The sequence below is a fragment of the Yersinia sp. Marseille-Q5920 genome (genome assembly GCF_946902935.1).
Lineage (GTDB): Bacteria > Pseudomonadota > Gammaproteobacteria > Enterobacterales > Enterobacteriaceae > Yersinia > Yersinia rochesterensis.
The window spans coordinates 57,672-519,044 of sequence record NZ_CAMPQA010000002.1 but is presented as its reverse complement, the minus strand read 5'-3'; the positions used below and the strand labels follow the sequence as shown (position 1 = coordinate 519,044).

Here is a 461,373-nt window from a genome sequence, read left to right as displayed (position 1 = left end):
AAGAAGGGCGCAGGAAATTTCGCGCAGATAAAATTGGGTTGGTTTTCCAGCAATTCCACCTTATTCCTTATCTGACTGCGCTGGAGAACATTATGTTGGCGCAGCATTATCACAGTGTGGTGGATGAAACTGCTGCTCGACAAGTATTGGAACAGGTAGGGATGACGCCACGTATGGGCCATTTACCTAGCCAGCTTTCTGGCGGTGAGCAGCAGCGGGTATGTATCGCGCGCGCACTGGTCAATCAGCCGCCCATTATTTTTGCTGATGAACCTACCGGTAACCTTGATGAGGAGAATGAACAGCGGGTATTAGATTTGCTCAATCATATTCATCAACAAGGCAGAACCATTGTTATGGTCACTCACAATCCGGATTTAGGGTGTGTTGCTGATCGGATCATCCGGCTCCAGCACGGTAAGTATCTTAAGGAGGAGAGTCGGCATCATGTGGCGTAATCAAATCAAAACAGTGAGTTTATGCGCTTTACTGTTGCTGCTGAGTGCTTGTAAGCAAGAAGAAGTGGCTGTGGGAGAGGCGGCACCTCCATTGGCCGCTTATGACCTGCAAGGTAAACCCGTGGCACTCGAACAATGGAAAGGCAAACAGGTTTACCTCAACTTTTGGTCAGCAAGCTGTGGTGGCTGTCTGGCTGAAATGACCACTTTGGATAAACTGAGCCAACAATATCAACAGGATATCGTGGTGGTGGCGATTAATACTGATTCCGAACAGGTAGATATTGGCTCGGTATTGGCGCAGCGTAATATCAGTTATCCCGTTATTCGCGATCAACTGGGTATCACCCAGGAGCGCTATCAGGTCATTGGCACGCCAACCTCTTTTATGATTGACCGCAACGGCAAAGTCACTGAGTTACATCAGGGCGCACGTAACGAAAAAGATCTGGCCACATTGTTCCAACATTGGGCAACGGGAACAAGATGAAAATCTTACTGCTGGCTGCATGCATCCTGGTGTTTAGCGCCACCTCTCAGGCCGCGACTGACGGTGAACATATCTATAAACAAACCTGTTCAAGTTGTCATGGGCGTTTGGCGGATCGAAAAGGGCTGGATAAAGCGCCGCCATTAATATCGCTATCCCGTGATGAAATCGTCGATGGCCTGACTGCACGACGTGACGGCAAAATTGTCGGCAGGGGCAATAAGGCCAAAGCACATCTGACTGACGTTGATATACAAAAATTGGCAGACCATATAGAGAGCTTAAAAGGGGCTAAATCTAAAATTCCGTGATGTGAAATACTCACTATTTTAATGATTTCATTGATTAAATAAACTAAATCCCTACTGTATTCTTATCTGTTTGGACGACTTCATTTAATAGAATTTATGCTGTACTATATGTTGCATATAAAATGCATCTTTAAATTATCTGAGGAATAACAGCATGGAAAATACATCAGCCTTGCTTTGCTATAAAGAATTACCGGTCTGGGACAGTGCTGGCGTACCCGCGATGTTTCGTGAAAAACACAATACTAAAGCCGGGACGTGGGCCAAGCTGACTCTCCTGAGTGGAGAGATGGACTTTTTAATCCTTGATGAAGCGGGTAACACCCTGGAAAGGCACTCATTTTCTTGTGAACATCAACCCCCGTTTATTGAGCCACAAGTCTGGCACCGTATTGCCGCCTGTTCAGATGATCTGCAATGCCAACTCAGTTTTTATTGCACGCCGGAAGATTTTTATCATAAGAAATACAATTTAACCCCGACACATTCCGAAGTGATTGAGGCGGTAAAAACAGTCAAACCTGGTAAAGCACTTGATTTAGGCTGTGGCTCCGGACGCAATTCATTGTATCTGAATTTATTAGGTTTTGATGTGGCCGCTGTGGATAAAAATGGTGAAAGTATCAGCCGGTTACAACAAATCATTGAGCAGGAAGAACGACAAAATATAGCGGCCAGCACTTATAATATCAATGAAGCCAGTCTGGATAATCGCTACGATTTTATTCTCTCGACAGTGGTATTGATGTTCCTACAACCAGAGAGAATCCCGCATATTATCAATAATATGCAAGAGTGTACCTTACCCGGTGGTTACAACCTGATTATCTCGGCCATGTCGACTGATGACTTCCCTTGTACTGTGCCTTTCTCTTTCACCTTAAAGTCGGGTGAGTTAAGTCATTACTATAAAGATTGGGACATCATTAAATACAACGAAGATGTCGGACAGCTACATAAGACCGATGAGCAAGGTAACCGGATAAAATTGCGCTTTGCGACCATGTTGGCGCGAAAAAACTAATTACGCGGTACGGAATTTATGCAGTACGAAATAGTAACTGCCTCGTGATATTTAGCGGGGCGGTAACTTGGGTTCATCGCGTAAACGACCGACGATATAATCAATAAATACGCGAAGTTTGGGGGGTAAATAGCGCGTTGGTGGGTAAAGTAACCATAAGCCGCCGCTATATGAGCTGATAAAACGCCACTCGGGTAATACCTGCACTACCAGCCCCTGTTGTAGGGCGGTTCTGGCCGTAAAATAGGGCAAACTGCCAATACCAAGATGCTGCAATACTGCATCCAGTCTGACGCCAGTGTGGTTCGCCGCATAACGGCCTTTGGCTGCGACTGTGACAGTTTTAGTCCCTTGGCGGAATTTCCAGCGCGCATCCCCCGGTGTTTCACCCAGATAAATACAACTATGTTTAGCTAAATCATGGGGATGCAGTGGCACTCCGTGAGCGGCAAGATATTCAGGTGTTGCACACAGTAAATGTTCAATGTCCATTAATTGCCGCCCGATCATTCCTGATGGTGGCTGGTCGGTGATTCGAATTGCCAAATCCACATTTTCATCAATCAAATCGACATAGCGGTCATCTAATATTAGCTGCACATCTATTTTGCTGTAGTGACGCAAAAATTCGGGCATATGGGGGTGAACCACAAAACGGCCTACTGCTTTTGGCACACTGATGCGGATAAGCCCTTCCGGCTCCTGATTGTATTGACCACTGACCTCCATTACCGAGTTGGCGGCGCTGAGCATTGCGTTGCAGCGTTTAAAAACCTCCTCGCCACTTTCACTCAAGCGCAATTTACGGGTGGTTCGTTGCAATAAACGGGTTGCCAGCGCTTTCTCGAGCCGGCTGACACTGCGGCTAATTGCCGAAGGTGAAACCCCTAATTGGCGGGCGACAGCTGAAAAACTGCCGGTTTCGACCACTTTAACAAAAATGGCCATTTCACTTAGCAATGCTAGCGGAAAATTTGTGCTCACAGCGCAACAGTCCTTTGAGTATGTGACGGATTATCACGCCAGACTGACATCAATATAATAATAATGGAAATGATAAAAGGATAATGATGATGACAACCTGTCTATTTTTTGAAAGCGATACACTGACTATGGATGTTGATGTACTGAGCTGCACATCTGATGGCGAGGAGTTTGCCGTGATATTGCCGGCCACGATTTTCCACCCGCAAGGCGGTGGGCAACCTTCAGATACAGGTTATATTGGCGATAATAATGTATTGCGGGTTGTTCTACAGCAGGGGCAATTAATTCATTACCTGGCGCAGCCCATTGCTCCGGGAACCTATCGCGCTGTTGTGGACAGTGAACGCCGTCTGTTAAATACTCGCCTGCATTCAGCAGGGCATCTGATTGGCAATATTGGTGAAAGTTATGGTTGGCTTCCGGTGAAAGCGCACCACTGGCCAGGGGAAAGCAAAGTGTCATTTAAACGGTCACAAAACCCACAACTGATTGATATTGATGCTATTCAGGCGACTTTGGAGCAATTTATCCAGCAAGATTTACCGCGACATATTTCTGTACAGGGTGATTTCCGCGAAGTTAGTTTTGGTGAACTGCCGGCTTATGCTTGTGGCGGTACTCACGTGAGTTCTTCGGGCGCGTTGGGTAAGGTCACTGTGCAGTCAATTTCGGAGAAGAAAGGCATTCTGTCGGTGAGTTATCGGATTGATTGATCACTAATTATCAATGACAAAATCCATTTCTGTTATGACCAAAATGGAGTGGTATTTTAGCATTTAATGCTGTTGAGAATTATTAATTAACTTTATTGATAATCATTATCACTGAATGTAATAATATCATCTCTATGAGTCCCGTGGAGTATGGATTGTGTCGAATACAGCTGAGGTAATTTATCCTTCAACAACGGCGATTTCTGATGAAATTGCCAGTTTGTTTGCCCGTACGTTCGTGCACTTCTCCGAATCTTTTTATGTCAATGCAATTGAAATACCTGAAGAAAGTGTGTTATTGGAACAGTGGGCGGCAGAAAATAACTTACCCATATTGATGCAAAACTATGAAAAGTATTACTACGACGGTACCGAGCTTAATCCGCATCATAAAGCGCTGCACTCATTATGGGGGCAATGGTATTTCGGTCTGGTGATCCCACCGATGATCTTGATGTTACTGGCATTACCCAGAGTAATAGATATCCGCCCTGAAAGAGTTCGGGTTAAATTTCATACCACAGGGCGGCCCGAAATTATCTACTATCAGCATGGTTGGTTAGATGGCCGTAGTTGGCTAGATAACCATAATAGGCTAGATAAATCACCGTCATCTTTACTGGAGCGGCTCTATTTATTACTCGATCATCATATTATTCCTGTTATGGCGAAAATAGAGCGCCAGCCAAAAGCTAATATCCGGCTGATATGGAATAACGTAGGTTATTTGATGTTTTGGTATCTACGCGAATTTGCGAATAAGCTGGGGCCTATTGAGGGCTATGACACTATTATTGAAAACTTTTTTCTCACTTCAAGCTTACCGGATGGACGAGACAATCCCCTCTATCGCACTGTTATTCCAAGAAATGGTGATATGGAACGCCGCACTTGTTGCCAACGGAATAAACTGCCGGGTGTCGGCAGTTGTCATGATTGCCCGTTAGAATCTCGCTCATAACCGGTATATGATTCAGCTTACAGATAAAGTAAGCCTTGAAGGACATTCCGGTGAATAAAGAAAAAATTGCCCATTTAGATGCGGTCAGCCGTAAAGCCCGTGTAGTCATGGAGCGCGAAGGGCTTGACGCTCTGGTGGTCACCGTCTGTGATAATTTCTATTACCTGACTGGTTTCGCCAGTTTCTTTATGTATACCTTCCGGCACACGGGTGCAGCTGTCGCCATTATGTTTCGTGATGAAAGCATTCCGTCTCATATCATCATGAATGAGTTTGAAGCCGCCAGCACCCACTTTGATATGCCCAACATGGTGCTGAAAACCTTCCCGGTATGGGTTGATGTTGATGACCCGCGGAACCCACTTAATCATCAGAGAAAGCGCGAACGACCTATTGGCCCACCAGTAGAAGCTGTTTTTGGTTTAGTGAAAGAGGCCCTTGCGAGTGCTGGCGTGCTGGATAAAACCATTGCAATTGAATTACAGGCTATGTCTAACGGCGGTAAAAATGTGTTAGATAAAGTCGCTCCGGGGCTAAAGTGGGTTGATTCAACGCCGCTGTTCAATGAAATCCGAATGGTTAAAAGCCCGTGGGAGATTAAATACCTGCGTAAAAGTGCTGAAATTACTGAGTTCGGTATCGCCAGTGCCGCTAAACATATCCGTGTGGGTTGTACGGCAGCAGAATTGACCGCTGCATTTAAAGCTGCTGTCATGACCTTCCCCGAGACCAATTTCTCTCGCTTTAATCTTATTTCTGTCGGCGTTAATTTCTCACCTAAAATGTTTGCTGATGAGACCCCAGCAAAGCTCGGGGATTTAATTAAGTTTGATTGCGGGGTAGATGTGGCGGGTTATGGTGCGGATCTTGCCAGAACATTTGTGCTGGGGGAGCCGGATGAGCTTACGCAGCAGATATACAACACAATAAGAGCCGGGCACGAACATATGCTATCAATGGTGGCACCGGGCGTTAAGTTAAAAGATGTATTTGACACCACCATGGCTGTTATTAAAACCTCCGGTTTGCCCCATTATAACCGCGGTCATCTTGGCCATGGCGATGGTGTATTTTTGGGGCTGGAAGAAGCGCCTTTTGTCAGCCCATTGGCAACGGAAACATTTCTCCCTGGGATGGTGCTAAGTCTCGAAACACCTTATTACGGCATCGGTATTGGCTCGATTATGCTGGAAGATATGATCCTCATTACCAATAACGGTTTTGAATTTTTAAGCAAATCAAATCGCGATTTGTGTCGTTGTAATTAATTTTTGCACCGCGCCTCATTTTATCTGAATTAAACTCATTTTTAAAACAGACCCTTTTATCTTTTAACTGGGTCTATTCTCAATTCTGATTACAGCATGGTTTAAAATATATAAAAAAGAAAATTATCATACGAAATATAGAGTTAAAGTTTATTTTTATTTAATCTCCCGATGATAGAGGCTGTTAATTTCATTAGGGAATAACGCTATTCTATTTATTATTATAACATAGGTTATAATTTCTCTTGCTTATGACTTTATCACTCTATGGGTATGAAAATATAATTAATTTTGTATAAAATCAATAAGATAAATACAAATTCTCGCCAAAAAGGGTCTGGAGATCGCTTTTTGTCATCTTTTTTGCAGAACACTATGTCGCAGGATTCCCTTAGTAAAAATATTTAGTCTTTAAATTTTGCCTTTTTACAGGATATTTATCTAAGAATAATCCTAAATCAATCAGAATTAACGCCCGCACTACATTTTCGCCTCTATTAATCGCTGGAATAACAATGTTCTATAATAATTCGACAATAGTATTTCCTTTCAACTATCCTATGTAACATGTTGTAATACATTCTAAGGACTTCATTTCATCATAATTCCATAATGAAAAATGGATGTTCATGAAGTAGCTTTTCTTGAAAATCAAACAAGTTGCTGGCTTAAGGGTTATATAATGTATAACGCATTTACGACACTGCTGCGCCCGTTGCACCGGCACAGAATGACTTTATTAGCGCTATTAATTTCCGGTCTTTCTGTTAATCCCGTATTGGCAGATACACAGTATGATTCATTAATCATCAAAGCCAGAGCTGGGGATACCGCACCGGTCCTTGATTATTTACAGAAAGAATCTAAAGCAGGGCCACTTAATAGTGGTCAAGTTGACGACTGGCTGCAAATTGCGGGATGGGCTGGGCGTGACCAGGAAGTCATTGATGTTTACGAAAGATATTATTCTTCAATAAATCTCTCCTCACGTGGCCTGGCTTCTGCGGCGCGTGCTTATCGTAATGAAAAACGTTGGGATCAAGCTTTGGCACTGTGGCAAAGCAGCTTAAAGAAAGACCCCACTAACCCCGACCTTATCACTGGCATGATCATGACACAGGCGGATTCTGGTCGTGGTGGCGCGGCTTTACAACAGGCAAAAGAGTTAGCTGACCGCAACCCCTCGGCGCAAAACTATATGACTCTGGCTTATCTGAACCGAGCCACCGATCGCAATTATGACGCATTACAGGCCTCCAGTGAGGCGGTGCGATTAGCGCCAGAATCTGAGGAAGTATTAAAAAGTCACCTCGAGATTTTGCAAAGAAACCGTATTGCCGACCCAGCATTACAGCTTGCTAAAGAGAACCCAAAACTGGTTACGGCCGAGCAGTATCGACAGCTTGAAAGAGATGCGGCGGCTGAACAAGTTCGTATGGCCGTGCTACCGACCCGCAGTGAAACAGAACGTTTTTATATCGCGGATCAGGCTTTGGCAGATTATCAGGATTTATTAGCCCGTTGGAGCAAAGAGCCTGAGGCGCAGGACGATTATCAGCGGGCGCGAATTGATAGGCTCGGTGCATTATTGGTTCGCCACCATACCGAAGAACTGATTAAAGAATATGAAAGCATGGAAGCTGAGGGCTACAAAATGCCTGATTATGCCCGCCGTTGGGCAGCTTCTGCTTATATTGATCGCCGGATGCCGGAAAAAGCTGCACCAATTCTCACCAGTTTGTATTACGCCGACGGTAAAACATTCCGCAACAGTGATGACCTGCTGGATGCTGATGATCTCTATTACGCTTTGAATGAAAGTGAGCAGTTGGATAAGGCTCATCAATTTGCCAAGAACTACAGCGAACAAACTCCTTATCAGGTGGGGGTGTATGGTCTGCCGGGCAAAGAACCCAATGATGATTGGATGGAAGGTCAGACCTTGCTGGTTCAATCGCTGGTGGCCCTTAATGACCTGCCGGCAGCCCAGAAAAAACTGGAGACCCTCTCCAGCACGGCTCCTGCTAACCAAAATTTACGCATTGCTTTAGCCAGCGTTTATCTGGCCAGAGATTTGCCGCGTAAATCGGAACAAGAGTTGAAGGCAGTCGAGTCGCTAGCACCACGCAGCCTGATTCTGGAACGGGCGCAAGCTGAAACGGCGATGGATCTGCAAGAGTGGCATCAGATGGAATTATTGACTGACGATGTGATTGCGCGCTCTCCGGAAGATGTGCCGTCGCAAGAATTAGACCGCCAACGCAAAGTTCATAATATGTATGAACTGCGGGTGACCGGTAACCGCGTCATCTCCTCTGGAAGCCCCATCACGGGTGACAAAGATTACGGCCTTGAGGCGATTTTATATAGCCCACCTATTGCCGAAAACTGGCGCGTGTTTGGCGGCGGGAGCTTTGATAATGCTCAATTTGAAGAAGGTAAGGGTATCAATCGTGCGACCCGATTAGGGGGCGAGTGGACTTCCCGTGACCACTGGGCTGAAGCTGAAGTGAATAATCAGAATTATGGTTTTGGCAATAAAACCGGATTCCGTTTATCAACCTGGTATGAGTTTAATGACCATTGGCGGGTGGGTGGTCAGCTCGAAAGATTGGCGAAAGATACGCCGCTGCGGGCGATGAAAAACAATATCACCGCCAACAGTGCCTCTGCATTTGTGTTGTGGAAAAACGATGAACGCCGTGATGTTGAATTTAATATCACCCCGTCTGATTTCTCTGACGGTAACAATCGGTGGGAATACGAATTGAATGGGCGTCAGCGTATCTGGAGCGGCCCTTACCTGACGGCCGATTTCAATTTAGGGTTGGCAGCTAGCACCAATACCAAAGAAGACGTGATTTATTACAATCCAAAACGTGATTTCACTTATGTACCCGCGGTGACCTTAAATCACATTATGTACCGCCATTATAAAACTATCTGGAGCCAGCAAGTGCAACTGGGTGTCGGTGGCTACTGGGAGAAAAACTACGGCAATGGCCTGGTTACCACGGCAAGTTATGGCCAGCGTGTGCAATGGAATGATGTTGTCGATACCGGATTGGCCCTAACCTACGATAAGCGCCCTTATGATGGGGTCCGTGAGCATGACCTCTCACTCGCTTTCGATTTGAATTACCGTTTCTAAGGGAAATCGCTATGGCGAAGATACAATTTTTTATTCGGATATTGGTTGTTGGATTAGTGACGTTGCTGGCGTCGGTCTGTTATGCAGAAAAACCCGTATTTGTCCCACCGGCCGAGCGCGCATTACCGCTGAGTGAAAGACCGTGGCAGAAGAATACGTTTGTGGTCATTGCTTACCATGATGTTGAAGATGATTCGGCAGATCAGCGCTATTTATCGGTAAGAAGCAGTGCACTAAGTGAACAACTCGCTTGGCTAAAAGACAATCGCTACCACGTCGTCTCTGTTGACCAAATTCTGGCGGCCAGGAATGGGGGAACCCCGTTACCAAACAAAGCCGTATTACTGACTTTTGATGATGGTTATAGCAGTTTTTACAATCGGGTTTACCCGCTATTAGAGGCGAATAAATTGCCTGCGATATTGGCCCCTGTGGGGACATGGATTGATACCCCGGCCAATAAAAAGGTAGATTTTGGTGGTTTAAGCACGGATAGGGACCGTTTCCTGACCTGGAAGCAGATCAGTGAAATGGCCAAGTCCAATCTGATTGAAATCGGTGCGCATACCTATGCCTCGCATTATGGCGTGATAGCGAACCCGCAAGGGAATACCGAGCCTGCTGCCGCTAACCTGATATATGACCCGAAGACGAAAAAGTATGAAACTGAAGCTGCATTTAAGCAGCGGATGGAAAAAGACATTTCATTGATAACTGAGCGAATTATTAAAGCAACCGGCAAACAGCCACGGGTTTGGGTCTGGCCGTACGGCGCACCAAACGGCACTGTTTTGAATATCTTGCGCCAGCACGGTTACCAAATGGCGATGACTCTGGAACCGGGTATTGGCAACGTCAATGACTTGATGAATATCCCACGTATTTTGATCAGTAATAATCCGTCATTGAAAGATTTTGCTCAGTTAGTCACCTCGGTTCAGGAAAAGGACATCATGCGGGTAGCGCATGTTGATTTGGATTATCTCTATGATCCTGACCCAGTACAGGAAAGAGAAAACCTTGATAAATTAGTCCAGAGGATCTCTGATTTACGTGTGACCACGGTATTTTTACAAGCATTTTCCGACCCGAAAGGGGATGGCAATATTCGGCAGGTCTACTTCCCTAACCGCTGGATACCGATGCGTCAGGACTTGTTTAACCGCGTAGCATGGCAGTTAGCTTCACGTCCGGATGTTGATGTCTATGCCTGGATGCCCGTACTGGCCTTTGATATGGACCCATCTTTACCGCGGATTAAACGTATTGATCCAAAAACCGGTAAAACCAGCATCGATCCTGACCAATATCGCCGCTTATCTCCATTCAATCCAGAAGTCCGGCAGCGCATTATCGATATTTATCGCGATTTAGCCTACAGCGCACCTATCGACGGCATTCTTTATCACGACGATGCAGTCATGTCTGATTTTGAAGATGCGTCGCCGGATGCGATCACTGCCTACCAAAAAGCGGGCTTCCCCGGCTCGATTGCTGAGATACGCAAGGACCCAGAAATGATGGCGCGCTGGACTCGTTATAAAAGTCGATATTTGGTTGATTTTACCAATGAGTTGACCCGTCAGGTACGTGATATTCGCGGCCCGCAAGTCAAATCAGCCCGCAATATATTCGCGATGCCGATTTTAGAACCGGAAAGCGAAGCATGGTTTGCACAGAATCTTGATGATTTCCTGGCGAACTATGATTGGGTTGCCCCGATGGCCATGCCGTTAATGGAGAAAGTGCCGTTATCAGAATCTAATGAGTGGTTATCTCAGCTGGTCAATAAAGTTGCTCAGCGGCCGGGGGCACTCAATAAAACCGTATTTGAACTGCAATCAAAGGACTGGACCAAACCTGAGGGCAACAATGCCATCAGCGGCCCGATACTGGCGGGATGGATGCGCCAGTTGCAGTTAAATGGCGCGCAAAATTTTGGTTACTATCCGGATAACTTTATCACTGGCGAACCACCGCTAAAAGATGTCCGCCCTGTGCTATCTTCTGCCTGGTACCCTTTATATGATCGATAGAATTATTGCATTACTCATCCTATGCCTGGTGCTGAGTATCCCTGCGGGCATGATCTTGCTCTTTACTGGCGACGTGCTGTTGAATTTTGTCTTCTTCTATCCACTCTTTATGTCCGGTATTTGGATAACGGGGGGGGTCTATTTCTGGTTCCGTCGAGAAAGACATTGGGCGTGGGGCGATGATGTTCCCCCTCCAGAGCTGAAAGGCAACCCACTGGTATCTATTCTCATTCCTTGCTTTAACGAAGGGGAGAATGCACGGGAAACCATTCACGCGGCATTGGCACAGAGTTATACCAACATTGAAGTCATTGCTATCAATGATGGTTCCAGCGATGACACGGCACAAGTGCTGGATGCCATGTTGGTCGAAGACCCTCGTCTGCGCGTCATTCACCTGGCCCATAATCAGGGCAAAGCTATTGCCTTAAGGATGGGAACGGCAGCCGCACGCAGTGAGTATCTGGTGTGTATTGATGGCGACGCCTTGCTGGATAAGCATGCGGTGCCTTATCTGGTTGCACCGATGATTGCCAACCCACGGACTGGCGCGGTGACGGGGAACCCGCGTATCCGCACGCGCTCAACTTTGATTGGCCGTGTTCAAGTGGGGGAATTCTCTTCTATCATTGGGTTGATTAAGCGGACTCAACGCGTTTATGGGCAAGTTTTCACTGTTTCCGGTGTGGTAGCGGCTTTTCGCCGTAGAGCATTGGCAGATGTGGGCTACTGGAGCCCAGATATGATAACCGAAGACATTGATATCAGTTGGAAACTCCAGATAAGGCATTGGTCAGTGTTCTTTGAACCCCGTGGTTTGTGCTGGATTTTAATGCCAGAAACCTTAGGTGGCTTGTGGAAACAACGGCTGCGCTGGGCACAGGGTGGGGCGGAGGTTTTCCTGAAGAATATGTTCAAGTTGTGGCGCTGGCGTAATCGCCGGATGTGGATCTTGTTCTTGGAATATTCACTGTCAATCACTTGGGCCTTTACTTACCTGTTCAGCATCATCCTGTTCCTGCTGGGGATGGTGATAACATTGCCGCCGGGAATCCATGTGCAAACGATCTTCCCGCCCGCGTTTACCGGGATGGTATTGGCGCTGACTTGTCTATTGCAGTTTGCTATCAGTTTGGTGATTGAACGGCGCTATGAACCTAAATTGGGCAGTTCACTGTTTTGGATCATCTGGTATCCGATGGTTTACTGGATGCTGAGCTTGTTCACCACCGTGGTTTCGTTCCCAAAAGTCATGCTGAATACCAAACGTAAACGTGCGCGCTGGATAAGCCCAGACCGCGGCATCGGGAGGGTTAAACCATGAGCACACTTCTGATTCATACTGAACAGCGGCTCATCCCGCGCTTGATTGACATTATTATTACGGCATTAGCTTGGTTTGGTTTTATCTTCCTGTTTGTGAAGGGCTTTCTGGATATGGTCCATGAAGCGCCAAATATGGGGCCGGTTCCGTTCAGAATGTATATTCTGGCCGGTTTGACGACATTAGCCTTATATGCAGCTATCGCAGCATTTAATGCCGTAGTACTAATTGTTTGGGCCAAATATAACCAAGTGCGTTTTCAAGTTGAGCGCCGTGGGCATCGGCCTCATTTGGATGATGAAGAACTGGCGAATAGCATGGAAATGTCGAGTGAGATTATTGCGCAATTAAAAGCAGGCTCTTGTCTCACATTGTATAACGATGAACACGGGCAACTGTTGGAAGTCAAAGAAGGGTTACAACTTCCCAAAGTTGCACCGGTGGTTAATTTACGCCGAGGCTAAGGGCTATTTTTCTCTGAATACCTGATTGCTAACTTATATCGGGTATTCAGAATTTATTTTATGTTATTCCCCCAAGTTGGCTCCATAAAACTCCGCTTTCATTTACTCCTTTGTCTTATATATTGCTATGATTTACCAGACATTATGGCGGTGATAACCTTTTGATATTCTTCTGACAGTGACGTGATAACCGGAGCATACAGTGAATCAAAATCATTTCGGACAAATTATTGGCGCAGAGTTGCCGCACTGGCAATCCGCACTGCGACCTCAACCAGACGATTTACCGGGGAATTTTTGCCATTTGGTTCCCGTTGACTCAGATAAACATGAAATATCTTTGTATCAGGCTTATCACATGGCCGCCGATACGAGTGATTGGACCTATTTTTATTGTGAACGGCCAGAAAGTGAAGCGGATTTTCAGCAATATCTGCAAACATTAATTAATGCTAAAGATGCTTTCCACTATACGGTAGTCGAGGCGCAATCTGCTGTGGCTTTGGGGACGGTTGGCCTACAGCGAATTGATGAAAAAAATGGTGTAATTGAGATTGGTTCAGTGAATTGGTCGCCGCGTTTAAAACGTCATTCAGCCGGTACCGAAGCTATCTATTTACTCTTACATTATGTATTCGACAAATTAGGTTATCGCCGTTGTGAGTGGAAATGTGATTCATTGAATGGGCCTTCAAATGCTGCTGCAATAAGATTTGGTTTTCAGTATGAGGGGCAATTTCGGCAGGCGATTGTGACCAAAGGGCGTAATAGAGATACCAATTGGTACGCCATCACTGACCGCGAATGGCCACTCATTAAGCAAGCATTTAATGATTGGCTGGCGAGAGATAACTTTGATAATGAAGGCAAGCAAAAAACACGTTTACAGGATTTACGAATTAGCCGCTGATGACCACCAAATTAATTAAGATTAACGCTATCTTATTGTCTAGTTAGGTTATTTTTAATTATCGCCTTTGCTTAAAAAATAAACAAAAAAGCAAGGGCGAAATAACAAAGCCGGTTTAATGCCGGGAACTAAAAGTGAGTTAATAGTATCGCGTGATATAAAAAGTAATTAGAGTAAAAAACGAGCAGATGGGAATGTTATATTTTTTTACATTTTGCTATCGCGAATTTTACGAGTGTCATTATACTGTAATCATCTGGCGGTATTTTTCACACGGTGCATTGTTTAAGCTGATTATAGTTTAGGCTGTTGTTTATCACTGCGGGGATCGCTAATGGTAGAGTCCATGATTGGGCTGTTAAGACAAAATCAAAGTTTCAATCAAGCGACTCGTTGTTACGAGGGCTTACTCTCCGACTCTAAAATTCCAGTATTTTTGTCATCCTCGTTTCCAGTATCAACATCACGTTATCACTCCCTTGCGATATTGTTTTCATCCGGCTTATTAGGCTGGGGGCTAACTTTATTCGCATTTTCATTGGCTATTATTGGCTGCAAAGGAAGCCAAAACCTCATCTGAATGTGAAACATCATCGCGCGGGCAATTTTTGCTCGGCGGTAGTTGAATCAAACTGAAAGGTGCCACTATGGGAAGACAGAAAGCAGTGATCAAAGCTCGTCGTGAAGCTAAACGTGTTATTAGACGTGATTCACGTAGCCATCGCCAACGTGAGGAAGAAAACGTGACATCGTTAGTGCAAATGGGCGGTGTTGAATCAATAGGTATGGCGCGGGATAGCCGTGATACCTCCGTTATTCAGGCGCGTACGGAAGCTCAAGGTCATTACTTATCAGCCATAGAAAGTAAACTACTCATCTTCGCTACCGGTGAAGCAGGGTGTGGTAAAACCTTTATCAGCGCGGCCAAGGCCGCTGAAGCATTAATTCATAAAGAAGTTGATCGGATAATTGTGACGCGACCTGTACTACAGGCAGATGAAGACTTGGGCTTCTTGCCCGGTGATATTTCTGAGAAATTCGCGCCTTACTTCCGCCCGGTGTATGACATTCTGCTGCGCCGACTCGGATCTTCTTTCATGCAATATTGTTTACGGCCGGAAATCGGTAAAGTCGAAATTGCGCCTTTTGCGTATATGCGCGGGCGTACCTTTGAGAATGCGGTGGTGATCCTCGATGAGGCGCAAAACGTGACCGCCAGCCAAATGAAAATGTTTCTTACCCGCCTCGGTGAAAATGTCACTGTTATCGTGAATGGTGATATCACTCAGTGCGACCTGCCGCGTGGGGTGAAATCAGGTCTTAGCGACGCACTGGAGCGTTTTGCTGAGGATGAAATGATTGGCATTATTCGCTTTGATAAACAGGACTGTGTCCGCTCTGCACTCTGCCAACATACCTTGAATGCCTATTCATAACTCAAGATTATGAATGGATGACCCGATAAAAAAGGGCAAGCGCCACAAACGCTTGCCCTTTACTTATCCCTTTTCGGGGATATCTACAAAGAATGGCTGCTACAGCATGATAGTCATCATATAAGCGGCAAACAGCGCCAAATGCGCAGTGCCGTTGAGCACGTTGGTTCTACCAGTAGAGAATGAGATTTGCGACAGAATCAAGACACTGACCATGACCACGATATGTGGCGCTTCCAGGCCAAAGTTCAACTCTTGCCCGGTCAGTACGGCAATTAAAGTTACCGCCGGCACGGTCAGTGAAATGGTGGCCAGCACCGAACCGAAGAACAGATTCATTGCTCGCTGAACCTGATTCGCCAACACCGCTTTTAATGCTCCCAACCCTTCCGGTGACAGGATAAGTAAGGCAATCAGGAAACCGGTAAATTTCGCGGGTGCGTTTAACTCGGTCAACAGCGCTTCCAATGGGTTAGCATCAAATTTGGTAACCGCGATAACCGCAACTAAATGAACTAACAGCCAAACTGTGTGCCACAGGCTACTGTGAGAAGACGGTTTACCGTGGTGAGGGTCATCACCATCATCTTCATGTTCGTAGACAAACAAACTTTGGTGGGTTTTGGTTTGAATCAGCAGGAAAACACCATACATCGCCGCTGAAATTGCCGCGACAACCAGTGATTGTGCCACACTAAAACTGCCATCTGGCAAAGTGCTGGGTAATACCAACACAATGATAGCTAACGGGAAGATAGCCATCAGATACTGTTTAATGCCGACTAAATTGACATGCTGGGTAGCAAATTTACGCCCACCGAGCAGCAAGGACACCCCGACCAATCCCCCGACAACAATCATGATGATGGAATAGAGTGTGTCGCGCATCAATGCGGGTGCAGCATCGCCTGTTGCCATCATCGCCGAGATCAAACTGACCTCCAACACCACCACGGATAGGCTGAGGATCAATGAACCATAAGGTTCGCCCAAACGGTGTGCCAGAACGTCAGCATGACGAACGACACTGAAAGCACTACTCAGAATACCGACCAGTGCAATCAGGTTGATCACGATAATGGCAGCAAAATTGCTGGTATCTCCCCAAATATTAAGAATAACCAGCGCAAAAATAGGCAGGAGAAGGGAATATTCGTGATGGCGAGATTTAGATCGGCCAGGATCATTTTGCGACTTCATTTCGAACACGCTCCTAATAACTTTACTGCGCTAAATGGGCATTAGAGCCATTTAACGATAATTAAGTGCCGTATTGCAGGCTAAGTAGCTTTAAGACTAACAAATAACAGGGAATTGTCGCAGGAAATTTACAAGGTTTTAACGGGAAAAGGCAAAAAAGAATCAGTAAAATGGACACGACAAAGTAATGTCCATTGATTCTACAGATATTAATGAGATCTAGTCGTCAATATTGTCCATCACTTCATGGCGTTTGTGATGATAATCCTCTTCATTCAAACCCTCACGCCAATAAGGGACGGCATAGAGTTGCTGGCGGTCACAGCTTTTTTCACGGCGCAGGTAACGGCGCAACTGCACCACCATCCGGTCTTCACCGGCCAGCCAAAATGTCGCTTCTTCCATCGGCAAATCCAGTGCGCAGAATTGGGTGACAACATCATCGGTTTTCTCGGTACCGCCAATAATCCAACTAAGTTCAACACCCGCCGGTTTCACCAGATTAAGCACATCTTGCGGAGTATCGACACGAATAATGGCATGCCCTTGCGCATTGGCGGGTAATGTTTCCAACAATGCGGCGATGGCGGGCAGTGAAGAAGAATCTCCAACCAGATAACTGTATGTTGCCGCAGGTAGCATGGTTTCAGGCCCGCCAGGATTCGTTATCCCTATCCAATCACCCACTTTGGCATGACGAGCAAAATCTACCGCTGGGCCGCTATGGTCATGAATGGCGAATTCAATGTCTATTTCACAAGTTTCAGGACGGATGGCGCGAACAGAATAGGTTCGAACAATGGGGCGTACATCTGCTGCGGGCCATTGTGGGCCATTCTCGCCAAGAACCGGTAATTCCGGCTGTGTTTGATGGGCTAATGGTAGGAAGACTTTCAGATGCGCCCCAGCACAATCAACTGGGTAGTTATGCAATGTTGGGCTGTGGAAAGTGATTCTACGCAAATGTTGGGAAGTGTCTGCCACCTTTCTTACCTGCACCAAGCGCGGAGGGGTTGGACGATATTTAGGGGGGGCTGAGGTTGCTGTGGTTGATTTTTGGGTCACAGTCTTTCCTTCTGATTTTATGGTGTTTTATAAGGGATGAATTATACCATTAATAAATCTTAATGATAATTATTTGCATGAAAGTAATTTTTATAAAGACAAGTTGCATAAGAACAATATAAGAAACATGAAAAGCGGCATTGATCGCGGCGGGAGCAGGGCAAGGTGCTATATTAAAAAGTTATTTATTATAGCCGATTTTGTTTTTGAGCATTTGGCTGAGTCAAATTTGCCATGTTCTATAAATTTTTATTTTTTGAAAAATAAGGCTATTTCTCAATTTCACGTCTAAAGACACCTTTTTAGGAATGCCATTCACTTTGCTTAGTACAAAAAAACATAAGCAACGGTTTTTTTGTATTTGTTTGTCACCCATATCCCCCGTAAATCTAATGCTACCCCTCGGACGTGAAGTTGCCGCAGCATTATTGGTGACCTTCACTCACCGCCTATCTGTAACGCGGGGTTCTTTGGGTATATCAAACAGAATGAAATGAAAGGGGCTTAGTATGAATTTCCAACAGCTTAAAATTATTCGGGAATCAGCCCGTTGCAATTACAATCTGACCGAAGTGGCAAACACACTATTTACTTCGCAGTCCGGTGTCAGCCGGCATATCCGCGAGTTGGAAGAAGAATTAGGCATTGAGATATTCATCCGACGAGGAAAGCGGCTATTGGGGATGACTGAGCCGGGCAAAGAGTTACTGACCGTCGCGGAGCGCATGTTAAATGATGCTAATCAAATCCGCCGTCTGGCAGATGTATTTAGCAATAATGATAGTGGGCAGCTACATATAGCGACTACACATACTCAAGCGCGTTATAGCTTACCGCGAGTGATTAAAGAGTTTCGCTTGTTGTATCCGCAGGTCAAGTTGGTGATTAGCCAAGGAAACCCGCAAGAAATTACCGCGATGTTGCAATCCGGCGAGGCCGATATCGGCATTGCCACTGAATTATTGATGAGTGATGAATCTGTCGCGGCATTTCCTTATTATCGCTGGCACCACGCGATTGTGGTGCCAGAAAATCACCCATTAACACAAGAATCGAACATTACTCTGGAAACCTTGAGTACCTTGCCATTAATTACTTACCGGCAAGGAATAACTGGCCGTTCCCGTCTGGATAATGCTTTTAAAAATGCAGGATTAACCCCCGATATTGCCCTCAGCGCACAAGATTCTGATGTCATTAAAACCTATGTCGAACTGGGCATGGGCGTAGGTATTTTGGCGGATATGTCTTATGAAGCACATCGCGACAAAGGTCTGGTACGGCTCAATGCTGAGCATCTGTTTGATGCCAATACAGTATGGTTGGGGTTAAAACGGGGGCAGTTACAACGTAACTTTATCTGGTTCTTTATCCAACTCTGCAATCCAACACTTTCCCTACATGACATTAAAGAGAAAGTGTTGGCGGAAGCAGTAGATGAAGTGGTGCTTGATTACGAAATTTAGCTTATCAGTAAAATGGCCTGATGATTCTGACAAAATCGTCAGTCAAGGTCATCATTGTCCGGGGTAAATTGCACCCGTACCTCTGTCCCACCTGATTCCCGTTGGCGAATATCACAATGCCCATTCAGGCTGGCGGCTCTATCATGCATAATCATCAGGCCGTAATGATTTGGCCGCTTACTGGCTTGACCAATCCCACGGCCATTGTCGATGATTGACATGACGATATCACCTTGCTCGACCATGACGTTGACTGCGGCCTCACTGGCGCGGGCATGCTTATAAATATTATTCAGTGCTTCCCGCGCGATATTGACCATATGAATGGCTTGATGGTTAGGAACTGCATCTGGCGGTAAGTTGAAATCGAGTGTAATAGGCAAGTTGGCGCGCTCGCTGAATTCATTGACCAATGTTTGAAGTGCGGCCTGTAATGTCGCGGCATTGAGTTTCAAGCGGAAGGTGGTCAGCAACTCACGTAGTTGGCGGTAGGCAGTATTAAGTTCATCGCGCATTTGCTTAATCAATAACTTACTGGGTTCTGGCAAGTCCGGAACCTGAATTTGCAAACAGCTAATTTGTATTTTCAAACAGGAAAGTGACTGAGCGATGGAGTCATGCAGTTCGCGGGCAATGGCGGAACGCTCTTCCATAAGCAGTAATTGCTGCTGGTGTCTGGCCTGACTTTCCAGTGCCAATGTGCTGGTCAATTGCTCGACTAACATATTTACTAATTGTTGCTGATCTGAATTGAGCGGGTTCTCTGAAGGAATCTTTGCCAGTAATAAGCCATATTGACCCAACTTATCGGACAAACTCCAACTAAGAGATTCCCGTGATGCCGCACGATCCGCAACAATAGATGAACCGCTAATAGTTAATTGAGTCGGGCGATTTTGCGGCGGCAAATATTCACCATCCAAAGCATCAGTCAGTTGTGAGCGGTAAAGGTGATTTTCATACAGACAAATTTGTACATTTTCCAGCGGTGTCAGGGTTTGTAATTGCTCAATCACTGGCACCAAACGTTCACTGAGTGGCTGATGGGTATGCAACTGGCGACTACTATGATAAAGGAAAGCCAACACTTGGTTTTTCTGTTGTAAATCAGCCGTTTTCTGGACGACACGTTGCTCCAAATCACTATAAATTAATGAAAGCTCCTGCGACATGCGGTTTAATGCGGTTCCCAGCATCCCCATTTCGTCTCGCTGATAGGGTTGAGTGAAGCGCTTGCTGAAATCACCGCGGCCAATTGCGTTCGCCATCGAGATCAATTGCAGCCATGGGCGCAATAAACGGCGGCGGAGATAATAAATAGTGGCGATCATCAGCCCCAGAGTCAGCACAATGAAAACCAACTGAATCATAGTCACCAGCAATAGGCGCTGCTCGGTTTTATGGTCGATAGCGAGTACCAATGCATCCAGTTGGCGGACAAAATCGGCCACACTGGTAGCGACATCATCGGGCTGCTTAGCTCGTAGCAGTTGTGGTTTTAAGGTCGTTTGCCAGTAACGTTCAATTTGCTGGTATTGGCTAGTTAAGCCCTCCCGTTGGAGTGAAAGCTGTAAATCACTGCTGGTTTTATCTTGCTCCAGTGCCGCCAGATAGGGTAAATCCCCCTTATCTAGCGGCACCATGGAAAGCAGCCGATAACTTTGCATGCGCAGGGAACCTGCTTTATTGATTGCATGCGCATTACCTTGAATGCTTTGAGCCATCCATGACGAAATTGTCATACCCGCCAACCCCAACATGCCTAGTAGTATCATCAGTAAGGCAATCTGATTAACTAATGGAATTAGGTAACGTTTCATAAAGTGGCATTCCTTTAACCTGTAAGCGTGGCAGCCTTGCCGTGTTTAATCCCGCAATATTAGCGTTAGTGGGATTTCATACCGGCGGCTGTCATCATCATACGGAACAGCATGGAAACTGCCAATAAAGCCAGCACACTGCCGCACCAGATAAGTAGCATCCAACCGATTCTCTTCCACCACGGGGATTTTACTGGCTCAAGTGGTTGGGAAGATGATTGTGAGTTCATCATTCAGTGATAACCCTGTTCGTGATTGATTTTTCCCCTGAACACATAGTAGCTCCAGAAAGTATAAACCAGAATGATTGGGATAATAAACAGTGCGCCGACCAGCATGAATCCCAAGCTCTGTGGTGGGGCGGCTGCTTGCCATAAGGTAATTGATGGCGGAATAAGATAAGGCCAAATGCTGATACCTAATCCGCTGTAGCCCAAAAACACTAACAACAAAGTCAGCAGGAATGGGGCATAATGCCCGCCATGTTTGACGGCGCGCAGTAAAGACCCGCTTGCCAATAGCACCAATAATGGGACGGGCAGGAACCAGAAAAGATTAGGTAAGCTGAACCAACGCGCCGCAATTTGTGGGTGGCTCAGGGGTGTCCACACGCTGATAATGATAATAATGAGTAGCATCATCAATGTCAGTGGCCTTGCCAGTTTTTGCATTACTTGCTGCACATGACCGTCGGTTTTCATGATGAGCCAGGTACAGCCAAGCAGAGCATACGCAATGACCAGACCCAAGCCGCAGAACAGTGCAAAAGGGGTAAACCAATCAAATGGCCCGCCACTGTAGCTGCGCCCGGTGACTGGGAAGCCGTGAATAAATGCCCCGACTACCATGCCCTGAGTGAAAGTGGCAATCAGCGAGCCGCCAATAAAGGCTTTATCCCAGATATGCTGTTTTTCCTGGCTGGCTTTAAAACGAAACTCAAATGCAACACCACGGAAAATGAGCCCCAGCAGCATTAAAGTCAGCGGAATAGCCAGTGCATCAAGAATAACCGCGTAAGCCAGTGGGAAAGCCCCCAGTAGCGCCGCACCACCCAGCACCAGCCAGGTTTCGTTGCCATCCCAGACTGGGGCGACGCTGTTCATCATTAAGTCCCGATCCCGGCTGTTTTTAACCAGCGGGAACAGGATGCCAATCCCTAAATCAAAGCCATCCATCACCACGTACATCATGGTGCTAAAGACAATAATGACAAACCAAATCAGTGGAAGATCAATGCCCATCATGAGCTCCTATTTGGGTTATTGTCGGACGTCAATAAATCGCCATCAGCATTAAGCGGTTCACGAATTGCTGACAGAGGGCGAGCTGGCGTGGCGTGTTGACCGGGGCCACCTTTATCTTGTTGATGACCTTCATGCGCTTTTGGTCCTTTGCGGATGAGCCGCATCATATAGGCGTAACCGACACCAAAGACTGAGCCATACACCAGGATAAATATCAGCAAGCTGATGCTCATATGTATCTCACCATGGGATGAAACTGCATCACTGGTGCGCTGTAAACCATAGACAATCCACGGCTGGCGGCCCACTTCGGTGGTAAACCAGCCCGCCAGAATAGCAATCAACCCCGATGGCCCCATCCACAATACAAAATAAAGGAAGGGGCGTGACTGATACAGACCACCACGCCAACGGAGCCACAAACTCCAAAAACCGGCCAAAATCATTAACATGCCTAACCCGACCATAATGCGGAAAGACCAAAAAACAATGGTTGAGTTCGGGCGATCTTCCGGTGGGAAAGATTTCAGCGCTGGGATCTGTTTTTCCAAGCTGTGAGTCAGAATAAGACTCCCTAAATAGGGGATTTTCAGCGCGAAATGGGTTTTCTCTTGCTTCATGTCCGGCCAGCCAAACAGGATAAGCGGCGTAGGTTCACCGGGTTTATTTTCCCAGTGCCCCTCAATGGCTGCAATTTTAGCTGGTTGATATTCCAGTGTATTTAGGCCATGGGCATCACCAATAACGGCTTGCAGTGGGGCGATAATCAAGGCCATCCACATTGCCATCGACAACATTTTCCGCATCGCGGGGGTATCGCGTTTGCGCAGTAAATGCCAGGCGGCAGAAGCACCGACAAAGAATGCTGAGGCCAGAAAAGCGGCGGTCGACATGTGCAGCAAGCGGTAGGGGAAAGAGGGGTTGAATATCACTTTTAGCCAGTCAACCGGCACCACTTGCCCATTAATCACTTCAAAGCCTTGGGGCGTTTGCATCCAGCTATTGGAAGCCAATATCCAGAAGGTCGACATGAGGGTGCCCAATGCCACCATGCAGGTGGCAAAGAAATGCAAACCGGGGCCAACACGATGCCAGCCAAACAACATCACACCAAGGAAACCGGCTTCGAGGAAGAAGGCTGTCAGGACTTCATAAGTCAGCAGCGGGCCGGTGATGCTGCCTGCAAATTCAGAGAAAAAGCTCCAGTTAGTGCCAAACTGGTAGGCCATCACCAGACCAGACACGACCCCCATACCAAAGTTGACGGCAAAGATTTTTGACCAGAAATGGTAAAGATCGCGGTAATCCTCATTTTTGGTTTTTAGCCATAAACCTTCGAGCACCGCTAGAAAGCTGGCCAGCCCAATAGTGATCGCTGGGAAGATGATATGGAACGAAATGGTGAAAGCGAATTGGATCCTGGCCAACTCGAGAGCGGTTAAGCCAAACATAGCGACCTCGCTGTAAACATGGTACTGCCTCATCAATCTAGAAAATAAATCGCGCCATATTGATTATTCGGGAGAGCTGCAACGGGCGATTATTTCGGGTGTAAACTTGGCAGTTAGTTAACCATAAGTTAAAGTGGCTATAATAGTGACAATTAATTCAATCTTACCTATAACAGTTGGTCTATGACGCGATATGAACAGTTAGCGCAACAAATTCGGGCGCAAATACAATCCAAGGTCTGGCAAGCGGGCGACAAACTGCCTTCATTGCGAGAAAGTTGTAAGCAATCGGGGTTAAGCTTAATGACCGTGGTGCAGTCTTATCAGTTATTGGAAAGTCAGGGCTGGATCGTGGCGCGCCCGCAATCGGGATATTATGTTGCTTCGCGTCCGACCCAATTGCCTCAGCCACAGCGCGGCAAAAAACTGCATCTGGATGAGCAGGTAGACATTAATACCTTTATTTTTGATGTGCTACAGGCGGGAAAAGATCCCGCCATAATACCTTTGGGTTCTGCATTTCCAGACCCGAGTTTATTGCTGCAACCCCGCTTGTCACGTGCACTAGCCAGTGTCGCGCGCAAAATATCACCACAAAGCTCAATGACTAACTTACCGCCGGGCAATGAAAGTTTACGGCGCAATATTGCTCAGCGTTATGCCGCTAGTGGGATGAATGTTTCACCGGAGGAAATTGTGATTACCGCCGGTGCGATGGAGTCGCTTAGCCTTAGTTTACAGGCGGTTACGCAACCCGGAGATTGGGTAGTGATTGAGTCGCCAGCATTTTATGGTGCATTGCAGGCCATTGAACGCTTGCGCTTAAAAGCCATCGCCATTACCACACACCCGCAGCAGGGGATGGATCTCGATGCGCTTGAGCAGGTCATCAGTCAGTACCCCATCAAAGCTTGTTGGTTAATGACGCATTTCCAGAATCCGCTAGGTTGCACTATGTCTTGGCCACAGAAAAAACGGCTGGTGGGTTTGCTGCAACAAAATAATATCTCGCTGATTGAAGATGATGTTTATGGCGAATTGTATTTCGGCGCTGAGCGCCCGTTGCCGGCCAAAGCCCTCGATCAACACCGGCAAATTTTGCATTGCTCCTCTTTTTCTAAATGTTTGGCTCCGGGGTTTCGCGTCGGCTGGGTCGCGGCAGGTGAACACGCGCAGCGGGTGCAACATTTGCAATTGATGAGTACGGTTTCCGCCAGTGTTCCGACCCAGTTAGCCATTGCCGATTATCTCAGCCAAGGGGGGTACGATACTCACCTGCGCCGTTTGCGCCGCATCATGGAACAGCGGCTCAATGCACTGCGCCAGGCAGTGGTGGAGCACTTTCCCAAGAATGTTAAAATCAGTCACCCCGCAGGGGGATATTTCTTATGGCTGGAGCTGGAACCGCCTTTCAATGCCAGTGAGTTATACCAGCGAGCACTGGCGCTGGGGGTCAGTATTGCACCGGGGAGAATGTTCACCACCGGCCAGCAATTTGATCACTGTTTTCGTTTGAATGCTTCATTTGCCTGGTCGGAACAAAGTGAAAAGGCCATTCGCATTTTGGCTATGTTGATAATTCAACTGACCTGTGGTGATGATAGCCGCTCGCGTTAGCCCGGCCACCTTTCCTCAATACTCTGCTTTTCAATACAATCAAGGCTTCTCAATACAATCAGACAGGCGGCTCCAGAAAATGGAGCCATAGCCACATTTTCTTCTGCTGAAATGACCGCTTTATTTTTACTTTCGCTATTGTGATAAGTAAACGTGTTATGCATAAACGGCTTAATCCCACACTTCTTACCCACTTATTCAACAGTAGAAATGCACTTAATTGATGCGCTCAATGCTCATTTATAGGGCGCTAAGAATATCTATTGTTGATTTTATGTTGCCAAAGTGTGATCTGACAGAGCAAAAATCAAAATTGGCATTGAATGCATATAATTTCGAGTGAAACCCACGGGATAGGCCAATTTAGCCGATTAATACAGTATGAATGCTGGCTATTTGCATAATTATGCATTTTAAATATTTGTTTTAATGGGAATTAAACATTTTATTCACATTGTAGTCGGTGTGGCACGAAAGCTGCTCTACACTTTATGTCAGGTGAATATATTTCATTCTTCATTATTTCCAGAATAAGAGATTTTGTTGGGTGGCAAAGTGGTTCCTCACGACAAGTTTCTCATCCTTATTTACGCTGATTAAAGAGGTCTCTATGGAACAGCCAATCCCGGTTACCCGACAGTCTTTTGATGAATGGATAGTCCCGACCTATGCTCCGGCAGATTTTATTGTGGTACGTGGTGAAGGGGCATTGTTGTGGGATCAGCAGGGTAAATCTTATATCGATTTTGCCGGGGGTATTGCTGTCAATGCCTTGGGGCATGGGCATCCTGCCGTGAAAGCTGCATTGATTGAGCAAGCAGACAAAGTATGGCATTTGGGCAATGGCTATACCAATGAGCCGGTACTGCGTCTGGCGAAGCAATTGATTGATGCCACCTTCGCCGAGAAAGTGTTTTTTTGTAACTCAGGGGCTGAAGCCAATGAAGCGGCGCTGAAACTGGCACGCAAATATGCATTGGATAATTTTGCCAATAAACCGGGGCAACAGGGTGAAAAGAATCAGATTGTCGCCTTTAGAAACGCGTTTCATGGCCGGACACTCTTTACTGTCTCGGCGGGCGGGCAGCCGAAATACTCACAGGATTTTGCTCCGTTACCGGGTGGAATTAGCCACGGTATTTTCAATGATCTGGCCTCTGCTGAGGCGCTAATCAATGACCAAACCTGTGCGGTGATTGTCGAACCGATTCAGGGTGAGGGCGGTGTGTTACCCGCAGAAACCGAGTTTCTACATGGCCTGCGGGCATTGTGCGATCGCCATAATGCCTTACTGATTTTTGATGAAGTACAAACCGGGGTGGGCCGCACCGGCGAGCTGTATGCCTATATACATTATGGCGTCACGCCTGATGTCCTGACCAGCGCTAAAGCCCTCGGCGGTGGGTTCCCCATTGCGGCGATGTTGACCACCACAAAATATGCCAGTGCCCTGAATGTGGGGAGCCACGGGACAACTTACGGCGGTAACCCGTTGGCGTGTGCGGTTGCGGGAACTGTTTTATCCCTCATCAATACTCCTGAGGTACTGGCGGGTGTGAAAGAAAGGCATCAGTGGTTTTTAGAGGGGTTGGCAGAGATTAATGCTCGCCACAAGGTTTTCGTCGAAATCCGTGGGCGCGGTTTATTGATTGGCTGCGTGCTCAACAGTGATTACGCCGGTAAGTCTAAAGACATCATTCAGGCCGCCGCTCAACATGGGCTAATCGCCTTGATTGCTGGCCCTGATGTGGTGCGCTTTGCGCCGTCACTGATTATTTCACGACAGGATATTAAAGAGGGGTTAGCCCGACTTGCTCTGGGTATTGAGCAGGTTTGTCGTAAGGCTAAGCCGTAACACATAAGCCGTAACACATAAGCCGTAACACTTCGGCAGTCAGCAAGGACCTTGAATATGATGAGAGTTCGCCCGGTAGAGCGCCGTGATTTAGCCGATATCTTTGAGTTGGCTGGAAAAACCGGCGTTGGCATGACCTCACTGCCGCAAAATGAGCAGCATCTCGAAGCGAGAATCGAGCGTGCATTGAATACCTGGCAAGGTTCTTTGGCGGTAGGTGAACAGGGTTATCTGTTTGTGTTGGAAGATACTGAGCGGGATAAAGTCGTAGGGGTCAGCGCCATTGAAGTGGCCGTGGGAATGAATGACCCTTGGTATAACTTCCGCGTGGGGACTCTGGTTCACGCCTCCAAAACGCTCAATGTGTACAAATCAGTCCCGACCCTATTCTTGAGCAATGACCACACTGGCTACAGCGAACTCTGCACTCTGTTTCTTGATCCTGAATATCGTAAGGATAAAAACGGCCCTTTCTTATCAAAAGTCCGCTTTCTGTTTATTGCCGCATTTCGTCAGTTTTTCTCCCGCAAAGTGATCGCCGAGATGCGCGGTTACACCGATGAGCAGGGGCGTTCGCCATTTTGGGAAAACGTTGGCCGCCACTTTTTCGCTATCGAATTCGCTAAAGCGGATTATTTGAGTGGGACGGGGCAAAAAGCATTTATTGCTGAATTGATGCCAAAACACCCGTTGTATGTGGATTTCCTGGCCGAGGAAGCCCGTGCGGTGATAGGTCAGGTTCACCCCCACACTGCACCTGCGCGGGCGGTTCTGGAGACTGAAGGCCTGCAATATCAAGGGTATGTCGATATCTTTGATGGTGGCCCGACATTGGAAGCCAGTATTGATGAAGTGCGGGCGGTGCGTGATAGCAGCCAACGAAAAGTCGTTATCGATGATAGCGATATTGACCCAACTGGCACCGCTTATTTAGTGACCAATGACAGTTACCAATATTTCCGCGCAATATTGATTCACACCCATCTATCAGACGAATTGCTGCATTTAACCACTGAAAATGCAGCCGCACTGGGGGTCATCGCCGGTGATTCGGTTCGGATAATTAGCCTTTTTGCACCGGAGACAAGAAAATGACCCATCCAGCACTGTTTATTCAGGGGAAATGGCGCACTGGCAAAGGTGCTCATTTCGACAAACATGACCCTATGGATCAGCAATTATTATGGCAAGCGCGTGCCGCTGACAGCACAGATGTTGCCGCCGCCTGTAGTGCGGCGCGCGATGCTTTCCCAGCTTGGGCACGGACGCCACTGGAACAGCGGGTGGCCATTGTTCAACGTTTTGCCGCATTACTTGAACAACATAAACAGCCATTGGCGCGCACCATTAGCCTGGAAACCAGTAAACCACACTGGGAAACCCTGACAGAAGTGCAGGCCATGGTGGGCAAAGTGGCCATTTCATTGCAAGCCTATCAAACCCGCACCGGCAGCAGCCAAACCCCGATGGCGGATGGCGTTTCAGTGCTACGGCACCGGCCGCATGGCGTGTTGGCAGTATTTGGCCCTTATAACTTCCCCGGACATTTACCGAATGGGCATATTGTCCCTGCATTGTTAGCGGGCAACACGGTGGTGTTTAAACCCAGTGAGCTGACCCCGGTGACAGCAGAAGAAACCGTCAAATTATGGCAATCGGCAGGTATTCCTGATGGCGTGCTCAATTTAGTGCAGGGCGGGCGAGAAACCGGCGAAGCACTGGCGGCTCAACCTGATATTGATGGCTTGCTGTTTACCGGCAGCGCCAATACCGGTTACCACTTGCATCAAAAACTGGCCGGTCAGCCAGAGAAAATTTTGGCGCTGGAGATGGGCGGAAATAATGCGCTGATCATCGAGCAAGTGAAAGACTGTGATGCGGCAGTCAACCTCGCGATTCAGTCTGCGTTTATCTCCGCCGGTCAGCGCTGTACCTGCTCGCGCCGCCTGTTAGTTAAACGCGGTGAGCAAGGTGATGCATTTTTACAGCGTTTTGTGGCGGTAGCTAAAGCGCTGCGTATCGGGCGCTGGGATAGTCAACCGGCTCCTTTTATGGGGGCGGTGATTTCCGCTCAGGCGGCTGAAAAAATGCTGGTAGCTCAACAACATCTGCTGGCATTAGGGGGGCAATCCTTATTGACCATGACTCGCCCCGATAGCCAAAGCGCCGTTTTAACACCGGGTATTATTGATATCACCGGCCTCAGTGAGGCCCCTGATGAAGAATATTTTGGCCCGCTGGTGAGTGTGATTCGCTATACCGATTTTAGTGAGGCACTAAAAATAGCGAATCAAACCCGATTCGGTTTAGCCATTGGTTTGGTTTCAGAGGACAGAGAACAGTTCGATCAACTGCTCTTGGAGGCGCGTGCGGGTATTGTTAACTGGAATAAACCGTTGACGGGAGCCTCTAGCGCAGCTCCCTTTGGTGGGATCGGGGCTTCAGGGAATCATCGACCAAGTGCATTTTACGCCGCTGATTACTGTGCCTGGCCGATGGCGTCACTCGAAAGTGAAAGCTTGACGCTGCCAGCTACCTTGTCACCGGGGATTTCTTTCGATTTACCTGATTAACTCATTTACCTGATTAGCCCTACGACATAATGAGAACATAGGCGCGAGCGGAGAATACGATGGCAGGATATGAAGTGAACTTCGATGGATTGGTTGGGCTGACCCATCACTATGCGGGATTGTCTTTTGGCAATGAAGCCTCTGCCAAACATCAAAATGCACTCTCCAACCCGAAGCTAGCGGCAAAACAGGGTTTGCTGAAAATGAAAACGCTGGCTGATTTAGGGTACAAGCAGGGCATATTGCCACCGCAGGAGCGCCCCGCGCTAGGTTTTTTACGCCAACTTGGGTTCAGTGGTTCAGATGAACAAGTCTTGAGTGAAGTTGCTCGTAAATCTCCGCGCCTATTGTCGGCGGTGAGTTCAGCATCATCTATGTGGACGGCGAATGCGGCGACAGTCTCACCCTCCGCTGACAGTGCTGATGGCCGGGTTCATTTTACTGTCGCAAACTTGAATAATAAATTTCATCGGGCCATTGAGACCAATACAACGTCAGCAATATTAAAAAGTATTTTCAATAACCATCGTCATTTTGTGCATCACGATGCTTTGCCTTCGGTTGAGTTATTTGGCGATGAGGGCGCGGCAAACCATAACCGTCTGGGAGGCGAATATGACCACCCCGCGATCCAGGTCTTTGTTTATGGTCGTCAAGGGCTTGAGAGCGGAATAGCACCTAGCCGATATCCTGCCCGGCAAACATTGGAGGCCAGCGAGGCCGTGGCGCGATTACATCTGTTAGATCCTGACCGGGCTGTTTTTATTCAGCAAAATCCAGCGGTTATCGATCAAGGGGTATTCCACAACGATGTTATCGCGGTCAGTAATCAAAACGTGTTATTCCACCACCAATACGCATTCGTGCCCGATATTCAGGTAATGGATAGTTTGCGCCGCAAGATGGCGCGAATTGAGCAACAGCTAATCACCATTGAAGTGCCTGCTGCGCAAGTTTCTGTCGGACAAGCGGTATCGACCTATCTGTTTAACAGCCAATTGTTGAATAAACTCAATGGCAAGATGCTGCTGGTAATCCCACAAGAATCACAAGAAAACCCAGCGGTGTGGGGATATCTATCTGAACTGATAAATAGCGGCGGCCCAATTGATGAAGTTAGAGTTTTTGACCTGCGCGAAAGTATGCACAATGGTGGTGGGCCGGCCTGTTTGCGCTTGCGTGTCGCGCTAAATGAAACAGAGTTGGCGGCGGTGAATAGCCGAGTGATGATGACTCCGGCCTTGTTTGTAGCGCTGAATAATTGGGTCGATAAATATTATCGCGATCGTTTGCAATTTAAGGATTTAGCAGACCCGCAGTTATTGCAAGAAGGGCGACAAGCATTGGACGAATTGACGAAAATACTTAACCTTGGCTCAATATATCCGTTCCAGAATCATTAATAAAAACAAAGCTATTAACCAACAAACCAGTCATCCATCGGCATGCACCATAAGAAACTATAAGTCAATGGAAGGAGCGATGATGCTAGATTTTTTGTCTGCCACACTCTCGGGAAATCCACCACAGGTTACCGGCGGTGAAACTCCCAATCTTAAATGGCACTGGCTGGATGAGGGGGTGTTGATGCTGATACCCCACGGCAGTTATTCACAGTCAGTGGTGTTATCGGCAGGTATTCATGGAAATGAAACGGCTCCGATTGAGATTCTAAACCAATTGGTCTCAGATCTATTAGCAGGCAAATTTCCTTTGGCAATACGTTTGTTGGTCATATTAGGCAATCCACCGGCTATCAGGGCCGGAAAACGCTATCTCACTGCCGATATCAATCGCATGTTCGGTGGGCGTCATCAAAATTACTCACCTATTGATGAGGCTAGGCGGGCTGAAACTCTTGAACAAAGGGTGGGCGAGTTTTTTGCCGCCGACTTACAATCCACACGGCTACATTATGATTTACACACGGCGATTCGCGGTTCTTATCATACTCGATTTGGTTTATTACCTTATCAAACCACGCCGTATTCAGCGACCATGTTGCGCTGGTTAAAAGATAGTGAGCTAGAGGCATTAGTCATGCACTCCGCCGCAGGGGGGACTTTCGCCCACTTTAGTAGTGAATTTTGTCAGGCGGCAAGTTGCACTCTGGAATTAGGTAAAGCGCTGCCCTTTGGGGAGAATCAACTCGAACAATTTAGTTCTATCATCACTGGTTTGCGCGCATTGGCCGGTGGTAGACAGCTGCCGGGGCGTTCTAGCGGGGCAATAATATTCTACCGCGTGGTGAAATCACTGTTTAAGCAGCATGCAGATTTTAAACTGTGGGTGGCGGATGACACAGTGAATTTCACTCGCTATACGCAAGGGACATTGCTGGCAGAACAACTTAGTGAACATTATTGCGTTGAACATGAATACGAATGGATCTTGTTCCCGAATCCTGGGGTTGCGTTGGGGTTACGTGCTGGGATCATGTTGGTGCAGATGGATGAGAGTGAATTAAAAAAATATAAATAAGGGCATATTACTAATACCGCCCTCGATAGTTACGCAGGGTAATATCACTTATGGGCGTTCAACTTAAGTTAAATTTAAAGTGATATGTCGGTTTTGATATTCAAAAAAGCTAACTATTAACATCAATAGCTCACTTTTCATTCACCAAATAAGAAAATATCTTATTCCATTTGCTATAAGTAATATGTCGTTTATTAAAACCCATCAAATTAACAAGCATACTAAACCCCTACTTTCTATAAACCTATCAAAGTCATTTATGTTTTTTTCTTTGTTGCACCAAATTGGATATTAAACCCTTTATTTATTGTGTTTTAAATAGTCCATAAATTGCTTTGAATATATAAAAAATAGAATAGGAGTGTGATATCAACTCCATTTTACAAATCTAATTACTCAAAAGAACAAAAAAGAAACAAATTGAAATGACTTTGCACCAAAATGGTGCCAATGCACTCTTTTAGTTATATATAATTACCTAAAAATAAAGTTAATCAAAGGGTTATGGAAAGTTCCATAAAAAATATTCTGTTACAATTATTTACCTGCTTATACCTATATATCTTCAATTTTACCGTTTTAACTTTTCGTGCTTAGTGATAATGTTTCTTCGCTTTACAAAGACAGGTCACAATAAAAAATTAAAAGTTAACTTCGATGAGGCTAAAACATTAATTTAGCCCGCAGGTTAATTTTATTAAAATTTAAAGGAAAAATAATGATGAAGCGCAGTGTTCTGGCCTTAGCGGTCACCTTGAGTATCGTTCCTACTCTTTCAAATGCAGCGGAAATTTATAATAAAGATGGCAACAAATTGGATCTTTATGGCCGCGTAGCCGCTAAATACCTTTTCTCAAACCATAATAATGCTGATGATACTTATGTGCGTTTTGGTTTTAAGGGTGAAACACAAATCAATAGCCAACTGACCGGTTTCGGCCAGTGGGAATATAACGTTGCTGCAAAAAATGCAGAATCTCAGGGTGATAAAGGCAATAAAACCCGTTTAGGTTTTGCTGGTTTAAAATTTGCTGAATTCGGCTCTTTTGATTACGGCCGTAACTATGGCGTAGTGTACGATGCACTAGCTTATACTGATATGTTGCCAGAGTTCGGTGGCGACTCAATCGCTTACACCGACAACTACATGACGGGTCGTTCAACCGGTCTGGCAACTTACCGTAACTCTGATTTCTTCGGTCTGGTAAAAGGTCTGAATGTTGCAGCTCAGTATCAGGGCCGCAATGACGATGGCGATACCTCTAAGAATGAGCGCGCAATCCAGAAAGCTAACGGCGACGGTTTCGGTTTGTCTGTTGATTATCAAGACATCGAAGGCAGTGGTATCGGCTTCGCAGGTGCGTACTCTAACTCTAACCGTACCTTGGGTCAGAAAACTCTGGCTAACAGTGCTACCGGTGATAAAGCTCAGGCTTGGGCTACAGCGCTGAAATATGATGCAAACCAAGTTTACTTGGCAGCGATGTACGGCGAAACCTTGAATATGACACCATACAAGGCATTGATTGCGAACAAAGCCCAGAACGTAGAATTGGTTGCTCAATATCAATTCGAAAATGGTATTCGCCCGTCGATTGCTTATGTTCAGTCTAAAGGTAAAAACCTGGATGCAGTAGGAAGTGCTGATTTGCTGAAATATGCTGAAATCGGTGTGACTTACTACATCAATAAAAACATGTTTACCTATGTTGACTACCAGATTAACTTATTGAATGAAAACAATCCTCTGGGTCTGAGCACAGATGATACTGTTGCTGTTAACTTGACCTACCGTTTCTAAGTTAACTTAAACTGCAAGTATTACCCTTTTCTGTGTCGGAAATAGGTGAATGAGAAAGGCGGGGTTATTCCCGCCTTTTTTGCATTTAAAATATTCAGATATAGACTAAATAATTCGAGTTACATGAAGACGGCAATGGCAATAGAGAGACAAATCTATCGGGGGCCGATTTAAACGCGGGTTGCAGTGGCCTCGCAGAGGCGAGGCCCATGGATGGATTGAGTAATGAGCTTGGCCAACGCACACACTGCTGGTGTATGACAGATATTATTGGGCGCGAAAGGATTAGTGCAAATCAGTGTTGATAATGTTGTTCGCCCCATGCCAGCATGGTATTGACTAATTGCTGGAGTAACGGTTGTAAGTGACCAGCACGTTCTGGCAAATAGGGGTAAGGCTCAGTTTCAGACATATAGTTTAACTGTGATAACTCGAGTTGTACCGCGTGTTGGTGGGCCTGTGGTAAACCATATGCTCTAGTTATATAACCGCCTTTAAAACGGCCATTTAATATATAGCTAAATGTAGTTTGTCGTTCGCAACATTCTATCAATTGCTTACTTAATGAGGGTGCGCAACTGGCCCCGCTGTTGGTTCCGAAATTCAAATCTGGTAGCTGTCCCTCAAATAACCTCGGGATAACTGAGGCAATCGAATGAGCATCAAGTAGTAATGCATAGCCAAATTTATCTTTAAGCCGTGCCAGCTCAAGTTGAAGCTGCTGGTGGTAAGGGCGCCAGATATGTAACAGGTAGGATTGACGCTCCTGCGGGGAAGGTGTTTTACCCGGCATAAAACAAGGGCGACCATCAAACAGTGTTTCGGGGAACAAACCCGTAGTTGCGGTGGTATATAGCGGCTGATCATCTTCTGCACGGTTCAGGTCGACCACTAAGCGGGAATAATGACCTATGACTACACTGGCACCCATATTATGGGCGAAATCATAGAGACGAGGAATATGCCAGTCGGTATCTGATAGGGGGTGAGCAGCATCGCTCAATCCCGCCTCAACGATGGGAGTCAATCGTGTTCCTGCATGTGGGATACTGATTAGTAAAGGCAGTTTCCCTGCCCGAAAACTTAACGGATCAGTTAAATTCATGGTCGGGTATCTCCTTTGAAAACAACAGTTACAGGTAATTGACCGCCAAGCCAGTAAGCCAGTTCCGCAGGACGTGATAATGGCCAATGGACCCAATTGGCTAATTTACCAGTCTCCAGTGTTCCCTGAGTATCTTGTAACCCTAGAGCTTGAGCCGCATGGCAAGTGACACCCGCTAGCGCTTCTTCCGGTGTCATACGGAATAATGTGCATGCCATATTGAGCATCAAACGCAGGGAGAGTGCGGGGGATGTTCCCGGATTGGCATCACTGGCTAATGCCATTGGTACATTATATTGGCGAAACAACTCAATTGGAGGACATTGTGTTTCTCGCAACAAATAATAAGCGCCCGGCAGTAATACCGCGACCGTGCCAGCATTAGCCATTGCCTGGACATCTGACTCAGTGGCGTATTCAAGATGGTCTGCTGACAGGGCGTTAAATTTGGCGGCCAGAGTGCTCCCATTTAAGGAAGAAAGTTGTTCAGCATGCAGTTTGACCGGTAAACCTGCTTGTTGCGCGGCTACAAATACGCGCTCAACTTGTGCAGGCGAGAATGCAAGGTGTTCACAAAAAGCATCAACAGCGTCGGCTAACTTTTCGTTTGCAACTTCGGGAATGATAGTGCCACAAACAAAATCAATATAATCATCAGCTCGACCCGCAAATTCAGGTGGCAGAGCATGCGCTGCCAGACAAGTTGTTTTGACCGTCACAGGTAGTAATTGACCCAAGTGGCGGGCCACACGGAGCATTTTCATTTCACTTTCAAGACTAAGGCCGTAACCGGATTTGATTTCAATGCAGGTCACTCCTTCAGCAAGGAGGGGTTTTATACGAAATAAAGCTTGCTCCAATAATTGCTGTTCGCTGGTATTTCTCGTCGCTTTTACGGTCGACACAATACCGCCACCATTGGCTGCAATGTCAGCATAACTCACGCCATTAAGCCGTTGTTCGAATTCGGCACTACGATCACCACCAAACACCAAGTGGGTATGGCAATCAATTAATCCGGGAGTAATCAGGCCGCCTTGGTAGGCAACCTCGCGTGAGGCATTGAGCATGGGTAATTCATTATAAGGCCCGATCCAGACTATTTTACCGTCAGTAACCGCCATTGCCCCTTGCGAGATCAGGTGATATTTCCCGCCACGCATAGTCACGATATCGGCACCGTACCACAAACTGTCACAGTGAATTGTTGACACCATCTGACTCCCCAAGATCTTCAGTATTAAGTTGTATATACAATCATGGACAACCTAGCGTATAAATTCACTATCGGCAAGATAGGGATTTAAACAATTGCGTAACACTTCGCAGTTCTCGAAGAGAAATAAAATTGATCAGGACGTAACGGTACCTTGTGGGGTAAAACGGCCATAGAGTTGATAGCGAGAGCCGGGGTAAAGCAGTTGAGCTGCAGTCACGATTACTTTTCCATACCAGGTTCGGCGGCGAATCAGTAAACAAGGTTCATGTTCATCTAATTGCAGTAGCTGGCGCTCAAGTAGATTTGGGATCACCGCTTCAACAATATGTTCACCTTCAGTTAACGGGGCAGCTTGGGTGAGGTAACTGTAAGGGGTTATCTGGTTGAAATCCTGTTTCATATAATCGGGTGCGGTGTTTGGATTGACACAACGATTTTCGACTTGAATGGGGATGTCATTCTCATAATGAACAATTTGCGAGTAGAACAGTTGCTGGCCGGGCTGAATACCTAGAGCAATCGCCTCTTCAGGGTTTGCTGGTCGCGCCTCTAACTGCAAAATTTTACTGTTGTGGCGATGGCCTCGCGCGGTGATTTCGTCAGCAATATTATGAACTTCAAGTAAGGCACTGTGCGCTTTTGCTTCAGCAACAAAGGTCCCCACGCCTTGCATACGGATTAGAAAACCTTCACTGGTGAGTTCACGCAGTGCTCGGTTGATGGTCATACGGCTGACCCTTAACTCTGCAACCAGTTCACTCTCCGAAGGGACGCGTTGGTGGGGCTGCCAGACTCCGGTTCTGATTTGGCGCATGATGGCCAGTTTAACCCGTTGATAAATTGGAGCAGGAGTATCGTCCATTGCGGCACTCAATTGTAAGGCCGCTTGTTGTTCTGCCACGACGTTAACCTCGTCAAATAAGAAATTTATATGCTAAGTCTACGGTTGAATTTAGCGTGTGTATATGTCTATACAAGTGAGTGATTTAATTAATTGACGCAGCTGCTGCCAGGCGCGTTTGACTCTAAACAAAATATTGGGATATCGCTATGCCAGTTTATTTTACCAAACGTGCTTTTTTACCTGATGGATGGGCGAATGACGTACAGATAACTGTCAATGAACAGGGGAACATTCAGCGCATTATGAAGGGCAGCAGTGATGCAGGTTGCCAGATGCTTTCAGGGCCAATAGTACCAGGCATGCCCAATCTCCATTCTCATGCTTTCCAACGCATGATGTCGGGATTAGCTGAGATTGCCGGTAATCCACAGGATAGTTTTTGGACGTGGCGTGATTTGATGTATCGGCTGGTGCAGCGATTGACACCGGAGCATATCGGTGTAATTGCCCGTCAGTTGTATATAGAAATGTTAAAAGGTGGCTATACCCAGGTCGCAGAATTTCATTATTTACATCACAGTATCGACGGTAATCCATACAGTGACCCAGGGGAAATGACATCGCAACTCAGCCAGGCTGCGCAGGACGTGGGAATTGGGATGACTCTATTACCCGTTCTCTACAGTTATGCCGGGTTTGGTGGTCAACCAGCCCAACAGGGGCAGCACCGCTTCATTCAAACTACAGAAAACTATCTCAAGCAGCAGCAAGTTATCAGTAAACAACTGGCGAATCAGCCCCTGCAAAACTTGGGTTTATGTTTTCATTCACTGCGTGCAGTAGAGTTAAGCCAGATGCAGGAGGTTTTACAGGCTTCTGATAAACAGTTACCTGTGCATATTCATATTGCCGAGCAGCAAAAAGAGGTTAACGACTGCCTGGCTTGGAGCGGACAACGGCCAGTGGCGTGGTTGTATGATAATTTAGAGGTCGATAGCCGTTGGTGTCTGGTTCATGCTACACATTTGGATGAGTCAGAACTTGTTAGATTGGCTAATAGTCAGGCTGTAGCCGGATTATGCCCAACAACGGAAGCTAATTTAGGTGACGGTATCTTCCCCGCAGTAGATTATTTGCAACACCATGGGCGTTGGGGGATAGGCTCTGATAGCCATGTTTCTTTGAATATAGTGGAAGAGTTACGGTGGTTAGAATATGGGCAGCGCTTGCGCGATCAGCGCCGTAATCGTTTGACGAATGAACAATATCCAGCAGTAGCGGATTTACTTTATACCCAAGCTTTAGCTGGAGGGAGGCAAGCTTGTGGCAGCAATATTGGTCAGTTAGCTGAGGGGTATCGTGCTGACTGGCTAGTTTTGGATGGCGATGATCCTTATATTGATGGCACAGAATCTGCTTCTTTATTGAATCGGTGGTTATTTGCGGGGGATAAATCGCAAATTCGGGATGTTTATGTGGCGGGCAATGCGGTAATAGTGGATAGATATCATCCAATGCAACAGCAAACTGCACAGGCTTTTCTGGCGGTACTAAAAGCCTGTCAACAGGAGGTCTGATGAGTTTTACCGTTTTTGATTTTGCTAGTTTGCCGGTTAGCCGATGGCGAAATGGTGGTGGTGAAACCCGCGAAATTGCCTGTTGGCCAGTCGGGGGAGAGGATTTTGCTTGGCGTGCCAGTATCGCGATGATTGAACAAGATGGCCCGTTTTCAATCTTCCCTGATATTGATCGGTCGATTACATTACTCTCTGGTGAGGGGCTGGCTCTCTCCAGCCCAGACTGGGAGACGCATACACTTTCAACGCCATTGCAACCTTTTGCTTTTCCAGGTGATATTCCTATTCATGCACATTTACTCGGTGGGACTAGCCAGGATTTTAATATCATGACCCGACGAGGCTGTTGGCAGGCTAGTGTGGTGTCAACTAACTCGTTGCAAGAACTTCCTGCTTCACATGGTGGGCTGGTCTATGTGGTGAGGGGAAAATGGCTTATTAGCCACACTGAAACACACGAACTGACAGCTTCGCAAGGATGTTGGTGGCTACCTGCAATCAAAAGTGGTCAATTACAGCCACTGGTTACTAACAGCTGTCTTTTGTGGGTAAATCTATTGCCCGAACGATAATATTGAGATTTTTTCATTGTAAAAAATAGAGTTAATTAATTGTTTTATAATGATTATTAAATAAAATGGCGGAGTAATGACACAACTTTCATCGTGGTCATTACTCTATTATTTCCTTTCATTATTTTTCTCACCTCACCTCACCTCACCTCACCTATCTATTTCTTTTCTTTCACGAATGACATGCTGGCAGCTTTCCACTTGCTGAGTCTCATGGCTACTCTCATTGGTGCTCAAATTACCATCATTTGTTAGATCCCTGTCATAGTTTTGTTATTCTCTGCGTTCAAAATACACATTTCGGTTGTTTGGTGTTAAAAATTTCAATAATCTTAATTTTGAAATAAACGTTTAAAAAATAAAGGAGAGGATCGTTACAAGAATTGAAGAATACTATTCTATTGTTTTATATTACTTTTTTTAAAAATAAAACCGGGGATGGGGCGGTTGCATTCACGGGAAGCGCATTAAAATGTCTAAAATAGCGATTTTACACGGTACTGAACTAGGCACTTGTAAAAAATTATTTTCAATAAATAGGCATTGAGATGTTAATGCATTCCATTATTGAAGGATATAGATCATGACGCTGAAAAAAATCATTATTACCTCACTCGCTATCTGTATGCTGCCACTATGCACCTATGCTAAAGACCTTAAAATTGGTGTTTCCATGGCTTACTTCGATGACAACTTCCTGACAATATTGCGTCAGTCCATGCAAAATAAAATGAAAGAAGAGGGCAATGTTTCTGGGCAGTTTGAAGATGCAAAGGGAGATATTGCTCAACAAATTCAGCAAGTAGAAAATTTTGTTAGCCAAGGTGTTGATGCCATTATTCTAAATCCAGTTGATACTCAAGGCGTGAAGCCTATGATTAAATTAGCTGAGAAAGCCAAAATTCCATTAGTTTTTGTAAATCGTCGCCCGGAGATAACTTTGCCGACAGGTATGGCCTATGTGGGTTCTGATTCTGAACTTGCAGGACGCCTACAGATGGAGGAACTTGCAAAACTAATGGGTGGAAAGGGTAATGTTGTGATTCTTATGGGGGAACTATCGAGTGAGGCAACTCGTGACAGAACACGCGGGGTCGAGAAAGTCGCCGCTCAGTACCCAGATATTCATATTATTGATAAACAAACTGCAAAATTCTTCCGTAAAGAGGCCGTTGATGTCACGACTGATTGGATCCTATCCGGGCAGCAAATAGATGCGATTGCTTCAAATAACGATGAAATGGCAATTGGCGCTATTCTTGCTTTAAAACAGGCCAAGAAAAAAGGTGTTGTGATCGGTGGGATTGACGGCACGCCGGACGCACTTGAGTTTATTAAGAAAGGTGACCTCAATATCAGTATTTTCCAGGATGCCAAAGGACAGGGAGAAGGGGCTGTAGAGACCGCGATTAAATTGACGTCTGGTCAGAAAGTTGAAAGTAGCGTAATGATCCCTTATCAACTTATTACCAAAGATAACTATCAAGATTTCGCGAATAAAAACAAAAAATAAATAGAATTATTTTAGAAAGCTAGTCAATAAATAATACTCATGGAGTGGGGTGATATCTTTTCAAAATTAGGCTTATACGCAAAGATAATCTGTGTATTTGTTGTTTTTTATAGAAAGGTAATGCCGTATTTATTATTGTCAGATTAACAAATTCGGCACTCATTCCAAATAAAGGTATGGAGATGATGATATGTATCCTTACATTCTCGAGGCTGAGGGGATTAGTAAGCAATTTCCTGGCGTCAAGGCTCTGAATAAAGTGGGCATTAAAATAAAGCCAGGTAGTGTCCATGCATTAATGGGAGAGAATGGCGCGGGTAAATCTACATTGATGAAGTGTTTGATTGGGATATATCATCCGGATGAAGGCTCTATAAAAGTAAGAGGTGAGAAGATTACTTTTGAGGATACTTTAGATGCACTTCATGCCGGAATTGCAATGATTCATCAAGAACTAAATTTAGTACCACATATGACAGTCGCAGAAAATATCTGGCTAGGAAGAGAACCTGTTCACTATGGGTTAGTTAATCATGATTTACTGAACAGTAAGACACGAAATTTATTGCAATATCTTAATATAAAATTAAAACCTAACATGATAGTCGGCGAGTTAAATATTGCTAGCCAGCAGATGGTGGAAATAGCTAAAGCCGTCTCCTATGATGCTGATGTGTTAATCATGGACGAACCAACATCCGCCCTAACAGAAGGTGAAGTTTTTCACCTTTTTGCGATTATTAATGAATTAAAAGAACAAGGGAAAGGTATTATTTATATTAGCCATAAAATGGATGAGATTTTTGAAATCACGGATGAAGTTAGTATTTTTCGTGATGGTATGTTTGTTGCTACGGATAAGACTGAAAACCTGACAAAACAATCATTAATTACCATGATGGTGGGGCGTGAGCTAACTCATATGTTCCCCAAGTTTAATAACAATATCGGTGAGGAAGTATTAAGAGTCAATGGGTTGCGGCGTGAAGGCTTGTTCCGTGATGTTTCATTTTCAGTGAAACGAGGTGAAATACTGGGTGTAGCTGGTTTGGTCGGAGCAGGTCGCAGTGAAGTTATGGAAAGCCTGTTTGGTATGCATCCTGCAGATAGTGGCGAAATTTTTATTGAGGGCTTACCTGTCAATATCAGCTCCCCATCAAAAGCTATTGAACAGGGATTAGCTTTTTTGACTGAAGACCGCAAAAAATCAGGATTATTCCTTGTGCTGTCAGTGGTCGAAAATATGAGCATTGTTAATATCTCAGATTATATTAATAAAAGAGGCTTTGTTAGTCATGGGAAAATGGCACAAGATTGCATGGAGCAGATTAAAAAATTAAATATCAAAACCCCTACCATGGATCAAATAATTAATAATTTGAGTGGAGGGAATCAGCAAAAGGTTTTAATTGCACGTTGGTTGTTAGCCCAACCTAAAATACTTATTCTTGATGAACCTACTCGTGGTATTGATGTCGGAGCAAAATCAGAAATTTATCGTTTAATTAGTGAGCTGGCAAATCGTGGTGTTGCTATTATCTTAGTTTCTTCAGAGTTACCTGAAATTCTCGGTATGAGTGACAGAGTTATGGTCATGCATGGTGGACATATTACGGGAATATTAGATAAACAAGATGCTAGCCAAGAAAAAATAATGGCGCTGGCCTCTGAATAATTGTAGAAAGGTAATGATAATGAATAATGTAAAAATTGATAAATCACTGACAACTGGCTCGATAAAAGAACATTCATTCGTGGTCGGGCTAAAAGGAAAACTACCTAAAGACACCGGTATTTTTATTGTCATGATTGGTATTGCATTAATCTTTGAACTTTTAGGTTGGTTTATTCGCGATCAATCATTTTTAATGAACCCCAATCGATTGTTACTCATTATTCTGCAGGTGGCAATTATTGGAATTATTGCTGTTGGGGTAACTCAAGTCATTATTACTACCGGTATTGATCTCTCCTCAGGCTCTTTAATTGCATTAACTGCTGTCGTCGCCGGCAGCCTGGCGCAAACATCAGACAGTATTTCCCCCATGTATCCACATTTATTAGATTTACCTGCGGCAATTCCTATTACAGCAGGGATCGGGGTTGGTATATTATGTGGTTTTATTAATGGTTTTTTGATTACCCGTACAGGGATCCCGCCATTTATCGCAACATTGGGAATGATGGTTTCTGCCCGAGGACTTGCTCAATATTATACCAAAGGCAACCCAGTGAGTTTTCTCTCGGATGATTTTACGGCTATCGGGCAAGGCGCGATGCCGGTCATTATTTTCTTGGTTATTGCCATTATTTTTCATATTGCTCTGAAACATACCCGCTACGGCAAATATGTGTATGCCATTGGTGGGAATATGATTTCCGCAAAAGTCTCAGGTATTAATGTTAATAAATATCTGGTGTTGGTTTATACCATCGCCGGAGGATTGGCAGGTCTTGCTGGGGTTGTTTTGGCTGCACGAGTCAGTAGCGGACAATCGAGCATGGGTCAGTCGTATGAACTGGATGCCATCGCCGCCGCCGTGATTGGCGGTAGCAGTTTGATGGGGGGGGTGGGGCGCATTACCGGTACCGTCATTGGCGCGGTGATTTTGGGCCTGATCAAAAGTGGTTTTACTTTTATTGGTGTCGATTCATACATTCAAGACATTATTAAAGGGATTATTATTGTTAGTGCGGTGGCTATCGATATGCATCGAAATCGTAAAAAGCGTTAGTTATTCGTCGATAATACCTATTGATTGCCGGACATGTAATAATATAACATTACACATCCAGCAATCAGTTAGGAGTTATTCATGCCCAGAAAATTTCCCCATCTATCCATCATTACACTCAGTGTTTGCGTATCATTGATCAGCTTTAATTCATTTGCACATGGCATACATAGCCACGGACATGAGCATCAACAATCTGAAGCCGCGCGTAAAGCAAGTGAGGGTGTTTTTACCGATAAAGAGGTTAAAGACAGGCTACTCAGTGATTGGAATGGAGTCTGGCAATCTATTAATCCATATCTATTGAAAGGGGATTTAGATCCAGTTTTGGTCGATAAAGCGAAAAAGAATAAAAACAAAAAAATTGAGGAGTACAGAGAGTATTATAAAAAGGGCTACGCTACAGATATCACTATGATTGGTATTGAGAATAATACTATTGATTTCCATACCCCTGAAGCAGTCAACTCCTGCCAATACAGCTATTCCGGCTTTAAAATCATGCACTATGAATCTGGTAAGAAAGGAGTGCGTTATCTATATGAATGCCAAGATGCCCACTCTAAAGCGCCTAAATATGTCCAATTTAGTGACCACATTATTGAACCGCAAAAATCCCATCATTTCCATATTTACATGGGTAATGAGTCACAAGAAGAACTGCTTAAAGAAATGGATAACTGGCCGACTTTTTACCCGATAACTTTAGATAAAGATGATATTGTCCACGAAATGTTACATCACTAAGGATGTAAAAAAGCCGAGCAGGTGAGTTGCGCGGCTTTAGTTTATTTGTCTCGGTAGTGAGTTCGCGATGATTAATTTTTTGCTAGTTCGCATAAGGCACATTTGGGTTTATTTCGTGTGAGACTTCCGCTTTGGTGCAACATGGGTAAAAAGGAATTTCCCTCTTCAATAGCAGCGGCCAATTTGCTGGTATTATCTCGGACTTCACTTAGAAGCGTCAGTTAGGCTATGCCAACCAATGGCTGCTGCCTGCGGATTACTCTGATATGTGATGTATGTAGAACTAATTTTCATTAAAATTGAAATGTTGTTTTACTAGTGCTATGTTCGCTATAATTAAGCCAAACAACTATCCAATGAATTCTATTTCATTGACCTAATCGGAGAGAACATAATGAAAATTGCACTGATGATGGAAAACAGTCAGGCAACTAAAAATGCGATAATTCTGAAAGAGCTGAACACCGTAGCCTCGGAAAAAGCGTACCCGGTATACAACGTAGGTATGAGTGATGAGAATGACCATCATCTGACTTATATCCATCTGGGGATTATGGCCAGCATTCTGCTTAACTCTAAAGCAGTCGATTTCGTGGTAACGGGCTGTGGTACTGGCCAGGGTGCAATGATGTCATTGAATATTCATCCTGGTGTTGTATGTGGTTACTGCATCGATCCAGCGGATGCTTTCCTGTTTGCTCAGATTAACAACGGTAATGCGCTGGCACTGCCATTCGCCAAAGGTTTTGGCTGGGGTGCTGAACTGAATGTGCGTTACATCTTTGAGAAGGCTTTCACTGGTGTGAAAGGTGAAGGCTACCCACTGGAGCGTAAAGAGCCACAAGTGCGCAACGCGGGTATCTTGAACCAAGTGAAAGCGGCAGTCATTAAAGAAAACTACCTGGATACACTGCGCGCTATCGACCCAGAATTGGTGAAAACAGCAGTTAGCGGCGAACGCTTCCAGCAGTGTTTCTTCGACAACTGTCAGGTTGAAGAAATCAAAGCATTTGTGAAGCAAATTCTGGCGTAATGATTGCTGGATGTAATGTTTGAAGTTAATGCCAAAAAACAAGGCTCCTAAACAGGAGCCTTTTGTTTATCTGCAAGAGTACAAAGCCATAAAAAACGTTAACTAATTAACATTTAGGTGTTGTTCCTTGCGGCGGCAGGTAACGCAGTGGGTCAAGTGCGGTTGCCCGGTAGCGAATTTGAAAATGCAGCATCAGAGTGTCCGTTCCAGAGCTACCCATGGTGGCTATTTTCTGCCCGGCTTTCACGTCCTGAGCATTATTGACCAGCATGGTGTCATTATGGGCGTAAGCGGTGATGAAATCTTCACCATGCTTAATCATGATGAGATTGCCATAACCACGCAGTTGATTTCCGACGTATACCACTCGCCCTTTGGCTGATGCATAGACCGGCTGCCCGCGTTTACCTGCAATATCGATCCCCTTGTTGCCGCCATCGGCAGTGGAATACTTGGATATAACTTGGCCGTTGGTCGGCCAACGCCAGCAACGGCTTGCTCCGGGCGGTGGCGTTGATTTAGCCAGCGCAGAACTTGATGACTTCGGTTTATTTGACGTCAGACGGCCAGATGAAGCTGAGTTATCAAGTTGTAATTTTTGCCCAACTTCCAGCCGATAAGGAGGTTTTAGTTTGTTTATGCGGGCAAGGTCACTGACTTCACTGTCACTGATCCAGGCAATAAAATAGAGGGTATCGCCCTTTTTAACGGTATAGGATTTGTCGTTGTAACTGCCTTTTGGTAGCTTGGCATAGTCACGATTTGATTTGTTTGAGCACCCAGCTAATAGCAAGATAACCATTGCATATGACGCCAACCGTGGCCACAACCGTATTCTGCTTTTCGTGTTCAAAACGTTTCCTTTGTCATCGCGATTTCAAATTCCCTCAGCCAGCTATAATAACATTTGAACCATAAGCGTCAAAAGCCAGAACAAGTGTATCATTTAGAACATCAGCGAGTTAATTGGAATAACGGCCCATCAGAAGAGGTTCTCGATACTTTACTTAACCCACAACACGGGGTAGCGGCGCACGGAATTTCTAATACTCCTGTTAAAAGATTGCTATCACCCATTTCGGTGAATAAATTTAATCTTCTAATTGAGAGGCGACTGCCGGCATAGAACCGCCATTAAACTTATATTTAGTGGCAAGCGCATAGCTGTGGTCAATCCGCAAATAAAGTTCTTCGAGAGAAAGCGAGTTTTCTAAGCAGAGTGAAAGCCAGTGTTTTTTATTCATATGATAAGCAGGAAAATATCGCATGTTATCAATAAGCCTGGCGACAGTTTCAGGGCTAGCCCGGAGGTTGAGCACGTCACAGGGCGCAGAGTCATCCACGCCTAATTTGCTTTTGGGAATAAGCAACAATGCCCCGTACCATTTGGCGTTATCCGCCCGCCGCCAGATGGCGCTAGTGGGGGATTTCTCCCACAAAAACTCTAACGCATCGCCGTATTTTGAGCGGATATATTGAATAACGGCTTGCGCCTGATCACTGTTAAATATGTCCGGCTCAAAGCACTTTTTGGCAATATCAGACAATACCTTTCCATATTCTGCCCGCACGCTGCCGACAAAAGCTCCACAACTTCCCGCGACAAGATGGAGTACATATTCCTCATTAGAGCCAATATCCGTCAAGGTTGCTGTAACTTGTTCAAGCTTAGAAACAGTGATGACCATTTCAAACTGGCCGTTTAACAGACGAGTACGGTAGTGATAATCATCCCCGAATACGGTAAAACCGTAACTGAGCAAGCACTGTGGAATCGCTTTTTTATTTTTGAACAACAGAAGCATAGTAATCTCGCTGTTGTGATTGAATGTTAATGGCTGATTACTCGTCAGAAACTTAATAATCTGAAAGCCTACTGCAAAAGCGGGGGAACTACCATCAGCGGTGCGAAGCAGATTTTCTTTAGATTTGGCCGTACGGCATTGGGTAGCAGCGGTACTGCCTTTGTACTTATTTCTGGTCGCGCTTTTATAAAAATACATTAATGTGGTGAAATGAAAAATCCACGCAAGTGCGTGGATTTTATGGCGTTTATCATTCTCCATAAGGTTATCTGAAACCTCATGAGACAGCAGACGCTATTTAGACGTTGAACAGGAAGTTCATCACATCGCCATCTTTTACGATGTATTCTTTGCCTTCTGAGCGCATTTTCCCGGCTTCTTTCGCACCTTGCTCACCTTTGTAGGTAATAAAGTCGTCAAAAGCGATAGTTTGTGCGCGGATAAAGCCTTTTTCAAAGTCGGTGTGAATCTTACCTGCGGCTTGTGGGGCTGTTGCGCCGACAGGGATAGTCCAGGCGCGAACTTCTTTAACACCGGCGGTGAAGTAGGTTTGCAAATTCAGCAGCTCATAACCGGCACGGATCACACGGTTCAGACCGGGCTCTTCAATACCCAACTCGGCCATAAACTCAGCACGGTCTTCATCTTCCAACTCAGCGATATCAGATTCAACTGCGGCACAAACGGCAACCACGACAGAACCTTCGCCCGCAGCAATAGCCCGGACTTGATCCAGATAAGGGTTATTTTCGAAACCGTCTTCATTGACGTTAGCAATGTACATAGTCGGTTTTAGTGTCAGGAAACTCAAATAACGGATGGCTGCTTTATCTTCTGTCGTCAGATTCAGCGCACGCAGCATGCCAGCGTTCTCTAAATGTGGTAGACATTTTTCCAGTGCTTCCAGTTCAGCTTTAGCATCTTTATCGCCGCCTTTGGCTTTCTTCTGCACACGATGAATCGCGCGCTCGCAAGTTTCCAGATCGGAAAGAGCCAACTCAGTATTGATGGTGTCAATGTCATCCACTGGATCAACTTTGCCAGCAACATGGATGATATTGTCATTTTCAAAACAACGTACCACATGACCAATCGCTTCGGTTTCACGAATATTAGTCAAGAATTGGTTACCCAGACCTTCGCCTTTGGACGCGCCTTTGACCAGGCCCGCAATATCAACGAACTCCATGGTCGTTGGCAATATGCGCTGAGGTTTAACGATCTCAGCCAGTTGATCCAGACGCGGGTCCGGCATTGGCACCACGCCCGTATTGGGTTCAATGGTGCAGAACGGGAAGTTAGCTGCTTCGATGCCCGCTTGTGTCAACGCGTTGAACAGGGTGGATTTACCAACGTTAGGCAAGCCCACAATACCGCATTTGAATCCCATGTTTTATATCACCTTAAATAACTTAAAAATCAACCAGTTAGATTTAACAGGCCGATGTAATCAAAATTTATGCCGCCATTATACACATAATGGCGATTTATCTCGATCATGCTCTTTCGTTGTGGATATTGCTTTTATCGTAATGGCACATAGGTAATTGATTTATCTAACTCTGTGCCCGAGATCACGTTTCTGTTATCTGAAGTTTTCTGATTAATGTCCGATAACATGTCATTAGGGTCTACAGACTGAATTTGGATTATCCCCATGGAAATGAATATCTATAAATGGTTAATAGTGATTTTATTTGGGGGCGCGGTGGGCATTTTGGGTATGTGGTTTCTGACGGCAGAAACTGAACCTTCGGGGCCAACTTTTGCCCAGTTAGTCGATCAATATGGCGTGCAGATAGAAAATCAATCAGGTAAAAGCGTGAGATATGTGGGTTACAAAAAAAAGACGTTGTATGAGGATTTTGACAGTGTTCAATTGACGTTCACTGCCATAAATGACAAGTTCGAGCGTAGCCACGATTTATCTGATAATAAGAAAAAAGCTGCTGATTGGGAGAAACTTTTTTGCAGCGAGGCGCTACAAGATATTGCGGATGAATATGACGGTAAAAGTAATCATTTTCTCGGGCGTGTTAGAGTGATTATTGCCGGTGTTGTCCTGACCGGTGAAGGTCAGCAGGGAATCAATGCGTTGTGCAATAAAAACGAATAAAGTGGAAGATAACTTCCCCGGCGCACCGTCGCTTTCCGGGGAACGGACGAACCGCTATGCCGTGGCTTTAAATGAATGCAGGCGATTCATTGCCTTGGTAATATCTTCTTTCAGCAGTATTTCAGTACAGCGAATAGACTCATCAATCGCGTCGTCAATTAAGGTTTGTTCGCTAGCCGGCGGTTTACCGAGAACAAAACCGGTGACTTTACTTTTATCGCCAGGATGGCCGATACCTATGCGTAAACGATAGAAATTTGGATTATTGCCGAGCCTGCTCTGAATGTCTTTCAGGCCATTATGGCCACCATTGCCTCCTCCCAATTTCAATTTCGCCACACCGGGTGGGATATCCAGCTCATCATGTGCGACTAAAATTTCTTCCGGTAGGATGCGGTAAAACCCAGCCATTGCCGCAACAGCTTTGCCACTTAAATTCATAAATGTAGACGGCACCAGCAAGCGCACATCTTGGCCCGCCAGGTTTAACCGTGCGGTATAACCGAAGAATTTACTTTCTTCTTTCAGTTGCTGGTTGTGGCGTTGCGCTAATAAGTCCACATACCAAGCCCCCGCATTATGGCGAGTTTGGGCGTATTCAGCACCCGGATTTGCCAGCCCAACGATTAATTTAATGCTGCTCACGTCGTCATTCGCTATTACTAAAGGAATTAAAGTGTGACAGTTTACCCGTCATGGCGCGTAATGACAAAACTGGCAGTATGAATTTATTTGGAATTAATAGTTCAATATGTGAATAGTTAATATGTGTAATAATTCAATTTCAATGCCAAATGTCTGGAAAGTGTAAAGATTTGTCGAAATATATTCCTTAGATGTGATCGCCAGCGCAACACCTTCATCAGCAGCCTGACTATACTAAGTTATTAAGTGGACATGAATAATCGCATTAAGCAAGCATTTTTGTATGCGCAGCTAAGTGATTATTTATTGGCAACTCAAGTGGAGGTGGCTTATGAAACGTAGAACCGCATCAAGGCTTGGTAATGTGCTGATGGGGCTGGGATTGGTGACCATGGTCGTTGGGGTAGGTTACTCAATTTTGGCTGAAGTGACTCAGTTTGGCCTACCACAATTCTTTGCCCATGGTGCAGTAATGAGCATTTTTGTTGGTGCATTGTTATGGTTGGTTGGCGCTCGTATTGGCGGGCGTGAAGAAGTTGCAGACCGCTATTGGTGGGTTAAGCACTTTGATAAACGTTGCACTCGTAATAACCAACGCCACTCATAAAATCTGAGTGTTGACCGTGGTGTATGACAAATCATAGCCTGTTACTACAGCTTTAAATTGAGCTGATGTTCAGGAGGAGTGAATGACGACCCAAGAATCTGTTAATCAAGAATCTATAGACCAAGAACTTATAGACCAGGAACTTATAGACCTAAAGTAGAAAACCCGTTGTTGCATCTGCATCAACGGGTTTTTCTTTATCTGCTTTATACCCGTCATCGTTCAAGCTGTATGTGCGTTGGTCGGCTTCCTGCAACTCGAATGATTTAGGGTATAGTTCTTCATCATCTATCCGTCATGCATACCCCAACATAATGCCCAAAGAGGCTCATCATGGCTAACTGCGGCCAAATAGCACCGCAGGGATATCCACTCCCGATTATTGATTAATGCTCAAACATCGCAGAGATCGACTCTTCATTACTGATACGGCGGATGGCTTCAGCCAACATGCCAGATAGTGTCAGAGTTCGTACATTTTTCAATGCTTTGATTTCAGCTGATAACGGAATTGTGTCACAAACAATCACTTCGTCAATCACGGAGTGTTTGATGTTTTCAACCGCATTACCAGAGAAGATCGGGTGAGTTGCGTAAGCGAATACACGCTTGGCACCACGTTCTTTCAATGCTTCTGCCGCTTTACACAAAGTGCCACCGGTATCGATCATATCGTCAACTAATACACAGTCACGGCCAGCAACATCACCGATGATATGCATCACCTGAGAAACGTTAGCGCGTGGACGGCGTTTGTCGATAATCGCCATATCAGTATCGTTCAGCAATTTTGCGATGGCTCTGGCGCGAACAACGCCACCAATGTCGGGAGAAACAACAATTGGGTTTTCCAGATTCTGCTGCAACATATCTTCCAGCAGGATTGGGCTACCAAATACGTTATCAACCGGAACATCAAAGAAGCCTTGGATCTGTTCAGCATGAAGATCCACTGTCAATACGCGGTCAACCCCAACACTTGAGAGAAAATCGGCAACAACTTTGGCAGTGATAGGTACACGAGCGGAGCGCACACGGCGATCCTGACGGGCGTAGCCGAAGTAAGGAATAACAGCAGTAATACGGCCTGCGGAGGCGCGACGCAGGGCATCAACCATGACAACCAGTTCCATCAGGTTATCGTTCGTGGGTGCGCAGGTGGACTGGATGATGAAAATATCACCACCGCGTACATTTTCGTTGATTTGCACGCTCACTTCGCCGTCGCTAAAACGACCTACAGCGGCGTCACCAAGACTGGTGTACAAACGGTTGGCAATACGTTGTGCTAGTTCCGGGGTGGCGTTACCAGCAAAAAGCTTCATATCAGGCACGAGAAGAACCTCAGGCATGCGTCCAGAGAAGATATTGTCAGATCAGTAATCACGGGCGGTTATTCATACTGATTGCAATATACATACGGGTATTTAAAGTCAAAAACAACATTATGGACCGGCTTTCAAACCAGTGGGACAGGTATTTTCACAAACTCAGGTCAGTGGTGCCATGATCTAGACCCTTGCTGTGCATTCTTATCTGTACTCACCGTTTTCAAATTTCCCAGAGCGTGCGCGATGCAATGGCGAAACGTTCACGCCACGGGCGACAAAACCGTGCAACCACTCTGGGGCAATACTTAACACCTGCCGGGCCGATGACTCAGTGTCAAATTCTGCAAAGACACAAGCGCCGGTTCCGGTGAGGCGTGACGGAGCGTATTCTAACAGCCATGAAAGAACCTGTTCAACCTCGCGAAAACGTTTTCTTGCGATCGGTTCGCAATCATTTGCGTAAGGAGCACTTAAAAGCGCCGCCAGTGGGCGTACTGGCGTATTTCTTTTTAATTCAGGATCGGAAAAAATAATGGGCGTTGGGATGCTTACACCGGGGTGAACCACCAAATACCACTTCTCTACAGGCTCGGCGGGGTGCAACTTTTCACCAATTCCCTCGGCAAAGGCCGCATGTCCGTGCACAAAAACGGGCACGTCGGCCCCTAACTGAAGGCCGAGAGCGGCTAATTCTTCATCAGATAAGCCACATTCCCACAAAGTATTGAGTGCCACTAACACTGTCGCTGCATTGGAAGAACCGCCACCCAGCCCACCGCCCATGGGCAAACGTTTATCGATGCTAATATCCGCCCCTCGAGATACTGCCGCCGCACTGGGGTATTTTTGCAGTAACCGCGCCGCGCGGATTATCAGATTTTGCTCGTTTTCCACACCGGGAATTGGAGTCAATAACCGAATTTGTTCATCGTCCCGCGGCACAATCGTCAGTTCGTCGCCATAATCGAGAAATTGGAACAAAGTCTGTAATTGATGGTAACCATCAGCACGTCGCCCGGTGATATAAAGAAATAAATTCAATTTTGCGGGCGAGGGCCAAATATGTTGATTGGTATGAGTCATACTATTGGGCCGCCCAGTTATCCATCTTCAGTTTGATGCGCTGCTCGCCCTGACTCAATTCCATACGACTAGGTAACGCTGGTGTGACTTGAGTATTGTATTCTTGATAATTAACCACCCAGGTTACGCCATTTTGTTGATAAGTCAGCTGTTTCAGGCGATATTTATCGTCGAGGGTGAAATCGGTCGTATCGCCAGGTAGCCCTAGAATCCATTGGCGTAAACTTGCTAACGGAATAGACATTCCGGTTAATTTTTGAATCATTTCTTGTGGGTCATTACTGACATAGCGCTTGCCCTGATTGTCAGTCAATTGGGTCACACCCGGTTGTACGACCAATTCTAGCTCGGTGCTACCCAGTGGGTTGGTCAGCAACAGGCGATAGCGCTCTGGGGCGGTTTGTTGCCAGAAGAAACGGGCATAAACTTTTTGTTTTTCTGACAGATAAGCAAAAGCACCCCGAGTTTGAAATTGGCTCAATTGCTGTAATTGTTGTTCATGCTGACGCCATTGTGGCGATGTAGGGCTGGTCGCCGGGCCAGACGGCGGCGTGGTGCTACAGGCTGCTAACAGCAGAGTAGCTAATGGAAGCAGGCGATAAAAACTGATTTTGCGCTGAGGCATATGGGTATAAATCCTATCGGTCGCAGGTTTTTTCACTGGCGGCACGTTTGATCAAGCAACTTAATGATAAAGCAAATCCGGGTGATACGTCCGAATAAAGGGCATCATTTTTGTTCACGCTAGCGGCCTGAAGGCGGAGCGTCAATATTTTGTTCTCTTTTGTATTGGGTATAAGCAATATTGTTGTACAACGGATAACCAATTTTTAAGCATAATTTATGATAATAGTTAGGATATTGCACTGTGACTTTTATTGATCTCGCGCATCAAGTAGAATGCGGTTCAGACGAGAATCCATACTAACATCAGTATTACTCGAAGCCGTTCTCATGACTCTGCTTGCATTAGGCATTAACCACAAAACCGCACCTGTATCGTTACGTGAACGAGTGACATTTTCACCGGAATCGATCGATCAGGCACTCGCTAGCTTGCTCCAACAGCCGTTGGTGCAGGGCGGTGTCGTGTTGTCTACGTGCAACCGAACTGAGCTATATCTCAGCGTAGAACAGCAAGAAAACCTGCATGAACAACTGATCACTTGGTTGTGTAACTATCATAAACTCAGCCCGGATGAAGTGAAAAAGAGTCTGTATTGGCATCATGGCAATGACGCAGTGAGCCATCTGATGCGCGTCGCCAGTGGGCTGGACTCTTTAGTATTGGGCGAGCCACAAATTCTGGGGCAGGTAAAAAAAGCCTTTGCGGAATCTCAGCGCGAGCAATCGCTCTCCGGTGAATTGGAGCGGTTATTCCAAAAGTCTTTCTCTGTGGCAAAACGGGTACGCACAGAAACTGAAATTGGTGCCAGTGCCGTTTCGGTGGCGTTTGCGGCTTGTACATTGGCGCGGCAAATCTTTGAGTCACTCTCTGAATTGAATGTGTTGCTGGTCGGTGCCGGTGAAACCATTGAGCTGGTCGCCCGCCATCTGCGAGAGCACCAAGTCAAGCATATGATTATCGCCAACCGTACCCGTGAGCGTGCTCAAGCGCTGGCGACCGAGGTTGGGGCTGAGGTGATCACTTTGCCAGAAATTGATGCCCGTCTGGCCGATGCTGATATTATTATCAGTTCCACCGCCAGCCCATTGCCAATTATTGGTAAAGGGATGGTGGAGCGCGCACTGAAAAGTCGCCGCAATCAGCCGATGTTGTTTGTTGATATCGCGGTGCCGCGTGATATTGAGCCGGAAGTGGGTAAACTATCGAATGCCTATTTATACAGTGTTGATGATTTACAGGCGATTATTCAACACAATATGGCGCAACGTCAGGCTGCTGCAGTTCAGGCCGAATCAATAGTGCAGCAAGAAAGCATGAATTTTATGACCTGGTTACGCGCTCAGGGAGCGGTTGAAACCATTCGTGATTACCGCTCACAAGCTGAACAGGTTCGCAGTGAGATGACGGCAAGAGCATTAGCCGCCATTGAACAGGGTGCTAATGTTGAACAGGTGGTCAATGAACTGGCCCACAAGCTAACTAACCGCCTGATTCATGCCCCCACCAAATCCCTCCAGCAAGCTGCCAGCGATGGCGATATGGAGCGGTTGCAATTATTACGCGACAGCCTTGGGCTGGATCAGCACTAGTTTCCTCTAATTACAGGGTTTAAAACCACGGATGAAGTCTTCTATTGTTGCTAAATTGGAAGCGTTACAAGAGCGCCACGAAGAAGTGTTAGCGCACCTTGGCGATGCCAATGTTATTGCCGACCAAGACCGTTTCCGCGCGTTATCACGTGAATATGCGCAATTGACGGATGTCACTCGCTGTTTTAAAGAATGGCGCAGTGTGCAAGATGATATCGAAGCGGCAGAAATGATGCTCGAAGATCCCGAAATGCGCGAAATGGCACAGGACGAACTGAAAGAAGCTAAAGCTCGTAGTGAAGAGCTGGAACAGCAATTGCAAGTTCTGTTATTGCCCAAAGACCCTGATGATGAACGCGATTGCTTCCTGGAAATCCGTGCCGGAACCGGGGGCGATGAAGCGGCTATTTTTGCCGGTGACATGTTCCGTATGTATAGCCGCTATGCTGAGTCTCGCCGCTGGAAAGTGGAAATCATGAGCGCCAGTGAAGGTGAACATGGCGGTTATAAAGAAGTGATTGCCAAGGTGTCCGGTGACGGTGTCTTCGGCCAATTAAAGTTTGAATCGGGCGGTCACCGTGTTCAGCGCGTGCCAGAAACCGAATCACAGGGTCGTATCCATACCTCCGCTTGTACTGTGGCGGTGATGCCAGCGATTCCAGAAGCCGAAATGCCAGAAATTAACGCCGGTGACTTGCGTATTGATACTTTCCGCTCTTCAGGAGCGGGTGGTCAGCACGTTAACACCACCGACTCTGCCATTAGGATCACCCATATTCCAACTGGAATTGTGGTGGAATGCCAGGACGAGCGCTCACAGCATAAGAACAAAGCCAAGGCGATGTCGGTGTTGGGTGCACGTATCCGTGCCGCAGAAATGCAAAAACGCCAACTGGCTGAGGCCTCTGAGCGCCGTAACTTGTTAGGGTCCGGCGATCGTTCTGACCGTAATCGCACTTATAACTTCCCGCAAGGGCGCGTGACTGACCATCGCATCAACTTGACACTTTATCGTCTGGATGAAGTCATGGAAGGTAAACTGGATATGCTGATCCAGCCGATTGTGCAAGAGTATCAAGCTGATCAACTCTCCGCGTTGTCCGAGCAAGACTAATGGATTATCAGCACTGGCTGTCATTAACGGCAGCCCGTTTTAGCCAAAGTGACAGCCCGAAGCGCGATGCCGAGATTCTGCTGAATTTTGTCACTGGGCGGGCGCGAACTTATTTACTGGCTTTTGGTGAAACCCCCATTACCACTGAGCAGTTGGCGGTATTGGAATCCTTAGCGGCGCGCCGTGAACAGGGGGAGCCGATTGCCTATTTGGTCGGGGAGCGTGAGTTTTGGTCCCTGCCATTGAGTGTTTCCTCCGCTACATTAATTCCTCGCCCCGACACCGAATGCTTGGTCGAGCAAGCTTTGGCGCATTTACCCACCACGCCTTGCCACATTCTGGATTTAGGGACGGGCACTGGCGCTATTGCTTTGGCATTAGCCAGTGAACGCCCGGATTGCGCAGTGGTGGGCGTTGATATTAAAGCGGAAGCCGTTGCTCTGGCGCGCCATAATGCCGAGAAACTCGCGATAAATAATGTGCATTTCTTGCAAAGTTGTTGGTTTGAGTCAGTGAGTGGGCGATTTACTCTTATTGTTAGCAACCCTCCTTATATTGATGCCAATGACCCTCATCTTAATGAGGGCGATGTGCGCTATGAACCACACAGTGCGCTGGTGGCCTCAGCAAAAGGTATGGCTGATTTGGTGGAGATTATCCGCCAGTCACCGGCTTATTTAGAAGCGGGAGGCTGGTTAATGCTGGAACACGGCTGGCAGCAAGCCAATACAGTACAGAAACACCTTAAAGAAGTGGGATTTAGTGCTGTAATGACACATAAAGATTATGGTAATAATGATCGTGTGACGCTGGGCCAGTGGGGCACTTAATCAAGAAAATTCCCGTTCAGCATAAATTAAGGACTGAAAGACATGTGGGTTGATTACATCGCCATGAAGTATTTGCATTTACTGACAGTGGTTATCAGTATTATGCTGTTTGTGTTACGTTTCTTCTGGAAATGTCGCGGTTCAGCTATGATGGAGAAACGCTGGGTAAAAATAACGCCGCATATCAATGATACGCTACTGTTTGTCAGCGGTATTGTATTGATATTTATCACTGGATTTTACCCTTTCAGTCCGCAAGGAACATGGCTGACTGAAAAGCTATTTGGCGTTATTATCTATATCCTGCTTGGCTATGTCGCATTAGGTAAGCGAACCCGCAGCCAGAATCGCCGCTGGCTTGCCTTTATACTCGCATTGGGTTGCCTGTATTTGATTATAAAACTGGCAACAACTAAGTTACCACTGCTGATGGGATATCTATGAGTAGCATTGCTGATTTCGAATTTAACAACGCGTCCCTGTGTGATGGGGTGTTACTGGTTACCCAGGAGATTCGACAGAATTTTCCACTGGCTGATGTGCGTAAGCAACTGCAACAGCTCGTTGATGATGCCAAGGCCGCGATGCCCGCCGGTCTCAATCAGGATCAGCAATTAGAAGTGCTTATCGATCTGTTCTATCGTAAATGGAAATTTGGTGGGGCAGGCGGGGTTTACCGCCTGTCAGATGCCATCTGGCTCGATAACGTGTTGGACAAACGCCAGGGGACCCCGGTGTCGCTGGGCGTTATTTTCCTGCACATTGCGCATCAATTGGAGCTGCCATTGATGCCAGTTATTTTCCCAACTCAATTGATTCTGCGTGCGGATTGGCTAGATGAAGAAATGTGGCTGATTAACCCACTGAATGGTGAAACACTGAACGAGCATATGCTGGAAGTGTGGATCAAAGGCAATCTGGGGTTGAGTGCCGAGTTGGAAGATGAGGATTTGGAAGAGGCGGAAAATACCCTAATTGTACGCAAAATGCTCGATACGCTGAAAGCAGCATTAATGGAAGAGAAGCAGATGGAGCTGGCCTTGCGTGCCAGTGAAGCGGTGTTGGCTTTTGATCCCGATGACCCGTATGAAATTCGCGATCGTGGCCTGATTTATGCCCAATTGGATTGCAATCATATTGCTATCTCTGATTTAAGCTATTTTGTCGAACAGTGCCCGGAAGACCCCATTGCTGAAATGATAAAAATGCAGATCCACTCCATTGAGCAACAGCGAGTGACGTTGCACTGATACCCGTCATACTTCAAGCTGCATGTGTGTTGGCCGCCTTCCTGCAACTCGAATTATTTTGGGTATATTTATGGCAATCACCTTGTTGAGTAATAACTCACTATAATTAATCTCGATTTATCCTTTAGAAAGGTATTTGTATGGAACAGAAAGTGGTTAGCATTGGCGATATCAAGGTAGCGAACGACCTGCCTTTCGTGCTATTTGGCGGCATGAACGTACTTGAGTCTCGTGATTTGGCGATGCGCATCTGCGAGCATTACGTGACCGTCACCCAAAAGCTGGGAATTCCTTACGTCTTTAAAGCCTCATTCGACAAAGCCAACCGTTCTTCAATTCATTCTTACCGTGGCCCTGGTCTGGAAGAAGGGATGAAAATTTTCCAGGAATTGAAACAGACATTTGGTGTGAAAGTGATTACCGATGTTCACGAAATAAGCCAGTGCCAGCCCGTTGCTGAAGTCGTTGATGTTATCCAGTTACCTGCATTTTTGGCTCGCCAAACTGATTTAGTCGAAGCCATGGCGCGTACAGGCGCGGTTATCAATGTCAAGAAACCTCAATTCGTTAGCCCCGGTCAGATGGGCAATATTGTCGAGAAATTCAAAGAAGCCGGTAATGACCAGATTATTCTTTGCGATCGCGGTAGCAACTTCGGTTATGACAATTTGGTTGTTGATATGTTGGGCATCAATGTGATGGTCAATGCCACTGGCGGTCATCCGGTTATTTTCGACGTAACCCATGCATTGCAATGCCGCGACCCATTTGGCTCAGCATCCGGCGGCCGCCGCGCGCAAGTGGCTGAACTGGCCCGTTCGGGTATGGCAGTAGGTTTGGCTGGGTTATTTATTGAAGCACACCCTGAGCCAAACAGTGCTAAATGTGATGGCCCGTCAGCATTGCCATTAGATAAGTTGGAGCCGTTCTTGGTGCAGATGAAAGCTATCGACGATTTGGTGAAAAGCTTCCCAGAACTGGATACCAGCAAGTAATCCACTCTCCTGCATCCTTGACGTTTGTAGCGGTGAATAAATAAAAAGGCAGCTATCTATGCTGCCTTTTTTGATCGCGAAAAAGAAAAAGATGTTGATCATGAAGAAAATTATTTCGGCTGTAATGCCGCCAATGCTTCCGGTAGTGAGCTATAGAAACTCAACTTACCTTCAATAGCTTGCACCCGTGCTCTTGCCAGCGTCTTTAATGGTTGGAAAGGGATATCCGTGATAATGAGCTGCTGATGCTCGTCTAAGGCCTCTGTGAAGCGCAGAAACGCATTCAGTCCCCCCGCATCGAGAACTGGGACGGCATCCCATTGCAAAATGATAGTGTGGTAATTTTCACAGCGGCTCAATAACTCACTAAATATCCGCTCAGCGGCAGCGAAAAACAGCGGCCCATTTACCCGCAATACTAGCGTCTTCTCATCAACAGCTGTAGGTATTTCACTCAGCTGCGTCATGCGCGCAATGCGGCGCATAAACAGCAGTGAGGCCAACACGATACCCACCGTGATTGCTATCACCATATCGAATAACACCGTCAGGCTCATACACAGCAGCATCACGATAATATCGTCTTTAGGCCCACGGCGTAGTAGGTTGACTACTTTATGAGCCTCACTCATGTTCCAGGCCACGATTAATAGCAAGGAAGCCATTGCTGCCAGTGGCAGATAAGACAACATCGGCGCCAGAATCAATAAAGCCAATAACACTAATAGAGCATGGATAATAGCCGATACCGGCGAGGTAGCCCCAGCGCGGACGTTAGCCGCCGACCGCGCAATGGCGGCTGTTGCGGTGATGCCACCAAAGAATGGCGCTACCATATTACCCAGCCCCTGACCGATTAACTCACTGTTTGAGTGATGTTTTTTTCCGGTCATACCGTCAAGAACTACCGCGCATAGTAGCGACTCAATCGCCCCTAGCATGGCCATCGAAAAGGCGGCCGGTAGTAGCGCCGAAAATATCGCCCAGTTCAAAACAAACTCTTCCCCGTTCGCGGCCGGTAAATGCCAGGGTAAGACAAATTGCGGCAGAATAGGGGGAATACCCTGGCCTTGAGTCCCATCAGCCAGTAAATAACCAAAACGTGAGCCAATAGTGGCGACCTGATGGTCAAAAAGTGATAAGACCCCCATAACGGCTGTACCCGCGATGAGGGCCGGTAAGTGACCCGGTAACTTTAGTTTTAAACGTGGCCAGAGGATCAATACCATCAGAGTAACGGTAGCAATTAAGGTATCACTGAAGTTGATGGTTGGCATGGCTTGCGCCAAGGCGGTCACTTTACCTACATAAGTCTCGGGCACTTCCGCTAGATGTAAACCAAAGAAATCTTTCACTTGCATCGTGGCAATGGTGATACCGATTCCCGAGGTAAAACCGAGAGTGACTGACAGCGGAATATATTCAATTAAACGGCCTAGCCTCCCCAACCCCATGCACAGTAAAAATACACCGGAGAGTAATGTTGCCAGTAATAAACCGGCTAGACCAAATTGTTGTGATACAGGATAAAGAATAACCACAAAGGCCGCAGTAGGGCCGGATACGCTATAACGGGAGCCACCGCTGACTGCAATAACAATCCCGGCGATAGCTGAAGTATATAAACCGTACTGTGGGGGAACACCACTGGCAATTGCCAGTGCCATAGCCAGTGGAATGGCAATAATACCGACAGTAACACCGGCAATTATATCTTTTGTAAGACGTTGAAAGGTATAGGTTTCTCGCCAGCAAGCGTCAATAATCGCGCTGAACAGCCTAATGCCGTTAATTCCGTGCGTTTTCATCTAAGGTGCAAACCAAATAAAGAAAAGACAAAATAAATGGCGGGCCAATAAGGGTCCGTCTCGAGTAGCAGACAACAACGATACGCCAAATAGCAGTATGAAATCTAGATGTATATCAATCTCTGACAGAAATGTAGATAACTAGCCGTTTTATAAAGTGGTTTAAATTAAGCGATTCATACCAGGCAAGGCAATTTTGCGTACGATTTAATAAAAAGTCACCATTATCAGCGGTAGCGTCTTTTTTTAGCATCAGATGTGAGAAACTGAGCAATAAGCTTTAAGTTCAGAGGCACTGACCACCTTGGGGGGAGATATCCTGTTAACTGAGGTCGGCAACTAGAGATGAGGACTTTATAGAGCGTTCGGCGGTGCGTTGAAAGCTTAGAGATAAAATTAGTCGATGGACGAAAAATCAAAGCGACAACTTCAATAGGGGCATCTCTGCACTTACCTGGAATGTCGATGTTAAAAGCATTAAAAATGACCGATGAAGCTTTGTATCAGGCCAAGTGGCAAGGACGGAATCAGGAGGTTTATAGCCAATTAATGCCATTTTCTCCATTGGACGATCGTATAGCGAAAGACCGGTGTTGACGGCCTTTTTAATCAACAAAATCCGGAGTACGCACCAAAGAAAAAGGCCCTGACTTTCGTCAGAGCCTTTCGCTCAAATATGGCGGTGAGAGAGGGGTTCGAACCCTCGATACACTTACGCGTATACACACTTTCCAGGCGTGCTCCTTCAGCCACTCAGACACCTCACCGTATTGTTACCGCGCTATGCACTGCAACGGGGCGGTACTATAGTGAGCAGCAGGTAGATGGTCAAGCAGTTTTTATCTGTTGCTTGTCATCTGGTTATTCCGCACGCACATAGGATGAATCACAAACAAATTATGTTTATTTAGTGCCAATATTTTGCCGCAACAGGGGAGTCGACCATCACATAATCTGCTCCGAGGCTTTTAGCCAATTCATAATCCTCGACTGAATTTATGCCAATAAGCAAGACTTTTGCTTCTTCGTTTTCCTTTTCCTTGAAGCACTCCATTGCGCGTTGGTTCCAAACTAATTGGGTGCGGGTCGTCCCTTTGCCTAGGGTAAAGCTCTCGACTACTTTTACATCACGTCTTAATTCAAAAGCATAATATTTTTTTGGGTTACTAATGAATGACCCCTTATTTTTTTTGGTTATCACACATTTATCTGCCATAACGGCATTAGCCAGAATCTTACGGGTTTTATGACGTGATTCGAATTTATTAAAATATTTAGGGAGTGCATCGAGATATTTTCTTTCAGTAGAATAGAAAGTGAGCCTTTCAGGTGATATGATATTTTTGCGTAGTTCTATTATTGCATTTGCTATTATTTTCGGGTCAGCGTCGGGGGATTTTATATCAATAATAAATCTCACGTCAGGATAGCTTAAAAGTACCTGATGTAATGAAGGAATCTTGACTCCTCGCCCACGATAAACATATTGACCATCCTGATTAAAATAATAGGCTGCATCTAATAATCGCAACTCTTCTAACGTGTGCTCGGAAACAAGACCATTACCGTCAGTTAACTCGCTTAAATCTTTGGGACGATAGAGGACTGGAATACCGTCCTTGCTGAGTTGAACCGTGATCCAGATGATATTGGCCTCATTTGATAGTGACAAATCGATAGCATGTCGGGTATTTTCCGGGAAGTCGGCAGTGCCAGCACGATGAGCGACTATCAAGGGAGAAGCCAATGCATTTTGCAGATAAAATAGGAGTAATAATAAAATAAAAGAGATTTTCATATTGTCATGCCCCTGTGGTTTATATTTCAGAGTTGGAATACTCTTTACGTTGTAACATGTGATTTTCAAGGGCAGCATAACCAATTAATAACAATTGGCTCTTATGATTTAATAGGGATACTTGTTATTTCATCTTAATGGATATCTGACGCTACGTTTGAAGTTAATCTGGAACGCCGCGGAAAATTCGAATAACTGTAAATCATTAACTATTAATGGAATATTTAATTTCATGCCTAAGAGAAGGTGGAACATGATCTAAACCAAAGTTTCAGAAAACGCCATCATAATATTTTAGGAAAATCCTCAGTTTAAATGTTGAACACACTCAATATTGAGTGAGCCATAAATGGCAGGTCGTCATAATTTCCATCAGGCGTGTGTATTCTTAAAGAAAGGTTTTTGTTATTTTGCTGTTCCTTTAAATAAGAGACTCCAATGATGGGGAGAGTTTTATGGCAACAGGCTAATTTTTGTAGATATTCCTGATGAAACTTCACACCCATCATATTTTTTTGTAGGCACTGACTGTCACCGAATACTTTCTTAAACAGAGTCCCAAGGTCGATAAATAGCGGAGTCGCGGCTATTTTTATCTGTTGTTTGAAAACGAAGGGATTTGGCAGGGAGGATAGCGCTGTTATTACGGCTTTCAGCAGATAACGAATCAGGGCGAGTGACATTGGCCATTCTCTGTCGCGTCAAATGAAAAAAGCCCATGAATCTCATGGGCTTTTCACTTTAATATGGCGGTGAGGGAGGGGTTCGAACCCTCGATACGCTTACGCGTATACACACTTTCCAGGCGTGCTCCTTCAGCCACTCAGACACCTCACCGTGTTACTTCTCTACTCTCATCAACCGCATTCACGTGGTCGACCGGCGTAATGTAGGCAAAAGTGTGCCCAGCGTCAACCTTCTTATGCATGCTTTGTTACTGTTTCGCGAAAGTTACCGCAGTTTGCTGATTTCATCGGCATTTCGTGCGAGTAGCACTTGCATCTGCGGGTTAATCGCGGAAGTCTATTCAGTACTTTCGTAAGGAGCTGGCAAGTAATGAATATTATTTTTTATCATCCATTCTTTGATGCAAAACAGTGGTTGTCAGGGCTACAGTCGCGCTTACCTACCGCGAATATTCGGCAATGGCAGCGTGGTGACACGCAACCTGCGGATTATGCGCTGGTTTGGCAGCCGCCTCAGGAAATGCTTGCCAGCTGTGTTGAACTGAAAGGGGTGTTTGCGTTGGGGGCAGGGGTAGACGCGATTTTGGATCAAGAGCGGCGTTATCCAGGGACATTACCTGCAGGAGTACCACTGATTCGGCTGGAAGATGCTGGAATGTCGTTACAGATGCAGGAATATGTTGTTGCTACGGTATTACGCTATTTTCGCCGCATGGACGAATATCAACTGCAACAACAACAGAAGCTGTGGCAACCCCTGGAGCCACATCAGCACGATAAATTCACGGTAGGTATCCTTGGCGCTGGTGTGTTAGGAAAAAGTGTTGCCCAAAAACTGATTGAGTTTGGTTTTACCGTTCGTTGTTGGAGCCGCACACCAAAGTGCATTGAGGGCGTCACCAGCTTTGCGGGTAAAGAAAAATTGCCTGCATTCATCCAAGGAACACAATTGCTGATTAACCTGTTGCCTAATACCCCAGAGACTGCCGGTATCCTTAATCAGTCACTCTTTTCACAATTGAATGCCAATGCTTATATCATCAATATTGCTCGGGGAGCGCATTTGTTAGAGCGGGATTTATTAGCGGCAATGAGTGTGGGTCAAATAGCCGCAGCTACGTTAGATGTGTTTGCTGAAGAGCCTTTGTCTTCGATGCATCCTTTCTGGAGCCATCCTCGGATTACTATCACCCCACATATTGCTGCTATCACTTTACCTGAAGTGGCAATGGACCAGGTGGTTGCCAATATCCAAGCCATCGAAGCGGGAAGGGAACCGGTTGGATTAGTTGATGTAGGACGGGGTTATTGATTTAAGCATTTCCACAGCTTGATGGGGTTAACAATTGCCGGCTAGGTTTTAGCGCTGCTGATGAGAAGAATTCCTGCTATCATTAGCGCACTATGCTTTGCCTGCAAAAAAGCTATCCCGCCTTAAAAGACTTTGTGGAGTAGTCATGTATCCTGTTGATTTACATATGCATACCATTGCCAGCACCCATGCTTACAGTACCCTGCACGATTATATCGCCGAAGCTAAGCTAAAAAATATCAAACTGTTCGCTATTACAGACCATGGCCCCGATATGGCTGATGCCCCCCATTATTGGCATTTTATGAACATGCAGGTATGGCCGAGGTTAGTTGATGGCGTAGGAATTTTGCGCGGTATCGAAGCAAATATTAAAAATTTGGAAGGTGACATCGACTGTACCGGCCCGATGCTTGATGCCATCGATTTGCTGATCGCCGGTTTCCATGAGCCGGTGTTCCCGCCGCAAGATAAAGCGGTCAATACCCAAGCGATGATAGCCACCATGGCGCAGGGAAATGTGCATATCATTAGCCATCCGGGGAATCCTAAGTATCCAATTGATATTAAAGCCATTGCCGAAGCTGCAGCACACTACAATGTTGCGTTGGAACTGAATAACTCATCATTTTCACACTCACGTAAAGGGAGCGAAGCGAATTGCCGGGCAATAGCTGAAGCCGTGCGGGATGCTGGCGGATGGCTAGCCTTGGGTTCGGATTCCCATATTGCTTATTCATTGGGGATTTTTGAGCATTGTGAGCGCATTATTGCTGAAGTGAATTTCCCGCAAGAGCGTATTTTGAATGTTAGCCCACGGCGCTTACTGAATTACCTCGAACAGCGTGGTCGCCCGCCAATACCTGAGTTAGCCGAGCTATAATTTTTTGTGACGTTGTCACAACTTTAATTTTAAAAAATAAGTTAAAAACACATAATAAACAGGATGTTATAAATGAATGACTTTTCTCTGATGTGCCGCATCTTGGGTTCGCTTTTTTATCGGCCACCTCAAGACCCACTGTTAGAGCATCTTTTCACCCTGATAAACCAGGGGAAATTGGAGCAGCATTGGCCGCTAGAACAAAGTGAGTTACTGGCGCGTTTGCAACAGGATTATCAGCCCGAAGTTCTGGCTGCTGACTATCATGCCCTGTTTGTGGGTGACGAACGCAGCGTATCACCTTACGGTTCCGATTATGAAGATGCTCGTCCAGAAACAGAGGTTAGAGCCTTTCTTCAGCAACGCGGTATGCCGCTAGGCGAGGGGCCAACTGACCACTTTGGCGGTTTATTACTTGCGGCTTCCTGGCTTGAAGATCAAGCTGCTGAAGATGAAATGGCGGCGCAAATTGAACTGTTTAACGACTATTTATTACCTTGGTGTGGACGTTTCCTTGGCAAAGTAGAAGCTCATGCCACCAGTGGTTTTTATCGTACTTTGGCACAGCTGAGCCGCGAGGCATTGCAAGCTATGTGGGATGAGTTGTCAGAAAGCAGTAATATGGAGGAGTAATCTCCTCCGTTAATCAATCTGAATTAAATACGCCGTGTCGGCTAGTCTGTCAGTGGGATGACTAATTGGCCCGGCTTCACTTCTAAACCTTTTGCCAGTTTTTTCGCCATGGCTTCTGCTTTACTCTTTTCGCCATCCAGTACATACGCGGGTTGCTGATCAAAATAAGATTTCAGTGACTGATTCAAATATGGCGTCAGTGCTTTCATCACTGAGTCCATTTTCTCTGGTTTAACCCTGTAGTCAGTCAATTCCATATCTTTTAGAAAGATAGCGCCTTTTTCGCGATCAAATGTTGGCTGAGCCTTTAAGGTTAATGTCATATCAGCAGTTTGTGGGCCAAGAATAGACGAAATATCCACTTTGGCATTGCCTGTTAATGTGACTTTGCCGGGTTCAGCACGACCAATCTGACTTTGCAATTGTGTCAAGGTGATATGTGCATCAACCAGCCCTGGAATACCAATCTGTTTTTCATAGTTATTATGTTTTTGCAGATAATCATTAACTTCTTGTTCGCTCAGCGTGTACTGAGTCAGTTGGTTGCAGCCGACCAGAGTCGCAGTCACCACCAGCGCCGCCGCGCCCCACATCAATTTATTCATTAAAGCCTCGTAACAATATGTGCAACAACATTAAACAAAATGAATTTGCCTAATAGTAACCGGTTAATTTGCTGTTTTGTATTATTTACCGCATTTGTTCAACGGCGGTTTGGATTAGGGAATAGTGCGGCAGAGTTTACTTATTGCCAATCAGATAACCCTGAATCCAATATCGGGTGGGGTAATAGGAAGGCTCGCCGGAGAAGGCCGCTCCGACGAGTGACTGGCTAGCTACCACTCAACATGGCTGATTCAATACGGCGCTGATTGAATTGCCAATACAGCCCAATAAGTGTCATTAAACCAATGACGCCGAGCAAGAACCAGGGTAATTCCGGCATTTCCAATGTTCGGCCAGTATCATACATCCAACCTCCTCCGGTATAGCCTAATGCACCACCCAGCGCCAGCCCAAGGCGGCTAAAGCCCATATAGCTGCCACGTGCTCGTGAGTCGGCTAATGAAGCCCCCAGCGTTTCCCGTGCCGGCTCGGCAATAATGGAGCCTATATAGAAGAAGCAAATAAACATAAACAAAGTTTGCAGATGGGTAATCAGGCCAACAGGGAACAAACTTAACGTCATTATCAGCAAGCCGAACATTAAACGCTGTTCAAGGCGAAAACGTTTCTCACTCCAACGTGCAATCGGGTACAGCAATGTCAGTGAGATCGCCGCTTCAATGGCATACATCCATTTGACGGCGGCAGGTGAACCGGCAATTTCATTGACCACGATCGGCAGCATTAGCATGACCTGCACCGACAGCATGTAATAACCGGTCAATGTTAGTACATAGGTGACAAAACGGCGGTCACGCAGCACCCGCATTAAGCCTTCTTTCATTGGCGCGCGCACCGTCGATATTCGATAAGCCGGTAGCAGCCACAGGTTCCAGCCGGCGGCCAATATAAAGATAAACGCACCTGTCCAGCAGACAAAATGGAAATCATATTGCAGTAACCAGCTGCCTATCAGTGCGCCGATAACCGCGCCAGCGCTGTCTTGCATCATCAACAGGGAGTAGAAACGACCACGTTCATGAGGGCGGGTTAACTTGATAACCAAAGCGGTACGCGGAGGATCAAATAGGGTTCCCCCCAAGCCAGAGAGTGCGCAGGCCAACAATAATATCCAGGGTTCATCTGCCATCGCCATAAACGCGAAGCCCGCAGCGCGCATCAGCATGCCGGTGACTATCATGGGCTTAGCACCAAAACGGTCAGCGATAGCACCGCCGAAGATCCCTAGCCCTTGCTGAACCAACTGCCTTAATCCCAAAGCCAGGCCAACCAGCACCGCAGCCCAACCCAATTGATCAACAAATCGGATAGAAATAAGTGGGAAAACGACGAAAAAGCCCAATACAACTAATAAGTTATCAAGCAATAAAAAGTACTTGCCCAAGCTACGAGCTTGCGATACCAAGGCCATGCTTCACCGTCAGAAATCAAAAAAGAGGAAATAGAAAATACGTTCATACCCTAAATAATTCGAGTTGCAGGAAAGCGGCTAATGCGCATGCAGCTTGAAGTATGACGGGGATATAGTTTGTACCCAAATTGTCAGAAACGATAGGGGCTAGATTGATAATATTTTTTATCGTCAATACGTTACCCCATAGACAATTTCATAATAAAATGCTTTTTTGGCTCTTTAGTTGCGTAATTTTGCTGTATTTATGGGAATAAAGAGTGCAGTTGCAGTTTTACCTGGCATCCAGACAACAGGTATATTGAATAAAAGAATTGCTGCTAAATTAAGTACAGCGCATAGCCCAAGGGGAGCAGATGTTCGGCTATCATTCAGCAACACCTAAAATACGCCTTACAACAGACCGTATGTCATTACGGCTGGTTAATGAGCGTGATGCTTATCGCATGGCGGAGTATTACGCCGAAAATCAGGCGTTTCTCAAACCATGGGAGCCGGTGCGCGATCAAAGTCACTGCATGCCATCAGGGTGGCAGGCGAGGCTAGGAATGATTATGGAGCTGCAAAAACAGGGCAGCGCTTACTATTTTATTTTGTTAGATCCAGAAGAAAAAGAAGTCCGTGGGGTGGCGAATTTTAGCAATGTGCTGCGGGGTTCTTTTCATGCCTGTTTTCTCGGTTATTCATTAGGTGAACGCTGGCAGGGCCAGGGTCTGATGTTTGAAGCTCTGCAACCCTTGATTCGTTATATGCAGCGGCAAGAACGAATGCACCGCATCATGGCTAACTATATGCCGCATAATCATCGCAGTGGCAATTTGCTTGAACGCCTTGGATTTGAACGCGAAGGCTACGCCAAAGATTACTTACTGATTGACGGTCAATGGCGCGATCATGTGCTGACGGCTTTGACTAACCAAGAATGGACGCCAACTCGTTGAGGTCAGGATGAAACACAGTTTAAATGCACAAGAAGCCAGAGTCATTGGCTGTTTGCTGGAGAAACAAGTGACAACGCCGGAGCAATATCCGATGTCACTCAATGGCGTGACAATTGCCTGTAATCAGAAAACCAACCGTGAACCGGTGATGGAGTTATCTGAGTCAGAAGTGCAACAAACGCTCGATTTCTTGTTAAAAAAACACCTTATCCGCACCCAAAGTGGCAATCGGGTGATGAAGTATGAGCACCGTTTTTGCAATTCTGAATTTGGCAATCTTAAGTTTTCTCCTGCCGAGTTTGCTGTCGTTACCATATTATTATTGCGCGGCGCACAGACCCCAGGGGAATTGCGCACTCGCACCAGCCGCCTGTATGAGTTTGCAGATGTTGCTGAAACCGAACAGGTTCTGACTCAGTTGTCCTTACGCGAAGACGGGCCATTTGTGGTGCGATTAGCGCGAGAACCGGGGAAACGAGAGAGCCGCTTTATGCATCTATTCAGTGGCGATATTGCGTCAACCACTTCGGCAGAAGAAAGTGTGCCAGAGGGGAACAGTGCCCTTGAAGCCCGAGTCACTCAGCTTGAGCAGCAGGTTATTGCACTGACTCGCCGCTTAGACGAAGTGTTGATACAGCTGGACGATTAATTGAATAAGGATGCTATGAAACAGCTTAGTGTTGATAAAAAACTGCGTGTTGGCATTGTGGGTCTTGGTGGTATTGCGCAAAAAGCCTATTTGCCCATTTTGACTCAAGCGCAAGACTGGCAATTGGTGGGGGCATTTTCCCCCAATCAAGTCAAAGCGCAGCCGGTATGTGACAGCTACCGCATGCGTTATTTCTCTCGGTTGGATACATTAGCCGCCGAATGTGATGCCATATTTGTTCACAGTAGTACCGCCAGCCATTTTCAGGTGGTGAGTGAGTTATTACAGGCCGGTATTCATGTTTATGTTGATAAGCCCTTGGCCGAAACGTTGGAGCAATCTGAGCAATTGATAGCTCTGGCGGCAAAGCAAAAATTAGCGTTAATGGTGGGCTTTAATCGCCGTTTCGCACCATTGTATCAGCAACTTAAGCAGCAAATGATTCACCCGGCGTCCCTGCGTATGGAGAAGCACCGGCAGAACAGTATTGGGCCAAAGGATGCCCGTTTTACTTTGCTTGATGATTATCTGCATGTCGTAGATACCGTGCTGTGGCTTGGCGGCGATGCAGCAAAACTCATCACTGGCAGGGTGCAAACAAATACACTTGGGCAGATGTTGTATGCTGAACACCATTTTCAAGCCGGTCAGTGTCTAATGACCACCAGTATGCACCGCCATGCAGGAACTCAGCGCGAAAGTGTGCAAGCCGTTAGTCCGGGCACCTGCTATCAGATTACTGACATGCGCCAGTGGCAGCAGGAGTCCGAGGGGCAAGTGATTAACTTACCCGCATCAGGTTGGCAAACGACGTTGGAACAAAGAGGATTTAGCGGTGCTGTTCATCACTTTATTAGCGCGGTCAGTAACCAAACAGCGCCACAAGTCTCAGGCGAAGAGGCCATCCTCGCGCAACGAATGATAGAAATTCTGTTACAACAGCAAGTAGCGGAATAACCTGCCAGTGCTGGTACACTCCCAAGTTCATCTCAATTGTGATGAGCCGATACTCTAAATAATTCGAGTTGCAGCGGCCTCGCAGAAGCGAGGCCGTGGGGCGGGCCGAGTAATGACCGCAGCCAACACATATGCAACTTGAAGTATGACGAGTATACATTGGGTAGAGGCCGCGCCTGCTGACAGCAGGAATTGATATTTATGGCATATTTTAAAAAACAGATCGGAAAACAGATCAGAAAAACCTATGAATCTATTGAAATCACTGGCAGCCGTCAGTTCTATGACCATGTTTTCCCGTGTATTGGGTTTTGCTCGTGATGCGATTGTCGCGCGGGTTTTTGGCGCAGGAATGGCAACGGACGCCTTTTTTGTGGCCTTTAAATTGCCAAATTTATTACGGCGCATCTTCGCTGAAGGGGCATTCTCACAGGCTTTCGTGCCGATTTTGGCTGAATATAAGAGTCAGCAAGGTGAGGAAGCAACACGGACATTCGTGGCGTATGTCTCCGGCTTATTAACGCTGATTTTGGCGGTGGTCACGGTATTAGGGATGCTGGCTGCACCTTGGGTCATTTTTATTACTGCGCCTGGGTTCACCGACACACCAGACAAATTCGCATTAACTTCAGCATTACTGCGGGTGACTTTCCCTTATATCTTACTGATTTCATTAGCTTCACTGGTAGGGGCAATTCTTAATACCTGGAACCGTTTTTCTATTCCGGCTTTTGCTCCGACCTTTCTGAATATCAGCATGATAGGCTTTGCACTCTTCGCCGCACCTTATTTTAACCCGCCGATTATGGCGCTGGCTTGGGCGGTGGTGGTCGGTGGGGTATTGCAGTTGGGCTATCAGCTCCCTCATTTGAAAAAAATAGGGATGCTAGTGTTACCTCGGTTGTCATTGCGTGATGCCGGTGTTTGGCGGGTGATGCGCCAAATGGGGCCTGCGATCCTCGGGGTGTCAGTGAGTCAAATCTCCTTGATTATCAATACTATTTTTGCATCATTCCTGGTCTCAGGTTCAGTGTCATGGATGTATTATGCTGACCGCTTAATGGAATTCCCCTCTGGGGTGCTGGGCGTGGCCTTGGGCACTATTTTATTGCCTTCGCTAGCAAAATGTTTCTCCAGTGGTAACCATGATGAATACTCTAAATTGATGGATTGGGGCCTGCGCCTCTGTTTCTTACTGGCATTGCCCAGCGCAGTGGCCTTGGGAATTCTAGCCAAGCCACTGGTGGTTTCATTATTCCAATACGGGAAATTCAGCGCTTTTGATGCACTGATGACACAACGTGCGCTGGTGGCTTATTCCGTTGGATTAATGGGCCTCATTGTGGTGAAAGTGCTGGCTCCCGGTTTTTACTCACGTCAGAACATTAAAACCCCAGTCAAAATTGCTATTATTACACTGATAATAACCCAAGTTATGAACCTGATTTTCATCGGGCCGCTTAAGCATGCTGGTTTATCACTGTCGATTGGTTTGGGAGCTTGTCTGAACGCCAGCTTGTTATATTGGCAATTACGCAAGCAGCAAATTTTCCACCCGCAACCGGGTTGGGCGGTGTTCCTGACTAAGTTAGTGATTGGTGTGGTGGTGATGTCCGTGGTGTTGCTGGGATTATTGTGGGTGATGCCTGCCTGGGATGTCGGCGGCATGGCTTATCGTCTGCTACGGCTTTCTGCTGTTGTTATTGCGGGGATTATTGCCTACTTTGCAGCACTCGCCTTACTGGGCTTTAAATTGCGCGATTTTGCCCGTAGAACCAATGGATGATTCAGTCATCTTTTTTATTGCTCAGTGACTGACGGGGCGACTACGACGAAAGGCCCGATGGGGCCTTTCGTATTTTATCGCGATAAAAAGCTACATGCGTTCAACAGTTTGAATACCTAAGGTATCCAGACCTTGCTTCAGGGTTTTGGCTGTCAACATCGCCAATTTTAGGCGGCTCTGACGGCTCTCTTCGCTTTCAGCATTCAGGATCTGGCAATGTTCATAGAAGCTGGAGAACAAACCAGCCAGATCATACAGATAAGAGCACATCACATGCGGCGTCCCTTCACGGGCGACAGTGGTGATGACCTCTTCAAACTGTAGCAAACGGGTCGCCAGCGCGGCTTCACGGTCTTCTGTAATCACTAACGGCAAGGTCAGACTGCTTTCATCAATACCGGCACGTTTAAAGACTGAAACCACTCGGGTATAAGCATATTGCATGTAAGGCGCGGTATTGCCATCCAATGCCAGCATGTTATCCCAGTCGAAAATATAGTCAGTGGTGCGGCTTTTGGACAAATCTGCATATTTCACGGCACCAATACCGACGGCGTTAACCACTTGCTTGAGTTCGTCCGCGGGCATATCTGGGTTTTTCTCGGCAATCAGTTTACCTGCTCGCTCGATAGCTTCATCCAGTAAATCAGAGAGTTTCACCGTGCCGCCGGAGCGGGTTTTAAATGGCTTACCATCTTTGCCCAGCATCATGCCAAACATATGGTGCTCTAGTGGCACAGACTCTGGCACATAACCGGCTTTGCGCACGATAGTCCAGGCCTGCATCAGATGTTGGTGCTGACGGCTATCGATGTAATACAACACGCGGTCTGCGCCCAATGTTTCGTAACGGTATTTGGCACAGGCGATGTCAGTGGTGGTGTAGAGGTAGCCGCCATCTTTTTTCTGGATAATGACGCCCATAGGTTCGCCATCTTTATTTTTGTATTCATCCAGATACACAACGGTTGCACCCTCACTTTCTACTGCCAGCCCTTTGGCTTTCAGATCAGCCACGATACCCGGCAACATCGAGTTATACAGGCTTTCACCCATCACATCGTTTTTGGTCAGTGTGACATTCAGGCGGTCATAAGCAATCTGGTTTTGCGCCATGGTGATATCCACCAATTTACGCCACATCTGACGGCAATATTCGTCACCGCTTTGCAGTTTCACCACATAAGCGCGGGCGCGTTGGGCAAACTCTTCGTCTTCATCATAGGTTTTTTTGGCTTGCTGGTAGAAAAGCTCCAAATCCGATAAGCCCATGTCACTGGCATTCTCGTTTTGCATTTTTTCCAAGTAAGCAATCAGCATACCGAACTGGGTGCCCCAGTCGCCGACGTGGTTGGCGCGAATAACACGATGGCCTAAGAACTCTAAAGTCCGCGCCGCGGCATCACCGATGATGGTCGAACGCAGGTGGCCGACGTGCATCTGCTTGGCCACATTAGGAGCCGAGTAGTCAATCACGATAGTTTGGGGTTCAACCGGCTGCACGCCCAATTTCGGGGCTTTCAGTGCCTCTTCAACTTTGCTGGCGACCCATTGCCTGTCAAGAAAAATATTGATAAAACCGGGGCCAGCAATTTCAACTTTGCTGGCAATGCCGTCAAGGCTGAGCTGCTCAATGACTTTTTCTGCCAGTTGTCGGGGCTGCATGCCAATTTTTTTGGCAACGGCCATGACGCCATTAGCTTGATAATCGCCAAATTGCGCTTTAGCAGATTGGCGAACCTGAGGTTCGCTCCCTGCTGGAGCACCTGCTGCAATCAGCGCCTGGCTGACTTTATCTGAGAGAAGAGCCTGAATATTCACCGGGTTACCTTAATTACGCACAAAAGAATCTCTGTATCAGTTCATTCAAACACAGCCAGGATCTTTGACGACAAAATGGCTGGTGACGGGAAAACTGACAGAGTGAAGTCACAATATGGCAAGATTTATATCATATTTGGCTATCGACGTCAGGTGGTTGCGACCAATCTCGCTGGCAAATAAATCAACTGGCGATTTTATTAGCAATGACGGTGGCGGTGCCACAAACCTGCTAGATTAATTATGGCTGATTAGCTGTAATAACTGTAGATTATGTCCGCTTTAATACGCGGAATAACCGTTTAACCGGAGAATAAATGAGCAGCCTGAGAAGCATCGTTGAATTATCGGACTTATTAACAGACTTGCCGCGCTTTGAACAAAAATTGGCTATTTTCGCGGCTAAATTAAATCTGGATTTGACACAATTCAGCGCTGACCATATTTCATTGCGTTGTCATCAAACAGAAACGGCACAACGCTGGCGTCGTGGTTTACAACAATGTGGCCATTTGATGTCCGAGACACAAATTAATGGTCGGCCAATTTGCCTGTTCGATTTAACCCAACCATTGACTGTTGGGCCATGGAAAATAGATTGTGTCGAATTGCCCTATCCGGGGAAAAAACATTATCCACATGAAGGATGGGAGCATGTGGAGCTGGTTCTGTCCGGCGACTCACAAAGCTTGATGCAGCGCGCCCGTGCGCTATTACCGGCCACCTTGCCCGATGGAGTGACTATCAAGTTCAGCTCTCCACAAGGGGAGCATGAGCGGTTAGCCAATCCGACATTGGCGGTGAGTGATGGCGAGGTAACCATTAAGTTTCACCCCTATACTCTGCGGCAAATTATAGATAGCGAGCGCAATGGCTAACGTATATGGGTTATTTATTTCAATACCGACTATCACTTATGGTTATCACTGTGACTGACATCTACTTGTAGATTCAAAATGAGTGCCATAGTGAATGCTTTAGCCTGCTTGATTAAATTTTGTTTTAGCTTGAGATCATTATTTGGCATTTTATTTATTCAATAGCAGAATTATTAAATTACCACTTATATTCCTAGAAATAATTAGGGTATGACTGCCGCAGTGGCATCCGTCAAACGGGGGAAGAGAATGACTACATTGGAAATATGTTGCTATAGCGTCGATTGCGCACAAATAGCAGAAAAGGCAGGAGCCGACCGGATTGAATTATGCTGCGGTCAGTCCGAGGGAGGGCTAACGCCGAGTATCGGTGCATTAATGCAGGTCAGAGAGACGGTCACCATCCCGGTGCATCCGATTGTCCGGCCACGTGGCGGCGATTTTTGCTACAGTCATAATGATTTTGCCACCATTAAGAATGATATTGCGCGCATTCGTGATATGGGTTTTGCCGGTGTGGTGGTGGGCATTCTGGATGTTGACGGCCACATAGATTTGCCGCGAATGAGAGAAATTATGTCCATCAGTGGCTCACTGGCCGTCACTTTCCATCGTGCATTTGATATGTGTCAGAACCCAATGATTGCCTTGCAGCAATTATCGGATCTGAATGTGGCGCGGATTTTAACCTCAGGCCAGCAGCAGAATGCTGAGTTAGGGTTGGCGTTATTGTCAAATTTGGTTCTGGCCACTCAGAATCAAGGGCCGATTATCATGGCTGGAGCCGGTGTTCGCACCGCCAACATACAAAAATTTATTGATATTGGCATCCGCGAACTGCACAGTTCTGCCGGCAGAACGGTGCCTTCAACCATGAAATACCGCAAAGCGGGCGTCACCATGTGTGCAGACAGTGATGTTGATGAATTTGCTCATTATTGTGTAGATGGTGAAGTGGTCAAAGACATGAAGAATTTGTTGGAGATGATGCGCGTGCCGTTGTCTCAACCCGCTTAGTATTTAGGTACCTAAATAGTTTTTATGTACCTACAGTGATGAAGCTGTCAGAGCCCCGGCCAATCAGGCCGGGGTTTTTTTATGGCTTACGGGCGATTAAGACCGCTCTGAGTGGGGCTGGGTAACCTTCGACGGTTTTAGTGGGATCATTGGGGTCGAGGAATTCAGCTAATGACTCGCTGGTCATCCAATCTGTACGGCGCTGTTCATCGGTGGTGGTCACCGCCATATCGGCGATTCTGACATCGACAAAACCGCATTTTTCCAACCAAGCTTTTAGGGCCGGGGCTGACGGGATAAAGTACACATTCCGCATCTGAGCATAACGGTCACCGGGCACCAATACTTGCTGGCTATCACCTTCGACCACTAAAGTCTCAAGCACCAATTCCCCCTCACTGACCAACTGATTTTTAAGCTGATAAAGGTGGTCCAGCGGCGAGCGACGATGATACAGCACGCCCATGGAAAATACGGTATCAAAGGCCGCCAATTCCGGCAATTGTTCAATACCCAGCGGCAGCACATGGGCACGTTGGTCGCCGCCCAGCAATTTGCGAATGGCTTCAAACTGACATAAAAACAGCTGCATTGGGTCGATACCCACGGCCAAATGAGCACCTTCGCCAATCATGCGCCATAAGTGATATCCGCTACCGCACCCGACATCCAGAATAGTACGGCCCGCCAGTGGGCTAATGTGCGGCAATACCCGCTGCCATTTCCAGTCGGAACGCCATTCGGTGTCAATATCTAACCCATACAATGAGAATGGGCCTTTGCGCCAAGGCATCAGCGCGCGCAACATATTTTCCATCCCCTCTCGCTGGCCAGCTGAAATCGGTGGCGACATTTCTGCTCGCACACCTTCGCGCAAATCCAGTGAGGTCGGGGTGAACTGCGGCAAGTGCTCAACGGCGTTAAACCAAGTTTTAAACTTACCGTGTAATGACTCGCGCTGCCAGGCACTGAGCTGGGCGGGCAGGGTATCTAACCATGGACTCAGCGGGCCTTTGGCAATCAGCCGGTAAAAATCGCCAAATTCAATCATTGAGCCTCTCCCGCTTTCAGGGCAATTAATGAACCAAAATTAAAACATTGGAACCAGACTTCTGCGTGTTCGAAACCGGCTTGGTGCAGACGGTTTTTATGGGTTTCAACTGAATCCGTCAGCATGACATTCTCCAGCATGCTGCGTTTTTGGCTAATTTCCAGTTCGCTGTAACCATTCGCGCGTTTAAAATCGTGGTGCATGTTGAACAATAACTCGCCAATATCGTTATCTTCAAAGTTGAATTTCTCAGATAGCACCAAAGCACCACCTGGGCGTAGCCCTTGGTATACCTGATTGAGCAGCCGCTGGCGATCTGCTGGCTCAAGGAATTGCAGAGTAAAGTTAAGCACCACCATTGAGGCATTTTCGAGCTGAATATCCAAAATATCGGATTCCACTACTTCCACCGGTGTTTCGGCGCGGAAAGCATCGATATGACGGCGGCAACGCTCGACCATCGCCGGTGAGTTATCCACCGCAATAATTTTGCAGCCTTCAGCTTTAATATTACGGCGCATTGACAGTGTAGCCGCCCCCAGCGAGCAGCCGAGATCGTAAATCTGGCTATTGGGCTGCACAAAACGCTCCGCCAACATACCTATCATTGAGATGATATTGGAATAGCCAGGCACCGATCGGCTTATCATATCAGGGAAGACTTCAGCGACCTTTTCGTCGAAAGTCCAGTCACCTAACTGGGCGATAGGGGCAGCAAACAAGCTATCACGCTGTGGCGCTGCTGGCCCAGACTGATGCTGCGCATCGTTTAAAGATTGAGTGTCGCGTTTTGGCATGGCTGTCATTAGCATTAAGTAAGGAATGAAAGGAACAAGAAATTTAAGGCGCATATTATAACAGAAAACAGAACAGATGAGCGGGATAAAGCGCGTGTGAATAGCAGATAGCTGAGGGGGCACGAAGGCGGCAGTTAGCCGCCCGAATAAACAAGGTTCCAGCCAACTGGCTGTTGGAACCGATAAGGTAACACCAACGGGCTGATTAGGTCAGACTGAAAATCTGGTCCCAAGGCAAATAATAAATATTCGCAATAATCATCAAAATCAAAGAAACATAGGTGGCACTCATTCCAGAGCGACGCCAGCGAATTTCGCGATGACGTAAACCATAATAATGTAGCAGGCGGCCAACTATCAGCATTAATCCACAGATATGAAGCATCCATGTCTCAGCGCCGTTCATTTCCATCATAATGAGTAAAATGACAGCAATAGGGATGTATTCTACGGCGTTGCCATGCACGCGGATGGCGGTTTGTAATTCATAAAACCCACCATCGCCGTAAGCGACTCGGTACTGATGTCTCAATTTAACCACATCAAATGAAAGCTTGATCAATAACAGTGCGCCCAACACAACATAAAGCGAGCTAACCATTTTCAACTCCATTGCCCAACCATAGACTGGCTCAATGATGATAACCGCCTACCGGGCTACTGTCGCTAGAAAAATGGCGGGAATCACATTTCTTGATACTCGGTTTAGTGTTGGGAAAGATGCACTTGCGAAAAATTGATAGACATTACTTGCTGATGGTAATGCATTCGGCTGAAAAATGTACAAACAGACCTAAAACAGAGTATTTTGCTCTGGCCAGTCAGGAGCAGGGGGTAAAGTGGTAATGACGGTGGCTAATTGTTGCCAAATCTTTTGCGCCTGCTGGGGGGAGTCACTGTTATCTGGCGTATGAATGAAAACATAGGGTTGATATTGCTGTTCCCACAGCGGCAGTTTTTGTAGCCAAGGCGCAAATAGCGCTAAATTATCATCTAATTGATCGCCACCAATAAAGCGCACTAATGGTTGATGGCCGGTGACGATAGCATGTACCGGCAGGCGCGGTTTCTTGCTTTGTGCATCCCGAATGGCTTCTGTGTGGGGTTTGGCTGCATGAATAGGGCGGCTATCGAGCATCACTCGGTTAACGGCTCTCTGGTGTAAACCCTGATTGAGTGCGCGTTCTGCATCCCCTTTGGCAAAAAATTCTGGGTGGCGAACTTCCACGCCATAATGGAAACCTGCGGGTAATTTATCGAGAAATTGCCATAAACGGCTTAGCTCATTTGGTCCGAAAGCTGCGGGCAACTGTAACCATAATTGGCCAATACGGCCATGCAGGGGAGAAAGGCATTGGTAAAAAGCTTGTAGCTCTTTATCGCAATCGCGCAGGGCCGCCTGATGGCTGATTGTCGCGGGGAATTTAAAACAAAAACGGAAGCTTTCGGGCGTCATATCGCGCCAGCGTTGCACAATCTCCAGCCGTGGCAATGCATAAAAAGTGGTGTTCCCTTCAACACAGTTAAAGTAGCGGCTATAATCCGCCAAGTCCTTGATACCCAGCCGGTTCCAGGTTGGGTGGTGCCATTGCGGCAGTCCAATATACATCTTTTACCCTTCTTACTTGGCGCTACAGCGTTGTTAGCTGCATTCACGCACCCGAATCACTGACTGCCCGTTGACCTTAAAATAAATAGACTCATTGGGATTTATTCATTTGCTGCCTAGCTGTAACCCCAATTAATTTGGGTAAACTTTCTTGACGTTGCCGCGTTGTTAGCGGCGGTGAGTTTATAACGTTATGCACCCAGCGCCGCAATAATTTCCGTGCTGCTGCGTACGCGGGAGATGCGCGGGAAGATTTTTTCAACCGCAAACTGCTGCATCTCACTGTTGGCGGTGCTGCAACCATCTTCGGCGATGACTAGTTCATAACCGTGTTCCCAGGCGGCGCGGGCGGTGGATTCGACACCAATATTGGTGGCAATTCCCGCTAACACGATAGTTTTGATCCCACGGCGACGCAGTTGTAAATCCAAATCGGTGCCGTAAAACGCGCCCCATTGATGTTTCACCACTTTAATGTCGCTCTCTGTGACCGCGAGTTCCTCAGGGAAAGTCCACCACGACTCAGGTAAACCACCGGCTGGGCTTGGACTTGGCTGGTCGACCGGTTGTTTCAGTGCTTCAGCAAATGAATCTGACCAACCTACGCGCACGAAAACCACTGGGGCACCGAGCTGACGAAATCGTTCTGCCAGGCGAGCATTGGTCGCGATAACTTGTTCGGCACTGTAAGGGCCTTTGGCGTAGGGTAAGATCCCCTGCTGCAAATCAATCAATACCAGCGCGGTGTTTTTTGCATCAAGTTTCATGGTGTTATGCCTCGATATCATTGGGGGAAATTCCGAGTGACAGACTTAATCTGCTGACCAGTTTATGCCAACATATGTTATCGGGTAGCCCCGGTGAGGGGATAATTTTGTTAAATGATGTGTGAAAACAGCGTTGAAAGAGATTTTGTCGTGCCTGAGCGGTACGTTCGCTCTTATCTATGCCATGAATTTCCTTTATAATGACTCACTTTTTTCAACACTTTTTAATCCAGAATACCTAAGAAAACAGCCGCACGGACAGTGCATAACGCGTGCGGCATCGGCTGAGTAAAAGGATATCGTATGCGTACTGAGTATTGCGGGCAGTTGAATCTGTCCCATGTAGGCCAAGAAGTGACACTTTGTGGTTGGGTTAACCGTCGTCGTGATCTCGGTGGCCTGATTTTTATTGATATGCGCGACCGTGAAGGCATTGTTCAGGTATTCTTCGATCCCGATCATAAAGCCGCTTACGAACAAGCTTCTGAACTGCGTAATGAGTTCTGTATCCAGATTACTGGTACCGTGCGTGCGCGTCCTGACAGCCAAATCAATAAAGATATGTCTACCGGCGAAGTGGAAATTTTCGCCAATACATTGAATATTATTAACCGCTCAGAGCCGTTGCCACTGGACTCTAATCAGACCAACAGTGAAGAGCAGCGCCTGAAATATCGCTATCTGGATCTGCGTCGCCCTGAGATGGCCGACCGCCTGAAAACTCGCGCAAAAATCACCAGCTTTGTCCGTCGCTTTATGGACAGCCATGGTTTCCTTGATATTGAAACCCCGATGCTGACCAAAGCAACGCCAGAAGGCGCTCGTGATTATTTAGTGCCAAGCCGCGTACATAAAGGCAAATTCTATGCATTGCCACAGTCACCGCAGCTGTTCAAACAACTGCTGATGATGTCTGGTTTTGACCGCTATTATCAGATTGTAAAATGTTTCCGCGATGAAGATTTACGTGCTGACCGTCAGCCAGAATTTACCCAGATAGATGTTGAAACCTCTTTCATGACCGCCGATCAAGTGCGCGAAGTGATGGAGAAACTGGTGCGCGAATTGTGGCAGGAAACCAAAGGTGTGGATCTGGGTGATTTCCCAGTAATGACCTTTGCTGAAGCTATGCGCCGTTACGGCTCTGATAAACCAGACTTGCGTAATCCAATGGAATTAGTGGATGTTGCGGATCTGGTGAAAGAGGTTGAATTTAAAGTCTTCTCTGGCCCGGCCAATGATGCCAAAGGCCGCGTTGCTGCCTTGCGTGTACCGGGTGGCGCACAGGTAACGCGTAAGCAAATTGATGAATACGGTCAGTTTGTCGGCATCTATGGCGCGAAAGGTTTGGCATGGTTAAAAGTCAATGACCGCGCGGCGGGCGTTGAGGGTGTACAAAGCCCAATCGCAAAATTCCTTAGTGCAGAAGTGTTGGAAGCTATTTTGGCTCGCACTCAAGCTGAAAGCGGCGATATTCTATTCTTCGGGGCTGATAGCTATAAAATTGTGACTGATGCCATGGGGGCATTGCGCCTGAAAGTGGGTCGCGATTTGGCGTTGACCAAGCTGGGTACATGGGCACCGCTGTGGGTTGTGGACTTCCCCATGTTTGAAGATGACAGCGAAGGTGGTCTGACTGCAATGCACCATCCGTTCACTGCGCCGAAAGACATGAGTCCTGAACAGCTAGCCGCGGCACCGACTAACGCCATCGCCAATGCTTACGATATGGTCATCAATGGTTACGAGGTTGGTGGTGGTTCCGTGCGTATCCACCGCACTGAAATGCAGCAGCAAGTGTTTGGTATTCTGGGTATTAATGAACACGAACAGCGCGAGAAGTTTGGCTTCCTGCTGGATGCATTGAAATACGGCACACCGCCACATGCGGGCCTGGCTTTTGGTCTGGATCGCTTGGTTATGCTGTTGACCGGTACTGATAATATCCGCGATGTTATTGCTTTCCCGAAAACCACGGCGGCCGCTTGTCTGATGACTGACGCGCCAAGCTTTGCTAATCCTGCTTCACTGCAAGAGCTGTCTATCAGCGTTGTGGCGAAGAAAGGAGCAACGGATAGCGCGGAAGACGAGAGTCAGTAATGAATTATATATACCCAATAGATTTCAAGATGCAGGAAGGCGGCAAGCAAGAGAATCCCGATGAGCTTATACCGATAAGTGATTCGGATGATTGAGCGCAGCCAACACACCTGCAGTTTGAAAGATGACGGGTATAAACGCCCCGAATCAATACTGGCGGTCATCTACGCCAGAAAAAGTGGTCGGGTGTTGATGCTGCAACGGCGTGATGATCCTGATTTTTGGCAGTCGGTCACCGGCAGCCTGGAAGGTGATGAAACTCCGTTGCAAACTGCACAGCGTGAAGTAAAGGAAGAAGTCGGCATTGATATACTGGGTGAAAATCTGGAGCTGTTCGACTGCCAGCGCTGTGTGGAATTTGAACTCTTTGTGCATTTGCGCCGTCGCTATGCGCCGGGTGTTACACATAATAAAGAACATTGGTTCTGTGTGGCGTTACCCGAAGAGCGAGATGTGGTGATTACCGAACATCTTGCTTACCAGTGGTTAGATGCTGCGGATGCCGCGGCATTGACTAAGTCCTGGAGCAATCAGCAAGCGATTGAAGAGTACGTTCTTTATTCAGTCTAATTAGGCTATTTTGGAGAGACTTATGGCAGGTCATAGTAAATGGGCCAACACAAAACACCGCAAAGCGGCACAGGATGCCAAACGCGGTAAGATTTTTACTAAAATTATTCGTGAGCTGGTAACCGCGGCCCGTTTGGGTGGTGGTGATCCCGGTGCCAACCCGCGTTTGCGTGCGGCTATTGATAAAGCGTTGTCGAATAACATGACACGCGACACTCTGAACCGCGCTATTGCCCGTGGTGTGGGCGGTGACGAAGATAACAACATGGAAACCATCATCTACGAAGGCTATGGCCCCGGCGGCACTGCCGTGATGGTTGAATGCTTGAGTGATAATCGTAACCGTACCGTATCTGAAGTTCGCCATGCATTCACCAAAACCGGTGGTAACCTGGGGACTGATGGTTCTGTTTCTTATCTATTCACCAAAAAAGGTGTCATTTCATACGCACCGGGTTTAGAAGAAGATGCGGTGATGGATGCGGCATTGGAAGCCGGTGCTGATGATATCGTGGTCTATGATGACGGTGCTATTGATGTGTTTACCGCTTGGGAATCTCTCGGGGCGGTGAAAGATGCACTGGATGCCACTGGTTTGGTCGCGGAAGGCGCTGAAGTCTCTCTTATCCCATCAACTAAAGCCGATTTGGATGCAGAGACTGCACCAAAACTGCTGCGCTTGATTGATATGCTGGAAGACTCGGATGATGTGCAAGAGGTTTACCATAACGGCGAGATCTCTGATGAAGTGGCAGCAACCCTGTAATTCAGTCTGATTTTAGGTCTATTGCAGCTTGAAATATGACGGGCATAACACTGGCTGCGTTTTGTGGCCAGTGTCATTAGCAGTACTTGAACAAGGTGAATAAACTGGTATGGCGATCGTATTAGGCATCGATCCCGGTTCTCGTGTCACCGGTTATGGCGTCATCCGCCAACAAGGTCGCCAGCTTACTTATCTGGGCAGCGGTTGTATTCGCACTGTCGTTGACGATATGCCGACTCGCCTGAAGTTGATTTATGCCGGTGTTACTGAAATTATCACCCAGTTTCAACCCGACTTTTTTGCTATCGAACAAGTGTTTATGGCAAAAAACCCGGATTCGGCTTTAAAACTGGGGCAAGCGCGCGGCGCGGCGATTGTCGCGGCAGTCAACTTGAATTTGCCGGTTTCCGAATATGCGGCTCGGCAGGTTAAACAGACCGTGGTTGGCACTGGCGCGGCGGAAAAAAGCCAGGTTCAGCACATGGTGCGCTCACTGTTGAAACTCCCTGCGAACCCTCAGGCTGATGCCGCCGATGCATTGGCCATTGCTATAACCCATTGTCATCTTAGCCAAAATACCCTGCGATTGGGTAATGACCAAATGGTGTTGGCTCGTGGCAGGCTCCGTTGACTGGTATTTTAATGCGAGCAGGTTAACTGTTACTGTAAGCTGGATATCCATCCAGCATTTTTTATGCTATAAACAGGCATTATGTTTATACCCGAATGTGGGTAAACGAGGAGAAAGTCAACGTGATAGGGCGCCTCAGAGGTATCATTCTGGAAAAACAGCCCCCCTTGGTGCTGCTGGAAACAAACGGCGTTGGCTATGAAGTCCAACTGCCAATGACCTGTTTTTATGAGCTGCCAGAATTGGGGCAGGAAGCCATTATCTTTACCCAGTTTGTGGTGCGCGAAGATGCCCAACTGCTGTACGGCTTCAATGATAAGCAAGAACGGGCGCTGTTTCGTGAGTTGATAAAAGTGAATGGTGTGGGGCCAAAACTGGCACTGGCCATTCTCTCCGGCATGTCAGCACAACAGTTTGTGGCGGCGGTTGAACGGGAAGATATCACCACTCTGGTGAAATTACCGGGTGTCGGCAAGAAGACAGCTGAGCGCTTGGTTGTTGAAATGAAAGACCGCTTTAAAGGTCTCAATGGTGACTTGTTCAATAATACCGGTGATATTCAATTACCTGCCAGTAGTTCGTCACAAATCTCTGATGCCGATATCGAAGCAGAAGCCGCTTCTGCGCTGGTGGCTTTAGGTTATAAACCCCAAGAAGCTAGCCGTTTAGTGAGCAAAATTGCTAAACCGGGCGCTGATTGTGAAACCCTGATCCGTGATGCTTTGCGTGCCGCGTTATAGAATGAATAGGGTTTTAAGATGATTGAAGTAGGGGTCTAAAATGATTGAAGCAGACCGCCTGATCTCTGCGGGTGTTATCAGTGATGAAGAGAGTATTGATAGGGCTATCCGCCCGAAGCTGTTGGCAGAATATGTCGGGCAGCCCCATGTCCGCGAGCAAATGGAAATCTTCATTCAGGCGGCGAAACAGCGCGGTGATGCGCTGGATCATGTGCTGATATTTGGCCCTCCGGGACTGGGAAAAACCACATTGGCAAATATTGTTGCTAATGAAATGGGGGTGAATCTGCGTACCACCTCTGGCCCGGTATTGGAAAAAGCGGGCGACTTGGCTGCTATGCTGACCAATCTTGAGCCGCACGACGTATTATTCATTGATGAAATCCATCGTTTATCACCCGTGGTTGAAGAAATCCTCTATCCGGCCATGGAAGATTATCAACTGGATATCATGATTGGAGAAGGCCCGGCGGCGCGCTCAATCAAACTCGATTTACCCCCATTTACCTTGATTGGCGCGACGACCCGTGCGGGGTCATTAACTGCACCGTTGCGTGATCGATTTGGTATTGTGCAGCGCCTTGAGTTTTATCAAGTTGCTGATTTAGAACATATCGTCACCCGCAGTGCCAAATATTTGGGGCTGGAACTCACTCCTGACGGGGCACATCAATTAGCCCGTCGCTCCCGAGGGACACCGCGCATCACCAACCGCTTGTTACGGCGCGTGCGTGATTTCGCTGAGGTCAGGGCCGATGGCGCTATCAACGGCGATGTGGCGATGAAAGCGCTGGATATGCTGAATGTCGACGCCGAAGGTTTTGATTTTATGGACCGCAAACTCTTGCTGGCTGTTATCGATAAATTTATGGGCGGCCCAGTGGGGTTGGATAACTTGGCGGCGGCAATTGGTGAGGAGCGGGAAACCATTGAAGACGTGCTGGAGCCGTATTTAATCCAACAAGGCTTTATCCAGCGGACCCCCCGTGGGCGCATTGCCACCAATCATGCTTATAAACATTTTGGTATCATCCGCGCAGAGTAAGCCTCTTTGATGCAGGGCTGCGCTGGTGCCAGCCCTGATCGCGCTATTCTTAGGCGACTGTTTTCTCCGTGGTCGATGTATTAATCATTTGGTTAAGCCATGGGATAAGTAGTGCCATAACCAGCGCAATTACCAGTGTGACCATGCCAATTTTACCAAACACATCCGTGTAGATAGGTAAGGTTTCAAGTGGATCAGTCATGCCCTCAGGTGTCGCGGTAAAGGTTGCAACGTAGCCGCCAATCAGGAATGAGGCAGCCTGAGTCAAGAACCACATCCCAAGAATAAACCCCATTAAGTATTGTGGCACTAAAGCCGCCACCATCGCTAAGCCAAGGGCGCTTATCATCAACTCCCCCAAGCTCTGGAATAAATAAACCAGAACAATAAACCAAGGTGATGTTAGACCTTGTGCATCAGCGAACCACATTCCGGCCGCAGCCGCAGTCAGGAAACCCAGCGAACATAAAAACATCCCTAATGTAAATTTTGCGGGCATGGATAAGTCACGATTTTGGCTGCCCAACCGAGTATAAATTGAGGCCAAAATGGGGCTGGCGACCACCACCCAGAATGGGTTAAGCGCTTGGAAACTAACTGGATTAATGCTGAAGCCGAGGATCTCATGATGGACATTATTGATAGCAAAGAAGTTAAGCGAAGTCGGCATTTGTGCATATAAAACGTAAAATACGATAGCTTCAATCATCAGAATGAAAGCAACAAACATTTTATTACGGCCCAGTTGGTCCTGCTTCGATGCTTCTCTGAAAAAGATAAAGACGACGACCAGTGACAACGCGATTAGCACCAAATTGGCAATGAACACATGATTCATCAACCAGGCGCAGACACATATCATCACTGCGCTGCCCAGCAGCACCAATAGCAGATTGCGCCAATTTAAGGGTTTTGTATCGGGTTCAGAACCAATATGGCGCACCATATGACGACAGCAGAAGTAGACCAGCAGGGCAAAAATCAAACCAATGCCGCATAAGTAATAGGTCACGGTATAACCAAAACGTTCGGCTATAACCGGTGCCAGTGAAAGTGACACTAAGGAGCCGATATTGATCGACATATAGAATAGAGTAAAGGCCCCGTCCAACCGAGGATCTTTCGGCGGATAACATTTAGATAATAAGCTGGCTGGGTTGGCTTTGAATAAACCATTGCCCACAGCAATAGTTCCTAAAGCAAAGAAAATCAGGTTCGGTTGGTACAATGATAAACCGGTGGCGAAATATCCCAACGCCAGCACTACCGCCCCCAAGACCATGGTGCGTTTAGTCCCGAGTAGATGGTCACCGACATATCCACCGATGGAAATTAGGCCATAAACCAAAGCAGCAAAAGCACCAAAAGTGACAAATGCTTGTTCTTGCGAGAACCCAAGCTGTTTAACGAAGAAAACAGCCAGAATACCTTGTACACCGTAATAACCGAATCTCTCCCATAACTCGACAAAAAAGATCATAAAGAACGGTTTAGGTTGCTGAAGTAAACCTGTGGGGGTGGATCTTTCCATGATAAGTCGCCTCTGTGCGAATGGTCATTCGGCGTAAATTGAGAGCGTACAAAGCCCATGCAGAGACGAGTTAAGAATCGGCATAATCAATATATTGCTCAATGTTTGAAGTATTATGCAGGGTATTACACTGCATATATATTGTATTTGTGGTTGATCACACTAATTAAAATATAAAAAACAGAATTGATGGTTATGGGAAGTGATGGGCAAAATAGGGGAAGGGGTTAAGAATGGGGTTTATTAATATAAACCCCACTTAACAATTATTACCCGCGCGCTTTTTGTGACAGACTCAGGATGAACATCACAGCGGCACAAAGAACGACGGAAGGGCCTGCCGGGGTGTCATAGAAAGCAGAGAAAGTTAAACCGCCTGTCACCGCGACAATGCCAATACCAATTGCAATTCCGGCCATTTGTTCTGGTGTCCGAGCAAAGCGGCGAGCAGCAGCGGCTGGGATTATCAGCAAGGAAGTGATAATCAATGCACCGACGAATTTCATCGACAACCCTATGGTCAGTGCGGTCACTAGCATCAGCAACATCCGAACGCGCTCTAAATTTACACCGTCCACATGGGCCAGCTCCGGGCTGATGGTCATTGATAGCAATGATCGCCATTGCCAGCACAATATCCCCAACACCACGACCACTCCAGCGGCAATGAGCCAGATATCACTCAGAGTCACGGAAAGCAGGTCGCCAAATAGATAGGCCATTAAATCGACCCGCACGTTATGCATCAGGCTAACCACCACCAGACCCAAAGATAATGCGCTATGAGCCATAATCCCGAGCAGTGTATCGACAGCTAATTGTGGGCGGCGTTCTAACCACACCAGAATGAGTGCTAGCGCCATGGTCATTGCTATCACGGCATAGAATGGGTTCACATCGAGCAATAAACCGAAGGCAACACCCAGTAATGATGCATGCGCTAGGGTATCGCCAAAATAAGACATCCGCCGCCAGACGACAAAAGACCCCAGAGGGCCGGCTGCAGTAGCCAGCAACACACCGGCTAACCAACCAGGCAACAATAATTCAATCATGCGTCCCGGCTCCCACTGTTTTTCAAAATAATCTTTCCGTGCAAATCGTGGCGATGATTATGGTGATGGCGGTAAACCGCTAATTGCTCTGCTCCGCGATTACCAAACATGGCGATAAACTCAGGATGAGTTGAAACCACTTCTGGTGCACCGGAGCAACAAATATGTTGGTTAAGACATAATACTTCGTCAGTTTTGGCCATTACTAAATGCAGGTCATGGGAAACCATCAAGACGGCACAGCCGAGTTCTCGGCGTAACTGTTCAATTAAGTCATACAGTGCTAATTGACCATTAACATCAACACCTTGCGTTGGCTCATCTAACACTAATAACTGCGGCCGATTTAATAATGCACGGGCCAAGAGAACACGTTGATTTTCACCACCGGACAGTTTTTGCATCGGCTGGTCTAATAGATGCGCCGCGTGAACTCGTTTAAGAGCGGGTAAAATATCCGCTTTTTTAACACCCGGTTTCAAGCGCATAAAGCGGCTGACTGTTAGCGGCAAGGTGGCATCCAGATGAAGCTTTTGTGGAACATAGCCAATGCGCAAACCTGACTCACGAACAAGAGTGCCACTGGTGGGGGCAATTAACCCCAACACTACGCGAACCAGTGTTGATTTGCCCGCGCCATTTGGCCCAAGCAGAGTGAGAATTCTCCCCGGACGCAGTGAAAGGGAAATATCATTTAATACCCGCCGACTACCAAAAGTGACGGATATTTTATTTAGTGTGACCAATGTGGGCATTATGATTACGTTTGCAGAACCGACTGAATGTTATAATATTACGCCTTAGCGATCAAAACGTCGAGAGTTCATATTATGTTACATAAAAACAAGTGGTTGAAGCGGGCAATTTTGGGCAGTGCAATTTTAGCGGCCAGCCCATTTAATATTGCCTCCGCTGCGGTCGTTACATCAGTGCGTCCGTTAGGTTTTATCGCCGCAGCCATTGCTGATGGTGTATTACCCACCGAAGTCTTACTGCCCGATGGCGCATCGCCACATGATTATGCTTTGCGTCCATCAGATGTCCAGCGGTTACGCAGCGCTGACCTGGTTATTTGGGTTGGGCCGGAAATGGAAGCATTTTTAGCAAAACCGTTAACGCAAGTTACTGATAATAAAAAGATAGCCTTGGCACAGCTACCGTCAGTTACACCTTTGTTAATGAAAGGTGATGAAGAGGGGGGTAATGAAGGGGCAGATGAAAGGCATGATCATGATCATGCGAAAGATAATCATAGTGACGAGCACCACCATGGTGGATATAACATGCATATTTGGTTGTCCCCAACCATTGCCAAACAATCGGCAATTGCTATTCACGACAGATTATTGGAACTTATGCCACAAAATAAGGACAAGCTAGATGCAAACCTGCGCCGATTCGAGGATCAACTAGCGCAAAATGAAAAAAATATTGCTACTATGTTAAAGCCTGCCCAAGGTAAGGGATACTTCGTTTTTCATGATGCTTATGGCTACTTTGAAAAACATTTTGGCTTGAGCCCATTAGGGCATTTTACAGTCAATCCCGAAATTCAACCTGGTGCGCAGCGTTTACATCAAATTCGAACACAGTTGGTTGAGCATAACGCGGTATGCGTTTTTGCTGAGCCACAATTCAGGCCAGCCGTCATTAATGCTGTCGCCAAAGGAACAGACGTGCGTTCAGGCACCTTAGATCCTTTGGGGAGTGGCATAGTATTAGGCAAGGACAGCTATGTGGACTTTATGTCTCAGTTGTCGAACCAATACGTGAGCTGCCTGAAGTAAGATTAAAAGGATACTCATAAGTGCAGCAGATAGTCCGAACTATCACTTTGGCGTATAACAATCTCCCTCGACCCCACCGCATTATGCTGGGGTCGTTGACTGTAATGACACTGGCCGTAGCTGTTTGGCGGCCTTTTGTTTATCATTCGGAGCACGAACCTGTTGCTAAAAGTGTTGTATTAGATACCAGCCAAAGCCGTGTTTTACTCCCCGAAGCCAGTGAGCCTATTGATCAGCCAACCCCTGATGATGAAATCCCACAAGACGAATTAGATGCTAAAGATGTCAGTGAAAGTGGTGTTCATGAGTACGTGGTCTCGACCGGCGATACCCTTAGTACCATTCTGACCCAATATGGCATTGATATCTCCGATGTTTCGCTGTTGGCAACTCAAAATCGTGATTTGCGAAATCTGAAAATCGGGCAACAAATCTCTTGGACAGTCAACGACACCGGTGATTTGCAGCGCCTGACATGGGAGGTTTCTCGTCGTGAAACCCGCACCTATGACCGTGTAGGTAATAATTTCAAAGAAACAAAAGAGTTACAGAAAGGCGAGTGGACCAATGCGGTTCTCACCGGTCGGCTCGACGGTAGTTTTGTTACCAGTGCCAAAAAAGCCGGTTTGACGGGCGCAGAGATTCGCGCTGTGACAAAAGCATTACAATGGCAGTTGGATTTTGCCAAACTGCGTAAAGGTGATCAGTTCTCGGTGTTGATGTCCCGTGAAATACTTGATGGCCGCAGTGAGCAAAGCCAACTGGTTGGGGTGCGTATGCGTTCTGGCGGTAAAGATTATTACGCCATCCGTGCCGATGACGGTAAGTTCTATGACCGGCTTGGTTCTGGTTTGGCGCGTGGTTTTATGCGTTTTCCTACCATGAAGCAATTCCGGGTCTCGTCTAACTTTAATCCTCGCCGCATTAACCCGGTAACCGGGCGCATTGCACCGCATAAAGGGGTGGATTTTGCGATGCCAGTGGGTACCCCAGTGCTTGCTGTCGGTGATGGCGAAGTGGTTATTGCTAAACGTAGCGGGGCTGCGGGTAACTATGTGGCTATTCGTCATGGCCGCCAATACACCACCCGTTACATGCATTTGAAAAAATTACTGGTGAAACCAGGCCAAAAAGTGAAACGTGGTGATCGTATTGCCTTGTCGGGTAACACCGGCCGCTCCACAGGCCCGCATCTGCATTATGAATTCTGGATGAACCAGCAAGCCGTTAACCCATTGACCGCTAAGTTACCGCGTTCAGAAGGGCTGAGCGGCAAAGACCGCAGTGACTATCTGGCTATTGCGAAGCAGGTCATTCCGCAGCTGCAACTGGATTAATAGCTCGCCGGTAGTCATGAATTTATGCTACCGGCGTGTTTATACCCAGCGGTATATTATTATCCCACCGCCCATTCCAAGAGTTTCCCATGCATAAAGAGAAAAACGACGCAGCTGGTTTTATTCCGGTATTTAAGAAATCTTTCCTACATCCCCGGTTTTGGGGGGTATGGTTAGGTGCTGGGGCAATGGCGGCTATGGCTTATGTCCCACCGAAATTCCGTGATCCATTATTGGCCGGGGTGGGGCGTCTTGCGGGTAAATTTGCCAAAAGTGCCCGTCGTCGTGCCCGCATTAACCTCCTTTATTGTATGCCAGAGCTGCCAGAGGCAGAGCGCGAACATATTATTGATCAAATGTTTGCGACCGCAGCGCAGCCTTTAATGATGATGGCCGAGCTGTGTTTTCGTGACCCAAAGAAAGTGTTATCGCGTGTTCACTGGCACGGGTTGGATATTCTTGATGGCCTACAGCAGCAGGAGCGCAATGTTATTTTGTTAGTGCCCCATGCATGGTCGATTGATATTCCCGCCATGCTGTTAGCTGAACAAGGTAAGCCGGTTGCTGGTATGTTCCATCACCAACGAAATCCATTAGTCGATTACTTATGGAATAGCGCGCGCTTGCGGTTTGGCGGGCGCATTCATGCACGTGAAAGTGGCATTAAGCCGTTTATTAGCTCAGTGCGTCAGGGTTTTTGGGGATATTATTTACCCGATGAGGACTATGGCCCTGAGCAAAGTGAGTTTGTTGATTTCTTTGCGACCTATAAGGCGACATTACCGGCAGTCGGGCGGTTGATGAAAGTTTGTCGTGCGGCCATTGTTCCCATGTTTCCGGTTTACAATTATCGTGAGCACCGCCTTGATATCTATATTCGTCCGCCAATGGATGATTTGGCCGATGCCGACGATGCTTATATTGCGCGCCGAATGAATGAAGAAGTTGAGTTGTTGGTTAAACCGAATCCAGAACAATATACCTGGATTCTAAAACTGCTGAAAACCCGGCGAGAAGGCGAGATAGAGCCGTATGTTCGTAAGGATCTCTAAGGTCGGTCATTGAGTAAAGGCCGACAGTTGAATGTAGTTGAATAGAGACAACAAAAAGCCCGCTATTAATGAGTGGGCTTTTTGTTTCTAATTAAAGATTACTCAACGCGGATGATGCGGCTGGTATTGGTGGTACCAATCGTCCCCATAACATCGCCTTGTGTGACGATAACTAAATCGCCAGACACCAGGAAACCTTTATCTTTCAGTCGATTAACTGCTTCGGTTGCGGCAAGAATGCCATCAGTATGGGTATCGCAATACACTGGCGTGACACCGCGATAAATAGCCGTCAGGTTCAAAGTATGCTCATGACGTGACATCGCAAAGATTGGCAAGCCAGAACTGATACGCGACATCATCAGCGCCGTGCGGCCAGATTCAGTCATCGCAATAATTGCTGTAATGCCTTTCAAGTGGTTTGCCGCATACATGGTCGACATCGCAATGGCTTCTTCGACATTGTCGAATTGCACATCAAGGCGGTGTTTGGACACATTGATACTTGGGATTTTTTCTGCACCGAGACAAACACGCGCCATGGCGGCAACCGTTTCAGCCGGATACTGGCCCGCTGCTGTTTCGGCTGACAACATGACCGCATCGGTACCATCCAATACGGCGTTAGCCACGTCCATTACTTCCGCACGTGTTGGCATTGGGTTGGTTATCATTGACTCCATCATCTGGGTCGCAGTGATAACTGCACGGTTTAGCTGGCGAGCCCGGCGAATCAGTTTTTTCTGAATGCCGACTAACTCAGGGTCGCCGATTTCGACACCCAAGTCACCACGGGCAACCATCACTACATCTGAGGCCAGAATGATATCGTCCATGGCTTCATCTGTCGCCACGGCTTCAGCACGCTCAACTTTTGCTACGATTTGCGCATTGCAGCCAGCATCACGCGCCAAACGGCGAGCATAATTCAAATCTTCGCCAGTACGTGGGAAAGAGACCGCCAGGAAATCCACACCAATTTTGGCGGCAGTAATAATGTCGGCTTTATCTTTTTCTGTCAGCGCTTCAGCAGACAGGCCACCACCTAACTTGTTGATACCTTTGTTGTTGGAGAGCGGGCCGCCGACAGTCACTTCGGTGAACACTTTCATGCCCTGAACTTCAATGACTTTTAATTGTACGCGACCATCGTCCAGCAACAGGATGTCACCGGGAACAACATCTGCCGGTAATCCTTTATAATCGATACCAACTTTGTCTTTATCGCCTTCGCCTTTTGCCATATTGGCATCGAGCAAGAATTTATCGTGTACGTTAAGGAAGACTTTTCCTTCCTTAAAAGTAGATACCCGGATCTTAGGACCCTGTAAATCGCCAAGAATCGCTACATGGCGCCCCAATCGGGCGGCAATCTCACGGACTTTATTGGCCCGCGATATATGATCTTCAGCACTACCATGGGAAAAATTCAGGCGGACTACGTTAGCACCCGCGACAATAATCTTTTCCAGATTATTGTCGCGGTCAGTAGCCGGCCCCAGTGTAGTAACAATCTTGGTCCTTCTGAGCCGTCTGGACATCTCTTACTCCGTTGACTGATGAAGCATGGTGTTGTTAAAACAGCGGATAATAAATCCGATAGTAAAATCTAATGTAAGTGACAAATTTTACGACGATGTATCTGTGACAGTTATGTTTGCGCTAACAACGTTTTACAACAAAACGTTTTACAACAACATAGTGTCATTTATGTTATCCGCTTGCGACTGTAAAACAATTGATGCGTAAAATGGCCCATGCAGATTCCATTTTTACATCAATGACCACATTACAAAAGCGAGCTATTGACTCCTTATTGACTCGGATATTGATCGAGTCAAACACGTATCATATTTCAATGATACGTCAAACTTTCACGGCAGAAGATGCGCTAACACAAAACAAAGCGACTTCGGCCTGCGTGTCATTTACTTTTTGACACATTTAGTTTTCTAACCTTACTCACCACTATTGATTTGTTGAGAGTTTTTGTCGAAGCGAGATTCTTTCAATGCATCTTTAACCCGCTTTAGGTTATCCCTGAATTTAGCCCCTCGGCGCAGAGTAAAACCGGTCGCTAAGACATCAATTAAGGTCAATTGAGCAATACGCGATACCATCGGCATATACATATCAGTATCTTCCGGCACGTCCAGCAACAGAGGTAATGTTGCTTCATTAGCCAGCGGAGTATCACGCGAGGTAATGGCAATCACTGTGGCATCGTTTTCACGCGCGAGCTGTGCCAGCTCAACGAGGCTTTTTGTCCGCCCAGTGTGTGATATTAATACCACCACATCACCTTCATTGGAATTCATGCAACTCATGCGTTGCATCACGATATCATCGAAATAAATTATCGGGATATTAAACCGGAAGAATTTATTCATTGCGTCATGGGCTACAGCGGCCGACGCACCAAGGCCAAAGAACGAAATTTTCTTCGCTTGTGTCAATAAATCCACTGCTCGGTTGATCGCGGCAATATCTAAATTATTCTTCGCCATATCCAAACTGGCCATGGTCGATTCAAATATTTTCCCAGTGTAAGCGGCTACACTATCATCCTCTTCGACGTTCCGATTCACATAAGGTGTGCCATTTGCCAGACTTTGTGCCAAATGAAGTTTAAAATCAGGGAAACCTTTGGTGTCTAGTCGACGGCAAAAGCGGTTTACCGTGGGTTCGCTGACGTTCGCCAATTTGGCTAATGTGGCAATACTTGAGTGGATGGCAGTTTGTGGGGAAGCGAGGATCACCTCGGCGACTTTCCTTTCCGACTTGCTCAGGAGGTCCAGATTATTTTGGATATTTTCCAGCGTATTCATATAACGAGAGTCACCCATGGGTTTTACCGATTTCATTTAAAGGAGAAATCTATGTCGGTTTAATGAAAATATACTACGAGCTGGAACCCGTTGGCAGAGACATCTGGTTGGAAACAACTCTTTTTCACCAGAATATGACCTGTGTCTAATTTTCATAATGGTAAATAGTTGTCAAAAACGTCATAAAATTACATTTTAAAGTTGCACCGCCTGATTTGACGCGGCCTGCCACTCTATTGAGTGTTTTTTAACCTTTTTTGGTCCACTTTTATCTGGGTTTACTGGCTATAGTCAAAGAGAGTACATTAGTAATGTAAGAAAATTACAAATATCCTGCAACGAGGAGTATAACATGGCGGTAACTAATACAGCCCAGGCAGCCCAGGCGTGTGATCTGGTGATTTTCGGCGCTAAGGGCGACTTAGCGCGTCGGAAACTGTTGCCTTCCCTTTACCAATTAGAGAAAGCGGGTCACATCCACCCTGATACTCGGATTATCGGCGTAGGCCGTGCCGACTGGGACAAAGACGCGTACACAGCCGTGGTAAGGGAAGCCCTCGATACCTTTATGAAAGAGACGCTGGATGATGAATTGTGGCAAAAACTCAGTTCTCGCCTCGATTTCTGTAATTTAGACGTCAATGACAGCAAACACTTTGCCAAATTGGGCAAAATGCTGGATCAAAAAAATCGCACAACCATCAACTACTTCGCGATGCCGCCGAATACCTTTGGCGCAATTTGTAAAGGATTGGGTGAAGCGGGGCTGAATAAAGAGCCAGCACGCGTGGTAATGGAAAAACCTTTGGGGAAAGATTTAGCTTCCTCACGGGTGATTAATGATCAGGTCGCTGAGTATTTCAACGAATGCCAGGTTTACCGTATCGACCATTATTTAGGTAAAGAGACAGTATTGAATCTGTTGGCTTTGCGTTTTGCTAACTCACTGTTTGCGTCTAACTGGGATAACCGCACCATTGATCATGTGCAGATTACTGTCGCAGAGGAAGTGGGGATTGAAGGGCGCTGGGGCTATTTTGATCAGGCCGGTCAGATGCGCGACATGATCCAGAACCACTTGCTGCAAATCCTAACCATGATTGCCATGTCACCACCGGCAGATTTGAGTACCGACCGTATCCGTGATGAAAAAGTGAAAGTGCTGCGCTCGCTGCGCCGTATTGATCACACCAATGTCCGCGAAACCACGGTTCGAGGTCAGTATACGGCCGGCTTTGTACAGGGCAATAAAGTCCCCGGCTATCTGGAAGAAGAAGGGGCGAATAAGAGCAGCAATACCGAAACATTCGTTTCTATCCGGGTCGATATTGATGACTGGCGTTGGGCCGGTGTGCCGTTCTATCTGAGAACCGGTAAACGTCTGCCAAGCAAATGTTCTGAAGTGGTGGTGTACTTTAAAAACCCTGCGCTGAATCTGTTCCGTGAGTCTTATCAACAATTACCACAGAACAAACTGACCATCCGTTTGCAGCCAGATGAAGGCATCGAAATTGAAGTGCTGAATAAAGTGCCCGGTCTTGAGCATAAACACCGTCTGCAAACCACCAAGCTTGATCTCAGCTTCTCCAAAACCTTTAACGAACAGCATATTGCGGATGCTTATGAACGTCTGCTGTTGGAGACGATGCGCGGTATTCAAGCCCTGTTTGTGCGCCGTGATGAGGTGGAGGAAGCTTGGAAGTGGGTCGATTCCATCATGGATGCGTGGGCTGCTGATAATGAGGCTCCAAAGCCTTATCAATCTGGGACATGGGGGCCAGTAGCCTCTGTTGCTATGATTACTCGTGATGGCCGTTCATGGAATGAGTTCGAATAACTATTTAGGTTATGACTATACCCTAAATAATTCGAGTTGCAGGAAGGCGGCAAGCGAGAGAGTCCCGATGAGCTTACATCAGTAAGTGATTCGGGTTATTGAGCGTAGCCAACGCACATGCAGCTTGAAGTATGACGGGTATATTGCCCGATAACAGCGCCCACTCAGGTGCAATAATAAAGAGCCGTTAGCTGGCTCGCATTGTGATTCTTTATGGCTGGCGAAACCTCATCGTCAATGTTCTGCCAGCCATCTTTCAACTGACACCTTCGGGTGAGTCCATGCCAACCGGCATAAGTGGAGATAACAACGAATGAAAAGCTGGAAAATGAGCGCAGAGCAGGTAATGACCGCAGGCCCTGTCGTCCCGGTGATCGTGATAAATAAGATCGAGCAGGCGGTACCGCTAGCAAAAGCTTTGGTGGCTGGTGGTGTTCGGGTGCTGGAAGTGACGTTGCGCACCCCTTGTGCTGTTGAGGCTATTCGCGCTATTGCCAAAGAAGTTCCTGAGGCCATTGTGGGGGCGGGTACGGTTCTTAATCCGCAGCAACTGGCTGACGTGGTTGAAGCAGGTGCTCAATTTGCCATTAGCCCAGGGCTGACTGATGAACTTCTCAAAGCGGCAACCGAAGGTGATATTCCATTGATCCCAGGAATAAGCACAGTTTCTGAACTGATGCTTGGCATGAGTTATGGCCTGCGTGAGTTTAAATTCTTCCCGGCAGAAGCTAATGGTGGTGTTAAAGCCTTGCAAGCTATCGGCGGCCCATTCTCTCAAGTGCGTTTCTGCCCAACTGGCGGTATCACACCGAACAACTATCGCGATTACCTGGCGCTGAAAAGCGTATTGTGTATCGGCGGTTCATGGTTGGTTCCGGCTGATGCGTTGGAAAAAGGTGATTACGCTCGCATTACTGAATTAGCCAAACAAGCTGTCGCGGGCGCTACGGCATAAGTTGCTCTAACTCCATGAACTGCTGGGAGAACCCGGCAGTTATGCTGAATACAAAACCTCTGCAATGCAGGGGTTTTGTTGTTTTTAGAAAGGCTAACTTATTATTTTTTAATCTCTTTTTATAAACTATTTATATAATTGATGGTTTGCTTTATAAAATTGACTGTGGTAAAAATACAGCAGTTAATTATTCCAATTTGATGAGGGTTTTAGGCGTATCGCACTGGATTTGGCATACAAGAATGTAACCAAAACGTGTGTAGCTAAAAAAAAGAGATATATTATGATGAAAACTAATGGAATTACTTTCAAGCCTTCTACATCCCAACTCTTCCTGTCAGCCATTCTGGCCAGTGAGCATCACTGGTGCAGCGAGCTGTAGCGCCTTTCTTCTTCCGTAGTTAATAAATTTAACAAAAAGTTTATACGCCAAGTGAGTTTCTATTTCTTACGGCCTGCGCACGTCTATTCCCTGTGAATGGGGTGCCGAGTGAGGATAACCGTAACAAATAGACCTTAGCGTGCGTTTATGCGTGTTAGGAGAAGAATGATGATTTATTGGATATTTTTAGGTCTAGCGATTGTTGCTGAGATTATCGGCACATTATCAATGAAATACGCCAGTGTCAGTGGTGAGATGACCGGGCATATCGTGATGTATTTTATGATAACCGGCTCATATATCTTGCTGGCACTGGCGGTAAAGAAAGTCGCGTTAGGGGTGGCTTATGCTCTGTGGGAAGGGATTGGTATCCTGATTATTACTGTTTTCAGTGTGTTGTGGTTTGATGAAAGCTTATCGCCACTGAAAATTGCCGGTTTAGTGACTTTGATCGGCGGCATAATGTTAGTGAAATCAGGGACTCGTAAGCCAAAGAAACCAAACAGTCCGAGCCGAAATTCGGGTGAGCATCATGCAACAGCTTGAGTTTTATCATATTGCCTTTCTGATATTGGCGGTGATTCTGGAGATAATCGCCAATATTTTGCTGAAAATGTCAGATGGTTTTCGCCGGGTATGGTTGGGGATTTTATCACTGTTGTCAGTGCTAGGGGCATTCAGTGCTTTGGCGCAAGCGGTAAAAGGCATTGAATTATCAGTGGCTTATGCCTTGTGGGGCGGTTTCGGTATCGCCGCCACTGTGGCCGCGGGTTGGATTCTGTTCAATCAGCGGCTGAACTATAAAGGTTGGATTGGTCTGATCTTGCTCTTGGCCGGCATGGTAATGATTAAGCTATCCTGATATCCCCTTTGTACTTGAAGTTGCAGGGGTGTTGGCTGCGCGCGCAAACCCGAATCACTTACCAGTGTAAGCTCATCGGGATTTGTTTGCTGGCCGCCTACCTGCAACTCCAATTACTTTGGGTATATCGAGTGACATTTTTTAGTTGAAGCAGATCGCAAAATCAAATAGCCGCAATGATTTTGATTTCAACTTTATACTTCGGATTCATTAACTTAGCTTCGACCGTGCAGCGTACCGGTGCATTGCCATCCACCACCCAAGCATCCCACGCTGCATTCATTGCCGCGAAATCTGCTTTGTCGGCCAAAAAGATAGTCGCATCCAAAATACGGCCTTTATCTGAGCCAAGTTGATTCAGCATCATATCAATGGCTGCCAGTGTGTTTGCTGTCTGCGCAGTGGCGTCTGCATCCAGATTTTCCGGAACGCTGGTGTAATAGATTGTATTGTTGAATACAACTGCGTCTGACCACCGTTTTTCTGGATTAATACGCTCAATACTCATTTTCGCCCCTTTGTGTAAATGTCAATGACTATCAGGGTAGCATAGCTTGTCGCGAGAATGTGTGGTCGCGGGCTCTTAGGCTTGGCATAATCACCGCTGATTTCGCCCGGAAGAGAAAGTGTGACAGACGATTTTGCAACAGACGGCGCATTAGCGCAGGCCATTACAGGTTTTAATCCCCGAGAGTCTCAGCGCCAAATGGCTGCGGCCATCAGTGAATCTATTGATGCCAAACAACAACTTGTGGTTGAGGCAGGTACTGGTACCGGTAAAACATTTGCTTATTTGGCACCCGCATTACGGGCTGATTGCAAAGTCATTATCTCCACTGGCTCCAAAGCATTGCAGGATCAACTGTATTCCCGCGATTTGCCTACTGTCGCTACCGCCTTAAAATATAAAGGAAAGTTGGCGTTACTCAAAGGCCGATCAAACTACCTGTGTCTGGAGCGGCTTGAGCAGCAATCACTGGCGGGCGGCGAGTTGGCCAGTGAAACATTAGTGGATTTAGTGCGCTTACGCGGCTGGTCGGCAGAAACCGTTGACGGGGATATCAGCACTTGTGGTGAAGTTGCAGAAGACAGTTTTGTCTGGCCGTTAGTGACTAGCACCAATGATAACTGTCTGGGGAGTGATTGCCCGCTGTATAAAGAGTGCTTTGTGGTGAAAGCTCGCCGCCGGGCGATGGATGCCGATGTGGTGGTAGTTAACCACCATTTATTCCTGGCGGATATGGTGGTGAAAGAGAGCGGCTTTGCCGAGCTAATCCCCACCGCCGATGTGATGATTTTCGATGAGGCCCATCAAATACCTGATATTGCCAGCCAATATTTCGGCCAGCAATTGACCAGCAGGCAACTGATGGATCTGGCGAAAGACATCATTATTGCTTATCGCACAGAAGTGCGTGACTCGGCGCAATTGCAAAAAAGTGCTGACCGGTTGACACAAAGTACCCAAGATTTTCGTTTGGTGCTGGGGGATCCCGGCTATCGCGGCAATCTGCGCGATGTGATGGAGCAACCCGCTATTCAACGGGCGCTGTTGTTGCTCGATGATGCGCTGGAACTGTGCTACGACGTGATGAAGCTTTCACTGGGGCGCAGCGCCATGTTGGATGCGGCCTTTGAGCGGGCGACGGTGTATCGCAACCGTCTGAAACGATTAAAAGATGTCACCACCCCCGGTTACAGTTATTGGTATGAATGTAATTCACGGCATTTTGTGCTGGCACTCACGCCACTGTCCGTTTCTGACCGCTTTCGCGAGTTAATCGAAGAAAAACCTGGAACCTGGATTTTCACCTCGGCCACTCTGTCGGTGAATGACCAATTATCACATTTCACTTCACGGCTGGGGCTGACCAACGCCAAGACGCTGTTGCTGCCCAGCCCATTTGACTACGCCAATCAAGCATTATTGTGTGTGCCGCGGAATTTGCCCTCCGCCAATGAGCCGGGGGCAGCACGCAAACTGGCTGTGATGCTAAAGCCCTTGATTGATGCTAACAAAGGGCGATGTTTCTTCCTGTGTACCTCGCACCAGATGATGCGTGGGTTGGCCGAAGAGTTCCGTGCCAGCATGACATTGCCGGTATTGGTGCAAGGGGAAACCAGCAAAGGGCAACTGCTGGCGCAGTTTGTGGCGGCAGGTAATGCGCTATTGGTGGCGACTAGCAGCTTTTGGGAAGGGGTCGATGTGCGCGGTGATGCCCTGTCTTGCGTTATTATCGACAAACTGCCATTTACCTCGCCGGATGACCCCTTATTGAAAGCGCGCATTGAAGATTGCCGTCTGCGCGGCGGCGATCCGTTCAATGACGTGCAATTACCCGATGCAGTGATAACTCTGAAGCAAGGTGTCGGGCGTTTGATTCGTGATATTGATGATCGCGGTGTGCTGGTTATCTGCGATAACCGGCTGGTAATGCGCCCTTATGGCGCGATGTTCCTCAATAGTTTACCACCGGCACCCCGAACCCGTGATTTGGCGAAAGCTATCGCTTTTCTCAAGCAGCGCGATTGAGGGAAAAGCGAGGAGGGGTGTGCTATCATGCGCGCCCTGTGTTGAATTCATCTTCTTTTCCTGCCGAGGTTGGCATGTCCACGCGAATTTTAGCGATCGATACCGCAACAGAAGCTTGTTCTGTCGCACTCTGGAACAACGGCGAAGTTCAGGCCATATTTGAGCTTTGTCCACGAGAACATACCCAACGAATTTTACCGATGGTGCAGCAGGTGCTGGCGGAGTCGGGTTTATCACTGCAACAACTCGATGCACTGGCTTTTGGCCGCGGTCCTGGCAGTTTTACCGGTGTAAGAATTGGTATTGGGATTGGTCAGGGGCTGGCATTGGGCGCTGACTTACCGATGATTGGCGTTTCCACCTTGCAAACCATGGCTCAAGGGGCGTTTCGCTTGACGGGTAGCACCCGCGTCTTAGCGGCGATAGATGCGCGCATGGGCGAGGTTTATTGGGGCGAGTTTGAGCGCAATGACCAAGGGCAGTGGCTCGGTGACGCGAGTGAAGCGGTGATGACACCGCCACAAGCGCTGGAGCATGCTCAAGCCTTGAGTGGCACTTGGGCCACTGTGGGCACTGGCTGGCAGACGTATCCTGACCTGATTAGCGGCAGCGGTGTGGTGCTGACTGACGGCGAAATAACCTTGCCGCATGCTGAAGATATGTTGCCGCTGGCGTTATCATCATGGGCGAATGGGCAGGTTGTTCGTGTAGAAAATGCTGAGCCAGTCTACTTGCGCAATGAAGTGACCTGGAAAAAACTACCGGGCCGCTAGAACTAGCCAACATCGCGATAGCTTGAAATATTTAATAACTTATTATCCTGATTAGAGTCTAAAATATTAAGATAGCGATAGGATAAGGAGTGGCATGCTATGGTGATAAACACATCAATGACTCAATCTACCCAGAACAGAAGTCGTAAATGGAGCTGTGGTTGGCTAGGATTGGGCGCTTTGCTACTTTCCGGCTGTGTCACGATCCCACCGGCGATTCAGGGCACCACCGCGACACCGCAGCAAAATCTTAACTTGGTTCGGACGGATCCCAAGGCCTTTATTGGTCAGGAAGCACGTTTTGGCGGAACAGTGATCAATGTGACCAACGAAGCGCATCGCACCCGGCTTGAGATTGTCAGTGTACCACTAGATTCGGGAGCCAGACCTATTTTGGACGACCCTTCACAGGGCCGAGTCATTGCTTATGTGAATGGTTTCCTTGAGCCCGCCGATTTCCGTGGGCATCTTGTCACTGTTGTTGGGCCGATTACCGGTGTTGAAGCGGGTAAAATTGGCCAGACACCTTATAATTTCGTGGTAATGAATGCCACGGGTTATAAGCGTTGGCATATTGAACAGCAAGTGTTAATGCCACCTATGATGGACCCTTGGGGTTATCGTTACCCTGGAATGTGGGGGCCAGGATGGGGGGGGTGGTACAATCCGGGGCCAGCACCGATACAAACCATTGTGACGGAGTAGGGAGAATTCTCCATCACTGTTGGGCGATATATAGACCATAGGGTTAATCAAGAAGGGCGCTGAATTCAGCGCCCTTTTACATTTGCGCTAAGCTGCGGGTATGTAAAAGTTATTTATGATCAATTAGTTAGATTGGAGAATGTCATTAAATTAGTTTAACTAATTGATTTTAATGTTATTTTTTGTCAGTCATTAACTGACTTGATTATTTTTATGATCTCAACGCCAGAAAATAGTGATGTATATCCCAACCTCAAAATTGTTTAAAAGCAAACTGGTAAGCTGAGTTAAAATATTGTTAAAGTTCTGGTGTAAATAAGTTTGCCAGCCTATCTGGTGACTAATAATAATTTCAGGAGCGCTACCTTGGAAAAAGTATGGCTAAAGCGATACCCGGCAGATGTCCCCGCAGAAATTGACCCGGATCGCTATTCTTCTTTGGTGGAAATGTTTGAGAATGCCGCGTTGCGTTATGCGGACCAACCTGCGTTCATCAATATGGGGGAGGTGATGACCTTCCGTAAGCTGGAAGAGCGTAGCCGTGCTTTCGCCGCCTATCTACAGCAAGGTCTGGGATTGCAAAAAGGCGATCGCGTTGCATTGATGATGCCTAACCTGCTGCAATATCCTATTGCTTTGTTTGGTATTCTGCGTGCTGGCATGGTTGTGGTGAATGTTAATCCACTGTATACCCCACGAGAGCTAGAGCATCAGCTCAATGATAGTGGCGCTGTGGCTATTGTTATTGTTTCCAATTTTGCCCATACACTGGAAAAAATCGTGTTTAAGACCCAAGTTAAGCACGTTATTTTAACGCGTATGGGCGATCAGCTGTCGACGGCAAAAGGGACACTGGTCAATTTCGTGGTGAAATATATCAAGCGGCTGGTGCCGAAATACTATTTGCCTGATGCCATTTCATTCCGCACGGCATTACAGAAAGGCCGCCGGATGCAATATGTGAAGCCGGATGTCATCAATACAGATATGGCATTCTTGCAATATACCGGCGGTACAACTGGCGTGGCGAAAGGGGCGATGTTGACCCACCGTAACATGCAATCGAACCTGGAACAGGCCAAAGCGGCCTATGCCCCATTGTTACAACCGGGCCATGAGCTGGTGGTGACGGCGCTACCGCTCTATCACATTTTTGCGTTGACCATGAATTGCCTACTATTCATAGAACTGGGCGGCCGCAGTTTATTGATAACTAACCCGCGTGATATACCGGGCATGGTGAAAGAGCTTAGTCGCTACCCATTCACGGCGATGACCGGGGTGAACACATTATTTAATGCGCTGTTAAATAATGAGGAATTCACCCAATTAGACTTCTCCACTTTGCGCCTTTCTGTCGGCGGCGGGATGCCAGTACAGAAAGCCGTGGCTGAAAAGTGGGAAAATCTAACCGGGAAACATTTACTGGAAGGCTATGGTTTAACCGAGTGTTCGCCGTTAGTCACTGGCAACCCTTATGATTTGAAGCATTACAGCGGCAGTATCGGCCTGCCTGTGCCCTCTACCGATGTTCGGCTGGTTGATGATGAGGGTAACGATGTTGCTTTGGGGGAACCGGGCGAACTGTGGGTGCGTGGGCCTCAAGTTATGTTAGGCTATTGGCAGCGGCCCGAAGCGACCGATGAAGTCCTAAAACAGGGATGGCTGGCAACAGGTGATATCGCGACGATAGATGAACAAGGTTTCTTGCGAATTGTTGACCGCAAAAAGGATATGATTCTGGTTTCCGGTTTTAACGTCTACCCCAACGAGATTGAAGATGTGGTGGCGTTACATGCGAAAGTGTTGGAGTCTGCGGTTGTAGGGGTGCCTAATGAGGTCTCCGGTGAGACAGTAAAATTGTTTGTCGTGAAAAAAGATGTCTCATTGACGCAGGAAGAGTTGTTAACCCATTGCCGCCGCTACCTAACAGGGTATAAAGTACCGAAAATAGTAGAGTTCCGCGACGAGTTGCCGAAATCGAATGTCGGTAAAATTTTGCGTCGAGAACTGCGTGACGAACAGATTAAGGCCAAAGTCAGCGAACAAAACGCGGCTTAACTTAATGTGGGAGTTACTCAATCATCATCAACAACGCCGGTTATCACCGGCGTTGTTGTGTTTGCCGTAGCACTAACGACTTATAGAGAATCATGTTTTGAATTATCAGTTGATCACGACCGACAGTGCCTTGCAGCAGGTCTGCGAACAAGCCCGAACACATGCCCATGTTGCGCTGGATACAGAGTTTGTCAGAACCCGCACCTACTACCCTCAGTTGGGCCTGATTCAACTGTATGACGGTGAACAACTTTCACTTATTGATCCTTTGCCCATTACGCAGTGGCAACCTTTCCGTGAGTTGCTCCAAGATTTGAATGTGGTGAAATATCTGCATGCGGGTAGTGAAGATCTCGAAGTATTCTTAAATGCCTTTGAAATAATGCCCACGCCGATGATTGATACTCAGATATTGGCTGCATTTTCTGGCCGCACGTTATCTTGCGGTTTTGCCATGCTGGTGAATGAGTTTGAAGGTGTCGAATTAGATAAAAGTGAATCTCGGACAGATTGGATTGCTCGGCCGTTAAGTGAAAAACAGTGTGACTATGCCGCTGCGGACGTATTTTATTTGTTGCCGTTGGCCGCTAAATTGGTTGAGGCGACTGAAGCTGCCGGGCGTATGGACGCAGCTATCGACGAATGTGAGCTGCTGTGCCGCCGTCGCAGTGAAACACTTGACCCCGAATTAGCTTATCGCGAAATCACCAATGCCTGGCAGTTGCGTGGCAGTCAGTTGGCTTGTCTGCAAAAGCTGGCGTCATGGCGCTTACGTCAAGCTCGTGAGCGCGATCTGGCGGTGAACTTTGTCGTTCGCGAAGAAAACCTATGGCAAGTCGCCCGTTATCAGCCAACCTCGCTGGGTGAGCTGGACTCACTAGGCTTAAGTGGGCAGGAGATTCGCTATCATGGCCGCACCTTACTGGCGCTGGTGGCTGAAGGTAATGCAGTCCCTGAGGATCAACTGCCGCCACCGGTTATTAATCTGATTGACCAGCCGGGTTACAAGAAAGTATTTAAAGATATTAAAGCACTTATTGCATCTGTTAGTGAGCGCAGTGGGCTAAGTAGTGAGTTACTGGCATCACGCCGCCAAATAAACCAATTACTCAGTTGGCATTGGAAATTGAAATTAACAGAGACTCAGCCTGAATTATTAAGTGGTTGGCGCGGTGAATTATTGTCGCCGGAATTGACTGAGATTTTACAGCAATATTAATGGATATTCAGGGTGGGGGAGACTTCACTCTGGGTGTTTGAGTTTTAATTTATCACTCGTTTATAAATAGCCCAAATAGAGAAGAAGAATGATCTTGTCTTGGTGGGTATATTTATAGTGGATGAATATAACGAGAGTGTGACTGGATATATATACAGTCAAATAAAAGAAACTACCCCTGTAAATAAATACAGGGGATAGTTATTGCGAAGACATCATTTAGGTGTTTCTTCCGTTTCCGGCAATGTCACGTTAAGTTCAAGCACCGAAATATCATCTCCTTTCTGCTCAAATTGCACATGCAGCATTTCAGGATCGATCTGAATATATTTACAAATAACCGCCAAAATATCGCGTTTCAAGTCAGGCAAATAATGGGGCTCACTGTCCCCACGACGACGCTCAGCGACGATAATTTGCAGCCGTTCCTTGGCTATATTGGCTGTCGGTTTTTTGCGGGACAGAAAAAAGTCTAACAAAGCCATGGTTTATCCCCCAAAAAGGCGTTTCAGGAAGCCCTTCTTCTCTTCTTCAATGAAGCGGAAGGGGCGTTCTTCTCCTAGCAAACGGTCAACGGTATCGTCATAAGCTTTACCGGCATCTGACTCTTTGTCCAGAATCACTGGCTCACCTTGGTTCGAGGCGCGCAGTACTGACTGATCTTCTGGAATAACGCCAACCAGTGGGATCCTCAGAATATCGAGGACATCTTCCATGCTAAGCATATCGCCGCGATTAACACGCCCTGGATTGTAGCGGGTCAACAGCAGATGTTCTTTAATTGGCTCCTGGCCTCTTTCAGCCCGGCGTGACTTGGATGACAATATCCCAAGGATACGGTCTGAGTCACGAACTGAGGAAACTTCAGGGTTAGTAGTGATGACGGCTTCGTCAGCAAAGTACAGCGCCATCAACGCGCCGCTTTCAATACCCGCTGGCGAGTCACACACTACGAACTCGAAATTCATTTCGCCAAGATCGTTTAAAATCTTTTCAACACCCTCTTTGGTCAGAGCGTCTTTGTCTCGGGTCTGAGAGGCGGGCAGAATATACAAATTATCTGTACGCTTATCTTTTATTAATGCTTGGTTCAAAGTGGCGTCACCTTGAATCACATTAACAAAATCGTAAACTACCCGGCGTTCACAGCCCATAATCAAATCCAGGTTCCGTAGACCGATATCGAAATCGATAACCACGGTTTTTTTACCTTTTTGGGCCAAGCCGGTTGCGATAGCCGCGCTTGATGTGGTCTTGCCAACGCCCCCTTTACCCGATGTAACAACAATAATGCGTGCCATGAAATGGATTCCTTGTCAAAAGGGCTTAATTTAAAGGTTGTATAGTTAATGCGTTATCCAGCAGATGCAAACGCGCAGCTTGACCAAAATAACCACTGGGGATCTGGTCACTCAACCAGTACTGCCCTGCGATAGAGACTAGTTCAGCACCCAGATGCGTGCAAAAAATCTGGCACTGCGCATCACCGGATGCACCTGCTAGCGCACGACCTCGCATCATTCCATAGATGTGAATATTGCCGTCGGCAATTAATTCAGCTCCGGCGCTGACACTGCTGATAACAATCAAATCGCAATTACGGGCATAAATCTGTTGGCCGGAACGGACAGGCGTGTTGATAATTCGTGTCTTGGTAGGAACATTTTCCGGCGGGCTGATAACTGGCTCTGGTGCCACTTTCTGGCCTTTACCTTCGCTCAGTAACGGCAAACCTGCCCGTGCTATTGCACGTTTTTGACGTTCATCCTGACAACCACTGATGCCAACAATACGCAGACCCGCTGAAGTGACAGCCTGTTGGAGATCTTTCCAGTTAGCACCGTTAGGTAACGTTGCAACGTTAATCACAACAGGGGCGTTTTTCAGGAAAGCGGGCGCTTGATCTACCTTTTCCTGTAATGCCTGACGGATTACCTCCGGTCGTGAATCATGTAAATGAATGACCGATAGGGTAAAACTACTGCCTTTTAACTCAATTGGCGATTGTGACATCTATCCTGACTCAGTTTCAGCTGCGTTAATCCCCGAAATATCATCCGGGGTACAATATTCTGATGTTCCCAAGCATGTTATAGGTAATATAAAGAGAAATCTATCCGTATCAATATATTGAAACTATAACGCCATAATGACGCCGAACTTGCCAGAAATTACAGCATAACTTCTGCTTATTCGCTAGCCCCGACCAGCCTATATTTGGTGTATATCACTGCGGTGATTGAGTTGTGTATTTTTTCAGCAATAAAGTTGGCGTTATGTCAGTACGGTTGCGCCCATAAAAACCATTAATTTCTATCAAATATGGTCATTTTTTTATCAAGTGAAGTTGTTTTTTATAAAATGAGGTAATGGTAGACCATTATTATGGCTTTTAAGATGGCGATAAAATGGGAAATGGAATGCGGCTATTATTGGTTCAGTGAAATACCGCGCAATATTATTTCGGAGCAATCTCACTCAATACTTTGTCAATCTGCGCACTATGCCGAGTAAATGGATGAGCCATAAAACGTAGGAGTTTTTTCTTTTACTATAAACGACATGAATCAATGTTATATTTAATGATTGTTTATTGAGAATGATAATTATTTTGTGATATTTTGTGCTTTCTGCATCAGCTAGTCTAAAGGAAGTCAATGATGAAAAGGAATTTCGTCCCACTATCATTTATCTGTGTTATTGCCCTATCAACCCCTTTTCATGCTGGGGCTGATTTTAGCTATCACGCTGAATTACCAAAAGATAGTCAGGTTTCTACCGATTACTTGGAAAAACGCAAAGCACTGAGGGGGGCGGCTCATGATGCTGAATCATGGCAACAGAAATTAGATGAGGAAAAAGCACGAATAGATGCTGATGTCGCCAGGGATGAAAAAGAAAAACAGATGAAATGCCAACGGCAAGAACATCAACCCCGCCCGCGAGTGGATAATGCCAGAAATTCCTATTTAACCCCCGATCCTTGTGCTGCCAGGATAGAGGTCAAGATCCCCGTCTATTGATATCTCAGATATGTGATATAGCCTGGCGTGTTATAATCATCAGCTATACCCGTCATACTTCAAGCTGCATGTGCGTTGGCCGCCTTCCTGCAACTCGAATTATTTAGGGTATATTACCCTTGAATTTATCGACTAGAGTCCAAAACATGCTTTGTGCTATCTACAGAAGCCCTAAACGGGATCAAACTTACCTTTATATTGAAAAGAAAGATGATTTTTCGAGAGTGCCTGCTGAGTTACTCGCCAGTTTTGGTCAACCGCAATTTGCGATGCTACTTTCACTCAATGAGCGAAAAAGCTTGGCAACGGCGGATATCGAAAAAGTGAAGAACGCGCTCGTTGATCAGGGCTTTTATCTGCAAGTCCCGCCACCACCAGAAAGTTTGTTGAAAATGCATTTGGGTGAAACGAAAGCCTAGTTTTCTCGCTGGCGATGGCTTTATAAAGGAACGCGTCGATGAAATTGTCAATGATTACAGTCGCCATTGCGGCTGTAATATCTATGGGGTGTGCCAAAAAGAACACAGCTGCTCCAATGCAACCACAAGCTGCTGCATTGCAATCTGCACCGAGTCCAGCCCCTGCCGCCAACAGCAAAAAAATGTTATCCGAACAGGGGCGGGATCCGGCGCAATTTCCCGCTTATGTTGAAAAATTAAAATCTCAGGCCCGCGCGAAGGGGATCAGTGACGCCACGTTGGATATCGCTTTCGCCAATATTCATTTTGTTGACAGGGTTATTCAATCGGATCGTAACCAGTTAGAAAAAAAGATCACATTGGATGACTACCTCGCCAAAGTTCTGACTCCGAGTAAAATAGCGCAGGGCAAAGAAATTTATCAGCGCTATCAGCCCCAGTTATCGCCCGTGGCTGCGCGCTATGGCGTGCCGGAACGTTACATTGTGGCACTGTGGGGAATGGAAAGTGGCTTTGGTAAAATTCAAGGTAAAGAAGATGTGATTTCGGCTTTGTCGACATTGGCATTTGAAGGGCGGCGCGAGGCATTTTTCACCAAAGAGCTGATGGCCGCACTGGAAATAATTCAACAAGGTCGCGTGGAAGATCCGCAATTGAAAGGGTCTTGGGCCGGAGCCATGGGGCAAAGCCAGTTTATGCCCAGTTCTTTCCTGACCTATGGGGCTGATGGTGATGGTGACGGGAAAGTCGATATTTGGAATAATATTGATGATGTGTTTGCTTCAACCGCTAACTATCTGTCTACTGAGGGATGGAAACCGGGCATGGAGTGGGGTCAGGAAGTTCAGTTACCTGAGGACTTCAATGTTGCACTTGCCGGTTTGAAAGATAGCCAAGCCAAGACAGTCGCACAATGGCAGCAGCTTGGCGTTATCCCAAAAGGCAGTGTGGCTAACCCTGATTTGCGTGCTTGGGTGATTGTGCCCGATGATGTACAAGGGCGAGCGTTTCTGGTTTATGATAATTTCCGAACCATAATGCACTGGAACCGTTCTTACTATTTTGCTATCAGCATTGGTATGATGGCGGATAGCATTAGTCAATAATGCCTGCGGTGTAGTGTCTATCAGGATATAAATTCAAGAGAGGCAGTATGTATCAACATAGAGACTGGCAAGGGGCTTTGCTGGATTTCCCAGTGAGTAAAGTGGTTTGCGTAGGCAGTAACTATGCCGAACATATTAAAGAGATGGGAAGTGTAGCCTCAGCCGAGCCAGTGCTATTTATGAAACCGGAAACAGCCCTGTGTGATATTCGCCAACCGGTCTCGATCCCGAAAGATTTAGGTGCTGTACACCATGAAGTTGAACTGGCTGTTTTGATCGGGACACCGTTAAAACAAGCCACTGAAGATAGAGTGGCTCGTGCTATTGCGGGTTATGGTGTGGCATTGGATTTAACCTTGCGTGAATTGCAGGCCGGTTTGAAGAAAGCGGGGCAGCCTTGGGAGAAAGCCAAAGCCTTTGATGGTTCGTGCCCGATTTCGGGTTTTATCCCTGTGGCCGAGTTTGGCGATGCACAACAGGTTGATTTATCCCTGACCATCAATGATGAAATCCGTCAACAGGGCAATACCCGCGATATGATAACGCCTATCATTCCATTGATAAGCTATATCAGTCGTTTCTTTACGTTGCGTCCCGGTGATGTCGTGTTGACTGGGACACCACAAGGTGTCGGCCCGATGAAGTCGGGTGATATGCTAAAAATTATGCTAAATGGTAAAACATTGAACACCCGCATAATCTAAGTGAATGTCTGCCGCTTGGGCCATTGCTCGGGCGGCAAAACTTGCATCTGGTAGCCAAAACGTCTATAAACACCCGCTCATTCAACTCTATATTTTTCAATTACAGCGGATACCGTTATGTCACAACCTCCTTTTTGGCAACAAAAAACACTTGCTGAGATGTCAGACAGTGAATGGGAATCACTGTGCGACGGATGCGGCCAATGTTGTTTGAATAAACTGATTGATGAGGACACGGATGAAATCTATTTCACCAATGTGGCCTGTGATCAGCTCAATCTCAAAACCTGTCAGTGCCGTAATTATGAGCGCCGCTTTGAATTAGAAGAGGATTGCATCAAGTTAACTCGCGAAAACTTGGTGACTTTTGAATGGCTGCCGCCTACCTGCGCATATCGCTTAATTGGCGAAGGTCATGATTTACCCCATTGGCACCCATTATTATCGGGTTCAAAATCCGCCATGCACGGTGAGCGAATTTCAGTACGTCATATTGCGGTGCGCGAGAGTGAAGTGATCGACTGGCAAGACCACATTTTGAATAAACCACAGTGGGCCAGATAACTCGTCACGATAAGCAGCCAAATATGGCATACTAGCGCCGAAATTTAACCAAGAAACTTAAAAAAATGAAATATTCTACTTTAGCCGCTGTTATCATCGGTATATTCACCACATTAGGTGGTGTTTCACATCAGGTTCAGGCCGCTGGGGCTTCATTAATTAATCTTGACTGCGAATTGAAAGAGGGCAGCAGCCTTTCTGCCGTATTGGATGGGCCGAATCAACAGCTGACCATCGATAAATCAGTATTTCAGTTTGTTAAAGTTAATCCGGAAGGTCAGGGTGAATCGCTGATCTTCCAGAAGTCGAATAACCAGGAACATGTTATTGCGGCTCTTAACATCTCCACCATGCCCATTCGTTTGGCGATTGTCGATGGTGAGCAAGCGAGCCAATATATTTGTACTCATAGCAAAGCGTAATACTGGGATAATAATCTGAAACAAGGCTGCCATAGGGCGGCCTTGTTTAGTTATGTCACGGGTAGATTAATTATTTTCTCCTCATTGGCAAGAAATAAAGAATCCAGATTCATCTGAAATGGAAAATTATATTCAATTTCCCTTGATGAAATATTATAAAAACTGTATAATTATTAATCGTATGAAGTTAAAGTATGACAGTATTTTTGTCTATCACAGTTAGTGGGTTACGGGATAAGATGTTTAACAGAAAAGCGCATTAAGGATATTTACAGTGTGTTTCTCTGTTATGCAATGGTCGTGCTTAGGCTGTGTAATGTTGGAGTGTACGACGGACGCTTACACCATAACATGACAGCCGGGAAAGTACCGGCATCCTTTCAAACCCTGGTTATTACCGGGGTTTTTATATGGCCGATTGAGTCAGCATGACGGCCACACTCTCTTATTCCTACCTATTTTTTGCCAGTAAATCCGATTAAACCAATGGATGGATTAGTCCTTATGCAGCCTTGAAGTTACCCACAAAGCAGTAAGTGAGTCCTCCACCAGGAGAATTAAATAGCTTGATTGATAACACCGCGATAATTTCTGCTTCTGCAATCATTGAGGAGGGGGCGGTGATTGGTGCGAATGTACATATTGGTCACTTTTGTTACATTGGTTCTCAAGTCACTATTGGTTCCGGCACGGTGCTTAAATCGCATATTGTGATTAATGGTATTACCGAGCTTGGATGTGACAATTATGTTGGACAATTTTCCTCCATCGGAGAGGTTAGTCAGGATCTTAAATACAAGGGCGAGAGCACGCGAGTTGTCATTGGTAGTCGCAATTTGATTCAGCAAAATGTCACTATTCATCGCGGTACTTTACAGGGCGGTGGAGTTACACATATTGGTAATGATAATAATCTGATGAGCCATGTTCATATTGGACATGATTGCATTGTGGGCGACCATTGTTTCTTGGCATCAAATGTGGGATTGGCTGGGCATGTCGAAGTTGATGACTTTGCCATTATTAGTGCTGGCAGTGCGGTGCATCAGTTTTGTGTTATTGGCACTCATGCTTTAGTGAATATGGGGGCTTGTGTGGTGCAGGATGTCCCGCCTTATGTTATTGCACAAGGGAATCGCGCAGTGCCTGTAGGAATAAGAGGTACAGGAGTCCGCGATGATTGGCTAGACAGCAATGATCAGCAGGCGGTTAAAGGTGCTTACGAACTTATTTATCATCGAGGAAAGCGGGTGGCAGAGGTAAATAAAGAAATTGAAATATTGGCGAGAGAGTGGCAAATATTACTGCCTTATCAGCCATTTTTCAGTCGCTCTGCACGCGGCATTATTCGTTAATCAATAAAGCTGTTAGCCCAATGGCTTGGGGCGGTCAGAATATAAAAAGGCGCCCCATTTTGGGCGCCTTAAATAGATAAAGATATGTGTAAAAATTGTCAGTCAAAATAAAAGCTAGCGGCTAAACAGATCGCGTCTTTTCGGCTTAACAAATTGACTAATTAGCACTAATACCGCCATAAGCAGATAAGCGGCGAAAATGCCGACTAACCACTGCGGCATTTCCAGTGACAGGAATTCCCATTGTTTTACTGCGCAATCGCCACTGGCAACAAAGATAGCAGGGAACCATTTGTCTAGCGGTAACCATGACGGGAAGCTGACAAAGAAATCACAGGTTGTGAAAGGTGATGGATGCAACTGCAGCATCGTATGTACCCAAGCTAACTGAATGCCTCGCCATGCACTGTAAATCCAGATGAAAATAGCCAGATAGCGCAAAGGGGATTTAGGCGCGATAGCACCTAGCAGTGATGCACCAAGAATACCGAATAATGCGGCCCGTTCATAAATACACATTACGCAAGGCTGAAGCAGCATTACGTGTTGAAAATAGAGCGCAACTAATTCTAATACAAGTGCAGTCAGGGCCATTAACAGCCAAGCACCGCGCCCTTTAGAGCAGCGGTTAAGGAATTGCAACATATCTTTATTTTCCATGCAGTAAGCAATTGTACCGGCAGTGTAAACCAATTCATCTTTGCTGCCAGCTACCCAAAGGTAAAATTAGACAAAAATCAGCTATTTCTCGCGAATATCAGCCATCACGATCATCAATTTTGCTTTGGGTGAGATATTGGTTTGTTTTACCCGCCCATTTTAGCCCCTTTATACGGGATTGGAATGGGCGGGTACAGACGATAATTTAAGTCATCAGTGTGTAATGCTAACCCCCGCAACGAGATGAGGCAAACTTATCCAGCCACTTTGTACCATCCACTCTGTTGCTGGCACTAATAAGAACTCAACACCGAGCAGGCCGACAATTGTCATCACAATAGTATAAGGCAGGGCCATATACACCATTCGACCATAGGATAGGCGAATTAATGGGGCGAGTGCTGAGGTCAACAGGAACAAAAACGCGGCCTGCCCATTAGGTGTGGCAACAGAGGGGAGGTTGGTACCGGTATTGATAGCGACGGCCAATAATTCAAACTGTTGGAGTGAAATAATACCCAATTCAAATGCCTTCCGTGCTTCATTGATGTACACCGTGCCGACAAAGACATTGTCAGAGACCGAGGACAGTAAGCCGTTAAACAAATAAAACAGGGATAATTGAGCTGACGGTGAGGATTGTAAAACAAACTGAATAATTGGGGTGAATAAATTTTGCTCAATAATTACTGCGACCACGGCGAAAAACACCGTCAGCAACGCAGTGAAAGGCAATGCTTCTTGAAATGCTTTACCCAGCGCATGTTCACTGGTGATGCCGCAGAAAGAGGTGGCGAGAATAATCACCGACAGCCCCACTAAGCCCACTTCAGCTAAATGTAATGCCAACGCGAGCACCAACCAGACGCCAATTAATGCTTGTACCAGCAGCTTCACTTTTTCCTGCCGATTTCGTTTGGCGCTAGCTTGTTGGTCATAATCCGTCAGAACATGGCGTACTCGCTCAGGTAGCTCCGCACCATAGCCAAACAGCTTAAAACGCTCGACCAACACGCAGACCAACAGTCCGCAAAACAGCACTGGCAGAGTGACCGGCAACATCCGCATAAAGAAATCACCAAAATTCCAACCGGCACTTTTGGCGATAATCAGGTTTTGCGGCTCACCCACCATGGTCATTACGCCCCCCAGCGCCGTCCCCACGCCAGCATGCATCATGAGGCTGCGCAAGAATGCTCGGAATTGTTCCAGTGTTTTGCGATTTTCCTGACTGTCTATCCAACTATCATCATTGATGTCTTTATCCGAATGATTTGATGTAACGTGATGATAAATAGTATAAAAGCCAACAGAGACACTAATGACGACGGCGATAACGGTCAGCGCATCCAGGAATGCTGAAAGGAAAGCAGCCGCAACACAGAATGCTAATGAGAGAGCAATTTTTGAGCGGATATTCAGCAGCAGTTTGGTAAAGATAAACAGTAATAACTGCTTCATAAAATAGATGCCCGCCACCATAAACACCAGTAACAGCAGGACTTCGAGGTTATTGGCAATTTCTTCGGCTACCTGATTCGGGCTGGTCATCCCGATAGCGACGGCTTGAATGGCTAATAAGCCTCCGGGTTGTAATGGATAACATTTTAGGGCCATTGCCAGTGTAAAAATAAACTCAATAACCAGCATCCAACCGGCAACAAAAGGACTGACAAAGAAGAATACCAGCGGATTAATAATGAGAAACGCTATAATTGCCAGCTTGTACCAATCGGGTGCACTCCCCAGAAAATTTTTCAGTACGGCCTGTCTAATGGTCATTTCCATTGTGAGTCACGGTCTCCTTAATAAGTTATTATGGTGTTATTACTGCCCAATGTTACATTTTACTTTACGTTATTTGCCTAAAAGCAATAGGTATAATCTGTTCATCATTACATCTGCGCCATTTTTGCAACTTTATGACTGCTTTCACCATTTGTTCGGCTCTGGAGCTATATCGGAATACAGTCGTCTGGTATGATGAGCGCACTAAATTGCTGATATGTATCGCTACGGAACGTCAAAAAATATGGTTATAAAGGCGCAAAGTCCTGCCAGTTTCGCGGAAGAGTATATTATTGAAAGTATTTGGAATAATCGCTTCCCTCCAGGCACTATTTTGCCCGCGGAACGCGAACTTTCAGAACTGATTGGAGTCACTCGCACAACATTACGCGAAGTGTTACAACGGTTAGCCCGCGATGGCTGGCTTACTATTCAGCACGGTAAACCGACGAAAGTAAATAACTTTTGGGAAACATCCGGCCTTAATATTCTAGAGACACTGGCGCGGCTTGACCACGACAGCGTGCCACAATTGATAGACAACTTACTGGCTGTTCGAACTAATATCGCTACCATCTTTGTCCGGACGGCTATTCGCAATCATCCGGAAAAGGCGCAGGAGATTCTGGCGCAAGCGCAAACAGTTGATGATAACGCTGAGTCTTTCACCGCACTGGATTACGGTATTTTCCGTGGTTTAGCTTTTGCTTCGGGTAACCCAATCTATGGTTTAATCCTGAATGGTTTGAAAGGGCTTTATACCCGTGTTGGCCGTTATTATTTCTCGAATCCAGAAGCGCGTAAGTTGGCACTGACATTTTATAGCAAGTTATCGACACTTTGTGATGAGAAAGCCTACGACCAAGTGTTGGACTGCCTACGAACTTACGGTAAAGAGAGCGGAGCTATCTGGCACAGTATGCAAAGCACCATGCCAAGTGATTTGACGGAAGTCCGCCGCTAGACGAAAACGCGGTGAAGCAGAAAAGTAAAAGGGGCTATTAGCCCCTTTTTTACAATTCTTATTCAATAAGACGGCCAATCTTAGAGCTTATTGGCTCTGGGGGGGACGCTGTCGAGCAATTCAATACTGCCATCATCATTGAGTTGCTCCATATGGATATCAAATCCCCATAAGCGGTGGATATGTTTCATCACTTGCTGGCGGCTTTTATCCAATGGTGCGCGGTCATGAGGGATATAGCGCAGTGTCAGAGAGCGATCCCCGCGCAAATCAACATTCCATACCTGAATATTAGGCTCATGATTACTCAAATTATATTGAGCAGACAATTCATTGCGGATAGCACGATAGCCATCTTCATTATGAATCGCCGAAATTTCGAGATAGTTATGCTTGTCATCATCTAACACCGTGAAGAGACGGAAATCACGCATCACTTTCGGTGATAAGAACTGGCTAATGAAACTTTCATCTTTAAAATCGCGCATAGCAAAATGCAGAGTATCCAGCCAATCTTTACCGGCAATATCCGGAAACCAGTAATAATCCTCCTCGGTAGGAGACTGGCAGATGCGTTTAATATCCTGGAACATGGCAAACCCAAGGGCATAAGGGTTAATACCGCTGTAATAAGGGCTGTTATACGGTGGTTGATACACAACATTGGTGTGGCTGTGTAAGAACTCCATCATAAAGCGATCACTGACCCGGCCTTCATCATATAAATGGTTAAGAATGGTGTAATGCCAGAAAGTCGCCCAGCCCTCATTCATTACTTGGGTCTGTTTTTGTGGATAAAAATACTGGCTGACTTTACGCACAATTCGCAGTATTTCCCGCTGCCATGATTCGAGCAGTGGGGCATTTTTCTCCATAAAGTAAAGCAGGTTCTCTTGCGGCTCACTGGGGTAGCGCTGGGCTTGGGCTTGCACTTCTTCCCGATCTTTTCGTGGTAGTGTTTTCCACAATGAATTGACCTGGCTTTGCAGATATTCCTCCCGGCTTTTCTGGCGCGCAGTTTCTTCAACTAATGATATTTTTTGCGGGCGTTTATAGCGGTCAACGCCATAATTCATTAGTGCATGACAAGAGTCGAGCAGCCGCTCAACTTCTTCTACACCATAGCGTTCTTCGCATTCACTGATGTAATGGCGGGCAAACAGCAAATAATCAACAATGGAGCTGGCATCCGTCCATGCGCGGAATAAATAGTTATTCTTAAAGAAAGAATTATGACCATAACAGGCGTGAGCCATCACCAAGGCTTGCATGGTAATGGTGTTTTCTTCCATTAAATAAGCAATACAAGGATTGGAGTTAATCACAATCTCATAGGCTAAGCCTTGCTGGCCGTGCTTATATTTTTGCTCGGTTTCGATAAACTTTTTACCGAAAGACCAATGGGTATAGTTAATCGGCATACCAATACTTGAATAGGCATCCATCATTTGTTCTGAGGTGATGACCTCTATCTGATGGGGGTAGGTATCAAGCCGGTAATGTTTTGCCACTCGGTCGATTTGATCCAGATAGACCTGCAACAGTTCAAATGTCCAGTCCGGGCCGTCAGTCAGGCGCTTATCCTGCGCGGTGTTTTTCGATGTTGAAGTTGTCATTAGCGCATCCTCACGGTTTATAACCCTGCAAAATACTGGTCACTTCAATAATCCTAGCTCAATATGAACAAATTGAGGCCTGTCTTGACCTTATGTCAATGAATATCCGTTATCTTTCACACGACAGGTATTTTGACGACTCTTATCTATTTTAATTTAGATTATTTTTTACCGGCAGAATCAACAATCTTAAAAAAGATTTTATTGGATTATTATTCTGAACAACCACTGCCTGGCTAGAATATAAAACTAATAAAATTGACTTCCGCAACATGCTGATTATTCATGCTGTTAATAGGGATAATTAGGGCGTTGTTCAGTCATTCTTTCGTATAACTCGCTAAAAGCAGCATCTTATCGCTATTTTCCTCCCGCTATTGAATTGAAAAGTTATTGCGGCGTAAATTAATTGTGAATGTAATCACAATCTATCATTAATATGTTGGATAGTTTTTTCTGCTGGGTTAATTTTCTGTCAACGGAATATTATGCTTTTGATGCATTTTTGGTGTGGGAGATGATATGCGCATTGTCATTTTAGGAAGTGGTGTGGTGGGTGTCGCCAGTGCCTGGTACTTAGCGAAAGATGGGCATGATGTTACGGTGATTGACCGGCAGGACGGGCCAGCTCAGGAAACCAGCGCCGGTAATGCGGGCCAAATATCACCGGGTTACGCCGCCCCTTGGGCCGCCCCCGGAGTCCCATTAAAAGCTATTAAATGGATGTTCCAACGCCATGCGCCATTGGCTGTTCACCTTGATGGCAGCGCCGCCCAGTTGTGCTGGATGTGGCAAATGCTAAGAAACTGCGACACTTCCCACTATATGATTAACAAAAGTCGGATGGTGCGCCTGGCTGAATACAGCCGAGATTGTTTAAAAGATCTGCGCGAAGACACAGGTATTCAATATGAAGGGCGTCAGGGCGGAACTCTGCAATTATTCCGAACTGAACAGCAATTTAATAATGCGGCCAAAGATATTGCGGTATTGGATGACGCGGGGGTGCCGTATTCACTATTAACTGCGGACCAACTGGCCAGCGTGGAGCCGGCATTGGCAAAAGTCTCACATAAACTCGCCGGCGGTTTACGTCTCCCTAATGATGAAACCGGCGACTGCAAATTGTTTACTGAGCGGCTGGCAAAAATGGCCGAGCAGGCGGGGGTGAAATTTATCTTCAATCGCTCAGTGGATAAATTGCTGGTGGATGGCGATCAAATTGCGGGGGTGTTGTGCGGCGACGATATTATGACAGCCGATGCTTATGTCGTGGCTTTTGGCGCTTATTCTACCGCACTGCTGGCGGGGTTGGTGTCGATCCCGGTTTATCCGTTAAAAGGTTACTCGCTAACTATTCCCATCACTAACCCGGCTTCTGCGCCATTTTCTACCGTGCTGGATGAAACCTACAAGATTGCCATTACCCGTTTTGATGACCGTATTCGGGTGGGCGGCATGGCGGAAATCGTGGGCTTCAATACCCAACTGGAACAGGCACGGCGAGAAACACTGGAAATGGTGGTCGGCGATTTGTATCCCGATGGCGGCAATATCAGTCAGGCCACATTTTGGACCGGTCTGCGGCCGATGACGCCGGACGGTACGCCGATTGTGGGGCGAACTTCACTGAAAAATCTCTACCTCAATACCGGCCACGGCACCTTAGGTTGGACCATGGCCTGCGGTTCAGGCCAATTATTGGCCGATATCATGTATGGTCGGCGTCCTGCTATTTTTGCTGATGATCTTTCGGTCTTCCGCTATAGCGCTGGTTTTCGGCCGCTGAATATGACGCCATTGCAAGATATTCATCCCGTGCGCTAATACGACCCTATTGATGATAATGGTTTACTGATAATAACAACTGAATATTGTTTTGGAAGGAATAAGCATGCCTCGCCCGATATCTGCCACGCTGAATTTATCTGCACTGCACCATAATTTAAGTATTGTTCGCCAACAAGCCAAAAAAGCTAAAATCTGGTCAGTGGTCAAAGCGAATGCTTATGGTCATGGTTTAGCACGTATTTGGCCGGGGCTGGCGGGCACGGATGGCTTTGCTTTACTGGATTTAAACGAAGCTATTTTGCTGCGGGAACAGGGCTGGCAAGGGCCAATTTTACTGCTGGAGGGCTTTTTCCAGCCGCAAGATTTAGTGCTGCTAGATCATTATCGTCTGACCACGACGGTCCACAGTGATTGGCAACTGGAAGCCATTAAAGCGGCCCGCCTGACAGCTCCGCTCAATATCTATTTGAAATTCAATAGCGGTATGAATCGTTTGGGGTTCCCTGTTGGGCAAGCACCGGCGGTGTGGCAATGGGCGAAAAGCCTTAGCAATGTCGGCGAAGTGACATTAATGAGCCACTTTGCCAATGCAGATAATCCTATCGGCATAGATGAACAGTTTGCTCAGATTCAACAGGCCACGGGGCATATTTCGGCGGCTCGATGCTTTGCTAATTCGGCGGCGATATTGCGCAATCCTGAGACTCATTATGACTGGGTGCGGCCGGGGATTATTCTTTATGGCGCGTCACCCAGTGGCGATATTGCGGATATTGCGGGTATTGGTCTGCGCCCGGTGATGAGTTTATGCAGTGAAATTATTGCGGTGCAATCATTATCTGTGGGGCAAAGTGTGGGATATGGCAGCCGCTATTGCACCAGTGGGGCGCAGCGCATTGGGGTGGTCGCTTGTGGTTATGCCGATGGTTATCCACGACTTGCACCCAGTGGAACCCCGATAATGGTGGACGGCATAGTAACTCACACGGTGGGGGCTATCTCGATGGATATGCTCACAGTGGATTTAACGCCCTGTCCACAAGCGCAGATTGGCAGCAAAGTCGAGGTATGGGGCGAAAATGTGTTGATTGATAATGTGGCACAGGCTGCGGGAACGGTGGGATATGAGTTGATGTGTGCGCTGGCAAGTCGCGTTACCCTTCTGACTTGACTCGGTAGCGGTGTTAGCGGCTCTCATTATTCGGCCCGTCCATGGGCCTCGCCTCTGCGAGGCCGCTGCAAGCAGCGTTCAAATCTGCTCCCAGCAGATTTGTCACCCGAATCACTGACTCATGTCAGCTCATCGGGTCTCATTCGTTTGCTGCCTTGCTACAACGCCAATTCATATGGGTAATCGGTTTCTTATTTACCATTGAAGTGGCGTGTTAGTTTATTTTCTGCAAGTTACCGCGCACATGTTTACTGGCTCGGCGTGCCTGCCACGCCAGTAGGCAGCCCGTTAACATCACGATAGCCAATGATAATTTAGGTTCAATTGGCAAGGCCATGGCCAACAGACCTAATCCAGCGCCGCCCGCCATTTGCACAAACCCCACCAAGGCTGAGGCAACACCGGCCTCATTGGCGTAAGGTTCCAGCGCATAGCTGGTGGCCGGGCCCATCATAAAGGCTAAACCGGCGCAAGCACTGGCAACGGGCAACATGTAAACCAGCCAATGTTGCTGTACCTCAGATGATAATCCCAAGCCATAGAGCAGGCCGAAACAGCCGAGCGCCATCAATACACTACCGGTCATCAAGCAGGCCGGGCGGCCCACTTTCTGGATAATCCGGTTCGCCAAAAAGCTGACGGCCATGATCCAAAAACCATTGGCTCCGAATACTAAGGAAAATTGCAGCGGGCTTAGCCCCGCGCCGACCATCAGGACATTGGGTGCCAACGAAACATAAGTTAATGCCATCCCCATCGCGCCGGCATTCACCAGTGCGAAAGTCAGAAAACGGTCGTCACGTAAAATGCGCAGATAGTTTTTTATCGGCAAACTTTTCACTGGCTGGGTATTGGCTGGGCGGGTTTCCGGTAGGAAGAAAATCACCAGGATTAATACCAACAACCCATACAAGGCCAGGAACCAGAATGGCGCTCGCCAGCCAAAGGCTTCGGCCAACAATCCGCCCAATAAGGGAGCCAGCGCCGGGACGATATTTAATGTGCCGTTGAGGAAGCCAAAAGCACGGGCAGCTTCATTGCCATTGAGGCGGTCACGGACACCACTAAATGCCACCACTGCCGTGCAACAGACCGCCACGCCTTGCAACAGACGCGAGCTGACAAACATCAAGGGGCTGACAGCCAGTGCGGCCATCGCGGCACCTAGCATGTAAAGGATGATACCGATGATGGCAATAGGCTTGCGGCCATATTTGTCAACCAATGGCCCGGCGATCAGTTGGCCGATACCCAGCACCAGAATAAACAGGGCGATGGTGGATTGAATGAGTGACTCGCTACTGTTCAGGCCCTTGGCTATCGCGGGAATGGTCGGTAGGTAAAGGTCGATGCCCAGAGGGCCGAGCAGAATTAGGCTTAACAGTAGGAAGAGAAATTTTTGCATAACAACCATTTTTTGCATAACAACATTTTTTTGCATAACAATAATGCAACATCCAAATGACAAAGGCAGCAAGGATAAAGAATTTGCCGACAGATGAAAAGGTGGGCGGTGCCCACCTTCACGCGAGTGACCCTGTAACAGTGACAACGTCACTTATGGGCGATTAAATCTGTCATTAGGTTACTACAATTAATTTTATATCTCTTGTTATTCATAATCTAAATGTCACTTATCAGTTAATGGTCGTGCGCTGCTCCAACCACTCTTCCAACTTGGTCGCGGGCAGCGCCTCTGAAAACAAAAATCCCTGACCAATCAAGTAACCTTGCCGGCTCAGCAAAGTGCGTTGGGCTTCATTTTCGACCCCCTCAACTATCACCGATAATTGCAAACTTTCACCGATGCGAATCACTGCTTCACTCAAGGTTCGGCTGGTTTCGTCATGCTCAAGGTCATGGACGAAACTTTTATCCAGCTTGATTTCATCGAGATCCAGGCGGCGTAGATAACTGAGGCTGGAATAACCAGTGCCAAAATCATCCATCGATAACCGGACGCCCAGACGATGAATTTTTTCGATAGTGGTGAAAATTGCCGGGTTACTTTCAATCAATATATCTTCAGTTATTTCCAGTGTTAGATCCTGTGGCGGCAGATGATAATGATGCAAAATATGCAAAATCATGTCCGGTAATCCGGGGTTATGGAAATTAGTCGGGGATAAGTTGACTGACACCGACGGAATGTCAATGCCCCTTAAGCGCCAGTCCGCCAGTTGCCGGCACGCGGTATCAATTGCCCACAGGGCAAGCTCGTTGATAAGGCCGCTATCCTCAGCAATAGGAATAAAATGTTGCGGCGGAATATTGCCCAATACCGGATGATTCCAGCGACTTAGCGCCTCGACACCATACAGATGACCGTCCTTTAGCATCACTTGCGGCTGATAAAATAGCTCAAGGGAGCCAATATGAAATGCATGACGCAGCGCATCTTCCATATCCTGGCGTTGTTGATTGAGATTATTCATTTCTACACTGAAGAAATTGAAATGCCCATGGCCCATATTTTTCGCTTTATGCATCGCGATATTGGCATGGTTCATCAAAGTGTCTATCTCCATGCCATTTTCCGGATACAAACTGATCCCCACACTGGCCGAAGGAATAATATTCATATTGGCTATTTGACAAGGCTGAGACAACAAGCTGAGCATCTTTTCCACTCGCGCCGTGGTTTGTTGCAGGGGGCTGGAGGCCAAAATAATAATAAATTCATCACCAGACAGGCGGCCAATAATGTCATTTTTGGGCAGACTGTCGCGCAGGCGCTCGGCAATAGCGGCAAGAAATGTATCACCTGCAGCATGGCCGAGCGAGTCATTGACTTGTTTAAAACGATCCAGATTAATCACCAGCACGGCCAGCGGATGATTCATTTCAGCCGCTAACGCAATGGCTTGTTTAGCATAAACCCAAAACTGGCTGCGATTGGGCAGCCCGGTTAATGAATCATAAAAAGCTAAATGTTGAATTTGTTTGCGTGATAGTTCCCGCTCCATGGCAAGAGAACACAAATCAGCCGTTAACTTGACCAGTTGGCGATGAAATTCACTTGGGCCTCGTACCTGTTTGTAATAAAAAGCAAAAGTCCCCAGGATTTTATCTTGGCTAGAGAGAATCGGTGTTGACCAGCATGCCAGCAGCCCGTGGGGGAGAATCAAATGGCGATAATTTTCCCATAGTGGGTCAGTGGCGATATCTTGTACTTCGACGGGTTGCTTGCGAAATGCGGCTGTACCGCAGGATCCAGCATATGGGCCGACCGGCACACAGGAGAGTGCGGCAGTATAAACCGGTGATAGAGAGGGGCCGGCAAGGAACGTAAGATAATTTTCCCCATTGATCTGTAAAATGCTAGCGGTCACCTCCGGGGCAATTCGCTCAATTTCGAGGCACAGCATAGACATCACTTCTTCGAGTGGGCGTTCCTGAACTAATGCAGCTAACACCGGATAAAGTTTCACCCACTCTCGGGTTAATTTTTGTTGTTCAATGAAAAAGGTAATGTCTTTGGCGATTTTGACCATCCGGGTCACTGAACCGTCAGGGCCGCGAACCGGCTGATAGATAGCCGCCAACCAGACAGTTGAACCGTCTTTATGTAATCGCTCAAAATGTCCTTCCAGTGATTGCCCCGCGAGTAAGCATTTTTTGATTTTTTGGTATTCTTCACTGTTGGCATAACCGGGATGACAAAACATTAAATGAGGTCGACCAATGACTTCTTCGCGTTTATAGCCAAAATAATCAAGATAGTTCTGATTAACTTCGATAATACGACCGTAAAGGTCAAACTCAATAATAGCTAATGAGTTATCTAATGCGCTTAATAAGGCATTGTTTTCGTCATAATCAGACGGCTCAGCTTTCTGCCATTTTACTGTTTTTTTTGTTTTCATTATAAATTCCCATGAAAAAGAATCGCTTGGCAGTTGTGTTGTTTGAGTGAAATCACCTATGGGGTTATTGAAATAGCACTATTTTCTAATAAACAAAATTAATGATAAATATTTAAATACTCATTAATTTATGGAATGCATAAATAATACGGCAGTCTTATTTATGTCAGTTTTATTGCTGTATCGGTATCTGGCATTAAGTTTAGTCGATAACCGGGCAGGGAAAGAGAAGATTTGTCGTGAGTATCGGGCCGTGCGGAGATTATTTTTAATGAATACCAATAACTATTATTGCTTGATAACACGTATTGCTTGATAACACGTATTGCTTGATAACACGTTAAATGCCATTACCTGACAAGGGCATATCAGGTAATGGCGAGCGAGTAGATCAGTGGTTAGGCATGATTATCCATCGAACCAAAGCGGCCATTGTTAAAATCAGCGATAGCCTCGGCAATTTGCTCCTCGGTATTCATCACAAAAGGCCCGTAACCGATAATGGGTTCCTCGATTGGTTCACCACTGAGCAATAACAGCACAGCATCATTATTGGCTTCGACAATCACCTTGCTACCGGCAGAACTCAACAACACCATTTCTGCATCACGGGCAACGGCATCGCCATTAATCTGCACAGTACCGCGCAACACAATTAGCGCGGTGTTCCAGCCATCGGGCAGTGAAAACTCAGTGCTTTTGCCCTGATTTAGCCGGATATCCCACACATTCAAGGGTGAGAAAGTCTGGGCAGGGCCATTTTCCTCAGCATAGTCCCCGGCAATGACGCGCAGACTACCCGCGCCCTCAGGCAATGTAACCTGAGGAATAGCTTCATTGCGAATGGCCTGATAACCCGGTGTGGTCATTTTGTCTTTTGCCGGTAAATTGACCCACAACTGCACCATTTCAAAAGCACCGCCGTGTTGTGCAAAGCTATCTGAATGAAACTCTTCATGCAGAATACCGCCACCTGCCGTCATCCATTGCACATCACCAGGGCCAATGATTCCACCTTTACCAGTAGAATCACGGTGCTCAACTTCACCCTGATACACAATAGTCACGGTTTCAAAGCCGCGATGTGGATGTTGCCCGACTCCACGCCGATGCTGGGTCGGGGTAAAATCCATCGGCCCGGCATAGTCCAGCAGCAGGAATGGGCTGAGTTGTTTGCCATGGCTTTGGTATGAAAACAGTGAGCGAACTGGGAAACCATCACCCACCCAATGTTGGCGCGGCGCACGATAAATACCTTGGACTTTTTTCATCGTAATCTCCTTACAACATCTTTAATAATAGAGAGCAGCCTTACAGTTCAATCTGCTTGGCTACAGATTGGGTAAAGTATATATTCAGGATAATCTAAGCAGTAGTTAGCAAAAGTGATTATCACTGTTCTATTATTGGGACAATAATAACTGTAGGTAACAGAAAGGCAGGATATGCAGGATCTCAATGACCTTTATTATTATGCCGAGGTGGTCGAGCACGGAGGATTCAGTGCCGCAGCTCGAGTATTGGGAGTGCCAAAGTCAAAATTGAGCCGGCGGTTAGCTTTATTGGAGGAGCGGCTGGGGGTGCGATTAATTCAGCGCTCAACTCGGCGCTTTGCGGTGACGGACGTCGGGCGCACCTATTATGAACACTGCAAAGCGATGCTGGAAGAAGCCAAAGCTGCACAAGAATCGATTGATTTAACGCGAGCAGAACCTCGCGGCGTGGTGCGCATTACTTGCCCAGTGGCACTGTTACAAGCCACAGTCAGCACCATGTTAGCGGATTTTATGGCCAGTTGCCCTCTGGTGACTCTTCATCTCGACGCGACAAATCGACAGGTCGATCCGGTGGCCGAAGCCATTGATATTGCTATTCGAGTGCGGCCACCGCCATTGCAAGACAGTGATTTGGTGCTGAAGGTGTTGGGTAACCGCTGCCAGTGTCTGGTTGCCAGCCCTGAGTTGATTGCGCGCCAAGGGGAAGTGAACGTGCCGGCTGATTTGACCGGCTGGCCAAGTCTTGGGCTAGGGCAGCCTCAGCAGGAATTTATCTGGAATTTAGAGGGGCCAGAAGGGGCGCATGCGGCAATTTATCATCAACCCCGGCTGGTGACCGCAGACATGACTACATTACGCAGCGCTGCCCTCAGTGGTGTCGGGGCGGTGCAGCTTCCGGTGATGATGGTGACGGAGCAATTGGCCGCCGGTGAACTCATCCGCCTATTACCGGAGTGGTCACTGCGCCATGAAATTATCCATGCCGTTTTCCCCTCACGACGCGGTTTATTACCCTCAGTGCGCAGTGTACTCGATTATTTGGCACTGAGTTTTAGCCAACTTGATGATCAATAAGGCTATTCTGGCATCAATCATTGTTTGTGGGGGTGCCGATATTGGCCGCCTATGCTTGTTATTTATCTTTGGTTTGCGATTCATGCTTATGACGATGGTGCGAGTCTGGGAAATGGGGATGAGAGTGCGCCATTGGCTGATGCCGATGAGAATGTTTATGCGGCACATTGGCACTGACCGGGAAATCATGTGAATGCTGATGATGTACATCATGAAGATGTTCGTGTTCGTGCAGTAAATCTTCATGGTTGTGCTGATGCTCATGCTGTTCAGTCAGATGCAACCCAATCCCAATTGCCATCAACAGCCCAGCAACCACTAAAGGTAATGTCACGGCATCCCCCATCGCAACAGCCAGCGCCGCGCCCAAGAATGGTGCAATGGAGAAGTAAGCGCCAGTGCGGGCGGTACCGAGGTGGCGTAAACCAATAACAAACAGCGCCAGACTCACACCATAGGCAAAAAATCCGACCAACAGGGCACCGGCCAGATTGGTCAGTGGTGGTAAGGTTGCGCCTAGGGCAAAGGCCAATGCGAGATTCACTATACCCGCCACCCATCCTTTAACCGAAGCAATCCACGTGGCGTCCGTCAAAGAGACTTTGCGGGTCAGATTGTTATCAATCCCCCAGGCGAAACAGGCACCCAGAATAGCCAGTGTTGGCCACAGTCCGGCAAAATGCGCTTCTCCCGGCCAGCTCAGAATAGCTGCACCGGCAACAATCACCACCATGCCCAGAGCAATGCGGCGGTCAAAATTCTCCTTGAAAGCAAACCAGGCGAGCAGGGCAGTAAATACCCCTTCAGCATTGAGTAACAGTGAGGCTCCCGATGCGGGCATACCGGTCAGGCCAATCATCAGCAGCACCGGCGCAATAATCCCCCCCGCAGTAATCGCGCCGATAAGCCACCATAGCTCATTACGCGGCAGGCTGACGGCGGCTGGGCGGGTTATCAAGCGATACAGCGCCAAACCCACACCTGAACCCAAATACAGTAAACCAGCCAGTAGCCACGGGCTAACCGTATTCAGCAATTGTTTCGCCAACGGGGTTCCGGCACCAAACAATGCTGCCGCCGTTAATGCCGCTAATACACCCGGTTGTCGCAGTCCATCATGCCATTTCATGGAGGTCACTCTGAGAATGAAGGGGAGTAGAAATTTTAGCGCATTAAAAAGCCGGAAAGCCATTTCTGTGGTAGAAAAAGATTGCCGGCTAGTTTGGTTGTTAATTATGTATAAATGTTAATTATCGACGGTTTGCCGATGAAACAATTCACGGAATACCGGATAAATATCTTCAGGATCCCGAATATGCTGCATGGCAAAGTTATCGTATTTTTCCTGCAAGTCTTCATATTCTCGCCACAGTGTTTGATGGGCACGGCGGGTGATTTCAATGTAGCTATAGTAACGCACCACAGGCAGGATTTTTTTCGCCAGTAATTCATGGCACAGCGGCGAATCATCGGCCCAGTTATCCCCATCTGAGGCTTGAGCCGCGTAGATATTCCATTGTGCGGGGTCATAGCGCTCTTGCACCACTTCGTCCATCATTTTCAGCGCACTGGAGACAATCGTCCCACCGGTTTCTTGCGAATAGAAAAACTCTTGTTCATCAACTTCTTTCGCTTGGGTGTGATGGCGAATATACACGACATCGACGTTTTTATAAGTGCGGCTCAGGAACAGATACAGCAGAATATAAAACCGCTTTGCCATGTCCTTGGTGGCTTGATCCATGGAGCCAGACACGTCCATCAAGCAAAACATCACTGCCTGACTTGAAGGTTCTGGACGGCGTTCATAGTTTTTATAACGCAAATCGAAGGTATCAATAAAAGGTACCCGGGCGATTTTTTGTTTTAATTCGGCAATGGCTTTGCGTATGCGTTCTTCTTCCAGCAATTGCGCCGGTTCCGAGTTTTCCAGCGCTTTCAGTGTCTCTTCCAATTCGCGCAATTCTCGACGTTTACTGGCGGTCATGGCAGTACGGCGGGCCAGTGAGTTTTGCAGTGAGCGCACCACACTGATATTGGCCGGCACCCCATTGGAGGTATAACCTGCACGGTGAGTTTTAAATTCGGTCAGCTGTTTATACTGATTTTTCTTCAGGTTAGGCAGCGCCAGATCTTCGAACAACAAATCGAGATATTCGTCTTTGGATATCTGAAAGACAAACTCATCTTCGCCTTCACCGTCCTGACCGGCATTCCCCTGACCACTGCCGCTACCGCCGCCACCACCTTGCGGGCGTTCTATGCGGTCATTGGTGACAAAATGGTCATTGCCGGGGTGAACTCGATGGCGTAATCCGCCACGGCCTTGATGGAACATCGGCTCATTGATGTCATCAATAGGTATTGAGACTGATTCGCCACTCTCAGTATCAGTTACTGACCTTTTATTGATAGCATCAGAAATTGATTGTTTAATTTGCGACTTATAGCGGCGCAAAAAGCGCTGGCGATTGACCATGCTTTTATTTTTGCCGTTAAGTCGCCTGTCAATAAAGTAGCCCATAACTCCCCCTGCCTCTATTCCCTGCATCTTCCGCACTGTTGCTGTGCTGACGAGCAACACAGCAACAATGTGGAATCAATCCCCGCGATATCATGGCGGACTAATAACAGGTTATGATGATTTTCTTACCCGCAGATACCATTCACACAGTAAACGAACCTGCTTGCGGGTATAACCTTTCTCCATCATTCGATCGACAAAGTCATCATGCTTTTTCTGCTCATCCGTTGAGGTTTTGGCGTTAAAGGAGATAACCGGCAATAACTCCTCAGTGTTGGAGAACATTTTCTTCTCAATCACGGTGCGCAACTTCTCATAGCTGGTCCAGTTTGGATTCCGGCCATTGTTATTGGCTCTGGCGCGCAACACAAAATTGACGATTTCATTACGGAAATCTTTCGGGTTGCTGATACCCGCTGGCTTTTCAATTTTCTCCAGTTCAGCATTCAGTGATTCACGGTCAAACAGTTGCCCAGTATCCGGATCACGGTATTCCTGATCCTGAATCCAGAAATCGGCGTAAATAACATAGCGGTCGAAAATATTCTGACCGTACTCAGAGTAAGATTCCAGATAGGCGGTTTGGATCTCTTTGCCGATAAACTCAGCGTATTTCGGGATCAAATACCCTTTCAGGTGCTCGAGGTATTTCTCCGCGATATCCTGTTGGAATTGCTCGCGTTCAATTTGCTGTTCTAATACATAGAACAGGTGCACCGGGTTGGCAGCCACTTCGGCATGGTCAAAGTTAAACACCCTTGAGAGGATTTTAAAGGCAAAACGGGTCGAAAGGCCGTTCATACCCTCATCAACCCCAGCATAGTCGCGATACTCTTGATAAGACTTGGCTTTAGGATCAGTATCTTTCAGACTTTCACCGTCATACACCCGCATTTTGGAGTAAATGCTGGAGTTTTCCGGCTCTTTCATTCTTGAAAGAATGGAGAAGCGCGCCAGTGTTTCCAAGGTGCCGGGGGCGCAAGGTGCATGAGTCAGTTCACTGTGAGTCAATAACTTGTCGTAAATTTTGATCTCTTCTGAAACCCGCAGGCAATAAGGCACTTTGACGATATACACACGGTCAAGGAAGGCTTCATTGTTTTTGTTATTACGGAATGTCACCCATTCTGATTCGTTAGAGTGCGCAAGAATAATACCGCTGAATGGTAGGGCGGATATCCCCTCAGTTCCGTTATAGTTCCCTTCCTGAGTTGCGGTCAGCAAGGGGTGTAGCACCTTAATGGGCGCTTTGAACATCTCGACGAACTCCATAATCCCTTGGTTCGCCCGGCACAATGCCCCGGAATAGCCATAAGCATCGGGGTCGTTCTGGGCATGATTTTCCAATTTACGGATATCAACCTTACCGACCAAAGCAGAGATATCCTGATTGTTTTCATCACCTGGCTCTGTTTTCGCAATCGCAACCTGCTCAAGAATAGAAGGCCAGACTTTGATGACTTTAAATTTGGTGATATCGCCGCCAAATTCGTGCAGACGTTTGGCCGCCCACGGCGACATAATAGTGCCAAGATAACGGCTGGGAATACTGTATTCTTTGGCCAGAATCGCCGCATCTTCCTGCGGGTTGAATAAGCACAATGGGTGGTCATTGACCGGGCTGCGTTCACCATTAGCACTTAATATATAGATAGGGACGCGTTGCATCAGGGCTTTCAAACGTTCAGCCAGTGATGATTTACCACCACCTACCGGGCCGAGCAAATAAAGGATCTGTTTCTTTTCTTCTAACCCTTGAGCGGCATGTTTGAGGTAAGAAACGATTTGCTCTATGGCCTCCTCCATACCATAGAACTCTTCAAATGCAGGGTAACGGGCGATAACTCGATTAGAGAATAGCCGCGACATCCGGGACTCAAGTGCGGTATCGACCATGACAGGCTCACCAATAGCCATCAGCAGACGTTCAGCCGCATTAGCATATGCACTGCGATCTTGCTGACAAATAGTGAGGAACTCCTGCAGTGTGAACTCTTCGTCCTTGGCAGCCTCATAGCGCTGGAGATAGTGATCAAATATGTTCATAGCGATGCCCGTCCTGTTTGAATGGTTGGGAACATAAAATAATAGTAGTGCTTTATTGGGTTAAAATTTTGAAACTACTACCTTATTGTTATGGTCGCGTCTCTCACAAAGGTCAAGTAGACATTAGGCGCAGACTCGCCACTGTCAGTACAATAAATAACCATCATTCGGTAATTAAATCTATTTTTTATTTCATTCCCAGTGTTTTATATATGATTAATGAAGATTATCTATTTGAATATCTTGTTATTTTATTGTAATCAAATCTACATAAATTTTAGGTTGTTAATTTGCTGTATATAGGCGATAAATTGCACAGCGAATGTTGATATCGTGCGGGAATGTGTAAAGATTTCGCCACGGACAAGCAATTGATTTACACTTAGTTAACTCATGATTTTGTTACCAAAGGGATTTTATCCGTGAAAAAACATTACATAAAAATGAAGCAAGTCAAAACATTGGCGGCATTGGCTATTGCTACCGCAGTTTGTATGCCAACTGCGATGGCTGGAACATGGTCTGTGGGGGCATCAGCATTAGTCAGTCCTGACCCTTATCGTGGCAAAAATGACCGTGTTTACCCCGTGCCTATCGTTTCTTATGAAAGTGATAATTTCTATTTCCGTACATTGGCTGCAGGTTATTATTTATGGAAAGATGATAATAATCGTTTGTCGATTGATGCTTATTACCTGCCGCTGCACTTTACGCCAGGTGATAGTGACGATCAGCAGATGAAGGCGCTGGATAAACGCCGCAGCACCATGATGGCAGGGATGTCATATTCTCACATTGAAGATTGGGGGACTATCCGTGCAATGTTCTCCGGTGACGTGCTGGATAACAGTGGCGGCTTTGTCGGTGATCTGGCCTATCTCTATCGCTTCAGTGTTGATAGCTGGACTCTAACGCCGGGCGTTGGTGTTAGCTGGAACAGTGAAGATCAGAACAAGTATTACTATGGCGTGAAGCGTGGGGAATCAGCCCGCAGTGGTTTGGCGCAGTACAGCCCGAATGATAGCTGGTCACCTTATCTGGAACTGTCGGCTAATTACAATATCAATCCCAATTGGAATGCTTTCTTTACTGGCCGTTATATCCATTTGGCAAATGAAGTGAAGAATAGCCCTATGGTAGATGCATCTTGGACGGGTGTGCTGTGGACTGGGGTGACTTACACCTTCCGCTAATTTATCGCGCACGATATCTGAACCATAAAAAATGGGGCATAAAGCCCCATTTTTGTATCTGTAATATAGGTCGTTATTGAGAATTCTTACGGCTACGGATGGTCATGGCGAGGCGAGCAGGGGAATCTGACGTCGCAACCAAAGGTTTGTTGACACGCGCAGTCTCGACACAAACCATTGTTTTATAACCATCATTTGGCATATCAACCATGCTGCTGGACAGCTCTGCTCCTGGGTTCCATGCAACCACATCACTTTGATGATGATGATGTACTTCAATGGTCCGTTTCAGCGCGGCATCTTTTATCAAACTGTAAGTTTCTGGCTGGGTATAAATTCGGTCAGTCTGACCATCAAACACCAAATCGCCTTGTTGAGTGGCATCAGCCACTTTCAGCACTTTATCAAGATACTTTTCGCCTAAGCCACTGATCTTAATCTGGTTGATATCGCCAATCTGGAAATAAGTATGTAACGCAGCAACCGCTTCGTAATCGCCGTGTGATTCTAATTCCATTTCACATTCTTCACCTAGCTTGAAGCGGGCAATCAAAGTGAATGGATGTGGCCAGAATTGACGGGATGCATCACTGTCTTCCAGTGTGAAGGTCAGGATAACCCCATTTTCATTCTCATCATGGGCGCTAAGCGTCCATGGCAGTAAACGAGCAAAACCATGAGGAGGTTGCGCTGATGGGCCAAACCAAGGCCAACAAATGGGTACACCACCACGAATAGCGACACCGTTTTTAAATGGCGTGTTATTGCTCAACCAGATAACCGGTTGTTCACCGCTTGGTTGGTAAGCCAATAAATGAGCACCTTGCAAGCTAACTGCGGCACGTACTTTTGGATGGGAAACGACCACAATTGGCAGGTCATCCAACTGACGCTGACTGATGTAAGGTGAAATTTGTTCAACAACAGGTAGGGTGAAGATTTTCTCGTTCATTCGTTTGGCCTTATGAGAAAAGGGGCTGGAGATCCATTGAACTTCAGACTTTCGATAATATCACAGGCTTTAAATCTTGCAGCAAATCAACGATAAAGTAGTAGCGTATCATTGATATTGCGCAACTTTTTATAGGGCTGAAATGGGCAGGGCGGTGGGTTCATCAATGACAGGTAATAAAAAAGCCACTCGAATGAAAGTGGCTTTTGGTGGAAATTTATACTCTAAATATCAATCCATTATTTGGAGATATGAGAGATCAAATCCAGAACTTTGTTTGAGTAGCCAGTTTCGTTATCGTACCAAGAAACCAGTTTCACAAAGTTGTCATTCAACGCGATACCGGCTTTAGCATCGAATACTGAAGTCAGTTTTTCGCCGTTGAAATCGGTAGAAACAACGTCGTCTTCGGTGTAACCCAGAACGCCTTTCAGCTCGCCTTCTGAAGCTGCTTTGATTGCAGCACAGATTTCTTTGTAAGAAGCTGGTTTTTCCAGACGTGCAGTCAGGTCAACAACAGAAACGTTAGGAGTAGGAACGCGGAACGCCATACCCGTCAGTTTGCCGTTCAGTGCTGGGATAACTTTACCCACTGCTTTAGCTGCACCGGTAGAAGAAGGGATGATGTTCTGGGATGCGCCGCGGCCGCCGCGCCAGTCTTTGTGAGACGGGCCATCAACAGTTTTCTGAGTTGCGGTAGTTGCATGCACAGTGGTCATCAGCGCTTCAACGATGCCGAACTTGTCGTTGATCACTTTAGCCAGTGGAGCCAGGCAGTTAGTGGTACAAGAAGCGTTAGAAACGATTTCCTGACCTGCGTATTCTTTGTGGTTTACGCCCATAACGAACATTGGGGTGTCATCTTTAGACGGGCCAGTCAGAACAACTTTCTTCGCGCCAGCAGCGATGTGCTTACGTGCAGTTTCGTCGGTCAGGAACAAGCCAGTTGCTTCAGCAACAACGTCAACGTTGACTTCGTTCCACTTCAGGTTAGCCGGATCTCTCTCTGCGGTAACACGGATGGTTTTACCGTTAACAACCAGATGGCCGTCTTTTACTTCTACAGTACCGTCGAAACGACCGTGGGTAGAGTCGTATTTCAGCATGTACGCCATGTATTCAGCGTCCAACAGGTCGTTGATTGCAACGATCTCGATGTCAGAACGTTCCTGAGCAGCACGGAAAACAATGCGACCGATACGGCCAAAACCGTTGATACCTACTTTGATAGTCATATATTCCACCAGCTATTTGTTAGTGAATAAAAGGTTGGTTGTAAAATTACAAAAACCTTACCGAGCGTCAAGCGGAATCGTGTCAATTATTGCTACAAATCAAACCAAGGACGTTAGATCGAACATTAATTACGCGTTTCCAGATACGATTAGCCTCATTTTTATATTGGGGCGAATTATTCAGTTTAAAGTGAGAATCAGTAATATTTGCGATTTTTATCACATTTATACTGTTGCCACTTTGATGGCATACAGTTTAGGACAATTTTAACTGCTTTGTTGTTAATTTTTTGTTATTATTAGACGTTGTTTTCGTTGACTTTATTCCCTGCCAGAGAACCGCACAAATGGCTAAAGAACTGAACCCTACAGAAAATATTGAGAAACTGACCGATATTCAGCGGCATGTCACCCAACAGCGGGGGACGGAAGCACCTTTTAGCGGAAAGTTACTGCATAATAAGCGCGAGGGCATCTACCAATGTCTGTGCTGTCATCAGCCGCTTTTTATCTCAGAATCAAAGTTTGATTCCGGCTGTGGTTGGCCGAGTTTTTATCAGCCGCTTGATGCAGAATCTATCCGCTATATTGATGATTATTCTCATAATATGCACCGTGTTGAGATCCGTTGTGGTCATTGTGATGCGCACTTGGGGCATGTCTTCCCTGATGGCCCACAACCGACCGGCGAGCGCTATTGCGTGAACTCGGCATCACTGAATTTTGTTGATGATCAAAATGGTGAACAAACTGCAGGTTAAATGTGCATTTTTGTCCCCCCATTTTAGATGTGAAAAATCGATTCAGCTTATTATTCGTTTACTGAGGATGCTCTGATGGAGCTTGAAGACCTGATTTCAGTGATGACGCCCGAAATTTACCAGCGTTTGATGCAAGCCGTTGAGTTAGGTAAATGGCCCGATGGTGTGGCACTGACGCCGGAACAGAAAGAGAACAGCCTGCAAATGGTCATGCTGTGGCAAGCGCGTCATAATAAGGATGCACAGCATATGAGCATCGGTACCGATGGCCAGATAGTGATGAAAACCAAACAAGAGCTGAAGCAGCAATTCAGCCAGCCGACACTGGTCAAGTTGAAGCCCGAGTGATCACTAAGGTAAGTCAGGTTGAATGCACAATTTAAGTTGCAGGTTCAAACGGAGCCACATTCGGCTCCGTTGATGTTTATACCCGTCAACCCGCCAGTGCTTTTATTTCAGCCATAAACTGTTCCAACGACTGTATGTTTGCTCCTGCTGCATTCATTGCATCAAGGGCCTGCTGGCTGTCTTGTGGTTGCAGATTGACCCCACGGCAACCCTCACTGATGACGGATGTTTTATAACCTAATGTCAATGCATCTAACACGGTGTATTTCACACAGTAATCTGTTGCCAACCCCATAATGAACAAATGGTCAATTCCCTGCTGTCGTAACCAATCGTCCAGTGGCGTTTTCGCTCGTCGACCATTGTCGAAAAAGGCGCTGTAGCTGTCGATATCAGGATCTTGGCCTTTACGGAAAATGTCGATAATCGCCTCTTGATTTAACTGCGGATGCAAAGCCGCGCCAGACGTATTTTGGACACAATGCACTGGCCACCACACTTGGGGTAATCCCGCCAAATCACCGACAGTCCAAGGCTCAGCCTGTGAATTAACGGCAAAACTCCGGTGCCCGGCAGGGTGCCAATCCTGACTGGCGATGACCGGTATTTTGTGTCTCAGACAGGTGTCAATAGCCTCATTAGCAATGGCAATCACTGCATCACCCTCGGCAACCGCCAACGCACCACCGGGACAAAAATCATTTTGTAAATCAATTAAGAGCAGTGCGGTATTCATTCACATTCCACCAAATCAGTTAGTCTCAGTCAGTTCGCCGCGCAGGTTTTGTTGCATCAACTGGCGAATCTCTTCGGGGGAGAGAGATTGGCTTAATAAATAATGCAATTTAGTCAGTGCCGCTTCCACCGTCATATCAAAGCCACTGATAACACCGGCGTGCGCTAACGCATTCCCGGTGGCATATCCGTCCATATTGACTCTGCCAGAAATACACTGTGTCAGATTCATCACTACAATACCGCGGTCGCTGGCATTTTTTAACTCATCTAATAACTCGGCTTTTTGTGGTGCATTTCCCACACCATAGGAGCGCAATATAAGCGCTTTTACCGGTTGCAACAGGAAATTGCGCACCACCGCCCCAGAGATTCCAGGATAAATAGTGACGACCCCAATGGGTTGAGGTGTGATCTTGTGAACAATCAATGGGCCGTTAACCGCCGGGGATTCGACTGCGGCCATCCGGCGAATATGAATCCCGGCCTCAAGCAACACCGACAAATTAGGAGAAGCAAAAGCATCAAATCCATCAGCATGTGCTTTGGTGGTGCGGTTACCGCGAAAAAGTTTGTTATTAAAGAACAAACTAACTTCATTCACCGGGTGATTGGCAGCCAGATAGAGCGCGTTGAGTAAGTTGGTTTGCCCGTCAGAACGCAACTCGGCCAAAGGAATTTGCGAACCGGTAACAATCACCGGTTTAGCTAAATTCTCCAGCATAAAAGAGAGGGCGGAGGCAGTAAATGCCATGGTGTCAGTGCCGTGCAAAATAACAAAGCCATCATATAAATCGTAATTTTGCTGAATATCATTGGCAATATGCTGCCAGTCCTCCGGTGTCATATCCGAAGAATCAATCAATGGGGCATATTCATGGATAGTAAAATCCGGCATCTCGGGGCGATGGAATTCCGGCATTAGCGCAAGCTGGCGCTGTAGATGGCCGGAAACAGGAATGTATCCGTTATCTGAGCGCTGCATGCCAATAGTCCCGCCAGTATAGGCGACATAAATAGATTTCTTTTGCATGGGTCATATGCCTAAAAAATAGTACAAAATGAGATAGATGAATTATAGGGCGACTGGCGAGGAAAAAAAGCCCGGCGGGTGCCGGGCAGAGTATTTATCTACTATTTACTCAATTGACTAGCGCACATCACCGCATGTTAGACATAAAACATAGCGATTCTGCGGGTCATTGAGTGTATTTAATAAATTGGGTTGATCTTTCACCGCTTGCGCCATTGCGGAAATAGGCGCAGGCAACCAGGCTTGAATTGCAGCAGGCAACATCGCCTGTACTGATGCGCTCATTTGACCGAAAATCAAATCACTGAGGCTTGGTTCATCAACAAACCAGTTCAGTTGCCAGGTTTTCAGTTGTGCCAGCTCAGCCACTTTCTTAACGGCGTCATCAAAGTCACCCAGTTGATCTACCAGACCATTATTTTTGGCATCCAGCCCAATCCACACATGGCCCTGCGCGATTTGGTCAACTTGCTCTGGCGTTTTGTGGCGGGCAGTCGCAACCAAATCAATAAAGGTTTTATAACCATTTTCGATATTGATTTGCATCATCTGAGAGAACTCAGGCGGCAAGTCTTTGGTCACAGAAATATTCGCCAGTGGTGAAGTCGCGACACCGTCGGTATGCACGCCAATGCTTTCCAGTGTATTTTGGAAAGTATTAATCACCCCGAAAATACCAATCGAGCCGGTCAAGGTGCTTGGGTTAGCGATGATATAGTTAGCTGGGGTTGAGATCCAATACCCACCTGAGGCGGCCATACCGCCCATTGATACCACTAATGGTTTATTGGCTGCACGTAACGCCGCTAATTCAGAGCGAATCAGTTCAGAGGCGCTCACGCTACCGCCTGGGCTGTTTACCCGCAAGATAACAGCTTTAATTTTTGGATCCAAACGCGCCTGACGAATTTGCGCCGCCAGAGCATCACCGCCAACATTCCCAGGGGTCTGTGGGCCATCCATAATCGCGCCATTAGCAAAGAGAACCGCTATCTGCTCGCCTTGTTGTGGGGTTGGTGTCGGTTGGTAGTCATAAATGCTGACATAGTTGAAATCGTTACTTTTCTTATCCCAGCCAAAGGCTTTAACCAACTCATTTTCCACGTCCGGACGTGTGGCTAATTGATCAACCAGTTTGCTCGCCAGTGCATATTGCGCCGGAGAACCGCCAGCGGCCTGTAAACCACTGATAACCCCCGCAGCCCCTGGGAATAATTGTTCTGGGGTTAATTGCCGGTTAGCGGAAACCGCCGTCAGATAATTTTGCCATAGACCGCCAATCCAACGGCTGTCTGCTTCCCGTGCAGCCGGCGACATATCATCACGAATCATCGGCTCTACCGCCGATTTATAGGTGCCGACACGGAAGATATTGGTGGTGACTTTGAGTTTTTCCAGTAACGATTTGTAATACAGATTATTGCTGGCAAACCCATGCAGATCGATCGCCCCTTGTGGGGACAGATAGATCTTATTGGCAAAGCTGGCTAAATAGTATTGAGTTTGATTATAACTATCGCCAATAGCATAAATGGGTTTGCCCGAATCACGGAACTCCCGCAGTGCTTTCCCAATATATTGTAGAGAGGGCTGATCAGCACCGGTAAAGTCACTCAGTGATAACACCAAGCCAGTAATATTATTATCATTTTTTGCCAGACGGATGGTTTCGACAATATCAAACAGGGAGTTTTCCTGTAGACGATTGCTCGATGCGCCTAAGAACTCACGCCCTAATTGACGCAGTTTATTATTAACCGCGGGCTGATCGACCACGACACCCGTTAAATTCACTAACAGCGCGCCTTTAACTGGCTCTGTCGGCTTACTTTGGAACTGAAGGTAAACACCGACACCGACCAAAATCAGCAGTATCAGGAAAAGATTAAGAATAAACTCTCTGGCAAAATTCAGCAGACGCCAGGTCCACTTGAAAAAACCAGCAATAATTCGCCACAAAGTGCGCATGTTATCTCCAACAAAACCGGGCAAGTACAGTTATCCTAATGACCTGACGAACAAAAGTCAGCTTTAAATCATCGAGAAGCTTAGCTAATAGGTCAGCACTGGTAACAAAACGACAACTTATGCTACCTTGCTGAAAATGAAAATCGTTATCAGGAGAAAATGATGGATGCATTGGAACTGTTACTTAATCGCCGCTCGGCGTCGCGCTTAGCCGCTCCAGCCCCAGCAGGCGAGGTATTGGATCACATTATTCATGCAGGAATGCGGGCGCCCGATCATGGCACACTCCAGCCATGGCGCTTTGTTTTAATCCAAGATAAAGGGCTGGAACGCTTTAGCCAATTGCTACAGGATGCGGTCAAGCACGATGGCTCTGATGATGCGGTGTTGGAGAAAGCAAGACTGGCTCCTTTCCGCGCGCCATTAATCATTACTGTTATTGCCCATGTCACAGAAAACCCGAAAGTCCCTAATTGGGAACAAATCGTTTCTGCCGGTTGCGCGGTGCAAGCGATGCAGATGGCGGCTCTGGCTCAAGGGTTCAATGGTATTTGGCGCACCGGCTCCTGGACGCACCATCCTGTTGTTCGTCAGGGGTTTGCTTGCCGTGAACAAGATGAAATCGTCGGTTTCCTGTATTTGGGGACACCGCAATTGAAATCAGCGACCAAAGTAACGCCGCCAGATTACTCGACTTTTGTCCGCTATTTCTGAAATTTACTATGCGAAACTGCGCAGCCTGTCGCTTTTATCGGCAATAAGCTGCGTTTTCGCCCGCTTTGTGACCAACCTATCTGCCCGACCGCGGCTCTCTACTTACTAAGCTAAGCTATAGGCGCTACCATAGACACCATGGATGCATATACCCGTCATACTTCAAGTTCCATGTGTGTTGGCTACGTTCAATTACCCGAATCACTTACTCATGTAAGCTCATCGGGTTCTCTCGCTTGCCGCCTTCCTGTAACTCGAATTATTTAGGGTATATATATCTTTAAACTGGTTATTACTGAATCATCAGATGGGAGAGTGCCATGACATCGCCAGCGATACGTCTTACTCAATACAGCCATGGAGCGGGTTGCGGTTGCAAAATTTCGCCCAAAGTTTTGGATAAAATTTTACATTCGGAGCAGGAAAAATTCCTCGATCCTCGCCTGCTGGTGGGCAATGAGACCCGTGATGATGCTGCTGTTTATGATATTGGTAATGGGGTCGGTATTATCAGCACCACCGACTTTTTTATGCCGATCGTCGACGATCCCTTTGATTTCGGGCGCATTGCCGCGACTAATGCCATCAGTGATATTTATGCCATGGGCGGCAAACCGATTATGGCTATTGCAATTTTGGGGTGGCCAATTGATAAACTGGCCCCCGAAGTTGCTCAGCAAGTCATTGAAGGTGGGCGATATGTTTGCCAACAGGCAGGGATTTCGCTCGCGGGTGGGCACTCTATTGATGCACCGGAGCCTATTTTCGGTTTGGCTGTCACCGGTATTGTCGGCACTGACCACGTGAAGAAAAACAGTGCCGCAAAAGCAGGATGTAAACTGTTTCTCACCAAACCATTGGGGATTGGCATCCTAACCACGGCCGAGAAAAAAAGTCAATTACGGCCGGAGCATCAAGGGGTTGCAACCAAAACCATGTGCCAGTTGAACAAGTCTGGTGCTGACTTTGCGCATATTCCCGGGGTCACTGCCATGACAGATGTGACAGGGTTCGGCTTGCTGGGCCATTTAAGTGAGATTTGTCAGGGGTCAGGTGTCCAGGCGACATTGCATTTTTCGGCTATCCCGCGTTTACCGGCGGTTGAAGAATATATTGCGGCGGGGTGTGTTCCGGGGGGAACTGGCCGCAACTTTGACAGTTATGGTCATCTGATTGGCAAAATGTCCGATTTACAGAAGAGTTTACTCTGTGACCCGCAGACATCCGGCGGCTTGCTGTTAGCGGTCTTACCAGAAGCTGAGGCGCAAGTACATGAAATTGCAGCTCAACATGACTTGGTGCTCAGTGCTATTGGCGAGTTAGCTACGGTGGATAGTCGTCGAGCACTGATTGAGATAACAGAATGATTTTTCCTTTGCTGCCCTTTTTTTTGATGCATTCGCGCGGTAAATGATGCGACTTTTTATTGCCGAAAAGCCCAGTCTGGCACGGGCGATAGCGGATATTTTGCCAAAACCGCATCGTCGGGGTGATGGATTCATTGCCTGTGGTAATGATCAAATGGTGACCTGGTGTGTTGGTCATTTATTGGAACAAGCTCAACCCGATGCTTACGACAGCCGCTATGCGCGTTGGTCATTAGCGGATTTACCGATTATTCCTGAAAAATGGCGATTGCAGCCGCGCCCCTCGGTGAGTAAACAATTGAATGTTATCAAACAATTGTTGCAACAAGCCGATGAAGTCGTTCATGCGGGTGACCCTGATCGCGAAGGTCAACTTTTAGTTGATGAAGTCTTGGATTACCTCGATTTAGCGGCAGAAAAGCGGCAAAACGTACGCCGGTGTTTGATTAATGACTTAAACCCGCAGGCTGTGGTGCGCGCGGTAGAACGTTTGCGTTACAACCGTGAGTTTATCCCGCTTTGTGTTTCAGCATTGGCCCGAGCCAGAGCCGACTGGCTATATGGCATCAATATGACTCGCGCCTATACTATTCTTGGGCGCAATGCAGGCTATGATGGCGTGCTGTCGGTTGGCCGTGTTCAGACGCCGGTATTAGGGCTAGTGGTACGCCGCGATGAAGAAATTGAAGATTTTGTCGCCAAAGATTTTTTTGAGGTAAAAGCCCATATCGTCACGCCGGCTGATGAACGTTTTGTGGCGTTATGGCAACCGAGTGATTCTTGTGAATCCTATCAGGATGAAGAAGGGCGCTTGTTACATCGCCCACTGGCAGAACACGTCGTTAACCGCATAACAGGTCAGCCAGCGGTTGTAACGTCCTATAATGATAAACGGGAATCAGAAACCGCCCCGTTGCCATTCTCTCTTTCTACTTTGCAAATTGAGGCGGCAAAACGATTCGGATTGAGCGCGCAACAAGTGCTGGATATTTGCCAGCGATTATATGAAACGCACAAATTGATTACCTACCCGCGCTCGGATTGCCGATACCTACCAGAAGAACATTTTGCCGGACGTCATTCAGTGCTCAATGCTATCAGTATTCATCAGGCAGACCTTTTGCCGCTGGAAGTGATGGACAGTGACCGGCGTAACCGCTGTTGGGATGACAAAAAAGTCGATGCTCACCACGCGATTATTCCAACAGCGCGCGCCAGCAAAGTGAATTTGACGGCCGATGAGAGCAAAGTTTACCGATTAGTCGCGCAGCAATATTTGATGCAGTTTTGTCCTGATGCGCAATTTCGAAAATGTGTTATTGAACTGGATATTGCAGGCGGTAAGTTTATCGCCAAAGCTCGTTTTCTGGCGGAGGCAGGTTGGCGTACCTTGCTTGGCAGTAAAGAGCGGGATGAAGAGAATGAAGGCGCGCCATTGCCGGTGGTTGAGAAAGGCGCTGAGTTACTGTGTGAACGTGGCGAAGTTGTTGAACGCCAGACCCAGCCGCCGCGGCCATTTACTGATGCCAGTTTATTATCAGCCATGACCGGCATTGCCCGTTTTGTGCAGGATAAAGAACTGAAAAAAGTATTACGCGCTACCGATGGTTTAGGAACGGAAGCCACACGAGCAGGGATTATTGAACTACTGTTCAAACGAACTTTTTTGTTTAAGAAAGGCCGTTATATTCATGCCAGCCCGGCAGGACGAGCATTAATTCATGCATTACCCGATATCGCTGCTCGGCCCGATATGACGGCTCATTGGGAATCAACACTGACGCAAATCAGTGAAAAAAACTGTCGCTATCAGGATTTTATGCAACCGCTGGTGGCCACATTGCAGGATTTAATCAGTCAGGCAAAACAAAATCGGTCGCCTCAGGTTTTTCGTGGGTTGCCAGCCGCTCCTACAGGGGCGATAAAGAAACGCAAGAAAACGCCGACCAAAACCAAGGAGACTAAGTCATGAAAATATGGGTAATGCTAGGGTGCATGGGGTTTGCCACACTTATTTCTGGCCAGGTTTTGGCAAACCGGAATAATGTTGATGTCGTCGTTCCTTTACCTCCCGAAGTTTGGAATAACTCATCAAATCGCAACAGTAATCCGTGTACCCGTTGCTGTATTTATCAAAATCAAAACTATTCGGAAGGTGCAGTATTGCGGGTTGAGGGTGAAGTTTTACAATGTGTGCGGGACCCTAATGTGATCGGAACTAACCCATTGATCTGGAAAAGATTAACCCGATAGCTAATTACTTTTTTTGGCGGATAAAAGCTTCTAATAATGGAATGTCGGCGGGTGCCAGAGGGTAGTTATGAACATCCTCTGGCATTAGCCAGACGAGGGCAGAGTGGCAATGTAAAACAGGCTCACCATAGAAGCTTTCAATGTGCCAGGCATGCAGTCGAATGATGCCTTTCGGTGAATCCCACTGATTAGTCGCAATATATTGGGTTATCACCGCGTCAATATTTAACTCTTCGGCAAGTTCGCGTATCAATGCTTGCGGTTGGCTTTCTCCAGCCTCGACTTTCCCGCCAGGGAATTCCCATAAACCCGCCTGGTCGCGATGTAAATCACGTTGCGCCAATAAAATTTTACCGTTCCGTTCAATAATCCCCGCGACGACATCAATCATTTTTATTTGCCTGACTACAGTGGTTTATTTATTTCGTTTAGATGTGCCCTATAAGCAAATAGGGCATAGCAAAATCTGGCGTTATTAGAGTGCGAATTCAGACCATACTGGAGCGTGGTCTGAGGGTTTTTCCATGCTTCTAATATCGTAATCAATACCTGTGGCAATGCAGCGAGCTGCCAGAGGGTGGCTCGCCAATAATAAATCTATGCGTAAGCCTCTATTTTCGTCAAAACCACGCGAACGATAATCAAACCATGAAAATTGGTCATTACAATCAGGATTTGCTGCACGGAATGTATCCACTAGCCCCCAATTTTGTAAACGCTCCAGCCATGCACGTTCTTCAGGCAGGAATGAACACTTGCCCGTACGCAACCAGCGTTTGCGACTCTCTTCGCCAATACCAATATCCAAATCTGTTGGACTGATATTGATATCTCCCATAATCAGTACTTGGGCATCAGATGACAGTTGCTGCTCCAAATACTGCTGTAAGTCAGCATAAAAACGCTCTTTAGCAGGAAACTTTGTGGGGTGGTCACGGCTTTCTCCTTGAGGGAAATAGCCATTAATCACGGTTAAAGGACCTTGCGGTGTCGCAATGTCAGCCATAATAATACGGCGCTGCGCATCTTCTTCATCGGTAGGAAAACCGCGTCGTACGGCCAAGGGTTCATTCTTGGTTAACAATGCAACGCCGTAATGGCCTTTTTGTCCATGATAATAGACGTGATAACCATGTTGACTGACCTCTTCAAGCGGAAACATATCATCATGTACTTTTGTTTCTTGAAGCCCAATAACATCGGGTTGATGTTGTTCGATTATTGCAGCCAGTTGATGTGGTCGAGCACGTAGGCCATTGATATTAAAAGAGACAAACTTCATGGTCAGCACCGTATGTTCGCTAGAAATGATTCCGAATATTAGCAGATACCGAATGAAAATGTAATCCATAATAAGAGAATGCCTCTAGGCTATTATAAAAATTAAACAATGAAAAATCACTGAAAGAAAAAATATTTAAAAAAATAGATTACTGATCCTATATAAGGTGAAAAAAATAACTATATTATTCACCATTAAGTTTCACTGGGGTTAAATATAGATTTACTTTTCACTGGTATTATTTATAGCATTAATCACTATAGAGTTATTTTCGTATTTTTCAAATCATCATAAATTTATTGTCATATTCTCGCGGTGATTATCATCATGAGAATCTATTGGTTTATCTCACTCTTCTCCTTGTGTGGGAAAATGGATTCAGCTGCAAAAAAAGTTCCTGCAAATATTAACTATTTTGTCAATTATAAATATTAGCAGTGACGTTTATTTTTTCATATTTGATGGCATTAACTGATTTTGTAACAAGGAGAATAAAAAATAGTTATTTGATATCATAGATCTACATCGGATTGTCTGTTAAAAATGTTTGTAATGTTAGGGTGATAATACACAAAATCGCCAAAACTTTGATTGCAAAAAATGTAACTTCACGTCGTTAGTGTCTACGCGACAATAATTTTTGATAATATATCTATAAATTATTCTAAATCCAACGGGTGTTTTTTTTATTATATATCAAAGAATATCTACAGTTAGCATTATACACGTAGGCATGCTTGTTGTTTTTTCTGATTAATTTTTACGCAAAGCAAAGGATTGGTGAATTATGTTTCTATCTCGTAAGTTTGAAGCCTTTATGGCTGTAGTTGAAAATGGTTCGCTGAGTAAGGCTGCAAGAGTAATGAATAGAACTACACCCCCTGTAGCAAAGTCTATAAAAGACTTTGAAAGCATAATAGGCAAAAAATTATTTAAACGAGAAAAGTTTGGTATGAGTTTAACTCGGGATGGCGAGGTTTTATATAATGATCTAAAAGATTTATATCAGCAAGAAAAAGAAATAACCAAAAAACATCTTACTGGTCATGTTTCTAATGTTATCAATATTTATTACGACTGGGGGAAAAGTGAAAAGCTGACGAAGTTGTATAAAGTCGCTGAGAAAAATAACATCCAAGCTAATATAATAAAATTTTATTATGAAAATATTGATGAGATTGGAGATTATGATGGAAACTCGCTGATACTCTCATCAGAAAAAATCCCCAGTGACAGATTTATACTATTGAATGAAGTCCCAGATAGTGGCTTTGGTATTTATGGCAGAAAAGATATAATTAATGAAAGTCCAGATATAATAAATATCCTTCATAATAATACGTGGCTGTGTAATCCTACATTATATAGAAGTAAATTTGTTAAGGATTTAGAGGAATTGGTTAAAAAACAACATGATAAAGTCAGTGTTAGACAGGTAGATAACTTGGCTTGCTGTTTGGATTTTATCTATTCAGGTAGATATATCTGTATTACAGACTCTATCATGGATAATTTTAATGGTGATTCAAAATTGGATTTCATAAACTTAGCTAATTTCCAAGATGAAAACAAACTGTATTTTTACAAATCAAGGTCACATTCAAGCGTACTAAATGGATTAATTGATTATATTTATAGTTTGGTATAACCATACAATGTTATTTATTTTTCAGAGAAAATGATTAATTTATCCCTGATCGGAACTATTCGGGATAATTTGATTGATTATAAAATAGAAACACTATGAGGAGATGGTGGTGGGGGAAGGATTCGAACCTTCGAAGTCGATGACGGCAGATTTACAGTCTGCTCCCTTTGGCCGCTCGGGAACCCCACCACTGATTTCGTGATTTAATGAATGATACTTGGCCGTGCTATTCCTTTGAAGACTCTCATCTTTCCCTTAAGTGCTTATCTGAACTCTTGATGCTGAATCAGCTTGCTGTTTAAGGTTAAAAATGGTGGTGGGGGAAGGATTCGAACCTTCGAAGTCGATGACGGCAGATTTACAGTCTGCTCCCTTTGGCCGCTCGGGAACCCCACCACTGGCCTATCTGCTTAACAATACTGTCTTGGTAAGCGGGGCGCATCATATCAAATGAAGCGCCGCTGTAAAGACTTGAAATGAAAAAAATAATTCGTTCGATGTTTTTTTGTCCGTGACGATGATTATATGGACAAAAAATATCGATTTATTGTGTATTTACAAAATAACAGTTCGGTTACCGTAAACAAAAACCCGCTGTGCTAATACACGATAGAGCGCCCGGCTCAATACGTTTTTCTCGACATCACGCCCGGCACGCATCATATCTTCTGCGGTATATGAGTGATCAACATGAATCACATCCTGCATAATAATTGGGCCTTCATCCAAGCTGTCATTGACATAATGCGCTGTAGCACCAATGATTTTCACACCTCGCTCGTAAGCTTGATGGTAAGGACGTGCACCAATAAAGGCAGGTAAAAAAGAGTGATGAATATTAATAATCTGATATGGGAAGCGCTGCACAAAAGCGGGTGTCAACACGCGCATATATTTTGCTAATACAACATAATCTGGCTGGTATTGTTCTATTTGTTCAATCAACAGTTGATCATGCTGGTCACGGGTCAAACCTTCATGGCTAATAAGATGGAACGGAATATCAAAACGCTCGACCAAATGCTGTAATTCACTATGGTTGCCAATGACGGCAGCAATCTCAACATCCAGACCGCCGTAAGCGCTTTTCATTAATAAGTCACCCAGGCAATGTGCTTCTTTGGTGACCATAATGACAATGCGACGACGCCCAGCAGTATGCAGCTCGCGATTAGTCCCTTCCGGTAATGCGTCGTCCAGATCGGCGAGCAAGGTGGTATCGTTAAAAATACCTTCAAGCTCTGTACGCATGAAAAAGCGACCCGTCAGATGATCGACGAACTCATTATTTTGCACGATATTGAGTTGGTGTTTGTAGCAAATATTAGTGATTTTTGCGATTAAACCTTTGGCATCAGGGCAAATGGTGCGTAACACTTTCTTTTGTACATTCTGGTGTGGCATAAGGTGGTAAATCCTGTCTTAACATGACTTGATGTTATGTAATTGTTTGATGTTACGGCCAATAAGAGACCGATCTTACTGTTAGCGCCCGCAGCATTTCTTATGTTTTTTCCCCGAGCCACAAGGGCATGCATCATTTCTACCCACAGATGGCCGGATTCCGTCAATATAGTACCAGTGTTCATTTATGCGAAGGAAGCGAGAACGTTCATGCATGGAGCTTATCTGGGTACTATTTGTATCAGTATTGTTTGTATCGGTATTGTTTGTATCAGAAAAACGAGCGATAAACTCAACAAATGCTTCATCATCACGATCACTCTCGATTTCAGCAATGACAGTTAATCCGTGCCATGTCGTATTATTAAAACTTTGAATTATTCCATCACGCCATTTTTGCGCATTGCAGTCGGGATGCCAAGTATTGACCAGATAATCCACATTCTTTTTCACGTAGGCGCTATAGCGGGAACGCATCAATATCGCCGGGTTAACCGCAACTAGAGTACCTAGAATATAAGGTTCACAACATTCTTGATATTCAAGTGTACTGCCGCAAGGACACTGTTCTGACAAAATTTCTCCAAAATAATCAATATGCCGTGATCACCGCGAGTTACTCATTAACGGCAGATCAGCACAAGCAAAGCCGAGCTGTTGCGAATAGGGGGTATCTTACCTAATCATGTGTTGAGGTTCAAAGCTGATAGCCTCGTAAGAGACCGAGTGTAATCATAAGTTTTGTGACTTAACTCACAAAAATACTTGACCGCCGTTTCATTTTGGATTAACTTTACAACTGTGATGTGTATCACATAAAAATAAAGATATGACTGGAGCTAGCCATGAAACTGATTAACAAAGTTATCGCAATGTTCGAAAAAATGAATGTCTCATTCGGTACTATTAACGGTTAATTATTTCGTTATTAATATATTAGTCTTCATAATATTCTGGACGAAACTCGGTTCATAGGTGATGGTTCTGAGCTTATTGCAGACAGACCATAAAGTAACAATGCACTGTGCATGACCTGTTTCTCGTGTTTGTTTTTATCAGATGATATTTCGCCTGTTGAGCGCGTGATCCTGAATATTAACTCTAAATAGCTACCATTAAGGTGGCTATTTTGCTTTTTATCTTCTGTTGATGATAATAAAATTAAAAGAATATAATTAATAAATTAGTTGTATGTCCTTCATATATGTTTCTTATGTTTTACTCATTGATTGGGGTATAACTTTTTCACCATAAATATACTCAATGGATCATAGGCATAATGGCCGAGTTGAGTTGTCAATTCAAAACCTAGCCGTTGATATAAGCATATTGCTTCAGGCTGGAATACTCCCGTTTCAAGATAAATTTCCTTTGTTTTTAAAGTATTAGCTTTGTCAAATAGGGCGGTTATCAGCAATGATGCAATACCGTGACCTCGGCAATCTGGCGTGACAAAAATGCGTTTAACTTCAGGGGCGCTATCCCCATGTAGTACCAGAATCGCGCATCCGATAATGCGGCCTTCCCACTTCGCGACATAAATATATGCTTTTATCTGAGCCATATGCTCTATAGGCTCCGCATGATTGTTTTCTGCGGGCTAGAGTGCAGATTGGTACGCATCTAATTGATTAATTAGTGCAACAATCTCAGAAATAAACCGATCAATTTTGCATATTTCAATATTCATCGTATGTCTTTTCGTCCCCGCGCTATATCTTAGCCATGAAATGTAAAGTATTTGTATCAAAATAGCAGAAGAATAAATATTCACTATAATTATATAAGTAAGGCTGTGAAGTAAAAGAATAAATACCCATTTTATTCCCTAGCTACAGCAAGGTTAATATCAACTAAATTGACTATCAACGTGCAGGGTGTGAGGCGTTACATTTATTTGCTTTTTCAGGGTAGGGGATGTGCCAAAGTGATTCGAAATGGATGAAACACAATGAGAAAAAGTAAGGTTGGATTGGCACTGGGAGCTGGCGCTGCTAAAGGATGGGCACATATTGGTGTCATTAATGCACTGAAAAAGATGGGCGTAGAGATTGATGTGGTCGCTGGGTGCTCAGTTGGCTCATTAGTTGGTGCAGCTTACGCCAGTGATCACCTGGAGGTAATGGAATGCTGGGTGCGCTCATTTAAATACTGGGATGTTATCCGAATGATGGATTTTTCGTGGCGGCGTGGTGGGCTACTGCATGGGAAGCGCGTATTTAGTGTGGTAAATGAAATTATTGAAGTACAAGATATCGCCGAATGCGCATTGCCTTTCGGGTGCGTGGTAACAAATTTAACCACTGGTCGGGAGCTATGGCTTACAGAGGGGGATATCAAGCAAGCTATCAGAGCATCGTGCAGTATGCCTGGGTTATTCTCACCTGTTTTGTTAGAGGGATATTGGCTTGTTGATGGTGCAGTTGTTAATCCGGTTCCAATCTCTTTGGCCAGGGCTATGGGGGCTGATATCGTTATTGCGGTTGATTTGCAGCATGATGCACATCTTATTGCGCAAGATATATTTTCTCCACAAACACTTGAAAGCAAGCTTGCGGAGATCCCGGATAATTGGCACCGGCGCTTGAAAGCACGGATAACGAACCTAACATCTAGCCCGCCAAAGAATGCACCCAGCGCAATGGATATTATGTCTACGTCGATACAAGTATTGGAAAACCGATTGAAACGTAATCGTATGGCCGGCGATCCTCCTGATGTCCTTATTCAGCCTTATTGTCCACAAATATCAATGTTGGATTTTCACCGTGCGGATGAAGCCATTGCTGCCGGAGAATTGGCCGTGGAGAAGTGCGCGGAACAGTTATATCCCCTGATAAAGCACAGATAGCATAAGTCGGTGTCGGCAAAATAGCGCATAACAATTTCTGACAAGCACAAACAATCATTTTGAGCCACTATTACCATTAAGGTCAGTAAGAGAAGCAGTACATGGAAAAACCACTAGTAGGTAAAAATATTTTAGTCGTTGAGGACGAAACAGTTTTTCGCTCAGTCATTGCGGAATTCTTAGGTTCACTCGGCGCGACAGTGCACCAGGCGGAAAATGGACTGGTGGCTTTAGAACGATTAAAAACTCAGGTTCCTGATCTGATACTGTGCGATCTGGCTATGCCAGTGATGGGAGGGATAGAGTTTGTTGAGCGTTTACTCATTCAAGGGGTGAAAATTCCCATTCTGGTTATATCAGGAACCGATAAAATGACGGATATTGCTAAGGTTCTGCGTCTAGGTGTAAAAGACGTTTTGCTGAAGCCAATTGTCGACTTAAAACGCTTGCGAGAAACCGTATTGGCCTGCCTTTATCCTGCATTATTTACCTCCCATGCAATTGAAGAAACTGAACTTATTCAAGATTGGGAGGCGCTGCGCCAAAATCCTTATTATGCCGCTCAGTTATTAAAGCAGCTCCAACCTCCAGCACAACAAACAATTGCTCACTGCCGCATAAACTACCGGCAATTGACCATGGTTGAGAAACCGGGGTTAGTCTTGGATATTGCAGCATTGTCAGACAAAGATGTCGCTTTCTACTGCCTTGATGTTACACGGGCGGGAGATAACGGCGTTTTAGCCGCTTTATTGCTAAGGGTATTATTTAATGGGATTCTTCAAGAGCATTTAGCACATCAACAACACCGTCTACCACAGATGTCATCTTTACTCGAACAAGTTAATCAGCTCTTAAGACGTACTCATTTAGAGGGGCAATTTCCTTTGCTGATGGGCTATTACCATGTGGAGCATCAAAATTTGATACTGATTTCCGCTGGGTTACATGCCAATGTCCATGCAGGTAAACATCAGATTCAACTCAGTAATGGCGTGCCTTTAGGAACATTAAAAACAACCCATTTAAATCAAATTAGTCAGCGTTGCGCTGCATGGCAGTGCCAAATTTGGGGCGGAGGGAGTCGGTTACGGTTGATGCTGTCCGCGGATGAGCCAGCCGTGCTATGAAAACAGAATAATGAGTTTAATAAATCAATATATTGACACATTTGTTTACGACTACATCTATCTTAATATAAATGGTTCTATAACGAATCTGTGAAATAAGCCCAATATGCTTCAATCGATGTGTATAACCGAGATGTAATAATTATCGGTTGATATACTTTCTTCCTTACTTATATCTGAAAATTTTCAACCTGCTTTATTTTTACAGGCAATAAGATACGTCGCCTCAGGCTAAATTAAGGTTAGTTACTGATAATGACCTGTAGCACGCCCCTTATTGAATTTTTGACTTGAGGATAGATTGAATGAAGGTTACGGTTTTTGGTATTGGCTATGTCGGGTTAGTCCAGGCTGCTGTCCTGGCTGAAGTTGGCCATGATGTTATGTGTATAGATATTGATGAAAAGAAAGTTGCTGATCTACGAAAAGGGCATATCGCTATTTTCGAACCCGGATTAGCACCACTGGTAAAAGAGAATTATGAGAGTGGTAGACTACAATTCTCCACGGATGCAGAAGCTGGTGTAGCACATGGCACTATTCAATTTATAGCCGTTGGCACTCCTCCTGATGAAGATGGTGCCGCTGACCTAAAGTATGTGCTTGCCGTTGCCAGTACCATTGCTAAATATATGGATACTCCCAAAGTTATTATCGATAAATCTACCGTCCCTGTAGGGACTGCGGATAAAGTGCAAGAAATGATACAAACTGTTCTACAGCAACGAGGGAAGAAAATAGCATTCAATGTGGTTTCAAATCCTGAGTTTCTAAAAGAAGGGGCGGCAGTCGCTGACTGTAAACGTCCAGAACGCATCGTTATCGGCATTGATACTGATGATAACGGTGTTATCGATTTAATTAGCGAGTTATACGAGCCATTTAATCGAAATCATGACCGGATGTTAATAATGGATATTCGCAGTGCTGAACTGACGAAATATGCAGCAAACGGCATGTTGGCAACTAAGATCAGTTTTATGAATGAAATTGCTAATATCGCTGAACGTCTTGGCGCAGATATCGAAAAGGTGAGACAGGGCATTGGTTCTGACTCGCGCATTGGCTACCATTTTATTTATTCTGGCTGTGGTTATGGTGGTTCTTGTTTCCCCAAAGATATTCAGGCGTTAATTCGTACAGCCGAAAGTTGTGGTTATCAGCCTCAGTTGTTACAGGCTGTTGAGCAAATCAATAATGAGCAAAAGTTTAAATTGGTCGAATTTATTCTGCGTCACTTTAACTCACAACTGGCGGGAAAAACATTGGCTCTTTGGGGGTTAGCATTTAAACCCAATACGGATGATATGCGCGAAGCTCCGAGTCGGATTTTAATGGAGTCATTGTGGAAAGCCGGTGTGACTATTCAAGCTTATGACCCCGAGGCAATGGATGAAGCACAGCGGATTTATGGTGCCAGGGACGACTTAAAATTAATGGGTACAAAGGAGTCAGCATTACAAGGCGCTGACGCTTTGATTATTTGTACTGAATGGCAGAATTTTAGGGCGCCTGATTTTGGGATGATCAAGTCCCACCTTAAACACCCCGTTATTTTTGATGGGCGCAATTTGTACGATCCCGAGCGTCTAAATAGACAAGGTTTTACTTATTACGGGATTGGCCGTGGTGCTTCGATTAATCGTGCGCAATAAGTGGTAAAAGTGGGTTTATGTGTTGGGTACAAAATTAAAGGAGTTCTTTTTGTGTAGCCAACACTAATCCTCATCTGATTCAATAACAGTGGCTTATCGCTAAATTTATCTTATATCACAAAGGATAATGTCGATTTGGCTATTATAGCGATTATTATATTGTTATAAATTAGCGAAGTCTTCTTATCGACTCTCATTGAGAGTGATAACAGAACGTTATTTATTGAAAATGATATGTTTAGATTGACTGTCGTTTACCGATTGGATGTAAACCGTTAGATAGGGTAATTCATTGGAGGAGTACGAGTTTTGACTCTTAAAAGAGAACGCAAAAAAATACCCCCCGTATAATAGGAGGGTATTTCTATCACAATAGTAAATTAACTATTACGACTACAGCAGGAAATCATCTAGTGATTTGCCTTCATCTTCAATGGCTTTCTTAATCACTGCTGGAGTACGGCCTTGGCCTGTCCAGGTTTTAACATCGCCATTTTCGTCTGTGTACTGATATTTAGCAGGGCGTGCAGCACGTTTTGATTTACCAGTTGCGGCTTTAGCAGCTGCAATAGTATTCAACAGTTCATTTGGATCAATGCCATCTGCAATAAGCATTTCACGGTATTGCTGTAATTTACGTGTGCGTTCTTCAATTTCTGCCTGTGCTTGAGAGTCTTCTTCGCGGCGTTCATTAACGACCACTTCGAGTTTCTCCAGCATCTCTTCTAAAGTTTCAAGAGTGCATTCACGCGCTTGTGCACGCAGAGTACGGATGTTGTTAAGAATTTTTAACGCTTCGCTCATTGTCCTGGTCTCAAATTATAATTGGTGGGGGGGCGTCTGGATAATAATAGAGTGCTATTTTAATTTCTGCAATAGCCAATTTGATTAGCATACTCGAATTCACGTATTTATTAGCGAAAACTTGCTGCTTACTACTAATAAACGATGGGCACTTGTTATTATCTGAGCTGTTTTTAACGTAAATTTTCGTTTCACTCACTAATGATTTTGCTCGAGAGCATGATTTTCTCACTAAGTTATAAGTTTGCTTTATATCAATAAAGCAAAAATACGTTACTTCTCATGTTGGGATGCACAATAACTGATCACACGACAACACCGAGATATTGATATAGCCGCAACGAAATATTGAGTAAGAAAAAACATGCAGTCCAAGCTTTGTCAGGTCACGGCAATATTTGTTATCACTATTTACGAATTAATCATGAGAACACATTACCCGTATCATTAATGTACCAATCGTGCGACCTACATATCAAACACTATTGCTTTCATCTCGCGCTAATCTGGTTAATGTTCAAACAGAATACTTTTACTGTCTCAATATTGTGAAATGGGTCATGTAACCTAGCTAATAATACATAAGCATTTCCACATCAAAGCTCTGTCAACTTCATTAGTTATCTCATTACTTAATAGAAAAAACAGTAATATAGAGGAGAACCTCTGCTCCACGAAACCTTGGGATTTATGATAAACTGTGTATATGTTGTCAATGTGACCATTTATTATACTATTGGAGCTACAGGCCCATGGCTCAACTTTATTTTTATTACTCAGCAATGAATGCAGGTAAATCTACAGCGCTATTGCAGTCCTCTTATAACTACCAAGAGCGTGGTATGCGCACTCTGGTGTTTACAGCCGAGATTGATAATCGCTTTGGGGTTGGAACAGTCAGTTCGCGTATTGGTCTGTCTTCACAGGCCCTGCTTTACAATAGTGGGACATCATTATTATCTATAATCAACACCGAGCATCAGGGAAGTCCGGTCCATTGTATTTTACTCGATGAGTGCCAATTTTTGACTAAAGAGCAGGTTCAGGAATTGTGCCAGGTGGTGGATGAATTGCATATCCCTGTGCTGTGTTATGGTTTACGCACTGACTTCCTCGGTGAGTTATTCCCTGGCAGTAAATACTTATTGTCGTGGGCTGACAAATTGGTCGAGCTAAAGACAATTTGTCATTGTGGGCGTAAGGCTAATATGGTGTTACGTTTAGATGCACAGGGCCGGGCTGTTCACGATGGTGAACAAGTTGTTATCGGTGGGAATGAAAGCTACGTTTCTGTTTGCCGACGCCATTATAAAGAAGCCATCAAAGCTGCCTCCCTCTCTCAATATCCTTAACGGCCCAGAGAACACCTCACTGGCTCCTTTATTAAAGGCAGTGGGGTAGTTACTTTTTACGTTATTAACACTATATAGCACCGTACAGCTTCATTCATTGTGCTTATGCGTATGACTCATACTCTCTAACCTCTATTTCTGACCGCGTCATAAATGACCAAGGTATTTTATTGAGTATCATTGGTGGGATGACATCGAGCTATTCATTTTTATAAGTTATTAATCCGACGATATCCCTCAGTAAATCGCATCTGGTGAGATGTGGTGAGTTTATTTGATGGGGCAGGTGAATGAGGTAAGGGCAACTATAAATCGCCGTTGTCGGGGATTTATAAGCAATGAGTAAAGCATGGTATGCAGACTATGTATAAATTCATTGGATGAATATAAAAAGAAACCCCCAACAGATGTCGGGGGTTATATCTTTCAGTGGCTCGCCTCACCACCGGTGAGACTACACATTAAGATAGAAATTACTTCTTGGCTTTTTTCTCAGCTTTTGGGGCTGGAGCGGCTACTGCAACTTCTTCATGATCCAGCTCTTCGCTGAATTCACGGCCGTAGTAAGTATCCATCAGGATCTGTTTCAGCTCAGAGATCAGTGGGTAGCGCGGGTTAGCACCGGTACACTGGTCATCAAATGCATCTTCAGACAGTTTGTCTACTTTCGCCAGGAAGTCTGCTTCTTGCACGCCAGCTTCACGGATTGACGCTGGGATACCCAAATCAGCTTTGATTTCATCTAACCAAGTCAGCAGTTTCTGGATTTTCTGTGCGGTACGGTCGCCCGGAGCACTCAGACCCAGATGGTCTGCAATTTCAGCATAACGACGACGCGCTTGTGGGCGGTCATACTGGCTGAATGCAGTCTGTTTGGTTGGGTTGTCATTCGCGTTATAGCGGATAACGTTAGAAATCAACATGGCGTTTGCCAAGCCGTGTGGAATGTGGAACTCAGAACCCAGTTTATGGGCCATTGAGTGACAGACACCCAAGAAGGCGTTAGCAAAAGCGATACCGGCAATAGTCGCGGCGTTGTGAACACGTTCACGTGCAACCGGATTTTTTGCCCCTTCATGATAGCTGGCTGGTAAGAATTCTTTCAGCAGTTTCAGCGCTTGCAGAGCCTGGCCGTCGGAGTATTCGTTCGCCAATACAGAAACATAAGCTTCCAGAGCATGGGTCACTGCATCCAAACCACCGAACGCACACAGAGACTTAGGCATATTCATAACCAGGTTGGCATCAACGATTGCCATATCTGGAGTCAATGCATAGTCAGCCAATGGATATTTCTGGCCTGTGGCATCGTCGGTAACTACCGCGAATGGTGTAACTTCTGAACCCGTACCTGATGTGGTGGTTACGGCGATCATTTTCGCTTTCACGCCCATTTTCGGGAACTTGTAAATACGTTTACGGATATCCATAAAGCGTAATGCCAGTTCTTCGAAGTGGGTTTCTGGGTGTTCGTACATGACCCACATGATTTTCGCAGCATCCATCGGTGAACCACCACCCAGCGCGATGATCACGTCTGGTTTGAAGGAGTTCATCTGCTCTGCACCTTTGCGCACAATACTCAGGGTAGGGTCCGCTTCTACTTCGAAGAAGACTTCAGTTTCGATACCGTGAGATTTCAGTACGCTGGTGATTTGATCAGCATAACCGTTGTTGAACAGGTAGCGGTCAGTCACGATGAAGGCACGTTTTGCACCGTCAGTTGCCACTTCTTCCAACGCGATAGGCAGGGAGCCACGGCGGAAGTAAATAGATTTCGGGAGTTTATGCCACAACATGTTTTCTGCTCGCTTAGCCACAGTTTTCTTGTTGATCAAGTGTTTCGGACCGACGTTTTCAGAGATGGAGTTACCACCCCAAGAACCGCAACCCAGCGTCAGAGATGGCGCTACTTTGAAGTTATACAGGTCACCGATACCACCATGAGAGGCAGGGGTATTGATTAAGATTCGGGCGGTTTTCATTTTATCGCCGAAATACTTAACGCGCGCAGGCTGGTTATCTTGGTCTGTATACAGGCAAGAGGTATGGCCTATACCGCCCATTTCCACCAGTTTTTCTGCTTTTTCAACAGCGTCTTCAAAGCTCTTCGCACGATACATCGCCAGTGTTGGAGACAGTTTTTCGTGAGCGAATGGCTCTGATTCATCAACAACTTTAACTTCGCCGATCAGAATCTTAGTATTAGCAGGAACTTTGATGCCGGCCATTTCAGCAATTTTAGTTGCTGGCTGACCTACGATAGCCGCGTTCAGGCCACCATTTTTCAGGATGATGTCCTGAACAGCTTTCAGTTCTTTGCCCTGTAACAGGTAGCCGCCGTGGGAAGAAAAACGCTCACGAACAGCATCATAAACTGAGTCAACAACAATGATAGATTGCTCAGACGCACAAATGACGCCGTTATCAAAGGTTTTAGACATCAGAATAGAGGCAACAACACGTTTGATATCGGCTGTTTCATCAACAACAACTGGCGTGTTACCCGCACCAACACCGATAGCAGGCTTACCAGAACTGTAAGCAGCTTTAACCATGCCTGGGCCACCGGTGGCCAGAATCAAGTTAATGTCTGGGTGGTGCATCAGTTGGTTAGATAACTCAACAGTAGGGGCATCAATCCAACCAATAATATCTGCTGGCGCACCTGCGGCGATTGCGGCTTGAAGCACGATATCTGCAGCTTTATTGGTTGCGTCTTTAGCACGTGGATGTGGAGAGAATACGATACCGTTACGGGTCTTCAAGCTAATCAATGCTTTGAAGATAGCGGTAGAGGTCGGGTTGGTCGTTGGCACGATACCGCAAATCAAACCGATTGGTTCAGCGATAGTGATAGTACCAAAGGTTTTATCTTCTTCCAGAATGCCACAAGTCTTTTCATCTTTGTATGCATTATAAATGTATTCAGAAGCGAAGTGGTTTTTGATCACTTTGTCTTCCACAATACCCATGCCAGATTCTTCTACAGCCAGTTTGGCCAGAGGAATACGGGCATCTGCTGCAGCCAGAGCTGCGGCACGGAAGATTTTATCAACCTGCTCTTGAGTAAAGTTGGCATACTCGCGCTGGGCTTTCTTGACGCGTGCTACTAGCTCGTTAAGTTCAGCGACATTCGTTACAGCCATAATGCTCTCCTGATAATGTTAAACTCTTTTAGTAAATGAGCTGTTGAAGCAATGAGTATAGACAGGCTAAGCCGTGCTGTACTCTCGAATAGAGATGGTTTTTATATCTTACTTTCTCATTCTTTACCGCTGATTTACTGAAAGAGCTTTAAGTTCGCCAGGAATAAAGTGGGAGAAAAACACTCTTTTCAACCCAGATACTCCATTTCTTGCTAAAGGTTCACTCTACTACGGCTCTGAGCTTAACGATTCTTAAGACTGATTTTCGTGATTTAAATCACAAAATCCGCAAGCTGACACCATTCAGCAATTATTAGTTGAGAGTAATTATCATTAGCGTAAATAAAGTGACAATTCATGACGTTAAATCATCATTGACGCCACAGAATATTAACAATAATGATTATTTTAGACAGCGGAGATTTATCCCGCCTAAATGCGGGTTTATTCCATGGATTCCTGTGACTAATTCTATTACATTAGCGCGCACATCTACTTTGGGGTTGTCCTAAGGGTGATTTTCAGTGAAAAGAACTGTTGTCAGGGGGGTGAGCAGTGGAGGCCAGTTGCGGCGTGTGGTGGCATCATTATTTGCCCGCGAATTTTCCAAGGTTTAGCCGTAAGATGTGTTGCCTCGGGACATTAGGTATAGTGACCTGATATCTGTGATGTATTTATGAGCAATTGCGCGGAGTGATGTGTGAGTCAATCCCTGTTGGACCTTTCAGGTTACATCAAGTTTTTTGTTGGCTTATTTGCACTGGTTAACCCGGTGGGTATCTTGCCAGTATTTATCAGTATGACAAGTTATCAGGCAGCTGCGGGCCGGGATAAAACTAACCTGACAGCTAACCTGTCAGTGGCGATTATTTTATGGATCTCTCTGTTCCTTGGGGATGCCATCCTGAAAATATTTGGTATTTCTATTGATTCATTCCGTATTGCCGGGGGCATCTTGGTGGTCAGTATTGCCATGTCGATGATCAGCGGTAAACTGGGTGAAGATAAACAGAATAAACAGGAAAAAACAGAAACTGCAGTACGCGAAAGTATTGGCGTTGTCCCATTGGCATTACCATTAATGGCCGGGCCGGGGGCAATTAGTTCAACTATCGTGTGGAGTTCTCGCTATCACAGTTGGCAGAACCTGCTGGGGTTAACTGTTGCAATTGCACTGTTTGCTTTTTGTTGTTGGTTATTGTTCCGGGCTGCGCCGCTATTGGTTCGATTACTCGGTCAAACCGGCATTAACGTTATTACCCGTATTATGGGTTTACTGCTGATGGCATTGGGTATCGAATTCATTGTTACCGGTATTAAGGCTATTTTCCCAGGATTGCTTTAACCTCCTCATAAGACAACTCATCATTAAGAGGCCACGGGTTTATGACCGGTGGCTTTTTTCTTGCCATTAGCATGATATTTAAGTCCCCGCGCGTTATTTTGGTGCAAATGATGCAGGAAATTTAATCTGTTGCACTCAAATGCTGCACTAATAGATATTCTGAACAAATAATTTGGTTTAAGGCTTATTTATTCATCTTTAATAAAGGGTTGGATAACCTTCCGATTAAATTAAATACGCTATTTGTTGTTAAAATGCTCACATCATTCTGTAGGGCTTGTGCTGAATTTATCTAGATGTTATTAGTGATTAGTACGCAGTGAGTAGGCGTTTATTCTAACAATGATAAAAATGTTAACTTTATGTTTCTTATCACTGTTTTTAAACATAATTTTTGATGTGAAGTTAAAAATATTATCATTTATAACCAATTAATTCATGTGCTTATGTGTTTTCTTGGATGATAATATCCTGCATTACTACTGATACTGACTCAGTAAAAAAGAGAATTGCTTAACATTTCTGTAAAAATTATTGGCGTCAGATTTCGGGTTCTGTTAGCTTTCGGGCAACTCCCTAACGAGAGTTTTCTTGTTTTTTCAATGAAACTGAACCGTGGTTTTTATTTTTGGAATAGTTATTGCTAGTGGTTGTTGGCGGCAGATTGACGCATAACCTTGAGAAAAACATCACAAATCTCGTAAAAGGGCGGTTAGAAATGCAAATAAAGTTTAAACAGCGACCACTGGCAATAATTGGCACTATTTTGGGTTTGTCATTCTCTGCGGGATCGATGGCTGCAACCGTTCTTCCGGGCGTAGAATTAGCGTTAGATCAGAGTATTACTATTAATAATGGTTCTGAGGTTGCCTCTTTAGACCCGCATAAGGTTGAGGGAAATCCTGAAACCAATATTATTCTAAATCTATTAGAAGGGCTGGTAAGTAATGATGCTAACGGCCATATCATTCCGGCTGTTGCAAGCCATTGGGATAATAATGGTTATAAAGTCTGGACTTTCCATCTGCGCGATAATGCGGTCTGGAGTGATGGTACGCCGGTTACTGCGCAGGATTTTGTTTATAGCTGGCAGCGCCTGGCTAATCCTAAAATAGGTTCTCCTTATGCCAGTTATTTACAGTATGCCCAAATTGAGAATATTGATGCGGTGCTAAAAGGTGTCAAAAAGCCAGATGAATTAGGCGTGAAAGCATTAGATACCAAGACGTTGCAAGTCACTTTGACCGAACCCGTTCCTTATTTTATTAGTATGCTGTCACACACTTCAATGAAACCGGTTAAGCGTGATGTCGTTGAAAAATATGGCGATAAATGGACGCTTCCACAGAATTTTGTCGGTAATGGTGCCTATAAATTAAAAGACTGGGTGGTTAACGAGCGTATTGTGCTCGAACGTAGCCCGACTTATTGGAATAATAAAGACACCATCATCAATAAGGCGACTTTTCTACCCATTACTTCTGAAGTGAGTGATATCAATCGCTACCGTAGCGGTGAAATCGATATTACCAACAGCGCCATTCCCCCCAATTTGTTTGCCAAAATGAAAAAAGACCTGCCAGAGCAGGTTCATGTCAGCCCATACCTTTGTACTTTTTATTACGAGATTAATAATCAAAAAACCCCTTTCACGGATGCAAGGGTTCGAGCTGCCATTAAATTAACGCTAGATCGGGACATTATTGCGACCAAAATTATGGGGCAAGGGCAGATGCCTGCGTATGGTTTCACCCCAACATTTACCGATGGCGGTAATTTCGCTTTACCCGAGTGGGCCAGTTGGGCTCAGGAAAAACGGAATGCTGAAGCGAAGAAATTACTCGCTGAGGCCGGTTTCAATGCTGAGAATCCATTGAAGTTTAATTTGCTCTACAACACCTCAGATCAAAATAAACAACAGGCTATTGCTGCCGCCTCAATGTGGCAAAAAAATCTCGGTGCCACTGTCACTTTGCAGAATCAAGAGTGGAAAACCTCTTTAGAAAGTCGCCATCAAGGCCAATTTGATGTTGCCAGAGCAACCTGGTGTGGTGATTACAATGAGCCGACGGCATTCCTTAATATGTTGTTATCGGACAGCAGTAATAATACTTTTTTCTATAAGAATCCTGAGTTTGATGCGTTATTAGCCAAAACATTAGCGGCCCCGGATGCCAAAGTGCGCACTGCGTTATATCAACAGGCTGAAAACTTATTGGATAAAGACTCTGCCATGGTGCCAGTATACTATCGCGTCAGTGTGCGCCTAATTCGGCCAACCGTGGGCGGGTTTACGGGTAAGGATCCACAAGATTTAATAGATTTAAAAAATCTTTATATTCGTAAATTAGAGTAGTGAAAAGCGGTTAGCCGTAGGAAGTCGAGTCATAAAGTACTTAGGAAAACAAATAGGGTATTAGGGATGTATAACACAGTACGAATTTTCGTCTGATGTTAATACATATAGGGTATTACAGGGCGGATTCGTTCCCCGCGCGATGTAATTTATACATACCTTTTAAAGGTGAAGCTCGCCTGATTATTGGGCGATGCAATAATAAAAACTGGAGTGGATATAAGCATGACCAACATCACGAAGAAAAGTCTCCTGGCAGCAGGCATTGTGGCTGCTTTAGGTATGATGGCTGTAGGCAATACTTTTGCAGCGAATGTGCCCGCAGGCGTACAACTGGCTGAAAAACAAGTTTTAGTGCGAAATAATGGTTCTGAACCTCAGTCATTAGACCCACATAAAATTGAAGGTGTCCCTGAATCAAATATCTCACGCGATCTATTAGAAGGGTTGGTTATTAACGATCCTAACGGCAAAATTTTACCCGGTGTGGCAGAAAGTTGGGACAATAAAGATTTTAAAGTGTGGACTTTCCATCTGCGTAAAGATGCTAAATGGTCAAATGGTGACCCTGTAACGGCACAAGATTTTGTTTATAGCTGGCAACGTCTGGCGGATCCTAAAACAGTTTCTCCTTACGCAAGCTATGTGCAATATGCCCATATTGCTAATATCGACAATATTATAACCGGTAAACAAGCACCCGATACCTTGGGCGTGAAAGCTCTGGATGACCATACTCTGGAAGTCACGTTGAGTGAGCCAGTGCCTTATTTGGATAAATTATTAGCGCATCCTTCTATGTCCCCGGTGAACAAAACCGCGATAGAGAAGTTTGGTGATAAGTGGACTCAGCCGCAGAACTTTGTCGGTAACGGTGCCTATAAGTTGAAAGATTGGGTCGTTAACGAACGTATCGTGTTAGAGCGCAGCCCGACTTATTGGGATAATGCCAAGACCGTCATTAATCAGGTAACTTACCTGCCAATCTCTTCCGAAGTGACTGATGTTAACCGCTATCGCAGTGGTGAAATCGACATGACCTATAACAACATGCCGATTGAATTATTCCAGAAGCTGAAAAAAGAGATCCCAGAAGAAGTTCATGTTGACCCGTATCTGTGCACCTATTACTACGAAATCAACAACCAAAAAGCGCCATTCACGGATGCTCGCGTTCGTGAAGCCCTGAAACTGGGTATGGATCGCGATATCATCGTGAACAAAGTGAAAAACCAAGGCGATTTACCGGCCTATGGCTTCACCCCGCCATACACCAGTGGTGCCGAGTTGACTCCGCCAGAATGGTTCAGTTGGACACAAGAAAAACGAAATGAAGTGGCTAAAAAGTTACTGGCGGAAGCTGGTTACACTAAAGATAAACCGCTGACATTCAATCTGTTATACAACACATCAGACTTACACAAGAAGCTGGCTATTGCCGCCGCCTCTATCTGGAAGAAAAACCTGGGTGTTGACGTTAAGTTGGAAAACCAAGAGTGGAAAACCTTCCTGGATAGTCGTCACCAAGGGGCTTTCGATGTGGCGCGTGCCGGCTGGTGTGCTGACTATAACGAACCTTCTTCTTTCCTGAATATGATGCTATCTGACAGCAGCAACAACACCGTGCATTATAAAAGCCCGGCGTTTGATAAGCTGATAAAAGATACGCTGAAAGTTAAAACTGAGAAAGAGCGTGCTGGTTTGTACCAACAAGCCGAAGTCTTGCTGGATAAAGACTCTGCTATCGTACCCTTGTTCTATTACGTGAATGCCCGTTTAGTGAAACCTTATGTCGGTGGTTATACCGGTAAAGACCCACTGGATAACATGCACGTTAAAGATCTTTATATTATCAAGCAGTAATATCTTAAGGGCAGCCGCCAAATTTGTGGGCTGCCCTTATTGCTTGATAATTCAAAAAGGCTAAAGGTACAGGCAATGTTAAAATTTATTCTACGCCGCTGTCTGGAAGCAATTCCGACACTTTTCATTTTGATCACCATCTCATTCTTTATGATGCGTCTTGCCCCGGGCAGTCCATTCACCGGCGAACGTAATCTTCCCCCTGAAGTGATGGCGAATATTGAGGCGAAATATCACCTCAATGACCCAGTTTATAAGCAGTATTTTAATTATTTGGGCCAATTGGCACAGGGTGATCTTGGGCCATCATTCAAATATAAAGATTACACTGTCAATGAGCTGGTTGCCGCCTCATTTCCTGTTTCAGCTAAACTTGGGCTGGCTGCATTTTTACTCGCTGTAGTATTAGGTGTTAGTGCCGGTGTTATTGCTGCGCTGAATCAAAATACCAAGTGGGACTATATGGTCATGGGGTTTGCTATGACCGGGGTGGTTATCCCGAGCTTTGTTGTGGCACCTTTATTAGTGCTGGTGTTCGCCATTATATTAAAATGGCTACCTGGCGGTGGTTGGAATGGCGGGGCACCGCAATATATTATTTTGCCGATGGTGGCGCTGTCATTGGCGTATATTGCCAGTATCGCGCGTATTACTCGCGGCTCAATGATTGAGGTTCTGCATTCCAACTTTATTCGCACAGCGCGGGCCAAAGGTTTGCCACTGCGAACGATTGTATTACGCCACGCATTAAAACCGGCATTGCTACCAGTTCTCTCCTATATGGGGCCAGCATTTGTTGGCATTATCACCGGTTCAATGGTGATTGAAACCATTTTTGGGTTGCCGGGTATTGGTCAGTTGTTCGTCAACGGAGCGTTAAACCGCGATTACTCTCTGGTCCTGAGCTTGACTATTTTGGTAGGCGCATTAACCATTTTATTCAATGCGATTGTCGACGTGCTGTATGCCGTTATCGATCCGAAAATCCGTTATTAACACTGGAGCACGCCAATTATGTTGAGCAAGAAAAATAGCGAAGCTCTGGAAGTTTTCAGTGAAAAACTGGAAGTTGAAGGGCGCAGCCTTTGGCAGGATGCCCGCCGCCGCTTTATTCATAACCGCGCGGCGATCACCAGTTTGGTGATCCTAATGTTAATTACCTTATTTGTTATTCTGGCCCCGATGTTAGCTCAGTTTTCCTATGCAGATACTGACTGGGGCATGATGTCAGCGGCACCCGATATTGAATCCGGACACTACTTTGGTACTGATTCATCTGGCCGTGACTTATTGGTGCGAGTCGCTATTGGTGGGCGCATCTCATTGATGGTGGGGGTTGCTGCGGCCTTGGTGGCGGTGGTGGTCGGCACATTATATGGGTCATTATCAGGCTATCTCGGCGGGAAAATTGACTCACTGATGATGCGAGTGCTGGAAATTCTTAACTCATTTCCCTTCATGTTCTTCGTCATTCTGTTGGTGACTTTCTTTGGCCAGAATATTCTGTTGATATTTGTGGCGATCGGGATGGTGTCCTGGCTGGATATGGCGCGTATCGTGCGCGGGCAAACCTTAAGTCTGAAACGCAAAGAGTTTATTGAAGCAGCTGTCGTGGGCGGGGTTTCCACGCGTAATATCGTGTTGCGTCATATTGTACCGAACGTATTGGGTGTGGTGGTGGTATACGCCTCTTTACTGGTTCCCAGCATGATTTTGTTTGAATCATTCCTGAGTTTCTTAGGATTAGGGACGCAAGAGCCATTGAGCAGTTGGGGCGCATTACTCAGTGATGGTGCCAACTCAATGGAAGTTTCTCCGTGGTTATTGATGTTTCCTGCCGGTTTCTTGGTAGTGACGCTGTTTTGTTTCAACTTTATCGGCGATGGCTTACGTGATGCCCTCGACCCGAAAGACCGCTGAGGAGTAGCACGATGACGACTATTGATAATCAGTCTGCTGTTCAGCATGATGTCCTGTTGGATGTCAAAGACTTGACCGTCACATTCGGTACACCAGACGGCGATGTTACTGCCGTTAATGCCCTTAATTTTGACCTGCGCGCCGGTGAAACGCTCGGTATTGTGGGTGAATCAGGTTCCGGCAAATCGCAAACGGCATTTGCTTTGATGGGGTTGCTGGCCAGTAATGGCCGCATAGGCGGTTCGGCGAAGTTTCATGGCCGTGAAATTCTCAATTTACCCGAGAAACAATTGAACCGCTTACGGGCCGAAGAAATCTCAATGATCTTCCAAGACCCAATGACCTCTCTTAACCCTTATATGCGCGTGGGTGAGCAGCTAATGGAAGTGCTGCAATTGCATAAAAAGATGAGTAAGAGCGAAGCGTTTGAAGAGTCAATCCGCATGCTTGACGCGGTAAAAATGCCGGAAGCGCGTAAGCGCATGCGGATGTATCCTCATGAATTTTCTGGGGGTATGCGCCAGCGGGTGATGATAGCCATGGCGTTGCTGTGTCGCCCTAAACTGTTGATTGCTGATGAGCCGACAACTGCACTGGATGTAACAGTTCAGGCTCAAATCATGACTTTGCTGAATGAACTTAAGAATGAGTTTAATACTGCAATCATCATGATTACCCATGATCTGGGGGTGGTTGCCGGTATTTGTAATAAAGTTCTGGTGATGTATGCGGGCCGAACTATGGAGTATGGTCAGGCCCGTGATGTGTTTTATCACCCCAGCCACCCTTATTCTATTGGCTTACTAAATGCAGTCCCTCGTCTTGATGCTGAAGGCGAATCTCTCATGACCATTCCGGGTAATCCACCTAATTTACTGCGCTTGCCGAAAGGGTGCCCGTTCCAGCCTCGTTGCCAATATGCAATGGAACGCTGCGGGACAGCTCCGGCATTAGAACACTTTGGTGATGGCCGTTTACGTGCCTGCTATAAGCCAGTAGGGGAATTGGTATGAATACCATGACAGAGCAAAAAGTCTTGTTGGAAGTGGCCGACCTGAAAGTTCACTTTGATATTCAGGATGGTAAGCAGTGGTTTTGGCAGCCGTCAAAAACACTTAAGGCGGTTGATGGCGTTACCTTGCGTCTGTATGAAGGTGAAACCTTGGGCGTGGTGGGTGAATCTGGCTGCGGTAAATCAACTTTTGCGCGTGCCATTATTGGTTTGGTGAAAGCCACTGGCGGCACTGTAACCTGGTTAGGTAAAGATTTACTCAATATGAGTGATGCCGAGTGGCGGGCAACACGCAGTGATATTCAGATGATATTCCAAGATCCGCTGGCGTCCCTTAATCCGCGAATGACTATTGGCGAAATCATTGCCGAGCCATTGCGGACTTATCATCCCAAAATGCCACGTCAGGAAATCAAAGATAAAGTTAAGGCCATGATGTTAAAGGTGGGTTTGCTGCCTAACTTAATCAACCGCTATCCTCATGAATTCTCGGGTGGCCAGTGCCAGCGTATTGGGATTGCCCGCGCCTTGATTCTTGAGCCGAAACTGGTCATTTGTGATGAGCCAGTATCGGCGTTGGATGTGTCAATCCAGGCGCAAGTTGTGAATCTGTTGCAGCAATTACAACGTGAAATGGGGCTGTCACTGATTTTCATCGCGCATGATCTGGCGGTGGTAAAACATATTTCTGACCGAGTATTGGTAATGTATCTGGGCCATGCGGTGGAGCTGGGGACTTATGATGAGGTTTACCATAACCCTCAGCACCCTTACACCAAAGCATTGATGTCGGCCGTGCCTATCCCTGATCCGGATAAAGAAAGGGCGAAAGTGATTCAGTTGCTCGAAGGGGAATTACCCTCACCGATTAACCCGCCATCAGGTTGTGTATTCCGCACTCGCTGCCCCATCGCCGGGCCAGAATGTGCAAAAACCCGCCCACTATTAGAAGGAAGTTTCCGCCATGCGGTCTCTTGCCTGAAGGTAGACCCGTTATAAGGCCATCAATTGTACTCGTCATACGCCAAGCTGCATGTGCGTTGGCTGCTTTTGTGACTTGGCCCGTCCATGGAACTCGCTCTGTCGCCGCCTTCCTGCAACTCGGATTATTTAGAGTATAGATATTGATGTCCAATAAAAATCCCCGCCAGATAAATCAGCGGGGATTTTTTTATGGGCATAATGGCATGAGCGACACATATTCGTTGGGTAACGCCGCGGCCTAAGCAGTGGGGGAGTTTGTTACTCTTTCCACAATATATGGCAAAGTTTATGGTCTTTTTCACGGCACAGCAGAACACGAGCAAATACATCGTTTATCTCTTCACCATCACTGTCCGCCAGACCAATGACCACCTCGGCGAAAAAGTCCGGATTTAAATCAAAATCGACATGTTCTTGCCAATCTTCAGCGGGATCAAACAACTCAGCACCACCGCGCTCTTCAAACTGAAGATTAAACAATAAAATATCTGCTGGATCGAGGTTGTCACCGGCCAGTTCCAGAAATATATCGTAAGCCTGCTCCAGCGTTTCATCTTCAGTCAGGCGGTTATTAAGATCCATTTGCAGATTCCCATTTGTCATTTACAGATTACGCTTATTAAAACATTCTCTATGCGGCTTTTACAATTAATATGCTATTGAAAGCGAATAACTCAGAGAATCTACAATTGGATGATTGTCAGTTTCCGATTGATTACAGGAATGGGCTGAAAAAGTAGAATAATCTTTCAGTTACGCGATGCCATAACGGGCGCTTATTCCACTGTTCGCCGTCTAATAATACCGAGCGAGCAATATAATCATCTTGGACTTGGGCTAAATCGGCACCAAAACCGTCATCGTCAATGACCAGTGTGATTTCAAAATTCAGCCATAAGCTGCGCATATCCAGGTTCACGGTTCCCACTAAACTTAACTGACCATCGACCAGGACACTCTTACTGTGCAGTAAACCGCCCTCAAATTGATAAATCTTAACCCCGGCTTCAAGTAATTCAGAGAAGAAAGCGCGGCTGGCCCAGCGAACCATCATTGAGTCATTATCGCGCGGAACGATAATGCTGACATCGACACCTCGCTGTGCCGCTGTACAGATGGCGTGCAGTAAATCATCACTTGGCACCAGATAAGGTGTGGTCATGACCAACTGTTTACGTGCTGCATACACGGCGGTCAACAATGCCTGATGAATCATTTCTTCAGGGAAGCCCGGGCCAGAAGCGATAACCTGAATAGTATGGCCGCTCTCTTCTTCGAACGGCATAATATGGTTATCGGGCGGCGGCGGCAAAATACGTTTGCCGGTCTCAATCTCCCAGTCGCAGGCATAGACGATGCCAATGGTTGTCGCCACTGGGCCTTCCATTCGCGCCATCATATCAATCCACTGACCGACACCCGCATCTTGTTTGAAGAAACGTGGGTCAACCATATTCATGCTGCCAGTGTAAGCAACATAGTTATCAATCAATACGACTTTACGATGTTGGCGCAAATCCATTCGGCGCAAAAATACCCGGAAGACATTCACTTTGAGCGCTTCGACTACCTCAATACCAGCATTGCGCATCATGGCCGGATAGGGGGTGCGGAAGAATTGCTGGCTACCGGCTGAATCTAGCATCAGTCGGCAATGGACACCGCGTCGCGCCGCAGCCATCAGGGATTCGGCCACTTGATCAACTAAGCCGCCCGGTTGCCAGATATAAAAAACCATTTCTATATTATGGCGAGCTAATTCAATATCGCGCACCAATGCTTTTAATGTGTCATCGGTGGTGGTTAATAACTGTAATTGATTGCCTTTAACGCCGCTGATCCCTTGGCGACGTTCACATAATTGGAATAATGGGGTCGCCACTTCGCTATTAGAACTGGCAAAGATATGTTGGCAATCTTTCAGTTCACTCAGCCAGCGCGCGGTGGACGGCCACATGGCTTTAGCTCGCTCAGCGCGCCGTTTACCCAGATGAAGCTCACCAAATGAGAGGTACGCGATGATGCCCACCAAAGGCAGAATATAGATAACAAGTAGCCATGCCATGGCCGAAGGAACAGCTCTGCGTTTCATGAGAATACGCAATGTAACCCCGGCAATAAGCAACCAATAGCCAAAAACTGAGAGCCAACTGATTACGGTGTAAAATGTTGTCATAAGGGCGGAAATCCTGTTCACAAACGGTCACTAAAGAGTGTACGCACAGTACGGCAAAGGCGAAACCTTTAATCGGATATATTAATGGATAAAGTCTTTTAAGCTAAGGGACTTGCAAGGACGAATATACAGATATAGTCGGCGATTTTTGTTTTTACCACAGTAAAGATTAGATGATTTAGCGCTAAACATGTGTTTTTTCCTCAGTGTACTTTTTTTCTCGGTGTGACTTGGCTCAAGAGATGAAAAGTTTATAATGGCCCGGTTCTCAGCTTGGAAAGAGTGGCTTCATGAGACGGAGTAAAAATGAGGTAGGCCGTTGGCGTATGTTGCGGCAACATCAGCGCAGAAGAAATCGCTGGCTTGAAGGTCAATCACGGCGCTATCGCCATATCTATAGTGTTCGGCAACTCCACGAGCATCAACATCGTAGAGCACTATTGTTCACTGTGGCTTATGAATGGTGATTCGCTGTGATGGTAATAAAAACAGTCTCTTTATGAGGCTGTTTTTGTTTTTTCCCGTGTGCAAATCCACAAGATATTTATTTTACGCCGAATAGCACTTGATATAATACACTTTTCATCTCTATTCTATCCCATGATTTTGCTAAAATAATGATATTGATAGGATATTTTTGAGAGATACTTTAGGCTTTAAATTTCACTTTTTTGCGCATAAAAACGGCTCCTATCCTAAATTATCAAAATACGATAATTCTGATGTTCATATTAATAATAAAAGGCGCAAAATAGTCTTTTCGCAGTTTATTTCACATCAGAATGCGTTCGCGCTACTCTATATATTCGGTCGCTTCGTTCTAATTTTTCAGTTTCAGGGGTGTTACTGTCGGGTTGTTCGAGGCGACCATTCCCTGATGAAATAAATGATTATGAAATAATAAACATTATGAACATTATGAACATTATGGTTATCTTGTATTTTCTTAGTTATCAATGTGTTATTTAATTTTTTATTTATCCCACTCATTTTCATCATCGTTTTTATTGATCAATAATAAAAAATTGATCAATTTTATCAATTGATCAATACTACAGTTCTCATCAAATAAAAGGATTTTACTGTGGATAGCAGACTAAACATTGCTGTTGATTGCACTTTTATCTGTGAACCGGTTTACAAACGTGACGGTAAGTTACTTGCAGTAGAGTTATTGAGTCGTTTTACCACAGCCTCTTTTAAATCGCCCATTTATACTGAGCGCTTCTTACATCAACTTAATGCTCAGATGAAAGCAAAATTATTGCGTACTCAATTATGTGAAGTAAAAAATCAGCAGCAGTGGTTTACTGAACATCAAATAATACTCTCAATAAATATAGATTTTGATATGGCAAATGCGGTGTTGAATGATGAAGAAGTCATATTGTTGTTGAGTTCAATGCCTTTTATCCGATTAGAAATAATGGAATGTTTTCCTAATCTCAGTGATGGTGCTGAGAATGCATTATTGAGTAAACTGGCTAAACGATACTCTCTCTGGTTGGACGATTTTGGTAGCGGTGATGCTCACATTGCAGCAGCAGCCAGCGGCTTTTTTGAATGTGTAAAAGTTGATAAGCACTATTATTGGCAATGGGGTGGGGGGGCCAGCTTTGACAATCTGGTCGTGAGTTTGCGCAGCCATTGCCAGCATGTGATTATTGAGGGTGTCGAAACTCACCAGCAGTTTAGCCAACTTGCCGATATGGGCATTGATGCCATGCAAGGTTATTTATTCAGTTCTTGCCCATTAGATGCGGTGAGCTACCTGCCTCTGCAATATGATCATTTTAATATTAGAGAATACCGTTAGCGGGGCATAAAGTGGGGGGAGAGGAAAGTAAAAATTTATCGATATGACATCAACTTAGGTAAACTTTTGCTGTGAATATCACAGTTATATCATGCGGTTCAGCGGATGATGTAATCCCTATTTCAGCAAAGGCTACAGTTAATGTCTCAATATAAATTAGCGAAAACAGTATTCTTCGGAGATTTGAAAATCAGCACGGCGCTGTATAAATATGAGATTTATTGTGAAGAGTCTGAGCTGATATATCACGCTGCAATTTATTCTGAACAAGTCATTGCTGCCGGCAAACATACTTATTCTGTCTGGGTAAGAAAAGACCATATGATCCTAAAATCTCCGGCGCATATGTTAGATAAAGCGGTAGATGCCTGTGAAGATCATTGGCTGAAACACTACAAAGTTTAGTCGGTCAGGTCATGGTGCAATCAAGCTAATACGCCTGGAGCCAGGCGTATGATTCCAATCAAAGTCATCATTAGAGTTAATCAAATAACTCTGACAGAAAACTTTTCTTTTTATAGTGCTTGGGCTTTGAATATCCGTGATGGTCGCGATCACGATCACTATTTCTTGGCTCAGCATAAGAGGCCGCAGGCGCGCTCTCAGTTGATTTTTCAATGATTTTATCAAGCTCTCCGCGATCAAGCCAAACACCACGGCAGTTCGGGCAATAATCAATCTCAATGCTTTTACGTTCAGACATAACCAGTTGGGTATCTTTGCATACTGGACACTGCATAGTCTTCATCTCCGCATTTAACAAAATGGCTTATCGTCTCGACATAAGAATCGATACAGAATTAGACATTAATTCTCTGTAATTATAAGTAAAGTTGATTAAATACATGTAATAACCCGGCAGTGTTCGGGAAATGCGAGCCAAAATCTGGCTGGGAATGGTAAGAAATATCTTCTTTCAAACAGCTGCCGCCATTAGGGGCGCGGCACCTTCATAATCTTTGATTCAAAATACACGTTTATAAGGTTTTACAATAACCGAGTGATATACCCCAGCGGCAACATAAGGGTCTTGTTCAGCCCAAGCCTCGGCTTCGTGCTGCGATTCAAATTCAGCTATCACTGTAGAACCGGTGAACCCAGCAGCACCAGGATCAGCACTGTCGATGGCGGGATTAGGGCCCGCCGTCAATAAACGGCCTTGATCTTGTAAGGTCTGTAAGCGCGCCAAATGTGCAGGGCGCACAGACAAGCGCTTCTCAAGTGAATCAGGGACATCGGTCGCAAAGATTATGTACAGCATGTTTCACCTTTTAAATGTATATACTTCAATATGATGATTTGTGTTTAGTGTTCCATAACACCATGTTCTATCCATAAATTCAATAATCTGCATAAAGGGTAGCATCTAAAATTCTCAGATGAATACACCGGTAATTTATAATGAAATAAAATGATAACTAAGCGTAAATGGAAAGTGTTATTTGGTAGATATTGCCGTTTAAAGCATCATTTAAAGCTGTTCAGTAAGATTGTTTGCTCATGCTTATTGAATATGATTGCTATTTGCATTTAAACTTAGCTGCATTAGAGGACACTGAATTATTATGCAGCTAAATAAAATTTTCCTGGGTCGACGGGTTACGTGGCCACTTGTATTTTCAGTAGGGCTACATGGCAGCGTCATTGCGGCGCTGCTGTATGTATCTGTAGAGCAAATGAATATACAGCCAGAGATAGAAGACGCGCCGCTGGCTGTCACCATGGTGAATATAGATACCTTCGCGGCACCTCAGCCAGCGGCGGCGGAGCCACAGGCTGAGCCGGAACCTGAACCCGAAGCTGTTGAAGAAGCACCGCCAGAGCCAGAAGTGCTGCCAGAGCCGGTACCTGTCCCGCTTCCTGAGCCGGTGAAACCGAAGCCGAAACCAAAACCGGTGAAAAAAGAAGTTAAAAAGCCAGAAGTGAAAAAACCGGATGTCAAAAAGACGGTTGCGCCACCGGATGACAAGCCGTTTAAGTCGGATGAACCCGCATTGGTTTCCACTAATGCACCGGTAAAATCTGCACCTAAGGCGACGGTGCCGGGGGTATCAACATCGGCCGGGCCAAGAGCACTCAGCAAAGCGAAGCCGAATTATCCTGCTCGGGCACTGGCCTTGGGGATTGAAGGGCAGGTTAAAGTACAATATGACATTGACGAAGATGGCCGAGTCACCAATGTGCAGATATTGGAAGCAACTCCGCGCAATACCTTTGAGCGCGAAGTGAAGCAGGTGATGCGCAAATGGCGTTTTGATGGGACGGACAAAAATCGCATTACCACTATCGTGTTCAAAATTGGTGGCACGACGGAAATGAACTAAGCAGTGATATGGCTGTTTGGCTATCTCCACGCTGCAATAAAAAGGGCCGCTTTATAGCGGCCCTTTTTGCATTTACCGGATAACTTTATGGTTATTGCGCCGCGCCAACTTCAAAATTTCGGCTGCCTTCAGGCAAGGCGCGGGCTTTACCTGCATCATCAACGGCCACATAGGTGAATACCGCTTCAGTGGCCTTATAGCGCTGTCCAATTGGCTCAGAAGAGACCTTTTTCACCCAGACTTCAATATTAATGGTAATAGAGCTGTGGCCAGACTTAATGCAGCGGGCATAACAACAAACCACGTCACCCACGGCAACCGGTTTGAGGAAAGTCATGCCATCAACCCGCACCGTGACGACTCGGCCATGGGCTATCTCTTTAGCTTGAATAGCGCCGCCAATGTCCATTTGTGACATCAACCAACCACCGAAAATATCCCCGTTGGCATTGGTATCGGCGGGCATCGCAAGGGTGCGAAGTACCAGCTCACCGTTGGGTAATACCGGTTCACCGCGAGGTGATATTTGTTCTTGGGTCATCATTGCCTACTATTTTAAATTATGACTTTTTCTGTTCTTCCGGCATATGTTTGTAGATATAAACGCCGCTGATGAGTGTGAATACCAGCGTCAGAGCCGTTAAGCCAAAGACTTTGAAATTGACCCAAATATCTTGTGGTAACCAGAACGCGACATAAATGTTCAGTAGCCCGCACACCAAGAAGAACACCGCCCAAGACAGGTTCAGTGTCGACCAAACGGTATCGGGCAAGGTCAGTTCTTTGCCAAGCATCCGCTGAATCAAGGGCTTTTTCATAAACCACTGGCTGATGAGCAACGCGACGGCGAACAAAACATACAGCACAGTCACTTTCCACTTAATAAATAAGTCACTGTGGAACGCCAGCGTCAAGGTACCAAATACCAGCACCATAATGGCGGTGACCAGTGTCATTTTTTCTACCTTGCGGTATTTGACCCAGGTAAAGGCCAGCGCTAACAATGTGGCGACAATCAGTGCCCCTGAAGCGACAAAAATGTCATACATTTTGTAGAAAACGAAAAACACGACCAATGGGAGAAAATCTAAAAGTTGCTTCATGAATCAATCCATCATTTATACACCGCCTGACTATACCGGATTCAGTGAGGTGAGGGTACCTGCGACAAAACACTATTATCCTTAATTATCTGCTGGAATGCGCGCTCTGCCAGCGGAATTTGCAGAAACTTACGATAAACACATAACAGATTTGGTCTGTATATTGCTAGTCAGATACTAACCCAGCATTATAAGTGATAGATATTGGGTTAAAGTTTGGTGGAGTTACTATGCAGAGAAAATCACTCCGGTATTGGATGCCGGGTTTGACCCAATTAATGGCTTATGAACGCGAATGGCTCAAGCCAGATATGAGAGCCGGGTTGTCGGTGGCGGCAGTGGCATTACCCATCGCCATCGCCTATGCGGAATTGACCGGTGTTAGTGCCGCCGTCGGCTTGTATTCTTGTATTTTGCCAATGATTGCTTATGCATTCTTTGGTTCATCGCGGCAATTGATTGTCGGGCCGGATGCAGCAACCTGCGCGGTAATAGCCGCGGTGGTTGCCCCATTGGCGGCGGGGAATAGCGAGGTTCACTGGCAGCTTACCATCATGATGACTCTGATGATGGGGACATGGTGCTTGGTGGCTAGCCGCTTCAAGTTGGGGGCGTTAGCGGATTTATTATCGCGGCCGATACTGACCGGCTTACTCAATGGGGTGGCGATCACCATTATTGTTGATCAATTAGGCAAAGTTTTTGGTTTTATGACCCGCCCGCCTCAATTGATCGAGCGGGTTTTGGCACTGCCGTATAATTTGGTTAACAGCCATTTACCTACTGTCGCGATTTCACTACTGACTTTTGTGGTGCTGTATGGCGTCAAGTGGTTACGGCCAAATTGGCCCGCGCCTTTGTTGGCGATTGTCATGGCGACCTTTGTCTCTTGGGCTGCCAATATGCAGCAATTTGGTGTTGGGGTGGTAGGGGGCTTTGAAGGCGGTTTGCCGATGGTGCATTGGCCTGATTTCCAGCCGGGTCTGTTACGTGACATGGTGATCCCGGCACTCAACCTCGCGGTAGTCAGCTTTGTCAGTATGATGCTCACGGCCCGCAGTTTTGCAGCGAAAAATGGTTATGAAGTCGATGCGGATGTCGAGCTGCGCGCGCTCGGTGTCACCAACATTGTTTCTGCTTTGTCTCAGGGTTTTGCCATCAGTGGAGCCAGCACCCGCACTGCGGTGAATGATGCCAATAATGGTAAAAGCCAGTTGGTGTCCATTATTGCCGCATTGGTTATCGCCATGGTATTGCTGTTTTTAACTCGCCCACTGCAATATATTCCGATAGCCGCACTGGGCGTGGTGCTGATTTATGCCGCCTGGTCTTTGCTCGGATTTAGGAGCTTATGGCAATTACGCAAACGTAATACGCAAGCTTTCTATTTGGCGATTTTTACTTTCGTCAGCGTGGTATTGGTCGGTGTTATCAGTGGCATTGGTTTGGCGGTATTGTTGGGGTTATTACAATTCTTGCGCACCGTTTTCCGCCCGACAGAGCAGTTATTGGGGGTGAATGCTGATGGCATGATCCATTCAATGCGCAGTGGAAATGGCATTAAACCCGTACCCGGCGTGATGATTTACCGTTTTAACTCGCCACTGACGTATTTCAACGTCGCCTATTTTAAACGGCGCATTCTGAATTTGGTCGACAGCACGCCACATCCAGCCAATTGGGTGGTGATTGATGCGGTTGCCAGCTTTACCTATGCGGATATCAGTGTGTTGGCGGCTATTGATGAGCTTAAGCGCGACTTAAAACAGCGCAATATTAAGCTGATATTGGCCGGGCGGCGCACTGAGTTGACGCGCTGGTTCCGGATTAATCGGCTGAAAAGTCATGATGATGACCTGATTTTGGTGCCCGATCTCTATTTAGCCCTCAAGCTGATTCAGAGTAAACAGCGGGTGGCAGAGAGACAAGAGCCGGAAACTGAACCGGAAATCAGTACAACAGCAAATGTATTGAATCCTGAATAACAAAAAGGGCCGTAATGGCCCTTTTCTGATTTTATCGGCACTGATGCTTATACGGCAACATCCGTTGGACGCAATAACATATATAAGCGGAACAGATACACCAGCAGTAATGCAGAAACCAGATTACTCAGTGAAGCTAAAACGACACTGGCAATTGGCGTCGGCAACACCGTCAGGTGATTGACCAAATACAGTAAAATTAGTTTAGCCGCTATCCACAGCATCATTGCCGGAATAATCAACCGCACATTGGCAAATGCCAATTTAGTGCTGGCTTTCATGGCGGCAAAAACGCCTATTTTTTCTGTCGTGACGATAGCAGGTGACAGGGAAAGTGCGACAGCAATGATGATACCCGGCACGATAAACAGGGTTATTCCCAACTGAATCAACAAGGTGCCGATGAACATCAGCAGCAGTAGGCGGGGTAAAATAGGCAGGGAGATGCCAATTGCCTGCAATGCGCTAACACGACGGCCTTGAGAAACCATAGAAATCAGCGTCAGCATGCCACCGACTAATAATACGTTACCGATTAATGCAGAAAAAGTTGCCGCCGCTGACACTTTGAGCAGCACAATCTGTTGCTCCGGTGTGAGCTGCGCCACTAATTCTGTAATGCTGAGATTGCCTGATGACGCGAAATCACTTTCTGTAGAACTTAAACTACTCAATTGTTCAGTATCAGGGATAAATGCCTGATTTAACATGACGGTAATGAACGCAGTCAGCAGCGCCAGCAACAGAATGGCGGGTAGCTGATTGCGTAGAAAGTTAAAACTGTCACGGTATAAAGTGTTAGCCGTGATAGGCATGAAAGCTCCTTGGGATGAAAAAATAGCGCTTAGCCGATGATTATACCTTGTTATGGCGCGCTGTGGGATCCCGTCATTGGTCAACGGCGGATTTCTTCTACTCTCATTATCTGGATGTTATCAACAGGTAAGGGTGGCAAGCATGACCACTGTTGTCTTTTTCAGCCATGGTTCTGAGCACAATTTGATGTAAACAGCCATTTATGATCCAGATCAATTTCAATGTTATTAAGGAATTAAATAACCCTACTTAATTTAGGATTTATTCAAGTTGTTACGAAAGATGTGATCTCGATTGGATCATGAATACTTATTTGTAGGTATATTCTGTTCGCGAATATACCTACAAATGGAATGGATAATGAAAAAAGTCACTTTGGCATTGTTAGCCGTAGCAACTCTGGCATCGACTGCGGTAAGTGCGCACCAAGCAGGCGATTATATTTTCCGGGCAGGGACGGCAACTGTCAGACCCAATACCGGGTCTGATGATGTGCTAGGTTATGGTTCTTTCAAAGCGGATAACAATACCCAGTTGGGTCTGACCTTCAGTTATCTGGTTACTGATAACATCGGGGTTGAACTTTTGGCCGCGACGCCGTTTCGTCATAAGGTTGGCCTTGGGCCGACCGGCGATATTGCAGAAGTTAAGCAATTGCCACCGACATTAATGGCACAATATTATTTCCGAGATAAACAAGACAAATTGCGCCCATACCTGGGGATAGGTCTGAACTACACCACGTTCTTTGATGAGAAATTCAACAATACCGGCACTTCTGCTGGGCTGACGGATTTAAGTGTCAAAGACTCTTGGGGTGTAGCCGGTCAGGCCGGTTTGGATTACATGGTCAGCGAAAATTGGATGGTGAATATGTCTGTCTGGTGGATGAATATCGAAACTGACGTGAAATTCAAAGCAGCAGGTCAAGAGCAAAGTATTCATACCCGTCTTGATCCATGGGTGTTTATGTTTGGCGCTGGCTATCGTTTCTAATTATCCTTCGTCCTTGGCGTTACAGCGGTGTTAGCTGCGCTCACTCACCCGAATCACTGACTTGAGTCAGCTCATCGGGACTCGTTTGCTGGCTGCCTTGCTGTAACACCAATGACTTTGGCTAATCCGACTTGAGGCGTTACAGCGGTGTTAGCTGCGCTCACTTACCTGAATCACTGATGTGTATTAAAAAGGAGGCGCAGGAATGCGCCTCCGAGAGGGGGATTACTTGATAAGCATCTGATCACTAACAGATTTCACCCCAGGTACACCACGGGTAATCTGTACCGCGCGGTTAGCATCCTGACGCGAGCTAACAAAACCACTCAGTTGAACCCGCCCTTTGAACGTCTCAACACTGATTTCAGTCGATTTTAGATTCTTCTCACCCAGCAGCGCAGTTTTCACTTTCGTGGTAACCACGGTATCATCCAGATAACCACCAGTCCCTTCCGATTTTGCTGTAGGCGCACAAGCAGATATTGCCATCGCCATGACCACTGCAATACATAAGGCTGCCAAGGTCTTAAAAATCTTCATAAATGACTCTCCATGTTTAGCTCAAAGTACTATTAACTCATATTTCACTCAGGGGTGCTGACACTCACCACATCTTAAATGTAAAAAATGCGTAGTGTGTTACACATTATTAGTATTGGTGATGAATGGTTTTTATACAACTTTATGCTGAATAGACCGCGAGAAAAGTATTGAAAATAAGGAAGATATACCCTAACTAATGCGAGTTGCAGGAAAGTTTTACAGAGGCGAAGTCTATGGACGGGCGAGTAATGAAAACCGCCAACGCACATGCAGCTTGAAGTATGGCGGGTAGAGCGCCTGAACTGGGACATCAGGCGCTCAGAGCAAACTAGTTGCGGGTAGCGGCTTTCATTTTAGTCACAAAACTCGCCAATTGCGCGAGCATCTCTGTGGGCTGTGAGACATTGTTTTCAATGATTTTGACAATTGCAGAACCCGAAATAGCCCCTGCAGCCCCGGCCGCCAGACTGATTTTTACCTGTTCTGGTTCTGAAATACCAAAACCTTGCAGGGCTGGCGCGGCATTATATTCACGCAGTTTATCTATTAAATGATTCAAAGGCTGGTGGCCATGATTCTCTGCACCGGTCACACCCGCACGAGAAAGCAGATAGGTATAGCCACGACCGTGAGAGGCAATTTCTCGCAACAAATCATCATCGGCATTAGGCGGGCAGATAAAGATAGGCGCAATGCCGTGGCGCAAGGCCGCTGTGCGGAACGGCAGTGACTCTTCAAACGGCACGTCAGCAATCAGCACCGAGTCGACACCTACATCAGCGCAGCGCTGATAGAAAGTATCAATTCCGTTATGGAATACCAGATTTGCATACATTAGCAGCCCAATAGGAATGGTAGGGTGCTTTTGGCGAATTTCTGCCAGCATTTCAAAACAAATACTCGGGGTAACACCGGCGGCGAAAGCACGTAGCGCCGCATTTTGAATCGTCGGGCCATCCGCCAATGGGTCAGAGAAGGGAATACCCAGCTCCAATGCATCGGCACCGGCGGCAATTAAGGTGTCGATAATCTCTAAAGAAAGCGCCGGTGTTGGGTCACCAAGTTGGACGAAAGGAACAAACGCGCCTTCTTTTTTGGCGGCCAATTGTTGGAAAAGCTGCTGATAACGCTCCATTAAATTTCTCCCCGTGCTTTCAGGATATCGTGAACAGTGAAAATATCTTTATCACCACGCCCGGACAGATTCACCACCAATATCTGTTCTTTTTCCGGTGAAGCTTTAATCATTTTTAAAGCATGTGCCAGTGCATGGGACGATTCCAATGCCGGGATAATCCCTTCTTTACACGACAGCGCTTTAAATGCTTCCAGAGCTTCATCGTCGGTCACGGAAACATAGTCAGCGCGCCCGATGCTGTTCAAATAAGCATGTTGCGGCCCCACTGACGGGAAGTCTAAACCCGCAGAAATTGAGTAAGATTCTTCAATTTGACCATCACTGGTTTGCATCATCGGCGATTTCATACCGAAGTAGATACCCACTTTACCGTGTTTGAGGGGCGCGCCATGTTGACCGGTTTCGATACCCAGCCCCGCCGGTTCGACACCAATCAGCCCAACACCCGGCTCATCGATAAAATCAGCAAACATCCCAATGGCGTTAGAACCGCCACCGATGCATGCCAGCACGGCATCTGGCAGACGGCCTTCTCTGTCCAGCATTTGTGCTTTAGTTTCTTCGCCGATCATCCGTTGGAACTCACGCACAATAGTCGGATAAGGGTGCGGGCCAGCGGCGGTTCCCAGCATATAGTGGGCGGTTTCGTAGCTACCAGACCAGTCACGCAGGGCTTCATTACAAGCATCTTTCAATGTTGAGGAGCCACTGTGCACCGGAATAACTTCCGCTCCCATCAAGCGCATGCGGAATACGTTGGGTGACTGGCGCTCAATATCTTTAGCGCCCATATAAATGCGGCATTTTAAGCCGAGCAGCGCGCAGGCTAACGCTGACGCCACACCATGCTGACCGGCACCGGTTTCAGCAATGATTTCTGTCTTACCCATGCGTTTTGCTAATAAAGCTTGGCCTAACACCTGATTTGTTTTGTGCGCACCGCCGTGTAACAGGTCTTCGCGTTTCAGATATAACTTGGTTTTAGTCCCCGCGGTCAAATTTTGACACAGGGTCAGAGCGGTGGGACGCCCGGCATAGTTCTTGAGCAAATCCTGAAATTCCGCCTGGAACTCAGGGTCTAACTGAGCACTGACAAAAGCCTCTTCCAATTGCTTTAATGCTGGCATCAGAATCTGGGGGACATACATGCCCCCGAACTCGCCAAAATAGGGATTCAATGTGGTCATTTTTCTGTCCTTTATATACCCGTCATCTTTCAAACTGCAGGTGTGTTGGCTGCACTCGCTAACCCGAATCACTTACTTGTGTAAGCTCATCGGGATTATCTTGCTTACCGCCTTCCTGCATCTTGAAATCTATTGGGTATAGGGTTAACCCAAATGTGTTTATGATTTAATAGGTGCGTAATGTCTGGAATACCGCGGCAATCTTTTGAGGATCTTTAATGCCGGGGGCGCTTTCGACACCGGAATTGAGATCCAGGCCAGCAGCACCCAATTGGGCCGCAGCACCGCAGTTATCCGGCCCTAATCCACCCGCCAGCAATACGTTATTCAATGGCTGGCCGGCTAATAATGACCAGTCAAAGCGTTGACCGGTGCCACCTTGGCCATTATCCAAAACATAGCGCTCGACATGCTGTAAATTGCGTGCTGGCACCGTGTCACTGACACTCAATGCCTTCCAAATTTGGCAACTGGCGGGCAATATTTCGCGCAGTTGGTTGATATAGGCTTGATCTTCATGCCCATGTAATTGCACGGCGGTTAGTGACAGGCGCTCGGCAGTTTGTTGTATAGTTTCGATTTCGGCATCACGGAACACCCCGACATATTTTAGCGGCGCACCACTAATAACTGTGCGGGCGCGTGCAATATCCACATAACGTGGTGAATTGCCGACAAAAATCAACCCGCCATATACAGCACCGGCCTGGTAAGCGGCGGTAGCGTCTTGGGCGCGGGTCAGCCCGCAGACTTTATTCTCGCCCAGCAATACGCGGCGTACCGCAGCATTCAGATCGGGTTCGGACATCAACGCGCTGCCAATCAGGAAACCGTTGGCAAAGTGGCCGAGTTCACGCACTTGCTGGTAGTTATTGATGCCGGATTCGCTGATGACCGTCACGCCCTCGGGTAAGCGGGGAGCCAATTCGCGGGTGCGATCAAGGCTGATAGACAAGTCGCGTAAGTCACGGTTATTGATACCGACGACTTTCGCCTCTAATGCAATGGCGCGTTCCAGCTCCTCGGCGTTGCTGGCCTCCGTCAACACGCCCATATTCAGGCTATGAGCCACGGCGGCCAGTTGGCGGTAAGTTTCATCATCAAGCACAGATAACATCAGCAAAATAGCATCTGCCTGATAAAAACGGGCGAGCTGGATTTGGTAAGCATCAATAATAAAATCTTTGCACAAGACCGGTTGAGTCACTACGGCACTGACTTGCGGCAAGAAATCAAAACTGCCCTGAAAGTATTTTTCATCGGTCAATACCGAGATAGCCGAGGCGTAATTTTTGTAAACTGCGGCAATCTCAGCCGGGTTAAAATTATCGCGAATGACACCCTTGGACGGCGATGCTTTTTTGCATTCCAGAATAAACACCGTTTTGTCGCCCCGTAGCGCGTGATAAAAATCGCGCTGGCTCGGGGTAATGTCATTTTGGAAGCTGGCCAGAGGCTGTTGCAATTTCCGCGCAGCAAGCCAGATTTCCTTATCGCCCACTATTTTGTGGAGTACAGTTTTGTTAAGCCCAGTATCCTGCATGATTTATCCTCTTGCTGCCAAAGCGGTAACCCGGTTAAAAGGCTGGCCGCTGTGAATCATTTCCAATGCTTGCTGTGCGTTGTGGCGTAAGTTTTCTTGCCCGTGCAACTTCAGCAATAACGCCACGTTAGCCGCGACGGCTGCCGCGTGGGCTGGTGTACCCTTACCTTGTAACAACCGTGCTAAAATGTCACGATTTTCTTCCGGTGCGCCGCCTTGCAGTGAGCCAAGTTCATAGCGATTTAAACCAAAATCTTCGGGCGCTAATTCGTAGCTTTCAATATGGCCGTTATTCAGCTCGGCGACTTGTGTCGGCGCATGAATCGCCACTTCATCCATTCCACCGCCATGCACCACGGCAGCGCGTTGATAACCCAATACTTTAAGAGTTTGAGCAATCGGTAAAACCAGTTCAGGGCTATACACACCAATCAGCGCCAACGGCGGGCGGGCGGGGTTAATCAATGGCCCCAGCACATTAAACAGGGTACGGGTTTTCAACTGTTGGCGCACCGGCATCGCGTGGCGAAAACCCGTGTGATACTGCGGCGCAAACAGGAAGCAAACGCCTAACTCATCCAAGGCCAGACGCGATTGTTCGGCGCTCATGTCGAGGCGAATACCAAAGGCGGCCAGCAAGTCTGACGAGCCGGAGCGACTGGAGACACTGCGGTTACCGTGTTTGGCCACTTTCACGCCACAACTGGCGGCAACAAAGGCGCTCGCGGTGGAAATATTGATGCTGTTGGTGCCGTCGCCGCCGGTGCCAACAATATCAGCAAACAGGTAATCTGGGCGCGGGAAAGGTTGTGCGTCGGCTAATAAAGCTTGTGCGGCACCGGCAATCTCGGCTGGCGTTTCACCGCGTACTTTCATACTGATTAATGCCGCCGCTAATTGGCTGGCTTCCAGTTCACCACGCACAATCGCGGCAAATAATAGCTGGCTTTCTTGCTGGCTCAGAGACTCGGCGCGGAACAGTTTTTCTAATAACAATTCTTTTGGTAATAGATTGTGCATCATCAATTCCTTAAATATTCAACCCCCAAAGGGCTTGGCATCACAGCTAACACTCTTGCGGTTATACCCGCGAAGGGGATAGCGCCCAGTCTAAGGTTTGCTCCAGCAACCTGGCCCCTTGGGTGGTTAAAATCGATTCCGGGTGGAATTGGTAGCCACAAACCCGATGGGCATCATGACGAACCGCCATCACCATCTCGCCAAAATGGGCGTTAACGGTTAATTCTGCTGGGATATTGCTGCCGACTAATGAATGGTAGCGGGCGACCGGTAACGGATTTGGCATTCCGGCAAACATGCCGTGCCCGTCATGTTCAATGGCTGACGCTTTGCCATGTAATATTTCACCGGCCTGACCCACATGACCACCATAGGCTTCGACAATGGCTTGATGGCCGAGGCAGATTCCGATAATCGGCAACTGACCGCGTAAACGCTGCAACAATTCCGGCATACAGCCCGCTGCCGCGGGAGTGCCGGGGCCGGGTGATAACATCAGCACCGGCCGCTCGAGCTGTTGCAAGCGCTCAATAATGGTGTCGGCGGCAATGTGGTTACGGTAAATCACCACGCGATGGCCGCTTGAGCGCAACTGATCAACCAGGTTGTAAGTAAAGGAATCGATATTATCGAGCAGCAAGATATCGGCCATTAGATTGTTTTCCATTAGAACATTTTCCATTAGAACAGCTCCCTGGCGTGGTGTGCAGTGGCAATTGCTCGTAGAACCGCGCGGGCTTTATTACGCGTTTCATCGGCTTCCGCTTGTGGGATTGAGTCGAGCACCACACCAGCACCCGCTTGTACAGTGGCAACCCCGTCTTCAACATAAGCAGAGCGAATCACAATGCAGGTATCCAGATCGCCATGGGCGGTGAGATAGCCGACGGCACCGCCGTAGCTGCCCCGACGCGATCCCTCACTGTCAGCGATTAATTGCATCGCCCGGACTTTGGGCGCGCCACTTAATGTCCCCATGTTCATACAGGCTTGATACGCATGCAGCACATCTAAATCGTGGCGCAATGTGCCCACTACGCGAGAAACCAGATGCATAACAAAGGAATAGCGGTCAACTTTGGTTAAATCCGCCACGTAACGGCTGCCTGGCTCACAGATGCGCGCCAGGTCATTGCGGGCTAAATCCACCAACATCAAATGCTCGGCCAGTTCTTTATGGTCGGTGCGCATTTCCAGCTCAATGCGGCTGTCTAAATCGCGGTCCAGTTCACCATTAGCGCGACGGCCACGAGGACGAGTACCGGCAATCGGATAAATTTCAATCTGGCGATTGGTGGCGTCGTATTTCAGTGCGCTCTCTGGTGAGGCACCGAACAAAGAAAATTCATTATCCTGCATGAAGAACATATAAGGGCTTGGATTACTGTCTTTCAGTGTTTGGTACGCCGCCAGTGGTGATGGGCACGGTAATGAGAAGCGGCGGGAAGGTACCACTTGGAAAATCTCACCTTGGCGAATGGCTTGCTGTAATTCACTGACCACTGCGCCGTACTCTTCATCTGATTGGTTACACTGTAACGTCATTTCCGGCACTGATTTGGCTGGAATAGGCTGTGGCGCTTGTTGCAATTGGTGGGCAAGCTGTTCTAAACGGGCCGTTAAGCGCTGATGCTCGCTGTTATCCGGAGTGAACAAACTGGCTTGCAAACGTGTGGAGCGGTGTTGGTGATCCAGCACCAATAATGTTTCGGCTAAATAGAAACAGAAATCCGGGCAGCGGCTTTCATGGCGCAACTGCGGCAAGTTTTCAAAACCGGCGACCAAATCGTAGGCAAACAAACCTCCCATAAACATGGCTTCCCGCTCTGCCGCTGGAGCCTCGACCAGTTTCAGCAGCAGGCGCAAAGCATCAAAAACGGATAATGCCTGTAAGCGAGAGTCTTCATCTTGCACGTCATTAATGACGGGAAACGTCAGTTCGCGGCCATTTGGGCGCACTTGAATCTCAACTTGCGCGGGTAATGCTGAGTCCAACAGTGGTAATAAAGAAGCGCCATTGCGTGTCAGCGCTTCTATCGTCACTTTCTGTCCCAGTGCGGTGATACGCAGCGCACTGTCGACAATCAGCAAGCTTTTCAGGTTTTGTTTGCTGGTCACTTCCGCAGATTCAAGCAGCAATGTTGCTGGCCGTGCGCCGCAGAGCTGGTGGAACAGTGCAGTTGGGTCATCACGGTAACATCCCGTGGTGGTCAATAACTGTAAAGTAGGGCGCGAGGTTTGCATTGTTTGTCGTTCCTGAAAAAGTGTTTGTCGAAATCTATCCATAAAAAAGCCCGCTATTAGCGGGCTGAAGCAATCTGCATTGTCTGGTGACTGATATGCGCGATTACACCGCCCGAGAGAGGGAGATGTGCCACCAACGCAGTAAGGAAATCAGGGAAATTTTCATTATCAGTCACTCGCTATAATTGCTTTGATTGTGTTATCGAATAGACCCGAACAGCATATTGGTCTCTCGTGAACTTGTGTACTAGTTAACTGGTTCGCGAGATGAATGTCAACCCCTGATGATTGTTTTTTAACAAACTCTTTTTGTCAGGGCATTGGTCTTACTGGGCTTGAAGTATGACGGGTATAAATAAGATTGATTAACGTTAATGTCACATTAGCGAGTATAATTGAAAGCCACGCTTTTTCCGGACTCATGTTTTGGCTAATGAATCAGTTTTGACTAATAAACCCGTTTTATCTGATAACACCACATCACCTGACACGGCTGATTTAACAGATGCTGTCACATCAACGGCTTTCACACTCTATGATTTGCATAGCCACACCACGGCATCGGACGGCTCGTTAAGCCCCGCGGCGTTGGTTATCCGGGCGGCGCAAATGCGTGTAGGTGTATTGGCGATTACTGATCACGATACCACCGCAGGGTTAGCAGAAGCCGCCGCGACTATCGAGCAACAGCAATTGCCCATCCGACTGATTTCCGGAGTTGAGATTTCCACATTATGGGAAAACCATGAGATCCATATTGTGGGTTTGGGTATGGATATCCAGCATGCCAGTCTTCGCCAGCTATTAAGCGAACAATCAGAGCGCCGCTATATTCGAGCGCAGGAGATCAGTGCTCGGTTGGCAAAAGCACGGATCCTTGGTGCATGGGAAGGGGCAAATCGCTTAGCAGAGGGCGGCCAGGTGACGCGAGGCCATTTTGCCCGCTATCTGGTGGAGTTAGGTCTGGCCAGCAATGTCGGCCAGGTTTTTAAAAAGTATTTGGCCAAAGGCAAGACAGGCTATGTTCCCGCGCAATGGTGTACAATAGAACAAGCTATTGATGCTATTAAGCAATCTGGTGGGCAGGCTGTACTGGCGCATCCTGGGCGTTATGATTTAACGGCGAAATGGCTGAAGCGGTTATTAGCGCATTTTGCTGAGCATGGCGGTGATGCTATGGAAGTTGCCCAGTGCCAGCAAGCCCCCCACGAGCGGGCACAACTTGCCCAATATGCGCGCGACTATAATTTACTTGCATCCCAGGGGTCTGATTTCCATCAACCTTGTTCCTGGATTGAGTTGGGCCGCAAATTGTGGCTGCCCGCTGGGGTAGAACCGGTATGGCGTGATTGGCTGATAGAGCGCTAATCCACTTGTACGTTGAATGATAAGGCAGAATCATGAGTCAATTTTTTTATATTCACCCGGAAAACCCGCAGCCGCGGTTAATCAACCAAAGTGTTGATGTTTTGCGCAAGGGTGGGGTGGTGGTTTATCCGACAGATTCGGGTTATGCCCTGGGCTGCCGCTTAGAAGATAAGGCGGCAATGGAACGTATCTGTCGCATTCGCCAGTTGGATGGAAACCATAACTTCACATTGGTATGCCGTGACTTGTCCGAGTTATCAACTTACGCCTATGTTGATAACTCCGCGTTTCGGTTAATCAAAAATAATACTCCCGGCAATTATACATTTATACTGAAAGCGACAAAAGAAGTGCCTCGGCGTTTGATGAATGACAAACGCAAAACTATCGGCTTGCGTGTACCGTCTAATCCTATTGCGTTGGCGCTGTTGGATGTATTGGGTGAACCGCTGATGTCGACCACATTGATGTTGCCGGGCAATGATTTTGCGGAGTCTGATCCAGAAGAGATCAAAGAGCACTTGGGAAAACAAGTGGATTTAATTATTCACGGCGGCTCTCTGGGCCAACAACCCACCACGGTGATTGATCTAACGGATTCTTCCCCAGAAGTTATCCGCGAAGGTGCCGGTGACGCCACTCCATTCCGCTAAGCGGCAGCGAATTTATAGTCATTGTGAATGTAACGCGCGTGTTGGATACGCCAGTCAGCTTGCTTTGAACGGTAAGTATCCAACTCGCGGGCTAAATACTCCCCCAAACTCCATCAAAAACCCCCACTGCTGACGAGCTCCTTCAGTCTCCTGTTTTCCCTTAAAAAAACCTGTTGTCATCCTAATGCATTTGAGTTGCTTAATGAGTCACGATTTTTGCTAAGACTTTATTCAAATATGAATTGAAATTTTTCAGGTAATACCGATTAAGCTCTTTTCATCTTTATTTTTATTTATGCATCTAATTGATGCTTTTATAAAAATAATCATATAATTCAAGTTATTATCTGGCCTGGACGAGGTTGTTTTTCCTGTTTGTTTTATGTCTAATAAAAATTACTTCTGAATATAGATAGGCTTTCTCTGCTAAGACTAATTTCTCATTGATAATTAACTTTGTATTTTTTGCTTATTTAATTGATTTTTTTGAATGGTTGTTTTTAAGACAGATCCAATGCAAATTTAATTGTAAATATATTTACATGGCTATTATTTTAATTAGACGATCTTTTATTCTAAGGTTTAAATCATTTAACAGAGTAATAATCTGAAAGTACGCTGCAAGGTGGTCATTTATGGGTCTATATGTCGAGTTAATCATTTTTATGATCATAAATACCAAAAAACTTGCTTTTTCTATATGACTGGGCGATTCTTATTAAGACTGAATGCGACTAATGAAATGACTGATGTTAAATATAATTTTTTTGCCACAATTTGATTGTGGCGTGCTTGGATAAAAAGTATTTATTTTATTTTATCTTACTGATAAACACTCATAATAATTTATTGCATTAAAATAAAAAAAAGGCGTTACTACATAATCCCCATATGGTTTTATAAGATTATTCTTATCTATTTTTTTATTTAACTTATTGATATTAGTAGTTAATATTTTATATTTCAGATCATTGTAGGATTTTTCCTACCAATGTGCTCTCCACCTCCTATATATCTGTATAACCTCGTACGTTTATCATTGTTATTAATGATGCAATATCAGGCTTAAGGTATACACCAGTGGAAGTTCGCCAACTTAATTACTTTTTAGTTAAGTAACAATGTTGCTCGTTATTTATAACCCATAATATACAGAGAAAATTGAGCGTTTTATGAATCGAGTATTTAAAGTCATTTGGAATAGTGCTTTAGGCCGTTACGATGTTGCATCTGAGTTTTCTAAATCAGGAAAAAAAGCTAAGTCTTCTTGTTCAGGTCATGTCGATACGACCTTAGGCTTAACAACACCTTCTCGTCTGAGCCAGGTTGCCATCACTCTGATGTTCACCTTAGGGGCGAGTTCTGCCTTTGCAGCAGACATTAGTGTTCCGGTATTTACTCCAGAAGTTCAATTTGAACAGACATTCACCGGCCCAAATAATACTTTGTCGGGGAGTTTTAGCAACATTGCACGCGGTGATTCTGGATTTAAAAATAGCAAACTGGGTGATATTCCCCCGGGGAATTTCCTCTATGGTGCAGAGAATCTGATCAGTAAAAATATTTTCAATTTAGGGGATATGGTTACTGAAACTTTCCTTGATCCGAAAGGAACCGGCGCATTAATTACTATTAATGTGTATAGCAGCACGGCGATGTCAATTAAACCTTTGGCCGATTTTTCGGTACCAGTTTCTTATGCTGTCGGTGAGAATGGTCAGTATGTGAATCGTAACTTATTCCATGTGCAGGATAGCAGTGATCTGACCGTTAATGTCGGTGGCACTGCGGCAGGTTGGGTCAATGAGGATACCAACTACTTTAACGCTATTCTTAAGGGTGGCTTGAAAAGTCAACCTGAGCTAACCACCTCTTCAGGATTCTATGTTGACTCGACGACTTTAGCTCAAAATACAGTTTTAAATTATAACGCTAAGACCGTGGTCAACCTGGGTAATAACAGTAATAACATTCGTGATAGCACCACTTCAGTGGCTAATGCGGTACTTGATGACTTTACTGGCACTTTCACCAGCCCTTATTTAGGCGTGCAGAATGTGCAAAACTTTGCTGATTTCCAGCAATACAACAATGCGTTAATTGCCGGTATTAAAAGCGGTGCCATTGTCCTGGACAGCAAAGGTTATCAGGCTGAGTTGGCGCGTGCCTATTTTACTAACGGTAGCAATACTTCACCGAAAGTTACCCCTATCTATCTTGATATGGGTATTGACCCTAATGATGCCATCAATCACATCATTGATTCCGGTCGTGTTGCCTTTATTCATGGTGATGGTCAGCAGGCCATTGTGAATATTGGTGCTGATGCCAATATTCAGGCGTTCAATACGGATATTTCCGTGGTGCGGCTCAACGATGGTGCAACCTTGAATAATGCGGGAACATTAGGTTCAGCCGCCGGCACGGTTCGTGGCACCAATATTATTTTCGCCACTAACAGCACGGTTATTAATGAAGCCACTGGGGTTCTGGATGCCGGGACTAACCCCGAGATGCTGGATTTCAAACCCGTATCCAGTGCCACTTTGCCACTGGATGTCGCCAGCGGCAGTCATACTGCCATTCTGGCGAATGGGGCCTCTTCAGTCACTAACAATGGTGTCATCAACACCGCTTCACGTGGCACCAGTGTTTATACCCGCGCGGCTATCATTGACGGCACCTCTACCTTCGTCAATAACGGCGCTATTAACATTGCTGCAACTGTCGATAACTCTCCTGCAGCAGGGTATCTGAATGAAGGGGTGAGTGTTCAGAAAGGCTCTACTTTTACCAATAATGGCACTGTTTATATTGGCCGCCAAGCCCAGCGCTCGCTCACTGATGTGGTTACTGATCTGGCAATAAAAACAGAGTCTTATGCGGTTAAATTAGTGCAAGACACCGTCAATTTGAGCAATATCGCCACTTTTATCAATAATGCGAGCGGTAAAATTGTCATTGGCAGCAAAACTGAGAACTCCACCGCAATTATCGCACAAGGGGTCAGAACCGCCGTTAATCAGAACGGCACCATTGAGTTGAATGGTGCCGGGGCAACACCAGGACAAAACGCAGCGCAGAATATTGGTATTTCCGCTAGTTCAGGTGCCAACAATGTTGTCAATAATGGCAATATCATTATCAATGGTATCAATACCGTTGGTATGAAAGTGCTGACCAACAGTACCGCGACCAATGCCGGTAGCATTAATGTTAATAAAGGGCTGGATGCTGCTACCAATCTGGCTAACTACGGCATTCAAGCTGTGGGCACGGGCGCTGTGGCTAATCTTTCCGGCCAGGTTAATCTGACTGGCAACGGGGCTATCGGGGTGGTTGCGGAAGATAAAGGCACCATTAATGTCACCGGTAATGGTCAGGTTGAGTTTGTCTCCGGCACCAAACAAGTCGGATACCTGATTTACGGTGCCGGTGCTAGCGTCAATAACACCGCCGTGGGTGCCGAAACTGTTTCAACCGAAGGTTCGACTTTATATCGCGTTGATAAAGGTGCCAGCTTTGCCGGAACCACGGCTTCCACCATGAATGCCACCGGTAAGAATTCCTCTCTTATTCAAGTGACCGGTGCTGGCAGTACGTTTAACTCCGGTGCGCTAGATATGGTGCTTTCGGGTGAGGGTTCTACTGGCGTAAAAGTTGAGGGTGGCGCGACGGGCACCATCACAGCAGATGCCAGTTTAGAACTGAGTGGTAACGGGGCGACGGCCGGTATTGTCGATGGTAAATATTACGGGCTGGACGGTATCGAGACCGGTGCCACCGGCAAATCCGTGCTGACCAGTTCGGCGGTATTAACCACGGGTAACACAGCTTCTGGTGCTTATGGCTATATCGCCCGTAATGGCGGCGAGCTTATTCATAAAGGTTCCATTGATTTTACCCAGGCTGGCAGCACCGGTGTGTTGGTGAATGGCGGGATCCTGACCAACCAAAATATCATCTCTGTGAATGGCACTGCGGTGAATATTCAGGGCGCTAACTCAACAGTGAATAACTCGGGCACAGTGACCGCAACTGATGGTACCGCTGCCTTCCTGTTAGGTTCCGGATCCAGTTTGACACTGTCTGGTAATGGTGTAACCAACGCAGGCGGCACGGCTCATGGCGTATTGCTTGATACCGGCGCTACCGCTCTGACAGTTGACGGTGCAACCATCACTATGACGGCGGGGGGAACTGGCAACGCGATTGAAAATAAAGCAGAAATCGCGGGTATCCAATTAAAAAATACCACTCTGACTGTGGGTAATGGCGCAGGTGTGCGTACCGGAGCCTCGATGGCGGCGACCAACTCTGGCGTGATTAATGTCAATGGCAGCGGCACCGGTATTTTGTTCGCCAACACCGGCGATACCATAACGACTAACGCGCTGGATATGTCTAATTCGGCTGGCCTGGTGATTAATGTTAATTCGGCGGCGGGTAAAGGGATTGTTACCAACTCCAGTCAAAATTTGAAAACCGGTGCCAGTGTCAATGTGAACAATGCTGCTGGCGGCGCGGCCTTGATTGTTAAAGGCACGACTGGCCGTGTTGAGCAGTCCGGTAAACTGACATCCCAGTCACTGACTAGCCCAGTGGTTGATATCAACAATGGCAATGTTACTAGCTTCGTCAATAGCGGCAGCATCCATGCTAACAGTGCGGCGCAGCAAGCAGTGTTAACCAACACCGGCAGCGGCGTGGCCTTCACCAATGAGACCGACGGCAGCATTATCGGTCAGGTCAATCTGTTGGCGGGTAACAATACCGTGACCCTGATGCAGGGCAGTAAAGGGACTGACTTCACCACGGGTAGCGGCGATGATTCCTTTATTCTTAAAGGGCTGACAGCAACAGATACTGGCGTATTCAGTTCACTGAACGGCGGAACCGGCACAGACACTGTGACCTTTGATAGCTCGGTGTATACGCTGAAAGATGCTGATGCTATTCAGAATATGGATTACATCGACCTGATCAATGACTCCACGCTGACACTGGAAAATGTCCTGCTGGCGCTGGGTAATGCGAAAGATGACAACGTCAACACTGGTTTTAACTTGGGTGACGGCAGCTTGTTGCAGGTTAACAATCTGAATGCAGTGAATTTTAACAGCAAACTCAATGGCCTCGGCACTGTTGCGGTCAATACGGCGGGTAACGCGTTTAACTTTACTGCTAACGCGGCCCAGAATGCCTTTAACGGTGTACTGGCATTAGGCCACTCGACTTTTGATCTGGCAGCGAGCAACACCACCGCACTGGTGAACGCGACCCTGAAATTGGGTGCTGACAGCATCACCACGGTCGGTGATGGCGTTCAGACTATCGGCGGATTAATCTTTGACGGCGGGACGGCGAAATTTGACACCGGCACCCCAGGTGAAACGGTAGCGAAAAGCACCATTCATACCACCACCGAGATGAATCTGCTGGGTACCGGGACCGTGGAAGTGAATATCGACAGCATCGATAATAGCCAAACTCCGGTGAATCCTGTGCTGCCAATTCTGGAGCAGGATGATGCTAATACCCTATTGCAACTGGCGGTGAGTGATGTTGCGGTACAAGGTAATGGTGGCAATCTGGTGTTGAAAGACCAGTATGGCAATATTATTACCGATGCCACCACGGCAGATATTGCACAGAACGGCACGACGGTCGCCAAAGGCACTTACGACTATCGCCTGACCAGTGGCGTAAATAACGATGGTTTGTATGTGGGTTACGGTCTGACTCAGGTTGAGTTGTTGGGCAGTGGTGCTGATGCGCTGTCACTGTACGCCACCAATAAAACCGGCCCGGCCGCCGATTTGAGCGCCAAAATTACGGGGAGCGGTGATTTAGCGATTGATACTGGCGCGGGCGATACCGTGACACTGTCTAATCTGTTAAATGATTACACCGGATCTACCGAGGTGCGCAGCGGTACCTTGCAGATGCTGAATGATAATGTGCTGGGTAATACCTCACTGTTATCTTTGGCCGCCACTACCGCCTTTGATATGAACGGTCACAGCCAAACTGTGGGCGAGTTGAATGGCACCGCAGGCTCATTATTGAACCTTAATGGTGGCAACCTGACGTTGAGTCAGGGCGGCATTTCTAACGGTGAATTGACGGGCAGTGGCGCGTTGACGATTGCTGCCAATGTGTTGACCGTTAATGGTGCCAACAGTGGTTTGAGTGCGGTAACCACCATTACTAACGGTGCAGAAGCGGTGCTCAATAATGCGGCAGGGCTGGGGGATGGCAATATTGTCAACGCCGGTCTGTTGACACTGAAAGATGCAGCCGGTCAGCTGGTGAATGCTATCAGTGATGCCGGTCGCGTAGTGTTGCAGGATAACAGCGACATTACCGCCAGCGGCGATAACAGTCTGTTCAGCGGCCTGTTTGACATCAACAATGGCAGCCAGTTAGCGGTTTCTCAGGCGGCAAACCTGGGCAGCGCATCCGTCACCAATAATGGTTCGCTGGTCTTGAACTCAGCCACCGATTGGGCACTGGCTAACAACGTTAGCGGCACCGGCAGCTTGACCAAAAATGGCGCTGGCACAGTTTCGTTAACCTCATCAGCAGCTTATACCGGCCAAACAGATATTAACGCTGGCGGGATTATGCTGGGCAGTAATGCAAACCCAATGACACTGGCCAGCCAGCAGGTGAATATTGCCAGCGGTGCTTTCATGGGCGGTTTTGGTGGTGTCGCGGGTGCGATTGATAACAAAGGTTCCTTGTTTGTTGGCAACCCAACTGCACCAGTGACGTCAATATTGAGTCGTCTGGCACCTGCCAGTAATGTGTTCACTGTAGGGACGGATTTAACCAACAGCGGTATTGTCTTTATCGGCAACAAAACCAGTAATGGAACCGGCACCACAGGCAATCAATTGGTGGTAAATGGTAACTATGTGGGTAACAACGGCTTGCTGCATTTCAACACCGCGTTGGGTGATGATGACTCCGCCACGGACAGCATGATAGTCAACGGCAGCACCAGCGGAACCACCAAGGTTAGTGTGGATAATGCGGGCGGTTCAGGGGCTAAGACGCTGAACGGTATTGAACTGATTCAGGTTAATGGCCTGTCAGAGGGTGATTTCGTGCAAAGTGGCCGTATTGTGGCTGGCGCATATGATTACAGTCTGAAACGCGGCGTGGGCAAAAATGTGGCTAACTGGTATCTGACCAGCTTGAGCAACTTGCCGGTTGATCCTGAAATCCCAGTTGATCCTGAAATCCCAGTTGATCCAGAAAACCCGGTCGGCCCAGAGGAAGAAGTTAAACGTCCTGAAGCGGGTAGTTACACAGCAAACTTGGCTGCTGCTAACAATATGTTTGTGACCCGTCTGCATGATCGTTTAGGGGAAACTCAATATATTGATGCCCTGACTGGTGAGCAGAAAGTGACGAGCATGTGGTTGCGCAACGAAGGTGGGCATAACCGTTCGCGTGATACCAGCGGTCAACTGAAAACCCAAAGCAACCGTTATGTGATGCAATTGGGTGGCGATATCGCCCAGTGGAGCAACAATGACCTGAACCGTTTACATTTAGGTGTGATGGCCGGTTACGGTAACAGCAAAAGCAATACTCGCTCGCAATCCGGCTACCACTCTGATGGTTCCGTTGATGGCTACACTGCCGGTGTCTATAGCACTTGGTATGCCAATGACGAAGATAAGTCTGGGTTGTATGTTGATGGTTGGGCGCAGTACAGCTGGTTCAACAATACCGTGAAGGGCGAAGGTCTGGCGACTGAAGAGTACAAATCTAAAGGGATAACCGCGTCGGTCGAGAGCGGCTACACCTTCAAGATAGGTGAAAATAAGTCTAAGAACGAAACCTACTTTATCCAGCCAAAAGCGCAGATAACCTGGATGGGTGTGAAAGCTGACGAGCATCGTGAAGCCAATGGTACACAGGTGAGCGGCCAAGGCGACGGTAATATCCAGACGCGTCTGGGTGTGCGTTCTTATATGAAAGGGCACCATGCTATCGACAATGACAAAGATCGTGAATTCCAGCCGTTTGTAGAAGCCAACTGGATCCACAATACCAAAGACTTCGGTACCAACATGAACTCGGTTGATGTGAAGCAGGCCGGTACGAAAAATATCGGTGAGTTGAAACTGGGTGTTGAGGGGCAGCTGAACAAGCAACTGAATGTTTGGGGTAACGTAGGCCAGCAATTGGGTGATAAAGGCTACAGTGATACTGCTGTGATGTTAGGGATTAAATACAACTTCTAATCGATTGTTCGTCCTGATAAATAACGGTGCTTCGGCACCGTTATTTATATACTGCAATCCCAATGAAATCCCGCTCTGAATAAATAAAAAATAATAGACAAGGAATGATACAACGTCATGAGAGTTATTGTGGTTAGTGACTGCGGTTTAACAAAACTATCCTTAGAGATTATTGTTAAAGGAATAAAACGCGTTATAGATAGAGGGCAGGATATTGGTGTGGAGCTATATTACTCTGTTGATAACGAAAATATATATAGCCAATCAAATACCCGAGATATTGTCGTTCTTGATGTTGATAATATTCCTGCCATTAAAATATTTAACACTATTGGCAAAGTCAGAGAGTTGAATCCTCTTGCTTTTATTATGGTATTTTGTCGTAAAGATGAAAAGACAGAAGATTTCATTTGTTTGTCTGTTGTTTCTGATGGCATCCTATGCAAAACAGCTTCTATTGATAGAATAGAGAGTTTGATTGTTAAACTGCTCTCTTTGCGTAAACCCCCAAAGAAATTTGATCAGTTAGATTTGACGAAGAAAATAAAGAACCAGTTAACGAAGAGAGAGAATGAAGTTTTTGAATGTATATTGTCAGGGTTGAGTAATAGTGACATATCAAGAGTGCTTGAGATGAAGAATAAAACAGCCAGTGCTCACAGAAGGAATATATATAATAAACTAGGGGTTAAAGCAATAAATCAAACATTAAGAAATTTATTAATTACAAAATGAAATAGATTTGTTATTATAAAGAATAATTATTTCCCCATATAGGATTAATTATTATTAACCAAGATAATTCTTAATCTTTGGTATTTTAATAACTATATTCTAGTAAAAAGATAGCCTTGTTATTTTTTGTTGTTGATTTGCTGACGAAATGTTTTTATTTATTATGGTAGATGGTAATTACTTTCGTTTTTTTTGCACTATGTCAATAATTCTAATTAATTTTAAATTTTTTTTGCTTTCAATTTAATTAGGTTGTTCCGCTGAGTTATATAAATAAGTTGAAATATAAAACTATCAATTCATAAGAATACGATCTATCCCGCCATTTTAATTCCCTTCAACAGACTTTACATCTATTTTATTTGCTTTAAATAGTGTATAGATCTGGCTTATCACCATTTTACAGCATAAAAGATCACGATGTACAGTGTGTCCTGCTACAAGCGTTGGATTGCATTCTATTGAAAAATACAGCTGAAATCGCTATGCAACAATGATATCAGTATAAGAGAGTGCATATTCAATAGAAGGTTAAGTACTTATAAAGGATTAATGAGGGTATTTTATGAAATCAGTGGCAATAGTAACATTGATGGCAAGTGCGGTATTGGGAGGGTTCAGCACGAAAGCAAAGGTTGATTCCGAGCAACAGACCGCGCCATTATTAAAAAAAAGCACCAATGATCAATGTGTCAATAATTTCTCTATGGTCAAAAAGCTGAATGCGAATGAATTCGGTGTATTTAGAGGCCAGTTTGACAAAGTCAATGACATGTATGCATTCTTAGAACAAAATAGAAATATTTTAGATAATGATCCTAAGCAGCTCATTTCTCTTGAATTAGACTCAAAACTTAAAATGGTGTGTGCCAGAGTTAGAAACACTGCGTTCAACGAAGTCCAAAGCAAAGTAAACTATCTCTCACGGATCTAATCAGTTATTCACTAAAATACTGTAGTATGACTATATGTAATTATTATAATAACTCCGTGTGTAAACTCGTGGTTTAGGTTTTATATCATTATGTTCTTCACTTTTTAGTCGGGTGAATGTTTTATGATGATATGCCACCAATACAATCACTGGGATTAGGGCAGTTTAGTTCGCTAAATTGCTCATTTCTTATCGTTAGTTATTTTATCGCACCATTAATAAACTGAGTTTATTGGGCGAGATACTGAATGACATCATTAAATTAATTAATGATGAACTCTCGTATGTCTGTCAATAATAAAACGGCTTATATCTCTGCGGTAACGGATATCGCCATTCAAAATCGGAACTTTGAATTCACTATGAACGGTTTCCACTCAAATAAATTACTCATGCGAGCAGTTGCCATTAATACATTATTAATGCAATTACTGCTGCCTATATCCATGGCATTTACTCCACTAATATCATTATCGGTGTGCGCTGATGAGCTAGATGAAATAATGATGAAGATGCGATCAGCCGAGATATTGGTTGAATCCACAACAGCGCCAGCACCAATATATTCTGAGCAGCCTAAAGGTCATATTGATAACTCAGCAGTTCCTGACAAATTTAAACCCTCGAATCCTTTCATCGCGCAAGAAGAGCCACCGCTGTTACAGCCGAGTAAAACGCTACCCGATTTGGGATCTGAAAATCAGACATCAGATATTTCTTCTGCCAATAAATTTAATTTTACTGAAGATAATGTTGCCAATACTGCTACCCAAATTTGGGGCGTAATGGGCAGTGAGAATTCTACCAAAGCCGCAGAAAGCGTGGTGAGAGGCGTATCTTCCGGTTTAGCTTCACAAGCGGCCTCCGATTGGCTTAACCAATTTGGCCATTCCAGGGTTCAGCTCAATTCTACAGGAACGGCCAATGCAGATATTTTACTGCCGCTGGTTGAATCGCAAAACAACCTGTTATTTGGTCAGCTAGGAGTCCGTTATAACGGCGACCGGACGACAAATAATGCGGGCCTTGGCGTACGCCAATTTACTGATAACTGGATGTTCGGGGTTAACAGTTTTTATGATTATGATCTGACGGGTAAAAATAGTCGTTTAGGGGCGCAGGGGCTGAGATTTGGACTGATAATCTTAAGTTCTCCGCCAATGGCTATTTCCGGTTGACAGATTGGCACCAGTCAGTGCTGTCGAATATGGAAGATTATAACGAACGGCCAGCGAATGGTTTTGATGTCCGGGCCTTGGCATATTTGCCAGCATACCCTCAGTTGGGTGGCTCATTAATGTATGAAAAATACTTTGGTAAAGGCGTTGCGCTAAACGGCGGAACTACCAGCCCAAATGACTTAGGTGATTCGCCGTCAGCGCTAACGATAGGGGCGAATTACACACCAATTCCATTGATAACAGTCGATGTTGCCCACAAGAACGGTCAGAACACCTCAAATGAGCTTCAGCTCGGTTTGAACTTTAACTACCGCTTCGGTGTGCCGTGGATTGATCAAATTAATAAAGATGCTGTCGGTTTGATGCGCAGCCTTGCGGGCAGCCGCTATGATTTGGTCGATCGTAACTACAATATTGTTATGCAGTATCAGAAACAAGACCTGATCAATTTAACTCTGCCCGCCACAATTTCAGCTCATGCGCTGGAAAATGTCACTCTGACAGGGGCAGTATCATCAAAATATGGCACTGATCGGGTTGAATGGAGCGCGCCGGTTCTGATTACTGCTGGGGGAGCCTTAGCCGCACTGACCACCGAATCAGCCGCCGTTAGACTTCCTGCCTATCAACATCGGCAAAACATCAATAGCTATCAAGTTAGCGCTGTTGCCTATGACATTCGCGGTAATAAATCGAACACCGCCACCACTCAGATTATTGTCCAGGAATCACCGCATCAGATAGCACTGAGTGTCGTGGGTTCAAGTGCCACGGCCACGGCTGATGGTGCGGCGTTAGTGACTTATCGAGCCTCTGTGCTGGATACCGCCAATGGTTCCAATACACCTATGGCTGGCATGAATGTGGCATTCAACTCCACTCTGGGTGATGTGGTCTCATCGAGTGCGACCACTGATAGCGGTACGGCGACTATCCTCAGTGGTGCACTGACCGTCACTCATGACAATGCCATTGCCAATGGTGTGGCGACCAATGCAATAAAAGCTATCGTGACTGATGCCACCGGTAATGTGGTGCCGAATCAGGCGGTGACATTTAGTGCCGATAATAACGCCACTATAGTCGGCAATGGCACAAAGGGGGTCGATGGATCTGTGACGGTGTCACTAACTAACACCAAGGCGAGTGTCACTCATGTCACGGCGACAGTTAACGGTAACAGCCAGAGTGTGGATATCACCTTTATCGCGGACAGCACGACAGCAACCTTCCTCAGCGGTGCACTGACCATCATCCACGATAATGCACTGGCCAATGGCACGGCGCAGGATGAGGTAAAAGCTATTGTCACGGATGCCACTGGAAACGTGGTGCCCAATCAGGTGGTGACATTTCGTGCTAATAACAATGCAATCATTGCCGCCAGTGGGACGACCGGAGCAGATGGTTCTGTGACGGTGTCACTAACCAATGCGACTGCGGGAGGGGCGCGCGTAACGGCGACAGTTAACAGCAACAGCCAAAGTGTGGATGTCACCTTTATCGCGGACAGCAGTACGGCGGTTATTATCAGCGGCGCACTGACCATCACCCGTGATAATGCGATTGCCAATGGCACGGCGCAAAATGAGGTGAAAGCGGTTGTCACTGATGCGACGGGGAATAAAGTGCCGAATCAGTTGGTGACATTCAGCGCGAATAACAATGCGATTATTGCCGCCAGTGGAACAACTGATAGTGGCGGTGTGGTGACCTTGCCACTGACTAACAGCACGGCGGGTGTCACTCAAGTCACGGCCACGGTCAATGGAAACAGCCAAAGTGTGGATGTCACCTTTATTCCTGACAGCACGACGGCCACTATCCTCAGTGGCGCACTTACCCTCACTCATGATAATGCGATTGCCAATGGGGTGGCACAGAATGAGGTGAAAGCCATGGTCACGGATGCCACCGGTAATGGGGTACCGAATCAAGTTGTCACATTCAGTGCCAATAACAATACGGTGATTGCAGCCAGTGGGACAACGGATAGCCAAGGTGTGGTGATCTTGCCACTGACTAACACCACGGCGGGCGTGATCAGGGTAACCGCCACCGTCAACGGTAACAGTCAAAGTGTAGAGGCGACTTTCATTGCTGATGAAAGTACGGCAACTATTATTCGCGGGGCGTTCAGCATTGAGGATGATGGCGCGGTGGCGAATGGCGTCGCCACGAACAGTGTTAAAGCTGTGATGACGGATGCTTTGGGCAATCGCGTGCCCAACATGTTGGTGAACTTCAGCGCAAATAACAATACGGTGATTGCTGCCAGTGGCACCACTGATGCAAATGGCTCGGCCACATTGACATTCACTAATATAAAATCAGGTATCACCCAGGGGACAGCAAAGTAACGGCAACAATCAATAGCACCACCGATTCTGATGTTGTGACGTTTTTGCCGGTGGCATTCAGTGTCAAATTTACCTTGGAAATCTAAGCCGGTAGGGAAATAGAGTAACGATGATATAGAGAGTATTAAAAATCACCTTTAATACTCTCTTATTATCACGCAAAAATTTCAAACTCAGGGTACCAGCCCTTGAATTAACACCTGCTTTGCAGTCACTTTCGCGTGGATATTTATTATGAAATTATTAAAATTATTTTTATTTTCTTCACTGTTTTTAGTGTTGCCAAATACGCTATTGGCACATTATGAAGTTAAAAACCCTCAAACCAGTTTGAGTGAGCTTTCTTTCGACTTAATACATACTTATTGGGATGGGACAAATAACCCGCCGACAGCGGGTGACAAAAATTCTCATATGACCCATGTCAATAGATGTAAAAGGGCATCTAATACGGTCTCACTTAATTCCTGTGTTTTGCGATATAGATTTAGTATGGTGAACTCAAGTGGTGGATTACTAGCTCCGGATATTCAAACATATGATGTGGATCTTCGCGGTAATGGTTCTTACGACGATGAATTAATGGATGCTGCCACCCATTACGATGCGGTTAAAGTGGCGATTGCACATGGCGTCGCTGTTGATCAACATATCTCAATTTCTCGCGCTAATATTACTTCATTGGCCGGCAGTTCAGGAAAGTTTCGAGTAAGTACCTATGGTGTGGGTAGCATCTGTAATAGCAGCACCTCTTGCAGCATACCGACTCCGAATAGCTATACCACCAGTACCCTCGATCTTGTTCAGCAAAATTTAGATGTTGCTTGCGAAGCCAAAGCTGAGGGGGCGACCAGTATTGAAAATATCTTAAGTGGCGAACATATCTATTTATATAATAGTAATGCATCGCGTCGGTCAGAGAATATTGGTGCAATTAACTTATCCGTTAACTGTGTTAATTGGTTGCCAACAGCCAAAAGCAAGACTTTGAAATTTACCATTTCTCCTAATGTGGTTATGGCGACTGGGAGTAATACTGAAGTGACATGCGGTGCTTATGTCAATGACATATCAACAACTCAGCCCGGATACACCTTCGCCAAAAACATTAGCATACCCGGTTATGACAGTATGATAGTGGAATATGATACTGACCCTATTTATTATGGATTATATGTTTCGACACCATCAACGACTGCTGAAACATCCCTTGCGCTTAACTGTGGTTTATCAGGGGGATACAAACTGAATTAATTCTTAATAAAGTATCTGGCAGAATGCCGATATCGAGTCATTCTGCCCAATCAACGGATTTAAATTAATTTTACGGATGAGGTTCTTATGGCAGGGGAAATTTCAGCGTTAATTATTGATCAATACCCATTAATTCGCTCTGTAGTGAGAGGGATTATAGAATATAAAGGGGGCAGGGTTTATGAAACTGGTGGAGAACTTGAATCAATAAAAATGGCTAATACTTACAAGCCAAATTTAATTGTAGTGGATTTTGTCGGGTATAAAAGTATCCAGCTTAATCTTATTCATAAATTAATGATTGTCTCCCCTGAGTCTAAAGTCCTTATCTATACTTCTTTAATGTCAATTTTTTACCTGAAAAAATGCCTTGAAATAGGCGTTCGTGGCTATGTACACAAAAGGGATGAAGTCATTAATTTCGATGGCGCTATTGATGCAGTGATATCGGGTTATTGCTGTTTTCCTCAGGGTGGGCTGCCTGTGAACACAGAATATATTTTGTAGGTGACCCAATGGAAAATAAAAGTGTATTGGAATTAATCTCATGAGTAAATTTGTTTCATTTTCTTTATCTTTATTCTGGTTTGTTTGGTTATTCTGCCTTTTTAGTTTACTTATTGTTGAAACATTCCCTGATATAATGAGTTACATACATTCAATTTATTTGGGTGCGAATGTATCGGAGGATACCTACGATTCTCTGATTGCTCTCTCTCTATGGTTATCATTTTTTTCTGCAATAATCGCCATGTTTTTTATAGATGTATTTTTCAAGAAATTAAAAGAATTTAGCTAAACAAAAACTCGATTTACATGTGTTATTAAAGGAGATAAGCGCTATGGAAGATAAGCTTGCAATCGTTCAACACCCTTGTTCTTTTACCCGATTTAGCCTGGAACGTATTTTGAAAAAATTATTAATGAGTGAATCGGTCAATATCGTAGCCAGTGTCAATTCTCTTAGTGATTGCTATGATAATCTGGTGAAGTTCCCGGAAACTCATTTAGCTATTCTGAGTTTACGAGGAGAGGATTATACCTCTGGCGATAGTCTTAGTCTGGTTGTCGACTGGTTACGAATACACCGCCCAAACTGTCGTGTGATTATTATCGCCGAGGAGTTTTGTGTTTCTCTCGTGAGGCAGTTTTTTTCCGGTGTTTCCCAAGTCTGTGCTGTTATTGCGCAAAATGAGTCTGTTAGTCAATTTATCACTCAACTAAACCGGGTATTTTCAAGCTCAATGGTGCTGAGTGGGAAACCGCCCTGTGTATTATCGAAGCGCGAACGAACAGTGCTGGCTTTATTACTGCAAGGTAAATCAAACAATGCTATTGCAGATCACTTGCAATTAAGTAATAAAACTATCAGCTATCATAAGCGCAGTGCTCTGGGCAAATTAGGCATCCCCACATTACAACCGATGCTGATGAACTCAGGAATTGTCTCGCAATTACTGGAGAATATCAGCGCTGAGCCACAATACGCGACAGCGTAATATTCTGATGAACTAGACTATAAAAATAGATTATTACTATTTTACTACAGACATGAGAGCAGCTAAACAGCACTGAATAACTATCGAAAAGCCACTGTGAGTAGCAGTGGCTATCGTTGAGTGCTTAAGAGATTATCTGAGAGAAGAGCGTTTCAATTGGGCTTTTTCAAGCACAGCGCCTCACTCGTGACATACTTAGTTGCCATTCCCGGCATCCAGCCTGATGGAATACCCCGACAAGCTATATATCCTCTTTTTTCAAATTCATTTATAAAATAAAACCTGAACCCTATCTGAAAAACAATAGACGTAAGGAAACAGACGATAATGAATTTAGAAACTGTCTTTTGGACAGAGTTGGAGGCTTGGCGCCCTAAAAAAATAGGCGGAACAGAAAGAAAGGTAAGTGGGAGCAATATAAGAAAACACGTAATTCCGTATATGATAAAAGATGAAAAAACAATAACATCAGGAAAAGATAAATACTCATTTATGGCATCTAAAGTCAGATATATACCTCCAGCGCTTAACGGTATAACTAAAAATAACACACCAAAAAACATAGATACTCTTCTTTTTAATGTGAGTTCGTACATTAAAACCACCTAGTATTAAAGTTACTCAATACTTCCTTGATATAGTTTCTGACTTCATACTCAATAACTTCTTTTCCTTTATCAAGCATCTTATCTGCATACATAGCCCCCAAATCCCAAATCCCTTGTTCCACCTCGCGAGCTTTTTCTACAAATTCTTGCTGTGCACCTTCAATGCACTTAACAACTTTATCTGTAACACCAAATTTATCATCTAAATGGTTTAAACCAATTGCAGAAACCAACCCGGCGACAACAACGACAACCAAAGGAACCGCAACGGTAGAAACAACCCCTAGAGCTATAGTCCCAACACCCCAACTAATAGCCGCCGCCACACCTATTTTCACTACATCGGTTGCTAAGGAACCGATAAACTCAGACAGTGAGGTAGCGTCATTCAATATAAAATCAACAGTTCGGTAAGCTGCTGCCACATAAAATGTTAATCGGGCACCACTAACAATTGAATTTCTCAGCCCATATTTACCGATACCTAAATCAACCACTTTCGGATTCTTTAACGCAAATACAGGCGCGGTTAATACTTTTCTAACCCCAGCATAGCCCGTCAGTTTTATTAACTCAGTACCTTTATGATTAACGTAGACCGTAGCCCTAATACCGAAGTCACCTAATCGAGCAATAATCATCGAGGTGGTGACAACATCCTTTCCGTTTACACCGTAATTAACCATCACTTGCCCGGCACCGGACTGTGTGGTTTCCACCCAAGCAGTTTTGGTGTCTTTCCAACCCCATGATTGGAGTACTTCCAAACTCTCAGAGAGTGTCAGTAGCATCACATCTTGATGGGTTCGTGCCAACATTGCGCGTAAAGCGTCATCTGGTAGAGTACGGGTATTCCGTAACACTGGATAATCCGGCACAAACTCAGAAGGTGGTTTTTCACCCGTGAGATAGGGCGGCGCACTGGCTCTTTTAGCTGACTGGGCATATTGCTGTGGCTCAGTAACTGGCGAATTTGCCGCTGTGCGGGAAGAGGCGGCCTGTGGTTGCCCCCCCTGATAAGGGCCATGAGATGCCCAGGTTTGTGACGGAATGAAAAATGCTTTGCACGGACAGGTTGAGCGGCTATATAGCGTGCTGGCGACGTAATGCCCATGCACTATCTCGCCCGGATGCCCGCCACCCACGCTGTAGCTGCCGGGGTGTTTCCCGCACGAAACTTTACTGCCATTCACCGCGACCGGATTATTGGCAAATGTCCTCTCCGCTATCCCCTCATGAACTATCCCGCCACAACTGGTCTTGTCACCTTTAACTATCCAGTATCCTGCTGCCATATCATCCCTTATTCATCCATTTGCCAATATCAATTTGGCAATAAGCTCAAAAAGGTAAGGGATAATGATGAATCAGGCAATTAAAAACTGAAATCATGTTTTATGTGTGACAACTGAAATAAGACATACAGTCAATCACTGCCGGTCAGGGAAATACTGAAAAAGTCGCATCATTGGAAAAGTCTCTTTTATATCCTGCCTTCACGTTTACCGCTATAACCCGGAAACGTCATTTCCGGTACACGGATACTTTTTGAATCCCTGACTGTGAAATTAGTGTAATATGTGCGGTCACGAACCAGCGTGTAGAGGCGTCTGTGTGACGGTCACGACGGCATGCTGTGTTCCAAAATGTATTACAATCAATGAGTTCTGCTTGATTGTGAGCTTAACTTATTGATTACAATATATAACACGACGCCTGTGAAGGCGACATTAGAGGTTGCTCAATGAGCGAGAAGTCAAAAGACCAAAAGTTACCCAACGTAAAGTTATCCAGCCCTAAACCGCAGGATGACAAGGTTGTGGGTGAAAAAACAAAAGTTGTAGGTGAAAAATTACAGAAAATCTTGGCACGGGCCGGTCATGGCTCACGTCGGGAAATCGAAACAATTATTCAACAGGGCCGCGTCAGCGTTGATGGTAAAATATCAAAGTTGGGTGATCGCGTTGAAGTCACACAGGCCACAAAAATTCGCCTGGATGGTCATCTTCTTCCTATTACAGAATCTGAAGAGGCTGTGTGCCGTGTTCTGGCGTATTACAAGCCGGAAGGTGAACTCTGTACTCGTAATGACCCTGAAGGCCGCCCAACGGTATTTGATCGTCTGCCTAAACTGCGCGGTTCGCGTTGGGTTGCGGTAGGGCGTTTGGACGTTAATACCTCCGGTTTATTGCTGTTTACCACTGATGGTGAGCTGGCCAACCGCTTGATGCATCCCAGCCGTGAAGTTGAACGCGAATATGCGGTGCGCGTGTTTGGTCAAATCGATGACGAAAAAATCAAGCAACTTAGCCGTGGTGTTCAATTGGAAGATGGCCCAGCGGCATTCCGCACCATTAGTTTCCAAGGCGGAGAGGGGATTAATCAGTGGTATAACGTCACTTTGACCGAAGGGCGCAACCGCGAAGTTCGCCGCTTGTGGGAAGCTGTCGGTGTACAAGTTAGCCGCCTGATCCGTGTACGTTATGGTGATATCAATCTGCCCAAAGGCCTGCCTCGTGGCGGTTGGACTGAATTGGATTTGAAAGCCACTAACTACCTACGTGAGTTGGTGGAGCTGGACTCTGAAACTGTCAGTAAATTGCCAGTTGAGAAAGACCGTCGTCGGGTTAAAGCGAATCAAATTCGTCGTGCAGTTAAACGCCATACCGAAGTCGCAGGCCGTCAGGTTGCCGGTCGTCAAGGCTCAGCGCGTAAAAGTTCTACCCGCCAAAATGCAGGTAACGCAGCTCCAGCAGCCGCTACCGGGCGTCGTGGGTCTAACAAGCGCGGATAAGTTATCTATGGGAAGGAATCATTTCCTTCCCAATTATTCATTGTAAGCATTGCTTTACCCCTTTCTCAGCTATTCCTTTTTCTTTCCTATAGTATAAGAAACTTACTTCGTTTCTTTCGAAAGCATAAAATACCTATAATAAATGGTTTTACAGCATATACACGCCATCAACCAAGGTTGAATAGCACTGGTCTCAAGATATTCTGTGTGCCTACATTGCTCTTGGGGAATCCCCCATCGAATTCAAAATCTAAGGAGCATTAACATGAAAAAATCTCTGTTAACTACCAGCGCAGCTATTTTATTTGTTGTCGGCACCGGATTTTCCTCTGTGACTTATGCTTGCGGCGGCCCTCATTCTCATTACGGCGATAATTGCGAAAAGACCTGTAGCCCACTTTCAGAGCCATGGAAGTCAATCTGCTACTTTGGCGGTACACAGGATAAAGGTCAGCCATCGAGTCAAGTGGTTCCGGGGATGGGAGGGCTAACTCCGGCTCTTGGGACACTAACTCCACCCAATATCCCTATGATCCCACTAGAGAAATAATGAGAAAAACTAAGCCAGTCAATATGGGTTAGTCAGGTTTGGATATCACTATAAAGCTAAAATGCCGCAGATATTCTGTCTGCGGCATTTGATTGATTTGAATGATTGCTGACAATTACCAGTCAATACCCATTTGAGCTTTAATACCGGCATCAAAAGCATGTTTAACCGGGCGTAATTCACTGACGGTATCAGCCATTTCCAATAGATCTCGATGGCAACCACGGCCAGTAATAATCACTGTTTGATGGGCAGGGCGTTGCTTCAGCGCATCAACGACTTCATCCAGTGATAAGTAATCATAAGCGACCATATAAGTCAGTTCATCCAACACCACTAAATCCAACGTCGGATCCGCTAACATCCGCCGCGCGTGTTGCCAGGCCTCCTGACAAGCTGCGGTATCTGTTTCTCTATTTTGCGTATTCCAGGTAAACCCAGTAGCCATCACCTGAAACTCAACACCATGTTGTTGCAGTAGATTTTTCTCGCCGTTCGGCCATTCACCTTTAATAAACTGTATCACACCCGCTTTCAAACCATGACCAACAGCACGGGTTACGGTACCAAAGGCGGCGGTGGTCTTACCTTTGCCATTGCCGGTAAAAACAATCAAGATGCCGCGGATTTCTTGCGCTGCTGCAACCCGTGACTCAACCTTTTCTTTTATTTTTTGTTGGCGTTGCTGGTGGCGTTCTTCAGACATGAAACATTCCTTTATTCTGCGGGGCCGGGTTTACGGCCGGGTTGTGCATCGAAGCTGATACCGGTCTTTCTGCGGCTATCGTCGCCCATCAGGTAGAGATACAGTGGCATAATCTCCGCCGGTGTTTTTAACTTACTGGCATCTTCATCCGGGAAGGCGTTGGCCCGCATCTGAGTGCGCGTCCCCCCTGGATTAATACAATTAACTCTCAAGTTACCCTGTTTATATTCTTCTGAAAGCACTTGCATCATGCCTTCAGTGGCAAACTTTGACACGGCATAAGCTCCCCATCCTGCTCGGCCCTGACGACCAACACTGGAACTGGTGAAAACCAAAGAGGCACTGGGTGACTTCAGTAGCAATGGCAAAAGTGCTTGAGTGAGCATAAGTGTTGCATTGACATTCACTTGCATAACCTCTTGCCAGACGGTGATACTTTGCTCCGCCATCGGGGCTATCTCACCTAATAAACCGGCATTGTGCAATACACCGTCCAGATGCGGAATCTGATGGCTGAGCGCATCCGCCAATTGTTGGCAATCTGACACAGTTGCATGCAGTAAATCCAGCGCCCAAACAGTGGGCAATTGGCCGCCTGCCTCTACAATTTGCTGCTGTACAGCAACCAGTTTGTGTAGGGTTCGGCCGACAAGAATCAAGCGAGCGCCAAAGCGTGCATAAGTTAGAGCCGCTTCGCGACCAATACCATCACCTGCACCCGTGACTAAGATAGTGCGATTATCGAGCAGGTCATGTTTGGGTTGGTAATGCATAATTATTCCTTTTACGGACGGCAGAAATTGGGCTTTTATAGGCCGCGATATCTCTTACATTCTTATATTTAAGCGAAACCAATGCAATTTTTCATTTGCGCAAGACGGCGGCTTAAGGGTTCGCTAGAATGCAGGTATCTCTTTAATTGCAGAAATTGCAGATGAATAAAGGCGGTATTTGTGGAGTTATTTTCTCTGTACGGGTTGTTTCTCGCTAAAGTGGTGACCATCGTGGTCGCGATTGGCGCAGTAGTCTTGTTGGTTGTCAGTCAGGGAATAAGGAAACAAGGGCAACGGGGAGAACTTAATCTGGTTGATTTGGGGGAGCAATATAAGGAAATGCAACGTGAAATGCGGTTGGCCCGCATGAGTCATGTTGAGCAAAAAACCTGGGTCAAAGAATTTAAAAAGCAGCAAAAATCTGATCAAAAACTCAAAAAACAACGCGCCAAATCGGGCGCGGTGGCTGCGGTGAAACCTTGCCTGTATGTCATTGACTTCAAAGGGAGCATTGACGCTCACGAAGTGACTTCATTACGCGAAGAAATTTCTGCGGTGTTAGCCGTGGCGACAGACAAGGATGAAGTGTTGCTCAGGCTGGAAAGCCCAGGTGGCGTGGTACACGGCTATGGCTTGGCGGCATCGCAATTAGAGCGTCTGCGTCACAAAGGCATTCGTCTGACGGTTGCCGTCGATAAAGTTGCCGCCAGTGGCGGATATATGATGGCCTGTGTTGCTGACCGTATCATTAGCGCGCCGTTCGCCATTATTGGCTCTATTGGTGTCGTCGCCCAAATACCCAACTTCCATCGTTTACTCAAAAAGAATGATATTGATGTTGAGCTGCATACTGCCGGTGAATTTAAGCGAACCTTGACATTATTCGGGGAAAATACTGAGCAGGGGCGCGAAAAGTTTCGTGAAGATCTGAATGAAACACACTTGCTCTTTAAGCAGTTCGTCCAGCAACAACGGCCTTCTTTAGATATTGATGCAGTTGCTACTGGTGAACATTGGTTTGGTACCCAAGCCAAAGAAAAAGGGCTGGTTGATGCCATTGGTACCAGCGATGATTTACTGATTGCTGAAATGGATAATCATGAAGTTATTGGTGTGCGTTATTCACGCCGTAAACGCTTAATGGATCGCTTTACCGGTAGCGCCGCAGAAAGTGCTGATCGTCTATTATTACGTTGGTGGCAGCGCGGTGAAAAACCCCTGCTATAAGCGGAGATAAAGCGAATCTGATATGAAAACAACAGGGGGAAAGCCCCTGTTGTTTTTTGCGCAATCGCTAAAAAAGAACGTAATAAAAAGAGAATAATCTGCCATTAGTCGATTAAATGATATTTAGCAGACAACACGTGCGCGAGATGTTTAAACATATTAAATACGGCGGTTGTTTTGGCTGTAGGTAAGCCCTGTTCATCGAGAAAGAACTCCCCGCGAAATACCAAAACAGGCCCTTTTTGTTCAACCTCAGTGGCTTTCATTCCATGCAGGTAATCTTCATGTTGACGAATAATCTCATTAGCTTCTGCCAATAATTTATTACGTTCAATCGGTGTTGTGTTTCCGAACATCATATTTCCTCAATACAATTATATTTCCTCACCACAAGGTGATTTCTCTTACTATTGTACTGCGGGTTAGCGTTTGTCCGCAAACCAACTAAGGTTTATTTGAACTGTTGGCAGGTTTGTCATCACAATTGGATAAATTCAGATTCCGAGCTAATTAGGTTGCGTGTCGCTTTTTATCAGGTACAGTGTGGGATTTTATACTATTAGGTGGAAGGTTTTGTTGACGCCATGGGGCAGAATTCACTGCTGTTACACTGGGCGCAGACAAAGATTTTGACAGATCGTCAACTGAGCTTCGGAAAGCGCTTTTATGGCTCCGATCAAAAAAACAGGTTGATCTCCTGAAAAAGTACCGCAATATAAAAAAGAGATTCAGAATGCCGCGGTACGGCAAGATAAAAACCTTCTTTTAGAAGAAATAATTTAGGTAAAGGTAATTATGGGTAAAGCTCTCGTAATAGTTGAGTCCCCGGCAAAAGCCAAAACTATTAATAAATACTTAGGGAATAACTACGTGGTTAAGTCCAGTGTCGGTCACATTCGTGATTTGCCGACCAGTGGCTCAGCCAGTAAAAAGAGCGCTAACTCAACTGAAGATAAAGCCAAGAAAGCCGACAAGCCCAAAACTAAAGTAAAGAAAGACGAAAAGGTTGCATTAGTTAACCGCATGGGCGTCGATCCTTATCATGGCTGGAAAGCGCAGTATGAAATTTTGCCCGGCAAAGAAAAAGTGGTTGCCGAGCTTAAAGCATTAGCTGAAAACGCCGACCACATCTATCTCGCAACCGACCTTGACCGCGAAGGAGAGGCCATTGCCTGGCATTTGCGGGAAGTGATTGGGGGTGATGATGCGCGCTTCAGCCGTGTGGTGTTTAACGAAATCACAAAAAATGCTATCCAACAGGCGTTTAATCAACCGGGTGAATTGAATATCAACCGGGTGAATGCCCAGCAAGCCCGTCGCTTTATGGACCGGGTTGTGGGTTATATGGTTTCTCCACTGTTGTGGAAAAAGATTGCCCGTGGTCTGTCAGCCGGGCGAGTGCAGTCGGTCGCAGTGCGTTTGGTGGTTGAACGCGAGCGGGATATTAAAGCATTCGTCCCTGAAGAATACTGGGAATTGCATGCCGATTTACTGGCGAAAGGTGAAGTTCCTATTCAAATGGAAGTCACCCATGCTCACAATAAACCCTTTAAACCGGTAAACCGTGAGCAGACCCACGCTGCGCTTAAATTGCTGGAAAACGCGCGCTATAAGGTGTTGGATCGTGAAGATAAACCCACCAGCAGCAAGCCGGGTGCGCCGTTCATTACTTCTACCTTGCAGCAGGCCGCCAGTACCCGCCTGAGCTTTGGTGTGAAGAAAACCATGATGATGGCGCAGCGCTTGTATGAAGCGGGCCATATTACCTATATGCGTACTGACTCCACCAACTTAAGTCAGGATGCTCTGACCATGGTGCGCGGTTATATCGGTGATAACTTTGGCGATAAATATTTGCCATCTGCACCGAATCAATACAGCAGCAAAGAGAATTCACAAGAAGCGCATGAAGCTATTCGTCCTTCTGATGTGAATGTGCTGGCTGAGCAGTTAAAAGATATGGAAGCCGACGCCCAGAAGCTGTATCAGCTGATTTGGCGTCAGTTTGTGGCCTGCCAGATGACACCGGCCAAGTATGACTCTACTACCTTGACGGTACAGGCGGGTGATTTCCAACTGCGCGCCAAAGGCCGAACTTTACGCTTTGATGGTTGGACTAAGGTGATGCCAGCCTTGCGCAAAGGTGATGAAGACAGAACTTTGCCCGTCATTGAAGTAGGTAGTGAACTGGATTTACAAAAACTGATCCCAAGCCAGCACTTCACCAAACCACCGGCGCGTTACAGCGAAGCATCATTGGTAAAAGAGCTGGAAAAACGGGGTATTGGCCGCCCATCTACTTATGCGTCGATTATTTCGACCATTCAAGACCGTGGTTATGTCCGGGTAGAAAACCGCCGTTTCTATGCCGAGAAAATGGGCGAAATCGTGACTGATCGTCTGGAAGAAAACTTCCGCGAGTTGATGAATTACGATTTTACCGCACGTATGGAAAGTGGCCTGGATCAGGTTGCCAATAATCAGGCTGAGTGGAAAGCGGTATTGGATGGCTTCTTTGCCGAATTCAGTGAGCAACTTGAAAAGGCTGAAAAAGATCCTGAAGAGGGCGGTATGCGCCCGAATCAAATGGTGATGACCAGCATTGATTGCCCAACTTGTGGCCGTCAGATGGGGATTCGCACTGCCAGCACGGGGGTGTTCCTCGGGTGCTCTGGTTATGCATTACCGCCGAAAGAGCGCTGCAAAACCACCATCAATCTGGTGCCGGAAGCTGAAGTTCTTAATATTCTGGAAGGTGATGATGCGGAAACCAACGCATTACGCGCCAAACGTCGTTGTCAGAAATGTGGCACCGCCATGGATAGCTATCTGATTGATAACCAGCGTAAATTGCATGTTTGTGGTAATAACCCAGCATGTGATGGTTATGAGATAGAAGAAGGTGAGTTCCGCATTAAAGGCTATGAAGGCCCGATTGTTGAGTGCGAAAAATGTGGTTCTGAAATGCATCTGAAAATGGGGCGTTTTGGTAAGTACATGGGCTGCACCAATGATGAGTGTAAAAATACGCGCAAAATCTTGCGCAGTGGTGAAGTCGCGCCGCCGAAAGAAGATCCGGTACCTTTGCCTGAACTGCCATGCGAAAAGTCAGATGCTTATTTCGTGTTACGTGATGGTGCGGCAGGTGTCTTCCTGGCTGCCAATACTTTCCCTAAATCGCGCGAAACCCGTGCGCCGTTGGTAGAAGAATTGGTTCGCTTTAAAGATCGTTTACCGGAAAAATTGCGTTATCTGGCTGACGCGCCAGTGGCGGATAATGAAGGTAATAAGACCCTGGTTCGCTTTAGCCGCAAGACTAAGCAACAATATGTTTCCTCTGAGAAAGAGGGGAAAGCGACCGGTTGGTCGGCTTTCTATATTGATGGTAAATGGGTTGAAACTAAGAAATAGGTGTTTTGACATCCATCTGAATGCGGCTTAGTGGATACTTTTTTACTGAAAAGCCAAAACTTCTGTGATGTGAAATACTGAGTCGTATATGTAAAAACCAGCCTAAATGGCTGGTTTTTTTATTGGGCTAATCTATTCAAGTGTTTTATAGTCTTGGTTAAACCGTTGAAGTTATAAATTGTTAACGGCTGTCTGTGTTGGGCAAAACGCCGATTATTTTGAGCTAATATTTATCACTAAATCATTAATAGCATGGGTATGCGCGCGAGTTAAAACCGCGGGTTAAGTCGGGAGACAGACGACATAACATGGGTGTATACAGGGGCTGATGAAATGATATAGTAGTTATATAAAATAGTTTTTTATCACCTAATGTTATTATAAGGTCAATACTGACCACTTTGGCATCATGCAGTTATGGGTTTCAGTTGATAACTTCTCGGCATACCGGGTGATACCGATATACCAAACTGTGGGCCTCCCGCAGTGTTTAACCTAGGATGGTATAGATATGAAATTGCAGCAGCTCCGTTATATTGTTGAGGTGGTAAATCATAACCTTAACGTATCATCCACCGCAGAAGGCCTGTACACCTCGCAACCTGGGATCAGTAAGCAGGTTAGAATGTTGGAAGATGAGCTGGGTATCCAGATTTTTGCCCGCAGCGGTAAACATCTCACACAGGTAACCCCCGCAGGGCTGGAAATTATCCGTATTGCCCGTGAAGTTCTCTCAAAAGTTGATGCCATTAAAGCTGTCGCCGGTGAACATACTTATCCGGATAAAGGCTCTTTGTATGTCGCGACCACCCACACGCAAGCGCGCTACGCGTTACCGAATGTCATCAAAGGTTTTATTGAGCGCTATCCGCGCGTGTCGTTGCATATGCATCAAGGGTCACCAACACAAATAGCAGAAGCGGTTTCGAAAGGCAGCGCCGACTTTGCGATTGCGACGGAAGCGCTGCATTTATATGATGACCTGATTATGTTGCCGTGCTACCACTGGAACCGTGCGGTGGTGGTGAAGCCCGATCATCCATTAGCCGGTAAATCCCACGTTAGCATTGAAGAGCTGGCCGCCTATCCGATTGTGACCTATACCTTTGGTTTCACTGGGCGCTCTGAACTGGATACCGCGTTTAACCGCGCAGGCCTGACCCCGCGTATTGTCTTTACCGCGACAGATGCAGATGTCATTAAAACTTACGTGAGATTAGGGCTGGGTGTGGGGGTTATCGCTAGCATGGCCGTTGACCCGATCCAAGACCCTGATCTGGTCACTGTCGATGCGCGAGATATTTTTACCTACAGCACCACTAAGATTGGTTTCCGCCGCAGTACCTTCCTGCGCAGTTATATGTATGACTTTATTTTACGTTTTGCCCCTCATTTAACGCGAGATGTGGTGGATAAAGCGGTTGCGCTGCGCTCGAATGAAGACATTGAGGCGATGTTCAAGGACATTAAGCTGCCGACGAAGTAATGCTAGCATCGATTTAAAAAGCCCCTGCAAAGGGGCTTTTTGCATGATTAGCGTTTCTTATTGGCTTGTGCGAGTACAGAGCCCGCGAGTGTCTTGGCTTTTTCACTGGACTCGGGGTTTGCCAGAACTTGTGCCGCGACATCTTCCATATAAACGCCGGTCTGATTATCAGTATTGGTCTGAGAGAGTGCCGAACCCGCCAGACTCTTTTCGAGCGCGGAAGCATTCGGGTCTTTTAGTATTCTTGCCGCCTGCGCCGCGACCGATGCTGATGTTTTCTTTTTATTTCTGGACATTAATTGATCTCATTTTGTGTGTAGGGTGTACCTGATGTTGTGTTTTAGCAACACAACATATTATTTATGACTGTATAAAAAAGCAGTATGACATTCAAATTAAATTGCCTGAAAATATAGTTTATAACCTTAGTTGAAAGAGTAAGAGGTTATTTCAATAATGGGAATTATAAGTATAAATTCAAAAGATAATTTAAAAATAGGTTGATACTTTATTGATCTACAATCTTGGTTTTATATAAGCATAGTCAAGAGGGATAAATGGATAGAATATCTTACTCAATAAAATCTTTAGGTTTAATTAATGCATTTTCATCGTTGGAGTGTCAAAATTCCCCATTTGAAAAACAGAACTTTTTTGTTGGTGAGGACTGTATAGGAGGCACCGATAATTACAGTGGAGTACTAAATAAGCTGGTAAATGAAAACCTCTTAGCAGAAGAAAATGATGAAAAAGAAAGTGAAAGGAGAGCTGCTTTACTGAAGTTAATAAGTAAATATACAATGGTAGATGTCACATTAAACCATCGTGATATAATGTTCCCTAATTTGTATTGTAATAGTAATACTCCAATGATATTTAAGACTAATCATGACGGCGAGATTGAAATACTTTACGAAGTCCCTTATGACGAGGGCATAAACAATTCATTTACATTAAGTTGTCAGTTTTTTTTAGGTAAAGACTTCCAATTGGATGAAAAAAAATCCCGAGTTTATTTTAAATTTAACTCACAGCACTCCGATGAATTAAAAAACAGTTTGGATTTTAGAAATCTAAAAACAAAGATTTTGGATTGGTTGAAAGAATTGTTTTTCCCTGCTTCTTATGCTGTGGATAATACTGCACCATCGATGGATATGACTGACTATCAGTTGAGCTACTTAATATTAAAAAGGGAGTCTGAACTAGAACAAGAATGGGACGACTATACAGAGTGTACAGAGTTAACTGATAATGATAAAAAGTTAGATTGTCTACATGAATTAATAAAGGATAACTTTTGGGATGTTATATAAACCACGATAACGACATTTTGGTCTAATACATATAATTAGTAGAGACTCAATATTTATTATATTGTTACAATTTAAACGCTATATCACTGTTTACACCTATCGCTTCAATTAATCGCCATTGTTGCCAAAATGTTAATGTTTCTTTGTGTTATATTGATTCTAGACCTCATAATTTCAAGGGAATTGCCTTGGTATGATGAATGTTGTTTAGAACACTATAAGAAACAATGGAGGCGCTATGTCGTTAGATTTGCGAAAAACGAGTATGGCCAAATTGGTCGCCCTCAATCACGAATATCACTATTACAGCCTGCCGCAATTGGCGGCAGTGCTGGGGGATATCGACCAATTACCTAAATCACTGAAAGTGTTGCTAGAAAACTTGCTGCGCCATCTGGATGGTGAGCAGGTTCAGGTCGATGACCTTAAAGCCATTGTGGCCTGGCAACACACTGGGCATGCCGAGAAAGAAATCGCTTACCGGCCCGCTCGTGTCTTAATGCAAGATTTTACCGGCGTGCCGGCGGTGGTGGATTTGGCCGCAATGCGCGAGGCGGTGCAGCGCCTCGGCGGTAATGTGGCGCAGGTTAACCCACTGTCGCCGGTTGATCTGGTTATCGACCACTCGGTGACTGTCGATGAGTTTGGCGATAAAGCCGCGTTTGGTGAAAACGTCCGCTTAGAAATGGAGCGTAACCACGAACGCTATACTTTCCTGCGTTGGGGGCAAAAAGCCTTTAGTCGCTTCCGCGTGGTGCCGCCGGGCACCGGGATTTGCCATCAGGTCAATCTGGAGTATCTGGGGCAAACCGTCTGGCATGAAGAGCAGGGCGGCAAGCAGATTGCTTATCCCGATACCTTAGTCGGAACCGACTCGCACACCACCATGATTAACGGCTTGGGGATTCTAGGTTGGGGGGTTGGCGGCATTGAGGCCGAAGCGGCGATGCTGGGGCAGCCGGTATCTATGCTTATCCCCGATGTGGTCGGTTTCAAAATGACCGGCAAAATGCGCGAAGGAATTACCGCCACTGACTTGGTATTGACCGTGACTCAAATGCTGAGAAAACACGGTGTGGTCGGTAAATTTGTTGAGTTTTACGGTGATGGTTTGGCGGATTTGCCGTTAGCGGATCGCGCGACCATTGCTAATATGGCGCCGGAATATGGCGCGACTTGCGGTTTCTTCCCGGTCGATGAAGTCACTCTGGGCTATATGCGCTTAAGTGGCCGTAGCGACGAGCAAATCGTGCTGGTGGAAAGCTACAGCAAAGCGCAAGGATTATGGCGTCACCCGGGGGATGCCCCGGTATTTACCAGCCAATTATCATTGGATTTGAGCTCGGTGGAATCCAGTCTGGCTGGGCCGAAACGCCCGCAAGACCGAGTCGCATTAGCGAAAGTGCCATTGGCGTTTAACGCGTTTGAAGAGTTGGAAGTTAACAGTAAAAAAGACAAAGTCAGCGGCGTTTCCTTCACTCTGGAGGGCAAAACCCACGAGTTGCAACAGGGCGCGGTGGTCATCGCGGCCATTACCTCATGCACCAATACCTCGAACCCCAGTGTACTGATGGCGGCGGGATTACTCGCCAAGAAAGCCGCAGAAAAGGGGCTTAAAACTCAGCCATGGGTGAAGACCTCCCTGGCTCCTGGCTCCAAAGTGGTGACCGAATACCTGAAAGCGGCGGGTTTAACCTCTTATCTGGATCATTTGGGTTTCAACCTGGTGGGTTACGGCTGCACCACATGTATAGGTAACTCCGGCCCATTGCCAGAACCAATAGAAAATGCCATCAAAGAAGGGGATTTAACCGTCGGGGCGGTGCTTTCTGGCAACCGCAATTTTGAGGGACGCATTCATCCTTTGGTAAAAACCAACTGGTTGGCCTCGCCGCCGCTGGTGGTCGCCTATGCTCTGGCGGGGAATATGAATGTCAATTTGACGCAAGATGCGTTGGGCCACGATCCCGAGGGTCATCCGGTCTACTTAAAAGATATTTGGCCGACCGGCCTTGAAATCGCCAAAGCCGTTGAAGAGGTTAAAACCGATATGTTCCGCAAGGAGTATTCTGCGGTGTTTGATGGCGATGAAGAGTGGCAGGCGATTCAAGTTGATAGTACGCCCACCTATGATTGGCAGAGTGATTCTACCTATATTCGTTTGCCGCCTTTCTTCAGTGATATGAAAGCCTTACCAGAACCCGTTCAGGATATCCATAACGCCCGTATTTTGGCAATTTTGGCCGATTCAGTCACTACCGACCACATTTCACCCGCCGGTAATATCAAGCTGGACAGCCCAGCAGGACGTTATTTGCGTGATCGCGGGGTTGAAATTAAAGAATTCAACTCCTACGGCTCGCGCCGGGGTAACCATGAAGTGATGATGCGCGGAACCTTTGCCAATATCCGTATCCGTAATGAAATGGTGCCCGGTGTTGAGGGGGGAATTACTCGCCATATTCCATCGCAAAATCAAATGGCTATCTATGATGCGGCTATGCGTTACCAGCAGGAAAATGTGCCATTAGCGGTGATTGCCGGTAAGGAATATGGCTCAGGTTCAAGCCGCGACTGGGCTGCTAAAGGGCCGCGTTTGCTGGGGATTAGGGTGGTGATTGCGGAGTCTTTCGAACGTATTCACCGCTCTAATTTAATCGGGATGGGCATTCTGCCGCTGGAGTTCCCTGCTGGTGTAGACCGCAAAACATTGGGCCTGACGGGCGATGAATCTATTAGTGTCAGTGGGTTACAAGGCTTAGCTCCGGGGCAAATTGTTCCTGTAACACTCACCTATGCTGACGGGCGGCAACAAAAGATTGATACTCGCTGCCGCATAGATACTGGCAATGAATTGGTTTATTTCGAAAATGGCGGCATTTTGCATTATGTGATCCGCAAAATGCTGTAATAGATTGATGTTTATGTGACGGTGTCACTATTAAATTAAATCATTAAAAAGGGTGGTTGCGAGACCACCCTTATAGCTTGTGTTAGCCAAAAAACGTATATAAGCAGTGAGAATCCAAGGTGATTATTTGGTCAACAAATGGCCCATTTTAGCCGCTTTTGTTGCCATATAGTGTTCATTCTTAGGATTTTGCCCGACAATCAGAGGGACGCGCTCGACGATATTGATCCCCGCTTCGGAGAGAATTTCAACTTTCTTCGGGTTATTGGTCAGCAAACGTACAGCTTTAATGTCCAATAACTTGTACATATCAGAACACAGTGTGAAATCGCGCTCGTCGGCAGCAAAACCCAGTTGATGATTGGCTTCAACGGTATCGGCCCCCAAGTCCTGTAAGGCATAGGCTCGAATTTTATTCAGCAAACCAATATTACGACCTTCCTGACGATGATAAATCAGCACACCACGGCCCTCTTCGGCAATATGTGCCAATGCAGCTTCTAACTGGAAACCACAATCACAACGCAGGCTAAACAGGGCATCACCCGTCAGACATTCAGAATGAACACGCGAGAGCACCGGCTCATCACCGCTGATATCGCCAAAGATTAATGCCAGATGGTCATGACCAGTGGCTAATTCTTCAAAACCGACCATCAGAAAATCACCCCAAGGAGTCGGTAATTTAGCTTCTGCTACACGTTTTAGCTGCATCTTATTGTTCATATTATAACTTCATACCCTTAGAAAGGTTGTCGCACACCCTACCGTGAATGCCTGTTTTAACCTTATACCTCGGTATGTTGCGATATAAAGGTTAAATAAAAAATTTTCTGCGATCATTATTAGCTATATTGCCATAACTTTTGATGACCTGCTGTTCAACAAAGCAGCAATAAGGCCAGCATGAATGTCTGTTTGAGATTTATTTCGCTAGTGACAAAAAAATTTTGTATGTTATCAATGGTTAGAGAGACTTATATTATATAGATATATACCCGTTACCTTTCAAAATGCAGGGGTGTTGGCTGTCATCACTCACCCAAGTCATTGAGTTATCTCAACTCCTTGGGTTCATTTTGTTGCCGCCTACCTGCAACTCGAAATCTATTGGGTATAGCATTTATATAAAACGTGCCATCACCACGGGTAATGTGTTGTGGGTTTTGCCAGAAAGAAGGGCAACAGATGTGGAATATAACAAAACGAATTACCGTGGGAGCAGTTATTTTACTGTTGCCAACTTTTGTCATTTGGTTCTCTGGTTGGCAGTGGCAGCCAGGTGGCAGTGAAAGTGCGTTAAAAGCGCTTTTTTGGGTGACAGAGACAGTGACCGCGCCGTGGGGCATCATCACCAGTATTATCCTTAGTGGTTGGTTTTTGTGGTGCCTGCGTTTTCGGCTCAAACCGGCTATCGGGCTATTAGCGCTACTGGGCGTGGTCATTGTGTTGGGGCAGGGTTTGAAATCGCTGATTAAAGAAAATGTGCAGGAGCCGCGGCCCTTTGTGGTGTGGCTTGAAGCTGAATATCATATTGATAACCGCTTTTTCTATTCTTTATCCCGTACCGAGCGCAGCGAGTTGGTTAAGCAGCAATTGCAGGACCAATCCATCATTCCAGCGTGGTTAAGCAGCCACTGGCAATTTGAAACCGGTTTTGCTTTTCCTTCCGGACATACTGTTTTTGCTGCCAGTTGGGCATTATTGGCGGTTGGGCTGTTATGGCCACGTCGACATTACAAAACGGTTATTTTACTGATGCTTTGGGCGCAGGGTGTGATGATGAGCCGCTTGGCCTTAGGGATGCATTGGCCCGGCGATTTGATGGCGGCCACCCTTATCAGCGGTCTATTGGTTGCTATTGTCTGTAGTCTGGTGCAGCGGTGGTTCGGGCCACTTAATATATATTCCACCGCAAGAACAACAGGAAATAGAAAAGCGCGAGCACGGGGAAAATTAAGCGATTAATGATTTTTCACCGTTCAGGATTCTCAACTAAATTGCTTAAAATAATCTCTATTAAGCATAGGTTCAGCGCTTTATCTTGGTGCAGGGTTTCTTTGCTGGGTATGGAAGTGCTAATTTATTGAGTAAGGACGCCACATTTTTGGCATAATTCATCAGGTTGATTCGGCCTTTAGGAAAAAACGTGAAATATTTGCTGATTTTTTTATTAGTACTCGTGGTTTTTGTGATATCGATCACGTTAGGGGCAAATAACGATCAGGTCGTTACCTTCAATTATTTATTGGCTCAGGGCGAATATCGTGTATCGACCTTATTAGCGGCGCTTTTTGCTGCGGGTCTGGTGTTGGGATGGATTATTTGCGGGCTTTTTTATCTGCGAGTTCGGATTTTACTGGGCCGCGCCGAGCGGAAAATCAAACGTCTTGAATCGCAGCAAGAGCTACCGATTGAACCCAGCGCGACGGCATCTATACCTGCTGTCAGCAAGGAATAATTTTCTATGTTAGAAATGCTGTTTCTGCTGTTACCGGTCGCTGCCGCCTATGGTTGGTATATGGGGCGAAGAAGTGCTCAGCAGGATAGGCAGCAGGATGCTAACCGCCTGTCTCGTGAATATGTGGCCGGGGTTAACTTCCTTCTCTCAAACCAGCAAGACAAAGCGGTTGATCTGTTTCTTGAAATGCTGAAAGAAGACAGTTCAACAGTTGAAGCGCATCTGACGTTAGGCAATCTGTTCCGTTCTCGTGGTGAAGTTGACCGCGCTATCCGCATCCATCAGGCCTTGATGGAAAGCGCTTCCCTGACATTTGAACAGCGCTTGTTGGCGGTCCAGCAGTTGGGGCGCGATTACATGGCGGCGGGGCTATATGACAGAGCGGAAGATATGTTCAACCAATTGGTTGAAGAGAAAGATTTTCGCCTAGGTGCATTACAGCAGTTATTAGTTATCTATCAGGCCACCAGTGATTGGAACAATGCCATTGAAGTGGCAGAAAAGCTGGTCAAGATGGGCAAAGATAATCAGCGGTTGGAAATTGCGCATTTTTATTGTGAGTTAGCGCTGCAAGCCATGGGCAGTGATGACCTTGATAAGGCGATGAGCCTGTTGAAAAAAGCGGCTTCAGCCGATAAACAGTGCGCCAGAGTGTCCATCATGCAAGGCCGGGTCTATTTGGCCAAAGGTGAATACGCAAAAGCCGTCGAGGCGCTGGAGCGCGTGTTAGATCAAGACAAAGAAGTGGTCAGCGAAGCATTGCAGATGCTGAGTGAATGTTATCAGCACTTACAGCAACCCGAAGCATGGGCTAATTTTCTTAAACGCTGTGTTGAAGATAATACCGGCGCGATGGCTGAGTTAATGTTGGCCGAAATTCTTGAGCAGCATGAAGGCCGGGATGTAGCGCAAACCTATATTAATCGCCAGTTACAGCGCCATCCAACCATGCGAGTTTTCTATCGTTTAATGGATTATCACTTGGCCGATGCTGAAGACGGGCGAGCAAAAGAGAGCTTGCTGTTGTTGCGTGATATGGTCGGTGAGCAAATCCGCACCAAACCGCGTTATCGCTGCCACAAATGTGGTTTTACCGCACATTCGCTTTACTGGCATTGTCCATCTTGCCGTGCCTGGGCATCGATTAAGCCCATCAGAGGGCTAGATGGGCAATAAGTGAGATGGCTATAATTTGGATTAGCTATAAGTATCGGGTGAATTGAATCACCCGATGAATAGGTCGTGTATGACAATAATAATGGCTTACTTTTTCTTCTGCGGCGCTTTAACGCCATCTTTCAGCAATTGGCGCAATTTCTTCAATTCTTTCTGACTCAATGGCTGTTCTGACATTTCTTCCACACCTTGATTATCAATCTCGCTGTGATGCAACTTGGCTTCTTTACGGCTGCTTTTGCTACTTTTAACCTCAAGCTCAAAACTTTGTTCTAATCTTTCGCAGACTTCAGTGCTGAGAGAGAATTGCTTTTCTAAGGCGGCGGCTTTGATTTTTTCTTTTAATTCCAGAGGGATTTTAATGGTTAAGGTAGATATTTCGCTCATCATATAACCTTCAACTTAAGGGAAAATACCAAGCTAAGCGAGGAACGCAGAACTGTCTAGGGGATAACACAATTGTCACAAAAAATTCACATTGGAAAAGCAACCAAAGAGCACTTTAGTGTTCTTTGGTTGCTACGACACAGACTTAACTTGAGGGTCGGGGCAACTTAGCGGTAAATGACCGCGGTGCCGTGCAGTTTGTTATTGCCGGTCGCAGAGGTGATCAAATATGAGGTTGCACCGGCTTCATCTGCTTTTTTCGTCAGTGTATTCTCTAATTCAGTCAAAGTACCGGCATTACTGGCTGAGATGGTGCCAATCTGATTCAATCCAGTTGAGGGAGCATGCTGGACTTGTGTTGCAGCAACACTGGCAAAGGATGCGAAAGAAAGGGCCAATGCAGGGATGATATATTTAATATTTTTCATGTAATACTCCAGTTACTTATTTACCATTTAAATAATAAATTATTATTTAAATCATTGGTTAGACAATCATTGTCTGGCGATGGAGTGCATGATACCGCATGGTTGTTTAAATGAAATGCCAAAATACTGAGCTGAGTAATCAAATATATTGATTAAGAATTTACGCTTCTTGAAACTAATTTACTCAACTGCGGGTATGGGGCATCTGTCTGTTTTACCTAAATTGACCTACCCAATCAAAGTCTGACAAACAGACGGTAAACCTCGAACGTCCGATTGCTGTAATTTCTGTGATACACCCTGTAGAATATGGGCGTTACCACTATTTATTGACTAATAATGACTGGTTATTGACTGAAAAATAATGACTGACTGAAAAAGGCTGGAAAATGACGTCTGCAACTAAAACTAATAACAGTGGCTCAATATCTTCCCCGATTGTTGTCGCACTGGATTATGCCAATAAAGACGCGGCGCTAGCCTTTGCTGATCGTGTTAACCCGCGAGATTGCCGGTTAAAGGTGGGCAAAGAGATGTTTACCTTATATGGCCCGCAATTGGTACGTGATCTGCATCAACGCGGCTTTGAAGTGTTTCTTGATTTGAAATTCCACGATATTCCTAACACCACCGCCCGTGCTGTCGCGGCGGCAGCGGAACTCGGCGTGTGGATGGTGAATGTCCATGCTAGCGGCGGGGCGCGTATGATGAGCGCAGCAAAAGAGGCTTTATTGCCCTACGGGCCGCAAGCGCCGTTACTGATTGCCGTGACCGTGCTCACTAGTATGGATGGTGAAGATTTACGTGATGTTGGCATTAACATCACCCCAGCGGAACAGGCTGAGCGGTTGGCGAAATTGACGTGGGATTGCGGTTTAGACGGCGTGGTGTGCTCTGCCCATGAAGCGGTGCGGCTAAAACAAGTGTGCGGTGAGGATTTCAAACTGGTCACTCCGGGGATCCGCCCTGAAGGCAGTGATGCGGGTGATCAGCGCCGCATTATGACACCGCCACAAGCCGTGGTAGCCGGGGTGGATTATATGGTGATAGGGCGTCCGATCACCCAATCTCCTGATCCTGAAAAAGCCCTGACTGATATTTTGGCGTCGCTACCTAAGGGGGCACAATGAGTGATGATAATAGCCGCTTAGTGTATTCAACTGACACTGGCCGTATCACCGAACCCGAGGTAAAACCGCAGCGACCTAAGGGCGATGGTATTGTTCGCATCCAGCGCCAAACCAGTGGCCGCAAAGGAAAGGGCGTGTGTCTGATTACCGGTATTGATGGTAGTGATGAACTGCTAGAAAAATTGGCGGCAGAACTGAAGAAAAAGTGCGGTTGTGGCGGTGCGCTGAAAGACGGCGTGATTGAAATTCAAGGAGATAAGCGCGATCTGCTCAAACAATTGCTCGAAGCCAAAGGGATGAAAGTCAAACTGGCGGGTGGGTGAGTAGATATAAGGCGTTTACCACTAAACGCCTTACAAAACTATCACGTCCATATTATCCAAAGTCATTGGTGTTGCAGGTAGGCAGCAAGCAAACGTATCCCGATGAGCTTACACGGGTAAGTGATTCGGGTAAGTGAGAGTAGCTAACACCCCTGCAACGACAAGTACGAAGGATAAAGGTTATTTACCGACCTGATGACCAATAACCCCACCAATAGCAGCACCACCTAACGTCCCTAGTGTACTGCCCGTCAAGACTGCCCCGCCAACGGCACCGGCCCCGGCACCAATCGCGGTATTACGGTCACGTTTGGACATGTTAGAACAGGCGGATAGAGATAAAGCCAGAGTGAGTGCCAGCGCGGCAGTAGCAAATCGTTTATTGATTATCATCATAATAATTCTCCAGACAGTGGCTAAATACGGATCGAGCAGGTTATGACCTTCAACGTAAAGGTCTTCAACTTATATGCCCTGAGCTATCCGTATCAGAATGAACTTGCCTAGACTAAGTATAGGCTTTGTATTCATTTTAGCCGAGGTCTTATTCGGTTAGTGTTCAGAATAAAGAACGGCATTTAAGTTTAAATTCAGGATTAATGCTAAAAACTAGGTTTATCACTAATGAAAAATAGTATAAATGTCCGAGAGTTATTTGATAGGTGAATAATCCTAATTTGGCCTAATGTGGGCAGTAATTAAGGATTATCTGAAGCCAAAACTGAATTAACCTCTTGGCACCGCTCAATAAAGCTTCGCTGTATGGGCGTATATCTCTCATACTGCGCTTTCTAGCCGATCCGCACGCAGTTTATAGCTATTTATCCCATACCGATTCTCCCCTGTGGCGCTGAAAATGAGACAAATTCAGTTATTCAGGATATGACCATGCTCAACGAACTGAAGCAGCAGGTACTCGCCGCTAATTTGGCATTACCGCGCCATAATCTGGTCACTTTCACGTGGGGAAATGTCAGTGCCGTCGACCGAAATCGTGGGCTTTTGGTGATTAAACCTTCGGGCGTGGAATATGATGTCATGACGGTTGACGATATGGTGGTCGTGGAGTTGGACAGCGGAAAAGTGGTGGAGGGCAGCAAGAAACCCTCGTCGGATACCGATACTCACCGGGCGCTTTACCTTAATTTCCCACAAATTGGCGGTATTGTTCACACCCATTCACGCCATGCCACCATCTGGGCGCAAGCCGGTTTAGATTTACCCGCCTGGGGCACCACTCATGCGGATTATTTCTATGGCACTATTCCCTGTACCCGTTTGATGACCCCGGAAGAGATTGCTGGTCGTTATGAGTGGGAGACCGGTAATGTCATTGTCGAAACTTTCCAACAACGCGGTATTAAGCCAGAAGATGTGCCCGCCGTTTTAGTGAATTCGCACGGGCCATTTGCCTGGGGAAGCAGTGCTGATAACGCGGTGCACAATGCGGTGGTGTTAGAAGAATTGGCTTATATGGGCATTTTCTCTCGCCAGTTGAACGCGCAATTGGCGGATATGCAGCCGCAATTGTTGGATAAACATTACCTGCGCAAACACGGGAAAAATGCCTATTATGGGCAATAAAAACCGCGTTTGACGGCTGCCCGTGTTTAGTCTTGCACGGGTTTTTCCAACCACAATATGGCGTCACTGATATCGAGCATTTTTGCTTCGATTTGCGTGATGGCGTCATTGATTCCCTGATTGTAAAAATGCGCACCTAACTCACGGCTGATAAATTGCAGTAAAAACTCCGTGTCAAAATCCTCCAACTCAATATTGTGTTCTTGCTCCAGGTAACGCTGAAGTTTGTAGGTCATCCGCTGTGTTTGTTCGCGGGTAAACGTCATCTCTGCCATGAGTATTGCTCCGATTAGGGCGGTTTGATAATGATAACTCAGCCATTACTCGCCCAAAATGTCGACTTGAATTCCTTGCGCCGTCAACTGCTGTTGATAGCACGCGGGCAGGCGATTATCGGTAATCACTCTGCTGATAACTGAGTCAGTGGCCAGCAAATTTTGATGTACCTGACCAAATTTAGAGGCATCCGCCAGGATGATATTTTCGGCACCTTTTGCCAGCACACTGTTAATCACATCGGCGCGTAACATGTCACGGCCGGTGAACCCGCAGTCCATCTGATAGCCATCAATGCCGATAAATGCTTTACTGAAATTCACATGACGCAAACACAGTTGTGTCAATGGGCCGACCATGCTGTCACTTTTCTTCTGATAAATCCCCCCCAATAGAATGACTTCACAGGCGGAGTTTTTTAATTGCCGTGCAATATAGCCGCTGACTGTCACCAGCGTGATGGCCGGCCGTTTTGCCAACTGATGGGCCAATAGGGCGTTACTGCTGCCGCTTTCAATAAATATTGTTTCGCCGTCATTGACCAACGAGGCTGCATGATTGGCCAGTTTTTGTTTCATAGAAAAATAGCGCATCATACGAACATCAATATCATCACTTTCAAGGGCAACAGCAGAGCCGTGCACGCGCTTGAGAAAACCCCGTTTCTCCAGCAGATTAAGATCTTGCCGAATAGTCACTTCCGATACCTGGGTCGTTTGCGATAATTCGCTAACGCTAACCCGCTTACGGTCATTCACTTGCTGTAAAATTGTTTGTTGTCTTAGGTTCATAATGAGTCAGCCAAAAATAAACTTTCATTTGAAGTGTAATTCACTTTCGAATGAAAGATGTTTGAGCGAGATCACGTTATTGATTAAGGGTTGCTCTATGATTGCGGCTAACCAGTTTGGCTGCTTTAATCATCACAATCGGAGGTTGTTATGGAGCTTTATCTCGACACAGCAGATGTGGCCGCAGTTAAACGGCTGGCGCGAGTCCTGCCTTTGCAGGGCGTCACCACCAATCCCAGTATTTTGGCTAAAGCGGGCAAACCTATCTGGGAAGTACTCCCTGCACTGCGCGATGCTTTGGGGGGAACAGGTAAACTTTTTGCACAAGTGTTGGCCAGTGACAGCGAGTTGATGGTGTCGGAGGCCGTTTTACTGTCACAGCGGGTTCCCGGTTTGGTTATCAAAGTGCCCGCCACCGCAGAAGGGTTAGCGGCAATCAAAAAGTTGAAAACGATGTCAATCCCGACATTGGGTACGGCGGTTTACGGTGCCGGACAAGGCCTATTATCGGCTTTAGCCGGGGCTGAATATGTTGCCCCTTATGTTAACCGGTTAGATGCCCAGGGCGGCGATGGCATCGCCATGGTGCGCGAATTACAGCAGTTGCTCACCTTACACGCGCCGGGGGCTAAAGTGTTGGCTGCTAGCTTCCGGACGCCACGGCAGGTACTGGATTGCTTACTGGCGGGATGTCAGTCAGTGACTATTCCTGTGGATGTTGCAGAGCAATTTATCAGTACACCGGCGGTTAAAGCCGCAGTTGAACAGTTTGAACATGATTGGCAGGGCGCATTTGGCTCGACAATCTTGAGCTAGAGTTTCATTCACGGACTAATGTTTCATTCACACACTAAAGCATAAAAAAACGCCCTGCTAGAAAATCACAGGGCGTTACGGTGTCACTTGTTAGGGCGGAATAAAACGGCTTTTATCCTAGCAAGGGCATTTCCCCAACTTACCCGCTTCACTCGGGAAACGGGCCTCCAGACAATAACGGTGGAAGTCACGCTCGGTCATGGGCGGTGTCTCGGGATGATGACGGCGCATATGATTGACATAATTGCCATAATCCTGCACTCCCACCATCAAGCGAAAACTTTGTGCCACCCGGCGTGTAATCAGACGTACCCAAGCCCACAACGTGGTCGGGCGAGTTGCTATGGGAACCAGCGGTATGCAGCGTGTAATCTGACGCGGCCCAGCGGATAATGGCCGGTTATGCAACAGATTAGGGTGCTGCCTGCGCAGTGGGATACCTACATTAGCCACGAACAGTCTCCTCACGGAATACAACTTCAGTCTCATGCGTGGTGGGCTTGCTGGATTTCAGCGCGCGCCGAATCACGAAGAAAGATGAAATTAACATGGTCACTGCCACCAGCATAAAGAAGGCGCACAAGGCGGCGTTGATCTGGTTGTTAAACACAATAGTTTCCATGTCCTTAATGCTCTTGGCCGGGGCAATCAATACCCCTTGCTCGACACCCGCCGAGAATTTTTTCGCCTGAGCGAGGAAACCAATACTCGGTTTTTCATGGAAAATCTTCTGCCAGCCTGCCGTCATTGAGGTAATAAACAGCCAAATTGTTGGCAGGATGGTTACCCAAGCATAGCGCTGCTTCTTCATTTTAAACAGGACGACAGTCCCTAAAATCAGCGCCATTGATGCCAGCATTTGGTTACCGATACCAAACAATGGCCACAGGGTATTGATGCCGCCCAGTGGATCGACCACCCCTTGGTAAACAAAGAAGCCCCAGCAAGCCACGGCCACGGTGGTGCCGGATAAGTTACCCAACCAGGAGCGGTTATTCGCCAGACTCGGCACTACCACCCCCACCAAATCCTGCACCATAAAGCGGCAAGCACGGGTTCCGGCATCAACGGCGGTCAGAATAAACATCGCCTCAAACAGAATGGCGAAGTGATACCAGAATGCCATCATATTGCGGCTATTAAAGACTTCGCTAATGATATGCGCCATCCCGACGGCAAAGGTCGGCGCGCCGCCAGCACGAGACAATATCGAGTTCTCGCCGACATCTTTGGCAACCATAGCCAGAGTTTCAGGAGTGACGACAAATCCCCAGCTGTTGATAGCTAACGCGGCACTTTCTACCGTGGTGCCAATCAGCGCCGCCGGGGAGTTCATCGCAAAATAAACGCCCGGATCAATAACCGATGCACAAATCAGCGCCATAATGGCGACGAATGACTCCATCAGCATCGCGCCATATCCGATAAAGCGAATGTGGCTTTCGCGTTCAATCAGTTTCGGCGTGGTGCCACTGGCAACCAGCGCATGGAAGCCCGAAATCGCGCCACAGGCGATGGTGATAAACAGGAATGGGAACAAGCTGCCGGAGAATACCGGGCCGCTGCCATCAATAAAGCGCGAGACGGCGGGCATTTTCATTTCTGGCATGGCGAACACAATACCCACTGCCAAACCGATAATGACGCCGATTTTCAGGAAGGTCGATAAATAATCTCGCGGTGCCAGCAGCAGCCATACCGGCAGCACGGAGGCAATAAAACCATAAATAACCAGCACCCAAGTTAGGGTAGTGCCGTGTAAGGTGAAGAATGGCCCCCAATAAGGATGAACCGCAATATTCCCACCGTAAATAATTGCCGCCATCATTAACACAAAACCAATTAATGACACTTCGGCAATTTTACCCGGGCGCAGAAAGCGCATATACACGCCCATAAACAGCGCGATTGGGATGGTAGCCGCAATGGTGAACAGACCCCACGGGCTGTCTGCCAAAGCTTTTACCACCACTAAGGCCAGTGCGGACAAGATGATGATCATCACCCCCAATGCGCCTAACATGGTGATAATACCGGCAAAAGCCCCTAATTCTTGTTTTGCCATTTCCCCCAATGAGCGGCCATCGCGGCGGGTGGAGATGAACAGGATCAAGAAGTCCTGCACCGCACCGGCCATCATCACCCCCACCAGAATCCAGATAGTGCCGGGTAAGAAGCCCATTTGTGCGGCTAAAATAGGCCCAACTAGCGGCCCTGCACCAGCAATAGCGGCAAAGTGGTGACCGAAAAGCACCCATTTATTGGTTGGAACATAATCCAGACCATCATTACGCCGCTCAGCGGGGGTTAAACGGCGGTCATCCAGTTCAAAGATATTCTTGGCGATAAACAGGCTGTAAAAACGATAAGCGATGCTGTAACAAGCTACCGATGCAATCACCAACCAGATGGCGTTGACATGCTCGCCTCGGCTCAGTGCCAGCATGGCAAAAGCAAATGCACCAATTAACGCCACGGTCAGCCATATGACGACAGTCTTGACGTTCTTCATGGGGAACAACTCCTTGTTATGTTAGGGGTACCCGTTATATTTCGAGCTACATGTGCGTTGGCTAGGTTCAATCACCCGAATCATTGACCTGGCGTCAACTCATCGGGATTATGAGCCTCAATGAGGCTCACCCTGTGGGCCAGCGCTGGCGCTGTTCAAAATGGTTTACAACCAATTTGTCATTCACTTGCCGCCTTTCTGCAACTCGAATTATTTAGGCTATAGCAATTATCAGCACCTGTTTATGACAAAAGATGCAAACTGCTAGTTAACATAGGAGGTTTAATGTGAAAGAAAAGTAGCGAAAGTGAGAACTGTGATGAGCTAATTGTTTTTTTCTCACCATTGGTATCATTTTCTTACATATTGTGACGGCCACCCGACTGTGCTGATCATGAGGCCAAAGTAATGGGGGCGGGGATGATGAACATAAAAAAGCCGTGGGATGTTGTGCATCACCACGGCTTCTATCCGTCATACTTCAAGCTGCATGTGCGTTGGTTACGCTATCAAACCACTGGGCGGGCAACCACGTTGCGTGTTTCCATTCGCACTTCTGCAATGCGCACTTCAATTTTATCGTTCTGGCTGTAGACCGTTTCACCTTTGATCTGCACGGTGCCAGTTTCCTGGCTGCATACCATTTCATCACGTACCGCGTGAATAAAGGGTGCCGGAATAAAGGCCACTGCGCCGTTATCCAGTAAGCGTACGCGTAGACCACCGCGGGTGACATCAATGATTTCCGCAGGGAAGCGGGTATCTGTGCCAGCCATAGGTTGCAGGTAACGGGCATACAACCAATCCCCGACATCGCGTTCAGCCATGCGATTCAACCGACGGCGTTCAGCTAATTGCACCGTGATTTCATCCTGTGGCTTCTCTGCATGCTGGCCGGTAATAATGGCTTTCAGCAGGCGATGATTGACCATATCGCCGTATTTACGAATTGGCGAGGTCCAGGTGGCGTAAGCTTCAAGCCCCAAACCGAAGTGGGGGCCAGGAACTGTACTGATTTCAGCGAATGTTTGGAAACGACGGATACGGCTGTCGAGGAACTGGGTCGGCAAGGTATCAAGATGACGGCGCAATTCACAGAAACCAGGTAGAGTCAGCAGCGCTTGTGGATCGGCTTCCACCCCATTGGCTTGCAACACATTGGCGGCTTGCTCAACCAGCGCAGGATCAAATCCGGCATGCACGTTATAAATGCCAAAGCCAAGATTATCACGCAGCGCAATAGCGGCGCAGACGTTGGCGGCAATCATGCACTCTTCAACAATGCGGTTAGCAATGCGGCGATGTTCCACAATGATATCCAGCACTTCGCCTTTTTCGCCCAATAGGAAGCGGTAGTCCGGCCGGTCTTTAAACACCAGTGCATGGGCCTGACGCCAATTGCTGCGCGCTTCACAAACACGTTTCAGTAATGTGATTTGTTCTGCAATATCAGCATTTTGCGGCTGCCAGTCACCCTGACCCTCTAACCAGTCAGACACTTCGTCATAGACCAGCTTGGCTTTTGATTCTACCCAAGCGGCTGAGAATTGAATGTCATCACCCAGCGCACCATCAGCGGCAATAGTGACACGGCACACCAATACCGGGCGGCGTTCATTCGGGCGCAGTGAGCAGAGATTGTCGGATAAATCGCGTGGCAGCATCGGGATATTAAAGCCCGGCAGATAGTTGGTAAATGCGCGTTTGCGGGCAATTAAATCCAACTCACTGTTCTCATCGACATAAGCAGTAGGGTCTGCAATGGCAATGGTCAACAACAGAGAACCGTCTCCGTTGTCTTTCACATGCAAGGCGTCATCCATATCTTCGGTGCTGGCGCTATCGATAGTGACAAAATTAAGCGCAGTCAAATCTTCACGTTGCAGATTGGCATCATGCAGAGCTGATTCCACCATCGCTGGCGCTTCATGCTCCAGATTATGGCGCGCTAATGTGACCCACCAAGGCACGAAATGATCTTCACCATCAGTAATAAAAGCAGTCAGATCAGCATTAAAAGCCCGGTCACCTTTTAATGGATGGCGGCGCATTTCGGCTACGGCCCAATCACCGGTTTGGAAATCGTGCGTCAGTTCGCGCACCGGACGACATTGAATGGCATCGCGCAGCAGAGGATGGTCAGGGACGATAGACAGGCGGTCATCTTTTCGTTGCACACGGCCAACAAAGCGCGATAAAAATGGCTCAACCAGGGTTTCCGGCTCAGCAATTTCACGATCTTTATCGGTATGAAGGGTCGCAATAATGCGATCGCCATGCATGACTTTTTTCATCTGTGGCGGCGGAATAAAGTAACTTTTCTGCCCGTCTACCTCAAGAAAGCCAAAGCCTTTCTCAGTACCTTTAACGACGCCTTCGACGCGCGGAGTCTGAGTGTGAAGTTGCTGTTTTAGCTGCGCCAGCAGCGGGTTATCTTGAAACATATCGTCCAGTGAATGGTCTAGTAAGTGGGATTAATCCGGCTGACAGTTTTACGCGAATCAGCCCCATCGGGCAAGCGGCATATCATTTTGTAGAGGAATTCCCTATTAAAGGCAGGGGTATGTATGGTGCCTTTTGTCAGCCGTGATCCACAATAATTGGCCCCGACGAATCAGGGCCGTATTCAAGCAATGCGCAGTGTTTGCGGCTGTTGCCAACGGCGCACGGTCACCGGCACGGATTTTGAGGTGGGTGTGTGGGTCTCATCACCAAAGCTGGACAAGGGCACCAGCGGGTTGGTTTCAGGGTAATAGGCCGCCAGATTCCCGCGCGGAATATCATAGCTCACCAGTTTGAATCCACTGACTTTTCGGGTGATTCCGTCATTCCACAGGGTTTCAATTTCGACTAAATCACCATCTTCCAAGGCCAGCTCGGCCAAATCTTGTGGGTTAATAAACAGCACTTCCCGTTGACCGTACACCCCGCGATAGCGGTCATCGAGGCCATAAATGGTGGTGTTGTATTGGTCATGCGAGCGCAAGGTTTGCAGCACAAAGGGAACGGGCACGCCAGCAATCTGCGGGAACAAATTCTCTGGCAATATGGATGCGCAAAACTCGGCTTTACCACTGGGGGTGGCAAATTGCATGTCGGCAGCGGCACTGCCCAGATAGAAGCCACCCGGTTGCTCGCAACGGGCATTGAAATCATCAAAGCCGGGAGTAGTGGCGGCAATATGGTCGCGAATTAAGTTGTAATCATCGGCTAATACCAGCCAATTCAGCGCTTTACCTTCAGCGGGTTTTTGAGCAAAAACCGCGTTAGCGATACCGCAAACAATAGCCGTTTCAGCGTATTGAGTCTCCGCCAGCGGTTTACCCACGCCCTCAGAGGCATGCACCATGCTAAATGAATCTTCTACTGTAATAAATTGCGAACCGCTGGCTTGCATATCGCGCTCTGTGCGGCCCAATGTTGGCAGGATCAGGGCTTCAGTGCCGGTAATCAGGTGGCTGCGATTCAGTTTGGTGCTGATATGCACAGTTAGGTCACAACGGCGCAATGCTTGCGCGGTGCGCGCGGTATCCGGAGCAGCGGCGGCTAAATTACCCCCCAGGGCAATCAACACGTTAACTTCACCGCGCAGCATCGCCTCCAGCGCTTCCACAGTATTATGGCCGGCGGCTTGCGGTGGGGTGAAACCAAAATGCTGGCCTAAGCGCGCTAACATCGCGGCAGAGGGTTTTTCATCAATCCCCATGGTACGGTTGCCTTGCACATTACTGTGGCCGCGAACCGGGCATAAACCGGCACCGGGTTTGCCTAACTGACCAAACAACAGTTGCAGGTTGGCTAACTCTCTGACGGTTATCACCGAGTGTTTATGCTGGGTGATACCCATCGCCCACGTCAAAATCACCCGATCTGCATGCTGATAAATATCTGCCGCGTGGCGTATTTGCTCCTCCGTTAGGCCCGATTGCTGGGTAATCTGCGCCCATGAGGTACTATCAACCGCCGTCAGATAATCATCAATTCCTTGGGTGTGCGTAACAATAAAGGTTTCATCGAATAAGCCGGGCAACCCTTGTACCCGTTGATGGCGATGGGTTTCCAGTAGCGCTTTCACCATACCGCGCACTGCCGCCATATCACCGCCAAGGTTTGGCTGAAAATAGGCAGAACTGATCGGCGAGGATTTTGGCGTCAACATTTCAATCGGATTTTGTGGGTCAGCAAAACGTTCTAACCCGCGTTCGCGCAAGGTATTGAAGCTGACAATCCGCGCCCCGCGGTCTTTTGCATGGCGCAAACTGTGTAACATTCTTGGGTGATTAGTGCCCGGATTCTGCCCGAAGACAAAAATGGCATCAGCTAGCTCAAAATCCTGCATACGAATGGTGCCTTTACCCACCCCAATACTCTGTTTCAGCCCAGTGCCACTGGCTTCATGGCACATATTTGAGCAATCTGGGAAGTTATTTGTCCCCAACATGCGGCCAAATAGCTGATAAAGGTAGGAAGCTTCATTACTGGCGCGGCCTGAGGTATACAGCTCCAATTGATTTGGACTATCCAGCCCATTAATATGCTTAGCAATTAATTCAAGGGCGCTTTCCCAACTGATCGGTTGATAGCGGTCAGTGTCGGGGTTATAGCGCATAGGGTGAGTAATTCGCCCTTGATATTCAAGGAAATAGTCACTTTGTTGGCGCAGCGTCGTAAGGCTATGTTCAGCAAAAAACTCCGGCTCCACCGCCTTGCGAGTGGCTTCCCAACTGACCGCTTTAGCCCCATTCTCACAAAAACTGAAAGTGCTGTGATTGTCATCTCCCCATGCGCAGCCGGGGCAGTCAAAGCCTTTAACCTGATTGACGCGTAACAAGTTACGGATATTTTTCAATGCTTGCTTGCTGTCGAGCACAAAGCGCGTGGTTGCTTCAAGAGAACCCCAGCCACCAGCCGCGCCAGTGTAGGGTTTTATGGTCGATTTAAATTTCATCATGATACGCCGCAGGTGTTTTTATTGTTTCAAGTTGGTAGCTAAATCATTAACAACTTGATGCTATTTTGTCACAAGTCTAGTGGGGCGCGGCTCTGACGTCTAATCGAAACCGGCAATCGCGGCATAGAGGGGGCCTATCACTGGTTGGTTAGCTGGGCGCTATGGCATTACATATGAGGGCATTTATTCAGTATGAGACCCTAACTAAGTCTATAAATAATAAAATTGATTATGCTTAAAATATAGATTTAATTTAAATTATTAATTTGCTAATCAATTTATGAAAGGAAATGAGATTGTTTTATTAAAATCCTATTTAATCAAATAAATTAATCACTTTAATGATATTTTCGTCTTGATTGTTCGCTTCGTTAGATTATTAGACTGATATTTATCTTATAACAGTCTAATCATCTGGTTTAAATGATGGAAATATTATTTAACTGCTCTACTATTGAATAACAGACAGTTTAGCTTGTTTAATATAAGACTAAATATAAATAACCCAAAGTAGCTACTATTATACTTAAACCATGTTGCTGTGTTCGCTGGTTTATCACATCTCATTACAAACACCATGTGATTAAAATTCATGAAGATATAAGTGCGAAATGGCATTTTATATCTTCATGATGGTCATTCTAAAAAACAAATAATAATAACAGTGATGTTCACGTTACTGTTGAAATATAAAGGCGAATTTTACCTGCCTTTACTCGTCTATACCCCTAATGATTTAGGTGAGGATAATACAATGACACAAACCCAACTGGCTATTGATAATGTCTTGGCGAGTGCTGAAAGCACAGTGAAAATTAATGAGTTACCAGAAGTTGTCCTGGACTTTATTACCGGGGAACAAACAGGTGTTGCGCGCTCTGGGGGCATTTTCACCAAAGAGGACTTAATTAACCTTAAGCTTTATGTCAGGAAGGGACTCTCTTTACCCATCAAGCAGGATGAAGTGGAAACTTACCTTGGATATAAAAAAATAGATATTCCTGGTCTTGAACCGACAGATATTAAAGTTTTATTTGATGAGATTCATAATCATGCATTAAATTGGAACGATGTTGAACAAGGCGTATTGCAACAGAGTCTGGACTTGGATGTTGCCGCCAAGAATATCGTCAGCACGGGTGATGAAATTATCAATGTGATAAATCAAATGCCAATAACAGTGCGAGTCAAAACCTTGCTGGGTGATATTACAGATAAACAGTTGGAAAATATCACTTATGAATCTGCTGATCATGAAATAGCCACAGCATTAAAAGATATACTTGATGACATGAAGACAGATATCAATAGACATCAGAAAACAACTGAAAATATTAGGAAAAAGGTATCAAATTATAGAATAACCTTGACTGGCGGTGAACTATCATCGGGAAATAAAGTGAATGGATTGGAGCCGCAGGTCAAAGCAAAATATGACCTGATGGAAAAAAACAACATGAGAAAGTCAATAAAGGAATTAGACGAAAAAATAAAAGAGAAGAAACAGAGAATTGAGCAGTTAAAAAAAGATTACGATAAGTTTGTCGGTCTATCTTTTACCGGGGCCGCCGGGGGCATAATAGGTATTGCTATTACTGGTGGGATCTTTGGTGCCAAAGCCGAAAAAGCCAGGAAAGAAAAGAATGCATTAATCCATGAAGTTTCTGAATTAGAAGCGAAAGTTAGCCATCAAAGAACATTGCAAAGCTCGTTAGAGACACTTTCTCTGTTATTCAGTGATATTGGCATTCGGATGGTGGATGCCGAGTCTGCACTTAACCATCTGGATTTTATGTGGTTATCTGTTCTCAATCAAATCAATGAGTCTCAGACGCAGTTCAGTACGATTAACAATGCATTGCGCCTGACTAGCTTTGTTAATAAATTCCAGCAGGTGATTACACCATGGAAAAGTGTCGCAGACTCGGCCCTCCAGCTGGTGCATATATTTGATGAAGCAATAAACGAATATAAAAAAGTATATGGCTAATCCATTTCACCCTGTTTAATCATTTATTATGAGGATTATCACTATGGCTGAAATAAGCACATTTCCGCACAGTGCCCTGAATTACCCAGACGTTAACATTAAAGCTCTGAACCAAGGGGTTAAAAATATATCACATCTTGCTCAGTTGAAAACGGAAGGCATCGAAGTATTACAGGAAAAAGCGTTACGAGTCAGTTTATATTCACAAAGGTTGGATGTTAATGTGCGCGAGTCACTATCAAGTCTACAGGTTAAATTGAAAAATACGCTGGCACAAACCTATTTTACTACCCTGGAGGAAATCGACGAGGCACTTGGAAGTAATGATATTGATGAAGAAAGTAAATCTGAAATGCGTAAAGAACGCCTTGATTTGATTAAAAGTTTGGGTAATGACATCGCTCAACTGAGGAAACTCTTTATCGAAAAAGCGGAGTTACTCGATAAATCGGCTGCTGATCTTCATAATGTAGTCATTATTGAGGGAACCGATAAAGTCTTGCAAGCTGAACAATTACGCCAGAAACAACTGACAGAGGATGTCGGTATAAAAAAACTGGAAATAAAAGAGATAGAGAAAAAAAGGGATAAAATAATAGAAGCTATGGATGTTATCCGTGAGCATAATCTAATTGATGCATTTAAAGATCTTATTCCGACAGGAGAAAATCTAAGTGAATTAGATCTGGCCAAACCTGAACTGGAGTTGATTAAACAGTCATTAGAAATTACCAAAAAAGTATTGGGGCAGTTTTCTGCGGGTTTAAAATATATAGATTTAACTGAAGCACGGAAAAAACTGGATAACCAAATAGATACAATTTCCACCCGTTTAACAGAGCTAAATCATCAGTTAGAAAAATCAGATAAGTTAGTTTCTGGTATTAACGCTGTCATTAAAATTGATAAAGAGAAAAGTGCTGTTGTTGCTGAAGCTGAAAAACTTAGCCACGCATGGCATATTTTTATTAATGAGATAACGGCATTGCAGGGTACTGCACTGAATGAAATTGGGCTATCTAAGCCACTAATAAAACAACAGAGTTATTTAGAGTCATTAATCAAACAGTTCGTTCAGTTATAACACAATGAGTGCTGTTCTAGAATGGTAATGACTCATTTAAGCCGATGCTCACTTAAATGATATTTTATTTCACTGACACTTTCGAGGTTAACTATGCCTAAATATATGGTTCAATCAATGGATTCTGGCACGTTGGGTAAAGTAAAATATTATCGTAAACAGACGATAGATCATCCTAATCACAAAGAGACAGGGGCATTTACTCAAGCTGCTAAAGATGCTTATGCCAGTAGTAAGAATATTAATGCTAAACAGGTGGAGGTCGGCAGTTTTATGAGTGGTCAGCCTGAACCTAGCAATGCAGTATCAGTGTAGCCGGCAGCCTATTTAAATCACCAGTCCAGCCTATTTTGCTGGGCCTGGTGATTAATGTTCAGGATAGACTTTCTCTTTAAACTCGCATAAGTCTTCAATAATGCATGAGCCACAGCGCGGCTTACGAGCAACACAGGTGTAGCGACCATGCAGAATAAGCCAGTGGTGACAGTCCAGTTTAAATTCAGCCGGAACCACTTTGAGTAACTTGGTTTCAACCTGATCCACATTACTACCGGGGGCAAAACCGGTACGGTTACATACGCGGAATATATGGGTATCAACCGCAATGGTAGGCCAGCCAAAGGCGGTATTCAGCACCACATTGGCTGTTTTGCGGCCCACACCTGGCAACGCTTCAAGTGCAGCGCGATCCTCTGGCACTTCGCCTTGATGTTTTTCCAGCAATATCCGACAGGTTTTAATCACATTTTCGGCTTTGGTATTAAATAGACCAATAGTTTTAATATATGATTTGAGGCCATCAACACCCAGATCCAGCATAGCCTGTGGAGTGTTAGCTACCGGATAGAGCTTGGCAGTGGCTTTATTGACACTGACATCAGTTGCTTGCGCCGATAAAAGTACCGAAATCAATAACTCAAAGGGCGTGCTATAGACTAACTCGGTCGTGGGGTGTGGGTCGTTATCCCGCAGGCGAGTCAAAATAGCGACGCGTTTTTCTTTATTCATAAGACTTTCTCTACCACGATATCCCGAGCCTGTGGCGCAGCCGCTAATGCTTTGGCTTTGCGCGCTTTCATTTTTTCATCAATCACATATTTACCGGCTAACAGTAAACCTAAGCCGATAAAAGCGCCCGGTGGCAACATGGCTAACAGGAACGGGCTGTCCAGATGCAAGACGTCAATGCGCAACACTTTTGCCCAGCTTCCGAGCAGCATATCTGCGCCATCAAACAAGGTGCCGTTACCCAAAATTTCACGTAGTGAACCCAAGACAAATAAGGCGCAAGTTGCTCCCAGCCCCATCGCGAGGCCATCCAGTGCAGATAATCCCACTGGATTTTTAGCGGCATAGGCTTCCGCCCGGCCAATCACAATGCAGTTGGTTACAATCAATGGGATGAATATTCCAAGAGACTGATATAAGCCAAAGGCATAGGCGTTAATCAGCATTTGGACGGTACTGACCACTGACGCAATAATCATGACGTAAATAGGAATGCGGATTTCATTCGGCACCCAGCGGCGTAACGCCGATACTGCTGTGTTGGTGCACACTAATACCAGCGTGGTGGCCAACCCTAAGCCCAGTGCGTTGGTTGCCGTTGATGAGACGGCCAGCAGGGGGCAGAGGCCCAGCAGTTGCACTAATGCCGAGTTATTTTTCCATAGCCCTTGGGCGAAGAGGTCTTTTGCTTCACTCATTGATTTTCTCCACAGGCGGGCAAACTATCAAGTTTTGCTGGCAGAGTTTCTAAAAATAGCGCGGTATTTTTCACCGCCTGAACCACTGCTCTGGGGGTAATGGTCGCACCGGTAAACTGATCAAAATCACCCCCGTCTTTTTTCACCGCCCAGCGCTTATCTTGTTCACTTTCTACCTGTTGACCACTGAAATGACTTATCCAATCAGAAATGCGGATATCAATTTTATCACCCAGACCGGGGGTTTCGTGATGTTCGACTACTCGGCTGCCTAGTACGTTACCGCGAAAATCTGCCCCAACCAATAATTGAATAGCACCGGAATAGCCATCTGGTGCGGTAGTTTCAATGGCGGCGGCGACCGGCTGACCCTCTTTGCGTGCCAGATAAAGGCGGTGAGGGGCCATATTACCTAATGCAGGATTTGTGACAACGTAACATTCAGCTTGCATGTCATTGTCATAATACTCAGCGGGAACAACCTGATCCAGCAAGGCTTTTTGCTGTAGCGCCGCCTGATGGACAATGGTGGTTTCGGTCAGGGCATTAACTACTGCCGTCAAGCCAGTGGCACCGGCAGCAAACAGTGCCAGAGTGATGCCGTGACGCCTCATGGTGTTTAGCATAACGGCTCCTTATTTGTGCCCACGCTGATGACCATAAACGCGTGGCTGGGTATAGTGGTCAATCAGCGGAACAGTGATGTTAGCCAGCAGCACAGCAAATGCTACGCCATCAGGATAACCGCCGTAAACACGAATGAGCCACACCAGAATACCAATTAATGCGCCGAAAATCAGTCGCCCACGGGGCGTGGTTGATGCGCTGACGGGATCGGTGGCAATAAAGAAAGCCCCTAGCATGGTGGCACCGGAAAACAAATGCAGCATCGGCGGGGCAAAACTTTGTGGCGCAATCATCCAACTGAGGGCGGCACAAGCGGCTAAAGCCACCAAGAAACTCACCGGAATATGCCAGTGAATCGCTTTACGCCACAGCAGTAACAGCCCACCCGCCAAGAAACCGAGGTTAACCCATTGCCAACCGACGCCCGCTAGCCCCCCAGCAAAAATAGGGTGTTGCAGAATTTGCTCGGTCGGTTGCGAACGCAGGGCGGTTTTAAAGCTATCGAGCGGGGTGGCCTGACTGACCCCATCATAGCCAATCTGCAATTGATGAAGATCCGCGCCGTTCTGGGTAAAACCCGTGAATATAGTTAACAGACTGTCATAGAAACCAACCGGGGTTCCCTGCAAGGGTAGCGGAGGGAGCCAACTGGTCATTTGCACCGGGAATGAAATCAGTAGAACGACATAGCCGACCATGGCGGGGTTAAAGGGATTTTGCCCCAAGCCCCCATACAACTGCTTGGCAATGACAATGGCGAATAACGTCCCTAATACAATCATCCACCAAGGGGCCAGCGGGGGCAGGCTTATCCCCAATAGCAAGCCGGTGAGCAGGGCAGAATTATCCTGCAACCGCATCAAGACGGGCTGTTGACGTAATTGCAAAACAGCGCCTTCGGCTAGCACGGCGGTCACCATGGCCAACGCCATCTGAATCAGGCTGCCATAACCAAAGAAATAGGTCTGGGCGACAATTCCCGGAATACAAGCCAAAATAACCAGCAGCATAATACTGCGGGTGCTACGTTGATTATGTGTAAAAGGGGAACTGGCTATCTGCAACCCTTTGTTATGGGTCGGTGTTACAGGCCTGAATTTCATGAAATTGCAACCATATGTCGAATACTTAACAGAGTTCTCAAACGCAGGCGTTGGTACACTCAGTCGTCAGGAGGATAATACAAGTGCCACATTCTACCCTATTCGGGCAAAGTGTAATACGCTTTAATCATAGGGTTATTATTCATTATATGCAGAAATATTAAGGGGATTCGTGCATTTAATAAACGGCTAATCTTAAGAATTCACTTGCAATTTATATCCGACTAGTAACAAATCCCCCTCGGGAATACTGTTTTTTCTATGAGAATAATTAGGTTTTAGTAACAGAAAAGGAGCCTAACAACTTGATTATAATAGCGACTATTATGGGTGTTTTATTTGTAATTAATTGTAAGTTAAAGACTTATTAACAATTGAAATTAGGGTTGAGAAAAGCGTTGGCATAATGATAAATTAATGTAGTATGCAGGGTAATTATATATTTAAAGAACAATGAAATGATTAATGAAGACATATTGTTTATAGATGAATTAATTGAATGGATTGAAATTAATTTAGAAAAACGCCCCACATTGGATGATGTGGCAAAAATTTCCGGATATTCAAAATGGCATCTGCAACGAAAATTTAAAAGTGTTGTGGGGTTACAATTAGCGTCCTATATACGTGGGCGGGTACTGACTCGTGCGGCGGTTGCCTTGCGTATCTCGCGTCGGCCCATCATTGAAATCTCTGATGAGTTGGGTTTTGACTCACAACAGACGTTTACTCGTACTTTTAAGAAGCGTTTTGGTGTTACTCCCAATAGTTTTCGCCAGATGGAGCAGTGGGATGTGCAAGGGATGCTTCCCCGTTTTAATTTCTATGAGAATTATACGCCAGAAATCAAGCGGATATCTTTACCTCCACAAGAGCTAGTGGGCTTTACCCGACGGCTGGATTTTGATGAACACAATCATTGCAGTGGTCAGCATTCGTCTTGTATGGCCATGAAAGATGAAATTTTGCTCGATTTTTTCAAGGAAGTAAATTTTTCTTGCCAGCGGATCTATTCACTGTTGTCCGCTAAGCCGTCTCAGCAAGGACAGAAAAGTATGTATTACTCGACTGCCATTGATAAAGAGAAACGGCATGAAATTCAGGGACATCGCGAGGTTGATGCGCTGTCTATCCCGGCGGGAGAGTTTTTATCTATTTCCCATCAAGGTAATGCTAAAGAATGTATAAAGTTTTCAATATATCTGTTTAATGAAGTGCTGCCTAAGTTGCGTGATGAGTTCGGCGGCGGTATCGAAATGGAGGTTATTGAGGTGGATAGCTGCCATGCAGAATCTAAATTGCGCGATATTACAGCCGCTTATACTTACCTGATGTCAGTGAACTGACACCCTATTGCAGGGCGTCAGTTCAGTCGTTAATCCGGATTAACAGCTTGGGCGACTTTTTTGGCTTTTACTCGGGCAATGGCTGCGGCGACAGCCGCTTTGCGCGGGTCTTCCTCCACCGCTGCGCTTTCACTTTTCACCGGTTCTGACTCAAGCTGTGCTTGGGCGGCTTTTTTGGCTTTTACTCGGGCAATGGCTGCGGCGACAGCCGCTTTGCGCGGGTCTTCCTCCACCGCTGCGCTTTCATTTTCCACCGGTTCTGATTCAAGCTGTGCTTGGGCGGCTTTTTTGGCTTTTACTCGGGCGATCGCCGCAGCAACTGCCGCCTGACGTGGATCAGTGGCGTTAGTTTCTTCCTCGACGGCAGCCCGTTCTTTCTCTGCCTGACGCGCTCTGACTTGGGCTTTACGAGCTTCACGGGCAGTAATAACCGCACTGTTATCCGGTGTTTGTCCAAGGGGCACAGTGATAGCTGAATCTGTCTTATTAGACTCACGCGCTAAACGGCTGACGGCTGCGTCAACAGTCTGCTGATCAACATCGGTCAGCTTGACGGCAGCTTGTTTGTGGCGCAATTCTCGCGCCAGTTTTTCCCGCTCAAGACGTGCTTGTTTGGCCTCAAACCGCGCTTTTGCTTCGGCAGCGCGCGCGGCTTCTTGATCAAGGGCGCGTATTTCGGCTTTTTCCTGACGGTAATATTGCACCAGCGGAATATTACTTGGGCAAACATAAGCACAGGCACCGCATTCAATACAATCAAATAGATTATGATTGCGAGCTTTCTCATGCTCTTCGCCACGGCTAAACCAATAGAGTTGCTGAGGTAATAAGCCCGCCGGACAGGCATCTACACATAAACCACAGCGGATACAGGATTGCTCCGGCTCGGATAACCCCATCTCAGCTTCAGCGGGAGCCAAAATACAGTTACTAATTTTAACAATCGGCACATCTAAGCTGGGAAGGGTAAAGCCCATTAAGGGGCCGCCCATAATGACTATGGGCTGTTGCTGCGGCATAAAGCCCGCCAGTTTCAACAAATGCAAGACGGGGGTGCCGATCCTGGCCCAGAAATTTCCCGGTTGTGATAATGCATCGCCGGTTAATGTCACTACGCGCTCGATTAATGGTTCGTCGTCAATAATCGCCCGCTTGATAGCTACCACGGTACCGACGTTTTGCATCAATACCCCAATGGATGACGAATGTTTACCGAAAGGCACTTCTTTGCCGGTCAGGATTTTGGTGAGTTGCTTGGCCCCACCTGACGGATATTTAGTGGGGACCACGCGTAGCTGCATTTCATCCTGACCGCGTAGCGCCTGTTGCAGGGCGGCGATAGCTTCGGGTTTATTATCTTCAATGCCAATCAACACCTGCTGAGGTTGCAGCAAGTAGATTAAAATCTGAATCCCCAAGACCACTTCAGTAGCATGGTCTTGCATCAAACGGTCATCAGCGGTGATATAAGGCTCGCACTCAGCTGCGTTGATAATGAGTGTGGTAACGTTGTTCAAACCGCCTTGTAACTTACTGGCGGTGGGGAAACCAGCGCCACCTAAACCGGCAATACCCGCCTGGTGGATCCTCTCCAATAGCACATTTCTATCGCGCTGATGGTAATCCCCCCACGGCTGTTGCTCGCGCCAGCGGTCTTCACCGTCTGGGGTAATATGCACACAGAGTTCCGCCAAACCCGATGGGTGGGCGGTGGTGTGTGGGGCGATGGCGGTAATAACACCGGAAGTTGGCGCGTGTACCGGCACCGTGCGGCCACGACCTATCGTCAGTGGTTGCCCTTTTAACACCTGTTCGCCGGTTCTGACACGCAGTTCACCTTCAGGCCCGAGATGCTGCTGCAAAGGAATAATCATTTGATCCGGCAACGTCGCGATACGCATCGGAACTTGGCTGGATTGCAGCTTCATTTCCGGCGGATGGATACCGCCGTCGAAATCCCAAATTTTGTCGTGTTGATGGACAAAAGTTTGCCGGGCAGAAAACAGCTTAAACATGTTGCTCCACATCTATCATTTTCACCGGAATCATCTGCGAGGCAGCTAATTGGCTAGGAAGATTCTTCACTGGGATGGTGCTTAAATCCCACTTCCAGTTGGCGGTGGTGGTAGCTACCGGGATCATTTCAATGCAGTCGGTCGGACATGGAGCGACGCAGAGGTCGCATCCGGTGCAGAGATCTGACAACACGGTATGCATAGCGCGGGTCGCACCGACAATGGCATCAACTGGGCAGGCCTGAATGCATTTAGTGCAACCGATGCAATTTTCTTCATCGATAAATGCGACTTTGCGTTGTGGGTGGGCGGCAGTTTCGTCACCATCCAGCGGTTGTGGCTCAACGGCCAGTAACTCGGCCAATTTGAGCATCACTTGCTCGCCGCCTGGTGCGCATTTATTTATTTTTTCACCACCAGCCGAAACCGCTTCGGCATAAGGGCGACAGCCGGGATAGCCGCATTGACCACACTGGCTCTGCGGTAAAATAGCATCAACTTGTTCGACGACTGGGTCTTGTTCAACCTGAAAACGACGGGCAGCAAAACCCAGCACTACGCCAGAAATCAACGCCAATGTACTTAATGCCCCAATGGCAATCCATAGCGACATCATTAGAACTTCACCAACCCGGTAAAGCCCATAAAGGCCAATGACATCAGCCCGGCGGTTATCAGCGCAATGGATGAACCGCGGAAAGGCGCGGGAACATCAGCAACGGCCAGCCGTTCACGGATCGCGGCGAATAACACCATAACCAGAGAGAAACCGGCGGCAGCACTGAAGCCATAAACCGCCGATTGCATAAAATTGTGGGATTGATTGACATTAAGCAAAGCCACACCTAACACCGCACAGTTAGTGGTGATAAGCGGCAAAAAAATCCCCAGTAAGCGATAAAGCGTCGGGCTGGTTTTGCGCACCACCAACTCAGTAAATTGCACCACCACCGCGATAACTAAAATAAAGGCCAGCGTCCGTAAATAGACCAAACCAAGAGGTAGCAAAATAAAGCTGTTAACCATCCAGGCGCAAACCGAGGCCAAAGTCAGTACAAAAGTGGTCGCCAGCCCCATACCAATGGCGGTCTCCAGTTTTTTGGAGACGCCCATGAAAGGGCACAGGCCAAGAAATTTGACCAGAACGAAGTTGTTTACCAAAACAGTACCGACAAACAGGAGCAGGTATTCAGTCATTGCGGAGCCTAAAAAGTCATTGCGGAGCCTAAAAAAGCAAAGCCGCCTATTATCCAAAATTGGCGGCCAAAGGACAACAGATGAAGTACAAGGTTATTACGATTTAAGAGGGAAAAGGTATGAAATCGCCTTAATGTTCGATAAACGTATGCTTCACCCGCTGAGAACGTTTGATATAGGGCACAAAAACAGCGGCCGCCAGCAGGGGCCAACCCAAGCTGCGCAAGGCGATATCATCACTGACTGGCGAGAAAGCAAATGCCTTTAACGCTAATAATACGGTGAGTAATAACCACAAAATAAGCCATTTGGGCAAACGCTTTGAACGGCTACAAAACAGCCAGATGACCCATAAAGTATAAAGCCACATCACTAGTGTGGTAACCACAGAGAAATACCATTGCAGGGTAAATGCCTGTGAGTTAGTCACCAAGTATTCTCTGGATTCTGGCGTAAATATCGCCATAGCATAGAGCGCCAACATTAAACTGGCGCTGAGCAATGTCACAATCAGATAGGCCAGTGGAGCCAATAACCAGCCGCCAATACGTTGATATTCTTGCTGTTGAGACATAATAAACCTTATTTATTCATTAAAAGGGATAACCCATCATTAGGGTAATCCCTTATCTGCATCATACTAGCTTAACCCGCGAATACACCCCTCGTCATCTATATCAATATGATAATACGCGGGCTGAGTTCCCAGTCCTGGCATTGTCATGATATCCCCCGCATAAATGCGGACAAATCCGGCACCGGCTGACACCGCACAGGCGGTGATGGGCAACACAAAATCCCGTGGAACATTCTTCAAACGGGCATCGGCGCTGATAGAAAGTGGCGTTTTGGCCATACACAGGGGTAAATGAGCAAAACCTGCCGCCGTGATGGCCGCAAGTTGCTGGCGTGCTTGCGGGGTAAAGGTGATGTCGCGGGCACCATAACTTTGGGCCAAAACCGCTATTTTTTGCTCCAGTGAGGCGCTATCAGGATAAGGCAGAACAGGCTCAGGGGCATGAGCACAGGCATTGATAACTTGCTGCGCCAGAGCGGTCGTCCCGAGGCCGCCTTTGGCAAACGCTTCACTGATTTCGCAGGCAACTGCGCCGGAGGATAGCGCATAGTCGCTCAAAAACGCCAGTTCTTCGGCACTGTCATCAGGGAAGCGATTGACCGCCACCACCACCGGTAAACCATAGCTTTTAGCATGCTGAATATGCCATTTTAGATTGGCGCAACCTTGGCTCAATAACGGGATATTGATATTGAGAATGTCAGCGGGTAGGGGTTGGCCCGGTTTGATGTCAAAAACACCGCTATTAGCTTTCAGGCTACGCAATGTGGCGACCAAGACGACACAGGACGGGGCAATGCCGGATTGGCGATACTTAATATTAAAGAATTTCTCCATGCCCATATCCGAGCCAAAACCGGCTTCAGTCACCACATACTCAGCTAACTGCAATCCCAGACGGTCGGCCAGCACTGAGGAGTTCCCATGTGCAATATTGGCAAATGGCCCCGCGTGGATCAGCACCGGTGTTTGCTCACTGGTTTGCATCAGAGTTGGGTGGATAGTTTCTTTCATCAGCGCGGTCATGGCACCGGCCACGCCCAAATCATCGGCAGTAATAGGGTGCCCGGCGGTGCTGTGGGCTAAAATAATCCGGCCAATACGTTGGCGCATATCATGCAAACTTTCGGACAGCGCTAAAATCGCCATCAGTTCTGATGCGGCAGTAATTTCCACATGGTCGGGCCGTTCCACTCCGTGAGTCCCACCGCCCATGCCCACTCGGATGTGCCGCAGCGCCCGATCATTATGATCAACCACCCGTGGCCAGAGAATTTGTTGGACATCAATATTGAGTAGTGGCATCCCGGTTTGTTGACTAAAAGCCTGCCCTAGACGCTGTTCATGATATAACCGCGCATCCAGCGCCGCCGCCGCCAGATTATGCGCGGCACTGATGGCATGGATATCCCCCGTCAAATGCAGGTTCAGTTTCTCCATGGGCAAGACTTGGGCCGCTCCGCCGCCTGCTGCGCCGCCTTTAACACCAAAAACCGGGCCAAGGCTAGGTTGACGGATACAAGCGACCCCCCGATGACCTAACTGGTTGATTCCCTGACTTAATCCAATCGTCGTGACGGTTTTACCTTCTCCCAGCGGTGTAGGAGTAATGCTGGAAACCAGAATCAGTTTACCCTGTGGGCCACCGGGGCGTAATGCGCTGATATCGACTTTCGCCATATGATGCCCATACGGGATTAAATCCTCTGCGGTCAAGCCTAATTGTTGAGCAATATGCTGGATAGGGCGCAAATGGGCATCAGGATTGGCATCAGATAGCGGGGCGAGATCATTGGCGGTCGTCGGTAGTTTGGGTGTCATGGTGAGGAATTTCCTGTAACTCGAATTATTTAGGCTATAAATCACCGCAAAATTATCACATAAAGCGACCCGGAATTGGCGATACAAATCAATTAATGTGAGGGATAAGTGGCTATACAGCACGATAGGCTAGGTGGTATCACCAGAGACACCATAATCTTGATTGATATTCTAGATATTTAATTTTGTGAGATTTTGAGATGAGCTTCATTTTTTAAAAAAAAATGAAAGAAGTTTTGAATTGAAACTCATTATAAAGCCTTATTGCATGAAAACTGTATATCTACGTGGTCCTATAATCCCATCATTATATTCTATGACGATGGGCAGTCATCTGCCTTTAACAATAAAATAACAGGCAATGTAATTTATGGGAAATCACATTCACTCTTCTTTAGTCTGTGCGGCGCGGTTACTTCGTTTAGCGGGGGTTAATGCCGAGCCCGTGGAGATATTCAGTCGAAATGCGGCTATCGATAGCGCCATGATAGTTACATTTACGTCATTAAAACGGTATTTATCACAATTATCACGCGCGACAGCCACCCGTTTTAAGGTCAAAAAAAAACCGTTAAAGACAATCAAAGCAGGGCAATTACCACTGGCATTTCGTGATACTCAAGGCCGTTTTATCTTATTGGCTGGATTAAATGATAATCAGGCATTATTGCAATACCCTGACAGCAATAAACCTAAAGTGATAACTTATCAACAACTTAGTGAATTATGGGGCGGAGTGGTACTCTGTTGCCACTCTTCGCGTTTTGGTGTTCGTTGGTTTATTCCGGTTTTATTGCATCACCGTAAATCGCTGATTCAAGTATTAGTATTATCAATATTATTGCAGTTCTTAGCATTGATATCACCGCTTTTCTTTCAGGTCATCATGGATAAGGTTTTGGTCCATAATGCACTGACGACACTCGATGTATTAATTATTGTATTGCTGGTGGTTGGGATATATGAAGTTTCATTGAATTTCCTGCGTGAATATATTTTTAGTCATACTACCACTCGAGTGGATATTTTATTGGGTGGAAAACTATTTAACCACTTAATTAAATTGCCATTAAGTTATTTTAAGCAGCGCCATGTGGGGAATATTGTCGCCAGAGTGCGGGAATTAGATAATATTCGTGAATTTATTACCGGCACCGCCCTGACTTTATGCGTCGATGTTGTTTTTACTTTCGTATTATTTATTGTTATGTGGTGTATTTCACCGCTCCTGACCGCCATTATTCTGGGCACATTGCCTTTTTATCTGTTATTGGCGGCACTGACTACGCGGCCATTGCAAAAAAAAGTCGAAATGCTGTGCGGCTGTGCAGCACAAAATGGCGCGTTTTTAACCGAAACTGTTTCGGGGGTCGAAACGGTAAAAAGTTTGGCGCTAGAGCCGCAAATGCAGCAGCGCTGGGAAATACAAACGCGGGATTTTGCCCAAGCCAATTTCCAAGTGCAAAATCTGCAAAACTTCAGCAGTCAATGTGCTCAATTACTGCAAAAGCTGGCAGGGGCACTGGTTATCGTCATTGGTGCCTATCAAGTGATGTCTGTACAGCTCAGTATCGGGCAATTAATTGCCTTTAACATGCTGGCCACTCAGGCATTAATGCCGATGAGTAAATTGGTTGATTTATGGCAACAGAGCATACGAGCCCAAGTTGGACTAATGCTGATATCCGATATATTGAGCTTGCCGGTCGAACACGCTACCGGTGCCGCACCGCCTAACCGCCAAATAAACGGAGATATCACACTGGCAAATGTGACTTTTCGTTATCGCCCTGATCTTGAACCCGTGCTGAATAATTTCTCATTGTCACTGCGTGCGGGCGAGCATATCGGGCTGGTCGGCCCATCAGGCTCGGGTAAAAGTACCGTCGCGCGGTTATTACAGCGCCTTTATATAGCTGAACAGGGAGTTATTAATATTGATGGCTGCCCGATAAGTAATTTCCCTCCTGAATACTTACGCCGTCAAATCGGTGTGGTGATGCAGGAAAATTACCTGTTTAACCGCACAGTGCGTGAAAACATTGCCTATTCTCGGCCAACCGCTTCGCTCAGTGAGGTCGTCGATGCCGCCTGTTTGGCCGGTGCCGACGCCTTTATTCTGGCCTTGCCGCTAGGGTATGACACTGTGTTGTCAGAGGGCGGAACCTCTCTTTCTGGTGGGCAACGTCAACGTATTGCTATTGCCCGCACGTTGCTGGCGAACCCCCGCGTGTTGATTTTTGATGAAGCAACCAGTGCTCTGGATGATGAGTCACAGGCCGAAGTACAGAAAAACATGGCCCAAATTATCGCCAATCGCACGGTTATCACCATTGCTCACCGTCTTTCGACGGTACGGCACTGCCATCGTATCGCCGTCATAACTCAAGGCCGGGTGTCTGAGCTGGCAAATCACGACCAACTGCTGGCCCAAAAAGGCGTTTATGCCCAACTTTGGCAGCAGCAAGCCGTCTTTTCCCTTGGGGGGGCGACATGAAACTGAAGCAATCTCTGGCGACGTTACCGATTTTTAAAGCGCTAAAAAAACGCTGGCAAAGCCATTTTTCAGCCGCACGAACCCGTGATGAATATGACTTTCTCCCGGCTTATCTGGATATTGTTGAGCGCCCGGTAGCACCATTGGCACGGCGTACCGCTTGGTTTTTGACATTGACATTGTTATTGGTATTAATCTGGTCGATTGTTGGGGAGCTTGATATTCATGCCTCCGCCAATGGCAAGGTGATTGTTTCCGAGCATTCCAAGGTTATCCAACCGTTCGAACCGGGGGTGGTAGCAGCAATTAAGGTGCGTGATGGCGACCGGGTGGAAGCGGGCCAAGTGTTAATAGAACTTAACCCTATTGGTATTGATGCCGAGGTTAGCAATATTAACCAACAATTAATGCATCGTTCGCTGGAAGCTGCGCGAATGACGGCGCTACTGACCGATGATCCGCTCACGTCCTTCATCTATCCCCCTAATAGTCCTGATAATTTAGTGGCGGCAGCTAACGCGCTGTTAGCGAAAGAAAATGACGAGGTGAATGCCGAACTGATCCGCCAAAGCAGTGAACAGGCGGTTAATCAAGCTTATATTCAGGCGGGAGGAGCAAATATTGTGCACCAGCAAGCTTTGATGAAAAATATTTATCAAAGGTTACAGGCATTGCGAACACTGGCGAAATCCAAATCCATTGCTGAGGTTGAGGTATTAATACAAGAAAGAGAATGGCTGAATGCCAAGGCGGAAGCCAGTCGCTTACAGAATGAACAAGCTGTTTTGCAGGCTAAAAAACACCATCTAAAGCAAACCCAATTGCACTATTTAGCGGAGAAAAAGCGAAGTTATCAGGAGCAATTGAATAAGGCCCACGAAGTCATCAATCAATTGCAGCAAGAGCGGGTGAAATTGGTTGAAAAACAGCGGCAACAAACCTTACGCGCGCCGGTGGCTGGCGTGATACAGCAGTCCACGGTGCATACGCTTGGCGGTGTGGTTACCAGCGCTCAACCCCTGATGGTGTTGGTGCCGGAAAATTATCAGCTAGAGCTGGATGTGATGATCCTCAATAAAGATATCGGTTTTGTTCACCCCGGCCAAGCGGTAGAGGCCAAAATCGACAGTTTTCCCTATACCCGGTTCGGCACGCTTTCGGGTGAAGTCAAACATATCTCCCGTGATGCTATGGAAGATCAACAGCAAGGTTTAGTGTTTCCGGCCCGTGTCCGGCTCAATAGCGATACGCTAACCGTTGAGGGCAAACCGGTGCGGTTATCTGCCGGTATGGCTGTCAGCGTCGAGATTAAAACTGGCCGCCGACGCGTTATTGATTACTTACTCAGCCCCTTGCAGCAATATCAATCAGAAGCCATGAGGGAGCGTTGATATGATAAATTCAACCGTGACTCAGGCCATTCAGCCATTAGATGCACTGGCCCGCGCTGCGGCGTGTTTTGATCTGGCCGTCGAGGTATCGCACTTAGCCCACAAGGTCGGATTAGCGCCTCAAGATATCGATAATATTGCCGTCTGCCGCTGTGCGAGTTGGATTGGTTTACGGGCCAGAATCGTCAATCAGCCCTTGTCGCGGTTAGGCCATTTGGCGCTGCCTATTTTATTCAATAATGGCGCGCAGTGGTATGTGCTGCTGGCCCTTAATGCACAAGGAGCCCGCATTTATTCTTCTGCCGAGGGCCAGCAGAAACAGATAAGCCAGCAGGCACTCGCCAGTTTGTGGTGTGGTGAGGCGATATTATTGGCGAAAGCCGAACCACAGGGGCAAAAACAAACACCTTTTGGGTTTGGCTGGTTTAGGCCGGTCATCACTAAATATCGCCATCAGTTGCGTAATATCATCTTGGTGTCACTGCTATTGCAGAGCATTTTGCTGGTGACGCCGATGCTATTTGAAACTGTTATCGATAAAGTTTTGGTGAGCCGAGGGATGGGGAGCTTGATGGTGCTGGGGATTGCCATGGTTGCGCTGGCCATTGTGGAGCCGTGCTATACCTTTTTGCGCGGCTGGTTGTTCTCACATTTATCCAGCCGAGTGGGCACTGAACTGAATACCGGGCTTTATCGCCATTTAATGGGGCTGCCACTGGGTTACTTTGCTTCGCAACAAACCGGACAAACCATTGCTAAAGTGCGGGAAATGGAGCAAATACGCCACTTTCTGACAGGTTCTGCTCTTACTATGTTGCTGGATTTAGTCTTTGTCAGCACCTTTATTGTGGTGATGTTTTGCTACAGTGTCCAACTGACATGGATAGTATTGTGTTCTCTGATTTGCTATTTGGTGTTCTGGTGGGCTGCCGGTGGGATGCTACGTCAGCGGGTGGAACGCCAATATGAAGCCAGTGCACAGAATTCGGCGTTTCTAACCGAAGCCATCAGCGGGTTGGAAACCATCAAAACATCAGCCACTGAGCCTCAGTTTAATCGGCGCTGGCGGCACTCATTGGCCGGTTATGTGCGAGCCTCATTTGCCTGTGCCAGAGCGGCCAATGTTGCTGAGCAAGGTATCGCGCTCATCAATAAAGTGACGGCGGCGATTTTGCTGTGGAGTGGCGTGACGCTGGTATTGGCTGGGGAACTCAGCCCAGGGCAGTTTATCGCGTTTATACTGTTCTCGGGCTATGTCACTCAGCCTATCTTACGTTTGGCGCAGATATGGCAAGATTTCCAGCATACGCAAGTGGCGCTAAAACGCATTGGCACCATTTTGGATTCCCCCACCGAGCCGGGCAGCGCTGGGCTGCTATCTAAAGATCATAGGCTAGGGAGTTTGGCTTTTAAACAGGTGCGTTTTCGTTATCGGGCAGATACTGCTGAAGTGATACAAAACCTAAATTTAGAGATTGCAGGGGGGGAATTTATCGGCATTACCGGGCCATCCGGCTGTGGAAAATCGACATTAACCAAGCTACTCCAACGATTATACACTCCGCAACACGGGCAAATTCTGGTCGATGGGCAGGATTTGGCTATTACTGATGCCACCACATTACGTTGCCTGATGAGTGTGGTGTTACAAGAAAGCATACTGTTCTCTGGTTCGATACGCGACAATATATGCCAGTGTCACCCAACGGCGGATGATACACAGGTTGAGCATATTGCCCGGCTGGCTGGTGCACATGATTTTATTACGGCATTGCCACAGGGCTATCAAACGCAAGTGGGTGAGCGGGGCACACTGTTATCAGGTGGGCAACGGCAGCGAATCGCCTTGGCAAGGGCATTGATGGCAAACCCCAAAATACTGATTCTTGATGAAGCCACTAGTGCATTGGATTATGAGTCAGAGGCCGCGATCATGCGCCAGTTACCCGAAATCACCCGCAATCGTACTGTCATTTGCATCGCGCATCGGCTAAATACGTTGCGCCAATGTCATCGTATTTTTGTATTAAAAGAGGGGCAAATATTGGAGCAAGGTAGCCATCAAGAGTTACTGAATCAGTCCGGTACTTATGCACGTTTGTGGCGATTGCAGACCGAGTAAGTGTACGGATGCTGTAAACACTCCATAGAAATTAAATATTCGCTAAACAGAGATTAGACAAGCCGTGTAATTAGAAACTACTGTATATATAATCAGCTTATTGGATGTTATGGAACTTGTCGTTTCAAAAGGAGAGTTATGATTACTCGGCTTGCTATCTCTGGCTACCGTTCTTTACGTGATGTGGTGCTGGAATTGGGGCAGTTGAATGTGATTACCGGTGCTAACGGCAGCGGAAAATCTAGCCTCTATCGTGCGCTACGATTGCTGTCAGATATTGGCCAAGGGCAGGTTATCCAGTCACTGGCGGCAGAGGGGGGGTTACAATCTACTCTCTGGGCTGGGCCGGAGTCATTCTCTCGGGCAATGAAACAAGGAGAACAGCCGATTCAAGGCGTGGTTCGTAATAATCCTGTTAGCCTAAAACTCGGGTTTTCAGGGGCAGATTACGGCTATGCCATCGACTTAGGGCTTCCTGTTGCTCGCGGTGGCTTTGCTGTCAGTAATGCTGGGGTTGAAGGCTCCTTTTTTACTCGTGACCCTGAAATTAAGGTTGAAAGCTTATGGTGTGGCGATGCTCTACACCACAGTAATATTTTTGCTGAACGTCGTGGCCCGAGAGTTAAAATTCGTGATGACAACGGTGTTTGGCGCGAGGCATATCATGGGCTGGCAGCCTATGACAGCATGATGACGCATAGTACCGACCCCCGTGATGCCCCGGAGATTTTGGTCATGCGTGAGCGAATGCGGGCATGGCGTTTTTATGACAACCTGCGTACAGATCGCCATGCACCGGCACGTCAGGCACAAATTGGAACTTACACACCGGTGCTTGCTAGCGACGGATCTGATTTGGCCGCAGCGCTGCAAACTATCAGAGAGATAGGGGACATCGAGGCGCTAAACCATACCATTGCCGATGCATTTCCCGGCACCACTCTGAACATCCAATCGAACTTTGAGCTGTTGCTGGCACAGCACGGCTTGTTAAGGCCCCTTAAAGTGGCCGAGCTATCTGATGGCACATTGCGTTATTTATTGCTGGTGGCGGCATTGCTCTCTCCACGTCCGCCAGAAATGATGATTCTCAATGAACCAGAAATTAGCTTACATGTTGATTTACTCAAACCTTTAGCCCGCCTGATTGCTCAGGCAGCACAACACACCCAGGTGATTGTTGTTTCCCATGCCGCAGAATTGGTGGCCGCGCTTGAGCAGGAAAAGAACTGCCACCATATATTGTTACATAAAGAACTAAGTGAAACGACGGTACAACAAGAAACTAACCCAGATTGGCAATGGCCATCACGTTAGAGATATATAGTTAAAAAAATAAGTTTAAAAAATAATGAGTTAAAAATATAAGGGGCGGTTAGGCCCCAGAGTTACCGATAAAGTTTGCCGATCAATAAACGCTAAATGCGCAGTGGTTAACTTAACGATTTAGATGGTAATAGACTTCATTCCAGCGAATTTCATTTTTGAAGGCTGGCAAAGTGGTGTCGTTATCAATAAGCAGGAACTCAATGCCATGCATTTCGGCATACAAGCGCAACTCATCTACGCCGATAGCTTGCGAGAACACAGTATGGTGCGCGCCACCGGCGATAATCCAAGCTTCGGCGGCTGTTGCTAGTGAAGGCTGAGCTTGCCAAATAGCACGGGCTACCGGCAGTTTGGGCAACGGATGGGGTTGCTCAATGGTGTCGACTACATTAACCAATAAACGGAAGCGGTTACCCATATCGATCAAACTGGCATTCAGTGCCGTGCTAGCGGGAGTCGAGAAGATCAACCGAGCGGGATCAGCTTTACCACCAATACCTAAATATTGTACATCTAACAGCGGTTTTTCTTCTTTGGCGATCGACGGGCAGACTTCCAGCATATGGGAGCCAACCACTAAATCATTACCCGGCTGGAAGTTATAAGTGTAATCCTCCATAAAGGACGTACCACCTCGCTGGCCAGTTCCCATCACTTTCATAATGCGCAATAACGCGGCGGTTTTCCAATCGCCTTCGGCACCAAAACCATAGCCTTGTTGCATCAGGCGTTGAACAGCCAGACCCGGTAACTGCTTCAATCCATAAAGATTTTCAAAGTTAGTGGTAAAAGCTTTAAAGCTACCTTGTTCCAGAAAACGCTTCATACCTAACTCAATACGAGCAGCATCTAGTATATTTTCGCGTTTATTGCCATTCAATTTCACGGCGTCTGTCAGCCGGTAAGTCGCTTCATATTCTTCAACCAAGGTATCAATATCACCTTTGCTGACGGCATCTACCACTGTAACCAAATCACCAATACCATAGGCATTAACCGAATAGCCAAACTGAATTTGTGCCGCGACCTTATCTCCTTCGGTAACCGCCACTTCGCGCATATTATCGCCAAAACGGGCGACTTTCAGTTGTTGGCTTTCCTGTTTAGCTGCCGCGACGCGCATCCACTGGCTGATACGCTGATGTGCTGCTTTATCTTGCCAGTGGCCGGCGATAACACTGTGTTGCTGGCGCATCCGTGCACCGATAAAACCAAACTCCCGGCCACCATGGGCGGTTTGGTTCAAGTTCATAAAGTCCATATCCATGGTTTCCCATGGGATTTGAGCATTAAACTGAGTGTGGAATTGTAGCAACGGCTTACTTAGAATACTCAGTCCACCAATCCACATTTTGGCGGGAGAAAAAGTATGTAGCCAGACCATAACACCGACACAGGTGGTATTGTAGTTGGCTTCACGACACAAAGTAGTGATTTCATCTGGCGTAGTTACCAGCGGTTTCAGCACCAGTTTTATCGGTAAACCGGCTTCATTATTCAGGCTGTTAACGACATGATGGGCATTATCCATAACTTGTTGCAGGGTTTTAGGGCCATACAAATTTTGGCTACCGACCACAAACCATACTTCTGATTGCTTGAATACGTCCATCGAATACTCCATTTAATCAATTTTCATACAGCATACAGTGATAAATCGTCCTGATCATCAAGGTCATAGTGTCGTTTTGGTGACGGGTATGTAGTGTGGCTCGGCCGACAAACACCATTGCTGATAGCGTTGATAAAGCTGCTGATAGCGGGCCACTTGGGTCTCATTGGGTGTCAGGGTGCGCTCAATTTTGCACGCCATATGGCGCTGTGCGGTTGGGACATCAGCAAAAACACCCGCGGCAACAGCCGCAAAAATAGCCGCACCCAATGCACAGCATTGATCCGATGCCACAATTTGGAGCGGCCTATTCATGACATCAGCACAAACCTGCATGATAACCGGCGATTTACGTGCAATACCGCCTAAGGCCAGTATGTTTTCAACCGGAATATCCTGCTGTTCGAAGCATTCCATTATCGCGCGAGCACCAAATGCAGTAGCAGCGATAAAACCGCCAAACAGTGTGGGGGCATCAGTCCCCAAGTTCAGATCAGTGATAACCCCTTTTAGCCGCTGATTAGCATTTGGGGTGCGGCGACCATTAAACCAATCCAACACCACTGGCAGGTTCTCCAATGAAGGGTTTTTAGCCCATTCTGTCGTCAGTGAGGCCAGTAAAGTAGATTCAATCAATTTTAACTGTGGCTGTAATTCTGGCTGTGCCAGCGCGGCTTGATGCAATGGCCAGCTTAATAACCGGCTGAACCAGGCATACATATCGCCGAATGCAGACTGGCCCGCTTCCATACCTATCCAACCGGGCACTACGCTACCTTCCACTTGACCACAAATCCCTGCAATTGCCCGCTCACCGACTAACTTTTTGTCGGCAATCAAAATATCGCAAGTGGAAGTTCCAATGACTTTCACCAAAGTATAAGGTTGAGCACCTGCACCGACGGCACCCATATGGCAATCGAATGCACCACCAGAAATAACCACAGTCGTGGGTAATCCTAAGCGCTCGGCCCATTCAGCCGTAATCTTGCCCACCGGGCGTTCAGCCGTGTAGGTATCGGTGAACATTGGATAATCGATATGGTCGACTAAACGGCTATCGAGTGCGGCCAAAAATTCGCGAGGGGGTAATCCTCCCCAAGATGGATGCCACAAACTTTTATGCCCGGCGCCGCACCGCCCCCGCTGAATATCCTTAGGGGCAGTGGTGCCAGAGAGTAGTGCTGGGATCCAGTCGCACAGCTCAACCCATGACACTGCCGCGTCACGGACGGCTTGATCCGCACGCGTAACATGCAGAATTTTTGCCCAAAACCACTCAGATGAATACACACCGCCGATATAACGCGCATAATCATCAAATTCACCACTGCTGCATAAACGGTTGATTTCCTCGGCTTCTTCTATAGCCGTGTGGTCTTTCCATAACACAAACATAGCATTGGGATTTTTAGCAAAATCAGGGCGTAACGCCAATACCTGACCGTGTTCATCAATCGGTGCAGGAGTTGAGCCGGTCGTATCCACGCCAATGCCGATAATATGCTGACGTTGTTCTGCTGATAGACGGCTAACTAACTGAAAAATAGCCTGTTCCATAGCTTCGATATAATCGAGAGGATGATGACGGAACTGGTTTTGTGCCGCGTTGCTGTAAAGCCCTTTTTGCCAGCGAGGATAGTAAACAACCTCAGTATCAATCTCGGTGCCATGTTGACAATCCACCGCCAATACCCGGACAGAATCGCTGCCAAAATCCAACCCGAGCGCGATAGGGCTGTCTATCGATATAACTTCGCCTGTCATGGTGGTTGCTCCTAACTCATTGCTGAAAAAAGATTCATTGGCAATTGCCCATTGATTGCTAACAAAGATAGGAGTGAGTGGCAGGCAAAGGTGAGGAGCCAATCGCTGGAAGTATGCACTTTTCTGCTTCGTATAGTGTTTTTGTGATGCCAGTCAACAACAAGCAGCCGCCGGGCTAATTTTGTTCGTCTGGCCGCCCGGTATCACCAAAGTTCCATGCTGCATTCGGAATCATTATGGAACCAGGTTCGAGGAATTTTTGCGGAACATAATGGTTATATCCCTTTTTATGGCAGAATTTTTTAAAATCGTAGAATGAATAACAATGCGCTTTAAGGTAAATTTTTCTCCGATAACTTTCGACCTGTTGCTCAGAGTGTGCCAGCTTCTGGGCGATAGTTTTATTACTTGCGTTTTGAAGTACATAAAACACGACATCAAACTCTTCATCAGTAAAAAAATCATCTGGCTTTTCAACTAAGAATGTAAGAGGTAACGCTTGATTAACATATTGCTCAGCGGTGAGTAAATCCAGTTTTTTTCCATGGAAAATAACACCCAGGCATTCTTTTTCTCTATTTAAAAGTGGGAATTTATCAAATATATAAGGTTGAAGTTTTTGTTCGCGGCCAAAGCAATGTATCTCAATTGAAGAAACTCGTTTTTTAGTTATCGCCGCTAGCTGCTCTTGTGCTCTGAATTGGGATGAAAACTTTGCAAAAGAGGGGTGGGGCAGTTCACTCTGTGACAAACCTTTAATACGAAATTTTGGTGGCAAATTTAATAGTTTAAGGAATGGAGTGTTAGCATATAAATAGCGTGAATCAAGGTCTTTGAAACCCCAGACTTCATTACTGCTCTCCCACAAAAAAATGAATTGCGGCGGAACTTCGTCAGGAAGGTGAAAGTATTTGTTATTTTTGCACATATAATTTCCATATTAAATGTTGAGTAAGATTATATTATAAAATGAAATTGATTAGCCATTGTGGATTAAGCGGAACTTGCTTTTTAATCCTTGTTGAGTTATTTATCTTATAACAAAACATCCATTTAAGACAATGGTTCACGGAATAACCATAAACATATTTTCATTAATAAAGTCGAGTTCATTTTTATAAATGAGGCCAAATTAATTCACATTAACAAAACTAATTTTAGGTAGAGGGAATCACCGGTAACCGGTGGAGTCGCACTTGGCTGACGCTGTTACTCGGTATTGTAGGGACTCTCCTATCAATAGCAGGGATTTTAGATAAGTTTACTGATTTTCTCACGCTACTCGGTGTTGTCTTTCCGCCAATATCAGGTGTCATGCTGGTGGACTACTATGTGTTACGCAGCAGCCGCCAATTGCTTGATGCCACTAGCCAGGCACAGACATTGCCTGAATCAACGTCATTAATTGGCTGGAAGGCTATTGCGGCTTGTATCGTGGGCACTATCGGCAGTATGAATATTGAACTTGGTATTCCGTCATTCAATTCATTAATCATTGCCAGTGTTATTTATTGGATAATGGGTAGCATAAAGAAAAAATAATATTTTAAATGATAATGTTGCGGCATCTTACCATAGAAAATTGATTCTTTTAAAAGGAGCTAATAATGATAGATAAAATTAATCGCCCAAAAATAATGGGTTCTAAAGGCCTTAATGAAGAGACTTTTGGTTCGCTCGTATCATTTATGGAGAATAATGAAGAGCCTTGGGGCGTAAAAGATTGCGAATCGCGCTTTATGTATGTCAATAAAGCCACCCTTAAACTTAGCCAATTACCGCTTAATTTTGATATTGAAGGCCGATTAGACAGCGAGTGTCCTGCCCAGTGGGCAGAATTTGCGTCAGATTTACAAAAACAAGACCGGGAGGTTGAAACAGATAAGCAACGTGTGGCGATGATTCAGACCTGTTTATGGGGGCAAGAGCATACGCTTTGCGAAAAACTCCCTCTTTTTGATAATGAAAAAAAATGTATCGGCACTATTTATCATGTAACAAAGTTCAATTTTATTTCTTTATATGACTTATTTAATCAGGAGATTCCTCCTGTATTGGTAATGAAACCACCTACAAATGATTTTAATCAAAAAGAACTTGAAGTGATTTTTTTCTTATTACAATCCCTTAACGCTAAAGAGATAGCGCAAAAACTCAATCTTTCTTACCGCACAATAGAAAATAAATTGCAATTGATATACAGCAAGGCAAAAGTAAACTCGCTAAGCACCTTTAAAGAATACTGCAAAGCAGAAGGTTTGAATCGTTATATTCCTGAACGGTTTATTAAATCGGGTTGTACATTTATTTAGATCTTATGAAAAGGTGGCTAATGGGAGGGCATAAAAAAGTGAGAAGCAATACCACGGCCAATCCATAAGGCTGACACCAGAAACTGTGGGCTAAATAGACAGTATCAGTGGATGGGTGACAGAATAATCCATAAAAAACCACTCTGGCTCACAATTTTGTCATCACTATCGGGCAGCGCAAAAATTGGTCCGATAAACTGAGAGAAGCGCATAAAATCAGAAAGAGACGGCAAGGAGACTCAATGTATCATCGAATGGCTCAGGAACCGCAACCTAACCCCTTGCTGCCAGGTTATACCTTTAATGCTTATCTGGTGGCAGGATTAACGCCTATTCTGGCCGATGGGCCGCTCGATTTTTTTATCGACCGACCCGGCGGTATGAAAGGTTACATTCTGAACCTGACGATTAAGGGGCAGGGCCAAATTTTTGACGGAGAAAACACGTTTTACAGTAATCCCGGTGACTTGCTGTTATTTCCGCCTAAGGTTGCTCATAATTATGGCCGCTCACCTAGCAGTGATTGTTGGTATCATCGTTGGGTCTATTTCCGGCCTCGGGCCTATTGGGCTGATTGGCTAGAGTGGCACAGTAAAGCCCATGAAGTAGGGCGTTTATCCTTACCGAATAATACCAACAATAATTTACTGCTGGAGTTTGATCGGCTGTTTGCCAATATAGAAGAAACCCAAAAGTCTGGGCGGCGTTTTGGCGAAGAGCTAGGGATGAACTTACTGGAGCGGCTGTTATTGCGTTCAATGGAAGAAGACCCCCTCAGCCCGCAACGCATTATGGACCCACGCGTTATCGAAGCATGTCAATTTATCACTGGCAATCTGGCTGGTGAGTTGCGCATTGATGAAGTGGCGCGGCATGTGTGTTTGTCGCCGTCACGGCTGGCACATCTGTTTCGCGATCAGGTGGGTATCAATATCTTGCGTTGGCGCGAAGACCAACGGGTTATCCGAGCTAAATTATTGCTGCAAACCACGCAAGAACCTATTGCCGCCATTGGCCGTGTCGTGGGCTATGATGACCAGCTGTATTTCTCCCGGGTCTTCCGTAAGCGTGTTGGCGTCAGCCCCAGTGATTTCAGGCGTCGTAGCATTGAAACCAACTACCCACAACGTAGCTTGCGCGCCCCTGAATGGCGTAATGATTCAGCGGAAATGACGCGGATTTAACCCGCCAGTCATGTTCAGCAAGAAATTACCTCTTGTCGCGGCAATCATCATGGTGTCAAATCTATTGCTCGAGTGATATCAAATAGCGGGCATGCCCGTCATACTCCAAGCTGCATCTGTGTTGGCTGCTTTCGTTCCCCCAGTCACTTACTTGAGTAAGCTCCTGGGGATTTACTCAATTGCCGCCTTCCTGCAACTTGCATTATTTAGGGCATATATCGGGCAAGAGGAAATACATGATGGCCGAAAAAATAAAAGTGGGTTTACTGGGTTATGGCTACGCCAGTAAAACGTTTCATGCGCCGCTAATTATGGGGACTTCGGGGCTGGAACTGGCGGGCGTTTCTAGTAGTGATGCCAGTAAAGTTCATGCTGACTGGCCGTCGATGACTGTTGTTTCTGACCCGCAAGCGTTATTTGATGACCCTGCCATTGATCTCATCGTCATTCCAACCCCTAATGATACCCACTTTCCTTTGGCTCAAAAGGCGCTGGCAGCGGGTAAGCATGTGGTGGTTGATAAGCCGTTTACTGTGACACTGTCACAAGCAAATGCTCTGAAGCAACAAGCTGATGACGCCGGTCTTTTGTTGTCTGTGTTCCACAATCGCCGCTGGGACAGTGATTTCCTGACATTAAAAACCTTACTGGCGGAAGGCTCGCTGGGCAAAGTGGTCTATTTTGAATCTCACTTTGACCGCTATCGCCCGGAGATCCGCCAGCGTTGGCGTGAACAAGCCGGTGCTGGCAGTGGCATTTGGTACGATTTGGGGCCACATTTATTGGATCAAGCGCTGCAATTGTTTGGTTTGCCAGACCAGCTGAATGTTGATTTAGGGATGTTGCGCCCAGGAGCGCAATCCGTTGACTATTTCCATGCCATTCTCAGCTATCCGGGGCAACGCGTGGTCTTGCACGGCACGGTGGTCGCGGCCGCAGAAACCGCGCGTTATATCGTCCACGGTATGCAGGGCAGCTATATTAAATTTGGTTTAGACCCACAGGAAGACCGGCTGAAGGCGGGCGAGCGTTTACCACAGGCTGACTGGGGCTATGATATGCGCGATGGTATCGTGACACTGTCACATGACGGTGTGCTGGCCGAGAAACCTTTGCTGACATTACCGGGTAATTATCCTGCTTACTATGCCGGGATCCGCGATGCCATTTGGGGTACAGCAGCCAATCCGGTGCCAGCTTCTGAGGCGATTAAGGTGATGGAGTTGATTGAGCTGGGTATCGCTTCTGATCAACAGAAAAGAGCGCTGCCGGTTGTCACTGCAAACTGAGTTATGCTTCCTAAATAGGATTATTTTATAAAAAACCATACCCAAAGATATTGGAGTTGCGGCTAACACCACGGCAGCTTCAAGAGCGAGGGGGTATAGAAGGAATACTAAGGCATGTCCTGGCTACAACGCTTACGGATAGATAAATTTTTATTGGTATTGATACTGGTCGTTATCATTGCTTCAATCTTCCCCTGTGAGGGCGAAGTTAAGGTGTGGTTCGAGCACTTGACGACGGCGGCTATCGCATTATTGTTCTTTATGCACGGGGCCAAACTTTCCCGCGCCGCGATAGTCTCCGGTATGGGGCATTGGAAGCTGCACTTGGTGGTATTTCTCAGTACCTTTGCTCTGTTCCCGTTACTGGGATTGGGCATGAATGTATTGGTTCCGGGGGTATTAACACCAACATTGTATTTGGGTTTCCTTTATCTGTGTGCATTACCAGCGACAGTTCAATCCGCCATCGCCTATACCTCGGTGGCGGGCGGGAATGTGGCGGCCGCCATATGTAGCGCATCGGCCTCCAGTATCCTCGGCGTGTTTTTATCACCGATTCTGGTGGGCATGCTGATGCAAACACAAGGGGGCGATACTGATACTTTGCATGCTATCGGTTCTATCGTCATGCAATTGATGGTGCCATTTATTGTCGGCCATTTATCCCGTCCACTGATTGCCAAATGGGTTGAACGTCATAAAAAGCTGGTTAATATTACTGACCGGTCATCAATTTTATTGGTGGTTTATGTGGCTTTCAGTGAGGCAGTGGTTGAGGGGATTTGGCACCAAATCGACGGCTGGTCTTTGTTGGCAATATTAGTTTGTTCAATGGTGTTACTGACATTAGTATTGGTTATCAATACGCTGGCTGCACGTTGGCTGGGTTTCAACACGGCCGATGAGATTACCATTGTGTTCTGCGGCTCGAAGAAAAGCCTGGCAAATGGGATCCCGATGGCTAATGTACTTTTTCCTGCCTCGGTGGTGGGGGTTATGGTATTGCCGCTGATGATATTCCATCAGGTTCAATTGATGGTTTGTGCGGTATTGGCACAACATTACGCCAAACGGGTTGCTAAAGAAAATGCGGCCAAAGAGCTGGCGAGCGCCCAACCGCTTTTGGCTGAGAATACTGAAACCAAGTCATAGCGAGTTATCAATAAGAAACGCCCGTATTTCATTGAAACACGGGCGTTTTTGTTAGTATTCTTTCAGTCACTTAAGCGCGGATTTTATCGCGCAGCGCCTGTTTTTCTTGTTCGCTAATAAAGGCCATTGTCAGCCCATTTTCCTGAGCCTGACGAATTTCTTGTGGTGTTAGGCCCGCAGCTGGCGCGGCAACATGATATTCATTAGCAATTTCAATGCCTTGCACTGCAGGGTCATCGGTGTTTATTGATGCTAACACCCCATGGCGTAAGAAGATGGCCAAGGGGTGAGCCGCCAGTGAGGCAACCGTGCTGGTCTGAATATTGGAAGTCAGACAGGACTCAATGCCAATGCTGTGCTCAGCTAAATAATCCATCAGCTTAATATCTTCCACGGCCTTAACACCGTGACCGATACGTTCTGCGCCTAACTCACGGATAGCTTGCCAGATACTTTCAGGGCCTGCAGCTTCACCGGCATGGACAGTAATCCGCAAACCGGCATCCCGTGCGCGATTAAAATGGCTGCGGAATAGGCCGCCAGGGAAACCCAGCTCATCACCCGCCAGATCCAGCGCAGTAATACCGTCACGATGCGCCAGTAAACCATCAAGTTCTTGCAAACAGGCTTGCTCACCAAAAGTGCGGCTAAGGATCCCGATGAGACGAATATCAATATCAAAATCACGGCAACCCGATTGGATGCCATCAATAACAGCTTCGACCACACCGGCGACGGGTAACTGGTGTTTCATCGCCATATAAAATGGGGAGAAACGCAGCTCGGCATAATGCAATCCTGCATTGGCGGCATCTTCGACGTTTTCATACGCCACACGGCGGCAGGCATCAAGAGAACCCAACACCGCGACACCCCAATCCAGTTTTTGCAGGAAGCTAACCAAATCAGGTTCAGTCTGAGTGATTTGAACATGTGGACGCAGGGTTTCTAATTCATCAGCAGGTAACGACAGATTAAACTGGCGGCCCAAATCCAAAATAGTTTGCGCACGAATATTGCCGTCAAGATGGCGATGAATGTCAGTCAAGGGAAGGCGGAGGTCAATCATAGGTGCACTCACTCTTTTAAATGGATTTTGTCGGTAAAGTGCAGAACATTATAAAAACAAACCAGTGAAAATAGCTAACTTGTTGCATGAAAAGGTGACTTAAATCTCACTTTGGCACCTTTTAGAGATAAAAAGGTGCCGATAAAAACCGAGCGGAAATGCTATTTCCCCTGTAAAAACTGGATGCCGCTAATCAATTTATCCATCCCAGCTTCAACTTTGCTGCGCGAACAACCGACATTGAGACGTAGGAAGCCGCGACCCTCTTCGCCGTAGGTGAAACCAGGCATAATGGCGACTTTTTCTTTTTCAATCAGCACGTTCTGTAATTGATGATCGTCAATATTTAATGGGCGTAAGTCAATCCACGCTAAGTAAGTTGCCTGTGGTGGCTGCCAGTTTAAAGCAGGCAATGCTTCATGCAACCGCTGCGCAACATAAGCTAAATTGGCTTGCAGATAACGGCGTAATTCATCCAACCAAGGTTCTGCCTGCCGGTAAGCGGCGATATGCGCGACGATCGCCAGTACCGCCGGAGAAGAGAGGCCATCGCGGCCTTTTAGCATTTGGTTGTAGCTATCACGGGTTTCAGTGTCACTGATAAAACCGTAAGCACCGGTTAACGCGGGGATATTAAATGTCTTAGAGCCGGAGGTCAGTAAAGCCCACGGGGTTTGCCCCACCTGACTCCAGGGGGTATGTACTTGATTATCCCAAGTCATGTCCATGTGGATTTCATCACTGATAACCTTGACCTGATGGCGCTCACACAGCTCCGCCATGAGTGTAAGTTCTTCCGCTGTCCAGACTTTCCCTGTGGGGTTATGCGGGCTGCACAGCAACAATATTTTAGTTTGCGGGCGGGCTAGTAATGCTTCCAAATGCGCCATATCACATTGCCACTGATTATCAATTTTTTGCAGTGGGCAACTGAGTAATTGGCGTTGATTGCCGAGGATCACTTTATAAAAAGCATCATAAGCGGGAGTGTGGGTGACGACAAAATCACCGGGCGCTGACCAGCAGCGGATCAACTGGGCCACCATATAGATAACCGACGGGCCATAGACCGCCATTGAGGTATCAATCGAGCAATGAAAACGCTGTTGATACCAATGACGAATTGCCCCGAGAAAATCTTCATGTTGCCAGCGGCTATACCCCAGCACACCGTGCCCGATGCGCTGATTAAGTGCTTGTAAAATAACTGGCGCTGTGGGGAAGTCCATATCCGAGATAGTGAATGGCAGCAAGTCCGCAGCACCAAAACGGTCAGCAATATAGTCCCATTGGGTACACCAAGTACCGTGACGATCGACAGGGGTGGAGAAATCAAACATCAGCATCTCGCTTATCAAATATACCCTTCGCCCTTGACGCCGCAGGGGGTTAGCTGCACTCACTTACCCGAATCACTGACTTGTGTAAGCTCATCGGGATGAGTTTGCTGGCTGCCTACCTGCGACTCCAATGACTTTGGGTATAGTTTCTATGTAATTAATATTGAGGCAACGCTATTTAGCGAATTACCATCCTAAGATGTTGCGAATTGTTCACCGCCTATCAGTGAGTCTAATTCATCTTTCACTGATTGCACTTGTGGGCCAATAACAACTTGAAGGTTATGGTCATTGAGCTGAATCACACCAATAGCGCGGTTAGCTTTCAGCGCCTCTTTATCTACCAAATTCATATCTTTAACTGACATCCGCAAGCGGGTGATGCAATTATCCAATGAGACAATGTTATCAGCGCCACCCAGAGCAGCCAAAATAGCAGGGGAGTTATAGCCAGACTTCCCGGTGATCGCACCACTGGCGGCTTTTTCTGCATGACTGCTGGCGGCGGTCTCATTCTCACGGCCCGGTGTTTTGATATTGAAGTGCTGAATAGCAAAACGGAAAATGCAGTAGTAAGCGACAAACCAAATCCCAGCAACCACTGGCACCCAATACCATTTGGTTGCCGTGCCGTGCAAGATGCCAAATACCACGAAATCAATGAGATTGCCGTCTGTATTTCCGATGGTCACACCCAACAACGCCATGACAGTAAAGCCCAGCCCGGTCAGAATGGCGTGAATCAGATACAGGAATGGGGCCACAAACAGGAACAGGAATTCGATCGGTTCTGTGGTGCCGCCGATGACACACGCAACTACCCCTGAAATCAGCAACCCTTTAATTTTATGACGATTTTCAAGTTTTGCACAGTGATACATCGCCAGTGCAGCGCCCGGTAAACCGCCCAAGAAAGCGGGCATTTTGCCTTGCGACAAGAAGCGCGTGGCACTTTCAGAGAAACCGGTGGTGGTTGGACAAGATAATTGCGCCTGGAAGATGGTTAAAGCCCCGCTAACACTGTGGCCACATACATCCATGGTGCCACCCGCTTCGGTGAAGCGAATCAGTGCAACTAAGATATGGTGTAAGCCGAAAGGTAGTAATAAGCGCTCACCGCTGCCGAAGATCATTGGCCCGAACATACCCGCGCCGTTAATCAATCGGCCCAACCCATTAATACCTGCTGCGAACCAAGGCCAGATCAATGGGACCAACAAGCCGACTAACCCAAGTACCACGGTGGTGACAATCGGCACAAAACGGGTGCCACCAAAGAAAGCTAATGCATCAGGCAAGCGAATGGTATTGAAGCGCTCATGCAGTAAGTAAACAATGATCCCCACGATCACCGCACCCAAAATACCGGTATCAATGGACTGAATACCTAAAATATTCTGGATGTTATGGGTTTTCAATACCAATGGGTCTGTGGTGGGTAACACACCGCTGGTGGTGAGGTAAAAGTTGGTGGCCAGATTCAGTACAGCGAAACCGACGAAGCCAGAGAAAGCCGCAACGCCTTTGTTTTCGCGAGCCATCCCTAATGGAATTGCAATGGCGAACATCACGGGCAAGAAGCTAAAGGCAAATGAACCAACCTTACTCATCCAGGTAAACAATAGCTGGAAAGCAGGGTGACCAATAAACGGTAAGAGAGTGATGACATCTTTACTACTAAGCGAACTGCCGATACCCAGCATGATCCCGCAGAAGGAGAGCAAGGCGACCGGTAACATGAAGGTTTTCCCTAAACTCTGGAAAAACTCCCACAGCGTAATTTTTTGTTTTTTTGCCGCTGACATAGTGGCTCCTGTACTGATACACCTGATGTTAAAAAACGCCGTTTAGACAATATTGATAGATAACGATTGATTGATGGATAACGGCGACTATTTCGTCCCCCTGTCTGGAGGTAAAACAAGATAAAACGTTTAACCCAGATAATATGAGTGATATGTCACAATTACTGATCCTATTTTTGTATACCCTCGCATTTGAAGCTGCAGGGTTGTTAGCTGCGCTCATTACTCGGCCCGTCCATGGGCCTCGCCTCTGCGAGGCCGCTGCAAGCAGCGTTCAAATCGGTTCCAGACTGATTTGTCACCCGAATCACTTACTGGTCGTTGACCCTAAAGTCAATAGATTCATCGGGATTTGCTTGCTGGCCGCCTACCTGCAACTCCAAATTCTTTGGGTATGCCGGGGTCATCATCAGATTAAACGTTTAACTTGGCTTATTTATCAGCAGTTATGACAACAAAAAAAATAACCATCATCGATGTGGCTAAATTGGCGGGTGTGTCCGTGGCGACCGTCTCATTAGCTATCAGTGGTAAAGGACGTATCTCGCCAGCAACCGCTGATCGGGTCAATCAGGCCATTGAACAATTAGGCTATGTGCGTAACCGTCAGGCGGCACAATTACGCGGCGGAGCGTCTGGCGTGATTGGTTTGATTGTGCGCGATATCAGTGATCCCTTTTATGCAGAAATGACCGCTGGGCTCAGTGAGGCAATTGAGGCGGAAGGCAAGTTGTTATTCCTGACGCAAAGTGGCCGTGAAGGCAAGGGTTTACTGCGGTGTTTTGATACGCTGATTGATCAAGGCGTCGATGGTTTGGTGCTGGGCGGTGGTGCTAAACGCGAGATGGGGCTGCAAGAAAAGGCCGCAGAGCATGATATTCCACTGATTTGTGCTGCTCGATCAAATGTGTTGGACGGGGTGGATGTGGTTCGGCCCGATAATATGCAAGCGGCTAAAATGGCAACTGAATTCCTTATTGGCCGTGGTCATCGGCAAATTGCCTATCTTGGCGGGCATTCGCACTCATTGACGCGGGCCGAGCGGCTAGGGGGTTTTTGTGCCACATTAGTACAATACGGATTACCTTTTCGGTCGGAATGGGTGGTTGAATGTGATAGTCAGCAGCAGGCTGCGGCAGATGCCGCCGAGGGGTTATTACGTCATCACCCCAATGTCAGTGCCATAGTTTGCCATCAAGCATCAGTCGCTCTAGGGGCATACTTTGGTATTTTGCGCACCGGCCGGACGATTGGCAGTGCGGGAGTAGATACTTATCTCGATCAGCAAGTGGCATTAATTGGTTTTGGTGATGTCCCAGAAGCAGAACTCACGGAACCGCCACTAACCTTCATCACCAGCTCTGCCCGAGAGATTGGCTACAGCGCCGGGCAGAGGTTACTTCAGCGTATCGCCGGTGTCGATTTACAACTACAAAACGTCATATTACCGCCGGTATTGATTCGCCGCGGTTCGGCTTGATTTGGGTTGATATTACTCTTTTTCTTGAGGGGTATTCTGATTAGCCCCACGCACTTTCCACGGCATCCGTTGATGCCAGGGTTGTGGAACCGGCTGCACAATGGCACTGAGTGCTCGTGCATAGTCCATCACTAATCCCGGTGTCCAGGCCATCATCAATGCCCGTTTACGAACTTGGGCTGCTATCCACAATTCAGGCATGAAAAACACTCTAAAGGTCGTTAACCAGTTTTTGCTACGTGGCGACAGTACACCATCAAGCGCGGCTTCCAGCGCATAGGCGACACTGCTTGAGCAATTGCGGTAAGTCAGGTTATAAGACTCTTCTCTGCGATAACTTTGCCAAAAATTAGACAGGGCTTCAATATTATAATCCCTGAAGCTAATCCTCCGGTCGGAATCGCACCAGTTTGCTGATTCCACAGCATAGCTTGGTTGGAACATCCCTTTGACATCGTTGTCGCGAGTTGCCTTGAGCAAGCGGAAAAACTCTGAAGGGGAGCGATCAAGATCTTCAGCGGGATATAAGCTGATGTAGACATCCGGAGGGGCTTCAAGTGCCGCATGGCCTGTTGAGATTACCCCGGTTTCATCTACTGCCGCAATATAACGGTTAATGACAGGACGTGGTACTGGGCGATTGTTTGCGGAGCCTTCCGGTGTCCAGATATGAACAATGAGAGCGGGGAGTAACGAAAGATCAGTATTCTCAGCTATGATCGCCTCCGTTTTTTCCTGATTTTCTTTAGCACTTTCATATATCAATATATCTGTAGGTTGCATCAATTGGAATACGGATGTTGCACGCTTCATCTGGCTGGTACGCCGGGCCATTTTTAGGCAACTGTACCCGCTGTCGATCATCAAAAAACCGAGGAAAAATGAGATGGTAGCTTGGGAGTGAATAAACAGGAAGAATGCAAAAATAATCTGTACCAGACCATAGAATGCCGCCGTTCGCCAGTGCGGGAAACGTACAACCCAGGCTGAAACGCCAACAAACAAACCGATGATAAAATAAGCAAACCCAAAAATGATCGAGAGCAGCAGATTACTGTAGGTTTGATTAAGGATAATGATCACGGCGCTGAAGAAAAATATCCCGCCTTTAAAATACAGGACTGCTTTTTGGGACCCGACCCCACTTGAGGCCACACTTAATGTTATTAGGCTTTCTAATATAAGAAAAAAACCGAAAGTTTTTAGCGGGAAATAAAGCTGGCCATCAAGCCCGTCGATAAAAATAAGGCTTCCAGCAATCCCCCATAGAAAGCCGATGAACCACAGGTATTTTGACTTTGTTCGAACGAAATCTGCGCCAAAAAGTAATAATGCGATCTGGATCATCTTGACTATCCTGTCTCAGTTGGCTTTAAAAAGGGGCACAGAGTTCGTAATATGCCAATTTCCAATGATCATGCGTGGCTCATGGTGGTTGAACAAAATACTTTCACTGTCAGTGATGGTTACCCAATTGCCTTTTTGGTCATTAAATCGGAAGTCGAGTCGGGGTAAGTTCTGTTGCTCGCCGCAGCTTCCCCAATGCTCTAGCACTTTATTTCTGTCATCAGGGTGAATCTGCTCAATTAATTTATTCATCGTGGACATAATAGCGGAGTCAATGTTGGCCAACTCGCCAGAAAGGTGGCCCCACTCAATCTCACCGGTGTTTAGATTGAGTTGGTAAACGGCATGTTGTACCCCATCGGTTTCGTCAAAATGAGGCATACTTCGCGTAAGAACACGCAGGAAAACCATGAGCAGCGCCGTTGCTGTCAGATAGCATTGGACTAAAAGCAAAGGCTCCCCGTGGTGCAACCCATTGATGAAAAATGGCCCATAGCCTTTCCCAGTGAAGTAAATGACAATAGTCGCCAATGTCAGTAGGGCAATAGAGCCGCCATGATTTCCCCATAAGATAGATAACATGACAGCCAGGATGATCGGCAGACAGGCAAAGGTGAAAATGAGCATATCGTTATGGAGGTGTAATATATTGCTACTAAATTCTTTTAGTGAATTATTGAAGATTAATAAAGTCAATAAACACAGCATAAGCCAGATGATAGAACCTAAAAGCTTATTCTTGACCGGCGAAATTTGGGTACGAAATCGAGTGTTGAAGAACCCCATGATGACCGTGGTAGCGAAGAATATCCCGGTAACATCAGCAACAAACCCGATCCAGAAAATCTCCTGAAATGTCCCTTTATTAAACAGAACAAAACCGATTGAGACAAACAGTGCATCTAACAGGCTGACAATAATGGTAGAAAAGGTCCACATGAGAACGACATGCAGATCATCTCTTGGACGGGAATAGTGGCGTACTATCCAGGCGATAAGCATGGTTGATGGCATGGAGAGAAACGCATAACATATTGATAATATATAGTTTTCTTGTAGGGAGTTATCAAGAGCAAGATTGATAATAACAAAACAGCCCAGTAACACAGGCCATTGACGCCAACGTGCACATAAAAAAGCCGCCGTGGCGACCCCAGCTGGAAACCAGACAATCGAAATATGTGAGGCTGGATCGTCAAATTTTAGAGAAATTACGCCAGAAAGGTAATAAATCAACGTCCAGATCACTATGGGGATAACTTTTTGCGTAAGGTTTGACGACGGTTTCATCGTTATCTTTCTCTGTTTGTCATGATATACACAATTATGCTGTCAGCAAAAAAGCAGCAGCAATGTAGCAATGTGTTGAACGGAGCCTGTCTATAATTCTGTGTAACTGCCAGCGTATTAGCGTATTGGTCATTTTCAGAAGCGATTGACATATTACAGCGATAACTCAGGGGCAGTTAAATCATTTCTTTCCTGTCATATATACGTTCGATTAAGCGATACTCTGATTTTGAAATCACAATTTGTCAAAAATAGTCACATGACCTGTTATTTAAATTATGGCACGTAAGAGGATTATTTTAATGATAATTATTGCGGCAGGGGTTCGCTTGTGTATGAAAATTCTTTATCCAGCCAGTCGGTCAAATTGACCAAAACCTTATTATCCGCGAAAACCTAACCTTGATGGATAAAAAAACGGGGCCATCAGGCCCCGTTCGCAATTTCAATTTTATGACTGAATTCTATTACTGAGAATCGTTCAACAACTTATTGTGCTGGAACTGCGGGTGCAGGTTCTACTGGCATACCTTCAGACTCGGGGCCGGTATCTTCTTCAGCAGGTGCACCACCGAACATACCAAACAGGCCAACGAATTCTTGCAGCGACATTTTCTGACCATTCAAATCAACCTGGTTATCGGCAAAATGGAAACTGCTGCTGATAACATCATCTTTGGTGGTGGTCAGTTTAAACATCTGGCCCATAGCAGCAATGCCTTGAACCTGTTGTTGTGCCATTTTTTGGGCTTCTTCTGGGCTGTAGCCCTGTAGACGCGCGGTTTGGGTTGTCAGTTCGGTTGCCATTGCCATCGGAATGGTCAACGTCGCGTCGATTTTTTTCACTGACTGCGCGAGAAGCGGTTCATCAGTTGCTTTCGCTTGTGTTGGATCAGTCAGAGCAACATTCAGAGTAAAGGTGCTTTCCCCTTTGGCATTTTTCCAGCTCAGTGGTGCAATGCTAATTGTCGGATTACCTTTCAGCAGAGCAGGGAGGTTAGCCAGTAATATTTCGGCCATTTGTTGCTGATAAGCTTCCGGATCCAGATTTTCACCCGCCTGAACAGCTTTCAAGGCTTGTTGATTATAGGCGCTGGAGAATAGTTTCAAGCTTTGACCGTCCAGATGGTCGAAACTGAAGGCCAATTTACCGGCACCAAAGTCATTATCCTGAATTTTTAGCGCGTCTAATGTATAGGTCAACTTACCGTTCAAATCTTTATCGGTTTCGCCTAATTGAGTATTCAGGTTAAAACCAACCAGTGTCGCGGTGTCTTTGCCATCGATATTTAAACCGATCTGCTTGATGCTCAGTTGTTGGTCACCAATGCTGAGATCAAACTTGCCTACATTGGTGTCACTTTTAATGACCAAACCTTGCAGACTAAATTGCTCAAGTTGATCCCAATGATTTTTGCTCGCAAAAACAAGACTGTCACTAGAACCACTCATTTTCACCTTGCGCAGATCTCGCGACACATCAGCATCAATTTTAGCACCAGCGAATTTCATGCTGGTGGTGTTTTGCTGATAATCAATCGGAATGAAAGTAATGGCAGAAGAGGTATCGCCGCTGTATGAAATGCGGGAGTCTGCAGTAAAGGGCGATTGGCCTTTGGTGACTTCAAACAGTTTTTTCAATGCTGGCGTATTGGCAAGCTCGGTGTGTACCGAGGCCATGCTTGGGATCAGATTGAATTTTTTTAACTGCGCTAATGGGAATGGGCCGTGATCGATAGTTTCGATAAATGCCACTTCGTCGCCATCTTTTAAGGCTTTTTCGCCGGAAACAGTGCTATCAGATTGTAAAATATAGCGAACTTGGCTACTGAACAGACCGCGCTGATAATCTTTATAGGCGAATTTTACGCCAGCTTGAGGTAGCAAAGTTCTGATCTGGTCGTTTGCGTTGTTAACCAATTCGCCCATTCGTTGTTCAATCAATTTGCCGGTATACCATGAGGCCCCAGTCCATGCAGCGCCAAGTACCACAATGACGCTGACAGCCACTAACGATTTTTTCATTGTTCTGTTCATCCTTTTCTAATACACCAAATTCACTATGTTGAACGCGGTAATGAGTGACTAATTAAATAACACCGTAAGAAAACAACATATCCCAAACTAATATAGGCCTAGATTAAACATTCACAAATATTATTGCGACGATAAAGACTTATTGCGATGGTGAAATTTAACCACCGCAGCATCAAAAGACCAGCAATAGACAACAAAATGAGTGAGTTCGTTCACCCTCCGTTGTAAACACGGGCAATTGACCCCACTCCGAGGACACTCACTGGCGATTCATTCGCCGGAACAAAACAAGATTCTCCCGGTTGCAGCGTAATGACTTGCTGTTGTTTCTTCAATATCGCTTGGCCTTGAACGCAAAATACGATCGCGGCACTGTTCTGCGCCAACATTTGCGGCTCTGGCGTTAAGGTATGCAGCGAAAAGGCAAAATCCTCAACCGGGATTGGGAACACTAATTCGTGACCGTGCTGTTGCGGTGTTGTCAGCAGAGTAGACGCGGGTTTCGGGATAAATTGCAGATTAGCCATTAACTCGGGAATATCAATAAATTTAGGTGTCAGCCCGGCGCGTAATACATTATCCGAGTTCGCCATCACCTCCAGCGCCACACCGTCCAGATAGGCATGCGGTGTTTCGGCATACAGGAACATGGCTTCACCGGGTTGCAGTGTCACCACATTTAACAACAAGGGCGAGAACAAACCACTGTCATCAGGGTAGAAACGCGAAATACTGCGGATAGTATCCCATGGCTCACCTAATTGGTTATTCAAGGCCGCTTTCAAAATTCCCAGCGCGCGAGTTTTCTCTTCGCCAGCCATACTCAGCAAATGGGCAAATAATGTTGCTAAATGTTCAGTGTCAGGTTCGCGGAGAAACGCGGCGATATCCGGATGAGCGGCGGCTATCGGCTGGAGTAATTTTTCGATGTCATCCAACATGCGGAAACCATTCATGGCCTGGAAAGGAGTCAGGGCATAAACCAACTCTGGCTTATGGTTGGCATCTTTATAATTGCGTTCGGCATCATCCAGTGGAATACCAGCTTGATTCTCTTTAGCAAAGCCAATTTCAGCCGCAGCCTTACTTGGGTGTACCTGAATGGATAATGGCTGAGCAGCACACAGCACTTTGAACAGGAAAGGTAATTCGCCGAAACGTTGGAAAACATCATGGCCTAGATTGGCATCTGGATCTTGCTCAATAACTTCACGCAATGAATGCCATTGCCCTTCGGCATCAGCCACTTCAGAACTGCTTTTGGGATGAGCACCCATCCATAATTCAGCCATGGGCTGATTTTGCGGGTTCGCCATGCCGTAAAGTTTAGTCAGTGCATCAGTGCTGCCCCAGGCGTAGTTTTGTACTGCATTCTTCATTTTTTGCATGTTGATTATCTGCCATCGAGTTTGGCGAAACTTATCGCCCGGATAAAAACATTATCCTGATAAAAAATTGCCCCTTAGTAAACAATGGGGATGTAGGGGTTGCAAGTGGTAATGCAATTCACCACGGCGCTGAAACGACTAAAATGGTGAAAATGCGAATCACTCGCATAAATAAGGTGATAAATATGCCATGCTATACCCGTCAGACCTCAACTTTTTGTTCTATATGCTAAGGAGACAGTGATGGTGACCACCCGCAGTGAAAACGATTCAATGGGGCCTATCGATGTGCCGGCAAGTCAATTATGGGGCGCACAAACCCAGCGTTCACTGGAACATTTCCGTATTTCGCAAGAGAAAATGCCGACCGAACTGATTCATGCGCTGGCGCTGACCAAACGGGCGGCGGCACAGGTCAATATGGCGTTGGGCTTGTTACCCGCTAATCGAGCTAAAGCTATCATGGCGGCGGCTGACGAAGTGTTGAATGGCGACCATGCTGGCGAGTTTCCGCTTTCTATTTGGCAAACAGGATCCGGCACCCAAACTAATATGAACATGAATGAGGTGCTGGCTAATCGTGCGAGTGAATTGTTAGGGGGGGAGCGGGGTAATCATCGTTTGGTTCATCCTAATGATGATGTTAATAAAAGCCAAAGTTCAAATGATGTATTCCCAACCGCAATGCATGTCGCTGCCGTTATTGGGTTAAGAGAACATTTATTGCCAGAGTTAAAAGTATTGCAGGGGACTTTGGCTAAGAAAGCTGAAGCTTATCGCGATATTGTGAAAATTGGCCGGACGCATTTGCAAGACGCTACGCCATTAACGTTGGGGCAGGAGATTTCGGGCTGGGTGGCAATGCTGGATCACAGCGTACACCATATTGAAGCCACTATTCCTCACCTTTGCGAGTTGGCGCTAGGTGGCACCGCCGTCGGAACCGGCTTGAATACCCATCCCGAATATGCGGTGCGTGTCGCCAATGAGATAGCCGCATTGGTTCAGCAACCCTTTATCACCGCGCCGAATAAATTTGAAGCACTTGCCACCTGTGATGCATTAGTTCATGGCCATGGTGCATTGAAAGGTTTAGCAGCATCGCTGATGAAAATTGCCAACGATGTGCGATGGCTGTCCTCCGGCCCTCGCTGTGGTATTGGTGAGATTTCTATTCCTGAGAATGAGCCGGGCAGTTCTATCATGCCGGGTAAAGTAAATCCGACCCAATGTGAAGCCATGACTATGTTATGCGCGCAAGTGATGGGTAACGATGTTGCCATCAATATTGGCGGGGCGTCCGGTAACTTTGAATTAAACGTCTTCCGCCCGTTAGTGATTCATAATTTCCTGCAATCTATTCGCCTGTTGGCTGATGGTATACGCGGTTTTAATGAGCATTGTGCGGTGGGTATTGAACCTAATCGTGACCGAATTACTCAGTTGCTCAATGAATCGTTAATGTTAGTTACTGCGCTGAATACTCATATTGGCTATGACAAAGCGGCTGAGATTGCCAAGAAAGCTCATAAAGAGGGGCTGACACTCAAAGCCGCTGCGCTGAAACTTGGCTATGTTACTGATGAGCAGTTTGATGAATGGGTCAAACCAGAAAATATGGTTGGAAGCATGAAATAGTCGTTTGTGTCTTTCCTGTCACGCCGGGATCTCTTTCCGGCGTGACAGGGAGAGCCCAACGACATTATATTATTAGGATATGTAATAAGTGTGATAATTAAAACAATGTCAGGTAATAGGTTAAAAATAAAAAATCATCTTATTTAGGTAGTGTTTTTTTCCATTTTTAACTTAGAATGTTATTTGCTTCTCTTTGCGTGATATATTTCCACAATGTATTTTAAAATGATCGATTATTTGTTTTCGTGAATAATGTCATTGATTAGTTTTTTACGTGAGCCATCAGGTGGCGATAGTTAGGGTGGTTTTCATTTGTTAAAGTGATATTTTAACTCAGCAGGAGTTTATTTTATGGAAGATAAAAAAAGAAAAAGTAGTCAGCCCGATATATCTAGTTTAACCGTTGATTCACTCAGCAGAATATCGCTTATTGCTATCATGGAGAAAGCCAGCATTCCTTGGGCGATAAAAGATAATAAATCTAAATTCGTTTATTTAAATGAATCTTGTCTTGATTTGTTTGATCTTCAGCCGGGATTTGATTTTGAAGGGCGTTTAGATGAAGAGATGCCATGCCAATGGTCTGAGTATAGTGACGACTTCAAGGCTCACGATAGAAAGGCAGAGCAAAGCAGAGAGGGGGCGGAGATCATTGTGACTTCACCTTTTGGGCGGGAAAAAGTTCTTTCACCGTGGTACTTCCCTAAATTTCCTATCTATAACGCCAATGGGGATGTGCTAGGAACTGTTTTTTTTGGTAAAAAGTTTAACTTCATTTCTGTCTGTGATTTTTTTAAAAGTTTAAAACCCGCCGTTATTACACTGACTCCTCCGGTAGATGACTTTTCAGAAAAAGAACTTGATATCATCTTTTATGCCATTCAAAAAATGACAGCCAAAGAAATAGCAAAGAAATTATTCCTATCAAATAGAACTATTGAAAATAGGCTTAGATTTATTTATGAGAAAGCGGGATGTCACTCTTTAAAAGATTTGATTGAATATTGTCACGCGTCAGGGTTGAATAACTATGTCCCTAAGAAAATTCTCCGCGAAGGGGTTAATTTCTTCTGGTGATTGAGCTGCAATAATAACCCCGAGAGAAGCATAACGTTTAGGTTTTATATACAGCACAATAATTTACCTATATTTTATTTCTCTATTTCAACATGTAAATGCAACCTTGGCACCAACAAACGCAAAGGTTTGGCTTCGGGTTTATATTTATGCTTAATCTGAGTGACATTGTAATCGGTTAACTCCCCTAATTTAGGCAATTCAATCTCTGATTGAACCTGGCAAAATGCAATCAATGGCATAGGGCAGGGATGTTGTACTTGTTTCTGCTGTTCCTGATACCAGATTCGCGCAATAGGTTGCACTTTTACCGGCCGTTTGATTTTTAAGTGCGCCTTTTCTGGCAGTTGCTTAACATCATTAATTTCTTTATTAATCAAATCAGCCCATTGCTCGCGGGTAAATGGTGGAACAGCACGGCCTGCATTCAAGCTTTTGTTTAGTTGAGTCAGAATTTCTTCGCGTGTTACATTCTTAATAATGTGTTTGTTGGCCCAGCCAAAACGCACTGAACTGGGATTTATTAGCGGAGTAATGGTGCGGTAAGTATTTAATGTTATCAACCCATGCAAGTGGGTGTGAACAAACTCGAAACGCTGTTCACTCGGTAAGCCTGATTCAACGGTAATGATATGTTCCAGCTCTATTTTTAACTGATTAATGTATTGGATGCTCTGTTGGCAAGCTGCTAATTGGCTATCGGTCACTGAAAAACAGAGTACCCCAGGGAGCCGGAGGGCGGCTTTGCTGCTGACATTCTGGCTTTGATGGTGAATAAACAACCGCTGATAATGTTGTAAAGCCAGTTCTCGTGCTTGAGTACCAACTGTTACGCTCACGGGAATATGATTTATTGGTTGATGCTCAGTCCCTTTCTCTATTTCGGGCAAGGAAAACACCCTAGCGGCAAGTAAAGGTAAATCCTCAAGCTGCTGGTGGAGGTCCTGTAGTCCGATTTCCAATGAGGTAAAGCGGTTATTTAGTCGATCTATCAAATCATATTTATTCATCATCTTTTCTAAAAAATGCCATTTTAGTTACAACATACATCTGTTATATCAGTAAAAAGACACCTATGAAAGCCCTGAGTTATCTATTAATAAACTGATATATGCAGCATGGAACAACATTATCGGCATCATCAGGTGGGTGGGGCTGACTGTGGCAGATATTATTATGAGAAAGCCATCGCCGGCCTTCCTCTCTATGCTTGAGTCATTTACAAAAGGATTGTGTCGTGAGCGCGGTAATAAATAATATTTCATTGCCGAATCTCGCTAAACACTGTCGATTACTTTTATCCATTTAATCCTGGGAATAAAAAAAGGCTAAATGGCAAATGAATGCCGTTAGCCTTTAGTCAAAAATCAGGATGTTAAGATAGCGCTTTAGCTTTTAGCTGCTGGTATTCGCTTTCATTAATAGTCCCTTCATCTAATAATTTTTTAGCATCAGCGATCTGTTCTGCCGGTGATTTACCCGCAACGTGCCGGATATACTCATTAGTATCAGAAACTGATTTCTGCACCGAGGCCCGATAGCGTTGCGCCATGCCTTTGCCACGGGTAATAAGATACACAAGAGAGGTGAGTAACGGGATGAAGAGCAAGAACAAGATCCAAATTGCTTTATAAAAGCCACCAAGTTCATGATCCCTGAATAGGTCGGAAATGACCTGAAACAAAATCAGCAAGTATGCGATGAAAAAGAAAATTGAAAATGTTGTCGCCAGTATGTCCCAAAGCGTAAGAAAGTGAGTTGTCATATTTTCTCCTGACATTAAATAAATTAAGGAAACGTCTCGTCATAAAATCCCTTAATACATTAGAGACTTAATTTATATTCCAAGCAACAGTCACCTAAAATCGTTAGGTTCGTTCTAATCATAGGTACATAGCAGAGAGGACGTCAAATTGTAATGTGACATCACATCGACTTTATTTGATTTTAGATTAAATTCTGGCGGCTTCGGGCAATTTTCGTAATCTCTGACCGACATACAACGCGAGCAACAAAAGAGTGGCGATAAATGAAACAACGCCAGTCCAACCTAAATTAAGCCAGAAAACACCGCCTAATGTTCCTGCAACACTCGAACCTGCATAATAGCAAAATAGATAAAGTGAAGAGGCTTGTGCTTTAGCACGACGGGCACGGCGACCAATCCAACTGCTGGCCACAGAATGTGCGGCAAAAAAACCAGCGGTAAATATCATCATCCCGATAAAGATTATTATCACAGGGGAGAAACCGGTGATGATAACCCCAATCAACATCATGCTTATTGACGCCATTAACACCGGCCCCCGACCATAACGGCTAGTCAAAGCACCGGCTTTGGGTGAGCTATAAGAGCCGGTAAGATAAACTATCGATAATAAACCCACGATGGCCTGACTGAGATAATAGGGCTGCGCCAACAAACGATAACCAATGTAATTAAATAAAGTCACAAAGCTGCCCATAATTAAAAAACCTTCGGCGAACAGCAAAGGTAAGCCCGAATCACGCCAATGTAGCTTGAAATTGATCACCAGTGTTCGGGGCCGTAGCGGGGTTGCCCGGAAGTGTTTAGAAGCTGGAAGAATACGCCAGAACAGACAAGCGGCGGCCAAAGCAAATAAACCAATTACCGCCAATGCAATGCGCCAGGAAAAGAAATCACTCAATACCCCAGTGACCAAGCGGCCGCTCATCCCGCCAATAGAGTTTCCGCTGATATACAGCCCCATAGAGAGAGCAACAAAACTGGGGTGGATCTCCTCACTGAGGTAGGTCATGGCCACAGCAGCAACCCCACTAAGGGATAAGCCAATCAATGCCCGCATCAACAAAATTCCATGCCAGCTGGTCATAAAAGAACAAATTAATGTGCAGATAGCCGCCAGCATCAGCGCGACCACCATCACCGATTTACGGCCAATTGCATCTGATAATGGGCCGGTAAACATCAACCCCAAGGCCAGCATTCCAGTCGCAGATGAAAGCGATAAACTGCTGCTTGCCGGAGAGATAGAAAAATCCTGCGATAACAGCGGCAGGATGGGTTGTATACAATAGAGTAGGGCAAAGGTGGCTAAACCAGCGGAAAAAAAAGCCAGTGTGACGCGCATAAACTCTGGCGTACCGCGTTGAATATAAGGGCGTTTTCGCGCCGCAATTAAGCGGGTGGTAGCATCATTTACTGGATGGGATGGCACTGCGGTATCCGTCGTCGGAGCGCGCAAAGAGGGAGTCACGGTATTTCCTTATCAATAATACAGGTGCTGCGAGAGCAAGGGGCCAGCTAATAACAAAATCATAGGAATAGCGGAGTTTTTTGTCTAATATATTAATCATTAGTAATAATACTTTAAAAGTATCAATGGGGTTGAATGAGTATTGAACTCAGGCACTTACGTTATTTCATTGCGGTGGCAGAAGAGTTGCACTTCGGACGAGCTGCAGAGCGCTTGCGTATTTCTCAACCACCATTGAGTCAACAAATTCAAATTCTGGAAGAACAAATTGGGGCGCGGTTGTTTGCCCGCAATAACCGCAATGTCAGTCTGACTCAAGCTGGCGAACTGTTTTTAAAAGAAGCTTATCAAATTCTGGCGCAGGTAAATTCGGCATCTGAGAAAGCTGCGCGGCTGCATCGCGGAGAATCCGGGGAACTGACCATCGGTTTTACCTCATCCGCCCCTTTTATTAGCACAGTGTCCAAAAATTTGCGGGCTTTTCGTCAATTACATCCGCAAGTCCATATTAAAATGCGTGAAATCAATAGCAAACAGCAAATTGAACCATTATTGGACGGGCGACTTGATCTTGGCGTAATGCGCAACACTCGCTTGCCAGATGCATTGCAATACCGTCTGCTGTTACGTGAACCCTTAGTCGCGGTGGTGCACGAAGAAAGTCCGTTAGCCGCTTTGCCCCTAGGCCGTGTTAAATTTAGCGCCTTGGCTGAACAGCCTTTTGTGTTCTTTTCGCGGGAGGTTGGTACCGCACTTTACGATGAGATTCTTGCATTGTTAGCCCGCGCCGGTATCACGCCTTATATTACGCAAGAAGTCGGGGAGGCGATGACGATTGTCGGTCTGGTTTCCTCAGGTTTAGGTGTTTCTATCTTGCCCGCGTCATTTACACGGGTAAAAGTGGATGGGGTGAAATATTTACCCTTGGCGGAAGCCAGTGCCACTACCGAGGTGTGGTTGGTTAATCATAAAAATCGGCCAGTGACCGCGCCAGCAGAAGCATTGATTCGCCTGATGATGGCGGATCTTCCCGATGCGGCAAAGCATAAAGACGTTTAGTCTGCCGAGAGTCAATAATGGTGGCGGCTGTTTTTTAAGCTTATTTCGTGTGAATAACCAGCACGGAGTCAAAGGGTATGGGTGATTATGTGCAGTAAATCACATAACTAATCAAATAGTTGACGCCATATGCTAAAAGCCCCAACATAGCCCATAATCTTTATTTAGAAGCGCGAAAAATACTCGGTGACAGAGAAGGAGCCGGTTTAGTGATAACGGATGGACCGCCTGGGCATATTGATCAAATCAAGCAAACCAATGCAGGGGCTGTTTATCGGCTGATTGATTTGTTCGGCCCGATATCCCGTATTGAACTGTCTAAAAGGGCGCAACTGGCCCCCGCCAGTATCACCAAGATTGTGCGGGAATTGGTTGAAGCGCATCTGGTGAAAGAGACCGAATATCAAGATGTGGGCAGCCGTGGGCGGCCAGCAATTGGTTTGGTGCTCGATACCGAGGCTTGGCACTACGTCTCTGGGCGAATCAGCCGAGGTTTTATTACTCTCGCATTGCGCGATCTCAGCAGTAAACTGGTCGTCGAAGACCAGATTCCATTACCGGATAGTCATCCAGAACCTTTACTTAACCGTATTCTCAGCGAAGTCGAACAGTTCTTTATCCGGCATCAGGAAAAACTTGAAAGGCTGACTGCCATCGCCATTACCATGCCGGGCATCATTGATGCGCCAGCAGGTATTGTGCATAAAATGCCGTTTTATGACGTCAATGAGATGCTACTTGGCCCGGCGTTAGAAGAGTTAACTGGGTTACCGGTTTATCTGCAACATGATATTTGCGCTTGGACGATGGCTGAAGCTCTGTATGGGGCTTCGCGCGGCTGCCAGAATGTTATTCAAGTCGTGATTGATCATAATGTTGGCGCTGGGGTGATTACTGCTGGCCGAGTATTACATGCGGGTAGCCGTAGTGTTATTGAAATTGGTCATACTCAAGTTGACCCTTATGGCAAACGCTGTTATTGCGGTAATCATGGTTGCCTGGAAACCGTTGCCAGTATTGAAAATATGCTGGAAATTGCTCAGCAACGATTAAATGGCTCAATGAGTTCTTTATTACATGGCTCACCACTGACCGTTGAATCTTTATGTGATGCGGCTTTAACTGGTGATCAATTAGCTAAAGATATTATTTTGGGTGTTGGCCATAGCGTCGGGCGAATTATTGCCATTATGGTCAATTTATTTAATCCAGAAAAAATTCTGGTTGGTTCACCATTAAATAAAGCGGCCTCTATTCTCCATCCCGCCATTGCATCTTGTATCCGCCAGCAAGCGCTTCTAGCTTACAGTGAGAATATTCTTGTTGAACCGACCGCATTTTTTAATCAGGGAACCATGCCCGGAGCGGCACTGGTAAAAGAAGCATTATATAATGGCTCATTGTTGGTGAAATTACTCCAAGGATAGGGCGTCACTAATAATTAAGAGTTAATTATTAGTGAGTATATGGGCCATATTCCCAGTATTATTGGGCGCTATCCGTTAAAAATATCACCCAGTTCAGCAAAACATTGCGCTAACGCAAGCTGTCTGTTGTCGGCATCGCCTAGACTTTTATCTATGTTATCAATTTCGCTAATATTAGGCGGAAAGACTTGAGTCGACGTGGCCAGATTGCGGAGTATTGTTATGTTAACGCGTGTTTTTGTGACGGGTACCGACACAGCTGTTGGTAAAACCGTAGTGTCACGGGCCTTACTTCAGGCCTTAAGCCAAAATGGCAGAACAGCTGTGGGCTATAAGCCGGTAGCGACAGAGAGTCAAGAAACTCCGGATGGATTGCGTAACCAGGATGCACTGATTTTACAAGCTTCATCTTCAATTGAAGTGGATTATCAGGAAGTTAACCCATACCCACTGGCTGGGGATGTTATCCATGCTTGTTCGGGCACCCTCATTAACTACAACAAAATGACGGAAGGATTGCGGCAATTAGCCACCAAAGCCGACACTGTTGTCGTCGAAGGTTGTGGCGGCTGGAAAGTGATGATGAATGATCAGCGCTTTTATTCTGATTGGGTGGTGCAAGAGCAGTTACCGGTTATTTTAGTCGTCGGAATTAAATTAGGCTGTATTAATCATGCTTTATTAACAGCTCAAGCTATTATCAATGATGGCTTACCCTTATTAGGGTGGGTTGCTAACCGTATTAATCCCGGACTTGCCCATTATGCTGAAACAATCGCAATGTTACGCGAGCGTTTACCTGCACCACAATTAGGGCAATTACCTTATCTGCCGCACCCAGAACAAAAACCTCTGGCCAAGTATTTAGATCTAACCGCAATGGTTAAGTAATATATTTATATCCGCCATATTTCAAGTTGCATGTGCGTTGGCCGCCTTTCTGCGACTCGAATTATTTAGGGGCTATGACGGTTACTTGTTGATAGTGTTATAAGTGAAATAGTGTTATTGGTAAAATTAATAATCGTCTCTAATTGACGTCTTTATCGACGCATTTTAGCGTGAATGATAGACAGAAATAGGGCGTAACCAACGGGCTATTGTTGTCGAAATAACACAGGATAATAGTAGCCCTGGAAGCAGGGTGTATTCACCGGTCATTTCACACACCATCAGCGCGGCCATGATAGGCGCGTGCGTGGTGGCAGCCAGCAATGTCGCCATTCCTGTTAATGCCATTAATAGCGCAATATTGTCACCAAACATATTGCCACCAAACCATGGCCACCAGGCAAACATTTGCCCACATAACATACCTAGCGCCGCACCAACAAACAGAGTGGGGGTAAATACCCCGCCGGGAGCCCCCGAGCCGCTACTGGCCAATACCGCCAATAACTTACAAATTAGTATGCCGCCAATTAATAAAATCCCCGGAGGCGTGGTTAATAATGATTGCACCACACTGTAACCATTGCCCCAGACTTCCGAGAAAATTAGCGATAATAACCCTACAATTATCCCGCCCAGTGCTAATTGTAGTGGCGGTGATAAATTCAACGACCGAAAAGCATGTCCGCTGGCGGTCATCGCTTTGAGAAATAGAGGCCCACAAAAACCGGCTAATAATCCTAATAGTGCCATTAGGAGATACTGTATCGGCCAGGGGGATGGCAGTGCTTGTACTTGATACAGTGTTTCCTGACCGCCGTGTAACAAATTGCTGGTGAGCAATGCACTGACGGCCGCAATAACCACTGGCCCGAGAGAAGCCAGCATTAGAGTACCGAACAGAATCTCTGCAATAAATAAGCTACCAGCCAGTGGTGCATGATAGGCGCTGGCCATACCGGCGGCGGCACCACAAGCAACCCATAATTTCCATTCTTTGGGTTTGGCATAGCGCTGTGCGAAAACAGAAGCAAACAATGCCGCCAAAAGCACCATCGCGCCTTCACGGCCAATAGCACTGCCGCTAGAAACCACCAATAATGAGGCCAGGGACTTGATTAAACTGGCGGAAACATCTAATCGACCATCTCCAATTTCAATGGCTTCCATATAATCGGTAGGGGCGCTGGGCTTTTGATGTCGATAACGCTGATAGACCCATAATAATGATCCTGCGGCCAGCCCACCTAGAGCCGGTGTTACTGCACGCCGCCAGCCATTAATAGAAGAAGCCGCCGCGACCAGGCTGCCATCCGTCCGAGCAAATAATACCCACTCAAGACCCAACATTGCCTGATGAAATAACCAAACAATCACCGCAGACATGATGCCCAGCATGATGGCAATTATCAGTCGGCGCAGCATTGCGCGGTAGTAATACCAATGAGCGGGCCGTTTCATAGCAAAAAACTGACTGACATATCGCGGTTGGCCCCATATTTTTATCATAAAGAGGTAGGTATACAGATAGATTGTTACTGGTCATCACGCTAATGACCAGTAAATTTTAGGGTAGGGCCAAATTAATAATATCCTACGCCAATACTGCTTTTTGTATAGATGACTCCCGAAGTAATATTTTCTTGATACTACTCAGTAAAATTCCACATTAATATAAATAATAAGTATATATTGGTGTTTTCAAACGCAGCTTTATTCTCAGGGAAGGACAAGTACCATGAAGGAAACTATAAGCGTTCGCAGCCAGATATTATGGTTGCTGGTGTTATCACTTTATCCGGTTGCATCAGCGGCTCTTCTTTACTTTATCATCCCGAAAAATACAGGATATGGTGGCTTGGGTTATGACATGTTGGCAGTCTTTTATTTCATATTCTGCTTAATCGTCAATATTATCTTTATCTGCCAGACATCAAAGAAACGACCACACCTGAATAAAGAATCCTGGATATATATGTTTCCTGTCCTGTCCCCCGTGTTATGTGGGTTCTGGCTGGTTCCGGTTTGATGAAGAGTTGATAAGCATAAACGGAAAGGGTGCACCGAAAAGTGCACCCTAAAATCAAAACGTTATTCGCCGTCAGTGATACGGGTATAAACAATCTTCTGGGTATCATTTTCACAATGCCCAACAACTTGTCCACCCGCTTGTTGTACCTGATCGTTAGGAACGATATCCAATTTAAAACCAGATTCAGGCACGCCATTACTGATAATCTTTTGCGTGATATCGGCTTTGACACTTTCACAAGATGCCAAAGCAGCCAATGGTGCTAAAGATAATAACAATACGCTGATAATAAACGTTTTTTTCATCATAAAATCCTTATGTGGATGAATAGCTTGCCTAACCTAAGGATAGCCTTGGTTCACATAACCTCAAGTTAATCTGAGCCAATCTCGTCTATTAGGGATTAATCTTACGACCGGACAAACGATCCAGACAGCGTTGGGTGTTAGGTTCCCAATAAGCATTGAGATTTTCGCTGCTTTCGCAATTATCTTTCGCATCTTCAGCACGGTCGTCTTTATCGAAATTCTTTTCTACCCGGTTATTCACTTTGTTACGCAGGCGCTGGGTTTCATCCCATTGTTGTTGGCTTTGGCGTGCTTGTTCTTTTGACATTGGGTCATTGTTCCCGCCAACGGAAACACAGGTGCTACCTTGAGTACAAGTGGCCGATTGCGCCAACGCAGGCGTTTGCCACATCAGCGGTAAAGCCAACACGGCTAAGGGGAGGAAAGCGCGCATCAGGCGTGGCAGGCTACTTATGTTCATCGTCTTAAGTCCTTTATGAGTCGGTGATATTAATTCATCAGGCCATTATCAGCAGATAAAAAAATTATACCATCGCTCGCAGCATCTAGACTAGTCAGTGATAAGCTTGTTGATAATAGGTATACCCGTCATGCTTCAAGCTACATGTGCGGTGAAGCTCAGCGGGGTTCCCTCATTTGCCGCTTTCCTGCAACTCGCATTATTTAGGGCTACTATTAATTCCCACAACTGTTTTGACGTAACTCATTGTCAACATTAAAAGAGATCTAAATGTGATAAAAACTACGTTACTGTTTTTTGTAACCGCATTGGCTGAGATTATTGGCTGTTTCTTACCTTATTTGTGGTTACGAAAAGGCGGAACTATTTGGCTATTATTGCCAGCGGCAGCCAGTTTGGCCTTATTCGTTTGGCTATTAACCCTGCATCCCACGGCCAGTGGGCGAATCTATGCCGCATACGGCGGCGTTTATGTCGCGACAGCATTAATTTGGCTACGTGTTGTTGATGGTGTGAAGCTCTCAGTATTCGATTGGGTCGGCGCGGCAGTAGCGCTGGCGGGCATGCTAATTATTGTTGCTGGCTGGCGGGTAAATTAAGAGTGGGGCGGTCAACGCCCCAAACACGATATTATCTATCGATATTACTTATCGGCTAACCTTCGCGGTGAATACTTAATCCAGCAAAAGATTGGCTCACCGGCATCATTTCCAGTGTGTTGATATTCACGCGAGCAGGTAATGTGGCCACCCAATATACCGCTTCAGCAACATCTTCAGGTATCAATGGATTGGCCCCATCGTAGGTTTTATTGACTTTATCCCCGTCGCCTTTAAAACGAACTGCCGAGAATTCAGTGCCACCGACCATTCCTGGCTCAATATCCGTTACGCGGATATGGGTGCCATGCAGATCGGCGCGCAGCCCCAGACTAAACTGCTTAACAAAAGCTTTGGTCGCACCATACACATTGCCGCCGGCATAAGGCCAGTTAGCCGCGGTAGAACCGATATTAATAATATGCCCCATATCGCGCGCCACCATTGCAGGAAGCAAAGCTCGGGTCATATTCACCAAACCTTTGGTATTGGTGTCAATCATTGTGTCCCAATCTTCAACATTGGCTTTGTGAGCGGGTTCCAGCCCCAATGCCAAACCGGCATTATTCACCAGCACATCAATGTTTTTCAGCTCTGTCGGGAGTTCATCAATAACATGTTGAATAGCCGCGCGATTACGGACATCTAACCGCACAATATGCAGCGGTTCACCTAATTCGGCCTTTAATTCTTCCAACCGCTCCTGACGCCGCCCCGTTGCAATAACCTGATGACCGTGACTGATAAACTTGCGAGTGATAGCTTCACCAAACCCGGAGGTCGCGCCTGTGACGAAAACGATCATGTGCATTCCTTATTTTTCGGTGCCAATAATATAATTGATATGATTAACATACTCTTAAGTACAGCTGGACGCTATTGCCGTTTGGACGGCCTCTTACGCACTTCATCACCCGCATCACGGCTAAGTGTTAATATATCCACAATTGATAGTAATGCGACTACACCAATAACCACAAATGCTATCTGGAAATTTTCCAACGGGGATGGCCACTGCATTCAATAACCCATTGATCAGCAAGGTAGAGCGGAAACGGAATCGATATAAGATAGCGGAGGTAAAAGGCTTCATGGCCAAGTTACCAGCAAAAACAGCTAAAAGGCCCAGTGGGAGCGAAGCTACAAAATGCGACATTTGTCTTAGTTGGAGCTAACTGTAGTGACGTAACGAACCATGCCCTGGAGCAGTTGTGCAAACCGATGTGATTCATAATTACCGTCACTTGGCACCATCCAAATGCTACTAAACTCCAGTTGGATCGTTGGTACGCCATGTGCCGCGCCGAACTTTGTAATAGTTTCGTTTTTGGAGGCGGCAAAATAGTTGTTTGAATAATTGGAAATACCCTCATTTCGTAATGAGGTTATGAGTTTAGTCACCAGTTCGTCTTTACCCAGCAGCGATTTACGTGACGTTGTCACTAAAATAAACCCCATTATTTCTGCTAGTGACTTGTATGATGATGGGATACAGACATATGGTTGACCGAAGTCAATTAAAGAAAGTAAAGGTGGGATAGGGCGTACTAAGTGAATGCTTATAGGCTAATACTTAGTGCCCCCCTCGATCAGTGCTTCAGTGCTTATTTATTGATCTGCTTACCCTGTTCATCAACAACCCGTTCACCATCTTCTTTGGTAAACGCAGCGCGTTGCACATCAGTCAAAATATCCAGAACCCTCTCAGAAGGTCGGCATAAACGGGTACCCAGAGGGGTAACAACAATTGGCCGGTTAATCAGAATAGGGTGCTGCAACATGAAATTAATCAATTGTTCGTCGCTAAAGGCATCTTCTGCCAAGCCCAATTGTTCATAAGGTTCGACATTCTTGCGCAACAACGCCCGAACCCTGATGCCCATATCTGTAATCAACTTCATCAACTCTTCACGGGTTGGCGGTGTTTCCAGATACAGTATAACTTTAGGTTCAGTGCCACTGTTGCGAATCAATGCCAACGTGTTACGGGACGTCCCACATGCGGGATTATGATAAATAATGACATTGCTCATCGGGATGATCTCTTGTCGAGGCTCCAGTACATTATTGCGCCTGGAGCTATGTGTTAAACAATAGCTAATGTACGACGGATAACCGCAAGGCTAATGCCATCAGTGTGACAAACAGCACAGGGACGGTCATTACAATGCCGACCCGGAAGTAATATCCCCAGGTAATCGTCATATTCTTCTGCGACAAAACATGCAGCCATAGCAACGTCGCCAGACTGCCAATTGGAGTAATCTTAGGCCCCAAGTCGCTACCTATTACGTTGGCATAAATCATCGCTTCTTTGATAACACCCGTTGCTGCGCTGCCATCAATCGACAAGGCCCCGACCAGAACGGTCGGCATATTGTTCATAACGGAAGAGAGGAAAGCCGCCAGAAACCCTGTTCCTAAAGTTGATATCAACAATCCCTGTTCAGCCAGTTGATTTAGCAGGGCAGAAAGGTAGTGAGTCAGTCCTGCATTGCGTAAACCGTAAACCACCAGGTACATACCCAGTGAGAAAATCACAATCTGCCAGGGCGCACCACGCAGTACTTTGCCGGTATTTATGGCATGGCCTTTCTTCGCGACAGCAAGCAAAATCAGTGCGCCAACGGCGGCGACCAAACTGACTGGTATACCGAGTGGTTCGAGGCCAAAGAAACCGACTAACAACAAGACCAGCACCAGCCAGCCGGTTCTAAAGGTACTGACATCTCGGATAGCTTTTTTCGGTTCTTTTAACAGGGAAACATCGTAAACAGCGGGAATGTCTTTGCGGAAAAACAGGTGCAACATGACTAGCGTTGTAGCGATGGCGGCGAGGTTAACAGGCACCATGACTGCGGCATACTCAGTGAAGCCGATGTTAAAGTAATCAGCCGAGACGATATTCACCAGATTCGAGACAATCAGCGGCAGACTGGCCGTATCTGCAATAAATCCCGCAGCCATGACAAAAGCTAAAGTGGCCCCCTGGTTGAAACCCAGCGCCAGCAGCATCGCAATAACAATCGGGGTCAGGATAAGAGCCGCACCATCATTGGCAAACAATGCCGCTACCATCGCACCCAGCAAGATAATCCAGGTAAAGAGCAATCGGCCACGGCCGTTGCCCCAGCGGGCAACATGCAATGCAGCCCATTCAAAGAAACCGGACTCATCCAACAGCAGACTGATGATAATCACGGCGATAAAAGTGGCGGTCGCATTCCAGACAATCTGCCAGACTACTGGGATATCGTCCAGGTGAACGACACCGGTCAGTAATGCCAGACCAGCGCCCAACATTGCGCTCCAGCCAATCCCGAGTCCTCTGGGTTGCCAGATAACCAGAACGAGAGTGAGCAAAAAAATTGCACCAGCCAGTAACATCATGAACTCCATTCATATCTAATTTTATGCATATATACTCTCAATTTCAGCATGAGGACGAAGACGCGCCACTGAGTTTATTTCGTATTTTTTCTCGCTCGCAATTCCACGCTGAATCAATAATGATCGCAGCCCATGCAGGTATTTGGGGCGACAGCCGGTAATGCACCCATTTTCCTTCACGGCGATCGACGACCAACTCAGACTCACGTAACAGAGCCATATGACGGGAAATTTTGGGCTGAGACTCTGTTGTTGCTGTACAGATGTCACAGACACACATCTCGCCGGACTCCCTGAGGAGCATCACGATAGTCGAGCGGGTTTCATCAGCGAGTAGTTTAAAAAGCTGAACAGGCTGTAGCATGTTTAACCTCAAGGAAAGACAATAATACATATGATATTTCATATATGAATTGTTTTAAAGCATAGTTTATAAAACGGAGATTTTTTATAACAAACTGACGGACTATGGAGTTTCCAGAGTTATCCGTTGGAAGAAAGATCAAGATAAAGACTCAAGCAATGGGGAAAAACCGGCGTTATCGCATCAGCCCAATCCTGACCACAAAACCCCAGATTCTGCCTATCCTCATCTTGGTGCGCATAATGTATATTATGTTAAATTGAATATTTATGTGCGCTAAGGGTTTCTTCTAGTCCCACCTGTAATCCATTCAGTCGAGTCATATTTCTGTTAACCATAATTCTTTAGCTATATACTTCAGCCAGAATAACAAAAGCTACAAATTAAAACCCCTTCCCTCATTCTTGTCCGATGACGCTACGTGAAATCTGTATAACTGACAGCATGATTGCCCGTCAGATTTTGCTAAACGACAGACACAAAAAGTCCGCGCTTATTCGTGCCGGTTGTTTACATCAGATAATGCAGGTTTCTGTGAATGTCGCTCTGCTGCTCTGGTGATTCTCATCAGCACCTTACCGGGGGCAACATCTGGCGATAACATCCTCATAAGAGATTTTGAGTTGCGACCTACGTCGGCAGAAATTGCCGGACAACCCTATGTGACCCTAATTAGTATCATTATTATTGAACTGCATCTAGCAAAATCATTCCACTTATAAATATACGAGTTAAACTTCATAATGAATTGGTAATTTACTTATTAAAAATAACTACTATTGCAAAGAATACTTAGGCAGGTAAATTAATTTATAAAAGGATTAATAAATTGAACCATCTTGATGTGGCAAGTTTTCAGGAGTAAGATTTAAATGGTTAGAGTCAATCGTCGAGTTTTTATTTTAGTAAAGAAAAAATCGAGAGGCTAAGTTAATCATGGATGAAAAAAATAAGCCACTGAATGCCAATAAATTAATTGTAGAATCCCTAAATTCATTGCCACTGATTTCTATTATGGAATACAGTAATGAACCTTGGGTTATAAGAGACTGCGAATCCCGTTATGTGTATGTAAATCAAGCTGGTCTGGACTTTTTAAGTTTACCCGCTGACTTTGATATTGAGGGGAGATTAGATAACGAATGCCCTGCGGATTGGGCAGAATTTGCTGAGCAATATCAAGCCAATGACAGAAAAGCGGAAAAAAGCGGAAAGCGAGTAGCCATTATTTCAACCAATTATTATGGGCGAGACAAAATATTAGAACCCTATTATTTACCCAGGTTTCCTATTTACAATAAAGTTGGTGAATGTATAGGAACATTAACAAATGCCAGTAAATTAAATTTTATTTCTCTTTCCCAATATATAGGCCGCCGTACCCCCTCAGTATTGACACTGACCCCGCCCACTGACCTTTTCAGCGAGAAAGAACTTGAGATAATTTTTTTCATATTACAGCCAATGACTTCTAAAATGGTTGCTAAAAGGCTGTCTTTATCGCATAGGACAATAGAAAATAAATTAAGATTGATATATGAAAAGTCCGGTGTTAGATCCATAAATATGTTTAGAGAATATTGTGGTCACTTAGGTTTAGATTTATATATCCCACCTAAGTTTGTAAAACCTTGCGTTCAGGGTTAACCCCATACTCCAATAAATAATATCAAGTAAGAAGAGCAGAACTTACATAGCGGTATTGGAAAATAGCCGCTCCCTGCCCTTTTACTCCGCCATATTTTGCCACGAATGCGGTTATCGCTCATCGCATGATTTTACTTTAGACCCATTATCAAGCTGCCTAATCGCCGGGGTAAGGCCGGTTGCGACGGTGGCTATCACCACAGCAACTGCGGAAGCCAATAAAACAGCGGAATTACCGTAATGCATACTCAGTGGGCCTGCCGCAAGTTCCCCAATGGGGATCGCCACGAATGACCCCATAGCATCATAGGCATAAACACGAGCGAGTTTATTGGGGGGAATATGCGTTTGTAGCGCATTCGCCCAAACCACACCGAATTGACCAAAACCAATCCCAGCAATAAAAAATCCTGTCATCAGAATGAATGTTGAAGAAACCATACTGAGGAGAATAATCGGGATAGCGCAAAACGAAACCAGAATCACACCAATAAACAAGTCGCGTCGAGGACGCCAGCGCAGAGCAATAAATGAGCCGATAATCAGGCCAACACTTTCTGCTGCCACTATCATGCCCCAACTTGCCCGACCAAATGAATTATCGGCAATGATCGGGCCAAGGATCATCACGACACCGCTGAAAGCGGCATTAATAACCGTGAACTGAGCGACAATAGACCACACCCACGCACGAGCAATAAATTCTTTCCACCCATCGCGCAGATCCTGCAAGATGTTGGTATTTGATGCTAAAGATGGTGCTGAGTTGGTTCGAACAAAAAAATAGAGTGGTGCGGAGGCAGCAAATCCTAAAGCATCAACAGCTAAACCCCATCCTGGCCCAACAGCACTGGTCAGAATGCCGCCTAATGAAGCTCCAATCACTGTTCCTGCATAGATACCCACTTGAATAAAAGCATTGGCCGCCCTGAGGTTATAGGCGGGTACAGTTTGTGGAACCATAGCCGAAGAAGCAGGTAGCGCGATACCCGCCGCTGCGCCATTAATAGTTCCAAGTACAGCCAACCCCATGATGGTTGCTGTTCCATCAAGCACTAACCAGGCAACAACGCCTTGGGATAAGGCGGCAATGGTAGATGAAGAGAGCAACACCATGCTGCGGGAATAGCGATCGGCGAGTACCCCACCAATCAATAAGAAAGCCACATTGAAAATAGAGCGCGCTGCAACCACCAAACCTAAGTCGGTGGCGGAACCGCCAATATCCAGCACAGCAAAAGCCAAGGCGATAGGCGCAATGCCATTGCCTAATACCGTGAGAAGTCGGGCGAAAAATAAGTTTCTAAACGGCGCATAGTGAAATACATGGCGGGAAGATGAGCCTGCGGTATTGGCATTCACTCATTTTTCTCCGCGCTGATGTCGCTATTTTCTCGATTTTTGAAGGGGTTTTTAGTCGCCGCGCTAGCAGGTTCTTGTGGTTTATTCATTTTGGCAACTTGTTGTGGCGGTGCATGGTCGTTAACGTGTCAATGGATCTTACGTTTTTTAAAACGCTATTTCAATATTTTGCGATGCGGCCACCCTATTCTACTTTTAATCAGGTTGATTTGATTAACTCCAAATTAGCTCATTTTAACTTTTTGAATTTAAACAACAATAAGCCAACGATCGCGCTACGCGAATTCTGTATTTTTTGCAGTACCGTAATGATGCAGAATCCACGTAGTCGTGTTGAGAAATTGTCTCTCCCTACCCTGCAGATTCACTTTGATTTTGCCGTCGACGCGTTGAATGTGATTTATAGCACATGCCCACTTAACTATCTTACTATCCGGACGGGATCACTCCTCATTCATCTGGAACAATGCGAAGCCGTTGTTTAATATGTAGGTATCCTGTCTACGCTATCAGCAAATTATATATTTATGAAAAAACTTATTAAACGGCTGGAGATCATTAAAAGCGGTATTGAGCTTGAAGATGACGACATTATTCGGCATCAACTCCCTTATCTTAAAAGTGAGACTCAGGATGCTGTGCTTGTTTTTATCGTCATGGCGATCGAACAGGGAAAATTCATCCATGCTCTGGAAGCTATTTCAGCATGGTTGGGCAGTAAGCAAGGTGTCACGCAGTGGCAAGATATCGAATTATCAGCTTGCAAACTTGAGCTGAAAGCGCTGGAGGAACAGTTAAGCGATTTGATTGATAAACGCAATGAACGTATTCAGTTGCTAGATGATTTTAATGACCTTTACCTGGTGCGCCTCGGCCCATTAATGAAGCAAATCCTCAATTTACGCAAACAGTTGGCGGAAAGTACCTTGCGTAAAGCCGAGGCGGAAGCCCGTCGCAGAGAGCGCGATTATCGCAACTGCCAACAGTATATTTCTCAAGCTATAGATGAGCTTGCTTCGCTAAAACAGCGCTGGCTGTCACTCTCCACCATCTCGAATGAAACTATTGAGATTCGAAACCGGATTCAGCAACAAGCTGAGTTGATTACCGCATTGCTGGCGGAGATCAAAGGATTGGAAAACAGTTTTTGCACCCGCAATACTGAGTCAACACGCAAAGCCCGTGAAGAAGCCAAAGAGAAATACGAAAGTTATCAGGAAAAACAAACCGATGCCGAGCAGCGGCTCAATAACGATAAGAAACTCTCTTCTGAACAACGTCAGGAACTCAAGCGGTTATGGCGGCAAGCTAGCCGGCTGTGCCATCCAGATTTAGTGGCGGATGAGTTTAAAGAGAAAGCCCATCAACTGATGGTTCAGCTTAATCAAGCTCGCCAAAAAGGGGATTTTCCGACAATTCATGCTTTGCTGGAGAGTTTAAAGCAAGGGCTTGAGCCACTGATGGCCAGTGACCTTATTGATGACCTTGAACGGCTTCGCCGAAAAATTAATGATGTCAGGAAGCAGATTGACGTGATATTGCACGAGCTGAACACTCTTGAGGAAGAAGAATCATGGCGACTGGCCACTTCTTTACCCGATAAAGATAAATGGTTCAGAGAGCAAGAGAATGTATTATCCACGACGCTTAATCTTCTTGAAAGACAGGTTAAAGAAGCATCAAAAGTGCGGTATGAAGCCGGATATTGAAGAGTAAAAGCCCGCGCTACACGGGCTTTTCAAGAATATAGCTTCTTACCAGAAGTATTTGCAATCCTAAGAAAGTACTTCTCAAATACCAGCATAGAGAGAGTTAGCAATAGGACACAGTAGTTCCGGTTCATGTTTGGCATAACCCCGCTGTAATAACCAATACCACTGACCTTCAGAGGCTGGGGCCAATCCAGTATCTACATAACCTGCCAGGTGTAAAACGGGGAGTAAAGATGGCAGTACATCATTGATACTTATGCTCAGATGAATCAATCTATTGAGTGGCAAATAGGCGATTTCTCTGACACTATCCAGTGACGCGTCCGTCAGAATCACATCGACTCGATTACCTTGGGCAGAAATTTGTAATGGAAAGGCATTATTGCGAGTAGGCGCTTGCGGTGTTGTACCAAATAAGCCAATCAGAGAATTAAGCCAGCCAATGTGACCGAATACTGTCAGACAATGTGGTAGAGGGCGAGGTTGTAATGGCAGCACCCCCAAAATGATGCTTTCCCGAGTATTATGACCAAAAGGCGAGTCAACGTAGTCTAGCAGTAATCCAATTGAGTGAAATCCGAGTGTGTGAGCTAACTGTTGAGTTCGGGGGTGGCTTGACACCATTTTAATGCTCAGAGTGGTCAATGCCCGATGATAAGCATAATTAAACAGATGCTTACTTAGGCGGGTTGCGACGCCTCTTCCCCTGACTGAAGGATGAACAACAACAAACGCTAATTCAGCACTTTTCGAATCCATACCAAACCATAAAATGGCATGGCCGACAATTTTCTCTTCCCAAATGGCAACTGCCGAACACCACTTTCCTTGGTCATTGTGGTAGCGAATCATTGATGGCATATAAATATCGGGATAGACATAGTGTTCGCCATATACCGTTCTGAATAATGTACAAATACCTTCCGCGTCTTCCTCCAGAAAATCACGGATATTAATGATATTTTGCTGTGTCATTCCGAGCTTCCCACCTGAGCCTGATAGTTTCGACAGTCAATTACACGCTGTAGTTTTCCAGTACGGGGATGTAGCTTAAGATCAGTTTGCCTACACCACTGAACAGATACGACCAACTGACCGTGTTGCATCAAGCTGGCAATTGATGCGTCTTTTTTCTGAAGATGACGAATCAGCACCTCGGAATTATCGCTGTTCCCTGGGAAAGCAATACATATCGTGAGATTATCACAGCCACCAAACTGTTCGATCAGTAACTGCCAGTAACAGTTACCGAGCTGCTCACTAATTAGTGTATTGATTTCATCAGGGAAAAGTGATGCATAACCCACTCGCAGGCGGTGCCCAAAGCTACTTCGTCCTTGCAGGATGAACTTACGGTTTTTGCTACCTTGCGGCTCCACCCAAGCTGCAATATCGCCTACCGGATAGCGAATCATAGGCATAAGAGTACGAGTCAGGTTAGTGATAACCAGCATACCGGAACTATGGGTATCACAAATGGGTTCTTTCGTGGCTTCGTTAATGATCTCGACGATGGTCTCAGGCTCAAAGCAGCGATGTTCACCCAGATGACAATCGGGAGTGCTTGCACCAATTAGACCCGCATCAACGCTGGCGCAACCAATTGAAGCTATGCGGGCGTTAGGTAAAACACGGCGGAATAACTGTAACTGTTCGGCGAACAGACTTTCACCTCCGTACAAAATGGTGGTGACCCCTGGCAATAGTATTCCCTGCATATCCAGTTCAGTAATATAACGTAATAGATGTGCAGGCATACCAACCAACGCATTGATTTTGTGTCGGTTTATCTGTTCGGTCAAGGCTTCCGGGTCGGCGGCACTGGCACCAGTAAATGGATACTCGCAAACAGGGGTGTTCATATGTGACAGCACACCATGAATAAACAGGAAACTGGCATACAAATCACCGGCAAAAAATAGGTTAGCAACGCGATCTCCCGATTGGAGTTGGCTGGAGACGCCACGGCCAAAAGTGGTGATAAAAGCGCGCCATTCATCTTGGGTGTACACCGAAAGCTTGCTACCACCTGTCGTCCCGCCAGTTTTGAAGACTTGTGCGCCTCTGACCGGCCCTGTCAGTACTGGCCAATCTTCCAATGCACAGCTATTTTTCCAATACTGAACGGGGTCAATGAGAGGCAAGTCTTGTAATTGCCAGCCCGTCATCGGCACATCACGATAAAGTTGTGCGTAAAAGGGTGAATGATTACGCGCGAAAGTCACTAGTTGCTCAGGGCTCAGTATAATTTTCTGATTAAGTGTGTCGGTAAGGTGCATTGTCGTAGCATTCGTTTGGTTGGTGTTGGATTTTGTCATAATCAAGTTTTTCTCTTCATTCATTCTGCCTATGGATAAATTCATCGGTTTTATTCTTAACGCCGCTTGTCTATCACTAAGGGGTTTTTTCCACTGTGGGGATGTTGTTCAAATTGCGCGAGTGGTCGGCTACAGACGTCTAGCTTAAGAAGATCCCCGTCCAGAGCAGTGATTAAGTCTGCATCCGTACAGATTTTTCTACGCACACTGTCGGCATCACCGTCAACCAACAGGCGAATAAGTTCGCATCCACAAGAGGAGTATTCGAGAATAAACTGCACAGGGACATTAGCTAATTTGGCCAACTGTTGAGGTTGAATGAACAGAGTACCGATGCGAATCAGGTCGCCGTGACGCCCCAGCAGTTCGAAGCGTGGGCTGGTAACACCACAAGCACATTCCCCCTCGATCCAGCGGCCTATATCACCTATTTCGTAGCGAATGATCTTTTGTCCTTCGCGGGTTATTGATGTAAACAACATACGCCCAGACTCACCTGGCGCTACAGGTTCATCGTGATCCAAATCAACTATTTCCAGCCATTGGATATCAGTCATTAGATGAAATATGCCTTTTGGACTGGAAGTGCAGGCATGCCCAAGAGGGCCAGCATCAACTGAACCGTAGAGAGCCGAACAAATAGTATTGATACCGAAGCCTGTGAGAAACGTATGCTGGGTTGATCCCATATGCTCTCCGGCCAACATTAGCTTTTTGATCCCGCCGTATGCACGTAGCGTTTCATCTTCGCTCAGGAAGAGCTGATAAATGGTGCCGGGCATGCCGATCAGTGTGTCAATTTGTTGATTCACTATAAGTTGGGCAATGTCGCTATAGTTGCCATCATGAGGCCCCCCCATGGGATATTGGGGGACTTCCAACTGATTTAGAACAGTGAAGAAACTCAACAAACCACCATACAGATTACCGCCATACATTAGGTTGAGAACCCTGTCGCTTGCGGGATTCAGCCCGGCAGCGAACAAGCCGTCTGCGGCAGCTTGCATTTGGCTGTGGTAATCGCGGTAGGTAAACCCGGAAAGCTTTGGTGTACCGCTACTACCTCCACTGCGAAAGAAAAGCTGAGCACAGGGTTGCATGGCGCTGTTCTGAAAATCGGTCTTGTCCATAATAGGGTGGTCTTGAAATATAGCGGGAGCCGGTTGATTAAGATTAAGAGTGGCTTGTCGTGGCAGCATATTCGTCGCGAGTGTCACTGATACTCGACGGGCCAGTCGGGTAAGAGCATAGACACCATCATGTGGCTCCCCGGCATAGCTCTCGTGCATCTTTTGTAATGAGGTAATGCGGTCAACACCCGCAGCCAACATTAAGTGACTTAGTGTTGTAATATGCCCAGTAGAAACTGCGAGACCACAGGTTTGTAAACGAGTACGCCAAGGGTGTAGTGCCTGAAGTAGCATTTGTTGCGGTAAAGGACGCAGCAAAACTGTGCGAAATAGCGGTGAAGGCTCGATGGCAGAAACATGCTTCCAGATAATACGCCAATTATCACCAGCCCAGATTTTGCCTGGTATATCAGCAAATACTTCATCCATGCGAGTAAAGGCTAGACAGGTAGTGATGTCTGCGGCTTCTTGTTGATTTGGTATCAACGGAGACCATTGTTTCTGACGGTGCAGCATAGCCTGTGCCAGTTGATTGCCAACATTTCGCAAGATATTGGCATCATCGCTATCGACAAAAACAATTTGTGGGCTAGAACATGCTTGCTGATCAAAACGGCAGATTTCATCGGCCAATGCCTCGAAGATATGAGCATCAAGGATATTATGTTCCAGATAGGCAAAACTGATCTTATGGCCCCACTCTATCCAGCGGCATCCTGCGGGTAATTGTTTGCGGATGGCTTCAAGTGCTGTATCGCCTCCCCAGGCAGATACACCATCGGCATACGTCAATAATTGTGGCAGCTCGTCTATCTTGGCTGGCAATACTGCAACGAAATTAGCGAGCTCGCCGGAGTCATCACAATTAAGAAACGCTTGCAGTAGCTGGATATTAATACCTTGTTCACTGGAGCTTGGGCGCAGCCAATTGATATTGCCTACGAGTAGACTTTCCAGAATAGCGAAAAACGGCAGTAACGGAGCATTGCTGGGTGTAATATGTACGACAACACCGAGTGGCCTCCAACTTTCAAAATGTGGTTCGCAGAAATTGATGCGGCGTAACGAAAAAGGGTTGCTACCTAGTTCACGTTCGATTTTACAGCACAGGGCATCAGGATGACAAAAAGCGATAATTTCCTGCCGTACCCCTTCATCCAGATCCGGTAGCAACGCATTATCATTTAATCGCTTAATAAAGTGTTCGGCACACTTAATGACTGTTTCGGGTTTGCATGGTCGGGATAGATGGATAGCCAGACGATGCGTCAGCATAGAAATGGCTTGTTCAAGTGTAAGCGATTTATAGATTTGGCTTTGTATGAGATACATACTCAAAACTCCTGAATTAGTTCAGATGCCGCGAGAGCACAACTGCGGGATTTGTGGGCACTTGCGCGGCCAAATAGCTCGAACCAGTCGGTTTGAATACCACAACCACAGGCTTCAGCGCGGTGTAGCACCGCAAGGTCACTCATGACCACACTATGAGCAGGGCTGGAAGTTATATAGGGCGATATAAACTGGATAAAACCAAGCTGCCCATAATCTTGCACGTCAAAAGTTGTGGTATCACGAACATATGCTTTGGCGTAAACCGGCACATGGAAATGATGGTTTGGGCATTCAACGTAGGGTACGCAATGTTCAACTGAACCATAACCATCACGGCAACGAGTTTCAGGAATACCTAGCTGCTCACTTAACCGGGCGTACAATCTGGTTTTAGGAATCTCCTTATCAGCATGTGTTTTCCACCCACCGCCAAAGAAGGCTAATGAGTCGGGTGATAGCCTCAGTTCAGGTAGGCCCATTTCACGCATGCGTTCTAGCGCAAACCACATAAAAGCAGGGAATCCCAATATGCGTACCGGCTCACCTTCTTCAGCAAATTCTTGCAAAGCACGAATGACGCCGAAAGAATCAAATTCGTGACTTTTTCCTGTTTGGCGTAGAGCATAAACGACGCGTTTAACTGGCGCATATTTGCAGATAAATTGGTCGGTATAGGCGGTGCCGAGGGTGATGGCACCCGTAGGCTCGTAGCTCAAAAGCAAGTAATTACAGGGGGTGTCGAGGGTTTCCCAGCCATAATAGCGGAAGATATGGTCAACCATATTTTGAGCCGCATCCATACTACGTTTGTCATAGCACATTCGGCTTTTTTGGCCTGTAGTGCCAGATGATGTTAGTTCCAAAGCGCCTTCGCCTGACTTGCTTAACAACAAATGTCGCTTGAAATAATTAGCAAAAATAGGGGGCAGTTGTGACCAGTCTTGAGGGGCTGCTATCTCATTGGGATCAAAACCGTTGTGGGATAGCCATCGGGCATAATTTGGGGTATGAACAAGGTGGTACGCCACTATTTCGCGCATGGCAGTATCAAATAGTCGATCTGCATCAACGCCGGATAAATAGGGTTGTTCGAGTCCACATAGCATATTTACACTGGTGAGATTTATCACATCAATCTTCCTTGATAATTGAATGAAAAAGTTTGTTGTCAGCAGATCAGCCAATCAGATTTTCCCGACTCGGGCTACAAAGGTATAAAATGGGTAGTGCGGCGGCAAAAGCCGAGAAGGTAGCTCCTATAATATAAGCTTCAAGACTATTGCCAGCACCAAGAGTCGTAAGGAGGATGCTACCAAGGCCAAAAATAGCGACCGATATCATTCCAAGCATTGCGGAGACAGTACCTTTGCCGCTATCACTTGAAAATAGTGTGATTCTATATAGGGTGGCATTGCAGATGCCGAGGCCGAAAGCATAAATCGATAGCCCGGTAATAAGCGCAATGACATGATCGGTAATAAGAATCGTGACTAATGCGAAAGCCAATCCGCACAAAACTGGAAGTAATGCCATACGCAGCAATTGTTCAATTGAGAAGTGTTTAATTGTATAATTCAGGGCAAAATTGCCTGCGATTAATGCACCAAATACGGGAAATTGCCACAGTGCATATTCGGTCATGCTCATACCAAGGTTGTGTACAAGCAGCAGTGGAGACAGCGCTATCCAGGCGAATATAGGTAGGCCAATTAGACCAAGAGCTATGCTGCCCGACATAAAGCGCCGATTGTACAACAGGTCGAGATAGGCTTTGATGATGCTGCCAACCTGTAGCGGCTGCAGGGGCAGCTTACTTCCGTCCTTGCGAATCACTCCAATGGTTTCAGGCATTAACCAGAATAATCCCATCCAAACTAATGCGGCGAGTACGGCAATTAAGATAAACAGCATGCGCCATGTCATAAACGACAGAAGTGCACTTCCTATTAGCGGACCAAGCAAAGGAGAAAGAAGTGCTATGTTTGAGAAAATGGCCATTAAACGCACGGCATCCGATTCTGCAAAACATTCTTGAAGTGCAGGGTAACTAACCACGATAACAAATCCTAACCCAATGCCCTGAATGAAACGCAAGGCGATAAACAGGCGGATATCATTAACCCAATAAGTAGCTAAACACGCCATGGTAAACATCATGCAACCAAATAGCAGTAAAGGGCGGCGGCCAACGCGGTCAGAAAGGGGGCCAATAAGCCATTGGAAAGCAACTCCACCCAGCAGATAGGCATTGAGAGATAGAGGAACGTAGCTATTTTCAGCCTGCAAATCAGAGACGACGTTCAGCATGCCTGGCATGATAACATCGCTACCCACATAGGTGAGGAGTTCGAACAAAGAAAGCAGTAGGCAAAATAATAATGCACGATAGGGCGAAATAGGGAGTAATGAATTAGGCATTAACTATCCAGAAAATTGTATATTAAGTCGCCACAAACTATATGCTATTTTATAATTTCACTGTCCTTATAAATAATGAAAAAAATTTTTTATATTAGCTTGGTGGGAGTGAAGCTGCGATTTGACGAGCCCTGCCCTGAAAATTGTGTAAATACCTATATTCCTATGAGGGGAACAGTACTTAGCGTAGGTTTTCGCCCGTTGGCCCTCATACCCCTAAATCAGTCGGCGTATTCGCAGGGGTCGCCACCGTCGATTTCACCGGCAGAATAGTATGCCCGGCGAGGGCTGCGGGTACCTCGACAGCCTGCGCCCATAAAGAGGTACTGAACGCGATACTACTGGCCAGCAGTGCCAAGCGGAATTTACTCATATGCATGTTAAGTCCCCTAATTGTTTTTATTGCCCAAAGGTAAAAAGCAATTTCACTATAGGGAGCGGGAATGACAGAAATATTATCCCTGTTATTCTTTATGATTGAGGCATAATCACTATGAGTATTATTAATTTCGTATTCATTCGCAAAAAGGTCATCCATGATGAAAGATAACGAATATCAGCCACCGAAAGTCTGGACAGAAAACAACGCCAGCGGCGGTGTGTGGTCGAAAATCAACCGCCCGACGGCGGGTGCCAGATATGAAGCTAGCCTACCTATTGGTAAACACCCATTGCAGCTGTATTCCATGGGGACGCCGAATGGTCAGAAGGTCACCATTCTGCTGGAGGAGTTGTTGGCTTTGGGCGAAAAAGGTGCGGAATATGATGCTCATCTGATTCGTATCGGCGAGGGTGATCAGTTCTCAAGTGGTTTTGTTGCCGTCAATCCAAATTCAAAGATCCCAGCCTTGATGGACCATTCAACCACCCCGCCGATCAGGGTATTTGAATCTGGTGCTATTTTGCTTTATTTAGCAGATAAATTCGGCCATTTCCTGCCAAAATCGCCTGCGGCAAGAACCGAAGCGCTCAATTGGCTGTTTTGGTTACAGGGCGCAGCCCCCTATTTAGGCGGCGGTTTCGGTCATTTTTATCACTATGCACCGGTAAAAATCGAATACGCCATCGACCGTTTCACCATGGAAGCCAAACGTCAGCTCGATTTGCTCAATACACAGCTCGCGACTCATGAATATATCGCCGGTGATGAGTATTCTATTGCGGATATTGCTATCTGGCCGTGGTATGGCAATTTGGTGTTGGGTTTGCAATATGAGGCGGGTGAATTCCTGGATGTGAAATCCTATCCCCACCTAATACGTTGGACTGAAACTATTGCCAAGCGCCCTGCGGTACAGCGCGGCCGTATCGTCAATAAAACCTGGGGTGCAGCAGAAGAACAGTTAGCTGAACGTCATGATGCTTCCGATTTTGACCACTTATAACTGACTTTTCTTAATCAATAACATCGCCCTAACGCCCTATTCTCACCGGGTTTTAGGGCGGTTATTTAGCCAGATCGTTTGATGCCCAGCCGCTTAGCAAGACGGTGCAGGTTGCCGGTGTCAAGCTCAAGAGCGCGAGCACAAGCCGACCAATTCATCCCCTTTTCTTTTAGCACCTTAGTTATTAATTGCCGCTGAAAATCACGGGTGGCAGATTGTAAATTTTGCGGGGCTATATTTTTATCATCGCTAAATATCTCGTGTGAAATACTCGGCGCTGCTGACGCGACAATATTAAATAAGTTAGGATATAAAAAGTATGACTCTGCCGGATGTTGTGAGGCGCGAGCTAATACCGCCGCGCGGTAAATAGCATGTTCCAGCTCACGGACATTCCCCGGCCAACGGTAATTTTCAAGCATAGGCAATGTCGCTGGCGGAATACCTAATTGCTTGATGGCTAATTTCTTTCTTATTCGCTCAACAAAAAATCCCGCCAGTAGAATGATATCCCCTTTTCTTTCTCTCAGTGGCGGAACATGTAACGGGAATACACTGAGCCGGTGGAACAAATCAACGCGAAAACGCCCTTCGATGACAGCTTGTTTCAGGTCACAGTTAGTGGCTGCAATAATACGCACATTGACCCGCTTGGTGCTGTCATCACCCACTCTTTGTAAGTCACCATATTGGATAACACGCAGCAATTTGGCCTGAAGCACCAAAGAAAGTTCACCAATTTCGTCCAGAAAAAGGGTTCCATTATCAGCAATTTCAAATTTGCCGGTTCTGTCATGTATCGCACCGGTAAAAGCGCCCTTAACATGACCAAACAATTCACTCTCGGCCACATTTTCCGGTAATGCCGCACAGTTTAAATAGATAAGCGCGTTGGTCGCTCTGGGGGATAAATGGTGAATTGCCTTGGCAACCAGTTCTTTCCCTACCCCGGTTTCGCCGGTGATCAACACATTCAATTCTGATCCGGCAACGACTTCGATTTCATGCTTAAGTTGCAGTATCAACGGCGAAAGGCCAATCATCTCATCTTCTGAATGTTGAACTATCTGCTTGTGGATATTTAAAGAGCTGACTGTGGGCACAGCTTGTTTTTCTAAAACATCCACTAACAGCGCATTATTCAGTGCTGAGGAGGCCAATACTCCAATCAGTTTCAGCTCTTCATCACTAAATCTGTCAAATTGAGCAGGATTCATACTGTCGAAAGTCAACGCACCGATAAGTTCTTGATCAGCAAATAAAGGTAAACCAATGCAGGCATGAACTTTAAGTTCATCATGGCCAGGGATCAAGCCGTCGTAAGGGTCAGGAAGGTGGCTGTCCGTGGGGAAACGCACCACATTACCGGCGCGAGCAATAGCTTCTAGCCGAGGATGAGATGACAGCGAAAAACGTCTTCCCAACACATCGGGTGATAGGCCATCAATCGCTAGTGGGCGAAACAATTGATGTTCATAACGCAACAGCGCCGAAGCATCACATTGTAATAATTGCCTTAAGCTGCTGATTAATTTTTGAAAACGGTCCTGCCCAGATAAACCGCTTTGTAGCTCAATGGCTATTTGAGCGAGCGATTGAATGGATAAACTCATGTATTGTCATTCCGACACTGTATTGGTCTTTATGACAATAATCCGATAGTGTCCAAATGACAAACTTTAAATTTTAAATCAATAAAATCAATTGGATAAATACTGGCATGCTCTTTGCTATTTATAGTGAGGTTCTTCATTCACTTTAGTAAGGAACGGTTCATGGCCATTCAGGTTAAAAATAATATTAAATGGGTTGGGCAGCGTGATTGGGAAGTGCGTGATTTTCATGGTACCGAATATAAAACCCTTAAAGGCACGAGCTACAACAGCTATTTGATCCGCGAAGGAAAAAACGTGCTGATTGATACCGTCGACCAGAAATTTGGCCGCGATTTTGTGGCTAACTTAGAGCGGGAAATCGATCTGCATGCGCTTGATTACATTATTATTAACCATGCAGAAGAAGACCACGCCGGTGCATTAACCGAGTTAATGGCGCGTATCCCCCACATTCCGATTTATTGCACCACAAATGCTATCGATTCTATTAATGGGCATCATCATCATCCTGAATGGAATTTCATCACGGTCAAAACGGGTGACACACTGGATATCGGTAATGGTAAACAACTGATTTTTGTTGAAACACCTATGTTGCACTGGCCTGACAGCATGATGACTTACATCACTGGCGATGCAGTGCTGTTTAGTAATGATGCTTTTGGCCAGCACTATTGTGACGAGCATTTGTTCAATGATGAAGTGGACCAAATTGAACTGTATGAGCAATGCGCCCGCTATTATGCCAATATTTTGACGCCTTTCAGCCGGTTAGTCACACCCAAGATCAATGAAATCCTTGGCTTCAACCTGCCGGTATCCATGATTGCCACCTCTCATGGTGTGGTGTGGCGGGATAATCCCACCCAAATTGTCGCCAAATACCTGGAGTGGGCAGCTGATTATCAAGAAGACCGTATCACCATTTTCTATGACACCATGTCAAACAACACCCGGATGATGGCCGACGCTATTGCTCAGGGGATTCATGAAACCGACCCCGCTGTTGCTGTGAAAATCTACAATATTGCTCGCCATGATAAGAATGAAATACTGACACAGGTATTCCGCTCTAAAGGTGTGTTAGTCGGCTCCTCAACCATGAACAATGTGATGATGCCCAAAATTGCCGGCATGCTTGAAGAACTGGCCGGACTGCGATTCCGTAATAAAAAAGCGGCGGCTTTTGGCAGTTTTGGTTGGACGGGCGGCGCGGTTGACCGGATTCAAACTCGTCTGATGGATGCCGGATTTGATATTTCGCTCTCACTAAAAATGAAATGGCGACCGGACAATGATGGGTTGGACGAATGCCGCGAACATGGGCGCAAGATTGCCCGCGAATGGGCCTTACATCCGTTGAATAACAGCACATTGCTTGATGTCGAAACTCCATCCATTAATACAGAAAGTCGTTCCATTAATACAGAAAGTACATCTGCTGCACCTCTGGATCTGGGTATTTCAATGCAATGCAGTGTGTGCCAGTGGATATATGACCCCGCACTGGGTGAGCCGCTTCAAGATGTTAAACCGGGAACCTGCTGGGATGATGTGCCGGATTTCTTCCTCTGCCCAGAATGTGGGTTGGGCAAATCTGTTTTTGATCCACTCTAAAGGAGGCGGCCATGGTAGAGAATATTGTGATTGTCGGTTCAGGATTTGCTGCTCGCCAGGTGGTAAAAAACATCCGCAAACTCGACTCACAGATAGCAATCAATATGATCGCCGCTGATAGTGGCGTTGATTATAACAAACCGGATTTGAGTCATGTCTTTAGTCGTCAGCAAAGTGCTGACGACCTGACTCGCATGTCCGCTGAACAATTTGCGCAAGAGAATAACCTGACCTTGCACACCAAGACTCGAGTCACTGCCATTCAGCGACAGGAAAAGCAAATTTTATGTGGCCATCAGGTATTTCAATATCACAAGCTGGTATTGGCAACCGGGGCTACGGCAATGCTGCCACCAATCGCGGGTAATGAGTTGATATGCACATTTAACAGCCAAAATGAGTACCGATTGCATCAAGAGTTACTCCAAAAAGCCCGCCGTATCTTGGTATTAGGCGGCGGTTTAATCGGCGCGGAGCTGGCGATGGATTTACACCGCGCGGGTAAACGCGTCATTTTGGTGGATAAAGCCCACAGTTTGCTGGCCTCGGTCTTGCCAGTGGAAATTAGCAGCCGCTTGCAGCATAGCTTCAGTCAGATGGGCATTACCCTCGCCTTTAATAATCAGCTGAACAGCATTGAAAAAGTGGCGGATGGATTACGCGTCGTACTCCATTCCGGCCATAGCTATAGTGTTGATGCTGTTATTGCGGCAATGGGATTACAGCCGGAAACCGCTGTCGCGGCGGCGGCCGGGCTTGATATAGGACGTGGTATCAAGGTTAACCAACAGTTGCAAACCACGGATCCTAATATCTTTGCTATAGGCGATTGTGCTGAGATTGATGGGAAAGTGATGCCTTTTTTGCAGCCCATATTGATGGGTGCCATGACTCTGGCGAAAAATCTATTAGGCGGCGCACATTGCCTTACGCTGCCAGCGATGCTGGTTAAAGTCAAAACACCAGATTTGCCGTTATATTTCGCGGGTGAAACCCACCGACGTGACCTTAACTGGGAAATAAATCTCACGCCACAAGGAATAACTGCGCGCGCAACAGACAGCCAGCATCAGTTACGCGCTTTTGTGGTCAGTGAAGAGCAGACCCAACACGCATTTTCACTGCTACGTGAGTTAAGTCTTTAACCTTTAGGATGCTAACCCCCCACCGCCTGCGTAGGGGGTTTTTCCGGCAATTTTCATCACTTCAGCGCCCAACGTCACAAAGGGGGCGCGCCTGCTGGCATAGATAATCCCGCCCGCTTTGGCCCGCACCGCTTTGACTGTATCCGTTATTGGGTCAATGATTTCAGCGACCACTTCATCCTTAGCCACCCATTCACCCGGCTGACGCAATAACAACAGCAAGCCACTGGCTGGGGCATTGACTATCTCTCCCGCAGAGAACGGCAACATGACCACTTCACGCTGTGGGATCTCTGGCTGTTCGCCGACAATCGCACCACGATGTTGTAAATATTGATAAATACGTTCGGCATCAGCACTGGCCAGCGGATGACTGACATCTTGTTGCCCGCGCAACTCCACTGTCACGGCCATACAGGCTGGAGCAAGCTCAGGATAATGTGCTGCGAGACGGTGCCACGGCAAGCCACAAGCCTCATCAAAGGAACCGCCGCCGCTATCTTGTGAAAGTAGCACAGTGTCGATATGCAAAAAACGCGCGAGAATACCCACTGACTCTCGCCAAGCCGGATCTGCGTACAGATGCAAAATAGCATGGTCGTCGCAGTGCAAGTCCAGCACCAGATCGGCATCGCAGGCCAGCATCAGCAAGTGTTGGCGCAAGGCATCCACTTCACTCCGTGCCGGTAAATCTTGCAATGCCGCTACCATGGCACGGCGAATTGGTTGCCGCAAATTCTCTTTTTCGCTTAATACGCCTGCGCCCAATTGCTGATGGACTAACTGAGCCAGATTGGGAAAATCACGATTAAAATTGCGTCCACTGACCAAATCAAAGCGGCCTATTCCACTGTTTAGCAGCACTTGCGCCATACCAACCGGGTTAGCGATTGGCACAATAATTATTTCACTCTGAATTTCTCCGCGCCGTTCCGCCTGACTCAGTAATCTTTTAAGATAATGTAATACCAGCATTCCGGGCAGTTCATCGGCATGTAGGCCAGCCTGTAAGTAGATTTTCTCGCCCACACCCGACTGGCCGAAATGAAAACTGGTTAATTGACGCTGCCCACTCAGGGCATGTTCAGGTAACTTATGGTTATTGATTTTCATTGGACGTCCTATCTGTGGAAAAGAAACCCCGGCTTGACCGAATTGACAAAAAAATCCTTGAAATCCTCAGCCAGGATGGTCGTATCTCTTATCAGAAGCTATCCGAGCAGGTCAATTTGACCGCCCGCCCCTGTCTGGAGCGGGTTCGGCTGCTGGAACGCGCCGGTATTATCCGTGGCTACAGCGCGATTATTGAGCTGCCGGAACCTGAGCATGCCTTTGTTATCCAAGCACAAATTGCCTTGGCCGACCACGGACACTCACAGGCGGCTTTCGAGCAAGAAGTGCGTAAAACGCCCGAAGTGCTGGATTGCTGGTTGGTCGGCGGTAGCTTTGATTTTTTGGTGCGCATTGGGTGCCGCAACATGGAGCATTACCGACTATTGGCCGACACTTGGCTAACCAGCAAAAAATTCCGCGTCGATAAAATCGTCACCATCACTGAGTTACAAGCTATCAAACGCGCTTAACACGGTTAAAAATGCTTAAAGCTGGTTTGCCCGCCGAATTCAATCATGGCGGGCAAAGGCTAGCCAGCGCCGTTCCGCGCGCGAAAACAAGAAAATCAAGATAAAGGTACACAGCAAATAAAGCGCCGCCGCCATTAAAAACGGAATAAATGGCGAATAAGTGGTGGCATAGAAAGCCCGTGCCACGCCAGTGATATCGAGCAAGGTGACGGTGCTGGCCAGAGAGGTGGCATGCAGCAAGAACACCATTTCGTTATTCAACGCCGGAATACCACGGCGTAATGTCGCCGGTAACACTAATCGGCGAATGATTTGCCACTGACTCATACCGAACGCTTCGCCAGCCACCCACTCCTGACGCGGAAAAGTCACCATCATGCCGGCCAATAATTCCGCGACATAAGCACTGGTATTGAGCACCAAGGCCAGTGTGGCGCAGAAAGTGGCATCCCGAAATAGCAGCCAGAAAGGTTGGTCGTCCTGCCAACCCAACTGCACAATATCAAACTGCGACAGACCATAGTAGATAAGCATGAGTTGCAGATAGAGCGGCGTGCTACGAAAGAAGTAAGTCACACTGCGGATAAGCCAAGCCAGCGGGCGTGGGCCAAATGCTTGCCCGACCGCCATCACTAGCGCCAGTAATAAGCCAGGAAACACCGAGAGTAAAAACAGTTTGGCCGTCATCGCCAGACCCGTGGTATCAGAGCCGTCGCTGTAGAGAAATGTCGGGACTGCTTCCAATATGGTTTGCAGATTCATCAGCGCGCCCTCGCCGCAGTTGAAGTCGACAGCGCATAACGCCGCGCCAACAGACTAAAGCCCCAACTGGACAACGCAGTAATGGCCATGTAAATCATCGCCACCAGGAAGTAAAACAGGAAAGGTTTTTGTGTCGCGCGCCCTGCCTGCTCGGCCAGCCACACCATATCTTCCAATCCCAGAATGGATATCAAGGCCGAAGCTTTCATCAGACCGAGCCAGTTATTATTGATGCCGGGAATGGCAAAACTGAGCATTTGCGGCAGCATAATGCGCCGGAACACCTGACCGGGGCGCATGCCGTAAGCCATTGCGGCTTCCAACTGACCACGATCGACTGTTTGAAAAGCACCACGGAAGGTTTCTGTATAATACGCACCAAATACAATGCCAATCGCCAGCACACCGGAAATAAAAGTATTGAAGCGAACCGGCCCCAAGCCCAACAGACCAAGAAAACCATTCACCAGCATTTCGCCACCAAAAAATAGCAGCAGCATAATCACTAGTTCAGGAATACCGCGTACTAAGGTGGTGTAGCCGGTGGAAATCCAACGTAACCAACGCGGGCCAAAAAGTTTGATAACCGCATTGATCAAGCCGAGTACCAGTGCGACAGCCAGTGATAGCAGCATCACACACAGTGATAACCCCGCCCCTTGCGCCAGTAACGGCAAATAGTCTGCGACCATTATCGACCTCCCGAGGCTAACCAACAGCAACCGGGCATGTGTGTTATTGCCCGGAGCTCACAACAGTCACGGCAAAAAATTACTCGCCGTAAATATCGAAACTAAAATACTTTTTCTGAATGGCATCATAGGTGCCATCAGCACGAATCGCCTTTATGGCCCCATTCAGCGCATCACGCAAGGCCGGATTATCTTTACCTACCGCGATGCCGACATCAGAGGAGATGGTTTCGTCTTGAATAACTGGCCCAGCAAAAGCAAATTTCTGCCCGCGTGGAGTGTCGATAAAGCTGCTGGCAGCCTGAATATTATCTTGTAACGAGGCGTTGATCCGCCCTGACAGCAGATCGAGATAGACATTGTCCTGATTGGCGTAAGAGACAATCTTCACCCCTTGCCCGCCCCAATGTTTTTTCGCGTAAGTTTCATGGATAGAGCCGGTCTGAACCCCGACGGTTTTCCCTTTCAAGCTGGCAACATCAGGTAACAATGGGCTGCCTTTGCGCGCGACTAATTGTGCTGCACTACGGTAATAGCGATCAGTGAAATCGACTTCTTTTTTGCGTTCATCGGTAATACTTAGCGAGGCAATAATGGCATCAAATTTGCGCGCATTGAGGGCCGCAATCATGCTTTCAAAGGGCTGTTTGACGAAAACACATTTGGCATGCAAGTTGTCACACAATGCATTGGCGATATCAATATCAAAACCGGTGATCTCACCGCTGGGGGCCAAAACGTCAAAGGGAGGATAGCCGCCGTCCACCCCAAAACTGATCGTTTCTATCGTCTGAGCCGCCACCGGCGCGGAAAGTATCAAGCCAGTCAGTAATGCCACGATGGTTTTTTTCATGGTAATGAACCCCAATATTGACAAATGGTTAGAAACGAAGCGAAAGACAGGTTAAGCCGCCATCCATTTTTTTAAATTCACTGGTATCGAGTTGCACAATGGGCATCCCCAGTTTTTCAATTTGCGCCAAGGTATAAGGATACCCTCGCGGTGTAATCAGCGTATCATTGATCCATAAGGTATTACCGGCGTAAGACTCCGCTTCGGGGATAACAATCGTATTGAAGTCGGCAAAAGCAGGATGGTGCTGATAATCTTCGGTCAGCAATAAGGTATTGCGGCCCACGTAGTTAACAATGGATTTCAGGTGCAACCCGGCACTCACTTCAATGGCGGTCACGCGATAGCCATAACGCCCTACTGCCGCAGTAAATTCGCTAATGCCCGCTTCATCGGTGCGGGATGTCAGCCCGATAAAAAACTGTTTATCCACCAATAACACATCACCGCCATCAAGGTGCCCGCGAGGACTCATGCGAAAAACCGGGCGGTCGGTAAACAGTGGCTCGATGGTGTCCACTTCGCCCTGGCGACTCGGCGCTCCGGGGTGAGTTATCACCGCCAGTTCCGGCATGACGACTGCGGTATCTTCGACAAAGTGGGCATCTGGAAAAGCCGATGCTGCCGGTAAGATGGTCACTTTCAGGCCAAGTCGCAGCAAAGTATCCACATAAGCCAGAAATTGTTGGCCGGTGGCGGCAACATCCGGCGCACCCAATTGGGAGGTTGTCTGGCCGCTACCACAGGTATCAGCAGGGAGTCTGGCAATAGCTTGAGTAAAGTACATAAGCGATTCTCTTAATTGGGAGCGAAACTATTGATCTGATTATTAAACAGATACTGTCACCAATCAGGTTGAATCAGCCCGTTACGACTATACATTTACGCTGTTTATAATTTTCCACACGACTTATTCCGCTGTCAGCAAAATGAAACCACCGTTTCCCATACGCTTTAGTTATATACTGAATGATATGATACAAGCTGAGGTTAATGACAAAGTTGCTGATACTTATCTAACCAAGGGCGTCAAATGAAAAAATTAACTCTCGTGATGCTCACCTTATTACTGGTGGCCTGTGCCAATACCGGCCATGTTGGTGTGAGTGGCGGTTCGAGCGGCATATCCAGTATCAGTATTGGTACCGGAGTTCGCAGGTAGACGGGGTTCCCGCCCCTTGTTGTTACATTACTGCGTTTATATACTGAATGTGGCCGTGAATTAAAGGCAAAAACTGACCTGTTTCTGTATTTAAATCAATTGAATAGCGAGCAAAATATCAACGAATACCTTGCTCGCTATTGCACGGGATATTAACGGAACGGCGGCTCGTTAAAGGTGCGCAACTTGCGTGAATGCAGTTGGTCGCCCTCCGCGCGCAGCAAATCTATTGCCCGAATACCAATCTGCAAATGTTCGGAAATAGCGCCCTCATAAAAATGATTCGCTTGCCCCGGCAGTTTGATTTCGCCATGCAAAGGTTTGTCTGAGACACACAGTAATGTGCCATAAGGCACTCTGAACCGATAACCTTGTGCCGCGATCGTGGCACTTTCCATATCAACGGCTACCGCCCGACTGAGATTAAAACGCAAGGCAGAGGCAGAAAAACGCAGTTCCCAGTTGCGATCGTCGGAAGTGACCACGGTTCCGGTACGCAGCCGTTGTTTGACTTCAACGCCCGGCATGCCACTCACCGCTTTGGTGGCGTCATATAATGCCCGTTGAACCTCAGCGATGCTTGGAATTGGAATATCCGGTGGCAACACCGCGTCCAGCACATGGTCGTCGCGCAAATAAGCATGCGCCAAGACATAATCGCCAATCGCCTGACTTTCACGTAAACCGCCGCAATGCCCGATCATCAGCCACGCGTGTGGCCGCATCACTGCCAGATGGTCGCAAATGGTTTTGGCATTGGATGGGCCAACGCCAATATTCACCAAGGTGATGCCATGCCCACTTTCTGCGATTAAGTGATAGGCGGGCATTTGATATTTTTTCCACGCCAGATCGGAGGTTGTCTTCTCCGGATCGGCATTTTCGACAGTTATGTAGCTCCCCCCGGCGCAGGATAAGGCTTTATAGGGGCTGGCGGGATCAAGGATTTGCTCACAAGCCCAACTGACAAACTCATCAACATAGCGGCTGTAATTGGTAAACAGAATATAGGGCTGAATATGTTCTGCCGGTGTGCCGGTGTAGTGTTTGAGCCGCGCCAGGGAGAAGTCAGTGCGCAGCGCATCAAAATGCGATAACGGGAAATCAGCGCCGGCAATATCAATACCGTCAGTGATGGCATCGCCGATTTTAGCCAGATCCGTGGTTGGGAAGTGCTGAGCTAGCCCTGCCGTCATCGAGCGGTCGAGAATAAGGTCGGAGCCATCAATAACAAAGGGATAAGGCATTTCTTGTTGTGACGCTGTCACTTCGAATACTGCACCATACTCAGCTTCCAGTAATGTGAGTTGCTCAGTCAGGTACTCCCTGAATAAGGCTGGCCGAGTGATAGTGGTGCTGTATTGGCCAGTGCGTGAGAAGCGCCCATAAGCCCGAGTACGCTGATGTGAGCGGAATCGGCCATCCCAACTGACACTGAGTTGCGGATACGAAAATAAGCCTTTCGCCCGGTCACCCACATCTGGCAAAGCTCCATCACGAATATATGCGCTGATAGCATCACGCAATGCGCTCAGCGCCGCCTCGTATAACGTCTCCAGTCTCTCTATCGCCTCAATGGCCGAGAGATGAGTTGTAACTTGTGATTGATTCAAGGTATCTCCTTTCAATACGCGTAAAGGCGGTGTTTAGCTTACTCAATAAAGCTGGGCAGAAATAGAAATATGAGGATTAAAATGGTTAATTGAAATTATAAGCGGTGCCCACGGTGGACTTATTATCGCGAGCCGCGACCTCGTCGGGTCAGCGCTTTTCTTATAAACAACGACCCATTTTGCCACTTATTCCTGCGTTTGATTCCCCTCACCCACCTTAAAATAGTTACTGTCGCAGATAACACTTTATTTTCTGCTTTGAAAAGGTCTCTTTTGCGTGGCGAAATCATTTTTACGCAGTGGTAGTTTGGACGATATTCTGGCGTTGGGCGAAAACGGACAACCCGTTTATGCTTCTGCGTTTCAGATTAGAGAGGCATTACGCCTTAAAAAACAGCAAAATATTGCTGATTGCCTGGCGATTCCTCAGCTCAATGAGCGAGGGGATCGCATTGATTGGTATGCCCCTATTGAAGGTAAAGTCACCTCATGGGTTGCGGCCAGCACCACTGAGCGAAAATCCGCCATAAAGCAATTGTCAGCCTTTATGTCTAGCATCAATGATTTATGCCAGCATGCACAACAATCAGATAAAGCCGCCCACCGATTATTAGGGGTGTTGTTAGCGAAAACTATGCAATTCCCTGATCAGAATCATGTTTATCTGGTGGCGGGCAAGCCGGTGTTGACCTTCTGGGGCTTTGTCAGCCGGGGTCAGAAAACACGGACGGATCCTCTCGATTGCTTACGGCAAACAGCTGAAGCCATTGAGCCAACTATTATCCCCCTAAGTGCTGCGCCCTCTGCGCCGATAACGCCACCGGTTGCCGCTGCCGAATTACCCCCGCCACCCGATATTGCTCCCGTGATACAGCCGGCTGTAGCCGTAGAACCCACATTGCTATCTACACCAGAGAAAAAACTGCCCCGCTGGTTGCGATTCAGTTGGATATTGCCAGTGCTGGCCTTAATCATTGCATTAATTGTGCAATTTAGTGGCGGTATGCCAGAGAGCGTTTCGGCAGCGCCAGTGGTGTCTAAGGATAAAATTGTTGCAGATATAACGGCTGAGGAGAAGAGCGCACCAGAGGTCAGTGCCCCTGCCATCACGATTATCCAGCCCGCCCCTGAGCCGCAACTCCCGCTGAATAATGCCACCATTATTCCCTCTCAACCGGTGGTAGCGGAGTCTGTGGAAGTGCCGGAATTAACGGCGGCGCAGAGCAAACGCGCACTGATACTGCCTTTCGAGGCGGTCAAAGTGGGGTCAACGGCATTTCTTAATGGCAATTGGCGCGTCAGCCCCGATATTAAAGCGGCCCAAACCGGTAAAGCGCCCAGCTTGAGATATCAGATTAAAAATGGCAAAGGCACGGTAAGAATTACCCACGGTGATAATGTCACCTGCCAGGCTAATATTACCGCCGGGTTAATGAAATCGGGCAATCTGGTGATCAACAGCCGCTATAGGGCGCAGTGTAGTGATGGTTCAAAATATCAAATTCCTGAGATCGTCTGTAAGCAAGGCATTACCGGCGTTGCTGATTGCAAAGGCCGCTATGATGCCAATACCACACTTCCAATGACGATGAAGCGCGAGACTAAATAATATTATGCTGGCAACGATCACTGACTATAAACAGAAAATTTCGCTGATTCAGAATAGTGGTATCCAGTTTTTGGACTTCGCCTTAAAACCTGAATGTAATAGCGAACTGCCGAATAAATTTGTGCGTAAAAGTGCTAATGGCCCGCTACTGCGCCTGAATTATCATGAGCATAATGGCAAATATTCGCTGATGGTGCCGGGCGCGGCCCCTGAAATTGTTAAACCCGAGTTTAGTTTCTCGCTAGAACAATCATTGAAATTGCTGAATAAAATTTGGCTCCCCCTGCCTTTCATGCGCTTTAATCCGCCGCGCACTTTCGTCAGTGGGCCGGATAATTGGGCCAGAGTACAAATTTTAGTGTTGGATAGCCCGGATCAGGATGGCAATACATTACGGATCACCATGGCCTTTGACACCAAAGTTTACCCTGAAGGCCACGCCAACGAATATTTGGCACCCAACGAAAACGATATTAAAACAGGATTGAGTTTTGCGCTGGCTTACCATAATGAAGAATTAGCCGAATTCCTTGATTTAACCTGGGTTGATGGTTGGTTGCGGGAAGTCTTTATTCAGCAAGCCTCTGAGCAGGAAGAACGTACCGCTCGCCATATTAGTGCCTCATTGCGCGAGTTTGAATATCAAGCCCACTACCTTAACTTATTGGAATTACTGGGTAGTCAGGTCGGTGTGCCAGAAATTAAAATCAATACCAGTACCCTGCAAGAACCCGCCGTGAGCGTCGACCTTATTCTTGATGTCGGCAATTCACATACCTGCGGTATTTTAGTGGAAGAAAGTAGCGATGAAAGTCATGGTTTGAAACAAACCTATGAATTACAAATCCGTGATTTGAGTGAGCCTCACCATCTGTATAACGAATTGTTTGAAAGCCGAGTTGAATTTTCACCAGCGAAATTTGGCAAGCAGAACTTTTCAGTAGAAAGTGGCCGTGATGATGCCTTTATTTGGCCGTCGATTACCCGTGTTGGCAGCGAAGCCAGCCGCATGGCGCTACACCGCTTGGGCACTGAGGGTTCTACCGGTATTTCCAGCCCACGCCGCTACCTGTGGGATGAAGAGACCTATACCCCAGGTTGGCGATTTAATGAAACCCCCATTGCACAAATATCATCTACACAAGCATCATCCACGCAAATACATGAGCCGCTGGCGACCGCATTGCCGCTGATTAATTTGGTTAATGATGACGGCCAGCCCCTGTATAGCATGCCGATGGATGATCGGCTGCCGGTATTCTCGCCACATTATAGCCGCAGTTCATTGATGACTTTTATGTTATCGGAATTGCTAACACAGGCGTTGATGCACATTAATAGCGCCGCCCAACGTTTGAAAATGACCCATGCCAACGCCCCACGGCAGTTACGGGCCATTATTCTGACGTTGCCGTCAGCCATGCCCAAACCTGAGCGAGAAATTTTCCGCCGCCGGATGAATGAAGCTATTGCTCTGGTCTGGAAATCAATGGGTTGGCATCCGGCAGATGATAACTTTGTCTCCGAGCAAGACCGCGCCAAAAGCCAAGTCCCGGTACCGACTGTCCAGATGGAGTGGGATGAAGCCACCTGTGGCCAGATGGTTTATCTGTATAACGAAACCCAGGTTAACTTCGGTGGCCGGACTGCGGCCTTTTTTGCCAGTATGGCGCGGCCAGACAAGCAACTTGAAGCCGGAGAAACTGCAGGAAAAACCTTACGCATCGCCTCAATTGATATTGGTGGCGGCACCACCGATCTGGCCATCACACAATACTGGTTAGACGATGGCATAGGTAATAATGTTAAAATCAGCCCACGCCTGCTGTTCCGTGAAGGTTTCAAAGTCGCTGGCGACGATATTTTGCTGGATGTTATTCAACTGTATATTTTACCGGCACTTCAAGCTCGGCTTAAGAAAGCAGCGGTTATCAATACTGATGCCCTGATGGATAAATTGTTTGGCAATGATGGCCGGATGGATGGGCAATCGGCATTGCGCCAACAAGCTACGTTACAAATATTTATGCCAGTCGGGCGAGCAATTCTTGAAGCTTATGAAGGCTTTGATCCACTGGATACCAATGCAGAAATTGACGCCAGCTTTGGTGAGTTATTATCCCAGAACCCAACATCGAAAGTATTGGAATACATTAACAGTGAAGTTCAGCGTGAATTGCCCGCCGATGCCGGGGAATTTGATATCTTGCATGTGCCTCTGGTATTGAAATTAAGTAAATTGCATGGCGAGTTTTTGTCTAACCGGATGAGCATTACGCAAAACCTACGTTCGTTGTCCGAGGTGGTGTCGCTCTATTGTTGCGACGTGCTGCTATTGACTGGCCGCCCTTCGCGCTTCCCCGGTATTCAAGCTTTATTCCGCCATCTACAACCGCTACCGAATAATCGTATTCTTTCGCTGGATGGATACCATACCAGCGATTGGTATCCGTTTAACAAACAGGGCCGAATTGATAACCCGAAATCCACTGCTGCGGTGGGTGCAATGCTGTGTTTGCTGGCGCTCGATTTACGGCTGGCGGGTTTTTACTTTAAAGCAGGCGATTTCCAACCTTATTCGACCATCCGCTACCTTGGTATGCTGGGCAGTAACGATACCCTGACGGATGAAAATGTTTACTATCGTGATATCGACTTGGATAGTGCTGATTTTGCTCTGCCATCCGACACTCGTTTTCAGGTGAGAGGCTCATTGTGCCTTGGATTCCGCCAGCTTGATAATGACCGTTGGCCGCCATCCCCTCTCTATACTTTGTCAATTGTGGATCAAGAACTGGCCCGCAAAGTCGCCGGTGACAGCGTGTTGCATGTTAGATTGAAACTCACCAAAGGTGATAAGCCATTTATTGATAAAAAGGGTAGCCCAGAACGTTTTGAGATAGCTGACGCCGTACTGCAAGATGGCAGCCGTGTCCTGTTGCATCATCTGCGTCTCAAGCTAAACACACTCGCCAGCAATGGCTCAGCATCAACCCATTATTGGATTGATAGTGGGAGCGTATTTAAAAAATGAAATCATTAACCAACCAGCAGCTCAATAGCCAGCTTAAGCAGGTGACTCAAGGCATTGATCAGACGATTGATTGGATTAACAATACGCGCCAACACGCCATCCGTCTGGACATAGAAGCCTCTCAACTGGCGGTTAAACTGCGCCGCCACCGTAACAAAGCTCGCCATCTGTCTGAAATGGCGCTAACCCCTATGAGCATTGGCTTTTTCGGGCAATCCTCCGCCGGGAAGCAGCACCTAATTTCTGCATTGATTGCTGGTGAAAATGGCCAACTGGAAACGACTCTCGCGGGGAAGACCCTCAACTTTTGGCAACAAATTAAACCCGGATATCAGTCTAGTGGATTGGTGACCCGCTTTAGCCATCATGCAGTTATTAGTCATTCAACTGTCAATGATTCAGCTAATCATCAATCAATAAGTCATCATGAAAACCATCCAGTGCAGCTTTCGCTACTCAATGAAATGGATATTGCCAAAATAGTGGCAAGTGTGTTTTTGCGGGATAAACAGCAAGAAATGCGCATGTATTCACTGGATGAGCAACATATTAGCGATCATCTACAACAATTGGCGATGCGTAGACAACCGTTAGCTATCGCGGGTATTACCAGTGATGAAGTCATTAGTCTTTGGGATTATTTGATTCGCCATGACGCATTACGCCAGAAGACACTAGACACGCATTTCTGGCCCTTCGCGATTGAATTGGCACCTTATTTAAGTATTGATGATCGGGCTATTTTATTCTCATTGCTGTGGGCCGAGTCACCACCGCTGACGGATGCTTATCGTCATTTTGCCTATACCTTGCAGCACTTGGGAGGCACGTCACAATTATTGGCCCCACTCAGTGTGTTAGTGGACGATACATTGTTACCTGCCAACGGCATCATGAATGTCGCCGCACTCAACTACCTAAACACCCCAGCTGACACTCAAATTCAAGTTTTGCCACTGCAAGACTCGGTAGCAAAGAATATTGCAGCAAAGAATATTGTTGCAAGAGACCCCGTGACAGTGTCACTCGCGGAGCTAACGTTACTGTCAGTTGAATTACAGATCCCGCTACGCGTGTCGGCGGCCGACCATTTACTTAATTCAGATAAGGTGTTTGAATCCGTCGACTTATTGGAGTTCCCCGATTATAGCGACGTATTCGATGTCTCAACTCATGTTGAGCACACACTTTATCCGCTAGCCGCTGCGCTATCACAGGCTAAGAATACCTATCTGCTTGAGCGCTACACAGACAAACAACAAATAAACCTGTTACTGGTCTGTACTGCTGCGAGCAACCGTACCGAAGTAAAAGTGGTGGGTAAGGCGCTGGACTATTGGGTTAAACAGTCTCAGGGCGAAAATAAACACGTTCGTTCGCGTAGAAACCCAGGGCTTATCTGGGCGCTAACGCCTTTTGATCAACGCATTTCCTCGGCTGGCGCGAAAAACCATGACGAAGCAGTACAACGTTATGTCGGAAACCCCGGTGATAGCTGGGGCACTATGCTGGCATTGGATACCCGCGGTATTGAGCGCATGGTGACTTATCTGGCACAAGAAATTCGTCGTGACATTAAAGCCGAACGTATTACTGAGCAACTCCATGAACTCCAGCGAGAGCTGACAGAGAATTTGTTGGTAGGTTGGGCTCAACCTGCAACCAGCGAATTACAACAAAAGCAGTGTATCGCCGAAACATTGCTTAAAACACTACAAACCCGAACCGGCTTACACGGCGAGTTATTGGAGCGGTTATTGCCTTCGCGTGATGAGTTGCGCGCCCTCTATTTACAACAACCAAACCGTTTGCGACAACAAAACCGTGCTGTTGAGCTGGTCACCCCAACCGTCAGTCATCACGATCCGTTCAGTATTGGCATTGATATCGATTTATTCAGCGACCCACCTTTATCGCCTGAACTGCCAACGTCAGCAGCAACACCATCAAGTGGCGATTATGAAACAGAATATGCCAAAAATGTGCAACGTTACTGGATCAATCACCTGAGGCAGTTACCAGATAATGCCCCACTCATTGAGTTATTAGGCATCACCAAACCGACGATTGAGCTGCTGGTTACAGAGCTAATAACTACCAGTATCCGATTAGATATCACCGGACAATTAGTCAAAATACTGGCTGATAATGAGCAAGTTGGCTTACATCGTGATACTAAGGCTGACCGCCAAGTGTCTCGTGCCCTGACAGTATTAGGTGATTTCGTCGCTTGGCTTGGTTTTTTACACATTAATGAAGCCCTGCGGCCAGATAGCCGAATTAATAGAGGCTATAAGATTTTCGCTCAATCCCCTCAATCATCATCACCATTGGGTGCATCACAAAGGCTAACTAAATTGGCCCTCACACCGACTAATAATACTGCATTTTATATTTATGATTGGTTGGTCGGCTTAGGTGAAATGATTATTCATAATGAGGGTTACTCTGCCAGCAGTGAAATCAGTGATCATCATCGTGAGCAGTTGGCGGCTATCTTAATATTGGTCAAACAAAACCAACATTAATTAACCCATAGCGAGTAAAACTCATCGCTATAATAACCCCCTCCCATAATCAGCAGGAGGGGGCATCGTCATTAATGCGTTAAATACTCACTATCAAGACGCCGGAAAATACTTTTCCACTAAAGCATATAAAATGGCGGCTGTTTCAATGTCAATATTACCTTGGTAATTATTAGGCCTAAAGTGCAATTGAAATGCGCGTATCAGATGTTGATAACCATCATCATTGCTGGCAATAGAAACATCGTATCCATAAGTACTAAAGTGATTCAGTAAGTCAGTTTTAGCCGGTAATCCGTGTTGGGTAAATTGCTGAGTGAATTTTTCCTTAGTATCCGGATCATACCAAGCACCAATACCGTCATTATACAATTCTTGCCAAGGAAACTCTGGCCCTGGATCACTTTTGCGAGTGGGGGCAATATCAGAGTGAGCAACAACATTTACCGGCGATATATCAGGGTAGCGTTGTAAAATATTCGCCGCCAGTTGTTTTACGGCGGCAATTTGGTTTTCTGGATACGGAGGGAAGTTGAAAATGCCACCATGTTCAGTGGCTAAATTGACAATCTCAATGCCGATAGAGGTGTCATTGAGATTAGTGCGCCCTGCCCAACTACTGACCCCTGCATGCCAGGCTCGCGCATTTTCATCTACCAAGTTAAATATCCGTATATCATTAAACCCGGATTTTTTATAACTTTCATCGTTAAGGTCGGGCACTAAATAATGAACACTGACGTTATTACCTGTTAGGGATTTTATAGAGTTTTCAAAATTCTCAGCGGTGTAGTGCAAAACTAAGAATCGCACACGGGAATTAAATGATTTGATAGCGCGGAAATTATTATAGTCAATCATATACATATTAAACTCCTTGTAATTTGAATTTCAGTCAATATATATCAATTAATACAATTTTCTCTTTTCATCCATATGATGTTAATACCCACTTTATAGTGCTCTAAGGACGACGATCCCTGGTTTATCTTTAACATATTGAATAAAAGGTGAATCAACAACTTTCATATTACTTTTAAGTGAAGAGGCATTACGCAGCATTGGCCCATCAGGTGTCATGATAAAAATTCCCGTATGAGTCACATCCAATCCATTGATTTTTGTATAAATACCAATGTAATCGCCGGTTTTTAACTGGCTGACAACAGCGTCATTAATAAACTCAGCTGGAATATAAACAACATTGCGTTTAACCGTGCCCAATGTCGGAATAAACTCACCACCATCCTTTTTTTGATTCAAAAATTTAACCACGGTAACAGCATGTGAACTTATTTTTGCAGTAATATCTTGTGCGTTTAATGGTTGCTGATGAGACCAGTCAGTAAAGAAATGCTTTCGATTTTTATAGCTGATATCACTATCAATATAGCGAGTGGCAATAAGCTGCTGAATAAAATCTGCTGTATCTTTAGACTGACGCAGCGAGTTAACATAATCAAGATAAGTAAAACAATCTAGCCCTCTGAAATCAATCACTAACTCTTCAGGTTTTGTCGGTGAGCCAATAAGCATATTCGCCTTATAAGGCGTTCCCAGAAAATTAGCAGAGACTTTATTAATAATCTCTCCGGGTTGGTGGCTATCGGTTGTTTTTACTTGTGTTTCTATAATGGCAGTTATGCGATTAGCCGTGTAATTATCAATATCAACTCTTTCTTGAGGGTTATTTTTCGCGCCACAGCCCGCTAAAACTACTATTACAGCCAAAGATAATGATTTATACATAAGTCCCTTTTGCGTCTTATCCAGTTATTCCATACAAGCTAAGAATTGCCACCTTACTGTTTGATATTTAAACAACGCATCAACAAGATTCCATTCAATGAGGTTGATTAATCATGACAACCTGGTCGTCGGACTTTTTTGAACACTCCCCCGCAAGATTAATTACCATGAAAATAGGGGTAACTCTCTCTTTTTCAATTGATTAAATTATTCTCCTTTTAGTCTTGGTGGGCGTCAATTTGTGATCAATCTTAGATTTTTGCATTCTTTTCATCCCATGCTCTTGTGCCTTGTTACCAATCGTGTTTATCTTTTAAGGCTTATTACATTTACTGATGAGATACCCCGTGAACTATTCCGCTGCCAAGTTAGCTCTACTAAGCATCGACCTACTCAATACTGCGCATGTTGACGCAGTCGTGGTCGTGCGCGTGGTGGTGGTGGTCGGCAGCGCGCCGTAACGGGTACCGAATCCAGAAAGATTCCCAAACCCCGCCGGCGCCAGCCGAGCGGGGTTTCTTTTTAGCCCCACTCTGTTAGCTACCGGCCCTGATGAAGGATATACCATGCGTTATACAGGCGCCCAATTGATAGTTCGTTTGCTGGAACAGCAAGGCATTACCACTGTTGCGGGCATTCCAGGCGGAGCCGCGCTACCGCTGTATGATGCTCTGGGGCAAAGTCGTATTATTCGCCATGTGCTGGCGCGACATGAACAAGGTGCGGGTTTCATGGCTCAAGGCATGGCTCGAGCGACTGGACAAACTGCGGTTTGTTTGGCATCCAGTGGCCCGGGCGCAACTAATCTGGTCACAGCAATCGCTGATGCTAAGCTCGATTCCATTCCACTGGTGTGTATTACTGGGCAAGTTTCATCTTCAATGATTGGTACCGATGCATTTCAAGAGGTTGATACCTATGGAATGTCGATCCCTATTACCAAACATAATTATTTGGTTCGCGATATCAGTGAACTCACACGGGTGATCCCCGCCGCATTTCGCATCGCCCAGTCGGGCCGCCCTGGCCCGGTCTGGATTGATATTCCTAAAGATGTTCAGACAGCGGAAATCGAGCTTGATAGCCTGCCAGAACCGGGTGTTGCTGATGAACCAGGTCAAATTGATCCGGCGGCAATTGAACAAGTCGCTCAAATGATCAACCGCGCTGTACGGCCGGTACTCTATCTGGGGGGCGGAATAGTCAGTTCTGAAGCTCATCAGCAGGCAATACAGTTGGCCGAACATGCCGGTTTACCCACCACAATGACATTAATGGCATTGGGCACGATGCCAGTTGACCACCCATTATCTTTGGGCATGTTGGGTATGCACGCCGCGCGCTCAACCAATCTCATCATGCAACAAGCTGATTTATTGATTGTGTTAGGCGCACGATTTGATGATCGCGCTATCGGCAAAGCTGAACAGTTCTGCCCTGATGCCAGTATCATTCATATTGATATTGACCCAGCTGAACTGGGCAAAATTCGCCGCCCACATCTGGCAATGAATGCAGATATCAAGCAGGTATTGACCCACTTGCTGCCCTTAATTGACATGCAAACACGCGATGAATGGCGTTCTATGGTCAGTGATATACAGCGCGAATTTCCGTTCAATCAACCCAATAGCGGTAACCCATTGTGCCACTATGGGTTGATTCGTGCGGCCGCGGTTGCGCTTGATGACGAGACTATCATTACCACAGATGTTGGTCAGCATCAGATGTGGGTGGCGCAAGCATACCCTCTGCATCGCCCTCGACAGTGGTTAACCTCCGGTGGGCTGGGTACTATGGGGTTTGGGCTGCCCGCTGCAATTGGCGCCGCGCTGGCCAAGCCGCAAGCAAAAGTGGTGTGTTTTTCGGGTGATGGTAGCCTGATGATGAACATTCAAGAAATGGCAACAGCAGCAGAGCAACAGCTGAACGTTAAGATTATTTTGATGAACAACCAGTCATTAGGTTTAGTCCATCAACAGCAAGATTTGTTCTTCGGCAAACGAATTTTTGCCGCGGATTACCCTTATCGCACTAATTTTATTCATATTGCTGAAGGGTTTGGCTTCTCGACCTGTGATCTTAATACTGCCAGCGATCCTTATGCAGCTTTACATGAGGCTTTAAACCGCCCTGGCCCGGTACTGATTCACGCACTGATTGATGTGGATGAAAAAGTGTACCCAATGGTGCCTCCGGGCGCGGCAAATATTGATATGATTGGAGGTGAATAATATGACAGCTCAACCAATAACCCCGCAGCAAGTCATTTCTGCGCGCGTCACGTTACTGCTCACCGTGCGCAACCATCCTGGAGTCATGTCCCATATTTGTGGGTTATTTGCCCGCCGCGCATTTAACGTCGATGGAATATTATGTATGCCGCTGGCCGGTGGAGAAGAGAGCCGTATCTGGTTGCAGGTCTTAGATGATCAGCGCTTACAACAAATGATAAGCCAACTGGAAAAACTCGAAGATGTGCTTCAGGTTTGCCGCTTTGACTCTGAAATGCCGATTTTTGATCAGGTTGAAGACTTAGTCGCCAATCAACGATAACAGGTCACCCTCTTTCATCGACACTGTTGCGATTAAATGGCAGTGTCGGTAAAGAGCAATACGTGTCAATAGATTAATACTTATTATCCGATGAGTTGAATAATGTATGACGAAAATACAAGGGGCTGTTATCGAGACGATATCGTTAACAGCCCTTATTTCATGGAATATAACTCAATTACGCCAGCAGTAATTTTTGTAACTCAGCCAGTGAACTGACTTGATAACGCGGCGCAATATTTTCATCCGCCACAGCGCCATGAATATTAAGCCAGCAAGTATCAATACCTGCATTGATACCACCTTGAATATCCGAATGGAGGTTATCTCCCACCATCAAAATATCTTCTTTCGCCGGGTTATTCATTAAATTGAAAGCATGCTCAAATATCGCAACATCGGGCTTAGCCGCACCCACTTGCTCCGAAATAATCAGCGGAGAAAAGACATCTTTTAACCCGGTGCGTTCCAATCGGATGGTCTGCAATTCGGTGAAACCATTAGTAATGATGCCCATATTTACTTTGCCACTCAAAGCATCGACTAACTCGCGCGCGCCAGGTAACAATGCACAGATATCCGCCATGGCAATTAAAAAATCACTGTTCAGGCGGTTCGCTGTCACGCCGAGCTTCTCGGCCCACATTTCAAAACGGGTACTTTGTAATTCGGCCGCGGATATTTTTCCGTCTTGATAATCAACCCAGAGCGGTTTATTAACCAACTGATAATGGTCGAAATCTTGTGCAGAGAAATCTACATTAAAGCGGGAAAACATGAGCTTTAACCCTTGATAAGCATCAAAGTGAAATAGAGTTTCATCCGCATCGAACAGTATCCATTGGTATTTCATCACGATTATCTCTCTGACATTTGGCATTATTAGGCGCGCTATGGTAGCGAGTATTGAGGCCCAGCTCAAGTTACGCCACCCCCCTAACACATCCTTTTTCTTTCAAATAAGGAGTGCCGCTGATATATCACGGTTGATGGTAATAGTGACATCACCGGTGATTAACGGAGCATCAAACGCGGCTAATATTTTCCGGTTAATCTCAATCAAAGCGTCATCAAGTTTAACTTCCATATCCGCAGTGATATCCACTAATTTCTCACGATCCCAAGAATCACGTGAAATCAGTAATTTCAAGAATGTCGCAATGCTATCAGGTAAATGAGCGGTGATGGCTGCCAGAGATTGCGGATTAATATCTGCCGTAGTCGCTGCCGCGACACTGGCCGTGATAAACAAATCCTTCAATAATTTGGCTAATTCTTGGCTTTCTTTTTTCAGCAGGTTCACACGGTCGGTATCTGTCACCACTTCAACAGCCGCCGACGGTAAACTCAATGTCATTGGAGTTGCACGGCTATCCAAATCGGCATAAACCCATTTACTGTCCAGCGCAAAACGTTGGTATACCCGTTCAAGAAACTTCACTTCTTGAGGTGTAATTGTCCCTTCTACTTGCAGCAGGTGTGCGAGGAAACGCGCAATAACACGACGATTTTCCAACGAGAGTGGTTCCATATTATTCTTCAGAGCCAACAATGTGTTATTTTTTCGTATACCCGGTTGCAGGTAGGCTTTTAAGCGCATACGTTGGCCGGGGCTAAGAAAGCCCCATGCATCAATATGCCGGGTCAATATTATGGATTCAGGTTCGCCGATTCGGCCATCAAACATCACCGCAGCACAAGCCAATTCGACGGTAAGCATAGTGACACGATAGGCATCAAAGGTGGTCGACTCTGTAACCAGCGATTCAATAGGAAACAGTGCAACAGTGTCCTGCAATACCGGTGTGCGATTATCCGCTCTGACATCAGGTTCGATACCCACTTGCAAAGAAGCTAATGCGTAAGTTAATGCCATTACATGGCTGCGCGCCAGGCGCTCTGGTGGTTTGGTGCCACAGGCGGTACTGAGTTGAAGAAACAACTCACCCAAAGTGACCATTAGCAAACCATAACCCACTCGGGTTTTGATATTCTCTAATTCGGTTTTTAATGCCACAGACCATAACGCCACGGGCATTAATAACTGCCCTTCTAATGACATTTTTTTCTTCGGGTTGATGCTGGCAAAACGATTGTAAATATCAAGTTCCTGCTGACATATCTCAAAGATTGCTCGCAGTTTATCGCGATGAGATTTGCACACAGCAACATTGGGTAGATCAGTAATTTGCCGAAAGAATTCTTGCCCCATTAAGCCCGTAGATGCTGGACGATAGAATATTTGTAATTTTGTTTTATTAACGGGTAATAAAAATCCATCGCCATATTGTTCTTGGTAGCGCTGGCGGAACAATGTGGCAAAAATATCTGCACAATGTGCCATTGAGATATTTTGGTTAATCGCGGGGTCGGCTTCCCCCCACGCGAGCGCCCACTCAACCGGCAAGGGTTTCTGGTCAAGAGCTAATTGCCCCAATCCAACTAATAATGCCAGTGGCAGTTCAGTTGAAACTTCGCGGGTTGTCGGAGGGGCAGAAAGATAGAGTTTCTCATCTATATTTACCTTGGTGATATAAACTAATAAGTTCTGCGCATAATGATTGAATGCGTTATTTTTCCTGTAAATATTTAGCAAGCGATTAAGTTCAGATTCAAGAATGGGCAGTTCTTTTTTTGCTATCGGATCTATAGCAGCATCAATGAGTATTCTATGTTCTAGTCCATAGAAAAATAAGAAAACATAGCTAATATCTGCGTTGGGTGATTTACGGCCCTCTGATAACCATTGTAAATACCCTTTTCGCGCCTCTGGTGAGCAGGTCGAATAATCAGGTGCACTATCAATCAGAGGTAATGAAATATCTATTTCTTCTGGCGCAACATCCATTGATGGATTAATAAAGGCGGGTTCTGCACCAGTACGGTTACTTTTGTATTTATTACCAATGTAAACCATACCATCAGGTAAATTTATTCCTGCAACCACGGCCAGTTCACCAGGACGCAACCAGGATGCACGGGCTAGAGAACCCCGTGAGATGTCGGGTTGTTTTACTTTAGGTTCAGCGGAGGGCTTCTTGTTCAGCTCATCGGGTGTAGTAGTTTGTTCTGGTTCCAACTGTGACGGGGCCATTTGATAATTGCCCAGATCCGGTATCACCGCAATCTCTTGCCTATTAGGTTTACCCGGTCGGCCCGCATGCATCTTAGTCTTACGGATATTTTGCCAGACAAGATACAGGCATAAGATAGCCGCACTCAGTGCAATCCACGCCTCTCTCGGGATACCGGTGATCAGCCCCAAAACGACTATCAGTAGGATAACCCAGCCAGTACCGGTAGATTTTTTTTTCGTCACGATGATTTATATGCCCCTATCCTAAAATAATAATTTTTATTCTGCCTTTAATGGCAATTTTTAATAAAAAATTCTTTTTAACCAAAAAATGCAGCAAAAAACCATAGAGATAACCGATAAATTTAACTTAAGTCGAATTTATCGGTTAAATAATAAATCAATATTTTATGTTAATAACAGCTTGCCTGGCACAACAGCATGATAAAATTTTCAATAAATCAATTATGCCAGTTCATTATGCAATCAGCTAGTAAAGACTCTGCAACCGCAGGATAAACTCCCATGATTTCAGTTTGTCTCGTGTCTGGTTAGAATAAATTAAATAATAAGGTTAGGTGGCGGGTAATTTGTGTTCAGATAATGGAATTGAATGTTTCTGGTTTGTTTTTTAATCAAACCATCCACGTTTTCTCTATTGATAAACGCCATACTACAAATATCGGTTAAAAATACGATGGGCATATGACAGAAAAGAAAAATCCCAGCCATTACTGCACTGGGATCTGCTACCAATAGGCCGGTATTTATTTAAGGGCCATCGCATCGCGCATGGTAAAGAACAAATCTGTTTGGTCGGTTAGACCAACAACATTTGCCGCATGTGGGCCGTAAGCGGCGATGCGTAATTGTGTGCCAGTATGGCCTTGAGAATCATCTTCAGAGTTACCATAGCTGATAGCCATTACCGCGCCGTCTTTGGTGGTTAATGCCTGTGTCAAACCCGGAGCTTTAGCATCAGCTTCAATGATTTGGCTGGAATGGGCATGATCTGCGGTCACGATGACCAATGTATTGCCATCAGCGCGGGCAAATTCCAACGCTTTTTGAACCGCTTCGTCCAGATCGACAGTTTCACCAAACTGGCCACAAGGGTTAGCCGCGTGATCTTGTTTATCAATTGATGCCCCTTCAACTTGCAAGAAGAAGCCATTTTTATTGGTTTTCAGCAAATCGATGGCCTTTTCCGTCATCACGGCTAAGGTCGGTGTCCCTGTAGTTCGTTCGGCATTGTTTTCACAAACCACTGGCGGTTTATCTATATTACCGTGATAAGAGGCTTTTGGCCCCTGCCAGCGAACCGGCATATTGCCTGGGCTGAAGAGTCCCAACAGCGGTTTTTGTTGGTCGGCCTGTTTGATTGCATTCAGGTCATCAAGATTTTCGACAATCACATAGCCGCGAGCCAGAGCTTGGTCACGCAAAGATTTGTCTTTCCATTCACCCGCTTTAGCGAGTTGGCTGAATGATTTAGAACCGCCGCCCAATGTAACATCGGCGCGCCCTTCAATCATTTGCTCAGTAATGGAGCCACGGCCGCCATTCTCTAGCGCATTGGTGCTGCATTTTTCGCTAGTTTCTTCCGGGCCATAACATTTACGGCCGGTGACATGAGCAAATTGTGCCGCAGGAGTTGCATCTTGCAGTTCAGCCGTTGAAACATTGCCGGTGGCTTTACCTGCTTTTTTAGCCAGTTCCAATAGAGTGGCATGATCTTTCCCAAACACATCAACACCCAGTGCGCCATTATAGGTTTTCACACCTGACGACCATGCGGTAGCTGAAGCTGCTGAGTCAGTCACATAATCAGGTTTCTGCGTTTTTTTATCTAATGAATAGTGCGTGTACTGCCCGGTCAGCGGCAATGCATCAATTCCTTTAAAGAAACCGCCCGCGCCCATGGCATAGTTACGCGCCGAAGTAATCTCTGAGTCTCCCATCCCATCGCCAATCAGTAAAATGACATTTTTTACTGTTTTGCTAGACAACGAATCACGAAGAGCCTGAGTTTGATCTTCTGTCAAACGGCGAGCGCCACCAAACTGGGTGATATCACCGTGGGCGCTGCGGTCATATAAACCGGTGGTGACCGCGACAGCATTGGGTGCGAACAGAGAGCTGCTCAGCATCAGGGTCGATAGCGCTATGCCGGACAAAGTGGGTACGCGGTTCTGCATCAGTAGAGTTCCTTGTTGTAAAACAGTCATACAATTTGTATTGATTGGTTACAACGGATACTAGAACAGGCGAATGACGCTTTTATGACAATCAACGCTTTTATGGCAATCCACGTATTTATAACAACCAATGCTTTTATAAAAACCACGATTGATTATTATCCCTTATCTTTCAGAGCCATCCCCCTGTTCTGTCGCCACCATTCCACAAAATGGCGCTAAATCAGGCCACCGTTAGCGCGCAGCACTTGCCCATTAATCCAACCACCGTCTTTACCCACCAAAAATGCTACTGCCGCAGCAATATCTTCTGGTGTACCCAGCCTTTCCAATGGTGCCATTTTTGCCATTTTTTCAATAAGTTCTGCCGATTTCCCATTAAGAAAAAGGTCAGTTGCGGTAGGCCCCGGAGCCACGGCATTGACGGTAATATTGCGGCCCCGCAACTCTTTCGCCAGGATTGCCGTCATTGTTTCAACCGCAGCTTTGGTCGCAGCATAAACAGCATACTTTTCCAACTTTAAATCCACCACACTGGTTGAAAAATTAACAATTCGCCCACCGTATCTAAGGCGTTTTGCGGCTTCCCGCATCCCGTTAAAGCTCCCTTTCAGATTAATTGCAATCTGGCGGTCAAAGTGTTCATCATCACTATCGGCAATCGTACTGAGTGACATAATTCCGGCATTATTGACCAAAATATCAACGCCACCAAAAGCGGCTTCTGCTTTAGCAAACAATTGAACTACAGCGGCAGAATCACTGATATCCCCTTTAGCACTCAATGCATTTCCGCCCGCTTGTTGGATTTTACGCACTAAAGCTTCGGCTTCCTCATCAGCTCGAGAATAATTGATGAGAACGGTGTAACCCTCCTGAGCTAAACGCTCGGCTATTGCTGCACCAATACCTCGTGATGCTCCTGTGACAATGGCGACCTGCTGAGTAGTTTTCATCATAATATTCTCCTGAATATGTATTTCATTATTTGTACTCGTTTATGGGCAGTTAGTTCTCAAGCCATGTTCTCAAGAACTGCACCCACGGAAACCGGTACACAGAGCATGCCACTTTTACTTATTCGGATAATTACCTATTATTCGTTAACACTATCCGAAAAAGACGAACAATAGTATGGACAGAATTGATGCAATGCGCGTGTTTATCAGAGTAGTGGAACAGCGCAGTTTTACCCAAACCGCACAAGACTTAAATTTACCTCGATCTAGTGTGACGGATGCAGTTAAGCAGCTTGAAAAACGCTTAAATGTCCGCTTATTGCAACGCACTACCCGGCATGTCAGTCCGACACTGGATGGGGAAGCTTACTACCAGCGCTGCCTGCAAATTATTGCTGATATAGAAGATGCTGAAATGGCGTTTGCTAATGCTAAGCCACGGGGCTTACTGAGAATCGATGTACAAGGCACCTTGGCTCGCCATTTTGTATTACCACAACTACCTGATTTTATAGCACAATATCCCGATATCGAATTATTTATCAGCGAAGGAGATAGGCTAGTTGATTTGATTCGTGAAGGCTTTGACGGCGTATTGCGTGTCGGTAATTTGCAAGACAGTGATATGGTGGCCCGCCGCGTGGCACTGCTACCACAGGTAACTTGTGCTGCACCGCGCTATTTGCAACAGCATGGAACACCACTCACACCTAATGAGTTAGCCGGGCATCAAATGGTAGGGTTTCGTTCCAGTGCGACTGGCGGATTAATGCCATTAGAATTTTGTATCAGCACGCAATCTCAGCCCTCCGCCAGGAAAAAGCTTTCATATCAACGGCCACAGCCCTATTTATCAGCTAAAGTTCAAGATATGAAAGTTCAAAATGTGAAATTACCGGCGGTTCTATCCGTTAGTGGCGCAGAAAGTTTTGTGGCTGCCGCACGGCTGGCATTAGGGATCATTCAGGTACCACGTTATCACATCGAATCAGACTTACGTGCCGGAACACTGATTGATATTCTCCCAGAATATGCCCCGCCCCCCATGCCGGTTTCTTTTCTGTATCCACGTAATCGACAATTGTCACCACGGGTGCGTATTTTCAGTGACTGGCTGAACCAAGTATTCCTGAAAGCATTTTCCTGACAATAATATCTCCTTGAAAGGCGATGCTGCTGACACCATAAGCAGCCGAGCTAGCCAGCTCGGCTGCAACGCTAATTTATTAGTCTTTTTCAACGGATTGATAGATATCGATATCAAAATAGCCGTCACTTCTGCCGTCATTGAGGTAAACCTCATAACAAGCGCCCTCGGCTGGGTGATAGCCACTTTGTGGTAAATGTTGGTGATACAATTCTCCCCAAGCTTTAGCATAACCATCATCATCATCCGTTACTCGGGTGTGATACACCGCATATAGACCTGAGGGGATCACCTGTAACTCCAACTGGCCGCGAAGTTCTACTGGTAAGACATAGTCATCAGCGACAGATAAGGATACATCAGCCCGTAACTCAGCCGGTGGATTGGTTTCTGGGTTATCCCAGTAAAGTGCTAACCAATCTTTTCCTGGAATTTGGTGCTGGGTATAAAGTGATGATAGTTGGTCAAATCCTTTCGGGATGGTCTCGTGATAAGGCCCAACAACTCGGATACCCACAATCTTTTTCGATTCTTTTTCGACTATCTTGAATGTCATATCGCTACCTCGACTCAATGGTTTTAATAAAAACTAAGTGACTAAAGATACGAACCCACGCCATAACTGTACATTCATACAGTATAGCGGGATTTAATGACATTTGATTAGTTTTTAACCTTGATTTGCGAACTGTTTCGCAAAAAATCATCTGCTTGTTCAAGTTGAAGATGACTGAATATCTTGATCCCGTGACGACGCAGTAAAGCTGTTGTCACTCCCTGTCCTGCGCGTTGAGTACCATTAAAATGGCCATCATAGATACGGCTACTACCACAAGATGGGCTACCTTCAGTCAGAATGGCCAATGTGCACTGATGTTTTTGAGCCAATTCCAAGGATTGATAAGCCCCTTGCAGAAATTCCCGGCTGACATCATTACCCCATTGCTCAATCACCCGCGCCTGCCCCTGTAATACCGCCTCGCCATTACCTTGCTGAATTTCTGCTGGTGGGCGTGGCACCGGCATTCCTGCGGCTAATTCTGGACAAATTAGCACCAGTCGCCCTTCATCCTGCCAGCGCTGAATAATTTCATCATGAACAGACAGAGCGCTGCCGTTATAACGGACAGGTTTCCCCATCAAGCAGGCACTGATCAGGATACGCGCAGGTTTGGATTCCACGAGATTTTCAACCTTACTATTGTGTGATAAATGAATTAGTGATGAATTAAAAATAACTATAGCCACCGATAATAACCAATTAATAGTGGCCAGTCATAAACTCAGAAAATAATTAACGCAAAACAGATATTTCTTGGGTTAATAAATAGAGCGCGGCCTATTTTGAATGGTTATAGGCGGATAAGACTTGCGGTAACAATCTCGCCAGGCGCTTTGCCCACTGTTCCTGCCCATCGGGTTGAGTAATAAGATCCTGACGAATCTCTATTCCTACATAAGGTAAATGGCGCTGTTCCGCATGAAATGGCAAAGTGAAATCGGTTGCATCTGTCATGGCATAAGGTTGGTTAACTCCGACATTTAAGGAGCCATCTTGCTGTAAAAATGCCACTAACTGCAAAGAAAACTCAGGATTACGGTTAAATAAAGTTCCAACTTGCCACGGGCGTGAAATGTTTTTAAACGACGGGGTAAAGCTATGCATGGAAATAATGACACTGCTCTGGCCGCAATCATGGCGCTGATTAAGTGTCTGTGTAATTAAGTCATGATAAGGCTGGAATACCTCATTTCGACGGGCTTGTGCCTCTTCTACCGTGACACCAATATTGCGTGGTATCCGCGTGTTTTCCGAAATTTCAGGAATAGAGCTGGCGATACCCGGCGTGCGGTTACAATCAATCACTAAGCGCGAGTAACGCTGATGAATCAATGTTGCATCCAAATATTGGCTAAGTAATTGCGCGGTAGCCAATGAGCCAATATCCCAACCAATATGGCGGTCAATTTCCCCGGCGGGTAACCCCAAATCCCCAAGTTGGGCGGGAATACGCTGCCCGGCATGGTCTGCCAGCAAGATAAAAGGTGAACGGCTCTCTGGGCGTTCAATGGCCGCAGCCGGAGGTTCGCCATCACGTAATAAAGGAATCAAAGTGACATTGGACATGAATTGAATACCTGATAAGAATGGATTTCGTAAATAACAGACTTTTATCCTAGCGGCTTATCCTTACTTCGCACACCCCGACCTTATACTTAAACTTTATGGTTTATGCGATTAGCCCCGCAATAACAGCAGGTTTTTACTTTTCGTTCCTGATAGTCATCTATTGATGTTATTTTTCATGTAATAATCTTCAGTAAATATTTATTTGTACTTAACCCGTGGTAGCAAAGTCGTGGAGAACTATGGAAACGTTTTTAATTGATCGGATGGCAACCCCACAGGGTGAACTGTTGTTAATTGCAGACGAAGAAAACCGGCTACGCGCCATTGATTGGACGGATCATTATGAGCGCCTGATGAAACTGCTACGCAATCATTACGGCACCAATACCTTTACCCTAGTGGAAAAACGGAATCCCGGTGGGTTAAGTGACAGCATGCAGCGCTATTTTGCTGGTGAGCTGAGTATTATAGATAATTTACCCGTAAAAACAGCCGGGACTGACTTTCAGCGCCAGGTTTGGGAACAACTGCGTAAAATCCCTTGTGGTGAAACCATTACTTATGGCGAATTAGCAAAACGCATTAACCGCCCCACAGCTTCGCGGGCTGTAGGGATGGCTAATGGCTTGAATCCCATTTCAATTGTTGTCCCTTGCCATAGAGTCATTGGGCAGCAAGGTGCATTGACTGGCTATGCCGGTGGTGTCGAGCGAAAACGCTGGCTATTAATGCATGAGGGCTATCTTTTAGTACGCTAACTATTCTTGCTCTTATCAGACGCAAGAAAAGATGTTAAAATTGACGCATATCAATATTATTGGGAATACCCTATGATCCCGGAAAAACGCGTAATCCGACGTATTCAGTCTGGTGGTTGTGCAATCCATTGTCAGGATTGCAGTATCAGCCAGCTCTGTATTCCATTTACTTTGAATGAAAACGAGCTGGATCAGCTCGACAATATCATTGAAAGAAAAAAACCTATTCAGAAAGGACAGGCGCTGTTTAAAGCAGGTGATGAGCTTAAATCACTGTATGCCATCCGTTCCGGGACCATCAAAAGTTACACCATTACCGAAGAAGGTGATGAGCAAATTACCGGTTTCCATTTGGCGGGCGATTTAGTCGGTTTTGATGCCATCAGTAACCTACAGCATCCAAGCTTTGCGCAAGCTCTCGAAACATCAATGGTTTGCGAAATCCCATTTGATACACTGGATGACTTATCCGGCAAAATGCCAAATTTGCGCCAACAGATGATGCGTCTAATGAGTGGTGAGATCAAAGGTGATCAAGACATGATTTTACTGCTTTCTAAAAAGAATGCAGAAGAGCGTCTGGCGGCCTTTATTTATAATCTCTCTCGCCGTTTTGCTCAGCGCGGTTTCTCACCACGTGAATTCCGTCTCACCATGACTCGTGGTGACATCGGCAACTATTTGGGTCTGACGGTAGAAACTATCAGCCGTTTGTTGGGTCGTTTCCAGAAAAGCGATATTCTGAGTGTGAAAGGTAAATATATAACTATCGAGAATACCGAAGCACTGGCTAAGCTGGCGGGTAACCCAAGACCTAGTCTGTAATTTCCATACCCACCAGGTTTCAATATGCAGAGTGAGTCTCAAGGAGGAGGCTCATAAATCCGGCGAGCATACTCCCGTCAGTGATTCGGAGGATTAAGGGCAACCAATACACCTACAACTCTAAAGCTGATTGATATATTATTGCTCTGGTTCGTTCTCTCACCTGTCCTCTTTCACTTTCATGGTTTACTCTTTAACTAACATACTGTTAATTCACGGTTGTAAGGAGACTCTATGGCAAAGTATCAGAATATTCTGGTTGCTATTGACCCCAATCAGGATGATCAACCTGCATTAAGACGTGCAGTCTATCTTGTGCGGCGCAACGGCGGCACAATCAAAGCATTTTTAGCTATTTATGACTTGTCTTATGACATGACCACCCTGCTGTCACCCGATGAGCGCACCGCTATGCGCAAAGGGGTTATCAGCCAACGCTCAGCTTGGATAAACGAGCAGTGCCGATTTTATCTTGATGAAGGGATACCGATTGAAATCAAAGTGGTATGGCACAATCGGCCCTACGAAGCCATTATTCAGGAAGTCCTGAAATTTAAACACGATTTATTGCTAAAAATGGCACATCAGCATGACCGCCTGGAGTCTATTATCTTCACCCCGACTGACTGGCATTTATTGCGCAAATGTCCCTGCCCGGTGTGGATGGTAAAAGACCAACCTTGGCCGGAGGGTGGCACGGCACTGGTGGCCGTCAACCTCTCAAGTGAAGACCCGCTGCATGACCCACTCAATTTACGTTTAGTGAAAGAAACCCGAGAACTTGCTGAAAATCTCAACCAAACTCAAGTGCACTTGATTAGCGCCTATCCGGTCACTCCCATTAATATCGCCATCGAGTTACCTGATTTTGATCCGAGTGTTTATAACGATGCTATTCGCGGTCAGCATTTGGTCGCAATGAAAGCACTGCGCCAGCAGTTTGGTATTGATGAAAAATTCACTCATGTAGAAAAAGGTTTACCCGAAGAGGTGATTCCTGACCTCGCTGAACATTTACGCGCTGGGGTGGTGGTTTTAGGTACTTTGGGGCGTACAGGGCTATCTGCCGCCTTTATCGGGAATACCACAGAACATGTGATCGATCATCTTAAATGTGATTTATTAGCGATTAAACCGGAAGGTTTTACTTGCCCGGTGGAAAGCAATGAAGATCAAAATGATGTCGAATAACTCCCTTTCTCACGTGCTATTCTGATTAAATCCAAAGAAAAGGGCCACCGAGGTGGCCCTTAATCAAAGACTACTGCGCCATTACAACGCGCGTAAAATGGCTTCTACGCTGTCTTTGGCATCGCCAAATAACATTTGAGTATTGTCTTTGAAGAACAATGGGTTTTGTACGCCCGCATAGCCGGTGTTCATTGACCGTTTAAAGGCAATAACATTTTGCGCTTTCCACACTTCCAACACTGGCATACCTGCAATGGGGCTGCGAGGATCTTCAAGTGCGGCAGGGTTTACCGTGTCGTTAGCACCAATAACCAGCACGACGTCAGTGCTTGGGAAATCATCATTGATTTCATCCATTTCCAACACCACATCGTAAGGTACTTTGGCTTCAGCCAATAACACATTCATATGGCCTGGTAAGCGCCCTGCTACTGGGTGAATACCAAAACGTACTTTGATCCCCCGAGCTTGCAGTTTTGCTGTAATGTCAGCCACCGGATATTGTGCCTGTGCCACCGCCATACCATATCCAGGAGTGATGATGACAGAGCTAGCATTTTTCAGCAGCTCAGCCACTTCTTCCGCGTTAGTTTCACGGTATTCACCCATTTCTTCAGCATCACCGGTAGAAGATCCATCGGTACCAAAGCCACCGGCAATCACGCTAATGAACGAACGATTCATCGCTTTACACATGATGTACGACAGGATGGCACCGGAAGAACCCACTAACGCACCGGTTACAATCAGCAAGTCATTGCTGAGCATGAAGCCTGCGGCCGCTGCGGCCCAACCGGAGTAGGAGTTCAGCATCGAAACCACAACCGGCATATCAGCACCACCGATGGATGCCACCAGATGCCAACCGAAGCCCAAAGCAATCACGGTCATCAATAGCAGTGCGACCACTTGTAGGGCCACGCTATCTGTCTTGACGAACATAATCATCAGCAGGAATGAAACAACCAGCGCCACCAGATTTAACTTATGGCGTTGTGGCAGCATCAGCGGTTTGGATGAGATAATCCCGCGTAACTTACCAAAGGCAACAATTGAACCGGTAAATGTTACCGCCCCGATAAAGATCCCCAAGAACACTTCGGTCAGATGGATATTCACCATCACCGCATCCATGACCACGGTGCCATGATCCAGATAGCTATTAAAGCCAACCAGAACCGCCGCCAGACCCACGAAACTGTGCAGAATAGCCACCAGTTCCGGCATTTCGGTCATTTCGACTTTCTTCGCCAGATAAATACCAATTGCCCCACCAATCACCATGGCAATGATAATCCAGGCAACATTCCCTGAATCTGGCCCCAGAATGGTCGCGATAAGTGCGATGGCCATACCGGTCACACCGAAAGTGTTACCTTGTTTGGATGTTTCGTGGCGCGACAGCCCAGCCAAACTGAAAATAAATAAAATCGCAGCAACTATGTACGCAGCTGTAACGAGACCACTAGACATCAGTTACCCCTTCATTCTTATAAGTCATGGTGTTATACCTGTCATACTTCAAGCTGCATGTGCGTTGGCTACTCTCTTTCACCCAAATCATTGACGGGCGTCAACTCATCGGGATTCATTCGCTTGCCGTCTTCCTGCAACTCGAATTATTTAGTGTATATATCAACTCAGTTTTCACAGGAAAAACTAGTTTTTACGGAACATTTTCAGCATGCGCTGGGTGACAGTAAAGCCACCAAAAATATTGATGCTGGCAATCAATACGGCAATAAAGGATAAGAAACTCACCCAGCCGCCATGACCAATCTGCAACAATGCGCCCACCACAATAATGCCGGAGATGGCGTTAGTGACTGACATCAGTGGAGTATGTAGCGCATGGCTGACGTTCCACACCACGTAATATCCAACCACACACGCCAGAGCAAAGACCGTAAAGTGAGATAAAAACTCTTTCGGTGCCACATTTGCCAACCAACCAAACAGCACGATAGCCAGTGCCATGATGATGTACTTAGGCCAAGGCGATGAAGGTTTAGTCTCTTCTTTGACAATCGGAGCTGCTTTAGCGACCTGAGGCTGAGCTGAAACTTGAATAGGCGGAGCCGGCCAGGTCACTTCACCGGTTTTGACCACGGTAACACCGCGGATGACGGTATCTTCGAAATCAATATCGATCTCGCCATTTTTCTCTTTGCAGAGTAATTTCAGCAAGTTAACCAGGTTGGTACCATAAAGCTGGGATGACTGTGTCGGTAAACGGCTTGGCAAGTCGGTATAACCGATGATTTTCACGCCATTCTCGGTCACTGTCACTTTATCAGCCACAGTCAATTCACAGTTACCGCCGGTCTGCGCGGCCAAGTCGACTATCACGCTGCCGGACTTCATCGACGCAACCATTTCTTTGGTTATCAAGAGCGGTGCGGGTTTACCTGGAATCAATGCGGTGGTAACAATGATATCCACTTCGGCCGCTTGTGCAGCAAATAGCGCCATTTCGGCTTTGATAAACGCTTCAGACATGACCTTCGCGTAACCATCGCCACTGCCCGCCTCTTCTTCAAAATCAAGTTCGAGGAATTCAGCGCCCATACTTTGGACTTGTTCTTTGACTTCCGGACGGGTGTCAAAAGCACGGACAATCGCCCCTAAGCTCCCTGCCGCGCCAATGGCTGCTAACCCTGCAACACCGGCCCCGATAATCATTACTTTTGCTGGTGGGACTTTACCCGCCGCGGTAATTTGCCCGGTGAAGAAACGGCCAAATTCATGAGCAGCTTCGACGATTGCGCGATAGCCCGCAATGTTAGCCATTGAGCTGAGGGCATCCATGGATTGCGCGCGCGAGATACGCGGCACAGAATCCATCGCCAATACAGTGACCTGACGCTCTGCTAATTTTTGCAGTAATTCCGGGTTCTGGGCTGGCCAGATAAAGCTGACCAAGGTGCTCCCCGCACGCATCAGGGCAATTTCGTCCTCAAATGGGGCATTCACTTTGAGGATAAGGTCGGATTGCCACACATCGGTGGTATCCGTAATGGTGGCACCCGCTTCCTGGTACGCCGCATCGTCAAAACTGGCTAAATGACCAGCTCCGCTTTCAATCGCCACGGTGAAACCTAATTTCAGCAATTGTTCTACCGTTTTCGGCGTTGCTGCAACACGGGCTTCATTGGCCAACCGCTCTCTTGGTACACCAATACGCATAATGTTCCCTTTACCTATCTTTAATGATGAAGATTGCCATACCCTTCTTAATTGAAGTTATGGGTGTTAGCGGCGCTCATTAACTCACATCACTGACTTATGTCAGCGCATCGGGAGCTACCTACCTGTAACGCCAATTAATTCGGATATGCTCAGTTCTTTTGGTTACTGACAAACCTGCTTAGTTACGGCTCCCTATAACCTACTGAAAATGTGACTTATGATCCATATCTGTATGCAGTTCTGCAGCAGTTTTTGCACTAAAACTGGCAGGCGGAAAGAACTCTGTATAATTCACTATAAAAATAATATTTACTAGCGGCTTGTCCTGCAAGTTTGAGCCAAAATAATAAGCATCAGTATAATAAGGCAGCCCAGTGATGGCGCGGCATCAGGTTGGAAAAATGTAAATAATCCGTGTTTATGACGTTAAAGCCATTATTCGTAAAGCTTATCTCTATTCTTCATGTAAAGTGCTAGCAGGCCTAACTCCGGAATTCATATATTTAGTCATATAAATTATTTAGTCATATAAATTGCGGAGACACCCGCCATTATTACATGTAATAATCATCTGCTATTCTGTTACACATCAATTGTTCCGCATGTATCAACGTTAATGCGCAAGGCGAAAGGATTTTTTATGAAGCTGAAATACACGATCATCGCGTCGGCATTGCTATCACTCTCGGCGCTTTCTGCTGCACATGCGGCAAAAGAACTCACACCAGAGCAAGCAGCAGCCATTAAACCATTTGATCGTATTACTATTACCGGCAGATTTAATGCAATTAATGAGGCCGCCGATGCTGTATCCCGTCGTGCTGATAAATTGGGCGCTGATTCGTTCTATATTCAAGATCTCAACAGCAATGGCAATGGTGGCAACTGGCGTGTAACGGCCGATGTTTATCATAAAGATGCTGAGGAAGTGAGCAAAGAGACTCAGTATCGTATTTTTAATGGCATCAAAGAATTACCAAAAACAGAAGCCTACAGTTTACAACCTTACGATACTGTCTCTGTCAGTGGTTTCTTCCGCAGCCAGCCAGATATTAACGATGCTATTTCCAAAGCAGCAAAAGAGAAAGGTGCTTACTCTTTCTTCATCGTGCGCCAGGTTGATGCTAACCAAGGTGGCAACCAGTTCGTCACGGCGTATGTTTATAAAGAGGATGCTGCCAAACGTACCGTGCAAAGCCCTGATGTGATCCCCGCCGATTCAGATGCTGGCCGCGCAGCACTGGCTGCTGGTGGTGCTGCGGCTGCGAATGTAGAAATTCCAGGCGTTGCTTCTTCAGGTACACCAAGTGCTGATGTGGGCCGTTTCTTTGAAACGCAATCATCCACAGGTAAGCGTTACACTGTCACGCTTAATGACGGCACTCAAATTCAAGAATTAAACAACACCACTGCCGCGCAGATGGTACCGTTTGACTCAATTACCTTCAGCGGTCACTACAACAGCATGACCGACGTTTCCCATGAAGTCGCTAAGCGCGCAGCGGCTAAAGGGGCGAAGTATTATCATGTTACTCGCCAGTGGCAGAACCAAAGTGGTGGTAACCTGAGTGTTAGCGCTGACTTGTTTAAATAAGTTTGCTGCAATCGTAATCATAAGGGTAGCCATTGGCTGCCCTTTTTTTATCTGTCAGCGGGGGCGATTTGCCTGATGAATTCCGACTGAATAATTTTTTGCCCAAATCGCATAACCAATCATTGCATGATCGCCTCCCACTCCGTAAAATCGCCCGAAAATTATAGGGCTATTATCTGTCAAATATTGATAAGTTAGCCTCATATAATGCTACTTACAAGCCATTAACCATTCATTAATACTCTAAAAACCAGGATTTATAATTGGAAAGAAAACTCGGCCTGACGGCGCTCACCGCGCTGGTTCTCAGTTCAATGCTGGGTGCAGGTGTCTTCAGCTTGCCACAAAATATGGCTGAAGTTGCCAGCCCAGCGGCCTTACTCATTGGCTGGGGTATTACCGGGGTGGGGATCGTTTTTTTGGCTTTTGCCATGCTATTGTTAACGCGCCTGCGCCCTGATCTGGATGGTGGAATATTCACCTATGCCAAAGAAGGCTTTGGTGATCTTATTGGCTTTTTCTCCGCGTGGGGTTACTGGTTGTGCGCCGTCATTGCCAATGTCTCTTATTTGGTGATTGTTTTTGCCGCATTGAGCTTTTTTACCGATAAGTCTGGCAGCATTATCTTTGGTGAGGGGAATACCTGGCAGGCGCTCTTGGGTGCATCTTTCCTGTTGTGGATGGTTCATGCATTGGTATTGCGTGGCGTTCAAACCGCAGCCAGTATCAACCTGGCCGCGACACTGGCAAAACTGTTGCCCATCGGCGGGTTTATTGTTTTAGCCGGCATGGCTTTCAGCCTCGATACCTTTAGCGTTGATTTTACTGGTATTGCCCTACACACCCCGGTTTGGCAGCAAGTGAAAGACACGATGCTCATCACATTATGGGTCTTTATTGGGGTGGAAGGCGCTGTTGTTGTTTCTGCCAGAGCGCGCAATAAAAAAGATGTTGGCCGGGCGACAATGCTGGCGGTTATCTCAGCTTTATGTGTTTATCTGCTAATAACCTTATTGTCCCTTGGGGTAGTGCCGCGCGCTGAATTAGCGGGTATGCGGAACCCATCAATGGCGGGCATTATGGTAGAGATGATTGGCCCTTGGGGGGAAGTGATTATTGCCACCGGACTGATTATTTCGGTGTGCGGCGCTTATCTTAGCTGGACCATTATGGCCGCAGAAGTCCCTATGGTGGCGGCCAAACATGGTGCATTCCCTAAAATATTCCGACATCAGAATAAACACAATGCACCCGCGAAATCACTATGGCTGACTAACTGTGCCGTGCAAGTGGCGCTGATTCTTATCTGGCTGACGGGCAGTAACTACAACACCTTGCTGACCATTGCATCAGAGATGATTTTAGTGCCCTATTTCTTGGTGGGTGCATTCTTATTTAAAGTGGCCCTGAAACGTCAGGACTGGCGATTGATTATTGCCGCCAGTGGCGCCTGTTTGTATGGTTTGTGGCTGATTTATGCGGCTGGCTTGCTGTATCTGCTGTTATCCGCCCTATTGTATGCCCCCGGTTTACTGGTATTTATTTATGCACGTAAAGGGCATGAAGGTCTTCGGCTACTTAATACAGTGGAACGCGCGGCGATTGGCCTGGTGCTGATTGCGACCATTCCAGCAACCTGGGTGGTAATGCATTAAGTTGGAAACACTCGACAATGGGCACGCCAGTAACACTGGCTGTCCATTTGAGTATTGGTTGCAGATAAACTCATCCTCATCATCTACCAAGAGGATTTATTCTCCCGATATGTCCACCGATAAGCATTCGCCCATCTGACTTAGTTGCATCGATAGCGGAAATTTTTGTTTTATTTCATTGAGTTGCGCGGTTTCCAGAGAGTAAGGTAATTGGATCTCCAATACAGTTATCCCCTGCTGTTCAGCGAGACGAATTAATCGAATAATATTGGTTTCATCGCTAAGTTGGGTCGATAATACCTGTAGCGCTAAAGCAGTCAGCCGCTCCTGAGGCGTTTTTTCCGATGCAGTTTGCGACTTTACCACCATACCAAAAATCGGCATGACACCATAAATAGCATCAATAAAACTCCATCGTTTTTTGCAAGAAACCGCCAAAAATTCCGTGTAATCGAAGCAGACTTTTTCATTGTGCGCTGGCACACCAGTGTGTTCGCCACTCATCCCTCAGTCCTTAGCTGATTGATACAGCTATTCATTAACCATAAGTATTGATATATAAACGATAGACCCAACTATAATACCCTAAATAATTCGAGTTGCAGGAAGGCGGCAAGAGAGAGAATCCCGATGAGCTTACTGTGTTGTAAGTGATTCGGGTAATTGAACGTAGCCAACACACATGCAGCTTGAAGTATGACGGGTATAAATAGAGATGACGATACAATCACTCCAGTTAATATAATGAAATGTTTTGCCCGTTGTCTACCGATCAGTCATTGGCATTGATAATTCATTGGCATTAATAATCAAGTAACGTGCATAGTATTGCTACCAACAGCGCGCTATGCTGAATTCCGGCACTTTTATAAACTGAAAAACATGACCAATATTGTTTTTGTAGAAGACGACCCGGAGGTCGGAAAACTGATTGCAGCTTACCTTGGCAAACATGATATTGATGTGTTTGTTGAACCACGAGGCGATACTGCACAAGCCGTTATTGAACAGCAACAACCTGACTTGGTGTTGCTCGATATCATGCTGCCAGGGAAAGATGGGATGACGCTGTGCCGTGACCTGCGACCAAGCTATGAAGGCCCTATCGTACTGTTGACCTCACTTGACAGTGATATGAACCATATCCTTTCCCTGGAGATGGGTGCGAATGATTATATCCTGAAAACAACGCCCCCGGCAGTATTGTTGGCGCGGTTACGTTTGCATTTACGCCAGCATAATCAACAACAAACCAAAGAAACCATCAGCCCGCCACTCACTGGGTATAATGCAATTCACTTCGGTCTGCTCTGCATTGATCCTGTTAATCGACAAGTTAATCTTAGTGATGAAGAAATTACTTTATCGACTTCAGATTTTGACTTGCTGTGGGAACTGGCAACCCATGCCGGGATTATCATGGACCGGGAAGCATTATTGAAGAATTTACGTGGTGTCAGCTATGACGGGATGGACCGCAGTATCGATGTTGCGATATCGCGCTTGCGCCGCAAACTTTACGACAATGCCCTCGAACCTTTTAGAATCAAAACCGTCCGCAATAAAGGTTACCTGTTCGCCCCGAATGCCTGGGAGTCTGTGCAGCAATGAGGAAGCTATTTATTCAGTTTTTCTTATTACTGTTCGTCTGCTTTATGGTGATGGCGATGTTGGTTGGGCTGGTTTATAAAGTGACAGCGGAACGTGCTGGTCGCCAGTCATTAGATGACTTGATGAAAAGCTCGCTTTCATTGATGCGCAGTGAGCTGCGGGAAATTCCACTGAAAGATTGGAATAAAACCATTGCCACTTTAGATTTAAATCTCTCATTTCAATTACATATCGAACCTCTCGATAAACGGAATCTCGGTGAGCGCTTGAATAAACGCCTACGAGCCGGTGAAATCATTGCTTTGGATGATGAATATACTTTCCTGCAACGAATCCCCCGCAGCCGCTATGTCCTTGCTGTTGGCCCAGTCCCTTATTTATTTTATTTGCATCAAATGCGGCTGCTTGATTTGGCCTTACTTATCCTGATTGGCCTCTCTTTGGCTCTTCCGGTATTTCTTTGGATGCGCCCCCATTGGAAAGATTTGCTTAAATTGGAGAATGCCGCCCAGCGGCTAGGGTCGGGCCACCTGGACGAGCGCACGCATTTTGACCCCACTTCAAGTTTAAGCCGCTTAGGTGTCGCATTTAACCAAATGGCTGACAACATCAGCACCTTGATTGTCAGCAAGAAACTGCTTATTGATGGAATTGCTCACGAGCTGCGCACCCCACTGGTTCGTTTGCGCTATCGGTTAGCCATGAGTGATAACCTGACTGAAAGTGAGCAACTGGCTTTGAGTCGCGATATTGGCCAGTTGGAAGCATTGATTGACGAGCTGCTGACCTATGCTCGGCTGGATCGCCCGCAAGTCTCACTCAATCTGGAACCTATCGACTTACCGGCTTGGCTCACGGCAAAAGTTATGGAGATGCGCTTGATTCATAGTGAGCGCGAAATAGAACTCGATATTCCTCATCGTGGCGATTTCGGCGCAGTTGACTTACGTCTGATGGAGCGAGTATTGGATAATTTGGTCAATAATGCCCTGCGCTATTCGACCCAACGGCTGCGAATTGGGCTGTGGTTTGATGGCGATAATGCTTGCTTACAAGTTGAAGATGACGGGCCGGGGATTCCATTAGAAGAACGCGCCCGAGTATTTGAGCCTTTTGTCCGGCTGGACCCTAGCCGGGATCGCGCAACCGGGGGCTGTGGATTGGGCCTGGCAATCGTTCACTCCATTGCATTGGCTTATCAGGGGAGTATTTCCGTTGATGCCAGTTCGTTAGGAGGCGCGAGTTTCCGATTTTGTTGGCCGGTAAAAGGTCTTTACTCACTCACTATCGACCAAGATGACTCTAAATAATGGTTTTGCCTACCCAATAATTTTGCCCAAATACTAGCCTTAATAAAACAAATCGGCCTATAGATTTAATGGAGTTTTTTATGACCACTGCTTATCAACACCTGCGCGCTACGTTTACACGCCTTTCTCGCTTTGAGCATTTGTCGGCCATTGCCGGATGGGATATGCAAACTATGATGCCGCCAAAAGGTAATCTTGCCCGCTCAGAGGCAATGGCGGAGCTAAATGTACTGCAACATCAAATACTAACGGCCAAAGATGTTGGGGAATGGTTGAAGCAAGCGGAACAAGAAACTCTGGATGATGTCGAGCAAGCAAATTTGCGTGAGATGCGCCGGCACTACAATAATGCCGTGTTGCTGCCGGAAGCATTGGTTGAGGCGAAATCACTAGCAGGTGCCCGCTGCGAACATGCATGGCGACAGCAGCGCATCGCGAATGACTGGAATGGTTTTGCTGAAAATCTACGTGAAGTGGTCACTCTCAGTCGCGAAGAGGCATCAATTCGTGCTCAAGCTGCCGGAACATCGCGCTATGACGCATTGCTGAACTTATATGAGCCGGGAACCAATAGTGCCGATTTGGACCGTATCTTTGGTGACCTTAAACAGTGGTTACCCGATCTCTTGCAAAAAGTGACAGCCAAGCAAGCGGATGAACCCTGCCTGATACCACAGGGGCCATTTGACCTGGAAAACCAGCGCCAACTTGGACTCAATGTGATGAAAGTGCTCGGTTTCGACTTTGATGGTGGCCGAGTCGATGTCAGTGTCCATCCATTCTGCGGTGGTGTACCGCAAGATGTACGCATTACTACACGTTATAATGAACAAGAATTTCTCAGTGCATTAATGGGTATTATTCATGAAACAGGTCATGCACGTTATGAGCAAAATTTACCGCGTGAATGGCTGGGCCAACCAATATCACATGCTCGCTCAACGGCAATTCATGAATCTCAAAGTCTACTGTTTGAAATGCAATTGGCCCGCAGCAAAGAATTCTTGCAAGTCATTCGTCCATTGGTGATACAGCAATTTGGTGAACAACCGGCTTTCGCAGAACAAAATTTTATTGCCCTGAATCAACGTGTTAAAACCGGTTTTATCCGAGTTGATGCCGATGAAGTCAGCTACCCTGCTCATGTCATTTTGCGCTACGAGATCGAAAAAGCATTGATTAGCGGTGAAATCGAGGTCGATGACATCCCGGCCTTGTGGAATGAAAAAATGCAGCAATATCTGGGGATTAACACCGAAGGTAATTACCGTAATGGCTGTATGCAAGATATTCACTGGACCGACGGTGCCTTTGGTTATTTCCCGACATATACACTGGGTGCTATGTATGCTGCCCAGCTTTTCCAAACGGCGCGAAATGCTATTCCCGGATTAGATAAGAATATTGCCAATGGTGACCTTAGCGCCCTATTCAATTGGTTACAGCAAAATATCTGGCAACAGGGTAGCCGCTATTCAACCGCGGAACTGATCACCAAAGCGACAGGTGAACCACTTAATCCTCGCTTTTTCCGCGAACATTTAGAGCGGCGCTATTTATAATCCTCTTCAGTACCCAGATTGCCCTTTTATACGGACTCTCCCCCTGAGAGGCCGTATTCTCTACTGACCATAAATTTCAGCTTAGTTTCCAATTCCCCGATAGACCCAGTGGGAGCGCAACGGGGGATTACCATTAGTCATGGGCAATAGTTGGTGAATTAATTAGCCGGTGCAGAGGCTGCCAGCCTCTGCATTCGGGGCTGAACAATGAAGGTCATTGTAACACCAACAAGAAGCCCTAAAGGTAGTGCTTTCACGACAGTCGTCGCCCACACCAAAGACCATCCAGAGGTCAAACCATGCTGAGCGAACGTGACAACAAGTGCAATCAAACCTTCCATCATGATTGAGACACACACAGCAATCACACAGCGAAGGACGAAAGGAGTGCGGCTCGCAAGTAGCACAAAGTCAAATCCATTGACAATATCAACCAATAATCTCGTGCTTTTAGTGGCGTTGAGTTGCTTAAAATGAATATAACATCCGGACAGATAAATACCGGACTCGATATCAGCAGGATTTAAAGCAATCCTTCCTGTTGAACCTGATAGACAGTCCTTACTGCGGTCTGAAAACCAAGACTGCGAGCACATGATGGAGCCTAAGATCATCTGTTCGCTGCCCGACGAGGGAGGCTCGGGTGTTCAACTTGGTTCTATGTGGTCAAAGATAGCACTGAGTGATCTTTGATTTTTCACTTAAATGTATGTTGTAACTAAAATAGAGCAATTTGACATTTTATTTGGCGGTTTCATTCCTTTGGGCTTCCCTGCTATCTCCGCCATAAACTGTGCTCACACGCACGTGATAAATCGTATACTGAGTTGCCTATTAGTCATAACAATCAGCCCTGTACAATCGGTTACAAGCCGAAACCAATGACTCACGGAAGCCATTAATCATTTCCTCTATTCTCATTACAACGACCCAACGGGGCCGATATACAAACAGAACTCTGAGGAATAAATCATGAAAACAGTATTAGCTCTGATTGTTGCTGCAACTTTGGGTATGTCTTCTATCGCATTCGCCGCCGACACAGTTGCACCACCTGCTGCTCCAATGGCCGGAGCACCCGCTGTCCATAGTGCTCCAGCCAAAACTATGCATCACAAAAAAGCTAAAAAATCGATAAAAAAAGCGGAAAAAACTGCACCGGTGCAAAAAGCACAAGCGGCTAAAAAACACCACAAAACAGCGGCACAGACTAAATCTACCCCGGCAGCAGTACCGGCCATCAAATAGCAGCCAAAAAGCTGAACTCAGCTCTTCACGATGAGTTTGCAACAACTGAATTCACCCAACACCCGGTTTTCCGGGTGTTTTTTATCGGGAGTGCTGATAATGCTGCGCCGTTATTTATTTGAAATCACTCTGACCACATTAATTATTTGCGGGCTGATTACATTGTTTTTCTATTTATAACAACAATGGCCTATTTCGCTCTAAAATTATTGAAAAATCAAATAATGACAACACAACACATCACTAATTATGTCTATAGTTAGCGGTAGGGAAAATCGTGATGAGCAATTTAATCAGTCGAACTCAGGTTTGTGAATAGATAACCCTCTAAGGAATAATAAGGCAGGCTAACTATTTATGCGTTTATCTTCATTATTACTATTAAGTCTGTTACCTCTTTCTGCGGCTCTAGCCCACTCACCGACAGACACGCAAAATGATGACGCCAGCATTGCAGATCAAATGACTCTGTTTTTCGGTAAAGATGACCGTACAGCGGTCACTGATAACTCCGAATGGCCATGGCAAGCGATTGGCCAAGTTGAAACGGCAAGCGGTAACCTTTGTACTGCAACATTAATCTCCCCTCGCCTGGCACTGACAGCAGGTCATTGCGTATTAGCTCCTCCTGGTAAAGTTGACCGGGCCGTGGCCTTACGATTTATTTCCCAAAATGGTCATTGGAAGTACCAGACGACCAGTCTGGAAACACTGGTGGATGCTAAATTGGGTAAAAAACTCAAACCTGATGGTGATGGTTGGATAGTTCCGCCCGCCGCCGCAGCGTATGACTATGCACTTATTCGATTAACGAGTAAAAAAACCATTCCAATCAAACCATTGCCTCTGTGGGATGGAACTGCGAGTGAATTAACTCAAGCACTTAAACAAGTTGATCGTAAAATCATTCAAGCAGGTTACCCCCTTGACCATCTGGACACACTTTATCGCCATGAAGATTGCCTGATTACAGGGTGGGCACAGCAAGGCGTGCTTTCTCATCAGTGTGATACATTACCCGGTGATAGCGGCTCGCCCCTACTGCTGAAGAATGGCGAAAAGTGGTCTTTGATTGCGATTCAAAGTTCCGCTCCCGCCGCTAAAGACCGTTATCTCGCGGATAACCGAGCTTTGGCAGTCACGGCCATAAAAGACCGGTTAAAAACACTCGCAAATAAAGCAGCCAAATAATACGGGTTATTCTGCGAGATAGATTAATGGGCTAACAAAGGGACTTTATTGCCTATTATTTCTTATCTGCACGATGGGACTTTTGATTAAATTTAAAAACAAAAGTCCCTCCTAATGCTGCGGCATATCGACTTAACGTCGTCAGATTAGGCGAAATAATGCCTTTCTCCATCCGGCTAATATTCTGTTTCCTCAACCCCGCTCTCTGAGCAACCTCTTGTTGGGTCAGCTTACATTGCTGACGAGCAGCCTTAAGCTCCGTCATCATGGTTTGCCTAATCTGTAAATCTAAATAAGCTTCATTTACCTGAGGGTGATGTAAAGCCGCTGCTTTAACCTCTGAAAAAGGAATAATGTCAAAATCATCTTGTTTTTTCATGGCTGCAATCTCCGTTTGATTTCTTTCATACGCTGATAAGCCAACATCAGTGTCCGTCTGGAGGTCTTTTGCGTTTTTTTCTGCAAAATATGAATGATATAAACCTGCTGGTCAGCTTGATAAAAGAAAAAACCGCGCCCGGCCCCCTCCTTCGCACTGACCCTCAATTCTTTCAGCCCTTTTCCTAAATCCCGAACTACAGGCTCCCGTAACTCGTGATCATAAGCCTCTAACTCATCCAAAGCTTTGATCAGAGCCGCCTGTATCCCTGGCGGCAATTTAAACAACTCCCTTTGTGCCAACCCCAATAAATTAATCACATACATAAGCAATCCCTGCTCCCGAAAAACTCTATCAAACTCACCAAATGTAATCAAAAATGGTGACCCGGAATCAGACAAACTTTGAACAAGCCGCCTCATTGCCAAGGCAGATATAGCCGGAGTTAAAGGTCAGAAGCAATAGCACCGATGCTCAAGAAGGGACTTAATTGACTGTTTTCGAGGGGCTTCGCAGGAAAATTAGCGGTTTTCATCAATTACATATTTAAGATGCAAATAAGGATGCTTAACATATATAAATACTGAGTTTGTCAGTGGGGGGGAAAGCTCCGCGCCCAAAAAATTAGGCCAGGCGCGGAGTGATATTCATTAATCCTTAAGCAGAGAGTTGGTCGATAGTTTGCAAAATACGTTTGTCCGAAATGGGATATGCTGTCCCCAATTGCTGAGCAAATAAGCTCACCCGCAGTTCTTCAATCATCCAACGAACTTCTTTAACGTCTTCATCTTGTTGGCGTTTAGGCGGTAACTTATTAAGCCATTGCTGCCACATTTGCTGGACATGTTCTATGCGCAACATTTGGGCGCGATCACGATGAGGGTCGACAGCTAACTTCTCCAGACGGCGCTCAATCGCGTGTAAATAGCGCAATGTATCAGGTAAGCGTTTCCAGCCATTATTAGTAACAAAGCCCCGGTAAATCAGACCACCAAGCTGGGCTTTAATGTCTGAAAGTGCCAATGCTTGCGAAATATCGACTCGGCCTTTTAGACGCTTATTAATACTAAACGCCGTGGTTAGGATCTGCTCAACTTGCTTGGCAATATCCACGACGGTTTCATTTAACTCAGCCCGCACTTTTTCTTGTAACTGAGCAAAATCAGCCTGTTGCCAGACCGGGCCACCATATTGCGCCACCAGTTTATCCACCCCACAAGCAATGCAATCATCAATCAGATCCATCACTTTGCCATAAGTATTGAAATAAAGGCCGAGTTTGGATTTATTCGGCAGTTTTTCATGTAAATACTTAATGGGAGAGGGAATATTTAGCAGCAATAACCGCCGTGTACCCTGCCACATTGCTTGCTGTTGCTGAGATTCCGTATCAAACAAGCGGATCGCAACACTGTCTTTCTCATCCACCAGTGCAGGATAGGCTTTGACTTCGTATCCCCCGCGGCGTTGTTCATAGCACACAGGAAGTGAGCCGAAGCTCCAGATATGTAAGCCATTTTGTTCAATACCGTCATCCGCCACGGCAGAAAGGGTTTCCTGCACCTTTTCTTGAAGTTGTAGCTTCAAAGCCGCAAGATCTTTGCTTTCACGTAGAGTCCGATTTTTATCGTCCAGCACACGGAAGGTCATTTTCAGATGGTCGGGAACTTGCTCCCATTGCCAACTCTCGCGTGACACTGTCACACCCGTCATGCGGCGCAACTCGCGCTCTAATGCCTCGAGTAAACTGGTTTCCAGCGGTGTTGCTCGGGCCAAAAAAGCTTCAGCATAATTAGGTGCAGGAACAAAGTTACGGCGCACAGGTTTAGGTAATGACTTGATAAGCGCTATCACCAGCTCACGGCGAATCCCTGGAATTTGCCAGTCAAACCCCTCTTCTTTAACCTGATTCAGGATCGGGAGCGGGATATGGACAGTGACCCCATCGGCGTCAGTACCCGGCTCAAATTGATAAGAAAGCCGTAATTTGAGCGACCCTTGATACCAATAATTCGGGTAGTCCAGCGGGTTAACTTTGTTCGCCCCATCCTTGATAAGCATGGTTTTTTCAAAGTTGAGTAATTCGGGCTGTGTCTGGCTGGTTTTCTTCCACCAGCTATCAAAATGGCGCGCAGAAACAACATCGCGTCCAATTCGCTGGTCATAGAAGTTAAACAGTGTTTCATCATCAACCAGAATGTCGCGGCGGCGAGATTTGTGCTCCAGCTCTTCAACTTCAGCCAGCAACTTTAAATTAGCCCGGAAGAAAGCATGGCGCGTTTGCCAATCTCCTTCGACCAAACCGTGACGGATAAACAGCTCGCGGCACAGTGGCGGGTCAATGGGGCCATAATTTATCTTGCGCTCAGTCACGATAGGTAAGCCGAATAAGGTCACTTTCTCGCTAGCCATCACCGCCCCTTGCGCTTTCTCCCAATGCGGGTCGCTATAATGGTGTTTAACCAAATGCTGCGCTAAGGGTTCAATCCACTCTGGCTCAATGCGGGCAGCAATACGGCCCCATAAGCGGCTGGTCTCGACTAACTCAGCGACCATGCTCCATTTAGGCGGTTTTTTGAATAAACCGGAACCGGGGAAAATGGCAAAGCGGGCATTCCGTGCGCCGGTATACTCTTGCTTTTCAACGTCTTTTTGGCCGATATGTGACAATAAACCGGTCAGAATAGCAGTATGGACGCTGCGATAATCTGCAGCGACACTATTGACCGGGATACCCAATTCTTTCACTACCTGGCGCAGTTGGGTATAAATATCCTGCCATTCGCGTACCCGCAGATAATTCAGAAAATCACTGCGGCATAATTTACGGAATTGTGCCGATGACAGCTCTTTTTGCTGCTCTTTCAGATAATCCCACAAATTAACAAACGCAAGGAAATCAGAGTCTTTATCAGCAAAACGCCGGTGTTTTTCATCGGAAGCTTGCTGTTTATCCATCGGGCGCTCACGCGGATCCTGGATAGACAACGCCGAGGTAATAATCATCAATTCGCGCACACTGCCGCTTTTCTGAGCTTCCAGCACCATTCGAGCCAGTCGAGGATCGACCGGTAATTGGGCCAATTGGCGACCGAGCGGTGTCAATTGTTGATGCCCGTTACTGGCAGTTTGGATCGCCCCCAATTCTTCCAGCAGCCGCACGCCATCTTGAATATTACGTTTATCTGGCGCTTCCACAAACGGGAAAGCCGCGATATCCCCTAGCCCTAGTGAGGTCATTTGCAGGATAACGGACGCCAAATTGGTGCGCAGAATTTCCGGATCGGTAAATTCAGGGCGAGACAGGAAATCCTGTTCGGAATAAAGACGAATACAAATACCGTCAGATACACGGCCACAGCGACCTTTGCGCTGATTAGCAGAAGCTTGGGACACCGGCTCTATGGGCAACCGCTGTACTTTGGTGCGGAAACTGTAGCGGCTAATACGCGCGGTGCCGGGGTCAATAACATACTTAATACCGGGCACCGTCAGTGAGGTTTCCGCCACGTTGGTTGCCAGTACAATTCGCCGCCCATGATGAGACTGAAACACCCTATTCTGTTCGCTATTTGATAAGCGGGCATACAGCGGCAGCACTTCCGTATGGGGCAGATTCTGTTTCATCAGCGCATCAGCGGTATCACGGATTTCCCGTTCGCCACTCATAAAGATCAGAATATCGCCGGGACTTTCGCGACCCAACTCATCGACGGCATCAAAAATAGCTTGTAGCTGATCGCGATCAACATCATCGGCATCATCCACAATGGGCCGGTAGCGCACTTCCACCGGATAGGTGCGGCCAGAGACTTCAATAATGGGCGCATTATTGAAATGATGAGAAAAGCGCTGCGGATCAATAGTCGCCGAGGTGATAATCACTTTCAGATCAGGACGTTTTGGCAATAACTCGCGCAAATAACCCAAGATGAAATCAATGTTCAGGCTACGTTCATGGGCCTCATCAATAATCAGAGTGTCATATTGCATCAGCAGGCGGTCTTGCTGAATTTCAGCCAGTAAAATACCGTCGGTCATTAACTTAACCAGCGTATTTTCGCCCACTTGATCATTAAACCGCACTTTATAACCGACACTGCCGCCAAGGGAGGTGTCTAGCTCATCGGCAATACGGTTCGCCACGGTACGTGCGGCCAGACGGCGCGGCTGGGTATGACCAATCACCCCTTTTATACCCCGCCCCAACTCCAGACAAATTTTCGGTATCTGTGTGGTTTTACCCGACCCCGTTTCACCGGCGACAATCACCACCTGATGGTCACGGATAGCATGATAAATATCTTGTTTTTTCTGACTGACCGGCAAATTTTCAGGATAAGTGATAGCCGGACAGGCCGCCCGACGGCCAGCAACTCGCTGCATTGCAGTAGCAAATTCGGCCTCTATTTCACGGGTAATCGCCTCTACGGCCTCTGGATTATGGACTTTTTGTGCGCCTTGCAGCCGACGTCGCATGCGCTGTTGGTCACGGAGCATCAATTCCCCGAGTTGGGAGGATAATGCTGCGAGCGAAGATTTCACGTTCAATATTCCTTGTTACGCTGCGGCTGAAACTCACAGTATCAGCCTGATAATTTTAAGCTCTGAATGTGATTAGCTGATGTTTTTTATTCATTAATATCAATTTTGACCAACAAACTCGCTCTAAATCATCCCGAGTTTTTAATGATATAAATCTTTGTCATATAGGGTAACACAGCCCGGGTTGGCGCTGTAGCTGGCGCAGACGGCGCTATCTGACTCTCAGATTATCATTATTCAATAAAATCGAACAAAGAACGCAAAATATTGCGCTATCACTGTTAGAAAAACTTGAATAAAGTGTATCTCATTGAAAAGGCGTACCGCCTAAGTCACTGTTAACTGTTAAGGAATTACAATGAGCAAAGTACTGGTTCTAAAATCAAGCATTCTGGCAACCTATTCACAGTCTAACCAACTCGCCGACTTCTTTGTTGAACAATGGAAAACAGCTCATGCTGGCGAAGAAATCACCGTGCGTGATCTGGCTGCTCAGCCGATTCCGGTATTAGACGGCGAGCTGGTAGCTGCTTTGCGCCCTTCAGATGCTGCGCTAACACCACGTCAGCAAGAAGCTCTGGCGCTGTCTGATGAGCTGATTGCCGAATTGCAAGCGAATGACGTTATCGTCATGGCGGCACCGATGTACAACTTCAACATCCCGACTCAGTTGAAGAACTATTTTGACCTGATTGCGCGTGCTGGCGTGACTTTCCGTTACACCGAAAAAGGCCCTGAAGGCCTGATTACCGGCAAACGCGCTATTATTCTGACCAGCCGTGGCGGTATCCATAAAGATACTCCGACTGACCTGGTGGTTCCTTACCTGCGCCTGTTCCTCGGCTTTATCGGGATTACCGATGTCGAGTTCGTGTTTGCAGAAGGTATTGCTTATGGCCCTGAAGTGGCGACCAAAGCACAAGCGGATGCCAAACAGCTACTAGCTCAGGTTGTTAACGCTTAATAATAAAGAACTTTCGTGCAGAGGCGAGTGTCTGCGTTAATGCACGACAGCAATGACCTTGCATTGCCCTCGTTTTACCCAGTAGTCAATTTCATCATTGCGCGCCTTCAGGCGCGCTTTTTTATAAATGATGCGCCGAGTATCAGCGCTGCATCCATTGGCCATTAATACCGCGTACATATTCCCCCGCCGCCGCGCGGTTGACTAACTTTTGCCCCGCCAGCTTGGCGACATCCTCGGTTGAAATATGATTCTTCTGCGCCACTTCCTGATATTTCTGGGCTCTGGCGATATTAATTTGCTCCACCAGCGCCAGTGTTTCAGCATCTTTCTTTACCGGTGCCAAATACCCACTGAGGGTTTCACCCACGCGGCCTTGCTGCTTGGCCTGCTCCAACGTCAGTGCAAAAGCCCCGGTGCTAAACAGTAAACTGCCGCTTAACACCACGCAGCCCAATATTACGCGAAGCAACTTTTGTGTATCCCCAATCCAGCCGGACGTTTGCTTGTTCATAATGGCCTCTTAGAATAGATTGGATTGATTTTTAAGCAGATTTTCCACGTCTTTATCCACTCTAATCTGGATTTCATGCTCAATTTTGACATTCATATTGATAGTGATAGGTTTTTCCGGGGTTGCCACTTCCAGGCGTAAACAGCCGCTAAGCATAAAAATACCCAGCGCTATTGCCATAGGTTCCCATGTCAAAATCTTCATTCCTTCGCCCTCGCTGGTATGGATGCTGTTGGTCGCAACGAAATATTTTGCTGCAACCACTCTTGTAAATTGTCACCAAAACGTAGGCTGCGCCAGAGTTGGAAGATATTTTCCTCATGCTGATAGTTCAGCACTATCTCTCGTTTGGAGTTTTTCTGTGTATTAACACCATGAATCTTTGAACGCAATGTTAATTGACCCAAGTTATCGAGACTGACAGTGGCATAAGATTGGTAAATCTCCATGTAACGCAGCCAATCAATCGCCACCCCCGCCACAAAATTACTCTCACTGATTGAGTTTGCCAGTTCTGGGTCAAGCCGCAGTGTCACCGCGCCGTCATTCGCTATCCAACCATCGCGCACCAACCACTGTGGATTATTAAGATAAAGCGGCAATTCGCCATTGACCTTACCCGACATAGCCAGTTGTTTTGGTTGCAACACGGTAAATAGTTCACTTAAATCAATACCTTTTAATTTTAGCACTGCCGCGTCATGTTGGGGTAAACGCAAAGCAGACAAACTCAGATGCCCTTTCAAAATATCCATGCCAACATTGCTCAAGGTCAATGGGGCTTTCTCTGAATAGGGATAAGTTCCTTGCAAATCAGCGGTGATATTCTGCATTGTAAACAAGTTGTTTATCGAGGCAATACGCAGCATGACCGGCTCTTTCGGCCCCAACTGCCAGTGATGGTTTTCTAAACGATAAGACATAACAAAATCTAAGCCGCTCAGTTCACCGTCTGCCAGCCACATCCCGCCATTCTTCACGACCCAATGTCCACCGGCGGTAAAACCTTGCTCACGGGCCGCAGAAAAAGCCGCCTGTGCATAAAGCTCGCCATCCCGCAATTTAATCCCTAACTCTTCGGATAGCAGCGGTTGGAATACCTTCAGCGATTGTTTTGGCCACCAGCCCTCGCCGCGTAACCGCTCGCCATCCCAACGGCCACCTAACGCAATCGGCCCAATGGCTTGCGCTTGTAAATTCCCTTGCCATAGAAAATCATCGGGGGCGCGGCCATTAAGTTGTAGCGATAACACCGCAGGAGGCAAGTAGCCGCCGCCATCACTGAATGCCACTTTTTTAGCGCCCAGCTCGAACCCGGCAATAAAAGCAGGATGATGATTATCCCGCTGCCAGGTCAAGGGTTTGGTTAAGGTCAGCCGTGGCGCCTCAACCTTAACTAATCCATATTGCAGCCGATCAAAACCAGTTGAGAGTTTATCGACAGTTATCAGTGTTCCCTGCCAACGCCCCTTGCCGCCCATATCCCAACTCGCAGCCAGCGGCGGCAGGCGACCATTGCCCCAGTAGCGCCATTGCCAATGGCCTTTATCGGGCCAAAATTCTTGCGCCTGACCATCCAGATGCAGATTAAAATTGCCCCAAAAACTGTCCTGTGCTTCCACAATCGCCTGTAGCCGCCCCGTCACTCCAGCGGCAGTCACTTTAACGCCCGCCAGTGGCCAACGCGCATCTTTTATGCGCAATTCCGGCGTGATGTTACCGTGAGCACGCAGTAAAGCGCCGGGGTGCAGCACCCAAGTCGGGTTCAGTATGGAGCCACTGAGTAAGCCGGGAATAGTGGCATTCAAGACCATTTTTTCCAGATTAGCTTGCCCGCTAAGTTGGAATTTCATGTCACTGTTGACGAGACTCAAGCTACCCGGCCCAAGGGTCAGGACGGCGTTGCCTTTGCCACTTTCCCCCGCCGTGATGACATTAATTCGCGCCTCAATGGCGGTTTGGTCCAAGCCCTTATCCCAGTCATACAATGTCAGATTCACCCCCCCGCTGAGGGGTTGCAGCTCATAGGGCCATTGCCATTGGCCGTTGATTATCTGAATTTTTTTCGGGGATAAGCGCCATGGCAACCGCGCCAGCGGGGTATCATCACCGCGCTCTGTCAGGGTTAAAACCCCCTGTTGCTGTTGCCAACTCAGATTCAATAATAACGGTTTAGACAGATAGCCCGTCGTCAATACCCCGTCGAGTGCACCTTGCTCTGGCCAATCATCCAGCGACAATGGAATTTTAATTCCACCACTCAGTTCGAAAGGTTGCGGGGTACCGGGAACAGCAATCGAGAATTGATTCAGACTAAGTTGCTGTTCTTCATCCAGTGTGGCGGCGAAGCTCAATTGTGGGCCCTGATAACGCAATTCTTGGGTGAGTTTTTTATTGTCTGGCGATGTGAGGGCCGGTTTACCAGAGAATGTCAGTTTACCGGCGTATTGCTGCCACGGCGTAATCTGCAAATTGTTGATATTCAAGTCAAGCACGGAGAGCTGCTGCTGCCAATAGGCTAAATCTTGCGGCGCACTCTCGCCACTGCTCGGTAATTGGCTCAAGCAAGCGGTATCCACAGCGACGGTATTGGCCCCTAGCTGCCAACGGCCTTGGTGATAGCCGACACTCAATTGCCCAATATTTGCCAAGGTGCAGCCCTGCACCCGGTAACCCAATTGTGAAATACGCAATGCGCCATCATGCCAAACCGGCGGGCTAGCCAAGACCAGTTGGCTACCCGCAGGCAACCAGTATTGTGCAACTTTTGGTAGCCACTGCGGCAAGGTTTTCCATAATATTCCTAAAGAAATTGCGCTGATTAACAACAACCAACCCATTATTTTTGCGCATTTAGTCATGACTTGCCTTGTTTAATACCCTAAATAATTCCAATTGCAGAAAGGCGGCAAATGAAAGCACCCCGATGAACTTACACAGGTAAGTTATTCGGGTAATTGAGCGCAGCCAACACACCGACAGTTTGAAGCATGACGGATATATCACTCACCCGACGTCCGGTGTGCTTTAATCAATCTACTGCAATCATTCTACTGCAAGAATAGATAACGCTATCCTTGTAGATTAAACAGAACTGTTGCCATTGAAAGTTGGAATAAAAACCTTACTTCATTGGCATAAGAAAGTGACATACACCCTACTTAACTTATTACTGTGCTATTTAACTTATTATTGTGCCAAATTGTATGATTTATTCAAACCTGTTAAATTGATCACAATATTTTGGCGGAGACATCACGATGAAATTAGCCGTTTACAGTACCAAACAGTATGACCGCAAATACCTCGAATTGGTCAACAAAGATTTTGGCTTTGAATTAGAGTTTTTCGATTTTCTGTTATCCCCCAAAACGGCGAAGATGGCTGCGGGCTGTGATGCAGTTTGTCTTTTCGTCAATGACGATGCATGTCGCACGACATTGGAAGAATTGAAAAACGTCGGTGTGAAGATTCTGGCTTTGCGCTGTGCGGGCTTCAATAATGTGGATTTGGTGGCGGCGAAAGAGCTGGGTATTCAGGTTGTTCGTGTGCCGGCCTATTCTCCTGAAGCTGTGGCTGAACATGCAGTCGGAATGATGATGAGCCTCAACCGCCGTATTCACCGTGCTTATCAACGTACGCGTGATGCCAACTTCTCGTTGGAAGGTCTGATAGGTTTCAATATGCATGGCCGCACGGCGGGGATTATTGGTACCGGTAAAATTGGTGTCGCCACCATGCGCATCTTAAAAGGCTTTGGTATGCGGTTGTTAGCCTATGACCCCTACCCAAGCCAAGCGGCTTTGGATTTGGGCGCGGAATATGTTGACCTCAAAACCTTGTATGCCGAATCGGATGTTATTTCACTGCATTGCCCGATGACCCCAGAAAATCATCATTTGCTTAATAAACAATCATTTGAACAAATGAAAGATGGCGTAATGATCATCAATACCAGCCGCGGTGGCCTGATTGACTCAACAGCGGCGATTGATGCACTGAAGCAACAGAAAATTGGCTCGCTCGGCATGGATGTCTATGAAAATGAACGCGATTTGTTCTTTGAAGACAAATCTAACGACGTCATTCAGGATGATGTTTTCCGCCGTTTGTCTTCTTGCCACAACGTATTATTTACTGGGCATCAAGCTTTCCTGACAGAAGAAGCCCTGACCAGTATTTCTGCCACTACTATGCAGAATATTGCCCAATTGAAAAACGGCGAACATTGCCCGAATATTATTACCGCCTAATATATCCAGAAAGTCCGCAGGGTGAGTCTCAAGGATGAGGCTCATTCATCCCGATAAGCTGACTTATATTTTATAAGTGATTCGGTAATTGAGCGCAGCCAACACATCTGCGGCTTGAAAGATGGAGATAGCTATATACCCAATAGATTTCGAGGTGCAGGAAGGCGGCAAACGAAAGCATCCCGATGAGCTTACATTGGTAAGTGATTCGGGTAATTGAGCGCAGCCAACACATCTGCGGCTTGAAAGATGGAGGGTATATCAGCGAGCCGGGCAAGCGCCGCGCATTAATGCCGATTCTTCACAACGTTTGCCATCCGGTAACTGACACATTCCTACACTGCCGCCATTGAGTTGCTTAGCCACCGTCAATATACCGCCCGCATTCGCACAATTAACGGCGGCAGGATTAGACATATTCAGATTATGATGAACATTGGCACTGGTGGCTTGTTGCACCGGCTCACTGGTCTCATTGTTGTTTAAAAATCGAGCGGCTGGAACTGTCTCTATTGGGTCATTGCTGCTGCAAGCGGCTAAAAAGAACACAGCCCCGCCCACAAACCAAGATAATGCATTCATTCTTTTGCTCCGGCATGAATAATATATAGCGCTATAATAGGTTCATATAATAACTGTTATAATTAAAACACAACATAAATAAACAGAATTCGCTAACTTAATTTCGTGTCGAACAATACTGATATAACAATCAGAGAAAAAATCAAACACCTACCGAGGGTAAAAAATAAAATGGGAGCCATTATGATCACTGATTTACTACTAAGAATTACTTTGGCGGGTGCATTAGGGGGGTTAATTGGGTTAGAGCGTCAATTGCGGGCGAAAGATGCGGGATTACGCACACATATTTTGGTTGGTATCGGCAGTGCCATGTTTATGATTGTTTCAAAATACGGTTTTGAGGATTTATTAACCTTAGAACACGTCAGCTTTGACCCCAGCCGAGTCGCGGCGCAGGTCGTGAGTGGCATGGGGTTCCTCGGTGCTGGGACTATCATGATCCAAAAGCAGATGGTCAAAGGACTTACCACGGCGGCGGGAATGTGGGTCACGGCAGCAATTGGTCTGGTGATTGGTAGTGGCCTGTATGAAATTGGTATTTATGGCACGATGGTGACGTTAGTTGTGCTGGAAATCTTCCGCCAGTTAAGTAACCGCCTGATTGGAGAGCATCATTTTGTCGCGATTAAACTGCTGCCAGACAGTGTGCCACGTATTTTGGTTGCTATGCAAAAATTGCAGCTTCGCCCGATGAACCTGTCTGTCACCCACAAACCAGAGAAACATGAGCCAGACTGTGAACTCACTTTAGAAGTGACATTGTCACCGAAAAAAAGTTTGGATCTGGTGTATGAAACATTGTTAGCCGTCGAGGGAGTACATCAGTTGGATATTAAATAGTTTGACTGTATGCGCGGCGATAAAAATCACCGTTATCCCCGTGCATGCAGCTTGTAGTATGACGGGTATATGATTAATGCATCGAAGTCTTAGACAATAGATTAATCACCAACACACCGGCAATAATCAAACTCATGCCCGTCATTGCAGCCCAGTCCAACTTCTGTTGGTACATAAATACCGCGGCAACTGACACTAAAACAATTCCCAACCCTGACCAAATAGCATAAGCAATGCCTAGGGGCATAGTTTTAACCACCTGTGATAATCCCCAGAAAGCAATGCCATAGCCAATCACGACCACAATAGAGGGCACCAAGCGGGTAAAGCCATCGGAGGATTTTAACATCGTGGTTGCCACGACTTCAGCAACAATCGCCATCATTAAATACATGAAACCACTCATTATCGACCTCTCATTTCAGTGTTGGGCAGACATTATGCCCATCCGCAATTAAATGTTCATTAAATCGATTTGTACTTCACAAATATTTCACAACCAAGCCAAATTACAGCGCATTTATTGTGCTGTTCGTAATAAGTGAAACCTCATTGTTATTATAAATAGTTTTCTAATTGTAATAATTATTATCTGAAAGCCCCAATATACCGCCAGCCCCGCAATTCACCTTATTCTCCACATAATCTGGCGGCCCCGCCGTCACACAAATGCGATAACTGACAAAAATACTCTCTGCTAGAATTTCGCTATTAGTTCAAATAATCAGATAACAGTCAGAGACGCCCCCATTAGCACTTTTATTCTCTGCATGATAAGCAATGTGAAGGTATAAATTAATGATTACTACTGACGGTAACAGTGCAGTAGCTTCTGTGGCCTATCGTGCCAGTGAAGTTATTGCTATCTACCCTATTACGCCAAGCTCTACCATGGCCGAACAAGCTGATGCTTGGTCTGGCGATGGCAAAGTCAATATCTGGGGGGATGTTCCCCGCGTAGTTGAAATGCAGTCTGAAGGCGGAGCCATTGCTACTGTGCATGGCGCACTGCAAACCGGCGCATTATCGACCTCGTTTACCTCCTCGCAGGGATTACTGTTGATGATCCCCACCCTCTACAAGCTGGCGGGCGAGCTGACACCTTTTGTCCTCCATGTTGCGGCCCGCACCATCGCGACCCACGCGCTGTCTATCTTTGGTGACCATTCTGATGTGATGGCGGTGCGCCAAACCGGTTGCGCAATGCTATGCGCCAGCAGCGTGCAAGAAGCACAAGATTTTGCTTTGATTTCCCAAGTGGCCACACTCAATAGCCGCATCCCATTTATTCATTTCTTTGATGGATTCCGCACCTCGCACGAAATCAATAAAATTGTACCACTCAGCGATGACACACTGCGCCAGCTATTGCCACAAAAAGGGATAGACGGCCACCGCAGCCGGGCGCTTTCGCCAGACCATCCGGTGGTGCGCGGTACCTCCGCTAACCCGGATACCTATTTCCAGTCTCGCGAAGCGACCAATCCTTGGTATAACAATACTTACCAACATGTTGCCGATGCCATGCAGGCTTTTGCCGCGGCCACCGGGCGCGAATATAAGCCATTTGAATATTACGGCCACCCACAGGCGGAGCGCGTTATTATTCTGATGGGGTCAGCCATTGGCACTTGTGAAGAAGTGATTGATAGCCTGCTCACGCGCGGTGAGAAAGTCGGCGTGTTGAAAGTGCGGTTATTCCGTCCTTTCTCTGCTAAACATCTTCTCAGTGTCTTGCCGCCATCCGTGACTAAAATTGCCGTATTGGACCGCACCAAAGAACCCGGCGCACTGGCCGAACCGCTTTATCTCGATGTCATGACCGCGCTGGCGGAAGCTTATAGCCGGGGTGAGCGGGCAACATTGCCGAAAGTGATCGGCGGCCGCTATGGGCTGTCCTCCAAAGAGTTTGGCCCCGACTGTGCGCTGGCGGTATTCAAAGAATTATCTGTTGACCTGCCGCGCCCGCGCTTTACCGTGGGGATTTTTGATGACGTGACCGGCCTGTCATTGCCACTCACCGATGAGAAAATCGAGCAACGTGCCACTTTGGAGGCGCTGTTCTACGGCCTTGGCAGTGACGGCTCGGTTTCGGCGACCAAAAATAATATTAAGATTATCGGCAACAGCACCTCACTGTATGCGCAAGGCTATTTTGTCTACGACTCGAAAAAGGCCGGTGGCCTGACGGTCTCTCACTTGCGAGTCAGCAAAACGCCGATTAACTCAGCCTATCTCATCAGCCAGGCCGATTTTGTCGGCTGTCACCAGTTACAGTTTATTGATACTTATCAAATGGCTGAGCGCTTAAAACCGGGGGGGATTCTCTTAATTAACACCCCGTTCAGCGCGGATGAAATGTGGCAGCGCCTGCCGCAAGAAGTTCAGGCGGTACTGCACCAGCGCAAAGCCCGCTTATTTGTGATTAATGCGGCAAAAATTGCCCGCGAATGCAAACTGGGCGCGCGTATTAATACCGTCATGCAGATGGCGTTCTTCCATCTGACGCAAATCTTGCCCACCGCCATGGCGCAGGAACAATTACGGGCGGCCATTGACCGCAGCTACAGTAATAAAGGGCCGGAAATTGTTACCCGCAACTGGCAAGCGCTGGATGCTACCCTGGATGCATTAGTCGAAATTCCATTGCAACCGATTGATGAAAATAGCCCGATGCGCCCACCGATTGTCTCTGATCAAGCGCCCGATTTCGTTAAAACCGTCACCGCCACCATGCTGGCCGGTTTGGGCGATGCCCTGCCCGTTTCGGCCTTCCCACCTGATGGCACCTGGCCGGTGGGCACCACCCAGTGGGAAAAACGCAATATTGCTGAAGATATTCCTATCTGGCAGCCGGATCTGTGTACCCAGTGTAACCACTGCGTTGCTGCTTGCCCGCACTCGGCCATTCGCGCCAAAGTAGTACAGCCGGATGCTATGTTGGGTGCGCCAGACAGCTTACAATCGCTGGATGTCAAAGCCCGTGATATGCGGGGGCAGAAATATGTATTGCAAGTCGCCCCAGAGGATTGCACCGGATGTAATCTTTGTTATGAAGTCTGCCCGGCGAAAGATCGGCAGAACCCAGAAATCAAAGCCATCAATATGCAGCCACGGCTGGCACATCTGGTGGAAGAAAAAGCGCACTATGATTTCTTCCTCAAACTGCCGGAAATCGATAAAACGCAAATGGAGCGTATTGATATCCGAACTTCACAGCTGATTTCGCCGCTGTTTGAATATTCCGGTGCTTGCTCCGGTTGTGGAGAAACACCGTATATTAAATTACTGACTCAGTTGTATGGCGATCGTCTGTTGATTGCTAACGCCACCGGTTGCTCCTCAATCTATGGTGGCAACCTGCCCACGACGCCGTATACCACCAACGCGGATGGCCGTGGCCCAGCTTGGGCTAACTCACTGTTCGAGGATAATGCCGAGTTTGGTCTGGGCTTCCGTCTGACGGTTGACCAACATCGCCAACGTGTCACTCGCTTGATAAACCAGTTAGCTCCACAGTTGCCGCAGGATTTGGTTGGGCAATTACTCAATGAGGATGCAACACCCGAAGTCCGCCGTGAACAAGTCATCCAACTGCGCCAGCTATTAAAAGAGATTCCGGGCAATGATGCCCAACAATTAGCCACGGATGCAGATTATCTGGTCGATAAATCTATCTGGCTGATTGGCGGCGACGGCTGGGCCTATGATATTGGCTTTGGTGGTTTAGACCATGTACTCAGCTTGACCGAAAACGTCAATGTGCTGGTACTGGATACCCAATGTTACTCCAATACCGGTGGTCAGCAATCCAAAGCCACCCCGCTGGGGGCGGTGACCAAGTTTGGTGAGCACGGCAAACGTAAGGCACGCAAAGATTTGGGTGTTAGCATGATGATGTACGGCCATGTCTATGTCGCGCAAATTTCGTTAGGTGCGCAGCTTAATCAAACGGTTAAAGCTATTCAGGAAGCCGAATCCTACCCCGGCCCATCATTGATTATTGCCTATAGCCCTTGTGAAGAGCACGGTTATGACTTGGCCTACAGCCATGATCAAATGAAGCAATTAACCGCCACCGGTTTCTGGCCACTGTATCGTTTTGACCCACGCCGTACCGACGAGGGCAAAGTGGCCTTAGCACTGGATTCCCGCCCACCAAACAGCGATTTGACCACCACATTACTCAATGAGCAGCGCTTCCGGCGGCTCAACACACAAGAGCCAGATGTGGCGGCGCGGTTGTATGCTGAGGCTGAAAAAGACCTGAAAAAACGCTATGACTTCCTTAGCTTGTTAGCCGGAAAACCGGATAAAACGCCGACCGAATAATGGTCTAAATTAATGCGCCAGCCCCACAAGCCAGTCAGTTATCTACTGACTGGCTTTTTATTTGGTGATGATTTCTATTACTCCTACATCTAAATTTGGAATGTCCACAGAATAACTCACTGGGTTACTTTCGGCTCTCACTGACAAGGAGGATATTATGAACATGAAAAATTGGATGTCCCGGCTGAGTGATTCACAGTTATTAAGCCAAATTTCCATTCCTGGAACACATGATTCCGCATCATTTCGCTCCAATGTATTAGGTGCTGGATTTACGCAAACACAAACATGGAATATAAGAGAGCAACTTGAACATGGCATTCGATTTTTAGATGCCAGATGTCGCCTTATTAATAATGTATTCACTATGCACCACGGAGCTGTTTTTTTAAAACAACAATTTGGTGATTTTCTCACTACCTGCATTGACTTTATTAAACGCAACCCGACAGAGTTCATTATTTTATCGGTTAAACAAGAACATACCACTGAAAAAAGCACTAAAGGATTTAATGAAATTATGCAGGAGAGATATATCAATCCGCATAATAAATTATTTTATCTGCAAAATAAAATACCTAGCATTGGGGATGTAAGAGGAAAGATAGTATTATTACGGCGTTACTCTGGTGATAAAGTGGGCATTAATGCCTCTCGCTGGAAAGATGACGCCACATTTGAAATTAAAAACAAAGGCTTTAATATTTATGTCCAAGACAATTATGATGGTTATACCGCATTAAGCCTTCATTTTAAAAGAAAATTTATTGATATTCTGCTCAAAGATGCACAGAAAAAACGTGCCCAAGATATATATATTAACTTCACCAGTATATCCGGTTTGTTAACACCCTATTCCGGGGCGCAAGGCCATCATTTAATAGATGGAATGAACATTTGGTTCTGCAAACAATATCGAGAAAAACAAATAATGGGGATTATCGTTGCCGATTTTGTTGATGTTCAGGATGGGGCAATTATTAAAACAGTGGTGAATTCAAATGTTTTCGTATAAATAATCACTCAGGCCACCATGAAAAATGACTCATTAATAAATTAAATACACCTTAAATAATTCGAGTTGTAGGAAGGCGGCAAGAGAGAAACAAATCGGTCGGGAACCGATTTGAACAGCATTTATGCTAGCCCGCAGGGTGAGCCTCAGGGATGAGGCTCATTAATCCCGATGAGCTTACATGAGTAAGTGATTCGGGTTATTGAGCACAGCCAACGCGCATACAGCTTGAAGTATGACGGGTATATACACTTATTGGATGATAAACTTGTGTCATAGCAACATGCCCTGTCATGCCTCTAACTGGATATGAGTCACGAACAAATGCAAGAGAAACAAGTGGTTAATAAAAAAGAACACTACGATTTGAACAAGTTAAACAAGCGTCTGCGCCGCAATGTGGGTCAGGCAATTGCTGATTTCAACATGATTGAAGAAGGTGACCGCGTGATGGTTTGCCTGTCAGGAGGCAAAGACAGTTACACCATGTTGGATATTTTGCAAAGCCTGCAAAAAAGCGCGCCGATTAACTTCACCCTCATCGCCGTTAATTTGGATCAGAAACAGCCGGGCTTCCCTGAAGATATCCTTCCGGCCTATCTGGACAAACAAGGTGTTGAATACAAGATTGTCGAAGAAAACACTTACGGGATTGTGAAAGACATTATTCCGGAAGGGAAAACCACCTGTTCACTCTGCTCGCGCCTGCGCCGTGGGATTTTATACCGCACTGCAACTGAGCTAGGGGCAACCAAAATCGCGCTTGGTCATCATCGCGATGATATTCTGCAAACGCTATTCCTGAATATGTTTTATGGCGGGAAGCTGAAAGGCATGCCACCAAAATTGATGAGCGACGATGGCAAACATGTGGTTATCCGCCCATTGGCCTACTGCCGTGAAAAAGATATTGAGCGTTTCGCTGTTGCCAGAGAATATCCAATAATTCCTTGTAACTTATGTGGCTCGCAACCCAACCTGCAACGCCAGGTTATCAAAGATATGCTACGTGACTGGGATAAACAGTATCCAGGGCGGATTGAAACTATGTTCAGCGCGATGCAAAATGTCGTGCCGTCACATTTAAATGATCACCAGCTATTTGATTTTAAAAATATTACACACAACAGTGAAATCGTTGACGGCGGAGATTTAGCTTTTGACCGCGAAGAGTTGCCACTGCAACCTGTTGGCTGGCAACCAGAAGATGATGAAGATAGTGAAAAACAGCCACTGGTTCGTCTCGACGTGCTAGAAATAAAATAAACCACTGACTGATATTGCCTCTCGACAATAAGAGTTGAGAGGCAACGCTCTCGCCCTATCCTACCTCATTGTTTTCACTAAAAAATGCAAAAAAAATGCCGATGTTGAGATAACATCGGCATCGTAACAATTATGTGCTATGCAGTAATTCAAAATAAAAGTATTACAAATATGGAGCGCAACGCCCATCGCTTGACGTTGCATTCACCTGCAAAATGATAATGCCTCAGCCATCACTGCCAAATGTTGATATTGCTCAATTTTACAGTGATTAGCGCCCTATCTGACACACTCTTTTACTCAACCGTCAGTGACTCATTAGAGCCATTTACTGCGTTTTAACCACCACGCAACACCTACAACCAACAGCACCAACATCATACAAAATGTCGCAAAACCAAAAGAATAGGTATTCCCAGGAATGCCACCGAGGTTAACACCAAATAAGCCGGTCAAAAAAGTGGTCGGTAAAAACACCATAGCCAACATTGACATAGTATAGGTGCGCCGGTTCATCGCATCGGCCATTAATGAGCTAATTTCATCGGATAACACCGCAGTACGCGCAATGCTAGAGTCTAAATCCTCTAAGCCTCGCCCCAAACGTTCTGAGATTTCCTGCATACGGCGTCGATCGTCATCATTCATCCACGGCAAGCGCTCACTGGCCAACCGGGAGAAAACATCGCGCTGTGGTGCCATATACCGGCGCAATACAATCAACTGCTTACGAAGCAAAGCCATTTGCCCACGTTGTGGAATTTTTTGTTCCAGTAAATCATCTTCAAGATCGATGATTTTATCGTGTAAATCTTCAATAAATTCATTGGCATGGTCGGTCACGCCATCAGCAATCTCCACCAGCCAGTTGCCGCTGTTAGTCGGGCCGGTGCCACTTTGTAAATCATTCAACACATCATCAATAGAGTAAACTTTGCGATGTCGGGTCGAGACAATCAACTTATCCGTGATATAAACCCGGATGGTGACTAATTGGTCTGGGCGAGCATCATTATTAAAATTGATGCCCCGCAACGTTATCATCGTGCCATCACCCATGCGAGTCACTTTCGGGCGGACGCTTTCACCAGCAAGACCATCCCGAACAACCTCTGGGAGTAACGGAGTATTTTGCAGCCAGGCAGCACTTTCTGAGTGTGTGTAATCCAGATGCAGCCAGCAAGGCTGCTCTGCGGTGGCGATGGCATCGGTATCAATGGAAGTCACGCCCCCTTTACCATCAAGTTGATAGGCATAAACGGCATCAGAAACCTGAAGTGCTTTTCCTTCGACTAGATCCACGACAATTTCCTCTATTTCAGCATTTATCCTGCAATAGGCTCAGTGTAACGTCCGCAACTCAATCTTTAAAGGTAATGCATCAGGATAACTTACTGTTCCATAAAATAATCAAGGCCGTTATCTATTAATCATTTAGCAGCAATAGCAGATACATTCAGTATAAGTTTTAGGACGACAGAACTTATATCTTTAACAGTGGAATTAAGGATACATAATGATAAAGGCACAAGGGTCATGCACAGCTTTGATGTACAATTCTTGCAAATTATCAACACGATATATTCAAGGGATATTGATTATGGAAACCAACTTCATTACGTTAATGAAAGCACTCATTGGTGGCGCAGGAGCGGGATTTGCATTTACCGGTGGCCTGTCTTTTTTAGTGCCCGCATTGACAGTGACCACTTCCCTTGCATTTACATTTTCAGCTATTGGGAGCGTATTAATTGCAGGTTTTTATCTAAGCAAAGTTTGGTGAACGACATTGGAGTCACTATCTTCCCACTGGTACTCACCGCAAACCACTGATGAGTTGGCAAAATTCTATTGTATTATTTGTGTTTCTTACATGTTAGTTCATATTGCATGGGATTGTATTTCCAAAAAAACACCGCCATTTGCCTTGGAAAATCTACAATATAAACTTAACGAATTATATTCATCGTCAACATTTGCCACAAGCATATTCTTATTTGTAATAATTTTAGATATAAACAACCCACTAAGAACATCTGATGCATTTATATTTCCACTGATAGTCGCATCACTAACCGGATTTATGATCTCGATATCGGCCATTGTTCCTAAGCGGCGCAGCCGTAAATAGCCTATTTGTTTTATATGATAATCATTATATAAACATAATCCGCCACTTATGCTGGCGGATTATGCTTTTATCAACATTAACTACCAAACGTTAACCATAAAAAAACACCCATTAGTGCTTGATGATATAAATCATTTGGCTATAAGCCACATCTTCAGGATTAGTTATCGGGTAACCTTTCACCCAGGGTTTAATTAAACGCCCATTTGTGAATTGATATATGGGTGCTATTGGGACTTGTTCAGCAATAATCTGCTCGGCTTTATTATAATCATCACTTAGCGCTTTAGGATTAGTTTGCTTACCCGCTTCGCTCAGCAAACGATCATAATTTGCACTCTTAAATTTAGCGATATTCCCACTGTGAGTAGAGGTCAATAATGACAAGAAGGTGGACGGCTCATTATAATCCCCGACCCATGATGCGCGGACTACATCAAAATTACCGGTATTTCGGCTATCGATATAGGTCTTCCACTCTTGGTTAATCATTTGAACATCCACCCCCAATGTCTTCTTCCACATTGAAGCAATGGCAATGGCTAACTTCTGATTATTATCCGAAGTATTATATAGCAAAGATAATTTCAGTGGTTTATCCGGCCCGTAACCCGCCGCATGCAACAGTGCTTTAGCTTGTGCGTTGAGTTCTTCCTGGTCTTGCTGCTGCAATAAATTGGCTACCGGATGATAACCAGCAGTGACATCGGGGGTAAAGTGATACGCAGGTTTCTCCCCCGTACCCAAGACTTTTTCAGCAATAATTTTGCGGTCTATAGCATAAGATAATGCTTTGCGCACCCGAACATCATTGGTTGGCGCACGTTGGGTATTAAATGCGTAATAATAAGTGCCTAGCTGATCCGGCGTATAAACTTGATCAGGAATATCTTTTAATAGTTTCTGATACAGATTTTTTGGGAAGGACTCGGTAATATCAATATCACCAGCTTGATAGCGCTTGGTGGCATTGGCTTCCTGATTGATAGGAATGAAAGTCACTTTCGTTAGAACAGTATGGGCATGATCCCAATAATAGTCGTTGGGCACCAAGACTAATTTCTCATTTACAACTCTATCTTGTAATTTAAATGCGCCATTCCCTACCAAATTACCCACTTTAGTCCAGTCATTGCCATATTTTTCAACCACGCTGGCGGGGACTGGGAATAAACTGAAGTTTGCAGTCAAACTGGGGAAATAAGGCACCGGCTTACTGAGTTTAACTTTAAGGGTGTAATCATTAACTGCACTGACCCCAAGAGCTTCTGGCGGCATTTTCCCCGCAATAATCTGTTGCGCATTTTCCATTCCGGCCAGTTCGGCAAACCAGGCGAAAGGAGATAAACTTTTAGGGTCAACCAAACGGCGCCAACTATAAACAAAATCCTGCGCGGTCACAGGCTGACCATTCGACCATTTAGCATCTTTGCGCAACGTGAATATATAGGTTTGGTTATCTGCCGTTTTCCAGTTGGTCGCAACACCGGGAATTATCTGGCCATGCGCATCTTGATTAACCAATCCTTCAAACAAATCACGGGCAACCTGCGCCTCGATTAACCCCACAGCTTTCATCGGGTCGAGAGAGGCTGGCTCGTCTTTAATATGACGAACAAGTTCTTGTTTATCAGCCAGTATGGTGCCCGCAGGGACATCAGCAGCATTTGCCGCGCCCAGCGTTGCACCAACTAATGCGGCACACAATGCATAACGGAAATAGCGCATGATTAATAACCTTTTCGTTGTCGATCCATTTCAGCGAAATTAGTAACAATATCTCATCAACATAAACTAGCAGATTAGGGGCCACCATGACGATGATAAAATAAAAATACTGTCTCCAGTCGCGCTATAGAGTGCAATTCTGCCATCAGAAACCAAATGCAGTATGCATCACTAATTAGGCGCATTAGTTTACCCATCACAAAATAACTTATTGATTCAATATGATAATATTAAATGCTATGTTAAATACAATACGCACCTATTCGGAATAACAGAGAATATTATGAGCCAATATCGCCCCCGAACTGCACGGGGAAATCTGGTCACTTTAGGGCAACGCTACGGCACATCCCGCTTGGGCGCGCCGCTGCTTTATTTCCCGGCCCCCACCCCATCCGCACAAACTGGGCTGATTATTGCCGGAACCCATGGCGATGAAAGTGCAGCAATTGTGGCGCTATCCTGTGCATTGCGCAGTATTTCACCGGAACAACAGCGCCACCATGTCATCTTGGCAGTCAATCCTGATGGATGCCAACTGGGGTTGCGGGCGAATGCCAATGGTGTGGACCTTAATCGTAATTTTCCGGCAAAAAACTGGCAGGCGGGCGAAACGGTATACCGTTGGAATAGTGCGGCGGATGCACGAGATGTGGTGCTATCAACCGGCGTATATGCAGGTTCAGAGCCCGAAACTCAAGACTTGTGCGCATTAATAAGCCAACTGGCCCCGCGCTGGGTGGTTTCCTTTCATGAACCATTGGCCTGTATTGAAGACCCCGACAGCTCAGCGCTAGGTGAGCGACTGGCGGCGAATCTTGACTTGCCCCTTGTCACCAGTGTGGGTTACGCCACGCCGGGGTCATTTGGTAGCTGGTGTGCAGACATTCACTTACCCTGTATTACCGCAGAATTACCGCCCATTTCTGCCGATGCCGCCAGTGAATGTTATCTGCCGGCTCTGATTGACTTGCTGACCCTGGCAGATTAAGCCGACAAATCGATAGCGCCAGTCGAAAAATGTAACCCGTCATCGACATCCTGTTGTAGCCAGGTAGGGCCATCGAGATCAACAAAACGAGCACCTGGAGCCAGGGGTAATGCAGCACGAACAGCCCGTGAAGTGCACAACATGCAGCCGAGCATAATGGCAAATCCGAGCGATTTCGCTTGTTCGGCTAACAACAATGCTTCTGTTAACCCGCCACTTTTATCCAGCTTGATGTTGACCATTTCATAACGCCCCACCAGACCCGCCAAATCAGCACGTGTATGGCAACTTTCATCAGCGCAAATAGGCAATGGGTGAATAAAATTCTGTAACGAGTCATCCTGCCCTGCGGGCAGAGGTTGCTCCAACATTGCTACGCCTAAATCTGCCAATAATTGGCAACGCGCAGCCAAGCCCTCTGGACGCCAGGACTCATTGGCATCCACAATCAATGTCGCGTCGGGGGCCGCGCTACGAATAGCCACCAAACGCTCAGCAATAAGATGGTCATCCAGCTTTATTTTCAACAGCTTGGCACCCAAATTCACCAATGCACTCGCACTGTACGCCATGGCTTCCGGGGTACCGATACTGACTGTCTGGGCCATCGAGAGATGGAGGATGGGTGTCGTTTGAGTCATAAGCCATAAACTTTGCTGATTTTGCAAACATTCCAACTGCCATAATGCGCAATCTACCGCATTCCTGGCGGCTCCAGCGGGTAATAGCTGTTGTAAGGTCTCACGCGAAATGCCCTGCTCTATGGCACTGACTACCAAGGCCAACTGCGCCATCACCGAAGATTCACTTTCTCCATAATGTGGGTATGGGGTACATTCACCAACAGCACGAATACCCGCCTCCTCAATCTCGACAACCACAACTTTTGCTTCACTGCGGCTTCCGCGGGAAATAACAAACGCAGAATGGAGAGGCCAAGCCTCTGGATAGCAACGCATGGTTCTCATTATGACTCCTCAGAAAATTCGGGTGCGGACATTCAGTATTAGAACCTAACGTCAGTAAAATCTGAATTATTTAGCAAATTTCTCATATCCAAGCTGCCATTGTTACCTTAAACTGAACTTCGTGTTACACATCTGTAAAAGGGATCAAATAATGACACAGACAGTACATTTCCAAGGCAATCCAGTGACCGTTGCAGGTCAACTGCCACAACCCGGCGATAAAGCCAAAGATTTTACTTTGGTCGCGAAAGATTTATCCGATGTTGCCCTGAGCAGCTTCGCGGGTAAACGTAAAGTTTTGAATATCTTCCCAAGTATTGATACCGGTGTTTGTGCCGCGTCCGTACGCAAATTCAATCAATTGGCTGGCGAACTTGAGAACACTGTCGTTCTTTGTATCTCCTCTGACCTGCCATTTGCCCAATCCCGTTTTTGCGGTGCTGAAGGCCTGAGCAACGTCACCACCTTGTCAACTTTGCGTGGCGCAGATTTCAAACAAGCTTACGGTGTAGCGATTACTGAAGGCCCATTGGCAGGTTTGACTGCACGTGCTGTCGTGGTTCTGGATGGTCAAGACAAAGTTATCTACAGTGAGTTAGTTAACGAAATCACCACCGAACCAAACTATGATGCCGCTTTAGCAGCACTGAAGTAATTTTCTCTACTTTAGTTTAATAAAGTCTAGTTTTAATAAAGTCTAAATTTAATACAAACGGCTGGCCCATCTGGGTGCAGCCGTTTTTTATAGCAATCTATGTCTTTATAGCAATCTATGTTATCGCAGCTTATGCCACGCTTTATTCTTCTTCGCTTTCATCACTGGCAGGCCGTTTACTGCTTAAACCGTATTCGCGTAGTTTATTGGCAATCGCGGTGTGAGAAACCCCTAGCCGTTTGGCAAGTTTACGTGTGCTCGGATAATTGCGATAAAGGCGAGTTAAAACAGAACGTTCGAACCGTTTACTAATATCGTCGAGTGAGCCATCAAGCACTTCATCCCCTAGCGCCGCTTCAACTTCAAACTCCGGTAAGACGATATCCTGTGGCCGCAGCTCGGCTCCATCCAATTGCGTCAAAGCACGATAGATAGCATTTTTCAGTTGGCGCACATTACCTGGCCAACCATAATTTGTCAGGAAACTGCTCAGTTCAGGCGCCAACTTTGGCCGCGGCACACCTTGCTCGTCAGAAAAACGGGCAACAAATAGCGCCGTCAGGGGCATGATATCCGCTTGTCGCTCACGCAACGGCGGTAGAGTGATGGTCAACACATTGAGGCGATAATAGAGATCTTCACGGAATTCACCGCGTTGTACTAATTCCACTAAATTCTTTTGGGTGGCACAGATAACCCGCACATCGACATGCACCTCATGCTCTTCGCCGACACGGCGGAAAGTTCCGTCATTAAGGAAGCGCAACAGTTTGATTTGCATACGAGGCGACATTTCGCCGATTTCATCTAAGAGAACTGAACCACCGTTTGCTTGCTCAAAGAACCCTTTTTTACCTTCGACTGCATTGGGATAAGCCCCGGCGGCATAGCCAAATAGCTCACTTTCTACCACATCGTCGGGTAAGGAAGCACAATTAAGGCCGAGGAAAGGCATTTTCCCGCGCGGGCTGCGCAAATGGCAAGCTCGAGCCAACAAGTCTTTGCCAGTACCGGTATCACCGATTAACAGTAACGGCGCATCCAGCATCGCTAATTTACGTGCTTGTTCAAGCACTTGGCGCATCTTAACGCTGGTGGCAACTATCTGTTTAAATTCAGTATCATCGTTTACTGATAAAGTTTGCAGTTGTTGCCCCATGCGCACAGTGGATTTTAACATGACCACAGCACCCACCGTTTGATTCTGCTGATTTTCGTCTTCTAGCTGAATCGGGGTGATCTCCAGCAGGTAATCCTGATTGTTGATCAGCACACGTTCGGTATGAGGCGCGGTTTCTCCACCTTCAAACCAACGGGCAAAGTTATATCCCCCCAGTAGGCTACCTGCTGTTTTATGACGAATTTTCTCCTCATTGAGGGAAAACAACTCGCGGGCAGCGGGATTAGCTAACTCAAGGTTACCTTTTAAATCGATAGAAAATACCGGCTCTGGCATGGATTCAAGCAGTGCCCGCAGTGAGCGGTGCTCCCGCTCTGATGGCATAAAGGAGACGGTGCGAACATCGGTAACACCATCAATACGCCGGATGTCCATCATTAATGCACTAAATACACTGAAATCCAGCTGTGAGAAATTCAGATAAATACGGCCAATCGGATCAATTTCGATCCCGCGTAAGTCAATACCGCGTAAAACCAAGAGATCAAGCAACTCTCTCGTGAGACCGATTCGGTCTTCGCAAAAAACTTCCAAGCGCATCAGTATCGCCCTTATATATGGCAGGTGCGGAATATCTGCCTATGATAATACCCTGTCCCCCCTTGCTGATGAAGCAGTCTGTCAGCAAAAGTTGACAGGAATCGGCTTTTCGCTATTTTTTTTATCCAATCAAACTCACCAAGATAAGAGGATCACCCCCTATAGCCATCATATATAGCGAGTTATTACTTTTTATAGCAATAAGTTAGAATAATATAATGATAAGTAGCGTCAACATCCTCGTCAAGAACAGGTGACACTTTGCTTTATATCGGCCATCTGGCTATAGTATACATAGCCAATTGACCGAGGAGGTTACATGAGAGCATATCACCCGACCCCAGCGACCAAAACTGGGGCGCTATGGCGAGAGATTGGTTTGCCCGCCAGCCGCGGCACTGTATTGGTCGATAGTATCAAAATGGGTTTTTCAGTTGATGTCATCGACGGTATCCATTTATGGGCTTCTATCCCTAAAGCTGAAATATTGCGGGCCACGGGTATTCCCAGCCGCAGTCTGACCCGCAGACGCACACATGATGGCCGTTTCACCCCTGAAGAGAGTGAGCGAATTGCCCGTTTCGTCCGGGTAATGGATGCCGCAGTTGATCTATTTGGCGGTGATAAGGGCAAAGCTATCGCCTGGATGTCTACCCCGATTAAAGGTCTTGGTCACCGCAGCCCCGACTCCTTGCTGGAAACGGAAACCGGTGCACTGGAAGTCTGTGATTTAATTGGGCGTTTGGAGCACGGTGTATTTTCATAACTCAGTGGCGCAAGGAATAGGCCAAAGGGAAAGTAAACTATAAGGATCTGTAGATTATGAATAAAGCCCCAATAGGCTGGCACTTATGAAGTTCTACCGTATTGTGATGCGCCGTTATCTGGCGTCAACCTGGACCGGTTATGGCGCCGAAATCTATGGTGGCCGTTGGAATCATAAGGGGCACGCCGCCATCTACTTAGCCAGCAGTGTGTCTTTGGCGATGCTGGAAACATTGGTACATATCCAAGATAGCTCAACGCTGAGCGAGTTCGAGCTATTCCAGATTGAAATCGAAGATAGCCATATTCTGTTACTTCAACCGCAAGATTGGCCTGCTGACTGGCGCAGTGATCCCGCGCCGGCGACCACAATGGATATCGGCACCGAATGGTTAGAGCTGGAATCATCACTTGCATTACTGGTTCCATCCACTCTGGTGCCGTCAGAAAACAATCTACTGCTCAACCCTCGGCATAAAGATTTTCAAGCTTGCTTAAACAGTGTTAAACCACTCTCTTTTGCCTTTGACCCACGGCTGAAATAGTTTTTATTACGGAGTCGCTTTATCTTTCTTTGGTAATGTATTTTTCAACTGGCTGATCAACTGCCGGCGGAAATCCCCCAATTTGGGTTTATCATCTCCTAACCACGGTAATGGCCTGCACAATTCCATCGCTTTAATACCCAGTCGGGCAGTTAACAACCCCGCCCCAATACCTTGCGCGGCACGTGCCGACAAACGCGCGGCTAAATCTTGCGATAACCAATCCATGCCAACCTCACGCACCAATTCAGAGGCACCCGCAAAGGCGATATTGAGCAACACCAAACGGAACAAACGCAGGCGGCTGAAATACCCCAACTCAATACCATACAAAGCGGCAATACGATTAATTAGACGAATATTCCGCCATGCGATAAATGCCATATCGACCAGTGCCAATGGGCTGACGGCAATCATTAATGCCGACTCAGCGGCATAGCGGCTGATTTCAGCCCGCGCCAGATTATCAAGTGAAGGCTGCACCAGTTTGGCATACAATTCAACAACTTCGCGATCATTATGAGTTTCATGTAGCGAAGCATGCCAGCGCTGAAGTGCCGGATGCCCTTGATCCAGCCCCGCCTGACGCGCCAGCTTTTCACAAAATACGCGCCCCTGGCCGATTCCGTGACTCACCAGAAGTTCTCGTGCAATATCACGCTCTTCCGCCCGTTGCCGTAGACGATATAACCGCCGCCACTCCGTCACCAGCGAGCCAACTCCCGCCAGCACGATAAGCCCTCCGGCCGTAGTGGCTCCCAGCGCAATCCAATCCTGCTGTTGCCAGGCCTGATTGACCCATTGCACTGACTGAGCAATTACACTGACACCAAAGAGTGCCAACCCCACAGTGACCATTTTGCGCCACAAGCTGCGTTTGGGTTTCAATGCGGCATTAACCAACCCCTCTACCCGACCTTCTTCATTTTCTGCGTCCAGTTCCGGGGCCTCTGGATAGAAATTCTCAGCGGCATGTTGGTCAAAAGCCTGTGCGGCTTTTAATACTGGCTCATCTAAGGGTTGCAACGGCTGCTCAAAATCGATCCGTGGCTTTAAAGGTTCGCTCATCGCAGTTTATCTCCCAATAAGAATTCCATTACCGCGTCGAGACGAATATGCGGTAACGGGCTGTCAACATGTACGGTTTGAGGGCGAAACTCGTCAAAATGGAACCCTTGCTGCCGCCAAAAAGCGGGGCCGGGCAAACGCGCAGGAACATCTCCGGGGAAGACCGTCAGCGGCAGACCATCGCCCAATCGGTGACCGCGTAACGCGGGAATTTTTTGCCCCTGATGGTCAACAATTCCACTTTCCGTCGCCTGCACCGAGGCCAACCCGACACAATCCATGCTGATCCCTTCAAATGCAGCATTCTGCCAAGCTTCCTGTACCAACTGTTGCAGCAAAGAGACCAAATTAGCGTGTTGATCGGCTGTCACATGGTCGGCTTTGGTGGCGGCAAACATTAGCTTATCAATACACGGAGAGAATAAACGGCGAAATAGTGTGCGCTTTCCATAATGGAAACTCTGCATCAATTGTGTCAAAGCCAGGCGCATGTCGTTAAACGCCTGCGGCCCGCTATTCAGCGGTTGCAGACAATCCACCAGCACGATTTGCCGATCAAAACGCACAAAATGCTCTTTGTAAAAACCTTTAACCACCGAGTTGCAATAATAGTTAAAACGGGCGCGTAACATCCCTAAATTGGAGTGTTTATCGGCCTGAGCTAGCCGTGATTCACCAAGGCCACTCACATCCGGCCATGGGAAGAACTGCAATGCAGGTGCCCCCGCCATATCACCCGGTAGCACAAACCGCCCCGGCTGAATGAAATGCAGCCCTTCATTTTTGCAACGAATCAGATAATCAGTATAAGCCTGAGCAATCGCCGCCAGTTGATTTTCATCGGCAGCGGCCAGCGGATCACACTGCTGACAAAGCTCCAGCCAGGGTTTAGCCCACTCAGCACGGGAACCTTGTAACAAGCCCGCCATTTGATGCGACCAACTTAAATAATCTTGTTCCAGCATGGGTAAATCCAGCAACCATTCACCCGGATAATCGACAATTTCCAGATACAAGGTTGAGGTCTCTTTAAAGTGGCGCAAAAGAGAATCACTGGAACGAAAACGCAGCGCCAAACGAATCTCACTGACACCACGGGTCGGAGTCGGCCAATTTGGCGGTGTACCATATAAAGAGGCCAGGCCTTCGTCATACCTAAAGCGCTGAATACCCAGATCTCGCTGCGGCACCCGTTTCACGCCGAGTAGGCGCTCTTCGCGCACAGCAGAAAACAGCGGCAAACGTGCGCCGCTGTGAACATGAAGTAATTGGTTGACTAAAGAAGTGATAAAAGCGGTTTTCCCACTGCGGCTCAGGCCGGTTACAGCCAGCCGCAGATGTCTATCCATCCCGCGGTTGACCAATGATGTAATCTCATTTTGTAGTCGTTTCATGCTTCTCCTTAGCAAATTGACCCGCCACTGCTCCCATCGCACGTTTCAGCATGGGTTCCAGCATCATCAGCAGTAACCAACGCAAGGGTTTACGGCTGACATTCTTGACGATAAAGCCCGCGGCACCCGCTGGGCCATAGGTCAAAGCAACACTAAAAATTATTTTAATTAGTGTAGTTAATACTACACCTGCGCGGGGACGAGCAGAGTTATTGTTCATATTTATGCCCTCCGGCAGGCTTCACTGTGAAACGAATAGGTCACATTACAACTGACGAAAACGGCTCTGTACTCCGAAAGTTTCGGAAGTCACATAGCGCTCGACCTGGCGCAAGCGTTGTTCCCCAGCCCCCAATTCATATTCTAACTGGTCAAGAAGCTGGCGCGGTGTTGCTTCCTTATGCGCACTGAAACTAGACGCAGGTGCCGGTTCCAGCATAAAAGTCAGCACGATATAAGCCGCAATAGTGAAAACAAACAGGCCAAAGAATAGCGACAACACCACCATCACGCGAATTAATCGCACCGGAATATCAAAGTAATGCGCCAACCCGGCACAAACACCTTTGACCATCCCCTCTTCGGGCACACGATAGAGTTTCTTCTTACTTAACATATTGTTTTTAAATGAATCGTTTTTAAATGAATTATTTTTAAACATATCGCCCATTATGATTGCCTCCAGTTTGGATGCTCCGCATCAAGAATTTCCTCCAAAGTCTGAATACGCTCACGCATCCGACGGGCATCGTCAGTTAACTGCGATAACCGTTGCATATCCTGATGGCTGAGTTGAGCACCACTTTGCTGGCGATTGCTGTAATGCAGCCATAACCAAATCGGCGCAACAAACAGCACAAAAATGGTCAGCGGTATAGCAAGAAACAGGATACTCATTCATTCCCCTTAAATTTATGCTCGCGGGTATCCGCGTTGTCGTCATAGCAGGCCGCCTTTCTCCCGACGGCCCGCCCGGTATTTTTCTGCAATTGAGTGCCAACTTACTGAGCTGAATTCATTTTTGCTTTCAGAGCCGCCAGTTGATTGCTGATTTCGTCATCCACTTTCAGTTCAGCAAATTGGCTTTCCAGTGATTTTTGTTTGCCGATACCCACGGTTTCAGCCTCTGCTTCCATATGGTCGATACGGCGCTCAAACTGTTCAAAACGTGCCATCGCCTCATCCAGCTTGCCGCTGTCTAACTGACGGCGAACATCGCGAGAAGATGCCGCAGCTTGATGGCGCAGTGTCAGAGCTTGCTGTCTGGCCCGAGTTTCAGTCAGTTTACTTTCCAGCTCCGTAATTTCGTGCTTCATCCGGTTGAGTGTTTCATCAACGGTCGCGACTTCACGAGTCAGCGTATCAATCAGCGCCGCCACTTTTTGCTTTTCAATCAGGGCGGCGCGGGCCAAATCTTCTTTATCTTTGCGCAAAGCCAGTTCGGCTTTATCCTGCCACTCTTGTTGCTGACTTTCACTGTGATCAATACGCCGCAGCAATTGTTTTTTCTCAGCCAGTGCACGAGCTGATGTTGAGCGAATCTCTACCAACGTATCTTCCATTTCCTGAATCATCAACCGCACTAACTTCTGCGGATCTTCGGCTTTATCCAGTAATGTATTGATGTTGGCATTCACGATATCGGCAAAACGAGAAAAAATACCCATAATTACATCCTCTTTTAACTTATTGGTTCTTTTAACTGAAGTTAGTTTTTTTAAACTGAAGTTGGCGTTTGGTTGCGCCGCTTCATATAATCTCGATAGTGATATATCAAGAGTCGTGCCAACTTTTAGTGAAAGTTAATAAGCTGAAAAATAACAAAAAAATATTTTTGACTGTTTGAGAATAAAAGGTAGAGTGATTATTCTCACCAACTATTGGCGAATTTCATCATGAGCGAGCAAATAGAAAACCTGTTAGGCGAAGCAAACTCTTTTGTTGAGGTGCTGGAGCAAGTTTCCGGGCTGGCAAAACTGAATAAGCCCGTATTGGTGATTGGTGAGCGGGGAACCGGCAAGGAGCTGATAGCCCATCGTTTGCATTATTTATCAGACCGTTGGCAAGGGCCGTTCATTTCACTCAACTGCGCTGCACTGAATGAAAACTTACTCGATTCAGAGTTGTTCGGCCATGAGGCTGGGGCTTTTACTGGCGCGCAAAAACGTCATCTTGGCCGCTTTGAACGCGCTGACGGGGGCACGCTATTTTTAGATGAACTGGCCACTGCGCCGATGTTGGTACAGGAAAAACTATTAAGGGTGATTGAATATGGTCATCTGGAGCGGGTGGGTGGCAGCCAACCCTTACAGGTGGATGTGCGTTTAGTGTGCGCGACCAATGATAACTTGCCCGCACTCGCAGCCGCAGGGAAATTCCGCGCTGACTTACTCGACCGCCTGGCATTTGATGTGGTGCAGCTGCCGCCGTTACGTGAGCGTCAGCAAGACATTATGCTGCTGGCAGAGCATTTTGCTATTCAGATGTGTCGGGAATTAGGTTTGCCATTGTTCCCTGGTTTTACGCCTCAAGCCAAACAGCAATTGTTAGGATATCGTTGGCCGGGCAATGTTCGTGAGCTGAAGAATGTGGTCGAGCGCTCAGTATATCGCCATGGCGATAATAATGAGGCGTTGGATAATATTATTATTGATCCCTTTGCTCGCCGGCCAAGCAGAGAAGATGAAAGTCTCGAGAGCAATAATCCTGGCACCGCAACCGGCGAATTACCCTCCCTGCCCCTTAATCTTAAACATTGGCTACATAACAGCGAATATCACATGCTCCAACAGGCCTTGGAACAAGCGCGGTTTAATCAGCGTAAGGCCGCCAGCCTGTTAGGATTAACTTACCATCAATTACGTGGCATGCTAAAAAAACACGCAATATTAACGGGAGAAAATGAACCACAATAATAAAATCATGCGCAAACTATTCAGGCCAATGTGAATATACTCATCTGATGGAGATCTAATTAACACCTTCCACTCCACGGAGGTACTTATCTTTCACACAAACATTAACTGTTAAATTAATTAGATAAGCGGCTTGGGCAAAGTTGGACAGCCCTTTGGACGAATCACCATACGTTGTATCTTCTGCAATGGCACCGTACCAGCTATCATTAATTTTTATATTAACAGCATTCATTGGTGATTTTCCAGGACGCCACATCACACTCATATTAAATTTTTGTATCACCTTATTATAAATCATAGTGCCATTATCAGCATCACATTGTGATTGTAAACTACCAGGCATAACTGCAAAACTAACGCTATTGAATATGGAAATAATAAATACAAGACTATAGTTGATTACTTTCATGAGTTAACCTCTATTATATTTTCTGATGGATGAAAATATTAATTTATGACTACAAAATTGTTATTAGCATGAACATTCTATTATCCCCACCTCTGTGCTCGTGAGTGTCGCGTTTAAATTCTGTATGTTCTAAATTTCCAAAACATGCATTTACCATGGGATTGGTTCCTAATCTCATCATCCAGCTACGCGCCCATTGTATTACTGGCCTTCGGGTATACACCGTGGGAAATGGCCCATCATTAGCTGTTGATCGTGTTTGTACAAATCGGGTGTTGTGGAAGTTAGACTCACTGCGTATTGCACCCCGATATATATAATAGGCGGTTTGAGTGGCTATCTGCTCTGGTTCGATTCTGCGATGCGCCATCCACTCGGATAAATAGGGTGTATAGCGTAATATTCTCGATATTTCGTGATGTTGGCCATGGTCATCGCCCTGCAATAAAAACTCTAACGTAGTGCCTGCGCTATACATATTTTCAGTTGCCCTAATTTGATAAATATAGACTTGGGCATGAACATCACCCTGCGCATCCATACCACGCAAAATTCGCTCAGCATAACGATAAGCAAAACCGCGATTAGATGTCGTCGAAATAAAAGAACTACTAATTAGCCCGCCACCATGCTGATGACAACTTCTGCCAGTGAGATGTTCAACAATATTATTGTTATTACCCGCCGCACTAAAACCATTATTGAATATATCCTCCAAACCGCGCGTATCAACTCGCCAGACAATATCCGGTGGTTTGGCTTTGCTATTAGACATTATCAGAATATTCACTAAGCATAATGTGATAAATTTAACTAATATCATTAACAACCTCTCATGAAGTATATTAATATCTAATTCTCAACCAGCTAAAATATAAATAAACATAAAATGATCAAGAAAAATATATCTCAAAATCATGGTATTTTATAAACCAAAATCCCTTTATATATAAATAAAACTTATAAATACCAAGGGAGAGATTGCTGGGTTTTATACTTGCTATTAATGTATGGGTGAGTCATAGGCAAAAAAAAAGCCAGCACCCGAGCTGGCTTAAAAAACACTGGAAGCAATGTGAGCAATGTCGTGCTTTTCTGTCAAAAGCCTGAAACTTTAGGCCTTATCCCGAAGAGCAAAGCGATGATAATGGTTATCAATAGCACTTGCAAACACTTTGTTGAGAATTTTTCTCATTACCATACTGATTATGATGAGATTATGCGCGACCTCAGAATAAAATATCTCTCCGCCTAACGATAGACATCCATGATTTCCCAATGAATAAACCATCATTTACTGTTTATTGCTGCAACAAGCAGCAGACGGCGCAGTTGTTTTGCTCAATGGATTGGGGGGAGTGTCAGATTACGGTACAATGAGAGTATTGCTTACTGACTGCGAAGCGTTTATGCGTGCTTTATTTATTTGGATGCTGTCGATTTGGATGCTGTCGCTGGCTTGCCTTGCGACCCCAGCACTGGCGCAACCTACCCCGGCCGCCGCCCCCACTCAACCACTGCCGGATATCCGCCAGCGTGGATTTGTCTATTGTGTCAGTGGGATACTGAATACTTTCAACCCACAGATGGCCAGTAGCGGATTAACCGTCGACACTCTCGCGGCGCAGCTTTATGACCGTTTGCTGGATGTCGACCCTTATACTTACCGGTTAATTCCTGAATTAGCAGAGCGCTGGCAAGTGCTGGATAACGGCGCGACCTACCGTTTTCATTTGCGTAAAGATGTTCCTTTCCAGACCACTGATTGGTTTACTCCCACGCGAAAAATGAATGCTGATGACGTCGTTTTCAGTTTTCAGCGAGTATTTGATCCAAAGCATCCTTATCATGATGTCAACGGTGGTGAATATCCCTACTTTGATAGTTTGCAATTTGCTGACGCGGTACAAAGTGTCCAAAAGCTTGATGACTATACGGTTGAATTTAAACTGAAAGCCCCCGATGCGTCCTTTCTTTGGCATCTGGCGACCCATTATGCGCCAGTGCTTTCAGCTGAATATGCTGATGTCTTAGCCCAAAAGGGCCGACAAGAACAAATTGACCGCGAACCAGTCGGCACTGGCCCTTTCTTGTTAAACGAATATCGGTCTGGGCAATATATCCGCTTGTCCCGTAACAGTGACTATTGGAAAGGTTTGCCGCGCATGCCGCAGGTCGTCATTGACTTGGGCGTAGGAGGAACCGGTCGGTTATCCAAATTATTGACCGGCGAATGTGATGTATTGGCCTATCCAGCCGCGAGCCAGTTATCTATTTTACGCGATGATCCCCGCCTGCGCCTGACGCTACGCCCAGGAATGAACGTCGCCTATTTGGCCTTTAATACCCGCAAACCGCCGCTAAATGACCAACGCGTCCGGCAAGCCATAGCTTTATCAATCAACAACCAAAGATTGATGCAATCAATCTATTACGGTACAGCTGAAACCGCAGCGTCCATTTTACCTCGAGCATCCTGGGCTTATGATAATCAGGCTCAAGTAACTGAATATAATCCAGAAAAAGCCAAAGAAATTCTCAAAGAACTGGGCATTACTAAACTGCAACTCAACTTATGGGTGCCGACGGCATCGCAGTCCTATAACCCCAGCCCGTTAAAAACAGCCGAGTTAATACAGGCCGATTTAGCGCAAGTCGGGATTACGGTGAATATCGTGCCAGTCGAAGGCCGCTTCCAGGAAGCTCGCCTGATGGAGATGAACCACGACCTAACACTCTCTGGCTGGTCAACCGACAGTAATGACCCGGACAGTTTCTTCCGCCCATTATTAAGCTGTGCAGCAATTCGTTCGCAAACAAACTATGCTCACTGGTGTGACCCTGAATTTGATGAATTACTGCAAAAAGCCTTACGTTCCCAGCAATTATCGGCACGTATTGAATATTATCAGCAGGCCCAGCGTATTCTGGAGCAACAGCTGCCATTGTTACCCTTGGCGTCATCCTTACGGTTGCAAGCATACCGATATGATATTAAAGGTTTAGTGTTAAGCCCGTTTGGTAATTCTTCTTTTGCCGGTGTGTTTCGCGAAAGTCAATCTCGCGGAAGTCAGAGCGACGAGGGTAAAAAGCCATGATAATCTTTACGTTACGGCGCTTATTGCTGCTGGTGATAACGTTGTTTATGTTGTCATTAGTCAGTTTTAGTCTGAGCTATTTTACCCCTCACGGCCCGTTAAGCGGCGCATCGCTATTGGATGCTTACCAGTTCTATTTCAGCAGCTTGTTCCAGTGGGATTTTGGTGTTTCCAGCATTAATGGTCAGCCGATCAGTGAGCAATTACGCGAAGCTTTCCCCGCCACCATGGAACTCTGTGTTTTAGCTTTTACTCTGGCCCTGTTTGTCGGCATTCCGCTGGGAATTATTGCCGGGGTGATGCGCGGCAAATTTGCTGATATTGCCATTAGCTCAATTGCGCTTCTTGGTTTCTCTATTCCGGTGTTTTGGCTTGCGCTGTTATTGATGCTGTTCTTTTCACTGCATTTGGGCTGGCTGCCAGTCTCTGGGCGGTTTGATCTCTTGTATCAAGTCAAACCCGTCACCGGGCTGGCCTTGGTCGATGCCTGGTTATCAACCTCGCCCTATCGTAAAGAGATGATGCTCAGTGCGCTTGAGCACATGATTTTGCCCATCACGGCTTTAGCCGTGGCCCCCACCACAGAAGTTATCCGCTTAATGCGCACCAGCACCGATGATGTTATCGGGCAAAACTACATTAAGGCGGCGGCCACCCGCGGTTTATCCCGCTTCACCATTATTCACCGACATGTCCTGCACAATGCGTTGCCCCCCATCATTCCGAAATTGGGCTTGCAGTTCTCAACCATGCTGACATTGGCGATGATAACCGAAGTGGTTTTTAACTGGCCGGGGCTAGGCCGCTGGCTTATCAACGCCATTCGTCAACAAGATTACGCCGCTATCTCCGCAGGAGTGATGGTAGTCGGCTCGTTGGTTATCGTTGTTAATGTGCTATCGGATATTCTGGGCGCGATGATGACGCCGTTAAAGCATAAGGAATGGTATGCCCTTCGATAATGTCTACCGCGAGAAGAAAATGCCCAGCCCGCTGTTGTATACCTGGCGGCTTTTCTATGCTGATGGCCTGGCGATGGTGGGGTTTTACGGTGTCCTGGGGTTGTTGGCCCTGTGTCTGTTGGGCAGCACTCTGGCCCCTTATGCCCTCGACCAACAGTTTTTGGGCTACCAATTACTGCCGCCCTCCTGGTCACGTTACGGTAATGTCTCTTTCTTTCTGGGCACTGATGATTTAGGGCGCGATATTTTAAGCCGCTTATTGGCCGGTGCGGCATCGACTTACGGCTCCGCGCTGCTGGTGACGGTGGCGGCAGCCCTATGTGGCGTGGTGTTGGGGGTTTTTGCGGGCATCACCCATGGTTTTCGTTCGGCGATTCTTAATCACGTGCTGGATACATTGCTCTCTATTCCATCACTGTTGCTGGCCATCATTGTGGTGGCCTTTGTCGGCCCCAGTTTAGAGCACGCGATGTTCGCCGTCTGGCTGGCACTGTTACCCCGCATGGTGCGCACCATTTATAGCGCCGTGCATGATGAACTGGATAAAGAATATGTGATTGCCGCTCGTCTGGACGGCGCTTCCACCCCGCATATCTTGGCCTACGCCATTTTTCCTAATATTGCATCGGTGTTAGTCACTGAATTTACCCGGGCGTTATCGATGGCGATTTTAGATATTGCGGCATTGGGTTTTCTCGATTTGGGCGCACAATTACCCTCACCGGAATGGGGCGCGATGCTCGGGGACTCGCTGGATTTAGTCTATGTCGCCCCGTGGACAGTAATGCTGCCCGGCGGAGCCATTTTGGTCAGTGTGTTGTTGGTTAACCTATTAGGTGATGGTATGCGCCGGGCGATTAATGCGGGTGTTGAATAATATGGAGTCGAATAATGCCGTTACTTGATATTCGCAACCTCACGATTGAGTTTATGACCGCTGAAGGAATGGTGAAAGCCGTTGACCGCATCAGTATTACCCTGACTGAGGGTGAGGTTCGCGGGCTGGTCGGCGAGTCAGGGTCAGGTAAGAGTTTGATTGCTAAAGCCATCTGTGGAGTGAGCAAAGACAATTGGCGCATTACCGCTGACCGCTTTCGTTTTGATGACATTGATTTATTGCAATTGACTCCGCGTGAGCGCCGCAAGGTGATCGGCCATAATATTTCGATGATTTTTCAGGAACCGCAATCTTGTCTAGACCCATCCGAAAGTATTGGTCAGCAATTGGTGCAAGCTATCCCCGGCTGGACATACAAAGGCCGCTGGTGGCAACGATTTCATTGGCGCAAACGTCGGGCCATCGAGCTACTGCACCGGGTGGGGATTAAAGACCATAAAGATATTATGCACAGTTATCCTTATGAGTTAACAGAAGGCGAATGCCAAAAAGTGATGATTGCTATCGCGCTGGCCAATCAGCCCCGCTTGTTGATTGCCGATGAGCCGACCAATGCGATGGAACCGACCACTCAAGCGCAAATTTTCCGCCTGCTGGCGCGACTTAATCAAAATAACAACACCACGATTTTGCTGATAAGCCATGATTTACAGATGATGAGTAAATGGGCCACTCGGGTTAATGTGCTGTATTGCGGTCAGACTGTAGAAAGTGCAGTTTGCGAAGATCTGTTGGCTACCCCGCACCATCCTTATACTCAAGCGCTAATCCGCGCCATGCCCGACTTTGGCCGCGCGCTGCCACATAAAAGTCGGCTAAATACCTTACCGGGAGCCATTCCGTCATTGGAACATTTACCGATTGGCTGCCGTCTGGGGCCACGCTGCCCCTATGCACAGAAAACCTGCATTGAAACACCGCGCTTGCGATTGGTGAAAAATCATGCCTTTGCCTGCCACTTCCCCTTAAATCTGGAGGAGCAATAATGGCCGAGACACTGCTTGAAGTCCGAAATCTGAGCAAAACCTTCCGCTATCGCACCGGGTTGTTTCGCCGTCAACATGTCGAGGCGGTTAAATCGGTCAGTTTTACCTTGCGCGAGGGGCAAACACTGGCGGTCATTGGTGAGAATGGCTCGGGTAAATCCACCTTGGCGAAAATGCTGTCGGGCATGATTGAGCCGACTGACGGTGAACTACTGATTGATGACCATCGTCTGGTGTATGGCGATTATGCTTATCGCAGCCAACGTATTCGGATGATTTTCCAAGACCCCAGCACCTCACTGAACCCCCGTCAGCGTATCGGCCAACTGCTGGATGCACCACTCAAACTGAACACTGATTTAGATGCCCCCGCTCGCGAACAGCGCATCTATCAGACATTACGCCAAGTGGGGCTATTGCCGGATCACGCTAATTACTACCCTCATATGTTGGCCTCTGGCCAAAAGCAGCGTATCGCGCTGGCGCGGGCCTTGATCTTGCAACCGAAAGTGATTGTTGCCGATGAAGCTTTGGCTTCGCTGGATATGTCCATGCGCTCGCAGATTATTAATCTGATGCTGGAATTACAGGAGAAACACGGCATATCCTATATTTATGTCACCCAGCACTTGGGTATGATGAAACATATCAGTGACCAGGTGATTGTGATGCATGAAGGGGCGGTGGTGGAGCGCGGCAGTACCGCGGAAGTGCTGGCAGCCCCCTTGCACGACCTAACCAAGCGATTGATTTCCAGTCATTTTGGTGAAGCACTCACCGCAGATGCCTGGCGGCGGGATAGCGCCAATTTCTAATTAATCTTGGATAATGTGACGTTGTCACTCATCTTTTTTTTGATCATAACAACGTGTCGCCGCGATCCCTGATCGCGGTTTTTTTATGCAGCCAAGCGCCTTTACCCGGTTACTGGCTAACGTAATAACATTTTTGTTATATATAATAATATATTATTACTTTTAGTTATTGATTATGGTTTAACGTTATTTTATCTCGCAAACCCAATCGGCAATGATATCCACTGTGTTCATTCCATAAAACAACAGGATATTTCGCCGATGTTGAATCCTCCTACCTTGCATAGCACCCAGCCAGATACCCCGCGACTCGCCCTGTTCATTATTCATCCGCACCCGTCACAGGGGGCTGCGGCGTGTCACCCACATTTACCTTTAACTTTGGCGCGTTGCTGCCCCTAACGGAGGTCACTATGGTGCAATTTAGACGGCAAGATAATGCTCATTGGTATCATGAAACTCAGCGCAGTGGTCGGGCTCTTACAGCACAAATTGCCGATGAAAATGACACGGCGAATAGCGGTAACATCAGCAATCCCTATCATGGCGAAAACCTCATTGAACAAGGTGTCTTCCTGCTTGGCTTAGCCAATGATATTCCCACCCCTTTAGGCGATATCTTACAACATCATGCCGCGATTTTATCTGCCTCAGATGCCATGTATCAGGCGCTTTTCCCTCCAATTGTTGAGTTAGACCACGAAAATACATTTTCTCTGTATGACCGGTTAAGTAGCGCCTTGACTGTCGCGCAGGTTACCGGGGTGCAACGATTATGCAGTCACTATGCCGCCCGCCTCACCCCCCTTTCCAGCCCGGATGCCTCGCGGGAAAGTAATATACGGCTCACACAAATCACCCAATATGCACGCCAACTCGCCAGCCAGCCGACCTTGATTGATCGACATGCGCTACAGCAATTGGCTGAGGTGGGACTGACGAATGCAGACATTATTGTTTTATCGCAGATAATCGGCTTTATCGGCTTCCAAGCCAGAGTGGTCGCCGGCTTTTCTGCTCAAGCGGGTTATCCGACCGTCATGCTGCCCGGCTTCCCACGAATGGAAGATGCCGCATCAATCCTGTTACCCGAAAATCAGCCACAATGGCAAGGTTGGCTGCCCTCACTGGCGGAAAATGAATTTATTGCAACAGAAGCGTCGCCGGTGAATATTGAGGTCACACTCAATACGTTACTCGCGTACCATCAAGAGAGCTTGTCAGCCTATAACGCGATTACCGCGCAGTTAGATAACCCAGCGCGAGTTCCCTTTTCACCGACCAGCGAATCTGACTGGCAGGAATTAGTCTCGCTGGTCAGTGCCCGAATCAACGGCAGCCTCTATTGCCAAACCCGGCATCAGCATAATTTGCAACAACTGCCCGGAAATAACTCATTATTAACCGCGCTACAGATGGGGATTAATTCGGCTTTGATTGACAGTGCATTAGCCGCCCAGCCCAATAAACAAATGACTCATCAGCTTATCTCTGTTACGGCCGAGCTGACCCGCGCCCCGGAGCGCTTTAGCCACCAGCATATTAGCCCGTTGCTGGCCTTGGGTCTCAGTGATAAACAGCTACTCAGTATTATTTTTTGTATTGCCTCGGCGGGCTGGGCCAACCGCCTACGCCATACACTGGGGCAAACTGTTTGACTCAAGCCCCGTTGCTACCATTATTCTCGGTGGATAATGAGCCATTCTTGGGCAACATCAAAGAAGTGCTGGGCCAGCGGTGTCACCCGCCCTGGCTCAGCTACCACCACCGCAGCATGGCGGTTCATCTTAGGAATATCCACCGACCTGCGCTGTAACGCTGGGGACATTTCTTCCAGCAAACTGCCTTGCGGGAATAAACCACAGCCCAAGCCGACAAAAATCCCTTGTAGCAATTGGAAGATAGAGGTGCTTTCCAGCCGAATATGTAATGACAGCTCTGCATCGCGAAAATTATTATCCAGATAGCGGCGGAAATAGCGGCTCGGCTCCGCCAAACAAAGTGGCAATGCGGCTACCTGGGAAAGTGTTAGCGGCTCAGTGCCAATCAATTCAGGGAAATGTTCCGGGTGGAATAGCAACTCAACCCCACCATCAATGAGCGGTTGAGCTTGAAAATGCAGTTCATTCAAAGTGCTCAGTTCGAAAAAACCGATTCCCACATCAACCGAGTGCCCCGTCAGGGCTTCCAGCAGTTGATCAGCACTTAACACTGAGACCCGATAGTCCAGATGGGGGTAGCGCTCACTGGCACTTTTCAGCAATTGCGCCAATGAAATGCTGCATTGCGGCACTATACCAATCCGTAGCGTGCCATTCAGACCGTGCTTAAGTGATTCCACCTCCAGCTTTAATCCTTGATAGACAGAGACAATTTCTCTCGCCCAGGCTAAAACTCGCTCACCTTCAGCAGTAAATCCTTCAAAATTATTGCCACGGTTTATCAGTGGCACACCCAGCTCCCGCTCCAGATTTTTCAAGCGCATTGACAAAGTTGGCTGGCTGACAAAGCTGGCTTCTGCTGCACGACCAAAGTGCCGTTCGCGCTCCAAATTACACAGATAGATAAGCTGTTTGATATCCATACAAAATCTCAGATTTTCATGATTCGATGCAGTATACCATCGTGCTTCCATCCGGTGTTTTGCCGCACTGCCGTTTTTTAGACCAAAAATTTACATAACTCTGGGATCCAGCACTCAGTTTGCTGCTCGACTCAAGAACTTGCCTGATTAACATTTAACCTAATTTTGGATAATTTCAGACTTTTCATTATAAGCACAATATTGATTTGGCTATTCACATACATTTAACGATATGAACCATGAAGTGGGTAAATAGCAGAATATATGCCTGAATAAAATCAGTTCAGCTTTTAATCAAAACAAAAAATCGCCAAAGAGCTAAAACATAAACGTTAATTCTGCATAACATTTGCAACATAGCTGCATCGCGCTGACTGGGATAAATGTAACAGAACATTGCAAAACCCTTGTCTCGTTGACAAAGATAGTGAACATTAACCGCCGCTAAACATCTTATAACAACGCAAAAGGATGCCATCTCGCGCATTCACTTTTGTCTTTTCTGTCATTTATATCTATGTCAGGTAGTGAAAACAGGGGTTTCCGTGTCAACAGCAAACAACCATCAACAACCAAAAGATAGCCAACAGCCACCAAACGGCAGTCAACCCGAAATCAGTTTGAATGCTTTCAAGCAACCGAAAGCGTTTTATCTGATCTTCTCTATAGAACTTTGGGAACGTTTTGGTTATTACGGCCTGCAAGGGATCATGGCCGTTTATCTGGTAAAAATGCTCGGGATGAGCGAAGCCGATTCGATAACCTTATTCTCCTCTTTCAGCGCCCTGGTCTATGGCTTCGTTGCCATTGGTGGTTGGTTAGGGGATAAAGTTCTCGGTGCGAAACGCGTTATCGTGCTGGGTGCGCTGGTGCTGGCGGTGGGGTATTCCATGATAGCCTACTCCGGCCATGATATTTTCTGGGTCTATCTGGGCATGGCAACCATTGCTGTTGGTAATGGTTTATTCAAAGCCAACCCATCCTCCTTGCTGTCAACCTGCTATAACAAAGACGACCCGCGTTTGGACGGTGCATTCACCATGTACTATATGTCCATTAACATAGGTTCGTTCTTCTCTATGATGGCAACCCCATGGTTGGCAGTGAAATATGGCTGGAGCGTCGCATTTTCACTGAGTGTTATTGGGATGCTAATCACTCTGGTGAACTTCTGGTTCTGCCGTAAATGGGTGAAAAATCAAGGTTCTAAACCTGACTTCGCGCCGTTGCAATTTAAAAAGCTGCTGATGGTACTGGTCGGCGTGGTAGCGCTGATTGCGCTGTCCAGTTGGCTGCTGCATAACCAAATAGTTGCCCGCTGGGCGCTGGCGCTGGTGTCTCTCGGCATCATCTGTATTTTTGCCAAAGAGACATTTTCACTGCACGGCATCGCGCGCCGTAGAATGATTGTGGCATTCCTGTTGATGCTGGAAGCGGTGGTGTTCTTTGTGTTGTACAGCCAAATGCCAACATCACTGAATTTCTTCGCCATTCATAACGTTGAACACTCCATCTTGGGGATTAACTTCGAGCCGGAACAATTTCAAGCTTTGAACCCATTCTGGATTATGGTTGCCAGCCCAATACTGGCCGCAATCTATAACAAAATGGGCGATAGCCTGCCCATGCCGCACAAATTTGCCTTCGGCATGGTGCTCTGCTCCGCCGCCTTCCTGGTACTGCCATGGGGCGCAAGCTTAGCTAACGAACACGGTATTGTCTCTGTCAATTGGTTAATCCTCAGCTATGCATTGCAAAGTATTGGTGAACTGATGATTTCTGGCCTGGGTCTGGCAATGGTGGCGCAATTAGTGCCGCAGCGCCTTATGGGCTTCATCATGGGGTCATGGTTCCTGACCACCGCGGCTGCCGCGATGATCGCCGGTAAAGTTGCCGCATTGACCGCTGTGCCAAGTGATATCACTGACGCCCATGCATCACTGGCCATCTATAGCCATGTGTTTATGCAGATTGGTATTGTAACTGCTATCATCGCGGTTCTGATGATGCTGACTGCACCAAAATTATATCGCATGACATTAGCACCGAGTGACAGCAACAAAGCACCGTCCGCCACAGCCGTTTAATCTGCTGGTTGGTTAAAAGCGCTCCTTCGGGAGCGTTTTTTTGTTTAACATCCGCGGGCGGTCAGTTATTTGACCATACCGCCAACTGATAGCCGTCTGGATCGGTAAAGTGGAAACGCCGCCCACCGGGGAAAGCAAATACCGGAATAACAATCTTGGCACCCGCCTGTTCCAGACGTTTTTGCGTCTGTGCTAAATCATCAGCATAGAGAATGACAAGTGGCCCACCATTGGGCTTAACCTCGCCCAAAGTAAAACCCCCGGTCAATCGACCATCAGTAAATTCACAATAGCTCGGCCCGTAATCCGTAAACCGCCACTGAAAAACCGCCCCGTAGAAGTCTTTCGAACGGGCAATATCACTGACAGCAAACTCTATATTATCGATTCGATTATCATTTCCCTGAATACTCATAGCGGCTCCGGTAATTAACGCATTAATTAATGTCACGGTTTAATCTTAAACATTTACTCAATTGATATCTCCATTATCACCACAGCCAATGTGAATAACGCCCCTCTTTTGTACAAAAAATAAACTACACTTTAAAGTGTTCGAGGTGCATTAACCCCGAGAAGCTTACTGTAGTCGGTGATAATGAGGTGATTTATGATCAACCATGTTTGGGGACTTATGACCCATCCCGGTCAGGAATTACAGCAAATCAAACGTGAGGGCGAAAGCGTACGCCACATGTATGCTCATCACATTCTCCTGATGGCGGCTATCCCGGTGATTTGCGCATTTATCGGCACCACGCAAGTCGGTTGGAGCTTTGGTGACGGCCAGAGCATAAAACTAACCCCGCTAACCGCGCTCTATTCTGCTGTGATTTTCTATGTGCTGATTCTGGCCGCCGTGGCACTGATGGGCCGGGTCATTTACTGGATGGCCCGCCGTTATGAAAGCCGACCGAGTTGGCAAAATTGTACTCTGTTCGCTGGATATGCCGCCACACCGATGTTTTTGGCGGGTGTAGTTGCCCTCTACCCAATCATCTGGTTGTGCTTATTGGTCGGGGTGATTGCACTTTGTTATGCCGGTTATCTGATGTATCTGGGGATCCCCACTTTCCTGAACATTGACCGGCAAGAAGGTTTTATTTTCTCCGGCTCGACCTTTGCCATCGGGGTGCTGGTGTTAGAGTTACTTCTGGGCCTCACTGTCTTATTGTGGGGTTATGGTTCGCGCCTGCTGTAATCATTGATAGCGGCAATAACTGATGACAGTAACAACTGAATTCTGTGACACTGTCACTGGTGGCAACGCGTCGCTCTCCAGGCAATGTCTCAGTGAACAGCCCTTAAATGGTTTTTTTTAAAGTCGTTAACAGGCTTTTATGGTGATTAATGTCGCCTGGATCGCAATCTCTTACATCCCCGCACAGAATAAGGTTGTACACTGTGTGTGACTGATGCAAACAAGGCAAAAAAAATGAAAAAGCTGACATTAAAAGAAATGACCGAAAGTGAGCAACGCGATGTCAAAACGCAACTCGATAAAGCCAGGATAAATTTAGGAAGGGCACTAACCAATTCAGAACAAAATAAAGTCAAAGACGAAGCAATAGAAAAAATCATGAACGCCCGAGAACAAATCGCCAAGTTAACCCGCGTAGAAAGAAAAACCAAAAAAACAGCACCAAGCACAACCACCTTTAGCTGGTCAGCCTCTATCAGCACACGTCCACCACGGTAACAACTCGTCCACTGACAGAAAATAACTGTCATGGATGGCCTACAGTGGCGGAAATTCACTGCTGTAGGTCAATTTCTTACTTCCCGCATAATTATATTACATTGTACTAGCTGCATTTTTTACCTCCCTGCCTTAGGATTAATAGAAGCTTTTATCTTTCAGTTCGCTATTAAGGAGTCTGTGATGAAATTGTTCTATAAACCCGGTGCCTGTTCTTTGTCCCCCCATATTGTATTACGTGAAGCGGGGCTAGATTTCAGTATTGAAAGCGTCGATCTGGCGACTAAAAAAACTGAAACGGGTGAAGACTATTTGCGCATCAATCCAAAAGGACAAGTTCCTGCTCTGTTACTGGATGACGGAAGCCTACTCACCGAAGGTGTGGCTATCGTGCAATATCTGGCAGACATCGTGCCCGATCGTCAGCTAATTGCACCATCAGGCACCCTTTCTCGCTATCACGCCATTGAGTGGTTAAATTTCGTGGCGACTGAATTACATAAAGGCTTCAGCCCACTGTTTAACCCGAAAACACCCGATGAATATAAAGCGATTGCTCGTGAGCGGCTGGATAAACAATTCAGCTACGTCGATAGCGAATTAGCAAAACATGATTATCTGTTAGGCTCAAAATTCAGTGTAGCCGACGCCTATCTATTTACGGTCACCCGTTGGGCGAATGCACTGAAGCTTGATATTAAGCAGCGCAGCCATTTAGACAAATATATGGCGCGGGTAGCTGGCCGCCCGGCAGTAAAAGAAGCCTTGGCAGCAGAAAAGATATAAAGAAATAAGTCATTAGCGGGATTAAAGTGCCCCTGATTAAGGGGCACTTTAGCAACAGATTATAATTTCGTCGCCGTGAATTGGCAGCCAGGATTAACAATCGCATCCTGCGCCGCAACCACCTGAAGTTCATACTCACCCATCTCCTGAGTTTTCAGCATCACTTCATAGACTGCGGCAGTCACATGCTCAAGCGCTTTATCCAATGGTTCGCCTTTGAGCAAATTGACCAGCAATAATCCGCTCGTCAAATCACCCACACCGACTGGCTGGCGTGTACCAAAATCCACCAGCGGGCGGCTAATGTGCCAGGCATCATCAGCGGTCACTAATAACATTTCAAAACAGTCCAGGTTATAGCCGGCGCGGCTCAAATGCTTGACCAAAACAACTTTCGGCCCTTTAACACAAAGGTCACGGGCGACCTTAACAGCTTGTTCGACATTTTCGACTCGCGCACCACTGAGTTGCTCCAGTTCGAGCAGATTAGGCGCAATAATGTCGCTGGCAGGTAATGCCTCTTGGCAGAAAAACTCTGCTACACCCGGTGCGACAATACAGCCTTTTTCAGGATGTCCCATGACCGGGTCACAAAAATACCAGGCATTAGGATTGGCCTGCTTGACGCGCGCAACGGCCGCCAAGATATGGCCGCCTTGTTCCGGTGAACCAATGTAACCACTCAATACGGCATCACAATCTTTCAGCCGATCAATATCGGCAATACCTTGAACAATTTCAGTCAGATGGCTGGCTGGCATGACACATCCCGTCCAGTGACCATATTGAGTATGATTCGAAAACTGGACAGTATTCAGAGGCCAGACATTAACACCCATCCGGCGCATAGGAAACTCAGCCGCACTATTACCCGCATGGCCGAAAACAACATGAGACTGAATTGAAAGTATATTTTTCATTGGTACGGCCTAAAGTGAATAAACCATCAGCAAAAAAATAAGGAACACACTTGCCCCTTATTTTCTTTTACTCTTACAGCCAGCTAATCAGGCAATAATGTTTTTTGCCACGGCGCAATAAGGTATAGCGCCCAAATAGACGATCGCTATCCGTGAACGTGTATTCCGGATCGGATTGTTTCTCACCATTGATAGCCACGGCATTAGAGTTAATCATGGCGCGCGCTTGACCGCGGGACGGAACCAACTCCGCATTGACCAACGCTTGCTGCAAATCAGCATCACGGGTCAGTTCAATGGTCGGCATGCCATCTTGCGCCAACTGAGCAAAGTCAGCTTCTGTCATCTGGTTTAAATCACCGGAGAACAAACTTGCGGTGATACGTTTAGCCGCCGCCAGCCCCTCTTCGCCATGCACCATGCCCGTGACATTTTCTGCCAACACATACTGAGCGCGCGGGGCTTTGCCGCTATTTTTATCTTCTTCTTCCAACGCATTAATCTCTTCCAAACTCATGAAAGTAAAGAACTTCAGGAAGCGATAAACGTCAGCATCTGCGGTATTGATCCAGAACTGGTAGAATTTGTAAGGGCTGGTTTTCTGCGGATCAAGCCATACCGCGCCACCTTCAGTTTTACCGAATTTGGTGCCATCTGCTTTGGTGATCAATGGGACGGTCAGACCATAAACCTGCTGCTGGTGAAGGCGGCGAGTCAAATCGATACCCGAGGTAATGTTACCCCATTGGTCAGAACCCCCAATTTGCAGCGCCACACCGTGCGCTTTATTCAGGCAAGCAAAATCATAAGCTTGCAGCAAATTGTAGGAAAACTCAGTAAATGAAATACCGCTGTCGTCACGATTCAAGCGCTGTTTAACGGCTTCTTTATTAATCATCTGATTAACAGAGAAGTGTTTACCGATATCACGCAGGAAAGTCAGCACATTCATGCCACCAAACCAATCATAGTTGTTGGCGGCAATAGCGCTGTTTTCACCACATTCAAAATCCAGGAATGGTGACACTTGCCGGCGAATTTTCTCCACCCACTCATTCACCGTATCTTCAGTATTCAGTTTACGTTCGCTGGCTTTGAAGCTTGGGTCACCAATCATACCGGTGGCACCACCGACTAAAGCGACCGGGCGATGCCCCGCCAGTTGGAAGCGCTTTAAGCATAACAACGGAACCAGATGACCCAAATGCAAGCTGTCTGCGGTCGGATCAAACCCGCAATACAGTGAAATTGGCCCTTGCGCCAGTCTCTCTGCTAACGCGTCTTCATCCGTAACCTGGGCAACGAGGCCCCGCTCTTGCAATTGTTTAATCAGGTTGCTGCTGGTCATCAACGACTCCATTGTTTTTCACAAAAATTGTTTTTACAAAAATTTGTCTTTTACGAAGGGTGCTAAAGGAAAGGCATAGAATAAAGCGCCCGCCGCACGAGCGCCAGAATTTCATCATTCTCAGGGCGCTAAACGGTCAATTTCCCATGCATTTGCATCCCGTTGATAGATAAAACGGTCATGCAACCGGTGTTCGCCGCCTTGCCAGAATTCGACTGAGTCGAATTTAACGCGGAACCCGCCCCAAAAACTGGGCAGCGGCACATCACCTTGCTGGAATTTTTGCTTTAGCTCGAAAAATTTACTTTCCAGCACCCCTCGGGCAGAAATTCGTGAAGATTGCTGGGATACCCAAGCGCCAATCTGGCTGTCTTTCGGACGGGAACTGAAGTATTTCAACACTTCGAGGGTGGAAAGGCGCTCTGCTTTACCAAGGAAAATGACTTGTCGGTCGAGCATATGCCAGGGGAATAATAAACTGATATGCGGATTTTCAGCTAATTGCTGCGCTTTGCGACTGCCTAAGTTGGTATAAAACACCAAACCCTGATCGTCATAATGCTTCAACAGCACAATCCGCTGATAAGGCTGACCATTCGCATCGACGGTGGCCACGCACATGGCCGTCGGGTCAGGCAAGCGTGCATCACAGGCCTGTTTGAGCCAGCGCTCAAACAACTCCAATGGATTTTCGGTTAAATCGCTACGGCGTAGACCACCGCGAATATATTCACGGCGCGAGTCTGCCACATCAAATTCATTCTTGTCAGTCATGTAAGCTCGATCATGCACAGGAAAGCAGTGATTATTATTCTGCCCTTGCAGCAGCAGAATCACAATCACCTTGAGCCAGCAACAGCCTGATTACTTGATCAAAGTATTTATTTTATCAATACGCAGTCATTGATAATGACTTTTTCGTCACGCTCAACAAAAGCCGTATTCCCTTTCGACCAGAAAGTATAGTGACCATCACTGTATTTGGCACCAGACGCCGCGCGCACTTGTGGCAAGGTCAGTTGTTCACCATCTAAAACAAAGCTGACTTTATCTTGTTTATTGTCTTGCAACACTTTCAGCTTGGTGGTGCCACATTGATAATGCAAGGTTTCGCTCTTCGTGGGTTCTACCAAACTGCACCCCGCCAGCATCAATACGGCCACAGCGCCGAAGATGGTTGTCGTGCCCATTAAATATTTCATTTTGCCGTCCTTATTGCGTGAATAAACCAGCGTAACCTAGGGCAGCTTAACACTGTCATCGTAAGGATACAGGATAGACAGCTCCTAAAATGGTCTCACAACTGGCGCCGGTCACCGAGGGCAAATTGCCCGATTTACCGGATAAAGTTCGGAATGCCAGCCAGGCGAAGGCCAATGCTTCCATATCATCGCCACTGACGCCAAAATCATCGGTGACACACACTTCAGTACCCGGCAGCAAGGTTGACATCCGCGACATGACTAATGGGTTGCGCGCCCCGCCCCCGCAGACCAATAACCGCTCACAGCCTCCGGCTAACTGCACTTGCTCAGCAATAGACAGTGCGGTTAGCTCCGCTAATGTCGCCTGAATATCCTCAGGTTTTATGCCCGGAATTTTAGTCAATTGCTCATCCAACCATCCTGCATTGAAATATTCGCGCCCGGTGCTTTTCGGCGCGGGTTTGGCAAAGTAGGGATCACTGAACATTAGTTTCAGGAGTGGCTGATTAACCCGCCCTGACTGGGCCCAAGCGGCGTCTTTGTCATAAGGTAAGGAGCGATTGCGCCAAATCCAGCTATCCATCAGCATATTCCCAGGCCCGGTATCAAAACCGCGCACCGGCGAATCAGGTAATAGCAGAGATAAATTCGCAATGCCGCCAATGTTCAACACCATCCGCCGCTCAGTGGAATGGGCTAACAATGCATGGTGGAAGGCCGGAACCAGAGGTGCGCCCTGCCCGCCATAGGCCATATCCCGGCGACGAAAGTCCCCGACAGTGGCAATTTTTGTCATGGCAGCAATACGGTTGTTATCACCTAATTGCAGGGTAAAGGCCGGCTCTCCCAGCGGCTCATGCCATACTGTTTGCCCGTGACAGCCAATGGCGGTGATATCTTGCCCCGTCAACCCCTCTTTGGCCAATAGCGCCAACACGGCTTCGGCAAATAACATCCCCAATTGGGCATCGAGCTTACCCACTGCGGATAGTGTGGTCGACTGCCCCTGGCACATGCCAAGAATGTCGTTCTTCAGCTGTAGCGGCATCGGGTGGCAATAACTGGCCTGCTGAGCCACCATGCGCTCATCAATGGCGGCCAGCACGACGTCAACACCATCCAGACTGGTTCCTGACATAACTCCAATAAAACGGCCTGATTTCATAGCAATGACCTTATTTCCCATTGAGGGACAAAATAGCAACAAGACTTTGCGCCGGCTAAGTCAGAATAATAAAATTAACACCATGAAAAGATATACTTTTTTAAGTGTATACCGCCATAGGGGCATGTCTAAAGAAGGTTTTTTATTTGCAGGAAGAGTCACATAAAAGTTATTGATGCTGACATTTTCGTTTACAGCATGATATTTCTGACTTTAAGAAAGTTAAACCGCCGTTTAATATTGGTTGAGCTATCACCCGCTAAGCTGCGGATCCATTAATGTGGTCGAAAACTTAAACGACCATCAAAAATAAGTTAAGTAGTGAAATAAATACTGGGGTAAGCCATACTTTATGCAAATACTAGGCCGTCAATAGGCTGGATTTGGATATACCAGACATACTGAACCCTAATACGGTTATGCATTTTAATAGGAGTTTTTATGATCAAGCCATTAATCGCCATCGCTATTGCTGCGGTAACTCTAACCGGTTGTGCCAACAACAGCACCTTGTCTGGTGACGTTTTTAGTGCATCACAAGCCAAACAAGTACAGACGGTGACTTACGGCACATTGCTTTCCGTTCGTCCGGTCACCATCCAAGGCGGCGATGACAACAATGTTATGGGCGCTATCGGTGGTGCTGTTCTGGGTGGTTTCCTGGGGAATACTGTGGGTGGCGGTACCGGACGTAGCCTGGCGACCGCAGCGGGCGCAGTGGCCGGTGGTATGGCAGGACAAGGTGTTCAGGGTGCAATGAACCGTACTGACGGCGTGCAACTTGAAGTGCGTAAAGATGATGGCACAACCATTCTGGTGGTTCAGAAACAAGGCCCAACCCGCTTTAGCGTTGGCCAGCGCGTTATGCTCGCCAGCAGTGGTAGCACCGTCACTGTTAGCCCGCGTTAATTAATACCGCATGCGACAATACATCAGTAACAGTGCATTAATAACAGCACACGCGTGATGTCATCGATAAAAGCCAGAGATCATAACGATCTCTGGCTTATTTTTACGGCTAAAAATTTTCTTTCTGCTGTGAATAGAGTCGTAACGCTTTATTTTACTTACTTTGTAATTGAATAATGTTTCTCTCGAGCTTATCAATCAAGCCAGATAATACTTCAACTTCATCTGCTGAGATCCCCCCAAGAATTTCTTTGCGGGTGGAACGTATGACTCCATCAACCTGCTCTATTATCGGTGAAGACTGTTCCGTCAGTTTTATCCTCTTTGCACGCCGATCATTTGCACAAGTATGGCGTGTAATTAGACCTTTCTCCTCCAGTTGATCTAAGGTTCTAACTAATGATGGTTGTTCGATACCAATCGCTTTTGCCAGTTGAATCTGTGATTGCTCAGGTGGTAAACGATTAATGTTATGCAAGGTAACCCAATGCGTTTGGGTCAGTTCCAACGGTTTTAACCGATGGTCGATCAGTGCGCGCCAAACGCGAACTAATCGTGCTAAATCAGATCCTAATGTCGATTCCAATTGCCCCTCCTTTTATTTAGCGTGCTAGCATAACTACCAGAGTCCAGTCTATTTTGAGTAATTAACATTAAAAACACAAATGTATATATACCGTCGATGCTAGGACAATAGCAATAAATACGGAAAATCCTTTAAAAATATTTATGAATTTACTTAAATTACCACTTAAGGATTAACCTTATGTATGTATCAATATTATCCGCAAAGGCACCCTTATCAGATTTGGTATTAGGTGCGTCTATCTATTTCCCACCAATATTCAAGGCAGTTATACTCGGTTTGGTGCTATGGCTATTGATCCATCATGTGCTGCGGAATTGGATCTACTCTGGTGATATCTGGCATCCAATATTAATGGATCTATCCATTTTTGTCATTGCGGTCAGCGTTTCTTTATGGATATTAGCCAGTTGGTAAATTGATATGAATCATCCGTCACTTAAATATTTCTCTTCAGTCATCGTGTTCGCCCTCGCACTCTGTGCCGGTTGGTGGATGTGGAATTATTATATGCAATCACCCTGGACTCGCGATGGTAAAGTCCGGGCAGAATTAGTCAGTATCACACCAGAAGTCTCTGGTCGATTGGTTAAAATATTAGTTCATGATAACCAGTTGGTAAGCTCGGGTAGCTTATTATTTGTGATTGACCCACAACCCTACCAATTGGCTCTGGATAATGCTCAAGCGGCCGTAGTGCGTGCTCAGGCTGAATTAGCTAAAGCCAATCATGAGGCCGAACGTCGCCGAAACTTACCCAAAAACATCATTTCAGGTGAAGATCTTGATATCGCCAACCTAACAGCGGACAGCATGAAAGCGGCCTATCAAGGCGCGTTGGCAAGCCTCGAGCAAGCGAAGTGGAACCTTAGCAAAACTAACATTTATGCCCCAACCAACGGGTACATCACCAACTTGCAAACCCGCGTAGGTGACTATGCCACTACCGGTACGCCATTAGTCGCGCTAATCGATACTGATTCATTCTATGTGATGGGCTATTTCGAAGAAACTAAGCTCAGACACATTAGAGAAGGTAATAAAGCTAATATTGTTTTGTATAATGGAAACATTCCTTTACAGGGAGTGGTGGAAAGTATTGGGCGCGCCATTTATGACCAAAGTGTCGATACTGGCGGTAATTTATTAGTGGATGTGAAACCGAATGTGCCCTGGGTGCGTCTGGCACAGCGAGTTCCGGTGAGGATTAAATTGTTGGATGTCCCGGCTGATGTCACATTGATTGCTGGCACCACCTGCACCATTTCGCTGGTGGATTAAACCATGCGCCTCACTCTCCCCTCATGGCAACAAACGCCTTGGGGCAAGGCTAATGCGGGTCAGTGGCGTTACGCACTGCGTAATTCGCTGGCTATGTGTTTATCCCTATGGATTGCGTTTACGCTGAATTTAGATGAGCCATACTGGGCGATGACCTCCGCAGCGGTGGTCAGTTTCCCGACCATCGGGGGCGTCATCAGCAAGAGTATCGGGCGAGTTATTGGCAGCCTGATTGGTGCTGCGGCATCATTGATAATTGCCGGCCATTGCCTAAATGACCCCTGGCTGTTTACTTTTGTCATTGCCACTTGGATTGGCCTGTGCACATTTGTCTCAAATCACTATCAAAATAACGTTTCCTATGCTTTTGCTTTAGCCGGCTACACCACCGCGATCATCGCTTTCTCTACCGTCAATACCACTGACACACAACAAATCTTTGATATCGCCCAGGCCCGAGTCTGTGAGGTGATTACCGGCATTCTCTGCGGCGGTCTGATGATGATGCTGCTCCCCAGCACTTCAGACGGCGAAGCACTGCTGACATCATTGCGCCGTATGCAATCGCGCTTGCTGGAACACGCAGAATTATTGTGGCAAACCGAACAAACGCCACAAATTCGCACTTCACATGAGGGAGTCATTGGGCAGATCCTCACCATGAATCTGCTGCGTATTCAGGCTTTTTGGAGCCATTACCGCTTACGGCGGCAAAATAATGTATTGAATTTTATTCTGCATCGCCAGCTACGCATCACCAGCGTGATTACCAGTTTGCGCCGCATGCTAGTTAACTGGCCATCGCCGCCAGAGAATCTGCCAGCCGTGCTCGCGCAATTGCTAGCGGCCTTGCAGCAACCGGGCTGTGATAAATACCAGATAGCCAAGATCCTGCAACAAATTGCTCCTCATGATGAGTTTGATTATCGCCATCGGGCTTTTTGGTTAAGATTGCGGCATTTTTGTTGGCTTTATTTGCAGGTGAATCGCTGGCTGGCGCAACTGGATAAAGAACCTGAAATCGGCATGGTGTTACCGCCGCCAGTGACCTCATTGGCGCGCCATACTGATACTTATGAGGCCGCTTATAATGGTCTGAGAACCTTTGTTTGCATTGTTATCGGCTGTGCATTCTGGATACATACTCAGTGGAGCTCAGGCAGTGCCGCGCTGGCATTGGCGGCGGTGAGTTGCGTGCTCTACTCCGCCACTCCCTCACCGACAGAAAGTATTGCCACGCTACTGAAAGCCATTGTTTTGCTCTCTATTAGCTGCTTTATTCTGAAATTTGGCGTAATGATACAAATTGATGATTTTTGGCAATTTGCCGTGCTGCTATTTCCGATTTTAATCACCATGCAAATGATGAAGCTTCAGCATCCGCCTTATGCCGCTCTGTGGGGGCAATTGATTGTTTTTATGGGGTCATTCTTGAGTGTGACCAACCCACCCAGCTATGATTATCAAGAATTTCTGAATGATAACATTGGGAAATTAGTTGGCGTTATGCTGGCGGGAGTGGCATTTCAGCTACTGCGCCCTAGCTCCGATAAACGCAAAAGTCGGCGAATTATTCGTATGTTACGGCGTGATTTTATCGACCAGCTCAGCAGCCATCCGCAACAAAGCCAGAGTCAGTTTGAATCACTGATATATCACCGCATTAATCAACTCAATCTCAGCAAAGATCAACCGGCGCGCTTGTGGCTGCTCCGCTGGGGCATGGTGCTGCTCAATTGCAGCCATGTGGTGTGGCAGTTGCGTGATTGGCAAACCACTTCAGCCCCTTTATCCGCGGTGCGGGATGTGTGTATTCACTGTCTGAAAGGCTGCATGACCGAAAAAGGTGTTCAGCCCAGTTCACTGCAAGCCACGTTGCAGGAATTACAGCGCATGAGTGCAATTCTAGGACAATATCCGGATGCCTCTGGCCGAGAGTTGGCCGGGCTTATCTGGCGATTGTATTGCTCGCTGACTCAACTTCAGTTGGCAGTGCCGGGTGAGGAAAATAGTGCTGGCGAGGAAAATAGTGCTGATGAGAAAGATAAAGTTGCGCCAGCCTGAAGCTCGCTGGCGCAGAGAACTCACTTAAGGCACGTCATAGCCCAGCGCAGCACGGCGAATACGGAACCATTGCTGGCGTGTCATTGTGAGAGAGAGTGACGCCCATGCGGATTTAACCCGCGCTATCTTACCAGAACCAATAATTGGTAATGGCGCCGAAGGCAAACGTAGCACCCAGGCATAAACCACTTGTTCAATACTTTCAGCGCCGATTTCGTCCGCTACTGTCTGTAATTCATTACGCAATGTTTGGAACTCAGGGTCACTAAACAGGCGGCCACCGCCCAAACAAGACCATGCCATGGGCTTAATACGCAACTGTTGGCAAGCATCAAGTGTCCCATCCACAATCGCGGGCTGATGCAGCGGTGAAATCTCTACCTGATTCGTGACCAATGAGAATGGCAGCCGTGATTGCAGTAAACTGAATTGCGCAGGCGAAAAGTTTGAAACGCCAAAATGTTTTACTTTGCCGCTTTGGTGTAACTGAGTGAATGCCTCAGCCACTTCGTCTGCATCCATCAATGGATCTGGGCGATGAATTAGCAACAAATCAAGGTAGTCTGTATGCAGATGCGTCAAAGATTGTTCTGCACTTTCAATGATATGAGAGCGGTCAGTAATATAATGTCCCAAGGCATGCTCTGGCTTAGCTGTGGTGGCAATGCCACATTTACTGACTAACTCCAGTTGGCTGCGTAGGGAGGGTTTAAGACGTAATGCTTGCCCGAATGCCTGTTCGCATTGATAACCGCCGTAAATATCAGCATGATCCGCAGTTGTGATACCCAACTCAATATGTTGCTCGATAAAAGTCAACAATTGCGCCGGAGTCATGTCCCATTCCATCAGCCGCCAATAACCGCAAATCATGCGAGAAAATTCAGGCCCGATCGGAGCCAGTTGACTACGTGTATCCATTATTAGCTACCTCATTTATTTATCTGCCCATAAGCATACACAACCCGCAGAAAGGTTAAATCCTCCCAGGGCAATGAATTGGGGCTGATCAACGAAACCGCCATAATCGCTAAACACTAAGGCAAAATAATGACGCATCAGAATAATGAAGGTTGTTCTGGTAAGGGATCATCCTGTTGTTTGTTAGCCCGCTGCAAACGCAACAGCCGTTGACGACACAACCGCAGGACATCTCGCTTTTGCGGGTCACTCATTTTTATCCAATGAAAGCGCTCATCCCGGCTACGCATACACCCACGACAAAAGCCACGGTCATCTGTTTGGCAGATACCGCGGCACGGGCTGGGGATGTCAAAAAACTCAAGTTGCTGAGCCAAATCGCCTCCTGCTGCTGACATACCTGAAGAACTTGAGGTTGCAGCTAACACCCCTGCGGCCCCAAGTACAAGAGGTATACTTTAATTGAAGACTGCTTCACGGCGGGTGACAAGTCTTATTATTCATCATTCCTCACAAGGCACCCTGATGACTAAGGTTATCTTAAGTTTTATTCAGTAGCATTCTGTCAATTAGTAAACTGTAGGGTCTTATTTTCACAATGAATGCTCGATATAAGTTACAGTGTAACGATTTGGTTTTTATTTTAGCCAATGCTCTGTTTTTTACTCTCTTCCAGAATGCGCTGTTTATTGATAAAGCCTGGTCGCTCATTCACTTTGACAGCAGTGACAGTTATTTCTTTGCCGCCACTATACCGGTGGTCATTTTCTGCGCTCTTAATATTATTTTCAGCCTGTTGGCCGTACCCGTGTTACGCAAGCCCATTATTATTCTGTTTCTGCTCGGAGGGGCCGTCAGCAACTATTTTATGTTCAGTTATGGTGCCGTTATCGACGCCAATATGCTGCAAAATGCTTTTGAAACCAATGCGCAAGAAGCTACCGCCCTTTTCACACCGCGCATGGCTTTGTGGCTGCTAATGTTAGGTATCTTCCCCGCCACTCTTGTCTGCTTGGTGCGCATCAACGCAACGCGCCCTTGGTGGTATATGCTGGGGCTGCGAGCTGCCAATATCCTGCTATCAACCGTCATTATCATGCTTGTCGCAACACTGTTTTATAAAGATTACGCCTCGCTTATCCGTAATAATAAAAGCATCGTTAAGATGCTCACACCGAGTAATTTTGTCAGCGGCAGTGTCCAGTTCGCCAAACATAAGTATTTCGCCAGTAATATGGCGCTAGTGACAATAGGCGAAGATGCCCATAAAGGCCCTTTAATTAGCGGGCAACAAAAGAAAACCTTGGTCATTTTAGTGGTGGGTGAAACTGCCAGAGCAGAGAGTTTTTCCTTGGGCGGCTATGGCCGAGAAACTAATCCACGCTTGCAAAAACAAGGTGTTATCTATTTCAAAAACGCATCGTCATGCGGGACTGAAACTGCGGTTTCGGTACCCTGCATGTTCTCCAATATGTCACGTAAAAATTATGATGCCACACTGGCCAGCCACCAGCAGGGCTTGATGGATATTCTGGCTCGCGCCGGGTTAAATTTGTTGTGGCGCGAAAATGACGGCGGCTGTAAAGGTGCTTGCGACCGCATTCCCCATCAAGACGTCACCCAGTTACAACTCACTACCGATTGTGAGAATGGTGTCTGTTTGGATAACGCATTGCTCTACAAGTTAGATAATTATATCAATGGAATACAAGACGATAGCGTGATTGTACTGCACCAAATGGGCAGTCATGGCCCAGCCTATTACCGCCGCTCAACACCCGAGATCCGTCAGTTTTCGCCAACCTGTGATAGCAACCAAATTCAGGATTGTACCTCCCAGGAGTTGGTGAATACCTACGACAATTCCATTCTTTATACTGATGCGATGCTAGACAGTACGGTTAAATTGCTGCAACAACATCATGATAAATTTAATACCGCGCTGGTCTATCTCTCTGACCACGGCGAGTCATTGGGTGAGAATGGCCTGTATTTACACGGAACGCCCTATATGTTCGCCCCCAGCCAGCAAACACACATACCTTTATTGATGTGGTTATCTCCTGAATATACAAAAAACTATGGCATTAATCGCCAGTGTTTATCAGATAGCGCCCAACACGATGAAGTTTCACAAGACAATCTCTTCCACACCCTCCTGGGGATGATGAATATTCAAACTACTGAATATCAGCCTGGAATGGATTTACTACAGAAATGCCGGAGCCAGGTTAGCCAACCCATTGAGCCAAAAAATAGCCGATAGATAACTATCTTGATGCCAGCGCCCCCGCCGTTGGCATTTTTCTCTTGACCTAGACCGATCGGTCTATTAGGCTTTTAACCATGAACAAAATACAGCATACACATGTGGACACCCGTGAACATCTGTTAGCCATCGGTGAGAGCCTCAGCCTGCGCCTCGGCTTTAATGGTATGGGTCTCAGTCAGTTACTTACCACTGCGGGTATCCCGAAAGGGTCGTTTTATCACTACTTCCGCTCAAAGGAAGTGTTTGGTGAGGCGATGCTACAGCGCTATTTTGATCGCTATGATGCTGAAATGGAAAACCTATTGACGGGTTCACAAGGTGATAAACGCCACCATTTACTGCACTATTTTGCTCAAGCGATTGCTAACTATTGTGGCAGTGAATGCCACAATGCTTGTCTGGCGGTTAAACTATCAGCCGAAGTGAGTGATTTATCCGAACCTATGCGCCACGCGCTAGATATCGGTACTGCTCGCGTGATTGGTCGTTTGCAAGATGCCATCGAAGCCGGTATTGAAGAAGGCTCTTTGCGTATCATGCTGTCCCCTGCTGCGACCGCAGAAACGCTCTATGCCTTATGGCTCGGCGCGTCACTGCGAGCCAAGGTGAAACGCTCCGTTACGCCGCTGACCTGTGCGCTAGAAAGTATCGAACTGATTTTACAACCAGCCCAATAATCCAATGATCCTGAGTTTACTATTTTTTATTTTCAGGATTTATCCAGTCACTAGTCGACTGGTCTATTAATATAGGATGCACCATGAAGACTGCTAAACTGTTCTCCCCTTTGAAAGTTGGCGCGCTCACTTTGCCGAACCGTGTATTTATGGCCCCGCTGACGCGCTTGCGCAGTATTGAGCCAGGTGATATTCCAACACCATTGATGGCTGAGTATTATCGTCAACGCGCCAGTGCGGGTTTGATTATCACTGAAGCAACACAGATTTCTTTCCAGGCGAAAGGTTATGCCGGGGCTCCGGGGTTACACACGCAAGAACAGTTAAACGCATGGAAAAAAATCACCCAAGCCGTTCATGATGACGGCGGACATATTGCCGTACAGTTATGGCATGTCGGTCGTATTTCGCACAGCAGTTTACAGCCGGGCCAACAAGCCCCTGTTGCGCCCTCAGCAATTGCTGCAGACACTCGCACGACGATCCGTGATGAATCCGGGGCTTGGGTTCGTGTTCCCTGCTCTACCCCGCGCGCGTTGGAAACGGAAGAGATTCCAGGCATCATTAATGATTTCCGCCAGGCGACAGCCAATGCTCGTGAAGCTGGGTTTGACTATATCGAATTGCATGCGGCACACGGCTATTTATTGCATCAATTTATGTCTCCGGCATCAAACCAGCGTACCGACCAATACGGTGGTAGCATTGAAAACCGTACTCGCCTGACGTTGGAAGTGGTTGATGCCACTGCGGCTGAATGGGGTGCTGAACATATTGGTATCCGTATTTCACCGCTGGGGCCGTTCAATGGTCTGGATAATGGTGAAGATCAGGAAGAAGCGGCGCTGTATCTGGTTGAAGAATTAAACAAACGCAATATCGCGTTTCTGCACATTTCTGAGCCAGATTGGGCGGGTGGCAAGCCTTATTCGGATGCATTCCGCGATGCTGTGCGCGCCCGCTTCAAAGGTGTGATTGTCGGTGCCGGTGCTTATACTGCAGAAAAAGCTGAAAACCTGATTGAGAAAGGATTTATTGATGCCGTCGCCTTTGGCCGCAGCTATATTTCCAACCCGGATCTGGTTGAGCGGTTGCAACAAAATGCGCCACTGAATGAACCTGACGGCGAAACTTTCTACGGCGGCGGTGCTAAGGGCTATACCGACTACCCGACCTTGTAATCTATCAATCTATTGGTTTCATAACGGTCAGGCTATGCCTGGCCGTTCTTATTTGCACCACATAAACTGACCGTCATAGGGTAGTGAGTGCAATGATATTACTATATGATTATAAATTAGCTTTGATTTGCAATGAATTTTCAATTTTAAATTATTGATAATAAAGAGGTATTATGAAGCGCTTACTCCATACCATGATCCGCGTTGGTGACTTACAGCGTTCCATCGATTTCTACACCAAGGTATTAGGAATGTGTTTGCTGCGTACTAGCGAAAATACCGAGTATAAATACTCACTGGCATTCGTCGGCTATAGCGATGAGAGTGAAGGCTCAGTCATTGAGCTGACTTATAACTGGGGTGTAGATAGCTACGAAATGGGGACTGCATTTGGTCACCTGGCACTGGGTGTGGATGATGTTGCCGCCACCTGCGACCAAATTCGTCATGCTGGGGGCAAAGTGACCCGCGAAGCTGGCCCGGTAAAAGGCGGTAATACAATTATTGCTTTTGTCGAAGATCCCGACGGTTACAAAATCGAGTTAATCGAGAATAAGAGCGCTGGACACGGCCTCGGAAACTGATTAACCAGAGGGCACCAACAAGGTGCCTTTTTTCTCATCGCGATATCCCCCTGCATCCCACGCCAAAATTTGACATAATGCGTGCTGAATTCGTTGAAGATAAGAAACTGATGGCAGATAAAAGTGACCTTAACGCCCTGAGTGGCCGTTTTCGTGGGTATTACCCCGTAGTAATTGATGTGGAAACCGCCGGTTTTAATGCTCAAACCGACGCATTACTCGAAATTGCCGCCGTAACCTTGCAAATGAACAAGGATGGCTGGCTGTTGCCTGATGAAACGCTCCATTTTCATGTAGAGCCGTTCGAGGGTGCCAATTTGCAACCGGAAGCGCTGGCATTTAATGGGATAGACCCCACCAATCCATTACGGGGTGCGGTCAGTGAACATGATGCTTTACACGCCATTTTCAAAGCCGTTCGTAAGGGATTGAAAGATAAAGGCTGCAACCGCGCCATTATCGTTGCGCATAATGCCCACTTTGATCACAGCTTTGTGATGGCGGCGGCTGAACGCGCTAGCTTGAAGCGCAACCCGTTCCACCCCTTTGCCACCTTCGATACCGCAGCGCTCAGTGGGTTGGTTCTGGGGCAAACCGTATTGGCAAAAGCTTGCCTGACGGCAGGTATTCCGTTTGATAGCAGCCAGGCACACTCTGCTTTGTACGATACAATGCAAACGGCAAAATTATTCTGTGAGTTAGTCAATCGTTGGAAGAAACTCGGTGGCTGGCCGGTACCTGCGGGCGAATCCGAGCAATAGGGTTCCAGCAAAAAATAGAAATTGACCCATTAAAAAAGGTGGCCAGCAAGCCACCTTTTGTTTTTTATACTGACCTGCCAGCATATTACTCTGCTGCGGGTTTTTCTTCTTCAGTACGGTATTTATCTGCCGTTTCTTTCAGCAGTTGTTGCAGTTCGCCACGCTGATACATTTCCATCAGGATGTCACAACCGCCGACCAATTCGCCGTCAACCCAGAGTTGTGGGAAGGTTGGCCAGTTAGCATATTTTGGCAACTCAGCACGGATGTCAGGATTTTGCAAAATATCAACATAAGCAAAACGTTCGCCACACGCGGATAGCGCCTGTACCGCCTGAGCCGAGAAACCGCAGTTTGGCAGCTTAGGCGAGCCTTTCATATAAAGCAGGATTGGGTTTTCTGCTATCTGGCGCTGAATTTTATCAATCGTCGTCATTTCTTGCTTCCTCAAGCCATTTCGTGGCTACAATACTTAGAACCTAACCATTAGGGCTATTTTATTATTGCGTCCTGTCTATTGTAGCGACTGTCACTACTGGAATAAAACGCCATCTTTTGCAGGGGCTTTACTCTGTCAGCAAATGGTTATATTGTCAGCTACAAATATGTGCATTCAGAATAACATTTTTGATCCCATGACTTCATTATTATCTTCATCGTGGGATACCAGAAGTACCGGGCAGCTAACCCGTTGACATATGGTTAATTTAAGGCCATTTACCGGGTGAAAAAGCGACGATTGCGACGCCATTAATGTTTTCTCACAATATCGATTCAAATCCTGTCGCTCTCTGCTTTTTTATATCCTGAGTTTCAGCAATACTGTGACTCTTCATATTCATTTCAGGGCCAAGGTTGGTAGCGTTATTATGCGTTTAATTTTTACGCTGTTTGTGCTGCTGTTTACCCAGCTATTTCTAAACCTTGCGCATGCTTCGCCGCAGGCTCACGTCTCGGCTGAGCAAAAGAAAGGCCAAATCAGTCAGGCCAACTCTGATGACCGTAAAAAACGTAAAGCCGATAAAACAACTAAAAAAGCCAAAGTGACCAGCAATAAAACCGCCAGTAAAAATGTCACAAATAAAACAATCGCCAATAACGATAAAAAGAAAACAGCGGCTACTGCCAGCAAAGCCATTAAGAAGAAAACCCCGGAAGTCAGTAAAACTACCGGAAAAAAATCAAGCAGCAGTAAAACAATTCCGAGTAAAACAATCGCAACTAAAAAACCGCAGATTAAAACCGCAGCCAATAAAAAAGCGGCGGTGAGTAAAACAGAGAAAGTCGCTTATGGCCGCCACCGAAATAAAGCCCAAGGTAAAGCGGATGCCGAATTAGCGGCAAATAATAAGATAAAGCTCAGCCCTGCACATAAAAAGCGCTACCAGCACGCCAAACAGACTGCGATGAGTAAACTGATGAAGCAAGTCGGTAAACCTTATCGCTGGGGCGGTACCTCCCCTAATACAGGTTTTGATTGCAGCGGGCTTATTTATTACGCCTATAAAGATGTCATCAGAATAAAAATGCCGCGTACAGCGAATGAAATGTATCATTTACGCGATGCTGCGCCGGTTAAGCGCGCTGAATTAGAAAGTGGGGATTTAGTCTTCTTTAATATAGCTAATCGTGGTGTTGCTGATCATGTCGGTGTTTATTTAGGCAACGGCAAATTTATTCAGTCGCCGCGTACGGGTGAAGACATTCGTATTAGCATGCTAGATAATGACTACTGGCAAGATCATTATGTTGGCGCTCGCCGCGTCGTAACACCCAAAACTATTCGCTAATCAGAATCTATTCGCTAATAAAAACCATTCACTAATATCGAACCTGGTAGCGCTATCGGGTGCCAATAACCCAATCATCACTCCCCTTAATCGAATAACAGCAGTGAATGGTTTTTACGCAATACCCCATCAAACTATATGGTTATCTCTGTCATTTCTGTTGAAAGTTGTTAAGATTAATACCCACAACAAAAATACAACAATTACGATTTTAACCGCCCCTCACCCTGTTTTAGCGACTGCGAAAGATCGGATTTGAGGAGCAAACACCCTGAGCAACCCCGAAAGGAGAGAGCGATGTCTTTTGAATTACCGGCATTACCTTATGCACAAAATGCACTGGAACCGCACATTTCTGCTGAAACGCTGGAGTACCATTACGGCAAGCACCACAACACTTATGTGGTCAACCTCAATAATCTGATTAAGGATACTGAGTTTGCGGGTAAATCCTTGGAAGAGATTATTAAAACCTCCAGTGGCGGTGTCTTTAATAATGCAGCCCAAGTCTGGAACCACACCTTTTACTGGCACTGTTTATCACCAAATGGTGGTGGCGAACCTACTGGCAAAGTTGCCGATGCCATTAATCAATCCTTTGGTTCTTTCGCTGAATTTAAAGCACAGTTTACTGATGCGGCAGTGAAAAACTTTGGCGCAGGCTGGACGTGGCTGGTCAAAAAAGCGGATGGCACACTGGCGATTGTCAGTACCTCAAATGCGGCAACACCGCTGACGACTGCGGATAAACCACTGCTGACGGTGGATGTATGGGAGCACGCTTATTATATTGATTATCGTAATGCGCGACCAAAATATCTGGAGAACTTCTGGGCTTTAGTGAATTGGTCTTTCGTTGAGAAAAATTTAGCCTGATACCGCGCAAACAGAAAGATACACACGTGGTTATTATCAGTAGAAATAATTAAGGGCGGGTTAACCGCCCTACTAATGGCTTCATACCGGCAAGCGGTTTAATTAATTCATTACCGCCACGAAGCTAAAAACAATAATCATTGCCAGCGCACCAACAGTCGTAATCAGCGACATTTTCAGATTGGTATCCATAAAAACTCCTCAGCCGGTTAATCTTTATACTCGTCATACTTCAAGTATAGTAAGGTAAAGGCACACAATTAGTGCGTTAAATCATTTTCCCACAGTTAAGAAAAAAAATCTTGTGCTCATTACGCACTTTATAACATTGATTAACGCTTTCACTTTTCCTCCAGATCAGCCAAAATTCGCAGTTCATAACTGTATGCCGACTCATAACGTCCAATAAAACCTCTCAGACAGCCTGCTGATTCAACTTACCAGCCTACTATCGTGTTTCTGTCTGAGCGGTGTTCGAGTCATACAGGCAAACGATTAACATAATACTTACCTGCTGTAACAGGTGAGCTTAGGAGTCATTCTTTTTATGGCAACGATTAAAGATGTGGCCAAACACGCGGGTGTGTCCACCACCACCGTTTCGCACGTTATCAATAAAACTCGTTTCGTCGCCGAAAATACCAAAGCCGCTGTGTGGGCGGCCATTAAAGAGCTGCATTATTCGCCCAGTGCTGTGGCCCGCAGCTTGAAAGTTAATCACACTAAATCAATTGGTTTGTTGGCAACATCCAGTGAAGCACCCTATTTTGCTGAGGTGATCGAAGCGGTTGAAAATAGTTGTTATAGCAAAGGTTACACCCTGATTTTATGTAACTCTCATAATAATCTTGATAAACAAAAAGCCTATCTATCCATGCTGGCGCAAAAGCGTGTCGATGGATTATTGGTGATGTGTTCTGAATACCCTGAACAATTGCTGGGGATGTTAGAAGATTATCGCAATATTCCAATGGTGGTGATGGACTGGGGTACCGCCCGTGGCGATTTTACTGACTCGATTATTGATAATGCATTCGAAGGCGGCTATTTAGCTGGCCGTTATCTTATTGAGCGCGGTCATCGTGATATCGGTGCTATTCCCGGTCAGTTATCACGGAATACCGGTGGTGGTCGCCATCAGGGCTTCCTGAAAGCACTGGAAGAGGCCAATATCCCGCTACGTGACGAATGGGTGGTTCAGGGGGATTTTGAGCCAGAATCCGGTTATAAAGCTATGCACCAAATTCTGACGCAAAAACACCGCCCGACCGCCGTATTCTGTGGCGGCGATATTATGGCGATGGGGGCAATATGCGCGGCGGATGAATTGGGCCTGCGGGTGCCACAAGATATTTCGGTGATCGGCTATGATAATGTGCGCAATGCGCGGTATTTCTCACCGGCGCTAACCACTATTCATCAGCCAAAAGAGAGATTAGGTGAAACCGCTTTTGCCATGTTGCTCGACAGAATTGTTAGTAAACGCGAAGACCCACAAACGATTGAAGTACACCCTAAGCTGGTCGAGCGCCGCTCTGTTGCTGATGGCCCCTACCGCGATTACCGCCGTTAATCTTCACCTGCCGGTAGCCCTCATGTTACCGGCAGCTAACGCTGTGCGTTCAGTCCTCAATCACGGCATTATCATCTTTTAGCCATTCATTATTAAGTGTGACACTGTCACCTAAATACGCTAGCATCCATGCTAAAGCTGGCGAATGATTATTCTGCTCCCACGTCAAACAACACGGGCTATCAGGAAGTGGCTCGGCCAAGGTTAATACCACCAGTTTCCCTTGTTCAATCAAGGGCGACACCATATGCGCGGGCACCATTCCGACACATAATCCTGCACACAGGCAATCTATTCCCGTCGCCCAATCGGGTGCCACTAAACGCTGTTGGTTATCCAAGGTCCAGGTGTCTCGTTTCGGCAGATTTCGCGCGGTATCCTCCAAACAGAGTGAGGGATAAGGCCGCAATTGGTCATCAATAAGGGAACCGGTCAAGTGGGCTAAGGGATGATTGACGCTCACCACACAATGCCAGGTCAAAAAACCCATGTCGCGGAAGATAAACCGCCCGCCAACCGGAATGGTGCGAGTCGCCCCAATGGCCATTTCAGCTTGGCCATCCGCCAGTGCATCCCAGACACCATTAAATACCTCATAGCGTACCCGCAGTTCGATATCAGGAAAATGGCGATAAAAATCCAATACTAAGCGGCGACTCCGCTGAGGTTTGACGATTTTATCGATCACGATATTGAGTTGCCCACGCCACCCATTCGCCACTTGCTGGCACTGTCGCCGCGTGCCATTCATTTTTTTGATAACATCTCGAGCTTCTTTGATAAAAACCCTGCCCGCTTCCGTCAATTCTACATCCCGGTGACGCCGTACAAATAACGGCACGGCCAGCCATTCCTCCAACTGGCGCACGGTATAACTTACCGCTGACGGGACGCGGTGCAATTCTTGAGCAGCAGCGCTGAAACTCCCGGTGCGGGCAACTGCATCGACCACATCCAATGAATATTCTGACCACATGATTATGCACTTCCCTTAGACTGAATATTTACTATCAATTTTTTTGATAGCATGGCGCAAATATTACCGTTTCACAACAGAATACCTCGCCGCTAGAATGCCCCCCGCAATGGAATTTCCATGATAAGAGTTTTGCCTGCAAAATTATAATGAGACACAAAAAATGAAAACGACTTCTAGTTTCATGTTCTACCTGGCCGGTTTGAGCATGTTGGGGTACCTGGCCACCGACATGTATTTGCCTGCCTTTGGCGCTATGCAACAAGAGCTGCACACCTCTGCCGGTTCCATCAGTGCCAGCCTCAGTATCTTTCTCGCTGGTTTCGCTATCGCTCAACTTATCTGGGGGCCTGTTTCCGATAAGTTAGGCCGTAAACCTGTGCTATTAGTCGGGTTGGGCTTATTTGCCATCGGCTGTTTGGGGATTTTATGGGTTGAAACAGCGGCACAGTTATTGGTTCTGCGTTTTATTCAGGCGGTGGGAGTCTGTTCTGCAGCCGTGAGCTGGCAAGCATTGGTGGTAGATAGATACCACAGTAGCAAAGTCAATCGGGTGTTTGCGACCATAATGCCTTTAGTGGCGTTATCCCCCGCGTTAGCCCCTTTATTAGGTGCGTGGTTATTAAACCACTTTAGTTGGCGGTCAATTTTTGTCGTTTTATTGGCGATTACATTGCTACTGCTGATCCCGACCGCACTGCTTAAGGAACGGAAAAAAGTGGCCTCGGATGGCGGGCTTAAAAGCAAAAGTGCCATTAGTTTCTGGCAATTGCTGAAATCTCCGGTATTTAGCGGCAACGTAATGATGTTTGCTGCATGCAGCGCCGGTTTTTTCGCCTGGTTAACCGGCTCGCCTTTTATTTTAGGTGATATGGGATATAGCCCGAATGCCATTGGTTTGAGTTATGTTCCACAAACATTAGCCTTTCTGCTAGGGGGTTTTGCTTGTCGCAGTGCATTGAGTCGAATTAAAGGCAACACTCTACTGCCGTGGCTGTTGGCCGGTTATGCCCTCAGTATGATTGCGCTCTACCTGATCGCCACATTGACGACACCAACACTGGTGACCTTACTTATTCCGTTTTGCATAATGGCGCTGGTGAATGGTGCCTGCTACCCTATTATCGTAGCGAATGCATTAATGCCCTTTCCGGCGAATACTGGCAAAGCGGCGGCGCTACAAAACACACTTCAGTTGGGTTTGTGTTTTATTGCCAGCATGGTAGTTTCGCTCTTTATCAGCCAACCTTTACTGGCAACAGTCACGGTGATGCTATCGACGGTCGCTTTAGCCATATTAGGTTATGGCATTCATTGCTACGCGATGAAAAATGAAAAAAGCCATACTAATAATGATGACTATAATTACGCGGAGTCATAATCTCCAATAAAAATAGTCACTAAAGAACATGCAGGCCGGACGCGATTTATTATTGAGAAAGCGCTCCGGCCAGCCTATACTCAATCGAACTGATTAGATTACCATTTAAAAAAAGCATTATCTTAAGCATTTTCTGTGCGCGTGGATTGTGTCACATTTCCTCTTATGGATGAGTTGCCCTAAACCAAAGTGTCATTAGGGTTTCTTCTTAATCTTCCTCTGTCCGTAATGGATACCAGACACCAACTTTATTGGTATGTACCCGCGTATATAAATTTTATCGCGAGTCATAAGTCAGAAGAAAGTGATGGAGAAGCTATGAGTTCATCCTGTATTGAAGACCAAAGTATTCAAGAAAATCCGTGGTTTCGCATTATACAAGAAATGCTGAATCGGGCTGATATTGAAATCAATGGCTCACGCCCTTTCGACATTCAAGTTAATAACCCGAACTTCTTCAAACGGGTATTACAAGAAGGATCTTTGGCATTAGGTGAGAGTTATATGGATGGTTGGTGGGAATGTGACCGTCTGGATATTTTCTTCCAACGCGTTCTCAGATCGGGTCTGGAAAAACAACTTCCACACCATTTCAAAGATACTTTACGCATTGCTGCTGCGCGTATAATCAACTTGCAATCAAAGAAAAGAGCCTGGATTGTCGGTAAAGAACATTACGATCTGGGCAATGACCTGTTTAGCCTCATGCTCGACCCCAATATGCAATATTCTTGCGCTTATTGGAAAGACGCCACAACACTTGAGCAAGCGCAGGAAAACAAATTGCAGATGATTTGTGAGAAACTGCAATTAGCGCCCGGCATGACCTTGCTCGATATTGGTTGTGGTTGGGGCGGGCTTGCTGCTTATGCTGCACGTCATTTCGGGGTGTCCGTCTCCGGCGTGACCATCTCGGCTGAACAGCAAAAATTGGCCCAAAAACGTTGTGAAGGTTTGGATGTCACTATTTTGCTGCAAGATTATCGCGACCTGGATGAACAATTTGACCGCATCGTCTCTGTAGGAATGTTCGAACATGTCGGCCCCAAAAATTATCGCACCTACTTTGAGGTGGTTAACCGAAATCTGAAGCCTGATGGGTTATTTTTACTGCACACCATTGGCGCTAATCGTACTGACTTGAGCGTTGACCCGTGGATTGATAAGTATATTTTCCCTAATGGTTGTCTACCGTCAGTACAACATATAGCCCAAGCCAGCGAACCTTATTTCATCATGGAAGACTGGCATAATTTCGGGGCAGATTACGACCGAACACTGATGGCATGGTATGAACGCTTCCAAGCCGCATGGCCGAATTTAGCGGAGAATTACTCACCGCGATTTGAACGGATGTTTAGCTATTATCTGAATGCTTGTGCGGGTGCATTCCGCGCCAGAGACATTCAATTGTGGCAGGTATTATTCAGTCCAAATGGCGTAGAAGGCGGTATTCGAGTGGCGCGTTAGTCTCTAAAAACGCTGTCAAGGTGGGGGCTCATCAGCCCCCTACTCTTTTAGTATCCTATCCCCGGATAGCTTTATCAGCCGCCGCTGCAGACAGCTGTGCAATATCGCGTTGCGCTAATACCCGCTCAACGGTATCCACCACCGCCTGCGTCTGTGGGTCTATCTCGATATTCACTCTATGCCCCAAACGCTTTTTACCTAATGTGGTGCGCGCCAGTGTCTCTGGGATCAAATGCACACAAAAACGATTGCTTACGACTTCACCGATAGTCAGGCTAATGCCATCAATACCGATAAAACCTTTATGTAATACATATTTCATTAAATCGTCGCTGGGCAGTCGAAACCAGATCTGACGGTTATTTTCTGATGTATATATTTTAGTTATTTCGGCGGTACACATAATATGCCCGGACATAAGATGCCCACCAATTTCATCGCTGAATTTAGCCGCGCGTTCCAAATTAACCACATCACCGACCTTAATATCACCCAAATTGGTGATACGCAGGGTTTCCTTCATTAAATCAAAACTGACCCGATTTCCATTAACTTCGGTCACTGTTAAACAGCAGCCATTATGGGCCACAGAAGCCCCCAAGGCTAACTCAGGCAACATTTCAGTGGGCATTTCAACCACATGAGTACGGAAGTTGGATTTTTCGTCGATGGCTACCACGGGCGCGGTGCCTTGAACAATACCGGTAAACATACGCCATGCCTCTTATCTAGAGAGAAAATTTCTTTGCCGTGATTCTGCCTCAGAAGATAAAGAAAACCAAACCACTTAGACTAAAAATTACTATTGAAGTTATTTCGTTGATATTCAGTTGATATAGCCTAAATAATTCGAGTTGCAGGCAGGCGGCAAGTGAGTGACAAATCGGTCGGGAACCGATTTGAACAGCATTATTTATGCTAGCCCGCAGGGTGAGCCTCAAGGAGGAGGCTCATTCATCCCGATGAGTTTACACAGATAAGTGATTCGGGTTATTCAGCGTAGCCAACGCACATGCAGCTTAAAGTATGACGGGTATATTTAATGACAAGGATTGCTTAAGCACGGTGAGAAGGTACAATCTTTTATACTTTTTATGCTCCAAAGTTTTTCCGCTATTTTATTTATCGCTCATGCGCGATAAATAGTCGTTATTGACATCATAACTAGGTTATACCCAAGTAACTTCGAGATGCAGGTAGGCGGCAACCGAGTAACAAATCTGTCGGGAGCAGGTTTGAACGCTGCTAGCAACGGCCTCGAAGAGGCCTGGCCCATGAAAGGGCCGAGTAATGAGGGCAGCCAACCCCCTTGCATCTTGAAAGTCGACGGGTAGAAAAAGGTGTATGCGTGCAGAAGTATATTGTCGAAGCGCGTAGCTTATTAGCTCTCGCTATTCCTGTTGTTATTGCGCAATTGTCCCAAACAGCCATGGGCGTGGTTGATACTATTATGGCCGGTTCTGTCAGTGCGACCGATATGGCGGCTGTTGCTGTTGGGACTTCTATCTGGTTACCGGCTATTTTATTCGGTCACGGGTTATTATTGGCGCTGACCCCGACGGTCGCCCAACTTAACGGATCAGGGCGGCGCAATCAGATTGCTCATCAGGTCAGACAAGGGTTTTGGTTGGCATCCTGTGTCTCACTATTAATTATGGTGGTCATCTATAACAGCGACCAAATTATTAGACAGATGCATAATATTGACCCGGTGCTGGCCGACAAAGCGGTTGGTTTCCTGCATGCCATTATGTGGGGAGCGCCCGGTTATCTATTTTTCCAAGTGCTGCGAAATCAGTGTGAGGGATTATCCAAAACCAAACCTGGGATGGTGATTGGCTTTATTGGCTTACTGGTCAACATTCCCATTAACTATATTTTTATCTACGGTAAATTTGGTGCCCCGGCGCTCGGCGGGGTGGGTTGCGGGGTAGCAACCGGGACAGTTTACTGGGTGATGTTCTTGATGATGCGCTGGTATGTGACTCGCGCCCGCTCACAGCAAGATATCAAACTAGAGAAAGGTTTTGCCGCCCCTGATTGGAAAGTGATGAAACGCCTCGGTGGCCTTGGATTGCCCGTTGCACTGGCGCTGTTTTTTGAAGTCACATTGTTCGCGGTAGTGGCACTGCTGGTTTCTCCGCTAGGGATTGTCGCCGTTGCAGGGCATCAGATTGCCCTCAACTTTAGCTCACTGATGTTTATGTTACCGATGTCACTGAGTGTCGCCGCGACCATTCGTGTTGGTTTTCGCCTCGGTCAAGGGTTGGTTGATGACGCCAAAGTGGCCGCCTATACCAGTATTGCGGTTGGGTTAATGCTGGCTTGTGTCACCGCAGTGTTTACCGTGGTATTCCGAGAGCATATTGCGCTGCTGTATAACAAAACTCCGGAAGTCGTGGTGATGGCCTCCCACTTAATGTTGCTGGCAGCGCTTTACCAATTATCTGATGCTATTCAAGTGATTGGCAGCGGTGTATTGCGCGGTTACAAAGATACCCGCTCGATCTTCTTTATTACTTTTACCGCGTATTGGCTGGTGGGGTTACCGAGTGGCTATCTGTTAGGGCTGACCGATTATATTGTTCCGGCCATGGGGCCTAGTGGCTTCTGGATTGGGTTTGTTATCGGCCTGACCTTGGCGGCGATCTTAATGGCGCTACGCATCCGTTGGTTACAAAAGCAACCGTCCGCTTTTATTCTGCAAAAAGCGGCACACTAAGCGCTATTATTTTGGAAGCTAATCGTATTGTGGGCGTTAATCACAGCGGCTTATGCCCATGATTAACGCCCCTATAAATCAGAAAAGATGAAGAAAAAAACAGCGTAATGGGTAAAAGCTCAGCAATTACGTGAGTTTGCAGTGAATATTATGTTTTTCCCCTTGCCAGCAGACGGGCAGCTCGTTAATATTCGTCCCCGCTGTCAGCATTGATGGCAGGTAATAAGAGTGAAAATAATATACCCAAGTAATTGGAGCTGTAGCTAGGCAGCAAATGCACGAGTCCCGCAGAGCTGACTCAAGTCAGTGATTCGGGTGAGTAAGTGCAGCTAACAACGCTATGGCTTCAAGATAAGAAGGGTAGTATGTGCGTCCGTAGCTCAGTTGGTTAGAGCACCACCTTGACATGGTGGGGGTCGATGGTTCGAGTCCATTCGGACGCACCACTTTAATTAAATTACCTGAAGTGACCAGAGTATCATGTGCGTCCGTAGCTCAGTTGGTTAGAGCACCACCTTGACATGGTGGGGGTCGATGGTTCGAGTCCATTCGGACGCACCACTTTGGTATTATCTACAAATTTCAAATTGATAGTTTCTCAATGCGTTCTTAGCTCAGTTGGTTAGAGCACCACCTTGACATGGTGGGGGTCGATGGTTCGAGTCCATTAGAACGCACCACTCTGCTGTTTGCTTAATTTCCTGTCCGACTCAATATCCCCTACTCGAATTTCTTAAGTCTGGTTATATTGCTTTCATCAATTTTTCCGCCATCCGCTTGTTAAAATTGTTAAAAACTTTTTTTGTTGCGCAACAAACTAAGTATTATTCTCTCTGTTTGCGCGACTAATGGCCCATTTTTATAAAAAACGACAATGAGTTTCTGTTTTCTATTTCATTTCCCGCGACTTACCGCTTATAATACGAACCGTCGTTTCAGTTGAATGGTTTCAGCATCTTGATCTGCCGATACGCTAAAAAAATACAACTCACATTTACGCCATCGTATACCGATCATGCGTTTAGCCTCGTGCTAAAGTTTTCCATTCTATTTCCGCAACTGTCATCTATTCTTAGTAATGTTTTGCTTCTTGGTAACGTTTCGCTACACCAGACACTAATCAGATCCCACTCCGTTGCTGTATTTAACGGAACATTTGCTTTTTATCCATCACAACTTGTAGAAAAAATCCGTCATGAAAAAGACTAAAATTGTTTGTACCATAGGTCCAAAAACCGAATCCGAAGAAATGCTGACGAACCTGCTGAATGCAGGTATGAACGTTATGCGCTTAAACTTCTCCCACGGTGACTATGAAGAGCATGGTCAACGTATCAAGAATATCCGTGCTGTTATGGCAAAAACTGGCCTGAAAGCCGGTATTCTGCTGGACACCAAAGGCCCTGAAATCCGCACCATGAAACTGGAAGGCGGCAAAGATGCAGCGCTGGTTGCAGGCCAGACTTTCACTTTCACCACAGACCAAAGCGTTATTGGCAACAATAACATCGTTGCTGTGACCTACCCGGGCTTTGCCGCTGACCTAAAAATTGGCAACACCGTACTGGTTGATGATGGTTTGATCGGTATGGAAGTGACTGAAGTCACTGAAAATACTGTAGTTTGTAAAGTGCTGAACAACGGTGACTTGGGCGAAAACAAAGGCGTTAACCTGCCAGGCGTTTCTATCCAACTGCCTGCATTGGCTGAAAAAGATAAAGCTGACCTGATCTTTGGTTGTGAGCAAGGCGTGGACTTCGTTGCCGCTTCCTTTATCCGTAAGCGTTCTGACGTGCTGGAAATCCGCGAACACCTGAAAGCACACGGCGGCGAGCACATCCAGATCATCTCCAAAATTGAAAACCAGGAAGGTCTGAATAACTTCGACGAAATCCTGGAAGCCTCTGACGGTATCATGGTTGCCCGTGGTGACTTGGGTGTTGAGATCCCGGTAGAAGAAGTTATCTTCGCCCAGAAGATGATGATTGAGAAATGTAACCGTGCACGTAAAGTTGTTATCACTGCAACTCAGATGCTCGATTCCATGATCAAAAACCCACGCCCTACTCGTGCAGAAGCCGGCGACGTCGCTAACGCCATTTTGGACGGTACCGACGCCGTGATGCTGTCTGGTGAGAGTGCCAAGGGTAAGTACCCATTAGAGTCTGTCACCATCATGGCAACCATCTGTGAGCGTACAGACCGTATCATGCCAAGCCGCATCGAAACGCTGAACGATAATCGCAAAATGCGTATCACTGAAGCGGTTTGCCGTGGCGCAGTAGAAACTGCAGAAAAACTGGAAGCAAAAGTGATAGTGGTGGCAACTGGCGGCGGTAAATCCGCTAAGTCAGTTCGTAAATACTTCCCAACCGCGACCATTTTAGCCCTGACGACCAATGAAACCACTGCTCGTCAGTTAATTCTGACTAAAGGTGTGATAACTCAATTAGTCGCCGAAATTGCTTCAACAGATGACTTCTACCGCATTGGTAAAGAAGCGGCTCTGGCCAGCGGTCTGGCGCAGAAAGGCGACGTAGTCATTATGGTTTCTGGTGCTTTAGTACCAAGCGGCACCACCAATACCTCTTCCGTACACGTTTTATAATCTCAACGAAAGAGTCAATACTAATTAAAAACGCCGCTTTTCATAGCGGCGTTTTCTTTTTAAACATCTCTAAATAAACTTTCCGAAAAATCCATTTTATCCTAAGCGCCCAAAAGTTTTTTTCTGAGTCGGACTTTTCCGAAAGAATCCGGCTGTTTTCCCTCGTTTTTTTAACTTTTTTTTAAAACAAGATGCTTCTTTGAGCGAACGATCAAAATAAACCCCCCTAATACTAAAAATTTATTCTCTTTCGAAAAAACTTTGTGTAATACTTGTAACGCTACATGGAGATTAACTTAATCTAGAGGGTGTTAATAATGAATCGTACTAAACTTGTACTGGGCGCGGTAATTCTGGCTTCTACTATGCTGGCTGGTTGTTCAAGCAATGCTAAAATCGATCAACTGTCTTCTGACGTTCAAACTCTGAACGCTAAAGTTGACCAACTGAGCAACGACGTGAACGCAATCCGTTCTGACGTTCAAGCAGCTAAAGACGATGCAGCACGTGCTAACCAACGTCTTGACAACCAAGCTCACGCTTACAAGAAGTAATATTACTTCCTGAATGAAAAATGGCGCACATTGTGCGCCATTTTTTTTATCTTGCTAAAACCAGTTTCTGATTGTGACCTTCCCTGCTGACCTCTTCCCTAACGCCCTACTTCATCAACTCGTTTCACAATATGGGTGCACGCTATGCTTTGCCACAGCAAACCGACGGCTGCCATGGCAAAGGTGCGTGTGAGATGAGAACTTAGCTCACAGCTCTTAGTTTGCAGCTGAATAAACCGGGCCTGGTTGAACCAACTTAGGCATCTCTTGCTCCGTAGGTTGCTGCTCTTCGTTCTGAGGTTGTGTCTGTTGCTCGCCCTGAGGCGCTACAACAGCCGGAGCCTGCTCAGTGGCAGTCTCACCGACAGTGACAATAACCGGCATACCAGCACGGCGTACAATCGCTTCCTGAACCACTTGTGCATCAGTCTGGCTGTCGTTAATAAACTTCTGCAGGCTGCTGCTGATAGCGATTGGCATGGTTTGCGGATCATCACTGTCTACACGAGACAACGGCTGATGAACTTCCACATAACGCTTACCATCTGGCTCAACGGAATATTTAACCGGCTCATTGATGATTTGAACGCGAGTACCTTTAGGTACGGACTTGAACAGCGCTTCAATGTCATCCGGGCGTAGACGAATACAGCCAGAGCTGACACGCATACCAATGCCGAAGTTCGCGTTAGTTCCGTGGATCAGGTATTCACCGCTCCCCGCAGACAACCGCATAGCAAACAGCCCCATAGGGTTTTCCGGGCCGGCCGGAACCACTGATGGCAAAGTAATACCTTCCGCCAAATAGTTCTTACGGATATTTGCCGTTGGTGTCCAGGTTGGGTTCGGGATCTTTTGGCTGACTGTGGTTGTCATCGTTGGGGTATTACGCCCTAACTGGCCGATACCGATTGGGTACACCACAACTTTGTTTTGACCTTTAGGGTAATAATAAAGGCGCAGTTCAGCCAAGTTGATGACGATACCTTCACGTGGGGTGTCTGGCAGCAACATCTGGGTCGGAATAGTGAGCACTGAACCCGGTAATGGCAAATACGGATCAGCACCTGGGTTTGCTTCCAGCATCCCCAACAAACCGATTTTATAGTCGGCAGCAATAGCCTCAAGCGGACGACCATCATTTGGAACAGTATAAGTAGTATTCTCACCAATCAGACGACTATTGGCTGGCGGCAGAGGATACTCGGTCGCATTGGCAGCGGTGATACTTCCCGCCAGACAAGTTGCGAATAACATACCAATCAAAGTTAATGCACGTTTCATGCTTAGTTCCTACATCACTTCTTAAAATTCGATTTACACGGCTATACCCAATAAATTTCAAATTGCAGAAAAGCGTTAAGCGAGTAGCAACTTGGTTGTAAACCATGTTGAAGAGCGCTTGCGCAGGCCCGCAGGGTGAGTCTTATTAGAGGCTCATAATCCCGATGAGCTTACACAAGTAAGTGATTCGGGGGATATGAGAGCAGCCAACGCACCAGCAGTTTGAAAGATGACGGATATATCTACGTTAATTTTAGCAGCCAATTATAAGGCCACCATATAGTAACAGCCCATATTATAAAGGCAATTTATATCTCTAGAAATCAAGGTGTTACAATGTAATTTATTCTGCTTTTTCTGGCATGGAGGCCGATTTAAGCTGCTGAAATATCACCACTTTAATACTGTGACGCGCGGCGCAAAATACACAAGCCGCGTAGAATAAAGCACAAAATGTTGGCGTAGATCAGCAAACGTTGAGGGTAACAGCCTTAGTTCGAATAGCGCGGATCATGGCTTCAAGACCTTGGGAACGCGAAGGTGTTAAGTGCTGACTGAGAGCTAAATCGGCAAAAAAGGGCCGAACATCTAACTCAATTATCTGCTGTGGGGTCAAACCTTGGTACAGGATGAACACCACTGCAACCAAACCTTTGACGATAGCGGCATCACTATCACCAGCAAAAACCACCTGCCCCGCATCAGAGAGCGTCATTGCAATCCACACCTGACTTTGGCAACCAGAAATCACATTCTCTGGTTGGCGCTGCTGTTCAGTTAAGGGCGGCAACTGCGCACCTAACTCGATCACATACAGGTATTTTTCTTCCCAATTTAAACAGCGGGAAAAATTACGAATCAATTTATTTTTATCTGGCAAACCAGCCATAACATGCTTCCTAAATAATCCCCCGCGTCCTTGAAGCCGCAGGGATATTAGCTACGTTCACGATTCAGCCCGTCCGTGGGCCTCGCCTCTATGAGGCCGCTGCTGCCTACCGGCAGCGCCAATGACTTTGGGTATAATCGGTTTTAAAGAACACTCAGCCCAGCAATTTTTCGATGCGCTGCAACCCAACCACCAGCCGATCAACTTCCTCACGGGTATTATAAAGCGCCAGCGACGCCCGGCACATGCTTGGCACCTTGTAGAATGCCATCAGCGGCATGGCGCAATGATGCCCGGTACGAATCGCAATACCGTATTGGTCCAGGAAACTGCCGACATCATAAGCATGATGTGGCCCCAGATTGAACGCAATAACCCCAGCCCGGTTTACCGGGCCATACAGTGTCAGGCTGTTAATCTGGCGCAGTTGTTCCCACGCATACTGCATCAGTGATTGCTCATATTGCTGGATATTAGCAAGCCCCAACTGATTCACATAACTGATTGCAGCACCCAGCCCCATAATACCGGCAGTATTGGGAGACCCCGCTTCAAAACGCCATGGCGCATCAGCAAAGGTGGTGCCCTGTGTCAGGCTGACAGTTTTGATCATCGCACCGCCCCCTTCCCATGGCGGCATTTTTTGTAGCCATTCACTTTTGCCGTACAAGATACCAATGCCCGATGGGCCGTACAGTTTATGTCCAGAAAAAACATAAAAATCGCAGCCCAAATCCTGAACATCGACCGGCTGATGTATCACCGCCTGTGCGCCATCCACCAGCACCACCAAACCCGCGGCTTTAGCTTGCGCCACGATCTCTTTAATGGGATTCACTGTCCCCAGCACATTGGAAACTTGAGTGATCGCCAACAGTTTAGTGGTGCCGTCAATCAAACTCGTTAACGCGGTTAATTCAAGTTCACCCGTCGCCATCAGCGGCCAAACACGGATTTCAATGCCAATCTCTTTTGCCAGCATCTGCCACGGTACAATATTGGCGTGATGCTCCATTTCGGTAATGATAATGCTGTCACCGGCTTGCAGAAAATGGCGGCCATAACTGTTCGCCACTAAATTGATAGCTTCCGTCGTGCCTTTGACAAAGACGATTTCTTCCGCAGAAGCGGCATGAATAAAGTCCGCGACCTGTTGACGTACCGCTTCCATTTGCCCAGTCGCTTCGGCACTCAGAGTGTGAATGCCCCGATGAACCGCCGCATAATCTGCACGATAGAAGTTAAGTTCCCGGTCAATAACCACTTGTGGTTTCTGTGCGCTGGCGGCGCTGTCCAGATATGCCAACGGCTGGCCGTTAACCTCACGGCCAAGCAGCGGGAAATCAGCTCTGACTTGCTCAATACTGACTTGCCCAATAGAGAAACTCATAGCGACTCCCCAGCCAACCGCTCGGTAATTCGCGCCAATACAGCTTTGCGAATGGCTTCGTGATGGATGGCTTCGGTCAATTCGGCGGCAAAAGCAAAAATAATCATTTGCTGCGCATCAGCTTGATTGATACCGCGTGATTGCAGATAAAATAGCTGTTCTGCATCAATACGCCCGACGGTAGCCCCGTGACTGCACTTCACATCATCGGCATAAATTTCCAGCTGTGGCTTGGTATCTACCTCAGCTAACTTACTGAGCAGTAAGTTATTATTGGTCATCTGGCCGTCAGTTTTTACTGCATGCTGAGCCACTTTTATCATGCCATTGAAGACAGCTTTACCCCGCTCGCGCACCATGACCTTATGGAGTTGGCGGCTATCACAATAGCCTTTGTTATGTTCCAGGTAAGTGCGGGTGTCACAAATTTCTCGCCCTATAGGAAGCAGCAAGCTATTCATCGACAAACTGGCACCCTCGCCATTTAACTGGGCGCTGGTGTTATGGCGGGTCAGCCCCGCACCGAGCAAGAAGCTATAACTCTTCGCTCGCGCATCACGGCTTAACACTAAGTCATTATGGGCAAAATGGGTGCTTTGGGGCGCTTCGAACGCCAGTTTGCAGTGGTTCAACTCTGCATTCTCACCCACCGAAACAGTCAGCCGCGCACCGGTAAAATGCGGCTGTTCATTAAGACTGACAAAATGCTCAATGACCTCTGCCTGTGCGCCCGCCTCAATCGCCAGATGGTGACGGTAATGGCTGGTATTCACCACCTCAGAGCTATTGCCTGAACTGATATGCAACAGATACAGCGGTTTATCACTGTGTTGCCCGACAGGCAAACGGATGTGCAAGCTTTCCTGAGCCAGACTTTCGGTCAGATGCAAAAAGACTTCCGACTGAATCGCCGCTGGAAACTGAGTATTTTCAGTTATATGTGCCAGTTGATACGGGCCACATTCACTGTCACTCAATTCCGGGGCATATCGTCCATCAATGAAAACCAAACGATGGGCATCTTGCAACAATGACAAATTATCGCGCTGAGCCGCCGTCACTTTCACCGCCGGAGCAAAGCCGAAGCTATGGGCGAATAAACGCTCCAGCGGTGTGTATTTCCAATCTTCATGCTTGATGCTGGGGAAACCCAATGCCAGCACCTGTTGCCAATGTGCCGTAGCTTCAGCACCCTGACCATTTTGGTGCTGCTTAAGCTTTTGACTCTGTTCAAATAGCTGGCCAAAATTCGCTAAGGCATTACTACGCTGTTCGGCAAGAATGCGTTGTTGATTTGGGGTATTACTGTTGGTCGGTAAGCCAGCCATAGCCTTGCTCCTCCAACTGTTTCACCAGCGTGAAATCACCAGACTTAATGATTCGCCCCTGATACAGCACATGGACAAAGTCTGGTTTGACGTAATCGAGGATGCGCTGATAGTGAGTCACAATAATAAAGGCGCGATTCTCATTGCGCAGCGAGTTCACCCCGTTGGCGACAATTTTCAGCGCATCAATATCCAGACCGGAGTCAGTCTCATCCAAAATGCATAAAGAGGGTTCCAGCGCCGCCATCTGCAAGATATCGTTGCGTTTTTTCTCACCGCCCGAGAAGCCCACATTCACTGAACGGGTCAGTAAGTCTGCCGGCATTTTGAGCAACTCAATTTTCTCTTCAATGAAATCAGCAAAATCAAAACGATCCAGCGGTTCCTGTTGGCGATATTTGCGTACCGCATTGACGGCGGTTTGCAGGAAGAAATGGTTACTGACCCCCGGAATTTCTACCGGATACTGGAAAGCCAGAAAGACGCCCTCACCCGCACGATCTTCTGGGGCCAGCTCCAGCAAATCTTTGCCCTTGAAAGTCACACTGCCTTCAGTGACCTCATATTCTTCCCGCCCGGCCAGCGCCGCAGACAAGGTACTTTTCCCTGAGCCGTTCGGCCCCATAATGGCATGCACTTCGCCGGGTTTGATGTCCAGATTCAAACCATTGAGGATCTCGTTACCTTCGACACTGACTTTTAAGTTCTTGATGCTTAACATAGGTTTCCTTGGTGCGCAGGCGCGCAAAACTCTGCAAATACTTATTCAGCTCAGACTTAACCAACACTGTGTTCCAAGCTGATGGCCAACAATTTCTGTGCTTCGACGGCAAACTCCAGCGGCAATTCGGAGAACACGTCCTTACAGAAGCCGTTAACAATCATTGAGATGGCATCATCTTCACTGATACCGCGCTGCAAGCAATAAAACAGTTGGTCATCACCAATTTTGGAGGTTGTCGCCTCGTGCTCCAATTGCGCCGTATTATTACGCACTTCCACATAAGGGAAAGTATGCGCGCCGGAATCCGGGCCAATCAGCATCGAGTCACATTGAGTGAAATTACGCGCGTTATCCGCGCCCGGCAGGATTTTCACCAACCCACGATAGGTATTTTGGCTGTGTCCGGCGGAGATCCCTTTGGCAATAATGGTTGATTTGGTGTTTTTGCCAATGTGGATCATCTTGGTGCCGGTATCCGCCTGCTGATGGCCGTTAGTCAGCGCGACCGAGAAGAACTCACCGATGGAGTTATCGCCCTGCAAAATCACACTGGGGTATTTCCAGGTAATCGCCGAGCCAGTCTCAGATTGGGTCCACGACATTTTGGAGCCATCACCTTCACACAACGCCCGTTTGGTCACAAAATTGAGAATACCGCCGGTGCTGTCAGCCCCAGCAAACCAGTTCTGCACAGTCGAGTATTTCACTTCGGCATTTTTATGTAAAATGACTTCAACCACCGCCGCATGCAACTGATAACTATCACGAACGGGCGCGGAGCACCCCTCGATATAACTGACATAACTGTCTTCGTCAGCAATCAGAATGGTGCGCTCAAATTGACCGGTTTTGGCAGCATTAATGCGGAAATAGGTTGATAACTCCATCGGGCAGCGCACCCCTTTCGGCACATAAACAAAAGTGCCGTCAGAAGCCACTGCGGCATTGAGCGCGGCAAAAAAGTTATCTTTCGCTGGCACCACTGAGCCGAGATACTTGCGTACTAAATCCGGGTACTCCTGAATAGCTTCACCAAATGAGCAGAAAATAATGCCTTGTTCGGCCAGTTTCCCTCGATAAGTGGTTGCCACCGAAACCGAGTCAAAAATGGCGTCAACCGCCACTTCAGCGCCTTCCCGCACCGGCACCCCTAACTGGGCAAATGCAGACTCGACCTCGGCGGTGAGGTACTCATTCATTGCTTGTTCAGACAAATCGCTAGCGGCAGACGATTGCTGCACCGCTCCGGGCTGCGAATCACAGCTATCATCACAGCTGCCACAGGATGGCGCTGAGTAATAGCTATAATCCTGATAATCCAGACTTTTATAATGTGCTTTCAGCCAGTGCGGTTCTTCCATTTCCAGCCAACTTCGATAAGCCCCCAGGCGAAACTCCAGCATCCAGTCCGGCTCATTACGCTTGGCAGAAATGGCGCGAATGACATCCTCACTGAGGCCTTTCGCCAGCTCATCAGTCGCGAGCTGTGTAAAAAAACCTTCTTTGTAGCGACCATCGCTGACCCAAGCCTGCACTTCATCTGGAACTTCTACATTGCTTCGTGTCATTTCGTTTACATCGCTCAAACGCCAAAACTCTCGCCACACCCGCAGGAATGCTGAGCTTTAGGATTATTAAATTTAAAAATCTGATTCAGCCCTTCGCGGACGTAATCCACCACGGTGCCATCAATAAAAGGCATCGCTTTCAGTGGCACGTAAAGTCTGGCGCTGCCCTGTTCAAACACTAGCGCGTCACTGGCCGGCTCCTTGGTCATATCCATCACATACGCAAATCCGGCACAACCGGATTGCTTCACCCCAAGCTGTAACCCTTTGACTTCAGGGTCCTGTTGCATGAGTCGGGTGATTTGCGCCGCTGCGCTGTCAGTGATTGTAACGCCTTGCCAAACATTATCATCGAGTGAAAATGTCCCGACGGATTCCTGTTGCATATGCCCTACCTTAATACCGGTGAGATTCTCACTTTTCAGGTTAATAATGAGCTGGCTGATTATGGGGAAATCAACACAGCTTATTGACAATGGTAGTGATAATAATTATCACTTCAACCGTTTGTTTTGCAGGGATATTAAGAAAAGTACCGTTTAGACCTCAAATGAGGCGGCAACGAACAAGCATGCTGCGATGGCCGAAGAAGTCTGGATAAACAAGTGCTCTTTTATCGCCATGAAATAAAACAATAATTATCACAGCGATGTTCAAATCCCTTGTTATTTCAGAGGCTAATCGGGTTAATCCCTGAATTTTTAAACATTCATAAAAAATACCTATTTCTCCATTAACTTTAGCTGAAAACTCTCTCAGGGGGAATGAAAATGGATGTACTCTGGCACAGAGCCACATATAGGTATGCATTTCGAGGGAGTATACTCTAAATAATTCGGGTTGCAGGAAGGCGGCAATTGAGCGAGTCCCCAGGAACTTACACAAGTAAGTGACTGGGGTGAACGAAAGCGGCCAACGCACATGCAGCTTGAAGTATGACGAGTATATTATGTGGGGGATAGCACGGCAGTAGTCAAACGGGAGGTACAACACAGGTTGTTTTGTTCATCAAAAACTTCAATTTGCCAAACCTGATGGCTGCGGCCAACATGAATAGCACGACAACAGCCGCGCACTTTCCCAGACCGGGCCGCTTTTAGATGATTGGCATTGATTTCCAACCCCACGACTTGTTGCCCGTCAGTGGTACACAAATACCCCGCCATCGACCCCAACGACTCCGCCAACACCACTGACGCCCCGCCGTGCAGCAGCCCAAAAGGTTGAGTTGTCCGATGGTCTACCGGCATCGTCGCTTCCAATTCGTCATCGCCCAGCCGGGTTATTTCAATACCCAAGTGGGCGACCATACAATCAGCGCCAATTTTGTTCAGTTCAGCTAGCGTCGTTTTGCGTTTCCAAAGCATCCTTTCCCCTTCCCACTTGAAGTTGCATAAATGTTAATGATCTGTAGATATTAAACCAACTCTAGCAGCGCCTGCAATGGGTGCCGCAAGCCATTGCCTTCAATGCGTTTAACCTGACTGCGACAAGAATAACCGGTGGCTAAACAACGTTTACCCGGTAGTTTTTGTAAAGCCTGCTGCCAGGATAATGCATAAATACCTAATGAATTATCGATATTTTTTGCTTCATGACCATAGGTTCCCGCCATGCCGCAACAGCCGACACTGACGTTTTCCAGCTTGGCACCATAACGGGAGAATATCGAGGCCCAATGCTGACTACTGGCTGGCAGCGCCGTGGTTTCAGTGCAATGGCCGAACAGATACCAAGATTCGCCACTGATTGGCTGTTCGGGTTGCTCCGTCAGCGCCACCTGTAGCCACTCATGAACTAACTGCACACTAAACTCACCACGAGAATCACCCAAAATCTCTTTATATTCATCGCGATAACAAAGCACCAAGGCCGGGTCAACCCCCACCATTGGCATACCCAATAGCGCAATGCGATTAAGAAAATCAGCTGTTTTCCGGGCTGTTTTGGCAAAACGTTGCAGGAATCCTTTGATATGCTGCGCTTTACCATTCGGCGAGAATGGCAATAACACCGGATTGAAACCGAGTTTCTCCACCAGCCGAACAAAATCAGCAACAACCTGCGCATCGTAATAACTGGTAAACGGGTCTTGCACGATCAAAACATGTTGGCTGCGCTCAGCTGCGGACAACTTCTCAAGCTGTTCCAGCGTCATGGTGCTGGCGTAATGCCCGGACAATGACTGCTTTAAGCTTGGGCTGGACAATAGCGGTAAATCCACCATGCCGATGCTTTTGCGGCTTAATGCACCCACCCAAGGTTGCTTGAGGAAGAAGTTAAACACTTTCGGCGCTTTCGCCATCAGCGGGGCATAATCTTCCACACCCGCGACGACATAATCACGCAATGGCCGGTGATAGCGGGTGTGATACAACTGTAGGAAGCGGGAGCGGAAGCCCGGTACATCAATCTTTATCGGGCATTGTGTCGAGCAAGCTTTACACGCCAGACAGCCCGACATCGCCTCTTTAACCTCATGAGAGAAATCATAGTCACCCTTGCTGGCATGCCAGGTATTGCGCGTTTTTTCAATCAACCCGCGCAAGCTGGGCCGCTGGGTTGCCAGCCCTTGCTCCAGAGCTACTGGGTCAACCCCTTGCTCGGATAACAGCCGTAGCCATTCTCGTACCAGCGTTGCCCGCCCTTTCGGCGAATGAATCCGGTCACCGGTTATTTTCATTGACGGACACATGGGGCTGCGGGCATCAAAGTTAAAGCAAAGCCCATTACCATTGCACTCCATCGCGCCACGGAATGAGGTTCTGACCGCCAGTGGGATGCGCCGGTCCAGAGTGCCGCGTTTGTCGGGGGTGTCCACTTTCATCATCGGCGCGTCACTGGCCAATGGAGAACAAATTTTCCCCGGATTCAGGCGGTTATCGGGGTCAAATACTGATTTTATCTGCCGCAATTCATGATAAAGCACCTCACCAAAGAACTCTGGGCTGTACTCTGCGCGGAAGCCCTTACCATGCTCCCCCCACAACAAGCCACCATAGCGCGCTGTCAGTTGCACCACTTGATCTGAAATCTGCTTCATCAGCATTTCTTGTCGCGGATCGCACATATCCAGTGCCGGACGAACATGCAATACGCCAGCATCCACATGGCCAAACATGCCGTAAGTCAGGTTGTGGCTATCCAACAACTGACGGAATTCAACAATATAATCGGCTAAATGTTGTGGTGGCACACAGGTGTCTTCGGCGAATGGGATTGGTTTGGCTTGCCCTTTACTGTTGCCGAGCAGCCCCACCGCTTTTTTGCGCATGCCATAAATACGTTCAATCCCGGCTAATTCACTGCAAATCTGGTAGCCAATCACCCCGCCTTCATGGGCCGCCATCAAATCATCCAAACGCTGGCAAAGTGCCTCCATTTGCTTGTCAATCAGGGGTTTATCATCACCAGCGAACTCAACAATATTCAGCCCCAGCATCTCTTTATCAGGGACATCAGTAATCAATTCTTTAACCGAGTGCCAGACAATATCCTCTTTCGCCAGATTGAGGACTTTGGAGTCCACGGTTTCCACTGACAGCGCTTTGGCTTCCACCATAACAGGGGCATTGCGCAGCGCGGAATCAAAAGAGTCATATTTCACATTCACCAAACGGCGAACTTTTGGCAAAGGTGTAATGTCCAGCGTTGCTTCGGCAATAAAGGCCAGAGTGCCTTCAGAGCCGGTTAGAATCCGCGTTAAATCAAACGTTTGTAGGTCATCACTAAACACATGACGTAAATCATAGCCGGTCAGGAAGCGGTTTAATTTAGGGAATTTTTCCAGAATCAGCGCACGTTGATCACGGCAGCGATTCAACACTGTATGGTAAATACGGCCAGTGACGGAATCTTCCTGCGCAATCGTTTCTGCCAGCGACGTCTGCATCGCGCGGGTGTCCAGCATCTCACCCCCCAGTAAAATGGCGCGCAAACCCAGCACATGGTCAGAGGTTTTGCCATAAACCAATGAACCCTGACCAGAGGCGTCGGTGTTAATCATTCCGCCCAAAGTGGCGCGATTGCTGGTAGATAATTCTGGTGAGAAGAAATAGCCGAACGGCCGCAGATATTGATTAAGCTGGTCTTTAATCACGCCCGCTTCAACCCGCACCCAACCTTGCTCGACATTTATCTCCAGAATGCGGTTCATATGGCGCGACATATCCACCACAATACCGGTGTTCAATGCCTGGCCATTGGTGCCCGTTCCGCCACCGCGTGGGGCGAAGACCAACGATTTGAAATTATCCTGCCCCGCCAGGCGGGCAATCAGTGCCACATCCGCAGTCGAGCGCGGGAATATAACGGCATCAGGCAGTAATTGATAAATACTGTTGTCCGTCGCCATGGTCAGGCGATCGGCATAATGAGTGGCAGTATCGCCGGTGAATCCGTGTTGCTTCAAAGCATCCAAAAAATCCAGCACCAACGGAATAACACCCGGTGCTTGAGAAATCTGTGGGATCATTAGTGCGACCCTATCTATATGTGTCATTGTTTTAAGGATTATTCCACTGGAAGATTATCTGTTCGCAATCACCTTTGTCGAACGATTTATATCAATTCAGAATGATGCGAAAGTGATGACTATCAGCCAAGGTCAAATACCGTCATAAACTATTCAGTATCAAAATTTTATATTGCGCAAATAATAGCCATGGCGCAGTAAAAGCGCGTTACTTTGACACTTTTTCTGCCATCAGATTTATATTACGCCAAGCACTTCGCCACTTTTTTGATAAAAATACAGTAGTAAAACTCAAGTGGCCTGTTAAAAACGGGGGAAATACACCATGATTACAGCTAAGACTGAATGAAATTGGTGCAGAACCCTCATTAGTGCAAAATCTAATGGGTACCCAAAAACGGTATGATGGCCATCTTGCCATGAATTGTGAAGTGAGAACCCACTGATGAGTTACCCGCAGCTACGTCGTTTCGATTTACCCAGACTGATGTTTGGGGTGATATTCATTATGATAATGATTATCGCCAGTTTTTGGGTGGTACAGCCCTTTATTATGGGCTTTGCCTGGGCTGGCATGGTGGTTATTGCCACCTGGCCGCTGCTGATCCGGCTGCAAAATCTACTTTGGGGCAAACGCTGGTTGGCTGCGATTATTATGACCATCCTGTTGATTTTACTGTTTGTTATCCCGATTGCATTACTGGTCAGTAGCCTGGTGGAAAACAGTGGCCCGCTTATCCAGTGGGCATCTAGCCCATCCAATTTAAAAATGCCCGATGTCACCTGGTTAAAATCAGTCCCTATGGTGGGTAACAAGCTGTATAGCGGCTGGCATACATTGATTGCCGGTGGCGGGAATGTCCTTATCGCCAAAGTTCAGCCTTATGTCGGTGCCGCCGCAACCTGGTTGGTCGCACAAGCCGCTCATATCGGCTACTTCTTGATTCATCTGGCGCTGATGGTGCTGTTCAGTATTTTGCTCTATTTCCACGGGGAACAAGTGGGCTTAGGCATTCGCCATTTTGCAGTGCGGGCGGCAGATAAACGCGGTGATGCCGTAGTCGTGCTGGCGGCGAAAGCCATTCGCGCTGTCGCGTTAGGTGTTGTGGTCACTGCACTGGTGCAAGCCGTGTTGGGCGGGATTGGTCTCGCCATTGCCGGGATTCAATACGCGACGCTGTTCACCGTCTTAATGTTTATTTGTTGCGTCGCGCAACTGGGGCCACTGCTCATCATGATCCCCGCCGTCATTTGGCTATACTGGACGGGTGATTCGACCTGGGGCACCATCTTACTGGTGTGGAGCTGTATTGTCGGGACCATGGATAACGTCTTACGGCCTTATCTGATCCGCATGGAAGCTGATATGCCGATGATATTAATTCTGTCTGGCGTTATTGGCGGCTTGCTGTCATTCGGCATGATTGGGTTGTTTATCGGCCCGGTAGTATTAGCTATTTCTTACCGATTGACGTCGGCTTGGGTCAGTGAAGCACCAGAACCCGAAGAGAGCATTAACGAAGTCGCCAAACATTTAGAAGAGCTTTGAGCGTTGAAATTTATACTCTAAATAATGCGCGTTGCAGAAAAGCGGCTAACGCATATGCAATTTGAAGTATGACGGATATCATGGGGTTTGGCAGTTATGCTGCCTAACCCCTATTGCCCAGTAATTTACGCTATTATTAATAAACAATGAGGCCTTTAATATCCATATTTATATTCCTCACAACGAATTCTATTTTTGATTAAAAAAAGATGCTCAAATAAATTCATTAAATAATGTTGTTATTAATGACAAGACGAAATTACTTTTATAATAAATATATGTTTAATTAATTTTATTCAGATATTTCTTAATGACTAACTCTCGGAATTTATTTAATATTCTCAATGCTTCCCCTGAGATATTTAAATAAATCATTTCATAATGACATATTTAAATATCTGTAATCGAATACGCGTATTGCTGTGTGTAGTCTTTGCCTGTCACCTAAGACAGGCTTTTTTTTTGCTATTTATTTCTAACGTAAAACTACAAATAACATTCAAATCCGCAGCCATCGCTGCGGATAATGAAAATACTCTTTACGGGTATTGATCAATGCGCCGGTTTATCAATGATGAGTGGCTTGGGCCAGACTTAACCAAGTTTGCACCACGGTATCTGGGTTAAGGGACAAGCTGTCGATTCCTTGCTCCATCAACCATAACGCAAAGTCTTCATGGTCTGACGGCCCCTGCCCGCAAATTCCGACATATTTACCCTGCCGCTTAGCCGCCTGAATCGCCATGGATAACAGGGCTTTTACCGCCTCATTCCGCTCATCAAACAATTCAGACACCACACCAGAGTCCCTATCCAGCCCCAGAGTTAACTGAGTCATATCATTGGAACCGATGGAGAAACCATCGAAATATTCAAGGAACTGATCAGCTAATAAAGCATTAGATGGGATTTCACACATCATAATGATTTTCAAGCCATTTTCCCCGCGTTTAAGCCCTTGTCGGGCGAGTTCTTCCACCACCGCTTTGGCCTGTTCTACAGTGCGGACGAAAGGCACCATTATCTCAACGTTGGTCAATTTCATCTTATTGCGCACGCGCTTAACCGCCTCACATTCGAGTGCGAAGCAGTCGCGGAAACTGTCTGCGACATAACGCCCTGCTCCCCGGAAGCCCAGCATCGGGTTTTCCTCATGGGGTTCATATTTTTCGCCCCCGACCAAATTGGCGTACTCGTTAGATTTAAAATCTGACAAGCGCACAATCACCCGCTTGGGTGAAAATGCCGCCCCCAGAGTGGCAATCCCTTGGGTCAGACGATCGACATAAAACTCAACTGGGCTGTCATAACCGTTCATTAGCGCCTTAATTTCAGCCTGAATTTCCGCTGACTGTAGATCAAACTCCAGCAGCGCTTTCGGATGGACGCCAATCATGCGGTTAATGATAAATTCTAACCGCGCCAGCCCGACCCCCTCATTTGGCAAGCGGGCAAAATCGAAAGCCCGGTCTGGGTTACCCACATTCATCATGATTTTCAATGGCAAATCAGGTAATTCAGTGACTTGTGAACTTTGAATAGAGAAGTCGAGCAACTCATGATAAACATAGCCGGTATCCCCCTCTGCGCAGGAAACCGTCACATTCTGCCCTTCTTTCAACAGATCCGTGGCATTACCGCACCCCACCACCGCAGGGATCCCCAGCTCACGGGCAATAATGGCCGCATGGCAGGTTCGCCCACCACGGTTAGTGACAATGGCTGATGCCTTTTTCATGATAGGTTCCCAATCAGGGTCAGTCATATCTGTCACCAAAACATCACCGGCCTGAATTCTGTCCATCTCGCTGATATCATGAATGACCTTAACCGGCCCCGCGCCAATGCGATGCCCGATAGCGCGGCCCTCCACCAGTACATTACTTTGCGTATTTAACTGGTAGCGCTCCATGACCTGCTGATTGGAACGCACCGTTTCCGGACGCGCTTGCACGATAAACAGCTGGCCGGTATGGCCATCTTTTGCCCACTCGATATCCATCGGGCGACCATAATGCTCTTCAATCAGTAATGCCTGATGGGCCAGTGCTTCCACTTCATCATCACTGAGAGCGAAGCGATTGCGTTGCGCTTCTGGCACATCTTCAATTTGAACTTGTTTGCCATGGTTTTGGTTTTCGGTATAAACCATGCGAATCTTTTTCGACCCCATATTACGGCGCAAAATTGCGGGATTGCCGTCACGTAATGTGGGTTTATGGACATAAAACTCATCAGGGTTGACCGCGCCCTGCACCACCATTTCCCCCAAACCATGGGCGGCGGTGATAAAGACCACTTGATCAAAACCTGATTCAGTATCAATGGTAAACATCACGCCAGAAGAGGCGAGATCTGAGCGCACCATCCGCTGCACCCCCGCCGACAGTGCCACGCCGCGATGGTCATAGCCCTGATGCACGCGATAAGAAATGGCCCGGTCATTGAACAGTGAGGCAAAGACATGCTTGATAGCAATCATCACCGCATCAATTCCCTGCACATTCAGGAAAGTTTCCTGCTGCCCGGCAAAAGAGGCATCCGGCATATCTTCTGCGGTGGCTGACGAACGTACAGCAAAGGACGCATTCGGGTCATCCGCTAACTGCTTATATGCATCGTGAATAGATTGTTCGAATTCAGGATGGAACGGCGTATCAATCACCCATTGACGGATCTGCGCGCCGGCTTTGGCTAACGCCGCAATATCATCAACATTGGTTTTATCCAACAATTGATAAATACGGTTGTTAACGCCGCTTTGCTCCAGAAAGTCGTTAAAAGCCTGAGCTGTGGTAGCAAAACCATTGGGCACCGAGACACCCAGTTCTGAAAGATGGGTTATCATTTCACCTAGAGAGGCATTTTTGCCGCCCACTCTTTCAACATCATGCATGCCAAGCTGGTTGTACCAAAGCACATTACACGGGGTTAGGCCATTGTTGGACATCGAAACAATCCTTTTACAGGTCATTAATTATGGGACGATCAGTAGGGTACATTTCAGACTAGCACAATCATCCATACCCCATGGACAGGTGAATCGATCAACCCAACAAGAAAAACTATTTTCAGGCTATTCTGACAGCGAACACTTTACCGCTAGGTCGAATAAGGCACACTGATAGCGTTAAACAACGGCAAAGATCGGCCAGGAAACTATTCAGGAGTCAGTGTGGAAAGAAGTGTATTTTATATTTCGGATGGTACGGCAATCACGGCAGAAGTCCTCGGCCATGCTGTTTTGTCTCAGTTTCCGGTCAAAGCGACCACCTTTACGCTGCCATTTGTTGAAAGTGCTACGCGGGCTCAAGAGGTGTGCGAGAAGATTAATGCAATATATCGCGAGACCGGCGTCCGCCCCTTGGTTTTCTATTCAATAATCAGTGCTGAGGTTCGGGAGCTCATTCAGCATAGTGAAGGGTTCTGCCAAGATATTGTGCAAGCGCTGGTGGCCCCACTTCAGGGCGAACTGGGGGTATCACCGCAACCCGTCCTCAACCGCACCCATGGTTTAACTGCCAGTAACCTGGACAAATATGATGCGCGCATTGCCGCTATTGACTATGCACTGGCTCATGATGATGGCATTTCTCTGCGTAATCTCGACCAGGCTCAGGTGATTTTATTGGGTGTTTCCCGCTGCGGCAAAACCCCCACCAGTCTGTATTTGGCCATGCAATTTGGTATTCGTGCCGCTAATTACCCTTTTATCGCCGATGATATGGACAATTTGCAGCTTCCGGCGGCGCTGAAACCTTTCCAGCAGAAGCTGTTTGGCTTAACCATTAACCCTGAGCGGCTGGCAGCCATTCGTGAAGAACGGCGTGAAAACAGCCGTTACGCATCGCTGCGCCAATGCCGGATTGAAGTTGGAGAGGTCGAGGCCCTGTTTCGTAAAAATCAGATTCGCTATCTGAATTCCACCAACTATTCCGTCGAAGAGATCTCAACCAAAATTCTGGATATTTTGGGGATGAGCCGCCGAATGTTCTAATTACCCACTTAGTGCTTGTGGGTATAGCATTCCCGCAAAAAATAGTTTACATCCTATTTAATCAAAATTTGTATAAATCATGATGCTGGCGGTTGAATTCATCTGTTTTTGGTTTATTGTGATCGCCATCACTTCCCGGTATTTCTGCCGCAGAGAAGAATAGATTTAGAGAGTTTTCATGCACAAAACTGATGAACTGCGGACCTCGCGCATCGATAGCTTGGTGACGCCACAACAATTGGCGGAAAAATTACCGATTTCCGAGACGGTTGCTGATAATGTGACGGCGTCACGTAAGCGGATTGAAAAAATACTCACCGGTGAAGACCCACGTTTATTGGTGGTTGTCGGGCCTTGCTCGATTCACGATCTGGATGCTGCAATCGATTATGCAACGCGGCTGAATGTATTACGGACTCGCTATCAAGACCGCCTTGAAATCGTCATGCGCACCTATTTCGAAAAACCACGGACAGTGGTCGGCTGGAAAGGGTTGATTTCAGACCCCGCACTGGATGGCTCATGTCAGGTGAATTTGGGCATTGAAATGGCGCGGCGCTTACTGTTGGCCGTCAATGAGTTAGGTTTGCCGACCGCCACCGAATTCCTGGATATGGTGACCGGTCAATATATTGCCGACTTGATTAGTTGGGGCGCAATTGGGGCCAGGACGACGGAAAGCCAGATCCATCGCGAAATGGCATCAGCCCTCTCCTGCCCGGTAGGCTTCAAAAATGGCACTGACGGTAACACCCGCATCGCCATTGATGCTATCCGTGCAGCACAAGCGAGCCACATGTTTTTATCGCCAGACAAAACCGGGCAAATGACTATCTACCAAACCCGTGGCAACCCCTATGGGCACATCATCATGCGTGGTGGCAAAACGCCCAATTATGGTGCATCTGACCTCGCGGCGGCTTGTGATAGTTTGCGTGAATTTGATTTACCCGAACATTTAGTGGTGGATTTCAGCCACGGCAATTGCCAGAAAATGCATCGCCGCCAGTTAGAAGTTGCAGCAGATATCGGCCAGCAGATCCGTGCCGGTTCTACCGCTATCGTCGGCGTTATGGCGGAAAGCTTCTTGGTTGAAGGTACACAGAAAATTGTGGCTGGCCAACCGCTGACTTACGGGCAATCCATCACTGACCCTTGTCTGAATTGGGCCGATACTGAACAGTTGCTCAGTTTACTGGCGGATGCCGTGAGTAGCCGTTTTAATGAGCAATGAATAGCAAGGTTAATTAGCATTAATTCCCGTTATAACAGTGATGGAATCGCTTTCTCTTCACCGGCATTCCATCACTGTACTAAATATACAAAGCCCCTCCATTGGTATACTCCCCTTTTTTCCCGACCCTAATCAGTCAAAGCGCCAATAACTAATGAAAAAAAATGCATCGGAATAACGACTAATAAACATTAGGATTGAAACAAACCACAAATGGGGATGATAATTATTATCAACTTGATAATAATATGAACTCTGAAGAATTGCCTTATGCACAAAGCCACTTATCACACTCAAAATGCCACTGACCAGACACCCCTCTCAGTGCCATTTGCATGTATTAACAGCCAACAACTGCTTGGGCTACATGATGTTGTCGCCATCAATCACCAAGGCCAGCTTTATTATTTGCGCCAAACTAAAACCGGGAAACTCATATTGACTAAGTAATTCTGAGTCACTTTTTGGTGATAAGTCTTATCGCAATTTACCACGCCAGCCACCGAATAGTTAATACTTAGGCAGCCAGCAATCCATTGATTATATTGAATAATACAAGGAAAGCTGTTTATGCCTCATGTCTTTCGTTTATCTTCATGCAGTCTGATTATTACCCTGGCGTTGTCGTCAGCGGCAAACGCCAGCCCCTCGTCAAAGAATCATAATGACACTCTGAAAGTGACCGGTACGCGCACTATAGCCGACAATTTTAAACATCCCGGTGTCGTGACGGTCATTGATGCTTCGCTGCCGCAGCAGCAAACTGCCACCACCGCCACCGACATGCTAAAAAATGTGCCGGGGGTGAGTATCACCGGGGTTGGCCGCACCAACGGGCAAAACGTGAATATCAGGGGCTATGACCAATACGGCGTGCTGGTGTTAATCGATGGCATTCGTCAGGGAATCAAAGGGACACATTTTAATGGCACATTTCTTGACCCGGCGTTAATCAAGAAAGTCAGTGTGATTCGTAGCCCATCAACCTCGCTATTTGGTAGCGGTGCCATGGGGGGAGTTATTGCTTACCAGACGGTTGATGCTGCGGATTTACTCGCAGAGAGTGAAAAGTTGGGCATGCGAATTAGCCATAATAGCGCCAGCGCCTCCCACAGCCAGGGCCTCACGATGTCTGCTTTTGGTCGAACTGAACATTTCGACGGTATTATTGCCCTGAGTAAACGTATGACAGGAAATATTCGCCAAAGCAATGGTGATGAGGCACCCAACGATGAAGCCATTGATAGCCTGATGCTCAAGGGCACTATTTCCCTTTCTGATAACCAATCATTAAGTACGGCTCTGCGCTATTACAATAACCGCGCGTTGGAACCCCGCATGGCCAACCAGAGCGGGGCAAACTTGAAGCATAATATCAGCCCGATGATGGCGCGCTCGACTATCCAACGCGACGCCGAGCTAACCTACCGCCTACAGCCGCAGCACCTTAATTGGCTGGATGCCACCACGCAAGTTTACACTTCCGAGATTAATGTCAACGATGACGTACGCGGTGAGGGTTACGGCAGCCGCAAGCAGATAACCCGTGGCGTAAAACTGGAGAATCGCAGCTCGCTATTCACTCACAGCCCGGCTGCTCATCTGCTGACTTATGGCGTGGAAACCTACCACCAGCAGCAAATCCCTAACGGCGTTACCCGCAGTTTCCCCCCGGCTGAAATCAAATTTTCTTCCGGTTGGCTACAAAATGAAGTGACCTTACGCGACCTGCCGGTGACCTTGCTGGTGGGCACCCGTTTCGACCGCTATAAAAATAGCCGCGAGGGTTTTGCTGATCGAGAAGCTAAAAACCAGTCCACACGCGGAGCGGTAACCGTCAATCCGACCGATTGGTTAATGCTATTTGGTGCTTACAGTCAGGCGTTTCGCACCCCAACATTGGCTGAACTTTATAATAATTCAAATCATTTCATGTTCAATTTTTGGCGGCCTAATCCTAATTTAGCCCCTGAAAGTAACGTCACACGTGAGGCCGGTTTTGGGTTGCAGTTTGATGACTTGCTGGCCGATAACGATACCGTCAAATTTAAGGCCAGCTATTTCAATATTTACGCCAAAGACCGTATTACTAGTGAAGTTAAGGTTGGATTTGATAAGTTTAAATTTGGTCCTAAAGATAATTATTCCACCTATATCAATATCCTCCGCAGCAAAAGCTGGGGTTGGGATGCTTCGCTGGATTACCAAAACATCTGGTTTGACTGGAATCTGACCTATAACCGCACCCGTGGCATCAACCTCGATACTCGCCAATTTATTCACAGCATCAATCCTGACACCGTTACTAGCCGCCTGCATATCCCGATGGCGAACAGCGGTTTTAGCACCGGCTGGATAGTCACCATGGCGGGAAACACTAAATTTATGAAAAATAATGACGCCCAAACTTCGTCACGTAAACCCTATAAACCGCAAGCGGGTTACGCCGTGCATGACTTTTATCTGAGCTACCGTGGGCAAGGGGCATTCAACGGGGTCACCACGACGGCCGTCCTGGCCAATGCCTTTAATAAAGAATATTACTCGCCACAAGAAATTCCACAGGATGGGCGCAATGCTAAGTTGTTGATCAGCTATCAATGGTGATATTTCATCCCGCTGACCATGATGCGCGGTCAATAAACAACCATAATTAACTGGCTCTATGGAACCCTGTCGCAGCCTCACAAGCTGCGGCACTAGATTATCAAGGAACAAATCAATGGAAATAACACTGTCTCAACGCTATCTCAACACCAAGCAAACTCACGCCGAACTGTCCTCGCGTGATTTAGCCCAAAAACTGAATGTTAGCGAAGCCGAACTGGCCTATGTCCGGGTGGGCGAGGATGCAGAACGATTGGATATCAGCGCCAGCCTGTTGCTTACCGAGTTAAAAAAAGTTGGCGTCACCCGCTCAATCACCCGTAACCCACATGCGACACATGAAATGATCGGCGAGTATCAGAACTTGCGGCTCCATGGCCATCTGGGTTTGCTCCTTAATCCGCGCGCACTGGATTTAAGACTGTTTTTTCGCCACTGGAGCACTATTTTCAGCCTGCGCGAAACCACCGCGTCCGGTGAGCAACTGAGTATCCAATGCTTTGATTTTCAAGGCAATGCCATTCATCAGATCTATTGTACCGAGGAAACAAACCAAGACGCCTGGCACGCGTTGGTCGCTCAGTATCGTACGGCGAATAATTCTCCGCTGACAATAGAGCCTGCTGATGAAGCCTCCACCGTATCTCACATCGACAACGCCATTATTGATGCTGAATGGCGCAAACTGACTGATATCCATCAATTTTTTATGCTGCTGAAGCGCCATAACATTACCCGCCAACAGGCTTTTAACGCGGTTAAAGATGACTTAGCTTGTCGGGTTAACAATCAAGCATTAATACAAATACTTAACGCCGCTCACACTGACCAAAATGAAATAATGATGTTCGTCGGCAACAGTGGATGCATGCAAATATTCACCGGGGTTATTGAACAACTTGAGATTTCGCAACAGGAAAACCCCGCTGACGGCTGGTGGGTAACCGTGAGAGACCATCAGTTTAATTTGCAGATAAATCAGTTAGCTATCGCCGAAAGTTGGGTGACGCGCAAGCCGACTAAAGAGGGATTTGTCTCAAGTCTGGAATTGCTTGATAAGCAGGGTAAGCATATTTTGCAAATCTTTGGTCAACGCAGCGAAGGTCAACCCGAGCAAAATAAATGGCATGATCAATTAGCTGGATTGATCGCAATAGGTACTCTGGATGAATAAATGGACAGCGGCATTTAAATTGGTCGTTTCATTTAGATTTTTCATTTCACTTATTTATGTTATTTCAATAAATTGCCTTGCAACACAACGTATCGTAACCATTGGCGGCGATGTTTCTGAAATCACCTACGCATTAGGTGCCGGTGAGCACATTGTCGCCCGTGACAGCACCAGTCTGAATCCTGCGCCACTAAAAGCGCTGCCCAACGTGGGTTATATGCGCCTGCTGAATGTGGAGGGCATTCTTGCTTTAAAACCCACATTGGTGTTGAGCACCGCACGCGCCGAGTCTTCAAGGGCATTAAGACAAGTGAAAGATCACGGGATCCAGCTTATCTTTGTTCCGGCAGATAAATCGCCGGAAAGAGTAATAGATAAGATACGGATGATTGCCGCCACTGTGAATCAAGAAGAAAAAGGCCAACAACTGATTCAGCATTACCAACAGCAGCTAGCCACGGTGGTTTCAACCCCGCTGCCAGTGAAAGCATTATTTGTCATGATTCATGCAGGAATTC

402 protein-coding genes, 7 tRNA genes, 1 other RNA gene, 5 pseudogenes and 1 other annotated feature (2 of these 416 running past the window's edge) are annotated in these 461,373 nt (G+C 46.5%); of the genes and pseudogenes, 221 read left to right on the top strand and 194 right to left on the bottom strand.

Annotated features, from left to right (window positions below; translation table 11 throughout):
* The 4 genes from OVO64_RS05020 to tehB all read left to right on the top strand — a co-directional run.
* Nucleotides 1-458 carry the 3' portion of an ABC transporter ATP-binding protein gene (locus OVO64_RS05020; protein WP_042562363.1) on the top strand. 256 nt of this gene lie to the left of the window's left edge, so 458 of the gene's 714 nt are visible here — the last part of the coding sequence; its start codon lies beyond the left edge, outside the window; the stop codon is at nt 456-458.
* The gene (locus OVO64_RS05015) at nt 448-948 is read left to right on the top strand and encodes a TlpA family protein disulfide reductase (RefSeq protein WP_038633574.1); all 501 of its coding nucleotides are present in this window, start codon (nt 448-450) and stop codon (nt 946-948) included. The genes OVO64_RS05020 and OVO64_RS05015 overlap by 11 nt, the downstream gene beginning before the upstream one ends.
* Nucleotides 945-1,259: a c-type cytochrome gene (locus tag OVO64_RS05010; protein WP_038633571.1), complete on the top strand. Its 315-nt coding sequence runs from the start codon at nt 945-947 to the stop codon at nt 1,257-1,259. Before OVO64_RS05015 ends, OVO64_RS05010 begins: the two co-directional genes overlap by 4 nt.
* A 154-nt stretch (nt 1,260-1,413) precedes the next feature.
* Nucleotides 1,414-2,283, top strand: a complete 870-nt coding sequence (gene tehB / locus OVO64_RS05005; protein WP_038633568.1) for an SAM-dependent methyltransferase TehB — start codon at nt 1,414-1,416, stop codon at nt 2,281-2,283.
* Between the two features lie 51 nt (nt 2,284-2,334).
* Here the strand turns inward: tehB and OVO64_RS05000 are convergent, their stop codons facing one another.
* Complete coding sequence (locus tag OVO64_RS05000) at nt 2,335-3,267, bottom strand: LysR family transcriptional regulator (RefSeq protein WP_145509756.1); 933 nt, start codon at nt 3,265-3,267, stop codon at nt 2,335-2,337.
* An 89-nt stretch (nt 3,268-3,356) separates the two neighbouring features.
* Between OVO64_RS05000 and OVO64_RS04995 the strand changes: the two genes are divergently transcribed.
* The 10 genes from OVO64_RS04995 to phoH all read left to right on the top strand — a co-directional run bounded on the left by OVO64_RS04995 (nt 3,357) and on the right by phoH (nt 15,533).
* On the top strand, nt 3,357-3,983 hold the full coding sequence (locus tag OVO64_RS04995; RefSeq protein ID WP_038633563.1) for a serine-tRNA(Ala) deacylase AlaX: 627 nt from the start codon (nt 3,357-3,359) through the stop codon (nt 3,981-3,983).
* 157 nt (nt 3,984-4,140) lie between these two features.
* Complete coding sequence (gene fhuF / locus OVO64_RS04990) at nt 4,141-4,944, top strand: siderophore-iron reductase FhuF (protein WP_145509757.1); 804 nt, start codon at nt 4,141-4,143, stop codon at nt 4,942-4,944.
* 50 nt (nt 4,945-4,994) lie between these two features.
* Nucleotides 4,995-6,212, top strand: coding sequence for a M24 family metallopeptidase (locus OVO64_RS04985; protein ID WP_038633558.1), 1,218 nt, complete (start codon nt 4,995-4,997; stop codon nt 6,210-6,212).
* A 682-nt stretch (nt 6,213-6,894) separates the two neighbouring features.
* Nucleotides 6,895-9,363, top strand: coding sequence for a poly-beta-1,6 N-acetyl-D-glucosamine export porin PgaA (pgaA, locus tag OVO64_RS04980; protein WP_038633555.1), 2,469 nt, complete (start codon nt 6,895-6,897; stop codon nt 9,361-9,363).
* 11 nt (nt 9,364-9,374) lie between these two features.
* Nucleotides 9,375-11,399, top strand: coding sequence for a poly-beta-1,6-N-acetyl-D-glucosamine N-deacetylase PgaB (gene pgaB, locus OVO64_RS04975; protein WP_038633552.1), 2,025 nt, complete (start codon nt 9,375-9,377; stop codon nt 11,397-11,399).
* Nucleotides 11,389-12,723 (top strand): poly-beta-1,6-N-acetyl-D-glucosamine synthase, encoded by a 1,335-nt coding sequence (gene pgaC / locus OVO64_RS04970; RefSeq protein WP_038633549.1) that lies wholly within the window; start codon nt 11,389-11,391, stop codon nt 12,721-12,723. The genes pgaB and pgaC overlap by 11 nt, the downstream gene beginning before the upstream one ends.
* The gene (gene pgaD, locus OVO64_RS04965) at nt 12,720-13,187 is read left to right on the top strand and encodes a poly-beta-1,6-N-acetyl-D-glucosamine biosynthesis protein PgaD (protein ID WP_145509796.1); all 468 of its coding nucleotides are present in this window, start codon (nt 12,720-12,722) and stop codon (nt 13,185-13,187) included. Before pgaC ends, pgaD begins: the two co-directional genes overlap by 4 nt.
* Before the next feature lie 202 nt (nt 13,188-13,389).
* Complete coding sequence (locus OVO64_RS04960; RefSeq protein WP_038633544.1) at nt 13,390-14,097, top strand: GNAT family N-acetyltransferase; 708 nt, start codon at nt 13,390-13,392, stop codon at nt 14,095-14,097.
* Nucleotides 14,098-14,431: 334 nt separating this feature from the next.
* A complete protein-coding gene (locus tag OVO64_RS20495; RefSeq protein WP_038633541.1) occupies nt 14,432-14,677 on the top strand; it encodes a hypothetical protein in 246 nt (81 codons plus the stop codon).
* 67 nt (nt 14,678-14,744) lie between these two features.
* Nucleotides 14,745-15,533, top strand: a complete 789-nt coding sequence (gene phoH, locus OVO64_RS04955) for a phosphate starvation-inducible protein PhoH (protein ID WP_005169005.1) — start codon at nt 14,745-14,747, stop codon at nt 15,531-15,533.
* 99 nt (nt 15,534-15,632) lie between these two features.
* Here phoH and chaA read toward each other — a convergent pair whose 3' ends face one another.
* Nucleotides 15,633-16,733 carry a sodium-potassium/proton antiporter ChaA gene (gene chaA / locus OVO64_RS04950; RefSeq protein WP_038633532.1) on the bottom strand — a complete coding sequence of 367 codons (1,101 nt, stop codon included), beginning with the start codon at nt 16,731-16,733 and terminating at the stop codon, nt 15,633-15,635.
* A gap of 219 nt (nt 16,734-16,952) precedes the next feature.
* The gene (locus OVO64_RS04945) at nt 16,953-17,798 is read right to left on the bottom strand and encodes a siderophore-interacting protein (RefSeq protein WP_050291766.1); all 846 of its coding nucleotides are present in this window, start codon (nt 17,796-17,798) and stop codon (nt 16,953-16,955) included.
* A 509-nt stretch (nt 17,799-18,307) separates the two neighbouring features.
* Here OVO64_RS04945 and cbl point away from each other — a divergent pair.
* Nucleotides 18,308-19,264 carry an HTH-type transcriptional regulator Cbl gene (gene cbl, locus OVO64_RS04940; RefSeq protein WP_038633526.1) on the top strand — a complete coding sequence of 319 codons (957 nt, stop codon included), beginning with the start codon at nt 18,308-18,310 and terminating at the stop codon, nt 19,262-19,264.
* A gap of 38 nt (nt 19,265-19,302) precedes the next feature.
* Here the strand turns inward: cbl and narX are convergent, their stop codons facing one another.
* The 4 genes from narX to OVO64_RS04920 all read right to left on the bottom strand — a co-directional run bounded on the left by narX (nt 19,303) and on the right by OVO64_RS04920 (nt 23,779).
* Entirely contained in the window at nt 19,303-21,084 is a 1,782-nt protein-coding gene (narX, locus tag OVO64_RS04935; protein WP_038633525.1) for a nitrate/nitrite two-component system sensor histidine kinase NarX, read from the bottom strand.
* 65 nt (nt 21,085-21,149) lie between these two features.
* Nucleotides 21,150-21,317, bottom strand: coding sequence for a DUF2474 domain-containing protein (locus tag OVO64_RS04930; RefSeq protein WP_071841726.1), 168 nt, complete (start codon nt 21,315-21,317; stop codon nt 21,150-21,152).
* Entirely contained in the window at nt 21,318-22,325 is a 1,008-nt protein-coding gene (gene cydB / locus OVO64_RS04925; protein ID WP_038633523.1) for a cytochrome d ubiquinol oxidase subunit II, read from the bottom strand.
* Nucleotides 22,325-23,779 carry a cytochrome ubiquinol oxidase subunit I gene (locus tag OVO64_RS04920; RefSeq protein WP_038633520.1) on the bottom strand — a complete coding sequence of 485 codons (1,455 nt, stop codon included), beginning with the start codon at nt 23,777-23,779 and terminating at the stop codon, nt 22,325-22,327. The genes cydB and OVO64_RS04920 overlap by 1 nt, the downstream gene beginning before the upstream one ends.
* A gap of 183 nt (nt 23,780-23,962) precedes the next feature.
* On the opposite strand from OVO64_RS04920, the gene OVO64_RS04915 reads away from it, so the two are divergent.
* Nucleotides 23,963-25,396 carry a PLP-dependent aminotransferase family protein gene (locus tag OVO64_RS04915; RefSeq protein WP_267248643.1) on the top strand — a complete coding sequence of 478 codons (1,434 nt, stop codon included), beginning with the start codon at nt 23,963-23,965 and terminating at the stop codon, nt 25,394-25,396.
* On the opposite strand, the gene OVO64_RS04910 is transcribed toward OVO64_RS04915, so the two are convergent.
* Nucleotides 25,393-25,560: a hypothetical protein gene (locus OVO64_RS04910; RefSeq protein WP_158503144.1), complete on the bottom strand. Its 168-nt coding sequence runs from the start codon at nt 25,558-25,560 to the stop codon at nt 25,393-25,395. The genes OVO64_RS04915 and OVO64_RS04910 overlap by 4 nt on opposite strands.
* Before the next feature lie 446 nt (nt 25,561-26,006).
* On the opposite strand from OVO64_RS04910, the gene OVO64_RS04905 reads away from it, so the two are divergent.
* The 6 genes from OVO64_RS04905 (at nt 26,007) to OVO64_RS04880 (ending at nt 34,106) form a co-directional block, all read left to right on the top strand.
* The gene (locus OVO64_RS04905) at nt 26,007-27,251 is read left to right on the top strand and encodes an aspartate aminotransferase family protein (RefSeq protein ID WP_038633514.1); all 1,245 of its coding nucleotides are present in this window, start codon (nt 26,007-26,009) and stop codon (nt 27,249-27,251) included.
* A gap of 57 nt (nt 27,252-27,308) precedes the next feature.
* The gene (gene astA / locus OVO64_RS04900; protein ID WP_038633511.1) at nt 27,309-28,346 is read left to right on the top strand and encodes an arginine N-succinyltransferase; all 1,038 of its coding nucleotides are present in this window, start codon (nt 27,309-27,311) and stop codon (nt 28,344-28,346) included.
* Entirely contained in the window at nt 28,343-29,824 is a 1,482-nt protein-coding gene (gene astD / locus OVO64_RS04895; protein ID WP_038633508.1) for a succinylglutamate-semialdehyde dehydrogenase, read from the top strand. The genes astA and astD overlap by 4 nt, the downstream gene beginning before the upstream one ends.
* 59 nt (nt 29,825-29,883) lie before the next feature.
* Nucleotides 29,884-31,227, top strand: a complete 1,344-nt coding sequence (gene astB / locus OVO64_RS04890; protein ID WP_038633505.1) for an N-succinylarginine dihydrolase — start codon at nt 29,884-29,886, stop codon at nt 31,225-31,227.
* Nucleotides 31,228-31,309: 82 nt separating this feature from the next.
* Complete coding sequence (astE, locus tag OVO64_RS04885; RefSeq protein ID WP_145509707.1) at nt 31,310-32,305, top strand: succinylglutamate desuccinylase; 996 nt, start codon at nt 31,310-31,312, stop codon at nt 32,303-32,305.
* 718 nt (nt 32,306-33,023) lie between these two features.
* The gene (locus tag OVO64_RS04880) at nt 33,024-34,106 is read left to right on the top strand and encodes a porin (protein WP_038633499.1); all 1,083 of its coding nucleotides are present in this window, start codon (nt 33,024-33,026) and stop codon (nt 34,104-34,106) included.
* 295 nt (nt 34,107-34,401) lie between these two features.
* On the opposite strand, the gene hutG is transcribed toward OVO64_RS04880, so the two are convergent.
* From hutG to hutC, 3 genes are all read right to left on the bottom strand, one after another.
* Nucleotides 34,402-35,211 (bottom strand): N-formylglutamate deformylase, encoded by an 810-nt coding sequence (gene hutG, locus OVO64_RS04875; RefSeq protein WP_038633496.1) that lies wholly within the window; start codon nt 35,209-35,211, stop codon nt 34,402-34,404.
* On the bottom strand, nt 35,208-36,428 hold the full coding sequence (gene hutI / locus OVO64_RS04870) for an imidazolonepropionase (protein ID WP_038633493.1): 1,221 nt from the start codon (nt 36,426-36,428) through the stop codon (nt 35,208-35,210). Before hutI ends, hutG begins: the two co-directional genes overlap by 4 nt.
* A 135-nt stretch (nt 36,429-36,563) precedes the next feature.
* The gene (gene hutC, locus OVO64_RS04865) at nt 36,564-37,331 is read right to left on the bottom strand and encodes a histidine utilization repressor (RefSeq protein WP_267248642.1); all 768 of its coding nucleotides are present in this window, start codon (nt 37,329-37,331) and stop codon (nt 36,564-36,566) included.
* 149 nt (nt 37,332-37,480) lie between these two features.
* Between hutC and OVO64_RS04860 the strand changes: the two genes are divergently transcribed.
* The 7 genes from OVO64_RS04860 to OVO64_RS04830 all read left to right on the top strand — a co-directional run bounded on the left by OVO64_RS04860 (nt 37,481) and on the right by OVO64_RS04830 (nt 45,451).
* Nucleotides 37,481-38,851, top strand: coding sequence for a formimidoylglutamate deiminase (locus OVO64_RS04860; protein ID WP_038633487.1), 1,371 nt, complete (start codon nt 37,481-37,483; stop codon nt 38,849-38,851).
* On the top strand, nt 38,851-39,423 hold the full coding sequence (locus tag OVO64_RS04855; protein ID WP_267248641.1) for a HutD family protein: 573 nt from the start codon (nt 38,851-38,853) through the stop codon (nt 39,421-39,423). The genes OVO64_RS04860 and OVO64_RS04855 overlap by 1 nt, the downstream gene beginning before the upstream one ends.
* A 583-nt stretch (nt 39,424-40,006) precedes the next feature.
* Nucleotides 40,007-40,936, top strand: coding sequence for a sugar ABC transporter substrate-binding protein (locus tag OVO64_RS04850; protein WP_038633482.1), 930 nt, complete (start codon nt 40,007-40,009; stop codon nt 40,934-40,936).
* Between the two features lie 190 nt (nt 40,937-41,126).
* Nucleotides 41,127-42,611: a sugar ABC transporter ATP-binding protein gene (locus OVO64_RS04845; protein ID WP_038633479.1), complete on the top strand. Its 1,485-nt coding sequence runs from the start codon at nt 41,127-41,129 to the stop codon at nt 42,609-42,611.
* Nucleotides 42,612-42,630: 19 nt separating this feature from the next.
* The gene (locus OVO64_RS04840; protein ID WP_145509741.1) at nt 42,631-43,671 is read left to right on the top strand and encodes an ABC transporter permease; all 1,041 of its coding nucleotides are present in this window, start codon (nt 42,631-42,633) and stop codon (nt 43,669-43,671) included.
* Nucleotides 43,672-43,752: 81 nt separating this feature from the next.
* Nucleotides 43,753-44,418 carry a metal-binding protein ZinT gene (gene zinT / locus OVO64_RS04835; protein WP_038633472.1) on the top strand — a complete coding sequence of 222 codons (666 nt, stop codon included), beginning with the start codon at nt 43,753-43,755 and terminating at the stop codon, nt 44,416-44,418.
* A gap of 394 nt (nt 44,419-44,812) precedes the next feature.
* Nucleotides 44,813-45,451 (top strand): RpiB/LacA/LacB family sugar-phosphate isomerase, encoded by a 639-nt coding sequence (locus tag OVO64_RS04830; RefSeq protein WP_038633469.1) that lies wholly within the window; start codon nt 44,813-44,815, stop codon nt 45,449-45,451.
* Between the two features lie 106 nt (nt 45,452-45,557).
* Here the strand turns inward: OVO64_RS04830 and actS are convergent, their stop codons facing one another.
* From actS to ychF, 3 genes are all read right to left on the bottom strand, one after another.
* Nucleotides 45,558-46,286 (bottom strand): amidase activator ActS, encoded by a 729-nt coding sequence (actS, locus tag OVO64_RS04825; RefSeq protein WP_038639560.1) that lies wholly within the window; start codon nt 46,284-46,286, stop codon nt 45,558-45,560.
* Between the two features lie 256 nt (nt 46,287-46,542).
* Nucleotides 46,543-47,517 (bottom strand): MmcQ/YjbR family DNA-binding protein, encoded by a 975-nt coding sequence (locus OVO64_RS04820; protein WP_235896313.1) that lies wholly within the window; start codon nt 47,515-47,517, stop codon nt 46,543-46,545.
* 37 nt (nt 47,518-47,554) lie between these two features.
* Complete coding sequence (gene ychF / locus OVO64_RS04815; protein WP_145509742.1) at nt 47,555-48,646, bottom strand: redox-regulated ATPase YchF; 1,092 nt, start codon at nt 48,644-48,646, stop codon at nt 47,555-47,557.
* A 267-nt stretch (nt 48,647-48,913) separates the two neighbouring features.
* Between ychF and OVO64_RS04810 the strand changes: the two genes are divergently transcribed.
* Nucleotides 48,914-49,372 (top strand): hypothetical protein, encoded by a 459-nt coding sequence (locus tag OVO64_RS04810; protein WP_038633467.1) that lies wholly within the window; start codon nt 48,914-48,916, stop codon nt 49,370-49,372.
* 54 nt (nt 49,373-49,426) lie between these two features.
* Here OVO64_RS04810 and pth read toward each other — a convergent pair whose 3' ends face one another.
* Nucleotides 49,427-50,017, bottom strand: coding sequence for an aminoacyl-tRNA hydrolase (gene pth / locus OVO64_RS04805; RefSeq protein WP_038633464.1), 591 nt, complete (start codon nt 50,015-50,017; stop codon nt 49,427-49,429).
* A gap of 331 nt (nt 50,018-50,348) precedes the next feature.
* Between pth and ychH the strand changes: the two genes are divergently transcribed.
* Complete coding sequence (gene ychH, locus OVO64_RS04800; protein ID WP_038633461.1) at nt 50,349-50,624, top strand: stress-induced protein YchH; 276 nt, start codon at nt 50,349-50,351, stop codon at nt 50,622-50,624.
* A gap of 386 nt (nt 50,625-51,010) precedes the next feature.
* Here ychH and prs read toward each other — a convergent pair whose 3' ends face one another.
* From prs to lolB, 3 genes are all read right to left on the bottom strand, one after another.
* Nucleotides 51,011-51,958, bottom strand: a complete 948-nt coding sequence (prs, locus tag OVO64_RS04795) for a ribose-phosphate diphosphokinase (protein ID WP_004390739.1) — start codon at nt 51,956-51,958, stop codon at nt 51,011-51,013.
* Between the two features lie 198 nt (nt 51,959-52,156).
* Nucleotides 52,157-53,038 carry a 4-(cytidine 5'-diphospho)-2-C-methyl-D-erythritol kinase gene (ispE, locus tag OVO64_RS04790; RefSeq protein WP_050291762.1) on the bottom strand — a complete coding sequence of 294 codons (882 nt, stop codon included), beginning with the start codon at nt 53,036-53,038 and terminating at the stop codon, nt 52,157-52,159.
* 1 nt (nt 53,039) lies between these two features.
* Nucleotides 53,040-53,663, bottom strand: a complete 624-nt coding sequence (lolB, locus tag OVO64_RS04785; RefSeq protein ID WP_038633454.1) for a lipoprotein insertase outer membrane protein LolB — start codon at nt 53,661-53,663, stop codon at nt 53,040-53,042.
* Between the two features lie 329 nt (nt 53,664-53,992).
* Here lolB and hemA point away from each other — a divergent pair, with 329 nt between their 5' ends.
* The 6 genes from hemA to kdsA all read left to right on the top strand — a co-directional run bounded on the left by hemA (nt 53,993) and on the right by kdsA (nt 59,444).
* Complete coding sequence (gene hemA, locus OVO64_RS04780; RefSeq protein WP_038633451.1) at nt 53,993-55,255, top strand: glutamyl-tRNA reductase; 1,263 nt, start codon at nt 53,993-53,995, stop codon at nt 55,253-55,255.
* Nucleotides 55,256-55,286: 31 nt separating this feature from the next.
* On the top strand, nt 55,287-56,369 hold the full coding sequence (gene prfA / locus OVO64_RS04775; RefSeq protein WP_038633448.1) for a peptide chain release factor 1: 1,083 nt from the start codon (nt 55,287-55,289) through the stop codon (nt 56,367-56,369).
* Nucleotides 56,369-57,199, top strand: a complete 831-nt coding sequence (gene prmC / locus OVO64_RS04770) for a peptide chain release factor N(5)-glutamine methyltransferase (protein WP_145585859.1) — start codon at nt 56,369-56,371, stop codon at nt 57,197-57,199. Before prfA ends, prmC begins: the two co-directional genes overlap by 1 nt.
* Before the next feature lie 42 nt (nt 57,200-57,241).
* Nucleotides 57,242-57,643, top strand: a complete 402-nt coding sequence (locus tag OVO64_RS04765; RefSeq protein WP_038633442.1) for a SirB2 family protein — start codon at nt 57,242-57,244, stop codon at nt 57,641-57,643.
* Nucleotides 57,640-58,449 carry an invasion regulator SirB1 gene (gene sirB1, locus OVO64_RS04760; protein WP_050291761.1) on the top strand — a complete coding sequence of 270 codons (810 nt, stop codon included), beginning with the start codon at nt 57,640-57,642 and terminating at the stop codon, nt 58,447-58,449. The genes OVO64_RS04765 and sirB1 overlap by 4 nt, the downstream gene beginning before the upstream one ends.
* Nucleotides 58,450-58,589: 140 nt before the next feature.
* Nucleotides 58,590-59,444: a 3-deoxy-8-phosphooctulonate synthase gene (gene kdsA / locus OVO64_RS04755; protein ID WP_145585857.1), complete on the top strand. Its 855-nt coding sequence runs from the start codon at nt 58,590-58,592 to the stop codon at nt 59,442-59,444.
* A 110-nt stretch (nt 59,445-59,554) separates the two neighbouring features.
* Here the strand turns inward: kdsA and dauA are convergent, their stop codons facing one another.
* The gene (gene dauA, locus OVO64_RS04750) at nt 59,555-61,252 is read right to left on the bottom strand and encodes a C4-dicarboxylic acid transporter DauA (RefSeq protein ID WP_050291760.1); all 1,698 of its coding nucleotides are present in this window, start codon (nt 61,250-61,252) and stop codon (nt 59,555-59,557) included.
* Between the two features lie 363 nt (nt 61,253-61,615).
* On the opposite strand from dauA, the pseudogene OVO64_RS20490 reads away from it, so the two are divergent.
* A pseudogene (locus OVO64_RS20490) lies at nt 61,616-61,849 on the top strand (GGDEF domain-containing protein); the annotation flags it as partial.
* Between the two features lie 80 nt (nt 61,850-61,929).
* Here OVO64_RS20490 and OVO64_RS04740 read toward each other — a convergent pair.
* From OVO64_RS04740 to OVO64_RS04725, 4 genes are all read right to left on the bottom strand, one after another.
* A tRNA-Ser gene (locus OVO64_RS04740) sits at nt 61,930-62,019 on the bottom strand.
* A 140-nt stretch (nt 62,020-62,159) separates the two neighbouring features.
* On the bottom strand, nt 62,160-63,050 hold the full coding sequence (locus OVO64_RS04735; RefSeq protein WP_038633431.1) for a glycerophosphodiester phosphodiesterase family protein: 891 nt from the start codon (nt 63,048-63,050) through the stop codon (nt 62,160-62,162).
* A 311-nt stretch (nt 63,051-63,361) separates the two neighbouring features.
* Complete coding sequence (locus tag OVO64_RS04730) at nt 63,362-63,733, bottom strand: hypothetical protein (RefSeq protein WP_038633428.1); 372 nt, start codon at nt 63,731-63,733, stop codon at nt 63,362-63,364.
* A 64-nt stretch (nt 63,734-63,797) separates the two neighbouring features.
* Nucleotides 63,798-63,887: transfer RNA gene (locus tag OVO64_RS04725), tRNA-Ser, on the bottom strand.
* Nucleotides 63,888-64,106: 219 nt separating this feature from the next.
* Here OVO64_RS04725 and ghrA point away from each other — a divergent pair.
* The 3 genes from ghrA (at nt 64,107) to OVO64_RS04710 (ending at nt 66,564) form a co-directional block, all read left to right on the top strand.
* Nucleotides 64,107-65,048 (top strand): glyoxylate/hydroxypyruvate reductase GhrA, encoded by a 942-nt coding sequence (gene ghrA, locus OVO64_RS04720; protein ID WP_038633425.1) that lies wholly within the window; start codon nt 64,107-64,109, stop codon nt 65,046-65,048.
* A gap of 145 nt (nt 65,049-65,193) precedes the next feature.
* Nucleotides 65,194-65,931: a phosphatase gene (locus OVO64_RS04715; RefSeq protein ID WP_038633422.1), complete on the top strand. Its 738-nt coding sequence runs from the start codon at nt 65,194-65,196 to the stop codon at nt 65,929-65,931.
* Nucleotides 65,932-66,003: 72 nt separating this feature from the next.
* Nucleotides 66,004-66,564 (top strand): TorD/DmsD family molecular chaperone, encoded by a 561-nt coding sequence (locus OVO64_RS04710; protein WP_145510147.1) that lies wholly within the window; start codon nt 66,004-66,006, stop codon nt 66,562-66,564.
* Nucleotides 66,565-66,605: 41 nt separating this feature from the next.
* Here OVO64_RS04710 and OVO64_RS04705 read toward each other — a convergent pair whose 3' ends face one another.
* Together OVO64_RS04705 and mdtH are read right to left on the bottom strand one after the other, a co-directional pair.
* Nucleotides 66,606-67,169, bottom strand: coding sequence for a lipoprotein (locus tag OVO64_RS04705; protein ID WP_038633416.1), 564 nt, complete (start codon nt 67,167-67,169; stop codon nt 66,606-66,608).
* 227 nt (nt 67,170-67,396) lie between these two features.
* On the bottom strand, nt 67,397-68,602 hold the full coding sequence (gene mdtH / locus OVO64_RS04700; RefSeq protein WP_038633413.1) for a multidrug efflux MFS transporter MdtH: 1,206 nt from the start codon (nt 68,600-68,602) through the stop codon (nt 67,397-67,399).
* 356 nt (nt 68,603-68,958) lie between these two features.
* Between mdtH and rimJ the strand changes: the two genes are divergently transcribed.
* The 4 genes from rimJ (at nt 68,959) to murJ (ending at nt 72,935) form a co-directional block, all read left to right on the top strand.
* A complete protein-coding gene (rimJ, locus tag OVO64_RS04695; RefSeq protein ID WP_032819891.1) occupies nt 68,959-69,543 on the top strand; it encodes a ribosomal protein S5-alanine N-acetyltransferase in 585 nt (194 codons plus the stop codon).
* A gap of 7 nt (nt 69,544-69,550) precedes the next feature.
* Entirely contained in the window at nt 69,551-70,192 is a 642-nt protein-coding gene (locus OVO64_RS04690; RefSeq protein ID WP_038633409.1) for a YceH family protein, read from the top strand.
* Nucleotides 70,193-70,207: 15 nt separating this feature from the next.
* On the top strand, nt 70,208-71,149 hold the full coding sequence (locus tag OVO64_RS04685) for a Gfo/Idh/MocA family protein (RefSeq protein ID WP_038633406.1): 942 nt from the start codon (nt 70,208-70,210) through the stop codon (nt 71,147-71,149).
* A gap of 247 nt (nt 71,150-71,396) precedes the next feature.
* Complete coding sequence (gene murJ / locus OVO64_RS04680; protein ID WP_145510148.1) at nt 71,397-72,935, top strand: murein biosynthesis integral membrane protein MurJ; 1,539 nt, start codon at nt 71,397-71,399, stop codon at nt 72,933-72,935.
* 90 nt (nt 72,936-73,025) lie between these two features.
* Here the strand turns inward: murJ and argS are convergent, their stop codons facing one another.
* Entirely contained in the window at nt 73,026-74,756 is a 1,731-nt protein-coding gene (argS, locus tag OVO64_RS04675) for an arginine--tRNA ligase (RefSeq protein ID WP_038633400.1), read from the bottom strand.
* A gap of 317 nt (nt 74,757-75,073) precedes the next feature.
* On the opposite strand from argS, the gene OVO64_RS04670 reads away from it, so the two are divergent.
* Complete coding sequence (locus tag OVO64_RS04670) at nt 75,074-75,634, top strand: VOC family protein (protein ID WP_038633398.1); 561 nt, start codon at nt 75,074-75,076, stop codon at nt 75,632-75,634.
* 249 nt (nt 75,635-75,883) lie between these two features.
* Entirely contained in the window at nt 75,884-76,651 is a 768-nt protein-coding gene (gene cutC, locus OVO64_RS04665) for a copper homeostasis protein CutC (protein WP_038633397.1), read from the top strand.
* Nucleotides 76,652-76,730: 79 nt separating this feature from the next.
* Here cutC and cmoB read toward each other — a convergent pair whose 3' ends face one another.
* The 5 genes from cmoB to OVO64_RS04640 all read right to left on the bottom strand — a co-directional run bounded on the left by cmoB (nt 76,731) and on the right by OVO64_RS04640 (nt 80,875).
* Nucleotides 76,731-77,702 (bottom strand): tRNA 5-methoxyuridine(34)/uridine 5-oxyacetic acid(34) synthase CmoB, encoded by a 972-nt coding sequence (gene cmoB / locus OVO64_RS04660; protein WP_038633394.1) that lies wholly within the window; start codon nt 77,700-77,702, stop codon nt 76,731-76,733.
* Complete coding sequence (cmoA, locus tag OVO64_RS04655) at nt 77,699-78,499, bottom strand: carboxy-S-adenosyl-L-methionine synthase CmoA (RefSeq protein ID WP_038633391.1); 801 nt, start codon at nt 78,497-78,499, stop codon at nt 77,699-77,701. Before cmoA ends, cmoB begins: the two co-directional genes overlap by 4 nt.
* A 205-nt stretch (nt 78,500-78,704) precedes the next feature.
* Nucleotides 78,705-79,100 carry an MAPEG family protein gene (locus OVO64_RS04650; RefSeq protein ID WP_038633388.1) on the bottom strand — a complete coding sequence of 132 codons (396 nt, stop codon included), beginning with the start codon at nt 79,098-79,100 and terminating at the stop codon, nt 78,705-78,707.
* Nucleotides 79,101-79,292: 192 nt separating this feature from the next.
* On the bottom strand, nt 79,293-80,108 hold the full coding sequence (locus OVO64_RS04645; RefSeq protein ID WP_038633385.1) for a DUF72 domain-containing protein: 816 nt from the start codon (nt 80,106-80,108) through the stop codon (nt 79,293-79,295).
* Between the two features lie 191 nt (nt 80,109-80,299).
* A complete protein-coding gene (locus OVO64_RS04640; protein ID WP_145510149.1) occupies nt 80,300-80,875 on the bottom strand; it encodes a hydrolase in 576 nt (191 codons plus the stop codon).
* Nucleotides 80,876-81,178: 303 nt separating this feature from the next.
* On the opposite strand from OVO64_RS04640, the gene aspS reads away from it, so the two are divergent.
* The 6 genes from aspS to ruvB all read left to right on the top strand — a co-directional run bounded on the left by aspS (nt 81,179) and on the right by ruvB (nt 86,727).
* Complete coding sequence (gene aspS / locus OVO64_RS04635; protein ID WP_038633379.1) at nt 81,179-82,975, top strand: aspartate--tRNA ligase; 1,797 nt, start codon at nt 81,179-81,181, stop codon at nt 82,973-82,975.
* Between the two features lie 87 nt (nt 82,976-83,062).
* Complete coding sequence (gene nudB, locus OVO64_RS04630; protein WP_042562364.1) at nt 83,063-83,545, top strand: dihydroneopterin triphosphate diphosphatase; 483 nt, start codon at nt 83,063-83,065, stop codon at nt 83,543-83,545.
* Nucleotides 83,546-83,567: 22 nt separating this feature from the next.
* Nucleotides 83,568-84,311, top strand: coding sequence for a YebC/PmpR family DNA-binding transcriptional regulator (locus OVO64_RS04625; RefSeq protein ID WP_004390701.1), 744 nt, complete (start codon nt 83,568-83,570; stop codon nt 84,309-84,311).
* 109 nt (nt 84,312-84,420) lie between these two features.
* Nucleotides 84,421-84,942, top strand: a complete 522-nt coding sequence (gene ruvC / locus OVO64_RS04620; RefSeq protein WP_004390700.1) for a crossover junction endodeoxyribonuclease RuvC — start codon at nt 84,421-84,423, stop codon at nt 84,940-84,942.
* Between the two features lie 122 nt (nt 84,943-85,064).
* Nucleotides 85,065-85,682 carry a Holliday junction branch migration protein RuvA gene (gene ruvA / locus OVO64_RS04615; RefSeq protein WP_038633373.1) on the top strand — a complete coding sequence of 206 codons (618 nt, stop codon included), beginning with the start codon at nt 85,065-85,067 and terminating at the stop codon, nt 85,680-85,682.
* 40 nt (nt 85,683-85,722) lie between these two features.
* A complete protein-coding gene (ruvB, locus tag OVO64_RS04610; protein ID WP_038633370.1) occupies nt 85,723-86,727 on the top strand; it encodes a Holliday junction branch migration DNA helicase RuvB in 1,005 nt (334 codons plus the stop codon).
* A gap of 49 nt (nt 86,728-86,776) precedes the next feature.
* Here the strand turns inward: ruvB and dtpB are convergent, their stop codons facing one another.
* The 3 genes from dtpB to znuC all read right to left on the bottom strand — a co-directional run bounded on the left by dtpB (nt 86,777) and on the right by znuC (nt 90,068).
* Nucleotides 86,777-88,258: a dipeptide/tripeptide permease DtpB gene (dtpB, locus tag OVO64_RS04605; protein ID WP_038633366.1), complete on the bottom strand. Its 1,482-nt coding sequence runs from the start codon at nt 88,256-88,258 to the stop codon at nt 86,777-86,779.
* A gap of 269 nt (nt 88,259-88,527) precedes the next feature.
* Nucleotides 88,528-89,313, bottom strand: a complete 786-nt coding sequence (znuB, locus tag OVO64_RS04600) for a zinc ABC transporter permease subunit ZnuB (RefSeq protein WP_038633364.1) — start codon at nt 89,311-89,313, stop codon at nt 88,528-88,530.
* Entirely contained in the window at nt 89,310-90,068 is a 759-nt protein-coding gene (gene znuC, locus OVO64_RS04595) for a zinc ABC transporter ATP-binding protein ZnuC (protein WP_038633361.1), read from the bottom strand. Before znuC ends, znuB begins: the two co-directional genes overlap by 4 nt.
* A gap of 75 nt (nt 90,069-90,143) precedes the next feature.
* On the opposite strand from znuC, the gene znuA reads away from it, so the two are divergent.
* The 3 genes from znuA (at nt 90,144) to lpxM (ending at nt 93,489) form a co-directional block, all read left to right on the top strand.
* Nucleotides 90,144-91,100 carry a zinc ABC transporter substrate-binding protein ZnuA gene (gene znuA / locus OVO64_RS04590; protein WP_038633358.1) on the top strand — a complete coding sequence of 319 codons (957 nt, stop codon included), beginning with the start codon at nt 90,144-90,146 and terminating at the stop codon, nt 91,098-91,100.
* A 20-nt stretch (nt 91,101-91,120) separates the two neighbouring features.
* Nucleotides 91,121-92,437 (top strand): murein DD-endopeptidase MepM, encoded by a 1,317-nt coding sequence (gene mepM / locus OVO64_RS04585; RefSeq protein WP_038633355.1) that lies wholly within the window; start codon nt 91,121-91,123, stop codon nt 92,435-92,437.
* Nucleotides 92,438-92,526: 89 nt separating this feature from the next.
* Nucleotides 92,527-93,489, top strand: coding sequence for a lauroyl-Kdo(2)-lipid IV(A) myristoyltransferase (gene lpxM, locus OVO64_RS04580; RefSeq protein WP_038633351.1), 963 nt, complete (start codon nt 92,527-92,529; stop codon nt 93,487-93,489).
* A 98-nt stretch (nt 93,490-93,587) separates the two neighbouring features.
* Here the strand turns inward: lpxM and pyk are convergent, their stop codons facing one another.
* Together pyk and OVO64_RS04570 are read right to left on the bottom strand one after the other, a co-directional pair.
* Nucleotides 93,588-95,030 (bottom strand): pyruvate kinase, encoded by a 1,443-nt coding sequence (gene pyk / locus OVO64_RS04575; RefSeq protein ID WP_038633348.1) that lies wholly within the window; start codon nt 95,028-95,030, stop codon nt 93,588-93,590.
* 417 nt (nt 95,031-95,447) lie between these two features.
* Nucleotides 95,448-96,335: a MurR/RpiR family transcriptional regulator gene (locus OVO64_RS04570; protein WP_271301877.1), complete on the bottom strand. Its 888-nt coding sequence runs from the start codon at nt 96,333-96,335 to the stop codon at nt 95,448-95,450.
* A gap of 334 nt (nt 96,336-96,669) precedes the next feature.
* On the opposite strand from OVO64_RS04570, the gene zwf reads away from it, so the two are divergent.
* From zwf to mdtI, 4 genes are all read left to right on the top strand, one after another.
* Nucleotides 96,670-98,154 carry a glucose-6-phosphate dehydrogenase gene (zwf, locus tag OVO64_RS04565; protein WP_004390690.1) on the top strand — a complete coding sequence of 495 codons (1,485 nt, stop codon included), beginning with the start codon at nt 96,670-96,672 and terminating at the stop codon, nt 98,152-98,154.
* 313 nt (nt 98,155-98,467) lie between these two features.
* A complete protein-coding gene (locus OVO64_RS04560; RefSeq protein ID WP_038633345.1) occupies nt 98,468-99,109 on the top strand; it encodes a bifunctional 4-hydroxy-2-oxoglutarate aldolase/2-dehydro-3-deoxy-phosphogluconate aldolase in 642 nt (213 codons plus the stop codon).
* A gap of 550 nt (nt 99,110-99,659) precedes the next feature.
* Nucleotides 99,660-100,037 (top strand): multidrug/spermidine efflux SMR transporter subunit MdtJ, encoded by a 378-nt coding sequence (gene mdtJ / locus OVO64_RS04555; RefSeq protein ID WP_050113509.1) that lies wholly within the window; start codon nt 99,660-99,662, stop codon nt 100,035-100,037.
* Nucleotides 100,024-100,353 (top strand): multidrug/spermidine efflux SMR transporter subunit MdtI, encoded by a 330-nt coding sequence (mdtI, locus tag OVO64_RS04550; RefSeq protein ID WP_005163022.1) that lies wholly within the window; start codon nt 100,024-100,026, stop codon nt 100,351-100,353. The genes mdtJ and mdtI overlap by 14 nt, the downstream gene beginning before the upstream one ends.
* A 163-nt stretch (nt 100,354-100,516) precedes the next feature.
* Here the strand turns inward: mdtI and OVO64_RS04545 are convergent, their stop codons facing one another.
* Nucleotides 100,517-100,861, bottom strand: coding sequence for a RidA family protein (locus OVO64_RS04545; protein WP_038633337.1), 345 nt, complete (start codon nt 100,859-100,861; stop codon nt 100,517-100,519).
* Between the two features lie 120 nt (nt 100,862-100,981).
* On the opposite strand from OVO64_RS04545, the gene OVO64_RS04540 reads away from it, so the two are divergent.
* From OVO64_RS04540 to rnd, 5 genes are all read left to right on the top strand, one after another.
* Nucleotides 100,982-102,886 (top strand): ATP-dependent DNA helicase, encoded by a 1,905-nt coding sequence (locus OVO64_RS04540; protein WP_038633334.1) that lies wholly within the window; start codon nt 100,982-100,984, stop codon nt 102,884-102,886.
* Nucleotides 102,887-102,960: 74 nt separating this feature from the next.
* A complete protein-coding gene (gene tsaB, locus OVO64_RS04535; protein WP_038639548.1) occupies nt 102,961-103,659 on the top strand; it encodes a tRNA (adenosine(37)-N6)-threonylcarbamoyltransferase complex dimerization subunit type 1 TsaB in 699 nt (232 codons plus the stop codon).
* A 99-nt stretch (nt 103,660-103,758) separates the two neighbouring features.
* The gene (locus tag OVO64_RS04530; protein WP_267248640.1) at nt 103,759-104,364 is read left to right on the top strand and encodes a Slp family lipoprotein; all 606 of its coding nucleotides are present in this window, start codon (nt 103,759-103,761) and stop codon (nt 104,362-104,364) included.
* Between the two features lie 366 nt (nt 104,365-104,730).
* Complete coding sequence (gene fadD / locus OVO64_RS04525) at nt 104,731-106,425, top strand: long-chain-fatty-acid--CoA ligase FadD (RefSeq protein ID WP_038633328.1); 1,695 nt, start codon at nt 104,731-104,733, stop codon at nt 106,423-106,425.
* A 97-nt stretch (nt 106,426-106,522) separates the two neighbouring features.
* A complete protein-coding gene (gene rnd, locus OVO64_RS04520; RefSeq protein ID WP_038633326.1) occupies nt 106,523-107,644 on the top strand; it encodes a ribonuclease D in 1,122 nt (373 codons plus the stop codon).
* 215 nt (nt 107,645-107,859) lie between these two features.
* On the opposite strand, the gene minE is transcribed toward rnd, so the two are convergent.
* From minE to minC, 3 genes are read right to left on the bottom strand one after another with little or no spacing between them, the layout of a single operon-like run.
* Complete coding sequence (gene minE, locus OVO64_RS04515) at nt 107,860-108,129, bottom strand: cell division topological specificity factor MinE (protein WP_002211180.1); 270 nt, start codon at nt 108,127-108,129, stop codon at nt 107,860-107,862.
* Between the two features lie 3 nt (nt 108,130-108,132).
* Nucleotides 108,133-108,945: a septum site-determining protein MinD gene (gene minD, locus OVO64_RS04510; protein ID WP_004390679.1), complete on the bottom strand. Its 813-nt coding sequence runs from the start codon at nt 108,943-108,945 to the stop codon at nt 108,133-108,135.
* A 25-nt stretch (nt 108,946-108,970) separates the two neighbouring features.
* Nucleotides 108,971-109,657, bottom strand: a complete 687-nt coding sequence (minC, locus tag OVO64_RS04505) for a septum site-determining protein MinC (RefSeq protein ID WP_038633324.1) — start codon at nt 109,655-109,657, stop codon at nt 108,971-108,973.
* 647 nt (nt 109,658-110,304) lie between these two features.
* Here minC and OVO64_RS04500 point away from each other — a divergent pair.
* From OVO64_RS04500 to lpxA, 7 genes are all read left to right on the top strand, one after another.
* Entirely contained in the window at nt 110,305-110,667 is a 363-nt protein-coding gene (locus OVO64_RS04500) for a hypothetical protein (protein ID WP_038633320.1), read from the top strand.
* 146 nt (nt 110,668-110,813) lie between these two features.
* Nucleotides 110,814-111,086: a YcgL domain-containing protein gene (locus tag OVO64_RS04495; protein ID WP_004393529.1), complete on the top strand. Its 273-nt coding sequence runs from the start codon at nt 110,814-110,816 to the stop codon at nt 111,084-111,086.
* A gap of 38 nt (nt 111,087-111,124) precedes the next feature.
* Nucleotides 111,125-112,192, top strand: a complete 1,068-nt coding sequence (locus OVO64_RS04490; RefSeq protein WP_038633314.1) for a lytic murein transglycosylase — start codon at nt 111,125-111,127, stop codon at nt 112,190-112,192.
* Between the two features lie 47 nt (nt 112,193-112,239).
* The gene (locus OVO64_RS04485; protein ID WP_038633311.1) at nt 112,240-112,896 is read left to right on the top strand and encodes a fumarylacetoacetate hydrolase family protein; all 657 of its coding nucleotides are present in this window, start codon (nt 112,240-112,242) and stop codon (nt 112,894-112,896) included.
* A gap of 117 nt (nt 112,897-113,013) precedes the next feature.
* Complete coding sequence (locus OVO64_RS04480) at nt 113,014-113,460, top strand: YcgN family cysteine cluster protein (RefSeq protein WP_038633306.1); 447 nt, start codon at nt 113,014-113,016, stop codon at nt 113,458-113,460.
* 65 nt (nt 113,461-113,525) lie between these two features.
* Nucleotides 113,526-113,882, top strand: a complete 357-nt coding sequence (locus OVO64_RS04475; protein WP_038633303.1) for a hypothetical protein — start codon at nt 113,526-113,528, stop codon at nt 113,880-113,882.
* A 566-nt stretch (nt 113,883-114,448) separates the two neighbouring features.
* A complete protein-coding gene (gene lpxA, locus OVO64_RS04470) occupies nt 114,449-115,237 on the top strand; it encodes an acyl-ACP--UDP-N-acetylglucosamine O-acyltransferase (RefSeq protein ID WP_038633300.1) in 789 nt (262 codons plus the stop codon).
* A gap of 114 nt (nt 115,238-115,351) precedes the next feature.
* Here the strand turns inward: lpxA and dsbB are convergent, their stop codons facing one another.
* Both dsbB and nhaB read right to left on the bottom strand, forming a co-directional pair.
* A complete protein-coding gene (gene dsbB, locus OVO64_RS04465; RefSeq protein ID WP_038633298.1) occupies nt 115,352-115,882 on the bottom strand; it encodes a disulfide bond formation protein DsbB in 531 nt (176 codons plus the stop codon).
* A 228-nt stretch (nt 115,883-116,110) separates the two neighbouring features.
* On the bottom strand, nt 116,111-117,685 hold the full coding sequence (nhaB, locus tag OVO64_RS04460) for a sodium/proton antiporter NhaB (protein WP_038633295.1): 1,575 nt from the start codon (nt 117,683-117,685) through the stop codon (nt 116,111-116,113).
* A gap of 244 nt (nt 117,686-117,929) precedes the next feature.
* Between nhaB and fadR the strand changes: the two genes are divergently transcribed.
* Complete coding sequence (gene fadR, locus OVO64_RS04455; RefSeq protein ID WP_038633293.1) at nt 117,930-118,649, top strand: fatty acid metabolism transcriptional regulator FadR; 720 nt, start codon at nt 117,930-117,932, stop codon at nt 118,647-118,649.
* 80 nt (nt 118,650-118,729) lie between these two features.
* On the opposite strand, the gene OVO64_RS04450 is transcribed toward fadR, so the two are convergent.
* On the bottom strand, nt 118,730-120,265 hold the full coding sequence (locus tag OVO64_RS04450; RefSeq protein ID WP_038633292.1) for a SpoVR family protein: 1,536 nt from the start codon (nt 120,263-120,265) through the stop codon (nt 118,730-118,732).
* Nucleotides 120,266-120,787: 522 nt separating this feature from the next.
* On the opposite strand from OVO64_RS04450, the gene OVO64_RS04445 reads away from it, so the two are divergent.
* Both OVO64_RS04445 and dadX read left to right on the top strand, forming a co-directional pair.
* Nucleotides 120,788-122,092, top strand: a complete 1,305-nt coding sequence (locus OVO64_RS04445) for a D-amino acid dehydrogenase (protein ID WP_038633291.1) — start codon at nt 120,788-120,790, stop codon at nt 122,090-122,092.
* Nucleotides 122,093-122,159: 67 nt separating this feature from the next.
* Nucleotides 122,160-123,227: a catabolic alanine racemase DadX gene (gene dadX / locus OVO64_RS04440; RefSeq protein WP_120011238.1), complete on the top strand. Its 1,068-nt coding sequence runs from the start codon at nt 122,160-122,162 to the stop codon at nt 123,225-123,227.
* A 214-nt stretch (nt 123,228-123,441) separates the two neighbouring features.
* On the opposite strand, the gene OVO64_RS04435 is transcribed toward dadX, so the two are convergent.
* From OVO64_RS04435 to OVO64_RS04425, 3 genes are all read right to left on the bottom strand, one after another.
* Nucleotides 123,442-124,632, bottom strand: coding sequence for a multidrug effflux MFS transporter (locus OVO64_RS04435; RefSeq protein WP_038639545.1), 1,191 nt, complete (start codon nt 124,630-124,632; stop codon nt 123,442-123,444).
* A gap of 232 nt (nt 124,633-124,864) precedes the next feature.
* Nucleotides 124,865-127,093: an EAL domain-containing protein gene (locus tag OVO64_RS04430; protein ID WP_145586204.1), complete on the bottom strand. Its 2,229-nt coding sequence runs from the start codon at nt 127,091-127,093 to the stop codon at nt 124,865-124,867.
* Nucleotides 127,094-127,491: 398 nt separating this feature from the next.
* A complete protein-coding gene (locus OVO64_RS04425) occupies nt 127,492-128,364 on the bottom strand; it encodes a pirin family protein (RefSeq protein WP_038633282.1) in 873 nt (290 codons plus the stop codon).
* Between the two features lie 174 nt (nt 128,365-128,538).
* Here OVO64_RS04425 and OVO64_RS04420 point away from each other — a divergent pair, with 174 nt between their 5' ends.
* Nucleotides 128,539-129,444, top strand: a complete 906-nt coding sequence (locus tag OVO64_RS04420) for a LysR family transcriptional regulator (RefSeq protein ID WP_120011241.1) — start codon at nt 128,539-128,541, stop codon at nt 129,442-129,444.
* Nucleotides 129,445-129,502: 58 nt separating this feature from the next.
* Here OVO64_RS04420 and OVO64_RS04415 read toward each other — a convergent pair whose 3' ends face one another.
* From OVO64_RS04415 to yeaG, 3 genes are all read right to left on the bottom strand, one after another.
* A complete protein-coding gene (locus tag OVO64_RS04415; protein WP_038633276.1) occupies nt 129,503-130,573 on the bottom strand; it encodes a DMT family transporter in 1,071 nt (356 codons plus the stop codon).
* A 117-nt stretch (nt 130,574-130,690) separates the two neighbouring features.
* Nucleotides 130,691-131,968, bottom strand: a complete 1,278-nt coding sequence (locus OVO64_RS04410; protein ID WP_038633274.1) for a YeaH/YhbH family protein — start codon at nt 131,966-131,968, stop codon at nt 130,691-130,693.
* A 111-nt stretch (nt 131,969-132,079) separates the two neighbouring features.
* Nucleotides 132,080-134,014, bottom strand: coding sequence for a protein kinase YeaG (gene yeaG / locus OVO64_RS04405; protein WP_004390941.1), 1,935 nt, complete (start codon nt 134,012-134,014; stop codon nt 132,080-132,082).
* 443 nt (nt 134,015-134,457) lie between these two features.
* Between yeaG and OVO64_RS04400 the strand changes: the two genes are divergently transcribed.
* Nucleotides 134,458-135,207 carry a MipA/OmpV family protein gene (locus OVO64_RS04400; protein ID WP_390613832.1) on the top strand — a complete coding sequence of 250 codons (750 nt, stop codon included), beginning with the start codon at nt 134,458-134,460 and terminating at the stop codon, nt 135,205-135,207.
* Between the two features lie 73 nt (nt 135,208-135,280).
* Here OVO64_RS04400 and OVO64_RS04395 read toward each other — a convergent pair whose 3' ends face one another.
* Together OVO64_RS04395 and gapA are read right to left on the bottom strand one after the other, a co-directional pair.
* Nucleotides 135,281-136,159 carry a D-hexose-6-phosphate mutarotase gene (locus OVO64_RS04395; RefSeq protein WP_038633270.1) on the bottom strand — a complete coding sequence of 293 codons (879 nt, stop codon included), beginning with the start codon at nt 136,157-136,159 and terminating at the stop codon, nt 135,281-135,283.
* Between the two features lie 239 nt (nt 136,160-136,398).
* Complete coding sequence (gene gapA, locus OVO64_RS04390; RefSeq protein ID WP_032819960.1) at nt 136,399-137,394, bottom strand: glyceraldehyde-3-phosphate dehydrogenase; 996 nt, start codon at nt 137,392-137,394, stop codon at nt 136,399-136,401.
* 347 nt (nt 137,395-137,741) lie between these two features.
* On the opposite strand from gapA, the gene msrB reads away from it, so the two are divergent.
* Together msrB and OVO64_RS04380 are read left to right on the top strand one after the other, a co-directional pair.
* Nucleotides 137,742-138,155, top strand: coding sequence for a peptide-methionine (R)-S-oxide reductase MsrB (gene msrB / locus OVO64_RS04385; RefSeq protein WP_038633268.1), 414 nt, complete (start codon nt 137,742-137,744; stop codon nt 138,153-138,155).
* Between the two features lie 75 nt (nt 138,156-138,230).
* Nucleotides 138,231-138,503 carry a YeaC family protein gene (locus OVO64_RS04380; RefSeq protein ID WP_038633265.1) on the top strand — a complete coding sequence of 91 codons (273 nt, stop codon included), beginning with the start codon at nt 138,231-138,233 and terminating at the stop codon, nt 138,501-138,503.
* Between the two features lie 85 nt (nt 138,504-138,588).
* On the opposite strand, the gene pncA is transcribed toward OVO64_RS04380, so the two are convergent.
* The 3 genes from pncA to sppA all read right to left on the bottom strand — a co-directional run bounded on the left by pncA (nt 138,589) and on the right by sppA (nt 142,239).
* Nucleotides 138,589-139,239, bottom strand: coding sequence for a bifunctional nicotinamidase/pyrazinamidase (gene pncA, locus OVO64_RS04375; RefSeq protein ID WP_038633263.1), 651 nt, complete (start codon nt 139,237-139,239; stop codon nt 138,589-138,591).
* A gap of 15 nt (nt 139,240-139,254) precedes the next feature.
* Nucleotides 139,255-140,271 carry an asparaginase gene (gene ansA, locus OVO64_RS04370; RefSeq protein ID WP_038633260.1) on the bottom strand — a complete coding sequence of 339 codons (1,017 nt, stop codon included), beginning with the start codon at nt 140,269-140,271 and terminating at the stop codon, nt 139,255-139,257.
* 117 nt (nt 140,272-140,388) lie between these two features.
* Nucleotides 140,389-142,239, bottom strand: coding sequence for a signal peptide peptidase SppA (gene sppA, locus OVO64_RS04365; protein ID WP_038633258.1), 1,851 nt, complete (start codon nt 142,237-142,239; stop codon nt 140,389-140,391).
* A 162-nt stretch (nt 142,240-142,401) separates the two neighbouring features.
* On the opposite strand from sppA, the gene OVO64_RS04360 reads away from it, so the two are divergent.
* From OVO64_RS04360 to OVO64_RS04345, 4 genes are all read left to right on the top strand, one after another.
* Nucleotides 142,402-142,953, top strand: a complete 552-nt coding sequence (locus OVO64_RS04360) for an NAD(P)H nitroreductase (protein ID WP_145509997.1) — start codon at nt 142,402-142,404, stop codon at nt 142,951-142,953.
* 320 nt (nt 142,954-143,273) lie between these two features.
* Nucleotides 143,274-144,320 (top strand): selenide, water dikinase SelD, encoded by a 1,047-nt coding sequence (gene selD, locus OVO64_RS04355; RefSeq protein ID WP_038633252.1) that lies wholly within the window; start codon nt 143,274-143,276, stop codon nt 144,318-144,320.
* Between the two features lie 46 nt (nt 144,321-144,366).
* Nucleotides 144,367-146,292, top strand: coding sequence for a DNA topoisomerase III (locus tag OVO64_RS04350; protein WP_186377449.1), 1,926 nt, complete (start codon nt 144,367-144,369; stop codon nt 146,290-146,292).
* Complete coding sequence (locus OVO64_RS04345; protein ID WP_038633246.1) at nt 146,289-146,573, top strand: DUF1496 domain-containing protein; 285 nt, start codon at nt 146,289-146,291, stop codon at nt 146,571-146,573. Before OVO64_RS04350 ends, OVO64_RS04345 begins: the two co-directional genes overlap by 4 nt.
* Nucleotides 146,574-146,577: 4 nt before the next feature.
* Here OVO64_RS04345 and OVO64_RS04340 read toward each other — a convergent pair whose 3' ends face one another.
* Nucleotides 146,578-146,964: a pyrimidine (deoxy)nucleoside triphosphate diphosphatase gene (locus tag OVO64_RS04340; RefSeq protein ID WP_050291750.1), complete on the bottom strand. Its 387-nt coding sequence runs from the start codon at nt 146,962-146,964 to the stop codon at nt 146,578-146,580.
* 84 nt (nt 146,965-147,048) lie between these two features.
* Nucleotides 147,049-147,855, bottom strand: a complete 807-nt coding sequence (xthA, locus tag OVO64_RS04335) for an exodeoxyribonuclease III (RefSeq protein ID WP_038633240.1) — start codon at nt 147,853-147,855, stop codon at nt 147,049-147,051.
* A gap of 787 nt (nt 147,856-148,642) precedes the next feature.
* Here xthA and OVO64_RS04330 point away from each other — a divergent pair.
* On the top strand, nt 148,643-149,503 hold the full coding sequence (locus tag OVO64_RS04330) for a LysR family transcriptional regulator (RefSeq protein ID WP_038633237.1): 861 nt from the start codon (nt 148,643-148,645) through the stop codon (nt 149,501-149,503).
* 104 nt (nt 149,504-149,607) lie between these two features.
* Here the strand turns inward: OVO64_RS04330 and OVO64_RS04325 are convergent.
* The 5 genes from OVO64_RS04325 to OVO64_RS04305 all read right to left on the bottom strand — a co-directional run bounded on the left by OVO64_RS04325 (nt 149,608) and on the right by OVO64_RS04305 (nt 152,471).
* Nucleotides 149,608-149,692, bottom strand: a tRNA-Tyr gene (locus OVO64_RS04325).
* Between the two features lie 122 nt (nt 149,693-149,814).
* Nucleotides 149,815-149,899: transfer RNA gene (locus tag OVO64_RS04320), tRNA-Tyr, on the bottom strand.
* Between the two features lie 159 nt (nt 149,900-150,058).
* On the bottom strand, nt 150,059-150,907 hold the full coding sequence (gene purU, locus OVO64_RS04315; protein WP_038633234.1) for a formyltetrahydrofolate deformylase: 849 nt from the start codon (nt 150,905-150,907) through the stop codon (nt 150,059-150,061).
* 81 nt (nt 150,908-150,988) lie between these two features.
* Nucleotides 150,989-151,483, bottom strand: a complete 495-nt coding sequence (locus OVO64_RS04310; protein ID WP_038633230.1) for a YchJ family protein — start codon at nt 151,481-151,483, stop codon at nt 150,989-150,991.
* A 646-nt stretch (nt 151,484-152,129) separates the two neighbouring features.
* The gene (locus OVO64_RS04305; protein WP_186377481.1) at nt 152,130-152,471 is read right to left on the bottom strand and encodes a GNAT family N-acetyltransferase; all 342 of its coding nucleotides are present in this window, start codon (nt 152,469-152,471) and stop codon (nt 152,130-152,132) included.
* 387 nt (nt 152,472-152,858) lie between these two features.
* Between OVO64_RS04305 and rssA the strand changes: the two genes are divergently transcribed.
* The 3 genes from rssA (at nt 152,859) to OVO64_RS04290 (ending at nt 156,543) form a co-directional block, all read left to right on the top strand.
* Nucleotides 152,859-153,758, top strand: coding sequence for a patatin-like phospholipase RssA (rssA, locus tag OVO64_RS04300; RefSeq protein WP_038633223.1), 900 nt, complete (start codon nt 152,859-152,861; stop codon nt 153,756-153,758).
* 101 nt (nt 153,759-153,859) lie between these two features.
* Nucleotides 153,860-154,888, top strand: a complete 1,029-nt coding sequence (gene rssB / locus OVO64_RS04295) for a two-component system response regulator RssB (protein WP_145510248.1) — start codon at nt 153,860-153,862, stop codon at nt 154,886-154,888.
* Nucleotides 154,889-155,193: 305 nt separating this feature from the next.
* The gene (locus tag OVO64_RS04290) at nt 155,194-156,543 is read left to right on the top strand and encodes a UDP-glucose dehydrogenase family protein (RefSeq protein WP_145509397.1); all 1,350 of its coding nucleotides are present in this window, start codon (nt 155,194-155,196) and stop codon (nt 156,541-156,543) included.
* Between the two features lie 393 nt (nt 156,544-156,936).
* Here the strand turns inward: OVO64_RS04290 and hns are convergent, their stop codons facing one another.
* Entirely contained in the window at nt 156,937-157,347 is a 411-nt protein-coding gene (gene hns, locus OVO64_RS04285) for a histone-like nucleoid-structuring protein H-NS (RefSeq protein ID WP_004390904.1), read from the bottom strand.
* A gap of 752 nt (nt 157,348-158,099) precedes the next feature.
* Here hns and OVO64_RS04280 point away from each other — a divergent pair.
* On the top strand, nt 158,100-158,699 hold the full coding sequence (locus OVO64_RS04280) for a thymidine kinase (RefSeq protein WP_038633214.1): 600 nt from the start codon (nt 158,100-158,102) through the stop codon (nt 158,697-158,699).
* Between the two features lie 473 nt (nt 158,700-159,172).
* On the opposite strand, the gene adhE is transcribed toward OVO64_RS04280, so the two are convergent.
* The gene (gene adhE / locus OVO64_RS04275) at nt 159,173-161,848 is read right to left on the bottom strand and encodes a bifunctional acetaldehyde-CoA/alcohol dehydrogenase (protein WP_038633211.1); all 2,676 of its coding nucleotides are present in this window, start codon (nt 161,846-161,848) and stop codon (nt 159,173-159,175) included.
* Nucleotides 161,849-162,548: 700 nt separating this feature from the next.
* Between adhE and OVO64_RS04270 the strand changes: the two genes are divergently transcribed.
* The 7 genes from OVO64_RS04270 (at nt 162,549) to oppF (ending at nt 171,343) form a co-directional block, all read left to right on the top strand.
* A complete protein-coding gene (locus OVO64_RS04270) occupies nt 162,549-163,193 on the top strand; it encodes a YchE family NAAT transporter (protein WP_004708395.1) in 645 nt (214 codons plus the stop codon).
* Nucleotides 163,194-163,911: 718 nt separating this feature from the next.
* The gene (locus tag OVO64_RS04265; RefSeq protein ID WP_050291749.1) at nt 163,912-165,549 is read left to right on the top strand and encodes an ABC transporter substrate-binding protein; all 1,638 of its coding nucleotides are present in this window, start codon (nt 163,912-163,914) and stop codon (nt 165,547-165,549) included.
* A gap of 225 nt (nt 165,550-165,774) precedes the next feature.
* Entirely contained in the window at nt 165,775-167,412 is a 1,638-nt protein-coding gene (oppA, locus tag OVO64_RS04260; RefSeq protein WP_038633203.1) for an oligopeptide ABC transporter substrate-binding protein OppA, read from the top strand.
* A gap of 75 nt (nt 167,413-167,487) precedes the next feature.
* Nucleotides 167,488-168,408 carry an oligopeptide ABC transporter permease OppB gene (gene oppB / locus OVO64_RS04255; RefSeq protein ID WP_038633200.1) on the top strand — a complete coding sequence of 307 codons (921 nt, stop codon included), beginning with the start codon at nt 167,488-167,490 and terminating at the stop codon, nt 168,406-168,408.
* 15 nt (nt 168,409-168,423) lie between these two features.
* On the top strand, nt 168,424-169,332 hold the full coding sequence (oppC, locus tag OVO64_RS04250; protein ID WP_038633197.1) for an oligopeptide ABC transporter permease OppC: 909 nt from the start codon (nt 168,424-168,426) through the stop codon (nt 169,330-169,332).
* 11 nt (nt 169,333-169,343) lie between these two features.
* Nucleotides 169,344-170,345 carry an ABC transporter ATP-binding protein gene (locus OVO64_RS04245; RefSeq protein ID WP_042562365.1) on the top strand — a complete coding sequence of 334 codons (1,002 nt, stop codon included), beginning with the start codon at nt 169,344-169,346 and terminating at the stop codon, nt 170,343-170,345.
* Nucleotides 170,342-171,343 carry a murein tripeptide/oligopeptide ABC transporter ATP binding protein OppF gene (gene oppF, locus OVO64_RS04240; RefSeq protein WP_038633194.1) on the top strand — a complete coding sequence of 334 codons (1,002 nt, stop codon included), beginning with the start codon at nt 170,342-170,344 and terminating at the stop codon, nt 171,341-171,343. Before OVO64_RS04245 ends, oppF begins: the two co-directional genes overlap by 4 nt.
* Nucleotides 171,344-171,586: 243 nt before the next feature.
* Here oppF and OVO64_RS04235 read toward each other — a convergent pair whose 3' ends face one another.
* Nucleotides 171,587-171,916, bottom strand: coding sequence for an HI1450 family dsDNA-mimic protein (locus tag OVO64_RS04235; RefSeq protein WP_196333107.1), 330 nt, complete (start codon nt 171,914-171,916; stop codon nt 171,587-171,589).
* Nucleotides 171,917-172,043: 127 nt separating this feature from the next.
* The gene (gene cls / locus OVO64_RS04230) at nt 172,044-173,504 is read right to left on the bottom strand and encodes a cardiolipin synthase (RefSeq protein ID WP_038633191.1); all 1,461 of its coding nucleotides are present in this window, start codon (nt 173,502-173,504) and stop codon (nt 172,044-172,046) included.
* Nucleotides 173,505-173,794: 290 nt separating this feature from the next.
* On the opposite strand from cls, the gene OVO64_RS04225 reads away from it, so the two are divergent.
* From OVO64_RS04225 to OVO64_RS04215, 3 genes are all read left to right on the top strand, one after another.
* Nucleotides 173,795-173,971 (top strand): YciY family protein, encoded by a 177-nt coding sequence (locus tag OVO64_RS04225; protein WP_071777623.1) that lies wholly within the window; start codon nt 173,795-173,797, stop codon nt 173,969-173,971.
* A 617-nt stretch (nt 173,972-174,588) separates the two neighbouring features.
* Nucleotides 174,589-175,320: an EAL domain-containing protein gene (locus OVO64_RS04220; protein ID WP_267248639.1), complete on the top strand. Its 732-nt coding sequence runs from the start codon at nt 174,589-174,591 to the stop codon at nt 175,318-175,320.
* Nucleotides 175,321-175,461: 141 nt separating this feature from the next.
* Complete coding sequence (locus OVO64_RS04215) at nt 175,462-175,725, top strand: hypothetical protein (protein ID WP_038633186.1); 264 nt, start codon at nt 175,462-175,464, stop codon at nt 175,723-175,725.
* Between the two features lie 76 nt (nt 175,726-175,801).
* Here the strand turns inward: OVO64_RS04215 and OVO64_RS04210 are convergent, their stop codons facing one another.
* Both OVO64_RS04210 and OVO64_RS04205 read right to left on the bottom strand, forming a co-directional pair.
* Nucleotides 175,802-176,059 (bottom strand): zf-TFIIB domain-containing protein, encoded by a 258-nt coding sequence (locus OVO64_RS04210; RefSeq protein WP_038633183.1) that lies wholly within the window; start codon nt 176,057-176,059, stop codon nt 175,802-175,804.
* A gap of 225 nt (nt 176,060-176,284) precedes the next feature.
* The gene (locus OVO64_RS04205; protein ID WP_038633181.1) at nt 176,285-176,581 is read right to left on the bottom strand and encodes a YciI family protein; all 297 of its coding nucleotides are present in this window, start codon (nt 176,579-176,581) and stop codon (nt 176,285-176,287) included.
* Between the two features lie 304 nt (nt 176,582-176,885).
* On the opposite strand from OVO64_RS04205, the gene tonB reads away from it, so the two are divergent.
* Nucleotides 176,886-177,644 (top strand): TonB system transport protein TonB, encoded by a 759-nt coding sequence (gene tonB / locus OVO64_RS04200; protein ID WP_145586961.1) that lies wholly within the window; start codon nt 176,886-176,888, stop codon nt 177,642-177,644.
* 91 nt (nt 177,645-177,735) lie between these two features.
* On the opposite strand, the gene yciA is transcribed toward tonB, so the two are convergent.
* Both yciA and OVO64_RS04190 read right to left on the bottom strand, forming a co-directional pair.
* Nucleotides 177,736-178,185 (bottom strand): acyl-CoA thioester hydrolase YciA, encoded by a 450-nt coding sequence (gene yciA, locus OVO64_RS04195; RefSeq protein WP_038639539.1) that lies wholly within the window; start codon nt 178,183-178,185, stop codon nt 177,736-177,738.
* A gap of 19 nt (nt 178,186-178,204) precedes the next feature.
* Complete coding sequence (locus OVO64_RS04190) at nt 178,205-178,747, bottom strand: septation protein A (RefSeq protein WP_038633175.1); 543 nt, start codon at nt 178,745-178,747, stop codon at nt 178,205-178,207.
* A gap of 230 nt (nt 178,748-178,977) precedes the next feature.
* Between OVO64_RS04190 and OVO64_RS04185 the strand changes: the two genes are divergently transcribed.
* On the top strand, nt 178,978-180,732 hold the full coding sequence (locus OVO64_RS04185) for a SulP family inorganic anion transporter (RefSeq protein ID WP_038633172.1): 1,755 nt from the start codon (nt 178,978-178,980) through the stop codon (nt 180,730-180,732).
* A gap of 47 nt (nt 180,733-180,779) precedes the next feature.
* On the opposite strand, the gene OVO64_RS04180 is transcribed toward OVO64_RS04185, so the two are convergent.
* Complete coding sequence (locus OVO64_RS04180; RefSeq protein WP_038633170.1) at nt 180,780-181,547, bottom strand: YciC family protein; 768 nt, start codon at nt 181,545-181,547, stop codon at nt 180,780-180,782.
* A 361-nt stretch (nt 181,548-181,908) separates the two neighbouring features.
* On the opposite strand from OVO64_RS04180, the gene ompW reads away from it, so the two are divergent.
* Nucleotides 181,909-182,544, top strand: a complete 636-nt coding sequence (gene ompW, locus OVO64_RS04175) for an outer membrane protein OmpW (protein ID WP_072089123.1) — start codon at nt 181,909-181,911, stop codon at nt 182,542-182,544.
* A gap of 225 nt (nt 182,545-182,769) precedes the next feature.
* Here the strand turns inward: ompW and OVO64_RS04170 are convergent, their stop codons facing one another.
* The 6 genes and pseudogenes from OVO64_RS04170 to OVO64_RS04140 all read right to left on the bottom strand — a co-directional run bounded on the left by OVO64_RS04170 (nt 182,770) and on the right by OVO64_RS04140 (nt 190,219).
* Nucleotides 182,770-183,084 carry a BON domain-containing protein gene (locus OVO64_RS04170; protein WP_038633164.1) on the bottom strand — a complete coding sequence of 105 codons (315 nt, stop codon included), beginning with the start codon at nt 183,082-183,084 and terminating at the stop codon, nt 182,770-182,772.
* A gap of 331 nt (nt 183,085-183,415) precedes the next feature.
* Entirely contained in the window at nt 183,416-184,222 is an 807-nt protein-coding gene (gene trpA / locus OVO64_RS04165) for a tryptophan synthase subunit alpha (RefSeq protein ID WP_038633161.1), read from the bottom strand.
* A complete protein-coding gene (gene trpB / locus OVO64_RS04160) occupies nt 184,222-185,412 on the bottom strand; it encodes a tryptophan synthase subunit beta (protein WP_050113570.1) in 1,191 nt (396 codons plus the stop codon). Before trpB ends, trpA begins: the two co-directional genes overlap by 1 nt.
* 166 nt (nt 185,413-185,578) lie before the next feature.
* Nucleotides 185,579-186,955, bottom strand: a complete 1,377-nt coding sequence (gene trpCF / locus OVO64_RS04155; protein ID WP_145588289.1) for a bifunctional indole-3-glycerol-phosphate synthase TrpC/phosphoribosylanthranilate isomerase TrpF — start codon at nt 186,953-186,955, stop codon at nt 185,579-185,581.
* Nucleotides 186,956-186,958: 3 nt separating this feature from the next.
* Nucleotides 186,959-188,627, bottom strand: a pseudogene (trpD, locus tag OVO64_RS20610) (anthranilate phosphoribosyltransferase).
* Nucleotides 188,628-188,656: 29 nt separating this feature from the next.
* Nucleotides 188,657-190,219, bottom strand: coding sequence for an anthranilate synthase component 1 (locus tag OVO64_RS04140; RefSeq protein WP_050291745.1), 1,563 nt, complete (start codon nt 190,217-190,219; stop codon nt 188,657-188,659).
* Between the two features lie 40 nt (nt 190,220-190,259).
* Nucleotides 190,260-190,361: a sequence feature (Trp leader region), on the bottom strand.
* Nucleotides 190,362-190,645: 284 nt separating this feature from the next.
* On the opposite strand from OVO64_RS04140, the gene rnm reads away from it, so the two are divergent.
* The 11 genes from rnm (at nt 190,646) to OVO64_RS04085 (ending at nt 209,073) form a co-directional block, all read left to right on the top strand.
* On the top strand, nt 190,646-191,587 hold the full coding sequence (gene rnm, locus OVO64_RS04135) for an RNase RNM (protein ID WP_323744644.1): 942 nt from the start codon (nt 190,646-190,648) through the stop codon (nt 191,585-191,587).
* A 32-nt stretch (nt 191,588-191,619) separates the two neighbouring features.
* On the top strand, nt 191,620-192,240 hold the full coding sequence (locus tag OVO64_RS04130; RefSeq protein ID WP_038633141.1) for an L-threonylcarbamoyladenylate synthase: 621 nt from the start codon (nt 191,620-191,622) through the stop codon (nt 192,238-192,240).
* A gap of 1,172 nt (nt 192,241-193,412) precedes the next feature.
* Nucleotides 193,413-200,501, top strand: coding sequence for an autotransporter outer membrane beta-barrel domain-containing protein (locus OVO64_RS04125; protein WP_267248638.1), 7,089 nt, complete (start codon nt 193,413-193,415; stop codon nt 200,499-200,501).
* A gap of 117 nt (nt 200,502-200,618) precedes the next feature.
* Nucleotides 200,619-201,236, top strand: a complete 618-nt coding sequence (locus OVO64_RS04120; protein ID WP_267248637.1) for a response regulator transcription factor — start codon at nt 200,619-200,621, stop codon at nt 201,234-201,236.
* Nucleotides 201,237-201,801: 565 nt separating this feature from the next.
* The gene (locus tag OVO64_RS04115; protein WP_267248636.1) at nt 201,802-202,170 is read left to right on the top strand and encodes a hypothetical protein; all 369 of its coding nucleotides are present in this window, start codon (nt 201,802-201,804) and stop codon (nt 202,168-202,170) included.
* Between the two features lie 284 nt (nt 202,171-202,454).
* Nucleotides 202,455-203,348, top strand: a complete 894-nt coding sequence (locus tag OVO64_RS04110; RefSeq protein WP_267248635.1) for an inverse autotransporter beta domain-containing protein — start codon at nt 202,455-202,457, stop codon at nt 203,346-203,348.
* A complete protein-coding gene (locus tag OVO64_RS04105; protein ID WP_267248634.1) occupies nt 203,345-205,711 on the top strand; it encodes an Ig-like domain-containing protein in 2,367 nt (788 codons plus the stop codon). The genes OVO64_RS04110 and OVO64_RS04105 overlap by 4 nt, the downstream gene beginning before the upstream one ends.
* A 234-nt stretch (nt 205,712-205,945) precedes the next feature.
* The gene (locus OVO64_RS04100; RefSeq protein WP_120011252.1) at nt 205,946-206,965 is read left to right on the top strand and encodes a heme utilization protein; all 1,020 of its coding nucleotides are present in this window, start codon (nt 205,946-205,948) and stop codon (nt 206,963-206,965) included.
* A gap of 87 nt (nt 206,966-207,052) precedes the next feature.
* Nucleotides 207,053-207,472 (top strand): response regulator, encoded by a 420-nt coding sequence (locus OVO64_RS04095; RefSeq protein ID WP_072089122.1) that lies wholly within the window; start codon nt 207,053-207,055, stop codon nt 207,470-207,472.
* Between the two features lie 335 nt (nt 207,473-207,807).
* Complete coding sequence (locus OVO64_RS04090; RefSeq protein WP_050291741.1) at nt 207,808-208,464, top strand: helix-turn-helix transcriptional regulator; 657 nt, start codon at nt 207,808-207,810, stop codon at nt 208,462-208,464.
* 327 nt (nt 208,465-208,791) lie between these two features.
* Nucleotides 208,792-209,073 carry a hypothetical protein gene (locus OVO64_RS04085; protein WP_050291740.1) on the top strand — a complete coding sequence of 94 codons (282 nt, stop codon included), beginning with the start codon at nt 208,792-208,794 and terminating at the stop codon, nt 209,071-209,073.
* On the opposite strand, the gene OVO64_RS04080 is transcribed toward OVO64_RS04085, so the two are convergent.
* Complete coding sequence (locus tag OVO64_RS04080; protein ID WP_120011253.1) at nt 209,060-210,367, bottom strand: PAAR domain-containing protein; 1,308 nt, start codon at nt 210,365-210,367, stop codon at nt 209,060-209,062. The genes OVO64_RS04085 and OVO64_RS04080 overlap by 14 nt on opposite strands.
* Nucleotides 210,368-210,816: 449 nt before the next feature.
* Between OVO64_RS04080 and rluB the strand changes: the two genes are divergently transcribed.
* Together rluB and OVO64_RS04070 are read left to right on the top strand one after the other, a co-directional pair.
* Nucleotides 210,817-211,866, top strand: coding sequence for a 23S rRNA pseudouridine(2605) synthase RluB (gene rluB / locus OVO64_RS04075; protein ID WP_145509898.1), 1,050 nt, complete (start codon nt 210,817-210,819; stop codon nt 211,864-211,866).
* Nucleotides 211,867-212,131: 265 nt separating this feature from the next.
* Nucleotides 212,132-212,416, top strand: a complete 285-nt coding sequence (locus OVO64_RS04070) for a hypothetical protein (RefSeq protein ID WP_038633092.1) — start codon at nt 212,132-212,134, stop codon at nt 212,414-212,416.
* Between the two features lie 115 nt (nt 212,417-212,531).
* On the opposite strand, the gene cobO is transcribed toward OVO64_RS04070, so the two are convergent.
* Entirely contained in the window at nt 212,532-213,122 is a 591-nt protein-coding gene (cobO, locus tag OVO64_RS04065) for a cob(I)yrinic acid a,c-diamide adenosyltransferase (RefSeq protein ID WP_038633089.1), read from the bottom strand.
* 11 nt (nt 213,123-213,133) lie between these two features.
* Nucleotides 213,134-213,895 carry a YciK family oxidoreductase gene (locus tag OVO64_RS04060; RefSeq protein WP_145586949.1) on the bottom strand — a complete coding sequence of 254 codons (762 nt, stop codon included), beginning with the start codon at nt 213,893-213,895 and terminating at the stop codon, nt 213,134-213,136.
* 180 nt (nt 213,896-214,075) lie between these two features.
* Here OVO64_RS04060 and sohB point away from each other — a divergent pair, with 180 nt between their 5' ends.
* Nucleotides 214,076-215,122: a protease SohB gene (sohB, locus tag OVO64_RS04055; RefSeq protein WP_038633083.1), complete on the top strand. Its 1,047-nt coding sequence runs from the start codon at nt 214,076-214,078 to the stop codon at nt 215,120-215,122.
* A gap of 104 nt (nt 215,123-215,226) precedes the next feature.
* On the opposite strand, the gene OVO64_RS04050 is transcribed toward sohB, so the two are convergent.
* Nucleotides 215,227-215,478 carry a YciN family protein gene (locus OVO64_RS04050; RefSeq protein WP_038633080.1) on the bottom strand — a complete coding sequence of 84 codons (252 nt, stop codon included), beginning with the start codon at nt 215,476-215,478 and terminating at the stop codon, nt 215,227-215,229.
* Between the two features lie 439 nt (nt 215,479-215,917).
* Between OVO64_RS04050 and topA the strand changes: the two genes are divergently transcribed.
* Entirely contained in the window at nt 215,918-218,533 is a 2,616-nt protein-coding gene (gene topA / locus OVO64_RS04045) for a type I DNA topoisomerase (RefSeq protein WP_038633076.1), read from the top strand.
* Between the two features lie 511 nt (nt 218,534-219,044).
* Nucleotides 219,045-220,019 (top strand): HTH-type transcriptional regulator CysB, encoded by a 975-nt coding sequence (cysB, locus tag OVO64_RS04040; RefSeq protein ID WP_004876199.1) that lies wholly within the window; start codon nt 219,045-219,047, stop codon nt 220,017-220,019.
* Nucleotides 220,020-220,066: 47 nt separating this feature from the next.
* Here the strand turns inward: cysB and OVO64_RS04035 are convergent, their stop codons facing one another.
* Nucleotides 220,067-220,315 carry a hypothetical protein gene (locus tag OVO64_RS04035; protein WP_004390852.1) on the bottom strand — a complete coding sequence of 83 codons (249 nt, stop codon included), beginning with the start codon at nt 220,313-220,315 and terminating at the stop codon, nt 220,067-220,069.
* A gap of 261 nt (nt 220,316-220,576) precedes the next feature.
* Between OVO64_RS04035 and OVO64_RS04030 the strand changes: the two genes are divergently transcribed.
* Both OVO64_RS04030 and acnA read left to right on the top strand, forming a co-directional pair.
* On the top strand, nt 220,577-221,335 hold the full coding sequence (locus OVO64_RS04030; RefSeq protein WP_145586945.1) for a hypothetical protein: 759 nt from the start codon (nt 220,577-220,579) through the stop codon (nt 221,333-221,335).
* Nucleotides 221,336-221,573: 238 nt separating this feature from the next.
* Nucleotides 221,574-224,246, top strand: a complete 2,673-nt coding sequence (gene acnA, locus OVO64_RS04025; protein WP_267248633.1) for an aconitate hydratase AcnA — start codon at nt 221,574-221,576, stop codon at nt 224,244-224,246.
* Between the two features lie 123 nt (nt 224,247-224,369).
* Here acnA and ribA read toward each other — a convergent pair whose 3' ends face one another.
* Nucleotides 224,370-224,960 (bottom strand): GTP cyclohydrolase II, encoded by a 591-nt coding sequence (gene ribA / locus OVO64_RS04020; protein WP_038639534.1) that lies wholly within the window; start codon nt 224,958-224,960, stop codon nt 224,370-224,372.
* 474 nt (nt 224,961-225,434) lie between these two features.
* Between ribA and pgpB the strand changes: the two are divergent.
* The 3 genes and pseudogenes from pgpB (at nt 225,435) to lapB (ending at nt 227,883) form a co-directional block, all read left to right on the top strand.
* Nucleotides 225,435-226,206, top strand: a pseudogene (gene pgpB / locus OVO64_RS04015) (phosphatidylglycerophosphatase B).
* 189 nt (nt 226,207-226,395) lie between these two features.
* Nucleotides 226,396-226,707, top strand: a complete 312-nt coding sequence (locus tag OVO64_RS04010) for a LapA family protein (RefSeq protein WP_038633058.1) — start codon at nt 226,396-226,398, stop codon at nt 226,705-226,707.
* A gap of 6 nt (nt 226,708-226,713) precedes the next feature.
* Nucleotides 226,714-227,883 carry a lipopolysaccharide assembly protein LapB gene (lapB, locus tag OVO64_RS04005; RefSeq protein ID WP_038633056.1) on the top strand — a complete coding sequence of 390 codons (1,170 nt, stop codon included), beginning with the start codon at nt 226,714-226,716 and terminating at the stop codon, nt 227,881-227,883.
* Between the two features lie 87 nt (nt 227,884-227,970).
* On the opposite strand, the gene OVO64_RS04000 is transcribed toward lapB, so the two are convergent.
* Together OVO64_RS04000 and bhsA are read right to left on the bottom strand one after the other, a co-directional pair.
* Nucleotides 227,971-228,270 carry a hypothetical protein gene (locus OVO64_RS04000; RefSeq protein WP_038633054.1) on the bottom strand — a complete coding sequence of 100 codons (300 nt, stop codon included), beginning with the start codon at nt 228,268-228,270 and terminating at the stop codon, nt 227,971-227,973.
* A gap of 167 nt (nt 228,271-228,437) precedes the next feature.
* A complete protein-coding gene (gene bhsA / locus OVO64_RS03995) occupies nt 228,438-228,698 on the bottom strand; it encodes a multiple stress resistance protein BhsA (RefSeq protein ID WP_038633051.1) in 261 nt (86 codons plus the stop codon).
* Nucleotides 228,699-229,087: 389 nt separating this feature from the next.
* Here bhsA and pyrF point away from each other — a divergent pair, with 389 nt between their 5' ends.
* Both pyrF and yciH read left to right on the top strand, forming a co-directional pair.
* Nucleotides 229,088-229,828 carry an orotidine-5'-phosphate decarboxylase gene (gene pyrF, locus OVO64_RS03990; protein WP_267248632.1) on the top strand — a complete coding sequence of 247 codons (741 nt, stop codon included), beginning with the start codon at nt 229,088-229,090 and terminating at the stop codon, nt 229,826-229,828.
* The gene (gene yciH, locus OVO64_RS03985; RefSeq protein ID WP_038633045.1) at nt 229,825-230,151 is read left to right on the top strand and encodes a stress response translation initiation inhibitor YciH; all 327 of its coding nucleotides are present in this window, start codon (nt 229,825-229,827) and stop codon (nt 230,149-230,151) included. The genes pyrF and yciH overlap by 4 nt, the downstream gene beginning before the upstream one ends.
* Nucleotides 230,152-230,331: 180 nt before the next feature.
* On the opposite strand, the gene osmB is transcribed toward yciH, so the two are convergent.
* The gene (gene osmB / locus OVO64_RS03980; RefSeq protein ID WP_002210611.1) at nt 230,332-230,547 is read right to left on the bottom strand and encodes an osmotically-inducible lipoprotein OsmB; all 216 of its coding nucleotides are present in this window, start codon (nt 230,545-230,547) and stop codon (nt 230,332-230,334) included.
* 492 nt (nt 230,548-231,039) lie between these two features.
* Here osmB and araD point away from each other — a divergent pair, with 492 nt between their 5' ends.
* On the top strand, nt 231,040-231,735 hold the full coding sequence (gene araD, locus OVO64_RS03975; protein WP_038633041.1) for an L-ribulose-5-phosphate 4-epimerase: 696 nt from the start codon (nt 231,040-231,042) through the stop codon (nt 231,733-231,735).
* Nucleotides 231,736-231,761: 26 nt separating this feature from the next.
* Here the strand turns inward: araD and OVO64_RS03970 are convergent, their stop codons facing one another.
* Together OVO64_RS03970 and OVO64_RS03965 are read right to left on the bottom strand one after the other, a co-directional pair.
* Nucleotides 231,762-232,010 (bottom strand): DUF2164 domain-containing protein, encoded by a 249-nt coding sequence (locus tag OVO64_RS03970; protein ID WP_038633039.1) that lies wholly within the window; start codon nt 232,008-232,010, stop codon nt 231,762-231,764.
* A 45-nt stretch (nt 232,011-232,055) separates the two neighbouring features.
* Complete coding sequence (locus tag OVO64_RS03965) at nt 232,056-232,802, bottom strand: DNA-binding transcriptional regulator YciT (RefSeq protein WP_038633036.1); 747 nt, start codon at nt 232,800-232,802, stop codon at nt 232,056-232,058.
* A gap of 150 nt (nt 232,803-232,952) precedes the next feature.
* Between OVO64_RS03965 and fsa the strand changes: the two genes are divergently transcribed.
* Nucleotides 232,953-233,618 (top strand): fructose-6-phosphate aldolase, encoded by a 666-nt coding sequence (gene fsa / locus OVO64_RS03960; RefSeq protein WP_038633033.1) that lies wholly within the window; start codon nt 232,953-232,955, stop codon nt 233,616-233,618.
* A 117-nt stretch (nt 233,619-233,735) separates the two neighbouring features.
* Here the strand turns inward: fsa and OVO64_RS03955 are convergent, their stop codons facing one another.
* The 4 genes from OVO64_RS03955 to OVO64_RS03940 form a co-directional block, all read right to left on the bottom strand.
* Nucleotides 233,736-234,071 carry a YbdD/YjiX family protein gene (locus tag OVO64_RS03955; RefSeq protein ID WP_038633030.1) on the bottom strand — a complete coding sequence of 112 codons (336 nt, stop codon included), beginning with the start codon at nt 234,069-234,071 and terminating at the stop codon, nt 233,736-233,738.
* A complete protein-coding gene (locus OVO64_RS03950) occupies nt 234,064-236,130 on the bottom strand; it encodes a carbon starvation CstA family protein (protein WP_038633028.1) in 2,067 nt (688 codons plus the stop codon). The genes OVO64_RS03955 and OVO64_RS03950 overlap by 8 nt, the downstream gene beginning before the upstream one ends.
* Nucleotides 236,131-236,639: 509 nt before the next feature.
* Nucleotides 236,640-238,574: an exoribonuclease II gene (locus OVO64_RS03945; RefSeq protein WP_267248631.1), complete on the bottom strand. Its 1,935-nt coding sequence runs from the start codon at nt 238,572-238,574 to the stop codon at nt 236,640-236,642.
* 182 nt (nt 238,575-238,756) lie between these two features.
* Nucleotides 238,757-241,078 (bottom strand): FdhF/YdeP family oxidoreductase, encoded by a 2,322-nt coding sequence (locus OVO64_RS03940; protein ID WP_267248655.1) that lies wholly within the window; start codon nt 241,076-241,078, stop codon nt 238,757-238,759.
* A gap of 757 nt (nt 241,079-241,835) precedes the next feature.
* On the opposite strand from OVO64_RS03940, the gene OVO64_RS03935 reads away from it, so the two are divergent.
* From OVO64_RS03935 to OVO64_RS03925, 3 genes are all read left to right on the top strand, one after another.
* A complete protein-coding gene (locus OVO64_RS03935) occupies nt 241,836-243,071 on the top strand; it encodes an alpha-xenorhabdolysin family binary toxin subunit A (RefSeq protein WP_038639531.1) in 1,236 nt (411 codons plus the stop codon).
* Nucleotides 243,072-243,114: 43 nt separating this feature from the next.
* Nucleotides 243,115-244,155, top strand: coding sequence for an alpha-xenorhabdolysin family binary toxin subunit B (locus tag OVO64_RS03930; protein WP_050291733.1), 1,041 nt, complete (start codon nt 243,115-243,117; stop codon nt 244,153-244,155).
* A 117-nt stretch (nt 244,156-244,272) separates the two neighbouring features.
* Nucleotides 244,273-244,470, top strand: coding sequence for a hypothetical protein (locus OVO64_RS03925; RefSeq protein ID WP_200877267.1), 198 nt, complete (start codon nt 244,273-244,275; stop codon nt 244,468-244,470).
* 51 nt (nt 244,471-244,521) lie between these two features.
* On the opposite strand, the gene nth is transcribed toward OVO64_RS03925, so the two are convergent.
* Genes nth through rsxD form a run of 4 tightly spaced genes read right to left on the bottom strand, consistent with a single transcriptional unit; the run spans nt 244,522 to nt 247,591 of the window.
* Entirely contained in the window at nt 244,522-245,163 is a 642-nt protein-coding gene (gene nth / locus OVO64_RS03920; protein ID WP_038633016.1) for an endonuclease III, read from the bottom strand.
* The gene (locus tag OVO64_RS03915) at nt 245,160-245,861 is read right to left on the bottom strand and encodes an electron transport complex subunit E (protein WP_038633013.1); all 702 of its coding nucleotides are present in this window, start codon (nt 245,859-245,861) and stop codon (nt 245,160-245,162) included. Before OVO64_RS03915 ends, nth begins: the two co-directional genes overlap by 4 nt.
* Nucleotides 245,858-246,487, bottom strand: a complete 630-nt coding sequence (gene rsxG / locus OVO64_RS03910) for an electron transport complex subunit RsxG (RefSeq protein ID WP_050291732.1) — start codon at nt 246,485-246,487, stop codon at nt 245,858-245,860. Before rsxG ends, OVO64_RS03915 begins: the two co-directional genes overlap by 4 nt.
* 9 nt (nt 246,488-246,496) lie before the next feature.
* Nucleotides 246,497-247,591: an electron transport complex subunit RsxD gene (gene rsxD, locus OVO64_RS03905; RefSeq protein WP_050291731.1), complete on the bottom strand. Its 1,095-nt coding sequence runs from the start codon at nt 247,589-247,591 to the stop codon at nt 246,497-246,499.
* A gap of 458 nt (nt 247,592-248,049) precedes the next feature.
* Here rsxD and OVO64_RS03900 point away from each other — a divergent pair, with 458 nt between their 5' ends.
* The gene (locus OVO64_RS03900) at nt 248,050-248,937 is read left to right on the top strand and encodes a helix-turn-helix domain-containing protein (protein WP_038633005.1); all 888 of its coding nucleotides are present in this window, start codon (nt 248,050-248,052) and stop codon (nt 248,935-248,937) included.
* Between the two features lie 29 nt (nt 248,938-248,966).
* Here the strand turns inward: OVO64_RS03900 and rsxC are convergent, their stop codons facing one another.
* The 5 genes from rsxC to OVO64_RS03875 form a co-directional block, all read right to left on the bottom strand.
* Nucleotides 248,967-250,952, bottom strand: a complete 1,986-nt coding sequence (gene rsxC / locus OVO64_RS03895; RefSeq protein WP_267248630.1) for an electron transport complex subunit RsxC — start codon at nt 250,950-250,952, stop codon at nt 248,967-248,969.
* Nucleotides 250,945-251,568, bottom strand: coding sequence for an electron transport complex subunit RsxB (gene rsxB / locus OVO64_RS03890; protein ID WP_038632999.1), 624 nt, complete (start codon nt 251,566-251,568; stop codon nt 250,945-250,947). Before rsxB ends, rsxC begins: the two co-directional genes overlap by 8 nt.
* The gene (gene rsxA / locus OVO64_RS03885) at nt 251,568-252,149 is read right to left on the bottom strand and encodes an electron transport complex subunit RsxA (RefSeq protein ID WP_025383905.1); all 582 of its coding nucleotides are present in this window, start codon (nt 252,147-252,149) and stop codon (nt 251,568-251,570) included. The genes rsxB and rsxA overlap by 1 nt, the downstream gene beginning before the upstream one ends.
* Before the next feature lie 130 nt (nt 252,150-252,279).
* Nucleotides 252,280-252,723 carry a DUF2569 domain-containing protein gene (locus OVO64_RS03880; protein WP_038632994.1) on the bottom strand — a complete coding sequence of 148 codons (444 nt, stop codon included), beginning with the start codon at nt 252,721-252,723 and terminating at the stop codon, nt 252,280-252,282.
* A 66-nt stretch (nt 252,724-252,789) separates the two neighbouring features.
* The gene (locus tag OVO64_RS03875) at nt 252,790-254,547 is read right to left on the bottom strand and encodes a formate--tetrahydrofolate ligase (protein WP_038632991.1); all 1,758 of its coding nucleotides are present in this window, start codon (nt 254,545-254,547) and stop codon (nt 252,790-252,792) included.
* Nucleotides 254,548-254,917: 370 nt separating this feature from the next.
* Between OVO64_RS03875 and OVO64_RS03870 the strand changes: the two genes are divergently transcribed.
* The 4 genes from OVO64_RS03870 (at nt 254,918) to OVO64_RS03855 (ending at nt 261,874) form a co-directional block, all read left to right on the top strand.
* Nucleotides 254,918-257,044: a peptidase domain-containing ABC transporter gene (locus OVO64_RS03870; protein WP_038632988.1), complete on the top strand. Its 2,127-nt coding sequence runs from the start codon at nt 254,918-254,920 to the stop codon at nt 257,042-257,044.
* Nucleotides 257,041-258,435, top strand: coding sequence for an HlyD family type I secretion periplasmic adaptor subunit (locus OVO64_RS03865; protein WP_038632985.1), 1,395 nt, complete (start codon nt 257,041-257,043; stop codon nt 258,433-258,435). The genes OVO64_RS03870 and OVO64_RS03865 overlap by 4 nt, the downstream gene beginning before the upstream one ends.
* A gap of 1 nt (nt 258,436) precedes the next feature.
* On the top strand, nt 258,437-260,557 hold the full coding sequence (locus OVO64_RS03860) for a type I secretion system permease/ATPase (RefSeq protein ID WP_050291716.1): 2,121 nt from the start codon (nt 258,437-258,439) through the stop codon (nt 260,555-260,557).
* A gap of 138 nt (nt 260,558-260,695) precedes the next feature.
* Nucleotides 260,696-261,874, top strand: a complete 1,179-nt coding sequence (locus tag OVO64_RS03855; protein ID WP_038632978.1) for an AAA family ATPase — start codon at nt 260,696-260,698, stop codon at nt 261,872-261,874.
* Between the two features lie 121 nt (nt 261,875-261,995).
* Here the strand turns inward: OVO64_RS03855 and araA are convergent, their stop codons facing one another.
* From araA to OVO64_RS03840, 3 genes are all read right to left on the bottom strand, one after another.
* Nucleotides 261,996-263,498, bottom strand: coding sequence for an L-arabinose isomerase (araA, locus tag OVO64_RS03850; protein WP_038632975.1), 1,503 nt, complete (start codon nt 263,496-263,498; stop codon nt 261,996-261,998).
* A 63-nt stretch (nt 263,499-263,561) separates the two neighbouring features.
* Nucleotides 263,562-265,265, bottom strand: coding sequence for a ribulokinase (locus OVO64_RS03845; protein ID WP_145540526.1), 1,704 nt, complete (start codon nt 265,263-265,265; stop codon nt 263,562-263,564).
* 175 nt (nt 265,266-265,440) lie between these two features.
* Complete coding sequence (locus tag OVO64_RS03840) at nt 265,441-266,193, bottom strand: PAS domain-containing protein (RefSeq protein WP_038632970.1); 753 nt, start codon at nt 266,191-266,193, stop codon at nt 265,441-265,443.
* Between the two features lie 242 nt (nt 266,194-266,435).
* Between OVO64_RS03840 and OVO64_RS03835 the strand changes: the two genes are divergently transcribed.
* The 5 genes from OVO64_RS03835 to OVO64_RS03815 all read left to right on the top strand — a co-directional run bounded on the left by OVO64_RS03835 (nt 266,436) and on the right by OVO64_RS03815 (nt 271,202).
* Nucleotides 266,436-266,807 carry a cytosine permease gene (locus tag OVO64_RS03835; protein WP_323744658.1) on the top strand — a complete coding sequence of 124 codons (372 nt, stop codon included), beginning with the start codon at nt 266,436-266,438 and terminating at the stop codon, nt 266,805-266,807.
* Between the two features lie 65 nt (nt 266,808-266,872).
* Entirely contained in the window at nt 266,873-267,577 is a 705-nt protein-coding gene (locus OVO64_RS03830) for a PAS domain-containing protein (RefSeq protein ID WP_235906667.1), read from the top strand.
* A 242-nt stretch (nt 267,578-267,819) separates the two neighbouring features.
* The gene (araC, locus tag OVO64_RS03825) at nt 267,820-268,761 is read left to right on the top strand and encodes an arabinose operon transcriptional regulator AraC (RefSeq protein ID WP_038632965.1); all 942 of its coding nucleotides are present in this window, start codon (nt 267,820-267,822) and stop codon (nt 268,759-268,761) included.
* 239 nt (nt 268,762-269,000) lie between these two features.
* Nucleotides 269,001-270,050, top strand: coding sequence for an oxidoreductase (locus OVO64_RS03820; RefSeq protein WP_267248653.1), 1,050 nt, complete (start codon nt 269,001-269,003; stop codon nt 270,048-270,050).
* A gap of 114 nt (nt 270,051-270,164) precedes the next feature.
* Complete coding sequence (locus tag OVO64_RS03815; RefSeq protein WP_038632962.1) at nt 270,165-271,202, top strand: bile acid:sodium symporter family protein; 1,038 nt, start codon at nt 270,165-270,167, stop codon at nt 271,200-271,202.
* Nucleotides 271,203-271,272: 70 nt separating this feature from the next.
* Here the strand turns inward: OVO64_RS03815 and add are convergent, their stop codons facing one another.
* The 3 genes from add to malX all read right to left on the bottom strand — a co-directional run bounded on the left by add (nt 271,273) and on the right by malX (nt 275,416).
* Nucleotides 271,273-272,271 carry an adenosine deaminase gene (add, locus tag OVO64_RS03810; RefSeq protein ID WP_038632959.1) on the bottom strand — a complete coding sequence of 333 codons (999 nt, stop codon included), beginning with the start codon at nt 272,269-272,271 and terminating at the stop codon, nt 271,273-271,275.
* A 161-nt stretch (nt 272,272-272,432) separates the two neighbouring features.
* Nucleotides 272,433-273,611, bottom strand: a complete 1,179-nt coding sequence (locus OVO64_RS03805) for a MalY/PatB family protein (RefSeq protein WP_050291728.1) — start codon at nt 273,609-273,611, stop codon at nt 272,433-272,435.
* A gap of 194 nt (nt 273,612-273,805) precedes the next feature.
* On the bottom strand, nt 273,806-275,416 hold the full coding sequence (malX, locus tag OVO64_RS03800) for a maltose/glucose-specific PTS transporter subunit IIBC (RefSeq protein WP_038632956.1): 1,611 nt from the start codon (nt 275,414-275,416) through the stop codon (nt 273,806-273,808).
* A 448-nt stretch (nt 275,417-275,864) separates the two neighbouring features.
* Here malX and malI point away from each other — a divergent pair, with 448 nt between their 5' ends.
* The gene (gene malI / locus OVO64_RS03795) at nt 275,865-276,896 is read left to right on the top strand and encodes a Mal regulon transcriptional regulator MalI (RefSeq protein WP_267248629.1); all 1,032 of its coding nucleotides are present in this window, start codon (nt 275,865-275,867) and stop codon (nt 276,894-276,896) included.
* Nucleotides 276,897-276,908: 12 nt separating this feature from the next.
* Here malI and OVO64_RS03790 read toward each other — a convergent pair whose 3' ends face one another.
* The 4 genes from OVO64_RS03790 to manA all read right to left on the bottom strand — a co-directional run bounded on the left by OVO64_RS03790 (nt 276,909) and on the right by manA (nt 282,958).
* Entirely contained in the window at nt 276,909-278,243 is a 1,335-nt protein-coding gene (locus OVO64_RS03790) for an HdeD family acid-resistance protein (protein ID WP_038632948.1), read from the bottom strand.
* Between the two features lie 15 nt (nt 278,244-278,258).
* The gene (locus OVO64_RS03785) at nt 278,259-279,533 is read right to left on the bottom strand and encodes an MASE1 domain-containing protein (protein WP_038632946.1); all 1,275 of its coding nucleotides are present in this window, start codon (nt 279,531-279,533) and stop codon (nt 278,259-278,261) included.
* A 489-nt stretch (nt 279,534-280,022) separates the two neighbouring features.
* Entirely contained in the window at nt 280,023-281,558 is a 1,536-nt protein-coding gene (locus tag OVO64_RS03780) for a YdgA family protein (RefSeq protein WP_038632943.1), read from the bottom strand.
* A gap of 224 nt (nt 281,559-281,782) precedes the next feature.
* Complete coding sequence (gene manA, locus OVO64_RS03775; RefSeq protein ID WP_145509454.1) at nt 281,783-282,958, bottom strand: mannose-6-phosphate isomerase; 1,176 nt, start codon at nt 282,956-282,958, stop codon at nt 281,783-281,785.
* A gap of 243 nt (nt 282,959-283,201) precedes the next feature.
* On the opposite strand from manA, the gene fumC reads away from it, so the two are divergent.
* On the top strand, nt 283,202-284,596 hold the full coding sequence (fumC, locus tag OVO64_RS03770) for a class II fumarate hydratase (RefSeq protein ID WP_267248628.1): 1,395 nt from the start codon (nt 283,202-283,204) through the stop codon (nt 284,594-284,596).
* A 351-nt stretch (nt 284,597-284,947) separates the two neighbouring features.
* On the top strand, nt 284,948-285,673 hold the full coding sequence (locus OVO64_RS03765) for a helix-turn-helix transcriptional regulator (RefSeq protein WP_050291711.1): 726 nt from the start codon (nt 284,948-284,950) through the stop codon (nt 285,671-285,673).
* Between the two features lie 74 nt (nt 285,674-285,747).
* Here OVO64_RS03765 and tus read toward each other — a convergent pair whose 3' ends face one another.
* From tus to OVO64_RS03750, 3 genes are all read right to left on the bottom strand, one after another.
* Entirely contained in the window at nt 285,748-286,683 is a 936-nt protein-coding gene (gene tus / locus OVO64_RS03760; RefSeq protein ID WP_222423498.1) for a DNA replication terminus site-binding protein, read from the bottom strand.
* Between the two features lie 365 nt (nt 286,684-287,048).
* Entirely contained in the window at nt 287,049-287,438 is a 390-nt protein-coding gene (locus OVO64_RS03755; protein ID WP_038632927.1) for an SHOCT domain-containing protein, read from the bottom strand.
* Nucleotides 287,439-287,625: 187 nt separating this feature from the next.
* Nucleotides 287,626-288,873, bottom strand: a complete 1,248-nt coding sequence (locus tag OVO64_RS03750) for an MFS transporter (RefSeq protein ID WP_042562617.1) — start codon at nt 288,871-288,873, stop codon at nt 287,626-287,628.
* A gap of 174 nt (nt 288,874-289,047) precedes the next feature.
* On the opposite strand from OVO64_RS03750, the gene OVO64_RS03745 reads away from it, so the two are divergent.
* The 3 genes from OVO64_RS03745 (at nt 289,048) to bioD (ending at nt 292,289) form a co-directional block, all read left to right on the top strand.
* Nucleotides 289,048-289,971: a LysR family transcriptional regulator gene (locus tag OVO64_RS03745; protein ID WP_038632924.1), complete on the top strand. Its 924-nt coding sequence runs from the start codon at nt 289,048-289,050 to the stop codon at nt 289,969-289,971.
* 209 nt (nt 289,972-290,180) lie between these two features.
* On the top strand, nt 290,181-291,398 hold the full coding sequence (gene mlc / locus OVO64_RS03740) for an ROK family transcriptional regulator Mlc (protein WP_038632921.1): 1,218 nt from the start codon (nt 290,181-290,183) through the stop codon (nt 291,396-291,398).
* A 222-nt stretch (nt 291,399-291,620) separates the two neighbouring features.
* Complete coding sequence (bioD, locus tag OVO64_RS03735; RefSeq protein ID WP_042562369.1) at nt 291,621-292,289, top strand: dethiobiotin synthase; 669 nt, start codon at nt 291,621-291,623, stop codon at nt 292,287-292,289.
* A 165-nt stretch (nt 292,290-292,454) separates the two neighbouring features.
* Here bioD and clcB read toward each other — a convergent pair whose 3' ends face one another.
* On the bottom strand, nt 292,455-293,750 hold the full coding sequence (gene clcB, locus OVO64_RS03730; protein ID WP_145510224.1) for a voltage-gated ClC-type chloride channel ClcB: 1,296 nt from the start codon (nt 293,748-293,750) through the stop codon (nt 292,455-292,457).
* 277 nt (nt 293,751-294,027) lie between these two features.
* Between clcB and OVO64_RS03725 the strand changes: the two genes are divergently transcribed.
* Nucleotides 294,028-294,318: a hypothetical protein gene (locus tag OVO64_RS03725; RefSeq protein ID WP_145586823.1), complete on the top strand. Its 291-nt coding sequence runs from the start codon at nt 294,028-294,030 to the stop codon at nt 294,316-294,318.
* A 62-nt stretch (nt 294,319-294,380) separates the two neighbouring features.
* Here the strand turns inward: OVO64_RS03725 and OVO64_RS03720 are convergent, their stop codons facing one another.
* Both OVO64_RS03720 and OVO64_RS03715 read right to left on the bottom strand, forming a co-directional pair.
* Nucleotides 294,381-294,626 (bottom strand): DUF1161 domain-containing protein, encoded by a 246-nt coding sequence (locus tag OVO64_RS03720; protein ID WP_042562371.1) that lies wholly within the window; start codon nt 294,624-294,626, stop codon nt 294,381-294,383.
* 91 nt (nt 294,627-294,717) lie between these two features.
* Entirely contained in the window at nt 294,718-295,089 is a 372-nt protein-coding gene (locus OVO64_RS03715) for a DUF1283 family protein (RefSeq protein WP_042562372.1), read from the bottom strand.
* Between the two features lie 272 nt (nt 295,090-295,361).
* Here OVO64_RS03715 and OVO64_RS03710 point away from each other — a divergent pair, with 272 nt between their 5' ends.
* Nucleotides 295,362-295,688, top strand: a complete 327-nt coding sequence (locus tag OVO64_RS03710; RefSeq protein ID WP_038632918.1) for a YnfA family protein — start codon at nt 295,362-295,364, stop codon at nt 295,686-295,688.
* A 55-nt stretch (nt 295,689-295,743) separates the two neighbouring features.
* On the opposite strand, the gene ydfG is transcribed toward OVO64_RS03710, so the two are convergent.
* The 6 genes and pseudogenes from ydfG to OVO64_RS03680 all read right to left on the bottom strand — a co-directional run bounded on the left by ydfG (nt 295,744) and on the right by OVO64_RS03680 (nt 299,442).
* Nucleotides 295,744-296,493 (bottom strand): bifunctional NADP-dependent 3-hydroxy acid dehydrogenase/3-hydroxypropionate dehydrogenase YdfG, encoded by a 750-nt coding sequence (ydfG, locus tag OVO64_RS03705; protein ID WP_038632915.1) that lies wholly within the window; start codon nt 296,491-296,493, stop codon nt 295,744-295,746.
* Nucleotides 296,494-296,564: 71 nt separating this feature from the next.
* Nucleotides 296,565-296,826 (bottom strand): annotated as a pseudogene (locus OVO64_RS03700) (MFS transporter); the annotation flags it as partial.
* 23 nt (nt 296,827-296,849) lie between these two features.
* Nucleotides 296,850-297,131: a hypothetical protein gene (locus tag OVO64_RS03695; RefSeq protein ID WP_145540826.1), complete on the bottom strand. Its 282-nt coding sequence runs from the start codon at nt 297,129-297,131 to the stop codon at nt 296,850-296,852.
* Nucleotides 297,132-297,292: 161 nt separating this feature from the next.
* Entirely contained in the window at nt 297,293-297,721 is a 429-nt protein-coding gene (gene arsC / locus OVO64_RS03690) for a glutaredoxin-dependent arsenate reductase (protein WP_038632897.1), read from the bottom strand.
* Nucleotides 297,722-297,785: 64 nt separating this feature from the next.
* Complete coding sequence (locus tag OVO64_RS03685) at nt 297,786-299,075, bottom strand: arsenic transporter (RefSeq protein WP_038632895.1); 1,290 nt, start codon at nt 299,073-299,075, stop codon at nt 297,786-297,788.
* Nucleotides 299,076-299,121: 46 nt separating this feature from the next.
* Nucleotides 299,122-299,442, bottom strand: a complete 321-nt coding sequence (locus OVO64_RS03680; RefSeq protein WP_038632892.1) for a metalloregulator ArsR/SmtB family transcription factor — start codon at nt 299,440-299,442, stop codon at nt 299,122-299,124.
* 936 nt (nt 299,443-300,378) lie between these two features.
* Between OVO64_RS03680 and OVO64_RS03675 the strand changes: the two genes are divergently transcribed.
* On the top strand, nt 300,379-301,089 hold the full coding sequence (locus tag OVO64_RS03675) for a helix-turn-helix transcriptional regulator (protein WP_038632886.1): 711 nt from the start codon (nt 300,379-300,381) through the stop codon (nt 301,087-301,089).
* 111 nt (nt 301,090-301,200) lie between these two features.
* Here the strand turns inward: OVO64_RS03675 and OVO64_RS03670 are convergent, their stop codons facing one another.
* Nucleotides 301,201-302,451, bottom strand: a complete 1,251-nt coding sequence (locus OVO64_RS03670) for an MFS transporter (RefSeq protein ID WP_038632884.1) — start codon at nt 302,449-302,451, stop codon at nt 301,201-301,203.
* Between the two features lie 527 nt (nt 302,452-302,978).
* Between OVO64_RS03670 and OVO64_RS03665 the strand changes: the two genes are divergently transcribed.
* Complete coding sequence (locus tag OVO64_RS03665; RefSeq protein WP_038632878.1) at nt 302,979-304,160, top strand: DNA repair protein; 1,182 nt, start codon at nt 302,979-302,981, stop codon at nt 304,158-304,160.
* A gap of 81 nt (nt 304,161-304,241) precedes the next feature.
* Here OVO64_RS03665 and OVO64_RS03660 read toward each other — a convergent pair whose 3' ends face one another.
* The 6 genes and pseudogenes from OVO64_RS03660 to OVO64_RS03635 form a co-directional block, all read right to left on the bottom strand.
* The gene (locus tag OVO64_RS03660; protein ID WP_235896312.1) at nt 304,242-305,138 is read right to left on the bottom strand and encodes a GNAT family N-acetyltransferase; all 897 of its coding nucleotides are present in this window, start codon (nt 305,136-305,138) and stop codon (nt 304,242-304,244) included.
* Nucleotides 305,135-306,526, bottom strand: coding sequence for a phenylacetate--CoA ligase family protein (locus OVO64_RS03655; RefSeq protein WP_323744643.1), 1,392 nt, complete (start codon nt 306,524-306,526; stop codon nt 305,135-305,137). Before OVO64_RS03655 ends, OVO64_RS03660 begins: the two co-directional genes overlap by 4 nt.
* 11 nt (nt 306,527-306,537) lie before the next feature.
* Nucleotides 306,538-308,943 (bottom strand): aldehyde dehydrogenase family protein, encoded by a 2,406-nt coding sequence (locus OVO64_RS03650; RefSeq protein ID WP_145509725.1) that lies wholly within the window; start codon nt 308,941-308,943, stop codon nt 306,538-306,540.
* 2 nt (nt 308,944-308,945) lie between these two features.
* Nucleotides 308,946-310,130, bottom strand: coding sequence for an acyl-protein synthase (locus tag OVO64_RS03645; protein WP_235896311.1), 1,185 nt, complete (start codon nt 310,128-310,130; stop codon nt 308,946-308,948).
* On the bottom strand, nt 310,123-311,364 hold the full coding sequence (locus OVO64_RS03640; RefSeq protein ID WP_038632866.1) for an MdfA family multidrug efflux MFS transporter: 1,242 nt from the start codon (nt 311,362-311,364) through the stop codon (nt 310,123-310,125). Before OVO64_RS03640 ends, OVO64_RS03645 begins: the two co-directional genes overlap by 8 nt.
* A gap of 217 nt (nt 311,365-311,581) precedes the next feature.
* Nucleotides 311,582-311,902: pseudogene (locus OVO64_RS03635) on the bottom strand (glycerophosphodiester phosphodiesterase); the annotation flags it as partial.
* 1 nt (nt 311,903) lies between these two features.
* Here OVO64_RS03635 and yghU point away from each other — a divergent pair.
* Entirely contained in the window at nt 311,904-312,749 is an 846-nt protein-coding gene (gene yghU, locus OVO64_RS03630; protein ID WP_038632864.1) for a glutathione-dependent disulfide-bond oxidoreductase, read from the top strand.
* A gap of 65 nt (nt 312,750-312,814) precedes the next feature.
* On the opposite strand, the gene norR is transcribed toward yghU, so the two are convergent.
* Complete coding sequence (gene norR, locus OVO64_RS03625) at nt 312,815-314,362, bottom strand: nitric oxide reductase transcriptional regulator NorR (protein ID WP_145509724.1); 1,548 nt, start codon at nt 314,360-314,362, stop codon at nt 312,815-312,817.
* Nucleotides 314,363-314,524: 162 nt separating this feature from the next.
* Here norR and norV point away from each other — a divergent pair, with 162 nt between their 5' ends.
* Both norV and norW read left to right on the top strand, forming a co-directional pair.
* Complete coding sequence (norV, locus tag OVO64_RS03620) at nt 314,525-315,982, top strand: anaerobic nitric oxide reductase flavorubredoxin (protein ID WP_038632858.1); 1,458 nt, start codon at nt 314,525-314,527, stop codon at nt 315,980-315,982.
* Between the two features lie 11 nt (nt 315,983-315,993).
* A complete protein-coding gene (gene norW, locus OVO64_RS03615; protein ID WP_267248627.1) occupies nt 315,994-317,127 on the top strand; it encodes an NADH:flavorubredoxin reductase NorW in 1,134 nt (377 codons plus the stop codon).
* 3 nt (nt 317,128-317,130) lie between these two features.
* Here the strand turns inward: norW and OVO64_RS03610 are convergent, their stop codons facing one another.
* A complete protein-coding gene (locus tag OVO64_RS03610; protein WP_267248626.1) occupies nt 317,131-318,240 on the bottom strand; it encodes a succinylglutamate desuccinylase/aspartoacylase family protein in 1,110 nt (369 codons plus the stop codon).
* Between the two features lie 14 nt (nt 318,241-318,254).
* On the opposite strand from OVO64_RS03610, the gene OVO64_RS03605 reads away from it, so the two are divergent.
* Nucleotides 318,255-318,710, top strand: a complete 456-nt coding sequence (locus OVO64_RS03605) for an Lrp/AsnC family transcriptional regulator (protein ID WP_005165550.1) — start codon at nt 318,255-318,257, stop codon at nt 318,708-318,710.
* 39 nt (nt 318,711-318,749) lie between these two features.
* Here OVO64_RS03605 and OVO64_RS03600 read toward each other — a convergent pair whose 3' ends face one another.
* The 4 genes from OVO64_RS03600 to OVO64_RS03585 all read right to left on the bottom strand — a co-directional run bounded on the left by OVO64_RS03600 (nt 318,750) and on the right by OVO64_RS03585 (nt 321,804).
* Entirely contained in the window at nt 318,750-319,472 is a 723-nt protein-coding gene (locus OVO64_RS03600; protein ID WP_038632848.1) for an ABC transporter permease, read from the bottom strand.
* Entirely contained in the window at nt 319,472-320,164 is a 693-nt protein-coding gene (locus OVO64_RS03595) for an ABC transporter permease (protein WP_267248625.1), read from the bottom strand. Before OVO64_RS03595 ends, OVO64_RS03600 begins: the two co-directional genes overlap by 1 nt.
* 79 nt (nt 320,165-320,243) lie before the next feature.
* Nucleotides 320,244-321,017, bottom strand: a complete 774-nt coding sequence (locus OVO64_RS03590; RefSeq protein WP_049557498.1) for an ABC transporter substrate-binding protein — start codon at nt 321,015-321,017, stop codon at nt 320,244-320,246.
* A 28-nt stretch (nt 321,018-321,045) separates the two neighbouring features.
* Nucleotides 321,046-321,804, bottom strand: a complete 759-nt coding sequence (locus tag OVO64_RS03585; RefSeq protein WP_267248624.1) for a dimethylarginine dimethylaminohydrolase family protein — start codon at nt 321,802-321,804, stop codon at nt 321,046-321,048.
* A gap of 246 nt (nt 321,805-322,050) precedes the next feature.
* Between OVO64_RS03585 and OVO64_RS03580 the strand changes: the two genes are divergently transcribed.
* Complete coding sequence (locus OVO64_RS03580; protein ID WP_259275165.1) at nt 322,051-322,179, top strand: hypothetical protein; 129 nt, start codon at nt 322,051-322,053, stop codon at nt 322,177-322,179.
* Between the two features lie 152 nt (nt 322,180-322,331).
* Here the strand turns inward: OVO64_RS03580 and OVO64_RS03575 are convergent, their stop codons facing one another.
* Complete coding sequence (locus tag OVO64_RS03575) at nt 322,332-323,792, bottom strand: AMP nucleosidase (protein WP_038632839.1); 1,461 nt, start codon at nt 323,790-323,792, stop codon at nt 322,332-322,334.
* A 277-nt stretch (nt 323,793-324,069) separates the two neighbouring features.
* On the opposite strand from OVO64_RS03575, the gene OVO64_RS03570 reads away from it, so the two are divergent.
* From OVO64_RS03570 to OVO64_RS03560, 3 genes are read left to right on the top strand one after another with little or no spacing between them, the layout of a single operon-like run.
* Nucleotides 324,070-325,401: an SrfA family protein gene (locus OVO64_RS03570; protein WP_186377421.1), complete on the top strand. Its 1,332-nt coding sequence runs from the start codon at nt 324,070-324,072 to the stop codon at nt 325,399-325,401.
* Between the two features lie 4 nt (nt 325,402-325,405).
* Nucleotides 325,406-328,435 carry a virulence factor SrfB gene (locus OVO64_RS03565; protein ID WP_267248623.1) on the top strand — a complete coding sequence of 1,010 codons (3,030 nt, stop codon included), beginning with the start codon at nt 325,406-325,408 and terminating at the stop codon, nt 328,433-328,435.
* Entirely contained in the window at nt 328,432-330,963 is a 2,532-nt protein-coding gene (locus OVO64_RS03560; protein ID WP_038632830.1) for a putative virulence factor, read from the top strand. Before OVO64_RS03565 ends, OVO64_RS03560 begins: the two co-directional genes overlap by 4 nt.
* 93 nt (nt 330,964-331,056) lie before the next feature.
* On the opposite strand, the gene OVO64_RS03555 is transcribed toward OVO64_RS03560, so the two are convergent.
* Both OVO64_RS03555 and OVO64_RS03550 read right to left on the bottom strand, forming a co-directional pair.
* Nucleotides 331,057-331,830 (bottom strand): N-acetylmuramoyl-L-alanine amidase, encoded by a 774-nt coding sequence (locus tag OVO64_RS03555; RefSeq protein ID WP_038632827.1) that lies wholly within the window; start codon nt 331,828-331,830, stop codon nt 331,057-331,059.
* 87 nt (nt 331,831-331,917) lie between these two features.
* Entirely contained in the window at nt 331,918-332,712 is a 795-nt protein-coding gene (locus OVO64_RS03550) for a DUF1460 domain-containing protein (protein WP_050291701.1), read from the bottom strand.
* A 335-nt stretch (nt 332,713-333,047) separates the two neighbouring features.
* Here OVO64_RS03550 and ivbL point away from each other — a divergent pair, with 335 nt between their 5' ends.
* The 3 genes from ivbL to ilvN all read left to right on the top strand — a co-directional run bounded on the left by ivbL (nt 333,048) and on the right by ilvN (nt 335,268).
* Nucleotides 333,048-333,173 (top strand): ilvB operon leader peptide IvbL, encoded by a 126-nt coding sequence (ivbL, locus tag OVO64_RS03545; protein ID WP_071841722.1) that lies wholly within the window; start codon nt 333,048-333,050, stop codon nt 333,171-333,173.
* A 105-nt stretch (nt 333,174-333,278) separates the two neighbouring features.
* Nucleotides 333,279-334,946, top strand: coding sequence for an acetolactate synthase large subunit (gene ilvB / locus OVO64_RS03540; RefSeq protein WP_038632822.1), 1,668 nt, complete (start codon nt 333,279-333,281; stop codon nt 334,944-334,946).
* A 1-nt stretch (nt 334,947) separates the two neighbouring features.
* On the top strand, nt 334,948-335,268 hold the full coding sequence (gene ilvN / locus OVO64_RS03535; protein ID WP_050291700.1) for an acetolactate synthase small subunit: 321 nt from the start codon (nt 334,948-334,950) through the stop codon (nt 335,266-335,268).
* A 178-nt stretch (nt 335,269-335,446) separates the two neighbouring features.
* On the opposite strand, the gene yjjG is transcribed toward ilvN, so the two are convergent.
* From yjjG to OVO64_RS03515, 4 genes are all read right to left on the bottom strand, one after another.
* Nucleotides 335,447-336,121 (bottom strand): pyrimidine 5'-nucleotidase, encoded by a 675-nt coding sequence (gene yjjG / locus OVO64_RS03530; protein ID WP_038632817.1) that lies wholly within the window; start codon nt 336,119-336,121, stop codon nt 335,447-335,449.
* 102 nt (nt 336,122-336,223) lie between these two features.
* A complete protein-coding gene (locus tag OVO64_RS03525) occupies nt 336,224-338,587 on the bottom strand; it encodes a TerB N-terminal domain-containing protein (protein WP_267248622.1) in 2,364 nt (787 codons plus the stop codon).
* A gap of 524 nt (nt 338,588-339,111) precedes the next feature.
* Nucleotides 339,112-340,542, bottom strand: a complete 1,431-nt coding sequence (gene phoA, locus OVO64_RS03520; protein WP_038632811.1) for an alkaline phosphatase — start codon at nt 340,540-340,542, stop codon at nt 339,112-339,114.
* 218 nt (nt 340,543-340,760) lie between these two features.
* Nucleotides 340,761-341,501 (bottom strand): SDR family oxidoreductase, encoded by a 741-nt coding sequence (locus tag OVO64_RS03515; protein ID WP_267248621.1) that lies wholly within the window; start codon nt 341,499-341,501, stop codon nt 340,761-340,763.
* A gap of 175 nt (nt 341,502-341,676) precedes the next feature.
* Here OVO64_RS03515 and OVO64_RS03510 point away from each other — a divergent pair, with 175 nt between their 5' ends.
* On the top strand, nt 341,677-342,648 hold the full coding sequence (locus OVO64_RS03510; RefSeq protein ID WP_038632806.1) for a LysR family transcriptional regulator: 972 nt from the start codon (nt 341,677-341,679) through the stop codon (nt 342,646-342,648).
* A 79-nt stretch (nt 342,649-342,727) separates the two neighbouring features.
* Here the strand turns inward: OVO64_RS03510 and sbmC are convergent, their stop codons facing one another.
* The 3 genes from sbmC to OVO64_RS03495 all read right to left on the bottom strand — a co-directional run bounded on the left by sbmC (nt 342,728) and on the right by OVO64_RS03495 (nt 344,776).
* Nucleotides 342,728-343,204 carry a DNA gyrase inhibitor SbmC gene (sbmC, locus tag OVO64_RS03505; RefSeq protein ID WP_038632804.1) on the bottom strand — a complete coding sequence of 159 codons (477 nt, stop codon included), beginning with the start codon at nt 343,202-343,204 and terminating at the stop codon, nt 342,728-342,730.
* Between the two features lie 107 nt (nt 343,205-343,311).
* The gene (locus tag OVO64_RS03500; RefSeq protein WP_038639504.1) at nt 343,312-343,830 is read right to left on the bottom strand and encodes a DUF523 domain-containing protein; all 519 of its coding nucleotides are present in this window, start codon (nt 343,828-343,830) and stop codon (nt 343,312-343,314) included.
* Nucleotides 343,831-343,987: 157 nt separating this feature from the next.
* Nucleotides 343,988-344,776: an N-formylglutamate amidohydrolase gene (locus OVO64_RS03495; protein ID WP_038632802.1), complete on the bottom strand. Its 789-nt coding sequence runs from the start codon at nt 344,774-344,776 to the stop codon at nt 343,988-343,990.
* Between the two features lie 242 nt (nt 344,777-345,018).
* Here OVO64_RS03495 and ogt point away from each other — a divergent pair, with 242 nt between their 5' ends.
* The 3 genes from ogt to uspE all read left to right on the top strand — a co-directional run bounded on the left by ogt (nt 345,019) and on the right by uspE (nt 347,553).
* Nucleotides 345,019-345,537 (top strand): methylated-DNA--[protein]-cysteine S-methyltransferase, encoded by a 519-nt coding sequence (gene ogt / locus OVO64_RS03490; protein WP_038632801.1) that lies wholly within the window; start codon nt 345,019-345,021, stop codon nt 345,535-345,537.
* 72 nt (nt 345,538-345,609) lie between these two features.
* A complete protein-coding gene (locus OVO64_RS03485; protein WP_004390269.1) occupies nt 345,610-346,362 on the top strand; it encodes an FNR family transcription factor in 753 nt (250 codons plus the stop codon).
* Nucleotides 346,363-346,596: 234 nt separating this feature from the next.
* Nucleotides 346,597-347,553: a universal stress protein UspE gene (gene uspE, locus OVO64_RS03480; RefSeq protein ID WP_038632798.1), complete on the top strand. Its 957-nt coding sequence runs from the start codon at nt 346,597-346,599 to the stop codon at nt 347,551-347,553.
* Nucleotides 347,554-347,634: 81 nt separating this feature from the next.
* Here the strand turns inward: uspE and pntB are convergent, their stop codons facing one another.
* Complete coding sequence (gene pntB, locus OVO64_RS03475; RefSeq protein ID WP_038632795.1) at nt 347,635-349,026, bottom strand: Re/Si-specific NAD(P)(+) transhydrogenase subunit beta; 1,392 nt, start codon at nt 349,024-349,026, stop codon at nt 347,635-347,637.
* 186 nt (nt 349,027-349,212) lie between these two features.
* The gene (gene pntA / locus OVO64_RS03470; protein ID WP_038632793.1) at nt 349,213-350,739 is read right to left on the bottom strand and encodes a Re/Si-specific NAD(P)(+) transhydrogenase subunit alpha; all 1,527 of its coding nucleotides are present in this window, start codon (nt 350,737-350,739) and stop codon (nt 349,213-349,215) included.
* Nucleotides 350,740-351,382: 643 nt separating this feature from the next.
* Here pntA and ydgH point away from each other — a divergent pair.
* Both ydgH and OVO64_RS03460 read left to right on the top strand, forming a co-directional pair.
* Nucleotides 351,383-352,336: a DUF1471 family protein YdgH gene (gene ydgH / locus OVO64_RS03465; RefSeq protein WP_038632789.1), complete on the top strand. Its 954-nt coding sequence runs from the start codon at nt 351,383-351,385 to the stop codon at nt 352,334-352,336.
* A gap of 263 nt (nt 352,337-352,599) precedes the next feature.
* A complete protein-coding gene (locus OVO64_RS03460; protein WP_038632787.1) occupies nt 352,600-353,991 on the top strand; it encodes an amino acid permease in 1,392 nt (463 codons plus the stop codon).
* A 96-nt stretch (nt 353,992-354,087) separates the two neighbouring features.
* Here OVO64_RS03460 and OVO64_RS03455 read toward each other — a convergent pair whose 3' ends face one another.
* Nucleotides 354,088-354,495, bottom strand: a complete 408-nt coding sequence (locus OVO64_RS03455; protein WP_038632785.1) for a hypothetical protein — start codon at nt 354,493-354,495, stop codon at nt 354,088-354,090.
* A 378-nt stretch (nt 354,496-354,873) separates the two neighbouring features.
* Here OVO64_RS03455 and rstA point away from each other — a divergent pair, with 378 nt between their 5' ends.
* From rstA to OVO64_RS03440, 3 genes are all read left to right on the top strand, one after another.
* Complete coding sequence (gene rstA / locus OVO64_RS03450; protein ID WP_038632783.1) at nt 354,874-355,602, top strand: two-component system response regulator RstA; 729 nt, start codon at nt 354,874-354,876, stop codon at nt 355,600-355,602.
* Nucleotides 355,599-356,912, top strand: coding sequence for a two-component system sensor histidine kinase RstB (gene rstB, locus OVO64_RS03445; RefSeq protein ID WP_042562375.1), 1,314 nt, complete (start codon nt 355,599-355,601; stop codon nt 356,910-356,912). Before rstA ends, rstB begins: the two co-directional genes overlap by 4 nt.
* Nucleotides 356,913-356,992: 80 nt before the next feature.
* Nucleotides 356,993-358,474: a carboxypeptidase M32 gene (locus tag OVO64_RS03440; RefSeq protein ID WP_038632779.1), complete on the top strand. Its 1,482-nt coding sequence runs from the start codon at nt 356,993-356,995 to the stop codon at nt 358,472-358,474.
* 158 nt (nt 358,475-358,632) lie between these two features.
* Here OVO64_RS03440 and OVO64_RS03435 read toward each other — a convergent pair whose 3' ends face one another.
* Entirely contained in the window at nt 358,633-359,088 is a 456-nt protein-coding gene (locus OVO64_RS03435) for a DUF2798 domain-containing protein (RefSeq protein ID WP_080723391.1), read from the bottom strand.
* Between the two features lie 358 nt (nt 359,089-359,446).
* Between OVO64_RS03435 and asr the strand changes: the two genes are divergently transcribed.
* Together asr and OVO64_RS03425 are read left to right on the top strand one after the other, a co-directional pair.
* On the top strand, nt 359,447-359,722 hold the full coding sequence (gene asr, locus OVO64_RS03430) for an acid resistance repetitive basic protein Asr (RefSeq protein ID WP_038632774.1): 276 nt from the start codon (nt 359,447-359,449) through the stop codon (nt 359,720-359,722).
* 357 nt (nt 359,723-360,079) lie between these two features.
* On the top strand, nt 360,080-360,913 hold the full coding sequence (locus tag OVO64_RS03425; protein ID WP_267248620.1) for a trypsin-like serine peptidase: 834 nt from the start codon (nt 360,080-360,082) through the stop codon (nt 360,911-360,913).
* 55 nt (nt 360,914-360,968) lie between these two features.
* Here OVO64_RS03425 and OVO64_RS03420 read toward each other — a convergent pair whose 3' ends face one another.
* The 3 genes from OVO64_RS03420 to hrpA all read right to left on the bottom strand — a co-directional run bounded on the left by OVO64_RS03420 (nt 360,969) and on the right by hrpA (nt 365,837).
* On the bottom strand, nt 360,969-361,292 hold the full coding sequence (locus OVO64_RS03420; RefSeq protein ID WP_050291694.1) for a helix-turn-helix domain-containing protein: 324 nt from the start codon (nt 361,290-361,292) through the stop codon (nt 360,969-360,971).
* Nucleotides 361,289-361,618: a type II toxin-antitoxin system RelE/ParE family toxin gene (locus OVO64_RS03415; RefSeq protein ID WP_145509844.1), complete on the bottom strand. Its 330-nt coding sequence runs from the start codon at nt 361,616-361,618 to the stop codon at nt 361,289-361,291. Before OVO64_RS03415 ends, OVO64_RS03420 begins: the two co-directional genes overlap by 4 nt.
* A 331-nt stretch (nt 361,619-361,949) precedes the next feature.
* Nucleotides 361,950-365,837 carry an ATP-dependent RNA helicase HrpA gene (gene hrpA / locus OVO64_RS03410; protein WP_145509843.1) on the bottom strand — a complete coding sequence of 1,296 codons (3,888 nt, stop codon included), beginning with the start codon at nt 365,835-365,837 and terminating at the stop codon, nt 361,950-361,952.
* A gap of 358 nt (nt 365,838-366,195) precedes the next feature.
* On the opposite strand from hrpA, the gene azoR reads away from it, so the two are divergent.
* The gene (gene azoR / locus OVO64_RS03405; protein WP_038632765.1) at nt 366,196-366,801 is read left to right on the top strand and encodes an FMN-dependent NADH-azoreductase; all 606 of its coding nucleotides are present in this window, start codon (nt 366,196-366,198) and stop codon (nt 366,799-366,801) included.
* Nucleotides 366,802-366,943: 142 nt separating this feature from the next.
* Here the strand turns inward: azoR and OVO64_RS03400 are convergent, their stop codons facing one another.
* The 3 genes from OVO64_RS03400 to OVO64_RS03390 are packed head-to-tail and all read right to left on the bottom strand — an operon-like array spanning nt 366,944 to nt 370,176.
* Complete coding sequence (locus tag OVO64_RS03400) at nt 366,944-367,315, bottom strand: YdbL family protein (protein WP_038632763.1); 372 nt, start codon at nt 367,313-367,315, stop codon at nt 366,944-366,946.
* 9 nt (nt 367,316-367,324) lie between these two features.
* A complete protein-coding gene (locus tag OVO64_RS03395; protein ID WP_038632761.1) occupies nt 367,325-367,519 on the bottom strand; it encodes a YnbE family lipoprotein in 195 nt (64 codons plus the stop codon).
* Nucleotides 367,516-370,176, bottom strand: coding sequence for a YdbH family protein (locus OVO64_RS03390; RefSeq protein ID WP_267248619.1), 2,661 nt, complete (start codon nt 370,174-370,176; stop codon nt 367,516-367,518). Before OVO64_RS03390 ends, OVO64_RS03395 begins: the two co-directional genes overlap by 4 nt.
* A 399-nt stretch (nt 370,177-370,575) precedes the next feature.
* Between OVO64_RS03390 and OVO64_RS03385 the strand changes: the two genes are divergently transcribed.
* A complete protein-coding gene (locus OVO64_RS03385; protein ID WP_038632757.1) occupies nt 370,576-371,568 on the top strand; it encodes a 2-hydroxyacid dehydrogenase in 993 nt (330 codons plus the stop codon).
* Nucleotides 371,569-371,829: 261 nt separating this feature from the next.
* Here OVO64_RS03385 and OVO64_RS03380 read toward each other — a convergent pair whose 3' ends face one another.
* Nucleotides 371,830-372,150 carry a DUF333 domain-containing protein gene (locus tag OVO64_RS03380; RefSeq protein ID WP_267248618.1) on the bottom strand — a complete coding sequence of 107 codons (321 nt, stop codon included), beginning with the start codon at nt 372,148-372,150 and terminating at the stop codon, nt 371,830-371,832.
* Between the two features lie 183 nt (nt 372,151-372,333).
* Between OVO64_RS03380 and OVO64_RS03375 the strand changes: the two genes are divergently transcribed.
* The gene (locus OVO64_RS03375; protein WP_050291693.1) at nt 372,334-372,993 is read left to right on the top strand and encodes an MgtC/SapB family protein; all 660 of its coding nucleotides are present in this window, start codon (nt 372,334-372,336) and stop codon (nt 372,991-372,993) included.
* 73 nt (nt 372,994-373,066) lie between these two features.
* Here the strand turns inward: OVO64_RS03375 and OVO64_RS03370 are convergent, their stop codons facing one another.
* Nucleotides 373,067-373,399, bottom strand: a complete 333-nt coding sequence (locus OVO64_RS03370) for a DMT family transporter (RefSeq protein WP_038632751.1) — start codon at nt 373,397-373,399, stop codon at nt 373,067-373,069.
* Between the two features lie 392 nt (nt 373,400-373,791).
* Here OVO64_RS03370 and nifJ point away from each other — a divergent pair, with 392 nt between their 5' ends.
* The 3 genes from nifJ to ttcA all read left to right on the top strand — a co-directional run bounded on the left by nifJ (nt 373,792) and on the right by ttcA (nt 379,606).
* A complete protein-coding gene (gene nifJ / locus OVO64_RS03365; protein WP_050291692.1) occupies nt 373,792-377,325 on the top strand; it encodes a pyruvate:ferredoxin (flavodoxin) oxidoreductase in 3,534 nt (1,177 codons plus the stop codon).
* A gap of 157 nt (nt 377,326-377,482) precedes the next feature.
* Nucleotides 377,483-378,340, top strand: coding sequence for a phosphatidylinositol-specific phospholipase C (locus tag OVO64_RS03360; protein ID WP_038632746.1), 858 nt, complete (start codon nt 377,483-377,485; stop codon nt 378,338-378,340).
* A gap of 324 nt (nt 378,341-378,664) precedes the next feature.
* Entirely contained in the window at nt 378,665-379,606 is a 942-nt protein-coding gene (gene ttcA, locus OVO64_RS03355) for a tRNA 2-thiocytidine(32) synthetase TtcA (protein ID WP_038632744.1), read from the top strand.
* Nucleotides 379,607-379,924: 318 nt separating this feature from the next.
* Here the strand turns inward: ttcA and zntB are convergent, their stop codons facing one another.
* The gene (zntB, locus tag OVO64_RS03350) at nt 379,925-380,908 is read right to left on the bottom strand and encodes a zinc transporter ZntB (RefSeq protein ID WP_145509927.1); all 984 of its coding nucleotides are present in this window, start codon (nt 380,906-380,908) and stop codon (nt 379,925-379,927) included.
* Nucleotides 380,909-381,206: 298 nt separating this feature from the next.
* Between zntB and OVO64_RS03345 the strand changes: the two genes are divergently transcribed.
* The gene (locus tag OVO64_RS03345) at nt 381,207-381,389 is read left to right on the top strand and encodes a hypothetical protein (RefSeq protein ID WP_038632740.1); all 183 of its coding nucleotides are present in this window, start codon (nt 381,207-381,209) and stop codon (nt 381,387-381,389) included.
* A gap of 98 nt (nt 381,390-381,487) precedes the next feature.
* Here OVO64_RS03345 and OVO64_RS03340 read toward each other — a convergent pair whose 3' ends face one another.
* Both OVO64_RS03340 and OVO64_RS03335 read right to left on the bottom strand, forming a co-directional pair.
* Nucleotides 381,488-381,709, bottom strand: a complete 222-nt coding sequence (locus OVO64_RS03340; protein ID WP_038632738.1) for a hypothetical protein — start codon at nt 381,707-381,709, stop codon at nt 381,488-381,490.
* Nucleotides 381,710-381,848: 139 nt separating this feature from the next.
* Complete coding sequence (locus OVO64_RS03335) at nt 381,849-383,465, bottom strand: peptide ABC transporter substrate-binding protein (RefSeq protein WP_038632736.1); 1,617 nt, start codon at nt 383,463-383,465, stop codon at nt 381,849-381,851.
* A 283-nt stretch (nt 383,466-383,748) separates the two neighbouring features.
* Between OVO64_RS03335 and mpaA the strand changes: the two genes are divergently transcribed.
* Nucleotides 383,749-384,456 carry a murein tripeptide amidase MpaA gene (gene mpaA / locus OVO64_RS03330; RefSeq protein WP_038632734.1) on the top strand — a complete coding sequence of 236 codons (708 nt, stop codon included), beginning with the start codon at nt 383,749-383,751 and terminating at the stop codon, nt 384,454-384,456.
* Here the strand turns inward: mpaA and ycjG are convergent.
* Nucleotides 384,453-385,424, bottom strand: coding sequence for an L-Ala-D/L-Glu epimerase (gene ycjG / locus OVO64_RS03325; protein WP_145509928.1), 972 nt, complete (start codon nt 385,422-385,424; stop codon nt 384,453-384,455). The genes mpaA and ycjG overlap by 4 nt on opposite strands.
* 151 nt (nt 385,425-385,575) lie before the next feature.
* Here ycjG and tpx point away from each other — a divergent pair, with 151 nt between their 5' ends.
* Nucleotides 385,576-386,079, top strand: coding sequence for a thiol peroxidase (gene tpx / locus OVO64_RS03320; RefSeq protein ID WP_038632730.1), 504 nt, complete (start codon nt 385,576-385,578; stop codon nt 386,077-386,079).
* Nucleotides 386,080-386,221: 142 nt separating this feature from the next.
* Here tpx and tyrR read toward each other — a convergent pair whose 3' ends face one another.
* Nucleotides 386,222-387,799 (bottom strand): transcriptional regulator TyrR, encoded by a 1,578-nt coding sequence (tyrR, locus tag OVO64_RS03315; protein ID WP_038632728.1) that lies wholly within the window; start codon nt 387,797-387,799, stop codon nt 386,222-386,224.
* A 319-nt stretch (nt 387,800-388,118) separates the two neighbouring features.
* Between tyrR and xre the strand changes: the two genes are divergently transcribed.
* Both xre and OVO64_RS03305 read left to right on the top strand, forming a co-directional pair.
* Entirely contained in the window at nt 388,119-388,565 is a 447-nt protein-coding gene (gene xre, locus OVO64_RS03310; RefSeq protein WP_038632726.1) for a type II toxin-antitoxin system antitoxin Xre, read from the top strand.
* An 85-nt stretch (nt 388,566-388,650) separates the two neighbouring features.
* Nucleotides 388,651-389,109, top strand: a complete 459-nt coding sequence (locus tag OVO64_RS03305; RefSeq protein ID WP_038632724.1) for an RES family NAD+ phosphorylase — start codon at nt 388,651-388,653, stop codon at nt 389,107-389,109.
* 6 nt (nt 389,110-389,115) lie between these two features.
* Here OVO64_RS03305 and OVO64_RS03300 read toward each other — a convergent pair whose 3' ends face one another.
* The 6 genes from OVO64_RS03300 to pspA form a co-directional block, all read right to left on the bottom strand.
* Entirely contained in the window at nt 389,116-390,177 is a 1,062-nt protein-coding gene (locus OVO64_RS03300; protein WP_145585771.1) for a YcjF family protein, read from the bottom strand.
* The gene (locus OVO64_RS03295) at nt 390,174-391,571 is read right to left on the bottom strand and encodes a YcjX family protein (protein WP_145541181.1); all 1,398 of its coding nucleotides are present in this window, start codon (nt 391,569-391,571) and stop codon (nt 390,174-390,176) included. Before OVO64_RS03295 ends, OVO64_RS03300 begins: the two co-directional genes overlap by 4 nt.
* Nucleotides 391,552-391,791, bottom strand: coding sequence for a phage shock protein PspD (pspD, locus tag OVO64_RS03290; protein WP_145585773.1), 240 nt, complete (start codon nt 391,789-391,791; stop codon nt 391,552-391,554). Before pspD ends, OVO64_RS03295 begins: the two co-directional genes overlap by 20 nt.
* A 45-nt stretch (nt 391,792-391,836) precedes the next feature.
* On the bottom strand, nt 391,837-392,241 hold the full coding sequence (gene pspC, locus OVO64_RS03285; protein ID WP_042562376.1) for an envelope stress response membrane protein PspC: 405 nt from the start codon (nt 392,239-392,241) through the stop codon (nt 391,837-391,839).
* Nucleotides 392,241-392,468 (bottom strand): envelope stress response membrane protein PspB, encoded by a 228-nt coding sequence (pspB, locus tag OVO64_RS03280; RefSeq protein ID WP_038632713.1) that lies wholly within the window; start codon nt 392,466-392,468, stop codon nt 392,241-392,243. Before pspB ends, pspC begins: the two co-directional genes overlap by 1 nt.
* Before the next feature lie 104 nt (nt 392,469-392,572).
* Nucleotides 392,573-393,238: a phage shock protein PspA gene (gene pspA, locus OVO64_RS03275; RefSeq protein ID WP_038632711.1), complete on the bottom strand. Its 666-nt coding sequence runs from the start codon at nt 393,236-393,238 to the stop codon at nt 392,573-392,575.
* Between the two features lie 228 nt (nt 393,239-393,466).
* On the opposite strand from pspA, the gene pspF reads away from it, so the two are divergent.
* Entirely contained in the window at nt 393,467-394,486 is a 1,020-nt protein-coding gene (pspF, locus tag OVO64_RS03270; RefSeq protein ID WP_145509930.1) for a phage shock protein operon transcriptional activator, read from the top strand.
* A 55-nt stretch (nt 394,487-394,541) separates the two neighbouring features.
* On the opposite strand, the gene ytxB is transcribed toward pspF, so the two are convergent.
* Both ytxB and ytxA read right to left on the bottom strand, forming a co-directional pair.
* Nucleotides 394,542-394,898 (bottom strand): putative AB5 enterotoxin binding subunit YtxB, encoded by a 357-nt coding sequence (gene ytxB, locus OVO64_RS03265; RefSeq protein WP_145509931.1) that lies wholly within the window; start codon nt 394,896-394,898, stop codon nt 394,542-394,544.
* A gap of 49 nt (nt 394,899-394,947) precedes the next feature.
* Nucleotides 394,948-395,673, bottom strand: coding sequence for a putative AB5 enterotoxin ADP-ribosylating subunit YtxA (gene ytxA / locus OVO64_RS03260; protein WP_267248617.1), 726 nt, complete (start codon nt 395,671-395,673; stop codon nt 394,948-394,950).
* A gap of 634 nt (nt 395,674-396,307) precedes the next feature.
* Between ytxA and sapA the strand changes: the two genes are divergently transcribed.
* From sapA to OVO64_RS03230, 6 genes are all read left to right on the top strand, one after another.
* Nucleotides 396,308-397,996, top strand: a complete 1,689-nt coding sequence (gene sapA, locus OVO64_RS03255; RefSeq protein WP_038632703.1) for an ABC transporter substrate-binding protein SapA — start codon at nt 396,308-396,310, stop codon at nt 397,994-397,996.
* Nucleotides 397,993-398,958 (top strand): putrescine export ABC transporter permease SapB, encoded by a 966-nt coding sequence (sapB, locus tag OVO64_RS03250; protein ID WP_038632701.1) that lies wholly within the window; start codon nt 397,993-397,995, stop codon nt 398,956-398,958. Before sapA ends, sapB begins: the two co-directional genes overlap by 4 nt.
* On the top strand, nt 398,945-399,835 hold the full coding sequence (gene sapC, locus OVO64_RS03245; protein WP_038632699.1) for a putrescine export ABC transporter permease SapC: 891 nt from the start codon (nt 398,945-398,947) through the stop codon (nt 399,833-399,835). Before sapB ends, sapC begins: the two co-directional genes overlap by 14 nt.
* A 14-nt stretch (nt 399,836-399,849) precedes the next feature.
* The gene (sapD, locus tag OVO64_RS03240) at nt 399,850-400,842 is read left to right on the top strand and encodes a putrescine export ABC transporter ATP-binding protein SapD (RefSeq protein ID WP_038632697.1); all 993 of its coding nucleotides are present in this window, start codon (nt 399,850-399,852) and stop codon (nt 400,840-400,842) included.
* A complete protein-coding gene (gene sapF, locus OVO64_RS03235; protein WP_032819698.1) occupies nt 400,842-401,657 on the top strand; it encodes a putrescine export ABC transporter ATP-binding protein SapF in 816 nt (271 codons plus the stop codon). Before sapD ends, sapF begins: the two co-directional genes overlap by 1 nt.
* 413 nt (nt 401,658-402,070) lie before the next feature.
* Nucleotides 402,071-403,315, top strand: coding sequence for a CMD domain-containing protein (locus OVO64_RS03230; protein WP_145509548.1), 1,245 nt, complete (start codon nt 402,071-402,073; stop codon nt 403,313-403,315).
* Nucleotides 403,316-403,335: 20 nt separating this feature from the next.
* Here OVO64_RS03230 and OVO64_RS03225 read toward each other — a convergent pair whose 3' ends face one another.
* Nucleotides 403,336-404,241 carry a LysR family transcriptional regulator gene (locus tag OVO64_RS03225; RefSeq protein ID WP_038632691.1) on the bottom strand — a complete coding sequence of 302 codons (906 nt, stop codon included), beginning with the start codon at nt 404,239-404,241 and terminating at the stop codon, nt 403,336-403,338.
* 545 nt (nt 404,242-404,786) lie between these two features.
* Between OVO64_RS03225 and dtpA the strand changes: the two genes are divergently transcribed.
* The gene (dtpA, locus tag OVO64_RS03220; RefSeq protein WP_038632689.1) at nt 404,787-406,328 is read left to right on the top strand and encodes a dipeptide/tripeptide permease DtpA; all 1,542 of its coding nucleotides are present in this window, start codon (nt 404,787-404,789) and stop codon (nt 406,326-406,328) included.
* A gap of 61 nt (nt 406,329-406,389) precedes the next feature.
* On the opposite strand, the gene OVO64_RS03215 is transcribed toward dtpA, so the two are convergent.
* Nucleotides 406,390-406,743, bottom strand: a complete 354-nt coding sequence (locus OVO64_RS03215; protein WP_050291686.1) for a VOC family protein — start codon at nt 406,741-406,743, stop codon at nt 406,390-406,392.
* 195 nt (nt 406,744-406,938) lie between these two features.
* Between OVO64_RS03215 and OVO64_RS03210 the strand changes: the two genes are divergently transcribed.
* From OVO64_RS03210 to gstA, 3 genes are all read left to right on the top strand, one after another.
* Nucleotides 406,939-407,529, top strand: a complete 591-nt coding sequence (locus tag OVO64_RS03210; RefSeq protein ID WP_072082674.1) for a Yip1 family protein — start codon at nt 406,939-406,941, stop codon at nt 407,527-407,529.
* Nucleotides 407,530-407,763: 234 nt separating this feature from the next.
* The gene (locus tag OVO64_RS03205) at nt 407,764-408,027 is read left to right on the top strand and encodes a DUF3811 domain-containing protein (protein WP_004706625.1); all 264 of its coding nucleotides are present in this window, start codon (nt 407,764-407,766) and stop codon (nt 408,025-408,027) included.
* A gap of 183 nt (nt 408,028-408,210) precedes the next feature.
* Nucleotides 408,211-408,813, top strand: a complete 603-nt coding sequence (gstA, locus tag OVO64_RS03200) for a glutathione transferase GstA (protein ID WP_038632685.1) — start codon at nt 408,211-408,213, stop codon at nt 408,811-408,813.
* A 59-nt stretch (nt 408,814-408,872) separates the two neighbouring features.
* On the opposite strand, the gene pdxY is transcribed toward gstA, so the two are convergent.
* The 5 genes from pdxY to anmK all read right to left on the bottom strand — a co-directional run bounded on the left by pdxY (nt 408,873) and on the right by anmK (nt 413,451).
* Nucleotides 408,873-409,733, bottom strand: a complete 861-nt coding sequence (gene pdxY, locus OVO64_RS03195) for a pyridoxal kinase PdxY (RefSeq protein ID WP_038632683.1) — start codon at nt 409,731-409,733, stop codon at nt 408,873-408,875.
* A gap of 73 nt (nt 409,734-409,806) precedes the next feature.
* A complete protein-coding gene (tyrS, locus tag OVO64_RS03190; protein WP_050291684.1) occupies nt 409,807-411,081 on the bottom strand; it encodes a tyrosine--tRNA ligase in 1,275 nt (424 codons plus the stop codon).
* A 120-nt stretch (nt 411,082-411,201) separates the two neighbouring features.
* Nucleotides 411,202-411,855 (bottom strand): pyridoxamine 5'-phosphate oxidase, encoded by a 654-nt coding sequence (gene pdxH / locus OVO64_RS03185; protein WP_050291723.1) that lies wholly within the window; start codon nt 411,853-411,855, stop codon nt 411,202-411,204.
* Between the two features lie 107 nt (nt 411,856-411,962).
* Nucleotides 411,963-412,283 carry an MliC family protein gene (locus tag OVO64_RS03180; protein ID WP_038632679.1) on the bottom strand — a complete coding sequence of 107 codons (321 nt, stop codon included), beginning with the start codon at nt 412,281-412,283 and terminating at the stop codon, nt 411,963-411,965.
* Nucleotides 412,284-412,338: 55 nt separating this feature from the next.
* Nucleotides 412,339-413,451 carry an anhydro-N-acetylmuramic acid kinase gene (anmK, locus tag OVO64_RS03175; protein ID WP_120011273.1) on the bottom strand — a complete coding sequence of 371 codons (1,113 nt, stop codon included), beginning with the start codon at nt 413,449-413,451 and terminating at the stop codon, nt 412,339-412,341.
* 441 nt (nt 413,452-413,892) lie between these two features.
* Here anmK and OVO64_RS03170 point away from each other — a divergent pair, with 441 nt between their 5' ends.
* Complete coding sequence (locus OVO64_RS03170) at nt 413,893-414,360, top strand: glycine zipper 2TM domain-containing protein (RefSeq protein WP_038632675.1); 468 nt, start codon at nt 413,893-413,895, stop codon at nt 414,358-414,360.
* Between the two features lie 154 nt (nt 414,361-414,514).
* Here the strand turns inward: OVO64_RS03170 and rovA are convergent, their stop codons facing one another.
* Nucleotides 414,515-414,946 (bottom strand): virulence master transcriptional regulator RovA, encoded by a 432-nt coding sequence (gene rovA / locus OVO64_RS03165; RefSeq protein ID WP_038632673.1) that lies wholly within the window; start codon nt 414,944-414,946, stop codon nt 414,515-414,517.
* Between the two features lie 180 nt (nt 414,947-415,126).
* Between rovA and OVO64_RS03160 the strand changes: the two genes are divergently transcribed.
* Genes OVO64_RS03160 through OVO64_RS03150 form a run of 3 tightly spaced genes read left to right on the top strand, consistent with a single transcriptional unit; the run spans nt 415,127 to nt 418,291 of the window.
* Entirely contained in the window at nt 415,127-415,363 is a 237-nt protein-coding gene (locus OVO64_RS03160; protein WP_032819688.1) for a DUF1656 domain-containing protein, read from the top strand.
* Nucleotides 415,364-415,369: 6 nt separating this feature from the next.
* The gene (locus tag OVO64_RS03155; protein ID WP_038632670.1) at nt 415,370-416,227 is read left to right on the top strand and encodes an HlyD family secretion protein; all 858 of its coding nucleotides are present in this window, start codon (nt 415,370-415,372) and stop codon (nt 416,225-416,227) included.
* Nucleotides 416,228-416,230: 3 nt separating this feature from the next.
* Complete coding sequence (locus OVO64_RS03150) at nt 416,231-418,291, top strand: FUSC family protein (RefSeq protein ID WP_267248616.1); 2,061 nt, start codon at nt 416,231-416,233, stop codon at nt 418,289-418,291.
* Nucleotides 418,292-418,315: 24 nt separating this feature from the next.
* Here OVO64_RS03150 and OVO64_RS03145 read toward each other — a convergent pair whose 3' ends face one another.
* Nucleotides 418,316-419,212: an aldo/keto reductase gene (locus OVO64_RS03145; protein WP_038632665.1), complete on the bottom strand. Its 897-nt coding sequence runs from the start codon at nt 419,210-419,212 to the stop codon at nt 418,316-418,318.
* A gap of 137 nt (nt 419,213-419,349) precedes the next feature.
* A complete protein-coding gene (locus tag OVO64_RS03140) occupies nt 419,350-419,589 on the bottom strand; it encodes a DUF1289 domain-containing protein (protein ID WP_038639486.1) in 240 nt (79 codons plus the stop codon).
* Between the two features lie 221 nt (nt 419,590-419,810).
* On the opposite strand from OVO64_RS03140, the gene eptA reads away from it, so the two are divergent.
* The 5 genes from eptA to rnt all read left to right on the top strand — a co-directional run bounded on the left by eptA (nt 419,811) and on the right by rnt (nt 424,687).
* The gene (gene eptA, locus OVO64_RS03135) at nt 419,811-421,478 is read left to right on the top strand and encodes a phosphoethanolamine transferase EptA (RefSeq protein WP_267248615.1); all 1,668 of its coding nucleotides are present in this window, start codon (nt 419,811-419,813) and stop codon (nt 421,476-421,478) included.
* 80 nt (nt 421,479-421,558) lie between these two features.
* Nucleotides 421,559-422,161 (top strand): TetR/AcrR family transcriptional regulator, encoded by a 603-nt coding sequence (locus OVO64_RS03130; protein ID WP_267248614.1) that lies wholly within the window; start codon nt 421,559-421,561, stop codon nt 422,159-422,161.
* Between the two features lie 83 nt (nt 422,162-422,244).
* Nucleotides 422,245-423,342 carry an alkene reductase gene (locus tag OVO64_RS03125; RefSeq protein ID WP_145540595.1) on the top strand — a complete coding sequence of 366 codons (1,098 nt, stop codon included), beginning with the start codon at nt 422,245-422,247 and terminating at the stop codon, nt 423,340-423,342.
* 173 nt (nt 423,343-423,515) lie between these two features.
* Nucleotides 423,516-423,926, top strand: coding sequence for a lactoylglutathione lyase (gene gloA, locus OVO64_RS03120; RefSeq protein ID WP_072089097.1), 411 nt, complete (start codon nt 423,516-423,518; stop codon nt 423,924-423,926).
* Nucleotides 423,927-424,036: 110 nt separating this feature from the next.
* A complete protein-coding gene (gene rnt / locus OVO64_RS03115) occupies nt 424,037-424,687 on the top strand; it encodes a ribonuclease T (protein WP_072089114.1) in 651 nt (216 codons plus the stop codon).
* An 85-nt stretch (nt 424,688-424,772) separates the two neighbouring features.
* On the opposite strand, the gene OVO64_RS03110 is transcribed toward rnt, so the two are convergent.
* Nucleotides 424,773-425,123, bottom strand: coding sequence for a Grx4 family monothiol glutaredoxin (locus OVO64_RS03110; protein ID WP_004390185.1), 351 nt, complete (start codon nt 425,121-425,123; stop codon nt 424,773-424,775).
* 433 nt (nt 425,124-425,556) lie between these two features.
* Between OVO64_RS03110 and OVO64_RS03105 the strand changes: the two genes are divergently transcribed.
* On the top strand, nt 425,557-426,477 hold the full coding sequence (locus tag OVO64_RS03105; protein WP_038632654.1) for a C40 family peptidase: 921 nt from the start codon (nt 425,557-425,559) through the stop codon (nt 426,475-426,477).
* 297 nt (nt 426,478-426,774) lie between these two features.
* Complete coding sequence (gene sodB, locus OVO64_RS03100) at nt 426,775-427,353, top strand: superoxide dismutase [Fe] (RefSeq protein ID WP_038632652.1); 579 nt, start codon at nt 426,775-426,777, stop codon at nt 427,351-427,353.
* A 102-nt stretch (nt 427,354-427,455) separates the two neighbouring features.
* On the opposite strand, the gene OVO64_RS03095 is transcribed toward sodB, so the two are convergent.
* On the bottom strand, nt 427,456-427,545 hold the full coding sequence (locus tag OVO64_RS03095) for a YnhF family membrane protein (protein ID WP_019079325.1): 90 nt from the start codon (nt 427,543-427,545) through the stop codon (nt 427,456-427,458).
* Nucleotides 427,546-427,900: 355 nt separating this feature from the next.
* Between OVO64_RS03095 and purR the strand changes: the two genes are divergently transcribed.
* Nucleotides 427,901-428,926 carry an HTH-type transcriptional repressor PurR gene (purR, locus tag OVO64_RS03090; RefSeq protein ID WP_038632650.1) on the top strand — a complete coding sequence of 342 codons (1,026 nt, stop codon included), beginning with the start codon at nt 427,901-427,903 and terminating at the stop codon, nt 428,924-428,926.
* A 49-nt stretch (nt 428,927-428,975) separates the two neighbouring features.
* On the opposite strand, the gene punR is transcribed toward purR, so the two are convergent.
* Nucleotides 428,976-429,902 (bottom strand): DNA-binding transcriptional activator PunR, encoded by a 927-nt coding sequence (punR, locus tag OVO64_RS03085; RefSeq protein WP_267248613.1) that lies wholly within the window; start codon nt 429,900-429,902, stop codon nt 428,976-428,978.
* A gap of 163 nt (nt 429,903-430,065) precedes the next feature.
* Here punR and punC point away from each other — a divergent pair, with 163 nt between their 5' ends.
* Both punC and cfa read left to right on the top strand, forming a co-directional pair.
* The gene (gene punC / locus OVO64_RS03080; protein WP_038632646.1) at nt 430,066-431,283 is read left to right on the top strand and encodes a purine nucleoside transporter PunC; all 1,218 of its coding nucleotides are present in this window, start codon (nt 430,066-430,068) and stop codon (nt 431,281-431,283) included.
* A 318-nt stretch (nt 431,284-431,601) separates the two neighbouring features.
* Nucleotides 431,602-432,753, top strand: coding sequence for a cyclopropane fatty acyl phospholipid synthase (gene cfa, locus OVO64_RS03075; RefSeq protein WP_038632644.1), 1,152 nt, complete (start codon nt 431,602-431,604; stop codon nt 432,751-432,753).
* A 55-nt stretch (nt 432,754-432,808) separates the two neighbouring features.
* On the opposite strand, the gene OVO64_RS03070 is transcribed toward cfa, so the two are convergent.
* Nucleotides 432,809-433,465 carry a riboflavin synthase gene (locus OVO64_RS03070; RefSeq protein ID WP_038632642.1) on the bottom strand — a complete coding sequence of 219 codons (657 nt, stop codon included), beginning with the start codon at nt 433,463-433,465 and terminating at the stop codon, nt 432,809-432,811.
* A 636-nt stretch (nt 433,466-434,101) separates the two neighbouring features.
* On the opposite strand from OVO64_RS03070, the gene OVO64_RS03065 reads away from it, so the two are divergent.
* The 6 genes from OVO64_RS03065 to OVO64_RS03040 all read left to right on the top strand — a co-directional run bounded on the left by OVO64_RS03065 (nt 434,102) and on the right by OVO64_RS03040 (nt 438,637).
* Nucleotides 434,102-435,475 carry an MATE family efflux transporter gene (locus OVO64_RS03065; protein ID WP_038632640.1) on the top strand — a complete coding sequence of 458 codons (1,374 nt, stop codon included), beginning with the start codon at nt 434,102-434,104 and terminating at the stop codon, nt 435,473-435,475.
* Between the two features lie 369 nt (nt 435,476-435,844).
* A tRNA-Val gene (locus OVO64_RS03060) sits at nt 435,845-435,921 on the top strand.
* 38 nt (nt 435,922-435,959) lie between these two features.
* Nucleotides 435,960-436,036: transfer RNA gene (locus OVO64_RS03055), tRNA-Val, on the top strand.
* Between the two features lie 42 nt (nt 436,037-436,078).
* Nucleotides 436,079-436,155: transfer RNA gene (locus OVO64_RS03050), tRNA-Val, on the top strand.
* Between the two features lie 515 nt (nt 436,156-436,670).
* Complete coding sequence (pykF, locus tag OVO64_RS03045; RefSeq protein ID WP_038632638.1) at nt 436,671-438,083, top strand: pyruvate kinase PykF; 1,413 nt, start codon at nt 436,671-436,673, stop codon at nt 438,081-438,083.
* Between the two features lie 317 nt (nt 438,084-438,400).
* On the top strand, nt 438,401-438,637 hold the full coding sequence (locus OVO64_RS03040; RefSeq protein WP_005165631.1) for a major outer membrane lipoprotein: 237 nt from the start codon (nt 438,401-438,403) through the stop codon (nt 438,635-438,637).
* 216 nt (nt 438,638-438,853) lie between these two features.
* Here OVO64_RS03040 and OVO64_RS03035 read toward each other — a convergent pair whose 3' ends face one another.
* From OVO64_RS03035 to OVO64_RS02995, 9 genes are all read right to left on the bottom strand, one after another.
* Entirely contained in the window at nt 438,854-439,921 is a 1,068-nt protein-coding gene (locus OVO64_RS03035; protein WP_267248612.1) for a L,D-transpeptidase family protein, read from the bottom strand.
* Between the two features lie 466 nt (nt 439,922-440,387).
* Nucleotides 440,388-440,810 carry a cysteine desulfuration protein SufE gene (sufE, locus tag OVO64_RS03030; protein ID WP_267248611.1) on the bottom strand — a complete coding sequence of 141 codons (423 nt, stop codon included), beginning with the start codon at nt 440,808-440,810 and terminating at the stop codon, nt 440,388-440,390.
* A gap of 154 nt (nt 440,811-440,964) precedes the next feature.
* Complete coding sequence (gene sufS, locus OVO64_RS03025; RefSeq protein ID WP_050291678.1) at nt 440,965-442,200, bottom strand: cysteine desulfurase SufS; 1,236 nt, start codon at nt 442,198-442,200, stop codon at nt 440,965-440,967.
* Entirely contained in the window at nt 442,197-443,528 is a 1,332-nt protein-coding gene (gene sufD / locus OVO64_RS03020) for a Fe-S cluster assembly protein SufD (RefSeq protein ID WP_038632630.1), read from the bottom strand. Before sufD ends, sufS begins: the two co-directional genes overlap by 4 nt.
* Complete coding sequence (gene sufC / locus OVO64_RS03015; protein ID WP_038632628.1) at nt 443,503-444,249, bottom strand: Fe-S cluster assembly ATPase SufC; 747 nt, start codon at nt 444,247-444,249, stop codon at nt 443,503-443,505. The genes sufD and sufC overlap by 26 nt, the downstream gene beginning before the upstream one ends.
* A gap of 56 nt (nt 444,250-444,305) precedes the next feature.
* Entirely contained in the window at nt 444,306-445,820 is a 1,515-nt protein-coding gene (sufB, locus tag OVO64_RS03010; protein ID WP_038632626.1) for a Fe-S cluster assembly protein SufB, read from the bottom strand.
* Between the two features lie 14 nt (nt 445,821-445,834).
* Complete coding sequence (sufA, locus tag OVO64_RS03005) at nt 445,835-446,206, bottom strand: Fe-S cluster assembly scaffold SufA (protein WP_267248610.1); 372 nt, start codon at nt 446,204-446,206, stop codon at nt 445,835-445,837.
* 561 nt (nt 446,207-446,767) lie between these two features.
* Complete coding sequence (locus OVO64_RS03000) at nt 446,768-447,187, bottom strand: hotdog fold thioesterase (RefSeq protein WP_038632620.1); 420 nt, start codon at nt 447,185-447,187, stop codon at nt 446,768-446,770.
* A gap of 50 nt (nt 447,188-447,237) precedes the next feature.
* Nucleotides 447,238-450,294 (bottom strand): FAD-binding and (Fe-S)-binding domain-containing protein, encoded by a 3,057-nt coding sequence (locus tag OVO64_RS02995; protein ID WP_038632619.1) that lies wholly within the window; start codon nt 450,292-450,294, stop codon nt 447,238-447,240.
* Between the two features lie 445 nt (nt 450,295-450,739).
* Between OVO64_RS02995 and ydiK the strand changes: the two genes are divergently transcribed.
* Nucleotides 450,740-451,843 carry an AI-2E family transporter YdiK gene (gene ydiK / locus OVO64_RS02990; protein WP_038632617.1) on the top strand — a complete coding sequence of 368 codons (1,104 nt, stop codon included), beginning with the start codon at nt 450,740-450,742 and terminating at the stop codon, nt 451,841-451,843.
* Nucleotides 451,844-452,199: 356 nt separating this feature from the next.
* Nucleotides 452,200-452,308, top strand: an RNA gene (gene rprA / locus OVO64_RS02985) — antisense sRNA RprA.
* 103 nt (nt 452,309-452,411) lie between these two features.
* Here the strand turns inward: rprA and ppsA are convergent.
* Nucleotides 452,412-454,793: a phosphoenolpyruvate synthase gene (ppsA, locus tag OVO64_RS02980; protein ID WP_038632616.1), complete on the bottom strand. Its 2,382-nt coding sequence runs from the start codon at nt 454,791-454,793 to the stop codon at nt 452,412-452,414.
* A gap of 225 nt (nt 454,794-455,018) precedes the next feature.
* Between ppsA and OVO64_RS02975 the strand changes: the two genes are divergently transcribed.
* The 6 genes from OVO64_RS02975 to OVO64_RS02950 all read left to right on the top strand — a co-directional run.
* A complete protein-coding gene (locus OVO64_RS02975) occupies nt 455,019-455,840 on the top strand; it encodes a pyruvate, water dikinase regulatory protein (RefSeq protein WP_038632614.1) in 822 nt (273 codons plus the stop codon).
* 178 nt (nt 455,841-456,018) lie between these two features.
* Nucleotides 456,019-457,074, top strand: a complete 1,056-nt coding sequence (locus OVO64_RS02970) for a 3-deoxy-7-phosphoheptulonate synthase (RefSeq protein WP_038632612.1) — start codon at nt 456,019-456,021, stop codon at nt 457,072-457,074.
* A gap of 270 nt (nt 457,075-457,344) precedes the next feature.
* A complete protein-coding gene (gene hemP / locus OVO64_RS02965; RefSeq protein WP_038632610.1) occupies nt 457,345-457,524 on the top strand; it encodes a hemin uptake protein HemP in 180 nt (59 codons plus the stop codon).
* A gap of 120 nt (nt 457,525-457,644) precedes the next feature.
* Nucleotides 457,645-459,681 carry a TonB-dependent hemoglobin/transferrin/lactoferrin family receptor gene (locus OVO64_RS02960; RefSeq protein ID WP_038632609.1) on the top strand — a complete coding sequence of 679 codons (2,037 nt, stop codon included), beginning with the start codon at nt 457,645-457,647 and terminating at the stop codon, nt 459,679-459,681.
* 115 nt (nt 459,682-459,796) lie between these two features.
* Nucleotides 459,797-460,855 (top strand): hemin-degrading factor, encoded by a 1,059-nt coding sequence (locus OVO64_RS02955; RefSeq protein ID WP_145509435.1) that lies wholly within the window; start codon nt 459,797-459,799, stop codon nt 460,853-460,855.
* A protein-coding gene (locus OVO64_RS02950; protein ID WP_038632605.1) for a heme/hemin ABC transporter substrate-binding protein crosses the window boundary here: on the top strand, nt 460,848-461,373 show its 5' portion. The gene runs 326 nt beyond the window's last position; only the first 526 of its 852 coding nucleotides appear in the window; the start codon lies at nt 460,848-460,850; the stop codon falls past the right edge of the window. Before OVO64_RS02955 ends, OVO64_RS02950 begins: the two co-directional genes overlap by 8 nt.

What these genes read in the sequence shown, in the direction of transcription:
- OVO64_RS05015 (WP_038633574.1), top strand. Translation starts at nt 448, where the DNA reads ATGTGGCGTAATCAAATCAAAACAGTGAGTTTATGCGCTTTACTGTTG.
- OVO64_RS05010 (WP_038633571.1), top strand. Translation starts at nt 945, where the DNA reads ATGAAAATCTTACTGCTGGCTGCATGCATCCTGGTGTTTAGCGCCACC.
- tehB (WP_038633568.1), top strand. Translation starts at nt 1,414, where the DNA reads ATGGAAAATACATCAGCCTTGCTTTGCTATAAAGAATTACCGGTCTGG.
- OVO64_RS04995 (WP_038633563.1), top strand. Translation starts at nt 3,357, where the DNA reads ATGACAACCTGTCTATTTTTTGAAAGCGATACACTGACTATGGATGTT.
- pgaA (WP_038633555.1), top strand. Translation starts at nt 6,895, where the DNA reads ATGTATAACGCATTTACGACACTGCTGCGCCCGTTGCACCGGCACAGA.
- pgaB (WP_038633552.1), top strand. Translation starts at nt 9,375, where the DNA reads ATGGCGAAGATACAATTTTTTATTCGGATATTGGTTGTTGGATTAGTG.
- pgaC (WP_038633549.1), top strand. Translation starts at nt 11,389, where the DNA reads ATGATCGATAGAATTATTGCATTACTCATCCTATGCCTGGTGCTGAGT.
- pgaD (WP_145509796.1), top strand. Translation starts at nt 12,720, where the DNA reads ATGAGCACACTTCTGATTCATACTGAACAGCGGCTCATCCCGCGCTTG.
- OVO64_RS20495 (WP_038633541.1), top strand. Translation starts at nt 14,432, where the DNA reads ATGGTAGAGTCCATGATTGGGCTGTTAAGACAAAATCAAAGTTTCAAT.
- phoH (WP_005169005.1), top strand. Translation starts at nt 14,745, where the DNA reads ATGGGAAGACAGAAAGCAGTGATCAAAGCTCGTCGTGAAGCTAAACGT.
- chaA (WP_038633532.1), bottom strand. Translation starts at nt 16,733, where the DNA reads ATGAAGTCGCAAAATGATCCTGGCCGATCTAAATCTCGCCATCACGAA.
- cbl (WP_038633526.1), top strand. Translation starts at nt 18,308, where the DNA reads ATGAATTTCCAACAGCTTAAAATTATTCGGGAATCAGCCCGTTGCAAT.
- narX (WP_038633525.1), bottom strand. Translation starts at nt 21,084, where the DNA reads ATGAAACGTTACCTAATTCCATTAGTTAATCAGATTGCCTTACTGATG.
- OVO64_RS04930 (WP_071841726.1), bottom strand. Translation starts at nt 21,317, where the DNA reads ATGATGAACTCACAATCATCTTCCCAACCACTTGAGCCAGTAAAATCC.
- cydB (WP_038633523.1), bottom strand. Translation starts at nt 22,325, where the DNA reads ATGGGCATTGATCTTCCACTGATTTGGTTTGTCATTATTGTCTTTAGC.
- OVO64_RS04920 (WP_038633520.1), bottom strand. Translation starts at nt 23,779, where the DNA reads ATGTTTGGCTTAACCGCTCTCGAGTTGGCCAGGATCCAATTCGCTTTC.
- OVO64_RS04915 (WP_267248643.1), top strand. Translation starts at nt 23,963, where the DNA reads ATGACGCGATATGAACAGTTAGCGCAACAAATTCGGGCGCAAATACAA.
- OVO64_RS04910 (WP_158503144.1), bottom strand. Translation starts at nt 25,560, where the DNA reads ATGCATAACACGTTTACTTATCACAATAGCGAAAGTAAAAATAAAGCG.
- OVO64_RS04905 (WP_038633514.1), top strand. Translation starts at nt 26,007, where the DNA reads ATGGAACAGCCAATCCCGGTTACCCGACAGTCTTTTGATGAATGGATA.
- astA (WP_038633511.1), top strand. Translation starts at nt 27,309, where the DNA reads ATGATGAGAGTTCGCCCGGTAGAGCGCCGTGATTTAGCCGATATCTTT.
- astD (WP_038633508.1), top strand. Translation starts at nt 28,343, where the DNA reads ATGACCCATCCAGCACTGTTTATTCAGGGGAAATGGCGCACTGGCAAA.
- astB (WP_038633505.1), top strand. Translation starts at nt 29,884, where the DNA reads ATGGCAGGATATGAAGTGAACTTCGATGGATTGGTTGGGCTGACCCAT.
- astE (WP_145509707.1), top strand. Translation starts at nt 31,310, where the DNA reads ATGCTAGATTTTTTGTCTGCCACACTCTCGGGAAATCCACCACAGGTT.
- OVO64_RS04880 (WP_038633499.1), top strand. Translation starts at nt 33,024, where the DNA reads ATGATGAAGCGCAGTGTTCTGGCCTTAGCGGTCACCTTGAGTATCGTT.
- hutG (WP_038633496.1), bottom strand. Translation starts at nt 35,211, where the DNA reads ATGAATTTAACTGATCCGTTAAGTTTTCGGGCAGGGAAACTGCCTTTA.
- hutI (WP_038633493.1), bottom strand. Translation starts at nt 36,428, where the DNA reads ATGGTGTCAACAATTCACTGTGACAGTTTGTGGTACGGTGCCGATATC.
- OVO64_RS04860 (WP_038633487.1), top strand. Translation starts at nt 37,481, where the DNA reads ATGCCAGTTTATTTTACCAAACGTGCTTTTTTACCTGATGGATGGGCG.
- OVO64_RS04855 (WP_267248641.1), top strand. Translation starts at nt 38,851, where the DNA reads ATGAGTTTTACCGTTTTTGATTTTGCTAGTTTGCCGGTTAGCCGATGG.
- OVO64_RS04850 (WP_038633482.1), top strand. Translation starts at nt 40,007, where the DNA reads ATGACGCTGAAAAAAATCATTATTACCTCACTCGCTATCTGTATGCTG.
- OVO64_RS04845 (WP_038633479.1), top strand. Translation starts at nt 41,127, where the DNA reads ATGTATCCTTACATTCTCGAGGCTGAGGGGATTAGTAAGCAATTTCCT.
- OVO64_RS04840 (WP_145509741.1), top strand. Translation starts at nt 42,631, where the DNA reads ATGAATAATGTAAAAATTGATAAATCACTGACAACTGGCTCGATAAAA.
- zinT (WP_038633472.1), top strand. Translation starts at nt 43,753, where the DNA reads ATGCCCAGAAAATTTCCCCATCTATCCATCATTACACTCAGTGTTTGC.
- OVO64_RS04830 (WP_038633469.1), top strand. Translation starts at nt 44,813, where the DNA reads ATGAAAATTGCACTGATGATGGAAAACAGTCAGGCAACTAAAAATGCG.
- OVO64_RS04820 (WP_235896313.1), bottom strand. Translation starts at nt 47,517, where the DNA reads ATGGAGAATGATAAACGCCATAAAATCCACGCACTTGCGTGGATTTTT.
- ychF (WP_145509742.1), bottom strand. Translation starts at nt 48,646, where the DNA reads ATGGGATTCAAATGCGGTATTGTGGGCTTGCCTAACGTTGGTAAATCC.
- OVO64_RS04810 (WP_038633467.1), top strand. Translation starts at nt 48,914, where the DNA reads ATGGAAATGAATATCTATAAATGGTTAATAGTGATTTTATTTGGGGGC.
- ychH (WP_038633461.1), top strand. Translation starts at nt 50,349, where the DNA reads ATGAAACGTAGAACCGCATCAAGGCTTGGTAATGTGCTGATGGGGCTG.
- ispE (WP_050291762.1), bottom strand. Translation starts at nt 53,038, where the DNA reads ATGACTCATACCAATCAACATATTTGGCCCTCGCCCGCAAAATTGAAT.
- lolB (WP_038633454.1), bottom strand. Translation starts at nt 53,663, where the DNA reads ATGCCTCAGCGCAAAATCAGTTTTTATCGCCTGCTTCCATTAGCTACT.
- hemA (WP_038633451.1), top strand. Translation starts at nt 53,993, where the DNA reads ATGACTCTGCTTGCATTAGGCATTAACCACAAAACCGCACCTGTATCG.
- prfA (WP_038633448.1), top strand. Translation starts at nt 55,287, where the DNA reads ATGAAGTCTTCTATTGTTGCTAAATTGGAAGCGTTACAAGAGCGCCAC.
- prmC (WP_145585859.1), top strand. Translation starts at nt 56,369, where the DNA reads ATGGATTATCAGCACTGGCTGTCATTAACGGCAGCCCGTTTTAGCCAA.
- OVO64_RS04765 (WP_038633442.1), top strand. Translation starts at nt 57,242, where the DNA reads ATGTGGGTTGATTACATCGCCATGAAGTATTTGCATTTACTGACAGTG.
- sirB1 (WP_050291761.1), top strand. Translation starts at nt 57,640, where the DNA reads ATGAGTAGCATTGCTGATTTCGAATTTAACAACGCGTCCCTGTGTGAT.
- kdsA (WP_145585857.1), top strand. Translation starts at nt 58,590, where the DNA reads ATGGAACAGAAAGTGGTTAGCATTGGCGATATCAAGGTAGCGAACGAC.
- dauA (WP_050291760.1), bottom strand. Translation starts at nt 61,252, where the DNA reads ATGAAAACGCACGGAATTAACGGCATTAGGCTGTTCAGCGCGATTATT.
- OVO64_RS04735 (WP_038633431.1), bottom strand. Translation starts at nt 63,050, where the DNA reads ATGAAAATCTCTTTTATTTTATTATTACTCCTATTTTATCTGCAAAAT.
- OVO64_RS04730 (WP_038633428.1), bottom strand. Translation starts at nt 63,733, where the DNA reads ATGTCACTCGCCCTGATTCGTTATCTGCTGAAAGCCGTAATAACAGCG.
- ghrA (WP_038633425.1), top strand. Translation starts at nt 64,107, where the DNA reads ATGAATATTATTTTTTATCATCCATTCTTTGATGCAAAACAGTGGTTG.
- OVO64_RS04715 (WP_038633422.1), top strand. Translation starts at nt 65,194, where the DNA reads ATGTATCCTGTTGATTTACATATGCATACCATTGCCAGCACCCATGCT.
- OVO64_RS04710 (WP_145510147.1), top strand. Translation starts at nt 66,004, where the DNA reads ATGAATGACTTTTCTCTGATGTGCCGCATCTTGGGTTCGCTTTTTTAT.
- OVO64_RS04705 (WP_038633416.1), bottom strand. Translation starts at nt 67,169, where the DNA reads ATGAATAAATTGATGTGGGGCGCGGCGGCGCTGGTGGTGACTGCGACT.
- mdtH (WP_038633413.1), bottom strand. Translation starts at nt 68,602, where the DNA reads ATGGCCTTGGTATCGCAAGCTCGTAGCTTGGGCAAGTACTTTTTATTG.
- rimJ (WP_032819891.1), top strand. Translation starts at nt 68,959, where the DNA reads ATGTTCGGCTATCATTCAGCAACACCTAAAATACGCCTTACAACAGAC.
- OVO64_RS04690 (WP_038633409.1), top strand. Translation starts at nt 69,551, where the DNA reads ATGAAACACAGTTTAAATGCACAAGAAGCCAGAGTCATTGGCTGTTTG.
- OVO64_RS04685 (WP_038633406.1), top strand. Translation starts at nt 70,208, where the DNA reads ATGAAACAGCTTAGTGTTGATAAAAAACTGCGTGTTGGCATTGTGGGT.
- murJ (WP_145510148.1), top strand. Translation starts at nt 71,397, where the DNA reads ATGAATCTATTGAAATCACTGGCAGCCGTCAGTTCTATGACCATGTTT.
- OVO64_RS04670 (WP_038633398.1), top strand. Translation starts at nt 75,074, where the DNA reads ATGAGCAGCCTGAGAAGCATCGTTGAATTATCGGACTTATTAACAGAC.
- cutC (WP_038633397.1), top strand. Translation starts at nt 75,884, where the DNA reads ATGACTACATTGGAAATATGTTGCTATAGCGTCGATTGCGCACAAATA.
- cmoB (WP_038633394.1), bottom strand. Translation starts at nt 77,702, where the DNA reads ATGATTGAATTTGGCGATTTTTACCGGCTGATTGCCAAAGGCCCGCTG.
- cmoA (WP_038633391.1), bottom strand. Translation starts at nt 78,499, where the DNA reads ATGCCAAAACGCGACACTCAATCTTTAAACGATGCGCAGCATCAGTCT.
- OVO64_RS04650 (WP_038633388.1), bottom strand. Translation starts at nt 79,100, where the DNA reads ATGGTTAGCTCGCTTTATGTTGTGTTGGGCGCACTGTTATTGATCAAG.
- OVO64_RS04645 (WP_038633385.1), bottom strand. Translation starts at nt 80,108, where the DNA reads ATGTATATTGGACTGCCGCAATGGCACCACCCAACCTGGAACCGGCTG.
- OVO64_RS04640 (WP_145510149.1), bottom strand. Translation starts at nt 80,875, where the DNA reads ATGAAACTTGATGCAAAAAACACCGCGCTGGTATTGATTGATTTGCAG.
- aspS (WP_038633379.1), top strand. Translation starts at nt 81,179, where the DNA reads ATGCGTACTGAGTATTGCGGGCAGTTGAATCTGTCCCATGTAGGCCAA.
- nudB (WP_042562364.1), top strand. Translation starts at nt 83,063, where the DNA reads ATGATTGAGCGCAGCCAACACACCTGCAGTTTGAAAGATGACGGGTAT.
- OVO64_RS04625 (WP_004390701.1), top strand. Translation starts at nt 83,568, where the DNA reads ATGGCAGGTCATAGTAAATGGGCCAACACAAAACACCGCAAAGCGGCA.
- ruvC (WP_004390700.1), top strand. Translation starts at nt 84,421, where the DNA reads ATGGCGATCGTATTAGGCATCGATCCCGGTTCTCGTGTCACCGGTTAT.
- ruvB (WP_038633370.1), top strand. Translation starts at nt 85,723, where the DNA reads ATGATTGAAGCAGACCGCCTGATCTCTGCGGGTGTTATCAGTGATGAA.
- dtpB (WP_038633366.1), bottom strand. Translation starts at nt 88,258, where the DNA reads ATGGAAAGATCCACCCCCACAGGTTTACTTCAGCAACCTAAACCGTTC.
- znuB (WP_038633364.1), bottom strand. Translation starts at nt 89,313, where the DNA reads ATGATTGAATTATTGTTGCCTGGTTGGTTAGCCGGTGTGTTGCTGGCT.
- znuC (WP_038633361.1), bottom strand. Translation starts at nt 90,068, where the DNA reads ATGCCCACATTGGTCACACTAAATAAAATATCCGTCACTTTTGGTAGT.
- znuA (WP_038633358.1), top strand. Translation starts at nt 90,144, where the DNA reads ATGTTACATAAAAACAAGTGGTTGAAGCGGGCAATTTTGGGCAGTGCA.
- lpxM (WP_038633351.1), top strand. Translation starts at nt 92,527, where the DNA reads ATGCATAAAGAGAAAAACGACGCAGCTGGTTTTATTCCGGTATTTAAG.
- pyk (WP_038633348.1), bottom strand. Translation starts at nt 95,030, where the DNA reads ATGTCCAGACGGCTCAGAAGGACCAAGATTGTTACTACACTGGGGCCG.
- OVO64_RS04570 (WP_271301877.1), bottom strand. Translation starts at nt 96,335, where the DNA reads ATGGGTGACTCTCGTTATATGAATACGCTGGAAAATATCCAAAATAAT.
- zwf (WP_004390690.1), top strand. Translation starts at nt 96,670, where the DNA reads ATGGCGGTAACTAATACAGCCCAGGCAGCCCAGGCGTGTGATCTGGTG.
- OVO64_RS04560 (WP_038633345.1), top strand. Translation starts at nt 98,468, where the DNA reads ATGAAAAGCTGGAAAATGAGCGCAGAGCAGGTAATGACCGCAGGCCCT.
- mdtJ (WP_050113509.1), top strand. Translation starts at nt 99,660, where the DNA reads ATGATTTATTGGATATTTTTAGGTCTAGCGATTGTTGCTGAGATTATC.
- mdtI (WP_005163022.1), top strand. Translation starts at nt 100,024, where the DNA reads ATGCAACAGCTTGAGTTTTATCATATTGCCTTTCTGATATTGGCGGTG.
- OVO64_RS04545 (WP_038633337.1), bottom strand. Translation starts at nt 100,861, where the DNA reads ATGAGTATTGAGCGTATTAATCCAGAAAAACGGTGGTCAGACGCAGTT.
- tsaB (WP_038639548.1), top strand. Translation starts at nt 102,961, where the DNA reads ATGTCCACGCGAATTTTAGCGATCGATACCGCAACAGAAGCTTGTTCT.
- OVO64_RS04530 (WP_267248640.1), top strand. Translation starts at nt 103,759, where the DNA reads ATGGTGATAAACACATCAATGACTCAATCTACCCAGAACAGAAGTCGT.
- minE (WP_002211180.1), bottom strand. Translation starts at nt 108,129, where the DNA reads ATGGCTTTGTTAGACTTTTTTCTGTCCCGCAAAAAACCGACAGCCAAT.
- minD (WP_004390679.1), bottom strand. Translation starts at nt 108,945, where the DNA reads ATGGCACGCATTATTGTTGTTACATCGGGTAAAGGGGGCGTTGGCAAG.
- minC (WP_038633324.1), bottom strand. Translation starts at nt 109,657, where the DNA reads ATGTCACAATCGCCAATTGAGTTAAAAGGCAGTAGTTTTACCCTATCG.
- OVO64_RS04500 (WP_038633320.1), top strand. Translation starts at nt 110,305, where the DNA reads ATGAAAAGGAATTTCGTCCCACTATCATTTATCTGTGTTATTGCCCTA.
- OVO64_RS04495 (WP_004393529.1), top strand. Translation starts at nt 110,814, where the DNA reads ATGCTTTGTGCTATCTACAGAAGCCCTAAACGGGATCAAACTTACCTT.
- OVO64_RS04490 (WP_038633314.1), top strand. Translation starts at nt 111,125, where the DNA reads ATGAAATTGTCAATGATTACAGTCGCCATTGCGGCTGTAATATCTATG.
- OVO64_RS04485 (WP_038633311.1), top strand. Translation starts at nt 112,240, where the DNA reads ATGTATCAACATAGAGACTGGCAAGGGGCTTTGCTGGATTTCCCAGTG.
- OVO64_RS04480 (WP_038633306.1), top strand. Translation starts at nt 113,014, where the DNA reads ATGTCACAACCTCCTTTTTGGCAACAAAAAACACTTGCTGAGATGTCA.
- OVO64_RS04475 (WP_038633303.1), top strand. Translation starts at nt 113,526, where the DNA reads ATGAAATATTCTACTTTAGCCGCTGTTATCATCGGTATATTCACCACA.
- dsbB (WP_038633298.1), bottom strand. Translation starts at nt 115,882, where the DNA reads ATGTTGCAATTCCTTAACCGCTGCTCTAAAGGGCGCGGTGCTTGGCTG.
- nhaB (WP_038633295.1), bottom strand. Translation starts at nt 117,685, where the DNA reads ATGGAAATGACCATTAGACAGGCCGTACTGAAAAATTTTCTGGGGAGT.
- fadR (WP_038633293.1), top strand. Translation starts at nt 117,930, where the DNA reads ATGGTTATAAAGGCGCAAAGTCCTGCCAGTTTCGCGGAAGAGTATATT.
- OVO64_RS04450 (WP_038633292.1), bottom strand. Translation starts at nt 120,265, where the DNA reads ATGACAACTTCAACATCGAAAAACACCGCGCAGGATAAGCGCCTGACT.
- OVO64_RS04445 (WP_038633291.1), top strand. Translation starts at nt 120,788, where the DNA reads ATGCGCATTGTCATTTTAGGAAGTGGTGTGGTGGGTGTCGCCAGTGCC.
- dadX (WP_120011238.1), top strand. Translation starts at nt 122,160, where the DNA reads ATGCCTCGCCCGATATCTGCCACGCTGAATTTATCTGCACTGCACCAT.
- OVO64_RS04435 (WP_038639545.1), bottom strand. Translation starts at nt 124,632, where the DNA reads ATGCAAAAATTTCTCTTCCTACTGTTAAGCCTAATTCTGCTCGGCCCT.
- OVO64_RS04430 (WP_145586204.1), bottom strand. Translation starts at nt 127,093, where the DNA reads ATGAAAACAAAAAAAACAGTAAAATGGCAGAAAGCTGAGCCGTCTGAT.
- OVO64_RS04425 (WP_038633282.1), bottom strand. Translation starts at nt 128,364, where the DNA reads ATGAAAAAAGTCCAAGGTATTTATCGTGCGCCGCGCCAACATTGGGTG.
- OVO64_RS04420 (WP_120011241.1), top strand. Translation starts at nt 128,539, where the DNA reads ATGCAGGATCTCAATGACCTTTATTATTATGCCGAGGTGGTCGAGCAC.
- OVO64_RS04415 (WP_038633276.1), bottom strand. Translation starts at nt 130,573, where the DNA reads ATGAAATGGCATGATGGACTGCGACAACCGGGTGTATTAGCGGCATTA.
- OVO64_RS04410 (WP_038633274.1), bottom strand. Translation starts at nt 131,968, where the DNA reads ATGGGCTACTTTATTGACAGGCGACTTAACGGCAAAAATAAAAGCATG.
- yeaG (WP_004390941.1), bottom strand. Translation starts at nt 134,014, where the DNA reads ATGAACATATTTGATCACTATCTCCAGCGCTATGAGGCTGCCAAGGAC.
- OVO64_RS04400 (WP_390613832.1), top strand. Translation starts at nt 134,458, where the DNA reads ATGAAGCAAGTCAAAACATTGGCGGCATTGGCTATTGCTACCGCAGTT.
- OVO64_RS04395 (WP_038633270.1), bottom strand. Translation starts at nt 136,159, where the DNA reads ATGAACGAGAAAATCTTCACCCTACCTGTTGTTGAACAAATTTCACCT.
- gapA (WP_032819960.1), bottom strand. Translation starts at nt 137,394, where the DNA reads ATGACTATCAAAGTAGGTATCAACGGTTTTGGCCGTATCGGTCGCATT.
- msrB (WP_038633268.1), top strand. Translation starts at nt 137,742, where the DNA reads ATGGCTAAAGAACTGAACCCTACAGAAAATATTGAGAAACTGACCGAT.
- OVO64_RS04380 (WP_038633265.1), top strand. Translation starts at nt 138,231, where the DNA reads ATGGAGCTTGAAGACCTGATTTCAGTGATGACGCCCGAAATTTACCAG.
- pncA (WP_038633263.1), bottom strand. Translation starts at nt 139,239, where the DNA reads ATGAATACCGCACTGCTCTTAATTGATTTACAAAATGATTTTTGTCCC.
- ansA (WP_038633260.1), bottom strand. Translation starts at nt 140,271, where the DNA reads ATGCAAAAGAAATCTATTTATGTCGCCTATACTGGCGGGACTATTGGC.
- sppA (WP_038633258.1), bottom strand. Translation starts at nt 142,239, where the DNA reads ATGCGCACTTTGTGGCGAATTATTGCTGGTTTTTTCAAGTGGACCTGG.
- OVO64_RS04360 (WP_145509997.1), top strand. Translation starts at nt 142,402, where the DNA reads ATGGATGCATTGGAACTGTTACTTAATCGCCGCTCGGCGTCGCGCTTA.
- selD (WP_038633252.1), top strand. Translation starts at nt 143,274, where the DNA reads ATGACATCGCCAGCGATACGTCTTACTCAATACAGCCATGGAGCGGGT.
- OVO64_RS04350 (WP_186377449.1), top strand. Translation starts at nt 144,367, where the DNA reads ATGCGACTTTTTATTGCCGAAAAGCCCAGTCTGGCACGGGCGATAGCG.
- OVO64_RS04345 (WP_038633246.1), top strand. Translation starts at nt 146,289, where the DNA reads ATGAAAATATGGGTAATGCTAGGGTGCATGGGGTTTGCCACACTTATT.
- OVO64_RS04340 (WP_050291750.1), bottom strand. Translation starts at nt 146,964, where the DNA reads ATGATTGATGTCGTCGCGGGGATTATTGAACGGAACGGTAAAATTTTA.
- xthA (WP_038633240.1), bottom strand. Translation starts at nt 147,855, where the DNA reads ATGAAGTTTGTCTCTTTTAATATCAATGGCCTACGTGCTCGACCACAT.
- OVO64_RS04330 (WP_038633237.1), top strand. Translation starts at nt 148,643, where the DNA reads ATGTTTCTATCTCGTAAGTTTGAAGCCTTTATGGCTGTAGTTGAAAAT.
- purU (WP_038633234.1), bottom strand. Translation starts at nt 150,907, where the DNA reads ATGCCACACCAGAATGTACAAAAGAAAGTGTTACGCACCATTTGCCCT.
- OVO64_RS04305 (WP_186377481.1), bottom strand. Translation starts at nt 152,471, where the DNA reads ATGGCTCAGATAAAAGCATATATTTATGTCGCGAAGTGGGAAGGCCGC.
- rssA (WP_038633223.1), top strand. Translation starts at nt 152,859, where the DNA reads ATGAGAAAAAGTAAGGTTGGATTGGCACTGGGAGCTGGCGCTGCTAAA.
- rssB (WP_145510248.1), top strand. Translation starts at nt 153,860, where the DNA reads ATGGAAAAACCACTAGTAGGTAAAAATATTTTAGTCGTTGAGGACGAA.
- OVO64_RS04290 (WP_145509397.1), top strand. Translation starts at nt 155,194, where the DNA reads ATGAAGGTTACGGTTTTTGGTATTGGCTATGTCGGGTTAGTCCAGGCT.
- hns (WP_004390904.1), bottom strand. Translation starts at nt 157,347, where the DNA reads ATGAGCGAAGCGTTAAAAATTCTTAACAACATCCGTACTCTGCGTGCA.
- OVO64_RS04280 (WP_038633214.1), top strand. Translation starts at nt 158,100, where the DNA reads ATGGCTCAACTTTATTTTTATTACTCAGCAATGAATGCAGGTAAATCT.
- adhE (WP_038633211.1), bottom strand. Translation starts at nt 161,848, where the DNA reads ATGGCTGTAACGAATGTCGCTGAACTTAACGAGCTAGTAGCACGCGTC.
- OVO64_RS04265 (WP_050291749.1), top strand. Translation starts at nt 163,912, where the DNA reads ATGCAAATAAAGTTTAAACAGCGACCACTGGCAATAATTGGCACTATT.
- oppA (WP_038633203.1), top strand. Translation starts at nt 165,775, where the DNA reads ATGACCAACATCACGAAGAAAAGTCTCCTGGCAGCAGGCATTGTGGCT.
- oppB (WP_038633200.1), top strand. Translation starts at nt 167,488, where the DNA reads ATGTTAAAATTTATTCTACGCCGCTGTCTGGAAGCAATTCCGACACTT.
- OVO64_RS04245 (WP_042562365.1), top strand. Translation starts at nt 169,344, where the DNA reads ATGACGACTATTGATAATCAGTCTGCTGTTCAGCATGATGTCCTGTTG.
- oppF (WP_038633194.1), top strand. Translation starts at nt 170,342, where the DNA reads ATGAATACCATGACAGAGCAAAAAGTCTTGTTGGAAGTGGCCGACCTG.
- cls (WP_038633191.1), bottom strand. Translation starts at nt 173,504, where the DNA reads ATGACAACATTTTACACCGTAATCAGTTGGCTCTCAGTTTTTGGCTAT.
- OVO64_RS04225 (WP_071777623.1), top strand. Translation starts at nt 173,795, where the DNA reads ATGAGACGGAGTAAAAATGAGGTAGGCCGTTGGCGTATGTTGCGGCAA.
- OVO64_RS04215 (WP_038633186.1), top strand. Translation starts at nt 175,462, where the DNA reads ATGTCTCAATATAAATTAGCGAAAACAGTATTCTTCGGAGATTTGAAA.
- OVO64_RS04210 (WP_038633183.1), bottom strand. Translation starts at nt 176,059, where the DNA reads ATGCAGTGTCCAGTATGCAAAGATACCCAACTGGTTATGTCTGAACGT.
- OVO64_RS04205 (WP_038633181.1), bottom strand. Translation starts at nt 176,581, where the DNA reads ATGCTGTACATAATCTTTGCGACCGATGTCCCTGATTCACTTGAGAAG.
- tonB (WP_145586961.1), top strand. Translation starts at nt 176,886, where the DNA reads ATGCAGCTAAATAAAATTTTCCTGGGTCGACGGGTTACGTGGCCACTT.
- yciA (WP_038639539.1), bottom strand. Translation starts at nt 178,185, where the DNA reads ATGACCCAAGAACAAATATCACCTCGCGGTGAACCGGTATTACCCAAC.
- OVO64_RS04190 (WP_038633175.1), bottom strand. Translation starts at nt 178,747, where the DNA reads ATGAAGCAACTTTTAGATTTTCTCCCATTGGTCGTGTTTTTCGTTTTC.
- OVO64_RS04185 (WP_038633172.1), top strand. Translation starts at nt 178,978, where the DNA reads ATGCAGAGAAAATCACTCCGGTATTGGATGCCGGGTTTGACCCAATTA.
- OVO64_RS04180 (WP_038633170.1), bottom strand. Translation starts at nt 181,547, where the DNA reads ATGCCTATCACGGCTAACACTTTATACCGTGACAGTTTTAACTTTCTA.
- ompW (WP_072089123.1), top strand. Translation starts at nt 181,909, where the DNA reads ATGAAAAAAGTCACTTTGGCATTGTTAGCCGTAGCAACTCTGGCATCG.
- OVO64_RS04170 (WP_038633164.1), bottom strand. Translation starts at nt 183,084, where the DNA reads ATGAAGATTTTTAAGACCTTGGCAGCCTTATGTATTGCAGTGGTCATG.
- trpA (WP_038633161.1), bottom strand. Translation starts at nt 184,222, where the DNA reads ATGGAGCGTTATCAGCAGCTTTTCCAACAATTGGCCGCCAAAAAAGAA.
- trpB (WP_050113570.1), bottom strand. Translation starts at nt 185,412, where the DNA reads ATGACCACATTGAATCCCTATTTTGGCGAGTTCGGGGGCATGTATGTC.
- trpCF (WP_145588289.1), bottom strand. Translation starts at nt 186,955, where the DNA reads ATGCAGGATACTGGGCTTAACAAAACTGTACTCCACAAAATAGTGGGC.
- OVO64_RS04140 (WP_050291745.1), bottom strand. Translation starts at nt 190,219, where the DNA reads ATGCAAACCTCGCGCCCTACTTTACAGTTATTGACCACCACGGGATGT.
- OVO64_RS04130 (WP_038633141.1), top strand. Translation starts at nt 191,620, where the DNA reads ATGAGTCAATTTTTTTATATTCACCCGGAAAACCCGCAGCCGCGGTTA.
- OVO64_RS04125 (WP_267248638.1), top strand. Translation starts at nt 193,413, where the DNA reads ATGAATCGAGTATTTAAAGTCATTTGGAATAGTGCTTTAGGCCGTTAC.
- OVO64_RS04120 (WP_267248637.1), top strand. Translation starts at nt 200,619, where the DNA reads ATGAGAGTTATTGTGGTTAGTGACTGCGGTTTAACAAAACTATCCTTA.
- OVO64_RS04115 (WP_267248636.1), top strand. Translation starts at nt 201,802, where the DNA reads ATGAAATCAGTGGCAATAGTAACATTGATGGCAAGTGCGGTATTGGGA.
- OVO64_RS04110 (WP_267248635.1), top strand. Translation starts at nt 202,455, where the DNA reads ATGTCTGTCAATAATAAAACGGCTTATATCTCTGCGGTAACGGATATC.
- OVO64_RS04100 (WP_120011252.1), top strand. Translation starts at nt 205,946, where the DNA reads ATGAAATTATTAAAATTATTTTTATTTTCTTCACTGTTTTTAGTGTTG.
- OVO64_RS04095 (WP_072089122.1), top strand. Translation starts at nt 207,053, where the DNA reads ATGGCAGGGGAAATTTCAGCGTTAATTATTGATCAATACCCATTAATT.
- OVO64_RS04090 (WP_050291741.1), top strand. Translation starts at nt 207,808, where the DNA reads ATGGAAGATAAGCTTGCAATCGTTCAACACCCTTGTTCTTTTACCCGA.
- OVO64_RS04085 (WP_050291740.1), top strand. Translation starts at nt 208,792, where the DNA reads ATGAATTTAGAAACTGTCTTTTGGACAGAGTTGGAGGCTTGGCGCCCT.
- OVO64_RS04080 (WP_120011253.1), bottom strand. Translation starts at nt 210,367, where the DNA reads ATGGCAGCAGGATACTGGATAGTTAAAGGTGACAAGACCAGTTGTGGC.
- rluB (WP_145509898.1), top strand. Translation starts at nt 210,817, where the DNA reads ATGAGCGAGAAGTCAAAAGACCAAAAGTTACCCAACGTAAAGTTATCC.
- OVO64_RS04070 (WP_038633092.1), top strand. Translation starts at nt 212,132, where the DNA reads ATGAAAAAATCTCTGTTAACTACCAGCGCAGCTATTTTATTTGTTGTC.
- cobO (WP_038633089.1), bottom strand. Translation starts at nt 213,122, where the DNA reads ATGTCTGAAGAACGCCACCAGCAACGCCAACAAAAAATAAAAGAAAAG.
- OVO64_RS04060 (WP_145586949.1), bottom strand. Translation starts at nt 213,895, where the DNA reads ATGCATTACCAACCCAAACATGACCTGCTCGATAATCGCACTATCTTA.
- OVO64_RS04050 (WP_038633080.1), bottom strand. Translation starts at nt 215,478, where the DNA reads ATGTTCGGAAACACAACACCGATTGAACGTAATAAATTATTGGCAGAA.
- topA (WP_038633076.1), top strand. Translation starts at nt 215,918, where the DNA reads ATGGGTAAAGCTCTCGTAATAGTTGAGTCCCCGGCAAAAGCCAAAACT.
- cysB (WP_004876199.1), top strand. Translation starts at nt 219,045, where the DNA reads ATGAAATTGCAGCAGCTCCGTTATATTGTTGAGGTGGTAAATCATAAC.
- OVO64_RS04035 (WP_004390852.1), bottom strand. Translation starts at nt 220,315, where the DNA reads ATGTCCAGAAATAAAAAGAAAACATCAGCATCGGTCGCGGCGCAGGCG.
- OVO64_RS04030 (WP_145586945.1), top strand. Translation starts at nt 220,577, where the DNA reads ATGGATAGAATATCTTACTCAATAAAATCTTTAGGTTTAATTAATGCA.
- acnA (WP_267248633.1), top strand. Translation starts at nt 221,574, where the DNA reads ATGTCGTTAGATTTGCGAAAAACGAGTATGGCCAAATTGGTCGCCCTC.
- ribA (WP_038639534.1), bottom strand. Translation starts at nt 224,960, where the DNA reads ATGCAGCTAAAACGTGTAGCAGAAGCTAAATTACCGACTCCTTGGGGT.
- lapB (WP_038633056.1), top strand. Translation starts at nt 226,714, where the DNA reads ATGTTAGAAATGCTGTTTCTGCTGTTACCGGTCGCTGCCGCCTATGGT.
- OVO64_RS04000 (WP_038633054.1), bottom strand. Translation starts at nt 228,270, where the DNA reads ATGAGCGAAATATCTACCTTAACCATTAAAATCCCTCTGGAATTAAAA.
- bhsA (WP_038633051.1), bottom strand. Translation starts at nt 228,698, where the DNA reads ATGAAAAATATTAAATATATCATCCCTGCATTGGCCCTTTCTTTCGCA.
- pyrF (WP_267248632.1), top strand. Translation starts at nt 229,088, where the DNA reads ATGACGTCTGCAACTAAAACTAATAACAGTGGCTCAATATCTTCCCCG.
- yciH (WP_038633045.1), top strand. Translation starts at nt 229,825, where the DNA reads ATGAGTGATGATAATAGCCGCTTAGTGTATTCAACTGACACTGGCCGT.
- osmB (WP_002210611.1), bottom strand. Translation starts at nt 230,547, where the DNA reads ATGATGATAATCAATAAACGATTTGCTACTGCCGCGCTGGCACTCACT.
- araD (WP_038633041.1), top strand. Translation starts at nt 231,040, where the DNA reads ATGCTCAACGAACTGAAGCAGCAGGTACTCGCCGCTAATTTGGCATTA.
- OVO64_RS03970 (WP_038633039.1), bottom strand. Translation starts at nt 232,010, where the DNA reads ATGGCAGAGATGACGTTTACCCGCGAACAAACACAGCGGATGACCTAC.
- OVO64_RS03965 (WP_038633036.1), bottom strand. Translation starts at nt 232,802, where the DNA reads ATGAACCTAAGACAACAAACAATTTTACAGCAAGTGAATGACCGTAAG.
- fsa (WP_038633033.1), top strand. Translation starts at nt 232,953, where the DNA reads ATGGAGCTTTATCTCGACACAGCAGATGTGGCCGCAGTTAAACGGCTG.
- OVO64_RS03950 (WP_038633028.1), bottom strand. Translation starts at nt 236,130, where the DNA reads ATGAAGAACGTCAAGACTGTCGTCATATGGCTGACCGTGGCGTTAATT.
- OVO64_RS03945 (WP_267248631.1), bottom strand. Translation starts at nt 238,574, where the DNA reads ATGTTTCAAGATAACCCGCTGCTGGCGCAGCTAAAACAGCAACTTCAC.
- OVO64_RS03940 (WP_267248655.1), bottom strand. Translation starts at nt 241,078, where the DNA reads ATGAAATTTAAATCGACCATAAAACCCTACACTGGCGCGGCTGGTGGC.
- OVO64_RS03935 (WP_038639531.1), top strand. Translation starts at nt 241,836, where the DNA reads ATGACACAAACCCAACTGGCTATTGATAATGTCTTGGCGAGTGCTGAA.
- OVO64_RS03930 (WP_050291733.1), top strand. Translation starts at nt 243,115, where the DNA reads ATGGCTGAAATAAGCACATTTCCGCACAGTGCCCTGAATTACCCAGAC.
- OVO64_RS03925 (WP_200877267.1), top strand. Translation starts at nt 244,273, where the DNA reads ATGGATTCTGGCACGTTGGGTAAAGTAAAATATTATCGTAAACAGACG.
- nth (WP_038633016.1), bottom strand. Translation starts at nt 245,163, where the DNA reads ATGAATAAAGAAAAACGCGTCGCTATTTTGACTCGCCTGCGGGATAAC.
- OVO64_RS03915 (WP_038633013.1), bottom strand. Translation starts at nt 245,861, where the DNA reads ATGAGTGAAGCAAAAGACCTCTTCGCCCAAGGGCTATGGAAAAATAAC.
- rsxG (WP_050291732.1), bottom strand. Translation starts at nt 246,487, where the DNA reads ATGCTAAACACCATGAGGCGTCACGGCATCACTCTGGCACTGTTTGCT.
- rsxD (WP_050291731.1), bottom strand. Translation starts at nt 247,591, where the DNA reads ATGAAATTCAGGCCTGTAACACCGACCCATAACAAAGGGTTGCAGATA.
- OVO64_RS03900 (WP_038633005.1), top strand. Translation starts at nt 248,050, where the DNA reads ATGATTAATGAAGACATATTGTTTATAGATGAATTAATTGAATGGATT.
- rsxC (WP_267248630.1), bottom strand. Translation starts at nt 250,952, where the DNA reads ATGTTTAAGCTGTTTTCTGCCCGGCAAACTTTTGTCCATCAACACGAC.
- rsxB (WP_038632999.1), bottom strand. Translation starts at nt 251,568, where the DNA reads ATGATGTCGCTATGGATTGCCATTGGGGCATTAAGTACATTGGCGTTG.
- rsxA (WP_025383905.1), bottom strand. Translation starts at nt 252,149, where the DNA reads ATGACTGAATACCTGCTCCTGTTTGTCGGTACTGTTTTGGTAAACAAC.
- OVO64_RS03880 (WP_038632994.1), bottom strand. Translation starts at nt 252,723, where the DNA reads ATGTCTCAACAGCAAGAATATCAACGTATTGGCGGCTGGTTATTGGCT.
- OVO64_RS03875 (WP_038632991.1), bottom strand. Translation starts at nt 254,547, where the DNA reads ATGACACCCAAACTACCGACGACCGCCAATGATCTCGCCCCGCTATCT.
- OVO64_RS03870 (WP_038632988.1), top strand. Translation starts at nt 254,918, where the DNA reads ATGGGAAATCACATTCACTCTTCTTTAGTCTGTGCGGCGCGGTTACTT.
- OVO64_RS03865 (WP_038632985.1), top strand. Translation starts at nt 257,041, where the DNA reads ATGAAACTGAAGCAATCTCTGGCGACGTTACCGATTTTTAAAGCGCTA.
- OVO64_RS03860 (WP_050291716.1), top strand. Translation starts at nt 258,437, where the DNA reads ATGATAAATTCAACCGTGACTCAGGCCATTCAGCCATTAGATGCACTG.
- OVO64_RS03855 (WP_038632978.1), top strand. Translation starts at nt 260,696, where the DNA reads ATGATTACTCGGCTTGCTATCTCTGGCTACCGTTCTTTACGTGATGTG.
- araA (WP_038632975.1), bottom strand. Translation starts at nt 263,498, where the DNA reads ATGGACGTATTCAAGCAATCAGAAGTATGGTTTGTGGTCGGTAGCCAA.
- OVO64_RS03845 (WP_145540526.1), bottom strand. Translation starts at nt 265,265, where the DNA reads ATGACAGGCGAAGTTATATCGATAGACAGCCCTATCGCGCTCGGGTTG.
- OVO64_RS03840 (WP_038632970.1), bottom strand. Translation starts at nt 266,193, where the DNA reads ATGTGCAAAAATAACAAATACTTTCACCTTCCTGACGAAGTTCCGCCG.
- OVO64_RS03830 (WP_235906667.1), top strand. Translation starts at nt 266,873, where the DNA reads ATGATAGATAAAATTAATCGCCCAAAAATAATGGGTTCTAAAGGCCTT.
- araC (WP_038632965.1), top strand. Translation starts at nt 267,820, where the DNA reads ATGTATCATCGAATGGCTCAGGAACCGCAACCTAACCCCTTGCTGCCA.
- OVO64_RS03820 (WP_267248653.1), top strand. Translation starts at nt 269,001, where the DNA reads ATGGCCGAAAAAATAAAAGTGGGTTTACTGGGTTATGGCTACGCCAGT.
- OVO64_RS03815 (WP_038632962.1), top strand. Translation starts at nt 270,165, where the DNA reads ATGTCCTGGCTACAACGCTTACGGATAGATAAATTTTTATTGGTATTG.
- add (WP_038632959.1), bottom strand. Translation starts at nt 272,271, where the DNA reads ATGATTGACCTCCGCCTTCCCTTGACTGACATTCATCGCCATCTTGAC.
- OVO64_RS03805 (WP_050291728.1), bottom strand. Translation starts at nt 273,611, where the DNA reads ATGTTTGATTTCTCCACCCCTGTCGATCGTCACGGTACTTGGTGTACC.
- malX (WP_038632956.1), bottom strand. Translation starts at nt 275,416, where the DNA reads ATGTCAGCGGCAAAAAAACAAAAAATTACGCTGTGGGAGTTTTTCCAG.
- malI (WP_267248629.1), top strand. Translation starts at nt 275,865, where the DNA reads ATGACAACAAAAAAAATAACCATCATCGATGTGGCTAAATTGGCGGGT.
- OVO64_RS03790 (WP_038632948.1), bottom strand. Translation starts at nt 278,243, where the DNA reads ATGATCCAGATCGCATTATTACTTTTTGGCGCAGATTTCGTTCGAACA.
- OVO64_RS03785 (WP_038632946.1), bottom strand. Translation starts at nt 279,533, where the DNA reads ATGAAACCGTCGTCAAACCTTACGCAAAAAGTTATCCCCATAGTGATC.
- OVO64_RS03780 (WP_038632943.1), bottom strand. Translation starts at nt 281,558, where the DNA reads ATGAAAAAATCGTTAGTGGCTGTCAGCGTCATTGTGGTACTTGGCGCT.
- manA (WP_145509454.1), bottom strand. Translation starts at nt 282,958, where the DNA reads ATGCAAAAAATGAAGAATGCAGTACAAAACTACGCCTGGGGCAGCACT.
- fumC (WP_267248628.1), top strand. Translation starts at nt 283,202, where the DNA reads ATGGTGACCACCCGCAGTGAAAACGATTCAATGGGGCCTATCGATGTG.
- OVO64_RS03765 (WP_050291711.1), top strand. Translation starts at nt 284,948, where the DNA reads ATGGAAGATAAAAAAAGAAAAAGTAGTCAGCCCGATATATCTAGTTTA.
- tus (WP_222423498.1), bottom strand. Translation starts at nt 286,683, where the DNA reads ATGAATAAATATGATTTGATAGATCGACTAAATAACCGCTTTACCTCA.
- OVO64_RS03755 (WP_038632927.1), bottom strand. Translation starts at nt 287,438, where the DNA reads ATGACAACTCACTTTCTTACGCTTTGGGACATACTGGCGACAACATTT.
- OVO64_RS03745 (WP_038632924.1), top strand. Translation starts at nt 289,048, where the DNA reads ATGAGTATTGAACTCAGGCACTTACGTTATTTCATTGCGGTGGCAGAA.
- bioD (WP_042562369.1), top strand. Translation starts at nt 291,621, where the DNA reads ATGTTAACGCGTGTTTTTGTGACGGGTACCGACACAGCTGTTGGTAAA.
- clcB (WP_145510224.1), bottom strand. Translation starts at nt 293,750, where the DNA reads ATGAAACGGCCCGCTCATTGGTATTACTACCGCGCAATGCTGCGCCGA.
- OVO64_RS03725 (WP_145586823.1), top strand. Translation starts at nt 294,028, where the DNA reads ATGAAGGAAACTATAAGCGTTCGCAGCCAGATATTATGGTTGCTGGTG.
- OVO64_RS03720 (WP_042562371.1), bottom strand. Translation starts at nt 294,626, where the DNA reads ATGAAAAAAACGTTTATTATCAGCGTATTGTTATTATCTTTAGCACCA.
- OVO64_RS03715 (WP_042562372.1), bottom strand. Translation starts at nt 295,089, where the DNA reads ATGAACATAAGTAGCCTGCCACGCCTGATGCGCGCTTTCCTCCCCTTA.
- ydfG (WP_038632915.1), bottom strand. Translation starts at nt 296,493, where the DNA reads ATGATCGTTTTCGTCACAGGCGCGACCTCCGGGTTTGGTGAAGCTATC.
- arsC (WP_038632897.1), bottom strand. Translation starts at nt 297,721, where the DNA reads ATGAGCAATGTCATTATTTATCATAATCCCGCATGTGGGACGTCCCGT.
- OVO64_RS03685 (WP_038632895.1), bottom strand. Translation starts at nt 299,075, where the DNA reads ATGTTACTGGCTGGTGCAATTTTTTTGCTCACTCTCGTTCTGGTTATC.
- OVO64_RS03680 (WP_038632892.1), bottom strand. Translation starts at nt 299,442, where the DNA reads ATGCTACAGCCTGTTCAGCTTTTTAAACTACTCGCTGATGAAACCCGC.
- OVO64_RS03675 (WP_038632886.1), top strand. Translation starts at nt 300,379, where the DNA reads ATGGATGAAAAAAATAAGCCACTGAATGCCAATAAATTAATTGTAGAA.
- OVO64_RS03665 (WP_038632878.1), top strand. Translation starts at nt 302,979, where the DNA reads ATGAAAAAACTTATTAAACGGCTGGAGATCATTAAAAGCGGTATTGAG.
- OVO64_RS03660 (WP_235896312.1), bottom strand. Translation starts at nt 305,138, where the DNA reads ATGACACAGCAAAATATCATTAATATCCGTGATTTTCTGGAGGAAGAC.
- OVO64_RS03655 (WP_323744643.1), bottom strand. Translation starts at nt 306,526, where the DNA reads ATGAATTTATCCATAGGCAGAATGAATGAAGAGAAAAACTTGATTATG.
- OVO64_RS03650 (WP_145509725.1), bottom strand. Translation starts at nt 308,943, where the DNA reads ATGTATCTCATACAAAGCCAAATCTATAAATCGCTTACACTTGAACAA.
- OVO64_RS03640 (WP_038632866.1), bottom strand. Translation starts at nt 311,364, where the DNA reads ATGCCTAATTCATTACTCCCTATTTCGCCCTATCGTGCATTATTATTT.
- yghU (WP_038632864.1), top strand. Translation starts at nt 311,904, where the DNA reads ATGAAAGATAACGAATATCAGCCACCGAAAGTCTGGACAGAAAACAAC.
- norR (WP_145509724.1), bottom strand. Translation starts at nt 314,362, where the DNA reads ATGAGTTTATCCATTCAATCGCTCGCTCAAATAGCCATTGAGCTACAA.
- norV (WP_038632858.1), top strand. Translation starts at nt 314,525, where the DNA reads ATGGCCATTCAGGTTAAAAATAATATTAAATGGGTTGGGCAGCGTGAT.
- norW (WP_267248627.1), top strand. Translation starts at nt 315,994, where the DNA reads ATGGTAGAGAATATTGTGATTGTCGGTTCAGGATTTGCTGCTCGCCAG.
- OVO64_RS03610 (WP_267248626.1), bottom strand. Translation starts at nt 318,240, where the DNA reads ATGAAAATCAATAACCATAAGTTACCTGAACATGCCCTGAGTGGGCAG.
- OVO64_RS03600 (WP_038632848.1), bottom strand. Translation starts at nt 319,472, where the DNA reads ATGAATCTGCAAACCATATTGGAAGCAGTCCCGACATTTCTCTACAGC.
- OVO64_RS03595 (WP_267248625.1), bottom strand. Translation starts at nt 320,164, where the DNA reads ATGGTCGCAGACTATTTGCCGTTACTGGCGCAAGGGGCGGGGTTATCA.
- OVO64_RS03590 (WP_049557498.1), bottom strand. Translation starts at nt 321,017, where the DNA reads ATGAAAAAAACCATCGTGGCATTACTGACTGGCTTGATACTTTCCGCG.
- OVO64_RS03585 (WP_267248624.1), bottom strand. Translation starts at nt 321,804, where the DNA reads ATGTACTTTACTCAAGCTATTGCCAGACTCCCTGCTGATACCTGTGGT.
- OVO64_RS03580 (WP_259275165.1), top strand. Translation starts at nt 322,051, where the DNA reads ATGAAAAAATTAACTCTCGTGATGCTCACCTTATTACTGGTGGCCTGT.
- OVO64_RS03565 (WP_267248623.1), top strand. Translation starts at nt 325,406, where the DNA reads ATGCTGGCAACGATCACTGACTATAAACAGAAAATTTCGCTGATTCAG.
- OVO64_RS03560 (WP_038632830.1), top strand. Translation starts at nt 328,432, where the DNA reads ATGAAATCATTAACCAACCAGCAGCTCAATAGCCAGCTTAAGCAGGTG.
- OVO64_RS03555 (WP_038632827.1), bottom strand. Translation starts at nt 331,830, where the DNA reads ATGTATATGATTGACTATAATAATTTCCGCGCTATCAAATCATTTAAT.
- OVO64_RS03550 (WP_050291701.1), bottom strand. Translation starts at nt 332,712, where the DNA reads ATGTATAAATCATTATCTTTGGCTGTAATAGTAGTTTTAGCGGGCTGT.
- ivbL (WP_071841722.1), top strand. Translation starts at nt 333,048, where the DNA reads ATGAGATACCCCGTGAACTATTCCGCTGCCAAGTTAGCTCTACTAAGC.
- ilvB (WP_038632822.1), top strand. Translation starts at nt 333,279, where the DNA reads ATGCGTTATACAGGCGCCCAATTGATAGTTCGTTTGCTGGAACAGCAA.
- ilvN (WP_050291700.1), top strand. Translation starts at nt 334,948, where the DNA reads ATGACAGCTCAACCAATAACCCCGCAGCAAGTCATTTCTGCGCGCGTC.
- yjjG (WP_038632817.1), bottom strand. Translation starts at nt 336,121, where the DNA reads ATGAAATACCAATGGATACTGTTCGATGCGGATGAAACTCTATTTCAC.
- phoA (WP_038632811.1), bottom strand. Translation starts at nt 340,542, where the DNA reads ATGCAGAACCGCGTACCCACTTTGTCCGGCATAGCGCTATCGACCCTG.
- OVO64_RS03515 (WP_267248621.1), bottom strand. Translation starts at nt 341,501, where the DNA reads ATGATGAAAACTACTCAGCAGGTCGCCATTGTCACAGGAGCATCACGA.
- OVO64_RS03510 (WP_038632806.1), top strand. Translation starts at nt 341,677, where the DNA reads ATGGACAGAATTGATGCAATGCGCGTGTTTATCAGAGTAGTGGAACAG.
- sbmC (WP_038632804.1), bottom strand. Translation starts at nt 343,204, where the DNA reads ATGACATTCAAGATAGTCGAAAAAGAATCGAAAAAGATTGTGGGTATC.
- OVO64_RS03495 (WP_038632802.1), bottom strand. Translation starts at nt 344,776, where the DNA reads ATGTCCAATGTCACTTTGATTCCTTTATTACGTGATGGCGAACCTCCG.
- ogt (WP_038632801.1), top strand. Translation starts at nt 345,019, where the DNA reads ATGGAAACGTTTTTAATTGATCGGATGGCAACCCCACAGGGTGAACTG.
- OVO64_RS03485 (WP_004390269.1), top strand. Translation starts at nt 345,610, where the DNA reads ATGATCCCGGAAAAACGCGTAATCCGACGTATTCAGTCTGGTGGTTGT.
- uspE (WP_038632798.1), top strand. Translation starts at nt 346,597, where the DNA reads ATGGCAAAGTATCAGAATATTCTGGTTGCTATTGACCCCAATCAGGAT.
- pntB (WP_038632795.1), bottom strand. Translation starts at nt 349,026, where the DNA reads ATGTCTAGTGGTCTCGTTACAGCTGCGTACATAGTTGCTGCGATTTTA.
- pntA (WP_038632793.1), bottom strand. Translation starts at nt 350,739, where the DNA reads ATGCGTATTGGTGTACCAAGAGAGCGGTTGGCCAATGAAGCCCGTGTT.
- ydgH (WP_038632789.1), top strand. Translation starts at nt 351,383, where the DNA reads ATGAAGCTGAAATACACGATCATCGCGTCGGCATTGCTATCACTCTCG.
- OVO64_RS03455 (WP_038632785.1), bottom strand. Translation starts at nt 354,495, where the DNA reads ATGAGTGGCGAACACACTGGTGTGCCAGCGCACAATGAAAAAGTCTGC.
- rstA (WP_038632783.1), top strand. Translation starts at nt 354,874, where the DNA reads ATGACCAATATTGTTTTTGTAGAAGACGACCCGGAGGTCGGAAAACTG.
- rstB (WP_042562375.1), top strand. Translation starts at nt 355,599, where the DNA reads ATGAGGAAGCTATTTATTCAGTTTTTCTTATTACTGTTCGTCTGCTTT.
- OVO64_RS03440 (WP_038632779.1), top strand. Translation starts at nt 356,993, where the DNA reads ATGACCACTGCTTATCAACACCTGCGCGCTACGTTTACACGCCTTTCT.
- OVO64_RS03435 (WP_080723391.1), bottom strand. Translation starts at nt 359,088, where the DNA reads ATGATCTTAGGCTCCATCATGTGCTCGCAGTCTTGGTTTTCAGACCGC.
- asr (WP_038632774.1), top strand. Translation starts at nt 359,447, where the DNA reads ATGAAAACAGTATTAGCTCTGATTGTTGCTGCAACTTTGGGTATGTCT.
- OVO64_RS03425 (WP_267248620.1), top strand. Translation starts at nt 360,080, where the DNA reads ATGCGTTTATCTTCATTATTACTATTAAGTCTGTTACCTCTTTCTGCG.
- OVO64_RS03420 (WP_050291694.1), bottom strand. Translation starts at nt 361,292, where the DNA reads ATGAAAAAACAAGATGATTTTGACATTATTCCTTTTTCAGAGGTTAAA.
- OVO64_RS03415 (WP_145509844.1), bottom strand. Translation starts at nt 361,618, where the DNA reads ATGTATGTGATTAATTTATTGGGGTTGGCACAAAGGGAGTTGTTTAAA.
- azoR (WP_038632765.1), top strand. Translation starts at nt 366,196, where the DNA reads ATGAGCAAAGTACTGGTTCTAAAATCAAGCATTCTGGCAACCTATTCA.
- OVO64_RS03400 (WP_038632763.1), bottom strand. Translation starts at nt 367,315, where the DNA reads ATGAACAAGCAAACGTCCGGCTGGATTGGGGATACACAAAAGTTGCTT.
- OVO64_RS03395 (WP_038632761.1), bottom strand. Translation starts at nt 367,519, where the DNA reads ATGAAGATTTTGACATGGGAACCTATGGCAATAGCGCTGGGTATTTTT.
- OVO64_RS03390 (WP_267248619.1), bottom strand. Translation starts at nt 370,176, where the DNA reads ATGACTAAATGCGCAAAAATAATGGGTTGGTTGTTGTTAATCAGCGCA.
- OVO64_RS03385 (WP_038632757.1), top strand. Translation starts at nt 370,576, where the DNA reads ATGAAATTAGCCGTTTACAGTACCAAACAGTATGACCGCAAATACCTC.
- OVO64_RS03380 (WP_267248618.1), bottom strand. Translation starts at nt 372,150, where the DNA reads ATGAATGCATTATCTTGGTTTGTGGGCGGGGCTGTGTTCTTTTTAGCC.
- OVO64_RS03375 (WP_050291693.1), top strand. Translation starts at nt 372,334, where the DNA reads ATGATCACTGATTTACTACTAAGAATTACTTTGGCGGGTGCATTAGGG.
- OVO64_RS03370 (WP_038632751.1), bottom strand. Translation starts at nt 373,399, where the DNA reads ATGAGTGGTTTCATGTATTTAATGATGGCGATTGTTGCTGAAGTCGTG.
- nifJ (WP_050291692.1), top strand. Translation starts at nt 373,792, where the DNA reads ATGATTACTACTGACGGTAACAGTGCAGTAGCTTCTGTGGCCTATCGT.
- OVO64_RS03360 (WP_038632746.1), top strand. Translation starts at nt 377,483, where the DNA reads ATGAACATGAAAAATTGGATGTCCCGGCTGAGTGATTCACAGTTATTA.
- ttcA (WP_038632744.1), top strand. Translation starts at nt 378,665, where the DNA reads ATGCAAGAGAAACAAGTGGTTAATAAAAAAGAACACTACGATTTGAAC.
- OVO64_RS03345 (WP_038632740.1), top strand. Translation starts at nt 381,207, where the DNA reads ATGGAAACCAACTTCATTACGTTAATGAAAGCACTCATTGGTGGCGCA.
- OVO64_RS03340 (WP_038632738.1), bottom strand. Translation starts at nt 381,709, where the DNA reads ATGGCCGATATCGAGATCATAAATCCGGTTAGTGATGCGACTATCAGT.
- OVO64_RS03335 (WP_038632736.1), bottom strand. Translation starts at nt 383,465, where the DNA reads ATGCGCTATTTCCGTTATGCATTGTGTGCCGCATTAGTTGGTGCAACG.
- mpaA (WP_038632734.1), top strand. Translation starts at nt 383,749, where the DNA reads ATGAGCCAATATCGCCCCCGAACTGCACGGGGAAATCTGGTCACTTTA.
- ycjG (WP_145509928.1), bottom strand. Translation starts at nt 385,424, where the DNA reads ATGAGAACCATGCGTTGCTATCCAGAGGCTTGGCCTCTCCATTCTGCG.
- tpx (WP_038632730.1), top strand. Translation starts at nt 385,576, where the DNA reads ATGACACAGACAGTACATTTCCAAGGCAATCCAGTGACCGTTGCAGGT.
- tyrR (WP_038632728.1), bottom strand. Translation starts at nt 387,799, where the DNA reads ATGCGCTTGGAAGTTTTTTGCGAAGACCGAATCGGTCTCACGAGAGAG.
- xre (WP_038632726.1), top strand. Translation starts at nt 388,119, where the DNA reads ATGAGAGCATATCACCCGACCCCAGCGACCAAAACTGGGGCGCTATGG.
- OVO64_RS03305 (WP_038632724.1), top strand. Translation starts at nt 388,651, where the DNA reads ATGAAGTTCTACCGTATTGTGATGCGCCGTTATCTGGCGTCAACCTGG.
- OVO64_RS03300 (WP_145585771.1), bottom strand. Translation starts at nt 390,177, where the DNA reads ATGAGCGAACCTTTAAAGCCACGGATCGATTTTGAGCAGCCGTTGCAA.
- OVO64_RS03295 (WP_145541181.1), bottom strand. Translation starts at nt 391,571, where the DNA reads ATGAAACGACTACAAAATGAGATTACATCATTGGTCAACCGCGGGATG.
- pspD (WP_145585773.1), bottom strand. Translation starts at nt 391,791, where the DNA reads ATGAACAATAACTCTGCTCGTCCCCGCGCAGGTGTAGTATTAACTACA.
- pspC (WP_042562376.1), bottom strand. Translation starts at nt 392,241, where the DNA reads ATGGGCGATATGTTTAAAAATAATTCATTTAAAAACGATTCATTTAAA.
- pspB (WP_038632713.1), bottom strand. Translation starts at nt 392,468, where the DNA reads ATGAGTATCCTGTTTCTTGCTATACCGCTGACCATTTTTGTGCTGTTT.
- pspA (WP_038632711.1), bottom strand. Translation starts at nt 393,238, where the DNA reads ATGGGTATTTTTTCTCGTTTTGCCGATATCGTGAATGCCAACATCAAT.
- pspF (WP_145509930.1), top strand. Translation starts at nt 393,467, where the DNA reads ATGAGCGAGCAAATAGAAAACCTGTTAGGCGAAGCAAACTCTTTTGTT.
- ytxB (WP_145509931.1), bottom strand. Translation starts at nt 394,898, where the DNA reads ATGAAAGTAATCAACTATAGTCTTGTATTTATTATTTCCATATTCAAT.
- ytxA (WP_267248617.1), bottom strand. Translation starts at nt 395,673, where the DNA reads ATGTCTAATAGCAAAGCCAAACCACCGGATATTGTCTGGCGAGTTGAT.
- sapA (WP_038632703.1), top strand. Translation starts at nt 396,308, where the DNA reads ATGCGTGCTTTATTTATTTGGATGCTGTCGATTTGGATGCTGTCGCTG.
- sapB (WP_038632701.1), top strand. Translation starts at nt 397,993, where the DNA reads ATGATAATCTTTACGTTACGGCGCTTATTGCTGCTGGTGATAACGTTG.
- sapC (WP_038632699.1), top strand. Translation starts at nt 398,945, where the DNA reads ATGCCCTTCGATAATGTCTACCGCGAGAAGAAAATGCCCAGCCCGCTG.
- sapD (WP_038632697.1), top strand. Translation starts at nt 399,850, where the DNA reads ATGCCGTTACTTGATATTCGCAACCTCACGATTGAGTTTATGACCGCT.
- sapF (WP_032819698.1), top strand. Translation starts at nt 400,842, where the DNA reads ATGGCCGAGACACTGCTTGAAGTCCGAAATCTGAGCAAAACCTTCCGC.
- OVO64_RS03230 (WP_145509548.1), top strand. Translation starts at nt 402,071, where the DNA reads ATGGTGCAATTTAGACGGCAAGATAATGCTCATTGGTATCATGAAACT.
- OVO64_RS03225 (WP_038632691.1), bottom strand. Translation starts at nt 404,241, where the DNA reads ATGGATATCAAACAGCTTATCTATCTGTGTAATTTGGAGCGCGAACGG.
- OVO64_RS03215 (WP_050291686.1), bottom strand. Translation starts at nt 406,743, where the DNA reads ATGAGTATTCAGGGAAATGATAATCGAATCGATAATATAGAGTTTGCT.
- OVO64_RS03210 (WP_072082674.1), top strand. Translation starts at nt 406,939, where the DNA reads ATGATCAACCATGTTTGGGGACTTATGACCCATCCCGGTCAGGAATTA.
- OVO64_RS03205 (WP_004706625.1), top strand. Translation starts at nt 407,764, where the DNA reads ATGAAAAAGCTGACATTAAAAGAAATGACCGAAAGTGAGCAACGCGAT.
- gstA (WP_038632685.1), top strand. Translation starts at nt 408,211, where the DNA reads ATGAAATTGTTCTATAAACCCGGTGCCTGTTCTTTGTCCCCCCATATT.
- pdxY (WP_038632683.1), bottom strand. Translation starts at nt 409,733, where the DNA reads ATGAAAAATATACTTTCAATTCAGTCTCATGTTGTTTTCGGCCATGCG.
- tyrS (WP_050291684.1), bottom strand. Translation starts at nt 411,081, where the DNA reads ATGACCAGCAGCAACCTGATTAAACAATTGCAAGAGCGGGGCCTCGTT.
- pdxH (WP_050291723.1), bottom strand. Translation starts at nt 411,855, where the DNA reads ATGACTGACAAGAATGAATTTGATGTGGCAGACTCGCGCCGTGAATAT.
- OVO64_RS03180 (WP_038632679.1), bottom strand. Translation starts at nt 412,283, where the DNA reads ATGAAATATTTAATGGGCACGACAACCATCTTCGGCGCTGTGGCCGTA.
- anmK (WP_120011273.1), bottom strand. Translation starts at nt 413,451, where the DNA reads ATGAAATCAGGCCGTTTTATTGGAGTTATGTCAGGAACCAGTCTGGAT.
- OVO64_RS03170 (WP_038632675.1), top strand. Translation starts at nt 413,893, where the DNA reads ATGATCAAGCCATTAATCGCCATCGCTATTGCTGCGGTAACTCTAACC.
- OVO64_RS03160 (WP_032819688.1), top strand. Translation starts at nt 415,127, where the DNA reads ATGTATGTATCAATATTATCCGCAAAGGCACCCTTATCAGATTTGGTA.
- OVO64_RS03155 (WP_038632670.1), top strand. Translation starts at nt 415,370, where the DNA reads ATGAATCATCCGTCACTTAAATATTTCTCTTCAGTCATCGTGTTCGCC.
- OVO64_RS03150 (WP_267248616.1), top strand. Translation starts at nt 416,231, where the DNA reads ATGCGCCTCACTCTCCCCTCATGGCAACAAACGCCTTGGGGCAAGGCT.
- OVO64_RS03145 (WP_038632665.1), bottom strand. Translation starts at nt 419,212, where the DNA reads ATGGATACACGTAGTCAACTGGCTCCGATCGGGCCTGAATTTTCTCGC.
- eptA (WP_267248615.1), top strand. Translation starts at nt 419,811, where the DNA reads ATGAATGCTCGATATAAGTTACAGTGTAACGATTTGGTTTTTATTTTA.
- OVO64_RS03130 (WP_267248614.1), top strand. Translation starts at nt 421,559, where the DNA reads ATGAACAAAATACAGCATACACATGTGGACACCCGTGAACATCTGTTA.
- OVO64_RS03125 (WP_145540595.1), top strand. Translation starts at nt 422,245, where the DNA reads ATGAAGACTGCTAAACTGTTCTCCCCTTTGAAAGTTGGCGCGCTCACT.
- gloA (WP_072089097.1), top strand. Translation starts at nt 423,516, where the DNA reads ATGAAGCGCTTACTCCATACCATGATCCGCGTTGGTGACTTACAGCGT.
- rnt (WP_072089114.1), top strand. Translation starts at nt 424,037, where the DNA reads ATGGCAGATAAAAGTGACCTTAACGCCCTGAGTGGCCGTTTTCGTGGG.
- OVO64_RS03110 (WP_004390185.1), bottom strand. Translation starts at nt 425,123, where the DNA reads ATGACGACGATTGATAAAATTCAGCGCCAGATAGCAGAAAACCCAATC.
- OVO64_RS03105 (WP_038632654.1), top strand. Translation starts at nt 425,557, where the DNA reads ATGCGTTTAATTTTTACGCTGTTTGTGCTGCTGTTTACCCAGCTATTT.
- sodB (WP_038632652.1), top strand. Translation starts at nt 426,775, where the DNA reads ATGTCTTTTGAATTACCGGCATTACCTTATGCACAAAATGCACTGGAA.
- OVO64_RS03095 (WP_019079325.1), bottom strand. Translation starts at nt 427,545, where the DNA reads ATGGATACCAATCTGAAAATGTCGCTGATTACGACTGTTGGTGCGCTG.
- purR (WP_038632650.1), top strand. Translation starts at nt 427,901, where the DNA reads ATGGCAACGATTAAAGATGTGGCCAAACACGCGGGTGTGTCCACCACC.
- punR (WP_267248613.1), bottom strand. Translation starts at nt 429,902, where the DNA reads ATGTGGTCAGAATATTCATTGGATGTGGTCGATGCAGTTGCCCGCACC.
- punC (WP_038632646.1), top strand. Translation starts at nt 430,066, where the DNA reads ATGAAAACGACTTCTAGTTTCATGTTCTACCTGGCCGGTTTGAGCATG.
- cfa (WP_038632644.1), top strand. Translation starts at nt 431,602, where the DNA reads ATGAGTTCATCCTGTATTGAAGACCAAAGTATTCAAGAAAATCCGTGG.
- OVO64_RS03070 (WP_038632642.1), bottom strand. Translation starts at nt 433,465, where the DNA reads ATGTTTACCGGTATTGTTCAAGGCACCGCGCCCGTGGTAGCCATCGAC.
- pykF (WP_038632638.1), top strand. Translation starts at nt 436,671, where the DNA reads ATGAAAAAGACTAAAATTGTTTGTACCATAGGTCCAAAAACCGAATCC.
- OVO64_RS03040 (WP_005165631.1), top strand. Translation starts at nt 438,401, where the DNA reads ATGAATCGTACTAAACTTGTACTGGGCGCGGTAATTCTGGCTTCTACT.
- OVO64_RS03035 (WP_267248612.1), bottom strand. Translation starts at nt 439,921, where the DNA reads ATGAAACGTGCATTAACTTTGATTGGTATGTTATTCGCAACTTGTCTG.
- sufE (WP_267248611.1), bottom strand. Translation starts at nt 440,810, where the DNA reads ATGGCTGGTTTGCCAGATAAAAATAAATTGATTCGTAATTTTTCCCGC.
- sufS (WP_050291678.1), bottom strand. Translation starts at nt 442,200, where the DNA reads ATGAGTTTCTCTATTGGGCAAGTCAGTATTGAGCAAGTCAGAGCTGAT.
- sufD (WP_038632630.1), bottom strand. Translation starts at nt 443,528, where the DNA reads ATGGCTGGCTTACCGACCAACAGTAATACCCCAAATCAACAACGCATT.
- sufC (WP_038632628.1), bottom strand. Translation starts at nt 444,249, where the DNA reads ATGTTAAGCATCAAGAACTTAAAAGTCAGTGTCGAAGGTAACGAGATC.
- sufB (WP_038632626.1), bottom strand. Translation starts at nt 445,820, where the DNA reads ATGACACGAAGCAATGTAGAAGTTCCAGATGAAGTGCAGGCTTGGGTC.
- sufA (WP_267248610.1), bottom strand. Translation starts at nt 446,206, where the DNA reads ATGCAACAGGAATCCGTCGGGACATTTTCACTCGATGATAATGTTTGG.
- OVO64_RS03000 (WP_038632620.1), bottom strand. Translation starts at nt 447,187, where the DNA reads ATGCTTTGGAAACGCAAAACGACGCTAGCTGAACTGAACAAAATTGGC.
- OVO64_RS02995 (WP_038632619.1), bottom strand. Translation starts at nt 450,294, where the DNA reads ATGATCCCACAGATTTCTCAAGCACCGGGTGTTATTCCGTTGGTGCTG.
- ydiK (WP_038632617.1), top strand. Translation starts at nt 450,740, where the DNA reads ATGAGTTACCCGCAGCTACGTCGTTTCGATTTACCCAGACTGATGTTT.
- ppsA (WP_038632616.1), bottom strand. Translation starts at nt 454,793, where the DNA reads ATGTCCAACAATGGCCTAACCCCGTGTAATGTGCTTTGGTACAACCAG.
- OVO64_RS02970 (WP_038632612.1), top strand. Translation starts at nt 456,019, where the DNA reads ATGCACAAAACTGATGAACTGCGGACCTCGCGCATCGATAGCTTGGTG.
- hemP (WP_038632610.1), top strand. Translation starts at nt 457,345, where the DNA reads ATGCACAAAGCCACTTATCACACTCAAAATGCCACTGACCAGACACCC.
- OVO64_RS02960 (WP_038632609.1), top strand. Translation starts at nt 457,645, where the DNA reads ATGCCTCATGTCTTTCGTTTATCTTCATGCAGTCTGATTATTACCCTG.
- OVO64_RS02955 (WP_145509435.1), top strand. Translation starts at nt 459,797, where the DNA reads ATGGAAATAACACTGTCTCAACGCTATCTCAACACCAAGCAAACTCAC.